This window comes from Pantoea sp. Sc1, assembly GCF_000255315.1.
Taxonomy (GTDB): Bacteria; Pseudomonadota; Gammaproteobacteria; order Enterobacterales; family Enterobacteriaceae; genus Pantoea; species Pantoea anthophila.
The window spans coordinates 1724874-2185278 of sequence record NZ_AJFP01000001.1; the positions used below are offsets into that span (position 1 = coordinate 1724874).

The window sequence follows — 460405 nt, forward strand, 5'->3', positions numbered from 1 at the left end:
CTGCAGCATGACAAGCAGAGCAAATCGCCGGAGGCGCGCCAGCAGCGGCTTGATTCACTGGCGAAGCAGAACGCGGCAGAGTTTGAGAAAAAGAAAATCAAAGGCGCAGTGCGCACCGATTTTATTCTGTCGGCCGAAATCGTTGCCATTACCCTGGGCATCGTTTCCGAATCGCCGCTGCTCAATCAGGTGATTATCCTGGCAGGCATCGCCATTCTGGTGACCATTGGCGTCTACGGCATCGTGGCGGCCATCGTAAAAATTGATGATCTGGGCTTCTGGCTGCGGGAGAAATCGTCGCGCGTTGCGCAGGGCATCGGCAGCGTGCTGCTGGCGGCGGCACCCTGGCTGATGAAGATCCTTTCGGTCGTGGGCACCATCGCCATGTTCCTGGTGGGCGGCGGCATTGTGGTGCATGGCATTACGCCGCTGCATCACCTGATTGAAGAGGTCAGTGCTGGCTTCAGCGGCTGGATTGCGACGCTGCTCAGCAATGGCGCGAACCTGGTGCTCGGTTTTATCATTGGGTCGATCGTGCTGTTAGTGGTCAACCTTATTGCCAGAGTGCGTGGAAAATCGGTATAAAGCGCACTGCGATTTACGGTCAGGAGAATGACGATGAACGACGATATGTTTGAATTTGATATTGACGCACAGCTTGAGCAGGCGGAAGCGAAAGCAGAGAAAAAAGCCAGCGAAGTGCCGGACGATCTCGGTGATGAAGCCGATTGCGAAGGCTGTAAAATCTGACGTCAGCGTCGGTTCCTCATCAAAGCGGATAATATTTTTTATCCGCTTTTTTATTTTCAATATATCCATCTGCTTAATTCCGAATTTGCCCTTTTTATGCGTGCCTTAACAGGCAGGAACCGCATTCGCCTGCTATAAAGAAAATAATCACTCAGGTTAATAAAAAGGAGCGCAGCATGGTTTTCGCAATCAGTGAAGAGGTTCAGCACAAGGAAGAAGGGCACACCATGGTGGTGACCGGCTACGCCAGTGGCATGGTCGAGTGTCGCTGGTACGACGGCTATGCGGTGCGCCGTGAAGCCTTTCGCAGCGATGAACTCTGCGCGCTGAATCCTGAGCAGCAGCTGGCGAGCTGAATCGCAGGCGGGCAGCGCGCCGCGAAGAACGGGCCTGTCAGGCTGCGGCGCTTTATCCCTGAAAGGCCTGCCATTTCGCAGGCCTCTTCTTCTATCCTGAAGCTTTATCGAGGCTCTGCGCCTCCTCCTTGTGAACGCGGACACAATCCCTGTGCCGCTCCTGCTCAGACGTTACCGTCGTTATCCTCCTCTACCGCCTGATAGATACGCTGCAGCACGTCAGGAAACGCTGACTGGACGCGGCTCCAGCTCGGAATAAAGGGCTTGTCGTTGGGACGCTCGATAAACGCCTGACCCGCCTCCAGAATCGACTGTGTAAACATCTCGACCGCCGCCTCTTCCACATGCTGATCGAACTTCAGGCCATTCATGACCGCTTCGTGGTTGTAAGTCTCCATCATATCCAGCGCATTACGGTAGTAGGTCGCTTTCAGCACCCGGAATGAGTCGCTGGTGAGCGGAACGCCCATGGTGGCCAGCTTACGCAGCAGTGACTGAACAATGTCGCTGCTCATTCGCTTCAGGCCGCCTGTGCCATCATCCTCGGCCAGCGGCTGATGTTTGTGGTCATAGTTATCGGCGATCTCGACCTGACACGACTGGCGGGTAGTGTAGTTGCGGTAAATCTCCGACAGCACGCCGATCTCCAGTCCCCAGTCGCCAGGAATTTTAATGCCGTTGAGGACATGGGTGCGCATGGCAAACTCGCCGGAGAGCGGATAGCGGAAGCTCGACAGGTAATCGAGATACTCTGAGTGGCCATAGACTTTCTGCAGCGAGCGCAGCAGCGGCCCGACCAGCAGGCGGCCCACGCGGCCATTCAGCTTGCCGTCGGCCACGCGCGCATAGAAGCCCTTACAGAACTCATACTGAAACGCCGGGTTCGCCAGCGGGTAGAGCAGACGTGCCAGCATGCCGCGCTCATAGGTGACGATATCGCAGTCATGCAGGGCCACACAGCTGGTGCGGTCGGAGGCCAGCGTGTAGCCGGTACAGAACCAGACGTTGCGTCCCTTACCCGGATTGGTGGGGGAGAGCCCCTCTTTATCCAGCTCCGCATCGATCGCCTTCAGGCGCGGGCCATCGTTCCAAAGGATACGGTGGCGCTGCGGCAGCCGGGAGAAGAAGTCGCGGGCAAACAGGAACTGGTCGCGGTCGGCCCGATCCAGCCCGATCACAATTTCATCCAGGTAGGGCACCTTCGCCAGCTCATCGACGATATTGGTCAGTGCCGGACCTTCAAGTTCGGAAAACAGCGACGGCAGGATCAGCCCCATTTTGCGTTTGCGGGCAAAGCGAACCATCTCTTTTTCCAGCGACTCCACGCTGCGGTGGGTGAGGTTATGGAAGTTGGTGATTACGCCATTCTGATAAAAGTCACTCATCGCTTCATCCTTTTCATGCCCGTGGGCAGCTCATTGAGGTTGAGTCAAAAAATAGTCGAGCCCTTCACGCCAGCCTTCAGGGCCGTGGTGAGCGGTGTGATAAACCTGCTGCTGATCGGTGCGGCTGAGGGTCACCGGCGTTTTACTGTAGCCTTTGATGACGACCGCATAATCCACCGCATCCAGCATCGGGGCGTCGTTTGGCCCATCCCCCAGTCCGATAGTGACGCGTGACTCGCCGGGAGAGTGTGCCAGCAGCCAGCGCAGGGCTTCGCCTTTGCCACTGCCTGCCGGCATCACATGCCAGAAACGGCCGCCCTGAGTGAGCGCCAGCCCTTCTGCATGCAGTGCCTCATGAAACCGGTCAAAGGCCTCATCGCTGTCGCGCCAGACCACCACTTCTGACGCATCCCGCTGACGGGAGAGGGCCGCATCCGCTTCACTCAGACCGGTCATGGCGGCCACCTCCGGATCGGAGAAGTCGTGAAATCCGGTGAAGCGGAAGTGGCTTTTCAGTCCAGCCAGACGCTCACAGAGCGCCTCATAGCTGAGGGCGCTATCAGGCAGACGAATCCGTTGCTGATCCAGGGTCTGCACCACGGCACCGTTTTCCGCAATAAAGGGGGAACCGGCGATGCCGAGCTTTTTCTGCAGCGGGACAATTTCAGCTGCGGTCTTGCTGGAGCAGATGACCAGCGGCACCGCATGCTCCCGGAGTGTGGTCAGCCATTCCGTAGCCGCATCCCAGCGATAGCTGTGATGGTCGAGCAGTGAACCATCCAAATCGGTAATTACCATTAAGGGGTGCTGAAGATCGGGCATGAACAGGCTCCTTTCATCACGTTCGCCGCTAAAGCAGCGATTTTTCAATATTATAGTTGAATATGGCGCACACTTTTTTTCCTGCCACACCGGCCAGAAATCCAGGATTATTCTTAAAAACAGGCCCGCAGGAAAGTGGGGGATGCAGGAATTGTGCAGGGCTAAGTGACTGTGCAGCGCGGTGTTTTTAACCTGTATCGCGTCAGCGTGAGTGGGGCGGTTGCAGAAACGTGCATATCTGATACTTGTTCAGTTCGGGCAATCAGGTATTCTGCAACGGTGTTAAGAATTCCCTGGTGTAACGAATTGAATTTTTACCCGGCTTCCATGCCGGGTATTTTTTTGAAATCGATTTCAGCGGTTAGCTTCACAGGCGCGACAGTCACTGATGTCGATCTCAAACGCCTCCCCCAGTTCGGCGCCGGAACGAAAAACCTGACCATCAATCTCGCGTCGTGGCGACGGTCCTGCTTCCATAGCGTCCCGTATCTCACCCGACGTTCTGGCCTGAATCGCCGCCAGTAATCCTTCCATATCTACTCTGAGTTCGGCTGGCTGCGCCGCGCTGTCGTGCTTTTCCTCTGTCATTTTCAGACTCCTGAGAGCAAACAGAACTGTAAGTATAGAAGGCGGCAGAGAAAGGCGAGGAAGGGTTAATCGCAGATCAAAAAAAGCCCGCAGAGTGCGGGCAAAATCCTTGTTATTGCAGGAATGCTGCGCTGCCGGGGGGGCGATGCAGCAGGGAGAGTGTAACGGTCAGGCGCGTAAGAAATCCTGCCGTGCACTGTTAAAGAATCGAAAAAGGGCATCCTTACTCAGATTTACCTGACTTTTCCTGTTAACAGAGTAGATTCAGCTATAATTGAGAATAAAGCTGAATTTTTTCAATACCTAAAGGAATGGTTATGGACCTCTTAAGAATTATTATCGCTATCCTGCTGCCCCCACTGGGCGTGTTCATGCAGGTCGGGTTTGGCGGCGCGTTCTGGCTGAATATCCTGCTGACCCTCTGTGGTTATATCCCCGGCATTATCCATGCCGTATGGGTCATTGCCCGCCGCTAACGCGCTGCATCCCTCAGGTTCTTCGGTTAGACTGTACGCAGTAAATCATCAGGAGAACCGACATGAAGGTAAATGACCGCGTCAGCGTCAGAACGGATGGCGGCCCGCGTCGCGTGGGCACCATTCTGGCGATGGAGCCGTTCAACGAGGGCACAATGTTTCTGGTTGCGCTCGAAGATTATCCGCTGGGCATCTGGTTTTTTAATGAGACGCATCAGCCGGATGGGATCTTCGTTGAGCCTTACCACGACGCCTGAGCCTGACGCGCATAAAAAAGCCGCCTTTCCGGCTCCCGGAGGCGGCTTTTTGCACATAAAGGGGGCCTGAGCGCTGTCGCCCGCGACCCTGCTTAATGACTCAGAAGGTTTCCCAGTTTTCGTTGCTGCCAGCCAGCGCCGGGCGGGGCGCGACGGCCACCGTTTTAACCGGCGCAGCCGGACGGGAAGCCATCGCGGTGGCCGCCGGTGAAGCCTGCAGGCGGAAGGCGGCGACGGCCTGGGTCAGTTTACCCGCCTGATCCTCCAGTGACGCGGCGGCGGCTGTCGCTTCTTCCACCAGCGAGGCGTTCTGCTGAGTGACGTTATCCATCTCGGTCACCGCCTGGCTGACCTGCTGAATCCCGCGGCTCTGCTCGTCGGAGGCGGCCGCAATCTCTGACATAATATCGGTCACCCGACGCACCGCCTCGACAATCTCACCCATCGTATTCCCGGCTGCGCCCACCTGCTGTGAACCGTCATTAATCAGTGCGACCGACTCGGCAATCAGGGACTCTATCTCTTTTGCCGCCTGCGCACTGCGCTGAGCCAGATTCCGCACTTCGCTGGCGACCACCGCAAAGCCGCGTCCCTGTTCACCGGCACGCGCCGCCTCGACGGCCGCGTTCAGCGCCAGGATGTTAGTCTGAAACGCAATGCTGTTGATGACGTTAGTGATCTCCGCAATCTTCTTCGAGCTGCCGGAAATATTGGTCATGGTTTTCACCACACCGCTGACCAGCTCGCCGCCGCTGCGGGCCTTGCCGGAGGCATCGGCAGCCAGCTGACTGGCGTGATGCGCGTTCTCCGCATTCTGCTTCACGGTGGCGGTAAGCTCTTCCATGCTGGCCGCGGTCTGTTCCAGCGCGGCGGCCTGCTGCTCGGTGCGGGAAGAGAGGTCGGTGTTACCGGCGGAGATTTCGCTGGACCCCTGATAAATGGCGACAGCGCCTTCTCGCACCGTTCCAACCGTGGTGACCAGTGCCTGCTGCATCAGTTGCAGGTTATGGATCAGCGTACCGATTTCACTGCGCCCACAGGGCAGGGGAGCGGAGGTCAGATCGCCCTGCGCGATGCGTTCGATGCGTTCCACTGACTGCCGTAAAGGATTGATCACAATCCGCCGCAGGAAGACAAAGGTCAGCAGAACCAGTACCAGTGCGGCCACAAACGCAACCCCCATTGCAATAAAACCGATGCGTGACTGCGCATCGGCTTCAGCGGTAATGGCATTCGCCCGGTCGGTCCGGATTTTAATCGCCTTCAGCAGCACCTGATTATATTCATCATCCAGCTTGCGGGTGACATCCGTCTCCTGAGCAATGATCCCCTCAAAGCTGCCCTGCTTACCGGCATTGATCATCGGCAGCAGGCCTTTAGTAATGTAGTTATTGAAGCGTGCCTGCAGCGTGGCATCGAGTTCGGTATCAGAGGGCGACTTCACCTTACGCGCTTCATAGACCGCAAAGCCCTCTTTGGCCTGCTGGATACGTTTTTCGGCTGCCGCGACGTTCGCGCGAAACTCATCCATTTCGCCAATGCGGGCGGCCGCACCGGCCTGAATAATCGTCAGTCGTGCCGTACGCAGATGGTTTGAACTGTTGGCGAGCCCCATACGAACCTGAATTTCATCGGTGGCATCATCGAGGGAGTGATTGCTTAAGGTAAGAAAGTAACTGGCGACGCCAATACAGAGTGCAAACAGCAGCAGAATGCCGCCGAAGATGAGGCTAAACAGCGGTACCAGGCGGAGGTTCTGCCAGATGCCCGCGCTTTTTTGTCCATCATTATCTAATGCAGTGTTCATATCCTTGCTCTCTCAGGGCTGTTGTTATAAGGCTTAACATCGGCAAAGGAGAGTAAAGACTTAGCGGTAAGAGTGAGAGGTGGCTCCCAATTCTGAGCAAAAAAAACCGGCCCATCGGAGCCGGTTTTTCTGGTTTAACCATCAGCGAATATTAACGTAAATACCCGAGGTCACATTATCGGTTAAACGCACCACATGATAAATTACCTGTTTATTATGGGTTTTGATTTTGCGTTTAATATTACCTTTGTGTGACGATACCGTTTTGGCCTTAATTTGCATTTTATCTGAGATCTGAATAGTGTCATGACCTGACATCCACATTTTCAGCATGTTTGACTCGGTCTGGCTCAGCGTCAGCGGGTGAACATCCATGCCCGAAGAGATGCGCGCAGACTGGTTGAGTTTCTTCTGCAAATAGGTACTGAGTAAGGAATCCAGGGTCGACGTTTTCATCGATTTTGATGTAATAATCAGGTTCTTACGAACGTAGAGATATTCCTCAAAATGGATATTGCTAATCGCCATAAAGATAAAGAAGAGTGTATCGGGATGCTGCGTAATAATGCTGCGGATACGCTCACTGGAATCGGATTCATGAATGAAACAATCTTCATTAATAAATACGACACCAGGATTTAATTGCTCACATTTCTGCTGTAGTTGCTCAATGTCGGAGACGGAAGAGATATTTTTCTTCTTAACTCCTTTCAAAGACATGTAGTCTGTTAATCCCAGGCGTGTGTAGTTGCAGGAATCCATAATAATAGTTGGCATAATAGCGACCCTCACCAATTTGTTATCCGTTTAAATCAACGATGAATACGCGTTGCGATACGAGAGAGATTTCTTAGGTACTTTTTTATTCTGCTCGTGCAGTGTGGTAACAGGCAATCGCCCGTAAAAGTCTTCATCCCTGACCCGTTCTGCAAAAAATTTGTGCTGCCCTGACGTCACACATTCTCCGACTGTGGCGGGGAGTGCCAGTGAAATGCCGGAGGTTAAGTATTACTCAATTTTTGGGAGCCTTGTCACTATCCCTGAAAACCCGGAGTTTTCTGATAGGACAATTCTCAAAAACATTTGTTTTACGAAAGTGTGATGTCTCAGCGTGCGTTGACAATGCCGGAAAAAACATTTTTTAACAAGAAAAATTCGTTAAAGTTTTTTTCTTCGCAATTTCAATGATTTGACCGATTTGCCTGCACATTCACAGTCTGAGAGCTTCTGTGAACCACCCAACTAAAATACGCGAAGCCCGGTTTAATAAGAATTATTTTCAGACTCTCAGCACATTTATCAGAATATCCTTAGTTGCATTCTGGAAAACATGGTTCGGAAAATGCACGGATGGTTTTGCGATACTTAAGTGTGGTGATGGAAAGATAGTTAGAAAGTTAATGTTCAGGTTCGGGATAGTTCTGTCAGGAACAGGGCGAGTAAATCAAATACTTCACCGAACAAATGCTCACAGAACGGGGCGAGAAGGGGCATCAGCAGGCTGATGGTTAAAATTCCGACTGATAAGGTAATCGGGAAGCCGATTGCGAAGATCGATAACTGTGGTGAAACGCGGTTTAACAAACCCAGTACCAGATTTAGCATGAGTAACAAAACGATTAAGGGCAGCGCTAACATCATGCCATTAAGGAAAATTAATCCGCCCGATTTCACCAGCGCCATAAAAGCATTGGCATTCAGCGGGTGACCGCCAATCGGCAGGGTATGAAAACTGTCCGCCAGTAACGACATCAGCCACAGGTGTCCGTTAAAGGTCAGGAACAGTAACATCGCCAGCATGTCGAGAAAGCGGGCCAGCACCGGCATGTTCAGACGGCTGCCGGGGTCGAAAAAGGTGGCGAACGACAGACCCATCTGCAGGCCAATCACTTCCCCGGCGCAGCGCACGGCTGCGAAGGCAAACTGCATGGTGAAGCCCAGTGCGATGCCAATCAGCATCTGCTGGATCAGCAGCCAGAATCCGGCAGGGGAAAAGAGCGTGACATTAACAGCAGGCAGCAGCGGCATCAGCAGCCACGTGATCATCACCGCCAGTCCGATTTTGACACGCTTACTGACGGAACGTTCACTGAGGATCGGTGCGGTGGCGAACAACGCCATGATACGCACCAGTGGCCAGAAGAACTGGCTGACCCACTGAACCAGCTGGCTGCTGTCGAGAGTAATCATCAGCCGATGATGTAAGGCAGGTTAGTAAAGACGGTGCGGATATAGTCCAGCAGCAGATTCAGCATCCACGGGCCGGCAATAATCCCGGTGGTCGCCACCGCCAGGATCTTGGGAATAAAGGATAAGGTCTGTTCGTTGACCTGGGTTGCCGCCTGGATCAGGCTGATCAGCAGGCCGCTGACCAGCGCAGCCAGCAGCAGCGGGGCGGCCAGCATCAGGGCGACGCGCATCGCTTCCTGTCCCATTACCATTACTGATTCGGGTGTCATGTGTTGCTCCGGGAAGAAAAGGGGATCAGGAGTAGAAGCTTTGCGCCAGTGAACCGACCAGCAGCTGCCAGCCATCGACCAGAACAAACAGCATCAGTTTAAACGGCAGTGAGATGGTCGCGGGCGGCACCATCATCATCCCCAGCGCCATCAGCACGCTGGCGACGACCAGGTCAATGATCAAAAACGGGATAAAGACGGTAAAGCCAATCTGGAACGCGGTCTTCAGCTCGCTGGTCACGTAAGCGGGCAGCAGAATGCGCATCGGCACGGCTTCCGGACCGGCAATCGGTGCCACGTTTGCCAGCCGGGCAAACAGGGCTAAGTCCGCTTCACGCGTCTGGCGCAGCATAAAATCACGCAGCGGCTGGGCTCCTTTCTCAATCGCCACATCCATGCTGATCTTGTCCTGACTGAAGGGCAGATAGGCATCCTGATAAATCCGGTCAAAGGTCGGCGCCATGATAAAGAAGGTCAGGAACAGCGACAGGCCAAGCAGCACCTGATTCGGCGGGGCCGAGGGCGTGCCCAGCGCGTTACGCAGCAGACCAAACACAATGATGATACGGGTGAAGCTGGTCATCATCAGCAGCACCGCCGGAATAAAGGTCAGCGCCGTGATAAAGACCAGCGTCTGCACCGGCAGCGACCAGCTCTGACCGCCATTAGGCAGCGAATGACTCACCAGTCCCGGCAGCTGGGCATGGGCAACCGGTGCCAGTAACAGGAGTGGCAGTAAAGGAAGCAGTCGACGCATCATGGGTTTTTTCCGGGACGTTTAACCAGGTTCTGTAACAGCTGACGAAAATCCTGTGGTGTACTGTTGACCGGCGTCACTGACGCCGGTTCACCCGGCGGCAGGGTGTGCAGGTGAGTAATCTGCTGTGCGGTGATGCCCAGCACCAGACGGGCATCGGCGGTATCCACAATCACCACCCGCTCACGCTGGCCCACGGAGACGCTGGCTGTGAGCTTCAGCTCCTGGCTGCTGACCTTTTTCGGCGCGAAGCCGACACGGCGTGCCAGCCAGGCGCAGGCCAGAATCAGTAAAATAATTAACGCTAATACGCTGCTGACCTGAGCCAGCATCGAGCCGGTGGAGATCGCCTGGGCCTGAGGTGCAGCCGGTTGCAGCGTTTGATTCTGGCTGGTCATATTCAGCGACTCAGACGACGCATACGTTCAGACGGGGTGATGATATCCGTGATGCGAACGCCATATTTGTCGTTCACGACCACGACTTCACCCTGAGCGATCAGGTAGCCATTAATCAGGATATCAAGCGGTTCACCCGCCAGGCCATCCAGTGACACCACGGAACCCTGCGTCAGACGCAGCAGCTCTTTGATGGTCATCTTGGTGCGGCCCAGTTCCACGGTGAGCTTCACCGGGATATCCATAATCAGATCGATGTCCTGCAGTGAGCCTGCCACATTCGGGCTATCGAATGACTTAAAGACGTCATCGGTTTGCGGCGCGCTGCTGCTGCTGCCGACCTGCTCATTCATCGCTTCAGCCCACAGATCGTCCGCAGAGATATCGTCAGACGGTTTATTACTGTCAGTCATGGGGCTGTTCCTCGTTCAGCGAATTCAAAATCGGGTTAATCAGGTGTTCGACACGGAGCGCATACTGGCCGTTCATCGTGCCATATTGGCTGGTTAAAACCGGGACGCTATCGACATGGGCGATAATGCGTTCCGGCTTCTCAATCGGCAGCACATCGCCGGGTTTCAGCTGCAGGATCCGTGACAGACGCAGCGAGGTTTCGGCAAAGTGAGCGATCAGTTCCAGCTCAGAGTGCTGCACCTGTTTTACCAGGTTGTCACGCCAGTGGTTATCTTCCTGGCGGGAGTTTTCGAGCGGTGGGTTCACCAGCAGCTCGCGCAGCGGTTCAATCATTGAAAACGGGATGCAGATATTAAACTCACCCACCAGGTTACCAATCTCCACCTGGAACGGCGTGTTAACCACGATATCGTTCGGTGAGGTGGTAATGTTGGTGAACTTTACCTGCATCTCTGAACGTACATATTCGACGTCCAGGGGATAAATCGCCTTCCAGGCGTCGCTGTAACCATCCAGCGCCAGCTTCAGCATGCGGCGAATAACCCGCTGCTCGGTATGGGTGAACTCACGGCCCTCGACCTTAGTCGGGAACCGTCCGTCGCCACCAAACAGGTTATCAACGGCGATAAAGACCAGGCTGGGTGAGAACACCACCAGCGCGGTGCCGCGCAGCGGTTTCAGGTGGATCAGGTTCAGGTTGGTTGGCACCGGCAGATTGCGGGCAAACTCATGATACGGCTGAATCTTGATCGCCCCGACGCTGACATCCGGGCTACGGCGCAGCAGGTTAAACAGCGCCATACGGAAACTACGGGCAAAACGCTCGTTAATGATCTCCAGCGCCTGTAAACGCTCGCGCACTACGCGGCGCTGGGTGTTCGGGTCGTAAGGACGAATATCGCCTTCCGGCCCGCTTTGTTTCTTTTCTTCTTCCGCGCTGCCACTGTCGCCGTTTAAAAGGGCGTCAATTTCAGCCTGGGAGAGAATGCTATCGCCCATTGATTCACCTCAAAATGAAGGCGGTAAACAGCACGTCGTTTACAGCCTGCGGAGGTTGACCTTTCACCAGCGGAGGTGTCAGCGCCTGTTTGATTTGTTCAACAAGCGCCTGTTTTCCCTGCTCTGTCGCCAGGGCCGAAGCACTCTGACGCGAGAGCAGCAGCAGCAGACGGCTGCGCACCTCAGGCAGATAGTCATTCATCCGACGACGGGTATCCTCATCGGCCAGACGCAGGGTAAAGCCTACGTACAGCACGCGGTCAGGATCGTTGTCGGGATTGACCAGGTTAACCGTAAATGTATCAAGTGCAAAAAAGACCGGAGCGGGAGGCGGTTCAACTTTCGCCACCTCAGGCTTATCGCCCTCGTGTTTGTTCATCATTCGCCAGACTGCATAGCCTGCCACGCTGCAAGCGGCCAGCGTCACAATGAGCAACACCGGTATTAAGAGTTTACGTTTGCGGCCTTTAGCTTTCGCGTTATCAGACATGGTTGCAGTTACTTCCTGTGAATTATGGGCAAGCCTCTCGGCTCACGGGACAGATTATCCCGCGTCTTAAGTCAAACCAATGGGCAGAATAGACGCGGGTTTTACGCTTACCTTCAGCGTTTATCGCTGTCAGGCAAAAGTGTCGACGGCGCTGTTACCGCTGACGCGAGCCTGAAGGGCGGCGGGGACGGCAATCGGCGTAATGTCGGTGTCACTGTCCTGGGGGAGGGAGAAGCGGCCATGCTGTCCGTCGCGGCGCGCCTCCTGTTGATTCTGGAAGCTCTGGCTCTGCGCGGAACTGTCACTGCTCACCTGACTCTCGCCCAGGTTGATACCGCTCTCTGCCAGCGCGCTGCGCAGCTGCGGTATCGCGGCTTCCAGCGCCGATCTGACGTGGCTGTGGCTGGAAACCAGACTAATTTGTGCCTGGTCGTTATCCAGTTTCAGGCTGATCTGGATAGCGCCGAGGTCTTCCGGATGTAAACGCAACTCCGCGTTCTGCTGGCCGTTGCGACTGAACATCACAATCTGCTGACTCAGCGCCTGCTGCCACTCGTCGCTGCCCAGCTGCGCATTCAGCATCGGCGTTGAGGGGGTGCTGCTGGTCGCTGACGCGGTCACCGGCGCGGGCAGGGTGCTGGCGCTCGTAATCGGGCCGCTGATGTTCAGACCAGTGTCGCTGGCGCTGCTGTGCGCCGGGGCCTGATCATCCTGCTTCATCATCGCACTCAGTGCCTGCTGGAAATGGCTGTCTGAGGCCAGGTTCAGGCTGCTGTTGCTGCTCTGCGCGGTGCTGCTGCTCTGCGCGATGCTGCTGCTCTGGCTCGCCGCAGGCGCGTTCAGCGCCGCACCTTTTATCTCATGCTTCTCATCTTTACCCGGCGCAGTGCTCTGCGATGAGCTGCTCTCCGGTGTCGTGTTCAGCATCTGCGTCAGCGCGGTCAGCATTTTACGGCCGCCGTCGCTCTGGCTGATTACCTCACCCGATTCACTGATGACGGGCGGTGGCGCGCTGGCTGTCGCCGTGGCCCCACCCGGCAACATGGCGAACAGCGCCTGCACATTCTGCAGCTCGCTGGCGCTTAAGGATGCCGCGTCCAGGCTCTCTTTATCATCGGCTGATTTTGACCCAGCTTTAATATTTTCCGGTTTCAGCAGGGCAGCCAGGGCAGCAGGATTATCCCGTGTTGCCAGCAGCGCACTGAGCGGAGAAGCAGGTCGACGCTCATCGGCCATTTCTGCTTTGGCGTCAGCGGATTGCGCCGCTTTTCCCTGCTGTTTTGCCAGGCCAAGCAGCTGGTTTCCCAGCGCGGTCAGAAAGTCCTGTGGCAGGGCATCTGACCCTGCCGCAGCGTCGGTTGCGACTGATGGTTCTGCGTCGGTTTTAGCCGTCGCTTTCATGGCAATGTTTGGCAGCGTAATCATTCGCCTCTCCTCAATGCGGCCCTTTGGGCAAATTCGTCCATCCGTTTCTGGTCGAGACGGTTTTCCTGTCGTAATGCATTTTCCGCTGCCCGCGTGATCAGGGTCTGATAGGCGTTCAGCCGCTGCTGTTTGTCACGCCAGTTGATCAGCGCCTGCTCCAGGCGCTGATTCCAGTTATTAAGCTGATTACGGTGCTGCTCAATCGCTTTTTCCAGCGTCTGAATAAACTGGTGATAGTTGGTCCAGCGGGTGCTGGCAATGCCGCTCGACATGTCATCATTAAGTTTGTTGCGATATTCATCCTGATAGTCGAGCAGCATCGTCAGCTGCTCGTTGGCGGCATGCTGGCCGCGGCGCATATCGCCCAGATAGATGGCGGCCCGTTCGAGATCCTGCTCCGCTAAGTCGCGCAGCGTATCGATAGCATTTGCCGTTTTCATAGCCATTACCTCGCGTTAATCAGGTTGAGGCGCCAAACAGCGCATGGAGATGCAGGCTGGCGTCGTCATAATCGCTGCGCTCAAAGATGCCCTGTTGCAGGAAAGCTTCCATCTGCGGATAGAGCCGGATGGCTTTATCCAGCATCGGGTCGCTGCCGGCGGCATAGGCGCCCACGCTGACCAGATCGCGGTTACGCTGGAAGCTGGAGAGCAACTGCTTGAACTGGCGCACCTGGGCATAGTGGTTCTCATCGATCAGCGAGGTCATCGCACGACTGATCGACGCTTCAATATCAATGGCCGGATAGTGACCCGCTTCACCGAGCCGGCGCGACAGCACGATATGGCCGTCGAGAATCGCACGCGCGGAGTCTGCAATCGGGTCCTGCTGATCGTCACCTTCGGTCAGGACGGTATAGAACGCGGTGATGGAACCGCCGCCGTCGATACCGTTACCGGCACGCTCAACCAGCGCAGGCAGTTTGGCGAACACGGAAGGCGGATAGCCTTTGGTTGCCGGGGGTTCACCGATCGCCAGGGCAATTTCACGCTGCGCCATGGCGTAGCGGGTCAGGGAGTCCATAATCAGCAGCACATGCTTGCCGCGGTCGCGAAAATCTTCCGCGATACGGGTCGCGTAGGCGGCACCCTGCATACGCAGCAGCGGTGAAACGTCTGCCGGGGCGGCGATGACCACCGAACGGGCGCGACCTTCAGCCCCGAGAATGTTCTCGATAAAATCTTTAACTTCGCGACCACGTTCGCCAATCAGGCCAACCACGATCACGTCCGCTTTGGTGTAGCGCGCCATCATGCCAAGCAGCACGCTTTTACCCACGCCTGAACCGGCAAACAGGCCCATACGCTGCCCGCGACCCACCGTCAGCAGGGCATTTATGGCACGCACGCCGGTATCCAGTACGTCGGTAATCGGCGTACGCTGCAGCGGGTTAAAAGGCGGCGTGATCAGCGGGGCGCGATAGCCGGTATCCGGTGATGGCAGACCATCCAGCGGCCGGCCACTGCCGTCGAGTACGCGGCCCAGCAGTTCGGGGCCCAGCATCAGCTGTTTGCCCGCCTGCGGATTGTCGCCGCTCTGGCGCGCATAGACCCGCGCGCCGGGTAAAATGCCGTCCACCTCTTCCAGTGGCATCATCAGCAGCTTCTGACCGTTGAATCCCACCACTTCGCTTTCGATTTCGCTGATGTTTTTGCCATCGTTGCGTTCAATGATGCAGGTTGCGCCCAGCGGCAGCTGTAAGCCTGTGGCTTCCAGCACCAGGCCGGTGGCGCGGGTCAGACGGCCATAACGGCGTACCGGCTGCACCTGGGAAATGCGTTTTTCAAAGGCATCCAGCGAGCCCAGCCAGCGGTTCAGACGGGTGGTCATCAGATTTCTCCCGGTGCGGCGAGGCGGCAGAGTTCCTGCCAGCGTGTCGCGACGCTGGCATCCAGATCGCCATCTTCCGCGCTGAGTTTGCAGCCGCCAGGGTGCAGGGTGCTGTCAGCGATCAACCGCCAGCCGTGCAGATCCAGCGTCGGACCCAGGGTCTGTTCAATGCGCTGCAGATCGTCAGGGTGAACGCGCAGCTGAGGTTTGCCGCTGAACATCGGTTCCTGTTGCAGTAAACCCTGAATCTGACGCAGCAGGGCGGTGCCATCCACCGTGGTGGCCTGGCCAATCACCGAGCGCGCGGCTTCCAGCGCCAGCTGCATCAGGCGGGCAGCGATGACGCTGTCCAGCGACTCCAGCGTGTTCTGAAACTCGGTGACCAGCTGGGACATCCGCGCCTGCAGGGGGGCCTGCTGCTGCTGAGCATCGGCCAGACCCTGCTGAAAACCGGCGTCGTAGCCCGCTTTCTGGCCTTCGGTGACGCCCTGCTGAAAGCCTTCGTTGTAACCCTGACCCTGCGCCTCTTTGCGCATCTGCTGCTGCAGACGTTCAAGATGCTGCTGCTGCTCATCAACGCCGTCATCAGATTCAGCGATCTCCGGCAGTGCCTCCGGTTCAGGCTCATCAAAACGACCCAGATCGGTAGGCTGCCACAGCTGCCACGGGCGGGCAGAAAATGCATCAGACATAGGTTTCCTCGCCACCACCAATCACCATCTCGCCAGATTCGGCCAGGCGGCGAACAATCAGCAGGATTGCTTTCTGTTCGTTCTCTACAGCAGACATCCGCACCGGACCGCGGTTGGCCAGATCGTCGCGCAGAATGTCGGCCGCACGGGCTGACATGTTTTTGAGGAACTTCTCGCGCAGCGGCTGTTCGGCCCCTTTCAGTGCCACCAGCAGCTGCTCGGACTCCACTTCCTGCAACAGGCGCTGGATACTGCGGTCGTCCACTTCCACCAGGTTTTCGAACAGGAACATCTCGTCGATAATTTTCTGCGCCAGCTCGCCATCGAAGTCGCGCACGGCTTCGATAACCGCCTCTTCCTGCTGGGTTTTCATCAGGTTGATGATCTCGGCTGCGGTTCTCACGCCGCCCATCTTCGCACGCTTGAGGTTGGTGCCATCCAGCAGGCCGTTCAGCACTTCGGTCAGTTCGGCCAGCGCGGCAGGCTGCACCCCACCAAAGGTCGCGATACGCAGCATTACATCGTGGCGCAGACGCTCGTCGAACAGCGCCAGAATATCGGCCGCCTGACCCCGTTTGAGGTGAACCAGGATGGTGGCGATGATCTGAGGATGCTCGTCGCGGATAAGGTCGGCTGCTGCCTGCGGCTCCATAAAGTTGAGCGTTTCCATCCCGCTGGTGGTTTCCCGCGTTTCGAGAATATCTTCCAGCAGACTGGCGGCACGCTCCTCGCCCAGCGCACGGGTCAGCACCGAGCGCAGGTATTCGTTGGAGTTCAGGCTCAGCGCCGCAAACTGCTCGGCATCGGTTTCGAACTCACGCAGTATCTCGGTCAGCTGCTTGTGTGACACCTGACGCATGCTGGCCATCGCGGCGCTGAGGTGCTGTACTTCGCGCTGGTTCAGATGTTTAAACACTTCCGCGGCGCGCTCTTCGCCAATGGTCATCATCAGGATGGCGCTTTTTTCAGTTCCGGTCAGACTCATAGCTCTTTACTCATCCATTCGCGAATCACCAGCGCAACAACGCGCGGATCGTTTTCTGACATGTCGCGGATGCGTTGACTCATCACTTCTGCGCTCATGCGGTTGTTAGACTTACGTTCCTGCTCCAGCTCATCTTTGCTGAGCTGCACACTAAAGGCTTCCTCTTCTTCCTGCTGCGTGGCGCGGGCGGCAACGGCTTCGGCGGCGGCTTTCTCGGCAGCCTGCTTACGCACCAGATGCGGACGCACCATCTTGCGGTAGAGAATGAAGGCCACCAGTGCAATCAACAGCCATTTACCCGCACTCATCAGCTGATCAAAGAAGGACTGCTGCTGCCAGAAGGGCAGGTCGGTGCTCACCGGCTCAGTCGAGTTGAACTGCGAGTTCACCACGTTGATGCTGTCGCCACGTGTCTGGGAGTAACCCATCGCTTCACGGGTCAGATCTTCAATCTGCTTCAGCTGCGCTTCATTCAGCGCGACCGTTTTGCCTTTGTCGTCGGTACGGAAGTTCACAACCACCGCAACGGAAAGCCGCTGTACGTCACCCACGTTGAGTTTGGTATGACGAATGGTGCGGTCCAGCTCGTAGTTCACGGTGTCATCACGACGTGAGTTGGTCGGCGTCGCGCTGGCTGTGGCGGTGCTGGTGGTCTGGCCGGCGTTGTTCTGTCCGTTAGCATTCTGACCATTGGCGTTCTGGCCATTGGCCGCAGTGTTATTTGGCGTTGTGACCGGCGCTGAGTTAGCTGGCGCAGGCTGGTTAGAGAGTGCGCCCGGCACGCCACCCGGATACGGGCTGCCCGACTGATCGCTGGTGCTGGTCTGACGCGAGCGGATCGCTGTATTCGACGGATTCGCGTTAGGCTGATATTTCTCGTCAGTCTGCTCGCTGGTATCGAAGTTAATCTGCGCGGTGACCTGCGCATGCACGTTGCCCTGGCCCACGATAGGGTTCAGAATCGCTTCAATACGTTGCTGATAACGCGCTTCCACTTCAGAGGCATATTTCAGCTGTGCATCATTCAGATCGCGCCCGACTGAGTCGGAGCGGGTCAGCAGGCGACCGGTCTGATCAACGACCGTCACGTTGCCCGGCGGTAAACCGGCGACGCTGCTGGAGACCATGTGGACGATGGCCTGAATCTGGCCTTCATCGAGCGCACGGCCAGGCTGCAGCGTTAAGGTGACAGAGGCAGACGGGGCTTTCTGCTCACGCACGAACAGGGTCGGTTTTGGCATCGCCAGATGGACACGGGCGCTTTTGACCGGGCCGAGTGATTCGATCGTGCGGGCCAGTTCGCCTTCCAGCGCGCGCTGATAGTTAACCTGCTCGCTGAACTGGCTGATGCCGAACTTCTCTTTATCGAGCAGTTCAAACCCCACCGAGCCGCCTTTCGGCAGACCCTGCTGAGCCAGACGCAGACGCAGCTCGTGCACGTTAGCCTCAGGCACCATCAGTGCGCCGCCGTTTTCAGCGAAGCGATAGGGGATGTTCATCTGCGTCAGCTGCGTGACGATAGCCCCGCCATCTTCATCAGAGAGGTTGTTGTAAAGCACGCTGTAGCTGGGCTGCTTTGCCCACAGCACCATCGCGATGACGATCGCGATAACGGCGGCGGCGGCGACGATAAGAGGAATACGCGGATTGGCGCGCAGGCGAGCGAGCAGGTCACCGAAGCCTTTCTTTTCTTGATCTGTTGTGGCGGCTGTACTCGCATTCATGACCGATTCCTGCCTGACGTAATTGACCGGGTAAGTTGAGATGGCAAAACAGACTCCCTGACCTGCGTAGATAAAATTTCCACTTCAATGCCAGGCATTATTAGGTGATAAGCAAAATTCGATGCGTGGATAAGGTAGGTTTTTTGCTGTCATTTAGCGCCTTTGTCTCATTGACAACGTGTTAACTTTTGCCCACAGAAAAAATCCCACCCTCTTTTATAAGGTATCGTTCATGTCTATTCAGGCTATTGACGGCGTACTCCAGCAGCTTCAGGTCACCTCACTGCAGGCCAGCAACCGCAGCAGTGAAGCTACAAATCAGATCGACTTTGGTGCAACCATGAAGGCCGCACTGGATAAGATCAGCGAAACGCAGACGACCGCCCGCACCCAGGCGCAGGATTTTGAGATGGGTAAACCCGGCGTGGCACTGAATGATGTGATGGTCGATCTCCAGAAATCTTCTATCTCCATGCAGATGGGGATTCAGGTCAGAAACAAGCTGGTCTCTGCGTACAGCGAGATTATGAACATGCAGGTTTAGGCGGGTAACTGTCTGAAGATGCTGAAGTTTATCATACTGCCACTTTGGTGAAGCACGTATGTAGCACAAGATCGCTCATTTTCGTGTTGATGAGTGATAGCTGGTCCGTGTTGTTCTCTGACATCCAGGCGCCATAAACCCGGTACACCATCTGCGCATCGGAGTGACCCATTTGCGATGCAACGTAGTTCGGGTTTGCGCCTGCTGAAAGAGCCCAGCATGCGAACGTGTGACGCGACTGATATGCTTTCCGGTGACGCAGGCCTGCACGCCTCAGTGCGCCGGTCCATATCTGTCCCAGTGACTCTGTTGAGTAATATGCTCCCGACCTCCCGTTGACTGCGTTCACGCTGGGATTAAAGACGAATGTCTTCTGCTCCTCTATTCGCTCGCCATACTCCCTGGTATGAAAAGTGAAAGAGGTCTGAGGATACATTCTGGTCAGCTCCCTTTGGTCACGCAGAATTTCGACAGCTGCATCCATCAGGCATATGACACGGTTACCTGCTTCTGTCTTCGGCGGCGTGAACAGACCCTGTGGCGTAAGGTTGCGGCTGACCGTCAGTTTTTTCGCCTCAAGATCCACATCCTCCCAGGCCAGAGCGCATATCTCGCCATGGCGTAATCCGGTCAGGATGGCAAGCGACCACATGTTCGCCGTCTGCGTGTTGAACATGCCGCGATGAGGCGAGGGTGCTCTTCCCGGGTAATCGGATCCGGACGCTTATTGGATTTTTTGAGAGGTTTTATTCCTGTCATAGGATTTGCCTCGATATATCCGTTGCCATGAGCAAAGGCGAAGATCGCTTTCAGGTCTGCCATGCTGTCATTGACTGTGGCCGCCGTCCTGCCTTTCTTTTCTATATTCATCTTCCTGCCGGTAAAGTAGCTGCCATTGAGAAGTTCAATGTGCAGATTGAGCAGGTCTTTTTGCATGACAGATCGGATGTCCTTTCCGTTGCCTATGACGTCCAGTGTGACTCTGACGCGGCGCTCTGTCGTGACATAGGAGCTATTTGCCCAATCAGGCTTTTTGAGTTTCAGCCATAAATCCGCCACCTCCCTGATAGCGATCGACCTGGATGAGCTAACTCAAATTCCCGGTCAGAATAACCCATGGTAATCCTCTTAATTTTTAATAATTTAGGTTGTAATTTCACTCAGCCACCTTACTCTCACCATCCGATCATCACCAGGAAAAAAACTGTTTATTGAGCAGCGTTTTTAAGTCATAAATTTGGATTAGTGCCATCGATGGCTTTGCTGCGCTCTTCAAGAAATCTTATCTGGCTGTAACTGACGCGCTGGCGAATGGATTCATAGGAGCGGTTTAGTCGCCGCGAGTTCTTTCTGAAGGCCTATCTCATTGGGTGACCAGAGGCGGCCAAGAGTTAACTGATTGCCACGACGCCGGTATTCCTGAGTCTGCAATTTCATCTCCTATACAAGACATTTTTAGATGCGCGCTAATCCTGCACCACGGCACCAAAGCGGCCGCGCAGCTCTGTCCGATAGTCGTTTCAGAAAACATCAGACTTCATCACAACGATACGTGGCAGCAGCGGATAGAAGGCTGCATGCCGTGCGTATTCCTTTGTGGTGCGCTCCCTGCGCCGTGCTTCCAGTGATTACTTTGTGCGTGATTCAGTCCGGCACCGCTCACCGTACCGGGCGGTAATCTGCTGCTGTGCGTCCTGCATAGCCAGCCGATGCAAACGCTGTGATTGCGTTTCATCAGGGCGTGCAGAGTCCGCCTAAGGTTTGGTGAGGTTCATGTCGGTGCCTTATTGGTGGTTTAAATCAGAATTGAATATCTTCGTCAAAGTCCATCGGTGGTTCATTGTTCGCTGGTGAAGTAGATGGCCCAGCCTGCTGCTGCGGTCGATGCTGCTGATTTTGCTGCGGTCTGTTTCCCTGACCAACTTCCTGCTTGCCGCCACCAGCATCAACTTATCGCCTGGCTTCATCGTTGAATTTAACAGCTTCCCGCCATGAGTTGACGAAAAGCCTTGGTCTTCCTCAGTATCGCTACAGCATCATGTATGCGAGCACAGGGACGATCAACACGTCCGATGTGACTTCCAAGACATTCCTCAATCTTGAGCATGCAGAGAAAGATGCTGCAAGCGAGATCAAAGGAATGATGCGGAAGTTCCGGTTTAAGAATGCTATTACCGAAAGGGGTGCTCACAAAGCCCATTGCTACTTTAGTTTAGGCGCTCAGTATGTTCGTGATGTGCTGGTTAAGCATGGACTGGATCCTGAAATGTACGCCTTCCTGTGCTATGACAAATGGGAAAACGAGTATGAGGATATGGAGGTTTAACGGGAAGTCACAGGAAAAGCTAATATAAAAATTATCATAAATGGCGAGCAGGTTGGGACGCGCCGTGTTTGTATTACTTATATGGCAAAGATTACTGAGCATCATGCAACGGGTGAGAAAAAGTTGATGCGTAACGCAGGTGAGCTGTTTGGAATCAGGGATGACGAATTAATCTGTTTCATCATTTCAACGATGTAAAAAAAGCCCGGAGCTATTCCGGGCTTAACTTACTAATCTTTTGAGGGAAGCTTATTAAACACCATATACATAATTACATAGATTACAGATAGGTCGAAAATGAATACAACCCTAAAACTTGAAGCATAAACCGTAGGGCTCAAGCCCATCATCACCACTGACGCAATACCCAAAATGAAAATCACTGGCATGTTTATCAGATCTTCTATTGAGTTACATATTGAGGTCATAAGCGAGATGCATGTGAACAATAAAAATAACGAAAAAACATAAGGGAAAAAGAACTTTATATCAGCAACGTTCCCGAAATCCAAAAATTCAAAGTGAGTAAAGGCTTTCAACGGATAACTGTATCGGGTAAATATAAAGAATAATGCAAACTTGAAGGCCAGCGTAGCCATGCATAGCATTTGCAAGCCACTGATATTTTTCTTTTGCAGCAGAATGCAGGCAACGAGAACAGCCATCAGCACCAAAAGCAGAACATTAGGTTCAGTGAGGTGTGAGCTGAGCCTGTCAAATCCCAGAGCTACTTTATCAATGATATTGAAATTCGGAAAATCAGGGAACCAGCGGGAAGTTTCTTTATAAAACCGCTCACGATTACCAGGTGCCGTAAGTGCAAAAGCTGTTGTTAATGCGGCAGCAATAAAGTAAATCGCACTGTACTTACCATAGTCTTTGCGAGCATACGTGATTGCAACGATTGCCGGTACAGCAAACAAGATTGAGTAAATTTCATTGAAGCATGCGAAGATCAGGAGAACCAAAGCTAAAGCTTTAGTCCAGACCGGGCCGCTTCTGTGATAGTAAAATATAGCCAGTGAAAGTAACCCTGCAGCAATCGGCTGGAGGTAGTTGTAGGAGCCGGTTACCCACCAGGCAGCCTCACCCATGACGTCACCGTTGATGAGCAACAGAAGGGTTATTGACATGCAGAAAGAGAGCATTCCTACCTTGCGCCCCCTTGAAGACAGAGAAACCAGTGATGCTGCCATCACGCACAGTGAAAGTGGGATTACGAGCTTGAAGAACCAGGGGTGGTTAATCGTCAGAACCATAATTCCTTCGATAAGGATTCTTCCTGTCCATGTATGATAACGAATATCGAGGAATTCAAAAAGGCTACGATTCAGCAGCGCATCACTAAAGTACTTATCATCATCCGCGCCCCAGGTGTGAAGGCTTATGGCGATGAAAACCAATATGGTTGCAACGTATATAAAGCCAAGTATCTTTAATGGCCTTAAGTTATTTACAGTCATGTTTCACCACGTATACATTGTTGTCTTTGCTAATTTGTATGAAAGCTTTGATGGATTTAACGTCCTCGCCAATATTTATTGATGAGGAAAATCCTGACTTATCGTAAAGCCCTGGCTTGTTCATGTAAGCGCTGACATCCACTCTTTTGATCTGACCAGTGTGCAACTTGTAGGTATTCCCATCAATTTCTGCAAAGACCATAATATCGCCGACGCCTTCTTTAAGTGTTGCCCATCCGCGAATGGTTAGTCTGCCATGTTGAAACTCACACTGATCCACGTTGAACATTACATTTGTATTGTCTGCAGTTGGCGTTGATGGGTTCGCAATAACTACTTTGTTGAACGACTTATAAAATGCGAACGGAACCGCAACTGATATCACCATACCAAGCCAGAAGATATAGCGTGAAAGCTTGTAATACTTCCCTTTACTCATCACTTTTCGCTCTCTTTTTTCTTAACATAGCGAGGTCGCTGTTTAACCTCGGTATAAATACGACCAATGTATTCACCCAGGACGCCAATGCCAATCAACTGTATGCCGCCCAGGAAGAGTATGGAAACCAGAATCGAAGGGTAGCCTGCTACCGGGTTACCCCATACCAGCTTATCGATAATCATCCAGACACCGTAAAGGAACGAGAGCGCAGCCACGCAGAACCCGATATACGTCCACATTCGAAGCGGGACGGTTGAGAAGGAGGTTATCCCCTCCAAGGCCAGATTCCATAGCTTCCATCCATTGAACTTTGTGGTGCCTGCTACGCGCTCCGCACGCGCATATTCTACGATCTCGGTTTTTCCGCCAACCCAAGACAGAATGCCTTTCATGAAAAGGTTTTTTTCAGGCAGTGTCTTTATATGCTCAACCACATCACGGGACATCAATCTGAAATCACCAACGTTTTCCTCAATCTTTGGCGAACTGATTTTGTTGTGCAGCCTGTAGAACCACTCAGCAGTCTTACGCTTCATATGACCGTCAGTGCTTCTGTCAATACGCTTTGCCAGAACCATATCAGCGCCAGATTGCCAGCGCTCTACAAGCTGAGGGATAACTTCAAGAGGATCCTGCAAATCAACATCGATTGGGATGATCGCATCACCGGTTGCACATTCTATGCCTGCGAATAATGCAGGTTCTTTTCCGAAATTCCTGGTAAAGAATACGTTCCTGACTAATGGGTCTTCCTCCTGCATATCCTTCATAAGCTGCGCCGTGAAATCGGTGCTACCGTCATCTACGAAGACAATTTCGATTTCGTATGGTTTCAGGAATTCCTTTTGTCTGACTGCGCTGTAAAAATGCCTTATTGCATCTTCTTCATTGTAGACGGGAACGACTAACGAAATTTTCATTCTTTCTCTCTAAATATTACATATTTCGAATAAAGGAAGCCGCATACAAGGCTGATACCTGAGAACAACACTAGCGTTACGATCGGGTTTATTTTTAGCCTGTCACCATATCCTCCTACGAGCGTAGCAACCATGCCCATAAAGAATACGTACATCATGTATCGGAAGGTTGTGGCCTCAGCGCTGAAAGTCCATTTGGCGTTGGCGAAAAAGGAAAACGTAACTGCAACGCAGAAGGCGATGAAGTTTGACAATGACTGGGCTTGGCCGTTCTTTATACAGATAGCAAACACGACCCAGTGAATCAGCGTGTTGAGAACCCCAATCGTCATGTAGCGGGCAAATAATTTAGCCATTTGGACACCTGAAAATTTTGATACGGGATTTTGTCATTGCGATAGGGGATGATCAAGGAATCGATCATTTGCGCGAGGCAATAAAAAAATTCGGCGACCCGGCAATGATTCAACCGCGCCTCTCTGAGCAGGCTACGGGATGGTAATTTGAGGTTAGTCACTCGCAACCGAAGCCGACAGCCTGAAAATTCAGCGCCATCAGCAGCTTTACAATGTTGCTTCCCGTCTCGCCTTGATCAAATTCATCGATTGAAATTTCTGTTTATCCACACAGTATTTGTCAGAGAAAGATTTGTCATGCTGCGTGACTATGAGATTAAAGACGCATTCGTAAACGCCATAAGGCGCATCCCGGGTGGTGGCGTCACTGTCACCACTCAGGAGTTTGTTCGTCAACTGGAGTTGCTCAACTGGCACCTGAGCCTGCGTGAGACCAGTCAATGGATAAAGTCGTATACATCGACGTTCCGGGACGAGTCTGCTCAGGAGGGTCAAGCTGAGACTTACAAGAAGTTCAACCCGAACGGGGGCATTTAACATGGGATTTCCATCTCCGGCCATTGACTACTTAGAGCCACGCCTCGCGTTGAACAATATGCTCATGCCTCATCCTTCCAACATGATGCTGATTGAGACGCCGGATGGGTTTGTGCTTGTTGATCACACTATCACCGCAAAGCCAGGGGAATCTGTGGGCTTCCAGTTCGGAGACTATCCACAGGTTGGGGGATTGTTCAATACGGGAATAATTACTCAGGACGGCGAGACGATCGACGGAGACGGGCCTGAAGGGATTGTCGAACAGGGAAAAGTCATAGCTGAGGTTAAGGCTTTGCATGAGCCCTACCGGCCGACCATTTAGAAGTAGCACACATGTAGCACAAAAAAATACCGCAAATCACCTCAAAACCACCACCACGGCAGTTTGTGACTTGCGGTATGTCTCTGTAAAACCACGCCTCAACGTACAGCAACCTGATATGCTAAATATTCAAAGTGAAATCATCAATATGCAGGTGTAGCAAAGCTGAACCGGCTGGACGGGTAAAAGCAGCGTGTGAAGGTTGAGGTCACATAACGGATCTCCCTCCCAGGTCTGCACAGAAGGGTGGGGCTGAGGGCAGTGGCATCAGCAATCGCGCCACCCTTCGCTATACTCCTTCACATCCCGGGCGGCGAGGGAGGAAACACGGTTTCCCCTGTATCGCTGCTCTGTTTCCCTTCGCTCCAGCAGGACGCCAGCATTATGAATAAAAGAGTTACCCTGATAGCCTGTCTGTTCGCCTTGTCAGCCCCCGCCTTCGCTGCCACGCAGTGCGGGCCGTTCTATCTGAAAGCGGATAAAAATCACTGGTTCTCCGTCAATGGTGAACGTGCGAAAACGCAGAAAGTGACGTTCAGTAAGGAGAAGGGGGATTACGAAAACGCAACGGTAAAGCTGCGGGCTAAAAACGCCCGGGCGCCGGGCATGGTTGATTTAGAGCAGACAACGCGCGCGGGGAAAGCAGAGCTCAGGGCTGAAATCGTCCGAACCAGCCAGAATCAGATTCGGATACGCGGATCTTACGATTGTGTACAGGCGGAGTAAGCCGGGCTGCCATAGCCGCCTCTGTTAGCATGTCGCCGCTTCCGGTGGTCAGCATCGGACAAAGAGCGGCACATGATGCCTGCGTGCAAACGCCATGATCAAGGCCAGGCTATCAGACTATCGTGATGTCCGGCACGCTGTGACCATATCTGAAATCGCGGCCTGAACGTCAGATGCCTTCGGGTCAGCGTAGAAGGTGGCACTGGTCTGGTTGCGGCTAAACCTGTCAATCTCGACCCACGCGACCGTTTCGCCATCCTGTTCAAGGTTAAATCTTTTTGTTCCTCCCGGCAGCGGATCATCCTGCGCCAGGTAAAGCTGCCGATTCTGTGCCGCCTCACTCAGGCAGGACTCAAGCTGCCAGGGATGCCCGTCAAAATACGCCATTTTTACCTGAGGATGCAGTCCGACGCGTCCCATGTCCACGCATCCGCTCAGCAGAATCAGGCTCAGGGCAATAACGCTTTTTTTCATTCCAGACACTCTCATCGTTGCTGACGCTCTGCGCCGTGACAAAGAAAACGGCTCCCTGTCATTCCGGACAGATAATAGCGAATTACACAATGATAATCCGGCTGCATCACGATATTCGTGTGCTGTTAAGGCGTCGTAAAGAGAAGGGGGAAAGCGGGCAGCGCATCAGACGCGTTAATCTTCAGCGGTCAATTACAGTGGGGAGGGCGACAGAGAGCGTGACAGACCAGCGCGCCCGGAGGACGCGCCTCACAGGAGTTACTGCGCCTTGAAAGGATCTTTCTTATCATCCTGGCTGTCATCATTTTTGCGCGGCACTTCCCCGTGATCTTTTGGGGCATCCGTCGCAGGGTGATCATCTTCCTCATAAGCGTTGCCCACGTGCGGCGCTGCTTCCGGCAGACTCTTGCTCACCTCACCTTCATGCTTACGTTCTTCGTTCGTTTTATGCTTAAACATCATTCGCTCCTTTTGGTTCCCAGTGCTGTAAGTCTAGACCAGCGCTGAGATCTCGCCTCCGGCCCTGTCAGAGACATCGACGTAAAAGGATCTCTCTTCACTGCGGGTAACGCCAGCACCAGGCTGTCAGTAACTTCGATTAAAAAATTCGATTGAACTGATTAATAAAAGGCATATAGTGAGCTGCGTTACCAGGAGATAGAGATTATGTTACGAGATCATTTAAAGATTGAAGCGGAAGACCAGTTAATCGAGCAGCGGTCGCTGAGCCTGCGAAATCGGGGTCAGGAAGAGGTCACCGAGTGGATTATTGTTAACCGCGAAGGGATTAAAAAGGGCGGCGTCACGCTGTTCGATAAACTCACAACCCGCCGTTCATGGCCGGTCAGCTACCGGATTATGCAGACCGATCTGCAGGGTAATGTGGTTGTTGATCGGCTGACCGACGCACTCTGATTTCCCGACATATTGTCACTACGGTTAAATGCAGAACCGATAACCCGCACCCGGCGGGTTTTTTTATGGCTGACGAAAGCGGCGCAGTTCGACCAGTGTACCAATCAGCTTCAGGTTATCGCGCCGGGAGTGCAGCTCAGGGAAATTGATATTGACCGGCGCGAGCTCAAACTGCGTGACACCCTCTTCACTGCCTCGCTGACGCCAGGTTCGCAGCAGAGCGACCTGTTGCTGTAGCGCCAGCACGCTGTCGCCAGGCTGCGGTGACAGGCTGGGATCGATAATCACCACATCATCGCGCAGAATCGCCGGTGCCATCGACTGATCCTCTACCCGAAGGGCAAAACTCTGCTGAGACAGCGCCATATCGTTATGCATCAGACGATCCTGCCGGACAGAACCGACATCACTCAGCCATTGCGCCACATCGCGCTGCGCCAGCAAAGGAATCTGGTGCAGCCCGGCCCAGGCACTTTCGCTGAAAACAGGACCATCACCCTCTATCAGAAAGGCCGGTGCGCAGCCCAGTGCTTCAGAGAGCCGAAGCAGGTTTTCGCCACGCGGCAGGGTCTCCTCTTTTTCCCATTGCGAAACGGCCACATGGGACACGTTTACCTGCTGCGCCAGCTGTTTCTGCGTTAACTGCAGTGACTTGCGTCGGAGTCGGATGCGATCACCCAGGGTTTCGTTTTTCATCTGCTTGACTTTTTGGTTAAGAGTGACTTAAGTATACTTAAACCTGGTATTTAAGCAATCTTAAATTCGTGGGGGAAAAGGTGGCTGTTAAGCATGCCGTGAGTTCCAGAGACCTTACCGGAAAAAGGGGTGTGGCATGGAAAGTAGTCTGATTACCAGTATGGGTGCGTTAGTTCTGGGTGGGGGCGCCGCAGCACTTTTCTGGAAACCGTTGTTGGCGGGTATCGCCTCAATCGTGACCAGTAATCGGGCAGGCGGCGAAATTATTACCAGTTACAAAGAGCAGGTAGTGTTGCTGAAAGAGAGCAATGCGCTGATACGGGAGGAGAATGATGAGTTACGCGAACGGCACGACAGAAATCTGCGGCGTATTGCCACGCTTGAAACCGATCTCCGGTTAATCAAAAACGCAGTGGGTATTTTACTGGCAATGACCGAAACCGATCAGAACGATAAGTTTCGTAATGAAATTGATCGGCTTATCTCAACTCTGGAGGATCGCAGCGATGACACCGATAAATAGTCCTTTGACTGTTCTGACATACCGGCGAAAAGTGATTCTTGGCGGGATTCTGCTGAGCTGTTCGATGATCTGCATCCTGATGACCATCATTTTTCTCTATGTCAGCAACACCGCAAATAAACGGGTCGAGGAGATCCGGGCGGATTACCGGGTCATCGCCGCCCGCCGTGAGGACAAAGTCGATCTGCTCACGGATCAGGTTGCGGCGTTGCAGCATAAGCTTGATGCGCTGCCCGATCGCACAGCAGATAAAACGGTCAACAAAGTCAAAGAGGTGGTAAAAGAGGGCGATTTACCTTCGGCCGAAACGGGGCAATAGTCGTAACTTCCGATTATTCCTAGGGCGGCTTCGCTATTATCGACTACGTTTAAATCTCCGGGCGACATTTTCTATCTTAAATGCAGGCCCGCTGATTGGCTGGTTGATGAACCGCAAAGCCTAATCACTTTGGAAAACTGACCAGAAGGAAAATTAGCATGAGCGATTCAACTGAAACCAAGACCAAAAACGATTATCTGCGTGACGTAGCGTCGCAGCTGAAAGAGATGCGCCACTATGCGCAGACCAACACTGAAACCCTCTCCAGCCACTGGTTAGCCTTTGATGCCGGTGAATATAAAGATAAGACCAACGCTGACCGAATCGACGCGTTGCTCAACAAACAGGGTAAGCTGCTGGACGACCTGGATGCCGCCATTCAGGATATTGAGATTGAAATTAATCACAGTGAGCAGGAGAGCTGATTCCTCTCCCGCTGACTGATGCGGTGGCCGATCAGGGATTAATCGGCCACCAGCCACATTTCCGCTTCGTCGAACATCTCTTCCACGATACGCGCAACCGTCGCTTTATCGTTCTTACTCAAATCTGTGTCAATCGCATTACGCTCCATCGGCTTAACCTTAACTTCAATGTCAGGAAAGACCCGATGCACCCGCTTTTCCAGCTCCTCAAGAATCATCTCGCGAGCACCCGGTAAACCGGCAACGTTGCGCTTGTCATAAATCAATTCAACAAACATGATGGCAATCCATTCAGGGCAAAATCGCTGATCTATAATACTGTAAATAAAAACAGTAGCAAGGTTGAGCGCCGGTTTTGACGCAAATTTTTATGCCGTCCGGGCCGCCATCTTCAGCTGGAAAAATGCGCGCGCATCGCGACATAATGGCGGCTTACTCTTCAGGAGGCCTGCGCGATGCGACAACTGGTAATCGATATTCTGCTTAAGCTGGCGAAAATGGATGTGGATGCGAAAGAGCTGACCGCTCAGATTGAAGCCCAGTCGCTGCTGGTTGCGGCGCTGCTGGTACAGGCAAAACAGGATAACTCCCTGACCATTACCGAAACCGTACAGGATGCGATTGTCACCGCGTCCCGCTCGTCAGCCGAATTTATGCAGTCCGATGTTGATCTGCTGCTGACCCACATTAATCGTCTGCTGGCCGTGGCCAGCTATGTTGAGGTGAAGGGCAGGACCCCCTGAACGCGCGGGCAGGGTGAAACTGACCTCTGAAGAAGATTAACCGGCACGCGTCTTCAGAGGTCGCCTCAATCAGAGCTCGTTTTTAATGCAGAACTCTTCCCAGCTCATCCCCAGTGACGCAGCATGCGATTTGAGATAAGCCTCGATAGCTTCAGCCGCCACCGCTTTATCCGGCTCAGCGAGCTGGATAGAAAAAATCATGCCATCCAGATTCTTCTGACGCAGGAAGGCCGCATAGATGCGTTCAGCATGCCATTCGCGCAGCTCTCGCAGTGAGAGATTGGCCGCGCGGGCATCGCTCTCAGTCAGTTCATCAAGGGCAGCCTGAAAGTCCGGGTGGGCGGTAAAAAACATCTCGCGTGCCTGCGCGTAGTAGGCTTCTGGGGTTTTCATCATTCTGTTCCTGAAAGTCTGTTGCAGCGCGCCAGTGTAACGGGTTGTCTCACGGTTGTCAGGCATCGTCGCGCCGGAATGTCGCGGCGGGGGCCGCTCGCAGACGGCCGCGCCGGGAATGACCGGTAACGGATAAGGTGAGAAATGGACTGCAATCCGGGGGGAGCAGCAGCCCGAACCGTCAGATATCTTGCGCAGCGCGGGGAAAAAATTATAACGTAGCCGCCATTAACGCGATTTTAGGGATTAAACATGAAAAAGTGGATGCTGATTGCGGCGCTGGCACTGGGTGGCTGTGCGCAAATCAACGATTATGAAAATGCGGTGCAGACCCCGGCACCTGCCGATTTGCAGGGCAACTGGCAAACCGTCGGACCGCAGAGCGGTCTGATCAGCGGTCAGGCGACAGGCAGCATCATTATTAATGCGGATGGCAGCACGCTGGATTGCCGTCAGTGGCAGCGGGTGATCGCCAAGCCCGGCAAGCTGACCCGACTGAATGGCGACTACGTTAACGTGACGCGTCAGCTGCGTGTGATGCCGCTGGATGTCGACAATGGCGAGCTTAGCTACGATGGTCTGACGCTGCGAAAAGTGGCCCGTCCGACGGTTGAGTGTCAGCAGGCGCTGGAGGAGATGGCAAAGCAACCTAAAGCCACGGTGATCCAGAATATCGAACCCCAGTTGCTGCGTACATCGATTACCGAGCACAACGCTCAGTCATAACGCCACCTGTAAAAGAGCCCCGGCAGGGCAGAGCCATCCTGATGCTCTGACTGCCGGGGCTTCATACTGAGGTCAGCAGAAAATCAGTCCGCCACTACCCAGACGCTGACGCTGCCGCCGTTGCAGGCAAACACGGCGGTGCCGTGCTCATCGGCGGTGATTGTCTCTTCACGGTTACCCAGATAGTCGCGCCACACCTTACCGGCAAAGCCTTCACCCATGGGCACGCTTTTCTCACCCGCATCACCGTTTGACATAATCACCACGCAACCCGGCTGGGTTTCCGTGCCGCTGCGGCTGAAGGCGACACAGTTGGGATGATCAAAGTAGTCGGTCTGAACACCCCAGCCATACTGCTGCCGCGCCCGGATCAGGCCTTCGAGTTCCGGGATCACCGGCATCTCAATCTTGTGCGTTTCACCGTCGCCACCCTCATCTTCGTAGGTCGCGCCGAACAGGTCAGGATAGAAAACGGTTGGCACGCCCTGTTCACGCAGCAGGATCAGGGCATAGGCCAGCGGTTTGAACCAGGCTTCAACCGGCGCCTCCAGTGACTGCAGCGGCTGAGTATCGTGGTTCGCCACGATAGTCACGGCGTGCCACGGGTCAGCGACCACCAGAGAATTGGCAAAAATCTGGCTCATATCGTAGGCACTGCCTGCGGTTGACGCCTGATGGAAGTTCATATGCAGCGGGGCATCAAACAGCATGGTTTTGCCTTCCACCTGATGCACATACTCCTGCAGCTTCTCCGTTTCAAACGACCAGTATTCAGCGACGATAAACATCGGCTCTTCAGCCACTTCCTGAATATGGTCGATCCACTCCTTGTAGAACCACGCCGGGATATGTTTTACCGCATCCAGGCGGAAACCGGTGCAGGGAACCTGTTGCATGACCCAGCGCGCCCAGTATTTCAGCTCCTCTCTGACCGCATTGTTTCGGAAATCGATGTTGGCCCCCATCAGATAATCGAAATTACCCAGCTCGTTATCCACCTGGTCGTTCCAGCCTTCCGCGGTGTAATCGTTGATGATTTTAAACACACCGTTTTCGTCCGGATTTTCAATGTGGTCTACGCCGCTGAAACATTTGTGATCCCAGATGAATTTCGAATACTCCCCGGCGCGCGCCGGAAAGGTGAATTTCGTCCAGGCTTCACACTCGACGACCTCATCGTCAATTTCATCGCGGTTGTCCGGATTGACGCGGTTAACGCTGATCGCCTCTTTCTCGTCCGCGCCCATTTTGTGGTTCACCACCACATCGAGCAGCACCCCGATGTTATGGCTGCGCAGCGCCTCTGTGGCGGCCAGTAACTGCTGTTTGTCGCCATATTTGGTGGCAACCCCGCCTTTCTGATCGAATTCCCCCAGGTCAAAAAGATCATAGCTGTCGTAACCGACAGAATAACCACCCGAACCCCCTTTGTAACACGGTGGTAACCACGCCATCGTAATGCCAGTTTCGCTGAGCCACGCCGCGCGATCGGCGACTTCAGGCCACAGTTTGCTGCCATCCGGGTAATACCAATGGAAAAACTGTAATAACGTTGGGTTTTGCATGTACCGCTCTCCAGGGGGGATGATGAAAATCAAGTATGGAGTAAGCGGCAGAAAAGAGACGCCGCGCAGAAAAATAAATCTGGCGGCGTGGCAGAGCAGGGGATCAGGAGAGGGTTTCGCGGGGCACCATCACCACACCGCCCTGGTTACCATAGGCGGACATGACAGATTTCTGGCGGCTGCTCTGACCCACCAGCGCGGCCAGCTCATCCATCCGCGCCTGCAGCAGACGTTTCACTTCACTTTCGTTATCCAGGATATGCCGCAACACCGGGCGCAGCTGTTCCTGCGTCTGCGCCGATGGCGAGGCCTTATCTGTCGACTGGGCTAAATTCTGCACCGCGCTGACATATTCCATCTCCCTGCTGATCAATTCATCCCATTCGCCCTGTGCTGCGTGACGCAGCATGCCCTGGCTGAGATCGAGTAACTGTTGGTAAACGGCAATCAGATGCGGTGCAGTAGTCATTAAACGGCGTCCTGAATCAGGTTAGATTGAACCACTTCTTTCCACGCGTCCGCGATGTTGCGCAGCAGGCCTTCGACCTCCCCGACCGCTTCAACATCGTTGTGCAGGTTGGCCTGCAGCAGGCGACGCGTCATGTAGTTGTAAAGATCCAGCAGGTTATCTGCCAGTTCGTCACCACTGTTTTCAGCAAGCCCTTCTTTCAGACCAGCTTCGATAATATTGATAGCTTTAGAAATTGAGGTGCCTTTACCTTCAATATTGCCATCCTGCATAAACAGACGGGCGCGGATCAGCGCGCTCAGTGCGCCGTCGAACAGCATCACGACCAGCTGCTGCTGGCTGGCGCTCATCACGGCACTTTCGACGCCAATTTTTGCATAGGCTTTGGTGCCTGTAGCGGTGTACATGGTCACTCCTATGATTTTTCAGAAGAACTTGACGTATCGAACTGCTGCGTCAGATAGGTACTGGTTGAGTTCAGTTTACTGATCGCCAGATCCAGCTGGGTAAACTGCGTTTTATAGCGCGCGATATCTGCGTCGATGCGGTCGCTGGTGGTGTTATAAAGGGCGGTTAAGTTGTTCAGTGTTTTACTTACGCCATCGGTCGCGGCCTGAACAATCCCTTTAGAGGCCAGCCATTCAGTCAGTTTGCTGTCTATCTTCGCGCTGATGCCGGTCTTACCATCACCGACGATCATCTCTTTGACGCCAGCGGCATCTTTATCCAGGGCTGCACTCAGCTTGGTGGAGTCCAGCTTCAGTGAGCCAGTCGTAGGGTCCGTGGTGACACCAATCTGACCCAGTGACTTGTAGGCGGATGAGCTCTGCGCATTGGTCAGCATGCTCTTCAGCTGGGTTTCAATGGTGCGTAAGGTACTGTCACCCAGCAGGGCGCCATTGCTTGAGTCCTGCGCATCGCTGTTGGTGTCGACTTTGGTATATTTGGTCAGCGTGTTGAACTGATCCAGCAACGTATTGTAAGCGTCGACCCAGGTGCTGATGGCGCTTGAGGCTTTTGACGTGTCTTTCGTAATGGTCAGCGTCTGGTCGCCTACCGTCTGCGCGGTAAGATTCAGGGTAATTCCTTCCAGCGCATCGCTGATCTGATTGCTGCTGTTCTCAATCGCGATGTTGTTTACCGTCAGTTTAGCGTTCTGCGCGGTAACGCTTTGCGTCATCGCATTGCTGCTGGCGGAGGCGTCGTAGCCAACGATCCCCTGCAGCGTGTCATCTCCGGTCACGGCAATCGTTGATACCGCATTGTCGCTGCCGGTTTTATTCGCACTGACAGAGAGACGGAAGCTGCCATCCGAGACTTTGATGATGCTGGCAGTGACGCCAGCGTTGGCACCGTTAATGGCGTCACGCATACCGGTCAGGGAGGTCTGTTCGTTGGTCAGCGTCACGCTTTTGCTGGTGCCATCTTTCAAGGTAATGGCAATGCTGCGGCTGGACGCGGAGCTGTCACCCAGCGCGGCGGTGTTGCTGCTCTGCACCGCTGAGGTCAGGACCTGTGCCTGTGCCAGCTGAGTAACACTGATAGAGTATTTACCCGCCACGGTGCTGCCAGAAGTGGTGGCGCTGAATGCGCTGGAGCTGCTGGTCGCCGTCGTTGCAGTAAAGAGATCGGCGCTGTTGAGCTTACTGTTCGCCGTCTGGAACGTCGTCAGTGAGCTTTTCAGCGTCGCGTAGGCGCTGAGCTTAGCGGTATACGCTGACTGTTGGGTAGAAATCGGTTTCAGCGCGGCTTTTTCAGCGGTCTGCAGACTGTCAAGCATGGTACTGAGTGGCAGGCCGGAACCCACACCAAGGTTGGAAATACTAGCCATGTTAATTCCTTTATAAGGTCGACAGGGAAAATGAATACCTGGGTTATCGGCCTTGAATGCGGAAAGTTTAAAGGTATTTGCCTTAGTGTAATGAGTTAAACAGGCACTATAGAGAAGGGTAATTCAGCGGTTAGAAAATTAATGAATCAGGTCTAAAGAAGTCGGAAAGGGTGGCGATAACCTCAAACGTGACAGGCAGAAGCAAAAAATTTCGCCTGGTACTAAAAAAATTCTAAAGGTTGTTTGACGGCAGACGATAACAACTTTGACGGCGCTGAAGCCGGCGGGTTGAAGCCCACACCTTAACCGAAAGACTTGATTAACAGGAAAATTTATCATGGCCCAAGTCATTAACACCAACAGCCTCTCGCTGATCACTCAGAACAACATCAACAAGAACCAGTCAGCTCTGTCTACTTCAATGGAGCGTCTGTCTTCTGGTTTACGTATCAACAGCGCGAAAGATGACGCTGCTGGTCAGGCGATTGCCAACCGTTTCACCTCTAACATCAAAGGTCTGACTCAGGCTGCCCGTAACGCCAACGACGGTATCTCTGCTGCGCAGACTACTGAAGGCGCGCTGTCAGAAATCAACAACAACTTACAGCGTATCCGTGAACTGACTGTTCAGGCTGCAAGTGGTACTAACTCAGATTCTGACAAATCTTCAATCCAGGACGAAATCAAATCACGTCTGGACGAGATTGACCGCGTTTCTGGTCAGACTCAGTTCAACGGCGTGAACGTGCTGGCTAAAGACGGCAAAATGAACATCCAGGTTGGCGCTAACGATGGCGAAACCATCACTATCGACCTGAAAAAAATCGACTCCAAGACCCTGGGTCTGGACAGCTTCAACGTCAACGGTCCTGCTGGTACCCCGACTGCAGCTGGCGCAACTGAGTTCAAAGCTGCTTACGGTTCTACCACTAACGTAACTGGCGCAACTGTTGCTGAATCAACTGCTAATGAGCTGTCTACCCGTCTGGGTGTGGCTGCTTCAGGTGTGGCTGTAGACTCTGGTACCGTCTACAAAGATGACAACGGCAAAATGTTTGCTAAAGTCACCGTAACTTCAGCAAGCGATGCTGAAACCAACAACCTGAAAGCAAATGGCTTTGACATCGCGAGCGGCGCTGCAAATGCTAAAACTTTCTATGTTGCTGTAGATCCACAGTCAGCTGATACCTCAACCACTACTGGCACCGCAGCGTTCAAACTGGACACGACTAACATGAGCCTGTCCAGCCTGACTTCAGGTGCATCAGCTAACCCACTGGCTAAGCTGGATGATGCGATTGCAAGCGTGGATAAGTTCCGTTCTTCACTGGGTGCGATTCAGAACCGTCTGAACTCAGCCGTGACTAACCTGAGCAACACCACCACTAACCTGTCAGCTGCACAGTCTCGTATTCAGGATGCTGACTACGCAACTGAAGTTTCAAACATGTCTAAAGCGCAGATCGTACAGCAGGCAGGTAACTCCGTGCTGGCGAAAGCGAACCAGGTTCCACAGCAGGTTCTGTCTCTGCTGCAGGGCTAATCATTCCCCTGAGGAATGGATGCAAAAACCCCGCTTCGGCGGGGTTTTTTTATGGGCGTAAAACAGAAGCGCCTGGCTGTTCTGACAGAATGGGCCCTTTTTGCTCTTTTACTTCACCGATTGAACCCAGGCACAAAGCCTATGCTAAAGCAAAATATGCGCTGCTCTTAGCCGGCTGTGACTAAGAGGAGTCAGTGAGAGAGAGCAAAATGCATCAACAAGACCTTGTCAGCATCATCATTACCGCAGACGTTGCCACCTGGTTTACTGAGGCGCTGGAGAGCGCGCTCAATCAGGATTATCAGCCGATCGAAATCATTGTGGCTGATTACAGTGACGCGCAATTCATTCATCAGACGCTGCAACGGTATCTTCCCCGGCACTGCGATGTTATCCGCTATTTAAAAACAGAAGGTACGGTCGTTCAGCTTCTGGAGGCAGCGGTTAGTGCTGCCCGTGGAAAATATATCAAGTTTCTCTCTGATGCCGATCTCCTTAAGCCTGACAATATCTCAACATGCGTTGCTGGACTGAAAGCCTTTCCTGACTGCCGGGTCGCGTTGACACGGCGTGAGCGGGTGGGGCCACAGGGTGAAAGGCTTGACGGGCTTCTCTCCACTTCCGCCCTGAGCCAGGAAAATCTCATTATCAATGGCAGAGATTTTCTGCGTAATCAGACGCTGAAAGCATACAGTCTGCCGGGTGAACTGACGGCAGCGTTGTTTTACCGCGACGACATCAGCGCCAGCCTTATCGACCAGGCGCTGCTTACTCAGGGTAATCCGGCACTGCAGGCCATTCCGGCACTGGCCTTCTGCTACAGCCTTCTGAGTCATACTCATCTCCTCTGGTTTTCTGCGCCTTTATGCTGCGTGCGTGCTTCAGATGTTGAGCGCCAGCCTCATCAACGCGAAAGTGATGAGCTTTTTACAAGCGGTCGTGAATATTTATATGAGCAAATCCGTCAGGAGAGCTGGTTCGGGGAGGCTGACCATGCGCCCCATCTGGCGCAGGTGGCCTGTTTAGATCAGCCCGATCACTTTAGTCTGAGAAATCTGGCGGAGGAGCAACAAAAGAATTTTACGCTGGATGTGCTGGCAGCCTGGCGACGTTCGCGCACGCTGAATGCCATGCAGCAAAACAGGTTAACGGATATGGCCGCCGCTAACGCCCATGATGTGAGCGTGATGGTGATCATCACCGTGACGGAAGAGAATGTCGCCGATCTGGAAACGCTGCTTAACTCAATCAGACAAGGTGAGAGAACCGGAGTCCGGTTCGAACCCGTCATCGTGACGCTGGACCTGAACTGTGTTGCTGACGCGGAATGCTATGCCGCGACGCAGCAGACTCGAATAAGCGTGATCAATCAGATTATCGACGCACGTCACGATGACTGGGTGATGTTTCTGGATGCCTCCTGCACGATGCATGATTCAGGAATGACCGCCCTCAGCGCCAGGCTGGTCGCGCAAAACAGTTATCTGGCGCTTTACGCGGATGAGTTTTTCTATATTGATAATGCGCCCGTGGGGGCAGCTTTCCGGCCTGATTTGAATCTCGATCTCTTACTCAGTTCACCGAAAACCATGGCGCAACACTGGCTGTTCCGGCGCGAATTACTTTTAGCGGCGGGGGGCCTGGATGCTGACTATCCGTCATCAGCGGAGTTTGATCTTATTGTTAAACTGATTGAGTCTCAGGGTTTCGAGGCCATCGGTCACGTGGCTGAGCCGCTGCTGACAGGGCAGCTTAAAAGCCGATCTATCCTGGAAGATGTGGCCATTCTTGAACGCCATCTGCAGAACCGTGGCTATCCCGATGGGCGGGCGGCGTTAGATAAATTTTTCAATTACCGCTTACGGTATAACCATCCTGATAAGCCGGTCGTCTCGATCGTTATCCTGGCGAACTGGCACCTTGCCTCACTGATTAGCTGTGTCACCACGCTGCTCGAGAAAACCACCTATCACCGCTATGAACTGATCATTATCTGCGATAACCAGGGAACGCCTGAGCGGGATAGATGGCTGTCCGATATTGGCAGCGTCGATCCTCAGCGGATAAAAACGGTAATGTTCGACGGCGGATTCAGTCACGGTGCCATGGCGAATCGTGCCGCTGAACTGGCCGTGGGTGACTATCTGCTGTTTATGCATTGTGAAATGGCGGTTACTGATGGCGAGTGGCTCGACAATCTTCTTAATCATGGGCAGAGGCCGGAAGTGTTTGCCACAGGCGCAAAACATCTTTCGTCTGACAATAAAATTCGTCATGCGGGCTATGTTCTCGGTGTTAACGGAGCGGTCGGTGAGGTTTTCCGTGGCAACGATGATAATGAACCCAATTATCTGGGACGCATGCATCTCGATCAGAATTACAGCGCGGTGTCTGGCGATCTGGTGCTGATGCGTAAATCTGTCTTTGACGAGCTGGGAGGATTTGACGACAACAAACGTCTTTATGGCGATGTTGATCTCTGCCTGAAGGCGCGCGAGCAAGGGTATCTGACGGTCTGGACCCCCTATGCCCGACTGCATCGGCCGGCTGCCCGCAAAAGTCCTTTCCCGGATGAAACGGTACACGCCTCCACGAAATTAAAGCAACTGGAAGAAGATAAGGTCTACGCGCAATGGATGCCGGTCATCGCCAGCGATCCTGCCTATAACCCGAATCTCTCCCTGAGAAGCCGGCATTTTGAATTAAGAAATGATGAGTTCAGCTGGCAGCCGCTCAGGGCAGAAAATCTGCCTTCATTCCTGGCGCACAATGCCGATATCTACGGCTGCGGTCACTACCGTATTACCCAACCGCTTAAAGCGATGATAGCGGAGGGCGTCGCTCAGGGTAGCAGCGGCATGACGCTGCTGACGTTAAGTGAAATGGGGCAGTTCAGACCGGACAGTCTGATTATTCAGCGTCGCTATTCACCGGCTTTTCACACCTGGATGGAACGGGTCGGTAAACTACACAACGTCTTTAAAGTGTTCGAGCTGGATGACTACATTATTAACCTCCCTATGAAGCATCATGGTCGTCAGGCGTACAAACAGGAGACGGCAAAATTAATACGCAAGAGCCTGAGCTTCTTTGACCGCTTTGTGGTGTCGACAGCCCCACTGGCGGAAGCGATGAGGGATATGCATCCGGATATCGTTGTCGTTAAAAACCGCCTGCCGTCAGAAGCCTGGGGCACACTGCAATCCCTGCGCAATCAGGGCAGGAAACCGCGTGTGGGCTGGGCCGGAGGGATCAGCCATCGGGGCGACCTTGAGATGATTTTTGACATCGTGCGGGAATTCTCGGGAGAGGTTGAATGGGTGTTTATGGGCATGTGCCCGGATAAACTTCGACCCTATGTGCACGAAATTCACAGTGGCGTCGATCTGCCTCTTTACCCGGCCGCACTGGCGGCACTGAATCTGGACCTGGCGCTGGCACCTGTCGAAGACAACATATTCAACGCCTGTAAAAGTAATCTGCGGTTACTGGAATATGGTGCATGCGGCGTGCCGGTTATCTGCAGCAACGTGGCCTGCTACCAGCAGGATGATCTGCCGGTCACGCGGGTTAATAACAAATTTATCGACTGGCGCGAAGCTATCCGCATGCATCTGGCCGATCCCGACGCCAGCGCAAAAATGGGCAGAGAATTGCAGGCCATCGTCCGGCGAGACTGGATGCTGACAGGCGAAAATCTGCGTTTATGGGCACAGGCGTGGCGGCCCTAATCAGTTTCAGCAAAAGATAATGTCGGGCTATCACGTCAGATAGCCTGTTGTAATGTCATGGTGACGCGGTCTGGAGATGCCATTAACGTGGCAGGCGGGAATGGTCATGTCTGAATTAAAACATCCGTATTATATTGTTTCACCTGACTATCGGGAGTCATCCGGTGGGATTCAGGCTTTGCACAAGCTCTGCCATCAGATAAACCTGCAGGGCGGTAACGCCTGGATGGTCGACTGCAATGTGATTAATGCCGCCTGGAAGACGCCAAGACTGGATGCGGAAACCTGGCGCCAGCATGAAAAAGCTCAGCTTACCCCCATCGCGGTCTACCCGGAGATCTATTCGGGCAATCCGCTTAACGCTGACGTCTGCGTGCGCTACATGTTAAATCATGAAGGGTTACTCAATGGAAACCGGTTAAACGAATCCGAAGAGGATCTCTTTTTCTGGTATAGCTCCCAACTGATTATCAATGAACCTGACGTTGATTTTCTGACGATGGTGGGGCCGGATTTAGAGCTGTTTTATGACGATGGCAGAGCAAAAACGACGACGCTTCTTTATCTGAATCGCGTGCCGGTAGAGAAGGTGGATTTTACAACCTTACCGGACAACATCGTCATCATATCGGTGAAGAATCCTCGTCCTCTGGCGGAACTGGCTGAGATTCTGAAATCGGCCAGCGTGATGTATACCTTTGAATGGTCCGGGACCTGTAATCTTGCTGCGCTTTGTGGAACGCCTGTCGTCTCAATGGTTGCACAGGGGTATGAGAAACTCGCGATCTCGGAGGCGTCGATTCGCGATATGGGAGGGGCCGGGGTCTGCTTCAGTGATGATACCGCTGAATTAGAGCGCGAGCGTGCCCGGCTCTGGAAAGTTCGCGACCACATGAGAAAATTTGAAGCGGATTTCTCACAGCAGCTTCGTCACTTTTTTATTAAAACGCAGACGGCTGCCGGTATTAAAAATGAAGAGAAGGTTGTCTCAACGCAAAACTGGCTTGCCGACTACCCGGTAAAAAATTACGCGCACAGCAGCGCAGAAACGGCTCTCTCTGTTCGCGTTATCATTCTGGACGATAATCCTGCCGTTGCGTGCGACAGCATACTTTCATCGCTCAGGTATGTGGGGCTGGAGGCTGAAATTTATGCTGTCGATGCCTCCGCTGAACAGGAGCAGGGCAAGGGTCACTTTAGCGGCTGGTTACATCAACTGCTTATCGAAGACCTGTGTGAATGGGTATTATTTCTGCGATCCGGTGACCTCATTTATCCGGAGCTGTTTTCCAGCCTTTGGCATTTCAAAGAGCAAACCGCGGCGTCACTGGCATTTTATTCTGACCGGGTTGTCCGGCAGGCTGACGGCCTGTGTGAGATGTTTTTACCCGATTTTGATCGGGATTATTTTCTGGCGCTACCCGAGCGATTTGCCCGAGGAGCCTTCTTCAGGCGCGAATTGTGTCAGGAGATTGTCCGCGCGCGAAATATTTCTCCTCACACTGTCGAAACAGCGTTTTTATTACAGCTGGTCAGTGCTGGCCTTGCTGCCGATATCCGGCACGTTCCGGTTCCGCTGATTCAGCTGTTATCAAAAGAACGTGAGCATACCTCTTTAAAGGAATCTCTGCTGGCTGAATATCTCGCGGGCAGCGAGTACAGCCAGGCGTCGGTTGAAAGAGAGGGCTCTGTTTTTACTGTCCGATACGGCACCAGCGGAATCAGTAAGTTAACCGTTATTCTTGTCGTGGAAGATGACATTAACCGCACTAAGCGAGCAGTAGCGACCTTTGTCGATACCGTTGTGGATGTCGACTATGAAATCATTTTTATTGATAACTGCTCAACGGACCCGGCGGTCAGAGAGTGGCTCTCCTCTCTGGCAACGATGAATAACGCTATCTTCAGGGTCTTTTTTGTAGACGAGAAAATTAATGCTGTCAGCGCCATGAATTATGGCATTTCAGTAGCGCGAGGCGAATTTACACTCTGCCTCTCTGCGGGTATTTATTTTAATCATACGCGCTGGCTGGAAGCCTTACTGGATCACTGTGGCCGCGCTGAACTCCTCGCCTGTGCGCCTTTTCTGGTCGACAACCGTGAAGATCTTTACTCTTCCGGACGAATTGATGGCGGCTTTCGCCGGAAATATGGTCAGGCTGAAACCGCATCGTCAACAGACTCGCCAGGCCAGGCTGACCGGGTTGCTCCGCAGCAACATCTGCTGCTGACGACTGAATGTATTATGATCCGTACCTCATCCTGTCAGCAGGCAGGAGGGCTGGATGAGCAGTTTGCGACTCTTCCTGAGGCCATCAGCGATCTGCTGTTGCGGGCTTCAGTGCCTGGCGTGGTTAAAATAGCGGTTCCGCTCTCCAGAGTCGGTTATGACGACGTACTGACGGATGTGTCGTTAGTTTCCGGAAATAGCCTTTTTACAGAGAAATGGCTTCGATATATAGCCCACGACCCCGCCTCGAATCCCAATATCAGCCGGAAGGAGGGGGAGGTTGTCAGGGAAAATAATCGTCCGCTGCTGGCCGCCAGATTAGGCTTTCCACTCAGCGCCTTATGGGTGTTTAATGCCGGCGACCATGACGAAGCTCAGCGTGTGAAAGAACTTTCCCGGCTGACTACAGCGTCGGACAGCCTGATTGCCGCACTGGACTGTCAACGCTCAACGCCTGTTGAACTTTATCGGCTGAACCCGGCGCATATTGTGTTCAGCGATAGCGTGGCGAGCCGCCATGCGCAGTTGATTAAAAACAAAGCAGCGCTTCCGGAGACCCGTTTCGTCGTTGAAGTCACCAGAGAGTCGTTTCGCAACGGGCAGTGTCCTGATGAAGGCCTGCAGCATGCTGATACGTTACTGGTCAGAAACAGTGCGGCGCTGACACTATTTCGTGATAAACACGCGGTGCTTCAGGCTGACAAACTCAGTACAGCATGGCAGCGGCTCGCTCCTCCTGAGGATCGTCCCTCTGAACATTCAGGCAAGCCCAGAGTGGGGGTGGTGCTGACAGATTTAATGACAGAAGACTGGATGCTGATTGACACCCTTATCAGAGAAATGAGTGAACGTGTTGACTGGATTATATACGGGGCCTGTCCTGATGCCTGGAAGCATACGGTCCACGAATATCATCGTAAAGTTCCGCACAGCAGGCTCCCGGCGATGTTTCAGTCACTGAAACTGGACCTGGCGCTGGCACCCCTTGCAGAGATACTTCCTAACCAGGCAGAAGGCCATCGGGTCATTGCGCAGTTAGGTGCCTGCGGTTATCCGGTGCTTGCCAGCGATCACGAGGCCTACAAAGCGATTGTCAGTGTTAAGCGCATTAAAAATAAAACGTCTCAGTGGCGATTTATGATTAATAAACTGATTAACAATCCCTCTATGATGCGAAGCCTGGGTGAGGCTCTGTATGAGGAAGTCAATGCATGCTGGATTCATCTTCCGGGTGAACGCCCCGCATGGCTGAAGACGCAATCCTCATAAATTCCGTCTGAGCGGCATGTAGCAAAGCCGCTCAGACGACATCGTTTTTTTGCAGAACCAGCCTCGGTCAGGCTGCCTGTACCTGCATCAAAACTACCCCCGCCCGTTACAGTTCCCGTCACGCTTGCCGATAACTCTTCACAGAACACTATAACTTTCGATGTTAACTTTTGTGGAGTGTCTATGCGCTTCAACTATGACCTGCTGCCGGGTGAGCGGCTGACGTTTGAAGAGATCGCCCGGCGTTATGCCCAGCAATACCCTGATGAAAAAGAGCTGACGGCACGTGCACTGCTGAGTCCCTCAACCGGGTTGCGAACCCTGAAGATACGCGCGGTCTTCGCCCAGGAAGAGAGCAACAGCCCGCTGGAGGATCTGCTTTTTATCTCCAGTGATAACGAGCGCAAGAATTACCTGCGCCGCTTTGAGCACTATCTGAAGCAGAATCTCTCTTTCCTCTATTTCCGCCGCAGCGAGAACGAAAAGCGCGACAACCTGTGGAAAGTGATGGGCAGCAGTCAGGTTTTTGCCATGATCGATCCGCAATCTGCTACGGCGCAGAATCTGCTGCAGAGTCGCGGCTATAAACTGGTGATGATGCATCAGGATGAGGATGAGGCCTACTGGCAGCTCTTTAATCCGCAGGCGAACCCCTGTTTTCCGCAGTCGCAGACTATCCAGTTTATCGTGGTGCTGAGTACGCCAGAGCACAAGGTGCCTGCGGCGGTGATGCCGGGGACGGAAGTCGGACGACGCGTCAAGGCGCGGGTGCTGCAGCGGGCCAGCCAGGCGGAGTTTATCGCCGGTGTAAAAGCCCGCTACGGTGCCTGTGTCATGACCGGCACAGAGCTGACCGAACGGCATAGCTGGCCCTGGGTCGAAGCCTGCCATATCGACACCCAGGAGAGCGATGACGGGCTGGTGGCGGACAACAGCATCGATAACGGCCTGTTTTTACGCAGTGATTTGCAGCGGTTGTTTATTAACCGATTGATTAGCATTGATGGTGAGTCGGGACAGATCACCGTGCATCCCGGCGAGGATGCACAACAACATATTTCGCCCTGGTATCAGGAACTGGATGGCCGGATTTGCAGCCTGTGGGCTGCGGTGCCACCCGCCACGCGGCAACGGCTGCGCGCCCGTCGATAATCCCCGCTGAAGAGTGCAGAAGGATCTGCATTCTGAAGTAACAAAAGTGAAATAGCCTCGTTTTACCCCGCCTATTCCTCCAATCGAAAACGCTACAGAATTGGATAATCATGCCGATAACATCATTAACGCAGGGTAGTCAACGTGAACGATTTCTATACCGCCGAAGGCGTGATGGACAAGCATTCGCTCTGGCAGCGCTACGTGCCGCTGGTGCGCCATGAAGCGCTGCGTCTGCAGGTTCGCCTGCCGGCCAGCGTTGAACTTGACGATTTGCTGCAGGCCGGGGGGATAGGGCTGTTGAATGCCGTAGAGCGTTATGACGCGCTACAGGGAACAGCCTTTACCACCTACGCCGTACAGCGTATTCGTGGCGCAATGCTCGACGAGCTTCGCAGTCGGGACTGGGCACCGCGCAGCGTGCGCCGCAACGCGCGTGAGGTGGCCGGAGCGATGCACAAGGTAGAACAGTCGCTGGGGCGTTCCGCCTCCGAGCAGGAAGTGGCGCAGCAGCTGAACGTTTCCATGGAGGAGTACCGGCAGATCCTGCTGGACACCAACAACAGTCAACTTTTCTCCTACGACGAGTATCGGGAAGAGCACGGCGACAGTGCGGAGCTGGTGACGGACGGCCATGAGGAGGCTAATCCGCTTCATCAGTTGCTTGAAGGGAGTCTGCGTGAGCGCGTCATTGAAGCGATCGAAGCGTTACCCGATCGTGAAAAGATGGTGCTGACACTGTACTACCAGGAAGAACTGAACCTGAAAGAGATTGGCGCGGTGCTTGATGTGGGTGAATCCCGCGTCAGTCAGCTGCACAGTCAGGCGATTAAACGCCTGCGGGCCCGGCTTACGGGAGCGCGCTAGCAGTATCAGTTCCTGGCGATTCAAAAATATAAGAAACCGGGGACTCAGTAATGGGAGCCAAGACCAAGGCCAGACCGTTAAGTCGTTATCTTAAAGACTATAAACACAGCCAGAGCAACTGTTCGCATTGTGGCAAGGTATTAGATCGAATGGCGCTCGTTTTTCGTGGTCAGATTATCAATAAAGAGGCCATCGCTCGGATGGACCAGATGATTGATGAACAACTGTGGCTGAAACTTCAGCCAGAGCTGACCGCGCTCTGTCGCTTCTGCAGCGATATTTTTTGCAATACTCATCCGAATTATTTCGACATTATGGCGTTCAAACAGTACCTGTTTGAACAGACAGAAATGAGCCCCAGCACGATTCGCGAATATGTGGTGCGGCTGCGTCGGCTGGATGAGATGCTCAAAGCCAAAAATTTCCCCGCCGACAGGCTTAAGGGAGAGAGCTGGCATCAGTGTCTGGAAAGCGATCTGCCGGATGCCGGAAATAATAATTACCGCATCGCGCTGCGCAAGTACGATCAATTCTTAGGCTGGCAGCAGGGGTAACCCTGGTCTGCACCGAGGGCTCCCCCGCGTGCCTGCGGCACGTTACTCTGTTATCCGCCTGCCGGGTAACGGAGAAGGGGGGAGCACGGCGCCGCTTCCTCACCGCATCGACGGTCACCTGAATCAGAGTGATCCTTTGCGCATCTTCTGCAACACTGTAAGGATAATTTGAATGCCCGAACGGAGGCAGCATTGTCTTTACATCTGTTACACCAATTCCCGCGTCTTGAACTGCTGGGCGCCTCGACACCGTTAGAACACCTGCCACGCCTCTCCGACTATCTGGGTCGCGATATTTTCATCAAACGTGATGACTTCACGCCAGTGGCGATGGGCGGCAACAAGTTGCGAAAACTCGAATTCCTGGCGGCCGATGCGCTGCGCGAAGGGGCGGATGTGCTGCTGACGGCGGGCGCGATCCAGTCCAACCATGTGCGCCAGACCGCGGCCGTGGCAGCCCGCCTCGGCCTGAAGTGCGTGGCACTGCTGGAAAACCCGATTGGTACCCACGCTGAAAACTACCTGAGCAACGGCAACCGCCTGCTGCTGGATCTGATGGATGCGGAGGTGATCGCCGTGGATGCGCTGCATAATCCCGCCGAACAGCTGGCTGAAGAGGCTACACGTCTGGAAGCGCAGGGATTCCGTCCTTATATCGTTCCGGTCGGCGGCTCAAATGCGCTGGGTGCGCTAGGCTATGTGGAGTGCGCCCAGGAGATTGCACATCAGAGCGAAGGCGTGGTGGATTTTGCCGCCGTCGTGGTGGCATCAGGCAGCGCGGGCACCCATGCGGGGCTGGCGGTCGGCCTGGAGCAGCTGCTGCCGGAAACCGAGCTGGTGGGCGTCACCGTTTCACGTCAGACCGACGCGCAGTTGCCGCTGGTTGAGCGGCTGCGTCAGTCGCTGGCAGCGTCACTGGAGGTGCAGGCAACGGCCCCGATCACGCTGTGGGATGAGTATTTTGCGCCCCGCTATGGTGAGCCCAATGAGGAGGGCATGGAGGCGGTGAAACTGCTGGCAAGGCTGGAAGGCATTTTGCTGGACCCGGTCTATACCGGCAAGGCGATGGCCGGCCTGATTGATGGCATCAGTCAGAACCGCTTCCGTCGCGAAGGCCCGTTGCTGTTTATTCATACTGGCGGCGCGCCCGCGTTATTTGCTTATCATCCTTCGATCTGAGACAAGCGAATAAAACAGTTTATACTCCGGGCGTTATCATTCCGGACTGGCAGCGACTCGCCGTGCTGCCCTTATAAAAACACACACACAATACTGTCAAAAATGGGGTAAATATGTCCTTTTCTCGTGCAGGTCGTCAGATGGTGATGGGCGTTATGGCCGTGGCGCTGATTGCGGGCGTCAACGTTAAAACCTTTGCAGCGGAAAATCTGCTGAACAAGATTAAAGAGCGCGGCACGCTGCTGGTGGGTCTGGAAGGCACCTATCCGCCGTTCAGCTTCCAGGATGAGCAGGGCAAGCTGACCGGTTTTGAAGTGGAATTTGCGCAGCAGCTGGCACAACACATGGGCGTTAAAGCGAGTCTGAAACCGACCAAATGGGATGGCATGCTGGCTTCCCTCGACGCGAAGCGCATCGATGTGGTGATTAACCAGGTGACCATTTCCGATGAGCGCAAGAAGAAATATGACTTCTCTACGCCTTACACCATCTCCGGTATTCAGGCGCTGACCATGAAGGCCAACGCCAGCACCATCAGCAAACCGGCTGATCTGGCGGGTAAAAAGGTTGGCGTGGGTCTCGGCACTAACTACGAGCAGTGGCTGCGTGAGAACGTTAAGGGCGTTGACGTGCGTACCTATGATGATGACCCGACCAAATATCAGGATCTGCGCTCAGGTCGTCTGAATGCCATCCTGGTTGACCGTCTGGCGGCGCTGGATCTGGTGAAGAAAACCGGCGATACCATGGCGGTAGCGGGTGACGCTTTCTCCCGTCAGGAAGCGGGCGTTGCCGTGCGTAAAGGCAACGACGATCTGCTGAAGGCGATCGACCAGGCCATTGCTGATATGCAGAAAGATGGCTCGCTGAGCAAGCTGTCTCAGAAATGGTTTGGCGCGGACGTGACGAAATAATGCAGGAAAGCCTTCAACTGGTGCTGGATTCAGCACCTTTTTTATTAAAGGGCGCGCTGTTCACGCTGCAGCTCAGCATCGGCGGGATGTTCTTCGGCCTGCTGCTGGGCTTTCTGCTGGCGCTGATGCGGCTGTCTCACTTCTGGCCGTTTCGCGTGCTGTCGCGGATCTATGTCTCGATTTTTCGCGGCACCCCGCTGATCGCGCAGCTGTTTATGATCTACTACGGCCTGCCACAGTTTGGCATTGAGCTGGACCCGATCCCCTCGGCGATGATTGGTCTCTCGCTCAACACCGCGGCTTACGCCTCGGAGTCCCTGCGTGGCGCCATCGCTGCGATTGAGCGCGGACAGTGGGAAGCGGCGGCGAGTATCGGCATGACGCGCTGGCAAACCCTGCGCCGGGTTATCCTGCCGCAGGCGGCGCGCACCGCACTGCCACCGCTGGGCAACAGCTTTATCAGCCTGGTAAAAGATACCTCGCTGGCCGCGACCATCCAGGTGCCGGAGCTGTTCCGTCAGGCGCAGCTGATCACCTCGCGGACACTGGAAGTCTTTACCATGTATCTGGCGGCTTCGCTGATCTACTGGGTGATGGCCACGGTGTTGTCTGCGTTGCAGAGTCGTCTGGAACAGCATGTTAACCGTCAGGATTCGGAGTCGAAATGAGTGCCATCGAAGTCAGAAAGCTGGTGAAATCATTTAATGGCCAGACGGTGCTGCACGACATCGATCTTGATGTGGCCGCCGGTGAAGTGGTGGCGATTATCGGCCCCAGCGGCTCAGGTAAAACCACGCTGCTGCGCAGTATTAATCTGCTGGAAGTGCCGGATAGCGGCACTATCCGGGTCGGCGAGATTACGGTGGATGCCGCGCTGGCGCAGAGCAAACAGAAAGAGCAGGTGCGTCGTCTGCGTCAGCAGGTCGGTTTTGTCTTCCAGAACTTCAATCTGTTTCCCCACCGTTCGGTGCTGGAGAACATTATTGAAGGACCGGTGATCGTAAAAGGCGAAGCGAAGGCGGAGGCCGTCGCCCGCGCACGCACGCTGCTGGAGAAGGTCGGCCTGCACGGCAAAGAGGGAAGCTATCCGCGCCGTCTGTCGGGTGGGCAGCAGCAGCGTGTGGCCATTGCGCGTGCGCTGGCGATGCGACCGGAGGTGATCCTGTTCGATGAACCCACCTCGGCGCTGGATCCGGAGCTGGTGGGGGAGGTGCTCAGCACCATCCGCGCACTGGCCGAAGAGAAACGCACCATGGTGATCGTCACGCATGAGATGAGCTTTGCCCGCGACGTGGCAGATCGCGCCATCTTTATGGATCAGGGGCGCATTGTGGAGCAGGGCGACGCGAAAGCGTTGTTCAGTAACCCGCAGCAGCCGCGTACCCGCCAGTTCCTCGACAAGTTCCTCAGTCAGTAATTCAGTGGCCTTCTCCGGAAGGCCGCATTGCTTTTTACTCCTCTCTGTTTAATCCGGAATAGGGCGCTGTCATGCTATTTCGGGTCGCCGTACCATAATGCGCTGATAAGCGGTTAAACCTTTTGCCACATCTGACAAATCTTTTCTTTTCATCAACGGCTGACTGGTTTTTATTTCTTCCGCTTTCTCTTATTTATCCCGTCAGTATTATCAAAGATTATTTTCCTTTAATTCATCGCTTCGGATGATATCGGGCGCAGAGCAGGGAAAATCAATAAGTGTAAGGAAACGTTCTGCTAAGTAAATAACGGTAACGTCAGGGCCAGATAATGGGTTTTAGGAGTTTCGCTACATTCAATGCGGCATCAATGGCGAATAATCGCTGGATAATCATAAAAGCCACAGAGATTTCCTCGCTTTCCTTTTCCGCATTCTGACCTACGCAGCAGGAGTCAATTAATGAGCCAGACGAAATCAGACCAGATATTGTGGGTAGACACCCTGAAGGGGGCCTGCATATTGCTGGTGGTCCTGTACCACACCGTGTTACCCGGTTTTGAAGGGACAATAAAATATCTCTCCGCCGGATGGGTCCCGGCCGAAATATGGATACAGTTTAATACGGTTCTGTCACCCTTACGGATGCCAGCCTTTTTCTTTGTTTCGGGATTGCTGGCCGCCAACGGTATTCTCAATCGGCCCTGGAAACAGGTATTTACCAGTCGTATTACCAATCTTTTTTATCTCTATATTCTGTGGGGCTTTATTCAGTGGTGGTCCATTATTGGTATCTCCACGGAAATTACCGGGCAGCGTATTTCACAGAACCTGAATGCTGCGTATGCCGGTTCGCTGTTTGAGTTTCTCAAGCTGACCTTTATGGCGATGAGTACCTCCTGGTATCTCTATGGCTTAGGACTCTATTTCCTCTGCGCTAAAATTTTCCGTGAATATAAGCTGGCCCTGGTGGCGGTGGCTATCCTGCTTAATTATCTGGCGGTCGAGAAAGTGATCCCGTTCTGGGGACCACAGAGCCTGGCCCAGTATTTCCTGTTCTTCCTGTTAGGCGCGTTCTGGAGCCAGACCATGCTGCGTCTGAGTGAATGGCGTCGTGAGAACGTCATGCCCTGGGCGATACTGGCCGCCGTGGCGGGTATCCATGTGATCTTCGGTCTGGATAAGAGTCTGTTCCTTTGTGTGCTGGCGGTGTTGTTCAGCATTGCGGCCTGTCGCTGGCTGAATCAGCATTTCAGCATGCGTTATCTCAACTGGGTGGGCCGCAATACCCTGCAGATTTATGTGATTCACCGCATCTTTATCGAGTTCTTTGGTATGTCTGCGATCCTCTTCGCGCAGCGGCATCACCTGTTTGAACAGGCGTGGTTTTCATTTTTCTGGGCCTGTTTCTATCCGGTAGTGATCGTGGCGCTCTGCTCACTCTGCTCCGTGGCGATCTGGTCGCTGACCAACCGCGGGGTGGGGCAGTCGCTGTTTCTGTTTCCGACGCTGCTTAAGCGGCAGCGGAATGCGGTTTCGCAGTAAAAGGGGGAGCGCCTGGCGGCGGGAGTGATTACCTGGCGGTGGGATGGCTCTGAGAGGGTTTCGTCTGTCGGGTGTGGGAGTGATTACCTGGTGGTGGGCTGGCTCTGAGAGGGTTTCGCCCGCCAGGCGTGAGGGAGTTTCAGCCTGCCCGTGCAGGCGGTCGCGTCAAGGGGCGGACGCCCGCCCCTTAACAATCCCGGCGTCCGGCAGCCTCCGCGCCCCGCGTTGCGGGGTGCCTTCGTCACGCCCTGCGGCCGACGGACCGTCCGGACTCGCCATCCCTGGCTCGTGCCGTCCTCTCGCCGACGTCCTGTCGGCTCATCCTGGCCTCCGGTTGCTCCTCAGCGCGCCGGATGCCTCTCCCCCGCCTTTGAAATCTTCTATTTTCTGATGTGAAGCATCGTCTGCTGGCCTGAAGGCTAAAGCAGTCTCCTAAACGCATCGCGATATGAGAGCCAGATAGATAGAAAAGTTAACAGCGGGAGGAGGAATCACGCCGCGGCGTCGGCTGAACCGGTGACACCGCGCACGGCGCGCCGGCTGTCGCCCGTCTGAGCCGCTGAGCGGATGAGGGATTTCAGGACGAGCGACAGGGATGTCGCGAAGAGGCAGGTTCGCGCCAGGGATGGCGCGTCCTGCCGGTCCGTGAGAAATCCGGAAGAAGCGAAGGAACCGCGAAGCGGCGGTGAGGCAGGCCGGAGCCTGGGGTCAAGGGGGCGCGGCGACTGGCGCCCCCTTGTCGGTCGCCTGCAGAGGCAAAGCTGAAACTGCCCGGTTTACCCGGCGAACGAAACCTTCTCATAGCCCGCTCGCGCAGCAAACCCCATCAGCCCAGCGTCCAGCTGAACGAAACCTGCTCAGACTCAACCCGCGCAGCGACCTCGCCGGCAACCCGCCCCCTTACCCGATAGTCATCAGGCTGGCGTTACCACCTGCGGCCGCGGTATTCACACTCAGTGAGCGCTCAATCAGCAGACGCTCCAGCAGCAGATTCGTCTCGCCGCGGGCGAAGCCCTGCACCGACACAATCGCGCCGTCACGCGCGGCAATCTGTTCGCACAGGGCGCGCAGCTGATCGGCGTCGCCGTGATAGATTACCGCATCAAACTCCGCCGTCAGCGGGTCTCGCGCCAGCGTAATGCGCGCTTTCACCGCGTCCGGCAGCGAGGCACGCAGGGTGCGATGCAGCTCATCATCCTGCCACAGCGCTTTACTGCCGACGCTGGTCACGGCCGCCAGCTGAATCAACGCATCCTGCTCGTTGTCAGCCAGGCAGAGCACCTGATCGCGTGGCAACAGCGAGAAGGTATTGCGCTCACCTGTCGGGCCGGGCAGCAGCCGTACCACACCGGCCTGGGCCAGCTGGTCATAGCGATCACAGAGTTCAGCCAGCGCCGGTTTATCTTTGGCCCAGCTGCTGAGTGCCTGATGCGGAGCCAGCAGAGCGTGACGCAGCGTGCTGTCAGCCGGGCGCTCCGCATCCTGGCGATCGAAGGTCAGACGCAGCGCGCCATCCGGACGATGCGCCAGCAGGCGGTAGAGATAGAGCGGACCGCCCGCTTTCGGACCGGTACCGGATAGGCCTTCACCCCCAAACGGCTGCACGCCAACAACGGCGCCCACCATATTGCGGTTAACGTAGAGGTTACCGACCCGGGCGCTCGCCGTAACCTGCGCAATGGTTTCATCGATACGGGTATGGACACCCAGCGTCAGGCCGTAACCGGAAGCGTTAATCTGCTCAACCAGCTGCGGCAGCGTGTTGCGGGTGAAGCGCACCACGTGCAGCACCGGTCCGAAAATCTCTTTATCCAGGTCGCTGACCTGATCCAGCTCAATCAGCGTGGGTTTGACAAAGGTGCCGCTGTTCCACTCTTTGCTGTCCTGCGGATTATCCTGCACCGCCTGATAGACCGTGAAGCCCTTGTTACGCATCGCCTGAATATGGCGGTCGATATTGGCTTTGGCTTCGGCGTCAATGACCGGGCCGATATCGGTGGAGAAGCGCTCCGGGTTACCCATGCGGCACTCTGCCATCGCACCGCGCAGCATTTTCAGCGTATGGTCGGCGACATCTTCCTGGATGCAGAGCAGACGCAGGGCGGAGCAGCGCTGTCCGGCGCTGTCGAACGCCGAGGCAACGATATCAACCACCACCTGCTCGGTCAGCGCGGAGGAGTCAACGATCATCGCATTCATCCCGCCGGTTTCCGCAACCAGCGGCACTGGGCGGCCGTGCTGGTCAAGACGACCGGCGAGATTACGCTGCAGCAGGGTTGCCACGGCAGTGGAGCCGGTAAACATCACACCGCGCACCCGGTTGTCGCCGGTCAGCTGTGCGCCAACGGTTTCACCCTGGCCTGGCAGCAGCTGCAGCACGCCTGGTGGTACGCCCGCATCCAGCAGGATCTGCACCGCCTGCGCGGCAATCAGCGGCGTCTGCTCGGCAGGTTTGGCCAGCACGCTGTTGCCTGCTGCCAGTGCCGCCGCAATCTGACCGGTGAAGATCGCCAGCGGGAAGTTCCACGGACTGATGCAGACCACCGGGCCCAGCGGGCGATGGGTTTCATTGTCGAAATCGTCGCGCACCATGCCGGCGTAGTAATAGAGGAAATCGACCGCTTCGCGCACTTCCGCGATGGCGTTGTTGTAGGTCTTGCCCGCTTCACGCACCAGAATGCCCATCAGCTTCTGCATCTGGCCTTCCATGATCTGAGCCGCGCGCTCCAGAATCGCGGCACGCTCCTGCGGCGGGGTGGCAAACCAGATTGGCCCGCTGTTCACGGCGGCATCCAGCGCCACAGACACTTCCTGCTCTGTCGCTTCACGCACCTGACCCACGCGATCGCCAGGCACGGCCGGGTTCATCACGTCGTGCAGCTCACCGGTGCCCGCTTCGCCATCGATCATCGGTTCGGCCAGGTAAGGGTGGGCGGCGCTGCTCAGCAGGGCGCTGGAGAGTGAGGCGAGGCGGTGTTCATTGGCTATATCCAGACCCGCAGAGTTGACGCGGTTCTCGCCATAGAGGTCACGCGGCAACGGGATCTTCGGATGCGGCAGGCCGATCGCGCCTTCGCTGGCCCCAAGTTTCTCAACGGCGAGCACCGGATCGGCAACCAGCTCGTCAATCGGCAGTGAGGTATCCGCGATGCGGTTAACAAAGGAGGTATTGGCTCCGTTCTCCAGCAGACGACGCACCAGATAAGCCAGCAGGGTTTCATGCGTCCCCACCGGCGCATAGATGCGGCAGGGGCGATTCAGCTTCCCGTCCGCCACTTTGCCGACCACCTGCTCATAGAGGGGTTCACCCATGCCGTGCAGGCACTGGAACTCATACTGTCCCGGATAGTAGTTGTTGCCCGCCAGCTGATAGATGGCTGCCAGGGTATGGGCATTGTGCGTGGCGAACTGCGGATAGATCAGGTTCGGCACGGAGAGCAGTTTACGGGCGCAGGCCAGATAGGAGATATCGGTGTAGACCTTGCGGGTGTAAACCGGATAGCCTTCCAGACCTTCCATCTGCGCGCGTTTGATTTCGCTATCCCAGTAAGCGCCTTTCACCAGACGGATCATCAGGCGGCGGCGACTGCGCTGAGCCAGGTCGATCAGCTCATCGATGACAAACGGGCAGCGTTTCATATACGCCTGGATGACGAAGCCGATTCCGTTCCAGCCTTCCAGCTCCGGCTCGAAACAGAGTTTCTCCAGCATATCCAGCGACAGTTCCAGCCGGTCAGCTTCTTCGGCGTCGATGTTGATGCCGATGTCATAGGAGCGCGCCAGCAGCGTCAGCGATTTCAGCAGCGGATAGAGCTCTTCCATCACCCGCTCATACTGCGCGCGGCTGTAACGGGGATGAAGGGCTGACAGTTTGATGGAGATGCCCGGGCCTTCATAGATGCCCCGGCCATTGGAGGCTTTACCAATCGCATGGATCGCCTGCTGATAGGAGAGCAGGTAGGCTTTGGCATCGCCTGCGGTGAGTGCCGCTTCGCCCAGCATGTCATAGGAGTAGCGGAAGCCTTTCTCTTCCAGCTTGCGGGCGTTCGCCAGGGCTTCGGCAATGGTTTCCCCGGTCACGAACTGCTCGCCCATCAGTCGCATCGCCATATCCACACCTTTGCGGATCAGCGGCTCGCCACTCTTGCCGATAATGCGGTTCAGAGAGCGTGACAGGTTCGCTTCATTGTGGGTTGAGACCAGGCGGCCGGTAAACAGCAGACCCCAGGTGGCCGCGTTGACAAACAGGGACGGGCTGCGTCCCAGGTGTGACTGCCAGTTCCCGTTACTGATTTTGTCGCGGATCAGCGCATCGCGGGTTGGCTTGTCGGGAATACGCAGCAGCGCTTCGGCAAGGCACATCAGCGCCACGCCCTCGTGAGACGATAATGAGAACTCCTGCAGCAGGCTTTGCACCATACCGGCGCGTCCGGTTGCACCTTTTTGGTGCCGCAGCTTGTCGGCAAGCTGATAAGCGAGCTGATGGGTTTTCTCTGCCAGCGGCGCTGGCAGGCGCGCCTGCTCCAGCAGCATCGGCACCGCATCCGTCTCCGGACGACGCCAGGCGGCGGTCACGGCGGAACGGGTCACGGACTGCGGTAAAATCTGCTCTGCGAAGTCAAGGAACGGCTGATGCAGCTCCTCTGGCTGGATGTCGTCAGACTCGGCGGCGACCTGTGCAGTGAGAGGGATCTCAGGCACGGCATCCCCGGTTTCCAGCTGGCCCAGGTAGTTAAAAATCGCCTGTTTGATCAGCCAGTGTGGCGTGCGGTCGATGCGCTGCGCGGCCAGTTTGATGCGCTCACGTGTCGCGTCATCCAGTTTTACACCCATGGTGGTTGTACCCATGACTTCCAGGCTCCTTAATAGTGGTTCGATACGGCGTGGGCTGCACTATCACTTAAGTTGCAACTTTGTGCAACCGTGTTAAATGTGAGCCAGTTAACACCCCTGTGACATCGCCAATTGTTAAATCTGACAATTCGGCACGGATATTGCTGCAAGATCCTCGCCAGGTTGGCAGACCCGATAAAATGCGGGTTTCCGGCAGGTTACACGGTGGTGCAACCGGATAACTGTGAGCGAGTGCAACCTCTGGACACTTTTTCACAACCGGTTAGTGAAATCACTGTAACGCCTGTGTTAAATCCATTGTGCGCGCCACGCCTTTCCGGCAGGATACCGCGCCGCTGGGAAATGACTGACGCCCTGACGAAAACAATCGGCCCGTCCTGCCCCGTTCCGGCAGGCGGGTAGCTGGCGATTTCTCTGGGATATCAAAAAATAAGTGGAGAGACAGATGAGTGTAAGTACACCAATGCTGGTGACCTTTGTGGTTTATATACTTGGGATGGTGTTAATCGGTTTTGTGGCCTACCGTTCGACCAAAAACTTTGATGACTACATCCTGGGTGGCCGCAGTCTGGGTAGTGTGGTCACCGCACTCTCTGCGGGTGCCTCAGATATGAGTGGCTGGCTGCTGATGGGATTGCCGGGGGCGATCTTCATCTCAGGGATCTCTGAGAGCTGGATTGCGATCGGTCTGACCATCGGTGCCTGGCTGAACTGGAAAATCGTCGCCGGCCGCCTGCGTGTTCAGACCGAACACCACAACAATGCGCTGACGCTGCCAGACTTCTTTACCAGCCGCTTTGAAGATCACAGCAAAATTCTGCGCGTGATTTCGGCCATTGTGATCCTGGTGTTCTTCACCATCTACTGCGCCTCTGGCGTGGTTGCCGGTGCGCGTCTGTTTGAAAGCACCTTTGGCATGAGCTATGAGACCGCACTGTGGGCGGGGGCGGCAGCCACCATCCTTTATACGCTGGTGGGGGGATTTCTGGCGGTGAGCTGGACGGATACCGTTCAGGCCAGCCTGATGATTTTCGCCCTGATCCTGACGCCGGTGTTTGTGATTATCGCGGTGGGCGGCTGGTCTGATTCGCTGGCGGTGATTGAGGCGAAAAGCCTGGAAAATCTCGACATGCTGAAAGGGCTGAACTTCGTTGCGGTGATCTCGCTGCTCGGCTGGGGCCTGGGGTACTTCGGCCAGCCGCATATTCTGGCGCGCTTTATGGCGGCGGATTCGCATCGCTCAATCCGCACCGCACGTCGCATCGGCATGGCGTGGATGGTGTTCTGTCTGGCGGGGGCGGTCGCTGTTGGCTTCTTTGGTATCGCCTACTTCCAGAACAACCCGTCGCTGGCGACCGGCGTCAACGACAACGCAGAGCGCGTCTTTATCGAACTGGCACGCATCCTGTTTAACCCGTGGATTGCCGGTATTCTGCTGTCAGCGATTCTGGCGGCGGTGATGTCAACCCTGAGCTGTCAGCTGCTGGTCTGCTCCAGCGCCCTGACTGAAGATCTCTACAAAGGCTTCCTGCGTAAAAACGCCAGCCAGCAGGAGCTGGTGTGGGTAGGGCGTCTGATGGTGCTGCTGGTGGCGCTGATCGCGATTGCACTGGCGTCTAACCCGGAAAACCGCGTACTGGGTCTTGTCAGCTACGCCTGGGCGGGCTTCGGGGCGGCCTTTGGACCGGTCGTGCTGTTTGGCGTCTGCTGGAAGCGCATGAACCGCAACGGTGCGCTGGCCGGTATGATTGTCGGTGCGCTGACCGTGCTGGTGTGGAAACAGTATGGCTGGCTGGGTCTGTATGAAATCATCCCAGGCTTCATCTTCGCCAGCATCGCGATTGTGCTCTTCAGCCTGATGGGACGTGAACCTTCAGCCGAAGCGCAGCAGCGTTTTGCCGCCGCTGAGGCGGAGTTCCAGACCAAATAAGCAGAGCGTCAGGAGTGAAGGCCCGTCCCGCAGGGGGCGGGCCTTTTTGTTACAAAGATAAAAGCCTCAGAAATGCAATTATCTCCATCGGCAACTTGTTTTTTTCGCAGCGATAATGATAATCGGTATCGTTTACACTTTACCTGAATTTACCGTTAATTGACGCTGCTTAACATTCAAGAGGCTGGCAATGTTCGTTCCCTTTCTCATCATGCTGCGCGAAGGACTTGAAGCCGCGCTGATTGTCAGCCTGATCGCCAGCTACCTCAAACGCACCCAGCGCACCCAGTGGTTTCCGGCCATGTGGGCAGGCGTCTTTGTCGCCGCGGCACTCTGCCTGGGGCTGGGTCTGTTTATCAATGCCACCACCGGCGAGTTTCCGCAAAAAGAGCAGGAGCTGTTCGAAGGCATTGTGGCGCTGATCGCCGTCGTGATCCTCACCTCCATGGTGTTCTGGATGCGCAGGGTGGCGCGCAATATCAAAGTTGAGCTGGAGCAGGCGGTCGACCAGGCGCTGCAACGTTCGGGCCGGGGCGGTCTGGCACTGGTGCTGATGGTCTTTCTTGCCGTGGCGCGGGAAGGCCTGGAGTCAGTCTTCTTCCTGCTGGCCGCTTTTACGCAGGATGTCGGTTATGCGCCGCCGATTGGCGCGGTGCTGGGGCTGGCGACGGCGGTGGTGCTGGGCATGCTGCTCTACTGGGGCGGTATCCGCCTGAACATGGCGCACTTCTTCCGCTGGACCAGCGTCTTTATTCTGTTTGTGGCGGCCGGTCTGGCCGCAGGGGCGATTCGCGCCTTCCATGAGGCGGGTCTGTGGAATCACTATCAGGAAGTGGCCTTCGATCTCAGCAATACCTTATCGACCCATTCGCTGTTTGGCACCCTGCTGGAAGGCGTGCTGGGTTATCAGGAGGCCCCCAGCGTCAGTGAAGTGACCCTTTACTTCGTCTACCTGATCCCGGCCCTGATTCTGTTTTTTATGCCTGCGCGTCCTGCTGCGTCGGCCACTGTGTAATACGACCTTTAACGGGCGCATCTTACGCCCGCAACGTGATAGGGAAAAAGAGATGACAATGCGTTTCCGCCGCAAGGCACTGCTGCTTCCTCTGCTGGCGATTTCTGCTTCTGCGGCGGCAGCCGTTCCTCAGGTTACCGTAAGCGTCAACGACAGGCAGTGTGAGCCGATGAGCTTAACGGTGAAGGCCGGTAAAACTCAGTTTCTGATTAAAAATAACAGCCAGAAAGCGCTGGAGTGGGAGATTCTGAAAGGTGTGCTGGTGGTGGAAGAGCGTGAAAACATTGCGCCGGGCTTCAGCCAGAAGCTGACCGCTAATCTGGAGGCCGGGGAATATGAGATGACCTGCGGTCTGCTGAGCAATCCAAAGGGCAAACTGATTGTGCAGGCGGGGGAGAGCGCGACGCCCGGCGCAACCTCCGCGCGGATGCAGCTGGAAGGCCCGATCACGCAATACAAAGCCTGGGTGACGGAGCAGGTTAATCAGCTGGTGAGCCAGACGCAGGCCTTCACCGATGCGGTCAAAGCCGGGGATGTCGAGAAAGCCAAAGCGCTGTTTGCCCCGACCCGCCAGTATTACGAGCGCATTGAGCCGATTGCTGAACTCTTCTCCGATCTCGATGGCAGCATTGATGCCCGTGAAGATGACTATGAAAAGAAAGCGGAGGATCCTAAGTTCACCGGTTTCCACCGTCTGGAGAAAACGCTGTTTGCGGAGAACAGCACTAAAGGGATGACTGGCTATGCCGACCAGCTCAACAAAGATGTGAAAGATTTGCAGGTGCGCATCAGTGAACTGGCCTTCCCGCCGGCCAAAGTGGTGGGCGGCGCGGCCGGTCTGATTGAAGAGGTTGCCTCCAGCAAGATCTCCGGCGAAGAAGATCGCTACAGCCGTACCGACCTGTGGGACTTCCAGGCAAATATTGATGGAGCTCAGAAAATCGTTGATCTGCTGCGCCCGCTGGTCAGCAAAGCCAATCCGCAGCTGCTGGCGAAGGTCGATGCCAACTTCAAAAAAGTGGATGCGATCCTGAGCAAATACCGCACGAAGACCGGTTTCGAATCGTATGAGAAACTGAGTACGGCTGACCGCAATGCGCTGAAAGGGCCTGTCACCGCCCTGGCGGAAGATCTTTCCTTACTTCGTGGCACGCTGGGTCTGGATTAATCATGAGTCGTAAGCCAGAGGACGCGCAGCAGCCTGCGCGTCGTCGTTTATTAAAAGGGCTGGGCCTGCTGGGCGGCGCCGCTGCCTTCTCCGGCGGTTGCCCGTTTCATGCCGCCGCCGCCGACACGTTTTCGCCGGGTACGGTGACGCCTCAGGCGCGGCAGCAAAAGCAGCCGTTTTATGGTCAGCATCAGGCGGGCATTATCACGCCACAACAGGCATCAATGATGCTGGTGGCGTTTGACCTGCTCAGCAGTGATAAAGCCGATCTGGTGCGGCTCTTCCGGCTGCTGACCCAGCGCATCGCCTTTCTTACCGCGGGCGGGCCGGCACCGGTCGTCACCAACCCGCAGCTGCCGCCAATGGATTCGGGCATTCTCGGCCCGACGATCGCGCCGGATAATCTCACCATCACCGTGTCGGTCGGCAGCAGCCTGTTCGATGAGCGTTTTGGTCTGGCCCCGCACAAGCCGAAAAAACTGCAGCCGATGACGCGCTTCCCTAACGATTCGCTGGATGCCGCTCAGTGTCATGGCGATCTGCTGCTGCAGATCTGCGCCAACACCCAGGATACGGTGATCCATGCCCTGCGCGATATGATCAAGCACACCCCCGACCTGCTTGGGGTTCGCTGGCGACGGGAAGGCTTTATCTCTGACCACGCGGCGCGCAGTCAGGGGCAGGAGACGCCGATTAACCTGCTGGGCTTTAAGGATGGCACCGCGAATCCGGATACGCACGACGCTGCCCTGATGAATCAGCTGCTGTGGGTGACGGCGGATCAGGATGAACCGGTCTGGGCACGTCATGGCAGTTATCAGGCGGTGCGGCTGATTCGCTTTCACGTGGAGATGTGGGATCGCACCCCGCTGGGCGAGCAGCAGACCATCTTTGGGCGCGATAAGCTGAGTGGAGCTCCGCTGGGGATGCAGCATGAGCATGATGTTCCTGACTATGCCCGCGATCCGGACGGGCAGGTGATTGCGCTGGATGCACATATTCGCCTTGCTAACCCCCGCACGCCAGAGACGGCCAGCAGTCTGATGCTGCGCCGCGGCTACAGTTACTCCGCCGGGATCTCGGCGTCAGGGCAGCTGGAGATGGGCCTGCTGTTTGTCTGCTATCAGCACGATCTGGAGCGCGGATTTCTGACGGTGCAGGGGCGACTGAACGGCGAGGCGCTGGAAGAATATATCCGGCCCTTTGGCGGCGGTTATTTCTTTGCGTTGCCGGGTGTCCCGGACGCCAGCCATTATTTAGCCCAATCCCTGCTGGAAGCCTGATTAAATTTCAACCACTGCGGACGGCCCGATTTCTGGCCGTCCGACTTTTCTTTCCCGTAACCTGACTGACTGAGTTTTAACTGAGAATCAGCCGGGGCTTTGCCGAATTAAAATAATACAAGTTACTGAAATTAATGGTTTTTAAGCGAAATGGTAAAATAAAGGCTTACCCGCGAATAGCAATTCCTTTGCCAGCAGTTAAAATTACTGTTGCAAAGGTTCAACAAAATGATGCACTTTATTAAACAGGCGTAATCGGACGTGTCGATGTATCACACTGGAGTTCGCGCATGGGTCGAGTCTTTTATGGAAAGTCATTGTCAGTAAATAGATTGCGCCTGACCGCGAGGGCCATTCTGCCTCGTTATTTCTTCCTTCCTTCAACCAACTCTTTTGTCTTACCGTTTCCTTTTTTATCCGGTGTTCAGCCACGCTTCTGCGCTGCTGCATACCCACTATCCTGTCCTGTCATGGCTTAAAAGGAAGCCAACTGAAACCTCTAAAGCGTTCACGTAATCGTAACGGGCCACCGGCCTGACACGGGAAATGAAACCAACTGAAAGGTGCCACTATGGGAAGACAGAAAGCAGTGATCAAAGCGCGTCGTGAAGCGAGAAGAGTGCTTCGCAATGACTCACGGAGTCATCGTCAGCGCGAAGAAGAGTCGGTCACTTCGCTGGTGCATATGGGCGGACTGGATTCGATTGGCATGGCACGCGATGCGCGCGACCGGCTGCCGATTGAAGCCCGGAATGAGGCTCAGGCGCACTATCTTAATGCCATAGAGACGAAGCAGCTGATCTTCGCAACCGGTGAAGCCGGATGCGGTAAAACCTGGATCAGCGCCGCGAAAGCGGCTGAGGCCCTGATTCATAAGGATATCGACAGGATTATCGTTACGCGCCCGGTACTGCAGGCAGATGAGGATTTGGGCTTCCTGCCCGGCGATATTTCTGAGAAATTCGCCCCTTATTTCCGTCCGGTTTATGACATTCTGGTTAAACGTCTTGGCGCATCCTTTATGCAATATTGTCTGCGTCCGGAAATTGCCAAAGTTGAGATTGCGCCTTTCGCTTATATGCGAGGCCGCACTTTTGAAAATGCTGTGGTGATTCTGGACGAGGCGCAGAACGTGACCGCCGCGCAGATGAAAATGTTCCTGACCCGACTGGGCGAAAACGTTACGGTCATTGTTAACGGCGATATTACCCAGTGCGACTTGCCCGCTGGGGTGCCTTCTGGTCTCGCAGACGCGCTGGCGCGGTTTGAAGAGGACGAGATGGTTGGCATTGTGCGCTTCGGCAAAGAGGATTGTGTGCGTTCAGCGCTGTGTCAGCGCACCCTGCACGCGTACAGCTAGTGTTCGATTGAGTAGAAGTGTAGCGCCCAAACCCGGCTCCGGCCGGGTTTTCTTATTATGGAGGGCAGGCTGCGCCCGCTGTCGAACCCCGGCGGGGCTTCTCACCCCCTCTCCGTGCAATATGCAAAAAAAAGCCTGAACTTTCGTTCAGGCTCTTCTTCAGAATGTGGCGGTGAGAGGGGGATTGATTCGCTTCGCTCACCCTGCGGGCAGCGTCGCAGGCTCCGCTGTCCATCGGGCTGCGCCCGCTGTCGCACCCCGGCGGGGCTTCTCACCCCCTCTCCGTGCAATATGCAAAAAAAAGCCTGAACTTTCGTTCAGGCTCTTCTTCAGAATGTGGCGGTGAGAGGGGGATTCGAACCCCCGATACGTTGCCGTATACACACTTTCCAGGCGTGCTCCTTCAGCCACTCGGACACCTCACCACATTTGTTTCGCTGACCGCGCTGGGTCAACGGGGCGGTACTATAGGGAGTCGGCTGAAAACGGTCAAGCACTATTTTTTCTTTTGATCTATTCGCTTAAGCTCTGAACGAATTGATTTATTCCGGCCTGAAACTGGCCATTTCTCCGCCTGATTTCCCGTCCTGTCCGCGCAGTGGGACAGAGCAGGGCAGCGGGCAGGACGACATCCTGAGCAACATCTCAAACCGGATGCCGTCCCGCGGATGGCTGAAATCAGCTCTTCACCCGGTTAGCGAAGCTTTTGCGCAGCTTCTGCAGCTTCGGCGGGATGACCGCCATGCAGTAGCCGTTGCGCTGGCCCGCGCCTTCCCAGTAATCCTGATGATAGGCTTCGGCAGGATACCACTCCTTCAGCGGCTCGATGGTGGTCACCACCGGCACATCATGGTCGGCCTGAGCACGTTCAATGGCGGCACGCGCTTCCGCTTCCTGCCCGGCATTAGCCGGGAAAATGGCGGAGCGATACTGGGTGCCGATATCGTTACCCTGGCGGTTAAGCTGGGTTGGATCGTGCGTCACGAAGCTGATATCCAGCAGGTCGCCAAAACTCACCTGCTCGGGGTCAAACCCAATGCGGATCGCTTCCGCATGGCCGGTCGCGCCGCTGCAGACCTGCTCATAGGTAGGATTCGGGCGCGCGCCGCCGGTATAACCGCTTTCAACCGACTCTACGCCGATCACATCCTTAAAGACCGCTTCGGTACACCAGAAACAGCCACCCGCGATAACTGCGTATTCGATTGCCATAATATTTTACTCCTGTCAGGTCGAAAGAGGTGAATGGGGGCGCAGCGGAGGGCTTTCAACTAGATCAGCATCTCCGGTTTAAAATCTCCGCTCTTATCCAGCATTTTATCGCTCATCACGCTGAAGCGGCCTTCGCCGGTGTAGTGCAGGGTCGCCGGGTATTCGGGCTGTTCGGCCACATGTGCCTTAACGATCTCAAAAATAAACAGGTTGTAGTTAGCCACCATCGAGTCGTCATAGAGCTGGCACTCAAAGCTGGCAAAACATTCGGCAATCATGGGGGCGTTGACCACCTGACCCGGCTCCGGCGTCAGGCCGAACGCGGCGAACTTATCCAGCTGGTCGCCGTGGCTGTTGCCGACCGCCACCACCTCATCAATCAGTGAAGCGGCCGGGATATTGAGGACGCACTGGCCACTGTTGCGAATCAGCGCGTGGCTGTGATTCATACCGGCAATCATGCAGCCCACCAGAGAGGGCGAGAACTCCAGCACCGTATGCCAGCCGAGCGTCATGATGTCCTGCTCATTGTTGTACTGCGAACTGAGCAGCAGCACCGGACCCGGTTCGAGATATTTACGGGCTTTACTGACCGGAAAGGCATATTTGTGCATGCGTTGGCTCATGGCTTAACTCCTTTGACGGAATGTCATCATTAAGTGTAGAGCACGCAGCGCATGCAGCAGGGGGCAAGGCAGAGGGGCGAGGGCGGGCAGCGCGGATATTTTTTCGCCCGCGCCGCGATCTTAATGTTTCCTTAATCTGCAGTCGCGATACTGGCGGCTCCTGTTGAGGAGGTTACTATGAAAACTGTGTCTGCTTCCCTGCCCGTTGCGGCTCCGCGTCCGCTGAGTGAATATGCTGCCCTGCTGATTACCGCAGCGACCCTTATTCTGTTCCTCAGTGCCTGGTTCAGCGCCTAACATCTGACCACGGCCCGGCAACCGCTTCTGTCCCGGCGGTTCTCCAGAAAAAACTGAAACCGGTGTAACTGGACGATACGGCTGACAATGCTCAGCCCAAGTCCGATGCCGCCGTAGCGGCTGTCCATGCGGATAAACGCTTTACTCAGCTCACCACTTTTACTCTCATCAATGCCCGGCCCCTGATCTTCCACCACCAGCATCGGTTGCGGAGACGCGAGTAGCTGGACAGTGATCGTACTGTTGTCCGGGCTGTAGCGATGGGCATTCTCGACCAGGTTGCGCAGCAGCATCTTCAGCAGCGTCGCATCCCCGCGCACAAACTGCTCCTCCGGCAGATCGAGCAGCAGCGTCTGCTGATGCGCCTCCAGCATGATACTCAGCTCCGCCTCCATCGGCAGGATCACATCTGCAATCAGTCCCACGTTCTGGTAGGTGCCGGAGGTAAAGGACTGGCCGGCGCGTGCCAGACTTAAAAGCTGCGAGACGCTGTGCGTCATCTGATCCAGTCGCTGCACCAGTGGCTGCACTTTCACATCGCTGTTGCGCTCGATTAACTCCAGATGCAGCCGTAAGCCGGCCAGCGGCGTGCGCAGCTCATGCGCCACATCGGCGGTGAACAGACGTTCACGCTCCAGGCTGGTGTTAAGGCGCGCCACCAGCTGATTGATCGCCAGGGTGACCGCCTCGATTTCATGAACCTGACTGTGGCAGGTGATGGGGTGGAGATTATCTTCACCCCGACTTTCCAGCTCACGCTGTAGCTGATAGAGCGGCCGGGTGATCCATTTCACCGCCTGGTAGCAGAGCAGCAGCGTCAGCGTAATCATCACCAGGCTCGGCACCGCCAGGCTGGCGACCGCTTCATGGACCTCGCGCTTGACGTGGCTGTCCATGTTGCGCTTCTGCAGCTGCGCTTCCACCAGAAACTGAATCTGCTCTTTACTCTCATGCCAGAGCCAGACCACGCTGATCACCTGAAAGACCAGCAGGATCAGGCCGATGGTCAGGATCAGGCGAAAGCGCATACTGCGGTGATCGAATCGTCCTGTCATGTTGCCTCGCGCGGGGTCTCCTGCGTGACCAGTGCATAACCAAATCCGCGTACGGTGCGGATGGCGCTTTTGCCGATTTTGTCGCGCAGATTATGAATATGAACTTCCAGCGTATTGGTCGACGGCTCGGTCTCCCAGTTATAGATATCCTGGTAGAGAATTTCGCGGTGAACCGGATTGCCGGCCTTCAGCATCAGCCGTGACAGGATCGCAAACTCTTTGGGGGTGAGATCCAGCAGCTCATCGCTGAGCGTGATCTGACGGTGGGTCATATCCAGCGCCAGCGCGCCCACTCTGACCTGACTGTCGCCCTGATTGACGTGGCGGCGGATCAGCGCACGGATGCGCGCCAGCAGCTCATCCAGCGAGAACGGTTTGATCAGATAATCATCGGCACCCGCGTCCAGTCCGGCAATGCGTTCGCTGATGGTGTCGCGGGCGGTGAGGATCAGGACCGGGGTCATCTTCTTCTGCCGCCGCAGACGGATCAGGAAGTGCAGTCCATCCTCGTCCGGCAGGCCGAGATCCAGCACCACCAGACTGTAGAGGCCGCTGGCATAATGCGCTTCCGCATCCCGAACGCTGGTGACGCCATCGCAGACATAACCTTCACCTTCGAGCGCCAGTATCAGGCCCTGCAGCAGCAGGGCGTCATCTTCCACTATCAGTATCTTCATTCGTGTTGGCTCCGACACGATGTCAAAATATCATCCGCAGGCACATATTCGTGGGTTGCGGTGCCGGTTAATCCCAGCAGCGTTGAGAACAGATTATCCTGTGAGAAATCGTCTGTCGCCGCCAGTTTATTCAGGCAGGTGCGGTTAACCGCATAACGCTGCTGATAATCCGGGGAGAGCCAGATCAGCAGCGGCACATGCTTCTGCGTATCGGGCGCTATCGCATAGGGCAGGCCATGCAGGTAAGCCCCGTTTTCCCCCAGCGACTCGCCGTGGTCAGAGAGATAGACCAGGCTGGTGGTAAAGCGATCCTGATGCGCACGCAGCACGCCAATCGCCTTATCCACGATGTGATCCACATTGAGCAGCGTATTGTCATAGGTGTTGATCAACTGCTGCTGTGAACAGTCCTGAATCTGATTCGTGTCACAGGTCGGCTCAAACTGACGGAACTGTGGCGGGTAGCGATGGCTGTAGGTCGGGCCATGACTGCCTATGGTGTGCAGAACGATAATCGCGTTGCCTTTTAGCTGGCTGATGTACTCATCCAGGCCGTGGAACAGCACGTCATCATAACATTCGCCCTCAATACACATGCCGGGCAGGTTCAGGCTGGTCATATCCTGATGCGGCACCCGATCGCATGCTCCTTTACAGCCACCGTCATTCTCATTCCACAACACGCTGACCCCGGCGCGCTGAATGACATCCAGCACCCCCTCTTCATGGGCCGCCAGCACATCATCATAGTGGGCGCGCGGCATGTTGGAAAACATGCAGGGTACGGACACTGCCGTCGCCGTACCGCATGAGGTGGTGTGCGGGAAGTAAATCACATCATCTTTCGCCAGCAGGGGATTGGTCAGCCGGTCATATCCGCCCAGCGAGAAATTCTGTGCGCGTGAGGTTTCACCCAGCACCACAATCGTCAGGTTCGGTTTGCCCCGGCTGTGGCTGGCGTCCAGATGGGCATCTTCACCGATCCGTACCAGCGGCACATTCTGCAACTCATGATGCTTATACCAGGAGAGCGTGGCGGCGATGCTGTTAGAGGGGCTCAGCGCTTTGACCAGCTCGCGGTTGTTGCGGAACAGCGAGGCGTAATCCTTATAGAAGAGCAGGGCGATCAGCGCGATCAGCGCCGCTGACAGCACAATGCTGAGCAGGCGTGCCAGCACCCCGCGCCACTGCTGCCGTTTTATCCGCGGCCAGAACATCATCAGCGCCATCAGCACGCCTGAGGTGAGCAGGGTGAGGAGCAGCTGCGGTGTCAGCAGGGCAAAAGACTCGGAGGCGGTGGTATCCATCATGTTGGTGATCATCGAGCGATCGATCACGATGTTGTAGGTATGGATAAAATACTGCGCCGACGCGGAGAGCAGAATAAAGAGCGCCGCCAGCAGGCGATCCAGCCAGAAAAATGAGGCCAGCGTAAGCACGATATTGATGACGCTGAAGGCGACCAGCGGCATGGATAAAAACACCAGCGTGGTATGCAGGCTCGTCAGCGGCATCACCGCCAGCACCTGACGGTAATAGACCAGATTAAGGAAAACCGCGATATAGATCGCCGCCAGGAGGAGCAGAGTCAGGCGGCTAATCAGCGGCCTCTTCAGTGTAAACGCCATGTGTGCAGGCACCCGAGGAAAGGAAAGTGTGCTGAGAGTGCGCTTTCAATATTAGGAATACCTTAAGAAGCTTAAGCTTCGTTTCAGGCCGCCGGGTCCCCGAAGCGAAACGGCCGCAGCTCCGGTCAGCACTGGCCCTGCGGGGCAGCGGGGGAAACAGCACGCCTCCTGTTTTGGCTACTTTTCTGCTTACTTAACCGCAGCGGCTGGCATGAAAAGTGCATCTTTCTGGCATTACCCCTATTAATGACTACACTTAATCTGAAGATGTTCTCAGTGAGTCAGTATTGTCAGCAATGCGTTTGCACGTTTGAGGAGAGTGACCTATCTATTTACCCAGCTTTGCCCCTCAATCACCGCTTTATCAGAATTTCCCGCTTGCTGACCTGACTGCGTCAGGACATTCTTGTTTCAACTCAATGTTTTATTAAATCTGATTTTCAGGAGAAGTGACGTGACCCAGGTGGAAGAGACACATCCCACGTATCCGGCATTACGCAGCGGACAGTACGCCTTCTTTTTTGATGTCGACGGCACGCTGGCAGCGATACAGTCCCGTCCCGAAGCGGTATTCATTCCTCAGCAGGTCATCGCACAACTGCAACAGCTTTCTGACCATTGTCAGGGTGCCCTCGCGCTGGTTTCCGGCAGACCCATTGCACAGCTTGATGCGCTGGCCGCGCCCTGGCATGGACCCGCTGCGGGCGTGCATGGTGCAGAGCGCCGCAATGCGCAGGGTGAGCTGCATCGCATCAGCCTGCCCGCCGAGGTCGAGCAGGCGCTCCGGCAGGAACTGCAGGATGCCATGGCAGGCTGGCCTGGTACGCAGCTGGAGGTAAAAGGCATGGCCTTTGCGCTCCACTATCGCCAGGCGATGCAGCATGAGCAGGATGTGATGCGACTGGCCGAACAGTCCGTGAAGCGTTTTCCCGGACTGGCTCTGCAGCCGGGGAAATGTGTCGTTGAAATTAAACCGGCAGGCATCGATAAGGGCGCTGCGATCAGCGACCTTATGCAGCAGGCCCCGTTTGCCGGACGTACCCCCGTTTTTATCGGTGACGATTTGACCGACGAGAAGGGCTTTGTGGCGGTTAACGCGCAGCAGGGCATCTCGATTAAGGTCGGTGAAGGTTCCAGCCAGGCCCATTATCGGCTTACTGATGTCGATGCGGTTTACGGCTGGCTGGAAAAAACATTATTACTATTAGAGCAAGACAACGTCGGTAAGGAGTTTAGGTTATGAGTCGTTTAGTGGTTGTATCTAACCGTGTCGCCATGCCAGATGGGTCTAAAACCAGTGCAGGCGGTTTGGCCGTCGGCATCCTCGATGCCCTGAAAAGCACGGGTGGATTGTGGTTTGGCTGGAACGGTGAAATCAGCGAGTTTTCTGGTGAAGAAGAGGAGCAGGTCAGCGTTCAGGAACATGAGGGCATTGAGTATGCCTCCTTCCCGCTCAACCAGAACGAATATGATCTCTACTATTGCCAGTTCTCCAATACCGTCATCTGGCCCGCTTTCCATTATCGTCTCGACCTGGTGCAGTTCCAGCGTGAAGCCTGGGAAGGGTATTGTGACGTAAACGATATGGTTGCGCAGCGTCTGAAACCGCTGATTAAGCCTGATGACATTGTCTGGATCCACGATTATCACTTTTTACCGTTTGCCGCCGCGCTGCGCCGTGCGGGCATTAATAACCGCATTGGTTTCTTCCTGCATATTCCGTTCCCGACCCCGGAAATATTCAATGCACTGCCGCCGCATAAAGAGCTGCTGGAGATGCTGTGCGAGTATGATCTGCTCGGCTTCCAGACCGAATCTGACCGCGTGGCCTTCCTCGACAGCGTCAGCCAGCTAACGCAGTTGCAGAATAAGGGCGATAAAAAGCACCGCGCCTTTGGCAATACCTTTATGACTGAGGTTTACCCTATCGGGATTGAGCCGGACAGTATTAAAGAGATGGCCGAAGGACCTCTGCCGCCTAAGATGGCGGCGATGAAAAAAGAGCTGGGTGATGCGCGCAACATTATCGCCTGTGAGCGTCTCGACTATTCCAAAGGTCTGCCGGAGCGTTTTCTGGCTTACGAAGCGCTGCTGGAGAACTTCCCGCAGCATCGCGGCAAAATCCGCTACTCGCAGATTGCCCCGACTTCGCGCGGCGATGTGCAGGCGTATCAGGATATCCGTCATCAGCTGGAGACCGAAGCCGGGCGTATCAACGGTAAGTACGGCACGCTGGGCTGGACCCCGCTTTACTACCTTAACCAGCATTTTGACCGTCGCCTGCTGATGAAAATCTTCCGCCTGACTGACGTCGGCCTGGTCACGCCGCTGCGTGACGGGATGAACCTGGTCGCTAAAGAGTATGTCGCCGCCCAGGACCCGGACGATCCCGGCGTTCTGGTGCTCTCCCGCTTTGCCGGGGCCGCCAACGAGCTGACCTCAGCGTTGATCGTGAACCCTTATGACCGCGATGAAGTGGCGGCGGCACTGGATAAAGCGATTACCATGCCGCGGACGGAAAGGATCTCGCGCTACAACGACATGATGGCGGTATTGCGTAAGAACGATATTACCGCCTGGCGTGAAAACTTCCTGAAAGACCTGGAAGCCATTTCCCCGCGCAGCGCTGACCACGGCACCGATAATAAGGTCGCGACCTTCCCGAAACTCGCCTGACCTCATTAACAACGGCGGCGATATCCCTGCGATATCGCCGCCGTTTTTCGCCCCACCGCTTTTCAAACCTTTCCGCAAGCACCACAACTTGTCTGATACGCCGTTTTCGGCGCATTTCGTCTGGCAGGCCGATCAGGGCGTGAGGCTGGCCCGATAAATGCAACCCACGCAGAAATCCCGCGCTGTAGGGCTTATCCGCTTTCTTTACCTTTTTAACTCAAGTTTTAGCCCGACGTGCCGATACTCATAGTGCCATCGTATGCGTACCCCTCAACTCATTCGGCTTTCTTATGTAAACCCTTGTTACATCAGGTGCCGGTTCCTTAGCGACCCCTTGTCACTGTTAACGCCAGGTTGTCAGAAGGCCTTCTCACAGCCGTTATACCCTGACGATTTATTTACATACCCGCAGCGTTGCTCCCCTTAAGTAACTAATTTCACAGCAAATACCCGGCCTGTATTTCAGCATAAAATGCTGATTACTCATCTTTAAATGGTTCTAAATAGGGTGTTAAAACGATTAACACCCATTATTCATTCCGGACTGCGCAAACCGTCGAATAACGCTGCTTTTACCCCCTATTAAACCTTTCTCAGGACAAATTGGACTTAAAATCGCTCTTTTTTGCTCAAAAAATGACCACTCGATAAGCAATGGTAAAGGGTTGCTGAAGAAATTTGCCTTAAAAGTGTGATCTGCGTCACACTTTATCTAAAATTTCTCCTGGCTGTCGTTGTAACCCGAAATCAGACGATATAGATTTGCGTTGTTTTCGGAATAGTCCTAAAAAAAGTAAGAAGGCGTCACGGAAGATGTCCGGAACTCGAAAATAAAATGGCATGGATTTTCGACCTTCGGTGGGTCTGAAACTCACAAAAAACAGAAGGCGAAAAACAGTGACATCAAATTTATGTGAAATTTTTTTGCCATCTTTTGATTTATCAAACAGCAGCTCGAACCGCAGATCTTATTCTGCGATACAGTTACGTCGCATCTCTCAGGATGGAAAATAATGGGCACCTCTGAAGTACTGAAACATATTTACGATCTCAACTTGTCTTATTTACTGCTTGCGCAGCGTTTAATTAACCAGGATAAAGCTTCTGCAATGTTTCGCCTCGGCATTGACGAAAAAATGGCGAATGCATTATCAGAATTAACATTGCCTGAAATGGTAAAAATGGCGGAAACCAATCAGCTGGTTTGCCAGTTTCGTTTTACCGACAGCAGCACGATTAATCGCCTGACGCAGGAATCCCGCGTGGATGATTTACAGCAGATTCATACCGGCATTTTATTATCCAGCCGTTTACTGCGTAATGCGTCTAAAGAAGATCTGCCTGCTAAAAAGAGAGCAATGTCATGAGTGAGAAAAGTATTGTTCAGGAAGCGCGTGACATTCAGCTCGCAATGGAGTTGATTTCGTTAGGTGCACGCTTACAGATGTTAGAGAGCGAAACCCAGCTGAGCCGGGGTCGTCTGATTAAGCTCTATAAAGAACTGCGTGGCAGCCCGCCGCCAAAAGGCATGCTGCCGTTCTCCACGGACTGGTTCATGACCTGGGAGCAGAACATCCACGCTTCCATGTTCTGTAACGCCTGGAAATTTTTGCTGAAAACCGGCCTGTGCAGTGGCGTCGATGCCGTCATCAAAGCCTACCGGTTATACCTTGAGCAGTGTCCGCAATCGGACGAGGGCCCGCTGTTGGCGCTGACCCGCGCCTGGACCCTGGTCCGATTTGTTGAAAGTGGCATGCTGGAACTGGCTGACTGCAAATGCTGCAATGGCAGCTTTATTAACCATGCACATCAGCCGGTTGGCAGCTTTACCTGCAGCCTGTGCCAGCCACCATCACGTGCCGTAAAAAGACGTAAACTTTCTGCAGAATCTGCCGATATGTTTCCACAACTGCTGGATGAACAGGTTAAACACGCCGTTTAAGTTTGTTCGCACTGTGGAAGCCATCCAGCAGCGGTTAATACCGCTGCTTTTTTTTGCTTCCGGTTTGAGAATAACGCCTGCGGCTCTCTGGCTTAACTTCCACCAACACGTTACGGACGTAAGGATTTTTTGTGCTGATAATTATAGGTTACCTGGTTGTTTTAGGCTCCGTGTTGGGCGGATATGCACTGGTCGGTGGCCATCTGGGCGCGCTTTATCAGCCAGCCGAATTATTAATGATCGGCGGCGCGGGTGCCGGTGCTTTTTTAGTCGGCAACAATGGCAAGTCGATTAAAAAGACCATGAAAGCGCTGCCGCTGTTATTTCGCGGCTCAAAGTACAACAAAGCGGTTTACATGGATCTGATGGCGCTGCTTTATCGTCTAATGGCCAAATCGCGTCAGCAGGGGATGTTATCGCTGGAACGCGATATCGAAGATCCCAGCCAGAGTGAAATTTTTGCTAATTATCCCCGCATTCTTGCCGATAAACAGTTAGTCGATTTCATTACTGACTATCTGCGTCTGATGGTCAGCGGCAACATGAACGCCTTTGAAATTGAAGCGTTGATGGATGAAGAAATTGAGACTTACGAACATGAGTGTGACGTACCAGCCCAGAGTATAGCGGCGGTGGGTGACGGACTGCCGGCATTCGGTATCGTGGCAGCGGTCATGGGCGTGGTGCACGCACTGGCGTCGGCCGACCGTCCGGCGGCGGAACTGGGCGCACTGGTGGCCCATGCGATGGTGGGAACCTTCCTGGGCATTTTGCTGGCCTACGGATTTATCTCTCCACTGTCATCCGTTCTGCGTCAGAAGTGTGCGGAAACCACCAAGATGATGCAGTGCATCAAGGTGACGCTGCTGTCGAGCCTGAACGGTTATGCCCCGCAGATTGCGGTGGAGTTTGGTCGTAAGACGCTCTATTCCGCCGAGCGCCCGTCGTTCAGCGAACTGGAAGAGCATGTGCGTAACGCTAAGAACCCGGCTAAACAGACTTCGGACGAGGCTTCATGAAACACGGCAATCGCCCAATTGTGCTGATCAAAAAGCGCAAACATAAAGGCCATGAAGGCAGCCACGGTTCGTGGAAGATTGCCTACGCCGACTTTATGACGGCGATGATGGCCTTTTTTATGGTGATGTGGCTGCTGTCGATCGCAAACCCGCAGCAGCTGGTGCAGATAGCAGACTACTTTAAAACGCCACTGAAAGTGGCGATCACCGGCGGGCAGCGCAGCAGCGACAGCGAAAGCCCGATCCCCGGCGGCGGGGATGATCCGACGAAAAAGATCGGTGAAGTGAACAAAAAGGTCGATATGGATGCGCAGAAACGTCAGCTGGATGAGATCCGTCTCAACCGGCTGCGGGAGAAGCTCGATCAGATGATTGAGGCCGATCCGCGTCTGAAAACGCTGCGTCCGCATCTGATTATTAACATGGTGGAAGAGGGGCTGCGTATTCAGATTATCGACAGCCAGAATCGCCCGATGTTTAAGACCGGCAGTGCCGAGGTGGAGCCTTATATGCGCGACATTCTGCGTGCGATAGCGCCGATCCTCAATGACATCCCGAACCGCATCAGCCTGGCCGGACATACTGATGACTTCCAGTATGCCGGCGGCGACAAAGGCTACAGCAACTGGGAACTCTCGACCGACCGCGCTAACGCCTCCCGCCGTGAACTGGTGATGGGCGGCCTGGACAGCGGCAAAGTTTTGCGGGTGTTGGGTATGGCCGACACCATGCGCCTGAAAAATCGCGGCGGGAATGATGCAGTGAACCGCCGCATCAGCCTGCTGGTGTTGAACCATGACACCGAAGCGGCAATAGAAAAAGAGAACGCAGAAAGTGATGCCGTCCAGATCAGCGATCCGGCGGCCATTGAAAAAATTACCGCACCGCCAGCACCCCAGGGCAGCGCGGTGAATACAGCAGCCCCCTCACAGCCGAGGTGATTCCCGTGAGTATGGACATCAGCGATTTTCACCAGACGTTTTTTGATGAAGCCGATGAGCTATTAGCGGATATGGAACAACACCTGCTGGGCCTTGACCCGCAGGAGCCAGATTCTGAACAGCTCAACGCCATCTTCCGTGCCGCTCACTCCATTAAGGGTGGGGCCGGAACCTTTGGTTTTACGGTATTACAGGAAACGACTCACATCCTGGAAAACATTCTGGATGGTGCTCGTCGCGGCGAGATGCAGCTCAGCACCGACATCATCAACCTGTTTTTGGAAACCAAAGATATTATGCAGGAACAGCTCGATGCATATAAAACCGCGCAGGAGCCGAACGCGGAAAGCTTCAAATATATCTGTGAAGCACTGCGCCAGCTGGCGCTGGAGGCTAAAGGTCTGCCGGCAGAACTGCCGGTCAGCGTGGTGCCTGTCAGTGAAGAACCTGTCAGCACCAGCACCAGCAGCAGTGGCCTGCGTGTTCAGCTGATCGACCTCAAAGAGAAAGAAGTCGATCTGATGCTGGAAGAGATGGGCAATCTCGGCACCCTGACCAACGTGCAGAAAGGCAGCACCACGCTGGATGTCTGCATCGATGGCGTGGGCAAAGATGACATCGTGGCGGTGCTCTGCTTCGTCATCGACGAAGCACAGATCCGCTTCCCGGAAGCGGACGACGCCGTTGCCGCACCGGTGGCGGCGGTTGCCGCGCCCGTGGTGGAAGAAGTCCACACGGCCAGCGTCACCGAACTGCCGGTGGCACCAGCGAAGCGTGAAAGCAAGCGCGCCGCGGCCCCGGCCAAATCAAGCGAATCCACCAGTATCCGCGTGGCGGTAGAGAAGGTTGATCAGCTGATCAACCTGGTGGGCGAGCTGGTGATCACCCAGTCCATGCTGGCGCAGCGTTCCGGCGAGCTGGACCCGGTCGCGCATGGCGACCTGCTGAACAGCATGGGTCAGCTGGAGCGTAATGCCCGCGATCTGCAGGAATCGGTGATGTCGATTCGTATGATGCCAATGGAATATGTCTTCAGCCGCTTCCCGCGTCTGGTGCGTGACCTGGCCAGCAAGCTCGGCAAAGAGGTTGAACTGACCCTGCTGGGCAGCTCGACCGAACTCGATAAGAGCCTGATTGAGCGCATCATCGACCCGTTAACGCACCTGGTGCGTAACAGCCTGGACCACGGTATCGAAACGCCTGAGAAACGCGTGGCGGCTGGCAAGGTTGCGACCGGTAACCTGACGCTCTCCGCGGAACACCAGGGCGGCAACATCTGTATCGAAGTCTCCGACGATGGTGCCGGCCTTAACCGTGAACGTATCCTGGCTAAAGCGCTCTCATCCGGCCTGCCGGTCAGCGAGAACATGAGCGATGAAGAGGTCGGCATGCTGATCTTCGCGCCAGGCTTCTCCACCGCAGAGCAGGTGACAGATGTTTCCGGACGCGGCGTTGGTATGGACGTGGTGAAACGAAACATTCAGGAGATGGGCGGTCACGTCGAAATCGCCTCGAAGCAGGGCAAAGGCACCACCATTCGCATCCTGCTGCCTCTGACGCTGGCCATCCTCGACGGCATGTCCGTTCGTGTGGCTGACGAAGTCTTCATTCTGCCGCTGAATGCGGTGATGGAGTCGCTGCAACCGCGCGCCGAAGAGCTGAAGCCGCTGGCGGGTGGCGAGTGCGTGCTGGAAGTGCGTGGCGAATATCTGCCGCTGGTTGAATTGTGGAACGTCTTTGATGTGCAAGGCGCGAAAACGGAAGCCACGCAGGGCATCGTCGTGATCCTGCAGAGCGCGGGCAAACGCTATGCGCTGCTGGTCGATCAGCTGATTGGTCAGCATCAGGTGGTGGTGAAGAACCTGGAGAGCAACTATCGCAAGGTGCCGGGCATCTCTGCCGCGACCATTCTGGGTGACGGTAGCGTCGCGCTGATTGTCGATGTCTCCGCCCTGCAATCTCTGAACCGTGAAAAACGTGTGGCCGGCGCTGCCGCCTGATTGAAAACGAAAAGGTAAATAACATGAATGGAATGGCAACCGTGACAAAAATTGCTGGCGAAACCGTAGGTCAGGAGTTCCTGGTTTTCACGCTGGGCGACGAAGAGTACGGCATCGATATCCTTAAGGTGCAGGAGATCCGCGGTTACGATCAGGTTACCCGTATCGCAAACACCCCTGACTTTATCCGTGGTGTAACCAACCTGCGCGGCGTTATCGTGCCGATCATCGATCTGCGCGTGAAGTTTGCACAGCCCGATGTGGAGTACAATGACAACACCGTGGTCATCGTGCTGAATCTGGAAAACCGCGTGGTCGGCATTGTGGTTGACGGCGTCTCTGATGTGCTGTCGCTGACCCAGGATCAGATCCGTCCTTCCCCGGAGTTCGCGGTCACCATGTCTACCGAATACCTGACCGGTCTGGGTGCGCTCGGCGAGCGTATGCTGATTCTGGTCGACATCGAGAAGCTGCTGAGCAGCGACGAGATGGCGCTGGTCGATAACCTGCGCGCGTAAGGTTTTCATCACGGGCCGGTCTTAACCGGCCCGTGATCATTCTCACCGGTAATTATCCCTTTCTGTTCAGATAATAAACACGTCTCCCCCTCTGATTTTTTGCCTCCTCCTGCCGATACTTCAGACGTCACCTCAAATCACTTACTTTTTTCAGGGTTAATCATGTTAACGAAAATCCGTGTTGTCACCAGTCTGTTGCTGGTGTTGCTGGTGTTTGGGCTTTTACAGGCCATCTCCGGTTCTGTTTTCTACTCCGCGCTGAGCCACGACAAGCAGAGTTTCGCGGTCTCCCAGCTGGCGGCCAAAAATACTGAGGCACTGAACGACGCCTATCTCAGCCTGAACCAGAGCCGGGTCCTGCTGACGCGTGTTCAGTTACGTTTCGCTACCAGCAAACTGGAGGGCAAAACTGCCGACGTCGCGGGGCTGTTTGAAGAGAGCAAAGGATTCCAGCAGTCGGCAGAGGGCTTTTACCGGCTGTTCAAAGAGACACCGGACACCCCGGGACAGAATCAGCAACTTAACAGCCAGCTCGACCAGCGCTACGCGGATTATGCCGGGGCGCTGGGTGCCATGCAGACGGCGCTGCAGGCGGGCGATCTCACCGCCGCCGGTAAAATTCCGGTCGCCCCCAGTCAGAGTGCCTTTTTAACCCTCTATCGCGAGTGGCGTGCCGATCAGAATCGCCTGGCTTCGCTGGGCGCAGAGGCGAACAGCGCGGCCTACAGCCGGATGATGTGGATCCTGGGCACGATTCTGGTCGCCGTGCTGGCGGTGATTCTGCTCTGCTGGTCCGGACTGCGTAAAATCGTTCTGACGCCGCTGAACGAGAGCATCGATCACATCCGGCATATCGCCCGGGGTGATTTAACCCATACCATCGTCGTGGAAGGGCGCAACGAGATGACGCAGCTTGCCGCCAGTCTGCATGAGATGCAGCAGTCGCTGGTGCGTACCGTCAGCCAGGTGCGCGATGGCTCAGATGCGATTTTCACTGGTGCCAGTGAGATCTCCGCCGGGAATAATGATCTCTCCGCCCGGACGGAACAGCAGGCCGCCTCACTGGAGCAGACCGCAGCCAGCATGGAGCAGCTGACCGCCACCGTGAAACAGAACGCCGAAAACGCGCGTCAGGCGTCACAGCTGGCGCTCAGTGCCTCGCAAACCGCAGAAAAAGGCGGCAGCGTGGTGGATGGCGTGGTGAAAACCATGAGTGAAATCGCCGGCAGCTCGAAGAAGATTGCCGACATCACCAGCGTGATTGATGGCATCGCTTTCCAGACCAACATTCTGGCGCTGAACGCCGCCGTGGAAGCGGCCCGCGCCGGTGAACAGGGACGCGGATTTGCGGTGGTGGCAGGGGAAGTGCGCAACCTGGCGCAGCGCAGCGCCCAGGCGGCCAAAGAGATCAAAGGGCTGATCGACGACTCGGTCAACCGGGTCAGCATTGGCTCACAGCTGGTCGGCACCGCCGGTGAAACCATGAACGATATCGTCAGCGCGGTGACCCGCGTCACCGACATCATGGGCGAAATCGCCTCGGCCTCTGATGAGCAGAGTCGGGGAATTGATCAGGTGGGGGAGGCGGTCACCGAAATGGATCGTGTCACTCAGCAGAACGCCTCGCTGGTAGAGGAGTCTGCGGCCGCGGCGGCCTCGCTTGAAGATCAGGCCAGCCGGTTAAGCCAGTCCGTATCGCTGTTTAAAATCAGACGCGACGCTGCCCCACAGACCCTGACGAAGCATGTGCCGATCGCCGCCCCCGTGACCGCGCAGCCCGCCTCACGCAAAGCCCTGACGGCACCGGTCAGTGACACCCACTGGGAAACCTTCTGACCGCTGACAGAACGTCACACGCCAGTGAAACGCACTGGCGATCCGTGCGATTTAACGCTGCGCATCCTGCGGGCTGCGCAGCGCCCTCCATGATTTTTCTGACTAAAGTCAAACTGATAGCCCCGCGCTGATAAAAATAATTACAAAAGCCATTTTCGGTCTTCAGGTGCCGAAAAGCGTTAATTAATCCCGTAATCACGCCGATATAGCCGCTGCACCTTAATCAACCTGCAGGGGAACGAGATGTTAAAAAAATAAAAGTGGTGACCAGTTTAATCGCCGTACTGGTTATCTTTGGCGCGCTCCAGTTAATGTCTGGCAGCCTTTTCTGGTCCGCTCTGAATAATGACAAAGCGGCTTTTGCACTGTCGCAGGTCTCTAACCGCAACGTCACCTCGATGACGGATGCCTATATCTCTCTGAACAACAGCCGCACCACACTGAACCGCGCCATGCTGCGGTTGCAGACCAGCATGGCGGCGCAGATGAACGGCGGTCAGCTGGATGATCTGATGAACCGCGCTAACAGTCAGTTAGCGGAAGCCGATCGTCACTTCAAAATCTACTACGATCTGCCTGCCACGCCGGGCCTGGAAGTGGCGCTGCGTGACAGACTCGAAGCGGATTATGCGCAATATGAAAAAGGGCTGAAGGGGATGGTGGCGAGCCTGCAGGCCCGCGATCTGGAAGGGATGTTCAAACAGAACATCGAGCAGAAGCAGGTTGCCATGCAGGAGAGTTACAGCGCATGGCGTGAACGTCAGACTGAGCTTTCCGATCAGGGCATGGCGCAGAACCAGCGTGCCTTCACCCAGATGATGTGGCTGCTGGGCGCGATTGGCGTTACGGTCATTGCCGTGATCGTCGCCTGCTGGTTTGGCCTGCGTCAGGTGCTGATTCAGCCGCTGCACCAGCTGCTGACTCAGATTCGCGCTATCGCGTCTGGCGATCTGACACAGCCGATTGTGGTTGATGGCCGCAACGAGATGAGCCAGCTGGCCGCAGGCATCCATGAGATGCAGCAGTCACTGGTGATGACGGTCGGCAATGTGCGCGACGGCTCTGATGCCATCTTTACCGGCGCCAGCGAAATCGCGGCCGGTAACAACGATCTGTCGGCCCGCACCGAAGAGCAGGCCGCCTCGCTGGAGCAGACCGCAGCCAGCATGGAACAGCTGACCGCCACCGTGAAGCAGAATGCGGACAACGCTCGTCAGGCCTCTCAGCTGGCGCTGACCGCCTCGGAAACCGCGCAGCAGGGCGGAAAAGTGGTCGATGGTGTCGTCAGCACCATGAAAGAGATCGCGGGCAGCTCGAAGAAAATTGCTGACATCATCAGCGTGATCGATGGCATCGCCTTCCAGACGAACATCCTGGCGCTGAACGCCGCCGTGGAAGCGGCGCGAGCCGGTGAACAGGGTCGCGGTTTTGCGGTCGTGGCCGGTGAAGTCCGCAGCCTGGCGCAGCGCAGCGCACAGGCCGCCAAAGAGATTAAAGGCCTGATCGAAGATTCCGTGTCGCGCGTCAACAGTGGCTCACTGCAGGTGGAAAGCGCCGGCAGCACCATGAGCGAGATCGTCGGGGCGGTCACCCGCGTCACCGACATCATGGGCGAAATCGCCTCGGCATCGGATGAGCAGAGCCGCGGTATTGAGCAGGTCGGACAGGCGGTGACGGAGATGGATCGCGTCACGCAGCAGAACGCCTCGCTGGTTGAGGAGTCGGCCGCCGCCGCCGCCGCACTGGAGCAGCAGGCCAGCGTACTGATGCAGGCGGTCTCCGTTTTCAAAATCTCCCGCGCCTGATTTTCCTTCCTTTGACTCTGGTGACGGCGTAAAGCCGTCGCCATCCATAAAGTTCCCTCACGTTGCGCCGATAAACAAAACGAATCGCAACCAATGAGGTGTTTATGTTTAGTCGAGTACGCGTTGTTTCCGGCCTGCTGTGTGTGCTGGCGCTGTTTGCGCTGCTGCAGCTGTTTTCCGGCGGAATGTTCTTCAAAACTGTCAGTTCAGATAAAGATAACTTTGCCTATAACCAGCGTCTGAATACGCTGCAGCAGGCTATGGGCACCTCATGGGTTTCGCTTGTTCAGGCGCGCAACACCCTCAACCGCGCCGGTATTCGTTTTCTGCAGGATGCGCAGATGGCGGGATCGGGTGCCAGCGTGAAAGAGCTGGTGGCACTGGCGGGTGAAGAGCTGAAACAGGCGGAAATCAACTACCAGATCTTCAACGATAACCTGTCGGAGAAGGGCAAAACGGCCGAAAACGTCCTGGCACTGCAGGCGAACTACAAGGCCTATCACGATGCGCTGGCGGAGCTGATGGTCTTCTTCACCACCGGCAACTTCAAGGGCTTTGTTGATCAGCCAACCCAGAGCTATCAGGACAAGTTCCAGAAAGATTACACCGCCTGGCTTGAGTACAACCAGGTCCTGGCGAAGCAGGGTGTCGAAGCTAACCAGCAGGCCTATACCCGTTCTATCACCATCGTGGTTGCCACGCTGGCGGTCACGCTGCTGATGATTATCCTCGTGTGGAATGTGATGCGCTCGGTGCTGATCCGTCCGCTGCGTCAGAGCATGGAACATATCCAGCACATTGCGCGTGGCGATCTGACTCAGCCGATCGAGATTAGCGTGCGAAACGAAATCGGTGAGTTGCTGACCTCTCTGCAGCACATGCAGCAGGAGCTGGTGCGTACCGTACGTACCGTGCGTGATGGCTCTGACGCCATCTACACCGGTGCCAGCGAAATCGCTATCGGCAACAACGATCTCTCTTCGCGTACGGAAGAGCAGGCGGCCTCTCTGGAGCAGACTGCGGCCAGTATGGAGCAGCTGACGGCCACCGTGAAGCAGAACGCCGAAAACGCCCGTCAGGCGTCCAAGCTGGCGCTGACCGCCTCTGAAACCGCGCAGCAGGGCGGCAAAGTGGTGGATGGCGTGGTCACCACCATGAAAGAGATTGCGGGCAGCTCGAAGAAAATTGCCGATATCACCAGCGTCATCGACGGTATCGCCTTCCAGACCAACATTCTGGCGCTGAACGCGGCGGTTGAAGCCGCCCGTGCGGGTGAACAGGGGCGCGGTTTTGCCGTGGTGGCCGGTGAAGTGCGCAGCCTGGCGCAGCGCAGCGCCCAGGCCGCAAGAGAGATCAAAGGCCTGATTGAAGATTCCGTGAGTCGCGTGAATACCGGCTCGGTGCTGGTAGAAAGCGCCGGTGACACCATGAGCAACATCGTCAGCGCGGTAACCCGCGTGACCGACATCATGGGTGAAATCGCCTCTGCGTCAGACGAGCAGAGCCGCGGTATCGACCAGGTTGGCCTGGCGGTTACCGAGATGGATCGCGTGACCCAGCAGAACGCCTCGCTGGTTGAAGAGTCAGCGGCAGCCGCTGCGGCGCTCGAAGATCAGGCAAGTCACTTAAAACAGGCGGTTTCAGTGTTCAATATTGGTAAAGAATTTGTCGCTCAGGCCGTTAACAAGACAACGGTGACAAAAACCCTACAGCTTGATGCGCCGTTAGCCGTTGGCCGTCAGTCTGCTGCGCGCAGTGACGACAACTGGGAAACCTTTTAATCGCCCGTCGTCCGGCCGCCGTTTTGCGGCCGGACATCGCAGCAGAGTTAATGTATTCAGTTCGGGCCAGGTGCAGAGATGAAAAAATCGACGATATTAGATCAAAATGAGACGACAACGCTGCTGTCACAGATGGTGCAGCGCCTGCCGCTCTCCGATGCGCATTTTCGCCGTATCAGCCAGCTGATCTATCAGCGTGCCGGTATCGTACTGGCCGATCACAAGCGTGAGATGGTTTACAACCGTCTGGTTCGTCGTCTGCGCACGCTGAACATCGACGATTTTGGTCGCTACCTGGCGCTGCTGGAGTCCGACCCGAACAGTGCCGAGTGGCAGGCGTTTATTAACGCCCTGACGACTAACCTGACCGCGTTCTTCCGTGAAGCGCATCACTTCCCGATTCTGGCGGAGCATGCACGTAAGCGTCAGGGCAACTTCAGCGTCTGGAGCACCGCGGCGTCAACCGGCGAAGAACCCTATTCGATCGCCATGACGCTGGCCGAAACGCTGGGGACCGGACCCGGCAAATTTCAGGTTCACGCCAGCGATATCGACACTCAGGTACTGGAAAAAGCGGTTTCCGGCGTCTATCGCCAGGAGGAGCTGCGCACGCTGTCACCGGCGCAGATGCAGCGCTTCTTTCTGCGCGGAACCGGGCCGCATGCGGGCATGGTGCGGGCGCGCCCTGAGCTCAGTGGCCTGGTCACGTTCGCCCAGCTTAACCTGCTGGCTAACGAGTGGGCGCTGCCGGGGCCGTTTGACGCCATATTCTGTCGCAATGTGATGATCTATTTCGATAAAGAGACGCAGGAGAAGATTCTGCGTCGGTTTGTCCCGCTGCTGAAGCCGGGCGGCATTCTGTTCGCCGGTCACTCAGAGAACTTCAGTCAGATCAGTAAAGAGTTCTGGCTGCGCGGACAAACCGTCTATGGACTGACGAAGGAAAGATGATGAGCAAAATCACCGTGATGTGCGTAGATGACTCTGCGCTGATGCGGCAACTGATGACGGAAATCATCAACAGTCATCCGGATATGGAGATGGTCGCTACGGCACCGGATCCGCTGGTCGCCCGCGATTTGATTAAGCAGTTCAATCCGCAGGTGCTGACGCTGGATGTGGAAATGCCGCGCATGGATGGCCTCGATTTCCTGGAAAAACTGATGCGGTTACGCCCGATGCCGGTCGTGATGGTCTCCTCGCTGACCGGAAAAGGCTCCGAGATTACGCTGCGGGCGCTGGAACTGGGGGCGGTCGATTTCGTCACCAAGCCCCAGCTCGGCATCCGCGAAGGGATGCTGGCTTACAGCCAGATGATTGGCGACAAGATCCGCGCCGCGGCCCGTGCCCGTCTGCATAACCGCGCCGCGATGCCGGCCCCGGTGACGCTGAAAGCAGGGCCGCTGCTGAGTAGTGAGAAACTGATTGCGATTGGCTCCTCTACCGGCGGCACCGAGGCGATCCGTCATGTGCTGCAGCCGTTACCGGCGACCAGCCCGGCGCTGCTGATTACCCAGCACATGCCGCCAGGCTTTACCCGCTCCTTTGCCGAGCGTCTGAACAAGTTGTGTCAGATCACGGTGAAAGAGGCGGAAGATGGCGAGCGTATTCTGCCGGGTCACGCCTATATCGCGCCAGGCGCGATGCATATGGAGCTGGCCCGAAGCGGTGCCAACTATGTCGTGAAGCTCAATGACGGCCCGCCGGTTAACCGGCACAAGCCGTCGGTGGATGTGCTGTTCAAATCGGTGGCGATCAACGCCGGACGAAATGCGGTGGGGGTGATCCTCACCGGCATGGGCAACGACGGCGCCGCCGGGATGCTGGAGATGAACCGGGCGGGAGCCTGGACCATCGCCCAGAGCGAGGCCAGCTGTGTGGTATTTGGCATGCCGCGTGAGGCAATTGCCACAGGCGGTGTGAATGAAGTCGTGGATTTAAGCAACATCAGCCAGCACATGCTGGCGAAAATTAGCGCCGGACAGGCATTGCGTATTTAACAGGCCCGTCCTGCCGGGCGAGACAACTCAGGAGTAGATATGGCTGATAAAAACATGCGCTTTTTGGTAGTAGACGACTTCAATACGATGCGTCGTATTGTCCGTAACCTGCTGAAAGAGCTGGGCTTCAATAACGTAGAAGAAGCAGAAGATGGTGTGGATGCCCTTGGCAAACTGAAAGCAGGCGGTTTCGACTTCGTCATTTCTGACTGGAACATGCCAAACATGGATGGCCTGCAGCTGCTGCAGACCATTCGTGCCGACGCGACGATGAGCACGCTGCCGGTGTTGATGGTGACCGCAGAAGCGAAGAAAGAGAACATTATCGCTGCAGCTCAGGCAGGCGCCAGCGGATATGTGGTGAAGCCTTTCACCGCCGCTACCCTGGAAGAGAAGCTGGGTAAAATTTTTGAAAAACTGGGCATGTAAGGAGATGTGATGAGCGACCTTCCGAAACCAACTATGGATGCCTCGGCACACGACATCATCAGTCGCATCGGGTCTCTGACCCGCATGCTGCGCGACAGCCTGCGCGAGCTGGGGCTGGATAAAGCCATCGCCGATGCCGCTGAAGCTATTCCTGATGCCCGCGACCGTCTGGATTACGTGGTGCAGATGACGGCGCAGGCCGCCGACCGTGCGCTGAACTGTGTTGAAGCAGCTCAGCCACATCAGGATAAAATGGAAGCCGGGGCAACTCAGCTGAAAGGGCGTTGGGATGAGTGGTTTGAGAACCCGATTGAACTGGGTGATGCGCGGGAGTTGGTGACGGATACGCGCGCATTCCTCGACGCTGTGCCAGAGCATACCTCCTTCACCAACAAACAGCTGCTGGCCATCATGATGGCGCAGGATTTCCAGGATCTGACCGGTCAGGTGATCAAGCGCATGATGGATGTGATCCAGGAGATTGAGCGCCAGCTGTTGATGGTGCTGCTGGAGAACATGCCGGAAGTCAGCGCAGAGAAGCGCCAGGAGGGCACCAGCCTGCTGAATGGGCCGCAGATCCACGCCGATGCACCGGGCGTGGTGGCGAACCAGGATCAGGTTGATGACCTGCTGGACAGCTTAGGGTTCTGACCCGATGTTGTCCGCCTGCGGGCGGGCAACAGCGCTGTACTGCCGCAAAACAGGGTCACCCTCCGGTGGCCCCGTTCCCCATTGCCAGATTCATCCCCGAAAGAACGCCCTTTTTCCCCATCTTATCTCCGCTTTGACTTAAGCCAGATTTGGCATCCTATGCTCAGAATTCCTGCCAGCTGAGGTTTGTCGTGGCTGAAGAAAGCGACGAAGACAAAACAGAATCGCCCACGGCCCACCGACTTGAGAAAGCGCGTGAAGAGGGCCAGATTCCGCGTTCGCGCGAACTGACGTCATTACTGATGCTGCTGGCCGGCATCATGATCCTGTGGGTAGGCGGCAACATGATGGCGCACCGGCTGGCCGCGATGGTGGCCACCGGCCTCCGCTTTGATCATGGCATGGTCAGAGATGACAAAATCATTGTCAGCCACATCGGCGGACTGATCACCCAGGCGCTGATGGCGCTGCTGCCCCTGATGGGCGGGCTGGTGCTGGTGGCGATTGCCGCCCCCATGCTGCTGGGCGGTATCGTGTTCAGCGGCAAATCGATCAAGTTCGACCTGAAAAAACTGAGTCCGATGGCCGGTTTTAAGCGGATGTTTGCCGCTCAGGCCTGGACCGAACTGTTTAAAGGCGTGCTCAAAACCATTCTCGTCGGTGCCGTAGGCTGGTGGTACATCTGGAGCCACTGGCCGGAGATGCTGCGGCTGATCAGCGAAGCCCCGGTCACCGCGCTGATCCACGGCATGGAGATGATCGCCGTCTGCTGTTCGCTGGTGATGCTGGGGCTGGTGCCGATGGTGGGGTATGACGTCTTCTGGCAGCTCTACAGCCACTTCAAAAAGCTGAAGATGTCGATGCAGGAGATCCGCGACGAGCATAAGCAGCAGGAGGGTGACCCGCACGTTAAGGGGCGTATCCGCCAGCAGATGCGCGCCGCCGCGCGCCGCCGCATGATGGCGGATGTGCCGAAAGCTGACGTGATCGTCACCAACCCGACGCACTACTCGGTGGCGCTGCAGTACAACGAGAAGAAGATGAGTGCGCCAAAAGTCGTCGCCAAAGGCGCAGGCGAGATAGCCCTGAGAATTCGCGAACTGGGCGCGGAGCACCGCATCCCGGTTCTGGAAGCACCGCCGCTGGCGCGTGCCTTGTATCGACACACTGAGATTGGTCAGCACATCCCCGGCGCGCTTTATGCTGCCGTGGCAGAGGTACTGGCATGGGTCTGGCAGTCACGCCGCTGGAAGCGTGAAGGCGGCCTGATCCCAGCCAAACCAAAAAACCTGCCGGTTCCGGCAGAGATGGACTTTGCAGGAGAGAGCAAAAACGATGGCTAACAACCTGGCCGCAAAACTACGTTTACCGGGCAACTTTAAAGAGATGCAGTGGCAGGTGCTGGCAGGTCCGGTGCTGATCCTGATGATCCTGTCGATGATGGTGCTGCCTTTACCGCCATTCATCCTCGATCTGCTGTTTACCTTTAACATTGCGCTGTCAATCATGATCCTGCTGGTGTCGATGTTCACCCAGCGGACCCTGGAGTTTGCGGCATTCCCGACCATCCTGCTCTTCTCTACGCTGCTGCGCCTGGCGCTCAACGTCGCGTCGACCCGTATCATCCTGATGGAAGGACACACGGGTGCCGCGGCGGCGGGGCAGGTGGTGGAAGCGTTCGGCCACTTCCTGGTGGGCGGAAACTTCGCCATCGGTATTGTGGTGTTTATCATCCTCGTCATCATCAACTTCATGGTTATTACCAAGGGTGCCGGGCGTATCGCGGAAGTTGGCGCGCGCTTTGTGCTGGACGGGATGCCCGGTAAGCAGATGGCAATCGATGCCGACCTCAACGCCGGTCTGATCGGCGAAGATGAGGCCAAGCGTCGCCGTGCAGAGGTGACCCAGGAAGCGGACTTTTATGGCTCGATGGACGGTGCCAGTAAGTTCGTTCGCGGGGATGCCATCGCAGGCATCATGATCATGGTGATTAACGTCATCGGCGGCCTGCTGGTCGGCGTGGTGCAGCACGGTATGGATGTGGGTCATGCCGCAGAAACCTATACCCTGCTGACCATCGGTGATGGTCTGGTCGCTCAGATCCCGGCGCTGGTTATCTCCACCGCGGCCGGTGTTATCGTTACGCGCGTCGCCACCGATCAGGATGTGGGCGAGCAGATGGTCACCCAGTTGTTCAAAGATCCGCGCGTGCTGATGCTCAGCGCCGGGGTGATCGGTCTGCTGGGCCTGGTGCCGGGCATGCCTAACTTTGTCTTCCTGCTGTTTACCGCGGCCTTACTGGGTCTGGCCTGGTGGCTGCGCGGCCGCGAAATGCAGCCGAAGAAGAAAGTGGACACTGCAGGCAGCATCAGTAACAAAGCGGCGGCGGACACGCCTGCCACCACGGAAGCCTCCTGGACCGATGTGCAGCTGGAAGACACGCTGGGCATGGAAGTGGGCTACCGCCTGATTCCGATGGTCGATCATCAGCAAAATGGCGAGCTGCTGGGGCGTATCCGCAGTATCCGTAAGAAGGTCGCTCAGGATGTCGGTTTCCTGCCGCCGGTCGTGCACATTCGCGACAATATGGAGCTGCCGCCTGCACGCTACCGCATTCTGATGAAAGGGGTGGAGATTGGCAGCGGGGATGCCTACCCTGGCCGCTGGATGGCGATCAACCCAGGCACGGCGGCTGGCTCGCTGCCGGGTGAAGCCACAGTCGATCCCGCCTTTGGCCTGGCGGCGGTCTGGATTGACAGCGCGCTGAAAGAGCAGGCGCAGATTCAGGGCTTTACCGTAGTGGAAGCCAGTACCGTCGTCGCGACCCACCTTAATCACCTGATTGGTCAGTACGCCAGCGAGCTGTTTGGTCGTCAGGAAGCGCAGCAGTTGCTGGATCGGGTGACGCAGGAGATGCCGAAGCTGACCGAGGATCTGGTGCCGGGTGTGATCACGCTGACGACACTGCATAAAGTGTTGCAAAACCTGCTGGTTGAGCGGGTGTCGATTCGCGATATGCGAACCATTATTGAAACGCTGGCGGAGCATGCGCCGGTGCAGAGCGATCCGCAGGAGCTGACCAGCGTCGTTCGTGTGGCGCTGGGCCGTGCGATTACCCAGCAGTGGTTCCCGGGTAATGATGAGGTGCAGGTGATCGGGCTGGACTCGACGCTGGAGCGGCTCTTGCTGCAGGCCCTGCAGGGCGGCGGCGGGCTGGAGCCGGGGCTGGCCGATCGGCTGTTAAGCCAGGCACAGGCGGCGTTGCAGCGTCAGGAGATGCTGGGCGCACCACCGGTGCTGCTGGTCAATCATCCGCTGCGTGCGCTGCTGGCGCGTTTCCTGCGCCGCAACCTGCCACAGCTGGTGGTAATTTCAAATCTGGAGCTGAGCGACAACCGCCAGATCCGCATGACCGCCACTATCGGAGGCAAATAATGCGCTGGCCAATCGCTCTGTTGTTGCTGCTGCCGCTGATGGCACAGGCGGCCGGCGGGGCCTGGAGTGGCAGTGCCAGCGGGCCACCGCTGGCAAACCGGGGCAGCTGGATGCGGTCGCAGCCGCTGACGCCCCCCACCGGTGTGGGCGGTGAGGTCAGCGTAATCAGCTGGCGTTATGAGCTGAGCCGGCCGGCGCCTTCCGGCCTGGAGGTGCGGCTCTGCGGCGTGCAGCGCTGCGCAACGCTGGAGGGGGCCAGCGGGGTGACGCGCGGGCTGGCCCATCTGAGTGCCGATGAACCGCTCCATATGGTGTTTGGTTTTGCCGGAAGCGGGGCGCTGCCACCAGGTTTGCGGGTGGTCAGCAGCGAAGTGATGGTCAACTACGAGTAGGGCGTTTACCGGAGAGCCTGAAAGAAGCCTGAGATCCGGGAGATGTGATATCAGGGCGCGCTCAGCGCGGCCCTGGTGTCCGTTGAAAGATTTGCCTGTAAACGCGCCGTCAGGGCGACGTTCTTCACTTTCACGCCACCTGATTCTCTTTCTGCGCCAGAAACGTCTTCAGCGGGGTTACGCGACTGATCTCCTCCTGAGCGCGTGCATCGTGCATCACTTCCCAGACATCAACACTGTTCTGCAGGTTAAGCCAGAACTCCACACTGGTCTCAAAGGCCGAAGCCAGTCTGAAAGCCATATCCGGTGTCAGCTTCCTGTTATTGTTCACCAGAGCGCTGACGGTGTTACGGTGTACCTTCAGCATCTCTGCTAAATCAAGGATTTTCAGGCCAGCTGGCTCCAGGTATTCGTAAAGTAACACGTCGCCAACAGTAGTCGGTTTTCGGGTCGCCTGATTCATATCGTTGCTCTCTTCATCTCTTTCAGCGTCTGATAATGCTGCCGGCAGGGTGGCAGCGTCCGACATCAGGATGTCTGGTGATTATCATTTGTGTCTTTTGTAGCTATGCGGGTCCAGTTAGAGATCAACAGCCTTACCGTCGATCCATTTGAAAATCAGCCGGTATTGCTCATTGACTCTGATTGCTGCATATCCTTTCAGGGGTGGGTTCAGCTCCTCATAACGATTGCCTGGTGGTGATCTCAGATCCTGATAATTTACCGCGGCATTAATAATATCGAGCTTTCTGGCCAGGGCTGATGAGAGTGTCATCGGGATTTTTCCGGAATGTTTCCCATATAAAAAAAAGTCCCTGAGCCATTCATCCCTGAAACTGTCGATGTTCCTTAACGTTGCCACATCATGACCTCCCTGTATCATGTTGAAATCAGCTTAGCGCACCGTTGCACAGTGCGCAAGTGCTAATCAGGGTCAGCCATTTACCCCCTTCATTCCCTCTTCAGAGTAGCGGCCACCTTTGACTTCGATCTGCTGATGCAGGCCATTCAGCAGCCGGACATCGGCCTCTTCCAGTTCAATCTCTGCGGCCCCGGCATTTTCATGAAGCCAGACGAGCTGCTTCGTGCCTGGGATCGGCACCACTTTTTCATACTGAGCCAGTAACCACGCCAGCGCAATCTGCCCGCTGGTGGCGTGATATTTCTCAGCCAGCGGCGCGATCGCGTTAAGAAGGCTGAGATTGTGGTCGAGATTTTGTTGCTGGAAGCGGTCATTATTTTTGCGGAAGTCGCCTTCAGTAAAATCGCTGTTGTTACGGTATTTACCGGTAAGAAAACCTCTGCCCAGCGGCGAGTAGGGCACCAGTCCGATGCCGAGCTGTTTCACCATTGGCAGGATCGCCGCCTCAATGTCCCGCGTCCAGAGTGAATACTCCGTCTGTAATGCCGCCAGAGGATGCACGGCATGCGCGCGCTTCAGCGTGGCGGCGGAGGCTTCGCATAATCCAATCTGTGCAATCTTGCCCTGCTGCACCAGACTGCTGAGGCACGCCATGCTCTCCTCAATCGGTGTCGCTGGACTGATACGATGCAGATAGAACAGGTCGATGCGCTCAACGCCCAGTCGTTTCAGCGACGCGTGGCAGCTGCGAATAATGTAGTCCGGCTCATTATTGATGGTGCGGGCATAAGCCTCATCCGCTGGCCGGGCGATGCCACATTTGGTGGCGACGGTAAATGTCTGCCGGTCGGCCTGGCTCAGCCCGGCAAGAAACTGACCGATCAACTGCTCGTTGTGGCCGCGGCCATAAAGATCGGCGGTGTCGATAAAGGTGATGCCGGTTTCGCGTAGCTGGTTAAGCAGCTGCAGGGCGTGGCGGTCGTCGGTCTGACCATAAAATTCGCTCAGCCCCATTGCGCCATAACCGATCGCGCTGACCTCCAGCCCCTGAGATAACGTGCGTGTTTTCATTGTCTCTCCTCGTGAGTGAGTCGCCATTGTTTCACTCATGCCGACAGCCATGAATTGCTGTTCTGGCAATACCAGAAAGGTATCAGGCAGGTGAATAAATAAGCGGGTAAGCGGCGGAGGAGGTTATTAATTGCACAACTGAAAACGGCGGGAATGGGTAATTAACGCTTCGTTTTGAGAGCAGCGTAAATATATTTTCGCCGATGAAGTGCGGCTGTTTTTAAGGGATGGCTTACTTTTGAGTGGATAATTTTTCCAGCGCTGCGAGAACCGCCTCGTTTTTTTCATCGGCACGGATAGCGGCATACACATCAATGGCCAGGTGCCGGGCCGCGCGTTCGCTCAGCGGCCGGTAGCAGAGTCCGGCCTGATTGAAGGTACATTTTGACCGGGGCATCAGGGCGAAACCCTTGCCTCTGGCGATATGGGATAGCATCAGCAGTGAATCTTCCGGCTCCCGCTGCCGTCTCAGCGTCACGCGAAGCGTAGCGAAGTAGCGCTCACATTTGTCGTAGAACAGCGGATTGGCACTGCGCGCGAACCAGAACAGGGGCAGGTCAGCCACGGCCTCAGGCGAAACCTGTTCCGCCCGGGCGGCAGGATGGGAGGCGGGCAGGACGACCAGCAGCGGCTCGCGGTAAACCCAGGCGTAGTGGACGGCCTCATCAGCCTCCGCGCCTTTTTCTCCGGTGAGGATTAAATCGAGCGTGTTACGGGCCAGGTTCTGCAGCAGCTGCGCGGAGGTCAGGCTGGGCAGCTCCATCTCGTCACTGGCATGAAGTGCAACGAGCTGCTGGTTAAGCGGCGTGATAGCTTCAAAGTTCAGCGTTCGGGTTACGCCGATACGCAGGCGCGAGGCAACAGGGCCCGCATCCTGGCTTAAGGCTTCGAGGGCGATGAGGATCGCTTCCGCTTTAGCAACCAGGGCCTGCCCGGCTTCGGTGAGCGTCACCTCATGGGGTGTCCGGCTGAAGAGCGGCTGTCCCAGCAGATCTTCCAGACTCTGAATCTGGCGGGTCAGGGGAGGCTGCGTCATTCTCAGGCGTTCAGCGGCCCGGCGAAAGTTAAGCTCATGCGCGACAGCCAGAAAGCATTGCAATTGCTTTACCGCAGGAAGGTGACGGCTGATGAGATGCGCTGCTACAGACATGAGGTCGTTCTGCCACTCAGAGAAGGGGGAATAAGGCAGGCGGGGTCAGCGACGGAGAGGGAAGGCCCTCTCCGCCGCGACGATTACATGCGCTCGACGGTGTCGATGCCCAGCGTATCCAGACCCTGCTTCAGCGTCTTCGCAGTCAGCGCAGCCAGCTGCAGCCGGCTCAGGCGGGTTGACTCTGACTCTGCCGTCAGGATCGGGCAGTGCTCGTAGAAGCCGGAGAAAAGACCGGCCAGATCGTAGAGATAGGCACACATCACATGGGGAGTGCCGTCACGGGCAACCTGAGTGATGATCTCTTCGAACTGCAGCAGGCGGGTCGCCAGCTGGGCTTCGCGCTCTTCGCTGATGACAATCTCTGCATCCAGCGAATCGGCATCAATACCCGCCTTACGGAACACCGAGAGTACGCGGGTGTAGGCATACTGCATGTAGGGCGCCGTGTTACCTTCGAAGGCCAGCATGTTGTCCCAGTCGAAGATGTAGTCGGTGGTGCGGCTCTTGGAAAGGTCAGCATATTTCACCGCACTGATCCCGACCACTTCCGCCAGCGTTTTGACTTCCGCTTCGCTCATCTCCGGGTTCTTCTCGCGCACCAGCGTGTAAGCACGCTGATAAGCTTCATCCAGAAGGTCGGAAAGCTTGATGGTGCCACCGCTGCGGGTTTTGAACGGACGGCCATCTTTGCCCAGCATCATGCCAAAGGCATGGTGTTCGAGCGGCACCGACTCGGGAACATAACCGGCTTTACGCACGATAGTCCAGGCCTGCACCAGGTGCTGATGCTGACGGGAGTCAATGTAGTAAAGCACACGGTCAGCTTTCAGGGTCTCATAACGATATTTCGCACAGGCGATATCGGTCGTGGTGTAGAGGTAGCCACCATCCTTCTTCTGGATGATGACGCCCATCGGCTCACCTTCTTTGTTCTGGAACTCATCCAGGAACACCACGGTCGCGCCTTCACTCTCCACGGCTAACCCTTTCTGTTTCAGGTCAGCCACGATGCCAGGCAGCATATCGTTGTAAAGACTCTCACCCATCACATCGTCGCGGGTCAGGGTGACGTTCATGCGGTCATAAATCTTCTGGTTCTGACTCATCGTGATGTCGACCAGCTTCTTCCACATCTCACGGCAGTAAGGATCGCCACCCTGTAATTTCACCACGTAGCTGCGTGCGCGCTCGGCAAACTCAGGATCTTCGTCATAGGTGCGCTTGGCTTCACGGTAGAAGGCTTCGAGATCGGCCAGCGCCATCTCTGCGTGATTCTCGTTCTGCTGCTTTTCCAGGAACGCGATCAGCATGCCGAACTGAGTGCCCCAGTCGCCGACGTGGTTCGCACGGATCACCCGATGGCCGAGAAACTCCAGCGTACGAACAGCGGCATCACCAATGATGGTGGAACGGACGTGGCCCACGTGCATCTCTTTGGCGACGTTAGGCGCAGAGTAGTCGACCACGATCGTCTGAGGCTCAGCCAGCTGCACGCCCAGACGCGGCAGACTCAGGGCTTCACGGGCATGCTTCGCCAGCCAGGCGTGATCAAGGAAAATATTGATGAAGCCCGGTCCGGCAATTTCGACTTTGCTGGCGATGCCGGTCAGGTCGAGATGCTGGATCACCGCTTCCGCTAATTGTCGCGGAGCCTGTCCCAGCTTTTTCGCCACGGCCATAATACCGTTGGCCTGATAGTCTCCAAACTGAACCCTGGCGGACTGACGAACCTGCGGTTCGCAATCGGCGGGTGCGCCGGCTAAAACCATTGCCTGACTGACTTTTGCGGAAAGAAGTGCCTGAATATTCACCGAGTTACCTTCATAAGCTGAACAACGCCCGAGCCTGCTAAGCCGGACTGTCATCATCTTGCCTGACAGCATCGCGTCACGGACGGGCAGAAACGGATGAGGCAGACAAAACGGAAAAAATGAGGGGGAAAGTATACGTGAAATGTCAGTGGGCGTCAGTAGCTGGATGAAGCGGGGAAACAGAGCCAGAGAAGATGTTTCCCGGAGGCATTAACGACGTCTCAGATGACGGCGGGGGTTCTTAACGCTTTTATCTTCACGCACCTTCCAGTGGCGGGAAATTGCAAATCCCATCAGTGCGATCAGGACAGCGACAACGATGAGCATAGACATAGAGCCATTCCTTTTGGTTGTGTTAGGTCAAATTTATAGGAAGGCAGGGAGAGCTGCAATTGATTGAGGTTGAAATGAGAGTTATCTTATTGTAATAAAGAAGTCTAATTTAATCATGTATTTAATATAACTTCATCAAGGAACTCATGGTCCTAAACAGGAGATAAATCCGAAATGAAAGATGTTATTATGCGGTTTTGCGTTAAATTTCCGGTCAAATAAGATGAATCTTATCATTTATTACGCTTAACTCCCGGCGCACAATAAAGCAGACTGGTCACAAAAGTTAAATAAAGAGAGAGGAATAAGGGTTGTGAAGCATACTTTTCCGGCAGAATTGGATGATTTAAAGTCAGATTTAGAGCGTTTTGAAGAATCGTTGCAAAACTTTGCGCAGCGCCTGGGTTTGTCTCTTTGCGATCATGAAATCGACCATATTGCGGTGCGCTGTCATCAGGACACCACGGCGGCACGCTGGCAGAAGGGTCTGCAGCAGATGGGCACAGAATTTTCCTCCGCCGTCATCAACGGGCGACCGATTTGTCTGTTTAAGCTCGATCAACCCTTAACCGTGGCAGGGTGTCAGATTGATGTGGTGGAACTGCCGTGGCCGGGTGAAAAGCGTTATCGCCATGAAGGCTGGGAACACGTTGAGGTCGTGTTACGCGGCGATCCGGAGTCGCTGGGCATGCGCGCAATGGCCTTGCTCTCTGACCCGGCACTGACGCAGCCGGGCATTTCGTTTAAAACCAGCGCGCCGAAGGGAGAGAATGAGCGTCTGCCCAATCCGACGCTGGCGGTGACGGATGGACAGACGACAATCAAGTTTCATCCGTGGCGACTGGAAGAGATTGTCGCCAGCGAGCAGAACTAAATCCGGGCGGCGACCGCGCGTTTCAGGCGGGCGACCGCCTCGTCAAGCAGCGCGCGCGTGCAGCCGAAATTGAGCCGGACAAACTGGTCATTGCCAAATTCCCGGCCTGCGGTTAAGCCCAGACCGTGTTTTTCGAAGTAGAGCGCCGGGCTGGCGACGCCCAGTTCGCTGGCGTCGATCCAGGCCAGGTAGGTGGCTTCCGGGGCGGCGAGTGACAGACCGGTCATTTTATTGACCTGCGACACCAGCCAGTCGCGGTTGCTGCGCAGGTAGAGGTTCTGCGCTTCCAGCCAGGATTCACCCTCGCGCCACGCCGCCGCCGCTGCCGTAATCGCCAGAATATCAACGTCAGGCACAATGCCGCGCCGCAACCGCGTAAAACGCGCGCGCAGTTCGGGGTTCGGAATAATGGCGATGGATGCGCCAAGCCCGGCAATATTAAAGGTTTTGGACGGCGATATCAGGGTTACGCTGCGCTGCGCGGCGTCTTCGCTCAGGCTGGCAAACGGGATGTGCTGAACACCCGGCTCCAGCAGCAGATCGCTGTGGATCTCGTCAGAGCAGACAATCAAATCGTGCTTCTGCGCAAAGGCGAGCTGCGCCAGCAGTTCATCCCGGCGATAGACGGTGCCGCCCGGATTCTGCGGATTGCAGAGCATTAACAGCCGCTCGCTGCCCGTCATCTCACCCTCGGCTGCCGTCAGATCCAGCAGCCAGCGTCCCGCGTTCAGGGTCAGCGGCAGATTCAGCTGAGCACGCTCCGCCAGCTTTGACGCCCCGCGAAACGGGGGATAAATCGGGGTCGGCGCTATCGTGCGTTCGTCTGAGGCCGTAAAGGCACGGACAGCCAGGTTCAGCCCGCTCACCACGCCGGGCAGTACCACAATCCACTCCGGATTTACGTGCCACTGATAGCGTGAGGCAAGCCAGGAGATCGCGCTGTCGATAAACTCAACGGGCGTGTCGCCGTAACCAAAAATCCCATGTTCGGCACGGGCTTTTATCGCGTTGATGATGCAATCCGGCGATCGGAAATCGGTATCCGCGACCCACAACGGCAGAATGTCCTGGTCCGCATATTTGTTCCATTTGAGACTATCGCTGTGACGGCGGTCTATCCGTTGGTCGAAATTGAATGTCATAGTTAACTTTCCCGGTAAACTCATTCCAGCAGCCAGACTAACTGATGAATCTGCCTTGAACCAGAGTCATGTAAAGGAGAAGAGAATGACCACACTGGAAATTTGCTGCTATGGCGTGGACTGCGCCGTGACCGCACAACAGGCGGGTGCCGATCGGGTTGAACTCTGTGCCGCCCCGCGCGAAGGCGGTCTGACCCCGTCTGCGGGGATGCTGAAGGCGGCCCGTCAGGCGGTATCGATTCCGGTTCATCCTATTGTCCGGCCACGCGGGGGCGATTTTTGTTACACCGCACGTGAATTTGAAGCGATGAAATCGGACGTGGCGCTGATCCGTGAACTCGGTTTCCCGGGGCTGGTGATTGGTATGCTGGATGAAGATGCCCACATCCATCAGGGGCAGATGCGTCAGATTATGGCGCTGTGTGACGGCCTGAGCGTCACCTTTCATCGGGCCTTCGATCTCTGTCACAGCCCTAAGCGCGCCCTGGAAACATTAACCGATCTGGGGGTGGCACGGATTCTGACCTCCGGGCAGCAGCAGAGCGCCGAAAACGGAATTGCATTACTCCGGGAACTTAATGAGACCAGCACGGGTCCTACTATTATGGCGGGTGCCGGGGTACGTCTCAGCAACCTGCAAAAGTTTCTCGATATGGGCATTCGCGAAGTTCACAGCTCGGCCAGTCGCCTGATGGCTTCGCCAATGCGCTACCGCAAAGCGGGTGTTTCCATGTGTTCAGAAGCCGAAACCGACGAGTTCAGCCGCTACTGCGTCGACGGCGATGTGGTTGAGGCGATGAAAAGCGTGATGCAGATGAGCAGCGTCCGGGTCGCCTGAGCTACAACAGATTTTGCCGCGCAGCACGCCGATCATTGACGTGGTGTTTGCAAGTACCAAACCCCAGTATGCTTGCTGGGGTTCTTTTTGTCTGAAACCTCTGCTCGCCCCGGTTCTCTGCCGCTTTTCATTCCGGATTGCTCATTATCTCACCTCCGCTTACTTCACCGGAAAAGACGATCATACCGTGCTTGAATTTATCGCCCGCAGCCGGTCAGCCTGACAGACATGAGCAGCCGTCGTTCAGATGAATTATTCACTGCCATCCAGGACTTTTACCGCAGAGAGCCACGCAAACCGCCGCGCTATCCGTTACGCTTAGATCACCGCACCGCTTGAGGCATAACTCCGGGCGGCAGCTTCAATTCGTCACCGGTTGCCACTGTTTTTCACGGCAGGGTTTACACTTACAGCAACGTTGCCCGGAACTGACCCTATGAATCGCAATCAGAGTGCCGCTCTCATCCTGTTGCTGACTGCGCTGTGCAGTGGCAGCGTGGCGGCCAGCGCATGCCGGCCGCAGAGCACAACCATCACCAACAGCAATAATCTGATTCTGCTCGGCGGCAATGCCAAAGGCGCAGTGAAGCAGGTGATTGCGGGGGAATTTGGCAAGGATGTGAATTCTCAAAAGCGGGTGCTGGGCCAGTTTGACGCCTGCGGCGACCTGACCGTGGCTGACGTCAGCTATGACAAAAATGAGCGCAACGTGATCCTCAGCATGGAGCAACACATTGCCAGGGTACAGGGCGGCTGGGTGGCGGAATATGCGTATCTGGTCAAAGTGCTGAAAGAGGGCAAAGAAGTCGTTGTTGATAACCGGCAGGGAACGATTAACTGGCAGAAAGGGGAGCATGGCAATATCACCAGCGCCTCTGACAAATTTATCAGCATGGGAAAAAGCGGTTTTACCGACACGACCTATCGCTATGATCGTCAGTTGCGCCTGGAGAAGAGCGTGGCGCGCGGCAGCGACCCGACGACCAACGGCGAGTTTCACTATCACTGGAATCCAAAGGGACTGGTGACGCGCACCACTTCCGCCCGCAGCACGGACAACTACACCTACGATCCGCAATGGCGTGAAGTGCGTCTGAACGGCACGGCCAGCACGCCGCTGAGCACGATCCGCTCGGTGGACGAGTGCCAGTCATGGGATGAGGTCGGTAACTGCACCCTGAGCTACCTGCATGAGACCGAAATCTTCACGCGCGGCACCATCGAACGCCACCTCAGTTCTGCCTATAAATATGAGTACTGGGATCAGCCTGCGGCGGAGGAGTAACGGGCGATCGGATCATCGCCCGTTGGCGGCTTATTTCACTGTCTGACTAAAGGCATCCAGCGCCAGCAGGGCGTTGGCAATATCTTCCGGTGACAGATGAGGATTCAGGTTTTTCAGCGTATCCCCCTCACTGTTGGCCAGAGCGCCCACTTTCACCAGATTCTCCCAGCTTTCATTTTCAAGATGCATCTCGCGGAGCGTGGTCGGCATGTTGATAGAGCGATAGAAACGGATGTAGCGCGCAATTTCCTCGTCCGGACGCTGCTCCAGCACCATCTGCGTCAGTGTGCCATAGGCAACTTTTTCGCCGTGGGTCAGATGATGAATTTCACCATCAATGGCGGTAAAACCATTGTGAATGGCGTGAGCGGCTGCCAGCCCGCCGTTTTCAAAGCCCAGTCCTGAGAGCAGCGTATTCGCCTCAACCACCGCTTCCACGGCGGGTGTAACCCGTTTTTCGCTCACGGCGATATAGGCGCTGTAACCCCACTTGAGCAGTGTTTCTTCGCAGGCACGGGCAATCGCCAGTCCGGCAAGGGTCGGATCGCCGTTGACCATGGATTTCGCATGGGAACGCGCCACGGCCTGCGCTTCAACCCAGGTGGCCAGCCCATCGGCAATGCCAGAGGCAAAGAGTCGCGCAGGCGCACTGGCGCAGACAGCCGTATCCACCAGCACCAAATCAGGGTTTTTGCTGTAGAAGCGATAGCTCTCAAATACGCCACTGTCAGAGTAGATGACCGACAGGGCGCTGCAGGGGGCATCGGTAGAGGCAATGGTCGGCACGATGGCTACCGGCTGCTGAAGTTCGTCCGCTACCGCCTTAACCGTGTCCAGCGTTTTGCCGCCGCCCAGCCCGACAATCACGTTACAACCCTGGCGCTTCGCCAGCGCACTGAGACGGGTGATCTCATTGCTGGAGGCCTCGCCGTTAAATTGCTGCCAGCTGAATTTCACTCCCGCGGACTGCAACGTCTGTTGCGTCCGTTCACCAATCAGCTTCCAGACAACCTCATCCGCCACCAGAAAAGCCTGATCGCCCAGTTCAGTCAGCAACGTTCCCAGCTCGTCCAGTACACCTGCGCCCTGCACATATTTACGGGGTGATGAAAAAATAAATTTACTCATAATCACGTCTCCTTAATATGAATAGCCCGACCCGATCCAGCCTGGCACAATCCGCCCGGGGTGGCAGCTGATCCCGCGCATTACGCTGTCAGGGCTGTTAAGCTGCCTGAACCCCCCTTACCGGGAGAAACAACGGAGAATCATTATGAGCGCCACGCTCTTTTCATTTCTGTTTGCGATAACCATTCTGACGCTCACGCCTGGGTTTGACACCGCGCTGGTGCTGCGAACGGCCATTGCGCAGGGCTGGCAGCGCGCCTGGGCGACAGCGCTGGGTGTGACGCTGGGTTGTCTGCTCTGGGGGATCGCCGTCGGGCTGGGGCTGGGGGCGCTGCTGATGGCGTCTGAGATTGCCTATAACCTGCTGAAATGGCTCGGCGCGGCCTGGCTCTGCTATCTGGGCATTCGGTTGCTGGTCACCCCGCGCCAGCAGTCGCCTGCTGTAGCTCAGCCCGCGGTTCGGCAGCAGGGCTATCTGGCCTGCTTCAGTCGGGGATTGATGGGCAACCTGCTGAATCCAAAAGTGGGGGTCTTTTACGTCACCTTTCTGCCTCAGTTCATTCCGGCCGGAGCGTCAGTGCCGCTCTGGTGCAGCCTGATGGCGCTGGCTCACATGCTGCTGGGGCTGGTCTGGAATGCGGTGCTGATTGGCGGCAGCCACTTTTTCGCCGGTCATCTGCAAAAACCTGCGGTGCTGAAGGTGATGGATCGTTTGACCGGCTGCGTGTTTATTGGATTTGCGGCGAAACTGGCCTTGTCCCGCCGCTGAGACGTCAGGGTTTGGTGGCGACCAGCACGGCACGCAGGGGCGCGGGGTAGCCCTCAATCGTTTTGCTGGCGTCATCGGGGTCGAGAAACTCTGCCAGGGATTCGCTGGTCATCCAGTCGGTCCGGCGCTGCTCTTCCGTGGTGGTGCGGGCAAAATCAACGATCCGCACATCCACAAACCCGCTTTTTTCCAGCCAGCTCTTCAGGGCCTCGGCTGACGGAATAAAGAAGACGTTGCGCATCTGGGCATAGCGCTCGCCGGGCACCAGAACCTGATTGACATCGCCCTCAATCACCAGCGTTTCCAGCACCAGTTCGCCGCCGCTGACCAGCTGGTTCTTGAGCTGTAACAGGTGATCCAGCGGGGAGCGACGATGATAGAGCACGCCCATAGAGAAGACGGTATCAAACGCCTGCAGTGCCGGTAACTGCTCGATCCCCAGCGGCAGCATGTGCGCCCGGCGATCGTCATTGAGCAGCTTGCGCACGGCTTCAAACTGCACCAGAAAGAGCTGCATCGGATCGATGCCGACCACCAGATGTGCACCGGCACCGATCATGCGCCACATGTGATAGCCGCTGCCACAGCCCACATCAAGCACGGTGCGGCCCGCCAGGGGGGAGATGTGCGGCAATACGCGCTCCCACTTCCAGTCAGATCGCCACTCGGTGTTGATGTGCGTGCCATAGAGGGAGTAAGGCCCTTTGCGCCACGGCATCAGGTTACGCAGTAATTTTTCAATGCCCTGACGATGGCGATCGCTGATGTCATCACGGTCGGCGGTGACGCTGTGCAGCAGGTCCAGCTTCTGGGGCGCGAGCAGCGGCAGATACTCCAGCGACTTGTACCAGTCGCGGAAGTGACCGTGCAGGTTTTCCCGCTGCCATTCGCTGATTTGAGCCGGTAATACTTCCAGCCACTTCGCCAGCGGGCCTACCGCAATATGCTGATAAAAACGGCCAAAGTCGATCATTTCAACGCCACCAGTGAACCAAAATTAAAGCACTGGAACCAGAGTTCGGCGTGCGGGAAACCAGCCTGCTTCAGGCGGGCTTTGTGGGCTTCTACGCTGTCGGTCAGCATCACGTTTTCCAGCATGCTGCGCTTCTGGCTGATTTCCAGTTCGCTGTATCCGTTGGCGCGCTTGAAGTCGTGATGCATGTTAAATAACAGCTCACCAACTTCCGCATCTTCAAAACTGAACTTCTCAGACAGCACCAGCGCGCCACCCGGTTTCAGTCCCTGCCAGATTTTCGTCAGCAGCGCCAGCCGTGCAGGCGGCTCAAGAAACTGTAACGTGAAGTTGAGCACCACCAGCGAGGCGTTCTCAATCTCAATATCGCGGATATCCGCTTCCAGCACCGTCACCGGCGTATCGGCGCGGAAGGCATCCAGATGACGACGGCAGCGTTCCACCATCGCGGGCGAGTTATCCACCGCGATGATCTCACAACCCGGCACATGAATATTGCGGCGCACCGACAGGGTGGCTGCGCCCAGTGAGCAGCCCAGGTCATACACCCGGCTCTGCGGGGTAACAAAACGTTCTGCCAGCATGCCAATCATCGAAATGATGTTGGAGTAGCCAGGCACCGAGCGCTGAATCATGTCAGGAAAGACTTCAGCCACGCGCTCGTCAAAAGTCCAGTCGCCCAGTTTTGCAATGGGCGCTGAGAAGAGTTGATCGCGGTCAGACATATCGAAAATCCGAAGAGACGACGGAAAGGGCGCTATTCTGGCAGAAAGTGGGGCAGGCTGCACCCCTTAACCCCGCCCCGCTTAATGGAGCGACAGCACCAGATCCCAGGGGAGATAGATCAGGTTAAAAATAACCATGCCGCAGAGGGAAAAGAGCGTCAGCATCATGCCATATTTGCGACCGGTCATTGCGCTGTTGCGTAATCCCCAGGCGTGCAGAAAGCGGCCGATGAAAAACAGCAGCGCGGTGAGATGCACCATCCAGATATCCGCGCCGTTCATCTCCATCACGACCAGCAGCAGCAGCGCCAAAGGGATGGTTTCGATGGCGTTACCGTGAATGCGAATCGCCATTTTCAGGTCGTGATAGCCGCCGTCGCCATACGCCACGCGATAAAAACGGCGGAAACGCACGACGTCCAGCGTGAATTTCATGATCAGTAAGGCACCCAGTACCACGTATAACGCGCTTATCATTGTCACTCCGGTACGCATTCAGAAGAGGGGCTATTCTATCCAGCGTTCGGCACGCTGTCCCGTATGGCGTTTAAAACAGTGATGCCTGCTGCGGCCAGTCTGGCCCGTCACCGATGGCCGGATCGATCTGTTGCAGCTGCGGCCACAGCGCCTGCACCAGTGGAAAAACCTGGCCCATATCGGGCGTGTGCAGAAACAGCATGGCGTCACCCTGCTGCTGCCACTCGGCCAGTTTGCTGCGCCAGATCTGAAACAGCGGCACACTCTCTTCCACGCTGTCGCTGCCGATAAAGCGCACCATCGGCTGTGATCCGGTGCGCAGCGCGTGGGGCGGCACCCGCGGCTTCTGCGCGCGGGCGGCCAGCGCGGCCGGACTCTGTGAGGTGGAAGCATGCACCGGACGGCTGTCGAGCATCACGCGATTGATGCCGCGTGCCAGCAGGCCACGGTTCAGCGCCCGCTCCGCCTCGCCTTTGGCAAAGAACGCGGGATGGCGCACCTCCACCCCGTAGTGAAAACGGCGTGGCAGGCTGTCGAGAAAACGCCACAGGTCATCGAGCTGCGGCGGGGAGAAGCTGGCCGGCAGCTGCAGCCAGTACTGACCGATGCGATCGGCCAGCGGCTCCATCAGGCGCAGAAAATCGGTCAGCAGATCGTCGCTGTGCTGCAGCGCCGCCTGATGGCTGATGGTGTTGGGAAACTTAAAGCAGAAGCGAAATGCCTCATGCGTCATGTCGCGCCAGCGCATCACCGTTTCAGCATTTGGCAGCGCATACAGCGTGGTGTTTCCCTCCACACAATGGAAATAGCGGGCATAGTCCGCCAGGCTTTCAATGCCCCAGCGTTTCCAGTGTGAGTGCTGCCACTGGGGCAGGCCAATACGCAGTGTCACGCGCGCTCCTCGCGGCCGGTTAAGATACCCTATTATCTGTCAGGCTCAGGCAGGGGGGCAAATGCACAGAGGAAATCGGTGCTTTGGCGCGGATATGTTTATCCTGCCTGGCTTTTTCCATTATAATGGCCGCCATTTTTGCGACAGCATCGCATCAGGTAACGCGGCCGGATGCTGTCAGCTGCAGCGGCGAAGTTAAAAGGATAGTGTTATGCGTACAGAATATTGCGGACAGCTCAATCTGTCTCATGTGGGTCAGCAAGTCACGCTTTGCGGCTGGGTAAACCGCCGTCGCGATCTGGGCAGTCTGATTTTTATCGACATGCGCGACCGTGAAGGCATCGTACAGGTGTTCTTCGATCCCGATCGTCAGGACGCGTTTAAGCTGGCTTCTGAACTGCGTAACGAATTCTGCATCCAGATTACTGGTACCGTGCGTGCGCGTGATGAGAAGAACAAAAACAGCGACATGGCGACCGGTGAAGTGGAAGTGTTCGCCCAGGAACTGACCATCATCAACCGCTCTGAACCCCTGCCGCTGGACTCTAATCAGACCAACAGCGAAGAAGCGCGCCTGAAGTATCGCTATCTGGATCTGCGTCGCCCGGAGATGGTGGCTCGTCTGAAAACCCGCGCCCGCATCACCAGCTTTGTGCGTCGCTTTATGGATGACGAAGGCTTCCTGGATATTGAAACCCCGATGCTGACCAAAGCGACACCGGAAGGTGCGCGTGACTATCTGGTGCCAAGCCGGGTTCACAAAGGGAAATTCTATGCGCTGCCGCAGTCACCGCAGCTGTTCAAACAGCTGCTGATGATGTCCGGTTTTGACCGCTACTATCAGATCGTGAAATGCTTCCGCGATGAAGATTTACGTGCCGATCGTCAGCCTGAATTTACCCAGATCGATGTTGAAACCTCGTTCATGACCGCGCCACAGGTGCGTGAAACCATGGAGCGTCTGATTCGCAACCTGTGGCTGGACGTCAAGGGTGTGGATCTCGGTGAGTTCCCGCAGATGACCTTTGCGGAAGCGATGCACCGCTACGGCTCCGACAAGCCGGACCTGCGTAACCCGATGGAGCTGGTGGACGTAGGCGACCTGCTGAAAAACGTCGAATTCCAGGTCTTCTCTGGCCCGGCCAACGATGAAAAAGGCCGCGTCGCCGCGCTGCGCGTGCCGACCGGTGCACAGCTGAGCCGTAAGCAGATTGATGAGTATGGCAAGTTTGTCGAGATTTACGGCGCGAAAGGCCTGGCGTGGATGAAGGTCAATGTTCGTGCCGATGGACTGGAGGGCGTGCAGAGCCCGGTTGCCAAATTCCTGAACGCGGAGATCGTTGAGGGCATCCTGAGCCGTACCGGCGCGCAGGATGGCGACATCATCTTCTTTGGTGCTGACCGCGCTAAAGTAGTGGCTGACGCACTGGGTGCCCTGCGCCTGAAGGTAGGTCGCGAGCTGAACCTCACCGACGAGAACGCCTGGGCACCGCTGTGGGTAATCGATTTCCCGATGTTCGAAGAGGACGAAGAGGGCGGTCTGGCCGCGATGCACCATCCGTTCACGGCGCCAAAAGAGATGAGCGCCGAAGAGCTGGCGGCCGATCCGACCCGTGCCGTGGCGAACGCCTACGACATGGTGATCAACGGTTACGAAGTGGGCGGCGGTTCTGTGCGTATCCACAACGGCAACATGCAGCAGACGGTGTTCAGCATTCTGGGTATTGAAGAGCACGAGCAGCGTGAGAAGTTTGGCTTCCTGCTGGACGCGCTGAAGTTCGGTACGCCGCCGCATGCGGGCCTGGCGTTTGGTCTGGACCGTCTGACCATGCTGCTGACCGGCACCGACAACATCCGTGACGTAATCGCCTTCCCGAAAACCACGGCTGCCGCCTGTATGATGACCGAAGCGCCAAGCGAAGCGAACCCGGCTTCCCTGCTGGAGCTGGGCATTCAGGTGGTTAAAAAAGAAAAGCTCGAGAATAAATAATGGGCTATAAACACCCGGTTTCAGTGCTGGTAGTGATTTCGGCGCGTGATAATGGCCGGGTGTTGATGCTGCAGCGGCGTGACGATCCCGCGTTCTGGCAGTCGGTCACCGGCAGCCTGGAGCCGGGTGAGTCTCCGCTGGCGACCGCCTGTCGCGAAGTGAAAGAAGAGGTCGGTATTGATGTGCTGGCGGAGCGTCTGGAGATGGAAGATTGTCAGCGTCAAATCGACTTTGAAATCTTTCCCCATTTCCGCCATCGCTATGCACCGGATGTCACCCATAATCACGAGCACTGGTTTCGCCTGCAACTGCCAGCGGAGCGCGATGTGAGGCTGACCGAGCATCTGGCCTTTCGCTGGCTGACAGCGGCGGAGGCGGCAGCATTGACCCGTTCATGGAGTAACCGCCAGGCAATCGAAGAGTTCGCCTGAAAACCTGTCGCCGCACGCTATTCCGGCGACGGAGAGATGATAAGTTGAATCGGGTGAGTGTTAACACAACGACACCACACTATTAAACAGTCGGGCGTCATCGCCGCCGCGACAATGTTCCCCGCCAGCAAGAGGGCACCCGCGGCAGGTTGACCGCGAGGATGACGCGCAGGCTCGCCCGTCACGGGCTGACAGGTTACGACCTGTCTGAGCTACGCCGGAGGACAGGATCGCAGCCAGATCGCCCGCACCCTGTAAAAGATCGGAGAGAAGAGAAAATGGCAGGACACAGTAAGTGGGCTAACACCAAACACCGTAAGGCGGCGCAGGACGCGAAGCGCGGCAAAATCTTCACCAAAATCATTCGTGAACTGGTGACGGCAGCCAAGCTGGGCGGCGGCGATCCGGGGTCTAACCCCCGTCTGCGTGCGGCGATGGATAAAGCGCTGTCTAACAACATGACGCGTGACACCATGGATCGCGCCATCGCGCGCGGTGTGGGCGGCGATGACAACGCCAACATGGAAACCATCATCTATGAAGGTTACGGTCCGGGTGGCTCCGCCATTATGATTGAATGCCTCAGTGACAACCGCAACCGTACCGTTGGCGAAGTGCGTCACGCCTTCACCAAAACCGGCGGCAACCTGGGAACTGACGGCTCCGTGGCCTACCTGTTTAACAAAAAAGGCGTCATCTCCTATGCGCCAGGCCAGGATGAAGATGCGGTCATGGAAGCGGCGCTGGAAGCGGGTGCTGAAGACGTGGTCAGCTACGACGATGGCGCGATTGATGTCTTCACCGCATGGGAAGAGATGGGCAGCGTGCGTGATGCACTGGAAGCCGTCGGCCTGAAAGCGGATACCGCAGAAGTCTCGATGATCCCGACCACCAAAGCGGAAATGGATGCGGAAACCGCACCGAAACTGCTGCGTCTGATCGACATGCTGGAAGACTGCGACGATGTGCAGGAGGTTTATCACAACGGTGAAATCTCCGACGAGGTGGCGGAAACGCTGTAATGGCGCTGACCATCACCGCTTCAACCGGAGAGGCGTAATGTCGATTATCCTGGGTATCGATCCCGGCTCACGCATCACCGGTTATGGGGTTATTCGTCAGACTGGCCGCCAGCTCACCTACCTGGGCAGCGGCTGTATCCGCACCAACACCGCCGAGCTTCCCGCCCGCCTGAAGCTGATTTATGCGGGCGTCTGCGAAATCATCACGCAGTTCGCACCCGACTACTTCGCCATTGAACAGGTGTTTATGGCAAAGAATGCTGACTCGGCGCTGAAGCTGGGTCAGGCTCGCGGTGCGGCGATTGTTGCAGCGGTCAACCACGACCTGCCGGTGTTTGAATATGCCGCCCGTCAGGTTAAGCAGACGGTGGTTGGGATCGGCAGCGCCGAAAAAAGCCAGGTGCAGCACATGGTGCGGACCCTGCTGAAGTTACCGGCAAACCCGCAGGCGGATGCCGCTGATGCCCTGGCCATTGCGATTACGCACTGTCACGTGGCACAGAATGCGACGCGGATGAGTGACAGCAAGCTGGTACTCACGCGCGGACGATTGCGATCCGGTTAACGGCCGCGGCACCGTCTCACTCTCAGGCTGGATATTCATCCAGCCTTTTTTATGTTATAAAATCCGCCACATTCGTAAGTTAAGGAAGCATTCAGGTGATAGGTCGTTTACGGGGCAACATTCTGGAAAAGCAGCCGCCACTGGTGCTGCTTGAGGCACACGGCGTCGGCTATGAAATTTACATGCCTATGACCTGTTTTTATGAGCTGCCTGAACTTCAGCATGAAGCGGTGATTTTTACCCACTTTGTGGTGCGCGAAGATGCCCAGCTGCTGTTTGGTTTTAACAGCAAGCAGGAGCGCACGCTGTTCCGCGAACTCATCAAAGTGAATGGCGTCGGGCCAAAACTGGCGCTGGCGATCCTCTCCGGCATGTCGGCGCAGCAGTTTGTGACCGCGGTGGAAAAAGAGGAGATCGCGTCGCTGGTGAAACTGCCCGGCGTGGGTAAAAAGACCGCCGAGCGTCTGGTGGTGGAGATGAAGGACCGCTTTAAAGGGATGCACGGCGACCTGTTTGGCGGTGATTCAGCCTTTACACTCACCACGCCAGGGCCGGAAGCGGATACCAACGATGCGGAAGCGGAAGCGGTTGCAGCGCTGGTATCACTGGGTTATAAACCGCAGGAAGCGAGCCGTATGATCAGTAAAGTCGGTCGACCGGATGCGGATTGTGAAACCCTGATCCGCGAAGCGCTACGCGCCGCCATTTGAGGTAAGTGATGATAGAAGCCGACCGTCTGGTCTCCGCTGCCAGCGTTAACGAAGAAGAGATTATCGATCGCGCCATCCGGCCAAAGCTGCTGAATGAGTATGTCGGACAGCCACAGGTGCGTGAGCAGATGGAGATTTTCATCAAGGCCGCGCAGCTGCGCGGTGATGCGCTTGATCATCTGCTGATCTTCGGTCCGCCGGGGCTGGGTAAAACCACCCTGGCGAACATCGTCGCTAATGAGATGGGCGTTAACCTGCGCACCACCTCGGGCCCGGTACTGGAAAAAGCCGGGGATCTGGCGGCGATGCTGACCAACCTTGAGCCGCACGACGTGCTGTTCATTGATGAAATCCACCGCCTCTCGCCGGTCGTGGAAGAGGTACTCTATCCGGCGATGGAAGATTATCAGCTGGATATCATGATTGGTGAAGGCCCGGCAGCGCGTTCGATTAAGCTCGACCTGCCGCCGTTTACCCTGATTGGTGCTACTACCCGTGCCGGCTCACTGACCTCGCCACTGCGCGACCGCTTTGGCATTGTGCAGCGGCTGGAGTTCTATCAGGTTAAGGATCTGCAGCACATCGTGGGCCGCAGCGCCGCCTGTCTCGGTCTGGCGCTGAGTGACGACGGTGCGTTAGAGATCGCCCGCCGCGCCCGCGGCACGCCGCGTATCGCCAACCGTCTGCTGCGCCGGGTTCGTGACTTCGCCGAAGTCCGGGCCAACGGTGAGATGAGCGGTGAAGTCTCCTGCAGTGCGCTTGATATGCTCAATGTGGACAGTGAAGGCTTCGACTATATGGACCGCAAGCTGCTGCTGGCCATTATCGATAAGTTTATGGGTGGGCCGGTCGGACTGGACAACCTGGCGGCGGCCATCGGTGAAGAGCGCGAAACCATCGAAGATGTGATTGAACCCTTCCTGATTCAGCAGGGCTTCATTCAGCGCACACCGCGTGGCCGTCTCGCCACGCAGCATGCTTATCGTCACTTCGGCATCACGCGCGAAGATTAAACGGCGGGCTTGCGCACCATGCTGAAGATAAACAGGATGGCGGCGCACAGCACCACTGACGGGCCGGCTGGCGTATCATAGAACGCGGAAAAGGTCAGCCCGCCGGTCACAGCGATGACCCCGATCACCACCGCGACGGCTGCCATGCCTTCCGGCGAACGAACAAAACGCCGGGCGGTCGCCGCCGGTATGATCAGCAGCGACGTGATAATCAGCGCCCCCACGAACTTCATCGCGACACCGATGGTCAGTGCGGTGATCAGCATCAGGATCAGCCGGGTGCGCTGAATATTGACGCCATCCACCTGCGCCAGCTCCGGGCTGATGGTCATCGACAGCAGCGATCGCCACTGCCATGCCATCACCAGCAGCACAACCACCACGCCACCGCCCATCATCCAGAGATCGTCTGGCGTCACCGCCAGCAGATCGCCGAACAGATAGGCCATCAGATCGACGCGCACATTCTTCATCAGGCTGACGACCACCAGACCCAGTGACAGCGCGCTGTGCGCCATGATCCCCAGCAGCGTGTCGATCGCCAGATGGGGGCGCCGTTCCAGCCAGACCAGACCCAGCGCCAGGCAGACCGTCACCAGAATGACCGCATAGTAAGGATTAACGTTAAACAGCAGGCCAAACGCGACGCCGAGCAGGGAGGCGTGTGCCAGAGTGTCACCGAAGTAGGACATCTTGCGCCAGACGACAAACGAACCCAGCGGGCCGGCAGCCAGCGCTAACATCACGCCGCCTATCCAGCCCGGTAATAACAACTCAATCATGATGAACTCTGTCCTTTGCGTAAAACGATACGTCCCTGAAGGTCGTGACGGTGATTATGATGGTGACGGTAGATCGCCAGCTCCTGCGCACCGCGCGGACCAAACATGGCGATAAATTCGGGATGCTGTGACACCGCTTCGGGGGTACCGGAACAGCAGATGTGGTGATTCAGGCAGAGCACTTCATCAGTTTTAGCCATCACCAGGTGGAGGTCGTGAGAGACCATCATCACGCCGCAGTTCAGTTCAACGCGCAGCTGATTGATCAGATCATAGAGGGCGACCTGACCGTTGACATCCACCCCCTGCGTCGGCTCGTCCAGCACCAGCAGCTGAGGCTGGTTGAGCAGGGCGCGCGCCAGCAGCACACGCTGCGTTTCACCGCCCGAGAGTTTCTGCAGCGGCGCATTAAGTAAGTGGCCCGCCTGCACGCGTTTCAGGGCGGGGAGGATCTCCGCCTGTTTACTGCCGCGGGTCAGACGCATAAAACGTTCGACGGTCACCGGCAGCGTCGGATCGATATGCAGTTTCTGTGGCACATAGCCAATACGCAGATCGGCATGGCGCTGAACCGTCCCGCTGGTGGGGGCGAGCAAACCCAGCACCACACGGACGAGCGTAGACTTACCGGCGCCGTTAGGCCCGAGCAGGGTGAGAATACGGCCAGGCTGCAACGCCAGGCTGACGCCCGATAAGACGTTGCGCTGGTTAAATTTTATCGAAACGTTATCAAGTGTGACAAGTGAGGTCATAGTATTTACAGGTTGCACAGAATTTCGAATGTTATAATATCACATTCCACTTCATGGTCACGATGGAATGACGCAATATGTTACATAATAAAAAAGGCGCAATTTTCGCCTTATCGGCCTTCGCTGTTTCAGCTTCGTTAACCCTTCCTGCAGAGGCCAACGTCGTCGCCTCATTAAAACCGGTCGGTTTTATCGCCGCAGCCATTGCCGATGGTGTTACCCCGGTTGATGTTCTGCTGCCAGATGGTGCCTCTGAACACGATTATGCCCTGCGCCCCTCTGATGCAAAACGCTTAAAAAACGCGGACTTAGTCGTCTGGGTTGGCCCTGAAATGGAAGCGTTTATGGCGAAGTCTGCATCTGAACTTCCGGCCAAAAAAAATCTCGCTATGGTCGACATCGACGGCGTAAAACCGTTATTGATTAGCGGCGGTGAAGATGAAGATGAACACGCAGCGGAAAATTCTGAAGAACAGGATGCCGATGCACATCACCATCATCACGGTGAGTTTAATATGCACCTGTGGTTGTCGCCAGAGATCGCGCGCAAGACCGCGGTTGCAATCCATGGAAAATTATTGGAACTTATGCCGCAAGATAAAGCCAAACTTGACGCCAACCTCCAGCAGTTTGAGGTAGCGTTGGCAGACACGGACAAACGCGTTAGCGCACAACTTGCTCCGGTCAGAAATAAAGGATATTTCGTTTTTCACGACGCTTACACGTACTTTGAAAAGCACTACGGTCTCTCGCCTGCCGGGCATTTTACCGTTAATCCTGAAATTCAGCCGGGCGCACAGCGTTTACACCAGATACGAACACAGTTGGTTGAGCAAAAGGCGGTCTGCGTCTTTGCTGAGCCACAATTCAGGCCAGCAGTCATCGATGCTGTTGCCCGCGGAACGCAGGTGCATAAAGGCACGCTCGACCCGCTGGGGACAGACATCAGTCTGGCAAAAGACAGCTATGTGAAATTCCTCTCACAGCTGTCGGGCCAGTATGAAAGCTGCCTGAAAGGAGCATGAGGAATAGGTAAAAGTGCAGCAGATAGCCCGCTCTGTCGCCCTCGCATTTAATAATTTGCCGCGCCCCCACCGCGTAATGCTGGGTTCTTTAACTGTAGTCACTCTGGCCGTCGCTGTCTGGCGGCCTTATGTTTACCATCCCACCGATGACGTGACGCCTATCGTCAAAACGATCGAGCTGGACAAAAGTGAACTTCGTACGCTGCTGCCAGAAGCCAGTGAGCCTATCGATCAGAGCACACCGGAACCGGACGAAGAGCTGCCTGCAGACGATGTCGACACCGACGTGCCGGATACGGCAGGCGTGCATGACTACACCGTCTCTTCCGGCGATACGCTGAGCAGCGCCCTGAATCAGTATGGCATCGATATCGCTGACATCAATGCGCTGGTGGTGAGCGACCGCGATCTGCGAAATCTGCAGGTGGGTCAGCAGCTGAGCTGGACGCTGGATGATGATGGCGGTCTGAAAACCCTGAGCTGGGAAATCTCCCGTCGTGAAACCCGCACCTATGAGCGCACCCCGAAGGGTGGCTTCAAGATGGAAGCGGAGATGCAGAAGGGCGAATGGCGCAACAGTGTCATGCAGGGCGAAGTGCGTGGCAGTTTTGCTGCCAGTGCCATGCGGGCCGGACTGAGCGGCGCTGAAGCAAGCGCCGTCATCAAAGCGATGCAGTGGCAGATGGACTTCCGCAAGCTGCGTGCCGGTGATCAGTTCAGCGTTCTCATGTCGCGCGAAATGCTGGACGGTAAAAGTGCACAGAGCCAGTTGCTGGGCGTGCGCCTGCGCAGCGGGGGCAAAGACTATTACGCGTTCCGTGCCGAAGATGGCAAGTTCTACGATCGCAGCGGCTCCGGCCTGGCGCGCGGCTTTATGCGCTTCCCGACGGTTAAGCAGTATCGTGTCTCCTCTAACTTTAATCCGCGCCGTCTGAACCCTGTGACGGGGCGTATTGCGCCGCACAAGGGCGTCGACTTTGCACTGCCGATCGGCACGCCGGTACTGGCTGTCGGAGATGGCGAGATCGTCGTGGCGAAAAATGGCGGTGCCGCCGGTAACTATGTTGCCATTCGTCATGGCCGTCAGTATATGACGCGTTATATGCACATGAAGAAAGTGCTGGTGAAGCCGGGTCAGAAAGTGAAGCGCGGTGACCGTATCGGCTTGTCCGGTAATACCGGACGTTCAACCGGGCCGCACCTGCATTTTGAAATCTGGATCAATAATCAGGCGGTCAATCCATTAACGGCGAAACTGCCGCGCATGGAAGGCCTGACCGGTAAAGAGCGCAGCGAGTATCTGGCGCAGATGAAATCCTGGCTGCCGCAGCTGGGCCTTAAGTAGCGATTTTCATCAGGTTGCACAAAAACCGACGGTTTCCCCGTCGGTTTTTTGTTATCCGGACCGTGATGATTGCAAATTTGTTTGCCGCCACTATCATTAGCCGGTCATTGCTTGAGGCGAGTGCATGGAAACCCGTAAAAAAATAACACTGAATTCATTCCCGTTTTTGAACGATCTTTTCTCAAACCGAAATACTGGGGCAGCTGGCTGGCGATTGGCGCACTGGCCGGTCTGGCTTATTTACCGCCAAAAGTGCGCGATCCGCTATTAAGCCGCTTAGGCCGGTTCGCCGGTAAGCTGGCAAAAGGTGCGCGTCGTCGTGCGCTGATTAACCTCTATTACTGCCTGCCGGAACTCAGCGAAGCGCAACGCGCCACGCTGGTGGACGAAATGTTTGCGACTGCACCGCAGGCGATGACGATGATGACCGAGCTGGTGCTGCGCGATCCGGCCCGCATTCGTCAGCGTGTCGAATGGCATGGTCGTGAAATTATCGACCAGATGAAAGCCGCGCAGGAGAATGTGATTTTTCTGGTACCCCACGGCTGGGCGGTGGATATTCCGGCCATGCTGCTGGCGTCAGAAGGGCAGAAGATGGCGGCGATGTTCCATAATCAGAGCGATCCGCTGCTCGATTATGCCTGGAACACCGCGCGTCGTCGTTTCGGTGGCCGGATGCATGCCCGAAATGATGGCATTAAGCCGTTTATCAGTTCGGTGCGCCAGGGCTACTGGGGCTACTATCTGCCCGATCAGGACCATGGCGCCGAGCACAGCGAGTTTGTTGACTTCTTCGCGACCTACAAAGCAACGCTGCCCGCAGTCGGGCGGCTGATGAAAGTGTGTCGGGCCCGCGTGGTGCCGCTGTTCCCGGTCTATAACAGTGAGCGGCATATTCTTGAAATCTATGTGCGTCCGCCGATGGATGATCTGCTCGAAGCGGATGATCATCAGCTGGCTCGCCGGATGAATGAAGAGGTGGAAATTTTTGTCCGCCCGCATCCCGAGCAGTACACGTGGATCCTCAAGCTGCTGAAGACCCGCAAAGAGGGTGACATCGAACCCTACTCGCGCAAAGAGCTCTATCCACGCAAATAGTCTGAAGGCCGCGCAAGCGGCCTTTTTTTATAACGCTTCGAGTTTGCTGCGACGCTTTCGCTCGCGCATAAACAGGATCACCAGACCAAACCACAGCACGCCACTGATAAAGTTGATCAGGCAGAACCAGAGTGTGCCACCGCTGAAGTAGCCACTCTTCGCCAGCTCAATCCCCACCGCCAGCGTCAGAATACTGATCATCCCCAGCATCGCCGCCACGCTGCCTTTACCCTCATTGCTGGCGTACAGCGTCAGGCGGTAGAGCCCGGCGTTCACCATGCCTGCACCAAAAGCGTAGAGGCTGAGACCGGCCGTAATCAGCAGATAGCCATGGCTGTTCAGCAGGCTCGCCACCAGCGCCAGGCTCAGACCGATCAGAATCGGCCAGGCAGCAAACTTCACAGGCTGCTCAATCGGCACGCGTCCCGCCAGCTTACTCAGCGTCAGGTTACCGGCGATCATCGCCAAAAAGACCGGAAGCTGCAGCAGGGCATACTGCATCCGCGACAGGCCTTCGTCATGCATCAGGATCACCGGCGAGAGGGCAACCCAGGTGAGGATCGGGATAAAGACCATGCCGATGGCAAAAGAACCGGACATCACCAGCCGATCCTTCATCAGCCGGCCATAGTTGCGCGCCAGACTGGGCAGGGCGATAGAGTGACTGCGGTCGCCCGCGGTTTCGGGCATGACCCGCCACAGCACCGCGAACGCCACCAGGCTGCAGGCGGCAAACAGCCAGAACATGCTGCGCCAGCTGCCGACGGTCAGCCAGGCAGCACCGGCCAGCGGGCCGGCCAGGGGAGCCAGCAGCGCCACGTTGGCCATCAGCGCCATCATGCGCACCGCCAGCGCCTCATCAAAGGCTTCCTGAATCGCGGCATAACCCACTGCGCCAATAAAGCAGAGGCTGATGCCCTGAACAAAGCGCAGGCTGACAAATTCCTCAATGGAGCTGACCCAGTTGGTCAGGATACAGGCGATGGCAAAAAACAGGATGCCGGCAAGCATCACCGGGCGGCGGCCAAACTTATCGGAGAGCGGGCCAAGCAGCCATTGCAGTACCACGCCGCCAATCAGGTAGGCGGTCAGTGAGGTGGAGACCCACTCCGGGCCGACAGCAAATTCGCTGGTGACGATCAGCATGCCCGGCTGGATCATGTCGTGAGCAATATAGGTGGCAAACTCAAACAGCACTAATGCCAGAGGGAAAAGCAGAATCCGGCCGGTCAGCTGGCTGATGGGGTGAAAACGGGCCATCTGGCCTCCTTGTCAGAAAAGAAAACGCGACTGGCTGGCAGTCGCGTTACTGATTCTACACTGACAATGTCAATCCGGGCTTAATTAATCCACGCGCAGCACGCGGCTGGTATTGGTCGTGCCGGTGGCACCCATCACATCACCCTGCGTCACGATGACCAGATCGCCTGATACCAGGAAACCTTTGTCACGCAGCAGATTGACGGCATCGTGTGCCGCAGCCACACCGTCGTTGTTGCTGTCGAAGTAGACCGGGGTGACGCCGCGATAGAGCGCGGTGAGGTTCAGCGTGCGCTCATGGCGTGACATGGCAAAAATCGGCAGGCCTGAGGTGATGCGCGAGGTCATCAGCGGCGTACGGCCCGACTCGGTCATGGTGATGATCGCGGTAACGCCCTGCAGATGGTTCGCGGCGTACATGGATGACATCGCAATCGCTTCTTCGATGTTATCGAACTGCACGTCCAGACGGTGTTTGGAGACGTTAACGCTCGGGATTTTTTCCGCGCCCAGGCAGACTTTCGCCATCGCCGAGACGGTTTCAGCCGGATACTGGCCTGCGGCGGTCTCCGCGGAGAGCATCACGGCGTCGGTGCCATCCAGTACGGCGTTCGCCACGTCCATAACTTCGGCACGGGTCGGCATCGGATTGGTGATCATCGACTCCATCATCTGTGTCGCGGTGATGATGGTGCGGTTAAGCTGGCGGGCGCGGCGAATCAACGCCTTCTGAATGCCGACCAGTTCCGGGTCGCCAATTTCGACGCCCAGGTCGCCACGGGCTACCATCACCACGTCAGAGGCGAGAATGATGTCATCCATCGCTTCCTGGCTGGCGACCGCCTCAGCACGCTCCACCTTCGCGACCAGACGGGCATCACAACCCGCTTCACGCGCCAGACGACGCGCCAGGTTCATATCCTCGCCACAGCGCGGGAAGGAGACGGCCAGATAATCGACCTTGATTCTGGCGGCGGTAATAATGTCCGCCTTATCTTTTTCAGTCAGGGCTTCCGCCGACAGGCCGCCGCCCAGCTTGTTGATGCCTTTATTGTTCGACAGCGGGCCACCCACGGTGACTTCGGTAAAGACTTTCATGCCCTGAACTTCCAGCACTTTGAGCTGCACGCGGCCATCATCCAGCAGCAGGATATCGCCTGGCACCACATCTTCCGGCAGGCCTTTATAGTCGATGCCCACCCGCTCTTTGTCGCCTTCGCCTTTACCCAGGGTGGCATCCAGCAGGAAGCGGTCGCCGATATTCAGGAAAACTTTGCCTTCTTTAAAAGTCGAAACACGAATTTTTGGCCCCTGGAGGTCGCCAAGGATCGCAACGTGGCGGCCCAGTTTAGCGGCTATCTCACGCACTTTATCCGCACGAAGCTGGTGATCTTCTGGCGTGCCGTGAGAGAAATTGAGTCGTACAACGTTCGCGCCCGCCGCGATGATTTTTTCAAGATTATTGTCGCGATCGGTGGCCGGACCGAGGGTAGTAACGATTTTGGTTCTTCTGAGACGTCTTGACATCGGGGACTCCGTAAACATTTAAGCGTGTCCGGATCAGTGGACACAGCATGGTTATCTATTCTATATGATCGACAGCGTGTGATACGACTCACATTGTAAATGTGATGTTAATTTTTTTGCGGTGCATCCTCTTTCCCTGGAGACTGCTTTTCGTAACGCGACGCTTTCAGCGCTTCTTTCACGCGCTTCAGGTTTTCGCGGAACGGCGCACCCCGTTCAAGGGTAAAGCCGGTCGCTAACACATCGATCACGGTCAACTGCGCCAGGCGCGATACCATCGGCAAATAGACATCAGTATCTTCCGGGACATCAAGCACTAAAGCGATGGCGGCTTCATCGGCAAGGGGTGAATCGGGAGAGGTGATGGCAATAACGGTGGAACCGTTTACACGGGCCAGGCGAGCCAGTTCTACCATATTTTTTGTGCGCCCAGTATGTGAAATGAGAACAAAAACGTCACCGGCTCGACTATTTATGCAACTCATGCGCTGGATCACAATATCGTCAGACCAGATGACAGGAATATTAAAGCGCAGGAATTTGGTAAAGGCGTCATGGGCCACCACGGCGGAGGCGCCCAGACCGAAAAAGGCGACTTTATCGGCCTGCGCAAGCTGAGTGACCGCCTGCTGCAGCCGCGAACTCTCCAGCTGATCCCGAACCCGCTGCAGACCTGCCAGCGCGGAGTCAAAGATTTTGTGGCTGTAGTTCTCCACGCTGTCATCCTCCTCCACACCCCGGCTCACCCAGTTGCTGCTCTGTACCAGGCTTTGCGCCAGCTGCAGTTTAAAGTCGGGAAAACCGCGTGCGCCTAAACGGTGGCAGAAGCGGTTTACCGTAGGCTCACTGACGCAGGCTTCGCGTGCCAGAGTGGCAATGCTGGCGTGCATCGCCGCCTGCGGCGCCGCCAGAATCTGCCGGGCGACTTTCTGTTCCGCTTTACTCAGCGAAACGAGCTGCACCTCAATTTTTTCCAGCATGTTCATAAGCCGATGACCATTATCATTTTTAGCAATTTCAGAAATCCCTGTCGTCAGAGCTGATTAACAGAGACTATATCGCGTCAGCGGGGGGCGGGCGCAGTGACGGACAAGCCGATTTGCATTTTTTTTGGGATACTTTGACCCCGGGCAAATTTCACTGACACCCCCGGATACAGAAAAAACCGACAATCCGCACGCGTCATCACACCGGTTTTGCTTATCCGGTACAGAGTTAATGCGGTTAGCCCGGCGAGTCGGTTTACCTGGCGCAGGGAAAAAAGTACATTGTGCGGAAAGAAAATAATAACCTGGACCCGGTGGCAGAGGATGCATCACCACCGGACTATCCTGCAACGAGGAGAGGAAAATGGCGGTAACACAAACAGCCCAGGCATGCGATCTGGTGATTTTCGGTGCCAAAGGCGATCTTGCACGCCGTAAACTGTTGCCTTCACTGTACCAGTTAGAGAAAGCGGGTCAGATCCATGAGGAAACCCGCATTATTGGTGTCGGACGTGCTGAGTGGGACAAAGCGGAATACACCAAAGTGGTACGTGAAGCGCTGGAAACCTTCATGAAGGAGAAAGTTGACGAAGCGCTGTGGGATAAACTCAGCAACCGTCTCGACTTCTGCAACCTCGATGTCAACGACACCACGCACTTCCCTAAACTGGGTAAGATGCTCGATCAGAAAAACCGCACCACCATCAACTATTTCGCTATGCCGCCAAGCACCTTTGGTGCCATCTGTCAGGGACTGGGCACGGCGAAACTGAACGCCAAACCGGCGCGTGTTGTGATGGAGAAGCCGCTCGGCACCTCACTGGAAACCTCACAGGAGATCAACGACAGCGTTGGCGAATACTTCGATGAGAGCCAGGTGTTCCGTATTGACCACTATCTGGGCAAAGAGACGGTGCTTAACCTGCTGGCGCTGCGCTTCGCGAACTCCATCTTCGTGAACAACTGGGACAATCGCACCATTGACCACGTGCAGATCACCGTGGCCGAAGAGGTGGGTATCGAAGGGCGCTGGGGTTACTTCGACAAAGCGGGCCAGATGCGTGACATGATCCAGAACCATCTGTTGCAGATCCTGACCATGATCGCTATGTCGCCGCCGTCCGATCTCAGCGCAGACAGCATCCGCGATGAGAAAGTTAAAGTGCTGCGCTCGCTACGTCGCATCGACCAGACCAACGTGCGTGAGAAAACCGTGCGCGGTCAGTACACCTCCGGCTTTGTACAGGGTAAAAAAGTCCCCGGCTATCTGGAGGAAGAGGGCGCCAACAAATCGAGCGCGACCGAAACCTTCGTGGCGATTCGCGTCGATATCGACAACTGGCGCTGGGCGGGTGTTCCGTTCTACCTGCGTACCGGTAAGCGTCTGCCAACCAAATGTTCTGAAGTCGTGGTCTATTTCAAAAACCCTGAGATGAACCTGTTTAAAGACTCTTACTCAGAGCTGCCGCAGAACAAGCTGACCATTCGTCTGCAGCCGGATGAAGGGGTGGATATCGAAATCCTCAACAAAGTGCCAGGTCTCGACCACAAGCATAAGCTGCAGACCACCAAGCTGGATCTGAGCTACTCTGAGACGTTTAACCAGTCGCACCTGGCCGATGCTTATGAGCGTCTGCTGCTGGAGAGCATGCGCGGAATTCAGGCGCTGTTTGTGCGTCGCGATGAAGTTGAAGCGGCATGGACCTATGTCGACTCCATCATCAACGCCTGGGCTGCGGATGGTGACTCGTCTAAACCATATCAGGCTGGCACCTGGGGTCCGGTGGCCTCCGTCGCGATGATTACCCGCGATGGCCGTTCCTGGAACGAGTTCGAATAACCGTCGTCATGAAGAAGCCCGCAACGCGGGCTTTTTTTTTGCCCCTCACCCGACTGGCGGAGGCAGATAAAACTGAACTGCCGTTTCAAAATGAGAGCAGGGTAATGGACGCTCCGGAAGCCGATCATGTATGGTAGTGTCATCATTACAGGGCAGGAGCCGAGGCTCCGTGACCGGGCTGCTAACCCGGTGTTATTAATCAAGGGGAACTGATGAAAAACTGGAAGATGAGTGCTGAACAGATTCTGACCACCGGGCCTGTGGTGCCGGTCATCGTCGTGAATAAGCTGGAACATGCCGTGCCGATGGCAAAAGCGCTGGTGGCGGGCGGTGTCCGGGTGCTGGAAGTGACGCTGCGCACGCCCGTCGCGATGGAGGCATTGCGTGCGATGATCAAAGAGGTGCCGGAGGCGATTGTGGGGGCGGGAACCGTCATCAATCCGCAGCAGCTTCAGCAGGTGACCGATGCCGGCGCGCAGTTTGTTATCAGTCCGGGGATTACGGAATCACTGCTGAAGGCCGCGGTGGAAGGGCCGGTTCCCCTGATTCCGGGTATCAGCACCGTCTCTGAACTCATGACCGGAATGGACTACGGTCTGCGCGAATTTAAGTTTTTCCCGGCCGAGGCGAATGGCGGTGTCAAAGCGCTGCAGGCCATTGGCGGGCCTTTCCCGCAGGTCCGTTTCTGCCCGACTGGCGGGATCTCTCCGGCAAACTACCGTGACTATCTGGCGCTGAAAAGCGTGCTCTGCATCGGCGGTTCCTGGCTGGTGCCGAATGATGCGCTGGAAGCGGGCGACTGGGATCGCATCACCCGCCTGGCGCGTGAAGCCGTTGAAGGCGCGAAGTAAGCTGAAGCGGTGAGCGTCTGCTCACCGCACGCTGTTACCCCTGAACCGTCACCGCTGCTGCGCTGGCAACGGCACGCGCAATGGCCTCATCCGTCGTCTCACCGCTCGCCAGCGCCACACCTAAACGACGCTGACCACTAATCTCCGGCTTACCGAACAGGCGCAGTTGCAGACCGGCACCCAGCGCCGCTTCGACGTTGACGAACTGCACATTCTGGCTGGTCAGTTGCGGCAGGATAACGGCCGAGGCGGAAGGACCATACTGACGAATTGCGCCAACCGGCAGACCCAGGAACGCCCGCACGTGCAGCGCAAACTCTGACAGATCCTGCGAAATCAGCGTAACCATGCCGGTATCATGGGGGCGCGGTGACACTTCACTGAACACCACCTCATCGCCACAGACAAACAGCTCGACGCCGAACAGACCATAGCCACCCAGCGCCTTAACCACCTGCGCGGCGACATCCTGGGCCCGCTGCAGCGCCACATCACTCATCTGCTGCGGCTGCCAGGATTCACGGTAGTCGCCATCTTCCTGACGATGACCAATCGGCGCACAGAAATGGATGCCGTCAACGGCACTGATGGTGAGCAGGGTGATTTCAAAATCGAAGTTAACCACGCCCTCTACGATGACGCGACCGGCTCCGGCGCGGCCACCCTGCTGCGCATAGTCCCAGGCGCTGTCGAGCTGGCTGGCGTCACGGATAAAGCTCTGGCCTTTGCCAGAGGAGCTCATGACCGGTTTTACGATGCACGGAAAGCCAATCTCTGCGGCGGCTTCGTCAAAGCGCGCTTTGCTGTCGGCAAAGCGATAGCGTGAGGTCGGCAGGGATAACTCTTCCGCGGCGAGGCGACGAATCCCTTCACGGTTCATGGTCAGCCGTGCGGCACGGGCTGTCGGGACCACGCGCTGGCCCTGCTGCTCCAGCTCAACCAGGGTATCCGTGGCGATAGCCTCGATTTCCGGCACCACAAAGTCAGGTTTCTCCTGCGCGATTAACGCAGCCAGGGCCGCACCATCCAGCATGTTGATCACATGGCTGCGATGCGCCACGTGCATGGCCGGGGCATCCGGGTAGCGATCGACCGCAATCACTTCCACACCCAGACGCTGACACTCCAGCGCCACCTCTTTACCCAGTTCACCCGAACCCAAAAGCATCACACGTGTTGCCGCCGGACGCAGCGCCGTTCCGAGAGTTGTCATACATTCACCTAAGCAGTCAAAATTCGCGCGCAAGTATAAACGAAAACGTTTGCGTTCTCACGCTTCGTCCGTATAACGCCGCCATTTGCCTTACTTTTCCCGCTCTGACGTTTCCTGACAACCCTTTCGCTAGGATAGCAGGCTGACATCGTGAACAGGAGCGGATGATGAACAACTGGTTGCAACAGATTCAGTCGGTACTGGCGAAGAAGGGCGGTGACGGTAAATCGGGCGGAGGCCTGAGCGATATGCTGGCACCAGGCGCGCTGGGGGGGCTGGCCGCGATGCTGATCAGCAGTAAGTCTTCCCGCAAACTGCTGACGAAATATGGCGGCCAGGCGCTGATTATCGGCGGCGGGGCGGCGGCGGGTGCGGTGCTGTGGAACAAATACAAACAGCGGGTCAGCGACGCGCATCAGAGCGAACCGGACTTCGGCGTGTCACAGACACCGGTCGATCTGCGCGCTGAGCGTCTGGTCACGGCGCTGGTGTTTGCCGCCAAAAGCGACGGACACATCGACGATCAGGAACGTGCCGCTATTGAGCAGAATATTCATCAGTCCGGCTACGGTCAGGATGCGGAAAAGCTGATCCAGAAAGCGATGAATCGCCCGCTGGATCCGCAGTGGCTGGCCGCTGACGTGAAGAATGAGGAAGAGGCACTGGAGCTCTATTTCCTCAGCTGCGCCGCCATTGATGTCGATCATTTCATGGAACGCAGCTACCTCTCTGCGCTGGGTGACGCGCTGAAGATCCCTCAGGATGTCCGCGACGGCATTCAGCAGGATATCCAGGCCGAAAAAGCCCGTCTTCTGGCCAGTTAACTTCTCTTGGCGGGCCTCAGAAGAGGCCCCGCCTGCCGCCGCTTCCTCGCTGCCCCCTGGCTTCCCGCCACTTAAGTGTTACGCTTACAGATCATGACGTTCACGGAGACGGATGGATGAAAGCTCCCATTGCAAAAAAAATTCCTCATGAAATGACGCTGCATGGCGAGACGCGCGTCGACAACTATTACTGGCTGCGCGACGATAAGCGCGAAAACAGCGAAGTGCTTGATTACCTGCGTGCCGAAAATAATTACGGCAAAAAAGTCATGTCGTCGCAGCAGCCGCTGCAGGACCGGGTATTAAAAGAGATCATCGACCGGCTGCCACCGGAAGATCACTCAGTGCCCTATGTTAAAAACGGCTACCGCTATCAGAGTCGTTATCAGAGCGGCAATGAGTATCCGGCCTATTACCGTCAGCCCGCGGCGAGCGAGGAGTCGGCGGAGTGGACCCTGCTGCTGGATGCCAACCAGCGCGCGTCACACAGCGACTTTTACACTATGGGCGCGCTGCATATCAGCCCGGACAACCGCGTGATGGCGCTGGCCGAGGATTTTCTCTCGCGCCGCCAGTATGGCATCCGCTTCCGCAACCTTGAGAGCGGCAGCTGGTATCCTGAAGTGCTGAGCAACGCCTCCTCCAGCTTCGCCTGGGGTAACGACTCCCGCACGCTCTACTACGTGCGGAAACACCCGCAGACGCTGCTCTCTTATCAGGTCTGGCGACACGAGCTGGGGTCGCCGCAGTCTGATGATCAGCTGGTTTATGAAGAGCAGGATGACACCTATCATCTGAGCGTCCACAAGACCACCTCAAAGCAGTTCATCATGATTGCGCTCTACAGCACCAACACCAGCGAGATTCAGCTGATCGATGCTGATTTCCCCGATGCGCAGCCGCATGTGTTTCTGCCGCGCCGCCGCGATCATGAATACAGCATCGATCACTACGAGCATCAGTTCTTTATCCGGTCTAACCGGGAAGGCGAAAACTTCGGGCTCTATCGCAGCCGTTATCTGGATGAATCCCGCTGGGAGACTCTCATCCCGGCGCGTGAAAACGTGGTGATGGAAGATTTCCAGCTGTTCCGCGACTGGCTGGTGGTTGAAGAGCGGCAGCGCGGCCTGACCAGCCTGCGCCAGATTAACTGGGCCAGCGGCGAAACCAGTGGCATCGCCTTTGACGATCCCACTTACGTCACCTGGCTGGCTTACAATCCGACGCCGCGCACCAGCAAACTGCGCTACGGCTACTCCTCAATGACCACACCGACCACGCTGTTTGAGCTGGATATGGACACGGGTGAGCGCCGCATCCTGAAGCAGAGCGCGGTCAAAGGGTTCAACGCCGACGATTACAAAAGCGAGCACCACTGGATAAAAGTCAGCGATGGCACCGAAGTGCCGGTGTCGCTGGTCTATCATCGCAGACACTACCAGCCCGGCCAGAATCCTATGCTGGTCTATGGCTATGGCGCCTATGGCAGCAGCATGGATGCCGATTTCAGCGTCAGCCGTCTGAGCCTGCTGGATCGCGGCTTTGTGTTTGCCCTGATTCAGGTGCGCGGCGGCGGGGAGCTGGGGCAGCAGTGGTATGACGGCGGTCGCCTGCTGAACAAAATGAACAGCTTCACGGATTTCATCGACGTGACCAATGCGCTGGTGGCGCGCGGGATAGGGCATCCGGAACGTCTCTACGCCATGGGCGGCAGTGCAGGTGGCTTACTGATGGGCGGGGTGATCAACATGGCACCGCAGCGCTTCCATGGCGTTGTGGCGCAGGTCCCTTTTGTGGACGTGGTCACCACCATGCTCGATGAGTCGATCCCGCTGACGACCGGCGAATATGATGAGTGGGGCAATCCCGGCGATCCGGAGTACTACCGCTACATCCGCCAGTACAGCCCCTATGACAACATTGAGGCAAAAGCCTATCCGCATCTGCTGGTCACCACCGGCCTGCACGATTCGCAGGTTCAGTACTGGGAACCGGCCAAATGGGTAGCGAAACTGAGGTCGATGAAAACCGATAATAATCTGCTGCTGCTCTGCACCGATATGGATGCCGGACACGGCGGCAAATCGGGGCGCTTTAAAGCCTATGAAGGGATCGCGATGGAGTATGCCTTCCTGCTGGGGCTGGCGCAGGGCACCCTACCCCCGGCAGAGGATTACTGAGGCTCGGTCAGGTATTTACGCAGCGCCTGCCGCAGTGGCGGGCGCAGATCGCTGACGTTATCCAGCATCCACTTCAGATAGCCCGGATCCTTGCGCGCCACCACCGCAATCGCCTGACCACGGTATTTGCCGAATGGCAGAATGTCGTCGCGCTGGGCCGCCGGTTGTGAGCGCACAATCATCTCCGAGGCGTTCCAGCCCGAAGTCTCCATAATGCGGATCAGCAGGGCCGCCGTCACATAGCAGTCATAGAGCGCGCGGTGCGCATGCAGATCGGCTGGCGGGGTAACATCCAGCTTCAGGGAATGACGCAGGGCCTGGTTGCCATATTTGATGCCCGGCCAGAGCTGACGCGCCAGCTGCATGGTGCAGATCCATTCGCCAAACATCTCCGGCAGCATCCGGCGGTCAAAGCTGGCGTTATGCGCCACATAGAAGGCACTGCCGTAGTAGCGCGGGATCGCCTCTTCGATGGTCGGTTTTCCGGCGACCATCGCTTCGGTGATGCGGTGCACGGCCATCGCCTGACGGCTGATGGGGCGGTCAGGCAGGATGAGATCGCTCATCGGATTCACAATCTGACCATCAACCACATCGACGGAGGCCACTTCCACCACGCCACCCTGCAGGCCGCAGGTTTCGGTATCTATGACGCGAAACATCATTGCTTCATCTTCGGTTCGTAAGGGAGGCGTGACAGGCTCAGTGACGCCTGGCGGTAATGCATCAGACGCTGACGAAACCAGTCACGCAGCGCTTCGGGCTGCTCCTGCACTACCATCTCGGCAACGACCGGCATGTTATAGCGCTCTTTAAACGCCACGCCCGCAGCCGCTAAATCGACATTTAACTTATCTTTCTCGTCCTGGGACAGCAGGGCAAGGTTATGGCTCATAATATTCTCCTGATGACAGGGGGCAAAAGTAATGTTTTCGCCGGTCTGAATCAAGGATTAAGGATCGCATTGCTGGCCTCGACAGTGCAAATGCAGCAGCGTATCCTTTTGCCTCGTTTATCGCCCTGGCGGCGGCTAAAAGGATGATCTGATGCAGAAAAAACACATTTCCCGCATGGTTATTACGCTGGTGGCTGCCGGTGCGATGGCATTCAGCTCGCTGGCAGCTGCGCATGCCCATCTCCGCGCCTCCACGCCGGCGGCCAAAGCAGAAGTAACAACCGCTACCGATGCGCTGACGCTGACTTTCACTGAAGAGATTGAACCCGCGTTCAGCGGCGTTACGCTGCTTGACGATCATCAGAAGCCTGTTGCGACGGAGAAGGCGCGCGTAGCGTCCGGCCACAAAGATCGGCTGATTGTCAGCCTGCCTCAGCCACTGAAAGCGGGGCGCTATCAGGTTAACTGGCATGTCCTGTCGGTGGATGGACACAAAACCGCAGGAAGCTACCGCTTCAGCGTGAAGTAAGCGTCGTGATAACCCTCTGGCCAGCGCTGCGTGCGCTCCATTTTGCTGCCGTGATGCTGCTGACCGCCAGCGCCTGCTACAGCGCGCTGCTGGCACCAGAACGTTATCGTCCACAACTGGCGCGGCGACTTAATCCGCTGGTAAACGGAAGTGCGTGGCTGGCCCTGCTCAGCGCGCTGGCGATGCTGGCCTGCCAGAATGTGCTGATGAGTGGCGACAGCGCCAATCTGCTTCAGCCTGACATCTGGCTGGCGGTGCTGGGCACCCATTTCGGTGCGGTGTGGCAGTGGGAAATCGTGTTCAGCGTGCTCGCCGTGTCGGCGTTATTACTGACCGCGCAACTGCGCCAGCAGGCCTTACTGCTGGCAGGCGTGCTGCAACTGGCCTGTATGGCCCTGACGGGGCATGCCGCGATGCGGGAAGGCTGGCCTGGCCTGCTGCATCAGATCAACCATGCGCTGCACCTGATTGCGGCAGCGTTCTGGGTGGGGGGACTTGTTCCGCTTCTGCTGCTGATGCGTGAAGCGCGCCAGATCGAACGCCGCACCTATGCGATCCGTACCATGATGCGCTTTTCGCGCTACGGTCATCTGGCGGTCGCGTTAACGCTGCTGACCGGCGGGGTGAACAGCCTGATGATCCTGGGCTGGCCGCTGACGTGGCACGAATCCCGCTATAGTCTGTTGTTGCTGGGGAAAGTGCTGCTGGTGACCCTGATGGTGGGAGTGGCGCTGATTAACCGTTACTGGCTGGTGCCGCGTTTCCGCGTCGCGGGTAGCGGCACCCAGCAAAAATTTATCCGCATGACACAGCTCGAACTGCTGCTGGCGTGTGGCGTGGTTGGGCTGGTCAGCGTGTTTGCCACGCTGTCGCCAGCCTGAATGTGATTTAAGAGAGAAAAGGGCAGTTATGTTGCTGAAGAAAGTGGTCCCCGCAATCCTGTTATTATCTGTATGCGGCCAGGCGCTGGCGGCACAAATCATTACCGTCAGCCGCTTTGAGATCGGTAAAGATAAGTGGCCGTTTAATCGTGAAGAGGTGATGCTGACCTGCGAGAAGGACGGTGCCATGTTTGCCATCAACCCGAGCACGCTGATGCAATACCCGCTGAACGACAAAGCGGATGCGCTGTTTAAGAGCAACCAGGTGAAAGCGCAGCCGATCAGCGTGATCCAGAGCGAGGATAAAGCGCATCCGGGCCAGATGATGAGCCTGCAGCCGATTGTTGAGCGCACTCAGGCGCTGTGCGGTAAGTAAGCCTGCCGGGTGCAGCATCACGCTGCGCCCGACTGTTTTTTGCCGTTGCGATCACAAACTGATCCTGTTTATGGCCCTGTGCCGTGCCTCAGCTGGCAATTCCTCTGCGCTGTTCTAATCTTAAGTTGCAAGGCGTTATCGCCTTCATAAATGCCAACTTTTAGCGCACGGCTCCTCGAGAGCCATTTCCCTGGACCGAATATAGGAATCGTATTCGGTCTTTTTTTGTTTAATTTATATTGAATTTTTCATCGGTGCGAAAAATATCCCGAACCTGTCCTGTTCAAATTATTCCCACCACTTATTTCTTACCCAATATATTGAGACGCTTTTTCGTTATAACAAAGTTATTTTTAGCGAAGAGTTTTTGCGCAAAATACTCCCCATATGCCACCTCATACCCTCGCCTGACAGACCTTAGTATATCGTGAAATGTTCAACGCATATGGCATAACCGTGCCCCGCTTTCTGCCCTCTGTCGTATTGACAGAAATTTTTCAGGTGACTGAGACCCACGTCTCACTTCAGGTGAAGATGGCTTCACAGCATCTCTGCCGACATTATCTGCGCTGGCTCAAGCTGTTTCACCCGTTGGCGCTGCACGACCCGAACGTTCCGCAGCGGACAACGAAGTCATCAGTCAGGCATCTTTAAAGATAAGGACATAGGTCTGATCAGACAGAAGAGGCACTTAGTTTTAAAGGTGTTCAGGGGGAAAGGGAAGGTGTGCGATCAAAGTTTGGTGATAAGCTATCAGGTAATGATCGTTTTATCTTCCTGTGGCACTATAAAACAGCCATTGTCATAAACGAGGGATTGAGTATGACTTCAGGAACAGCAGCGAGGCAGGAACCCGGACGTTACTATACATTTGAGTCGAGATTGCCTGAGGGCGTTTTTTTTGAGTTTCGCCCCAGCCATTTGCCCCGAAACGCAAAGCCTGTAACCGATGAAACCAGTGGTATGTGCATCGGATACACGGTCGCACAGGCCCCGGGATTATGGCAGGTTTATGATGTCCAGGGGCATTTTGTCAGGCTGGAAGAAGCACCACTTGAAACACCATTATTTGATCCAACTGATATTGCCCTTTTTGGATTAGGGGTTTTCCGTATTCTTCGAACGGGACGAGTTCTGTTTGAATCAGGGGCACGTGCGGCACTTTCAGCAAAAATTAGTCAGGGTACGGTATCTCTTTTGCGAGGGCGGCTAAAATTCGGTCTGCATGCGCGCAGTCTCAAAATGACGGAAGCAGCCGCAAAGCATATGTACGATCCTGCTCGATATGTTCCTTTGCAAATTCAGGAAAAAACTATTCGTTATGGCAAGCGCATGCCAGATCCTCGTGAAGGAGAAGGAATGTTCCGTTACGAAACAGATATCTATAAATTGCGCTTCGATAAGCACCGTCGGGAGTATGTTTATCAGAAGTACAGATTTGAGGTGATTGTCAGAGAATCTGACTGGACAATATCTCATTTTAAATATTTTTATTAACTAACAGGAACATTTCCATGTTTGATCTCAGGAGTGAAGAATTTACTTTCGTAATCGCGCCTTATGAACGCGTGGTGGTGAATGAAGTCGATCCTGTTAACCATAACTGGGACTGGATAAAGTCCTGGGTAGAATTCTCGGTAAGCGGCCTTAACGTAGCGTTTAAAACGGAATTTACCGTTGGAGAATTGAAACTATTGAAAAAAGAATTTTCAGCTTTCCAGCAGGCGATAATTAATCAGCAAAAGCTTAAATCGTTCACATATCAGAGTGATGTTCATCAGCTTGATATGATGGTGACAAATGAACACAGTATTGATAGTGTCACGATCGAATTTATTCTTCGCCCGGAGCCCCATGCCGATAGTGTTCAGGTTAAAGGCAGTTTTGGCCTTGATGAAACCTATTTTCCCGATATTTTGAAGCGACTTGATGAAATGATTAAATGGCAGAATTAGGCTGATTATTCATGACATCTGTTTCCTCTCATGCGTGAGAACTGTCACCGTGAATACTGCACGCGACGGGCTGATGGGTGATGCACAGGCCCGGCGTCCTTCCTCGGCTACGGATGCTCGCCAGCAGGAGTCACTGCATTCTTAATTTGTCTGGTTCACGATGACCCGTTCGCTCAATTGCCGCTTTTTGCTGATTTTATTGCGCAGGTCATTAATCCCCCCCTTTTCAGAATAATGATATTTTCAGCCTGCTCGCGGAATCATAAAATGCTGCTTTAACAGGGAGATATACCATGAAGAATGTTGTGCTAAGTATGCTTGCCAAGATTTCACAAATAGATGCAAGCACCAAACAACTCACCGCGCGCGTTGAGGCGCAGTCTCTGTTGATCAGTGCGCTGGTGCTCGCGGTAAGTAAGCAGGGCGGCGTAACGGAGATGATTGAGGGCGCGAACAAGGCGATCAACACGGTAATTGACTCCGCAGACTCAGATGAAATGCTCAAGTCTGATGCGGCGCTTCTTTTAAGCGAACTTCAGGATTTACTGATTATCTCCCGCGCGGTTGATGGCGCAGATGAAGAAATCAATCATGAGGCACTCAATGAGCTGGCCGGGGTGACCTCACCCGCACAGCTTCTTCAGGAAGATAACTGATTCGTTGCCTCTGGCCCGCCGCGCGCGGGCTTTTCAGTTCCATTTCTCTTTGAGCAACGCTCTCAGATCCCTTTCAGACAGGCCTTCCCCCAGGGTGAGATATTTCCAGTGCAGGGCAGGGCGTTAAATGAAGCGACAGGGCAAAAAAGGCTCTGTCATTATCAAAGGAACGTTATGCAGCGCAATCAGAGACACCCATGAAACGTGCATTATTGTGGCTGCTTCACTCTTTTTCAGATTGGATTGCTATTGCCGTTATTGTGGCGGGCATCTATCTCTTCATTAGCTTTGTGCCGCAGCATGCAACGCTGCTCAGTGTTGCATGGGTTGTCACCATTTCTTATCTCTATATCCGATACAGCCGCGGATAGTGATGACGTCCTGCGGGTAATCCGCTCTGATTCTTAGCCCGGGAACCACCCGGAGAGGACACATTGTCGTAACGTAGCAGGGTCAGAAGCACCGCAAAATCTCATCCGTAATCGCTTCACATTGACCATAGTCAATGTACTCTGCGAGCCTCCGTAAACGCGTAAATACGTTTATCCCGCGTATAAAAAAGCAGACGTACCCTGAGGCGGTGATATTCAACCAGGATGCGTTATGTTTTTGAAAAAAGTTATACCCTATCTAATTTTAGCGCTGGCAAGTTCAGCTTTGTCCGGCTGTGTGATGGCGGAAGGTGGTCATCATCATTATGGTCACGCTTCTGACTGGCATCATCATGGCCGACCGGCTATGCCAGATGCGTCGCAGCACATGGGGCCGCCGACTGCGGCATCCCGGCATATGGGCCCCCCGCCTGTCCGGAACCCCTCTCAGCATATCGGCCCGCCGCCGGCACCGTCCTCTGACAGCGGCATCCATCGCTGGCATGCATAAGCGCCACGCATGTGGCACCGCCTTCACAGAATGCAACACAACCTCACTGGCTCGCACCCAAAGCTCAACGGTCAGCTTGTTATCACGGCCGTTTAGCTTATTCTGAACGTTCAATCAAATGGAGGAACGTTTATGAAAGCGGCAATAGCAAATAGTGAACACCAGGTTGAAGTTGTTGAGAAGACACTGCGTCCTCTCAAAACCGGCGAAGCTCGGCTCAGGATGGAATGCTGTGGTGTATGCCATACCGATTTGCATGTGAAGAACGGGGACTTCGGCGATAAAACCGGTGTCACGCTGGGTCACGAAGGTATCGGGATTGTTGAGGAGGTTGCGCCGGATGTGACCTCTCTCAAGCCGGGCGATCGCGCCAGCGTGGCCTGGTTCTTCAAGGGCTGCGGTCACTGTGAATACTGTAACTCCGGTAATGAAACGCTCTGCCGGGAGGTGGTTAATGCAGGTTATACCGCCGATGGGGGTATGGCTGAAGAGTGTATCGTGGTTGCAGACTACTCGGTCAAGGTTCCCGAGGGGCTGGACCCTTTTGCCGCCAGCAGCGTAACCTGCGCCGGCGTCACCACCTATAAAGCGGTAAAGGTCTCTGAGGTCAAACCGGGCCAGTGGCTGGCGATTTACGGTCTCGGCGGGTTAGGCAATCTCGCCCTGCAGTATGCTAAAAATGTTTTTAACGCCAAAGTGATCGCCATTGATGTGAGCGACGGCCAGCTGGCGCTGGCGAAAGAGATGGGTGCCGACCTGGTGGTGAACTCCGCCAGTGAAGACGCGGCGCGCTTTATTCAGGAAAAAACCGGCGGGGCGCACGCAGCCGTCGTGACCGCCGTGGCCAAAGCGGCCTTTAACTCGGCGGTAGATGCGGTCAGAGCCGGGGGACGGGTGGTGGCAGTCGGACTTCCGCCGGAAGCGATGAGCCTGAACATCCCGCGTCTGGTACTCGATGGCATTCAGGTGGTGGGATCACTGGTCGGCACCCGCAACGATCTGGCGGAAGCTTTCCAGTTTGCGGCGGAAGGAAAAGTGGTGCCTAAGGTCACCAAAAGGAAGATTGGCGAGGTGAATGACATCTTCGATGAGATGATCCACGGCAAAATTCGCGGCAGGATGGTGATCGACTTCACCGGTCACTCTGCCTGATCAGGCGCACCTGACCTGATGCTGAAGCCCGCCCCGAGCGGGCTTTTTTGTGACTGAAGTGTTAAATGCCACGGGTTGTGCAGTTACCGCCTGGGTTAAAACATTAATAAGCACTGCTTTATGTTTCATGATGTTTTTTTGGCTTGCACTTTACCGGTAACATTATAGTTTAAGAGGTGATGTCGGATTACACACAACTGAAGGAGGGTTATTTATGGCGAAACATCATCTGCTCAAATCCATTGAAATTGCAGCCATTGTGCTGTTTGTCCTGATACTGGCGTATCTGGCGATCACCGGGATTTTGTCCTCAACAGGTATGGACCACGCCTGGCCTTACCCCACTAAGTAACTGAATGCGGCACCAGGGAAAATCATCAATATTATAAACAGATAACCCCCAGCACACACCTGTGAGGCGGAATACCGGGTTACACCAGACTGACCGAAAGCAGCGTGAGCTCTTCCGTGTCCAGTGACAGACTTTTTTTCGTTTCGAACATAAACTGTTCCAGCGCCTCTTCCACATCATCCCCTTCGATAAAGGCGTGCGTGGTGACATGATGTTCACCTTCCGGCTTAATGACGTAAGACACAAACCACTTTTTCTTCTGCATGATGCTTCTCCTTCTGATGCTATAACGCGTTAAGAGCGGGCAATCGGTCGCGTGCTGTCCGGCATGGCGAACAGCGTGCTGCCGCGCTTGTCAGGGCTGATGACAGGGTTTAATCCAGCGGTGCGGGATGGAGCAGGTCGATCACATCATCGATCTCGTTACTGGCCGCATGACGATCGAGGGCGACAGCGTAGTAGCGTCCTTTACAGTAGTGCCGGGTCACCGCGACGCGGTGGCCGGTATCGCTGTCCGCTTCGCCGCCGGTGGCGGTCTGCAGATGGGGCGGGATCACCAGCTCACTTTCAAGTTGATCGGCTTCAATGATTAACGCGCCACCGTCGCTGGACAACAGCAGATGCTGAATGCGCATAGATTTTCCTCTCCGTCGGATTGCTGACCGGGAAAGTGTAGTTCACTCCGGCAGGTGTGCAGGACGTAAGACGTGGTTCCCTGCTGGTCACGACATCGCAGGCCATAAAAAAGCCCCGCGAACGGGGCTTCTGAATCCATCTGTCACTCAGCTGGTCTGGTCAGCCAGCTTCGGGGCCAGAACGCGTTTACCCATCCGGATGCCGGGCTTCTCAACATATTTGTAGAGCAGCGATGCCAGCGCATAGGTCACCGGGATGGCGGAGACGCAGACAATCAGAAAACGCATCAGATCGCTTTTGAATTCTATATCGGTGTGATTCAGCAGCAGTGCGATCAATGGAATGACAATCAGCAGGTGCAGCAGGTAGACCGAGAACGAGACGTCGCCCAGCCAGGTGCTGAGACGGTTGTTCAGCAGCTTACGCGGCAGAGCAATCAGCTGCGCCATCCGGCTGCCCTGTGGATACTGCCAGAGAATGGCTGTCATACCGACGATCATCAGCGCTTCCATAATCACCTGCAGCTTGATGAACCCCAGACCCATTGCCACGCTGGCAACCGGTCCCAGCAGCGCAAAGGCGACGTAAAGCAGCGATTTGCGGCGAATGGCTTCTGCCAGCAGCATGCCCGACAGGAACATATTCAGCTTAATCAGGATCATTGAAGGCATCTCAAACGCCTCATAATAATCGGCCAGCAGATAGCGTCCGGCGCAGCAGAGCACCATGATACCGATCAGGGAGGCAGCATAGCCAAACCGCAGCGTCACCAGCATGATGAACGGGAACAGCAGATAGAACTGCATCTCCAGCCCGATGCTCCAGTCAGGCAGTACGGTGTTAAAGCCGTAATCGGGCAGCATGCCGAACAGGAAACTGAAGTGGGTCAGCACATTTGCCAGCGACTGGTCGGTGTAACGTGACGACTCGGTTGCCGTGCCGGAGTAGAAATGCGCGATGGTGTCACGCATCTCGCCAAACCACGGCCCGTAAATCAGGGCGATGATTAACAGCAGATAGTAGAGCGGCGCGATGCGGAAAAAGCGGCGGATCCAGAACTTTTTGATCGTTTCGGCGCTTTGCCATGGCTCTTTCTGCTGTCGCTCGACATAGTTTTTCGCCATCAGGTAGCCCGAAAGCAGAATAAACAGATCGACACCGATGCCAGGGGATGAAATCAGTGTGATATGGCAGTGAATCAGCAGGCTGATATGACCTACCAGTACCCAGAGAGAGGCGATGCCGCGTAATCCCTCAAGCTCAGTTGACCAACCTCGTGTTGCAGACATAACTCTTCCTCGTTTTTATCCGACCTTCGGCGCTCACTAAGCCTCAAGGCAACAGATATGTAAACGGCCCTTTACAAAAGTAAGAGGAATCTGAAGAAGAGAATGCTGAAAAAATCAACTTAAAAAGGGTAAAAACGCACAGAACGTTAAGGGCGCGCAGCCGCACACCCTTAACCATTATTACAGCCCGGAACCTCTGTCAGGCCAGTTTTAACAGGAGCATACCGGCCAGCAGCAGGCTCAGGCCGGCCCAGCCTTTGCGGTTAAGCCGCTGACCAAACAGTACCCAGCCCGCCGCGACGGTGGCGATAATGCCAAAGCCACCCCAGACCGCATAGGCTATCGACAGGTCGATCCCTTTCACCGCCTGGGCAAGCGCGCTGAACGCGAGTAGCACACAGCAGAGCGAAAGCAGCCCGAATAGACGTTTTTTGAATCCATCAGAATATTTAAGGAATATATTGGCGGCAATCTCCAGCAGGATGGCGAGTGCCAGCCAGGCCGCATGGACAAAATCAGTGATGACCATGGTTAACCTCCGCTGATGATTCGGTGCCGGTTTTGATCAGGACGATTCCAGCAATTAGTGTCATCAGGCCGCCAATTTTCAGCGGTGACAGCGACTCGCCAAACAGCTGCACGCTGAACAGCGTAATCAGCAGGATGCCGATACCTTCCCACAGGGCATAAGCCACGCCCAGGGCGATATGTTTGATGGCGAAACTCAGCAGAATATAAGAACAGGCAATCATAGCCAGCATCATCAGGTAGCCATACTGGCTGCCGCTGAGGCTGGACCATTTCATAAACAGCGTACCGATTATTTCAGTCACGATAGCAAGTGATAATAAAACCCAGGCGTACATGGGGATCTCCAGCAACGAATTAATGATGACCTGCCACGCGTGATTGCGCGCAGACTCAGAACCATATCGAAGCGGAAGGGGACTACAGGGCGTTACGCCAGTGCTTATCAGCGACGTTCCGGGCGGAAAGGAAAGCAGGGGAAATCAGGGAATAAAACACAAAAAGTTTGCGCATAAAGTTTACAACGCATCCACATTGTTGCTTCTCATCAGTGGACGGAAAGTGCCTCCGGTTATCTACACGCAGGATTTATAGCATCCGGCATATCGTGAAATCAACAGCAGATGCTGCTTTGTTTGATTTTGATTAAGGTTTGATGATTTGCGGATGCAGGTTTACGGAAAACAATGTGTGGCATGGGATGGGGGATAAAAAAAGCCGGGCAATAAGATGCCCGGCGAGATTTAAAGTGACGCTGTGACGATTTAGTCGCTGCGCTGTGGGGTGGTGCGCACAGGCGCCTCTCCGGCCACGTAGTAGGCCGCGGTGCTGCGCGGCAGCGGCTCGCGTCCACGGATCTTATCGGCAATCTTCTCACCGATCATGATGGTGGTGGCATTCAGGTTACCGGTGATGATCAGCGGCATGATGGACGCATCCACAACGCGTAATCCCTGCAGGCCATGCACCCGACCTTCGCCATCGACGACCGCCATCGGGTCGTTGCCCATTTTGCAGGTGCCGCACGGGTGATAAGCGGTTTCGCCGTGGTTACGCACGAACTCGTCCAGCTCCTCATCCGTCTGACATTCAATGCCCGGGCTGATTTCACGGCCGCGATACTTATCCAGCGCGGGCTGGTTGATGATCTCGCGGGTGATGCGAATCGCATCGCGGAATTCATGCCAGTCCTGCTCATGCGACATGTAGTTAAACAGAATGGCAGGATGGCGGCGCGGGTCGCGTGATTTCAGGCGCACATGACCGCGGCTGGGCGAACGCATCGAACCGACGTGACACTGGAAGCCGTGGGCATCAACGGCGTTGGAACCGTTGTAGTTAATCGCCACCGGCAGGAAGTGATACTGAATGTTCGGCCAGCTGAACTCTTCACGGCTGCGGATAAAGCCACCGGCTTCAAACTGGTTACTGGCGCCGACACCGGTGCCATTGAACATCCACTCGGCGCCGATTTTAGGCTGATTCCACCACTTCAGCGCCGGATAGAGGGAGACCGGTTCTTTACACTCATACTGCAGATACATCTCCAGATGGTCCTGCAGGTTTTCACCCACGCCTGGCAGGTCGTGAACCAGCGGAATATCAAACTGCTTCAGCAGTTCGGGCGAACCGACGCCAGAGCGTTGCAGGATCTGCGGCGAGGCGATAGCCCCGGCACAGAGCAGCACTTCACGGCGTGCGGTCGCTTTATTCAGGGTGTTGCTGTCACCCTGCAGAAACTCCACGCCCACCGCACGCTTACCGTCAAACAGGATACGGTCGGTGGTGGCATGCGTAATGATCTTCAGGTTGGCGCGGCCTTTAGCCTGATCGAGATAGCCGCGCGCGGTGCTGGAGCGGCGTCCCTGCGGCGTCACGGTGCGGTCCATCGGACCAAATCCTTCCTGCTGATAGCCATTGAGGTCATCCGTGCGCGGATAGCCCGCCTGCACGCCCGCCTCAATCATCGCTTCAAACAGCACGTTGTTGCCCGCTTTTGGCGTTGCGACGCAGACCGGGCCGTCACCGCCGTGGAAATCGTTCGGACCGATATCGCGGGTCTCCGCTTTGCGGTAGTAGGGCAGGCAGTCCAGATAGCTCCAGTCCTCTAACCCTGGCGCGCTGGCCCAGTTATCGAGATCCATGGCGTTACCACGGATGTAACACATCCCGTTAATCAGCGACGAACCGCCCAGGCCTTTACCACGGCCACACTCCATGCGGCGATTATTCATGTAAGGCTCAGGTTCTGTTTCATAGGCCCAGTTGTAGCGTTTGCCCTGTAACGGATAGGCGAGGGCGGCAGGCATCTGGGTGCGGAAATCAAAACGATAATCCGGGCCGCCCGCTTCCAGCAGCAGGACGCTGACGTTGCTCTCTTCGGTCAGACGGGTAGCCAGAACGTTTCCTGCGGATCCGGCGCCGATAATAATGTAATCAAATTCCATTCATCGTTCCTCAGGTTAAGGGTGATTAAAAGACTGACTGAAAACGCGTCAGCTCAACCTGCACTGACTTCACCTGGGTGTAACTCTGTAAGGTCATCAGGCCATTCTCACGGCCAATACCGGAGTGCTTGTAGCCTCCGACCGGCATCTCTGCGGCCGATTCACCCCAGGTATTGATCCAGCAGATGCCGGCTTCAATCTGGTGAATGACGCGGTGCGCACGGTTGAGATCCTGCGTCACCACTCCGGCAGCCAGGCCATATTCGGTGTCATTGGCGCGGCGGATCACTTCCTCTTCGCTGTCATAGCTCAGGATCGACATCACCGGTCCGAAGATCTCTTCACGCACAATCTTCATCTCATCACGGCAGTCGGTGAAGACGGTGGGTGCCACCCAGGCCCCCTGATCGAAGTCGCCGCCGGTCAGGCGTTTGCCGCCGCACAGCACGCGTGCGCCTTCAGCGATGCCCGATTCGATGTAACGCATCACGTTGTCGCGATGAGTGAAGCTGACCAGCGGACCAAAATTGGTGGCCGGGTCGCGCAGATCGCCAGCCCTGATGCGGGCAACGCGCTCGCTGATTTTTTCCTCGAAAGCCGCCTTCAGCGACGCGGGGACAAAGACGCGGGTGCCGTTGGTGCAGACCTGACCGGAGCTGTAGAAATTCGCCATCATGGCGATGTCGGCGGCCAGATCGAGGTCGGCATCATCAAAGACGATCAGCGGAGATTTACCGCCCAGCTCCATAGTGACCTCTTTCAGGGTTGATCCTGCGGCATTGGCCATCACCTTTTTGCCGCTGACGACGCCACCGGTGAAGGAGACTTTGTCGATACCCGGATGTTCGGTCAGCAGCTGACCGGTGACTGCGCCGAGGCCTGGCAGCACGTTGAAGACCCCATCCGGCAGGCCCGCTTCGCTGTAGATTTCCGCCAGTTTCAGGGCGGTGAGCGGGGTCACTTCACTCGGTTTAAAAATCATCGCGTTACCCGCGGCCAGCGCAGGCGCGGATTTCCACAGGGCGATCTGAATCGGGTAGTTCCAGGCGCCAATCCCGGCCACCACGCCCAGTGGTTCGCGGCGGGTGTAGACAAAAGAGGTGTCGCGCAGGGGGATCTGCTGGCCTTCGATGGCAGGGATCAGCCCGGCGTAATATTCCAGTACGTCTGCACCGGTGACGATATCGACAGCGGAGGTTTCGCTGTAAGGTTTACCGGTGTCGAGCATCTCCAGCTCGGCCAGCTCATCGTTACGCTGACGCAGAATATCGACGGCGCGGCGCAGAATGCGCGAACGCTCCATCGCGGTCATCGCGGCCCAGACCTTCTGGCCTTTTCTGGCGGCAGCAACGGCGCGATCGACATCTTCCTGGCCGGCGGCATGAACCTCTGCCAGTACGTCGCCGTTGACCGGATTGATCGTCTGGAACGTTTCGCCAGACGCTGCGGCCACATAGGCGCCATCGATGTAGAGTTTCTGCTCGTTGAATCGGGACATGTTTTCTCCTTCCGTTATTCGTGCTCGCCAGCCAGTTGCTGACGGATGAACTGGGTGGTCAGTGTGCGGGCGATGACCGGGTCAAAAGGCTTACCGCTCAGCGCTGCGCGCAGCCACAGACCATCTATCAGGGCGGCCAGGCCATGCGCGGCCAGACGCGCTTTTTCCAGCGGCAGCTGACGCCGGAACTCCACCGCCAGGGTGGAGTAGAGCCGCCGGCTGCTGACCCGCTCCAGGCGGTTGAGCTGGGGCTGATGCATGCTGCTTGACCAGAAGTCGAGCCAGGCTTTCATCGCGGCGCTGTGCACCTGGGTTTCATCAAAATTCCCGTCAACGATGGCACACAGTCGCTGTTCAGCCGGGGCATCGGCCAGCGGCCGTAACCGCGTCAGAACCGCTTCGCGCAGCTGCCGCGTCACATCACGCATCGTGGCTTCCAGCAGGCCGTTCTTATCTTTGAAGTAGTGACTGATGATGCCGGTAGAAACCCCCGCCCGCCGGGCGATCTGGGCGATAGTGGCATCATTGATTCCGACTTCGTTAATCGTACTCAGGGTCGCATCAATCAGTTGCCGACGTCGTATCGGCTGCATCCCTACTTTTGGCATAGCTCCGCTCCGGCTCCGCCCTCAAATTGAACCCCTATTTAAACTTTTTTGATTGCACGTTCAATATAAAAAGAAATTTTGTTAGTGTAGTGTTCTTTAAATGTAGCGTAAGCGAAACGGCAATGAGTGCTAAGCTCACTGTCAGCCGTTACGCTTAAACAGGAAGTGACAGAACGATAGGAGGCCGCACGGCCTGAACACCCCGTGAGCGGCAAATGTTATCCATTGCGTATTTTCAGGATATTAACCAGAGGTAATCGATGAATAATCCACCTGCCGGTGAAAAAGACAGACTCAATCCCGTTGTATTTTATACCTCTGCCGGATTGATTCTGACGTTTTCACTTGTGACGATTCTCTACAGTGAACTGGCCGCGAGCTGGATCCTCAAGGCGGTTAACTGGGTCTCCGCCACCTTCGGCTGGTACTACATGCTGGCTGCCACGCTCTACATTGTCTTTGTGCTCTACATGGCCTGTTCGCGCTTTGGCTCGATCAAGCTGGGGCCGGAGCACGCCAAACCGGAATTCAGCATCCTCAGCTGGTCCGCCATGCTGTTTGCCGCCGGGATCGGGATCGACCTGATGTTCTTCTCGGTGGCTGAACCGGTGACGCAATATATGCAGCCGCCGGAAGGGGCGGGGCAGACGCTGGAGGCGGCCCGTCAGGCGATGGTCTGGACGCTGTTTCACTATGGCCTGACCGGCTGGTCAATGTATGCGCTGATGGGGATAGCGCTGGGCTACTTCAGCTATCGCTATAACCTGCCGCTGACCATCCGCTCCGCGCTCTATCCCATCTTCGGCAAACGCATCAATGGCCCGATTGGTCACACCGTCGATATCGCCGCAGTAGTGGGTACGATCTTCGGTATTGCGACCACGCTCGGCATCGGGGTGGTGCAGCTTAACTATGGCCTGAAGGTGCTGTTTGATATCCCGGAAGGACTGACCGCGCAGACCGCGCTGATCATCCTCTCGGTGGTGATCGCCACCATTTCGGTGACCTCCGGCGTGGACAAAGGTATTCGTATCCTCTCCGAGCTCAACGTGGTGATGGCGCTGGGGCTGATCCTCTTCGTGCTCTTCTTCGGCAACACCGAATTTCTGCTGAATGCGCTGGTGCTGAACGTGGGGGACTACATCAACCGCTTCATGGGCATGACGCTCAACACCTTTGCCTTTGATCGTCCGACACAATGGATGAACAGCTGGACGCTCTTCTTCTGGGCGTGGTGGGTGGCCTGGTCGCCTTTTGTCGGCCTCTTCCTGGCGCGTATCTCACGCGGTCGTACCATCCGCGAGTTCGTGCTCGGCACCCTGATCATTCCCTTCACCTTTACGCTGCTGTGGCTGTCGGTATTTGGTAACGCCGCGCTCTATCAGATTATTCATGGCAATGCGGGCTTCGCTCAGGAGGTGATGAATCATGCAGAGCGCGGCTTCTACAGCCTGCTGGCGCAGTATCCGGCCTTTAAACTCAGCGCCTCTGTCGCGACGATCACCGGTATGCTCTTCTACGTCACCTCTGCAGACTCCGGATCGCTGGTGCTGGGGAACTTCACCTCACGTCTCAAAGACATCAACAGCGATGCGCCCAACTGGCTGCGTATCTTCTGGTCGGTGGCGATCGGGGTTCTGACCCTGAGTATGCTGATGGCGAACGGCATCTCGGCCCTGCAGAACACCACGGTGATCATGGGTCTGCCGTTCAGCTTTGTAATCTTCTTTGTGATGGCGGGGCTCTATAAATCGCTGAAGATTGAAGATCACCGTCGCGCCAGCGCCACGCGTGACACCGCGCCCTACCTGGCTCACGCCACCGATCGCCGCACCTGGAAAAAGCGCCTGTCGCGGCTGATGAACTATCCGGGGTCGCGTTATACCCAGCAGATGATGGAAAAAACCATCTATCCGGCGATGGAAGAGGTCGCGAAAGAGCTGGAGCTGCGGGGTGGCCGGGTGTCGCTGGAGAGCGTCGCGCCGGATGCGGCCAACCCGATCGGCTATCTGGATCTGCGCGTTCATCTGGGCGAAGAGCAGGACTTCATCTATCAGGTCTGGCCGCAGCAGTACTCGATTCCGGGCTTTACCTATCGCGCCCGCAGCGGTAAATCGACCTACTACCGGCTGGAAACCTTCCTGATGGAGGGCAGCCAGGGTAACGACCTGATGGACTACAGCAAAGAGCAGGTGATCATCGACATTCTGGATCAGTACGAGCGGCACCTGAACTTCATCCATCTCAACCGTGAGGCTCCGGGCAGCAATATCAGTTTCCCGAGCGCCTGATGCGAGGCCCGTCCGCACACTGCGGGCGGGCTTTTTTTTTGCCGTCAGCGGCAGGCAATGCCGCGCCGGACGCGGATATCGACTATCTTTAGGGCTTAACTGGCCTGATGCCTGAAGGTGTAGACAGGGAGTCATATGGGAAAAATATTCAGTACGTTTCTGCCGCTCTACACCACCACGCTGCTGATGTTGCTGGGCTCCGGTCTGCTGACCACCTATGTTTCACTCCGGCTGGCGAGCGAGCAGGTGAACGGGGCGCTTATCGGTGCCATCATCGCGGCAAACTATATTGGTCTGGTGATTGGAGGCAAAGTCGGGCACAACCTGATCGCCCGCGTCGGCCATATCCGCGCCTATGTCGCCTGTGCCGGGATCATTACCGCCTCGGTGATTGGCCACGGGCTGACCGACTTTATTCCGCTGTGGGTTTTTCTGCGTCTGATCATCGGGCTATGCATGATGTGCCAGTACATGGTGCTGGAGAGCTGGCTCAACGACCAGGCGGAATCCTCTCAGCGCGGCATGATTTTCGGCTTATATATGGTCGCGACCTATCTGGGGCTGAGCGGCGGTCAGATGGTGCTGAGCCTGCAGAGTGGCTTTGGCGTGAGTACGCTGCTGATCGTGGCGCTCTGCTTCGCGCTCTGTCTGGTGCCGATTGCGCTGACTACCCGTACCCACGTCAGGCCCATGACCCCCGCGCCGATGGAGCTGGGCTACTTTATCCGCACCATTCCCAAACTGCTCGGCACCACGCTGGTGACCGGCATGGTAATCGGGGCGTTTTACGGGCTGGCGCCGGTTTACGGCAGCAGCAAAGGCTTCACCACCAGTCAGACCGGCTACTTTATGAGCCTGACGATTTTTGCCGGTCTGGTTTCACAGTTCCCGCTGAGCTGGCTTTCCGACCGCTACGATCGTCAGCGGCTGTTATTTATCATCGCGCTGCTGTTTGCCGTCTCCTGCGTGCCGCTGATTATGCTGCCGCATCTTACCTTCCACTGGATGATAGGCATCGCCTTTGTGGCCAGTATGATGCAGTTCGCGCTCTATCCGCTGCAGGTTGCGCTGGCGAACGATCAGGTTGCCGCCGAGCGACGGGTGTCGTTAACCGCCTGTCTGCTGATGGCGTTTGGGATTGGTGCCAGCATCGGGCCGCTGGTGGTAGGGGCGCTGATGCAGCCGCTGGGCAGCAATATGCTCTATCTCTTCTTCGCCGTCTGCGCGCTGGTGACGTGCGGGCTGAGCTATGTGCGAACGCCACGTCCACTGCCGACAACCGAAGTGCCGCTGCCGCATGTGGTGATGCCTGATAGCCTGGCAACCTCACCGCTGGGTGCAGCCCTGAACCCGACGCTGGAAGAGGAGGTTATTCAGGCGTCAATGGGCGGTCAGGAACCGGAAGAGGAGAGCGATGAATCTGAAGAGCAGCCAGAAGCCGGGGAAGAGCCGGACGACCGCGCCACGGATAAGACGCAGCCCTAGCGCCGGGCCACAGTCTGCACCCTTGAGGCAGAATGTCCCGATCTGACCCCACTTTGTCTCTCCGCTGACTCGACAGCCGGGCCGCCACACGCGAAGCTGACGCATCATCCTGACAGGAGTGCCGCCATGCCTGAAGTTCGCCCCCGCTGTGAACGTTGTGACTGTGACCTGCCGCCATCTTCCCTGGCGGCACGGATCTGCTCATTTGAATGCACCTTCTGCGCGGAATGTGCCGAACACCTGCAGCATCGTTGCCCCAACTGCGGCGGAGAGATGGTGCGCCGCCCGGTGCGTCCGGCGGTGAAACTGGAGGCGTATCCGGCGAAAACGCGCCCCTGATCTGCCGCGGGGCCTGCCCGCTTTCCCACTGCGCTGCCGTTGCTTGTGTCGGTGCAGAGGCGGATCTGGCTATACTGTGCAGAGGCTTTAGCGACGCAGGCGGAGGATCAATGTCTTACCAGTTTCTGGAGGGGTCAGCGTGGCGGCATATCTGGGTCGTGGGCGATCTGCACGGCTGCCGCGCTGAACTGGATGCGCGGTTACAGCAGCATCAGTTTGATCCGCAGCAGGACCTGCTGATTGCCGTGGGTGACCTCATCGATCGCGGGCCCGACAGCCTGGGGTGCCTGGCGCTGCTGAAGCAGCCCTGGTTTCGCAGCGTGAAGGGCAACCATGAGGAGATGGCCCTGTCGGCGTTACAGGGTCACGAAAAGCAGCGCTGGCAGATGAACGGCGGCGGCTGGTTCTGGCGGCTGCGCGGCAGTGCTATCATTTCGGCGCGTCACGCGTTGCTGCGCTGTCGCGCTCTGCCGCTGATCGTGCATTTACAGCTGGGGGCGCGCACCGTGGTGATTGCCCATGCGGATTACCCGGCCGCGGAGTACGCCCTGGATAAACCGCTGGACTGGGAGCAGGTGGTCTGGAGCCGTCAGCGGCTGGAGGCGCTTCAGTCCGGCGCAGAAAGCGGCATCCACGGGGCAGATGCCTTTTATTTTGGTCATACGCCGCTGAAGGAGCCGCTGACGGTGGCCAATCTGCACTATATCGATACCGGTGCGGTGTTTGGCCATCATCTGACGATGGTTCAGCTGCAGTGACTTCAGCGGAACAGACGCCCGTCCCGCACCAGCTCGCGGGGGTAGCTGTTCTTGATACGGCTGCCGACTCTCTTTGCCAGCCCCAGCGGCTGCTGCTGATAAGTGACAATCATCTCATTACCGGCGGGTTCGCTTTCCGGATAGATATCCCGCCCGCGATACCACTCTTCTGCCTCTGCTGACGTCAGTTCGAAGGCGTGCTTCGCATCCGGTTGCGCCAGCGCGATGATCGCCTCATGCTGCCAGCGATAGCCTTTCGCGAAGGTTTCAGCCAGCTTCAGGCCAATTCTTGAGAAACGCACTCTGCCCAGCAGCGGGGTGACGGCCGCCGGGAACAGCCAGATCTCTTTATCACGCTGCCACAGCACCAGCGAATCGTCCCAGCGGAGTGAGACGGCGGCGGCGGCCTGAATGATGTCGCTCTCCAGCTTACGGCTGACGTGCGAGAAGGGCAGCTTGCCGACTTTATAGCCCGGTGCAGGCAGCGGATCGACCGACGCGGTTTTGCGCAACCGGGCCACAAAAAAGCCTTCGCTGTCGAACATCTGCGGGAAAACGTGCAGATAACCCTCTGGCGTCGCGGCCTGCTCCGCCCCCGCAAACAGTTCGTTGAGCGGCAGGATCTCCACGGCGTCGGGGTAACGCTGCAGCAGCCAGGCGATGACCTGCTGATTCTCAATCTGATTCAGGGTGCAGGTCGAGTAGACCAGCGTGCCGCCCGGTTTAAGGGCATGGAAGGCGCTGTCGAGCAGGTCGCGCTGGGTGGCGGCAATCTCTTCTGTACTGGCCAGCGACCAGTTTCTCAGGGCATCGGGATCTTTCCGCATCACCCCTTCGCCTGAGCAGGGGGCGTCAAGCAGGATGGCGTCAAACTGTTCCGGCAGCGCAGGACCGAAAACCCGGGCGTCGAAATGTGTCAGCGCACTGTTGGTGACGCCGCAGCGGGTAATATTGGCGTGCAGGACTTTCACCCGGCTGGAGGAGAACTCATTGGCCAGAATGATCCCCTGATTGCCCATCCTGGCCGCAATCTGGGTGGTTTTTGAACCCGGTGCCGCCGCCATATCCATCACGGCGCTGACCGCGGTCTGAGCGTCGAACAGGGCGGTGACCGGCAGCATGGAGCTGGCTTCCTGAATATAGAACAGGCCGCTGAGGTGTTCCGCGACGCTGCCCAGTGGCAGGCTCTCATCTTCCCGGCTGATCCAGAATCCCTCTTCGCACCACGGCACCGGCGTAAGCTGCCACTCATAGTCAGCGGTGAGACGCAGGAAGTCAGCCACGCTGATCTTCAGGGTATTCACCCGCAGCGTGCGGCGCAGCGGCTGCTGACTGATGGCGAGGAACTGCGCAAAGCTGGCCTCATCAGGCAGGCTCTGGCGCATTAAAGAGAGAAAATCGGCGGGGAAAAGCGAAGCAGCATCTGACACGGGCACATTCCAGTTAAGGCAAAGGCGGCAGTGTATCATGCAGAAAGGAAACGGGCAGCCAGGCTGTCCGTCTCAGGAGGAATAAGTCTGGCGCGGTTTTGAGCAGAGGCATACAGGCCGCTGAAAACGTGAAGCGATGGGAGCATACGCCCGGAGTAAAGCATAGCGGGCCAGGTATGGTCCGCGCTGAGCCCGCCAGGGATGGCGGTTTTTGCGTCTTTGCGGAGGGCGTATGCTCCCTGAGCCTGCTCGATGCAAAGCAACCAGGCGGGCAGCATCAGACTGCCCGCCTGACCTGACTTAGCGCGGGGACGGAATCGCCGTTCCCCAGTTGCGCCAATCCTTCGGCGCTTCATCCTGCAGCAGGAAGTGTTTATCCGGCGTCGCCTGCGGCGCCAGCGGCACTGTTGGCGGGGTGGCAAACTGGATGCCGCCGCGAATAAACTGCTGGAAGGTGCCGGTTTTCACCACGCCGCCAATCAGACCGAAGTCGAGGTTGTAGCCGGACGCCAGCCAGAATACCGAGTTATTCCGCACCAGATGCTGATACTTCTTGCTGATACGCAGGGCAATCTGCACGCGATCCGCCATATTGCCCAGCGACGTGCCGGTCACGGTGCCCACTTCCACGCCGCGGAACAGCACCGGGGTGCCCAGCGACAGCGAACCGGCTTCGGTGGCATCAACGTAAATATTCAGGCCATTCAGGTAGCGCGAATCGGTAATGGTGCTCTCCTGCAGCTCAAAGGTGCGCACGGCACCGCCTTTGCCCGGGTCCACGTTAACGTAAGGCTGCAACAGCGTTTCCAGATGATTCACACCCGTTGCGGAAATCTCTGGAGAGACCACCGAGAAACGGCTGCCGAGGCGGGCAAAATCATCCACATATTCGGGATAGAGCACCGCTTTGGCGACGACCTGATTGTTATCTTTACTGAGAGATAGCGACTCCACCTGGCCGACATTGATGCCCAGGTAACGAATCGGCATCCCGGCTGAGAGCTTGCTGGCGTCATAGGTGTGCAGGGTAATCTGACTGCCCACCGCGCGGGCGGCGGTTTCAGACGGGTAGAGCACACGCTTGACCCCTTTGGCCGACTTCGCACCGGTCATGTTGTCGAAGCTGATGGCACCTTTTAGCGCCCGGTTTAACGGCGATGCCTGAACTGTCAGGCCGCTACCGTTAAGACTGACGCGGGCGCCGCCCTCGGCCCAGAAGACGCTTTCGCTGGTCAGCAGCTTGCGATACTCCGGCTGGATGTGCACCGCAATATCAAAGGCGTCAGCGCGCGGCGTGACTTTCACAATCTCACCGACCTGAAACTTGCGGTACAGCACCACCGAACCCGCCTGCACGTCAGGCAGACTGTTGGCGGTCAGCGTCAGGGTGGTGGAGGGGCCATCACCGGTAATGCCTTCTTCCGCTTTTTCCGCATCGGCAAACAGCGGATAGGCGGTTTTCGGCTCGCCTTTCCTGCCCGGCTCCAGCCGGATGCCGCCATCGACCCATTCACGGGCGCTGGCACCTAACACCTGCATTCCGTCGAGACCAAATTTCACATCGAGCCGGCTGTTGACGATAAATTTGCTGTCCCCATGCACCAGGCTGCGATTCTCAGGATTCACCGCGACCACGAAATTGACGCCATTCTCATCCAGAGAGCGCGACATCACCTGACCGATCTGCATGCCGTGCAGCATCAGCGGCTGCCCCTGATCGATACCGTAGCTCTCCGGCGCACTCAGTCTGACCGTCAGCACGTTGGGTTTCTGCAGCAGCGTCTCATTTGACGCCAGCACGGTGTAGTGCTGCTGCGGCTCACCTTCGCCGGGAACCAGTTCCAGCGTGTTACCGGTCAGCAGCGCACTGAGGCTGGTATCGGTCAGGCTGATTTTCGGGCTGTGCATCTCAATGCGGGTGCCGCTGCGCATCAGACCGACCACTGACGGATCAATCGTCAGCTCGCCGGTCACCTTGCCGCCATCCTGCAGGTTGAGCTTAGTCAGCGTGCCGACCTCCAGTCCCTGATAGATCAGCGGCGTGCTGCCCGCTTTAAGGTTATTGCCGTTGGGCAGATCCAGGGTAATCAGCACGCCGCGCTGACTGTGCGCCAGGTCAGGGTAGAGCCGGTAGTTCTGCTCCGCTTTAGCCTCTCCGGCATTTTCCGGGGAGTCAAAGGCAATCGCGCCATTCACCAGCGCCGCCAGGCTCTCCAGCTGCACTTTGGCACCGCTCAGGCTGACATCAGCATTGACGCCGGAGACGTTCCAGAAGCGACTGTTGGTTTTCACCAGATGGGTGAAGCGACGGTCAATCAGCACATCAATCGCCACCCCGTCGGATTTGCTGTTGATGTTGTAGTCATAGACCCGGCCAACCGGAATCTTGCGGTAGTAGACCAGCGAACCGGTGTTAAGCGAACCGAGATCGGGGGCATGCAGATGGATCAGCAGTTCGCCGGTGTTCACCCGATATTTCGGCTGGGTATCGAGCGCGGTAAAGGCCTCGCTGGGTTTCCCTTTGCCGGGCATCATCCCGATATAGTTACCGCCGACCAGCGCATCCAGTCCCGACACGCCAGCCAGTGAGGCTTTCGGCGTCACCAGCCAGAACTGGGTGTCTTCACGCAGCGCGTCGCGCATATCGCTCTTGATGCTGGCTTTGATCTGAATGCGGCGATAGTCGTCGCTGAGATTAATGCCCTGCACGGTGCCCACTTCCACACCCTGATAACGGATCGGGGTACGGCCAGGCACAATCCCATCCGCCGTCTGGAAATTGATGGTGATGGTGGTGCCGCGCTCCTGGTAGTTGGTCCAGAGCAGCCAGCAGGCGATCAGCATCGCAATAATCGGCAGCAGCCAGAAGGGCGAAACTTTACGCTTATTGCGCAGCGTGGCGTTAGTCGGTGTAGTCGGCGTTTCCTGTTGCATGTGCATCCCAGAGCAGGCGGCTGTCCAGCCACTCAACAGACATAATGGTCAGGATAACGGCGGCGCCAAAAAAGAGCGCCGCCGGTCCCATGGTAAAAGCCAGCAGCTGATCGCGATTGACCAGCGACATGGTTAACGAAATGACAAACAGATCCAGCATTGACCAGCGGCCAACCCAGGTGACAAACCGCAGTAACCGGATGCGGGTGCGCAGCCCCTGTTCACAGCGGAAATGGATGCTGAGCAGCAGGGTCAGCATCACCAGCACTTTGGTAAAGGGCACCAGAATACTGGCGATAAACACAATCGCGGCGACCGGCACATTGCCTTCACCCAGCGACAGAATGCCCGAGAAGATAGTGTCCTCACGCCGTGATCCGTTGAGGTACACCACGGAAATTGGCAGCAGGTTCGCCGGAATCAGCAGCACAATCGAGGCAATCAGCGCCGCCCAGGATTTTTGCAGGCTGTGGCGGCGACGGAAGTCGAGCGGTGTGTGACAGCGCGGGCAGCGCCCCCGTTCGTCCGGCAGGCCGGTATGGTGACAGTTCAGGCAGACCTGCATCTCGTCACGCGCCATATTGCCGGGCTGCTGCGGATAGAAATGCTCCCACAGCTGCTCCATGTTGAGATGGATCAGCGTCAGCACGCTCAGCACCGTCAGGGCGATGTAAGCCGCCAGCCCATACCCAATCTCCAGCGAAGCATAGTCCTGCACCTTAATCGACGCCACGGCAATGCCGATCAGGTAGATATCGAGCATCACCCACTCTTTCAGCTTCTCCAGCATCAGCAGCACGGGCCGCAGGTTCATGCCCAGCCGGTGACCGATACCGAGATAGCAGATGCCGGCCACCAGGGTGATCGGCGCGCCCAGGGTGCAGAAGGCCACCATTGACGCCGTCAGGACATCTCCCTGCTGCGTCATCTGAATCACGCCTTCGAGCACGCTGGCATTGATGCGCATCCCCAGCAGACGGATATCCACCAGCGGCAGGGAAAACGCAAACGGCATCAGCACCATCATGGTGGCGGCCATAGCCATCAGACGTGTCATCGACCAGTCGTGACCGCTGACTATCCGGGCGTTGCAGCGCGGACAGTAGGCCGCCTGATGCGATTTCACATCCGGTAAGGAAAAAAGGGTATCGCATTGCGGGCAACGCTGATAACGTGCGTGAGGCAATGTCTGGCTGATAGCGTGAATTTTCATAGGGTGGTGCAATTTTCGCTCGTCAGAAGTAACAGATATCGGTCATTAAGACATTGTCTGTGTGCCTGTCTCGGGCATCACGCTTCGATCCACAGAATGCTAAGGTTATAGTAACTAACGCTATGATTCACCTTGTCGCTCTGGATAATTAAAACTTATTTTTAACGAACGGTCTCAATAAACCCGTTCAGATGTCATTGGTAACGGTTGAATAATGAACAAAACTGCCTTTTACGCCGATCTAAATCGCGATATGCGAGCTCTGCTGGCGGGCGAAACGGCGTTTCTCGCCGCGATGGGAAACTTTAGCGCGCTGCTGTATGAACGTCTCGATGGCGTGAACTGGGCAGGTTTCTACCTGCTGACGGAAGCCGATACGCTGGTGCTGGGTCCGTTCCAGGGCAAAATCGCCTGTGTGCGCATTCCGGTCGGTAAAGGTGTGTGTGGCACGGCGCTGGCAGAAGAGAAAGTGCAACGCGTGGATGATGTGCATGCCTTCCCGGGCCACATCGCCTGCGACGCTGCCAGCAACGCTGAGATTGTGATTCCTCTGAAAGTGAATGGCACTGTGGTTGGGGTGCTGGACATCGACAGCGTGGATTACAATCGTTTTGACAGCGATGACGAATCAGGGCTGGTCACACTGACTGATGGGCTTTGTGAAGTGCTTGCGAACAGCGACTTAGAAAAATATCTGCAGCTGACGCGCAGCTAATCGACTGGATCACATGGCATTTAGCGATGTTGTCATTATAATGTCGCCTGTTCATGCCTGCGCTGGTCGGCAAACCCGTTGTAATCAGGAAATTTCATGGAAAATCAACCTAAGTTGAATAGCAGTAAAGAAGTCATCACTTTTCTGGCGGAGCGCTTTCCGCACTGCTTTAGCGCTGAAGGTGAAGCGCGTCCGCTCAAAATCGGTATCTTTCAGGATCTGGTCGAGCGTGTTCAGGGCGAAATGAGCCTGAGCAAAACACAGCTGCGTTCCGCGCTGCGTCTTTATACGTCGAGCTGGCGTTATCTCTACGGCATCAAAGCCGGTGCTATCCGTGTCGATCTCGACGGTAACGCCTGTGGCGTGCTGGATGAGCAGCATGTCGAGCATGCGCGTAAGCAGCTTGAAGAAGCGAAAGCGCGTGTTCAGGCACAGCGCGATCAGCAGCGTGCCGCCCGTCGTGAAGCGGGTGAAAGCGAAGAGGGCGCGGCACCGCGTCGCGCGCGCAAGCCTGCTGCACGTAAGCCTGCCGAGGGCGACGCCGCACGCAAACCGCGTCCGCAGACTGCTGCACCGCGTGCGACCGCCTCACAGCATCGCAAACCAGCCCCACGTCCGGAGCAGGAAGCCCGACCCATCACTGATACCTCAACTTTGCAACCCGGCCAGAGTATTAAAGTTAAAGCAGGCAAAAGTGCGATGGACGCTACCGTTCTTGAAGTATCGAAAGACGGCGTTCGGGTCCAGCTCGCTTCCGGCATGGCAATGATTGTGCGCGCAGAACACTTGCAGTTCTGAAACGGAGGCTAACCCCGGCATGAACACCCTTTTCAAAGTTGGACTTATTGCGGGCCTGCTGTTAGCAGGCCCAACGTTCGGCGCGGAGAATATCACCCGCGCCGATCAGATCCCCCAGCTTCACGAAGACCCGCAGGACCCGACGGTCAGTGAGCGTGTCACCTCACGCTTCACCCGTTCCCACTACCGCCAGTTCGACCTGGATCAGAACTTTTCAGCGAAGATTTTCGATCGCTATCTGAACATGCTCGACTACAGCCACAATGTGCTGCTGGCGTCGGATGTGGCGCAGTTTGCCAGCAAAAAAACCACCGTCGGCGATGAGCTGCGCAGTGGCAAGCTGGACCTCTTTTACGACCTTTATAATCTGGCGCAGAAACGCCGTTTTGAGCGCTATCAGTATGCGCTGACGGTGCTGGCGCGTCCGATGAACTTCAGCGGCAATGACACCATCGACATTGACCGCGGCAAGGCTCCCTGGCCGAAAGATGAAGCCGAGCTGAATGCTCTGTGGGATGCTAAGGTCAAATATGACCAGCTGAGCCTGAAGCTGGCGGGTAAAACCGACCAGGAGATTCGCGACGTTCTGACCAAGCGTTATAACTTCGCGATTCGCCGTCTCGCCCAGAGCAACGGTGAGGACGTTTTCCAGCTGGTAATGAACGCCTTTGCCCGCGAAATCGATCCGCACACCAGCTACCTGTCGCCACGTAACACCGAGCAGTTCAACACCGAGATGAGCCTGTCTCTGGAAGGGATCGGTGCCGTGCTGCAGATGGATGACGACTACACCGTCATCAACTCGATGGTTGCGGGTGGACCGGCAGCGAAAAGTAAATCCATCACGGTGGGCGATCGCATCGTCGGCGTCGGTCAGCCCGGCAAGCCGATGGAAGATGTGATTGGCTGGCGTCTGGATGACGTGGTGGCGAAAATCAAAGGACCGAAAGGCAGCAAAGTGCGCCTTGAGATCCTGCCAGCCGGTAAGGGCACCAAAACCCGCACCGTGACGCTGACGCGTGAGAAAATCCGTCTGGAAGATCGCGCCGTCAAAATGAGCATCAAGAATGTCGGTAAACAGAAAGTGGGCGTGCTCGACATTCCTGGTTTCTATGTCGGTCTCACCGATGACGTGAAGGTTCAGCTGCAGAAGCTGCAGAAGCAGAACGTTGACAGCGTCGTGATCGATCTGCGGACCAACGGCGGCGGTGCGCTGACCGAAGCGGTTTCGCTCTCCGGTCTGTTTATTCCGAGTGGTCCGGTTGTTCAGGTGCGCGACAACAATGGTCGGGTGCGTGAAGACAGCGACAACGACGGCGTAGTCTATTACAAAGGGCCGCTGGTGGTGCTGGTTGACCGCTTCAGTGCCTCCGCCTCTGAGATCTTCGCTGCGGCGATGCAGGATTACGGTCGTGCAGTGATCGTCGGCGAGCCGACCTTCGGGAAGGGCACCGTGCAGCAGTATCGCTCTCTGAACCGCATCTACGATCAGATGCTGCGTCCGGAGTGGCCGGCGTTAGGCTCCGTTTCCTATACCATTCAGAAGTTCTACCGGATTAACGGTGGCAGTACCCAGCGTAAAGGCGTCACGCCCGATCTGCTGATGCCAACCGGGGTGGAAGCGGCTGAAACCGGTGAGAAGTTCGAAGATAACGCACTGCCGTGGGACAGCATCAAAGCGGCGACCTACGTCAAAACCGGCGACGTCAAACCGCTGGTGGCGCAGCTGACGAAGCAGCACGCTGAACGTATTGCCCAGGATCGTGAGTTCCAGTACATCATGAAGGACATTGCGCGTTTCAATGCCCTGAAAGATAAACGCAACATTGTGTCGCTCAACCTCGCTCAGCGCGAGAAAGAGAATCACGAAGATGATGCGTTACGTCTGGAGCGTATCAACGCGCGTTATCAGGCCGAAGGCAAAAAACCGCTGAAAAACCTGGACGAGCTGCCGAAAGATTATAAAGAGCCCGATCCTTACCTCGATGAGACGGTGAAGATTGCGAACGATCTGGCGCAGCTGGAGAAATCCCAGCCGGAAGCGCCCGCGGCGAAATAAGCCGCGGCTATGAGAAAAAGCACCGCCTGGCGGTGCTTTTTTTTGCCTGCGGGAGGGTCATTCCGCCGTAATCATTAGCCGCCGTAATCGTGCCAGCGTGACGGTCGGCGCAGCAGGCGTGACAAAATGTAAAGTTATGTCTTTTTAGGCACTTAAACGTTAAGGTCGCTTGAAAAGCGCCCCAATGCACATAGGATATCTATCCGCGTATAGGCGCGTGAACTACTGAGGAAGATTAACGATTATGATGCGTATTGCTCTTTTCCTGATGACCAACCTGGCTGTGATGTTGGTATTCGGGCTGATTCTCAGCCTGACAGGGATCCAGTCAAGCAGTGTCCAGGGCCTGATGATCATGGCAGGCCTGTTTGGCTTCGGCGGTGCGTTTGTTTCACTGCTGATGTCGAAGTGGATGGCACTGCGATCGGTGGGTGGTGAAGTGATTGAACAGCCGCGCAATGAAACGGAGCGCTGGCTGATGGAGACGATCGGCCGTCAGGCTCAACAGGCGGGCATTGCGATGCCACAGGTCGCGATTTATCACGCGCCTGACATCAACGCCTTTGCCACGGGTGCACGTCGTAACGCCTCGCTGGTAGCGGTTTCAACCGGTCTGCTGCAGAACATGAGCCGCGATGAGGCTGAAGCGGTCCTGGCGCACGAAGTGTCGCATATCGCCAATGGCGACATGATCACTATGACCCTGATTCAGGGTGTGGTGAACACCTTCGTGATTTTCGTGTCCCGCATTCTGGCGCAGATCGCGGCGGGCTTCATGTCCGGCAACCGTGACGATGGCGAAGAGAGCAGCAACGGCAACCCGCTGGTCTATTTTGCGGTGTCGATGGTGCTGGAGCTGGTGTTTGGTATTCTTGCCAGCATTATCACCATGTGGTTCTCCCGTCACCGCGAGTTCCACGCCGATGCCGGTTCAGCGAAGCTGGTCGGCCGTGAGAAGATGATTGCGGCGCTGCAGCGTCTGAAAACCAGCTACGAACCGCAGGAGCCGAGCAGCATGATGGCGTTCTGCATCAACGGCAAAGGCAAGTCGTTCAGCGAGCTGTTTATGTCGCATCCCCCGCTGGACAAGCGTATTGAAGCCCTGCGCAGCGGCCAGTATCTGAAATAGCCCTGAGCGGCATAAAAAAGGCGACCCCCGGGTCGCCTTTTCTTTTTCGGCCCTCAGGCGCGGTTCTGCGTCATCCGTGACACGCTGACCAGCGCCGCTACGGCGGCAAAACTGCCCGCCAGCAGCAGCGAGACGTGCGTGCCTTGCTCATCAAACAGATTAAACATCAGCGCGACCAGCGCGGCACCCGCACTCTGACCCAGCAGACGCGCGGTACCCAGCATGCCGCTGGCACCGCCGCTGCGATGACGGGGCGCTGAGGTGACAATAGTATGGTTGTTGGGCGACTGAAACAGCCCGAAACCGGCACCGCACAGCATCATGCGCCAGATGATATCGCCGTCGCCGGGATTGGCCGGCAGCCAGGCAAGCAGAAACAGCCCCAGCGCGAACATCGCCAGACCGATGCCCCCCAGCAGCCCGGCGTGCACCCGCCCAATCAGCCGGCCGGCAATCGGCGCAAACACCATGGTGGCCAGCGGCCAGGGCGTCAGGAGTAAACCGGTGGCCACCTCATCACGCTGCAGGACGTTTTGCAGAAAGAAGGGCAGCGACACCATGGCGAGCATCTGCGCGCAGAACGAACAGACCGACGTCCCCATCGACAGGCTGAAAATGGGGATACGCAGCAGGTCAACCGGTAACAGCGGCACCGTCATCGCGAGCTGGCGACGAATGAAGAACCACCCGACAACCAGCAGTCCGATCACTTCTGACAGCACCAGCAGGTGACTCTGACCCTGCGCAAAACCGCTCAATGCGGAGATGATCAGCCCAAAGAACAGGGCGTTCATGATGGCGCTGGGCACATCAAATTTCTGCGTAGTGGCTTTCTGCGGATTATCGGGCAGCGTCCGCAGCGCCAGCCAGAGTGCCACGGCACCCAGCGGGACGTTAATCAGAAACAGCCATTTCCAGCTCGCCACCGACAGAATGGCGGCCGCCACCGTCGGGCCCGCCGCCGTCGAAACCGCCACCACCAGCGAGTTGATGGCCATACCGCGCCCCAGATAGCGCTGCGGATAGATAATGCGTATCAGGGCGGTATTGACGCTCATCAGCGCCGCGCCGCCCAGCCCCTGCAGAACGCGGGCGCAGGTCAGCATGGTGAGTGAGGTGGAGAAGGCGCAGAAGACCGACGTCACAATAAACAGCGCCAGACCTGTCTGGTACACGCGACGATAGCCCAGCATGTCACCGAGGAAGGAGAGCGACAGCAGCGAGACGATAATCGCAATCTGATAGGCGTTCACTATCCAGATGGACTGCGCCGGGCTGGCGTTCAGTTCACGTGAGATGGTGGGCAGCGCCACGTTGGCGATCGCGCCATCTAATACCGCCATCGTGAGTCCGAGCGCGATGGTGATAATCGCCATATAGCGCTGAGCGCCGGGTAAACCATCCTGAGGAGGGGAGAGTGTCATAGGTTAATTACTAAAGAGGGTGAATATCATCATGCTAATGAAGTTGACGCGAAATTGCAGCGTCCGGAGGTGAAAAAGATCGCGTGACCGGCGACACCGGGGTGAAACCATTGCCGCTTTCCGCTGCGTCACTCTATACTGGCGTTCTGTCTTATTTCTGTAACTGATTGAACAAGGTGCGCGATGTCCTCTGCTGAAAATGGCAAACAGCCCGATTCCGTCTCCTCCGTGCTGAAAGTGTTTGGCATTTTGCAGGCGCTGGGTGAAGAGCGCGACCACAGCATCACTGAGCTGGCGCAGCGTGTGATGATGTCAAAAAGCACGGTCTACCGTTTTCTGCAAACCATGAAAACGCTGGGCTATGTCACCCAGGAAGGTGAGAGCGAAAAGTACTCCCTGACGCTCAAACTGTTCGAACTGGGGGCGAAGGCGCTGCAGAATGTCGATTTGATCCGCAGCGCGGATCTGCAGATGCGGGAGCTGTCGCGTCTGACCCGTGAGACCGTGCATCTGGGCGCGCTGGAAGAGGAGAGCATTGTCTACATCCATAAAATCGACTCGCTCTATAACCTGCGCATGTATTCGCGCATTGGTCGCCGCAATCCGCTCTATTCCACCGCGATTGGCAAGGTGCTGCTCGCCTGGCGCGACCGCGAGGAAACGGAAGAGATTCTGCGCCAGGTGGAGTTCAGACGCAGCACGCCGAATACGCTGACGAGCGCGGACGCCCTGCTGGCGGCGCTGGACGAGGTGAAGGCGCAGGGTTATGGCGAAGATAATGAAGAGCAGGAGGAGGGGTTACGCTGCCTCGCGGTGCCGGTCTTTGATCGCTTCGGGGTGGTGATTGCCGGCCTCAGCCTCTCTTTCCCCACGATTCGTTTTTCAGAAGAGGCGCGTCAGGATTATGTGGAGATGCTGCAGCGGGCGGCGCGAACGATTTCCTCGGAAATGGGCTTTCACGCCTATCCTTTCTGAACAGCGCGGGCCATGCGGCCCGCGCTTTTATCAGTTATCGATCACTTCTCCGCTTTTCTTCAGCAGCGGACAATCGGTTACGCCGACCACGCCGCTGTCCGTGTGCAGATACTGGGCGTTAATCACACCGCGTGCGGTAAGATAGCTGCACTGCAGGCCCAGTCCCGCTGCATTCTTAGTGCTGCCGGTTAACACGCCATAACCGGTAAAGAGCATCGCCAGCCAGATCACCGCCAGCAAGCCTACCATGCGAATAAACAGTTTCATTGTATCTCCTTGTGAAAGGTAACTCAGCGCTCCACCTGGTGCTGCCGGTCAGAATGATAGCAGCATGCCTGGCTTTTCGGCGGGAATCGATCAGAGATAACTGAAACGGCAAATTCTGCTTTGCCGTTAACCCCATTATCTTTTGTGATGGCGACAGGTAGAATACGCGGTTGTCGTGTTCTGGCGTTTTCACTTTGTTTTATGAGGCAGTTATGAATGAGTTAGCCGCAAATCCGGGCCCCCTGGTCAGCTATGGCCTGCTGGTCATCATTTTGATTGTGGCGTTTATCGCCTGGTTCTTCGTTAATCGTGCCAGCGTTCGAGCCGGTGAGCAGATCCGTTTGCTGGAATCGCTGCTGGAAGAGCAGAAAAAACAGAATCAGCTGCTGCGTCGTCTGATTGAGCTGCAGCCTGGCGCGGAGAGTAAAAAACCCGAGGATGAGCGGGAGAAGCGCGACTTTATCCGGTTAATCCCGGAACGTTAATCAGAACAGAGAGGCGGGATGAGCGGAAAGAATCCGTGGTATGACAGCAGTAAAGCGCACCATACGCCAGAGGGCTTCCGTAACCCAGAGCCGGAAGCGCGTCAGCCGGGCGATCTCCGGCGCTGGCGTCGGGAGCGAAAAGCGCAGGGTCTTCCGATGCCACCGCAACAGGGCTATGACGCTTTTGTTGAAGAGTGGTGGCAACCCGCCGATCTCAGCGGCAGTGACGATCGCCTCTGGTGGCTGGGCCATGCCGCCGTGCTGTTGCGGCTCAATCAGCGTTACATTCTGATCGATCCCGCCCTTTCATCCCGCGCCTCGCCGTTCTCTTTTGCCGGACCGCAGCGCAAAACCCCCGCGCCGCTCACCATTGCCGACCTGCCGCATCTGGATGTCGTGCTGATTTCTCACAATCATTACGACCATCTGGATCGGCCGACGGTCAAAGCGATCGTCCGGCGTTTCCCGCAGGCCACCTTTGTTGTGCCGCTGGGCCTGGCAGCGTGGTGCCGCGCCCGGGGAGTGCAGCAGGTACATCAGGCTGACTGGTGGCAGCAGGTCAGGGTGGGCGATCTCTGTTTTGATGCGGTTCCGGCGCGTCACTGGAGTATGCGGTCGCCCCGCGATCGCAACCGTTCGCTCTGGTGTGGCTGGGTCGTGCGTTCATCCTCCGTGCGCTTCTGGTTCTCCGGTGACAGTGGCTACAGCGACAGCCTGCTGGCGATCCCCGCCCGGCTTGGCCCCTTCAGCGTGACAGCCTTACCGATTGGCGCTTATGCACCGAAATGGTTCATGGCAGGCCAGCATATGGATCCCGATCAGGCCGTGGCACTCTGGCAGGCGGCGGGCAGACCGCTGACGCTGCCTATCCACTGGGGCGTATTTGAACTGGCTGATGAGGCACTGGATGCGCCTCCGCAGGAACTGGCTGCGGCACTGCGGCGGGCAGAGGAGGAGCAGGGCAGCTTCGCGCCCTGGCGAATAGGCGAAAGCCGCAGCCTGAATAATCCACCCCAGGAATAATCCTGGAGCCGGGGAAGACGGTTACACCGGCTTTTTTTAACAGAAATCTTTTTTTATCACATTGATGGTTAAATTTTTAATAAGCCGGATTCGCGCGGCTGCTTTTATTTGGAGCAGAGCTCAGAGCAGTTTCCTGTTTTTGGTGCAGGAGAGAAGATACCTGTACCAAATAAAAAGTGTCGTACAGGATTAACGTCAGGTTATTGCTGCTTCGCTTTCCTGTCGCTTCGCTTATCAATTCGCTTACTGCCATATTTGTGAAATATTAATTTCTTATGGTATCCATTGAGTTAGCCCGGACGAGAAGGCATCCGGAGGAAATGAACCTGCGGGTTCATTATATTTATGCCGGGTTTTAGCGCCGCGACAGAACAGGCTGTGTGAGCCCTCTGGCAATTGTGCGTGCTGCCTCTCTGAGACTTTAAAAATGGCTTGCCATTGTTTTTAGGATATGTGATAACAATTCGTGGGTTAAACGAGGTACAGTTCTGTTTATGCATGGCATCTTCAGTGAAGAAGTACGAGTAAAGACGTTGACGTTGAATACCGCTTCCTTGCCGAACCTTAATTAGTGCCTCATGCAGTAACGTCTCTGGTTTTTCTGTAAGACAGCCTTCGGGCTAAATAAACATCTAAAGGAATTTGCAAAATGGCAAAGATTAAAGGTCAGGTTAAGTGGTTCAACGAGTCTAAAGGTTTTGGTTTTATCACCCCTGCAGACGGCAGCAAAGATGTGTTCGTACACTTCTCTGCCATCCAGGGCAATGGTTTCAAAACCCTGGCTGAAGGCCAGAGCGTTGAGTTCGAAATTCAGGATGGCCAGAAAGGCCCGGCAGCTGTTAACGTCACTGCTATCTGATTCGACTCCGCCTCGGTGCATCGCACCCTGATATGGATTCTCAAAGCCCTGGCCGGTCGGCCGGGGCTTTCTTTATGCTTCCGATGCGTAAACGATAAGGTTACACTGCGCCGCGTTATCTGATGCCGGAGTCCCCTATGTCGTTGATTTGCCCGCTTTGCCACTCTCCTCTGACTTTCCATGCCCGCAGCTGGTCCTGCGAGAATCGCCATCAGTTTGATCAGGCGAAAGAGGGGTATGTCAATCTGCTGCCCGTTCAGCATAAACGGTCGCGTGAGCCAGGTGACAGTGCAGAGATGATGCAGGCTCGACGGGAATTCCTGCAGGCGGGCTACTATCAGCCGTTGCGTGAGCAGGTCGTCGCGCTGCTGCAACCGGTGCTGAACCTGCCGGAGAGCCAGATTCTGGATATCGGCTGTGGTGAAGGCTACTACACCGCTGAGCTGGCAGAGGCGGCAGGGGAAGGCGTACAGGTGTATGGCCTGGATGTGGCCAGAATGGCTATCCGCCTCGCCGCTAAGCGTTATCCCGCGGTGCGGTTCTGCGTGGCCTCCAGCCAGCGTCTGCCTTTTGCCGATGGCTCGCTGGATGCCGTGGTGCGGATTTACGCGCCCTGCAATGAAGCGGAACTGGCCCGCGTCCTGAAGCCCGGCGGCACGGTACTGACGGTAACGCCGGGACCGCATCATCTGCAGCAGTTCAAAGCCCTGATCTATCGTGACGTGCAGCTGCATGCGCCAGAGCAGAAAACCTACCCGGGCTTCCGGCAGGTGGCGCAGCATACGCTGCGTTATCCGATGGCGCTGACGGGCGGGGCCGCAACGACCCTGCTGCAGATGACGCCTTTTGCGTGGCGGGCGCGGGAGGCGGTCTGGGAGACGCTGCAGCAGAGCGAGTCGTTCAGTTGTGATGCCGACTTTACCCTGACGCAGTGGCAGCGCGACTAGCGCGCCTCAACCAGCGTATTATAGATGCGCTCCAGATCGTCGAGCTGCTGCACCGCAATCAGCAGCCGGCGCTGCTCCAGCTGAATGACCAGAATGCCATCCTCAGAGAGATTCATGCCCTGAATCCGCCGGTAATCAATCCAGACACCAGCATAAAATAACCCTTCGGCTTTCATCAGTAGCGTGGGCCTGCGCAGCCAGAAAAGCCAGAACGCCAGAAAGCTCAGCACCATCAGCAGGGTGGTGGTGAGCTGCGGGCCGTGATGGCTGATGTTGTTTCCCAGCAGAATCAGCAGCAGCCCGATGAAAATCAGGCTGTCGATTTTGTGCCGTCGCTGCAGGGCGACCCGTAAGCGGACAGGCCCGCGTCGACGCGGCAGAATCACCTCGTCATAAAGGGCGAACAGCAGCAGGGCGGCAATGCAGAGCGCGATAAGCGCATCAGTTAATGACATAACATCTGGCCTCAAACGGGGTGAGCTCAGCCGGTTGTGGCTCAGCTCACTACGCTTAAAAGCCGGGCGCCAGCGCGCCCGGCCGGTTGAGATTACAGACCGAGCAGGCCGATCCAGTAACCAAAAATACCGATGGCAAAGAAGCCGACGATAATCCACAGCGCGTTGACCTTACGGCGCAACAGCCACATACAGCCGAAGGTCAGCAGCAGCGGCACGATGCCTGGCATCAGCTGATCGAGGATCGACTGCACCGTGGTGACGGTGGTCTTACCGGTGGAGTCGGTGATACGCGACACCACCAGCGGGATGTTGACGTGCGTCCACTTGTTCACCAGCGCGCCCATCACAAACAGGCCGAGAATCGAGGCGCCCTCCGTGAGTTTCTGCAGGAATCCGCCGCCCATATCGCTGACGATATCGATCCCTTTGCGATAGCCATACGCCACGCCGTAGTAGCGGGTCAGCAGGCGTGCCAGGTTAAACAGCACAAAGAACAGCAAGGGGCCCAGCAGGCTGCCGCTCATCGCGATGCCGGCACCCAGCGCGGCAAACACCGGACGCACGGTGCCCCAGAAGATCGGGTCGCCGACACCGGCCAGCGGGCCCATCAGACCGACTTTCAGGCCGTTGATGGCACCGTCGTCGATAGGCGCGCCGTTGGCACGCTGCTCCTCCATCGCCATGGTAACGCCGAGCACCGGCGCGGCCACATAAGGGTGGGTGTTGAAGAACTCCAGATGGCGCTTGATTGCCTGCCTGCGCTCATCATTATTCTCCGGATAGAGACGGCGTATCACCGGCACCATTGAGAAGCAGAAGCCCAGCGCCTGCATACGTTCAAAGTTCCACGATCCCTGAAACAGGTTCGAGCGCATAAAGACGGCGCGGACGTCACCGGGTGTCAGTTTCTTTTCGACTTTCGTAATATCAACCATGTGATCACCTGTTCCTTAATCGAGTTCGTTATCAAGATCGTTCGCGGTCGCCGGGCCGGAAGGAGCCCCCGCTACACGGTTGTATTTCGGGCTGAGCTGAATGTAGAGCACCGCCATCACCACGCCAATGACCCCCAGCGCCACCAGGTTAAAGTTGGTAAAGGCCGCGGTGACAAAGCCGAGATAGAAGAAGGGCATCAGGTAGCCCGCGCGCATCATGTTGATGACCATCGCGTAACCGACCACCACAATCATGCCGCCCGCGATATTCAGACCATTGGTGACCACTTCAGGGATCGAACTGAGCAGAGCGTGAACCGCACTGGTGCCGACGGAGATCGCCACAATCAGCGCCGGGATAGCGATACGCATCGCCTGCAGCAGCAGGGCAGAGACATGGATCCAGGAGATAGCGGTGAGGTTGCCTTTCTCTGCGGCTTTGTCCGCGGCATGCTGGAAGGCGACAGTCAGGGTTCGCACGATGATGGTCAGCACTTGTCCGGCTGCGGCCAGCGGGATGGCCAGCGCAATACCGGCTCCCACACTCTGACCGCCCGCGATCACCAGAATGGTGGAGATGATGGAGGCGAGAGCGGCATCGGGGGCCACGGCGGCACCGATGTTCATCCAGCCCAGCGCAATCATCTCCAGCGTCCCGCCGATGATAATGCCGGTTTTCATATCCCCCAGCACGATACCAATCAGGGTACAGGCCACCAGCGGACGGTGAAACTGGAACTCATCCAGAATCGATCCCATGCCGGCAATACAGGCAACAATAAAAATCAGAATAATTTGTAGCGAGGTTATTTCCATCATACTTCTTGTCCTCAGCAGGATAGCGAAAATGAGCCCGGAAACGCAGGCGCAGCAGCTCTTCTGTTACGCGTTTACTTTCGCAATCAGATCCATCATTTTCAGTTTCTGATCGCTGGAAACCTTACGCACTTCCAGTTCGATATGGCGTTCATTCAGTTTGCGGAAGGCGGTGATATCTTTTTCATCCACCGAAACCGCATTGTTGACCTGGGTTTTTCCCTGACGGAACGCCATCCCGCCGATGTTGACGGTCCTGATATCGACACCCTGTTCCACCACGCGCAGAACGTCGGTGGGGTTGGTAAACAGCAGCATCACCCGATCCTGACCATACTTCGGGTTATTCCACACCCGAACCATCTTATCGACATCGACCACATGCGCCGTCACGCCGGGCGGCGCAACCTGCGTCAGCAGGGTTTTGCGGACGTGATCCCTTGCCACCTCATCGCTGACCACAATAATGCGCTGAACGTTCGTCTCTTTGGTCCAGCGCGTCGCGACCTGGCCGTGGATCAGGCGATCATCGATACGCGCCAGCCCGATCTTCATATGGTCGCCGGGGGCCATCGGCTTAGCCGGTTGCGCGGGCGCAGCCGGTTTTGCGGCGGCGGGCGCGGGCGCCTCCTCTTTGGCTTTCAGCGCTTTAACGCCTTCACGGCCGGTCTCAACCGCCACTGCCACCAGCTCGTCGAGCGTCGGGTTGTCATCGCGCGCCATCAGCGTTTCGACCAGCATCGGGATATTGACCCCGGCGATGACCTCATACTGCGGTTTATCCACCACGATACGGCTGGCCGCATTAAACGGACTGCCACCCCAGGTATCGACTAAAAAGAGTACCCCCTGCGTCGTATCCAGTTTTGCCAGCTGCGTTTCATATTTTTCGATCAGTGTTTCTGCATTTTCACCCGGCACAAAGTCTATCCAGCCGACGTTCTCCTGCTCTCCTAACAGCATTTCTGCCGTTTTAAGCAGTTGTTCCGCTGCCCAGCCGTGAGTACCAATTACAATCGCAATGGTCACGTGCTACCTCCGTTCACTAAAGAAGCTCATCTGAGTAAATGGCCCTGTCAGAATCGTTTCGGTTATTTTTAACAGGGTGCTGGCGATGACTGGCTGAGCGCCAGAAATCATCGGTTAACACCGTTAAGGCGGTTAGGTCGCGATTTATTTTAGTGATCGAAAAAATAAATTTTGTGACATTGGTCAGTTATTTACCCCACGGCAGAACGAGTGAATCGTTTTATGCATACGATCAACCTCGTTGCAGATTGTAAAAATAAGAAAATTTTTTGACGCCATTTACCGACCTGATACATTAGCCTTCTGTTTATTACTCAGGAGTGTCGGGCTTCAGCCCACCTTTATGGATCGTCACCGACGTCGCTTAATCTGTTCTTTGCGCCTGCTGGCGCGTCACCTTTCGCCTGACGGCGTTTTCTCTGTTTTCCCGACGACCCGGATGTCACGCCTCGCTGCGCCGACAGACACCGGCTTGCTCTTTTCCCTGTTCAGGAGTCATAAATAATGGAATTTTTATTCGACCCCTCAATCTGGGCGGGTTTACTGACGCTTGTCGTACTGGAAATCGTCCTGGGCATCGACAACCTGGTGTTTATTGCCATTCTGGCCGACAAACTGCCGCCGAAGCAGCGTGATAAAGCGCGCCTGATCGGCCTGTCGCTGGCGCTGGTGATGCGTCTGGGTCTGCTCTCGCTGATCTCCTGGATGGTTACGCTCACCACGCCGCTCTTCAGCGTCGGCGGTTTCAGCTTTGCCGGTCGTGATTTAATCCTGCTGGCCGGGGGCCTGTTCCTGCTGTTCAAAGCGACCATGGAGCTACACGAAAGGCTGGAGAACCGTCAGCTCGAGGGCGGCGGGAACCGCGGCTATGCCAGCTTCTGGGCCGTGGTGACACAGATTGTGGTACTGGACGCGGTCTTCTCACTGGATGCCGTTATCACCGCCGTGGGTATGGTGAACCACCTGCCGGTGATGATGACCGCCGTGGTGATTGCGATGGGTGTGATGCTGCTGGCGTCCAAGCCATTAACCAACTTCGTTAACGCGCATCCGACGGTGGTGGTGCTCTGCCTGAGCTTCCTGCTGATGATCGGCCTGTCGCTGGTGGCAGAAGGCTTTGGTTTCCATATTCCGAAAGGTTACCTCTATGCGGCGATTGGCTTCTCAATCCTGATTGAGCTGTTCAACCAGATTGCGCGCCGGAACTTTATCCGCCATCAGTCAAACCGGCCGATGCGTGAGCGCACCGCAGAGGCGATTCTGCGCCTGATGGGCGGTCGCAACCGCGCGCAGACGGCGAGCAGCAACAATGCAGGCAGCAGCGAAGAGTCTGCGCTGGCCGAGGCGATGCCGCAGGAAGCCTTTAAAGATGAAGAGCGCTTCATGATTAATGGCGTACTGACGCTGGCGTCCCGCTCGATCCGCAGCATCATGACGCCGCGCGGTGAGATCTCCTGGGTCGATGCGAACCGTCCGCTGGATGAGATTCGCGATCAGCTGCTGGATACACCTCACAGCCTCTTCCCGGTCTGCCGGGGCGAGCTGGATGAAATTATCGGTGTGGTGCGGGCGAAAGAGCTGCTGGTGGCGCTGGAGCATGGCGTGGATGTGGCGACGTTTGCAGCGAATACGCCTACCATCGTGGTGCCTGAAACGCTGGACCCGATTAACCTGCTTGGCGTGCTGCGTCGTGCACGTGGCAGCTTCGTCATCGTCACCAATGAGTTTGGCGTCGTGCAGGGGCTGATTACGCCGCTGGACGTGCTGGAAGCGATTGCGGGTGAATTCCCGGATGAAGATGAAACGCCGGAGATCGTGGCTGATGGGGATGGCTGGTTAGTGAAGGGCGGCACCGATCTGCACTCGCTGCAGCAGCTGCTCGACTTCCATGAACTGGTCGATCCGACCGAAGATCACGCCTCGCTGGCGGGTCTGCTGATTGCGCAGAAAGGGCAGTTGCCGCTTCCGGGCGACGTGATCGATATCAGCCCGCTGCACTTTCAGATTATCGAAGCGACCGACTACCGTATCGATCTGGTGCGCGTCACCAAAGATAAGCCACACGATGAGGATGAAGAGGCGTAACGCTTTTCGACGCGCGGTCCGTTACTGAGGCCGCGCTGACTCTCTCCGACAGCCGCTGCCTGACCGCCGCGGCTGTTTTTTTATCGGTGGCGGCAAAGCGCCAGGACACACCGCTTCCGACGCGTCCGGTTATGAGGACTGCCGCACCTCCAGCCGGTGCTGCGTCAGCCAGGCCGGAAAGTCCTCCAGCGGCATCGGGCGGGCGAAATAGTAGCCCTGCAGATGATCCACCCCGCGTTCGCACAGGTAGGCGGCCTGCTCAGCCGTTTCTACTCCCTCGGCCACCAGGCTGATGTTCAGGCGCTGCGCCAGGGAAATCACCATATCCGTCACCGTCGCGTTGATCGCGTCCGTGCCGATGGCCGCCGTGAATATCTTATCGATCTTCAGCACGTCAGGCTGCAAATCCTTCATATAGGAGAGTGAGCTGTGACCGGTGCCGAAGTCATCAATCGCCAGCCGCACGCCGATCTCGTGCAGTTGCGCAATCACCGACTGATCGACCACCGGCAGGGCATCCCGCTCGGTCAGCTCGACCACCAGTTTTGGCACCGGATTGGCAGGCCACCAGAGGTTCTGCAGATCCTGCAGGATGGCGCGGTCCCGGAAATGGCTGGCAGCGACGTTGATAGCGATATGGAAGTTGCGGTCATCCGGTAGCTGGGGTAACTGCCTGACCACCTCATTCAGCACAAAGCGGGTCAGCGGCTTAATCAGGTTCTGACGTTCGGCCAGCGGGATGAACACATCCGGTGCAATCCAGCCCTGGCGGGGGTTATGCCAGCGCAGCAGCAGCTCGATGCCGTCGCACTCGCCGCTGCTGCTGTTGATCAGCGGCTGACAGTAGACCATAAACTCATTAGCCGTGATGCCATAACTGATTTGCCAGCTCAGGCTCATCCGGTTTGCGGTCGCCAGCCAGACAATGTAGCCCATCAGCAGACTGAGCAGCAGCGCCAGCGGCAGTTGCGAGGGCAGGGTTGCCAGCGCCAGTCGGGTCGGTGAGGGGCCATAGAGCGTCAGAGTAAAGGGGTAACGCAGCGAGCCCTGCTCATAGCTCACCTCCTCTTCCGAGGGTACGGTCGGCTCAATAAGGGGATTACCATACTCCAGACTCTGGCCGTTGACGTTGAACACGGCACGTTCCACCCAGGGCAGCTGCGGTTCGAGCACATAGTTGCTCATCATCTCGATGTTAATTACCTGCAGAATCCCGGCGCGGTTATCGAGGCTTCTGGGGGTCCACAGCAGCAGAACCGGCGAGCCTTTCAGCAGATATTGGTCGGTAGACAGGGTCATGCGCTGGTTGTTAAAAGCTAAATCGGGGTAGGTCTGGCTGAAGGGGATGGCGCGAGGCCCGTAAATACTGGAGCAGTAGATACTGTCGTTATCCACCAGCAGAATCGCCCGGACGGTCTGCAGGGAAGAGATTTTTTCAATCAGCGGAAAGCGGACGTCCTGACAGGGGACGCCGACCAGACCCAGCGTGTTATTGGCGGATACCTCCAGCGGCGAGAACATCCGGTCAAAGCGCATAATCGCTTTGTCGGCAAAATCCATTGCCTGCTGCTCAATACGTGACTTCTCTTCGATATAGCGAAAGGCCAGCGTGAGTATCAGCACTACGGTGGCGATTGACAGTGCAATAAGCAAACGCTTTCGTCTGAATTGTCCAACAAATTGCTGGGCCATATACATCAGTATCCACCTTCCCTAAAGCCAGAAAAAAGCAAAAAATATCGGGGTTAATATCGGCACGGCCCCATTAAAATTGAGGCCGGAATGCAGAAAAGCGGGTCTGGATAGCTGCGCAGGCCGGACGGCTGCGCGGAAAATACTCTACCGTGTAAACCTGCGCTGAGATAGCGCAGGATGCGGATTTGATTACGTTTGCACGTTATTTGAACGTTTAAACGTTTCGCTTAATCACACTGTACTTTAATGGCCAGACCGCCGCGGGAGGTTTCACGATACTTGGCATTCATGTCTTTGCCGGTTTCATACATCGTCTCGATGACCTTATCCAGAGAGACGCGCGGCTCACTGGTGCGGCGCAGGGCCATACGCGCGGCGTTAATCGCTTTGACAGAGGCGATAGCATTACGCTCAATGCAGGGCACCTGCACCTGTCCGGCGACCGGGTCACAGGTCAGACCCAGGTTATGCTCCATGCCGATCTCAGCCGCCACGCAGACCTGCTCCGGGCTGCCGCCCAGCAGCTCTGCCAGCCCGGCCGCCGCCATGGAGCAGGCAACGCCGACTTCACCCTGGCAGCCCACTTCTGCGCCCGAGATGGAGGCGTTCATCTTATAGAGCACGCCAATCGCCCCCGAGGCGAGGAAGTAACGCAGGAAGATATCGGGCGTTACGGGTTCGATAAAGTGATCATAGTAGGCGAGCACCGCAGGCACGATACCGCAGGCACCGTTCGTCGGGGCGGTCACCACCCGGCCGCCCGCCGCGTTCTCTTCATTGACGGCCAGCGCAAACATATTGATCCAGTCGATCACAATCATCGGGTCGCTGGAGTGTTTGGTTGAGGAGGTGAGCAGGCGACGCAGCGACGCGGCGCGGCGTGGCACACGCAGAGGACCGGGCAGGACGCCCTCGGTATTCAGACCGCGATCGATACAGGCCTGCATCGTCTGCCAGATCGTGGCGAAGTAGGCATGGATCTCATCGCGGCTGTGCAGCGCCAGCTCATTTTTCATCACCAGGCCGGAGAGTGACAGGCCGGTTTCACGGCAGTGCGCCAGCAGATCTTTGGCAGAGTGGAACGGCCACGGAACCGAGACCTCATCCAGCGCCGACTGGCCGAAATGCTCTTCATCAACAATGAACCCGCCACCCACGGAATAGTAGGTTTTTGACAGGATTAGCAGGTCGTCGGCAAAGGCCAGCAGGCGCAGGCCATTTTCATGCAGCGAGAGATTCTCACTGCGAAACACCATGCCGCCTTCGCGCGGGAAGTCGACTTCGTGCGCCCCTTTCGCCACCAGCAGTCGCTCACGCTGCTCAACGTCTTTAATAAAGGCGGGGATCGCATCAATATCAACGGTGTCCGGCGATTCGCCCGCCAGACCCATAATGATGGCGATGTCAGTGTGGTGACCCTTGCCGGTCAGCGACAGGGAACCGTAGACATCTACAGCGATTCGGGTGACCTCCTGCAGCTTTCCCTGTTCGCACAGCAAGTCCACAAACTGTTTACCCGCTTTCATCGGGCCGACAGTATGCGAACTCGAGGGGCCAATGCCCACTTTGAACATGTCGAAAACACTAATCACAGGTGACACTCCTCACAATTATTCTCACTCTGCCGGGGCAGTTTATGGCGCTAATAGTAATGGTCATGCACCGGAAAAGAGCAGCTTTTCGCATGAAATAAACTTATCAAAACCGATAGAAAATATTATAGCGGGGCCCGGCAGGGAGTTGACGGGCTTCCGGGATGATCGGGCGGGAAAAGGGGTGGTCAGAAGGCGATCTGTGTGCTCAGTGCGCGGATTATTCCGGCGGTCATCCCCCACACCAGATAATCCTGATAGCGTGACAGCCAGACCGGGTGCCTGACACCGGCCCGATGAACCTCCAGCGAACTGTAGCGGCTGAGCTGTAACGCCTCAGCCAGCGGCATCTCAAAGGCGCGGTGCACCTCATCCGGGTTGAGGGTTAAACGCAGACTGGCCGGAATGATCCCCAGCACCGGCGTCACCTGAAAACCGGTACTGCTGGTCACCGCAGGCAGCGAACCCAGTATCTCGACCTGCTGCGGTTCGATGCCCACTTCTTCATGGGCCTCGCGGAGTGCTGTGGCGATCAGCGAAGCGTCGTCGTCATCCTGCATTCCGCCCGGAAAGGCGACCTGTCCGGCATGTTTGCGCAGGGCGTGCGAGCGCTGCGTCAGCAACAGGCCCGGCTCAGGCCGCGCCACGATGGGCACGAGGACTGCCGCGTGCCGGCCAGAGAGGCGCTGCGTCGTGCGCGCAGGCTGCTGCAACAGAAAGCGGCAGCGAAAAGTCTCAAGCGTCAGAGCCAACTGAACCTCCCGATTGTTCCAGTGCCGGTAAGATCCGGCTCACTTTATCCAGCGTCTCCTGATATTCCGCGTGCGGATCGCTGTCTGCCACCAGGCCGCCACCGGCAGCACAGTAGAGCTGCTGACCCTCGGCAATCAGGGTGCGAATGGTGATGCTGCTATCCATCCGCCCACAGAGGCTGAGATAGCCAATGCTGCCGCACCAGGCATTGCGCCGCTGGGGCTCCAGTTCATCGATGATCTCCATGGCCCGGATCTTGGGCGCGCCGGTAATCGAGCCTCCCGGAAAACAGGCCCGCAGCAGGTCGGTGGCCTGCAGAGAGGCGGGCAGCCGGGCACGAACCGTACTCACCAGATGATGCACGGCGGGGAAGGGTTCCACCTCAAACAGTGCCGGCACGGTAACGGAGCCGGGCTGCGCCACGCGGCCAATGTCATTACGCAGTAAGTCGACGATCATCAGGTTCTCGGCCCGATCTTTCTCCGCATGACGCAGCGCCTCCGCCTGCTGCGCATCTGCTATCGGGTCCGCGCAGCGTGGCCGGGTTCCCTTGATCGGTCGGGTTTCGATCTGCCGGTTATTCAGCGACAGGAAACGCTCCGGCGACAGGCTGAGGATGGCACTCTCCGGCAGGCGAAGAAAAGCGCTGAACGGCGCACGGTTAGCGTCATTCAGCTGACAGAACGCCTGCCACTCATCTCCCTGATAAGCCGCCTGGAAACGCTGTGCCAGATTAACCTGGTAGCAGTCACCGGCCTGGATATAGTCCTGAACCGCCGCGAAGCGGGCGGCATAGTCGGCGTAGCTCAGATTAGAACGCCAGCCGCTGGTCAGTGAAAAGGGCAGCGCCTCACGCGCGGGCCACTGTGTCAGCCAGGCGAGCCGCGCCTGCGCGGCCTCCAGCGCCACCAGGGTCAGGGTCTGCTGATGGTGATCGGCAATCAGCGCCCAGTCATAGATCCCTACGGCCATATCGGGCGTGATGAGGTCGGCCTCGGCCCTGGCGGGCAGCGTTTCAAACCGGCGGCCCAGGTCGTAGCCAAACAGACCCAGCGCGCCGCCCTGAAACGGCAGCGTCTCACTGGCGGCAGGCGTCACGCCCAGCGCATCGCACTGCTGCTGCACCAGCAGCAGAGGGTCGGCGGCCGATTCACGGGTGCCGCTGCGATCGCTGATCGAGGTGATCTCCCCGCGGGTCACCAGGGTGGCGCGGGGATTAGCCGTCAGAATATCAAAGCGGTTATCGCTGTGGCTGGCCTGGGCGGAGGAGAGCAGCATCGCCCAGGGCAGATGGGCAATGGGGGCAAAACGCCGGGTCAGCGCATCCGGGGTATAATCAAGCGTGAGGGTTTCAACAATCATCGGGCAGAAAAATCAGCAAGCAAAGAGGCGGTCAGACTGACATATTTTTTCCTGACTGGCACCTGTTAGTTCCGCGTGGGATACTGTCTGACCCAACACAGGAGCAGAACATGTTTACAGGATTACCGGCGCTCTCTCATGAGCAGCAGCAGCAGGCCGTCGAGCGTATTCAGGAATTGATGGCAGGGGGTTTATCGAGTGGTCAGGCCATCGCCCAGGTGGCGCAGGAGATCCGGCAGACTCACTCGGGCGAACAGATCCGGGCGCTCTTCGACGACGAAGATGACGAAAACGAAGAAGAATAACGCCCGCTCTGCTTAACGTGCAGCGATAATTTTTATCTCAATTTTGTACTTTGGATTTAACAGCCCGGCCTGAACCGTACAGCGCACCGGTGCATTACCGGGAGAGACCCAGGCGTCCCAGGCGCGGTTCATGGCAGGGAAATCAGCCTTATCCACCAGAAACAGCGTGGCATCAAGAATTTTGCTCTTGTCACTGCCGAGACGCGTCAGCATCGCATCAATCACCGCCAGCGCATTGGCCGTCTGCGCTTCGGCGTCGGCGTCCAGGTTTTCCGGTACGCTGGTGTAGTAGATCGTGTCATTGTGAATCACGGCCTCGGACATACGGTGTTCCGGGTCAATACGGGTAATACTCATCGGCTTCTCCCTGAATAAAGTGGCAGTTAGCCTGCCATATTCCCCGCATCGCTGTCACCCCTCACAGGCAGCGCTTAACAATCGCCTGCCTGTCTGCCATCACCTGAGGTGCCATCCGGAAGGTGGTAAAATATTTGACCTCTGCCCCTCGTCCGTGAGGCGAGACATCCGCAAAGATAGAATCCTCCCAGGTAAAGACGCTGATCGCACTGCCGCCGGGCCGGGTATGGGTCGTGTCATCGCGGGCAACCACGCTGGTCGTGGACCAGCCGCGATAAATGCAGTCGCTGAGTTGAGGAACGGTGCGGGTGCTCTGGCCCTGAAAGAGGGGTTCCTGCAGACGCGCCTGATCGGGGGTGGGGGCCTGACAGCTGCAGAGCAGCAGCACGCCAGTCAGAGAGCCGATGCGGAAAGTATTCATAGCAATCCTCCGCCTGAGTCAGGCAGTCGGGTTAAGGCCATCTGCTTAACGCAGCCTGAAGACATCGTTAAGCCAGTCTCAGCACGTCAGCTTACGGTTGCCACATCCCAACGGTAAGCCGATTTAATCATTATAATCCGGGCGGTTATTTCCTGCTGTTATCCTCTGCATTTGCTGACTGCGTCACAGGCTTTAGCGGACAGGCGGGGACGGAATGCGGCAGCATCCGGCTGGCGAGGCGCGGGAATGCAGGACAGGCCAGGCGTAAAAATGGTATAAATCAGCGAAATATCGCGCCACAGGATGAGGATGAGCACATGGCGAATACGCAGTATCTGTTTTGGGTGATGGCGGGCGCACTGACGCTGCTGTTTATTGTGATATCGGCCTTTGTCGGTCTCTCTAAAGGCAGTAAGCAGGGTTTTATCACCTTTGCTCTGCTGTTTATTGCCATGCTGGCGGGCGCGTTTTATATCCGGCACTAGCACAGCGCGGCGTCACCTCGCGATCGTTTTCAATCTGTTACAACGATCTTACGCCTGGCTCACAGTTCACAAGGAAACTCAGCGGCCTCCGGCGCCGGTTAACTATGATCAGATCAAATAGCAGTGCTGCTATTTATCACCGGAGGTAATTATGTCTGAACGTCCAGATTACGATGAGCCATTGCCAGATGATGCTGAGATCTACCCGGAAGATGAAGAAGAGGATGAGGAAGACGATCCGACCGTAAGAGATGTCTGACACCGGTCGCCCCTCTGCTAACACCGCAAAACCGCCTGTGCGCCGTTTTGCGGTTCTTTATTTCCGCAGCAGATTCATGTGCGATGAAAATAGCGTTCAATCCCGGCTTAAATAATCCTGCGCACGCACAACGTTAATGAAACCCGTCTCTCTTTCGTCGCACTGGGTTATTTCCTCTCCGTTTCTTCCCCGCATTCACGGACACCGCGAATTAAACGTTCAGTGAATGTGACTTTATGCCGCAGGGGAAGTACTAACAGCACGTTCAGGAGAGCTCGCTGGCTGTCAGGAATCTGCCCGCCTCTTCGTAAATCATTGATAAACCTCCGTTTTGCTTTGTCTGTTCAATACTGACATAATTACAGTGTTTTTGCCGTTCTTAGTGAGGGTATGTGGCAGACGATTTTGCAGTGGATGGCGCGCTGGCGCTGGGTATCCCGGGTTTTAAACCGCGGGAAGCACAACGCGAGATGGCGCAGGCGGTCTCTGCAGCCGTAAAAGAGCAGGGTGAACTGGTCGTCGAAGCCGGTACCGGGACCGGTAAAACTTACGCTTACCTGGCACCCGCCTTACGGGCCAATAAAAAAGTGATTGTCTCGACCGGATCCAAAGCGCTGCAGGATCAGCTCTATGGGCGCGATCTGCCCACCATGGTCAGGGCGCTGAAGTTCAAAGGCAAAACCGCGCTGCTGAAAGGCCGCTCTAACTACCTCTGTCTGGAACGCATGGAACAGCAGTCGATGGCGGGTGGCGATCTGACCGCGCAGGCGCTCACCGATCTGGTGACGATGCGCAGCTGGTCATCACAGACCGAAGATGGCGACATCAGCAGCTGCGCGGGCGTGACCGAAGACAGCCCGGTCTGGCCGCTGGTCACCAGTACCAACGATAACTGCCTGGGCACCGACTGCCCGCGTTACAAAGAGTGCTTTGTGGTGAAGGCGCGAAAGCGCGCCATGGACGCGGATGTGGTGGTGGTAAACCACCATCTTTTTCTCGCCGACCTGGTGGTTAAAGAGGGCGGTTTTGGGGAACTGATCCCTGAAGCGGATGTGATGATCTTCGACGAAGCCCATCAGCTGCCCGACATCGCCAGCCAGTATTTTGGCCAGCAGCTCTCCAGCCGTCAGTTGCTCGACCTCGCCAAAGATATCATCATCGCCTACCGCACCGAGGTGCGCGATGCCCAGCAGCTGCAGAAATCCGCTGACCGTCTGGCGCAGTGCGCGCAGGACTTTCGCCTGTCACTGGGCGATCCCGGCTATCGCGGGAATCTGCGTGAGCTGCTGAGCGACAACGCCATTCTGCGGATGTTTACGCTGCTGGATGATGCACTCGAACTCTGTTACGACGTCATCAAGCTCTCTCTGGGACGTTCAGCCCTGCTGGATGCCGCTTTTGAGCGCGCCGCGCTCTATCGTACCCGGCTGAAACGGCTGCGGGCCATCAACGAGCCGGGCTACAGCTACTGGTATGAATGTACCTCACGTCACTTTATCCTGGCGCTGACGCCGCTCTCCGTCGCGGAGCGTTTTCGTGAAGTGATGGATAACCGTAAAGCCGCGTGGATCTTTACCTCAGCCACCCTGGCAGTGGATGAGAAGATGGCGCACTTCTCGGAACGGCTGGGTGTCAATGCGGCAAAAAGCCTGATCCTCAACAGCCCGTTCGACTTTGCGAAGCAGGCGCTGCTCTGCGTGCCGCGCAATCTGCCGGAGCCTAACCGTTCGGGGGGCGCCCGCCAGCTGGCCGCGATGATGAAGCCGCTGATTGATGCCAACAAAGGTCGCTGCTTCTTCCTCTGTACTTCACACCTGATGATGCGTGAGCTGGCGGCCGAATTTCGCGCCTCCATGACGCTGCCGGTGCTGGTGCAGGGTGAAACCAGTAAAGGCCAGTTGCTGCAGCAGTTTATTGAGAAGGGGAATGCGCTGCTGGTCGCGACCAGCAGTTTCTGGGAAGGGGTGGATGTGCGCGGGGATGCCCTGTCGCTGGTGATCATCGACAAACTGCCTTTCACCTCACCGGAAGATCCGCTGCTGAAAGCCCGGATGGAAGATTGCCGGATTCGCGGCGGCGATCCCTTTGCGGATGTGCAGTTGCCGGATGCGGTGATCACCCTGAAGCAGGGGGTGGGACGGTTAATCCGTGACACCGACGATCGCGGCGTGCTGGTGATATGCGATCAACGGCTGGTGTCACGTCCTTACGGCGCGCTGTTCCTGAACAGTCTGCCGCCGACGCCGCGCACCCGGGACATCCACCGCGCCATCGCCTTTATCCGCCAGCAACCCGAACCAGACGCATAATTCTGTGCTAAGATGCGCGCCGTTTTCTTTCTTCTGAGGTAGTCATGTCAGCCCGAATTTTAGCGCTGGATACGGCGACAGAAGCCTGTTCAGCCGCCTTGCTGAATCAGCAACAGATCGATGCCCGATTCGAAATCGCCCCGCGCGATCACACCCAGCGTATTTTGCCGCTGGTCGAAGAGCTCCTGCTCGCCGGTCAGCTGGAACTGACCGATCTGGATGCGCTGGCCTTTGGGCGCGGCCCCGGCAGCTTTACCGGCGTCCGTATCGGTATTGGTATTGCGCAGGGCCTGGCACTGGGCGCAGCCCTGCCGATGATCGCGGTCTCGACGCTGGCGACGATGGCGGAAGGGGCGTGGCGTCTGCACGGCGCCCGCCGCGTACTGACCGCCATTGATGCGCGAATGGGTGAAGTCTACTGGGCAGAGTATCAGCGGGACGAGCAGGGGCGCTGGCAGGGTGAAGCCAGCGAAAGCGTGCTGACGCCCGAGGCAGCGGTGGCCAGAATGCAGGCGCTTACCGGTGAGTGGATGACCGCCGGCACTGGCTGGGAAGCCTTCCCGGCATTGCAGCAGGGGCACGCACTGACGCTGACCGCCAGTGAGGTTACCCTGCCTGCCGCACAGGATATGCTGCCGCTGGCGACGCTGGCGCTGGCGGACGGGCATACCCTGCTGCCGGAAACGGCGGAGCCGACCTACCTGCGCAATGAAGTTGCCTGGAAAAAGTTACCTGGCCGCTAAGTCGCACGCAACTTATTGTTATGCGTCCAGTCTAAGACTTTACCTAACGGGAGAGCGTCTATGTCGTCAATGTGTGGTAAAGGGCTTTCAGGTCTGCTGCTGACCTGTGTGCTGGTGTTAACGGGTTGTGTCTCTATTCCTGACACGCTGCAGGGCAGTTCCCCTCAGCCTCAGCAGGATCTGCTGCGGGTGATGAATGACCCTGCTATCTATGTCGGCCAGGAGTCGCGCTTTGGCGGTAAGGTGGTGAACGTCACCAACCTGAACGGCAAAACCCGTCTGGAGATTGCGGCACAGCCGCTGGATGAGAGCGCCAGACCGCGTCTGGGCGCGGCGTCAGTCGGCCGGATCTATGCTGACATCCACGGTTTTGTTGATCCGGTGGATGTCAGAAATCAGTACGTCACGGTGCTGGGCACGCTGAAAGGCACGGAGCAGGGCAAAATCGGCGAGGCAGATTACAAATTTGCCGTCATCGATGTGCGCGGTTATCAGCGCTGGCGTCTTGCCCAGCAGGTGACCGCACCGCCACAGCCCATGGATCCCTGGATCTGGTACGGTCCGACCCGCCATCGCGGGGGGTACTGGGGACCTAATCCCTACTGGGGCATGGTTAACAGTGGCCCGACCGAGGTGCAGACCATACTGACCGAGTAACATTAAGACCTGCTATTCAGCCCGGTTGCGGTGCTCGCTGCCGGGCTTTTTATTTGTCTGTTTTCACAGCACGAAATTTAGTGATGGACTTCGCAACCTCAACATGCCGAAACAGGCAAACTGGTACAATCAGTTAAAATATTGTTAACAAACCAGATTGGCTGAGGCGGCGATGGAAATACAACATAATTATCGGGGTGGATCCTTGAATAAGGTTTGGCTGAAACGCTACCCGGCAGATGTGCCTGCCGAAATAAGTGCAGATCGTTATACCTCTCTGGTGGATCTGTTTGAGCAGGCCGCAAAACGCTACGCCGATCAACCCGCGTTCCTGAACATGGGTCAGAAAATGAGTTATCGCCAGCTGGAGGAGAAGAGCCGCGCCTTTGCCGCCTATCTCCAGCATGAACTGGGCCTGAAAGCGGGTGACCGGGTGGCGTTAATGATGCCTAACCTGCTCCAGTATCCGGTGGCCCTGTTTGGCGTGCTGCGCGCGGGAATGGTGGTGGTCAATGTCAATCCGCTCTACACGCCGCGAGAGCTGAAGCATCAGCTTAACGACAGCGGCGCCAGCGCCATTGTCATCGTCTCCAACTTCGCGCACACGCTGGAAAAGGTGGTGGGGGAAACCGCGGTCCGTCATGTCATCCTGACCCGGATGGGTGACCAGCTCGCCCCCATTAAGGCGACGCTGGTGAATTTCGTCGTCAAGTATGTCAAAAAGCTGGTGCCGAAATACCATCTGCCGGGCGCTATCTCATTCCGTCAGGTTCTGGACGTGGGGGCGACGCTCAATTATCGCCGTCCGACCGTGTCGAATGACGATCTCGCCTTCCTGCAATATACCGGCGGCACTACCGGGGTGGCCAAAGGGGCGATGCTGACGCATCGCAACATGCAGGCGAATCTCGAGCAGACGAAAGCGACCTACGGCAAACTGCTGCGTGATGGCAAAGAGTGCGTCGTCACCGCGCTGCCGCTCTATCACATCTTTGCATTAACGGTGAACGGGCTGCTTTTCCTTGAGCTGGGCGGTCAGAACCTGCTGATCACCAATCCGCGCGATATTCCTGGCTTCGTTAAAGAGCTGAGCAGGTTTCCGTTTACCGCCATCACCGGGGTCAACACGCTGTTTAATGCGCTGCTGAACGATGAGCAGTTTACGAAACTCGATTTCTCCACGCTGCGGCTTTCCGCAGGCGGTGGGATGGCGGTGCAGAAAGTCGTGGCTGAACGCTGGGAAAAGCTGACCGGGCACTATCTGCTGGAGGGCTACGGCCTGACGGAGTGTTCGCCGCTGGTTTCGGTTAATCCCTACGACATCAGCTGTCATACCGGCAGCATCGGCCTGCCGGTGCCCTCGACCGATGTCCTGATCCTGGATGAAGCGGGAAAGGAAGTGGCACCGGGCGAGCCGGGCGAGCTCTGCATCAGCGGCCCGCAGGTGATGCTGGGTTACTGGCAGCATCCGGAAGCGACGGCGGAAGTCCTGAAAAATGGCTGGCTCCACAGCGGTGATATTGTTACCGTTGATCAGGAAGGCTTTATTCGCATCGTCGACCGTAAAAAAGATATGATTCTGGTGTCAGGCTTTAATGTCTATCCGAATGAAATCGAAGATGTGCTGATGCAGCACCCGAAAGTGCGTGAAGCCGCGGCCATCGGGGTTCCCAGCGATCTCTCCGGTGAGGCGGTCAAAGTCTGCATCGTGAAAAAAGAGGCGTCGCTGACGAAGGAGGAGGTGCTCGATCACTGTCGCCGTCAGCTGACTGGCTACAAGGTGCCCAAAATCATTGAGTTTCGTGATGAGCTCCCCAAGACCAACGTTGGCAAGATCCTGCGGCGCGAGCTGCGCGATGAGGTGAAATCCGGCACCCGCTGAATCCGGATAAGAATTGAGGTTGAACGCCGGCATGTCCGGCGTTTTTATTGTTTTTAACATGGAGCGCCGCGCGGAGTCTGCTGCGGTGGAAATCAGACGTGAACTATTCCCTTATCGACCAGGATGATCAACTGGCAGACGTGTGCCAGAAAGCGCGCCAGCACGCGGCGGTGGCACTGGATACCGAGTTTGTGCGTACCCGCACGTATTACCCTCAGCTTGGCCTGATCCAGCTGTTTGACGACGAACAACTGGTGCTGATAGACCCGCTCAACATCCGCGACTGGTCACCCTTTGTGGCGCTGCTGACCGACACCGCCGTGACCAAATTCCTGCATGCGGGCGGCGAAGATCTGGAGGTGTTCCTGCACCGTTTTGGCGTGCTGCCGACACCGATGATCGACACCCAGATTCTGGCGGCCTTCTCCGGCCAGCCACTCTCCTGGGGCTTCGCCGCGATGGTGGCGCACTTCACCCAGGTTGAACTCGATAAAAGCGAATCACGCACCGACTGGTTAGCCCGTCCCCTGACGGAGCGCCAGTGTGTCTATGCGGCAGCCGACGTTCACTACCTGCTGCCGATTGCCCGTCAGCTGATGGTCAATACGGAAGAGGCGGGCAACATGGCCGCCGCACTCAGCGAGTGCGATAACCTCTGTCAGCGCCGTCTGGACAGTCTGGCCCCGGAAGAGGCCTGGCGCGATATCACCAACGCCTGGCAACTGCGTCCGCGTCAGCTGGCGGCGCTGCAGCGTCTGGCGGCCTGGCGTCTGACGCTGGCGCGTGAAAAGGATATGGCGGTTAACTTTGTGGTGCGCGAAGAAAACCTGTGGAAGGTGGCGCGCTTTATGCCGGGCTCGCTGGGTGAACTCGATCATCTGGGGCTGTCAGGACACGAAATTCGTTTTCACGGCAAAACGCTGGTCGCGCTGGTGGCGGAAGCGGCGGCACTGGAGGAGAGTGAATTACCGGCTCCGCTGGGAAATCTGATCGACCATCCGAATTACAAATCGGTCTTCAAAGCGATGAAGGCGCTGGTGCAGCAGGTCAGTGAGCAGAGTGGCTTCAGTCAGGAGTTGCTGGCGTCACGCCGTCAGATTAATCAGGTGCTGAGTCAGCACTGGGGCATTAAGCCGCAGGGGCGTCCACCGGAGTTACTGACCGGATGGCGGGGCGAACTGCTGAAACCCGGCATCGATGAGATCCTGGCGGGTTGCTGACCGGATAAATTTCCCCTGCCACTGCGCAGGGGAAATTCAGGCGGCGGTCAGAATCATTTAGTCGCGTCTTCCGTTTCCGGAAGCGTCACGTTCAGCTCCAGAATCGAGATATCATCACCTTTCTGATCGAGCTGTACCGTGACCATCTCTGGATCGATCTTCACATATTTGCAAATCACTTCCAGAATGTCGCGCTTAAGTTGCGGAAGATAGTGGGGCTCACTGTCGCCCCTTCTCCGTTCTGCCACGATAATCTGCAGCCTTTCCTTGGCTATGTTGGCAGTGTTCTTCTTCCGGGATAAAAAGAAATCAAGTAATGCCATGGTTTATCCCCCGAACAGGCGTTTCAGGAAACCCTTCTTCTCTTCTTCAATAAAGCGGAAGGGGCGTACTTCACCGAGCAACCGTTCAACGGTATCGGCATAGGCTTTGCCAGCATCAGATTCACCGTCCAGGATCACCGGTTCGCCCTGGTTGGAGGCACGTAACACCGACTGATCTTCCGGAATGACGCCGACCAGAGGAATGCGCAGGATTTCCAGCACATCTTCCATGCTCAGCATATCGCCACGGCTGACGCGACCCGGGTTGTAGCGGGTCAGCAGCAGGTGCTCTTTTACCGGCTCCTGACTGTTTTCTGCGCGACGTGATTTAGAGGAGATGATGCCGAGAATACGGTCGGAGTCACGGACTGAAGAGACTTCCGGGTTGGTGGTGATGATGGCTTCATCGGCAAAGTAGAGCGCCATCAGGGCGCCGGTTTCAATCCCTGCCGGTGAGTCGCAGACGATGAAATCGAACTCCATCGCGGCCAGATCGTTCAGGACTTTTTCAACGCCGTCACGGGTCAGCGCATCTTTGTCGCGGGTCTGTGACGCAGGCAGAATGTAGAGCTGCTCGGTGCGTTTGTCGCGGATCAGCGCCTGGTTCAGGGTGGCATCGCCCTGAATCACGTTGACGAAATCGTAGACCACACGGCGCTCACAGCCCATGATCAAATCCAGATTACGCAGACCGATATCGAAGTCGATCACGACCGTTTTCTTGCCTTTCTGCGCTAAACCGGTGGCGATGGCCGCGCTTGACGTGGTCTTACCAACGCCCCCTTTACCGGATGTAACTACAATAATGCGTGCCATAAATGTTGATTTCCTTAACAAAAGAAAAGGGGCCTAATTAAGTGTCTGGATAGTCAGCGCGCCATCCTGCAGGCACAGGCGCGCAGCTTTACCAAAAAATTCTTGCGGGATCTGATCCATGATCCAGTACTCCCCGGCAATCGAAACCAGCTCTGCGGCCAGGTTAGTACAGAATATCTGGCAGTTGCGGTCACCGCTGGCACCCGCCAGGGCGCGACCGCGCATCATGCCGTAAATATGAATATTGCCATCAGCAACCAGTTCGGCACCGGCGCTGACGCTGCTGGTGATGATCAAATCGGCATCACGTGCATAAATCTGCTGGCCTGAGCGCACCGGGGTGTTCACGATGCGCGTTTTCGCGGCCACCGCTTCCGCGGCCACCGGCTGCGGTTCAGGCACAGCGGCAGGGGCAGGGGCTTGCACCTGCGGCCTGGCCTCTTTACCTTCTGCCAGCACCGGCAAACCGGCACGGGCGATCATGCGTTTCAGCGCCTCATCCTTGCAGCCGCTTACGCCAACAATGCGTAAGCCGGTGGCAAGAATCGCCTGCTGCAACTGCTTCCAGTTAACATCGGCACTCAGGGTGGCAACGTTAAGCACCACCGGGGCGTTTTTCAGGAAGTCCGGAGCCTGGTCAATCTTGTCCTGAAGTGCCTTGCGAATCACCGCCGGGTCATGGTGATGCAAATGGACGACAGACAGGGTGAAACTGCTACCTTTGAATTCGATTGGCGTTTGCGACATCTGTCCCGACTCAGTCCTGTTTTCACTACCGTCAGCCAGGCGATGATAAAATCGTCACTGAAGCGCTAACGGTGAATATTCGAAGTTCTGCAAGCATGTTATAGTTACAGCTATATTCAGACAAGCCTCAACCCCGGTTAATTCGAGTAAAAAATATGTTTTGTGTGATCTACAGAAGCCCGTTACGTGACCAGACTTATCTCTATGTTGAAAAAAAGGACGATTTCTCCCGCGTGCCGGAGGAATTGCTGAAAGGGTTTGGCAAGCCGCAGCTGGCGATGGTGCTAAAGCTGGCGGGGCGCGACAGGCTGGCAAATGCGGATATCAATAAAGTTAAGCAGGGATTGAGCGAGCAGGGCTATTATTTGCAGATTCCACCGCCGATCGAAAGTCTGCTGAAAATTCATTTAGAGGCCGATAAAAAAGTTTAACTCGGATTCTTCTGTAAATATAAATCCTGCCGTCGCGATTTTGTCAGGATAATATTGCTCTGAGGCTGCGCAGAATTAACGGCGCAGCTTATCTGTTTTCACTCTCATTAAATTTCCTGCCCGGCTTTTTGTCCTTATTTGTACGATTATTCAGCACTTCGGCGGTGCTGTTTACGCTTTTTGACAAATTCCGCACCCCGGACCGTTAAAAGGATCTTATTATCTCGCCATGAGGCTGGCACATCGACCAGCGCAAAAGCAAACATCAACCCGCCAGCAGTGCTGGCATCACACCTAACCTGAACAGGGGATGAGCATGTATCAGCATCGTAACTGGCAAGGCGCTCTGTTAGATTTTCCGGTCAGCAAAGTGGTTTGCGTCGGCAGTAACTACGCAAAACACATCAAAGAGATGGGGAGCGCCACCCCAACAGAACCGGTGATCTTCATCAAGCCGGAAACGGCGCTCTGTGATCTGCGCCAGCCGCTCTCTATCCCGGATGCGTTTGGTGAAGTGCATCATGAAGTTGAACTGGCCGTGCTGATTGGCGCAACCCTGAAACAGGCAACCGAAGAGCATGTGGCGAAGGCCATTGCAGGCTATGGTGTGGCGCTGGATCTGACGCTGCGTGACCTGCAGGCCGGGCTGAAAAAAGCGGGCCAGCCGTGGGAAAAATCGAAAGGCTTCGACAATGCCTGCCCCATCTCCGGTTTTATCCCGGTCGCGGAGTTCAGTGACGACCCGCAGAATGTTGAGCTTAAGCTGCTGGTGAATGGTGAAGTGCGTCAGCAGGGCAGCACGGCAGATATGATTCATAAAATTCTGCCGCTGATTGCCCATATGAGTCGCTACTTCACCCTGCGCGCCGGCGATGTGATTCTGACCGGTACGCCGGAAGGAGTGGGTCCGATGCGCGCAGGCGATCAGCTCGAAGTCTCTCTGGCGGGGCGTGGGATCAGCACGCGCGTGCTCTAAAGACTTGCATCACCACCGCATAGGCTTTATAAGGTGCGGTTTAGGCACACTGCGGACAATCATCATGACTGACACCCCTTTCTGGCAACATAAACGCCTGGCACAAATGAGCGATGAGGAATGGGAATCCTTATGTGATGGATGCGGCCAGTGCTGCCTGAACAAGTTGCAGGACGCCGACACGGATGAGATCTATTTCACTAACGTCGCCTGCAACCAGCTCAATATCAAAACCTGCCAGTGCCGCAACTATGAGCGCCGCTTCGAGTTAGAAGAGGATTGCATCAAGCTGACCCGTGAAAACCTGACCACCTTCAACTGGCTGCCGCGCACCTGCGCCTACCGGTTGCTGGGCGAGGGCAAGGGCTTACCGGCCTGGCATCCGCTGCGCGCCGGTTCGAAAGCGCAGATGCACGCACAGCGTATTTCGGTGCGCTACATTGCGGTTCGCGAGAGTGAAGTGCGGGACTGGGAAGATCACATCATCGATCGGCCCGATCGCAACGGCTGAGTGCCGCCGTCGCGGACAGATGTAAAAAAGGCTGCCACGGGCAGCCTTTTTTCTGTTCAGCGACCAAACAGGTCGCGCCGTTTTGCTTTGAAAGGCTGGGCAATCAGCACCAGCACCGCCACCAGCAGATAAGCGGCAAATACTCCAATCATCCATTGCGGCATACTGAGCGTCAGAAAGGTCCAGCTGCGCTCGGCGCAGTCACCGCTGGCGAGAAACACCGACGGCAGCCACTTATCCAGCGGCAGACCGCTGGGGAAGCGGGCGGCAAAGTCACAGGTGGTAAAGGGGTTAGGGTGCAGCTGAATCATGGTGTGTTCCCAGGAGAGACGCAGACCTTCCCAGGCACTGTAGATCCATAACGCCAGCGCCGCCAGACGCAACGGCGATTTTGGCGCAATCGCGCCGACCAGACCCGCGCCCATCACGCCAAACAGCGCGTTGCGCTCGTAGATACACATGACGCAGGGCTTCAGGCCCATCACATGCTGAAACCATAATGCCGTGAGCTCCAGCGCCAGTGCAGTCAGTGCCAGTAATAACCAGGCTCCGCGGCCCCGGGAACAGTGATTCAGATATCGCAACATATTGCATTCCCTGTAAACGTTAATGCCACGCAGTGTAAACCAAAAGCGGGGGCAAACCAGCCCGGGCCAGCGAAAAATCGTATCCGGACATGACCTCAGACTGATCCAGAACAGGTTATGTGAAAATAAGCCGCGTGTTTTGCGATTATGGGGCGTCTGGCATTTTGCTGCGCAATCAGCTTTACTCCGTTAGCCCCCAGGAGCACCGGAGAGGCAACCTGAAATATGCGCTGCGCCCGGTTTTAATGGTTGCGCAGGCTATATCCGCTATAGGGCGTCTGGTATGATGAGTGCCCATCACGATTAGAAAAGCAACGAGAACACATTGCTATGGTTATAAAGGCGCAGAGTCCAGCGGGATTTGCTGAAGAGTACATTATTGAAAGCATCTGGAACAGCCGCTTTCCCCCGGGGTCGATTCTTCCTGCTGAGCGTGAGCTTTCTGAATTGATCGGGGTGACACGTACGACCCTGCGTGAAGTGCTGCAGCGCCTGGCGCGTGATGGCTGGCTGACGATTCAGCACGGTAAACCGACCCGGGTGAATGATTTCTGGGAGACCTCTGGCCTGAATATCCTCGAAACCTTGGCGCGCCTCGACCACGACAGCGTGCCGGTGCTGATCGACAACCTGCTGTCAGTGCGCAGCAATATCTCTTCCATCTTTATCAGCCGAGCACTGCGTCATCATCCTGACAAGGCGCGTGAGGTGCTGGAGACGGTCGATGCGACGGCCGACCAGGCGGATGCCTATACCGAACTCGACTACCGCGTCTTCCGCGGTCTGGCGTTTGCTTCCGGCAACCCGATTTATGGTCTGATCCTTAACGGCCTGAAAGGGCTCTACACCCGTGTGGGACGTCACTACTTCTCAAATCCCGAAGCCCGTCAGGTGGCGCGTGATTTTTATCTGACGCTGCTGGCGCTGTGTGACACATCGCCGGGACAGGATGAGATTGTGGAGGTGGTGCGCAACTACGGTCGCCGCAGCGGTGAAATCTGGCACAGCATGCAGAAGAATCTGCCTGACGATCTCGGCAATAAACGATAAAAAAAACCGGACATCGCGTCCGGTTTTTTATGCGGTCAGAGTGAGGTATTTCGCGGCGGGTTGCGGTCCAGCAGCTCAACGCTGCCATCCTCATTCTGTTGCTCCAGAATCACATCAAATCCCCACAGCCGATGCACGTGCTTCAGCACTTCGCGGCGGCTCTTGTCCAGCGGCGTGCGGCTCTGCGGCACATAACGCAGGGTCAGCGAACGGTCACCTCGCAGATCGACATTATAAACCTGAATATTGGGTTCGAGATTACTCAGGTTGTACTGGGCGGAGAGCTGCTGGCGAATCGCCCGATAGCCGGCCTCATCGTGAATGGCGGCGATTTCGAGATAGTTGTTGCGGTCATCATCCAGCACGGTAAACAGCCGGAAGTCGCGCATCACCTTCGGCGACAGGAACTGGCTGATGAAGCTCTCATCCTTAAACTCACGCATCGCAAAATGGAGCGTATCCAGCCAGTCAGAACCCGCAATATCCGGGAACCAGTAGCGATCCTCTTCGGTAGGGGACTGACAGATACGCTTGATATCCTGCATCATCGCGAAGCCCAGAGCATAGGGGTTAATGCCGTTATACCACTGGCTGTTGTAGGGCGGCTGATAGACCACATTGGTATGGCTGTGCAGAAACTCCATCATGAAGCGTTCCGACACTTTGCCTTCGTCATAGAGGTGATTAAGGATGGTGTAGTGCCAGAAGGTTGCCCAGCCCTCATTCATCACCTGAGTCTGCTTCTGCGGATAGAAATACTGGCTCACCTTGCGCACAATGCGCAGGATCTCACGCTGCCACGGCTCCAGCAGCGGCGCATTCTTCTCCATGAAATAGAGCAGGTTCTCCTGCGGCTCAGAAGGGTAGCGTGCGGCTTCGAACGTGACCGCCTCTTTTTCGCGCCGCGGCAGCGTGCGCCAGAGCGTGTTCACCTGACTCTGCAGATACTCTTCCCGGCTTTTCTGGCGGGCTTTCTCCTCCTGCAGGGAGATCTTCTGCGGGCGTTTATAGCGATCCACGCCATAATTCATTAAGGCGTGGCAGGAGTCGAGCAGCCGCTCCACCTCTTCAACGCCATAGCGCTCTTCGCAGTCACTGATGTAGTTTTTGGCAAACAGCAGGTAATCGACAATCGATCCGGCATCCGTCCAGCTGCGGAACAGGTAGTTATTTTTGAAGAAAGAGTTATGACCATAGCAGGCATGTGCCATCACCAGCGCCTGCATGGTCATGGTGTTCTCTTCCATCAGGTAGGCGATGCAGGGATTGGAGTTGATGACAATCTCATAGGCCAGGCCCTGCTGACCGTGCTTATAGCGCTGCTCGGTTTCGATAAACTTTTTGCCGAATGACCAGTGTGAATAGTTGATTGGCATGCCGACGCTGGAATAGGCATCCATCATCTGTTCAGAGGTAATCACTTCGATTTGGTGCGGGTAGGTATCCAGACGGTAGAGCTTCGCGACGCGGTCGATCTCCGCTAAGTAGACATCAAGCAGTTCGAATGTCCAGTCTGGTCCGTCATTGAGTCGTTTGCTGTCTCTGATGGCTTCGTCAAAGATTGTCGTCATAGCGCACCTCTTTGTGGCAAACCGGCTGACCCGAAAGACAACCCGTTCTGGTTATTTAAGGCTTCATCCTGAAAAAGGGAACCCGAAAAAAACTGAGCGAACACAACAATGATAGCCCACTGTCGCCTATCCGAAATGCGAACTCAAATGAAATCTTTGGCACAAAATCATTAAGTGTGAGGCAACAGGGAATTTAACCGTTTTTAATTCGAACCATTCGCCAGATGTCAGGATAAAATCCTGTTTATAAGTGGAATGTATGAGGTTGAATGATTCTCCTGCCATGCGCAGATTTAACTGCCTTTGTTGTCATTTATTTCTGCGTTTAAGGAATAAGGCGCATAAAGCGCTGAAATTCATCGTGCAGCAAGATTTTAGTTACCTGAAAAGTGAAAAAGATGTGAAATGGATGCTGTGATTTCGGGGTGGTGTCCGCTGCGGTGATCCGCTGACTATCATCTTCTGAACAGTGAATTATGCTTTTAGACGTTGGATGGGGAAACTATGCACGTAGTGATTCTTGGAAGTGGGGTTGTCGGCGTAGCCAGTGCCTGGTATCTGGCGCGAGCCGGACATCAGGTCACCGTCATCGATCGTCAGCCTGCCGCGGCGATGGAGACCAGCGCGGGCAATGCCGGTCAGATCTCGCCAGGTTATGCCGCCCCCTGGGCCGCGCCCGGCGTGCCGCTGAAAGCGGTGAAGTGGATGTTCCAGCGCCACGCGCCGCTGGCTATCCGGCTGGATGGCAGCAGCTTTCAGCTGGAGTGGATGTGGCACATGCTGCGCAACTGCGACATCAACCACTATCAGCAGAATAAAAGCCGCATGGTGCGGATTGCCGAATACAGCCGGGACTGCCTGAAAGCGCTGCGGAGTGAAACCGGCATCGCCTATGAAGGTCGTCAGGGCGGAACGCTGCAGCTGTTCCGCACCCAGCAACAGTTCGACAGCGCCAGCAAGGATATTGCGGTGCTGCGTGACGCGGGGGTGCCTTATGAACTGCTGCAGGCCGATGAGCTGTCACGTGTGGAACCTGCACTGGCGGCAACCCGGCATAAACTCACCGGCGGATTACGTCTCCCCAACGATGAAACCGGCGACTGTCAGCTCTTTACCCAGCGGCTGGCCAAAATGGCCGAAGAGGCGGGCGTGGTATTCCGCTTCAACACCCCGGTCGATCATCTGCTGCGCGACGGAAATCGCATTTATGGCGTGAAGTGCGGTGATGAGATCATCAAAGCAGACAGCTATGTGGTGGCCTTTGGCTCTTACTCCACGGCACTGTTGAAGAACGTTCTGAGCATCCCGGTTTACCCGCTCAAGGGTTATTCACTCACCATTCCAATTAAGAATCCCGATGCCGCACCGGTTTCCACCATCCTCGATGAAACCTACAAAGTGGCGGTGACCCGGTTTGACGATCGTATCCGCGTTGGCGGGATGGCAGAGATTGTTGGTTTTAACACCAAACTGACCGAAGCGCGACGGGAAACGCTGGAGATGGTAGTCAGTGATCTCTATCCTGAAGGCGGTCATCTTGCACAGGCGAGTTTCTGGACCGGTTTACGTCCGATGACGCCAGACGGTACGCCGATTGTCGGCGCCACCCCCATCTCTAATCTCTGGCTCAACACCGGTCACGGAACGCTGGGCTGGACGATGGCGTGTGGTTCAGGGCAGTTACTGGCCGATCTGATCTCCGGTAAAACGCCGGCGATTGCGGCGGATGACTTAGCGGTATTCCGCTACTTACCTGGTTTCGCGGCGACCTCATCGCCGCTGCGTAACGCCAGCGCAACTCGTTAAGTATTCAGGGAGAGAGAGGATGTCACGTCCGATTGTCGCGACCATCAACCCGGAGGCGTTACGTCATAACCTGGCTATCGTGCGCCAGGCCGCCCCCGCATCCCGCGTCTGGTCAGTGGTTAAAGCCAATGCTTACGGCCACGGTATTGATCGGGTACGCGAGCCGCTGTCTGACACCGATGGCTTCGCGCTGCTCAATATGGAAGAGGCGATCCTGCTGCGCGAGCGCGGCTGGAACAAACCGATTCTGCTGCTGGAAGGCTTTTTCAGGCCGGAAGATTTGCAACTGATCGACCGCTATCGCCTGACCACCAGCGTTCACAGTAACTGGCAGATTAAAGCGCTGGCGAACGCCAGACTCTCAGCGCCGGTGGATATCTATCTTAAGGTCAACAGCGGGATGAACCGGCTCGGTTTTCGGCCGGAACAGGTCAGCGGCGCCTGGCAGAGCCTGCGTGCGCTGAGCAACACAGGCGAGATGACGCTGATGGCGCATTTTGCTGACGCCGAAAACCCCGAGGGACTGATTGCGCCCATGCAGCGCATTGAGCAGGCGGCAGAAGGACTCAACTGTCCGCGGTCGCTCTCCAACTCCGCCTGTACGCTGTGGCATCCTGAAGCGCATTTCGACTGGGTTCGCCCGGGTATCGTTCTCTATGGTGCGTCACCCAGCGGCGACTGGCAGGATATCGCGGGCAGCGGCCTGAAACCGGTGATGACGTTAAGCAGTGAGATCATCGCCGTGCAGCAGCTGCAGGCGGGCGACGGGGTCGGCTACGGCTACCGCTATCATGCCAGCGCCGCGCAGCGGATTGGCGTGGTCGCCTGTGGTTATGCCGACGGCTATCCACGGCATGCCCCGACCGGCACCCCCGTCTGCGTCGACGGCGTGATGACTCAGGTCGTCGGCGCGGTGTCGATGGATATGATCACGGTGGATCTGACCCCCTGTCCCCAGGCGGGAATCGGCTCCGCGGTGGAGCTGTGGGGCGAGCAGGTGAAAATCGATCAGGTGGCGAAAGCAGCCGGAACGGTAGGGTACGAGCTGATGTGCGCGCTGGCACCCCGCGTTCCGGTCACTCTCAGCTAAGTGCGGTCAGACTGCCGCGCATTTTTCTGCTGCAGCGCCAGGCGATAAAGGCCAGCGCTGCACCCAGCAGCATCATCAGACTCAGTGACAGCTTCTCCGCCACCGGCAGTGTGACAATAATCAGGCTGCCTGCGGCACCGCCCGCCATCTGAATAAATCCCTGTAACGCCGACGCCACACCGGCCTGCTGCTGGTAAGGCTCCAGCGCATAGCTGGTGGCCGGGCCAACGGTGAAGGCCAGACCGGCAACAGAAACCGCCACCGGGAACATGTAGAGCGCCCAGTGCGTCTGCATCGCCGCCGAGAAGATCTGCATCCCGGCAACCAGCAGCACCGCGCCCAGCAGCATGGTGAAGAATCCCATCGCCAGGCAGAAAGGCCGGCCCGCCTTGCGAATCGCTTTATTGACGAACATGCTGACAAACATGATCCAGAAACCATTTGCGCCAAAAGCAAAGGAGAACTGGATCGGCGTCAGCCCGCCTTCGGTCATGAGCACCTGAGGTGCCAGCGATACGTAGGTCAGCACCATGCCCAGTGCACCGGCATTGGCGAACGCAAACGCCAGAAAGCGTGGCTGACGCAGGATGGCGGCGTACTGCTTCACCGGTAAGCCTTTTACCCGCAGGGTATCTGCCGGACGCGTCTCGGGCAGGCCGATCAGCACCAGCAGCGTAATCACCACACCATAGGCGCAGAGGAACCAGAAGGGCGCGCGCCAGCCGAAGGCGCTGGCCAGCAGGCCGCCCAGCAGCGGGGCCAGCGCCGGGACAATGTTCAGTGCGCCATTCAGAAAGCCGTAAGCGCGGGCAGCGGCATCGCCACTGAGGCGGTCACGCACGCCGCTGAAGGCGACGACCGCGCTGCAGCAGACGCCGCAGCCCTGCACCAGACGGGCAATCACGAACAGCGGGAAGGAGGTGGCGGTGGCGGCAATCACGCTGCCGGCGATGTAGAGCGCCAGCCCCAGCAGAGCGATGGGCTTACGGCCATAATTGTCCACCAGCGGCCCGGTCACCAGCTGTCCCAGCCCCATTACCAGCAGAAAGAGAGGAATGGTGGTCTGTACCAGACTGACCGGGGTATTCAGCCCTTGAGCAATCTGCGGCAGCGTGGGCAAATAGAGGTCAATGCCTAAGGGTGCCAGCAGCACCAGGCTCAATAACAATAAAGTAAATTTTTGCATAACAACCAGAGGGTAAACGTTCTGTTAAAAAACGAGCCGAAGAGGGTAATGATTCAGAGGGGAAAAAGAAAGCGTAAGCTGTGCGGAAAGTGCGATGCCTGCTTTTTACAGGCATCGCGGCTTTAACTCAGTAAGCGCCGTCGCGACGTAACACGACGCCTGCGGTTTTGAACAGAATGGCAATATCGGTCCAGAGTGCCCAGTTTTTCACATACCAGGAGTCAAAGTAGACGCGGGTATCGTAGTCGATATCGTTGCGTCCGCTGACCTGCCACAGGCCGGTCATGCCGGGCTTGGCCATCAGGTAGTAATCCACATCGCCGGCGTAACGCTCCAGCTCCGCCTCAATCACCGGGCGCGGGCCGACCAGGCTCATCTCACCGCGGATCACGTTCCACAGCTGCGGTAACTCGTCGAGGCTGGTTTTACGCAGGAAGCCACCGATACGGGTAATGCGCGGGTCATTCTTCAGTTTGAAATCTTTGTCCCACTCCATTCGGGCTTCTTCACTGGTCGCCAGCAGCTTCTCCAGCACCTCTTTAGAGTTGGTCACCATGGAACGGAATTTCAGACATTTGAATTTTTTGCCATCCTGACCCACACGCTCATGCCCATAAATCGCATTGCCGCCATCGCGCTTCACCATAAAGCAGAGCAGGGCGAAGATCGGGCCGAGGAACAGCAGCAGCATGGAGGCGACGACAATATCAAAGGTCCGCTTCAGGAAGCGCGAAGAGTGCTTCGCCAGGTTGTTGCTGACACGCAGGATCATCACTTCATGACTGAAGATAAAGGACATGTCGGTGCCGTAGAGCGGCACGCCGCGCAGCGTCGGGATCACGGAAACCGATCGGCAGTTCATCTTCGACAGGAATTTCAGCCAGCGGTCACGCATCGGCTGCTGCTCATACTCCATGGCCACAATAAACTGCACGTTGTCGCGGTCAATGGTCTGCCAGTTAATGTCTTTCCAGGTGATTACTGGCACGCCATTGACGCTCTGCTGAGAGGGCTCATCGTCGACAGAGATAAAGGCCTGCACGTTGTAGCCCAGGATCTCCTCACTCTGCAGGGCGGCATAGGCTTCGGTTGCGTTGCGGCCGGAGCCGATGATGATGGTCTCTTTCTGCCACTGGCCCGCCCGGTTAATGGCGCGTTTGACCAGCGTTCGCATCAGCGGCAGCAGCAGCAGGGCATATGTCCAGCTGAAAACCCACACCATGCGGGAGAAGTCCCATTTCGAAAACGCGATCAGCGCGAGGTCGAGCAGTGAGAAAACAAACAGCGTTTTCACAATCTCCTTCAGCTCGAACCAGAAGGGTTTGCGATAGGTGTAGTGACGCAGACGAACCCAGAACCAGCCGGTGCACATCACGGACATAATAAACTGCGCCACAAAACGGTATTCAATCTGATGCGGGGGAATAAACGTATCCAGCTCGCCCCAAATACCCTGAATGGTTGCGGCGGATAAAAATAATGCGAGGTTGAGTGCAATCAGATCGGAAAAGCTCAGGGCGAATTTCACGATGATATTTTTACGCGTGCCGCTCCATGAGCGGCTCGGGCTATTCATTATCAATGTACTTGCCATAAAACCTGCTCTCTTTCTTAAGTAAAAGATGGCCTGACCAGAATCAGGGACGCGCTCAGGAGTGAGCCACCGAAAAATTAAAAAATAATTTTCAGTCTGTTGCAGTCAGTAAAGCCAGTACAGCTGCAAAAAAGATGAAGATTAAAGCGTGATGGTACTCACGAAATGTTGCAGCATTGAGAATGAGTATGCAGGAGATATTTGACGGCGTTAATACGGAAAAAATCTGAAAACAACAAAAGTGATTAAAGTTTTAAACGGGTAACGCCATGTAATATAAGGATAAAATAAGCAGGGGTGCAGTTATAACTAAACTGTTTAAGACGCTTTTTAGGAATTACCGCCAAATCTCGCGACTGGCGGTAGTGATAAGACATCAGGCGGGTCTTTTTAAAATCCAGCGGTCCTGCTCTTTATCATAATGACCAATCTGCAGATCCACCGGTTTTCCATCAATCCACGCCGGTACGCTGGTATCGCGATCCCAGCCGTCGAGTTGGGTAATTAAGCCGGGATTGGTGTGACAGGGAATGCTGACGGTGTCAGGGTGCTCACCGTCAAGATCGGCATCAACAATCTCATAACGACCAATTTTAACCACGTGTCCCATTCATTTCTCCCGTTTTTTCTGGCACAGAGCTGTAAGCTTAGCGTATCAACAGAAAATAACGTGGCTGAATGATTAGGATTATTCCTTCTCTTCTGCCGGCCGGACACCAATTTTCACGATACGATTATCCTCTTTTTCCGCCACGGTCCAGGTCAGCTCATTCCATTCAACCTGATCCCCCACCACCGGCGCGCCACCCAGCATGCCCAGCATCAGCTGTCCCAGCGACTGCTGATCGTTGGTGCTCTCATCCAGTTCCAGCCCGTAGATCTGCGCGACGTCGCGCAGGCGTGCTTCTGCATCCAGAATAAAGTCACCAAAGAACCGCTGGTCGAGCGAAACTGGCGGCGACTGACTGAACATTTTGCCCAGGGCTGGCAGATCGCGCTCACGGCCAATCACGCAGATCACATCGTTCTCTCTGAGGCGTGTCCCGCCGTTGGGATGCATCAGCACATTGTCACGAAACAGGGCGGCGATGCGGGTCTCGCGCGGCATCTTCAGATCGCGCAGCGCAGCTCCAATACACCACTTGTCGGCGCTGAGCTGATAAACAAACTGCTCCCACGGATTCTCCGGATGGATATCCAGACCGATACGGCTGATTGGTGAGGCCGTCGGCGGCACCACCACCTTGGCTTTTTTTGCCGCAAAGCCCAGCGAGGTTCCCTGCAACATCAGCGAGACCAGCACCACAAAGAAGGCGATGTTGAAATAGAGCGAGGCGTTTTCTAATCCGGCCATCATCGGGAACACCGCCAGGATAATCGGCACCGCTCCGCGTAACCCGACCCAGCTGATAAAGAAGCGTTCACGGGTGGTAAAACTGCGGAACGGCAGCAGGCCAACAAACACCGACAGGGGGCGCGCCACCAGAATCAGCCACAGTGAGAGGATCATCGCCGGCACGGCAATGTGCCACAAGTCGGAAGGGGTGACCAGCAGCCCCAGCACAATGAACATGCCTATCTGGCTCAGCCACGCCATACCATCAAAGGTCTGCAGAATACCGTGGCGGTTGCGAATCGGACTGTTGCCGAGTAAAAAGCCGCACAGATAGACTGCCAGGATGCCGCTGCCCTCCAGTACGGTGGTCAGCGCGAACACCAGAATGCCGCCACTCAGCGCCAGCAGCGGATAGAGGCCACCCGCCAGGCTGATGCGGTTAATCAGCTGCTGCAGCGCCCAGCCGCCGCCCAGGCCCAGCACGATCCCCAGGCCGAACTGCTGCACCAGGTGCACCAGAAACATCCAGTCAAGCCCGCTGCGGCCCTGTTCGATCATCTCAATCAGGGTGATGGTCAGAAACACCGCCATCGGGTCGTTGCTGCCGGACTCGATTTCCAGTGTCGAGCTGACGCGCTCGTTCAGGCCCTTATCACCCAGCAGGGAGAAGACCGCGGCGGCATCCGTGGAGCCGATAATCGCGCCAATCAGGAATCCCTGCATCATATCCAGCTTAAACAACCAGGCGGCAACCACACCGGTTAAGCCGGCGGTTATCATGACGCCGATGGTGGCCAGCGACAGCGCGGGCCCCAGCGCGACCTTAAACGAACTGGCTTTGGTGCGCATACCACCATCCAGCAGGATAATGGCCAGCGCCAGGTTGGAAATCAGATAGGCCGCCGGATAGTTATCAAAGGCGATGCCTCCGATACCATCGACCCCGGTCAGCATACCCAGCGCAAGGAAGATGACCAGAATAGGAATGCCCAACCTGGATGAGAAAGAGCTGAGCAGAATGCTCGATGCGACCAGCACGGAACCGATGATAAACAGACTGTAGACGATAGTGTGGTTCAAACCCGGTCTCCTGAGATATGACGGTGCGATGCCCAAGCGGTGATAAATATCCATGCTATCTCTGAAAGATAATGGTTTATCAAGGAGTTGTCATTGTGAAAATGCACATTATACGAATTGCTTAAACGTATACGGAATCAGATTAATGTGAAGAATGAGGGGGTTGGCAGGCAAGGGGAGGAAAACAGGTTGTTTTAACAGGTTATTCAGCTGATAAAAAAAGCCGGTGGTTAACCGGCTTCGTGTAAAAAAGAGCGTCACTCTGCAATGTCTGCGAATCAGACTTCCGTGGCCTGTTTGTGAAACAGTGAACGAAACACCGGGTAGATATCTTCCGGTTCACGGATGTGCTCAATCGCAAAGTTGTCGAACATCGCCTGCAGATGCTCATATTCGCGCCACAGCGTCTGATGGGCACGGCGGGTGATTTCGATATAACTGTAATAGCGCACCACCGGCAGAATGTGCTTCGCCAGAATCTCATGACAGAGGGGCGAATCGTCGGCCCAGTTATCGCCATCGGACGCCTGCGCTGCATAGATGTTCCACTGCGCCGGGTCATAGCGATCCTTCACCACCTCATCCATCAGTTTCAGCGCACTGGAGACGATGGTTCCGCCCGTCTCCTGCGAGTAGAAGAACTCCTGCTCATCCACCTCTTTCGCCTGGGTGTGGTGACGGATGTAGACCACATCGACATTCTTGTAGGTGCGGCTCAGGAACAGGTAGAGCAGGATATAGAAGCGTTTTGCCATATCCTTGGTCGCCTGATCCATGGAGCCGGAGACATCCATCAGACAGAACATCACCGCCTGGCTGGAAGGCTCCGGGCGCTTCTCAAAGTTTTTATAGCGCAGGTCGAAGGTGTCGATAAAGGGCACCCGCTCAATGCGGGCCCGCAATTCGGCAATCTCTTTGCGCAGCCGCTCCTCCTCCAGCAGCTGTGCCGGTTCGGTGTTCTCCACCTGCAGAAGCGTCTCTTCCAGTTCGTTCAGCATCCGGCGTTTGCCCGCCGTCATCGCCGTACGACGCGCCAGCGAGTTCTGCAGCGAGCGCACCACGCTGATATTGGCGGGTACGCCGTTAGAGGTAAAACCCGCCCGGTGGGTCTTATACTCGTTCAGCTGACGATGCTGGTTGCGGCGCAGGTTAGGCAGGGCGAGGTCTTCAAACAGCAGGTCGAGATACTCATCTTTCGAGATCTGAAAGACAAACTCATCCTGACCTTCACCATCCTGACTGGCATTGCCCTGACCGCTGCCGCCACCGCCTCCACCCCCCTGAGGCCGTTCGATGCGGTCATTCTGCACAAAATGGTCGTTACCCGGATGGACCCGATGGCGATTTCCGCCCCGTCCCTGATGGAAGATCGGCTCATTGATGTCGTCAATCGGGATTGAGACAGACTCACCGCTGCTGACGTCGGTCACCGAGCGTTTATTGATGGCCTCGGAGATCGACTGCTTGATTTGTGACTTGTAACGGCGCAAGAAGCGCTGGCGGTTGACCGCGCTCTTGTTTTTGCCGTTCAGCCGGCGATCGATGAAATAGGCCATGGTATTCCCCCAAACTGCATTGTAAGCAGGCCGGGCGAACCCGACCTGTGGTGCCGGTCTGACAACCCGGCATGCTTACAGACTCTTATCAGGACGACTTGCGCACTCGCAGATACCACTCACAGAGCAGGCGAACCTGTTTGCGGGTATAGCCTTTTTCCATCATGCGATCGACAAAATCATCATGCTTTTTCTGCTCATCGGTAGAGGTCTTGGTGTTGAACGAGATGACCGGCAGTAACTCTTCCGTGTTCGAGAACATCTTTTTCTCGATGACGGTGCGTAATTTCTCGTAACTGGTCCAGTTCGGATTACGACCGTTATTGTGTGCCCTGGCACGCAGCACGAAGTTCACGATCTCGTTACGGAAATCTTTCGGGTTACTGATCCCGGCGGGCTTCTCAATCTTCTCAAGCTCCGCGTTGAGCGATTCACGATCGAACAGTTGTCCGGTATCGGGATCGCGGTACTCCTGATCCTGAATCCAGAAGTCGGCGTAAGTAACGTAGCGGTCAAAGATGTTCTGACCATATTCAGAGTAGGATTCCAGATAGGCGGTCTGAATCTCCTTGCCGATGAACTCAGCATACTTAGGAATCAGATAGCCTTTAAGGTGCTCAAGGTACTTCTCGGCCTGCTCCTGCGGGAACTGCTCACGTTCAATCTGCTGCTCCAGCACATAGAAGAGATGGACCGGGTTAGCCGCCACTTCTGTGTGGTCAAAGTTAAACACCCGCGACAGAATCTTAAAGGCAAAGCGGGTCGACAGGCCGTTCATTCCCTCATCCACACCGGCGTAGTCGTGATACTCCTGCCACGACTTCGCTTTCGGGTCGGTATCTTTCAGGCTTTCACCATCGTAGACCCGCATTTTGGAGTAGATGCTGGAGTTCTCCGGATCTTTCAGACGCGACAGGATGGAGAAGCGGGCCAGCGTTTCCAGCGTACCGGGCGCACAGGGCGAGGTAGCCAGCTCACTGTGATTCAGCAGCTTGTCATAAATCTTGATCTCTTCAGAGACGCGCAGGCAGTAAGGCACCTTAACGATGTAGACACGGTCAAGGAACGCCTCGTTGTTTTTGTTGTTGCGGAAGGTGACCCATTCGGATTCGTTGGAGTGCGCCAGAATGATGCCGTTGAAGGGCAGCGCCGAAATTCCTTCGGTGCCGTTGTAGTTCCCCTCCTGGGTGGCGGTCAGTAACGGATGCAGCACCTTGATCGGCGCTTTAAACATCTCCACGAACTCCATAATCCCCTGGTTGGCGCGGCAGAGGGCACCGGAGTAACCATAAGCATCCGGATCGTTCTGCGCGTGGTTCTCCAGTTTACGGATGTCCACTTTACCCACCAGCGCGGAAATATCCTGGTTGTTCTCATCACCCGGTTCGGTTTTCGCGATGGCCAGCTGTTCCAGGATGGATGGCCAGACTTTTACCACCTTAAAGCGGGAGATATCGCCACCGAAATCATGCAGTCGTTTAGCGGCCCACGGCGACATGATGGTGCCCAGATAACGACGCGGTACGCCATACTCTTTCTCAAGAATGTGCGCATCTTCCTGCGGGTTAAACAGGCAGAGGGGGTGATCGTTCACCGGACTGCGCTCGCCGTCGGCGCTCAGCACATAGATGGGCACCCGCTGCATCAGCGATTTGAGTCGTTCCGCCAGTGACGATTTACCGCCACCGACCGGGCCGAGCAGATAGAGAATCTGTTTCTTCTCTTCCAGTCCCTGGGCGGCATGTTTCAGGTAGGAGACAATCTGTTCAATTGCCTCCTCCATACCGTAGAACTCCTCAAACGCCGGATAGCGTCCCATCACACGATTGGAGAATATTCTGGAAAGGCGTGGCTCCTGAGCAGTGTCGACCATTACCGGCTCTCCGATAGCCATTAACAGTCGTTCTGCAGCGTTGGCGTATGCACTGCGATCCTGCTTACAGATGGCAAGAAATTCCTGCAGTGTGAACTCTTCGTCCTTGGCAGCTTCATAACGCTGACGATAGTGATCGAATATATTCATAGCGATGCCCGTCCTTTCGTTTTTAGCACAGGTAAGGAGCGTAATTAGAGGCTTGTAGCAGCTCCCGGAAGATATTCTCTGTTGAGTACAGCAACCCTTATGCCAACCTGATCTTTTTTATCGGGATACACAACGTTTGTGGTTACTCTGCTCGTCCAAACTCTTTGCTGTTACTTCTAACTGTAGATGGCTTCTAAGAAATTTCCTCCGTGGGTTTGCGTGAATGCGGGGAAGATCAACGGCAATTTTGATTTGTTGTGAGATGGGTTCAACTGACTGAAGCATTAACTTAACGTACTTTTAACCTTTAATGCCACCTGCATCGGTAACTGACTTAAAGGATTTTGATATAAGTTAATCCAGCGGTAAAAAACCGTTAGACTTAGGGTTTGATTGTTATATTTATGGAATGAATAAATTGTGAACCAATTCAAATTTAAGACGCTTGTTGCCCTTCTGCCCTGTTATTTACTTACCGGGCAGGCGAGTGCCGATCCGCTTTCTCTGGGTGCATCGGTCATCTACGCAGAGTCACCGTATCGCGGCGGACAGGACCGGTATCTTCCGGTTCCGGTAATCAACTACGAGGGTGAAAACTTCTGGTTCCGCAGCCTGCAGGGCGGTTACTACCTGTGGAAAGATCCGCAGAATCAGCTGTCGCTGACCCTGCTGGGGTCACCGCAGGAGTACAAACCCAGCGACAACGATCTGGGCGACATGAAAGGACTGGATAAGCGCCGCATGACGCTGATGGGCGGTGCCACTTACCGTCACACGGCAGACTGGGGGATTGTCCGCACCGCGTTGCTGGGTGATGTGCTGAACAACAGCAACGGCGTCATCTGGGACCTGACCTATCTCTATCGCTTCCAGATGGGCGACTTCAGCCTGACGCCAGGCATCGGTGCTATGTGGAACAGTGCCAATCAGAACCGTTATTACTACGGTGTCTCCGGTCATGAGAGCGCCCGGACCGGCATCAGTCGTTATAATCCGGATGACAGCTGGTCACCTTATGTTGAGCTGAGCGCCAGCTATCAGATTGACACACAGTGGAACGTCGGAGTAGTGGGGCGTTACACCCGCTTCGACAGCGAAATCAAAGACAGCCCGATGATTGATAAAAGCGGGCAGGCGACGGTCTGGACCGGCGTCAGCTATAGCTTCTGAATATGCACTAAAAGAGGGCGTTTACCGCCCTCTGTTCTTTTACAGGGCCCCGTAATGGGGTAAGGGAAGAGAATGCGCAACAGAATCACGTTTGCCGGCCATGTGTCGCTGCCGGTTATTGGTCAGGGCAGCTGGTTTATGGGTGAAAATCCGTCGCAGCGTGCCCGTGAAGTCGCTGCCCTGCAGGCCGGACTCGACTGCGGGTTACGGCTGATCGATACGGCGGAAATGTATGCGGATGGCGGCGCGGAAGAGGTCGTCGGTGAGGCGCTGCGCGGCCGCCGCGATCAGGCCCTGCTGGTTTCCAAAGTCTATCCCTGGAATGCAGGTCATTCGGATGCGATTGAAGCCTGCGAGCGCAGTCTGCGCCGTTTACAGACGGATTACCTCGACCTCTACCTGCTGCACTGGCGCGGAAATATTCCACTGGAAGAGACACTGCGCGCGATGGAAACGCTGCAGCAGCAGGGCAAGATTCGTTTCTGGGGGGTGTCAAACTTCGATACAGATGACATGGCCGAACTGTGGGACGAACCCAATGGGGAGCACTGTGCGACCAATCAGGTTCTCTACCATCTGGCGTCACGCGGTATTGAATTTGATCTTTTGCCAGCCTGTCAGCAGCGGGGCGTGCCGGTGATGGCCTACTGTCCCCTGGCGCAGGCGGGTCGGCTGCGGGATACGCTCTTTACCGATCCTCTGCTGACTCAGATTGCACAGCAGAAGGGCATCAGCGTGGCGCAGCTTCTGCTGGCGTGGGTGATTCGTCAGCCTGGTGTGATCGCTATCCCCAAAGCCAGCTCTGTGGCCCACGTCAAGGAGAATGCTGCGGCGCTGGAGGTGGTGCTGACCGACGAAGAGCTTCAGCTTATCGATCGCGCCTGGCCTGCACCGCAGCATAAATTACCGCTGGATATCGTTTAGCCGATAGCCTTGTCGCTGGCGACGGCTTTCTTTTTCAGACGGAACGTCGTGGCCAGCCGTGCCGGTTTCTCGCCCGCACTGCGTAGCGGTTTACTGATGCGCGCGGTTTCCACGCAGACCATCGTTTTATAACCCTCATTCGCCATATCGGCCATGCTACAGGAGAGTTCTACGCCGGGGTTCCAGGTGACAACGTCACTATGATGGTGATGATAAACCTCGACCTGACGCTGACCCGCTGTGTCATGAATCACCGAGCAATCTTCCGGCGCGGTGAAGATGCGGTCGATGCGGCCTGGATAACGCTGTCTGCCGTCGCTGCTGCCGGGCTCGCCGTTGTTCACTTTATCGATATAGCTGTTGCCGAGACCGGAGACCTCTACACCGCTGATATCGCTCACGCTGAAGTAGCTGTGCAGCGCCGCCGTGGCCTCATAATCACCATAGGCTTCCAGCTCAATCTCGCAATGCTCACCCAGACGGAAGCGGGCAATCAGGGTGAACTCATGTGGCCAGAGTTTCAGCGTCTGGGGATTGCTCTCCAGCACCAGCGTCAGCATCACCCCCTCGTCATTTTCGTCATGCGCGGTCAGCTTCCACGGCTGAACCCGGGCAAAACCGTGTGCCGGTTCACCAGCGGGGCCAAACCAGGGCCAGCAGATCGGCACGCCGCCGCGAATGGCTTTACCCGGTGAGAAGAGGCTCTTATCACTCAGCCAGAGCACCGGCTTTTCACCGCTGGGTTGCCAGGCGATCAGGTGTGCGCCCTGCAGCGTAATCGCCGCCCGGACTTTAGGATGGCTGACGACAATGGTCGGTAATTCACCCACCTGGCGCTGCGAGAGGTAAGGGGAGATCTGCGTGACTACCGGCAGAGAAAACAGTTTGTCTTGCATGTTCGATTCCTTCCTGTGCGGATCAAAAAAAGGGCGACCGAAGTCGCCCTTATTCTCAATGATGTCTGGCTGCCTTATTTAGCAGAAACCAGTGCAATCAGGTCGAGAACTTTGTTTGAGTAGCCAGTTTCGTTGTCATACCAGGAAACCAGTTTCACAAAGTTGTCGTTCAGCGCGATACCCGCTTTAGCGTCAAACACGGAAGTCAGGACTTCGCCGTTGAAGTCGGTAGAAACCACGTCATCTTCAACGTAGCCCAGAACGTCTTTCATCTCGCCTTCTGCAGCAGCTTTAATCGCAGCACAGATTTCTTTGTAAGATGCCGCTTTTTCCAGACGCACGGTCAGGTCAACAACGGAAACGTTAGGGGTAGGCACGCGGAACGCCATACCGGTCAGTTTGCCGTTCAGCTCTGGCAGAACTTTACCAACGGCTTTCGCTGCGCCAGTTGATGAAGGGATGATGTTCTGCGATGCGCCGCGGCCGCCGCGCCAGTCTTTGTGAGACGGGCCATCAACGGTTTTCTGCGTAGCAGTGGTCGCGTGAACGGTGGTCATCAGGCCTTCAACGATACCAAACTTGTCGTTGATGACTTTTGCCAGCGGTGCCAGGCAGTTAGTGGTACAGGATGCGTTAGAAACGATATCCTGGCCTTCATATTTGTCGAAGTTTGCACCACGAACAAACATTGGGGTGTCATCTTTAGATGGACCGGTCAGAACGACTTTCTTAGCACCTGCGGTGATGTGTTTGCGTGCGGTTTCGTCGGTCAGGAAGATACCGGTTGCTTCTGCAACAACGTCAACGCCTGCTTCATCCCACTTCAGGTTAGCCGGGTCACGTTCAGCAGTAACACGGATTTTTTACCGTTTACGATCAGTGCGCCATCCTGAACCTCTACGGTGCCGTCGAAACGACCGTGAGTAGAGTCATACTTCAGCATGTACGCCATGTAATCCGCGTCCAGCAGGTCGTTGATAGCAACGATTTCGATGTCAGAACGCTTCTGTGCAGCACGGAAAACGATGCGACCGATACGGCCGAAACCGTTGATACCTACTTTGATAGTCATATATTCCACCAGCTATTTGTTAGTGAATAAAAGGTTGCCTGTAAAATTACAAAAACCTTACCAGGCGTCAAGCGGAATCGTGTCAATTGTTGCGACAAATCAATTCGCCTGAGAGGAATTATTCGGTGCGCAACCGCTTGCGCGCCGCCAATGATATCGCGCTTCATTGAATCAATCGCCGAATATATAGGGATGCTCCGGATAAAAGGTGATCGAAGTCACAAATCCGCTTTGCGATGGGCAGAGTGAAAGGGTGAGCACAAAAAAAGACCCGGGTTATGTTGATCATTTGTTAGAATAATAGACGAAATTTTCAGAATGGCACTGCCCGGAATCCTAAAATGGCTAAAGAGACCGCACCCGAAGCAAAAATTGCGCAGCTGACTGAAATGCAGCGCTACGTTACTCAGCATCGCGGAACGGAACCGCCTTACAGCGGCGCCCTGTTGCACAACAAGCAGGAGGGCATCTATCACTGTCTGGTGTGTGAAGCGCCCCTTTTTCTGTCAGAAACCAAATATGACTCAGGCTGTGGCTGGCCCAGTTTCTATCAGCCGGTCAGTGATGAGGCGATTCGCTATATCGAAGACAACTCTCACGGTATGCAGCGTGTGGAGATCCGCTGCGGCAACTGTGATGCGCACCTCGGGCATGTTTTCCCGGATGGTCCGCAGCCTACCGGCGAACGCTACTGTGTAAACTCCGCCTCGCTGAATTTCACCGATGAGCAGGGCGAACAGACCAGAGGGTAAAGGCGATGAAGGAACAACTGGAAGCCATGCTGGCGTCAATGACGCCGGAAGTCTATCAGCGTCTGGCAACGGCGGTGGAGATCGGTAAGTGGCCGGACGGCGTGGCCCTGACCCAGGAGCAGCGTGACAACTGCCTGCAGCTGGTCATGATGTGGCAGGCGAGACACAACGATGCGCCGCAGCATATGACCATCGGCAAAGGGGGAGAGATGGTGATGAAGTCAAAAAAAGAGCTGAAGGAAGAGTTCGGCATTGAATCGGATGTGACCCGTATTCATCTGCACTAAAAAAAGCTGGCGTCCTGCCAGCTCTGTTTTAAATCAGAACCGCGCCCTGCGCGGTCATCTGCGCAAAGGCGATCTCGCTGTCTTCAGGATTGAGATTCACGCCGCGGCAGCCCTCTTTGACCACCTCAACGTGATAACCCAGCTCCAGTGCATCCAGCACGCTGTATTTAACGCAGTAGTCGGTCGCCAGCCCCAGCATCACCAGATGAGTGATGCCACGCTCGCGCAGCCAGCTGTCCAGCTCGGTTTTACGGCGATGACCATTGTCAAAAAAGGCGCTGTAACTGTCGACATCCTGGTCCTGGCCCTTATGGAAGGTTGCATCGAACAGCGAACGATCCAGGCCAGGGTGAAAGTCTGCACCGGCCGAGCCCTGAATGCCGTGATCGGGCCACCAGATCTGTGCCAGACCGTTCAGCTCGCCCAGGGTATAGACCGGCTCACCAGAGACCGAGGCGAAACTGCCATGGTCGGCCGGATGCCAGTCCTGCAGGGCCAGCACGCATTCCCCGTTCTCGCGAAAGGTTCGCGCATAGCGATTTGCCACGTCGACCGTCTGGTCTCCCTCATGGACTGCCATCGGGCCGCCGGGGCAAAAATCGTTCTGTATATCAATAATGATGAGTGCCCGCTTCATTCTGATTCGCTCCGTAGTCAGTCTTCGGTCAGTTCGCCGCGCAGATTCTGCTGCATCCGGGCGCGGATTTGATCGGCAGAGAGATCCTGGCTGAGTAAAAAGTGTAGTTTGGTCAGTGCCGCTTCCACGGTCAGATCCGATCCGCTGATCACGCCCGCATGTTCCAGCGCATTGCCGGTGGCGTAGCCGCCCATATTGACCTTGCCTGAAATACACTGGGTGAGGTTCACCACGACGATGCCACGCTCGCTGGCCTGTTGCAGTTCAGCCAGAAACTCTTTGTTCTGTGGCGCATTACCTACGCCATAGGAGCGGAGGATCAGCGCTTTTACTGGCTGACGCAGGAAGTTACGCACCACATCCGCAGAGATGCCCGGATAGATAGTGACCACGCCAATCGGCTGCGGGGTAATGGTGTGAACTTTCAGCTCTCCCTGACCGGCAGGGGCTGGCGGCGTGTTAAGGCGGCGGATATGAATGCCCGCTTCCAGCAGCGCCGGAAGGTTAGGCGAGGCAAAGGCGTTAAAGCCATCGGCATGCGCCTTGGTGGTCCGGTTACCGCGATAGAGCGTGTTGTTGAAAAACAGCGACACTTCGCTAATCGGATAGTTGGCCGCCACATAAAGGGAGTTCAGCAGATTCTGCTGACCGTCCGAGCGTAATTCCGCTAACGGAATCTGCGAGCCGGTGACGATAACCGGCTTGGCCAGATTCTCCAGCATAAATGAGAGCGCGGAGGCGGTGAAGGCCATGGTGTCTGTGCCATGCAGGATCACAAAGCCGTCATAGCGATCGTAGTTCTGGCGGATATCTTCAGCGATAGACTGCCAGTCCTCCGGCGTCATGTCAGAGGAGTCGATCAGCGGCTGATATTCGTGAATCGTGAAATCAGGCATTTCAGGGCGGTGGAACTCCGGCATGTCTGCCAGCTGTTGTTGCAGGTGGCCGGAAACCGGAATATAGCCCTGCGCCGAACGCTGCATACCGATTGTCCCGCCCGTGTAGGCTACATAGATATTTTTCTTTTGCATGAAAACACTCAGACTTGCCGTAAAACGCGCAGTATAAGGGGAATAGCGGGGAAAAGCAGCCCGACCAGCGGCCGGGCTGCGAGGTTTATCGCACTTCGCCGCAGTTGAGGCAGAATGCGTAACGGTTCTGCGGATCGTTGAGATGGTCCAGCAGACCCGGCTGGGCTTTCATCGCACTCATCACATCCAGCATGGGGGCGGGCAGCCAGGCCTTAAGCGTGGCAGGCAGCACGGCCTGCACTGAGGCATTCATCTGACCCAGGATCAGATCCAGGAAGCCCGGCTCATCCTGATACCAGCTCAGCTGCGGCTTGCTGACTTTGGCCAGCTCACCCGCTTTCTTCACCGCATCGTCAAAGTCACCCAGCGCATCCACCAGACCATTGGCTTTCGCATCGCTGCCGGTCCAGACGTGGCCCTGGGCAATCGCATCGATCTGTTCCGGCGTTTTATGGCGGGACTTCGCCACCAGGCCAACGAAGTTGCGGTAGCCATTTTCGATGGTCAGCTGCATCAGCTGCTGCACTTCAGCAGGCAGTGCCTTGGTGGTGGAAATATCCGCCAGCGGCGAGGTTGCGACACCATCGGTGTGAACCCCGATGCTATCCAGGCTGTTTTCCAGGGTATTGATGACCCCGAAGATGCCAATCGAGCCGGTGAGCGTGCTGGGGTTCGCCACGATATAACTGGCAGGCGTTGAGATCCAGTAGCCGCCGGATGCGGCCATACCGCCCATCGAAACCACAATCGGTTTGCCCGCTGCCTGCGCCGCCGCCAGCTCTTCGCGAATCGCTTCAGAGGCGGTGACGCTGCCGCCCGGGCTGTTCACCCGCAGAATAATCGCTTTGATTTTGGGATCGAGACGCGCATCACGGATCTGCGCCGCCGTGGTGTCGCCACCGACGTTGCCCGGCGTCTCTTCACCATCCATGATGGCACCGCTGGCCAGCACCACGGCGATGTTGCCATCCTGCTGTGCTGAGGCGGACTTCACGCTGTAGTCATAGATGCTGACGCTGCGGTAATCGTTCGTCTGCTTATCCAGACCAAAGGTTTTTACCAGCTCCTGATCGGCCGCCGCGCGCGAGTCCAGAACATCGACCAGCTTGTTATCCAGCGCATATTGCGCGGTGTCGCCTTTGACTGCATTCAACCCGGCAATAATCGCCGCCGCACCCGGGAACAGCTGTTCCGGCGTAATCTGACGATTCGCCGACACGGTGTTCAGGTAGTTCTGCCACAGCTGACCAATCCAGCGGCTGTCTGCGTCACGGGCAGCAGGGGACATATCATCACGCAGGAAAGGTTCGACCGCCGATTTGTAGGTGCCGACGCGGAAAACGTGCGAGGTCACTTTCAGCTTCTCCAGCAGGGTTTTGTAATAAAGCCCGTTGGTGGCGAAACCGTGCAGATCCACGGTGCCCTGCGGTGAGAGATAGATTCTGGTGGCGTAGCTGGCAAGGTAATACTGCGCCTGGCTGTAGCTGTCGCCCAGAGCATAAATCGGCTTGCCGCTGTCACGAAATTCCCGCAGCGCTTTACCCACATATTGCAGTGACGGCTGATCGCCGCCCGCAAACTCACGTAAATCGAGCACCATCCCTTTGATGTTGCTGTCATCTTTCGCCTGACGAATGGCATCGACCACATCAAACAGGGAGTTTTCCTGCAAACGGTCGCTGCTGGCGCCCAGTAACTGACGGCCAATTTTGCTGAGGCGGTTGCTCACTGAGGGTTTATCGACCAGCACACCGCTGAGATCGACTTTCAGTGCACCCTGCTGAATGGGGGCTGAGCTGCTGCCTGAGCCACTGACCTGCAGCCAGATCCCTACACCTACCACAATCAACAAAATCAGGAAAATATTCAGAATGAATTCCCTGATAAAATTTAATACCCGCCAGCTCCAGCGGAACAGACCTGCGATTATTCGCCACAATGTGCGCATCAGACTCTCCATAAATATGTAGCAGGAAGTGGCCGCCGCGCGGCCCCGGCTTCCCCGACGAGCTCATCCTAAAGAGCGCCGTGTTAAAAGTCAGCAGGAAATCACCGCGCACTGTTACAAAAAATCTGGCTGTGCCAGGATGAAGGCAACAATACAGAGATCGGGAGACAAACATGGACGCCCTTGAATTACTGGTAAATCGTCGTTCGGCCTCACGCCTGAGTGAACCTGCCCCGGCGGGTGAGATCCTTGAAAATATCCTGCGGGCGGGCATGCGCGCCCCGGATCATGGCACCCTGCAACCCTGGCGGTTCGTCATTGTGGAAAAGGAGGGGCGCGACCGGATGAGCCAGCTGCTGGAGCGGGCGGCACGGGAAAAACAGCTGGATGAAAAGGCGATTAACAAAGCAAGTCAGTCGCCGTTTCGCGCTCCGATGATCATCACGGTGGTGGCCCACTGCGAGGAGCATCATAAAGTGCCGCGCTGGGAGCAGATTGCCTCAGCCAGCTGTGCAGTCATGGCAATGCAGATGGCCGCCGTCGCGCAGGGTTACAACGGCATCTGGCGCAGCGGTCCCTGGACCGATGACGAGCAGGTGCGGCAGGCATTTGGCTGCCGGGAGCAGGATGCCATTGTCGGCTTCCTCTATCTTGGCACGCCACAACTGAAATCAAGCACCACGGTTCTCCCGCCTGACACCACGCCTTTCGTGCGTTATTTCTGATCCTCTTTTTTCAGCTGGAAGCAGGGCGTTCTCGGCCCTGCTTTTTGCACGGTTCCTGTGCGAACGATCGCTAACACTGCGCGTCATGCTTACGCCAGCAGGCCTGCCAGGCTAACATAGCCCTGAATTTACACCGACAGCCGAGCCGGTTACTCTCCGTTTCCCTGATGTTAAGGAATAGCTGATTCAATGCGTTTGTTTATTGCGGAAAAACCGAGCCTGGGACGTGCGATTGCCGATGTACTGCCGAAACCGCATCGACGGGGTGATGGATTTATTGCCTGCGGCAACGATCAGATTGTCACCTGGTGCGTAGGGCACCTGCTGGAGCAGGCGCAGCCCGACACTTATGACAGCCGCTATGCACGCTGGTCGCTGGCGGACCTGCCGATTATTCCCGAAAAATGGCAGCTGCAACCGCGCCCGTCGGTCGCGAAACAGCTGAAGGTGGTCGAGGGACTGCTGGCACAGGCGACAGAAGTGGTGCATGCCGGTGACCCGGATCGCGAAGGTCAGCTGCTGGTCGATGAAGTGCTCGACTATCTGAAACTGCCCGCGGAAAAACGCAGCAAAGTGCAGCGCTGCCTGATCAACGATCTCAATCCGCAGGCGGTGGATCGGGCGGTCAACCGTCTGCGTGAGAATCGCGAATTTATTCCGCTGTGTGTTTCGGCGCTGGCTCGCGCCCGGGCAGACTGGCTCTATGGCATTAACATGACCCGCGCCTGGACACTGCTGGGGCGAAATGCAGGCTATGATGGCGTGCTGTCGGTTGGCCGGGTGCAGACCCCGGTGCTCGGGCTGGTGGTACGGCGTGATGAAGAGATTGAAAACTTCCTGCCGAAAGAGTATTTCGAAGTTAAAGCCCATATCGTCACGCCTGATGGCACCCGGTTTGTAGCCAGCTGGATCCCCAGCGAAGCCTGTGAGCCGTGGCAGGATGAAGAGGGCCGTCTGCTCAGACGCGCCCTGGCAGATCATGTGGTAGCCCGGATTACCGGTCAGCCAGCGACGGTCACGGCCTACAGCGATAAACGGGAAAATGAGGGGGCACCACTGCCATTCTCCCTCTCCAGCCTGCAGATTGAGGCGGCAAAACGTTACGGGCTGAGTGCGCAGACGGTACTGGATACCTGTCAGCGGCTGTATGAAACCCACAAGCTGATTACCTATCCCCGTTCGGACAGCCGCTATCTGCCCGAAGAGCATTTTGCCGGGCGTCATGCAGTACTTAAGGCGATTCAGGCGCATCAGTCACAGCTGACCCCGCCCGCTGATTTCGATGCGGATCGGCGCAACCGCTGCTGGGATGATAAAAAGGTGGACGCCCACCACGCCATTATTCCGACGGCCCGCGCCGGCGCGGTAAAGCTTACGGAAAACGAGCAGCATATTTATGAGCTGGTGGCGCGCCAGTATCTGATGCAGTTCTGCCCGGATGCGGTGTTCCGTAAGTGCGTCATCGACCTCGAAATTGCCGGAGGAAAATTTGTTGCGAAAGCGCGTTTCCTGGCGGAGGCGGGCTGGCGTGCACTGCTGGGCAGCAAAGAGCGTGACGAGGAGAATGACGGCATGCCGCTGCCGGTGGTGGCGAAAGGGGATACGCTGTTGTGCGAGCGCGGCGAGGTGCTGGCGAAGCAAACCCAGCCGCCGCGTCCGTTCACCGATGCCACGCTTCTCTCTGCGATGACCGGGATTGCCCGGTTCGTTCAGGATAAAGAATTAAAGAAAGTGCTGCGTGCGACCGATGGTTTAGGAACGGAAGCGACGCGGGCTGGCATTATTGAACTGCTGTTTCGTCGTGGTTTCCTGGTGAAGAAAGGGCGATATATCAACGCGACCGAGGCCGGACGTGCCCTGATTCACTCGTTGCCCGATCTGGCTGCCCGCCCGGATATGACGGCGCAGTGGGAGTCGACACTGACCCGTATCAGCGAAAAGGCCTGTCGTTATGAGGAGTTTATGCAACCCCTGGTCCAGACCTTAACCGGTCTGATCCACCAGGCGCGACAGCAGCCTGCGGCACATGCCTTTCGGGGATTACCCTCCACCGGACAGAAGCGTCCGGTGCGCAAAACCAGACGTAAAGTGAAGGAGACGGAATGAGGCGTTACTCAGTATTGATGGTGCTGGCCCTGTCGCTGGCAACCAGCGCAGTTCAGGCCAACGGTCGCTATCAGTCGATGCCACCCGGTAATAACGGTGTGAACACCGATGTGGTAGTGGATATGCCGCCGGAAGCCTGGACGCAGGCAGAGCGACGTCAGCCAGACTGCCTGCGCTGCTGTATTTTTGAAAACCGTAACTACAGTGAAGGCGCGGTGGTGAAGTCGGAAGGGGTGCTGCTGCAGTGCGCCCGGGATGAACACTCCATCGGCACCAACAACCTGATCTGGAAGATAGTGAAATAAGTGTCGCGTGACGCTCTGCCACGCGACCATCAGTTAAAAGCGGAACAGCGACCAGATGGGAGCGTGATCAGAGGGCTTTTCCATGCCACGGATCTCATAATCAATGCCGGTCTCAACGCAGTGTGCTGCCAGATTTTTGCTTGCCAGCACCAGATCGATGCGCAGGCCGCGATTATCATCGAAACCTTTTGAACGGTAATCAAACCAGGAGAAGCGATCGGCGACCTCCGGGTTATGTTCACGCCAGGTATCAACCAGGCCCCAGCCCAGCAGCCGATCCATCCACTCGCGCTCTTCCGGCAGGAAGGAGCATTTACCGGTTCGCAGCCAGCGCTTGCGGCTATCCTCGCCAATTCCAATATCCCGATCGGTGCTGCTGATGTTCATGTCACCCATGATCAGAACCGGTTTATCGGCAGGCAGATCTTCGGTCAGCAGACGCTGCAGGTCGCGATAGAACTTCTCTTTTGCCGGAAACTTGGTGGGATGGTCGCGGCTTTCACCCTGCGGGAAATAGCCGTTAATGACCGTGATGTCGCCGATCGGGCTGGGAATTTCCGCCATGATCAACCGGCGCTGTGCCTCTTCATCCTCTCCCGGAAAGCCCCGGCTCACTGAAACCGGCTGCATTCTGGTGAGCAGTGCCACGCCGTAGTGGCCTTTCTGACCGTGATAGAAAACGTGATAACCCAGCTTTGAGACCTCTTCCAGCGGGAACATTTCGTCATGGACTTTGGTTTCCTGTAAGCCAATGACATCGGGCTGATGCTGTTCAACCAGCGCCTGAAGCTGATGAGGTCGGGCGCGCAACCCATTGATGTTGAATGAAACAAATTTCATGAGGTCAACCATGGTTCAGAAAATGAGAGGCGGTGATGGTAGCGATTTTTACTGAAAAAGTCATGGCAGAAGAGGGGGCAGAACGTTTGAAAAACGTGGAGGTGCTCTGTCAGCAGGGGGTTCTCATCCCTCTCCCCGCAGAACAGGAAGCTGATGTATCGATTTGGGGAAATGTGCTGAATGCAGGATGGTGGTGGGAGAAGGATTCGAACCTTCGAAGTCTGTGACGGCAGATTTACAGTCTGCTCCCTTTGGCCGCTCGGGAATCCCACCGGGGATAATGCTGGCTTGAGGCGTATTCAGATTCAGATGGTGGTGGGAGAAGGATTCGAACCTTCGAAGTCTGTGACGGCAGATTTACAGTCTGCTCCCTTTGGCCGCTCGGGAATCCCACCATGGCCTGAATCTTTCACTCTCAAAGCGGGGCGCATCATACCAAATGCGATAAGGGTGTAAAGCGCCCACTGGCAAAACAGGAACTGTTTGCCCACTTTTTACGCGTAGCGCTGAATCCGCAGTCAATTCAGCGCGCTGGCTGATTAAAGAATAATCGTACGGTTGCCGTAAACGAAGACGCGCTGCCCCAGCACTTTATAGAGGGCGTTGCTCAGTACGTTTTTTTCGACGTCACGACCCGCACGCATCATCTCGTCAGCGGTATAACTGTGATCGACATTAATCACATCCTGCATGATGATCGGGCCTTCATCGAGATTGTCATTCACGTAGTGCGCGGTGGCACCAATGATTTTCACGCCACGCTCGTAGGCCTGATGATAAGGCCGGGCACCGATAAAGGCAGGCAGGAAAGAGTGGTGAATGTTAATAATCTGGTTCGGGAAGCGCTGCACAAAGGCAGGGGTCAGAACGCGCATATATTTCGCCAGCACCACATAATCGGGCTGATAGCGGTCAATCTCTTCCACCATGCGGTTATCGTGCTCTTCCCGCGTCAGTCCCTCGTGACTCACCAGAACGAAAGGAATATCAAACCGCTCAACCAGCGAACGCAGCGTGTCATGGTTACCAATGACTGCGGCAATCTCCATATCCAGACCGCCAAACGCGCTCTTCATTAACAGGTCGCCCAGGCAGTGCGCCTCTTTGGTGACCAGAATCACCACGCGACGGCGACCGGCGCTGTGCAGTTCACGCACTGACCCCTGGGGCAGGGCGCTGTCGAGATCGGCCAGCAGGGTGTTGTCGTTGAAGATGCCTTCCAGCTCGGTACGCATGAAAAAACGCCCGGTGCGATGATCAACAAACTCATTGTTCTGCACGATATTGAGTTCGTGCTTGTAACAAATATTGGTGATTTTGGCGATCAGACCTTTTGCATCGGGACAAATGGTTCGTAAAACTTTTCTTTGCATGGTTTGCGCTTGCATCTCAATCAGAGTCCTGTCAAAGCATTAGGGGTTAAACTGCGGGCTCAGCCTTCAGCTCAACCACAACATTTTTTGTATTTCTTATCACTGCCGCACGGGCAACGATCGTTGCGCCCAACGGGCGGCACGGAACCGTCAACATAGTACCAGCGTTGATCCTCGCGAAGAAAGCGGGAACACTCATGAATGGCATGAATGTTCGTTTTCTCGCGGTATCGCGCAAAAAAAGTCACTAACGCTTCATTATCATGGCTTCCATGATTACAACGGGTTACATTCAGACTAAGCCACTCGGTACCGGAAAAACTTTCAGATAAAAGCCCTGACATCTCCGGATGACGTTTGTCAGGATGCCAGGTCGCGACCAGATATTCGGCATTGTGCTTAACATAGGCACAATAGCGGGAGCGCATAAGTTGTTCAGCCGTAACAGGAATCTGGTTACCCTGCAGAAAGGGCTCGCAACATACGCTATACTGCTGTCCGCTACAACATGGGCAGGTTTCTGACACATTAGCTCCCGAAAATGATGAGTCGGTTTCATAAGCGCGCTATGTTAGCTGACCCCACGCTGTGACGCTACGTATTGACGGCAGGACCAGATACAAATGAGAAAGGTAAAAATAGGATTGGCGCTGGGGGCCGGCGCAGCGAAAGGATGGGCGCACATTGGCGTGATCAACGCACTGGAGCGTGCGGGTATCGGGATCGACGTCGTGGCGGGTTGCTCTGTCGGCGCGCTAGTCGGGTCAGCCTATGTGAATAACCGGCTGCCGCTGATGGAAAAGTGGGTCAGTGCGTTTCGCTACTGGGATGTGATTCGTCTGATGGATGTCTCCTGGCAACGGGGCGGACTGCTGCGCGGTGAGCGGGTCTTTAACCATGTGCGTCAGCTGATCCCCAATGATGCGATAGAGCAGTGCAGTAAACCTTTCGGCGTGGTGGCCACCAATCTTAGCACGGGGCGGGAGCTCTGGCTGACGGAGGGCGATCTGCACCAGGCGGTTCGCGCTTCCTGCAGTATGCCAGGTTTATTACCGCCGGTGGGCTACAATGGGTATTGGCTGGTGGATGGTGCCGTTGTCAATCCGGTGCCGATCTCACTGACCCGCGCGCTGGGTGCAGACATTGTGATTGCGGTTGACCTGCAGCATGACGCGCATTTAATGCAGCAGGATCTGTTTTCCGTTACGCCTAAAAATAGTGAAGAAGAAGCCGCTGCAGCGGCATTGAGTTGGGGTGGAAAGCTGCGTCAGCGACTGGTGAGTTTCACCCAGCGCCGTGCGTCTCAGTCACCGGGTGCGATGGAGATTATGTCAACCTCTATCCAGGTGCTGGAAAATCGCCTGAAGCGCAACCGTATGGCAGGCGATCCACCCGATGTTTTAATACAGCCGGTCTGTCCGCAGATTTCAACGCTGGACTTTCATCGGGCTGAAGAGGCCATTGAGGCAGGCAGGGCCGCCGTGGAAAAGAAAATGGATGAACTGTTACCACTGGTCCGTGGCAGATAATCAGGTTGTTCATTCAAAACGGTGACTTTACGCAATTCTGAAGGCGCAACTGCGTTTTATGAACCACTATTGAATTATCTGGCAGGCAGGGGGAAAGAATGGAAAAACCACTACTCGGCAAAAAGATACTCATTGTCGAAGATGAGGCTGTTTTCCGTTCGTTGCTGGACCAATTTTTGTTATCGATGGGTGCTGTAACGTTAAAAGCGGAAGATGGACTGGAAGCAATTGCACAACTACAACAGCATACTGTCGACCTGATCATCAGCGATCTCGAAATGCCCCGTATGAGCGGCATTCAGTTTGTTGAGCACATTCGTACCCGCGGTAACGTTGTGCCGATTTTGATTATCTCAGCGACAGAAAATATGTCTGACATCGCACATGTGCTGCGCCTTGGCGTGCAGGATGTGCTGCTTAAGCCACTGAAAAATCTGGAACGCTTCCGCGAAGCGGTCTATGAATGTCTCTATCCCTCCATGTTCACCTCGAAGGTGGAAGAGGATGAGCAGCTGTTCCAGGACTGGGACGCCCTGGTCCGCGACCCGAAAGCGGCCGCCAAACTGCTCAAACAACTCCAGCCGCCGGTGCAACAGACCGTCGCCAACTGCCGGGTCAACTATCGTCAGCTGACGATGGCCGAACAGCCGGGCCTGGTGCTCGACATTGCGGCGCTCTCTGAAAAGGACCTGGCCTTCTACTGTCTGGACGTCACCCGTGCGGGTGATAATGGCGTGCTGGCCGCTCTGCTGCTGCGTGCGCTGTTTAACGGCCTGCTTCAGGAGCAGCTCTCCGGGCAAAAACAGCGTCTGCCGGAACTTAACGGGCTGCTCAGACAGGTCAATCTGCTGCTGCGCCAGGCGAACCTCAGCGGCCAGTTCCCTCTGCTGGTGGGCTACTATCATCGTGGTCTGAAAAATCTGATCCTGGTCTCGGCCGGATTAAATGCCACGCTTCACGTTGATACCCATCAGATTCAGCTCAGTAATGGTGTTCCCCTTGGCACTATGGGTAGCACCCACCTCAATCAAATCAGTCAGCGCGCAGACAACTGGCAGTGCCACGTCTGGGGCGCGGGTGGTCGCATTCGGCTGATGCTGTCAGCAGAAGAATAAACGGCAAAAATGGAATGATTCTGGCGCTGAGGACAGGGCCAGAACTTAGCTTTACAGTTGGGTAATAGTCTTAATTTCGACGGATTGATGCCTTCCAGGATAAATCCGTTCGATACTAACTGATATACTCATTTTCGATTTTAAACCGACATATCAAGTATTAACTTGAACGGCCTATGAGAGAGGTAACTTAATGTCTGCCAATAATACCAAAGTAAAAAAAGCGGTAATCCCGGTCGCGGGTTTGGGTACGCGTATGCTCCCGGCCACCAAAGCGATTCCAAAAGAGATGTTACCGCTGGTTGATAAGCCGTTAATCCAGTATGTCGTTAACGAGTGTATCGCTGCAGGCATCAACGAGATTGTGCTGGTTACGCATTCATCTAAAAATGCCATCGAAAACCATTTTGATACCAGCTTCGAACTGGAATCTATGCTGGAAAAACGTGTTAAGCGTCAGCTGCTGGATGAAATCCAGTCAATCTGCCCGCCGCACGTGACCATCATGCAGGTTCGTCAGGGTATCGCGAAAGGCCTGGGCCACGCAGTGATGTGTGCACACCCACTGATCGGTAACGAGCCGTTTGCCGTTATCCTGCCAGACGTCATCATCGACGAATACGAATCTAACCCAACCAAAGATAACCTGGCCGAGATGCTGACCCGTTATGAAGAGTCAGGCCGCAGCCAGATTATGGTTGAGCCGGTTGCCGATGTAACCGCTTACGGTGTTGTCGATTGCCAGGGCGCAGAACTGAACCCAGGCGACAGCGCACCGATGGTGGGTGTGGTTGAGAAACCAAAAGCTACCGAAGCGCCATCCAACCTGGCGGTCGTAGGTCGTTATGTTCTGTCTGCAGACATCTGGCCTCTGCTGGCGAAGACGCCTCCGGGTGCGGGCGGCGAAGTTCAGCTGACCGACTCTATCGCCATGCTGATGGAAAAAGAGACCGTTGAAGCTTATCACCTGAAAGGCGTAAGCCATGACTGTGGTAACAAACTGGGCTACATGCAGGCTTTCGTTGAGTACGGTGTTCGTCATCCGGTATTGGGCAAAGATTTCTCTGAATGGCTCGATAGCGCAGTTGGCAACAAAAAGTAATTTATAAACACAGGATAACTCGATGAAAGTCACTGTATTTGGTATCGGCTATGTCGGTCTGGTTCAGGCTGCGGTGTTAGCCGAAGTCGGACATGACGTTCTCTGCATTGATGTCGACGCAAACAAAGTCGAAAATCTGAAAAAAGGCATCATTCCTATTTTCGAACCAGGTTTAACCCCGCTGGTAATGTCCAATTACGAAGCGGGTCGTCTGAAGTTCAGCACTGATGCTGCACAGGGCGTAAACCATGGTGTTATGCAGTTTATTGCAGTAGGTACACCACCGGATGAAGACGGCTCTGCCGATCTGAAATATGTGACCGCCGTAGCGCGCACCATTGCGCAGCATATGAACGATCACAAAGTGGTTATCGACAAATCAACCGTACCGGTTGGCACAGCAGATAAAGTTCGTGCGGTGATGGCGGAAACGCTGAAATCGCGTGACGCCAACATCACCTTTGATGTGGTGTCGAACCCGGAATTCCTGAAAGAAGGTGCGGCAGTGAATGACTGCATGCGTCCTGAGCGCATCGTTGTCGGTACCGACAACGATGAGGTGGTCGAGCTGTTACGCGAGCTTTATGAGCCGTTTAACCGCAACCACGATCGCATGATCATGATGGATATCCGCAGCGCAGAGCTGACCAAGTATGCAGCAAACTGCATGCTGGCGACCAAAATCAGCTTTATGAATGAGATGTCCAACCTGGCTGAACGTTTAGGCGCGGATATTGAAAAAGTACGCCAGGGCATCGGTTCCGATCCCCGTATCGGCTACCACTTCATCTATCCTGGCTGTGGCTACGGTGGCTCCTGCTTCCCGAAAGATGTGCAGGCGTTAATCCGTACAGCGGAGTCTATTGGCTATCAGCCACGTCTGTTGCAGGCCGTGGAAGATGTCAATGACAACCAGAAAAACAAGCTGCCAACCTTCATTAAACGCCACTTTGGCGACGATCTGAAGGGCAAGACGTTTGCTCTCTGGGGCCTGTCATTCAAGCCGAACACTGACGACATGCGTGAAGCCTCCAGCCGTGTGCTGATGGAAACGCTGTGGGAAGCAGGCGCATCTGTTCAGGCGTTTGACCCGGAAGCAATGGATGAAGCGCAGCGTATCTACGGTCACCGCAGCGATCTTAAGCTGATGGGAACCAAAGAAGCGGCACTGCAGGGCGCAGACGGTCTGGTCATCTGTACGGAGTGGCAGAACTTCCGTGCGCCAGACTTCGACGTTATCAAAAATGCGCTGAAAGAAGCCGTGATTTTTGATGGTCGTAACCTGTATGATCCAGAGCGTATCAGCAAACGCGGTTTCGTTTATTATGCAATCGGCCGCGGAGCGTCTATTCAAACTGCATAATTAACGAGGGATTTATGAACTTTCTGGTCACCGGCGCCGCAGGCTTTATTGGTTTTCATGTCAGTCAGCGTCTGCTGGCCGCCGGTCACCAGGTTGTCGGTATCGACAACCTGAATGATTATTACGACGTAAATCTCAAGCGTGCCCGTCTCGATTTAATTAATGCTGAACCTGGCTTTACTTTTATCGAGCGGGATCTGGCCGACCGTGACGCGATAGCGTCACTGTTCGGGCAGTATAATTTTCAGCGCGTTATTCATCTTGGCGCGCAGGCTGGCGTCCGCTACTCCATCGAAAATCCCCATGCTTATGCAGATTCCAATCTGACAGGTCACCTCAATATTCTTGAAGGCTGCCGTCATCATAAAATTGAACATCTGCTCTACGCGTCGTCGAGTTCCGTTTATGGCCTGAATCGTAAGATGCCATTCTCAACGGACGACAGTGTGGATCATCCTGTCTCTTTATATGCAGCCACGAAGAAAGCGAACGAGTTAATGTCTCATACTTACTCGCACCTTTATCAGCTGCCGACCACTGGATTACGCTTCTTCACCGTCTATGGGCCGTGGGGCCGTCCGGATATGGCCCTCTTTAAATTCACCCGCGCAATGATTGCCGGTGAGGCGATTGATGTCTATAACCAGGGCCAGATGAAGCGCGACTTTACCTATATTGATGACATTGCTGAAGCGATTGTGCGTCTGCAGGATGTGATTCCGCAGCAGGACGATCACTGGACGGTTGAATCGGGATCGCCAGCAACCAGTTCAGCACCGTATCGTGTTTATAATATCGGTAACAGTCAGCCGGTAACGCTGATGAGCTATATTGAGGCGATTGAAAAAGCACTGGGGATGACCGCGAAGAAAAATCTGATGCCGATGCAGCCCGGTGATGTGCTGGAAACCAGTGCCGACACCGAAGCTCTGTTTAAGGCGATTGGTTTTAAACCTCAGACCAGTGTGGAGGAGGGCGTAAAGCGCTTCGTTGACTGGTATCGTGATTTCTATCGCGTCTGAATAAAAAAGGAAGCGTACGCTTCCTTTTTTTATTCCACCTCAGGCTGCCCGTCGGGCAGCAAAATAACGCGCCGTTACAGTAAAAAATCGTCCAGCTTTTTACCCTCTTCTTCCAGCGCTTTTTTAATTATGGCTGGCGTGCGGCCCTGACCGGTCCAGGTCTTTGACTCACCTTTTTCATCGGTATAACCATATTTAGCCGGACGCACCGAACGTTTGCTTTTTGCTGTCGCGCGTGTTTCAGTCAGCATGCTGACCAGCTCAGAAGGGTCAATACCATCAGCCAGCAGCATTTCACGATACTGATTCAGTTTGCGCGCGCGCTCTTCATTTTCAGCCTGGAAATGCGACTCTTCTTCGCGACGTTCTTTTACCACTACGTCCAGTTTTTCCAGCATCTCTTCCAGTGTTTCAATGGAATACTCTCTGGCCTGGGCGCGCAGCGTACGAATATTATTAAGAACTTTTAGTGCTTCGCTCATTGTCCTGGTCTCTGAATAAGGGAGAAGTTGTGTTGCCCGCTAATAGTAGTGGTGACATTAAATAACTTCAATCACAAACGTATTTCTTCAGCGAATAAAATGAAAATTAAAAAATAATGTTGATCATAAAAAATCAAAGCGATGGCCGGAAGAAATAACCTCCCCTCTGTCGTTATGAAATAAATTTAATGTATTTTACTTGCTGTAAATAATGTCATCTCTTTAATTGCGGTTAAAATAAGAAAAACCTATTTCACTCTGCGACAGAGCCCATCGGCACTGGAAACGGTTCCTGATGAAAATTCCGGCTATCTGTCAGGCATTCTCCCTCTCTCAGCAGCAACGCATGGGCTGTGCTTTGTGATAATATGCGCACCATTCTGTTCAGTCCTGATGAAGATACGCTCCTATGGCCCAACTCTATTTCTATTACTCTGCGATGAACGCAGGGAAATCGACCGCACTGTTACAATCCTCCTATAACTATCAGGAGCGGGGCATGCGCTCGCTGGTCTACACTGCCGAAATCGACAACCGTTTTGGTGCCGGTCAGGTAAGCTCCCGTATCGGACTCTCGTCACCAGCCTTGCTCTATAATGCCGATACCGCGCTGTTCAGCGACATTGCGGCGGAACATGCCGCACAGCCTATTCACTGCGTGCTGGTCGATGAGAGCCAGTTTCTCACCCGTGAGCAGGTCAAAGCGCTTTCTGATGTAGTCGACGATCTTGATATTCCGGTGCTCTGCTATGGCCTGCGTACCGATTTTCGCGGTGAACTCTTTGTTGGCAGTCAGTATCTGCTGGCATGGGCCGATAAGCTGGTCGAACTCAAAACCATCTGTCACTGTGGCCGCAAGGCCAGCATGGTGCTGCGACTGGACAGCGAAGGGAAGCCTTTCAGTGAAGGTGAGCAGGTAGTCATCGGAGGGAATGAACGCTACATCTCGGTCTGCCGTAAGCACTATAAACAGGCCATAGAGCAGGGCTCGCTGCAGGCGATTCACGGCGCACATACGCCGGTCATCTGACATGCTTTTAGCCAGTAAAAAACCCGCCGCGGCGGGTTTTTTTATCAGGTTATCAGAACGGTACTATCAGACTTTCTTCGCTTTCTTCTCCGCTTTAACTTCTTTTACCGGCTGTTCAGCGACCGCTTCGGCAACGCTTGAGAAAGGTTCGACAAACTCACGGCCGTAGTAGGTGTCGAGCATAATCTGTTTCAGCTCGGCAATCAGCGGATAGCGTGGGTTTGCGCCGGTACACTGATCATCAAACGCATCATCGGCCAGCTTGTCGACTTTGGCCAGGAAGTCCGCTTCCTGTACGCCGGCTTCACGGATAGAGGTCGGAATGCCGAGCTCAGTTTTAATCTCATCTAGCCAGGCCAGCAGCTTCTCAATTTTCTGCGCGGTGCGGTCGCCAGGGGCGCTCAGGCCCAGGTGGTCAGCAACCTCCGCGTAGCGACGGCGCGCCTGTGGGCGGTCATACTGGCTGAACGCGGTCTGCTTGGTCGGGTTGTCATTTGCGTTGTAGCGGATGACGTTCGAGATTAACAAGGCGTTAGCCAGACCATGCGGAATATGGAACTCTGAACCCAGCTTATGCGCCATGGAGTGACAGACCCCAAGGAAGGCGTTGGCAAAGGCGATACCGGCGATAGTGGCCGCATTGTGAACACGTTCGCGCGCCACCGGATTTCTGGCACCTTCCGCGTAGCTGGCGGGCAGGTTCTCTTTCAGCAGTTTCAGTGCCTGCAGTGCCTGGCCGTCTGAGTATTCATTCGCCAGCACAGACACATAGGCTTCCAGCGCATGGGTAACCGCATCCAGGCCGCCGAAGGCACAGAGTGAGCGGGGCATTTCCATCACCAGGTTGGCATCGACAATCGCCATATCCGGGGTCAGCGCATAGTCAGCGAGAGGATATTTCTGGCCTGTCGCATCATCGGTGACGACGGCAAACGGTGTCACTTCTGAACCGGTGCCGGATGTGGTGGTGATGGCCACCATGCGCGCCTTGACGCCCATTTTCGGGAACTTGTAGATACGTTTACGGATATCCATGAAGCGCAGCGCCAGCTCTTCAAAGTGGGTTTCCGGATGTTCATACATCACCCACATGATTTTCGCTGCGTCCATCGGAGAGCCGCCACCCAGCGCGATGATTACGTCCGGTTTAAAGCTGTTCATCTGCTCGGCACCTTTACGCACAATGCTCAGCGTCGGATCGGCTTCAACTTCAAAGAAGACTTCCGTTTCAATACCGTGTGATTTCAGAACGCGGGTGACCTGATCGGCATAACCGTTATTGAACAGGAAGCGGTCAGTCACGATAAAGGCGCGTTTCGCGCCGTCCGTTGCTACCTCTTCCAGCGCAATGGGCAGGGAACCGCGACGGAAGTAGATAGATTTAGGAAGTTTATGCCACAACATATTCTCAGCTCGCTTGGCGACAGTTTTGGTGTTGATAAGGTGTTTCGGACCGACGTTCTCTGAAATCGAGTTGCCGCCCCAGGAACCACAACCCAGCGTCAGAGAGGGTGCCAGTTTGAAGTTGTAGAGGTCACCGATACCGCCCTGAGAAGCGGGCGTATTGATCAGAATACGCGCGGTTTTCATCCTGTCGCCAAAGTAGTGCACACGCTCGGTCTGGTTATCCTGGTCGGTATAGAGACACGAGGTGTGGCCGATACCGCCCATGGCGACCAGTTTTTCTGCTTTATCTACCGCGTCGTTGAAATCTTTCGCCCGGTACATCGCCAGGGTTGGCGAAAGTTTTTCATGGGCAAAGGGTTCAGATTCGTCCACCAGTTTTACTTCGCCAATCAGGATTTTGGTGCTGGGTGGCACGCTGATGCCTGCCATCTCCGCAATTTTGAACGCGGGCTGGCCGACGATGGCGGCGTTCAGACCGCCGTTTTTCAGAATAATATTCTGTACCGCGCTCAGCTCTGCGCCCTGCAGCAGGTAACCGCCGTGGCTGGCAAAACGCTCACGCACTGCGTCGTAGACCGCATCAACCACGATGACCGACTGTTCCGAGGCGCAGATCACCCCGTTATCGAAGGTTTTGGACATCAGAATCGAGGCGACGGCCCGTTTCAGGTCGGCGGTTTCATCAATCACCACTGGCGTATTACCGGCACCGACGCCGATGGCGGGTTTACCGGAGCTGTAGGCCGCTTTCACCATGCCCGGACCGCCAGTCGCGAGGATCAGGTTAATGTCAGGGTGGTGCATCAGCTGGTTTGACAGCTCAACGGAGGGGGCATCGATCCAGCCGATAATATCTTTTGGCGCACCGGCTGCAATGGCAGCCTGCAGCACGATGTCTGCCGCTTTGTTGGTGGCATCTTTGGCGCGGGGGTGTGGCGAGAAGATAATACCGTTGCGGGTTTTCAGGCTGATTAACGCTTTAAAGATGGCGGTAGAGGTGGGGTTAGTCGTCGGCACAATGCCGCAAATCAGACCAATAGGTTCGGCGATAGTGATGGTGCCGAAGGTGTCATCGGTGGCTAACACACCGCAGGTCTTTTCATCTTTATAGGCGTTGTAGATATATTCTGACGCAAAATGGTTTTTAATGACTTTGTCTTCGACAATGCCCATGCCGGATTCGGCAACGGCCATTCTGGCGAGAGGAATACGAGCGTCTGCGGCGGCGAGGGCGGCGGCACGGAAAATGGCGTCGACCTGCTGTTGAGAAAAATTGGCATATTCACGCTGGGCTTTTTTTACACGTTCAACCAGTGCATTGAGTTCAGCGACATTCGTAACGGCCATGGTGTTCTCCTGAGGAAGTTAAACTTTTTTAGTAAACAATCCTGCGTCCTGAGTATAGCCACGCTGTCATAACGCGTCCGATTGGCCCGGAATGCATGGATTTTCAACTGTTTACTAAAAGAGTCTTGTCAGGCAGTCCGCCATATTTTCATTGAGACTGCTAATACTTCCGTTACGAAAAGATTACCTGGTTTGGGGTAGGGTAATTTTGATACAGATCAATTTAACCCCAAGCTGACACCTTTCAGCCGGGCTTTTTGCGCCACCTTGTTTCGAATCTGTTTGCACCATGTAAGCCGGCTTGCCATAGCGACAAAATCCAGTCTCATTCGGAACGCTGGGGGAATCCGCTATGGGTTCCATCTTAAGTGGCATAAATAGCGGCGCAGGCATCTGGCGTCTGTGCCGCTTTTCACTTACATTAGGCGCGATTTCCCCCCTGCGTTACGGAGCCATGTCGTGAACCCTGCACTGTTAGATCTTTCAGGCTATATAAAATTCTTTGTCGGGCTGTTCGCGCTGGTTAATCCGGTCGGCATTATTCCGGTGTTCATCAGTATGACCCGCTATCAGGCGGCAGCTGAACGCAATAAAACGAATTTAACCGCCAACCTGGCGGTGGCTATTATCCTCTGGACCTCGCTGTTCCTCGGCGATGCGATTCTGCGGGTGTTTGGCATCTCGATTGACTCGTTCCGCATTGCGGGCGGGATTCTGGTCGTGACTATTGCGATGTCGATGATCAGTGGCAAGCTGGGCGAGGATAAGCAGAACAAGCAGGAAAAGTCAGAAACGGCCATTCGTGAAAGCGTTGGCGTAGTGCCCCTGGCGCTGCCCCTGATGGCCGGTCCGGGTGCCATCAGTTCGACGATTGTCTGGAGCACCCGCTATCACAGCTGGCTTAACCTACTGGGCTTTACGCTGGCGATTGCCATTTTTGCCTTATGTTGCTGGCTGCTGTTTCGGGCCGCGCCTTTAATGGTGCGGATACTGGGACAGACCGGCATTAACGTGATTACCCGTATCATGGGACTGTTACTGATGGCCCTGGGTATTGAGTTTGTTGTCACCGGCCTGAAGTCTATATTTCCCGGACTGCTCAACTAACGCCTCACTTATTTCAGGCAGCGAAGTGGAAAACTGATCCGTAATGGTGCAATCGACGGTTTTATTGCACCATTACAATGCAATTATTCGTCACGCTTAAAAGTTTCAGCCGATTATAAATTTCATTACTGCTGGCCGGTTCACAGACTTTTGTCAGCGAAATAATGTCACGATTTTCACACCATATTCTTCTGTCCTGTTTCTTCCCTCCCTCACAAACGTCCGCCTGAGAGCCATCAGGCTGGATTTTTCTCACGCCAGATGCCGACTTTGGAAGATAAGTGCCAAAAACCGTGCGTATTCATGATGCAAAGCACGTCTGCACAGGGTTTCCGACTAAAACGCCTATTTTTCATATCGATATGATATTTTCAGGTCGAAAATTAACACTTCCGCTGCGTGACAACTCGTGATAAAAGAGAATTAGTTAACATTTTAGCTATTTTACTTTGGCGCCCTCTGATGGCTTCTGATAATTTCTGGCCCAGCGTGAATTTTTTTCTCCGAAAGTGCAAAGTGAGAACGCTTTTTGCTTAAGCCTGTCGGGATACTTAAAAAAGGTTGGCGTTTCGGATGACTGGGATGATGAATGTGCAGCAACAGCGGCTGACTCTCGCCGCACTGTTAATAGCGTTTACGCCGGCTTATGCCGCCACGGTTCCCCCCGGAACGACGCTGGCCGCGCAGCAACAGATTGTGATTAACAATGGCAGTGAAGTCTCTTCGCTGGATCCCCATAAAACCGAAGGTGTGCCGGAATCCAATATTATTCACAACCTGCTGGACGGTCTGGTTAACACCGATAATTTCGGTAAGGTCGTCCCCGGCGTTGCCCTGAGCTGGGAGAATCCGCAGCCCACCGTCTGGATCTTCCACCTGCGGGATGATGCTAAGTGGAGCAATGGTGAGCCGGTGACCGCCGCAGATTTTGTCTACAGCTGGCGTCGGCTGGTGGACCCTGCCACCGCGTCGCCTTACTCCAGCTATCTGCAGGCCGCTCATGTTGCCGGTATCGATGCGATTCTGGCTGGTAAAGCGTCTCCCGATCAGCTGGGCGTGAAAGCGCTGGATGACCACCGGCTGCAGATTACGCTGACTGAACCGGTGCCTTACCTGGTAGCCATGCTGGCGCACACGGCGCTGAAGCCGGTTTATGCACCCGCTATCAAAGAGTGGGGCGACGCCTGGACCCGGCCGGGCCACTATATCGGTAACGGTGCTTATACCTTAAGCGACTGGGTAGTGAATGAAAAAATTGTTCTGAAGCGCAATCCTCACTACTGGGACAATGCCCACACAGTGATTGAGCAGGGGACCTTCCTGCCCATCGCCTCTGAAAACAGCGATATCAACCGCTACCGCAGTGGCGGAACGGACATCACCAACAGCGCCCTGCCGCCGGAGATGTTTGGCAAGCTGCGCAGGGATCTCGGCGATGAGGTGAAGATCAGTCCGCTGCTCTGCACGTTTTATTACGAAATCAATAACAAAAAAGCGCCGTTCACCGATCCACGGGTGCGCGCCGCCCTGAAGATGACCCTCGACCGTGAGGTGATTGCCAGAAAAATTATGGGGCAGGGACAGATTCCGGCTTACAGCCTGACGCCGCCCTTTACCGCCGGTATCAAGCTGACACCGCCAGCCTGGTTTACCTGGACGCAGGCGCAACGCAATGAGGCGGCGAAAAAGCTGCTGGCAGAGGCGGGATTCAACGCCGCCAATCCGCTGACCTTCACGCTGCTCTATAACACTTCCGATCAGAATAAACGGCAGGCAATTGCGGCCGCTTCAATGTGGCAGAAAAATCTCGGCGCAAAAGTCACCCTGCAGAATCAGGAGTGGAAGACGATGCTGGAGACCCGCCATCAGGCCCAGTATGACGTGGTGCGAGCCACCTGGTGCGCCGATTACAATGAGCCTTCAACCTTTCTCAACATGCTGATCAGCAACGCCTCGATCAATACCGCCTTTTACAGCAGTGCGGCCTTTGACGAGCTGATGGCGAAGAGCCTGACGGCGGGCAGTGAGGCGCAGCGCGCGGGCCTCTATCAGCAGGCTGAAACACAACTCGACAAAGACTCACCCATTGTGCCAGTTTACTACCGCGTCAGTGTGCGCCTGGTGAAGCCCTGGGTTGGCGGTTTCACGGGCAAAGACCCGCAGGATATGACAGACCTGAAGTACTATTTTATTAAAAAACACTGATCTGCTCGCCATCCTGGCGAGACAGACGGGAAGCGCATCAGCAAACAGACCAATTTTTTGGGGTCACTCTCCCGGGTTAAGGGAGCCCGGAAACGGGGGACGCCGCGGCAGAACAGCGCTGCGGTGACGATAATAAAACTGGAGTGTAATAATGAACAACATCACGAAAAAAAGCCTGATTGCAGCGGGCGTCTTCGCCGCAATAAGTGCCCTGGCAGGGAATGCGGCTTTCGCGGCGACCGTGCCTGCAGGCGTTGAGCTGGCAGCCAAACAGGAACTCGTTCGCGGCAATGGCGATGAAGTGCAGTCGCTCGACCCGCACAAAATCGAGGGCGTGCCGGAAGACAACGTGGCGCGCGATCTCTATGAAGGTCTGCTGGTCAATGACAGCAACGGCAAACCGATCCCGGGCGTGGCGGAAAGCTATGAAAATAAAGATTTCAAAGTGTGGACTTTCCACCTGCGTAAAAATGCCAAATGGTCTAACGGCGAGCCGGTAACCGCGCAGGACTTCGTCTACAGCTGGCAGCGTCTGGTTGACCCGAAAACGGCTTCACCCTACGCCAGCTATCCTCAGTATGGTCATATCCTGAACGTTGATGACATCATCGCAGGTAAAAAGCCCATTACCGATCTGGGCGTGAAAGCGATTGATGACCACACGCTGGAAGTGACCCTGAGTGAGCCGGTTCCCTATTTTGATAAGCTGCTGATCAACTCCGTGATGTCACCGGTTTATAAACCGGCGATTGAGAAGTTCGGCGAACAGTGGACTCAGCCGCAAAACTGGGTCGGCAACGGTGCCTTTAAGCTCGACGCACACGTCATCAACGAACGTATCACGCTGGTGCGTAACCCGAACTACTGGGACAACGAGCACACCGTGCTGAACAAGGTTACCTACCTGCCAATCAGTTCTGAAGTCAGTGACGTCAACCGTTACTTCTCCGAGAACGGCAGCGACATGACCTATAACAACCTGCCGATCGAGCTGTTCAAAAAGCTGCAGCGCGAAAATGGTAAAGAGCTGCATGTCGATCCTTATCTCTGCACCTACTACTACGAAATCAATAACCAGAAAGCGCCATTTACCGATCCGCGCGTTCGTGCCGCCCTGAAGCTGGGTCTGGACCGTGACATCATGGTGAATAAAGTGCTGGCGCAGGGTCAGAAGCCGGCCTACAGCTTCACACCGCCAGCCACCGACGGTATGGAAATCCTGCCGCCAGACTGGTTCAAGTGGTCACAGGATAAACGTAACGCCGAAGCGAAAAAACTGCTGGCTGAAGCGGGCTACACCGCGGATAAACCGCTGACCTTCAACCTGCTTTACAACACCTCCGATCTGCACAAGAAGCTGGCGATTGCCGCCTCGTCGATCTGGAAGAAAAACATCGGTGTGAATATCAAGCTGGAAAACCAGGAGTGGAAAACCTTCCTGGACACCCGTCATCAGGGTAACTTCGATGTGGCGCGTGCGGCCTGGTGTGCGGACTACAACGAACCGACTTCCTTCCTGAACATCATGCTCTCTAACAGCAGCAGTAACACCTCGCACTATAAGAGCGATGCGTTTGACAAAGTGGTGCGTGACGCGATTAAAGCGCCGGATGCTAAAGGTCGTGCAGCGGACTATCAGCAGGCCGAGCAGATCCTGGATAAAGACAGCACCATCGTACCGGTTTACTACTACGTGAATACGCGTCTGGTGAAACCTTACGTTGGTGGTTATACCGGTAAAGATCCGCTGGATAAAACGCTGTCTAAAGACTTCTACATCATTAAACACTAATAGCGTTCAGGCTATCAGCAGTGGCGGCGCCTCTCGCGCCGCCTTTTTACTATTTTTTATATGTTGTGAAGCAACAGCCTGGTAGGTACGGCAATGTTAAAATTCATCCTGCGTCGCTTGCTTGAAGCGATTCCGACGCTGTTCGTCCTGATTACCATCTCCTTCTTTATGATGCGACTGGCACCCGGCAGCCCCTTTACCGGCGAGCGCACCCTGGCACCGGAAGTGATGGCCAACATTGAGGCGAAATATCACCTCAACGATCCTATCGGTAAGCAGTATGTCGATTACCTGGTCCAGCTGGCCCACGGCGATTTCGGCCCATCCTTTAAATACAAAGATTATTCGGTTAACTATCTGGTCGCGCACGCGTTCCCGGTTTCGGCAAAACTGGGTCTGGCCGCGTTCCTGCTGGCGATCGTGCTCGGCGTCACGGCTGGGGTCATCGCCGCGCTGAAACAGAACACACTGTGGGACTTCGCGGTAATGGGGGTGGCAATGACCGGCGTGGTGATACCCAGCTTTGTGGTCGCGCCGCTGCTGGTCCTGCTGTTCGCGATCAGCCTGAAATGGCTGCCGGGCGGGGGCTGGAATGGCGGGCAGTGGAACTACATGCTGCTGCCGATGGTGGCACTCTCACTGGCCTACATTGCCAGCATTGCCCGTATCACCCGTGGATCGATGATTGAAGTGATGCACTCCAACTTTATCCGCACGGCTCGCGCCAAAGGCTTACCGCTGCGCCGCATTGTGCTGCGTCATGCGCTGAAACCGGCTCTGCTGCCGGTCATCTCCTATATGGGACCCGCCTTTGTCGGCATCATCACCGGTTCGATGGTGATCGAATCGATCTACGGTCTGCCGGGCATCGGTCAGCTGTTTGTAAATGGTGCACTGAACCGCGACTACTCGCTGGTGATGAGCCTGACGATTCTGGTCGGTCTGCTGACCATCCTGTTTAACGCGATTGTTGACGTGCTCTATGCCGTTATCGATCCCAAAATTCGTTACTGATTGCGGAGTTCGCCATGATGTTAAGTAAGAAAAACAGCGAAGCTCTTGATGCGTTCAGTGAGAAGCTGGAAGTAGAAGGGCGCAGTCTCTGGCAGGACGCGCGTCGTCGTTTTATCCATAACCGGGCAGCCCTGATCAGCCTGCTGGTGCTGCTGGTCATTACGCTGTTTGTGATTATCGCGCCGATGGTGGCGCAGTTCACCTACGACGATACCGACTGGGCGATGATGTCTTCACCGCCGGATACCACCTCCGGTCACTGGTTCGGCACCGACTCGTCGGGGCGTGACCTGCTGGTGCGTGTGGCCATTGGCGGCCGGATCTCCCTGATGGTCGGCGTCGCCTCCGCCCTGATCGCCGTGGTGGTCGGTACCCTGTATGGCTCTATTGCCGGTTACCTGGGCGGCAAAACCGACTCGGCGATGATGCGTGTTCTGGAAATCCTCAACTCCTTCCCGTTCATGTTCTTCGTGATCCTGCTGGTGACCTTCTTTGGTCGTAACATCCTGCTGATCTTTGCCGCCATCGGCATGGTTTCGTGGCTGGATATGGCGCGTATTGTGCGCGGCCAGACGCTGAGCCTGAAGCGCAAAGAGTTTATCGAAGCCGCTCATGTAGGTGGGGTATCGACCTGGAAAATTGTGATACGCCATATCGTGCCCAACGTGCTGGGGGTGGTGGTGGTTTACGCCTCACTGCTGGTGCCCAGTATGATCCTGTTTGAATCCTTCCTGAGCTTCCTGGGTCTGGGCACGCAGGAACCTCTGAGCAGCTGGGGCGCACTGCTGAGCGACGGAGCCAACTCTATGGAAGTGTCGCCGTGGCTGTTGCTGTTCCCGGCGGGCTTCCTGGTGGTCACGCTGTTCTGTTTCAACTTTATCGGCGATGGCCTGCGTGATGCCCTCGACCCGAAAGATCGTTAAGGAGTTTCCCGATGACTATTCATGAATTTCAGCCAGCGATGGCGGCCCGCGCGGGAAGCGAACAGCTACTTACGGTCAAAGATTTACGCGTCACCTTTGGCACGCACGATGGTGATGTCACCGCGGTGAACAATCTGAACTTCTCGCTGCGCGCAGGGGAGACGCTGGGCATTGTCGGTGAGTCCGGTTCCGGCAAGTCACAGACCGCCTTTGCCCTGATGGGGCTGCTGGCGAAAAACGGGCGCATTGGCGGTTCTGCGCTGTTCAACGGCAAAGAGATCCTGAATCTGCCGGAAAGCCAGCTTAACCGGCTGCGCGCTGAGCAGATCGCGATGATCTTTCAGGACCCGATGACCTCGCTCAATCCCTATATGCGGGTCGGCGAGCAGCTGATGGAAGTGCTGAAACTGCACAAGGGGATGAGCAGCGCACAGGCTTTCGAAGAGTCGGTGAGAATGCTGGATGCGGTGAAGATGCCGGAAGCGCGCAAGCGAATGAAAATGTATCCGCATGAGTTCTCCGGTGGGATGCGCCAGCGCGTGATGATCGCCATGGCGCTGCTCTGCCGTCCAAAGCTGCTGATTGCCGATGAACCGACCACGGCGCTGGATGTGACGGTGCAGGCGCAGATCATGACGCTGCTCAATGACCTGAAGCGCGAGTTCAACACCGCCATCATCATGATCACCCACGATCTCGGCGTGGTGGCGGGGATCTGCGACAAAGTGCTGGTGATGTACGCCGGACGCACCATGGAGTATGGCCGCGCCCGCGATGTTTTTTATCAGCCCGCCCATCCTTATTCGATCGGCCTGCTCAATGCCGTACCACGCCTGGATGCCGAGGGCGAGAGCCTCACGACCATTCCGGGGAATCCACCCAATCTGCTGCGTCTGCCGCAGGGCTGTCCGTTCCAGCCGCGCTGCCCGCACGCGATGGATATCTGCACCCAGTCGCCGCCGCTGGAGCCGTTTGGCGATGGCCGTCTGCGTGCCTGCTTTAAGCCGGTGGAGGAGTTAGTATGAGCACCGTAGCTGAAAAGAAAGTGTTACTGGAAATCGCCGACCTGAAGGTGCATTTCGACATTAAAGATGGCAAACAGTGGTTCTGGCAGCCTTCCAAGACCCTGAAAGCCGTGGACGGGGTCAGCCTGCGTCTCTATGAAGGGGAGACCCTGGGCGTGGTGGGCGAGTCCGGCTGCGGCAAATCGACGCTGGCACGCGCCATTATCGGGCTGGTCAAAGCCACAGAAGGGCGTGTCGCCTGGTTAGGCCGCGATCTGCTCGGTCAGAGCGAAGAGGAGTGGCGCAAGGCGCGCAGCGACATTCAGATGATCTTCCAGGACCCGCTGGCCTCTCTGAATCCGCGTATGACTATCGGCGATATCATTGCCGAGCCGTTGCGCACCTATCATCCGAAGATGGCGCGTCAGGAAGTGAAAGACCGCGTCAAAAATATGATGATGAAGGTGGGCCTGCTGCCGAACCTGATTAACCGCTATCCGCATGAGTTTTCGGGTGGCCAGTGCCAGCGTATCGGCATCGCCCGTGCGCTGATTCTGGAGCCAAAGCTCATTATCTGTGATGAGCCGGTGTCGGCACTCGACGTGTCCATTCAGGCGCAGGTAGTGAATCTGCTGCAGCAGCTGCAGCGTGAAATGGGACTGTCGCTGATCTTCATCGCGCACGATCTGGCCGTGGTGAAACATATCTCTGATCGCGTGCTGGTAATGTATCTGGGACATGCGGTGGAGCTGGGCACCTACAGCGAGGTCTATGGCAATCCGCAGCACCCTTATACCCGGGCGCTGATGTCTGCCGTGCCGATTCCCGATCCCGATCTGGAGAAGAACAAGCAGATTCAGCTACTGGAAGGGGAGCTGCCGTCGCCGATCAATCCGCCGTCAGGCTGTGTGTTCCGCACCCGCTGTCCGATTGCCGGACCGGAGTGTGCGAAAACCCGTCCGCTGCTGGAAGGCAGCTTCCACCATGCGGTCTCCTGTCTCAAGGTCGACCCGCTCTGAAGCAAAACGCCGGGCAATTGCCCGGCGTTTTCTGTTGTGGGATGCTGCGCCACGACGTCATTCACGTCACCGCGCATCTACGGTCTATTCACGCCACAGGATATGACACAGCTTGTGATCTTTTTCACGGCACAGCAGCACGCGCGCAAAGACGTCGGTGATCGGCTCACCGTCCGCTTCACCCAGCCCAATCACCACCTCGGCGAAAAAGTCAGGGTTCAGATCGAAATCAACATGATCTTTCCAGTCTTCAGACGGGTCGAACAGCTCTGCGCCACCGCGCTCCTCAAACTGCAGATTGAAGAGAATGATGTCTGCCGGATCGAGATTGTCACCTGCCAGTTCGAGAAAAATATCGTAGGCCTGTTCCAGCGTTTCATCTTCGGTAAGGCGATTATTTAAATCCATAGTCTGTCCTGTCTGCCTGCGGCCATTTACACAATCTGGCTCGTTTTACAGTAAAGGGCTGAAGAAGTAAAACAGTCGTTCAACAATGCGCTGCCACCAGGCACGTTTTGCCCAGCGCTTACCCTCCAGCAGGCGCGACCGCGCGATATAGTCATCCTGTACGCAGGCCAGGTCACTGCCGAAGCCCGCATCATCCACTACCAGCGTCACCTCGAAATTAAGCCATAAACTGCGCATATCGAGATTCACGGTGCCGACCAGGCTCAGCTGTCCGTCCACCAGCACGCTCTTGGTATGCAGCAGGCCATCTTCAAACTGGTAAATCTTCACGCCCGCCTCCAGCAATTCACTGAAGAAGGCGCGGCTGGCCCAGCCGACCAGCAGCGAGTCATTGTGACGCGGCAGGATCAGGCTGACGCTGACGCCACGCTGCGCCGCCGTGCAGATCGCATGCAGCAGGTCGTCGCTGGGCACAAAGTAGGGAGTTGTCATGATCAGTTGCTCACGCGCCGAATAGACGGCGGTCAGCAGGGCCTGATGGATCATATCTTCCGGAAAACCGGGACCGGAGGCGATCACCTGCACGGTGTGGCCGCTCTCCTGTTCAAACGGCATGATGTTGCGATCGGGCGGGGGCGGCAGAATGCGCTTACCGGTCTCTATTTCCCAGTCGCAGCTGAAAACAATCCCCATCGCGGTCGCGACCGGGCCTTCCATACGCGCCATCAGATCTATCCACTGACCCACACCGGCACTCTGTTTAAAGAAGCGCGGGTCGACCAGATTCATACTGCCGGTGTAGGCGATGTAATTATCAATCAGCACGATTTTACGATGCTGGCGCAGATCCATCCGCCGCAGGAAGACGCGCAGCAGGCTCACCTGTAACGCTTCCACTACGTCAATGCCGGCGTTGCGCATCATGCCCGCCCAGGGGCTGCGGAAAAAGTTTACGCTGCCCGCTGAGTCCAGCAGCAGACGGCAGTGGACGCCACGGCGCGACGCCGCCATCAGCGATTCGGCAACTTCATCTGCCAGACCACCGGGGTGCCAGATGTAAAACACCATCTCGATATTATGGCGGGCCAGCTGGATGTCACGAATCAGTGCCTGCATCACATCATCGGCGCTGGTTAACAGTTGCAGCTGATTTCCCTTTACCCCGGCAATGCCCTGCCGATGGTAGCAAAGCTCAAATAACGAGCGCGCGACGTCGCTGTGTTCCGTCGCGAAAATCTCGCGGCACTGCTTCAGATCATTCAGCCAGCGGGCCGTTGATGGCCACATGGTGCGGGCGCGCTCCGCGCGACGTTTACCCAGGTGCAGTTCGCCAAAGGAGAGATAAGCGATAATGCCGACCAGCGGCAGAATATAGATAACCAGCAGCCAGGCCATCGCCGACGTGACAGCCCGGCGCTTTATCAGGATGCGCAGTGTGACACCGGCAATCAGCAGCCAGTAACCAAACAGCAGCAACCAGCTGATCAGCGTATAAAAAGTGGTCATAAAGTGGACATCCCGTTCGCGCTTCCGTCTGGCAAGTTTACGTGCAGATGACGGCTAACGAAACCTTTATCCCTGACAAGAATAATGAGAGAACAGATTGGGTATTGTCGCAGAGATCTCTATAATGCGGCGGCGTAGACGATGGCAGAGAGGAAGTGATGAAACGAAGCAGAAATGAAGTGGCACGCTGGAGAATGTTACGGCAGGTTCACCGTCGCCGTTCACGCTGGCTGGAAGGGCAATCACGCCGCTATAAGCGCATCCATTGTATCCGCCACCAGCTGGCGCAGCAGCAGCGCCGATCGATTCTGTTCATCACGCAGATGGTTTAATCCCGTACCTCTTCAGCCCGCCCTGTAAGCCGATACCCTTTGAGGCAGCAGGGGGGCTGCGCATTGTCCGGGGCACCCTCAGGCTTCAAAAAAGCCCTGCTCGGCCAGTAACCGGCGCGCCTGAGCCTGCTCCTGAGGCGACGCTCCCCGATCGTTGACCTCGAGCATCAGACAGGGCATTGCGCTGCCCAGCGCCGCTGGCCGGCGATAACCCTCCCGATCGTACCATTCGTAACTCCACCGGCCTGATTTGCGCTGATAGTAGATCGTCAGCCAGGCAGAGCAGTTCGCCGGATAACCACTTAATACTTCTATTTTAGGATCGGCCAGCGCGGCAAGCCGGGATAAAAGCGTGTCAGCCAGAGTGAGAACCGGAACAGGATAGGTTTTATTCATAGTGAGCTCGCGACAGTGCGGTGCATCCATTCAGAGGTGTAAATCACGAATAGTAAATGTAGACAGAGGTAACAGATAAATCCTCTCACCGGTCAAAAAAAGCCGTAAGTTAAAAGGATCAGGCGAAAAAGGGGCGGGTCTGAGGGGCTGACAGGGGATGTGTACAAAGAGAAAAGAAACTTGTACAACTTTACATTGTTTTAAGTCTATGTATTAAATGAATTTAATGAAAAATGTCACGCTTTGGGTGATTTTTCGCGCTAAATACCTGTACAGGAGGGGCGTTTTTGTATAACTTTACCGCATCGCTTAGTAACTTTAACGACGCCTTTAAGGGACAATCATGCAGACTAACGTACATATTCCCGCTTCAGTTTCAGACATTACCGCCTATCTGCACAGTGCTGCACAGCCTTCACAGCAGGCGATCCTGGGGTCGGTTGTCACGGAAATTATTCGTTCCGGCCGCAGCCTGAACCGCAAAGCGATCTGCTCAAAACTGATTAGCCGCCTGCAGCATGTTACCAGCCCGGAAGAAGAGCAGCACTATCACGCGCTGATTGGTCTGATTCTGGATCGCGGCTGATATAAAGATAACAGAGTATGAAGAACAGGACACTCAATCAGCTGTCCTGTTCTTTAATGCCTTTTACCCCAGCGGCTTTATGGTCAGCCGGGATGAAACGGCTTCGTCATCATCAGCGTGACATTTACCAGCTGCAACGCGGCTGCCAGCACAATCAGCATCACGATCGTCTGTTTCTTCCTGCGCCAGCCCTGCGTCCGCCAGAGATAAATAGCCCTGCCAAGCAGTAAAGCGATGACCAGCAGCAGCGCCAGAATAACAATCTGCATATTCCCTCTCTTTGCGAAAAAAATGGCTTCTGCGCCAGGCACAGAAGCCATTTTTAATACTCAGATGCAATCAGAAGACGCGTTTGAACGGCTTAACCGCGACCTGACTATAGACGCCCGCCGCAATGTAGGGGTCATCCTGCGCCCAGGATTGCGCCGCTTCCAGCGACGGGAACTCCGCAATGACGGTGGAACCGGTAAAGCCCGCCACGCCGGGATCGTTACTGTCCACGGCGGGCATCGGGCCAGCGATAATCAGGCGTCCCTCTTCGTGAAGCAGTTTGAGCCGTGCCAGATGGGCAGGGCGCACGGCGTTACGCTTTTCCAGTGAATCTGCAGTATCTTCTGCATAAATGACGTAAAGCACTCAGGAACTCCCATTAACCAGAATTTTGCACACGTTAAGGGATTGCCCTTCAGAGTGCAAACGAAAACTCGGGCGGCTGGGAGGCGCAGCATAAAGGGCTAAATGCGCTTTTCTGATGGCCTGAAGGCGGGAGTTATTGAAACTGATTGCTATTTGCATTTAAAATCGCTGCTTCATTCAATCACTGCGACTGTTATGACCACGCTGACTATGCCCTTACCCAAACGCACGCCACTCTCCATGTTGCTGTCTGTTGTTCTGCATGGGGCCGTCATTGCCGGAATTCTGTATGCGTCATTCCAGCAGGTGACGGAAGTGCCAAAGGCCTCTCAGCCCATCAGCGTCACCATGGTTGCCCCGGAAGTTCAGCCCGAGCCTGCTCCGGCTGTTGTGCAGCCGCCTGCACCAGAGCCTGAGCCGCAGCCAGAACCTCAGCCAGAACCGGAACCTCAGCCGGCGCCGGAACCGCCGAAAGCGGAACCGGTGCCGATACCAAAACCTGAGCCGAAGCCCAAACCAAAACCCAAACCTAAAACCGAGCACAAGCGGGAGAAACCTGTACGCGACGTGAAGCCGCGTCAGGAGAGTAAACCGCAGGATAATCCGTTCCGGCAGGAGGCGCCGGCCACCCAGACCCGCCCAGCCACTGCACCAAAAGCGACTCCGTCACCGACAGCATCGGTATCAACCGGCCCGAAAGCGCTGAGCGTCAGTAAGCCAGGCTATCCTCAGCGCGCGTATGCGCTGCGGGTTGAAGGGCGCGTGCGGGTGAAGTTTGACGTGGACAGTGACGGTCGGGTAGAGAACATTCAGATCCTCTCTGCGGAACCGCGCAATATGTTTGAGCGCGACGTAAAGCAGGCGATGAAAAAGTGGCGTTACCAGAGCGGTCGCCCGGGTCAGGGACTCACAATGAATGTCGTCTTTAAGCTTAAAGGCGGGGCCAGCATAGAGTAAGAGGCCGGGTCAGGCGGAGATGCCTGACCCGTTTTTTATTCGCCGGGCTGCTGATTGGCGCGGCCGGCTGGCAGCGGACGGGAATTGCCCGCACTGTCCACGGCCACATAGATAAAGACCGCTTCGGTGGCACAATAAGTCTGTCCAATCGGCTCAGACGACACTTTCTTGATCCACACCTCGACGTTAATGGTCATCGAACTGTTGCCGGTCCGGATACAGCGCGCATGACAGCTCACGACATCCCCTACCGCCACCGGCTTCAGAAATGACATGCCGTCGACGCGTACCGTCACCACGCGGCCTTCCGCGATCTCTTTAGCCAGAATCGCGCCGCCCATATCCATCTGTGACATCAGCCAGCCACCAAAGATATCGCCGTTAGCGTTGGTGTCTGCCGGCATGGCGAGCGTACGCAGCACCATTTCACCTTGCGGTAATTTATGTTTTTCGCCCATTGCTTCCCGTTCTTATGCAGATGAATGCTGAAAAAAAGCCCGGCGAACCGGGCGGATGATTATTTTTGTTCCTGCTGCGGCATCTGTCGCCAGATATAGAGCCCGCTAAGCAGCGTAAACAGTAAGGTCAGACCGGTGAGACCAAACACTTTAAAGTTAACCCAATACGCCTGGGATAACCAAAAGGCGACGTAGATGTTCACCAGGCCGCAAATCAGAAAGAAGAGTGCCCAAGCGACGTTCAGACGACGCCAGACCGCGTCCGGCAGCTGCAGCTCTTTACCCAGCATGCTCTGGATCAGCGGCTGTTTCATAAACCACTGGCTGTAGAGCAGGGCGAGCGCGAACAGGCTGTAGATGACCGTCACTTTCCACTTAATAAACTCATCGTTGTGGAACACCAGCGTCAGGGTGCCAAAGACCGCGACCAGCACAAAGGTGAAAATGGTCATCTTTTCCAGTCTGCGATAGAGCACCCAGCTGACGACCAGCGCCAGACCGGTCGCGACAATCAGTGCGCCCGAGGCGACAAAGATGTCATAGAGCTTATAGAAGATGAAAAAGACTACCAGGGGGAGAAAGTCGAGTAACTGCTTCATAGTGATTCCCGTCAGGGTTGCATGCCAGTGCGCCCGCAGGCGCACCGTCCGTCAACGTAACAGCATATAGAGCCGATAGAGATAGATGATCAACAGGGCTGAAACCAGATTGCCGGCCGCGGTAAAAATGACCGACGAAACATTCAGCGGCAGCACGGTCAGCGAAGCGAAAAAGAGCATCACGACCACTTTCGCCAGCAGCCAGAGCAGGATGGCGGGGGCGATCAGCTTCACGTTCTTCCAGGCCATGCGCATGCTGGCGCGCATGGCGGCAAACACGCCCATCTTCTCACTGGCAAGCATCACCGGCGCCAGTGACAGCAGGATCGTCAGCAGAATACCGGGGACCACCAGCACCATAAAGCCAAGCTGGGCCACCAGCGTCATCAGAAAGGTCAGCAGCAGCAGTCTGGGCAGCAGCGGCGCAGAAGTCCCGATAGCCCGCAAAGCGCTGACCCGCTGACCGGAAGAGACCATCGGAATCAGGCAGAGCATGCCGCCCAGCAGCAGCGTGTTACCCAACAGCGCAGCGAAGGTGCTGGCAGCCGAAGCCCGCAGCAGAACCTGCTGCTGTTCCGGCGACATGCTCTGCACTATCTCAAACAACGATCTGGCACTGTCGTCACCCTGCTGCAGAATGGCCATCTCATCGACACCAGGCGTCAGCACATGCACCAGCATGACAGTGATAAAAGCGGTGAGCAGCGACAGCAGCAGCAGGGTAGCCAGCTGATGTCGCGCAAAATTTCCAGTGTCACGGTATAACGAGCTTGCCGTGATAGACATGTACACTCCTTGGAGGAACCGGGTTAATTAACCCGGCGATTGTACATGTTCTGGCAGCTCACGGGCACCCGCTGTGGCATAACTTTCTGTCACGACAGGTAAAGATGGCGAAAAAAGCGGGGGAAGGCCATAGCGGGCGCGGGCCCGATCGCAGGCTTCGTTGTGAATGCCGCCTTCTCCTGACAGCGAGAACTCCCGACAGGGGGTGGGACGCTGCTCATAGATTCCGCATGAAACGCATCCGCCGATCTCTCCCTGCAGGGCGACACAGCGCGGGGTGCGATCGTTGGTGCCCCGCATGTTACGCATGAGCAGGCTGAGCGGCTCGGTCAGGTCGGTCGGCACCAGACCGCCCGCATCGTCGGCTTCCGCCCAGTAAAATGAGACGCGAAAATGGGCGCAGCAGGCGCCACAGCTGATACAAGGATTTAATGTGTCACTCATTTGATCACCCGCCCCTCCCGAGGCATCGAACCAAAATCAACCAGGAAGAGAAGCAAAATAGGGCCGCCGGAATTTTTCAGCAAGGGGAATTTGCGGGTGCCGAAGCGTGCCGAAATTGATCTAAATCAATCCATTGTTTTTTAAGCAATTTATCTGAAGCGTTCAGAGTGCAATTTCCTGTAAATCGCGTTAAATAACTGCCAGCAAAAAAATGATAACCCTCCGCGACATCAACATTAAGCAAAGGAGTGATAATGAAACTGGCAAAATGCGCGATGCTGCTGGCGCTGGCTTTACCCCAGCTGGCGATGGCCCACGAAGCAGGCGACTTCTTTATGCGTGCCGGCAGTGCAACCGTACGCCCCACCGAAGGCTCCGATAATGTGTTAGGCATGGGGGAGTTCAGCGCCTCCAACGACACGCAGCTCGGCCTGACCTTTACCTATATGGCGACGGACAATATCGGGGTGGAACTTCTCGCCGCTACGCCGTTCCGTCACAAAGTGGGTCTTGGCCCGACCGGCACGCTGGCTACCGTGCGCCAGTTACCGCCGACGCTGATGGCGCAGTACTACTTCTTCGACAGCAAAAGCAAAGCCCGTCCCTACGTGGGCGTGGGCGTCAACTACACCACCTTCTATGATGCCGATTTCAACCAGACCGGTCGCGATGCAGGCCTGACCGATCTCAGCGTCAAGGATTCGTGGGGCGTGGCGGGTCAGGTCGGCCTGGATTATCAGATCAACCGCGACTGGATGCTGAATGCGTCGGTGTGGTACATGGATATCGACACGGAAGTGAAGTTTAAAGCGGGAGGCGAGCAGCAGAACATCAATATGCGCATCGATCCGTGGGTCTTCTTCTTCGGGGCAGGTTACCGCTTCTGATGAGAAAAAGGCCGCTGATTCAGCGGCCTTTTTTGTGTCTGTGTAACGTTATTTAATCTGCATGTTGTTCACGACAGATTTCACGCCCGGTACGCTGCGCGTCACCTGAACAGCACGATTAGCCATTTGTGGCGATGACACAAAACCGCTCAGCTGAACTTTACCCTTAAAGGTTTCTACGTTGATTTCAGTCGATTTCAGCGAGTCATCCTTCAGCAGTTCACCTTTCACTTTCGTGGTTACAACGGTGTCATCGATGTAGCCACCGGTTCCCTCTTTGGTTGCGGTTGGCGCACAGGCGCTCAGTGTCAGCGCAACCACACCCGCCAGTACAGCACCTGTCAGCAGTTTAACGAATTTCATTGCTTTCTCTCCCTGTCACAAAATGGATGCGACGTTACCGTAACGGCGCTTTGTCATTGTGGTGCAGATTCTGAAAAAAGGGCAAATGGCGGAATGAAAAAAAAGGAAACAAATCATGCCTTATCGCGTGATAAGGCATGCTGACAGGATTAACGACTGGCGGCTTTCAGGCGACTGACAAAGTTCTTCAGTTCGCTCAGCATCACGTCCGGTTCGGCATGATGCTTCTCAATGATCCTGACAATGGCGGAACCGGAGATGGCTCCGGCGGCACCGGCGGCAATCGCTTCCTTCACCTGCTCAGGTTCTGAGATACCAAAGCCCTGCAGTGGCGGAGCGGCATGATATTCGCGCAGCTTGTCGATCAGGTGCTGTAGCGGCAGGCTGGCACGGTTTTCAGCCCCGGTCACCCCGGCACGCGACAGCAGGTAGGTGTAGCCCCGGCCGTGCGACGCGATCTCACGCAGCAGCGCATCGCTGGCATTGGGTGGACAGATAAAGATAGGGGCCACGCCGTGACGCATCGCCGCCTGGCGGAACGGCGCCGACTCTTCAACCGGCACATCGGCGACCAGAACCGAATCGACACCGGCTTCGGCACAGCGTGCATAGAACGCATCCACGCCGTTGGTGAAGACCAGGTTGGCATACATCAGCAGGCCAATCGGCAGGTCAGGATATTTACGGCGGATTGTCGCCAGCATTTCAAAGCACTGGCTGGTGGTGGTGCCTGCGGCAAACGCACGTAAGGTCGCATTCTGAATGGTCGGGCCATCCGCCAGCGGGTCGGAGAAAGGAATGCCCAGCTCCAGCGCGTCCGCACCGCCCTCAACCAGCGCGTCAATCACGCGCAGGGAGAGCTCAGGTGAAGGGTCGCCCAGCGTGACGAACGGGACGAAAGCGCCTTCGTTGCTGGCTGACAGGCGCGAAAACAGTTGATTATAACGTTCCATCAGATTTCTCCCTGCGCGGTCAGAATGTCGTGAACGGTGAAAATATCTTTATCGCCGCGGCCGGAAAGGTTAACCACAAGCAGCTGCTCTTTCTCCGGCTCCTCCTGAATCATCTTCAGGGCGTGCGCCAGGGCGTGAGAGGATTCCAGCGCCGGAATAATCCCTTCCGCCCGGCAGAGCTGTTTGAAGGCAGCCAGCGCTTCGTTATCGGTAACCGAGACGTAATCCGCCCGACCCGTGCTGTTCAGGTGCGCATGCTGTGGCCCGACCGACGGGAAGTCGAGACCGGCAGAGATGGAGTAGGACTCTTCGATCTGGCCATCTTCCGTCTGCATCATCGGCGCTTTCATGCCGAAGTAGATACCGACGCGACCATGCTTCAGCGGTGCGCCATGCTCGCCGGTTTCGATGCCGTGACCCGCAGGCTCAACGCCGATCAGCTTCACGCTGGTTTCATCGATAAAGTCAGCAAACATGCCGATAGCGTTGGAGCCCCCGCCCACGCAGGCGAGAATAGCGTCGGGCAGGCGACCCTCTCTTTCCAGAATCTGTTTTTTCGTCTCTTCGCCGATCATGCGCTGGAACTCACGCACGATGGTCGGGAAGGGGTGCGGGCCCGCGGCGGTGCCAAGCATGTAGTGCGCCGTTTCATAGCTGCCAGACCAGTCGCGAAGCGCCTCGTTACAGGCATCTTTCAGCGTGGCAGAGCCGCTGTGAACCGGGATCACCTCCGCGCCCATCAGTCGCATACGGAAGACGTTAGGCGACTGACGCTCCACATCTTTCGCGCCCATGTAGATACGGCATTTCATGCCCAGCAGCGCACAGGCCAGCGCCGAGGCCACACCATGCTGACCGGCGCCGGTCTCGGCGATGATTTCGTTTTTCCCCATGCGCTTAGCCAGCAGTGCCTGACCCAGCACCTGGTTAGTTTTGTGCGCACCGCCGTGCAGCAGATCTTCTCGCTTAAGGTAGAGGCGCGTTTTTGTGCCTTTGGTCAGGTTTTTGCACAGCGTCAGCGCGGTCGGACGACCCGCATAGTTCTTCAGCAGTTCGGTAAACTCTTCCTGGAAGGCAGGATCTTTCTGCGCGTCGACAAACGCCTCTTCGAGCTGGCGCAGGGCAGGCATAAGGATCTGCGGAACATACATTCCGCCAAATTCGCCAAAGTAGGGATTCAGTAACGTCATCTTTTCTCTTCCTTTCTCAGGCCCGCCATCGGGCAGGCCAGGCAAATCAGTACGCGCGCAGTGTCTGGAACACGGCGGCAATTTTACGGGCATCTTTGATCCCGGGCGCGCTTTCCACGCCAGAGTTGAAGTCAAGTCCGGCACAGCCCAGCTGCGCGGCTTCAACACAGTTGTCCGCACCGAGGCCACCGGCCAGCAGCACATTGTTCAGCGTCTGACCCTGCAACAGGGACCAGTCGAAACGCTGACCGGTACCACCGTTACCATTGTCAAACACATATCGGTCAACGTGTGGCCAGTCGCGCGCCGGGAGATGGCCTTCGATGCGCAGTGCCTTCCAGATCTGCACGGTGCCAGGCAGGGCGGCGCGCAGATCAGCGACAAATGCCGGCGTTTCATCGCCATGCAGCTGAACCGCAGAGAGAGAAAGGGCGCTGACCTGTGTGACAATGTCACTCACGCTGGCGTTGCGGAACACGCCAACGTAACGCAGCGGGGCCGCGGCGATCACACTCTGCGCCGTGGCGGTATCAATCTGACGCGGCGATCCCTCTGCAAAGATCAGGCCACCAAAGAGTGCACCCGCTTCATAGGCGGCACGCGCATCTTCGGCACGGGTCAGCCCGCACACTTTGTTGCTGCCCAGGGTAACCCGACGCACCGCGGCTGTCAGATCTGTCTCTTCCATCAGGGAGGAGCCGATCAGGAAACCATTGGCGAAGTGGCTCAGCTCGCGAATGTCCGCATAGCTGTTGATACCCGATTCGCTGATCACCGTCACGCCATGCGACAGGCGAGGCGCCAGCTGGCGGGTGCGGTTAAGGTCGATAGAGAGGTCGCGCAGATCGCGGTTGTTGATGCCCACCACTTTCGCCTGCAGGGCGATAGCACGCTCCAGCTCCTCTTCATTACTGACCTCAGTCAGAATGCCCATTTTCAGGCTGTGTGCCACCGCGGCCAGCTGACGATACTGCTCATCATCAAGAACCGACAGCATCAGCAGAATCGCATCCGCCTGATAGTAACGCGCCAGATAGATCTGGTAAGGATCAATAATAAAATCTTTGCACAGCACCGGCTGCGTGATGGCTGCGCTGACAATCGGCAGGAAAGCGAAGTCACCCTGAAAATATTTTTCATCGGTCAGCACAGAGACCGCTGACGCGTAGTGGCGATAAACCCCGGCAATTGCGGCCGGATCGAAGTCCTCGCGAATCACGCCTTTCGACGGAGAGGCCTTTTTACACTCCAGGATAAACGCGGTTCTGGCCCCCTGCAGCGCGTCGTAAAAATGACGGCTGGAAGGCTCAATGCTGTTCTGAAAGGTGGAAAGAGGCTGCTGCTGCTGACGGGCTTCAACCCAGATCGCTTTGTCCTGAACAATTTTTTCTAACACGGTGCCTTTCATGATTACCCTCTTGCTGCCAGTGCGACAACGCGCTCATAAGCCTGTCCGCTGCGGATGGCGTTAAGCGCCTGCTGTGCGTTTTCACGCAGGTCTTCCTGACCAAATACTTTAAGCAACATCGCCACGTTAACGGCGACAGCTTCCTCATGAGCCTGCTGGCCATTACCCTGGAGTAAAGCTGTCAGAATGTCACGGTTTTCTTCCGGGGTGCCGCCCGCCAGCGCCTCTTTCGGGTGGAAGCCAAAGCCAAAGTCTTCAGGTGAGAGCTGATAACGGGTGATCTCCCCCTCGCGCAGCTCGGCGACGTGCGTCACATCGTGCAGGGCCACCTCATCCATGCCGCCGCCGTGGACTACTGCTGCACGCTGGTAGCCCAGCACTTTCAGAGTCTGGGCAATCGGCATTACCAGTTCCGGGCTGTAAACACCAATCACCGCCAGCGGAGGACGCGCCGGGTTGATCAGCGGGCCCAGCACATTGAACAGCGTGCGGGTCTTCAGCTGCTGACGCACCGGCATCGCGTGGCGGAATCCGGTGTGATACTGCGGCGCAAACAGAAAGCAGACGTTAAGATCGTCCAGCGCCTTGCGCGCCCGGTCAGCAGGCATATCCAGATTGATGCCAAATGCCGCCAGCAGGTCGGATGAGCCCGATTTGCTGGAGACGCTGCGGTTGCCATGCTTCGCCACTTTCAGACCGCAGGTCGCCGCGACCAGGGCGCTGGCAGTGGAGATATTGATGCTGTTGCTGCCGTCGCCGCCGGTGCCCACGATGTCGGCAAAGGTATAATCCGGGCGCGGGAAGGGGCGGGCATCTTCCAGCAGCGCGGTCGCGGCCCCGGCAATCTCTTCCGGCGTTTCGCCCCGCACCTTCATGGCGATTAAGGCGGCGGCGAGCTGCGTCGGTTCCAGCTGGCCGGTGATAATGGCGCTGAACAGCTGATGACTCTCAGCCTGATTCAGCGTCTGCGCCTGGTAAAGTTTTTCCAGTGTCTGTTGCATAGTCATTCTCCCTGTTACTTCGCCAGCGCCCAGGCCAGCGTCTGCTCAAGCAGACGCGCACCCTGAGAAGTCAGAATGGATTCAGGATGGAACTGGAACCCGCACACCCGGTCGGTCTCATGACGCACCGCCATCACCATCCCGTTGAAACTGGCGTTGACCGTCAGCTCATCCGGCGTGTTGCTGCCCACCAGTGAGTGATAGCGCGCCACCGGCAGCGGATTGCTCAGGCCGGCAAACATCGCCTCACCGTCGTGGTCAATAGAGGAGGCTTTGCCGTGCAGGATCTCACCGGCCTGACCCACGTGGCCGCCGTAGGCTTCAACGATCGCCTGATGCCCCAGGCAGATGCCGATAATCGGCAACCGTCCTCGCAGTACCCGCAGTAACTCCGGCATACAACCGGCATCTTTTGGCGCGCCGGGACCGGGCGAGAGCATCAGCACCGGGTCTTCCATCCGCTGCAGCTGCTCAATTAAGAGCTCCGCAGGCAGGTTGTTTCGATAGATCACCACGTTGTGACCAAACGTCCGCAGCTGATCAACCAGGTTATAGGTAAATGAATCGATGTTATCGAGCAGCAGAATATCGGCCATCAGAAGATCTCCTTGCAGTGATGGGCAGTCGCGATAGCGCGCAGAACGGCGCGGGCTTTGTTGCGGCTCTCATCCGCTTCAGCCTGCGGATTGGAGTCCAGCACCACACCGGCACCCGCCTGGACGGTGGCCACGCCTTCTTCAACGTAGGCCGAACGGATCACGATGCAGGTATCGAGATCGCCGTGAGCCGTGAAGTAGCCCACCGCACCGCCATAGCTGCCGCGGCGGGTGCGTTCCGCCCCGGCTATCAGCTGCATGGCGCGCACCTTCGGCGCACCGCTCAGGGTGCCCATGTTCATACAGGCGCGATAGGCATGCAGCACGTCAAGGTCGTCACGCAGCGTGCCCACAACGCGGGAGACCAGATGCATGACGAAGGAGTAACGGTCTACCTTAGTCAGGTCTGCCACGTAACGGCTGCCCGGCACGCAGATACGCGCCAGATCGTTGCGCGCCAGATCCACCAGCATCAGGTGTTCCGCCAGCTCTTTATGGTCGGTTCGCATCTCCAGCTCAATACGGCTGTCGAGATCGCGATCCAGCGAGCCATCCGCATGGCGGCCACGCGGGCGGGTACCGGCAATCGGGTAGATCTCAATCTGACGCGAGATGGCGTCATACTTCAGTGAACTCTCCGGCGAGGCACCAAACAGCGAGAAATCCTGATCCTGCATAAAGAACATGTAGGGGCTGGGATTGCTGTTCTTCAGCGTGTCATATGCCGCCAGCGGTGAAGGGCATGGCAGCGAGAAACGGCGTGAAGGGACGACCTGGAAAATTTCGCCGATGCGAATTGCCTGCTGCATGCTGCGCACCACGTCGCAATACTCTTCATCACTCTGGCTGGTGGTCAGCGTCATCTGCTCCACCTTTTGTACCGGCAGTACAGGTGCGGGCTGAAGCATCTGGCCATGCAGCTGCTCAATGCGGCGCTGCAGGCGCTGGAATTCGCTGGTGGACGGACAGAACAGGCTGGCCTGCAGACGTGCGCTGCGGCTCTGGTGATCGATCACCAGTAAGGTCTCGGCCAGGTAGAAGCAGTAGTCGGGGCAGCGCTGCTGATTATCCAGCGCCGGCAGGGTTTCAAAACCGGCAACCAGATCATAAGCAAACAGACCGCCCAGCAGCACCGCTTCCCGTTCGTCGGCAGGGGCGTTAACCAGTTGCGGAATCAGACGCAGCGCGTCAAACACCGACAGGGCCTTGAGGCGGGAATCTTCATCCTGCTGCTGATCGCTGCTCTGCGGGAAGGTCAGGACACGGCCATCGGGACGCACCTGATTCATCACTGACGCGGGCAGGGCTTCATCCAGCAGCGGCAGCAGGGCGCGGCCATTTTCTGACAACGCCTGCACGGTGACTTCGCTGCCGAGTGCGCTGACGCGCAGCGCACTGTCGACGATCAGCAGGCTTTTCAGGTTGCGCTTGCTGTCGATATCAGCGGATTCGAGCAGCAGGGTTGCCGGACGTGCGCCGCACAGCTGGTGAAACACTGCGGCCGGATCTTCGCGGTAGGGCGCGGTGCCGGTAATCAACTTCACTGTAGGTTTCGCATTTGGCATGATGATTTCTCTGAATTTCGCTCAAAAAAAAGCCCGCTCGGTGGCGGGCTCAGGTATCTGCACAGCGTTTAAGCAAAATGTGCACGACCGTGTCGCCCGGTTTCGGGAACATCGCGCCAGCCATGTAAATGCGTAATTGTAATCGCCATGATGAAATACCCGTTACGTGTGAACTTGTGTACTAGTTAACGGGTTCGGGGCGGAAATGTCAATACACTTTTTCACTGAGCGTTAAAATCGTTATCATGCTGGCCGGTTTAGTTTCAGCAGGAGTTCTCTTGAGCGATATCGCCCGTTTCCCGGTTTATGATCTACACAGCCACACGCGCGCCTCCGATGGTTTACTGACGCCCGCCGTGCTGGTGCAGCGCGCGGTAGAGATGCGGGTTGGCGTTCTGGCGATCACCGATCACGACAGCGTGGACGGGGTGAGCGAGGCGCAGCAGACCGCCCGTGACCAGGATCTGCCGATAAAAGTGCTGGCCGGTGCTGAGATTTCTACCCTGTGGGAGAATCATGAGATCCATATCGTGGGGCTGAACATCGATATCCATCATCCGGCGATGGTGACCTTTCTGGCGGGGCAACTGGCCTGCCGGCAGCGGCGCGCGGAAGAGATCGGTGAGCGGCTGGCGAAGGCACGTATTCCCGACGCGCTGGCGGGGGCGACCCGACTGGCCGGGGGCGGCATCATTACCCGCGGACACTTTGCCCGCTTCCTGATAGAGCAGGGCAAAGCCGGTGACATGGCCCAGGTTTTCAAAAATTATCTGGCGCGAGGCAAAACCGGCTACGTGCCGCCACAATGGTGTACAATTAAACAAGCCATTGATGCGATTCATCATTCTGGTGGTTGCGCCGTGCTGGCTCATCCGGGCCGGTATGGTTTATCGGCGAAGTGGCTGAAACGGCTGATTGCCCACTTCCGCGAAGCGGGGGGTGATGCCATGGAAGTGGCACAGTGCCAGCAGCCACCCAATGAGCGCACGCAACTGGCGCAGTACGCCAGAGAGAATGACCTGGCCGCATCGCAAGGTTCAGATTTTCATCAACCCTGCCCGTGGATTGAGCTGGGCCGCAAACTCTGGCTGCCCGGCGACGTTGAGCCGGTCTGGGAACGCTTTCCGGACCTCGCTCCCGCAGTGGCAATCACGGAAAGGTGACACGAGGTTTCTATGAGTCAACTGTTTCATATTCATCCGGACAATCCGCAGCCGCGCCTGATCAACCAGGCGGTCGACTACCTGAACAAAGGCAGCGTCATCGTCTATCCCACCGATTCCGGCTATGCGCTGGGATGCCGGCTGGAAGAGAAGGGCGCGATGGAGCGTATCTGCCGTATCCGTCAGCTCGATGGACACCACAATTTCACCCTGATGTGCCGTGACCTCTCTGAGCTGTCGGTCTATTCTCAGGTGGGAAACTCGGCCTTTCGCCTGCTGAAAAACAACACGCCAGGTAACTACACCTTTATTCTCAAGGCGACCAAAGAGGTACCGCGCCGTCTGATGAACGAAAAGCGTAAGACCATTGGTCTGCGTGTGCCATCCAATCCGGTGGCGCTGGCGCTGCTGGAAGCCCTGAATCAGCCGATGATGTCGACCTCGTTAATCCTGCCGGGCAACGATTTTACGGAATCCGATCCGGAGGAGATTCAGCACACCATTGGCAAGCTGGTCGATCTGATCATTGACGGCGGGACGCTGGGGCAGCAGCCGACCACGGTGGTCGATCTGACCACCGATACGCCGGAAATTGTGCGTGAAGGTGTGGGCGATACCCGCCCGTTCCTGTAATCGATCCGGCTCAGACACCGCGCGTCGGTGTCGGGGCCAGATTTGACTGCAACCAGCTTTTAAACTGGCCGTAGGGAATATAAAGTGAAACGTCTTTCAGGATCACTTTCCCGTTACGGCCATTTTTAATGGCATCGGAATAACCGACAATCACGCCGCTCAGCGTTTCATCGCGGTTATAAACACCGCCGCCCGACATTCCCTGAACCACGCCTGCATTAGAGGCCATCGCAATGCAGGGACTTTTATTCCATTTATTCCGAATAGCCGTGCGGGCTAAATTCACCCCCGTCGACTCTACCGGCATCGCGGAAATAAAGCTGTATCCGTACATTTTAACGGGATCGCCAATATCACCACTGCGGAATTTTGCCAGGGTGGTGGCATCATTCTTGTGATAAATAATCGCAAGGTCGCAATAGGGATGATAAGACTTCACGCGCTGCACGGCGGTTTTGGCAACGTGCGCTGCGGTAAGGCTATATTCAGGCGTCAGTGGGATGCTGGTGCCCAGTGTGCCGAAACCGAGGATCGTCGGGATGCCGGTCACGCTCATATCTACGTGCTGCATCGCCGTACGACTGTACTCAGTGTGGCCCACGGAACACCCGCTCAGCACCAGTGCAGCCAGCACCGGGCACAGAAACAGGTTTCTCATGATGGCATTCTTTATTCCGGCATGTCGGAAAATCCCTGGTGAAGACTTATGACATGCAAGCAAGGTTCATCAGTGAACCGTATTAACGCAACAATTCCGGATGCGCCGGTTTATTGGATTATCTGAAAACACGATTTTTATTAACGAATAACAAAGGGCCGTACTGTTATGATGCAGGACCATGAAATTTCAGGTGCTGCTTTTTTATTGTGCTGCTGAGAGAAAGTGTATCAGCTTAATAGTGTCAGACAATTTATTAAAGCTAATAAGAATTAAATACCCCTGAAAATAGGGTTTTAACAGAATCTGCATTAGGAATAATCTTGCCCGGGCCGTTTATTTGGCTTATCGAGCTGACTAAAGATAATTTTACGGTTGTTTATTCTGCCTTTGAGAGAGAAGCCAGAGGATTAGATTCGCAGAAAAATCTCTGGAAGTTTAAGATAGTGTTAAGTTTTTGATCGTTACGGCCTCTTTTCATTGCCCCGCCAGTGTTTAAAAAATTTAATTTTCTTCAGCTATAAAGTTTTCGCTAATGCCGTTTTATTCAGTATATTTCCTTAACTGAGTCTGCTGTTATTTTAATCAGGCATGTAAATAATGAGGAATATTATTATCCGGTCTCTATGCTTTTTTATCGGCTATTTACAGAAGCACAAAGGGCGTTACATCGGGGTTAAATGCCTGTATAATGGGCCAAAGTTAATAGGTTAACCTGTTGATAAAGAAAGAATTATCACCCTGCCATGACGCCTGGGAAGGCGACAAAGAGGAAGCTCAATGAGCGAAAAGTTACAGAAAGTCTTAGCGCGTGCCGGTCATGGCTCGCGTCGTGAAATCGAATCAATGATTGCCGCTGGCCGTGTCAGCGTCGACGGAAAGATCGCCACCCTGGGCGACCGTGTCGAAAGCAGCAAATCCCTGAAAATCCGTATTGATGGCCATCTGGTTTCGATTGCTGAATCAGCAACCGAAGTCTGCCGCGTGCTGGCCTATTACAAACCAGAAGGTGAACTCTGTACCCGCAGCGATCCTGAAGGGCGCCCGACGGTCTTCGATCGCCTGCCGCGTCTGCGCGGGTCACGCTGGATTGCCGTTGGCCGTCTGGATGTGAACACCTGTGGTCTGATGCTGTTCACCACGGACGGTGAGCTGGCGAACCGTCTGATGCATCCCAGCCGTGAAGTGGAACGTGAATATGCGGTGCGCGTCTTTGGCCAGGTGGATGATGATAAAATTCGTCAGCTGAGCAAGGGCGTTCAGCTGGAGGATGGCCCGGCTGCGTTCAAAACCCTGCGTTTTGGCGGCGGAGAAGGGATCAACCAGTGGTATAACGTGACCCTGACCGAAGGACGTAACCGTGAAGTGCGTCGGTTATGGGAAGCGGTCGGTGTCCAGGTCAGCCGTCTGATGCGCGTTCGCTATGGCGATATTACCTTACCGAAAGGCCTGCCGCGCGGCGGCTGGACGGAGCTGGATCTGCCGGCGGTAAACTATCTGCGTAACCTGGTAGAGATGGATGATGAGACGGTGACCAAACTGGTCGTTGAGAAAGATCGTCGTCGCACCAAAGCAAACCAGATCCGTCGTGCGGTGAAACGCCACAGCAAAGTCAGCTCGACCCCTCGTGCGCCGCGTCGCAATCCGGGCAGCAAACGCAATTCCGGTTAATTATGCCGGCAGGATAAAAAAACGCAGCCTCCGGGCTGCGTTTTCTTTTTCTGTCACCAGTCGATACCCTGCTGGGCCTGTATACCGGCATCAAAGGCGTGCTTAACCGGGCGCATCTCCGTCACGGTATCGGCCATCTCAGTCAGGGTGCGGTGACAGCCGCGTCCGGTAATAATGACGCTCTGCTGCGCCGGGCGCTGCTGCAGCGCGGCGATCAGCGCCTCCAGCGGCAGATAACCCATGCTCACCATATAGGTAATTTCGTCCAGTACCACCAGATCGATATGCGCATCGGCCAGCATCCGCTGGGCATGCTGCCAGACTGCCAGACAGGCGGTGGTGTCCGTCTCACGGTTTTGCGTCTCCCAGGTGAAGCCGGTGGCCATAACCTGAAATTCCACCCCGTGCTGCTCCAGCAGGTTTCGCTCGCCATTCGGCCAGTCACCCTTGATGAACTGGACCACCGCCACGCGCTTGCCATGGCCGGTGGCGCGCAGTGCCGTGCCGAAGGCCGCGGTTGTTTTGCCTTTGCCGTTGCCGGTAAACACCATCAGAATGCCGCGAACCGCTGTCGCGGCGGCGATACGCGCATCCACCTGCTCTTTCAGGCGCTGCTGACGCTGCTGATGACGATCGTCAGCCATTATTCCGCGGCTCCGGGTTTCCTGCCCGGCTGCGCATCGAAGCTCATCCCCGTCTTGCGGCGGCTGTCATCGCCCATCAGATAGAGATAGAGCGGCATCAGATCGGCAGGCGTTTTCAGTTTATTTGCATCTTCCTGCGGGAAGGCGCTGGCGCGCATTTTGGTTCGCGTGCCGCCCGGATTGATACAGTTCACCCGCAGCGACTGGCTCTTATACTCATCCGCCAGCACCTGCATCATTCCTTCCGTTGCAAATTTAGAGACCGCATAAGCGCCCCAGCCTGCACGACCGGTGCGGCCCACGCTGGAGGTGGTGAATACCAGCGAACCCGCCTCTGACTTCAGCAGCAGCGGCAACAGGGCCTGAGTCAGGAAGAAAGTCGCATCCAGATTGACATCCATCACCTGACGCCAAATCTGCGGATTGAGTTCAGCCAGCGGCACGATTTCACCGAGCAGACCGGCATTATGCAGCACGCCGTCGAGACGCGGAAACTGTTGCGCCAGCTGGTCGGCAACCTGCTGGCAGCGTTCTGGTGTGGCCTCGGCCAGGTCCAGCACCACCTGGTGAGCAGGACGTTTATTGAGTTGATTGATCGACGTTCTGACCCGTTCGAGTTTTTCCGGGTTGCGGCCCATCAGGATCACTTCTGCGCCATAGCGGGCATAGGTCAGCGCCGCTTCCTGGCCGATGCCATCTGACGCGCCCGTGACCAGAATAATACGATGATTGAGCAGGTCACTTTTCGGTTGATAATGCACAGCGGGGTCCTCCGGCGAAAACAGCATGATTCCGCTTTATGCCTGAATTTACGAATGGGTGCAATCGCCAGCCCGCGCAATCTGTGCCAGCTGCTGGCATTTCAGGCGACGAGGCAGGGTAAAACGGCTAAACTGGCGAACTGTTTTTGATTCTTTTTTACTAAGGCGACCTGATGGATTTTATTTCAACGTATGGACTCTTTTTAGCGAAAGCGGTGACGCTGGTGGTTGCGGTCGCGGCGATTGTCATGATTGTGATGAATGCGGCACTGCGTAAACGCTCGCAAAGTGGTCAGCTGCGCCTGACCCATCTGGGTGATGACTATCAACAGATGAAAGAAGATCTGCAGCTGGCAAAAATGAAACCGCAGGCGCAGAAGGTCTGGCTGAAAAACCATAAAAAGAGCGAAAAGCTGAAAGCCAAAGCGGAAAAGCAGGCGGCGAAGCAGGGCGCGCGCGGTGGTGAGAAGCCGACGCTTTATGTGCTTGATTTCAAAGGTAGCATGGATGCCAGTGAGGTCACGTCACTGCGTGAAGAGATTTCAGCCGTGCTGGCGGTGCAGCAACCGGGCGATGAAGTGCTGCTGCGTCTGGAAAGCCCTGGCGGTGTGGTGCATGGCTATGGTCTGGCCGCGTCGCAGCTGCAGCGTCTGCGCGACCACGGGCTGCGCATCACCGCGGCCGTGGACAAAGTGGCAGCCAGCGGCGGATATATGATGGCCTGTGTGGCCGATCGCATTGTGGCGGCCCCGTTCTCCATTATTGGTTCAATCGGTGTGGTGGCCCAGATCCCTAACTTCAATCGTCTGCTGAAGCGCAATGACATCGATATCGAGCTGCACACGGCCGGTCAGTACAAGCGAACGCTGACGCTGTTTGGCGAGAACAGCGAAGAAGGGCGGGAGAAATTCCAGCAGGATCTCGACGAAACGCACCTGCTGTTCAAGCAATTTGTGCATCAGATGCGCCCGTCGCTGGATATTGATAAGGTCGCAACCGGTGAACACTGGTATGGCCGCCAGGCGCTGGATCTGGGGCTGATTGATGAGATCGGCACCAGCGATGATTTAATCATCCGTCAGATGGATCAGTTCAACGTACTGGGGGTGCACTTCGCCCGCCGTCGTAAAATGATGGATCGCTTTACTCAGAGCGCGGGCTCGGTGGCAGAGCGTCTGCTGCTGAAACTCTGGCAGCGCGGCGAAAAGCCGCTGCTGTGATGCGAAACCCGGCCTGTGCCGGGTTTTTTTATTCCAGGTGATAGTGCGGCGACAGGACCACCGCGAGATGCTTGAAGACGTTAAACACCGCTGTGGTTTTAGCCGTCGGCAATCCCTGATCGTCGAGAAAAAACGGGCCGCGAAAAACCAGCACATCACCCTGCTGACTGACGTCATCCGCCTGCATGCCCGCTAAATAATCATCATGTTCTTTAATCAGGGCGTTGGCCTTTTCCAGCAACGCCTGGCGGGAAATAGCCTGGGTCGGTGTCTGCATTTATTTGCTCCTTTTTTGACAGCACTCGAATCCTTTCTATATTACTGACGAGTCTGCTGGCATGACAACCCGCCCTGACCGATGAAAACCTGGCGTAACGACGGGCTGAATGCTAATTAAGTTGCGTAACAGATTTTATCAGGTAGAGTGTGGGCGATTCCGATTTCAGGGATTTTGCACCAGGATGTGCGAAGAGTTCAGATGGAAAAATCATGCTTTATCATGCAGTTGCATTTAGCCGGATCATCTGTTCTGAGATTGACCCCTCCGCCTTGAAATGTTAGACAGGCGCAGCAATATTGAACCCGATGGGTTTTTGGGCATCCAATCCTCTCCCGTTAAGCAGGATGTTTTCATTAGGTAAAGGTAAATATGGGTAAAGCACTCGTTATTGTTGAGTCCCCGGCAAAGGCCAAAACAATCAATAAATATCTGGGCAATGACTACGTGGTGAAATCCAGCGTGGGTCATATCCGGGATCTGCCGACCAGTGGTTCAACCGCAAAGAAAAGTGCTGACGCCTCGACAGATAAAAAAGTCAAAAAAGTTAAAAAAGATGAGAAAGCCGCCCTCGTCAGCCGCATGGGTGTTGACCCCTATCATGGCTGGGAAGCGGATTATCAGATCCTGCCCGGCAAAGAGAAGGTGGTGGCAGAACTGAAGGCGCTGGCCGCCAATGCTGACCACATCTATCTCGCAACCGACCTTGACCGCGAAGGGGAAGCCATTGCCTGGCACCTGCGGGAAGTGATCGGAGGCGATGACTCACGCTTCAGCCGCGTAGTGTTTAACGAAATTACCAAAAATGCGATTCGTCAGGCGTTTGAAAAGCCGGGCGAACTCAACATCGACCGGGTCAATGCTCAGCAGGCGCGCCGCTTTATGGACCGCGTGGTGGGTTACATGGTGTCACCGCTGCTGTGGAAAAAGATCGCCCGTGGCCTCTCAGCCGGTCGTGTGCAGTCAGTGGCCGTTCGCCTGGTAGTGGAACGTGAACGCGAAATTAAAGCCTTTGTTCCCGAAGAGTACTGGGAAGTTAATGCCGCGCTGACCACGCCAAACGGCGATGAGCTGTCGATGGATGTGACACACCGCGGCGACAAGGTGTTCCGCCCGGTCAACCGTGACGAAACTTACGCCGCAGTGGCGCTGCTGGAAAAAGCGCGCTTTGAAATTGTGGATCGTGAAGATAAGCCGACCAGCAGTAAGCCGGGGGCGCCCTATATCACCTCGACGCTGCAGCAGGCGGCCAGCACCCGTCTGGGCTTTGGCGTTAAAAAGACCATGATGATGGCGCAGCGCCTCTATGAAGCGGGTCACATCACTTACATGCGTACCGATTCGACCAACCTGAGTCAGGATGCGGTCGCCATGGCGCGGGGCTACATCGAAAACAATTTCGGTAAAAAATATCTGCCAGACAGCCCCGTCACTTACGCCAGCAAAGAGAACTCTCAGGAAGCGCACGAAGCGATTCGTCCTTCCGATGTGGAAGTCGTGGCGGAAAAACTGAAGGATATGGAAGCGGATGCGCAGAAGCTCTATCAGCTGATCTGGCGTCAGTTTGTCGCCTGCCAGATGACCCCGGCCAAATATGATTCCAGCACCATCACGGCCGCCGCCGGTGAGTTTAAACTCAAAGCGAAAGGCCGTATTCTGCGCTTCGACGGCTGGACTAAAGTGATGCCTGCGCTGCGTAAGAACGATGAAGATCGCACGCTGCCTGCGGTCAGTGTGGGGGATAGCCTCGACCTGCAACAGCTGCTGCCGGGTCAGCACTTCACCAAGCCACCGGCACGCTTCAGCGAAGCCTCGCTGGTACGTGAGCTGGAGAAGCGCGGTATCGGCCGTCCTTCGACCTACGCCGCCATTACCTCGACCATTCAGGATCGTGGCTATGTCCGGGTAGAAAACCGCCGTTTCTATGCGGAAAAAATGGGTGAAATCGTCACCGATCGTCTGGAAGAGAACTTCCGCGAGCTGATGAACTACGATTTCACCGCGCGCATGGAGGACAGCCTGGACCAGGTCGCCAATAACCAGGCGAAATGGAAAGCGGTGCTGGACCACTTCTTCAGCGACTTTACCGAGCAGCTTGAAAAGGCAGAAAAAGATCCTGAAGAGGGCGGCATGCAGCCCAATCAGATGGTGCTGACCTCAATTGACTGTCCGACCTGTAGCCGTCCGATGGGGATCCGCACCGCCAGTACCGGTGTCTTCTTGGGCTGTTCCGGCTATGCGCTGCCCCCGAAAGAGCGCTGCAAGCAGACCATCAACCTGATTCCGGAAAACGAAGTTCTGAACATTCTGGAAGGGGACGATGCCGAAACCAACGCCCTGCGTGCCCGTCGTCGCTGCCAGAAGTGCGGCACAGCGATGGACAGCTACCTGATCGACAATGAACGCAAGCTGCACGTCTGTGGTAATAACCCGGAGTGTGATGGGTACGAAATCGAGAAAGGCGAGTTCCGCATTAAGGGTTATGACGGCCCGGTCGTAGAGTGCGAGAAGTGCGGTTCGGAGATGCATCTGAAGATGGGACGCTTTGGCAAGTACATGGCGTGTACCAACGAAGAGTGTAAAAACACCCGCAAAATTCTGCGCAGTGGGGAAGTAGCGCCACCGAAAGAAGATCCGGTGCCGCTGCCTGAGCTGGCGTGTGAGAAGTCAGATGCCTACTTCGTGTTGCGCGACGGGGCGGCGGGCGTCTTCCTGGCAGCCAATACGTTCCCGAAATCGCGCGAAACCCGTGCGCCGCTGGTGGAAGAGCTACTGCGCTTCAAAGATCGTCTGCCTGAGAAGCTGAAATATCTGGCAGACGCGCCAGTCGCCGATCCGGAAGGGAATAAAACGCTGGTGCGGTTCAGCCGCAAGACTAAGCAGCAGTATGTCTCCTCAGAAAACGAGGGCAAAGCCACCGGCTGGTCAGCCTTCTTTATTGATGGCCAATGGCAGGAAGCGAAAAAGTAATCTTATCAGGCCAGCGTTCGCTGGCCTTTTTCTGAGCCTTATATCAATCCGTTCTATTCTCACACTTAAACTGATATAGTTGTTATAGCATTTCCGACCTTTCCTGATGCATAGCCTTTCTTCACCCTTGCGACTGTCGGTCAATCGGGGATGCGACTCTGTAACTTACCAGGACAAAACAGATATGAAATTACAGCAGTTGCGCTATATCGTCGAAGTGGTGAACCATAACCTCAACGTCTCTTCGACTGCGGAAGGTCTCTATACCTCGCAGCCCGGCATCAGTAAGCAGGTCCGGATGCTGGAAGATGAACTGGGTGTGCAGATTTTTGCCCGGAGCGGGAAACATCTCACGCAGGTCACGCCAGCCGGGGAAGAGATCATTCGTATCGCGCGCGAAGTGCTCTCCAAAGTGGATGCCATTAAATCGGTTGCCGGTGAGCACACCTGGCCCGATAAAGGCTCGCTCTATGTGGCGACGACCCATACTCAGGCGCGCTACGCGCTGCCCGGCGTGATCAAAGGCTTTATCGAACGCTATCCACGCGTCTCTTTGCATATGCATCAGGGATCGCCGACCCAGATCGCCGAAGCCGTTTCCAAAGGCAATGCCGATTTTGCCATTGCCACCGAAGCGCTGCATCTCTATGACGATCTCATCATGCTGCCGTGCTACCACTGGAATCGGGCGATTGTGGTCACCGCCGATCACCCGCTGGCCGGAAAAGGGCAGGTGACCATTGAAGAGCTGGCGGAGTATCCACTGGTGACTTATACCTTTGGCTTTACCGGGCGGTCAGAACTGGATACCGCATTCAATCGCGCCGGGTTAACACCTCGTATCGTCTTCACCGCAACCGACGCAGACGTCATCAAAACCTATGTCCGTCTGGGGCTGGGTGTCGGCGTGATCGCCAGTATGGCGGTTGACCCGGTGTCCGATCCCGATCTGATTCGCATTGAAGCCGCGGATATCTTTACCAACAGCACCACCAAAATAGGCTTCCGTCGCAGCACCTTCCTGCGCAGCTATATGTATGATTTCATCCAGCGTTTTGCCCCGCACCTGACGCGTGACGTGGTGGATACCGCCGTTGCGCTCCGCTCTAACGAAGACATTGAAGCGATGTTTAAAGATATCAAGCTGCCGTTTAAATAGGGTTTATCCCCTGCGCGACAACATAAGGCTGCCTGGTGCAGCCTTTTTTGTTGCCAGCCTTTAGCGCCAGATGAGACTGAAAGTTTTTATGATTTTTTTGTAAATGAAACATTGATCACATGTTTTCCGGTTCGGCTTTCTTAAATGCGAATCACAACACATTTTTAACTATGTCACTTTGCGACATGCCAGGATTATTCCCATACTCCAGTTAACCGCCTATGTTGGAAGCCAGTAAACATCAGGCTCTGGGGTTTGCTCTTTAGTTTTAAATGGATCTGAAATGGAATTAACTCAAATTGATTAGTGCTTCATTTAATTAAAGAGTGGTTCCGCTGTTAATGATTTCTGGCGTTATTTAAGACTATTGATTAATACCGTTAATCGTTTTACTCAATAAAAATAACTGGATTTTTGGCCTTAACGCGTTTAGGATTCCTCCTAAATCTTAATCGTTGTTATCAATCATTTTGTTGAGAGTGATTATCAGAAACTATGAATACACGACTGACTGTAGAACCGGGTTTCCCGGTAAAAAGCACCAAGGTTGAGCGTACTGGTAACACCCGTCGCAAAGCCTGGTTAACCGTATTCGCTGCCTCTGCGCTGTTCTGGGTGGTTGTCGCGTTAATGATTTGGCGTATCTGGGGCTAAAGCCATGTGGGCAAACACACTCAGCCATAAACGTTCTCTGACGGCGCGTCAGACCAAGCCGGTCAGCTGCAAAGCGAAAGAGCCGCTTGCAAAGGACGAGAAAGTGTCTATCCCCGAGTCATGGGATTTGAGTGATAACCAGCGACTTTTTATTGAGTCGTTTTTGCAGCCTGAAACTAAATAACGTTGTCTGATTCTCTTTAGTCACCGCTCTTTTATTACCGGACATTCCGGCGGGCTTTTTTAAATGCCCCTTTCCACATCCAGTACGACCCAAGGGTGTCGCCAGAGTAAGGTGACCGCAAAAAACTTTTACGCCCGATTCCGGCGAAGGAGTGAACCAAATGAATATGATTAAAATGTCCTGGCTTAGCGCGTATGCGTTCTCCTTTGCGTTCTGGTCTGCGGCGGTGTGGATAACGCTTTAATCTGAATTACCTCCCCTTTTTATGATGCCTCGTGATTTTCACGGGGCATTTTCGTTTATGGGCGATTGTAGCAATTTGTGTTGTAATCAAAACGTTAACGAATTTGTGGACTATCTTTAACATAAACCTTTGTCTCTCTAAGGTTTAAAGACCATGAATGAAAGGAGGAGCTATGTCGTCTACCCTACGCGAGCAGAGTCAGGAAATACTGCAGGTCGACAGCAAAAAATATCATATCTTCAGTCTTCCCCGCGCTGCTCAACACCTCGGCAATATCGATAACCTGCCGAAATCGCTCAAAGTTCTGCTGGAAAACCTGCTGCGCTGGCAGGATGGCGACTCCGTCACCGCGGAGGATATCCAGGCGCTGGTTGACTGGCAAAAAGAGGCGCATGCCGATCGCGAAATTGCCTACCGGCCAGCCCGTGTTCTGATGCAGGATTTTACCGGCGTGCCGGCCGTCGTTGACCTGGCCGCCATGCGCGAAGCGGTGAACCGGCTGGGCGGCGACGTCGCGAAGGTGAACCCCTTGTCGCCGGTCGATCTGGTGATCGACCACTCCGTGACGGTTGACCATTTTGGCGACGATGATGCGTTTGAAGAGAACGTCCGGCTGGAGATGGAGCGTAACCATGAACGCTACGTCTTTCTCCGCTGGGGGCAAAAAGCGTTCGATAAATTCCGCGTCGTGCCGCCGGGCACCGGTATCTGTCACCAGGTGAACCTGGAGTATCTCGGCAAGGCAATCTGGCATGAAACCCTGAACGGTGAAGAGTATGCCTGGCCCGATACGCTGGTCGGTACGGACTCCCACACCACCATGATCAACGCGCTGGGCGTGCTGGGATGGGGAGTAGGGGGGATAGAGGCCGAAGCCGCCATGCTCGGTCAGCCGGTTTCTATGCTGATCCCGGATGTGGTTGGCTTTAAGCTGACCGGCAAACTGCGCGCCGGCATCACGGCAACCGACCTGGTTCTGACCGTGACCCAGATGCTGCGTAAGCACGGTGTGGTCGGCAAATTTGTTGAGTTCTATGGCGATGGCCTGGCCGATCTGCCCCTAGCTGACCGCGCCACCATTGCCAATATGGCACCCGAATATGGCGCCACCTGCGGATTCTTCCCGGTGGATGATGTCACCCTGAGCTATATGACGCTGACGGGGCGTGATGCGGAGCAGGTCGCGCTGGTGGAGGCCTATGCCAAAGCGCAGGGCCTGTGGCGTCATGCCGGGGATGAGCCACGCTTTACCAGTTCTCTGGCGCTGGATATGAACGACGTAGAGTCCAGCCTCGCCGGACCCAAACGTCCGCAGGATCGGGTGTCGCTGGGGGATGTGCCTGCCGCGTTTGACGCCAGCAACGAGCTGGAAGTCAACCAGGCGCAGAAACCCCATAAAAATGTCACCTATACCGACAGTGATACCGGGCTGACACATACCCTCTCAGACGGTGCCGTGGTAATCAGTGCAATCACCTCCTGTACCAACACCTCTAACCCCAGCGTGCTGATGGCGGCCGGTTTACTGGCGAAGAAAGCGGTTGAGCGCGGCCTGAAACGTCAGCCGTGGGTCAAAGCCTCCCTGGCTCCCGGTTCTAAAGTGGTGTCAGACTATCTGGCCGTGGCACAGCTGACCCCGTGGCTGGATAAGCTGGGCTTCAACCTGGTCGGCTATGGCTGCACCACCTGTATTGGTAACTCCGGGCCGCTGAAAGATGAAATCGAGTCCGCTATCAAAGCGGGCGATCTTACCGTCGGGGCTGTCCTCTCCGGTAACCGCAACTTTGAAGGCCGCATTCATCCGCTGATCAAAACCAACTGGCTGGCTTCACCGCCGCTGGTGGTGGCGTACGCACTGGCGGGTAATATGAAGATCAATCTGCAGACGGAACCGCTGGGCAAGGATCAGCAGGGCCAGCCGGTCTACCTGAAAGATATCTGGCCGACCCCGGAAGAAATTGCCACGGCGGTGCAGCAGGTCACCAGCGATATGTTCCATAAAGAGTACGCTGAAGTCTTCGACGGCACGCCGGAGTGGCAACAGATTAAAGTCAGCGAGGCGGCGACTTACGACTGGGACGAAGGGTCAACCTATATCCGGCTGTCGCCTTTCTTCGATGATATGGAGAAAGAGCCGAAGCCGGTGCAGGATATCCGCGGCGCGCGGATCCTGGCCGTGCTGGGTGATTCCGTCACCACTGACCATATCTCCCCAGCGGGCAGCATCAAAGCGGAGAGTCCGGCCGGACGCTATCTGCTCTCTCACGGCGTGGAGCGCACCGACTTTAACTCCTATGGTTCGCGGCGCGGTAATCATGAGGTAATGATGCGCGGTACCTTTGCCAATATCCGTATCCGCAACGAGATGGTGCCGGGTGTGGAGGGCGGTTATACCCGACACTATCCGAGTGGCGAACAGCTGGCCATCTATGATGCGGCGATGAAGTATCAGGCGGACGGTGTCCCGCTGGCCGTGATCGCCGGCAAAGAGTATGGCTCCGGTTCAAGCCGCGACTGGGCGGCAAAAGGGCCGCGTCTGCAGGGGGTCAGGGTCGTCATTGCTGAATCGTTTGAACGTATTCATCGTTCAAACCTGATTGGTATGGGTATCCTGCCACTGGAATTCCCGCAGGGCGTGACCCGCAAAAGCCTGGGACTGACGGGCGAAGAGCGCATCGACGTGGAAAATCTGCAGGCCCTGACGCCAGGCTGCAGCGTTAAAGTGACACTGACCCGCGCCGATGGCAGCAAGGAAGAGCTGGATACCCGCTGTCGCATCGACACCGGTAATGAGCTGACCTATTACCGCAACGACGGTATCCTGCATTACGTGATTCGCAACATGCTGAACTGAGTGACAAAAAAGCCGGGGAAACCCGGCTTTAATTTGCTGAAGAGCAATTTCCAGTCTGCTGTAAGACCGGAGCTGCACAGGGAAGACGGTCAGATCGGAAAGTCGCTTAAGCCATCCATGGCCGCTCGGCCCGCGCCGTCCCTGGCGCGGGACGCTTTCCTCTTCTGACCGTCTTCCCTGCGCTTTACGTTAGCCATGGCGGTCAGGCTCGCCCGGATGTGGCTTCGTCAGCGCACTCAGTCCTTACGGCTTCGGCAGCAGATGTCCCATCTTCTCGGCTTTAGTGTCGAGATAGTGCGCATTCTTCGGGTTACGGCCGACAACCAGCGGCACACGCTCCACGATATTGATCCCGGCTTCGCTGAGGATCTCCACTTTGCGTGGGTTGTTGGTCAGCAGGCGCACTTCATTCACGCCCAGCAGTTTGAACATGTCGGCACACAGGGTAAAGTCGCGCTCATCAGCGGCAAAGCCAAGCTGATGGTTCGCCTCGACAGTATCGTAACCTTTATCCTGCAGCGCATAGGCGCGGATCTTATTCAGCAGACCGATATTACGGCCTTCCTGACGATGATAGAGCAGGACGCCGCGACCCTCTTCTGCGATGGCGTTAAGGGCGGCTTCCAGCTGAAAACCACAGTCGCAACGCAGGCTGAAGAGTGCGTCGCCGGTCAGGCATTCGGAGTGAACGCGCGCCAGTACCGGCTCATTATCGTTAATATCGCCAAAGACCAGGGCAACATGGTCATGTCCGGTTGCCAGTTCTTCAAAACCAACCATCAGGAAATCTCCCCATGGCGTGGGCAGTTTGGCTTCTGCCACCCGTTTAAGCTGCATGTGACTCTCCAGAACCTTCAGAGGATGCACTATCATCATGATAGTGCACAGGCCAGTGTGGCCTGACAAACGTGCAATATTGTGCCACAACCCTGAGTCGGGCTGGTAATCTCTCATACCAATTGCATTGATAAAGCACAATTATCCAATCTGCAACAGGTATGTTATTCTTTTTTAAGCTAAAGTTATGCATGCTTTGTGACCTGACACCGGGATAAGGGAAGAGATGTTTAAGATTTCGCGCCGTACCACCCTGGGAATGCTGCTGCTGCTGATCATGCCCGTTACCGTCTGGCTTAGCGGCTGGCGCTGGCAACCCGGCGAAAGCAACGCCCTGCTGAAAACGCTGTTCTTCATGACCGAAACGGTCACCAGCCCGTGGGGCATTGTCACCAGCGTGCTGCTGAGCGCCTGGATGCTCTGGTGCCTGCGCTTTCGCCTGAAGCCGGCGATCCTGCTGCTGCTGATCATGAATGCCACTATCCTGGCGGGGCAATACACCAAATCTTTCATCAAAGAGCAGATCCAGGAGCCGCGTCCCTATGTCATCTGGCTGGAACAGCATCACGGACTGGATGAAAAAACCTTTTATGAACTGAAGCGCAAACAGCGTGGTGAGATGGTAACGTCGCTGATCGCCGATGAGACGCAGATACCCGGCTGGCTGAAACGGCACTGGGCTTTTGAAACCGGTTTTGCCTTTCCGTCAGGCCATACGATGTTTGCGGCCAGCTGGGCGCTGCTGGCCTTAGGGCTGCTCTGGCCGCGCCGTCACTATAAAACTGTGGTGGTGATCTTTCTCTGGGCCACGGGCGTCATGGCGAGCCGGATGCTGCTGGGCATGCACTGGCCTCGCGATCTGGCGATGGCCACCGTGATCTCCTGGATACTGGTGACCCTGGCGACCTGGCTGGCCCAGCGCGTCTGCGGCCCGCTCACGCTGCCACCTGAAGAGCAAAAAGAGGTGGCACAGCGGGAGCCCTGATTGTAATTCCCCGCGAAGACCCCATATTATTGATCGGTCTTGCGCAAAAGCGACTCGGCCAATGCTGCTGGGAGCAGCATTTTTGCTGTAGTTTTGGCATAATTCTACCTGACAACCTCACAACAGGACGCACTGTGAAATATTTGCTGATTTTTTTAGTGGTACTGGTCATTTTCATTGTTTCCGTCACCTTAGGCGCGCATAACGACCAGGTCATTACTTTTAACTATCTGCTGGCGCAGGGTGAGTTCAGCATCTCGACCTTACTGGCATCACTGTTTGGCGCAGGGTTTGTCCTCGGCTGGGTCATCTGCGGCCTGTTCTGGTTACGTACCCGCGTCGCACTGGCGAATGCCAACCGTAAAATCAAGCGTATGCAGACGCAGATTGAACAGAGCACCGCGCTGGCGACCTCGCCATCCTCTCCGGCCGGCCGGGAATAATCCCCGATGCATGAATTGCTGTTTCTGTTACTGCCGGTTGCGGCTGCGTATGGCTGGTATATGGGCCGCCGCAGCGCGCATCAGGATAAGCAGCAGGAAGCTAACAAACTCTCGCGTGAATATGTTGCTGGCGTAAACTTCCTGCTTTCTAACCAGCAGGACAAAGCGGTCGACCTCTTTCTGGATATGCTGAAAGAGGACAGCGGCACCGTAGAAGCACACCTCACACTGGGCAATCTGTTCCGGTCGCGTGGCGAAGTAGACCGCGCCATCCGAATCCATCAGGCTTTAATGGAAAGTGCCTCCCTGAGCTACGAGCAGCGCCTGCTTGCCGTGCAACAACTGGGCCGGGACTACATGGCGGCGGGCCTGTATGACCGCGCCGAAGATATGTTTAAACAGCTCACCGATGAAACCGACTTTCGGGTGGGGGCGTTGCAGCAGCTGCTGTTAATCCATCAGGCCACCAGCGACTGGCAGCAGGCGATTGAAGTGGCAGAGCGGCTGGTTAAGCTCGGCAAAGAGAAACAGAAAGGCGAAATCGCTCATTTCTACTGTGAACTGGCGTTGCAGGCGATGAGCAGCGACGACCTGGATCGTGCCATAAGCCTGCTGAAGAAAGGGGAGGCGGCCGATCGCAACAGTGCCCGCATCTCCATCATGATGGGCCGTATCCTGATGGAAAAAGAGGATTTCGCCCGTGCGGTGGGGCATCTGCAGCGGGTGCTGGATCAGGATAAAGAGCTGGTCAGTGAAACACTGGCGATGCTGGAAACCTGCTACCAGCGACTCAACCAGCCCGAGGCCTGGGCGGCGTTTCTGCAGCGCTGCGTCGATGAGAACACCGGTGCGGCAGCGGAGCTCTATCTCTCCGATATCCTTGAGCAGCAGCAGGGTTCAGAGGCGGCCCAGAACTACATCAGTCGTCAGTTGCAGCGTCATCCCACCATGCGGGTGTTCCATCGTCTGATGGATCTCAACCTGCTTGAAGCCGAAGATGGCCGGGCCAAAGAGAGCCTGATGGTGCTGCGTGACATGGTGGGTGAACAGATTCGCACCAAGCCGCGCTATCGCTGCCAGAAGTGTGGTTTTACCGCTCACGCGCTCTACTGGCACTGCCCATCCTGCCGCACCTGGTCTTCCGTTAAGCCTATCCGGGGACTCGACGGCCAGTAATCCGGCCGACGCAGTCCGGTGTAAATCATCGCATTATAGTTACAACATACTAAAGGGGGTGAACTGACGCCGAGAGCAAGCAGCAGTGCATTTATTGCCAGGCAGAGGGGCACGGCGATTGTGATGCTCCGGGCCCGCAGGTAGAATGCTTGCCGTTTGTCTATTGCGCCTGCGGGTGCCTACTGCAGAGGAAATGCCATGCCTTCACCCCACAACGTGACCGCCTCGCCGATTCTGGTAGCGCTGGATTACCATGACCTCGACAGCGCATTGCGTTTTGTCGACCAGATCGACCCCCGCAGTTGCCGCCTGAAGGTGGGCAAAGAGATGTTTACGCTGTTTGGCCCGTCGCTGGTCAGAACCCTGCAGCAGCGCGGCTTTGAGATCTTCCTCGACCTGAAATTTCACGATATTCCTAACACTACCGCGCATGCTGTGGCGGCCGCGGCCGATCTCGGTGTCTGGATGGTCAACGTCCACGCCAGCGGCGGGGCGCGGATGATGAATGCGGCGCGTGAAGCGCTGGTTCCTTATGGTAACGATGCCCCCTTGCTGATTGCGGTCACCGTACTGACCAGCATGGATGCCGACGATCTGAAAGGGCTGGGCATCACACTCTCGCCGGCTGAGCAGGCGGAGCGACTGGCGAAACTGACTCACGCCTGCGGGCTGGATGGCGTCGTCTGCTCCGCGCAGGAAGCCGTTCGCTTTAAAAAAGTGATGGGCAACGACTTTGCGCTGGTCACGCCGGGGATTCGTCCGGCAGGCAGTGAGGCAGGCGATCAGCGTCGCATCATGACGCCTCAGCAGGCGAAGCAGGCAGGCGTGGACTATATGGTTATTGGTCGTCCGATTACCCAGGCGACCGATCCGGCTGCCGCACTGCAGGCAATTCTGCACTCTCTGGAGATACGCTAATGGCTAATGATAATCCACTGGTTTACTCAACCGACAGCGGCCGAATTACCCAGCCGCAGCCGAAAGCGGAACGCCCCAAAGGGGATGGCATTGTGCGCATCCAGCGTCAGACCAGCGGCCGTAAAGGCAAAGGGGTCTGCCTGATTAGCGGGATTGACCTGGATGATGCGGCACTGGCACTGCTGGCGGCGGAGCTGAAAAAGAAGTGCGGCTGTGGTGGATCCGTTAAAGAGGGCGTGATCGAGATTCAGGGCGATAAACGCGATCTGCTGAAAAGTCTGCTGGAAGCCAAAGGCATGAAGGTGAAACTGGCGGGCGGCTGATAAAAAATCGGGCTACAGACGTAGCCCGATTGTAACGCAGATGCTTAGCGTAGCCGATTATAGTTTTAATAAGGTCCTTAGTGGACCTGATGACCGATAATACCACCCACAGCGGCACCGCCGACTGTTCCGAGTGCGCTACCATTGGTCAGAACTGAACCCCCAATTGCGCCCGCACCCGCGCCAATCGCGGTGTTACGGTCACGTTTGGACCAGTTAGAGCAGCCGCTCAGTGCGACGGCTAAGGTGGTCGCCAGTACAACGGCAGTGATTCGTTTCATTGTTGTTGTCATACACTTCTCCTTTGATGTGCTCACAGAGGCAACACTCTTAGTATAGCTCCGATATTGACTCAGCCCGCTTGTGCCGCATCATTGCCGCGTCCGTGACGGCATCGAAATGTGATCACCATGGACAAACCGTTTGTAGCGGATGAGTAGCCATGCTGTCCCAACAGGTCCATGCATTGCCGGAGAGAATTTTAATCGTTCTGCGGAAATTCCGAAGATAGAAAATTCTTAAATCACGGCACATTTTTGCATTCACAGCCATTCCTTCTGCGTTTATAGCTAATCGCTCCATAACCCTTTGGCGGCCAACTCCGCAAAATTCAGGGACGATTGTCAGCAGGAGAAGAGGCATGCTGGAACACCTTAAACAACAGGTTCTGGAAGCGAATCTGGATCTACCCAAATATAACCTGGTGACCTTCACCTGGGGCAATGTCAGCGCGATCGACCGCGAACAGGGCCTGCTGGTGATTAAACCCTCCGGCGTGCGCTACGAGGTCATGAAGCGCGACGACATGGTCGTGGTCGATCTCACGACGGGTGAGGTGGTGGAGGGCGACAAGCGTCCCTCATCGGACACCGCGACGCACCGGGCGCTCTATCTCGCCTGGCCGGAGGTGGGGGGCATCGTCCATACCCATTCACGGCATGCGACGATCTGGGCGCAGGCAGGACGACCGATTCCCGCCTGGGGAACCACCCATGCCGATGATTTCTACGGAGAGATCCCCTGTACCCGCTCCATGCGCAGCGAAGAGATTCAGCACGATTATGAGTGGAACACCGGAGAGGTGATTATCGAGACCTTTGCGCAGCGTGGCCTGTCTCCCTCCGCGATTCCGGCGGTGCTGGTCAACTCGCATGGCCCGTTTGCCTGGGGGAAGGATGCCCACGCGGCTGTCCACAGCGCCGTCGTGCTGGAGGAGGTGGCCTACATGGGCTTATTCAGCCAGCAGCTGACGGCAAACCTGCCGCCCATCCAGCAACCGCTGCTTGACCTTCACTACCTGCGAAAGCATGGCGAAAATGCCTGGTACGGGCAGAAATAATCATCAGGACGCTTCGGCGTCCTTTTTTTACCCGCTTTACGCAGGGTGGCACGTTCTCTGTTCTTTTTTTTCTGACTTTTCAACAGCCGAAACCTGCGGCCACCCCTTTTTAAGACGACTGCCGGATGACTGCACGCCGGTCCGCATTATCTATTCAGTGCGCGTTAAGCATCGGCCTGGTGCTGCCTGACCGCATGCTGACAATGTGTAACGTGCCTAATCTATTTCTGACGAGCCTGTCAGGGATCACTCTGGATTTTGTGTTGTAAATCAATCTCTCATTTGGTCTGGCCTCACTCTGCATTACGCTGATGTCGCGTATTAAACGCATCAAATATAAACAGAGGATGAGACAATGACAGTAATTAACCAACCCACTTGCAGATTATTTACCGAAGCCGGCAACACCACGCAGTTAGTCGCCTATTACGAAGAAGGGCGTCGGACGATGTGGATGATGCTGCGTGCGCAGCCGCGCCCGAGTTTCAACCATGAACTGATTGAGGAGATCATGAATCTGAGCTACGCCGCACAGCGTTCTGGTCTGCCCATCGATTTCTGGGTCACCGGGTCGCTGGTGCCGCAGATGTTCAACGCCGGTGGCGATCTGCGCTTTTTCGTCGAGTGCATCCGCAATAACCGCCGTGAGGCGCTGCGGGCCTATGCCCGTGCCTGCGTGGACTGCATCCACTCGGCGGCGCGCGGATTTGATACGGGAGCGGTAACGCTGGCGATGATCGAGGGAAGTGCCTTAGGCGGTGGATTCGAAGCGGCGCTGGCGCATCACTTCATTCTGGCGCAAAACAATGCGCGGATGGGGTTCCCGGAAATCGCCTTTAACCTGTTCCCTGGCATGGGCGGTTACTCGCTGGTGGCCCGTCGTTCCGGCATGAAGCTGGCCGAGGAGTTAATCTGTGAAGGTGAGTCCCACAGTGCAGAGTGGTATGAAACGCGCGGTCTGGTGGACAAAGTCTTCCAGCCGGGCGATAGCTACCGTGCCACCCGCACCTTTATCGATACTTTACGGCCGAAGCTGAATGGCGTCCGGGCGATGCTGAAAGCGCGTCAGCGCGTGCTGCAGTTGTCACGCGCCGAGCTGATGGATATCACCGAGGATTGGGTCGATTACGCCTTTACGCTCGAACCTAAAGACATTGCTTACATGGAACGCCTGGTTCAGTTACAAAACCGCCACAGCGCATCACTGCGTAAAGCGGGATAACCGGACTCAGCGTTAAACGCGGGCAGGATGCTTAGCCAGCCAATGCCCAAATTGCTCCGCGGGCATTGGTTTTGCGTAGTAGTAACCCTGACGCCCATCCACACCACTTTTGAGAACAAACGACTCTTCATCCGGGGTTTCAATGCCTTCCGCGATGACCTGCAAATCGAGCGCTTTGGCAACGGCGACGATGGCGCGCACCAGCGACTGGGAAACCGGCTGCGTACTAATATTGCGGATAAAGCTCTGATCAAGCTTGATGGCATTAATCGGCACACGGGCCAGCTGTGACAGCGAGGAGTAACCGGTGCCGAAGTCATCAAGATGAATCTTTGCGCCCAGATCCTGAAACTGCTTCATCAGCTTCAGCGCCTCGGTCTCATTCTCAATCAGGCAGCTTTCAGTCAGCTCAATGTCGATGGGGCAGTCGGTAAGCCCCGCCTCATGCAGCGCCTGTTTCAGGTCGGTGTAGATGCTTTGATCGATCAGCTGGCGGGCTGAGACGTTCACGGCGACGCGCAGAAAAATGCCCTCCTGGCGCCAGGCAATGATCTGCTTCAGCACGTTGAGCATCACCCAGCGGCCCAGCGGCACAATCAGTCCCGACTCTTCGGCATAGGGAATGAAATCGGCCGGCGAGACCAGGCCCCGTTCCGGTGAGTTCCAGCGAACCAGGGCTTCCGCACTGCGGACTTCGCCATCGCTGTCGATTTTGGGCTGGTAGTAGACCAGCAAGTGGTCGAGTTCCAGCGCCTTGCGAAGATTGGTATCCAGCCAGAGGTATTCAAAAACCCGCTGGTTCATCTCGGCGGCAAAAACGCAGAATTTGCCGCGACCGTTCTCTTTGGCGTGATACATCGCGGTATCCGCATTACGAATCAGGCTTTCACGATCTTCGCCATGCAGCGGTGCGAACGCGATGCCGATTGAGCAACCGCTGTAGACTTCGATCAGGCCGATACGGAACGGCTGACGCAGCCGCTCCAGAATGCGTGAGGCCATCGCCTCCAGCGCGGCCTGGCTGGTGTGCTCGGCCAGCACCACAAACTCGTCACCGCCCAGCCGGCCCAGCGTCTGATCTTTGCCCAGACAGCTCAGGATCGCCAGCGACACCGCCTGCAGGAGCTGGTCGCCAAACATATGGCCGTAGGCGTCATTCACTTTCTTGAAATTATCGAGATCCAGGTAAACCACACCGGTCTCATCTCCCCCGGAACGCTCCAGCGCCAGGCTAATCTGTTGATGGATGGCGTTGCGATTAGGCAAACCGGTCACCGTATCGGTGTTAGCCAGTACCCGGAGCCGTTCCTGAGCCCGACGCTCCTCGGTGATGTCGGTCCCGGAACAGATGAGGAAAATTTCATTTTTGCCACTGCCGCTATGAACAAACTTATTACGAAACAGAAAGAGTCGCTGGCCTTTGCGGGTTTTGACCCAGCGTTCGACCTCATAGGAGTTGCCGTCGCGAAAGAAGCCCGCGATGTTGCGGCGCGACTGGGACGCTTCCTGTTTGGTCATAAAGAGCTGGAAGACGTTGCGGCCAATCACCTCATGCTCATTCAGGCCGGTATATTCTTCACTGAGACGATTAAAGCGCTGAATATTGCCGCGCTGGTCGAGGATGACAATCACCGAGTTGGCTTCAGAAACCACCTGTTCGGCGAAAGAGAGTCCCAGCGTTAAATCGCGTGCAACCGCCGAGGTGTCGCCCCAGGCGGAGGCGGTGCCAGCCCAGGATGCCTGGTTCACTTTACGCCCGACAAAATGCATAGGCACATCAATGCCTTGTAAGGTCATGGTCAGGTTAATGCTTGACGTGATGACGGGCATCGCGCGAATCATCGCGGCCTGGCCGGGGGTCAGCGGCAGGGCAATATTGGTCTGTGACGACTCATCTTCAGCAAAATGTAGCGCATCGCTGTCCGCGGTCAGACGCCAATGAGGGCTGGTTGTACCAAACAGGGTGTACAACAAGGTTTGCCCTTGTTCATCGGTCATGGAAACTTCCTCCGGGAAGTGCTCTGCAGGCGTTATCTCATTATTTTAGCAACAGTATTCATCATCTGACGCCAGCACAAGATGCAAACCAAATATATTTTTCCATCCAGATAAGAATGGCACAAAAAAGCCCCGACGGTGCGGGGCATTAAGCCATGATCAGCAGGGACATTTCCCCAGTTTTCCCGCCTGACTCGGGAAGCGCGCATCCAGACAGTAACGGTGGAAATCGCGCTCGTTCATCGTCGGCTGGCCAGGATGATGCTGCCGCATATGCTGCAGATATTTTTCATAATCCTGTACCCCGACCATTAAGCGAAAGCACTGCTGCAGGCCGCGCCAGAAGCCGCGCCAGCTGAACGCGACAGGAGCAGAGGCGGTAAGGGGATGACAGCCGATAATCTGCCATTTCCCCTGCGGCCGCTGGAACTGATGAATCGCATCAGACATGGCGCACCTCCTTATTACGCAGCGCCACCGATGACTCATGGGTGGTTGGGGTGTCACTGCGCAGCGCCTTGCGGATAACAAAGAACGCGGCGATCAGCATCGTCACGGCTACCAGCATAAAAAAGGCACACAGCGCCGCGTTGATCTGATTGCTGAACACGATGGTCTGCATGTCCCCCACGCTTTTTGCCGGGGCGATGATCACGCCGTCCTCCACGCCTTTGCGGAACTTGCTGGCCTGCGCCAGGAAGCCGATAGCGGGTTTCTCATGAAAGATTTTCTGCCAGCCTGCGGTCATGGAGGTGATAAACAGCCAGACGGTGGGCAGGATGGTGACCCAGGCGTAGCGCTGCTTTTTCATTTTGAACAGCACGACGGTGCCGAGGATCAACGCCATCGACGCCAGCATCTGATTACCGATACCGAACAGTGGCCAGAGCGTATTAATGCCGCCCAGCGGATCCACCACGCCCTGATAGACAAAGAAGCCCCAGCCCGCAACGGCAACGGTGGTGCCCGCCATATTGCCCAGCCAGGAACGGTTGTTCGCCATTGAAGGCACCACGGTGCCCACGAGATCCTGCACCATAAAACGGCAGGCGCGGGTGCCGGCATCGACCGCAGTCAGGATAAACAGCGCTTCAAACAGGATGGCGAAGTGGTACCAGAACGCCATCATCGCCCGGCTGTTAAAGATCTCGGTGATGATATGGGCCATCCCCACGGCGAAGGTTGGCGCACCGCCGGCACGTGACAGAATCGAGCCTTCGCCCACGTCACGGGCGATGCCGCTCAGCATTTCAGGCGTCACCACAAAGCCCCAGCCGTTAATCACCTGTGAGGCGCTCTCCACGGTGGAACCAATCAGCGCCGCTGGCGAGTTCATGGCAAAGTAGACGCCGGGGTCCAGCACCGAGGCGCAGATCAGCGCCATAATGGCCACAAAAGATTCCATCAGCATCGCGCCGTAGCCAATAAAGCGGATATGGCTTTCGCGCTCCACCAGTTTAGGCGTAGTGCCGCTGGACACCAGCGCATGAAAGCCTGAGATCGCGCCGCAGGCGATGGTGATAAACAGGAAGGGGAACATCGCCCCGGAGAAGACCGGGCCAGTGCCGTCGATAAAGCGGGTTACCGCCGGCATTTTCATCTCCGGCATGGCAAAGACAATGCCCACCGCCAGGCCGACAATCACGCCGATTTTGAGAAAGGTCGAGAGATAGTCACGCGGTGCCAGCAGCAGCCAGACCGGCAGCACTGAGGCGATAAAGCCGTAGATGACCAGCACCCAGGTCAGCGTGGTGCCTTTCAGGGTGAAGAAGGGGCCCCAGTAAGGGTGTTGCGCCACATCGCCGCCATAGATAATCGCCGCCATCATCAGCACAAAGCCAATCAGCGATACCTCCGCGATTTTACCCGGACGGATAAAGCGCATGTAGAGACCCATAAACAGCGCGATAGGAATGGTGGCGGCTATCGTAAACAGCCCCCACGGACTGTTAGCCAGCGCCTTTACCACCACCAGCGCCAGCGCCGACAGGATAATGATCATCACGCCCAGGGCGCCGAGCATGGTCACCACACCGGCAAACGCGCCGAGCTCCTGACGGGCCATCTCACCCAGCGAACGACCATCCCGGCGGGTTGAGATAAACAGGATCAGGAAATCCTGAACCGCGCCCGCCAGCATTACCCCCACAAGGATCCAGATAGTACCGGGCAGAAAGCCCATCTGCGCCGCCAGAATCGGCCCGACCAGGGGACCGGCACCGGCAATCGCCGCAAAGTGATGACCGAACAGCACCCATTTATTGGTCGGGACATAATCCAGCCCGTCGCTCAGCCGCTCGGCCGGGGTCATCCGGCGGTCGTCCAGCTCGAAGATATTACGGGCAATAAACAGGCTGTAGAAACGATACGCGATGCTGTAACAGGCGACAGCGGCTATCACCAGCCAGACTGCGTTGACGTGTTCGCCGCGGCTGAGGGCCAGCATGGCAAAAGCGCCTGCGCCGATTAACGCCACCACTAACCAGATCGCGCTGGTTTTGACGTTTTTCATGACTAACTCCTTGTAGGGATCGAGAGGAAGGCGATCGAAAACAACGAGTTAAACTTAATGTAATGGAATGTAAGTGAAAGTTAATCAGTGGAGAAGTGTGAAGCGGGGTACAAATATAACCTGTTTACAACCTGAACGGGGGCGGGAACGGGCGGGATAACCGGAGTTATCCCGCCAGATGGCGTAAGTCAGCTGGAACTCAGACGGCGGGACGCGCCACGACGCTGCGGGTTTCCATGCGGACTTCGGCGATGGTGACATCAATCACGTCAGTCACACGATAAACCACGTCGCCTTTAATCTGAACGCTGCCATTCTCCTGGCTGCAGACCATCTCATCACGCACCGCGTGAATGAACGGAGCAGGGATAAAGGCCACCGCGCCATACTCCAGCAGACGAACGCGCATACCGCCGCGTGACACGTCGATGATCTCGGCGCTGAAGCGACGATCGGTGCCGGCGAACGGCGCAAGATAACGGGCGTAGAGCCAGTCACCCACATCACGCTCGGCCATGCGGTTCAGACGACGGCGCTCGCTCATCGTGATCGTCACGGCATCGTCCGGACGGGCGATCGTCTCGCCACGGATGATCGCTTTCAGCAGGCGATGGTTGATCATGTCGCCAAACTTACGGATGGGTGAGGTCCAGGTGGCGTAAGCCTCCAGTCCCAGCCCGAAGTGCGGGCCCGGCTCGGTGCTGATCTCGGCAAAGGTCTGGAAGCGACGGATGCGGCTGTCGAGGAACGGCGTCGGCTGGGCATCGAGTTCACGACGCAGCACGCGGAAGCCTTCCAGGGTAGTAATCGCCTGAGCATCCACGGTGATGCCATGATTCGCCAGCACTGCGGCGGCCTGTTCAGCATTGGTGGCATCGAAACCGGCATGGACGTTGTAAATACCAAAGCCGAGACGGTCACGCAGCACCTTCGCCGCACAGATGTTTGCCAGGATCATCGCCTCTTCAACGATGCGGTTAGCGATGCGACGCGGTTCCGCGACGATCTCCAGCACTTCACCTTTTTCTCCCAGCAGGAAGCGGTAGTCAGGGCGATCTTTGAACACCAGCGCGTGGGTCTGACGCCACTCGCTGCGCGCCTGGCAGAGGCGATGCAGCAGACGAATCTGTTCTGCAATCGCGTCACTGTCCGGCTGCCAGCTGCCGCTGTTTTCCAGCCAGTCAGAAACGTCGTCATAAGCCAGCTTGGCTTTGGACTCGATCCAGGCCGCAAAGAAAGTGACATCATCCGCCAGGCTGCCATCGGCGGCCACGGTGACGCGGCAGGCCAGCGCCGGACGGCGGACATTCGGACGCAGCGAGCAGACATCATCAGAGAGTTCGCGCGGCAGCATCGGGATGTTAAAGCCCGGCAGGTAGTTGGTGAAGGCGCGCTTCGCTGCCAGCTTATCCAGCTGACTGCCTTCCGCGACATAAGCGGTTGGGTCGGCGATAGCGATGGTCAGGGAGAGCGAGCCATCCGCCTGCGCTTCCACATAAAGCGCATCATCCATATCCTGGGTGCTGGCGCTGTCGATGGTGACAAAATTGAGCGCGGTCAGATCTTCGCGCGTCAGATTCTCATCCATCATCTCGCCAAAGCTGACATCCGGCGCTTCACGCTCAAGGTTGTGACGCGACAGCGTCACCCACCACGGCGCCAGATGGTCATCCGCTTTGACGATAAAATCGGTGATTTCGGCGTAAAAACCGCGGTCGCCTTTCAGAGGATGACGACGCATTTCAGCGACAGCCCAGTCGCCATTCTCAAACTCATGGCTGACATCGCGCGCCGGGCGGCACGGGATAGCCTCTTTCAGCAGGGGATGGTCCGGCACGATCGACAGGCGATCGTCTTTCTTCTGTACCCGGCCGACAAAACGGCTCAGGAACGGCTCAACCAGGGTTTCCGGTTCAGCACTTTCGCGGTCTTTGTCGGTGTGGATCACGGCGACGATACGATCGCCATGCATCACTTTCTTCATCTGCGGAGGCGGAATGAAGTAACTTTTCTGCGCATCGACTTCCAGAAAGCCGAAGCCTTTTTCGGTGCCTTTTACCACGCCTTCTGCACGTGGTGTCTGTGAATGGAGCTTCTCTTTCAGCTGCGCGAGCAGCGGGTTATCCTGGAACATAATTTTTACGTTTCGTGGCCTGAATGCGGCTGACAGTTTTACGCGAATCGACGCCGCGCGGCAAGGCAAAAAGCCGGACGAACCGGCTTTTCAGAGGGGCTGACAGGGGATCAGGCGATGCGCTGATCGGCCTGTGCCAGGGAGAGTTCCAGCTTCACGGGCACCGATTTGGAGGTCGGTGTACCGCTGCCATCACCAAAGCTGTTCAGCGGCACCAGCGGGTTGGTTTCCGGATAATAGGCCGCCAGATTTCCGCGCGGAATATTATAAGGAACCAGTTTGAAACCGCTGACGCGACGGGTGATGCCATCATTCCACAGCGTTTCGATATCGACATTCTGGCCTTCGGTAAAGCCCAGATCCGCCATATCGTCCGGATTGATAAACACCACTTCGCGCTGACCAAACACGCCACGATAACGGTCATCAAGGCCGTAGATGGTGGTGTTGTACTGGTCGTGTGAACGCAGGGTCTGCAGGGTGAACGGTACCGCCTGCTCCAGCGCCGGGAACAGTGAGTCCGGCAGCATCGACGCATTAAATTCCGCTTTCTGGCTTGGCGTATTGAAGCGTAACTCCGCAGCGGCATTGCCCAGGTAGAACCCGCCAGGGATATCGCATTTCGCGTTAAAGTCGGCAAAGCCCGGAATGGTCGCGGCGATATGGTCGCGGATCAGGTTGTAGTCACCCGCCAGGTCGCGCCACTTCACTTTGTCATCACCCAGCACCGCCTGCGCGATCCCGGCGACGATGGCCGTTTCAGAGCGCTGCGTCTCCGCCAGCGGAATGCCGATCCCTTCGGAGGCGTGCACCATGCTGAACGAGTCTTCGACGGTAATGAACTGATTGCCGGTCGCCTGGCGGTCACGTTCCGTGCGGCCCAGCGTCGGCAGAATCAGCCCTTCGTGACCCGGCACCAGATGGCTGCGGTTCAGCTTGGTACTGATGTGTACGGTCAGACCACAGCGCGATAACGCCTCTTCCGTGCGCGGTGAATCGGGCGCCGCCGCGGCCAGGTTGCCACCCAGCGCAATCAGCACTTTGACTTCATCACGCAGCATGGCATTCAGCGCTTCAACGGTGTTGTGGCCCGCGGCACGCGGTGGCTCGAAACCAAAATGGTTGCCCAGCGCATCCAGGAACGCCTGCGTCGGTTTCTCATCAATGCCCATCGTCCGGTTGCCCTGCACGTTACTGTGACCGCGCACCGGGCAGAGACCTGCGCCTTTTTTGCCCAGCTGGCCAAACAGCAGCTGCAGGTTGGTGATTTCACGCACCGTGTCTACCGAATGCTTGTGCTGGGTGATCCCCATCGCCCAGGTGCAGATCACCCGGTCAGCGCTCTGATAGATGGCCGCTGCTTCACGGATTTGCGCCTGCGTCAGGCCCGACTGCGCCACAATCTGCATCCAGCTGGTGTTGTCTACGGCGTCAAGGTAGGCCTCAATGCCGTTGGTTTTGGCATTGATAAAGGTCTGATCGAACAGGCCGCTTTCACCTGCCGCCAGGCGGGCACGGTGGGTTTCCAGCAGGGATTTCACCATGCCGCGCACGGCAGCCATATCTCCGCCCAGATTCGGCTGATAGTAGGAGGAGCTGATGGTGCCGGCTTTAGAGGTCACCACTTCCAGTGGTTTCTGTGGATCGGCAAAGCGTTCCAGACCGCGTTCGCGCAGGGTGTTGAAGGTCACGATTTTTGCGCCGTGGTCGGCAGCGTGACGCAGGCTGTGCAGCATGCGCGGATGGTTGGTGCCGGGGTTCTGACCAAAGACAAAAATCGCATCCGCATGGTCAAAATCGTCCAGACGGATGGTGCCTTTACCGACGCCAATGCTGCGCTTCAGCCCGGTGCCGCTGGCTTCGTGACACATATTGGAGCAGTCAGGAAAGTTATTGGTGCCCACCAGGCGACCAAACAGCTGATAGAGCCAGGAGGCTTCATTGCTGGCGCGACCGGAGGTGTAAAGCTCCATCTGATCCGGATTGTCCATCGCCTTAATGTGCTGCGCGATCAGCGCAAAGGCGTCGTCCCAGCTGATTGGCTCATAGTGGTCAGTTTCGGCGTTGTAGCGCAGCGGATGCGTCAGACGACCCTGATATTCCAGGAAGTAGTCACTCTGGGTGTAGAGGGTGGTTACGCTGTGGCGGGCGAAAAAGTCGGTATCAACCACCCGGCGCGTCGCTTCCCAGGTCACCGCTTTGGCGCCGTTTTCGCAGAAGCTGAAGGTACTTTTATTGTCATCACCCCAGGCGCAGCCCGGACAGTCAAAACCGCGTGCTTTGTTCATGCGCATCAGGTTGCGCATATTTTTCAGGGCCGCTTTGCTGTCAAGAACGAAACGCGTGGTGGCTTCCAGTGAACCCCAGCCGCCCGCAGCCGCGCGGTAGGGTTTGATTTGGCGTTTAAATTTCATATTGAGTGCAGGCTTTTTATAGTAGGAATAATTGTTTGATGATTGTTATCAGGTTATAGCCTGATGGTGAAGGGGAGTGTGCAATTATCGTCATACCTTGTCTAATTGATTGACATAATGGTGCGATAGCTGGCGTTTATCGTGCATCGGCCAGAAGTGTGATGTTGGTCAGATTTTACCCAGTTTTAACGCGCTGATAACGGGAGTTCTCCCGGTAACGGGCTAATACTTGCTGTTTATCATCAGAGAGGGCGCGACACCATGAAACAGCTGACCAGCCAGATCCACGCGTTCGGCAAAGCGCTAATGATGCCAATCTCGGTGATCGCCGCCGCAGGGATCTTTCTCGGGCTGGCGGCGGCGATGCAGAACCCGGCGGTGACCGGTGAGGCGTTTGTCCAGATGGCGGTACCGCAGGTTATCATTGGCTTTATCCGCAAGATCGCCGGTGCGCTGTTTACAAACCTGCCGCTCTTCTTTGCCGTGGCGAGTGCTATCGGGCTGGCAAAAGCGGAGAAGCCCACCGCCGCGTTTGCTGCGGTGATTGGCTATATCGTGATGAATGTCGGCATCAGCGCCACCCTGGCGGCCAAAGGGATCACGGCCGCCACCACCACACCGGCCGCTCTGCAGCAGGCGGGGATGGATCAGACGACGGCGATGATGACCTCGGCGGAATATATCAGCATGCTGGGGGTCTTTACCTACAACATGAGCGTGCTGGGTGGGGTGATTGTCGGGCTGATAACGGTCGCGCTGCACAACCGCTTTTACACCCAGCAACTGCCTACTGCGATCAGCTTTTTTGGCGGGCGGCGTTTTGTCCCGATCGTCACCGTCGTCTGCCTGCCGCTGGTGGGGGTGCTGCTGGCGCTGGTCTGGCCGACCATCGGCCAGGGGATCGCCTGGATCGGCGCGATGATCGGCAAAAGTGGCCAGTATGGCGCGTTCCTGTTGGGGGCATTTGAACGCATTCTGATCCCCACCGGCCTGCACCATATCCTCAATGAAACCGTTCGCTTCACCCCGATCGGCGGTATGGCGGTGGTCGATGGCCAGACCATTGTCGGTGCGCTCAACATCTTCAACGCGTCGCTGACCCACCCGGAGTCGATCCCGGATGCGACGCTACGCACCGCCACGCAGTTTCTGGCGCAGGGCAAAATTCCCGTCATGATGTTTGGCCTGCCCGCCGCTGCCCTGGCGATCTATCACACCGCACGGCCAGAGCATAAACAGCGGGTCAAAGCGCTGGTAATGGCGGGCGCGCTGACCTCGTTTACGACCGGTATTACGGAACCGCTGGAGTTCTGCTTTATTTTTGTCTCGCCGGTACTCTATCTCCTGCACGCCTTCCTGACCGGTCTCTCCTTCATGCTGATGTCGATGCTGCACCTGATGATTGGCAATGTGCAGGGCGGCATCATCGACCTGGTGGTGTTCGGCATGCTGGGCGGGGCGAAAACGCACTGGTGGTGGACACTGGCGCTGGGGGCCGTCTACGCACCGCTCTACTACTACGCTTTCCGGCTGGTGATCACCCGGATGAATGTTGAAACGCCGGGCCGGGAATCGGAAGAGGAGAAACCGCAGCAGGTCGCGGCGGATGAGCGCACTCAGGTGATTATCAGCGGGCTGGGCGGGCAGGCCAATATCGAGGATGTCGATTGCTGCTTTACCCGACTGCGGGTCCGGGTCAGAGAGATGAATCAGGTGGTGGATCAGACGCTGATGAGCACCGGTGCCAACGGCGTCAATCGCGTCAGCGAGCATGATGTTCAGGTAATTTACGGGCCGCAGGTCGAGAAAGTCGCCAGTGAGGTAAAGCGGGCGCTCGGCGTAGCTTAGCGACAGCCTGTTTCGGGTCATCAGCGGGCGGTCTGCCGGAAAGGGGGAGAAAGGCTGCACGCTGCCGCTCCGCTTATTGTAACTAAAAAAGTTCAGCCCTAATGGGCTGCTTTTTTTTGCCGATATAGCCACTCATCCTCCCAATTTCCGGAACGTAGCGATGTCGTTAAAAAAGTCCTCCCTGATTATTTTTTCTTTCCTGCTGGCGCTGTTTCTTACCAGCGTGGCAATCAGTACCTGGCTGCTTGTTCAAAGCAATCACTCCCTGAATGCGGTTAACAAAGAGATCCGCGTTGTGCTGTCGGTGATCGACCCTATCAACCACAGCCGTACGCTGCGTGTCCGTCTGATGGAGTACATGAAGTCGATCGAGGGCAGTGAGGCGAATAACCCGGCCACGCTGGACAGCGTTCGCACCGTTGCCGGTAAGGCGGATGCGGCGTTTGAAGCCTATATGAACGCGCCGCGTCTGCCGGGCGAAGAGGCTGAAGCGGAAGCCTATCGTCAGGCCTATCAGGCCTATCGCCAGCAGGGCCTGCAGCCGTTAATTGAGGCAGCAGAAGCGCACGACCAGCTGCGATTCAAAAACCAGATTGCCACCGTGGTGCGTCTGGATCGCCAGTATGAAATTATTCTGGATCGGGTGCTGGCGCAGCATGAAACCTACGCCAGAAAACTCAACAGTGATGCGCAGAGTCATTTCACCACCGGCATTACCCTGCTGGGACTGTTTGGCGTGCTCTTTTTTGCCATCATCATCGCGATCTACATCTTCATGAAGCGCTACGTGCTCTCTCCGCTGAATGATGCGCAGGAACACTGCAGGCTGATTGCGGCGGGCGTGCTGGACAGCAGCGTCCCGGTCAGGGCGAACTCCCGCAGTGAAATTCAGCTGCTGATGGGCTCGCTGGAGCAGATGCGCAGCGCGCTGACCTCTATCATTCTGCAGGTTCGTGACTCGACCCGATCCGTCTCCACCGCATCACAGGAAATTGCTGCGGGCAACATCGATCTCGCCTCACGCACCGAGCAGCAGGCTGCCGCGCTGACCGAGACCGCCGCCAGCATGGAGCAGCTGGGCGCAACGGTGAAACAGAACACCGAAAACGTCTTTGAAGCCTGCCGCCTGACCAGTGAGGCGGTGAAAAATGCCGAAAGCGGTGAGAAAGTGTCGCAGGAAGTGGTGGTTTCAATGGGGCTGATTAACGCCAGCTCGAAGAAGATTGAAGAGATCACCACCGTTATCGACAGCATCGCTTTCCAGACCAATATTCTGGCGCTGAACGCAGCGGTGGAAGCGGCCCGCGCCGGGGAGCAGGGTCGCGGTTTTGCGGTGGTGGCGGGCGAAGTCCGGAACCTGGCGCAGCGCAGCGCCACGGCCGCCAAAGAGATTGAGAGCCTGATTGCCGAATCGGTTGCCATCATTCACGCCGGTTCTGATCAGGTCAGCCGCACGGGTGAGGCGATGAGCGCGATTATCTCCTCGGTCAGCCAGGTTAACCTGCTGATGGAGCATATCTCTACCGCGTCAGATGAACAGAGTCGCGGCATCGGCCAGATTGAACAGGCCGTGACCGAGATGGACAGCGTGACGCAGCAGAACTCGGCGCTGGTGCAGGAGTCTGCAGCAGCCTCCGCCTCGCTGGAAGAGCAGGTGCAGTACCTGACGCAGTCGGTATCCACGTTCCGTCTCGCCAGCCATTAACCGGCGGTTCCGCGCGGTGCCAGTGCCGCGCGAAACCTGCTGCCGGTAAGGCATGTTATCCGGGCAGCTTGCCCTGAGGTCAGTGCGCCGGGAGAGTTTGATTCAGCGCCTTGTCGCCGGCCGGGAAACGGCGGATGATAAGGCTTTCCTCTGAATATGTGGTGGTCATGCTAATCAGTACAGAAAGTGCCCGCAGCCACAGCGCCGACACCCGTCTGGCCTGTACGCTGGCGGCCGCTGCGGGGGCGCTGAACACCGCAGCCTTTGAGATTGTCGGTTTCTTTTCTGCCAACATGACCGGCAATGTCTCGCTGCTCTCCGATCATCTGGCAAAAGCGAATCCGGGAACCGGCCTCTTTTTTCTCGCCATCGTCATCCTCTTCATCACCGGGTCGGCGCTCTCCACCCTGGTTATCAATTCCGGTCGCCGCAGAAACATCCGCACTATTTATGCCTTTGTCATCCTGGCTGAAGGCAGTGCGCTGATGGTGCTGGGGGTGATAGAAAATCATTTTCCGCCGCTGTCGCCGGGCGTGGTGTTAATCCTGAGCCTGAGCTTTCTGATGGGGCTGCAGAATGCGGTGGTGACACGGATTTCGGACGCCCGCGTCCGTACCACCCATGTCTCCGGCACGGCGACCGATATCGGGATTGAGCTGGCGATGCTGTTTGAAGTGCTGCGGCGTAAAATCTCCCCGAAAGAGGCACCGCTCTACCTGAGCCGGCTGCGGCTGCATGTGCTGACGCTGCTCGCATTCCTGGCGGGCGGCATAGCCGGAATAGGGCTCTACAGGCTGCTCAGCTACGACTTTCTGCTGCTGGTGGGGTTCGGCCTGATCTGCCTGGCGCTGAACGCCATTTTCCGGCCGCGCAAATGAACCGTGCGGTTAAACCTTCAGGGCCGGCACAGGGTAACATTGCGCCTTATACTCAGGGTGATACAGGTCAGAGACCGTGACGCGAACCGCCTTCAACCTGCTGATGGACTATTAAAATCGACATTAAACAACTGATTTATTTGTGTAACCTGGAGCGCGAACGCCATTTCGGGCGCGCCGCGGAAGCCAGTTTCGTTACACAGCCGACACTCTCTATGCGCCTGAAAAATCTGGAGCGAGAGCTGGGCCTGCCGCTGATTAACCGCAGTAATAACTTCGCCGGATTTACGCCAGAGGGCGATCGCGTGCTGGCATGGGCGCGGGAAATCGTTTCGGTGTATCAGGGGCTGAAGCTGGAAGTCGAATCACTGAAACATGGGGTAAACGGCACGCTGCGGGTGGGAGTGGTTCCGCAGTGCAGCATGGCCCTGCCGCTGCTGCTGAAAGTGGTCCAGGAAAGATATCCGCAGCTCGACTACCGCATCGCGGTGCTGAGCGCTGATCAGCTGCTGGATGCGCTTAACAGTCACACTGTGGATGTCGGCATCGGCTTTTTTGAGATGGCGACCCTGCGCGAACTCCATTTTCAGACCGAGCTGCTGGCGGACCGCGGCGTTGAAGCGGTGTTCCACCCTGACCATTTCCCGGCGCTGGTGGGTGATACGCCGCTGGCGCTGTCGGATCTGGCGCAACAGCCGCTCTGCCTGGCGGAGCCGACCCGTTATTTTCGCCGTTATCTCGACATGGCCTTTCGTGAGGCGGGGCTGGTGCCACGGGTGATCGTCGAGAGTGCTTCCGTCATGCAGTTGATGCAGTGCGCTCAGGTCGGGCTGGGGCTGCTGGTTTCACCAGTGGGGCATTTGTTGCCCGCTTCACTTCAGGGGCTGCAGCAGCGCGCCATCACGCTGCCACCCATGGCACGTCAGGCGGCGCTGGTTATCGCCGAGCCTGGCCGTGCCACCCCGCTGGCCCAGCACTTTTTCGATGAAGCGCGCGCGCGGCTGCCGATGTAACCGGCGGCAGGCTCTCATTTTTTACGCTTACTGCGCTTCGCCCAGCGCGTAAAAGAGGCGACTGTTCCAGTTGCCTATCGCGACACGCTGAACCAGCGCGAACAGCGCATCATTCTCCCAGCCCGCTTCCATGAGGGGTTGCAGATGGGCCGCGCTGAAGCGCTCCGGTGAGCGGGTCAGCTGCGCCGCCAGTGCAATAATCTGCTGTTCTGCGCCGCGTGATCCGGCATCATCGACCCCTTCAATCAGACCCGCCTGACCGTCCAGCAGCCGGAAAAGCCAGCGACTGCCGAGGATGCGGGCGGCGACCGCCTCTGGCAAGGCAGGTTCGTCAGAGAGGTGCTGACGCAGCTGCGCCCAGCCATATAACGCCGCAGGATCATGTGCCAGCACCCAGACTGCCTCCTGCATACCCGGCAGTGACTGGCAACGGGTGATTGCTGCGAGCTGCTCCGCGCTGGCATAACGCAGCTCCAGCGGCTTCAGCACCGGCTGCCAGCGGGCGGGCTGATCGAAGCCGGTTGCCTCTGCATCGGGGGGCGCGGTGCTGCCGGGCAGCCAGCGAACCGGCTGAGCCTGCAGTGCCTGTAAGCCCGCCACCACCCGCGCCTGATAACTGACAAACCCGATCACCTGATTCAGCGTCACGATATCGGGCTCGGTCAGGCCAACCCCATCCAGTGCGGTAATGGCGCTGCCGTTGATCAGCTCAGGCTGCATCGCCAGCTGACGGGCGTATTGCGTGATCTGGGTCAGGCGGTTGTTACTCTCGCGTGAAGAGTCGGGGCCTGGCAGCGGATTCAGGCGGGCAGAGTAGTGGTTACACAACCGCTGGATCCCCGCCACCTGCGCGACGGTCAGCGCGGTGCTGAGGCGGTCGTAGAGCGTTAACGTATGGGTGAGCGACGTGGTCACCCGATCGGGAAACAGCAGCTGCGCCAGATCGCGTGCGGCCAGCAGGGCGGGCTGCTGCGAGCGCAACAGGGCGTGCATCCCGGCGTGATCGGCGTGGCAGCCCAGCAGAAAACGGTCATCGATATGGGCGGCCTCGGGCACCAGCGGCGCGGCCTGAGAGGTTCGTGGACTGGTCTGGCTCTCGTAAAACCAGTGGTTATGGCCCGGATAGCGGCGTTGTTCCATGATCAATCCTTTTGCAGATTCGGGTTCGGTATGCAGGCGGCAGAATCTGAAAATGTGCATAAACCGAAAGGCAGGCTTATCGTCGCTGATGGCCGGTCCGGGGCAAAAGAATGATCGGTGATAATTAATAGCGTTACGCTATAACGGCAGAAAAATCAGGGAGTGAGGCGGAATGGAGCCAAAAAAAGAGGGCGAGCCAGGCTCGCCCTCAGGGAACTTATTTGAGTTCCAGTTCGTTCATCGCGGCGATGCTGAAGCCGCCATCAACGTGAACGACTTCACCGGTGATGCCGCCTGCCAGATCAGAGCAGAGGAACGCGGCAGAGTTGCCGACATCTTCGATGGTGACGGTACGGCGAATCGGGGTGACCGCTTCGCAATGCGCCAGCATCTTACGGAAATCTTTGATGCCTGAGGCGGCCAGGGTGCGGATTGGACCTGCAGAGACGGCGTTAACACGCACGCCTTCCGGGCCCATGGCGTTTGCCATGTAACGCACGTTCGCTTCCAGGGACGCTTTCGCCAGACCCATCACGTTGTAGTTCGGGATCGCGCGCTCAGCACCCAGGTAAGAGAGGGTCAGCAGACCGGAGCCTGGATTCAGCATCTCACGGCACTCTTTCGCCATCGCAACGAAGCTGTAGGCACTGATGTCATGCGCGATTTTAAAGCCTTCGCGGGTAACGGCGTTCACATAGTCGCCATCCAGCTGGTCGCCAGGCGCGAAGCCGATAGAGTGAACGAAACCGTCAAATTTCGGCCAGGTTTTTGCCAGTTCAGTGAACAGAGATTTGATGCTCTCATCTTCTGCGACGTCACATGGCAGCACGATGTCTGAACCCAAATCTTTAGCAAACTCTTCCACACGACCTTTTAACTTGTCGTTCTGGTAGGTGAAAGCCAGTTCTGCGCCCTGTTTGTGCATCGCCTGTGCAATACCGTAGGCGATGGAAAGTTTACTGGCAACGCCAGTAATCAGAATGCGCTTACCGGAAAGAAAACCCATAGCTGTAATCCTTATGGTCATTGTTGTTGGCGGCCGCATGATTAAAAAGTAAGCGACCGACGTTAATCGACGTGCGGATTCTAGCACGTCTCTCATAAATCAGGTAAACCGGCCCGCAATTTCCGCGACGGGCAGCAAAATCAGCGTTCGCGTCGCCAGGCTTCGGCACTCAGCGCTTCGCCGAAGTGGCTGCTGATCAGGCGTCGGGTCAGATCGTGCAGCGGCGAGGCCAGCACATCCGCGGTGCCGCCGCGCTCGACCACTTCGCCCTGATGCATCACCAGCACCTTGTCGCTGATATGTTTCATCATGCCCAGATGCTGCGTCACATAAATGTAGGAGATACCATGTTTTTCCTGCAGCTCCAGCATCAGATTCACCAGCTGAGAGCGCATGGTCATATCCAGCGAGGCCAGCGCTTCATCGGCCACGATCACTTTGGGCTGCAGGATCAGCGCACGGGCCAGACCCAGACGCTGCTTCTGACCGGGTGCCAGCATATGGGGATAATAACCGGCGTGATCGCGCAGTAATCCCACCTGCCGCAGGGTTGCGATGATGCGCTTCTCGCGCGCTTCCGCATTGAGATCGGTGTTGAGCCGCAGCGGAAAATCAAGAATCTGACTGATGCGCTGACGCGGATTCAGGGAGGTGGAGGGGTCCTGAAAAATCATGCGGATGCGCTGACTGCGGTAGCCATAATCGCCGAAGGTCAGCGGATGATCGTCAATCAGAATCTCACCCTCCGTCGGCGCGACCATGCCGCTGAGCATCTTCGCCAGGGTAGATTTGCCTGACCCGTTCTCGCCGATGATGGCCAGCGTCTGCCTTTCACGCAGGGTAAAGCTCACCGATTTCACCGCCTCGACATGCTGACGGCGGAACAAACCGGTGCGATAGCGAAATGTTTTACTCAGGTTGCGCACTTCCAGCAGGGTTTCCATGTTACTGGCCCTCCATATTGAGCGGGAAATGGCAGGCATAAAGATGCGTTTTACTGCCGGTCAGCCTTGGCGTTTCAATACATTTGCGCTGGGCGTAAGGACAACGCGGCCCCAGCCGGCAACCTATCGGCAGGCTCTCCAGCGAAGGGATCGCCCCGGAGAGGGTGTTGAGACGACTCTTGTGCGGCAGCGCACGCCCGAAATCGGGCATCGCCCGAATCAGCGCCTGGGTATAGGGGTGGTGCGGTGTGCTCATCAGATCGTCGCTCTGCGCGGTTTCCACCGTCTGGCCGCAGTACATCACGTTAATCCGATCCGCCCACTGGCTCATGGTGCGCAGGTCATGACTGATCAGCAGAATGGTGGTGTTGTTATTCTGATTCAGGCGGCTCAGCAGGCGGAAAATCTGCGCCTGCGTGGTCGGCTCCATGGCGTTGGTCGGTTCATCCGCGATCAGCAGACGCGGCTGATTCGCCAGCGCAATGGCGATCATCACTTTCTGGCACTCGCCTTCGGTCAGCTCATAGGGGAAGCTGCGCATGATATCTTTGTGGTCTTTGATACCGACGCGATGCAGCAGCTCGATGGCACGGGTTTTGCGCCAGAACCAGAAGCGTTTCAGCCACGGCCCTTTATACGTCCAGCGCGGGATCACCTGCATCAGCTGACGACCGATACTTTCAGAGGGATCAAGACAGGATTGCGGCTCCTGAAAAATCATCGAGACGTTATGCCCGATAATACGACGGCGCTCGCGCGGCGTCAGGCGCAGCAGATCCACGTCATCAAACACCATACGGTCTGCGGTCACGCGCCAGTTGTCATTGGTTACGCCGCAGATGGCCTTTGCCACCAGACTTTTGCCTGAGCCGGACTCCCCGACCAGACCGCGAATTTCCCCTTCGCCCAGCGTCAGGTTTACGCGATCCACTGCTTTGACCGGTCCGTCAGCGGTCATAAATTCGATGGTGAGATTACGGATATCGAGTAACGGCATCTATTCCACTCCCGCTTCGACGGCGCGACGGATGCCGTCACCGAGCAGGTTAACAATTAATACGCTGACCATCAGCGCCACGCCCGGCAGCATCACGGTCCAGGGGGCCACGTAGATCAGCTCCAGCGAGTCGCCCAGCATCGCGCCCCACTCGGGTGAGGGCAGCTGCGCGCCCAGGTCAAGAAAGCCGAGTGCGGCAATGTCCAGAATCGCCATCGACAGCGCCCGGGTGATTTCAGTGATCAGCAGCGGCAGAATGTTCGGCATAATGGCGTAGCGCAGGATGTTGCGGCCGCTGGCCCCGTCCAGACGCGCGGCGACCACATACTCTTTTTCCAGCTCATCATGCACCGCGCTGTATATCTCACGCACCAGGCGAGGCATCAGCGCCAGCCAGACCGCCAGCAGCGCATGCTCCAGTCGCGGTCCGAGAAAAGCCACGACAATGATCGCCAGCAGCAGCGAAGGAATAGAGAGCAGCGTATCCAGTACGTGGTTCATTACCGCCGAGCGGATGCCGTGGGTCATGCCCGCCAGCACGCCCAGTATCAGGGCGCCCAGCGTGGCGAACAGCGTCACCAGCATCGCTGAACCTACCGTCGGACCTGCACCGCTCAGCAGGCGGCTCAGCACATCCCGCCCAAGATCGTCGGTGCCGAGGAAGAAAGAGACGTCGCCATAGCGTGACCACGACGGCGGCAGCAGCTGATACCCCAGGAACTGCTGATCGATGCCGTAAGGCGCGATCAGCCCGCCGAACAGGCAGAGCAGCAGCAGGGCGCCAAAGCCATACAGCCCGACCATCGAAATCGGATTGCCGTAGAAATGGTGCCAGCTCTGACGAAACGCGCTGGGCAGGCGTTTCTCGGCATAGATATTATCTAAGGGCATACCATTCCTTATGTTTCAGCGGATTCATTGCCGCGCCAATCACATCAGAGATGACGTTGACCAGGATCACCAGCCCGCCAATCACCATCACCCCGGCGGAGATAGCCGCATAATCCTGCTGACGAATCGCATTGATCAGCCAGCGGCCGAGTCCGGGCCAGTTGAACACCATCTCGGTAATCATCGCCAGCGTCAGCATGGTGGAAAACTGCAGCCCCAGACGCGGGATGACCGGCGGCAGGGCGTTATGCAGCACGTGCCGGCGGATCACCGTAAAGCGCGAAAGCCCCCGGGTAGCGGCTGCTTTAATATAATTTTTATCCATCACGTCGCTGGTGCTGTTGCGCAGCAGGCGGATCACCTCTGTGGTGGGGGCCATCGCCAGCACCAGCACCGGCAGAATCAGGTGGGTCAGCGCGCTGATGATCATCTCGTGACGCCAGGGCGAAGGACTCAGCCAGGCATCGATCAGCGCAAAGCCCGTGATATTCTGCACCGGGTAGAGCAGATCGTGGCGACCCGACACCGGCAGCCAGCCGAGCGTCAGCGAGAAGAAAAGCGTGAACAGCAGCGCCAGCCAGAAAATCGGCGCGGAGAAGCCGAACAGCGCCAGCGCACTGATGGTTTTATCCTGCCATTTATTGCGCATCACCCCGGCGCAGATCCCCAGCGGGATCCCTACCAGCAGCGCGAACAGAAATGCCAGGATGCAGAGCTCCATCGTCGCCGGGAACACCTCGCGCAGCTGCAGGCCAATCTCCTGACCGTTGGTGCTGGAGACGCCAAAGTCGAACTGCAGCATTCCTTTAAACCAGAACCACCAGGCGTCCGAAAGTGCAGCGCCTTCCAGCGGGGCGTTGGGGGTAAAGTAGCTCAGGCTGAAGCTGACCAGCGACAGCAGAAACAGGGTAATGACCAGCAGCAGCAGACGCCGCAGAAGATAGATAATCACTTACTTTTCCTTATCGCTTTCACGATAAACCCCGGCAAACGAGGCGTTGCCAAACGGACTCAGCACCAGCCCTTTGATATCATGGCGGAATGCCTGCAGACGCAGCGAGGAGGCCAGCGGCAGCACCGGCAGCTCCTGCGCCAGAATCTGCTGCGCTTTGTCATAGCTGTCGATGCGGCCAGAAAGCTGCTGCGACAGCAGGGCATTCTGCAGCGTTTCATCAAAGGCGGGTGAGCACCAGTGCGCGTAATTGGTCTGGGAGCGAATAGCCGCGCAGCTGAGCAGCGGACGGAAGAAGCTGTCCGGGTCATTACTGTCAGTGGCCCAGCCAGAGAGGGTCAGATCGTGATTCATCGCCATCAGCTGCGCCTCCTGGAAGCGCCCCTCCACCGGCACAATCGTCAGCCGGACACCCACCTGGGCCAGATCCGCCTGCAACAGTTCAGCCGTTTTCAGCGGGCTGGGATTCCAGGATTGCGACGCTGCGGGCACCACCAGCCGCAGATGCAGATCGCTGATGCCCAGCGCGGCCAGCGCTTCGCGCGACTTCGCCGGGTCATAGCCAGTGATGCGCGCATCATTGTCATACGCCCAGGAGGCGCGCGGCAATATCGACGCGGCCGTTTCGGCCGTTCCGTAATAGATGGACTCCATCAGGCGTTCATTGTTGATCGCCAGCGCCAGCGCATGCCGCACCTCAGGCCGGTCCAGCGGCGGCTTGCGGGTATTGAAGGCCAGATAGGCGATGTTCATGCCAGGGCGCAGCGTCATCCGCAGGCGCGGGTCATCGCGCAGGATACTGAGCTGACTGGCGGCCGGGTAGGCCAGTACGTCACACTCACCGGTTAACAGTTTAGAGAGTCGCCCGGTGCCGCCGGAACCGAGATCGATGACCGCCTGTTGCAGACGCGGCACGCCTTTCCAGTAATGCGGATTGCGCGCCAGACGGATGTACTGGCCGGTGCGATATTCGCTGAGCTGATAAGGGCCGGTGCCCACCGGCTGCCGGTCCAGCTCCTCCTGATGCCCCTGCGCCGTGAGCTGGTCAGCATACTCTTTCGAGAGGATCGGCGCATAGTGCGTGGCCATATGCCACAGGAACGACGCGTCCGGGCTGTTGAGCCGGAACTCGACCGTCCGGTTATCGATCTTCTTTACACTCTGAACAGAATCGGCGAACTGCAGGCTGTCAAAGTAGGGGTAGTTGCCGCCATTCACGTTATGCCACGGGTGATGGCGATCAAACATGCGGGCGAAGCTGAAGACCACATCGTCAGCATTGAGGGTGCGGGTGGGGCGGAACTGATTCGTCTGCTGGAAGGCGACGCCACTCCGCAGGTGAAAGCGGTAGGTCGCGCCGTTATCGCGCACTTCCCAGCTGGAGGCCAGATCGGGTTTCAGCCGGTAGGTATATGGGTCGACATCCAGCAGCCGGTCATAAAGCTGAGCCGCCAGGGTATCCACCGTCAGCCCGCTGCTGGCCATCTGCGGATTAAAGGTGTTCAGCGTGCCGCTGACGCAGTAGACAAAGCCGGACTGGCGGATATCACCCGCCGGTGCTGACCATGCAGGGGCACTCAACACGCTGAGGCTGAGCAACAGCGAACTTAGTAGTTTTGACATAGAACTCAACGATTTTGAGGCATTGAACAGAGTGTATCGCAAAGCGGGCGTTGTCCCAAAACCTGCAACCGCCGTCAGCCTGATTTTCATCCTCTGCGGGGCAAAAGGGCGCACAAAAGGTGGGGTAATGAGAAATATTCTCAATTACACCTTTACAGATGATAATAAGAATGATTATTATTCATATGCACTTCGACGGTGGCTCTGCCGAAGAGGAGCACGACATTGCTCACATTGCTTCCAGTATTGTTGCCCGCCTGATGGCGGGCTTTTTTTTGCCTGACGCAGCCTGGGTGGGTAAGAAAGCAGGATAGTGAACCCGGCTTTACCCCGGTGCATCAATCAGCCGTGCAGCGGGCGGATCAGTTCTCGGCTTTGATATCGTGCTTTTTCATCATTGCGCGCAGCTGGTGGTAGGTGACGCCCAGCAGACCGGCAGCGCGGCGCTGGTTGTAGCGTGCCTGTTGCAGACTCGCCTCCACCAGATCCCGCTCCTGCTGGTTTTGCCACTGTCGCAGATCCAGCGGCAGTCCAGGCAGCGCAGCGCTATCCCCAGTCGGATTTAACGGCATTCTGGCGACCGGTTGCTGGCGCGAAGCGAAGGGATTGATAATGATGTTATCCAGCGGCTGCTCGCTGCTGTTATGCCGGTAGACTGAGCGCTCCACCACATTTTTCAGTTCACGCACGTTGCCGGGCCAGTGGTAATCGAGCAGCGTCTGCTGCGCGCGGGCCGTGAAGCCAGGAAAGAGTAACAGCCCCAGCTCCCGGCACATCTGGATGGCGAAATGTCCGGCCATCACCAGAATATCGCTGCGGCGTTCGCGCAGTGGCGGCAACTGCACCACATCGAAAGCCAGACGATCCAGCAGATCGGCGCGGAATTTGCCCGCCGCCGCCAGCGCAGGGAGATCTTCGTTGGTGGCGCAGACCAGACGTACATTGACCTGCAGGGAGTGGTTGCCGCCGACCCGCTCCAGCTGACCATACTCAATCACCCGCAGCAGTTTCTCCTGCACCAGCATGGGTGCGGTTGCCAGCTCATCCAGAAACAGTGTACCGCCATCGGCCCGTTCAAAACGCCCAAGATGACGCTTCTGCGCGCCGGTAAACGCGCCCGCCTCATGCCCGAACAGTTCCGAATCCAGCAGATTCTCGTTAAGGGCGGCGCAGTTCAGCGAGATAAATGGCCCCTGCCAGCGATCGGAAAGATAGTGTAACCGGCTGGCGATAAGCTCTTTACCGGTGCCGCGCTCGCCAATAACCAGAACGGGTTTCTCCAGCGGGGCGAGTTTAGAAACCTGCTCCAGCACCTCCAGAAAATTGTTCGACTCACCGAGAAGATTATCATTAGTTCCGGTCATGATGAATTTCGCTACCCGTTAATCATTTTGACTATCTTAAAGCAGCCGGGAGAGGGTGTAAAATTTAAAAGATGATTAAAATCAATTATATATAAAATTGGCACGCATCTTGTATTAATCAGGCAGGGCAACACTGTTTAAGACTTTTAAAAGAGGAACATCATTATGGGTATTTTTTCTCGTTTCGCCGACATCGTGAATGCCAATATCAATTCGCTGCTGGAGCGTGCGGAAGATCCACAGAAACTGGTGCGGCTGATGATTCAGGAAATGGAAGACACCTTAGTCGAAGTGCGTTCTACCTCTGCGCGGGCGCTGGCAGAGAAGAAACAGCTGTCCCGTCGCATTGAGCAGGCGGAGATTCAGCAGGCGGAGTGGCAGGAAAAAGCCGAGCTGGCGCTGCGCAAAGATAAAGACGACCTGGCCCGCGCTGCGCTGATTGAAAAACAGAAACTGACTGATCTTATCGCCTCGCTGAAGCAGGAAGTCACTCATGTTGAAGAGACGCTGGAACGCATGAAGGGCGAAATTGGCGAGCTGGAGAAAAAGCTGAGCGAAACGCGCGCCCGTCAGCAGGCCTTAACGCTGCGTCATCAGGCGGCGTCGTCGTCACGCGATGTGCGTCGTCAGCTGGACAGCGGTAAAATTGATGAAGCGATGGCGCGTTTTGAATCCTTTGAACGCCGTATTGATCACATGGAAGCGGAAGCGGAAAGTCACGGCTTTGGTAAAACCAAAACCCTGGACCAGCAGTTTACCGATCTGAAAGCGGACGATGAGATCAGCCAGCAGCTTAACGCGCTGAAAGCCAAAATGAACCGCAGTGAGTAACCTTCGACGTTGCAAAAAGTGATTAAGGAGAGTCAATGAGCGCACTTTTTCTCGCCATACCGCTGACGATTTTCGTGCTGTTCGTGGCACCCATCTGGTTATGGCTGCATTACAGCAACAAACGCAACGGCGGTTCGGAACTGTCGCAAAGCGAACTTCAGCGCCTGCAGCGTGTGACCCAGGATGCGCAACGGATGCGCGAACGGATTGACGCGCTGGAAGCGATTCTGGACGCCGAGCATCCTAACTGGAGGCAGCCATGATGAAAGGCCGTAAGTTATGGCGTAAGCCAGACGAAGGAAAGCTGATGGGGGTCTGTGCAGGGCTGGCCGAGTATCTCGATATCCCGGTTCGCCTGCTGCGGATCATCGTGGTGTTATCCCTGTTCTTTGGTCTGTTTGTTTTTACGATTATCGCCTACTTTGTGCTGGGGTTTGTGCTGGATGAGAAGCCCGCCTCGGCCGCAGAAGGGGAACGCCCGCCCAGCGCCAGCGAACTGCTGGACCAGCTGGAAAGCGCACTGCAGCGTGATGAACGCAGCGTGCGCGATGTGGAACGCTACGTAACGTCTGAAACGTTCAGCGTACGCAGCCGCTTCCGCCAGATCTGAATCCGCCTGTACCGGGCCGTTTCAGGCCCGTTCGTTCACGCAATGGAGGTGTTATGTCTTTTTCGCGATCCACAATGTTCCGTCACCGCGCGGCACCTGCATTGAAGTCGGCGGCCAGATTCATCATTATCAATGCTGTTACCTATGGTCCGGCCGGTGTGACGGGCTGGGCGGTGAAATCGGTAGCGCGACGCCCGTTACGTCTGCTGCTGGCCGTGGCGCTGGAGCCACTGCTGAAGCGGGTGATGAATCGGGTTGCGTCGCGCTTCATCAGGGAGAAAGATGAAAAGACTGCAAACTGAACTACTGGCGTTAATGAACCGCGGCGTCGATCGCCATCTTCGTCTGGCGGTCACCGGATTAAGCCGCAGCGGTAAAACCGCCTTTATCACTTCTCTGGTTAACCAGCTGTTAACCGTTCACAGCGGCGCACGTTTGCCGCTGTTTTCCGTTGTGCGGGATGAGCGTCTGTTAGGTGTCAAGCGGGTGCCGCAGCGCGACATGGGCACCGCACGCTTTACCTACGACGAAGGGCTGGCACAGCTCTACGGCACGCCACCCGCCTGGCCTGTGCCCACCCGTGGCGTCAGCGAAATGCGTCTGGCGCTGCGTTACCGTCCCAGCGATTCCCTGCTGCGCCACCTGAAAGAGACCGCGACCCTCTATCTGGAAATTGTTGATTATCCTGGTGAGTGGCTGCTGGATCTGCCGATGCTGGCCCAGGACTACCTCGCCTGGTCCCGGCAGATGAACGGACTGTTGCAGGGCGACCGCGCGGAGTGGGCCGCGCCGTGGCGCGCCCTCTGCGAGAACCTGGACCCGCTGGCACCCGCCGATGAAACCCGGCTGGCAGAAATCGCCGCCGCCTGGACCGACTATCTGCACCGCTGTAAAGCTGAAGGCTTACACTTTATCCAGCCTGGCCGCTTTGTCCTGCCCGGTGATATGGCGGGCGCGCCTGCGCTGCAGTTCTTCCCCTGGCCGACCACCGATGAGGCCCGGCTGACAAAGCTGGCCCAGGCGGACAAGGGCAGTAACTTCGGCATGTTGCAGCAGCGGTTTAACTACTACTGTCAGCATGTCGTGAAAGGCTTCTATAAGAACCATTTTCTGCGTTTCGACCGCCAGATTGTTCTGGTTGACTGCCTGCAACCGCTGAACAGCGGGCCGCAGGCGTTTAACGACATGCGTCTGGCCCTGACGCAGCTGATGCAGAGTTTTCATTACGGCCAGCGCACGCTGTTTCGCCGGCTCTTCTCGCCGGTAATTGATAAATTGCTGTTTGCTGCCACCAAGGCCGATCACATCACCAGCGATCAGCATGGCAATATGGTTTCGCTGTTGCAGCAGCTGGTGCAGGATGCCTGGCAGAACGCGGCGTTTGAAGGGATCACGATGGAATGCATCGGACTGGCTTCAGTACAGGCGACGCAGAGCGGGCTGGTCGATCACCGTGGCGAAAAGATCCCGGCACTGCGCGGTAACCGGCTGGATAATGGCGAGCCGCTGACCGTCTATCCTGGCGACGTTCCGCCGCGTCTGCCCGGCAATGCCTTCTGGCAGCAGCAGGGTTTTCAGTTTGAACAATTCCGTCCGCAGCAGCTCGACGTCGATCGTCCGCTGCCTCATATCCGCATGGATGCCGCGCTGGAATTTTTGTTGGGAGATAAATTGCGATGAGTGATCCGCTGAAGCCGCGTATCGATTTTGCCCGTCCACTGGAGGAGAGCCGCGCCACGCCACTGCGCCCGGCACACGCCTTTGATGCAGAGGCCGATGCCGCCTTTCTGGCGGTACAGGAGGAAGATGTCGCCGTTGAAGAGGAGGGCGCAGGCGAACGGGCAGTGGAGGCCGCGCTGAAACCGAAGCGCAGCCTGTGGCGTAAACTGGTGACTGCTGGCGCACTGCTGTTTGGCGTCAGCGTCATTGCTCAGGGCGTGCAGTGGACCCATGACGCCTGGCTGGCCCGCGACTGGTTCTCACTGGGCAGCGGTGTGGCTGGTGGCCTGATCGTCCTGGCGGGGGTGGGTGCCCTGACCACGGAGTGGCGTCGTCTCTATCAGCTGCGTCAGCGCGCTGAAGAGCGCGATGTCGGCCGTGAACTGCTGCACAGTCATGGCATCGGCAAAGGCCGGGCCTTCTGTGAAAAGCTGGCGCAGCAGGCGGAACTGGACCAGGCGCATCCGGCTTTGCAGCGCTGGCACGCGTCCCTGCATGAAACCCAGAACGACAGTGAGATAGTCCGTTTGTATGCGCAGCTGGTGCAGCCGGTGCTGGATCGCCAGGCGCGGCGTGAAATCAGTCGCCATGCAGCCGAGTCCACCCTGATGATTGCGGTCAGCCCGCTGGCGCTGGTCGATATGGCGTTTATCGCCTGGCGCAATCTGCGGCTGGTCAACCGCATCGCCGCCATCTACGGCATCGAGCTGGGCTATTTCAGCCGAATCCGCCTGTTCCGTCTGGTGCTACTTAACATGGCTTTTGCCGGGGCGTCAGAGCTGGTGCGGGAAGTGGGGATGGACTGGATGTCGCAGGATATCGCCGCCCGGCTCTCAACGCGTGCCGCGCAGGGCATTGGTGCCGGTTTACTGACCGCACGTCTGGGTGTGAAAGCGATGGAGCTTTGCCGTCCGCTGCCCTGGCTGGAGCAGGATAAGCCCCGGCTGGGCGATTTCCGGCGTGAGCTGCTGGGACAGATGAAAGAGGCGCTGCAGAATGGCAACAACAAATCCTCCTGAAGCGCGTCTGTAAGCATGAAGGCGGCCAGGCCGCCTTCATGCCGATTACGGTGTCTGACGCAGAACCTGACGGGAATCGATAATCAGACAGTCACCCGGGCAATGCCCTTCATCTGTGATAACCGGATTCTCGGGTAACGTAAAGGCCATGCCATTTTTCTCGCGGATAAAATGGGCCATCCCGGCAAAGGTCCATGACATGCTCAGGCCCAGTCCGCCAAAATCATCATATTTCCGCAGCGTAGCGACTTTCGGTAAATACTCTCCGGTCAGGCGATAGTAGAGCGCCCCGTTGAACGCTTTCGGCACCTGCTGCGTGATTGCCCGTTCGAGCAGGGCAAACTCCTTGCGGGCAGGTACGGAATAACCGTTGATAAGGTGACTGATCGACAGTGAGGCCGCCGCGATAACCAGCAGGGCATAGAATGTCTTTTTCCACTTCAGCTTTTTACTGAGTTCAAACAGACCCAGAATAAAGGCGCTGGTAGTCATCAGCGCACCGGCAATAAGCGTCCGGTAGGCCGCCATGCTCTCACTGACAATCAGGTTAGGCAGGGCGGCGATAACCAGTAAGATAAACATCAGATAAAATTTGTCGTTACCGGCTGCCTTAATTTTCTTCAGCCCAAAACCGATAATGATCGACGAGATGATGACTGAAACCGTCTTTGCGCCGAGGTCAAAATTGCAGATCACGTTCTTAAGGTATTCCGTGAAAAACCAGCTGAGCTTAGCCGGGATGTTATAGCTGAAGGCGGAGCGCGGCAGCGTGTGGCCATAAAGCTGGACCGGGAGGACCTTTGATGCGAGCAGCGCCGCAAACATACCGGCACCCAGTACGATCAGAGAGATTGCAGCCCGCTTCCTGTCAATTCTTCGTGCTGAAAGGCAGAGATCCAGCGCGGCAAAAAAGGTAAAGCTCATTGCGGCTGGCTGATAGAGACAAAAGGCAACGGTCAGCAGGCACACCGCTGACACGCGACCTGTCACGCCGGGTTTAGTCGAGAAGTGGTAGCTGGCACCTGCCAGTAAAATGGCCGCGATGTAAGGAAAGCAGGATGCCCAGGCAATATAAACCTGAAAGGAGGGAAGCAGGCAGAGTAATAACGCAAAGGTTATCCGCTGAGCCTGGCTTTCCATCAGCTGATATTTCTGGCAAAGGGTATAGAGATAATAGCCGGTAAAGATAAGCAGAATAATGGCGACAGCACGCAGGAGTGCCAGTCGTTCTATGCTCGCGACCAGGAATGAGGCGCTGTACTGAATAATGCCATAGACCGGTCTGCCCGACAGGGTGTCCCAGTTTAAAATACTGAGCCTGTCAAAATTGGCCCAGTAGAGATTAGTCCAGTCATCGGTATAGGCGTATTGGGTCAGCCAGGCGGGACTGTAGGCCACCAGAAAAACTAACGCAAAAAGTAAAAAAACCTGACGGCGGGTCAGGCCGTTATCGGTGGCGATCATCTGTCATCCTTTTAATCTGACCATTATCTCTGCCCGTTTACCGGACAATTTAATCGATGTTTTCGGGTGGGCTTGATTTATTTCCCACGGATTTTCGCAAAATATAGCGAGGCCGGTTTTTGGTTTCCATATAGATGCGGCCAATATATTCACCCAGTACACCAATGCCAATCAGCTGAACTCCGCCAAGGAACAGTACGGAAACCAGGATAGAGGGATAGCCAGGCACCGGATTACCGAACAGGAGTTTATCTGCAATCATCCAGAGCCCATAAAGAAAGGCCAGTGAGGCAACCAGAAAACCCAGATAAGACCAGATACGTAGCGGTACGGTTGAGAAAGAGGTCAGTCCCTCCAGCGCCAGATTCCACAATTTCCAGCCTCCGAATTTACTGTGCCCCGCGACCCGCTCAGTCCGGACATATTCAACAATGTCAGTCTGTCCGCCGACCCAGCTCAGAATGCCTTTCATAAACAGATTTTTTTCGGGCAGCCGTTTAATGTTCTCAACCACTTCCCGCGACATCAGCCGGAAATCACCCACGTTCTCTTCAATCTGCGGATAGCTGATTTTGTTATGCAGCTTGTAAAACCAGCGGGCGGTTTTGCGCTTCAGATGGCCATCAGCACTTCTGTCAATCCGTTTGGCTAAAACGATATCGGCACCCGCCTGCCATTTACGGACCATTTCGGGAATTATCGAAATCGGATCCTGTAAATCGACATCGATTGGAATTATGGCCTCGCCGGTTGCCGCTTCCAGTCCGGCAAACAGCGCCGGCTCTTTGCCAAAATTACGAATAAACGACAGGCTGCGCACCAGCGGATCACGCTGGCTCAGTTGAGTAATCAGCGCACGCGTTGCGTCCGTGCTGCCATCATCGATAAAAACAATCTCAACCTGCCAGGCCGCAAGCGCCTCATCTTTTCTCACGGCCTGATAAAAATGGGGAATAGCCTCTTCTTCATTGAATACCGGTACCACCAAAGAGATGTTCATGACTCTCCTTTAAAGACGATAAAGCGGGAAAAAAGGAAGCCACACGCCAGACTCAGGGCGGATGAGGCGATCAGCGTTATCAGAGGGTAGAGGCCGAGCCGGTCAGCGAGATAACCCACGCTAAAGGCCATTGCCCCCATAAACAGGACGTAAAGAAGATAGCGCCAGGCTGTTGCCTGCTGATTAAAGGTCCAGCGTGCATTCACAAAGAAAGAGAAGGTGACGGCCAGACAAAACGCCAACAGATTAGCGGTTGACTGGAAAAGGCCCAGACTAAGGCAGATAAAGAAGGTGACCCAGTGAAGCAGGGTATTGATGACACCTACCGTCAGATATTTTACGAAGAAAGTCAGCATTTTATAGTGGTTTTTATTCGGTTTTGAAAAATATACAGCAAGTCGGATGGGATAAAAACTCCGGCGCTGACAAATGCTGACACTCTGAGACAGAATCATGATCTCAGCGGCGCAGTACAAAATGCCATCATCCACGCCAGAAGTGTCAACTTTTCCTGACAGAGTCCTTTCTGCCGGTGCGCGACTTAGCGTATCATTGAACCATCTGAACCTGATTAAGGCGAACGCAATGCGTCTGGAAGTGTTCTGTCAGGACCGTATCGGTCTGACGCGTGAACTGCTCGACCTGCTGGTGGCACGCAATATTGATTTACGCGGTATCGAAATTACGGCGATTGGGCGCATCTATCTCAACTTTGCTGCACTGGAATTTGATGCCTTCAGCAATCTGATGGCTGAAATCCGGCGTACGCCCGGCGTGACAGATGTGCGCACTGTCACGTACATGCCTTCTGAGCGGGAACACCGTGCGCTGAGTGCGCTGCTGGTGGCGATGCCCGATCCGGTGTTCTCTGTCGATCTGAAAAGTAAGGTTGAGTTAGCTAATCCGGCGGCACAAAACCTCTTCAATCTCGATGAAGAGAAGATGCGCAATTTCAGCGCCGGTCATCTGATCACCGGCTTTAACTTTATGCGCTGGCTCGAGAGCGATCGGGTGGAAGCGCAGGCGCAGCATGTCGTTATTGAAGGCCGGGATTTTCTGATGGAAGCGCGTCCCATCTATCTGCCGGGTGAAGAGGGCCAGAGCGATCGGCCGGTCGGCGCGATGGTGATGCTGAAGTCGACCGCCCGCATGGGCCGTCAGCTGCAGAATCTGGTGGTCACCGACGATTCGGAGTTTGATCACATCATTGCCGTCACGCCGAAAATGCGGCAGGTGGTGGATCAGGCCCGCAAGCTGGCGATGCTGGATGCGCCGTTGCTGATTGTGGGCGACACCGGCACCGGGAAAGACATGCTCGCGCGCGCCTGCCATCTCCGCAGCGCCCGCGGGAAGAATCCTTTCCTGGCGCTGAACTGCGCCTCACTGCCTGACGACGTTGCGGAAAGCGAGCTGTTTGGACATGCTGCCGGCGCCTATCCTAATGCGCTTGAAGGCAAGAAGGGCTTTTTCGAACAGGCGAACGGCGGCTCGGTGCTGCTGGATGAAATCGGTGAGATGTCGCCGAGAATGCAGACCAAACTGTTGCGTTTTCTCAATGACGGCACCTTCCGCCGCGTCGGTGAAGAGCATGAAGTGCATGTGAATGTGCGGGTGATCTGCGCCACGCAGAAGAACCTGATTGAGCTGGTACAGCGCGGAGAGTTCCGCGAAGATCTCTTCTACCGTCTCAATGTCCTGACGCTGCAGTTGCCGCCTCTGCGCGACCGTCCGCAGGATATTCTGCCGCTGACCGAGATGTTTGTTGCCCGCTTTGCGGATGAGCAGGGGATGGCGCGTCCACGCCTCTCTCTGCAGCTCAACGCGTTTCTGACCCGCTATGCCTGGCCGGGCAACGTACGTCAGTTAAAGAATGCGCTTTACCGGGCGTTAACCCAGCTGGAGGGTTACGAACTGCGTCCTCAGGACATCGTACTGCCTGAGCAGGCGCTGGATGTGTCGCTGGGTGATGAGGCGCTGGAAGGCACGCTGGATCAAATCACCAGCCGTTTCGAGCGCTCAATCCTGACGCGGCTTTACCTCTCCTATCCCAGCACCCGAAAACTGGCAAAACGGCTCGGCGTGTCACACACGGCGATTGCCAATAAGCTGCGGGAATATGGTCTGGGGCAGAAGCGCAGCGACAGCGAATAGGCTATGCGCGAAAGGGAAAAAGCGGATAACCGGGTTATCCGCTTTTTTTTTATTACTTCAGCGCGGCCAGCGCTGCGTCATAATCAGGTTCGTTGGTGATTTCATCCACCAGCTGGCTGTAAAGCACTTTATCATTCTCATCCAGCACCACCACCGCACGCGCGGTCAGCCCTTCCAGCGCACCATCGGCAATTTCCACGCCATAATCATACTTAAACTCTGAGCCGCGCAGCGTCGACAGGGTCACCACGTTGCTCAGGTTCTCTGCGCCACAGAAGCGCGACTGGGCAAACGGCAGGTCAGCAGAGATACATAACACCACGGTGTTATTCAGTTCACTGGCTGCCTGATTGAATTTACGCACTGATGACGCACACACGCCGGTATCCACACTCGGGAAAATGTTCAGAATTTTGCGTTTTCCTGCATACTCAGAGAGCGCAACGTTAACCAGGTTCTTCGCCACCAGGGTGAACGCTTTGGCTTTATCGCCCGTCTGAGGGAACTGACCTGCAACCGGGACGGCATTACCCTGAAAATGAACAGTCTGAGACATAGTGATTCCTTTTGATGATAAAAAAGCGCTGATACAAAAAGGCTAAACTTAGCCGTTGTTTATGACATAAATGTTAAGGGTTTACGAGTTCAATTGTCGAAATCTCTGTGGCGGTCTGCCACTGCGTCATTCATTCTGGAGTGGAAATGAGAACGGTAAAAAGTTATCCCGAAGCCTGGCCGTTACATACCCCGTTTGTCATTGCCCGTGGAACCCGAACCGAAGTGAAGGTGGTGGTGGTTGAGATTGAAGAGGCGGGCGTCAAGGGGGTGGGTGAGGCGACGCCTTATGCCCGCTACGGCGAAACCGAGGCCTCTGTACTGGCGCAGATCGCCTCTCTGCTGCCCGCGCTGCAGCAGGGCATGACGCGCGAGGCACTGCAGCAGGCGCTGCCCGCCGGTGCCGCGCGTAACGCTATCGACAGCGCGCTGTGGGATCTCGCCGTTCATCAGCAGAAAAGCAGCCTGTGGCAGCTGAATGGCGTCACCGCGCCCCCGGAGGTGGTGACCGCCCAGACGGTGAGCATCGACACACCGGCAGCGATGGCCAGCAGCGCGCTGGCGCTGTGGCAGCATGGTGCCACGCTACTGAAAATTAAGCTGGATGATAATTTCATTACCGAGCGGCTGATGGCGATCCGCGCAGCGGTGCCGGAAGCCACTCTGATTGTCGATGCGAACGAATCCTGGCATGCAGAGGGGCTGGCGGCGCGCTGTCAGCTGCTGGCCGATATTGACGTGGCGATGCTGGAGCAGCCGCTGCCCGCCGGTGAAGATGCGGCGCTGGAAAACTTTATTCATCCCCTGCCGATCTGTGCCGATGAGAGCTGTCACACGCGTGACAGCCTGCCAGCGCTGCGCGGCCGTTATGAGATGGTCAATATCAAGCTGGATAAGGCTGGCGGGCTGACCGAAGCGCTGGCGCTGGCCGAAGCGGCGCAGCAGCAGGGCTTTGCGGTCATGCTTGGCTGCATGCTCTGCACCTCGCGGGCGATACGCGCCGCACTGCCGCTGGTGCCGCAGACCCGTTTTGCCGATCTTGATGGCCCGACCTGGCTGGCGGTGGATGCCGAACCACCGATTAACGTGCGGAACGGTCAGTTACTCATTGCTGCCAGCGCAGCAGGTTAACCATCACCTCAAGGTAGACTTCCGTCGCTTCATCCACGGAGATTACCGGCAGCTCCGCGGTCACGCAGGGCAGGCTGAGATCTTTGCACCAGCTGCCGAAGGAGCCGGGAGTGTCATATCCGACGCTGGTGACGCGGGGGAGGGCGGTGTGGTCGGCCAGCCAGCCGCCTATTTCTGACTGATGCGGGTCATCAATGCACCCCAGCGGCTCATGCCAGGAGACGATCCAGCGTGGTTTGATCTGATGAATCAGGGCGCAGAGCGCCTGGGTTTCCGGTTCTGAGGCGGGATGATTGCCGGTTGAGAGCGCCACATCGCGCGCATCGGCGGCGCTGTTCCAGCGATAAACGGTATCGCCCGACTGCCAGTTTGCGGCCGGAAAGTTACGGTTGAGATCCACACCACTGGCATTCGCGCGCAACCCCAGCTGACAGCCGTCTGGATTAACCGCTAACACCACATGATGCCGCCGCATGCCATCGGGCAGCGTCCGCAATGCGGCGGAGAGCGTGGCGATAGCCGCATTCTCATCCCCATGGGTGCCTGCCAGGATCAGCCCGCTCTCCGAATCGCCCAGCGGAGCCGGAAACCAGAGCAGCGGTGCGCCCAGGAGTGAGCGACCATACTGCTGATACGGAACGTCCAGCTTGCCACGCAGCGGGCGCGGATGAAGTGGCGACATAATGATTTCCTCGAAGGGTTTTATTAAAAGTAGCGGAAAAGCAGAAGGCGGAAAATAGTTATTTATCCATCAGCGATTTGCGTTAAAGTGCCCTGCACAAGCTGCATCGCGATCGGCGTCGTGCAGCGCTTCTTTGAGGTAAAGGAGTGATTATGGTTAAAACCTTTCGCATGACGCTGGCCGCCATCAGTCTGAGCAGCCTCTTCACACCCGCCCTCGCGGCGAATCCACCCGCTGGCGCGCAGCTGGCTGAGCAGCAGCAGATCGTGCGTCATATCAAGGATGAACCCGCTTCGCTCGATCCGCTTAAAGCGGTCGGCCTGCCAGAGATTCAGGTCATTCGCGATCTTTTTGAAGGCCTGACCAATCAGGATGCGCACGGCAAAATCGTACCGGGCGTGGCCCAGAGCTGGAGCAGCAGCGACAACAAAACCTGGATCTTCACGCTGCGCAACAACGCACGCTGGTCGAATGGCGAGCCGGTCACCGCGCAGGATTTTGTTTACAGCTGGCAGCGCCTTGTCGACCCTGAAAACAGTTCACCCTCGGCCTCGTTCGCCGCCTTAAGCGGTATTGAGAACGCGGCGGCGATCGCCAAAGGTCAGATGACCCCGGATAAGCTGGGCGTGGTGGCGCAGGATAACAGCCGCCTGAAGGTCACGCTGGATCGTCCGGTGCCGTGGTTCCCGGCGCTGGTGGCTAACGTGGCGCTCTTTCCGGTGCCGCAGAAGACCCTGGCGCAGCAGGGCGACAGCTGGACCGCGCCCGGTAAACTGGTCGGCAACGGGGCCTATCAGCTCAGCGAGCGCGTGGTAAATGAGAAAATTGTCCTGACGCGCAATCCGCACTACTGGGATGATGCCCATTCGGTTTTGACCCGGGTGACGTTTGTTCCGATCAACGAAGAGTCGAGTGCCACCAAGCGTTATCGCGCCAACGACATTGATATCACCGAATCTTTTCCTAAAGAGATGTATGGTCTGCTGAAGAAAAGTCTGCCGGGTGAGGTCTACACGCCTGACCAGCTGGGCACCTATTACTATGCGTTTAATACGCAGAAGGGGCCGACCGCTGATGCGCGGGTGCGCAAAGCGCTCTCCTGGTCTATTGATCGCCGGATTATTGCGGAAAAAGTGCTGGGAACCGGTGAAAAACCCGCATGGCACTTTACCCCGGATGTCACCGCTGGCTTCAGGCCGCTGCCTTCTTTCCTGCAGCAACATGACCAGAACAATCTCAACGCGCAGGCAAAAGCACTGCTCACCGCAGCGGGCTATGGCCCGGGTAAACCGCTCAGGCTTAAGCTGCTTTATAACACCTCGGAGAGCCATCAGAAGATTGCTATCGCGGTGGCGTCCATGTGGAAAAAGAATCTTGGCGTGGATGTCTCGCTGGAAAATCAGGAGTGGAAAACCTACATCGACAGCCGTAACAGCGGCAACTTCGATGTGATCCGGGCATCCTGGGTCGGCGATTACAATGAGCCGTCCACCTTCCTGAATCTGCTGACTTCCGGCAACAGCAGCAACATTCCCCGCTTCAGCAACGCGGATTACGATGCCGTGCTGGCCAAAGCGAGTCGCGAGACCAGTGACGAGGCGCGCAGCAGCGATTATAACCGCGCGGAACAGATTCTGGCGGATCAGGCACCCATCGCCCCGATCTATCAGTACACCAATGGCCGCCTGATTAAACCCTGGGTCAAAGGGTATCCCATCACCAACCCCGAAGATGTCGCCTACAGCCGCGAGCTCTGGATCGAGAAACATTAAGCCTCCGGTGGCTGTTCATCCGGCCACCGGCTGACATCTTTCTACACAGCCCGGAGATTGCAACTCATCGCCGCCACGCTAGACTGTATCGTATTGATTTTGATAGTGAGGGGACGGTGTGGACGTAATTGAAGGAAAAGCATTGCAGGTTTCAGACGCCATCATTTCCTGCCAGCTTGATGGCAAGGGCGGCATGATCCCGATCGCGGAAGATGAGGTGATTCAGTGCGAGCAGCCCTGCTGGCTGCATCTTAACTACACCCATCGTAAAAGCGCAGAATGGCTGCAGTCGACGCCTCAAATTCCCGATGCCGTTCGTGATGCCCTGGCGGGTGACAGTATGCGTCCGCGCGTTAGCCGTCTGGGTGATGGCTTCATGATTGTGCTGCGCAGCGTTAACCACAACAGCGATGCGCGCCGTGACCAGCTGGTCGTGATGCGGGTCTTTATCAATGACAAGCTGATTGTTTCGACCCGCCGGCGCAAAGTCTCTGCCGTGGATGAAGTACTGACCGACCTGCAGAACGGCAACGGCCCGATCGATTGCGGCAGCTGGCTGGTGGATGTCTGTGATGCCCTGACCGATCACACCAGCGAATTTATCGAAGAGTTGCATGACAAAATCATTGAGCTGGAGGATGCGCTACTGGATCAGCGGATGCCCGCGCGGGGTGAGCTGGGTCTGCTGCGCAAACAGCTGATTGTGATGCGACGCTATATGGCCCCGCAACGCGATGTCTATGCCCGGCTGGCGAGCGAAAAACTGGCCTGGATGGATGACAACGAGCGGCGTCGGATGCAGGAGATTGCCGACAGGCTGGGACGCGGGCTGGATGACCTGGATGCCGGCGTGGCGCGAACCGCCATTCTGGCCGACGAGGTTGCCTCTGCCATGGCCGAATCGATGAACCGGCGCACTTATACCATGTCAGTCATGGCGATGATCTTCCTGCCAGCCACCTTCCTGACCGGTCTGTTCGGCGTAAACCTCGGCGGCATTCCGGGCGGAGAATGGCGATACGGCTTTTCCATTTTCTGCCTGCTGCTGGTGGTTCTGGCTGTCGGCGTCGCCGGTTATCTGCGTAAACGGCACTGGCTGTAGCGCGACGGGGAGGGGGCATCTCAGCCCAGGCGCTGAAATTCGAGGAAAGGCGGCAAAAGCTGATCGATATCAAGAACCCGATGTCGCCGTTGACGCAAACTCTCTCCCGCAGGTGAATGCAACGTCAAGCGATGGGCGTTGCGCTCCATATTGTCTTACTTCCTGATTTAGAATTAATGCATAGCACATTTAATTCGAAACATGCCGGCCAGTGCGCCGGCTTTTTTTTGCCTGGCTGGCTGGAACGCCGTTCCTTACCTAAGCTTAAAGTCCATTCGCAAGAAAAGGAGTACGGCATGAGCGCGATTTATAACAGCGAGCCGATCCCCACCGATCCGACCCCGATTCCTGACCCGATCCCCCATCCGCAACCTCAGCCCGATCCGCCGACGGATCCGGAGTTTCCGCCGATAATGGATCCACCGCCACACCGCAACATATAAAAAAAGGGCGTGCTGCCAGCAGCACGCCCTTCTGTTTTTCCGGCATTTACTTAATCTGCAGCACATCCAGACGTGCGCCTGTGACAGGGGCATCTTCATCATCGAGCCGCCAGCCTGCCGGCTGCAACGGCAGCGTTTCGCGGTCAAAGGCGATATCGCCCCCATCCACCACCGCATCGCCATGTTTGATGCCTTTGAAGTCGAACAGATTGACATCGGCGAGGTGCGACGGCACGACATTCTGCATCGCACTGAACATCGTTTCGATACGGCCCGGGTAGCGCTTATCCCAGTCACGCAGCATATCGGCTACCACCTGACGCTGCAGGTTTGGCTGAGAACCGCAGAGGTTGCAGGGGATAATCGGGAACTGACGCGCTTCCGAGAAGCGGATGATATCTTTTTCACGGCAGTAGGCCAGCGGGCGGATCACAATCTGCTTGCCATCGTCGCTCATCAGCTTCGGTGGCATGCCTTTCATTTTCCCGCCATAGAACATGTTGAGGAACAGCGTCTGCAGAATGTCATCGCGGTGGTGGCCCAGCGCAATTTTCGTGCAGCCCAGCTCCGTAGCAACGCGGTACAGAATGCCACGGCGCAGGCGTGAGCAGAGAGAGCAGGTGGTTTTCCCTTCCGGAATCTTCTCTTTGACGATGGAGTAGGTATCTTCTTCGATAATCCGGTACTCCACACCCTGAGACTCCAGATAGGCCGGGAGAATATGCTCAGGGAAGCCAGGCTGCTTCTGGTCCAGGTTAACGGCAATCAGGCTGAAACTGACCGGGGCGCTTTTTTGCAGACTGCGCAGAATTTCCAGCATGGTATAGCTGTCTTTTCCGCCCGACAGGCAGACCATGATGCGGTCACCTTCTTCGATCATATTGAAATCTGCAATGGCTTCGCCGACATGACGGCGCAGGCGTTTCTGCAGTTTATTGAGGTTGTACTGTTCTTTCTTGTCAACCGTTTGATTATCTTGCATTTTTACCTATCTCTAAAACCAGAAAGCGTAGCCTGAGGGCAAATCAACGTGCGCATTCAGCCAGCCACTTCTCTGCGGTGTCTCGAATATGCAGCGTATGGTACGGATTGTTGCCGCGAATGCCAGTGCCGGAGTGAAGTAATCCGCGGATTAAGACGCCAGAGTTCACCTTCCGCACGTTGCGTAAAGGCAAACGGGGAGAGAAGAGGATGTTGCAGCATTGCGCAGTGGCGCATACGGCGGAGAAAAGTCAGCGTTACCTCCTCAGCTGGCGGGGACCTCTTTCCACTGACAGTCGATTTCATCACTGTGCGAGGAGCAGGAGGGGGATGAAGCCTGGTCAGTCGCGGTTCGCGCGCTATCGTTCTTTGTCGCGCAGCCTGCGATCATAAAAATGAAGGGGAGGATTAACAGATATTTCATTGACGCCACCGGTTCAGCAAATTAACCAGCATGAGCAGGTAAAGATCAATCAGACATAAACAGGCACTATTATATCGGGAGTGAAATTTGACCCATATCAAATTTAAATATTTTGCTTTTTAAATCGGGCGTTCTGCGTGAGTCAGGCTGGGACAGATTAAACGGAGTGATCTGAAAGTCGCACGCGGTTTAATCTGTGTTGAGCGGAAAAGATTATAATCAGCTTCATCGACAGGCTGGTTTAATGGCCTGAATCGAACGCTCTGTTACTTTCAGTCTGCACTTTATTCTCTGGAAAAAGAGATATTAAACAATCAGTTGCTTGTTTCTTGAGAACGTGTCCACCCGGATAAAAAAGCATAACGTCGCCGGGCTTGGTTTTATCCAACGTAAAATCAACAGACATACGTCCGGGGCGTCGTTTCGCACATTTCGGCAATACAGCGGAACAAAGGAACCGTTTAATATCCCGCTGTGCAATCAGGTTAAAAAAGGAGTGGTGATTAACCGCGATGAGAAAGCCGGATAACGATCACAAAATAAAAAAGTCTGGTGTGAAATTTATCATGACGCTGCTGCTTTTTTTAATCTGTTATGTCGCCGTAATGTATGGTGGCGTTCTGCTGCTGCTGAACCGGCACGGCTTACTCCATTTTCTGCTGCACTGAATTTAATTAGCCGCAGGCTTTAAAGATCCAGCGATAGGCATGGTGTAAAAAATGCCTGAGTACGCCAAGAATGTTTTCAGCGCCTTCCTCAGCCAGACATTGTCCGGTTTCGAGCGCATTATTCACCGAGTTGCGATGGTCCAGAATCATGATAATCGCCACCGCAGCCGCGATCAGGATAACCGTCAGCAGGCTTAACCCGCGCCAGTTACTTTTACGTGCGGTAGCGGACAGGGCATTGTCTGCAGGGTCAGAGTCAGGGCGCATTGGTCTCCGGCTGTCATCATTTCGCTGATAAATAATACCGGATTATGTCATTAATTTCTGACCGGCTCCATGTGTCAGGTCAGGGGATGGTCATTCTGAAGGGTGACAGTGGATCAGGCTGTTAACAACGTCGGCAGCAGGCAAGGGGAGCGCCATCGTCTGCGCCGACATTTTCAGGGTATGAAACCCACCGGGCTGGCGCACCGGCCCGGTGAGACAGGACAGATGCTCACATCATCTCCAGCGATTGCACCCCTTTAATCTCCATCACCTTATCGTAAAGATGCGCGTCATTTGACCTGCGCGACAGCGTAACCTGCACGCTGAGTTCACACAGTCCGCTTTCCTGATCGCGATTAATCACCGTCACGTTGCCGTAGCGGATGCCTTCCCGCTGCATCACCAGCAGCACCAGCGGCACACTCTTCGGCTTCAGGAAAACCAGCAGGGTATGGTGTTTACCGATTAAAACGTGGCTCAGACGGCGGAACACTTCCAGCACGACCAGCGCCAGTACGGTGCCATAGATGCCGATCTCATACATGCCGCTGCCGATGACCAGGCCAATCGCTGCGGTTACCCATAAACCCGCCGCCGTGGTTAAGCCCTTCACCACCTGCTTCTGGATCATGATGGTACCTGCGCCAAGGAAGCCCATGCCGCTGACCACCTGCGCCGCAATACGGCTGGGGTCCAGCGCGACATGGTCGCTGTTCAGCATATCGGCAAAGCCATATTTCGACACCAGCATGAACATCGCACTGCCGATCCCGACCAGGATGTGGGTGCGAAGTCCGGCTTCTTTGGCCCGCATCTGCCGCTCCAGGCCGATAAGGCCGCCAAGAATACCGGCCAGCGCAATGCGAATTAACATATCCATTAACATGGCTTTACTCCGAAATAAGGGGGGCCGGAAAAGGGTGACAGTTCAGTGTTACCAGGTAAACAAGATAATTCTGCTTGCAAAACACGCCGCAGAAATTTGTAAAAAGCTGTTTCACCTCTCGACCCCTTGTGCTGCCTGACATATGCTGAGCCAGCCTATTATCCCAATTCCCGGAGTCCGACTGATGAAAGCAGCCACCTTTTTGCTGGCCGGTGCCGCGTTATTCCTCTCTGCCTGCAGCAGCCACAGTGATGATAACGAGCCACCGCAACAAGCCACCGCCGCCCATGTTCAGCCCCGCGTGGTGATGTCTTCTCTGGCAGAAAGCACCTGTGAAAATGCAGGCGGAACGCTGGCTTTTTCGCATCAGCTGGATGGATCCCGGGTGGGGATGTGTCAGTTAGTGAACGGGCGTCGTTGTGATGAGCAGGCGCTGATCGGCGGGCACTGCGCGCGCTGATAGACAGGCCGGATTGCTCCGGCCCGCACCCTCAGACGGAGAGTCGGTTCGGGCAGTTTTCACCACGATCGAGCTGACTGAGATTGCTTAATGTAGTTTCAGAAATGGCGGTCAGGGCTTCGGCGGTTAAAAACGCCTGATGGCCGGTGAAGAGCACGTTATGGCACGCCGACAGACGGCGGAAGACATCGTCCTGAATCACATCATTCGACTTATCTTCAAAGAACAGGTCGCGTTCGTTCTCATAAACATCCATGCCGAGCGCGCCAATCTTCTGCTGCTTCAGCGCATCAATCGCCGCCTGTGAATCGATCAGGCCACCGCGGCTGGTATTGATAATCATGACGCCGTCACGCATCTGGCTGAACGCCTCGGCGTTGAGCAGATGGTGATTTTCCGGCGTCAGCGGGCAGTGGAGCGTAATGACGTGCGACTCCGCAAACAGCGTCTTCAGATCGACATACTCCGCGCCAAGTTCCAGCGCCTGCTCGCTCGGCCAGGGATCAAACGCCAGCAGCCGCATGCCAAAGCCCTTCAGGATGCGCATGGTCGCAATGCCGATTTTACCGGTGCCTATCACGCCCGCCGTTTTGTTATGCATGTTAAAGCCGGTCAGGCCGTCGAGTGAAAAGTTCGCGTCACGGGTGCGCTGATAGGCGCGATGAATACGGCGGTTCAGCGTCATCATCAGGCCGATAGCATGCTCCGCGACCGCTTCCGGCGAATAGGCGGGCACACGCACCACCTCCAGGCCCAGCTCTTTTGCAGCGTCCAGATCGACATTATTAAAACCGGCACAGCGCAGCGCGATATACTTCACTCCCAGCGCGGCCAGCTCTTCCAGCACCGGTCGGCTGCCATCATCATTGACAAAGATGCAGACCGCATCGCAATCCACTGCCGTTTTTGCGGTGCTTTCAGTGAGTAAAAAGTCGAAGAACACCAGTTCAAAGCCGAACTGCTGATTGACCTGCTCAAGGTATTTCTGATCGTAATGCTTGGTGCTGTAAACCGCGATCTTCATCGTTGTGCTCCTGCAGAGGTGATAGACCAAGGATAACGTTTTCTGACGGACTTTGCTGAAACCGCTGAAATGCGTCCGGGGCAGACCTTCACCTCGCGCAATTTACATGCCATCATCATGGTCAGGAAAGGGTGAGGAAAAGGATTATGGCTTTTATGCCACGGAGAGTCCGGCGGCGGCTGGCGGCTGTTCTGGCGCTGATTCTGCTGCTGCTCGGCCTGATGTTAACAGTGACACAGTGGCTGCCCCGGCTTGTCGGGATCTGGCTGCCGCAGGAGACCCGCATTGAGCTGTCTGGCGCACCGCGCTGGCGGGAGGGAGGCCTGTGGCTGCCAGAAATTCGTTATCTGACGGGCGACTGTACGCTGGCAACGGTTGAAGCCGTCTCGCTGGGCTGGCATCAGTCGCGCTGGAAACTTAACGCGTCCGCGCTGACGCTGGACAGCGCCTGTCTGCAAAAACTGCCGGCGGACGGCGACAATCCCGGTTCGCCCAGAACGCTGGCCGAATGGCAGGCAATGCTGCCGGGTGCCGATGTCCATCTGGATAAGCTGACGGTGGCCCCGTGGCAGACCTACGCGGGTGCACTGGATCTCACGCTGGAAAAAGATCGCCAGCGTCTGACTTATCTGGGTGACAATCTGCAGCTGGCGGCAACGCTGACCGGTCAGCAGCTGGCAGTCGATCATCTGACGCTGACCCATCCGGCACTCTCTGAACCCATCACCCTCAAGGGTCATCTTGAACTTCCCACCTTTGCCAGTGACCTGCCGGTAAATGGCGAGGTGGCCGGACAACTGGCGCTGGCTGCGCTGCCGTATCCGCTTCAGCTCAGCCTCAACTGGCAGCAGCAGCAGGGCGTATTAGTCGCAACGACGGCGGAACAGGATCGCCCGCTTCTGCGTCTGCCCTGGCAGATCAGTCGCGACCAGATTCAGATTGAGAAGGGGGAATATTACTGGCCGTTCGCCGCCCAGCCGCTCTCCGGCTTTATTAACCTGACGCTGGAGAACTGGCAGTCGGGGCTTGAACGGAGCCAGATCAGCGGACGCCTCAATCTGCTGACCCGGGGGCGCGGCGGCAAGGGCAACGTTGTGCTGGGTCTCGGCCCCGGCCACCTCAGCCTGACAGAGAGCCATCTGCCGTTTCAGCTGACCGGTGAAAGTAAGCTGGCGGATCTGCAACTCTACGGCTCCATTCCGGGCGTGCTCAGCGGGTCACTCCTCGATCCTCAGCTGCAACTCCAGCCTAAATCACTGCTGCGCCTGCGGGGCCGCCTGCTCTCCACGCTGGAGGTGGACGAGGCGCGCTGGCCGCTGGCGGGCGTGCGCCTCTCATCGCAGGGAATTGATGGCCGTCTGCAGGCGATTCTTAACGCGCACGATGCCAGTTTTGGCCGTTTCCGGCTGCATCTCGATGGGCGTGCCAGCGACTTCTGGCCTGATAAGGGCGAATGGAACTGGCGCTACTGGGGCGGAGGCGAGATGCTGCCGCTTCAGGCACGCTGGGATGTCAAAGGCACGGGTGGCTGGCACGATACGCTGATCCATCTGGATACGCTCTCCACCGGGTTTAATCAACTGGCCTACGGCAGTGTCAACGTCGCCAGTCCGCGTCTGACGCTCACTGAACCCGTTAACTGGCAGCGCGATGCGGCCCACCCGGCGTTTAATGGCCATTTCCGGCTGCAGGCGGGCGAGACCCGGTTCAGCTATGGCGGCAGGCTGGCTGATTCAACGCTCGATTTCGAGGCGAAAGGCCGTGACCCCGGCGACTTTATCTGGCGGGGCAGCCTGAATGCCGGCAGGATTGGCCCGCTGCGGGTCAATGGTCGCTGGGATGGCGAACGGCTGCGCGGTCAGGCCTGGTGGCCGTCACAGTCGCTCCGGGTGTTTCAGCCGTTAATCAGCCCGGATATGAAAATGCAGATTCAGGATGGTCAGCTGCAGGCGCAGTTCGCCTTTTCCGCTGCTCCCGGGCAGGGTTTTCAGGCTGGTGGACACTGGTCGGTGAAGCAGGGCAGCGTCTGGACGCCGGACAGCCAGATCAATGGTATCGACTTCTCACTGCCCTTTCGCTTCAGGGCCGGGCAGTGGCAGTTTGGTCAGCATGGCCCGGTTTCCCTGCGCATTGCCGAGGTAAAAAACCAGTTTGCGATGCAGAATATCCGTGCCGATCTGCAGGGCAGCTGGCCGTGGAGCGAAGCCGCGCCGCTGAGGTTGCAGGATGTCAGTCTGGAACTCCTCGGCGGGCAGATTACGCTGCCCGCATTGCAGATGCCACAGCATGAGCCTGCGCGGGTAACGCTGCGTCAAATCAGCCTCAGCGAGCTGGTGACCGCACTGAAGCCTAAGCAGTTCGCCATGTCGGGACGGGTTAACGGTGAACTGCCGCTGTGGCTCAATAATCCCCGCTGGCTGGTCGAGAAAGGGTGGATAGCCAACAGCGGCCCTCTGACTTTCCGGCTGGACAACGATATGGCGGATGCCATTACCCGTAATAACGTTGCCACTGGCGCGGCGCTGGACTGGCTACGCTATATGGAGATCTCCCGCAGCTGGGCGACGATTAATCTGGATAACCTCGGCGATCTGAGCATGACGGCAGAGGTGCAGGGCGTCAGCCGGTTCAGCAACCGTCGTCAGACGGTGAATCTTAACTACCATCATCAGGAAAATCTGTTTCAGCTCTGGCGCAGCCTGCGCTTTGGCGATAATTTGCAATCCTGGCTGGAACAACACGCGACTTTGCCATCGAACAAGGACACTTCACCATGAGCCTGAGGGCACTACTGGTTCTGGCAGCCGGACTGCTGAGCATCGGCTGCGTGCCGCGCATTGAGGTTACGGCACCCAAAGATCCCATCACCATCAATATGAACGTAAAAATTGAGCATGAGATCCACATCAAGGTGGATAAAGACGTGGAAGCGTTACTGAAAAACCAGAGCGGTCTGTTCTGAGGAGAGCACGTATGAGACGCAAAAGCGCGGCGCTGCTACTCGCGCTGATGATGATGCAGCCCGCCTGGGCGCTGACGCTGGATCAGGCCCGGCAGTCGGGGCTGGTGGGCGAAACGCTCTCCGGCTACCTCGCGGCGCGCGCCGGAGACAGCGAAACCCAGGCACTGGTGCAGCGCATCAACGCCGGACGGCATCAGCAATATCAGCGGCTGGCAGAACAGAACAATCTCTCCACGGCGGATATCGCCAGCATTGCCGGGCAGAAACTGGTGAGCCGGGCAGCGGTGGGGGAATATGTGCGGGGCATTAACGGTCAGTGGCTGAGAAAAGAGGCTCCGGGCACGCCCTAAGCCGCAAAAAAAACCGGGCGCGTGGCCCGGTTGATTGTGCGTCTCATCCTGAGATGAGCGCCTTTTAAGCGGTGACGATCTGTTTGATCGCGTCTTTCGCTTCAGCGGTCGCTTTGCTGGCCACTTCAGGACCGTAGGCGATACCTTCAGCAAACACGAACTCAACGTCAGTGATGCCGATGAAGCCCAGGAACAGCTTAACGTATGGCGTCAGCAGATCGGTCGGGGTGTCTTTGTGAATCCCGCCACGGCTGGTGATCACAACCGCTTTTTTCCCTTTAACCAGACCTTCCGGGCCTGCTTCGGTGTAGCGGAACGTCACGCCTGCACGGGCAATCAGGTCGAAATAGTTTTTCAGCTGGGTCGGGATGTTGAAATTGTACATCGGTGCCGCAATAACCACTTCGTCATGTGCCTGCAGTTCTTCAATCAGCGCGTTGGAGAGATCCAGCGCTTCCTGCTGGCGCGGAGACAGCGGCGTGTCAGAAGGACGCATAGCACCGACCAGTTCACCATCCAGAACCGGAATCGGGTTCGCCGCCAGATCACGAACGGTCACGTCTTTACCCTGGGCTTTTGCCTGTTCAACGTAGAAGTCAGCAAGCTGGCCTGATTGTGAGTAGCCTGCGAGGATGCTTGATTTCAGAACTAAAACTTTGCTCATGGTGATTTCCTGTCTGTAACGCGGAAGGGTTTCCGCTCAATGGTTTACACTCTACGGTTATCAATGGCGCGGTGAAAGCGCAATATTTCGAGAGCTATGTTCGAATTTATTGAATAAGCGTAACCGGGGTGCGTCCCCGGAACAGTTCAGAATGTGCTATTATGCGCGCAATTATTTTCACTGAATCAGCTGGTTATCCCGGCGTCCAGGGCGCTGTTTCTGCAGCGACACTGTCTGAGTAAGGTACGTCACTATTATGTCATCTCCCGATACGTCTCCACTGACCGCGCTCCGGGCCCGGCTCGACGGCTTAATGCTTCGCGATCGCCAGCGGCTGCAGCGCCGTCTGCAGGGGGCCAGAAAAGTCAAAAGCCCCGAGGCACAAGAGGGCATAGCCCGCGAGCTGGAGCAGGACGTTTTCGCCGCTGAACAGCGTGTAGCCCAGCGGCGCGCGGCGACGCCAGCCATCACCTTCCCGGACAATCTGCCTGTCAGCCAGAAACAGCAGGATATCGCTGAGGCGATTCGCGATCACCAGGTCGTGATTGTGGCCGGGGAAACCGGCTCGGGTAAAACCACGCAGCTGCCGAAAATCTGTCTGGCACTGGGGCGCGGCGTGACCGGATTGATTGGTCACACCCAGCCCCGTCGCCTGGCGGCACGCACCGTGGCCAATCGCATCGCCGATGAGCTGAACACCTCGCCCGGCGGCTGTGTCGGCTATAAAGTGCGGTTTAATGACCAGGTCAGCGAGCTGACCCAGGTCAAGCTGATGACCGATGGGATCCTGCTGGCGGAGATCCAGCAGGATCGCCTGCTGATGCAATATGACACCATCATCATCGACGAAGCGCACGAGCGCAGCCTGAATATCGACTTCCTGCTCGGTTATCTGCGTGAGCTGCTGCCGCGGCGTCCCGATCTCAAGGTGATCATCACCTCTGCGACCATCGACCCGCAGCGTTTCTCGCGGCATTTCAACAATGCGCCGGTTATCGAAGTCTCCGGCCGCACCTTCCCGGTGGAAGTGCGCTACCGGCCGGTGGTTGAAGAGGCGGAGGATGGCGACCGTGACCAGCTGCAGGCGATCTTTGATGCCGTCGATGAACTCGGACAGGAGAGCCGGGGCGATATTCTGATCTTCATGAGCGGCGAGCGCGAAATCCGCGATACCGCCGACGCGCTGAATAAACGCGACCTGCCGCACACTGAAGTGCTGCCGCTGTATGCGCGACTGTCGAACGCCGAACAGAACCGGGTGTTTCAGTCACACAGTGGCCGCCGCATCGTGCTGGCCACCAACGTGGCGGAAACCTCGCTGACGGTGCCCGGCATCAAATATGTGATTGACCCCGGCACTGCGCGTATCAGCCGCTACAGCTTCCGCACCAAAGTGCAGCGTCTGCCGATTGAGCCGATTTCTCAGGCCTCGGCCAATCAGCGTAAAGGACGATGCGGACGTGTTTCCGACGGTATCTGTATCCGCCTCTACTCGGAAGAGGATTTCCTGAGTCGTCCGGCCTTTACTGACCCCGAAATTCTGCGCACCAACCTGGCGTCGGTGATCCTGCAGATGACCTCGCTGGGGCTAGGCGATATCGCGGCGTTCCCCTTTGTGGAAGCGCCCGATAAGCGCAATATTCAGGATGGTATCCGCCTGCTGGAAGAGCTGGGCGCGCTGACGCTGAATGAAGAGACGGGTCACTACACCCTCACCGGCTCCGGGCGACAGCTGGCGCAGTTGCCGGTCGATCCGCGCCTGGCGCGAATGGTGCTGGAGGCGCAGCGGCTGGGCTGTGTGCGCGAAGTGATGATCATCACTGCGGGCCTGTCGATTCAGGACCCGCGCGAGCGTCCGGCAGAGAAGAAGCAGGCCTCTGATGAAAAACACCGGCGCTTTGCTGACAAAGATTCCGATTTCCTGGCCTATGTCAATCTTTGGAACTATCTGGCGGAGCAGCAGAAAGCCCTGTCCGGCAACCTGTTCCGACGCCAGTGCAAAAGCGACTTTCTCAACTATCTGCGCGTGCGGGAGTGGCAGGATATCTACACCCAGCTGCGGCAGGTGGTGCGCGAACTGGGTATTCCGGTCAACAGCGAACCGGCCCCGTTACAGCAGGTTCACTGTGCGCTGTTGAGTGGTCTGCTGTCGCACATCGGACAGAAAGATGCCGACAAGCAGGAGTACACCGGCGCGCGCAATACCCGCTTCGCCATCTTCCCCGGCTCCGGGCTGTTTAAGAAGCCGCCGAAGTGGACCATGGTGGCAGAGCTGGTCGAAACCAGCCGCCTCTGGGGGCGGACGGCGGGACGCATTGAGCCGGAGTGGATTGAACCGCTGGCGCAGCATCTGACGAAGCGCAGCTACAGCGAACCGCACTGGGAGAAATCGCAGGGGGCGGTGATGGCAACCGAGAAGGTCACGCTCTATGGCCTGCCGATTGTTGCCGCGCGCAAGGTCAACTACGGCAGTATCGATCCCACCCTGAGCCGCGAACTCTTTATCCGCCACGCCCTCGTCGAGGGCGACTGGCAGACGCGTCACGCTTTCTTCCGCGCCAATCAGAAACTGCGCAGCGAAGTGGAAGATCTGGAGCATAAATCCCGTCGCCGCGACATTCTGGTCGATGACGAAACGCTGTTTGCTTTTTATGATCAGCGTATCGGCAAAGAGGTGGTCTCGGCCAGACATTTTGACAGCTGGTGGAAACGGGCCAGCCGCGATAACGCCGACCTGCTCAACTTCGACAGGCAGATGCTGATCAAAGAGGGCGCGGACAAGGTCAGTCAGCTCGACTATCCCAACTTCTGGCATCAGGGCAACCTGAAACTGAAGCTGAGTTACCAGTTCGAGCCAGGCGCAGATGCCGATGGCGTGACGGTCCATATACCGCTGCCGTTGCTGAATCAGGTTGAGGATAGCGGCTTTGAATGGCAGATCCCCGGCGTGCGGCGTGAGCTGATTATTGCGCTGATTAAGTCGCTGCCGAAACCGCTGCGCCGCCATCTGGTGCCTGCTCCTAACTACGCCGAGGCGTTTCTGGGAAGGGTGACGGCGATGGAGATGCCGCTGGCAGATGCGCTGGCGCGCGAGTTTCGCCGCATGACCGGCGTTACGCTGGAGCGGGAGAACTGGCAGTGGGAACAGGTGCCCGATCATCTGAAAATGACCTTCCGGGTAGTCGACGAGCACAATCGTAAACTGCTGGAAGGCAAGGACCTCACCGCGCTCAAGGCCCGGCTGAAAGACAAGGTGCAGGAGACGCTGTCGAAAGTGGCCGATGACGGGCTGGAACAGAGCGGGCTGCATCTCTGGAGCTTTGGCGAACTGCCTCGCAGCTATGAACAGAAGCGCGGCAGTTACCAGGTGAAAGCCTGGCCTGCGCTGGTAGATGAAAAAGAGAGCGTTGCTATCCGCCTGTTTGACAGCGAACAGGAGCAGCAAAAAATGATGTGGCGCGGCCAGCGTCGCCTGCTGCTGCTGAATGTGCCGTCGCCGGTGAAGTATCTGCACGAGAAGTTACCGAACAAAGCCAAACTCGGACTCTACTTTAACCCCTATGGCAAAGTGCTGGAGCTGATCGACGACTGCATCGCCTGTGGCATCGATAAACTGATGGGGGAAGCGGGCGGCCCTGCCTGGGATCAGGCCTCGTTCGAGCAGCTGCGTGACAAAGTCCGCGGTGAGCTTAATGAGACCGTGGTGACGATAGCTAAGCAGGTAGAGCAGATTCTGACGGCGGTCTTTAACATCAATAAACGGCTGAAAGGCCGGGTGGATATGACCATGGCGCTGGCGCTGTCCGATATCAAAGCGCAGTTAAACGGACTGGTCTATCGGGGCTTTGTCACCGGCAACGGCTGGCAGCGACTGGCCGACACGCTGCGTTATCTGCAGGGTATCGAGCGGCGACTGGAGAAACTGCCTGCCGATCCGCACAGCGATCGGGCGCGGATGCTGAAAGTTCAGGCGGTGGAACAGGCGTACCAGGCGTGGCGCAACAAGCTGCCGCCGCAGCGTCAGGATGATGAAGAGGTGCTCAGCATTCGCTGGATGATTGAAGAGCTGCGCATCAGCTACTTTGCTCAGCAGCTGGGTACGCCTTATCCGATCTCGGATAAGCGTATTCTGCAGACGATGGAGCAGATAGCGGGCTGAAAGCCGGGTGCGCACGGAGTGTGCGCACCCGACAGCCGCTCAGGCTGCACGCAGTTACTGCGCGAGGGATTCCAGCTTATCTTTAAATGAGGTGACCGCAATCGCGCGGTTGTCCGCCAGATAGCGATCCTTTGCCGCGGGCGCGGAGCTCTGCACCGCAATCAGCTGCCAGCCTTTGTCGCTGTTGAGCAGCAGCGGTGAACCGCTGTCGCCAGGCAGGGTGTCGCACTGATGTGACAGCACGGCGCGCTGCGCCCAGCCGGTAATCAGACAGTTGCTGTGGGAATAGAGGGTATCCAGGTGATCGGCTGGATAGCCCGCCTGCGTCACTTTACGACCGGTCAGCTTCAGGGCGGCCGTCAGGTCGCTGCGCGAGCCCTCAAACAGCGGGATAGGGGTAATGGCCGACGGTGGATTGCGTAATATCACAATGCCATAGTCATACGGCGCCGCACTGCTCGGCACGATCCAGCCTTCACCATCCGCCTTTAACTTGGAGGCCAGCGAGGGCTCAACCCGCGCATCAATGTCATGCAGTTCATAGCGCCAGCCTTTGTCGCTGGCCATAAAACGCAGCGCAACCGGCTTATCAAAGTTACCCGGCGGGGCGAGCAGACAGTGTCCGGCCGTCAGCGCCAGATGGGGAGAGATGAGCGTGGCTGTACAGAGGTTACCGCTTTCTGTTTCGAGCTGACCAATCGCATCCCAGGGAGCAGCGGTGATATCCGTGATTGCCTGGCGATGATCCTTGCCGAAGAACAGCATCTTAATTTCAGCCGGTGTCGGCGAATCATCGTCATCATCGGCATGAACCGTCGTGGCAAAGCTGAAAAGTCCAACCATTAACAAGGTAGCCAGGCGCATAGAAATCTCAATGGCGAGAAAATAGACGTTATTGTTATCACGTAAGAACGGTAACTATAGTCGGTGAGCGTTAAAAAAGGGAGTTTTATCGGTTAATCAGTACGCTACAGCAGTTAAATAAAGAAGCTGGCAGCAACGATGCCACACAGGATCATCACAAGCAGAATAATTTCGAAGCGATAGCGACGCACCATTTCATCCACTCCAGTAAAGAAACACCCGGCAGAACCGGGTGTTTTTAAGCATTATCGCGTGGCTGTGCGCCTGAGGGCGATCTTATTTAGCCGCTGATTTAACAACTTTCTTGTGGTGAACTTTCTTAGCTGCCTGCGCTTTCTGAGCAGGTTTTACTGCTTTCTTGTGGTGAACTTTCTTAGCAGCCTGCGCTTTCTGAGCAGGTTTTACCGCTTTTTTGTGATGAACTTTTTTCGCAGCCTGGGCTTTCTGTGCAGCGGGCTGAGTGGCTTTTTTGTGGTGAACTTTTTTAGCTGCCTGCGCTTTCTGGGCAGCAGGTTTTACCGCTTTCTTGTGGTGAACTTTTTTTGCTGCCTGCGCTTTCTGAGCAGCATCTTTTTTCACCGCTTTTTTGTGGTGAGTCTTTTTAGCAGCCTGCGCTTTCTGTGCTGCTTTATGGTGTTTCTTGTGTGCAGTTTTGTGAACGGTTTTAGCCGGTGCAGCTGCGGTGGTGGTGGTGGTCGCTGTTGCGGCTGGCGCAGCGGCTGGCGCAGCTGTGGTTTCAGCAGCGAAAGCAACAGAAGACATACCCATAGCAGCGGCGACAACCAGTGCAAATAATTTTTTCATTGCAAATCCCTCGGACTCTTTTTTCATGTGTAGCCCACTGCGGGGCCGGTGAAGAGACTATAGGGAAATCAACAAAGCCTGTCCGTGGGTGTTTGGTATCGGCGTGTAACCGATTGTACAAAGGGGGAAAGGGCGGCGTGATGGCCGCCCGGAGGGTCAGTTCTTCAGATAACGCTGTTCAAGATGCTGGCGGAAATAAGCCGGGTTCAGCGCTTCGCCTGTCGCATTGATCAGCAGCTGGTCGGTGGAGAAGCGGCTGCCGTGCTGCCAGATGTTCTGTTGCAGCCAGTCGAATACCGGTTGCAGTTCGCCGTGCTGAATCAGTTCGCTGAGCTGAGGAATGGCGGTCTGGACGGCGCGGAACAGCTGCGCGGCGTACATCGCGCCCAGCGTGTAGGTGGGGAAGTAGCCAAACGCGCCATCGGTCCAGTGAATATCCTGCATACAGCCATCGCGGTAGTTGCCGCGGGTATCCAGACCCAGCGACTGCATCATCTTCTCATCCCACAGCGCCGGAATATCCTCAACCTCAATCTCCCCTTCAATCAGCGCCTGTTCGATTTCGTAGCGCAGAATGACATGAGCCGGGTAGCTCAGCTCATCGGCGTCCACCCGGATCAGGCCCGGCTTCACCTGCTGGGTCAGACGGATGAAATTATCCGCCTGCAGGGCAGGCTGGTCGCCAAAGGTGGCGATGATGGTCGGCAGAATGCGCTGCAAAAATTCGCGGCTGCGGCCGAGCTGCATCTCCATGAACAGGCTTTGTGACTCGTGGATGGCGGTGGAACGCGCCAGCGCCACCGGCTGTCCCCGCCACTGCTGCGGCAGATTCTGCTCATAGCGGGCGTGGCCGGTTTCATGGATCACACCCATCATGGCGCTGAGAAACTCAGCCTCATTGTAACGGGTGGTAATGCGTACATCTTCCGGCACGCCGCCGCAGAAAGGATGCGCGCTGATGTCCAGGCGACCATGATTAAAGTCGAAGCCCAGCGTTTCCATGATGCTCAGCCCGAGCTGGCGCTGCGCAGGCACGGCGAACGGCCCCTGCGGCGTGACGATCGGCTGTTGTGCCTGCTTCTCCACGACCTGCTGTAACAGATCGGGCAGCCAGCTTTTCAGTTCGCCAAACGTCGCATCCAGCCTGGCGCGGGTCATGCCCGGTTCATAGAGATCGAGCAGAGCATCGTAACGCGAGCAGCCGCTGGCATCGGCGCGTCGCTGCGCCTCTTCGCGGCTCAGACGCACCACCTCTTTCAGGTTGGTGGCAAAGCCCTGCCAGTCGTTAGCCGGGCGCTGAGTGCGCCACGCATGTTCACACACCGAACCGGCAATCGATTTGGCTTCCACGAAGTCGTCAGGCAGCAGGCTGGCCTGCTGATAAGCACGCTGCATCTCATGAAGATTGGCCCGCTCAACATCGTTCAGCGACGCCTGCTGTGCGGCCTTCAGCCACTCTCCGACTTGGGGAGCCGTCAGGATCTGATGCTGCAGAACGCTCATCTCGGCCAGGGCTTCACCCCGCGCCTGACTGCCGCCTGGCGGCATGGTGGTCTGCATATCACAGCCGGCGATGGCCGTGACATGGCTGAAACGGGAGAGGCGCTGGAAGGTCGCGCTAAGGTGCTGATACGCTGAGGTCACGTGAGACTCCTTGTAGTGTTTAACGCAGCGGAATTTCCCGCAAGGGTAGATCAACCGGCCAGCAAAAGCGAACGCTGGCTCCGCCCAGCGGGCTGGCCTCAATGGTGACCTGGCCGCTCAGCGCCTGCGCAATAGAGTGGACAATCGCCAGCCCCAGTCCGCAGCCGCCCGTCGCGCGATCGCGGCTCGGATCGAGCCGGACAAAAGGTTCGAAGACCCGTTCCCGCTCTTCTGGCGGAATGCCCGGACCATCATCCTCCACCTGCAGGCAGCCGGTTGCGCCGTCGAACCATAAGCTCACCCGCAGTCGCTGCTGCGCATAACGCAGCGCATTATTGACCAGATTATCCAGCACCCGCTCCATCAGGCGGCTGTCAGAAATCCCGATGTTTTCACGCTGCGGCAGGTCGAGATCGATCCGGACATCGGGATTGATGGTGCGGAAGTCATCGAGGCGCTCGCGCAGCCAGCTGGCGAGATCCTGCGACTTCAGATTGAGGTCCACGCGTGGCCGATCCAGCCGCGCATAGGTCAGCAGCTCCTCAATCAGGCTTTCAAGCTGGCCGATGTCGCGGTTCAGCGCCACCCGTTCGGCGTCCGTGAGGTTATCGCTCATCTCCAGCCGGTAGCGCAGACGCACCAGCGGCGTCCGCAGCTCATGGGCGATGCCGTCGATCAACTGCTTCTTACTGGCAACCAGGGTGTTGATGTTTTCCGCCATCTGGTTAAAGGCGATACCGAGCCGGAACAGGCTGGAGGTACTGTCAAAATGGGTGCGCACATCCAGCTCACCGCGACCAAAGCGCTGAGCCGCTTTTTCCAGCCGCTGCATCTCCTGCCAGTGGGGGCGTAGCCAGATAAACACCGGCAGCGCCAGTGACATGCCGATAAAGACCAGCAGGGCAATATCGAGCAGTCGCATCTGATGCAGATAGAACAGATAGGGGATAGGCCCCACCGACAGCACGTAGTGGCTGCGCGGGATATGCTGCAAAAAGGTGTACTGGTCGTCGAGCGCCACAATCTCACCGGCGTGCAGGCGGCGCATGTTGGTCTCATCGAGCTGGAATTTGTTCATTGGCTCGATATGCAGGTCAAACGAGAGGCCAAGATCGAGGCTCTTGATGGTTTTGTTCCAGTCGCGCGGCGGGATCTCCCGCAGTTCGCTACGGATCAGGTAGAGCGAGCTGGCCATCAGGTCATTCATCGACTGTCGGCCTGCGCGCTCGGCGGTGAACTTATAGACCAGTCCCACCAGCAGCGCCATCACCAGAAAGCAGACAAACAGCAGCAGATAGAACTGAATAAAAAGCTTTCTCATAGGACGCGGGTATCCCAGGCCTGAGGCGCAAACAGGTAGCCTTTGTTGCGGATGGTCTTGATACGAAACGGCTCGGTGGCGCTGTCGTGCAGCTTTTTGCGCAGGCGGGAAATGGCCACGTCAATGCTGCGATCCAGACCGTCATAGCTGACGCCGCGCAGGGTTTTCAGCAGCGCATCGCGGTTAAGCGTCTGACCGGCATGGCTGGCGAGGACCCAGAGCAGGTCAAAATCGGCCGTAGAGAGGGCGATCTGTTCGTCAAACAGCGTCACCTGTCGATTCAGAGCATCGATGGTCAGCGAGCCAAAACGCAGCATACGGTTCGCGGCAGGAATGGCGGGCGCATCCTCCGGCTGCGTCTGCTGAGACTGACGCAGATGCAGGCGCAGACGGGCCAGCAGGACCGCAGGTGGCGTGGTCTTCAGAATGTAATCCTGCGCGCCCATCTCCAGCGCCAGAATGTGATTCATGTCGCTGTCGAGTGAGGTGAGCAGCACAATGGGCCCCTGCCAGTTGGCCCGTAAATCACGGCAGATCGTCATGCCATCCTTGCCGGGCAGCATGATATCCAGCATCACCAGATCGGGTTGCTGTTCGGCAATCACCGCTTCAGCGCGGTCGCCGCGCGTCTCAACAATCACTTCAATGTCATGACGACCCAGGTAGGCCGCAATCAGTGAACCCACTTCGGGTTCATCTTCTACATAAACAATTTTGTTCATAGTTTACAAAGCAGAGACAGGGATGGACGAAAGCATATCTTTTCCTGGTCCTGAGCTCTACGCTACCGCACGAAATATCCTTAGCTTGCTGGTATATAACCGGCAAAATGTGCAATCATTAGCGCAGCCTTTTTGCGCCAGGTTTGGGATATCGTTGATTATTATGAGGAGCATTAGTGTGTCTGATAAAGAGCTGGCATCAGCCATATACCCTGACCGCATCTGCTTCAATTACAGTGACTTTCTTTCCGCTTCCTGCAAAAAACGCTGGAGCTTTGTCGATGCGATTTATGGCGTGATGCCGATATTCGGCATGGTGACACGGAAATCAGCACACCGCTTACAGGGCAGTGACGACCCGTTAAAAGAATTAGCATTACAAATCATTTCTACCCAGGTGAGTGACGAAATTAACATCGCGCGCCTGGTCACTCTCGCGGAACAGCAGCAGATCAGCCGCTTTGATATCCAGCTCCCTTATCCGCTGTCGGCGGAGCAGCTGGATGCCATTCATCATGAATATGCCAAGCCGCTGAATCTCATACAGCAGGATGACCTGCTGTGTGTGTCGATTCCGGTGCAGTCACACTAAGCGCACCTTCCGCGCTATTTCGTCAGCTGCCACACGGCGGGCAGCATGGCCGCGATCAGTAATCCCATCACAATCCGCTCCGGTGCGGTCAGCGCAGACGCTGCGCGGCCTCCCCGGCGGGCAAAGAGAAACAGCAGCAGGCCCGGCGTATAGAGCACCACCGACATCATCAGATGCAGGGGGCCTGAGGCATAAAGCAGCCAGATGCCATACAGGCTGGCACCGAGACCGATCGCCATTGCCAGCGGCTTGTGCTGTCCCCGCACGACTTTGATCAGATACAACCCCACCAGCAGATAGGGCACCAGAATCATCTCCGAGGCGATGGTCAGCAGATTGTTGTAATCCGCGCCGGTCACGGCGATCAGAATCAGGCAGAACTGAATACTGCCGTTGGTCAGCCACAGTGAGGCGGCGGGCGCGTTGTGGCGGTTTTGCCGGGCAATGCTGCGTGGAAAGGCACCCTGCTGCGCGGCAATCAGCGGCACTTCGGCAGCCATAATCGTCCAGCTCAGATAGGCGCCGCAGACGGAGATGATCAGGCCGATGGCAATCACCGCATCGCCCCAGTGTCCCATCAGTCGCGTCATCAGTCCTGCCATGGAGGGGTTGCGCATCCCGGCCAGTTCGGCACGGGGCACCACGCCCAGCGACAGCAGCGTCACCAGCAGATAAACCAGCAGGGCGGCCAGCACCGCCAGCAGGGTGGCGCGTCCCACATCTTTTTTCTGACGTGCGCGGGCAGAAACCACTACGGCACCCTCAACTCCGATAAAGACCCACAGAGTGATCAGCATCGTCTGCTTGACCTGCTCCCACAGGGGCTGCCCCAGCGTGACGCCGGAAAAGTCGACGCGGAAGCGATCGTAGTTAAACGCCATCACCGCCAGCACGATAAACAGCAGCAGCGGCACCAGTTTGCCCAGCGTCGCCATCAGATTGATACTGGCCGCAGTCTGTACCCCGCGCAGTACCAGCCAGTGAACCAGCCACAGCAGCACCGAGGCCCCCAGCATCGCCTGCCAGGTATTGCCATCCCCAAAGATCACCCGATCCGGGGTATCCGTGAAAAAGCTCAGGGCGGAGAAGACGATCACCAGATAGGAGACGTTGGCGATGACAGCACAGAGCCAGTAGCCCCAGGCGGAGCAGAAGCCTGTCAGTTCACCGAACCCGGCGCGGGCGTAGGTGAAAATGCCGCCGTCGAGTTCAGGTTTCAGGCGGGTCAGCAGCAGCATCGCCAGCGACAGAAAGATGATGCCGACGCCGGTAATCAGCCAGCCCAGCAGCAGCGCCGCCGGACCCGCCACCGCAGCCATATTTTGCGGCAGACTGAACACGCCGGCACCCAGCATGGAACTGAGTACCAGCGCCGTCAGCGCACCGAGACCTAATTTTTTCTCCAAAACAACCTTCCCGCTAGCATATATGGCTGGATAAATCGGATTTCATCGCTGGGTTATCGCAGACTCGCGGCAGAAAACAGGGACAAACTCCGGCAAAACAGGCGGCAGATTTTACGGAGTGTGGCGGGGGATGGCAATGCGTGACTATGCAAATCCGCGCAGGAATTATGCAAACAGCAGGGCGGCGGGCGCCGCCCTGAAGAGATTACTTAAACAGGTCAGCGGTGACGGTCAGGTTACCGCCACTCTGGTTCTGCCACTGACGGGTCACGTGATAGAACTTCGCACCTTTATCAGACGCACGCTTCGCCACTTCTTCAGAAACTTCGGTAGGGGAACCGAAGTGACCGGTAAAGGTCACGGTGTCGAATGGCTGCATCTGCGCGGCCGTAATCGCGTTCACTTCCTGCACGGATTTGCCGTTTGGCAGATTGACCGTGTAACGCTTGCCGGTTGAGCTCTGGGTTTCGAAGAAGCGGCCCACTTTATTGCTCGGTGTCTCAGAGGAGGCGACGCCAGGGATTTCAACCTGAGCGGCCGCTGCGCCACCCGCAGCCAGTGCAGCTTTACCCGCTTCTGAGTCGGCAGGAATCGCGTTCGGCGTCTGAACCACACGCGCTTTAGCATCCGCTTTATAGACGTAGGCTGTGATGTACTGGTTGCCGCCGCTGTTGGCGTCAATCTGACGAACAATAAAGAATGAGGCGGCGCCTTTCTCTTTAGCCGCTTTTGAAATCGCATCGTTGACATCAGGCTGGCTGGCAAAGAAGCCGCTGACGGAAACAGTGTCGAAAGGTTCGAGCTTATAAGCTTCAGCCTTTGGCAGTTCGTTGACGCCGTTAAAGCGACGGTATTGGGTGGTTTCGGAAGCGGCCGGGGCATCAGCCTTGTAGAGGTCGGCAGTAACGCGCCAGTTGCCGCTGTTGCCGTTGCTGTCGTTGATCCCCTGAATGTAGAAAGAAGCAGCGCCCATCTCATCTGCACGCTTAGAGACCGCATCGGCTGCGTCGCCAATTGCGTTGAAACGGCCGGTGATATTAATACGTTTGAATGGCTTCAACGCGGCCGCTTTTTCTGGCGTTAACTCCTGCGCAGCGAATGCATTAGCTGCCAGCAGGGACAACAGAGTGGACGCCAGAATAGTGTTCTTCAGCTTCATAAAAATAATCCTTCGCCTTACGCAAAAATGAGTACGAAAACGTGCTGGACTCTTGATGTATAACAGATTAGCCGCTGATTATTGCATGTTATAAACAGACTGTCGCAGCGATTTTTTGCGCGATATCGCGTTATTCAACTCCCTGTTTTTCATCTGACTGTCATGAAATGCGTTTAAGGCGTCATTTCTGGGCGCTGTTACCACTAAAAACGGTAACACTTAGCGATATAACAGTTAATGTATTGTTAATTAAGGGTTTTTATTGTTGATTAATTCGTCCGGAGCGCAATTTTCATAGCAGATTATCTGCTGATGACGCGTTTTAATAGCGTAATAATGCAGGATTTCAAAGCGAATACTGAATAATCAGGTGAATGTCTCCATCTGCGGTAACCGCTGTGGATCAGGCGTCACAATTTAAGTAGGTTATAAACACTTTGAAATATCTGCATTTCGACTATAAGCAGCTGAAACCGCGTTTCGGCTGCGCTGTCGTGGTGCGGATTCGGGCCATCATCCTTTAACCGATGAAAGGAAACACTATGTTAATTGGAATACCCAAGGAAAGGTTGCCAAACGAGTCGCGCGTGGCAGCCACGCCAAAGACCGTGGAACAACTGATCAAACTGGGTTTCAGCGTCACGCTTGAGCACGACGCCGGTAAACGCGCCAGTTTTGATGACGAAAGTTACCTTGCTGCGGGTGCCACCCTCAGCGACCGTCAGCAGGTCTGGCAGGCCGATATCGTCATGAAGGTAAACGCACCCGATGAGGACGAAATTGCGCTGACCCGTGCAGGCAGCACGCTGGTCAGTTTTATCTGGCCCGCCCAGAATCCGGCGCTGCTGGAAAAGCTGGCCGCCCGTCAGGTGACGGTGATGGCGATGGATTCGGTGCCGCGTATTTCGCGCGCGCAGTCGCTGGATGCCCTGAGCTCGATGGCCAACATCGCCGGTTATCGCGCTATCGTCGAGGCGGCACATGAATTTGGCCGCTTCTTTACCGGTCAGATTACCGCGGCAGGTAAAGTGCCACCGGCAAAAGTGATGGTGATTGGGGCTGGCGTGGCGGGACTGGCTGCGATAGGCGCGGCGGGCAGCCTGGGCGCCATCGTCCGGGCCTTTGATACCCGTCCCGAAGTCAAAGAGCAGGTGCAGAGTATGGGCGCCGAATTCCTCGAACTCGATTTTGAAGAGGAGGCGGGCAGTGGGGATGGCTATGCCAGAGTCATGTCCGACGCCTTTATCAAAGCGGAGATGGCGCTGTTCGCCAGCCAGGCCAGAGAGGTGGACATCATTGTCACCACCGCGCTCATCCCAGGCAAACCGGCTCCGAAACTGATCACCGAAGAGATGATCGCCAGCATGAAGCCGGGCAGTGTGATTGTGGATCTGGCGGCGCAGACCGGCGGCAACTGTGCGCTGACCGTCGCCGACCAGGTGACCGTGACACCGAATGGCGTGAAAATTATCGGCTATACCGATCTGCCCAGCCGGCTGGCGACGCAGTCCTCCCAGCTGTACGGCACCAATCTGGTCAACCTGCTCAGGCTGCTCTGCAAAGAAAAAAATGGCGAAATCCAGGTCGATTTTGAGGATGTGGTGGTGCGGGGCGTGACGGTGGTGCGCGACGGCGAAATCACCTGGCCCGCGCCGCCGATTCAGGTCTCTGCTGCCCCTCAGGCCAGACCTGCCGCCGCAAAACCTGCTGAGAAACCGGAAGCAAAACCGGCTTCGCCGTGGCGCACCGCGCTGCTGATGGCTCTGGCGATTGTGCTGTTTGGCTGGCTGGCCAGCGTGGCACCGGCGGAGTTCCTCTCCCATTTTACCGTGTTCGCGCTCTCCTGCGTGGTTGGCTACTACGTGGTCTGGAACGTCAGCCATGCACTGCATACCCCGCTGATGTCCGTGACCAATGCCATCTCCGGCATCATCGTCATCGGAGCGGTTTTGCAGATGGGGCACGGTGGCTGGGTCACCTTCATCTCCTTTATTGCCGTGCTGATTGCCAGCATCAATATCTTTGGTGGCTTCACCGTCACGCAGCGCATGCTGAAAATGTTTCGTAAGGGGTAATTCATGTCTGGCGGATTAGTCACTGCAGCCTATATTGTGGCTGCCATTCTGTTCATCTGTAGTCTTGCGGGTCTTTCGCGTCATGAGACCGCTAAACGAGGCAATATTTTCGGCATCAGCGGGATGGCGCTTGCCCTCATCGCAACCATCTTCGGCCCGGACAGCGGCAATGTGGCCTGGATCCTGCTGGCGATGGTGATTGGCGGTGCAATCGGCATTCGCCTGGCAAAAAAAGTCGAAATGACCGAAATGCCAGAGCTGGTGGCGATTCTGCACAGCTTTGTGGGTCTGGCCGCGGTGCTGGTCGGGATTAACAGCTATATCGACCATGCGCCAGGCCTGCCTGCCGCGATGGAAAATATCCATCTCAGCGAAGTCTTTATCGGGATCTTTATCGGTGCCGTTACCTTTACCGGCTCACTGGTGGCGTTTGGCAAGCTGTGCGGCAAAATCTCCTCACGACCGCTGACGCTGCCCCACCGTCATAAGCTCAATCTGCTGGCGCTGGTCGTCTCCTTCCTGCTGCTGCTCTGGTTTGTTGACACCAGCAGCACTGCGGCGCAGGTGTTTGCCCTGCTGCTGATGACGATCATTGCGCTGGCCTTTGGCTGGCATCTGGTTGCCTCCATTGGCGGTGCAGATATGCCGGTTGTGGTGTCGATGCTCAACTCTTACTCAGGCTGGGCTGCGGCCGCGGCCGGTTTTATGCTCAGCAATGACCTGCTGATCGTGACCGGTGCGCTGGTGGGCTCATCCGGTGCAATCCTCTCCTACATCATGTGTAAAGCGATGAACCGTTCGTTCATCAGCGTGATTGCGGGCGGCTTTGGCACCGAAGCCAGCAGCGGCGATGAGAGTCAGGAAGCAGGAGAACATCGCGAGATCTCCCCTGAAGAGACGGCTGAGATGCTGAAGTCCTCTGCGTCGGTGATTATCACGCCAGGCTACGGCATGGCGGTGGCACAGGCACAGTATCCGGTAGCGGATCTGACCGCCCGACTGCGTGCCCTCGGCATCCGGGTGCGTTTCGGTATTCATCCGGTGGCGGGCCGCCTGCCAGGACACATGAACGTGCTGCTGGCAGAGGCCAAAGTGCCGTATGACGTGGTGCTGGAGATGGATGAGATCAACGATGACTTCAGTGAAACCGATACGGTGCTGGTTATCGGCGCGAATGACACGGTGAACCCGGCGGCGCAGGATGATCCCCGCAGCCCGATTGCCGGCATGCCGGTGCTGGAGGTGTGGAAAGCACACAATGTGGTGGTCTTCAAACGTTCAATGAACACCGGCTATGCCGGGGTGCAGAATCCGCTGTTCTTTAAAGAGAACAGTCAGATGCTGTTTGGCGATGCCAAAGCCAGCGTCGAAGCGATTATCAAAGCGCTGTAACAGAAAAGGGGCGGCTAATCAGCCGCCCCTTTTTTTGCGGAGGTTTAATCCTCCTCATCCTCTTCATCATCCAGATCAATCGGCGACTTGAAATTGTCTGGCTTAATCGCCAGCAGATCGCAGCGCAGGTGATCGATCACCTGTTCCGCGGTATTACCCAGGAATGCAGCCGAAAGTCCGGTGCGTCCGATGGTGCCCAGCACCACCACACCGGCTCCCAGATGCGAAGCCAGATCCGGGATAACCTCTTCAGGCAGCCCTTTGGCAACGTGGGTGAACTCTTCACCAATGGAAAACTTCTGCCGCAACGCTTTCATGGCCACCAGATGCTGACCGCGGATGGCGTCGTTATAGACGCTGGGGTCGAAATCAGGCAGCTCAATCGCGATGTTGATCGGCGTAATCGGGTAGGCACCCACCAGATGCACCTCGGTCTGGTTGACCTTTTCGGCCAGCTTCACCGTTTCACGAATCAGCTTCTGATTCAGGCCATCATGATGCGGCTCTTCGCTGGCAAGATTGACGGCGACGATAGCTTTACCGCCCTCCGGCCAAGGCTGATCTTTCACCATCCAGACCGGGCAGGGGCATTTACGCAACAGATGCCAGTCGGTGGGGGTGAAAATCACGGACTCCAGGCGGTCATGCTGGTGAGCCATTTTCAGCACAAGGTCATGCTGATGGGCGAGCACTTCCTGAATAATCGCTTCATAGGGGCGGTTATGCCAGATAACCTTGATGTCGATTTCGACACCGGCATCCAGATAGGCGCGGGCCTGTTCACGAATCCATTCGGTGCGCTGGCTGATGACGCCCTGACGCATGGAGGCGCGTTCGTCCGGCGACAGCAGGGTGGTCATCTCATAGGAAAAGTCATAGATAGGCAGAAAGGCTTTGATTCTCCCGCCAATACGTTGATTCAGATAGACCGCACGTCGCAGCGCGGGCTGATCGTCTTGCTGGGCATCAATGGCGACCAGAATATTTTGGTACTGGGACATGAGGCGTTCTCCTTAAACCAGAGCGACTGGAATAAAGATAGCCTATGTTGCACAGGGGAAGAAGTGAAAAAGTTACTGCCGGATCAACAAAATAAGATTTATTGATCCGGCGGCGGATCAGGCGGCCTGATGGCTCTGACCTGCTAACTCTTCCAGCAGGGCGTGGTTCTCAATGGTGATATATTTGCCTTTCACCGCCAGCATACCGGACTTCTGGAATCGGCCCAGCAGACGGCTGATCGTTTCCACCGTCAGGCCCAGATAATTACCGATGTCGCCACGCGTCATGGTGAGGCGAAATTCACGCTGTGAGAAGCCGCGCTGGCCGAAGCGGCGGGAGAGGTTCCAGATAAAGGCCGCCAGGCGCTCCTCTGCGTTTTTCTTGGAGAGCAGCAGGATCATATCCTGGTCGCCTTTGATTTCACCGCTCATCAGACGCATCATCTGCTGACGCAGGGCAGGCATTTTGCCTGACAGGTCATCCAGGGTTTCAAAAGGAATTTCACAGACCATGGCAGTTTCCAGCGCCTGCGCAAAGCTGGGATGGCTGGCACCCATAATGGCATCAAAGCCGACTAAATCACCCGCCAGATGGAAACCGGTAATCTGCTCATCACCCTGCTCAGTAATGGTGTAGCTTTTGATCGTGCCGGAACGGATGGCGTACAGTGACTTCAGTTCGTCACCCGCTTTGAAAAGCGTTTGCCCTTTCTGAATCGGTTTTTTACGCTCAATGATGTTGTCGAGCTGATCCAGCTCATGTTCATTTAGCGTGAAGGGGATGCAGAGCTGACTGATGCTGCAATCCTGGCAGTGAATGGCACAACCGCCCGACTGAATACGACGAATGCTGCGTTTTTCAGGGATCATAATGGTTCGCTCGACGATTATTGACTGGGGTCAATTTTAACATTTTTTGAGCTGAAGGGAACTCATCCGAGCAGTTTTACACTTACAAAAACCAGGGATGATTCACACATCGCTAAACGCAGATGTGACGGGCTTCTCAGAACGGCGCGCGGCAAAAGTGTCACGAAAAGTTTCCGTTTTTTTGATCCGTTACCCGAAAAGCTGCGGCCAGTCATAATCAGAAAAGTGGGCTGGCCCGGTGTTTCCACCTTTTGCTACGCTATCGGGTAAGACCTGTTTTTGTAGGCTATCAATTTTAATCAGGTGTGAGAAAACCATGAACCTTGATGATAACGATCTGTTTCGGGATGCCATGGGTGATGTCACGCCGCTGAAAGACACCACCACAACCCTGTGGCTTAAATCCCCCTCAACCAAAGCGCCACGCAAAGCACCCGATGAGTCGGTGCTGGAGAACTTTCTTACCCGGGGCGATCTGGAGATTATTCCGCTCAATACGCCGCTGGAGTATAAAGCCGACGGCATTCAGCAGGGCATCGTCGATAAGCTGCGCAGAGGGGAGTATAAGCTGGATGCCAGTCTCAACCTGCTGCGGCAACCGGTCGAAACCTGCCGTCAGGCGCTGTTTAACTTTATGATGCAGGCGCACAAACTGGGTTTACGCAATCTGCTGATTATCCACGGCAAGGGGCGCGATGATGAATCGCACGCCAACATCGTGCGCAGCTATCTGGCGCGGTGGCTGCAGCAGTTCGATGACGTTCAGACTTTCTGTGTGGCGCAGACCCGGCACGGTGGCGCCGGGGCGCTCTATGTCGGGCTGCGGAAAACGGACAAGGCGCGGCTGGAAAACCGCGAGCGGCATGCCAAACGCAGCCGCTAGCTGTGAAATTTACGGATGGTCGACATTAACACTTCGGCACTCAGGCTCAGCTCCGCGCCGGTGCGGGTGATGATGCCGACCGGTTCACCCGGTCCGGAGGAGTGAATCGGCAGGGCACAGACGGCATTGTGGCTGAGGTCCTCCTTGATGGCCCCGGACGGCACAAACCAGATGTAGTCGTAGCGCAGCGCCAGCTGACGCGCCAGTGAGGTGGAGGAGGTTTCAATACAGTGGGGCGGCAGCGTGCAGCCCTGTTCATCAAGCATCTGCTGCGCGATGCGGCGCGGGGCGGTGCCTTCCGGTGAGATCACCACCGGCCACTGCATCGCCCGGGATAAGGTGACATTGTCACTTAAAAGGGGGTGCTCCGGCCTCACCACCAGCTTCAGGGACTCCAGAAACAGCAATTCGTAGGTGAGACCGGTCATCATGTCGCTGTCAGCCATACGGCCGATACCGATATCGAACTCGCCGCCGCGCAGGCCTGCCAGCAGGACGTTGTTATGCAGCGTTGCTACCTGAATAGTGGTATTGGGTTGCAGCTGATGAAAACGATCCAGGATACGTGGCAGCATGCCCATCGCCGCCGTGGTGAGCGCCCCAAGCCTGATAATGGCCGGGGCATCACCGGGCTGCTCATTGAAACTCTGTCCGGCATGGTTCAGGGCGTCCAGCACCCGAACCGCATGGGTCAGAAACTGCTCTCCCATAGTGGTCAGCTGCGCGCCCAGCCGCCCGCGTTCAAAGAGGCGGGCACCCGTCAGCTCCTCCAGCTCGTTCAGGGTCTTTGAGAGGGCGGGCTGACTCAGGCTGAGGGTCTCTGCCGCCCGTCCAAGCGTGCCTTGCTGCGCAACCGCAACAAAGGTGTGAAGGTGGCGCAAGCGAATGCGCTGATTGAAAAGGATATTTTTGTCCATAGCGTAAACTTAATGAGAATGGCCAACATTAAGCAATACTTTAAAATGAAATCTGTTAACTTTGCTGCAAATTTTTTTAACAAAAGGGTAAATCTGGCCTTTTTTAGTTAACTGACTGATCTGACTGACTTATGCCATCCCTCCCGCCGACGTCGCCCATCACCCGCCAGTGTAATATCAGGCACTTACCGCGCTGAAACTGAAGAATTCTCATCACCCGATAAAAATCTGACCGCTTAAGGTTAACGATGGGCTATCATAAGCGCCGTTTTTTTACTTAAACTGATGTCCGATCCCGTTACTCCCGAGGAGTGTCCATTGACCAGCGTCGAGGCGGTAGATGTCCGCCAGCTTATCAACCAGCAGGGGCTCAGCCACTGGCAAAAGCGGCTTATTGCACTCTGTTTTATCGTGGTGGCACTCGATGGCATGGACATTGCGATTATGGGATTTATCGCGCCAACGCTGAAAGCAGCCTGGGGCGTAAGCAATCATCAGCTGGGGGGCGTCATCAGCGCCGCACTGATCGGCCTGGCACTGGGTGCGATGGTGGCAGGGCCGCTTGCTGACCGATACGGCAGACGCATGATGATTATCTTCAGCGTCTTCTTTTTTGGCCTCTGGACGCTGGCCACCGCCTTTTCTCAGAACATCGAACAGATGATGCTGTTTCGCTTTCTGACCGGGCTGGGACTGGGGGCCGCGATGCCGAACGTTGGCACGCTGGTCGCGGAGTATGCGCCCGAGCGTCGTCGCGCCTTCATTATCACCGTGGTCTTCTGCGGTTTCACCTTCGGCGCGGCCAGCGGCGGTTTTGCCGCCTCCTGGCTGTTGCCCCGCTATGACTGGCATTCGGTCCTGCTGCTGGGCGGTATCCTGCCGCTGCTGGTGCTCCCTTTTCTGATCCGTGGCCTGCCGGAGTCGGTGCGATTTCTGATCGGTCGTGGCGCGCCGGCTGCACGCATTCACGCCATCCTGGAGCGGATGCTGCCGGGCAAAACCGCACCCGACTGCGCCTTTCACGCACCGGAAGCCAGCGTGCCGGTGCGTGGCGCAATCGGTACCGTGCTTTCGCGCCGCTATCTGTTTGGCAGCGTGATGCTGTGGGGCGGCTATTTTATGGGCCTGTTCATGGCCTACCTGATTGGCAGCTGGCTGCCCTCACTGGTCAACACCCTGGGCATGTCGGTCACCGAAGCGGCGATCATTACTGCGATGTATCAGGCGGGTGGGACCCTCGGATCGCTCTTTGCGGGCTGGATGATGGATCGGTTCAACGCCAATCTGGCGCTGGCGTCGATCTACGGCTGTGGCGGCCTGTTTATTGTCGCCCTGGGCTTCTCACCGGCCGAAGTCGGTATGATGAGCGCTATCGCCTTTTGCAGTGGCTTTTGCTTTAACGGGGCCAACACCGGGATGAATGCGTTATCTGCCAGCTACTATCCCACCCATGCCCGCGCCACCGGCTCCAGCTGGATGCACGCTGTGGGTCGCGTCGGGGCGATCCTGAGCGCTTTCGTGGGAGCAGAGATGATGTCCCTGGGCTGGTCGTTCAGCGTGATCTTTCTGCTGCTGGCGATACCGGCGGTGATCACCACCCTGATGCTGCTGCTGAAAAACCGTTACGGCTTTAAGCCGATCACAGATTCGTGATTTTTTCCGCTGAGACCGGCGCGTTGCATTACATTAGCTGCAACGCTCACGGTGTCAGGTGGATAAGATGGAAAACTTTCTCAGTGCGGATCGCATCCGTACCCGTTTCTCTCAGGCGATGTCAGGAATGTATCAGCAGGAGGTGCCGCAGTACGGCACGCTGATGCAGCTGGTCGCCACCGTCAACGAACGCACGCTGGAAGCAGACTGTGCGCTGAAAGATCGCCTTACGGCCGCAGATGAGATTGACCGGCTCAATATTGAGCGTCACGGCGCCATTCGGGTCGGGACGGCGGATGAACTCGCCACGCTGCGCCAGCTGTTTGCGGTCATGGGCATGTCCCCGGTGGGCTATTACGATCTCTCTCAGGCAGGCGTGCCGGTTCACTCCACCGCGTTCCGACCGGTCGATGACGCGGCGCTGCGTCGCAATCCCTTCCGGGTTTTCACCTCACTGTTGCGTCCTGAACTGATCGACGATCCCGCACTGCGCGAGAAGGCGACAACGATTCTGGCCGCGCGTGACATTTTTACTCCCCGCTGCCGGGCGCTGCTGCGGGTGCATCAGGAGCAGGGCGGCTTCACCGCCGACCAGGCGGAGGCCTTTGTTACCGAAGCGCTGGAAACCTTTCGCTGGCACACTCACAGCCCTGTCGACAGTCAGACCTATCAGGCGCTTAATCAGCAGCATCGCCTGATCGCCGATGTGGTCTGCTTTCCCGGCTGCCACATCAACCATCTTACGCCGCGCACACTGGATATCGACCGTGTCCAGCAGCTGATGCCGTCGCGCGGCATCGATCCGAAAACGCTGATAGAGGGGCCGCCACGTCGTCAGGTGCCGATCCTGCTGCGTCAGACCAGCTTCAGGGCGCTTGAAGAAGCGATCATCTTTCAGGATGGACATCCGGGCACCCACACTGCGCGCTTCGGGGAAATTGAGCAGCGAGGCGTTGCGCTGACGCCGAAAGGCCGGGCGCTCTACGACCGGCTGCTGAGTGAGGCGGGCAGCGGTCAGGATAACGAGCAGCATCAGCAGCACCTGGCCGCGATTTTCCGCGACTTCCCCGACGATGAGACGACGCTGCGTCAGCAGGGGCTGGCCTGGTTCCATTATCGCCTGAGTGAAAAGGGCATGATGACACCGCCCGCTCAGGGTGAATCCCTGGATACCCTGATTGCCCAGGGCCGGGTGGTGGCCGATCCCATCGTCTATGAGGACTTTCTGCCGGTCAGTGCGGCGGGGATCTTTCAGTCTAACCTGGGGGACCAGTCGCAGGTGCGTTCTGCAGGACAGGCGAGCCGACAGGCCTTTGAGGCGGCGCTGGGCTGTGAGGTGCTGGATGAGATGGCGCTTTACGAAGCGCGCCAGCAGCGCTCGCTGGCGCAGTGTGGGTTACGCCCGGCATAGATCCAGCGCAGATTCACGTTGTCTGCTGACCCGTGCCGGTAAAGCGCAAATCCTCGCTTTACCGGCCTGCACAGGTTTAGCGCTGTGATTACCCCGATTGATTAATGCCATCAGGGGGTCCGGCGCGCCCGCTGGCGGGGAAAACCGTCAGTCCCCCCTCAGCGCTGTGCGGTCACCTCACTCTCCCGCCATTTTAAAGATAAACAGAATTAATCGGAAACCGCCCCTGACTCCTGCAAGTGGCTGCTGAGCATGATGAGGGCTGCCGGGCGTTGTTCAGCATATTCTGCAAATCCCGCCTGAACCTGGACAATGCAGACGGGCCTGCAAATAATGGAGGAACGAGTAAACAGGGAATCAGGAATGAAAAACGAAACAGGTCTGAGGATCATGACTGCCGAAGGGGAGTTACGTGGAAGCATGGACGATGACCTTTTCGTATTCAAAGGCATACCTTATGCAGCCCCGCCCGTGGGCGCGTTACGCTGGCGGCCACCCCAGCCGGTCACACCCTGGCAGCAGGTGCGTGATGCGACACAGTTTGGTGCCTCGGGCTGGCAGAATCGGGCCTGGTGTGAGGCTGTCGGCGGAGGTAATCCCGGCGAGTTCAGTGAAGATTGCCTCTATCTTAACGTCTGGACACCCGATGTGGAGCCCGCCCGACCGCTGCCGGTGATGGTCTGGCTGCACGGCGGTGGCTTTACCATTGGCGCAGGCGGACTGGCCCCCTATAACGGCAAACCCCTGGCGTCACGTGGCGCAGTGGTGGTGACCCTGAACTACCGGCTGGGCCATCTTGGTTTCTTCTCTCATCCCGCGCTGGATGCGGAATACCCTGTTGCCGGCACGGTGAACAATTTTGGTCTGCTCGACCAGATCGCCGCCCTGCAGTGGGTTCAGCGCAATATTCCCGCTTTTGGCGGCGACCGTCGCAATGTGACCCTGTTCGGTGAATCGGCCGGCGCGCGCAGCGTGCTGTCACTCTGCTGTTCGCCGCTGGCGGAAGGGTTGTTTCACAAGGGCATTGTCCAGAGCGCCTACAGCCTGCCCGATACCCCGCTGAAAAAGGCGCGTCAGCAGGGGGTGGCGGTGGCACGACACTTTGGCCTGCCGCCTGATGTCACCGCAGAGCAGTTGCGCGCGCTGCCTGCCGATGCCTTCTGGTCGCTGGAGGGGACGCTGGCGATCCCGCCGGTGCCGATTGCCGGGGACGCCGTTCTGCCTGAGCCGATGCTGAAAACCTTCCTGGCGGCTAAACAGCACCGTCTGCCGCTGATGGCGGGCAGCAACAGTGATGAGGCCAGCGTGCTGGACTATTTTGGTGTGGATGCCACTGCCGTGCTGCATCAGTTGCGTGACAAAAACCGGCTGACCTACCGGACACTTAAATGGATGTATGACATCCATGACGACCGACTGCTGGGACGGGCCGTGGCGCGCGATATGGCCTTCAGCCTGATGCCGTGGCTGGTGATGCGGGCGCAGTATCGTGTCGGCATGCCGGGCTGGCGCTACTGGTTTGATTATGTCTCTGAGCACGCCCGCGACCTCTATCCTCATGGTGCCTGGCACGGTAATGAAGTGCCGTATGTGCTGGATACGCTGAGTCAGATGCCCGATCCCAACGAAGCCCGGCCGTTCAGTGAGGCGGACAGGGCGTTTGCGGCGCAGGTCAGCGACTACTGGTTCAGGTTTGCCCGCGACGCCACGGAATATACGCATCAGCTGGACGGTGAGGTAGTCTGGCCCGCGTGGCACCCCGGCAATGACGTGACAATGTCACTTGGTGACGACCGCCAGCACGCCCTGAAGCTGAAGCGAAACTTTATGCGTGCCCGCCTGCGCCTCTTCCGGTTACTGATGACGCGCATGGTCAGGCTTTAGTGGGGATTTAATGATTAGCTCGCTAACCATTAAATAAAGCGAATGAAAAAAATCTGCTTTTTTAATCCTAACTGATTGATGTAGCGTGTTTTTAACCGAAATCTGACATCCGGACGCTGTAAAATATTAGGTAACAAAACAGTTACATCTTCACAATTCCATGCCGATAAACCTCCTATGCCCGACACTTGCGGGTCAACGTGTATAGGATTTTGGTATGGGAATGCTTAAAAATTTTACCATCAGAGCAGTGATGCTCTCCATTCTGGGACTGTTCTGCTTACTCTGGAGCGGCGTCGGGCTCTATAGCATCCACTCGCTTGGCGCGCTGAGCGAAGGCAACGATGTTGACCGTCATCTGGTTGAACAGATGACGGTTCTGAGCAAAGGGAACGATCAATATTTCCGCGTCGTGACGCGCCTGTCGCGCGTTATGGAAGGTAAAGCTGCCGGTAAAACATTAACGGATGAAGCCTATGCCCCGGTGCAGCAGGCGCTGGACAGCATGACACAGCAACTGGCGCGCTTTAAGCAGCTGGCACCGGGCCCGATGAACCCGGAGGTGGTGGATAGCGTGATTCAGAGCTGGCAGAAACTGCTGGACGAAGGCGTGACCCCGCAGCTGCAGCTGGCCCGTCAGGCGTCGCCGGATGCCTATCGCCAGCAGGCGAACAACGTGACCCCGCCGCTGAGCCGCGCCTTTGGCGTGAGTGCCGACAAATTTAACCAGGGTGCGGCTGAAAAACTCGATACCACCCGCGTGGAGGTCGATCATCTCACCTCCATTACCAAGACGATTATCACCATTGCGGTGATCATCGGCCTGCTGATTCTGCTGTTTACCGATCGCTATCTGGTGGCGATGCTGGTGCGCCCGCTGGAGAGCATCCGCACGCACTTCGCGGTCATTGCCACGGGCGATCTGAGCCAGCCGGTGACCGATTTTGGCCGTAACTGCGTCGGTAAGCTGGTGCCGCTGTTGGGTGCCATGCAGGACAGCCTGCGCGAAGCGGTCAGTGCGATTCGCAACGGCACGGAAAATATCTCCCGTGGCGCGGCGGAGATCTCTGCCGGAAACAACGATCTCTCTTCCCGTACCGAAGAGCAGGCCTCAGCGCTGGAACAGACTGCGGCCAGCATGGAGGAACTGACGGCGACCGTGAAATTCAACGCCGACAATGCGCGTCAGGCCAGCCTGCTGGCCGAGACCGCGACCACGACAGCGCAGCGTGGTGGTCAGCTGGTGAGTGAAGTGATCAGCACCATGGATGGCATCTCCGGCAGCTCGAAGAAAATTGCTGAGATCACCAACGTGATTAACGGTATCGCCTTCCAGACCAACATTCTGGCCCTCAACGCCGCGGTTGAAGCGGCGCGTGCCGGGGAACAGGGGCGCGGATTTGCGGTGGTGGCTTCAGAGGTGCGGAGTCTGGCTCAGCGCAGTGCTAACGCCGCCAAAGAGATCGCCACGCTAATTGAAGAGTCGGTTCAGCGGGTGGATAAAGGCGCCGAACTGGTCAGCACCACGGGTGGCACCATGAACAACATCCTGAAATCGGTGCAGGATGTGGATGCCATCATGAAACAGATCGCCTCTGCCTCGGAAGAGCAGAGCAAGGGCATCTCTCAGGTTGGCACGGCAGTGACCGAAATGGACAGCGTGACCCAGCAGAACGCCTCACTGGTCGAAGAGGTCTCTGCGGCAGCCAGTGCGCTCGCACTGCAGACGGAAGCGCTCCAGGCGTCAGTGTCGAAGTTCCGTCTTTCCGGCACCAGCCAGCCTGCGCCGGTCATCAGCCACAAGCCCACCGCGCCGAAAGCGCCGGCGCTGAGCGTGGCTCAGGCTAAACCTGTGGATAATGGCGACTGGGTCACCTTCTGATCCCGGCACAGCCACGCCACCAGTTCCGCCAGGAAGGGTGGCGCATCCTGCGGCGCCCGCTGCAGTAGACTGTAAACGGCGCCGGTTTTCACCTCGCCAGCGAACGGCTTAATCAGCCTGCCGCTGGCGATGTCACTCTCCACCAGATTGCTGTCGGCAATCGCCACCCCGAATCCCTGAATCGCCGCGCTGATCGCTAAGTCCATGGTGGAAAAATGCTGATTGCGCGGCATCTTCAGCGTCACCTGCTGCGCCTCCAGCCAGCACTGCCAGTCACGTTTGTCCTCTGTGGGATGCAGAAACGTCATCGTCTCCAGCGCTGCCAGGTCGTCTGGTGCGGGCTGAACCGCCGCCATGACCGGCGTCAGTGATTCGCTGAACAGGGTGATCCCGTCGGGCTGTGGCTTGCCATAAACAATTGCCGCATCAAAGTTTCCCAGCCGGGCTGCGTGATCCAGCGTGGTGGTCAGCGCCACATGCAGTTCCGGCCGCTGCTGCTCCAGCGCGATCAGCCGGGGAACCAGCCAGCGCATCGCGCAGCTCGGCGCTTTCAGCCGAATGCTGACCTGCGTGCGGCGCACCTTCTCGCTGGCCTGCACCATCATCTCAAATCCCTGACGTAATTCCGGCAGCAGCGCGCTGCCCTGGGCGGTCAGCCGCAGCCCGCGGGCATGACGGTCAAACAGCGTTACCCCCAGCCACTGCTCCAGCGCGGCAATTTTGCGGCTCACGGCCCCCTGAGTCAGACAGAGTTCACCCGCCGCGTGGGTCAGGTTGAGATGGCGGGCGGTCACCAGAAAAGCGTGGATGGCATTAAGCGGCAGCGATGAGCGCGACACGATAAACCTCAGCTATGCATTTTTGTCATGGCTATTATGACGACATTTCGCTTGCCGACTCAAGCCGCAGCCCGTTGAATAGTTTTTTACCGGATCAGACCGGCTATGTTTCTGATGGAGAGAGTATGTCCCTGACAACGCCTGTTGCTGTTCACTCAAAACTGCCGGATGTCGGCACCACTATTTTTAGCGTGATTGGCCAGCTGTCAGCGCAGCATCAGGCGATTAACCTGTCGCAGGGCGCACCGGGTTTTCCCTGTGACCCGGCGCTGGTCGCCTCCGTCAGCCGCGCGATGGAGGAGGGGCACAATCAGTATGCTCCCATGATGGGGCTGCCCGCCCTGCGTGAAGCGCTCGCCACGAAAGTCGAGGCGCTTTATGGCGCGAAATACGATCCCGCCAGCGAAGTGCTGATCACCGGCAGCGCCAGTCAGGGGATCTATATGGCGATCACCGCGCTGGTGCATCAGGGGGATGAGGTGATCTTCTTTGAGCCAGCCTTCGACAGCTATGCGCCAGTCGTCCGGTTGCAGGGCGGAAAGCCGGTCGGGCTGAAGCTGGCGGTGCCTTCCTTTGCAATCGACTGGGAGGCATTACGGGCTGCGATTACGCCGCGCACCCGCATGATCATCATCAATACGCCACACAACCCCAGCGCGCAGGTGCTGACGCCTGAGGATCTGAACCAACTGGCAGCCTTAATCCGCAACACAGACATCGTGGTGCTCTCGGATGAGGTTTACGAGCACATTCTGTTTGATGGCCGCCCGCACTGCGGGATGGCGACGCATCCGGAGCTGGCTGCGCGCAGCGTCATCGTCTCCTCGTTTGGCAAAACCTTTCACGTTACCGGCTGGCGGGTGGGCTACTGTCTGGCCCCGGCGGCGCTGATGAGCGAACTGGTTAAAGTGCATCAGTTCATGATGTACGCCGCCGATACGCCGATGCAAGTGGGCTTCGCACACTATCTGCAGACACCGGATCATTATCTGTCGCTCAGCGCATTCTATCAGCAGAAACGCGACCGGCTGATTGCGCTGATGCAGGATTCGCCCTTCAGATTGCTGCCGAGCGCCGGTTCGTTCTTTATGCTCGCCAGCTACGGACATTTCAGTGACGAACCCGACAGTGAAATGGTAAAACGTCTTATCGTCGATCACGGCGTGGCGACCATTCCGCTGTCGGCGTTTTATATGGATGGCACAGACAACAAACTGATTCGTCTCTCTTTTGCAAAGGACGAGGCGACGCTGGAAGCTGGCGCAGCAGCGCTGAGTGCGTTTTCCTGCTGAATCACGCGACAGCGTGAAGCAGGGGAAACGGGTAAATAATACTTTTCGGGGCTAATAATGAAGAAACTGAACGCGCTTTTCCTCGCTCTGGGCATGATGACATCGCTACAGGCACTGGCACAGGATTTACGTTACGGCGTGGAGTCACAATATCCCCCGTTTGAAAGTCGCAACGCGAAGGGCGAACTCGAAGGCTTTGATATTGAGCTGGGTAATGCAATCTGTCAGGCGGGCAAATTTACCTGCCACTGGGTTGAGAGCAGCTTTGATGCGCTGATCCCGGCGCTGCAGGCGAAGAAGTTCGACGCGATTAACTCGGCGATGAACATTACTGAAGCGCGCGCCAGAAGCATCACCTTTACCCAGCCCATCTACCGTATTCCGACAATGTTAGTGGCGAAGACCGGTGAGAATCTGGCCCCGACCGCTGACGGTCTGAAGGGCAAAAATATCGGGGTTCTGCAGGGGTCCATTCAGGAAACTTACGCGAAGAAGCACTGGGAGCCGCAGGGCGTGACGGTGACCTCTTATCAGGATCAGAACCAGGTTTACAACGACATGGTCGCGGGGCGTCTTGACGGCACGCTGGTGATGTCTGCTGCCGGTCAGTCCGGCTTCCTCGATAAGCCACAGGGCAAAGGTTTCGGCTTTGTCGGCAAACCGGTTGAAGATGACGCGATTCTCGGCTCCGGCATCGGCTACGGACTGCGTAAGGATGACACCCAGCTGAAACAGTCGCTGGATGCGGCAATTGCCAAAGTGCAGAGCGATGGCACCATTAAAAAGCTGGCGGAGAAGTATTTCCCTGGCATTGATGTCAGCGCGAAACCCTGACCTTAATCGGGCGCGAAATGCGCCCGACTTTGCGGTTTACTCTGCCGCCAGATGGCAGAGTTTCTCCGCGACCTGATAAGACTTCACAAACGAAGAGATGGGCAGAAACTCAAAGCGCGAATGGAAATTATGCGCGCCGGTAAAGAAGTTCGGCGTCAGCAAGCCTTTGGCTGAGAGGGCCGCGCCGTCCGTTCCTCCGCGCATCGGGATCACTTTGGGTTCAATCTCCAGCGCGGCAAAAGCCGTGAAGATCAGATCGATCGCCCGCCGATCCTCACCCAGCGCATTGCTGATGTTGCTGTAGATATCACTGATGGTGATGCTGACCTCACCGGTTGGGTAACGCGCCGCAATATCCCTGGCTGCCGCTTCTAACTGCTCTTTGCGTGCCGCAAAGCGGGTCAGGTCAAAATCGCGGATGGAGGCTTTCAGGGTCGCCCGGCTGGCGTTAGCCTGAATCTCGTTAAACCAGATATAGCCTTCACGTCCTTCGGTATGCTCCGGGGTCTGCTGGCGGTCAAACAGGCTGATATAGTCGTGCGCCATCAGCAGGGGATTTACCAGCACCCCTTTGCCCGACATCGGATGCGCCGGCACGCCGGTAAACACGATTTCTGCGGCGGCGCCATTGAAGTTCTCATAGACCACTTCGCCCAGTTCACAGCAGTCGATGGTCCAGGCAAAGTCCACGTTAAAGCGCGTTTCCAGATCCAGCGCTTTCGCCCCGCGCAGGCCGATCTCCTCATCCGGCACAAAGGCCACCACGATATCGCCATGGTCGCCGCTGAGGTTTGCCATCAGCGTCATCACCACAGACACGGCGGCTTTGTTGTCTGCGCCCAGCACACTGGTGCCGTCGCTGAAAATCACCGGCTCACCGATGTAGGGCGCGATCTCCGGATGTTCATCGCGGCGCAGCCAGATATCCTGCTGTGCGTTGAGACAGAGATCTTCGCCCTGCCAGGTGAGGATCTGCGGATGGATATCGGGCGACAGACCGACATCAACGGTGTCGATATGGGTAATAAAGCCGATGCGTGGCGCGTCAGGGCGGTTGCCGCGCTTCACGGCGGTCACGGTGGCATGTTCATCCACCACCACCTGATCCAGTCCCAGCGCACGCAGCTCCTCCGCCAGCAGCGCGGCCATGGCGTGCTGGCTCGGTGTGCTGGGCAGGGTGGTGGATTTGGCATCGCTCTGGCTGCTGACGGCGAGGTAACGGAAAAAACGTTCGGTGAGCTGCGACTCAGGTTTGTCTGTCATCACTATTCCTTATTAGTCAGCTACAGGCAGGGTTCGCTATGGTGCCGAATCGTGCTATCAATGAAGCATCTGAATGATTCATTTAGATATTGTGCCCACCAGAAGTCAATACAAAGCGAGGATGATAATGAAAACAAAGATAGCCACCTTAGCGCTGATGACGGCAGGCGTCGCGCTGGCTGGCAGCGTGAACGCCAGAACCCTGGTTTACTGCTCTGAAGGTTCGCCAGAAAACTTCAATCCTCAGCTCTACACCTCCGGGACCAGTGTGGATGCCAGCGCCGTGCCGGTGTTCAACCGGCTGGTGGACTTCACCCCCGGCACCACCGAGCTGGTGCCCAGTCTGGCTGAACGCTGGGAGATCAGCCCTGACGGCAAGGTCTATACCTTCCATCTGCGGCAGAACGTAAAGTTTCAGAGTAATAAGGCGTTTAAACCCAGCCGCGACTTTAACGCCGATGATGTGATTTTCTCGTTTATGCGCCAGATGGACCCGAAAAACCCCTACCACAACGTCTCTGGCGGCACCTACTCGAACTTTGAAAGTCTGGAACTCTCCACCCTGATCAAAAGCATCGACCGGGTGGACGATCACACCGTCCGCTTTACGCTCTCACATCCTGAAGCGCCGTTTCTGGCCGATCTCGCCTGGTATTTCGCCTCGATCCACTCAGCCGAATATGCTGATGCCATGCTGAAGGCGGGGACGCCGGAGAAGGTGGATATGAATCCGATTGGCACCGGCCCGTTTGAGCTGGTGCAGTATCAGAAGGATTCACGCATTCTCTACAAGGCGTTTCCTGACTACTGGCAGGGCAAGGCGAAGATTGATCGGCTGGTGTTCAGCATTACGCCGGATGCTTCCGTGCGCTATGCCAAACTGGAGAAGAACGAGTGTCAGGTGATGCCGTTCCCTAATCCCGCCGATCTGGAGAAGATGCGCGCTAACCCCGACATCACCCTGGAACAGAAGGCGGGGCTGAACACCGGCTTCCTGGCGTTTAACACCACTAAAGCTCCCACCGACAATGTCAAAGTGCGCCAGGCGCTGGCAATGGCCATTAACAAACCGGCCATCATCGAGGCGATTTTCAAAGGCACCGGCACGGTCGCAAAAAATATCCTGCCGCCGGGCGTCTGGAGCGCCGATAAGGATCTGAAAGATTACGACTACGATCCAGAGCAGGCCAAAGTCCTGTTGCAGCAGGCGGGGGTCAAACCGGGCACGGAGATCGCGCTCTGGGCGATGCCGGTGCAGCGCCCCTATAACCCTAACGCGCGCCGCATGGCGGAGATGATTCAGGCGGACTGGGCCAAAGTCGGCATCAAAGCCAGCATCGTCAGCTACGAGTGGGGCGAGTACCTGAAACGGGTACGCAGCGGCGAGCATCAGGCGGCACTCATGGGCTGGACCACTGCGACCGGCGATCCGGATAACTTCTTTGGCCCGCTTTACAGTTGCACGTCGGCACAGGGCGGGTCTAACTCGTCGAAATGGTGCTATCAGCCATTTGAAAAGTTAATTACCGAAGCGCGTGCCGAACCGGATCAGGGCAAACGTACCGCACTCTATCTGCAGGCACAGCAGATGATGCATGATCAGATGCCCGCGGTGATGATTGCGCACTCGACGATCTTCGAGCCGGTGCGCAAATCGGTCAGCGGCTATCAGGTCGATCCCTTTGGCAAACACATCTTCTATCCGGTCGACATCAGTCAGTGAGTCGCGAACAGAAAGATTAAACGGGCCGCCTGTGCGGCCCGTTTTGTTAATGGCCCTGCAGGTAGGCAACATGGGTCTGCAGATAGGCCTCCAGACCATGTTTACCATCGGCACCGCCAATGCCCGATTTGCGCCATCCGGCATGAAAGCCCTGCATGGCCTCAAAATTTTCACGGTTAACATAGGTTTCGCCAAACTTCAGCTTACGCAGGGCGTAGAGCGTGGTGTTGAGATCCTGCGTATAGAGGGAAGAGGTCAGCCCATACTGGCAGTCGTTTGCCAGGGCTATCGCCTCATCCAGCGTTTTAAAGCTCATTACCGGCAGCACAGGCCCGAATATCTCCTCCTGCATAATCGGCATCTCCTGACGAACCCCGGTCATAAGCGTGGGCTGGAAGAAAAAGCCTTTCTCACCGGCGCGCCGGCCGCCCAGCACCACGCTGGCACCTGCGGCGACCGCCTCAGCCACCTTCTGCTCAACGCGATCGCGTGCCGCAGCGCTAATCAGCGGCCCCATATCAATATCGCTCTGTTCGGCGGGGTCACCCAGGGTCACCTGCCGAAAGGCCGCCGTGAGCGCGTCGATAAACCGCTCATAAATCGCCTCCTGCACATAGAGCCGTTCGACGCAGTTACAGACCTGGCCGCTGTTTATCATTCGCGAAGCGACGATGGCGCGCACGGCCAGCTCCAGGTCAGCATCCGCCATGACAATCGCCGGGGCCTTACCGCCCAGCTCCAGGGAGACGCTGGTGACGTTCTGTGCCGCGGCCTGCATGGTGGCGATGCCGGCACCGACGCTACCCGTCAGGCTGACCAGCCCGACTTTCGGGTTTGCCGCCAGCTCCTGGCCCACGTCCTGCCCGAAACCATAGACGATATTGAACACCCCAGCGGGCAGGCCTGTCTGCTGCAGAATATCGGCGAAGATCGCCGCATTGTTTGGCGTCAGCTCACTGGGTTTAATGACGATGGTGTTGCCGGTGATCAGGGCAGGCGCGGCTTTACGGGCGATCAGGAAGAAGGGAAAATTCCACGGCAGTATCCCGGTTGTCACCCCAATCGCCTTTCTGAACAGGAAGATATGCTCACCGGGTCGGTCGCTGTTGATGATTTCACCTTCATAACGCCGCGCCCACTCCGCCATGTAATCGAGATAGTCGGCGGTAAACAGCACTTCGGTCTTCGCCAGTCCCTGCGTTTTTCCGCCTTCGGCCACAATCGTGGCCGTCAGCTCCGGTTCGCGCTCACGGATGGCCGAGGCGATTTTATGCAGCCAGAGACCACGCTCTACCGCAGGCAGCGCCTCCCAGTCCGGCTGAGCGGCTTCTGCCGCGTGGATGGCAAGACGGGCGTCCTCACGACTTCCCTGCGGGATGCGTGACAGCAACGCCTCGGTGGCCGGGTTGATCACCTCAATCCACTGGTCACCCTGCGAACCGACAAACTGGCCATTAATGTAATGTTGATGATGTGTTGTCATTTACTTAACTCTCCGCTATCGACACGTTGCAGTAATGTGATGGCAGGGTGAAGCAGATGCGGGCCGGTGACCTTATGCTGAGTGCCAGTTGCGGCGTCTGGCTGGCAGCCAGTGACAGATAGTGCGCTGCTCTGCGGCAAAAACGTCAATATGTTGTAGATTTATAGAAGCAATGTAATGAAAAAAGGGGGTGTATCATGGCTAACGGATGGGCGTCAGAAGGCGCAGTACAGGAGCAGATTGACAGCACCGTCAATGATGGCATCGAGCGGGTGAGGCAGTCGCTGGGTCATGGCGAAAGCGCGACCGAATGTGAACTCTGTGGCGAGCCGATTCCTGAAGCCCGCCGCCAGGCGCTGAAAGGGGTACGCTACTGCGTAGCCTGTCAGGAAAAAATCGATAAACAGCAGCAGACCAGCAGTTTATATAACCGTCGGGGCAGTAAAGACAGTCAGCTGCGCTAGCCTTGACCCGCAGTCGGCCACGCCGGGCGACGGGCAGCGCGCGTCACGCTGCTGCCTTAGCCGTTACGAGCCTGGCATGGCCAGACCGCTGCCGATAAACCACGCCAGAAAGCCGACGCCTGCCACAATGATGGCGATCGGAAACAGGATGCCAATTCTCATACTCTACCTGCTGCAAACAGCACTATGGGGGCGCAATCTTATCATGAGATCTGCAGCACTGCGCGATGGGTTTTCAGCAGCGTAAAGATCTGAAACTGCGTGGCCTCCGTCTCCTCCCTTAACACCTCTCCCTTCTTATACAGAATATGCTCGATATGCCCCAGCTGACGCCAGACCACAATCGCGGAGGCGATCAGCGCGCAGTGCTGCTCCGCCTGTATACATTCGATGGTGGCGTAGTGGGCTTCATCCATGCCGTTCACAAACACCTTTAGCGCCTCAGCAGGCACTATCGCGCGGATGTCATCCAGCATCACCCGGCTGACTGCCTGCGAAAGTAACAGTGTTAACCACTTAGTCGTCATCCTGAACCCTGAACCGATCAATTTTCCCCAGTGTATACGACCTTGCAGGTGGGAATGAAAGGCTTCTTTGCGCCTCTGCCACGCGGGTGGCGTGCATGGCAGTGACGCGGGAATTGTGCTGCGCCACACAGCAGAAAGGGGAAAAACAGTGAATTATAAGGCACTTACCTGTTCAGGCAGCCCGGCCTCTGACAACTGCAGAATTGTGATCCCTGACAGCAGCATCGGGTCAATATTGCCACTCCGCGCGGGCTTCCGGCATTCATCCAAAGGCTGAGGAATCGATGCAAACCGTAGACTGCCTGCTGAGCGGAAGCTGAGCGCTTTCCGACAGACCTCAACCAAACCGGGGAATAACAATGAACAGTGCCATTATTGCGGGGATTTTCTGGCATTTTGTCGGCGCTGCCAGCGCCGCGTGTTTCTACGCGCCGTTTAAGCAGGTAAAACGATGGTCCTGGGAAACCATGTGGTCGGTGGGGGGCCTGATCTCCTGGCTGATCCTGCCGTGGGCGGTCAGTGCCATTCTGCTGCCCGACTTCCGGGCTTATTACAGCAGCTTCACGCTGTCGCAGCTGACACCCGTGTTTCTCTTCGGCGCGATGTGGGGCATCGGTAATATCAACTACGGACTGACCATGCGCTATCTCGGCATGTCGATGGGCATCGGCATCGCGATTGGTATTACGCTGGTGGTCGGCACGCTGATGACGCCGCTGCTGCAGGGGCGCTTTGGCGAGTTATTTGCCTCTGCGGGGGGGCGGCTGACCTTACTGGGCGTGCTGGTGGCCCTGGCTGGCGTCGGGATTGTGTCGCGTGCCGGATTGCTGAAGGAGCGGGCGCTGGGGATCAACGCCGAAGAGTTTAATCTCAGGAAGGGTCTGCTGCTGGCGGTAATGTGCGGCATCTTCTCGGCGGGGATGTCCTTTGCGATGGATGCCGCCAAGCCGATGCATCAGGCCGCCGCGAATCTGGGGATCGACCCGCTCTATGTGGCTTTACCCAGCTATGTGATCATCATGGGCGGTGGGGCGCTGGTGAACCTGGGCTTCTGCTTCTGGCGGCTGGCTACCCGACCCGATCTGTCAGTTCGCAGGGACTTTTCCGTCGCCAGGCCGCTGCTTATTGCTAATACCGCGTTCGCCGTGCTTGGCGGCACCATGTGGTATCTGCAGTTTTTCTTTTACGCCTGGGGCCACGCCCGAATCCCGCCGCAGTATGACTATGTCAGCTGGATGCTGCACATGAGCCTGTATGTGCTGTGCGGAGGACTGGTAGGCCTGCTGTTGAAAGAGTGGAAGTCAGCGGGACGCCGCCCGGTCAGTGTGTTATCGATTGGCTGCGTGGTCATTATCATCGCGGCAAACATCGTTGGGCTGGGTATGGCAGCGTAAGCCGCAGGCTTCCTGCGGCGCGGAGGAGAACGGGCCTGTCTGACAGGCTCATTCCGGGCGTTCTCAGGCGGTAAGATCGTGCCTGCACAGGGAACAGGGTCAGATCGGAAAGTCGCTTAAGCCATCCATGGCCGCTCGGCCCGCGCCGTCCCTGGCGCGGGACGCTTTCCTCCTCTGACCCTGTTCCCTGTGTTTTGTACTTTTGCGCTGCGGTATCCAGCGCTCTGGTCTGACGCCCGTGTTATTCCGGTTCGGCGCTTTTCAGCGCTGGCCCGGAGGGGAGAAATCGCTGACGCCAGGCACTGGGCGTGAGGCCGGTTTCACGGGTGAAAACCACGGAAAAATAGTTACTGTCATCGAAGCCGCAGCGGGCCGCCACTTCGCTGATCAGGCACGCCTGCGTTCGCAGCAGATATTTTGCCTGACAGAGCTGTAACTGACGCAGGTAATGGCCGATGGTCATCCCGGTCTGCTGGCGGAAAAGCTGTTTCAGCGCCCGTTCGCTCAGCTGGTTTTGCTGGCAGAACGCAGCCAGATCAAACGGCCGGGTAATCGCCCCCTGCAACGCTGACATCAGCAGATCGAGCTGTTCCCCCTCCGGCAGAACCCAGGGACGATCGGCGGCGTAGCCGTGGCGCCGCAGAATCAGCACCAGCTGCAGAAACAGGGCTTCAGAGAGCTGAACCGACAGAGGATCGCTCTTGCGACTTTCACGCTCCAGCTGGCTGATCACACCGCGCGCCAGCCCCATACCGCGGGTAGTCAGACGCCAGCAGCCAGGGGCTTCGGGGCCCTGTGGCGGCAGCAGGCTATCCCAGTCAAGCGCCAGACCAAAGCGGTCGCGGCAGTAGAGGATGTTATCCAGCACCAGGTCGTTAACGCTGTCGTAACTATGGCAGTCGCTATCGCGGATAAAAAAGAGGTCGCCGCAGGTGATGAGCCAGGGGCGATCGTTGAGGACGTGCAGGCCATTACCGCGCCAGACGATGACGATTTCGCTGAACTCGTGTCGGTGCGGCGGAAAAGAGGGCTGTGGCATCCTTTCGGCAACCGCCACCGGTAAACTGGGGGCGGGAAAATAGTCATCACGACTGAGTATCAACGCCATAGTCGGCTCCTTTACCTCATCTGCTGGCGCTCCGCTCGCGGGGCGCAGCCAAATTCGCGCCTGAACAGGGTAGAGAAATGGTTGCTGTCTCCAAATCCACACTGGAAGGCGATGTCGGTAATGCGCAGATCGCTGTGACGCAGCAGGTGACGCGCCTGTAACAGGCGCAGACGGTTCAGATAACGCTGCGGCGTACTGCCGGTCTGCTGCTTCATCTGTCGGTGCAGCGTTCGCAGCGACAGAGAGAAACGGTCGGCCAGTTCATCCCAGACAATCTCGTCACTGTAATGATCCGCCAGCCAGTCCAGCAGGCGATGCAGCCGCGCCTCCTGATCCTGACGACCGCCATCACGACAGGCTTCACGTAACAGCACCAGCAGCTGTAAAAAGAGCTGCTCCTGCCGCGCCTGCCTGTCCAGTGACCAGGCCTCGTGCTGCTGCATCTGCGCTGCCACACTCAGGGCCTGCGCCATCACCTTCTGATTGATGCGCCAGTGAGAAGGATAATCCCCATCCCGTTCGCACGGCAGCAGCGCCTGCAATCCGGAGAGAAAACGGAACGCGCCGGGGCTGCGATAGAGCACATTGGTCAGGCAGAGGTTATCCGTCTGTTCATAAAGATGACGATCGTGATCGCGGACAAAGCAGACACAGCCGGCGCAGAGCGTTTGTGGCTGACCATTGAACACATGAATCCCGGCGCCGTGCTCAACCAGAACGATTTCATGAAAATCATGATGATGCTCCGGAAAGGGGGCCTGGGGGATGCGGGGTTCAATCGCAATCGCGTAATTGCCGTCAGGAAAAAAATCCGCACTGTGCAACAGAGTCATGATCGTCCCTCACTGATTAACAAAACTGCAACGCAGTCTAATCAGGACGCTGTTACCTTACCTTGAATTTTCAGCACGTCTCAGCAGGAATCCTGCTGATTTTTCAAGAAATCCCCTGCAGTTAACAGATTTGCGGCAGGGGTCACATCGTGCTCACTGCTGCCTCTGTGATCTCTCTCACGACATTCTTTGCAGGTCTGCCAGAGCACCCCAGGCGCTGGCACTGCCGGGAAGGTGTTCAGGCGACCCGATTTTTACTCTGTGACCACTTAATCACAGGGAAAAGCCACCATGACCAGGCGAAATATCATTGCTATCGATCTCGGCGCATCCAGCGGCCGGGTCATGCTCGCCCGCTGGGATGACGCGCAGCGCCAGCTGGATCTGCGTGAAATCCGCCGTTTTGAAAACCGGCGTCTGCGTCGTGCCGGCTATGACTGCTGGGATCTGGCGATGCTGGAGCAGGCGATCCGTGCCGGGCTGGAGCAGGCTGTTGAGGAGGGGATCGTGCCGGACAGTATCGGCATCGACACCTGGGGCGTGGATATGGTGCTGCTGGATGCGCAGGGTGAGCCGGTGGGTGAAGCGGTCAGCTATCGTGATGCACGCACCCACGGCCTGATGGCGCAGGCGCAGCAGGAGCTGGGCCACAGCGCCATCTATGCAAAAACCGGCATTCAGTTTCTGCCTTTCAATACGCTCTATCAGATGCGCGCCCTGCATCAGCAGCAGCCTGACTGGCAGGCGCGTGTGGCACATGCGCTGATGATCCCGGATTACCTGCACTTCCGCCTGACCGGCAACCTCAACTGGGAGTACACCAACGCCACCACCACCCAGATGCTCAATATTCACAGCGGCGAGTGGGATCGCGATTTGATTGGCTGGGCGGGGATTGAGGCAGGCTGGTTCGGTCAGCCGCAGGCGCCGGGCAACACAGTGGGACACTGGCGGAGTCAGCGGGGCGAGGCGGTGCCGGTTATTGCGGTGGCCACCCACGACACCGCCAGCGCAGTGCTGGCCACGCCGCTGCTGCAGGAGGATGCCGCCTATCTCAGCTCCGGCACCTGGTCGCTGATGGGCTTTGAAAGCCTGCAACCCTATGCGAGCGAGGCGGCACTGCGTGCCAATATTACCAACGAAGGCGGCGCAGAAGGCTATCGCGTCCTGAAAAACATCATGGGTTTATGGCTGCTGCAGCGTCTCTGTGCTGAACGGCAGATTGACGACCTCTGTGCGCTGATCGCTGAGACCGCCCGTCAGCCCGCCTGTCTTTCGCTGATTAACCCCAACGATCCGCGCTTTATCAATCCTGACAACATGGTCAGCGAGATTCAGAAAGCCTGCGCAGAGCAGGGCATGCCCGTGCCGCAATCCGCCGCTGCGCTGGCCCGCTGCATTTTTGACAGCCTGGCGCTGCTCTACCGTCAGGTCATCAGCGAACTCGCCGCGCTGCGCGGGAAGCCCTTCACCCGGCTGCATGTGGTCGGCGGTGGCAGCCAGAATCGTTTTCTGAATCAGCTCTGTGCAGATGCCTGTGAGATTCCGGTGCTGGCCGGGCCGGTAGAGGCCTCCACGCTGGGTAACGTCGGCTGCCAGCTGATTGCCCTCGGCGAACTGACGGATGTCGCCGATTTCCGCAACTGCGTGATGAACACCTTCCCCCTCGAAACATTCGAACCACACATTTCAGACGTCTTCGCGGCCAGTCAGGCCCGCTTCGCGACGCTGAGTCAACCCGCAGAGGAACCCGCTTATGACTAAGCAGACAGAACAGGCCTTTGAACTGGCTAAACAACGCTATGCCGATATTGGGGTTGATGCTGAAGAGGCTATTCGCCAGCTCGACACAATCCCGGTTTCCATGCACTGCTGGCAGGGCGACGATGTGCGGGGATTTGAAAACCCGCAGGCCGCCCTCACCGGCGGCATTCAGGCGACCGGCAACTATCCGGGACGTGCACGCAACGCCAGCGAACTGCGCGGTGATATCGATAAGGCGATGTCGCTGATCCCCGGCCTCAAGCGTCTGAATCTGCACGCACTTTATCTGGAGAGCGACAGGCCGGTTGAACGGGACGCTATTGAGCCGGCGCATTTCGCGCGCTGGGTCGAATGGGCCAGAGAGCGGGGCGTCGGGCTCGATTTTAACCCCAGCTGCTTCTCACATCCGCTCAGTGCTGACGGGTTTACGCTGTCGCACAGCGATCAAACCGTGCGCCAGTTCTGGATCGACCACTGCAAAGCCAGTCGCCGCATCTCCGCCCACTTTGGTGAGCAGCTGGGCACGCCTTCAGTGATGAACATCTGGGTACCGGACGGCATGAAGGATATCACCGTCGACCGGCTGGCGCCGCGTCAGCGTCTGATGAGCGCTCTGGATGAGGTCATTGCGGAAAAACTCAACCCGCAGCATCACATCGATGCGGTAGAGAGCAAGCTGTTCGGTATCGGCGCAGAGAGCTACACCGTGGGATCAAATGAGTTTTATCTCGGCTACGCCGCCAGCCGTCAGACGGCACTGACCCTGGATGCGGGCCATTTCCATCCTACCGAGGTGATCTCCGACAAGATCTCCGCCGCCATGCTCTACGTGCCGCGCCTGCTGCTGCACGTCAGCCGTCCGGTGCGCTGGGACAGCGATCATGTGGTGCTGCTGGATGATGAAACGCAGGCTATTGCCAGTGAGATCGTCCGTCACCAGCTGTTCGACAAAGTGCATATCGGCCTCGATTTCTTTGACGCATCGATCAACCGGATTGCGGCCTGGGTTATCGGCACCCGCAATACCCAGAAGGCGCTGCTGCGCGCCCTGCTGGAGCCGACCGATCGTCTGCGTCAGGCTGAGAATGGCGGGGATTACACCGCGCGGCTGGTCTGGCTGGAAGAGCAGAAATCACTGCCGTGGCAGGCGGTGTGGGAAGCCTGGTGCCTGCGTCATGACGTTCCAACTGACGCCAGCTGGTTAAGTGATGTGCGCCATTATGAACAGCAGATTTTGAGCCAACGTTAAGGGATTTCATTATGCAAAGCATTCTTGCTTCAGAGTTTGTAAAGGGAATGGTTAAGGCAACCAGCGACATGTGGCTGAAGGGATGGGATGAACGCAATGGTGGCAACGTCAGCCTGCGGCTGAGTGAGGAGGAGGTGAGCCCCTTCAGGGCTGATTTCTGCCAGGAGCCTCGTTGTTTCGAGCTGAGTCAGCCCGCCCCGGCGCTGGCAAACGACTGGTTTCTGGTGACCGGGTCGGGAAAATTTATGCGCAACGTTCAGCTGGACCCCGCGGACTGCCTGGCACTGCTGCAGGTCGACAGCCAGGGGCTCTCCTGCAAAATTCACTGGGGGCTGGTCAATGGCGGGCTGCCGACCTCCGAGCTGGCGTCACATTTTCAGTCGCATGCGGTGCGCAAGGCAGTCAGCGGCGGCAGAGATCGGGTGATTATGCACTGTCATGCCACCCACTTTATGGCCCTGAGTTATGTAGTTGAGATGGAGTCGGCGCGCTTTACCCGCCTGCTGTGGGAGGGGAGCACCGAGTGTCTGGTGGTCTTCCCGGATGGCGTGGGCGTGTTGCCCTGGATGGTGCCCGGCACCGATGAGATCGGCGCCGCGACGGCGGCGCAGATGCAGTCGCACACGCTGGTGATGTGGCCGTTCCACGGCGTCTTTGGCACCGGCCCGACGCTCGATGAGACGTTTGGGCTGATTGACACCGCCGAGAAATCATCCGAAGTGATGGTTAAGGTGCTGTCGATGGGCGGGATACGTCAGAGCATCACCACAGAACAGCTGGTCGCGCTGGGTAAACGTTTTGGTGTCACGCCCTGGCAACCGGCACTGGATGCGGGGCCTGCCCATGTTGCGTAAAGCCTTTGTGATGCAGGTCAATCCGGATTGCCATGCGGAGTATGAGCGTCGTCACTCACCCATCTGGCCCGAACTGGCTGATACGCTGAAAGAACATGGTGCCCGTAATTATGCCATCTGGCTGGATGAGGAGCGGCATCTGCTCTTTGCCAGCGTGGAGATTGAATCGGAAGCGCGCTGGAACGCGGTGGCGCAAACGGCGGTCTGTCAGCGCTGGTGGGCCTCCATGAAGGATCTGATGCCCTCTCATGCGGACAATAGTCCCGTCAGTCAGCCGCTCCGGCCGGTCTTCTTTCTCAGCTGAACGTGCAACAGGGCGGGAATCCCGCCCTGAATCTTACCGCTGAGCCTGACAGAGTCCTGTCAGGGTAGGCCACATCGCCATCAGCGTATCGATAATACTCTCCAGGTCTGCGCGCTCCGCACCTTCCCGCGCCCGCACCGACATGCCCTGAAGCAGACAGCTCAGATAGCGCGACAGCGCAGCAATGTCCACTGACTCTCCCAGTTCACCACGCTGCTGACGCGAGCAGAGGAAATCCTTTAAAACCTGCTCCTGTGACTGATGCTGCTCTTGCAGCATGGCCGCAATATCCGCGGAAGCCGCCGACAGGGCGCTTGAGGTGCAGATAAAGAAGCAGCCGCCGGGCGAGTCGCGTTCGGTAAAGCAGGCCGCGGTAGCGCGGAAATAGGCCTCAACCGCCTCAGAGACCGCCAGCTTATCATCGCCCAGTGCCGCATCACGCCAGGCGCTGAATTTCTCAACATAGCGCTCCATCGCGGCGCGGAATAATCCCTCTTTATTGACGAACTCCGCATAGAGCGTCGGCGCTTTAGCACCGGTAGCGGCCACCAGATCGGCGAGCGAGGTGCCTTCGTACCCGTGGGTCCAGAACAGGGTCAGTGCCTTATCGAGCGCGGCTTCACGATCGAACACTTTGGGACGGCCACGGCATTTCCGGGTATCGCAATCCTGAACCTGACTCATACATCCTCTCTGACTGGGGAACACTCTATTAAATTACCGATCATTATAAAAATGTGCAAGGGCGGAGAGGCAGGCCGTCCTCCGGGGTTGCCATTTTGTGCGCCAGCCCGGTTTTATCGCCCCTATGGTTAAGTCAGAAAAGGGGCTGAAGCCCATAATCACGCCACTTCGCGATTAAAATAACGCTCATTAAATAAATATTGACGGCCAGCCTGATCGGGGTCTATCATTTATTTAACGGTCGTTAATTAAATAGCGACAACCGATTTCAGACCCACTGAACACGATCACTGAAAAGAGAGAAGATTATGAAAACCATCAAAACTACCCTGGCTGTTCTGGCACTCACCACACTGACTTTTGGCGCGTCTGCCGCTGACCTGGTTACCAGCGAACCGGCTAATCAGCAGCCTGTCGGCACCATCTCTGTGCTGGGCGGCACCAACCTGAGTTCAGTCGAAGCGCAGCTCAACGCCAAAGCGGATGAAGCCGGTGCGAAATCGTTCCGCATCACCTCAACCAGCGGTCAGAACAAACTGCACGGCACGGCGGTGATCTATCAGTAACCGGGCATCCGGCAGAAAATGAAGAAGGGGTTCGTTATGAAACGTATCAGCATGATAGTGGCCGCGGCCCTGCTCAGTGGCCTCTCATTCGCCAGCGTGGCGGCGCAGCAGGTAAGCAGCACGCCACTGGATCAGCAACGCGTGGGCGTCATCAGCGCGACGGGCAGCAGCAATCTGACCTCGCTTGAGCAGCAACTGTCAGAAAAGGCCAGCGATGCCGGTGCAAAGTCTTTCCGCATCACTTCGACCTCTGGCAGCAACAACCTGCATGGCACCGCCATTCTCTATAAATAAGAGAAACAGGCTTCAGATAACCAGCTTATCTGAAGCCTTTTTTTTATCCTCTCCGCGCCGGTCTTAGCCATTACTGCGAAGCTGAGGATAACGGCGGAAAATATAGACACACCACAGTAACGCCACCAGACCGATCATCCCCCCGACGTTGCCGACTTCCGACATATTCAGATAGAGACTGACCTGGCTTCCCAGCAGCGCGCCTGCGCCTATGCCGATATTGTAGATGCCGGACATGAGTGACATTGCCACATCCGTTGCATCCGGCGCCAGAGACAGCACCCGCACCTGCATACCCAGTCCAATCATCATCATCGCCATGCCCCAGACGATGCACAGGATAGCGATCGCCGTCGGACGAACCGCAGCAAAGATCAGCAGTCCCATGCAGAGGGTGATCAGCGCAATCGCGGCAATCAGCAGCGCGGAAGGGAATTTATTGCCCAGGGTGCTGAACAGCACGCTGCCCAGAATACCCGCAGAGCCAAACAGCAGCAGCAGCAGGGTGGTGAAATTGCCGCTGGATTGCGCCACGCTCTGCATAAAGGGCTCGATGTAGCTGTAGGCGGTGTAGTGCGCGGTCACCACAATGGTTACCAGCAGATACATGCTGACCAGCGCCGGACGGCGAAACAGCATCGGCACGCTGCTCAGTGAGCCGGTGTGTTCACTGGGCAGACGCGGCAGTATCCGTACCAGCATGATCATCAGTACCAGTGCCGACAGGCCAATCGCGCCGAAGGTTGTTCGCCAGCCAAGATACTGACCCACCACGCGGCCAATCGGCACCCCCAGCACCATGGCCAGTGCGGTTCCGGTCGCCAGCATACTCAGCGCCTGCGTTTTTTTTCCGGCCGGGGCCACGCGAATAGCCAGTGAAGCCGTGATCGACCAGAACACCGCGTGAGAGAGGGCGATGCCGACGCGTGAAACCATCAGCGACCGAAAGTCCCAGGCGAAGGTCGACAGAACGTGACTGACGATAAAGATCGTAAACAGTACTCCCAGCAGCAGTCGCCGCTCCACGTTGCGCGTCAGCAGCATCAGCGGCAGTGACAGCAGCGCGACCACCCAGGCGTAGATCGTGAGCATGATCCCGACATCCGCCGTCTGCATGGAAAAGTCAGCCGCAATGTCCGAAAGGAGACCCACCGGTACAAATTCGGTGGTATTAAATACAAAAGCCGCGATGGCCAGCAAGACCACGCGTAGCCAGGCAGTTTTACGTGAAACAGTTGTTGGTTGCATGAGGTGTCAAATCTGTCAGTACAGCGAATTCGGATGTGGCAGACATCCAGCGAAAGTGACCTGCGTCACAAATTACAGACCATTGTAGTGAATAAAGCGGGAAGCGAAACCTGATAACCGGCTTTTAGGGCGGAAATTTTTTTATCGCCCCGTTCAGGGGCGACGGGATGAGATTACTGATCGCGGCGAGGCGGCATCATGCGCAGCAGGGTATTGTCTTTAAGCAGATAGTGATGAAACAGCGCCGCCGCCGCATGCAGCCCGATCAGCCAGTATCCCAGCGGTGCCAGGGTTTCATGCCAGTCGATCAGCATATCCGCCAGGTCAAAATTGGGCTCCGGTGCAACCGGCATGCTGATGCCAAACAGCCACCACTCCCGCCCCTTGAGGTAGCGCGACGACAGGCCGAGGATCGGCAGGGTGATAAACAGGGCATAGATCAGGGTGTGCGTCAGATGAGCCACCGCGGTCTGCCAGCGCGGCGCGGCTGGCGTAATGGGTGGCGTGCGATGACGGGTACGCAGAAACAGGCGGGCGATCATCAGCACCAGAACGGTCGCACCTGCGCTGAAGTGGGTGATGATCATGGCGTACCCCTGCCAGGAGCCGCGCTGTACAAAGCCGCGCAGCTCAATGGTGGCGTAGGCTGTCACGACCAGTAAAAAAGTCAGCCAGTGAAGGGCGATCTGAGAACGCGCAAACTTATCCCGCATCGTGCTTTCCATCAAAAAGAGTCAGGAAGAGTAACATAACGGAAAACGGCGCTGATGCTTAACAAATTAGCGCAGCGGTAAGTAAATTTCACGCCGACACCCTCCGACAGCTTAGCGTGACCCCGGCGTATGTTTCTGGGCGACGCTGAGCGGCGTCTCCGGCAGGTGGCTGGCATTAATCGGGCAGCAGTTCTCACAGCCGATAGCCCCCACGTAATATTTTTTTGCCTGAAGAATGGCGGCATTGACGTGATAAAAACTGCCCAGAAACAGTCGGTTTTCCATGTCGGGAAGATGCGGGCAGCCAGCGGCATGCACCACATGATTATCGTTATATCCCGATTGTTTATTGACGTAGTAGTAGAGAGCCACAGGCGTTCCTTGTTGCCGTGTTAAGAGGCAAAGCAGATGAAATGATTCAATAAAACCGATTATAGCGGGAATTGTGGGGTTTTTTCGCGGGGGATTTTCAGGGAAGAGGATGAGCGACAGTCAGCGTGTGGTGCTGCCAGGCCTGGTGAGGCCATCCGGGCCTGGCAGAAGAGGGAAATCAGAGCTTTTTGCGGTGCAGATGCCAGGCCACCAGCAACGCCAGCAGCAGCAGGGTGCTGATAAACAGCGTGATGCCGTGCCAGCCAAAGTTATGCCAGAACAGACCGCCCAGCGTCCCGGCGACGCTGGAACCCACGTAGTAGCTGAACAGATAAAGCGATGAGGCCTGGCCGCGTGCCCGACGTGCGCGCGGGCCAATCCAGCCACTGGCAACCGCATGGGCGGCAAAGAAACCGGCGGTGAACAGCATCATCCCCGGCAGGATCAGCCAGAGCGAGTTGAACGCCGTGATCAGCAGTCCCAGCAGCATAATGGCGGTCGCACCCAGCATCACCGGTCCCCGTCCCAGCCGGCTGGTCAGCGCACCCGCTTTCGGCGAACTCCACGAGCCGGTGAGATAGACCACCGACAACAACCCGACCACGGCCTGACTCAGATGCCAGGGGGCATCCAGCAGCCGGTAGCCGATGTAGTTAAACAGCGTGACAAAGGCACCCATCAGCAGGAACCCTTCGGCAAACAGCCAGGGCAGGCCGGGATCGCGCCAGTGCAGCCGGAAGTTAATCAGCAGGTTGCGCGGACGCAGCGTGATGGGGCGGAAATGACGTGACGCGGGAAGGATCTTCCAGAACATCAGCGCCGAAGCCAGCGAAAACAGGCCAATTACCGCCACGGCGATCCGCCATGAGAAGAGGTCGGTCAGCACACCGCTCAGCAGACGCCCGCTCATGCCGCCGATAGAGTTTCCGCTGATATAGAGCCCCATAGAGAAGGCGACGACCCGCGCATCCATCTCCTCGCTGAGGTAGGTCATGCCCACCGCCGCCACCCCGCTGAGCGACAGCCCCATCAGCGCCCGCATGATCAGAATGCCGTGCCAGCTGCTCATGGTGGCTGAGATCAGCGTGCAGATGGCGGCCAGCATCAGGGCTGTCACCATCACCGATTTACGGCCGACAGCATCCGAAAGCGGCCCGGTCACCAGCAGGCCCAGTGCCATCAGGCCGGTTGAGATAGAGAGTGACAGGCTGCTGGTCGCCGGTGAGATGCCAAACTGATGCGAGAGCACCGGCAGGATCGGCTGGACACAATAGAGCAGGGCAAAGGTCGCCAGACCGGCGGAGAAGAGCGCCAGCGTCACGCGCATAAACTGCCGCGAACCCCGACGGATATAACCTGACGCAGCCACCGGTTCTGAAGGCACACGACCCGCCTCTTCATTTACCGCGGCGGCCTCTGTTGAGTGACTCACACACTTTCCTTTAAGAGTAAAAAAACCTGTCGTCAGCTTAGGCAGGCATCATTATGATGTCTAATATATTAATAATCTTAAATGAGACGTTTCAGATATGAATATTGAGTTGCGTCACCTGCGCTACTTTATTGCGGTGGCCGAGGAGCTCCATTTCGGGCGCGCGGCCCGGCGGCTGAACATCTCCCAGCCGCCACTCAGTCAGCAGATACTGCAACTGGAGGCAGAAACCGGGGCCCGACTCTTTAACCGGACCAACCGCAGCGTTCAGCTGACCGCTGCCGGACAGCAATTGCTGAACGATGCCCGCGCCATCCTGCTGCAGGTCGAGCAGGCGGCCGACCGGGCAGCCCGGCTGCATCGGGGAGAAGAGGGCGGGCTGCGAATCGGGTTCACCTCCTCGGCGCCTTTTACCGCGGTGGTCTCCGACGCGCTGTTTCGCTTTCGCCAGCGCTGGCCGCAGGTGCATATTCAGATGCAGGAAATTAATACCCGCCAGCAGCTGGCCCCGCTGCATGAGGGGCGGCTCGATCTTGGCGTAATGCGCAACACGCCGCTGCCCGCCGATCTCGCGCATCAGCTGCTGATGAGCGAGCCGCTGTGTGCGGTGGTGCACAAAGCGCATCCGCTGGCCGATGCCGGCGCGATCTCCGTCACCGCGCTGGCCGCCGAACCCTTCGTCTTCTTTGATGCCCAGGGCGGAACCGCGCTCTACAGCGATATCCTGGCGCTGTTGCATCGCTATCAGATCCAGCCCTATATCACGCAGGAAGTGGGAGAAGCGATGACCATTCTGGGGCTGGTGGCAACCGGTCTTGGCGTCTCCATTCTGCCCGCCTCCTTCCGCCGGGCGCAGCTGGCCGATCTGGTCTGGCTGCCGCTGACGGAAGAGGATGCCATTTCAGAGCTGTGGCTGGTCTGGTCAGCCAGCCGCGAAATCACCGCACCGATGGCGAATATGATGGCGCTACTGCGGGAAAACCGGCCCGGAAGCACCCTTTGACAGAGGCCAATATGTGCGATAAATCACATTTCTAATCAAATATTTGACGCTGTTGCCTGATCTGCCTCACCATGGCGCATGTTTATTTAGAAGCGCGAAAATAACCGGGAGCAGGGTTGTGAATCCGGACAGTCAACCTGGCCATATTGACCAGATCAAGCAGACCAATGCAGGTGTCGTATATCAGCTGATTGACCGTTATGGTCCCATTTCGCGTATCGAACTTTCCCGCCGTGCCCAGCTTGCGCCAGCCAGCATCACAAAAATTGTGCGTGAAATGCTGGACGCGCATCTGGTGCAGGAGACGGAGTTTCAGGAACCCGGCAGTCGTGGCCGTCCGGCCATCGGGCTGATTCTGGACACGGAGGCCTGGCACTATCTGGCCATTCGTCTGCATCGCGGTGCCATGACCTTTACGCTACGCGATCTCAGCAGTCAGGCGCTGGCCGAAGAGAGCCTGCCGCTGCCCGATGAATCCGCTCAGCCGCTGCTGACCGCCCTGATTGAACAGGTGGATGCCTTCTTTATCCGTCATCAGAAAAAGCTGGAGCGTCTGACGGCCATCGCCATCACGCTGCCGGGGCTGATTAACGCCGCGTCAGGTGTGGTGCATCGGCTGCCGGGCTATCAGGTGCGCGATATGCCGCTGGGCGATGCGCTGGAGGCGCACACGGGATTACCGGTGTTTGTGCAGCACGATATCTCCGCCTGGACGCTGGCGGAGTCGCTGTTCGGCGCTTCGCGCGGCGCGCAGGATGTGATTCAGATCGTAATCGATGAAACGGTCGGCGCCGGGGTGATCAGCGGCGGCCAGCTGCTGCATAAGCGGGGGCGGGCGCTGGTCGAGATCGGCCATACGCAAATCGATCCTTATGGTCAGCAGTGCTACTGTGGCAATCACGGCTGTCTGGAGACGGTCGCCAGTACCGGCAGTCTGCTGGCGCTGGCGGCGCAGCGTCTGGCGGCCCAGCCCGACAGCCTGCTTAATCGTCAGGAGCTGACGCTGTCATCATTATGTGAGGCCGCCCTGTCGGGCGATCGCCTGGCGCGCGATACCATCGCCAGCGTCGGTCATCACGCAGGCCGGATTCTGGCGATGATGGTTAATATTTTTAATCCACAACATATTCTTATCGGTTCTCCGCTGAATGCGGCGGCAGAGGTGCTGTTTCCGGCGGTGAGCAACACGATTCTGCAGCAGTCCCTGCCTGCCTACAGTGCGGGCATTCAGCTGGCCCCCACCGAATTCAGCGAACCGGGCACACTCGGTGCCGCCGCGCTGATCAAAGACGCTCTCTATAACGGACACCTGTTAGTGAAACTGTTGCAAGGTTAAGCGGGCCTGAACTTGCGCTAACGCAATCTGTTCTCATTCTGGATTCCTTAAAATGCCGTTTCGCAGCAGGGCTAATCACCGATTAGCCGCAACGCTTTGAGAGGAGAAGTGGAGTGAACAGACTATTTGTTACCGGCACCGATACAGCTACAGGCAAAACGGTGGTGTCCCGCGCCCTTTTGCAATGTTTTATTCAGAGCAACGTCAGTGCCGTCGGCTATAAGCCTGTCGCGCGCTGCGCGGTCAAAACCGCTGATGGCCTGCGTAACAAAGATGCACAGGTTCTGCAAAGCGCTTCATCCATCGACCTGCCTTATGAGGCGATTAATCCGCTGGTGTTTGAGGAGGAGGAGATCTGCACCCACCCCAGCCAGATGATCGACTATTCCCGGCTGACTCAGGGTCTGACACATCTGACGCAGCAGGCCGATCGGGTGGTGGTGGAGGGCACCGGCGGCTGGCGCAGTCTGATGAACGACGGACGTCCGCTCTCGCGCTGGGTCGCAGAACAGCAGCTGCCGGTTGTGCTGGTGGTGGGTATCCAGTCGGGCTGCATCAGTCATGCGCTGCTGACCGCGGAAGCCATCGCGCACGATGGCCTGCCGCTTGTAGGCTGGGTGGCTAACCGCGTCAATCCGGGGCTGGCGCACTACAGTGACATCATTGAGGTGCTGCGTGAAAAGATTGCGGCACCGCTGCTGGGTGAACTTCCTTACCTGCCCCGTCCTGAACAGCGCGATCTGACCTCCTGGATCGATATTTCTCTGCTGGAGCAGCCCGATCTGCACGCTGTGAGTGCAAAGATCGCCTGATACTGAAACAAAACAAGTCATCTGAGCGGGTCGTGAGCCTAAAGTTTCAGGCTCGCGACCCGTTTTCTGTAACTATTTCCGCTTATATTTGAATGACCTGGATTGTTAACCGCGAATCCCCGACGTGATGGCGCAGAAAATGCATTAACTCCGCTAACCACACAGAGCTGGAGCACCACCATGTCGCACTCGCACGAGAAAGGTTTGTTATATGGGCTTGAAGCCCGCATTGGTCCCGTACCGGCATTCTTTGCCGCACTGCAGCATCTGCTTGCCAGCGTCGTCGGCATTATCACTCCGCCGCTGATTATCGGTTCGGTGCTGGGACTGCAGGCCTATATTCCTTATCTGATCAGCATGTCCCTGTTTGTTTCCGGTCTGGGCACCTTTATGCAGGCCCGGCGCTTTTATGGCGTCGGTGCCGGGATGATCTGTCTGCAGGGCACCAGCTTTGCGTTTCTGGGTGTGATCCTGTCGGGTGGGTTAATGATCAAGGGGCGTGGCGGTTCGCCTGAAGAGATTCTGGCGATGCTGTTTGGCTGTAACCTGGTGGCGGCACTGATCCCGGTGCTGATCAGCCGCTGCGTCGGCGCGCTGCGCAAGGTGCTGACGCCGGTCGTCACCGGTAGCGTGATTACGCTGATTGGTATCAGCCTGATCAAAGTGAGCATCACCGACTGGGCGGGTGGCCACAATGCCACGGACTTTGGCGCGCCGGGAAATCTGGCGCTGGGTGCACTGACGCTGCTGGTGATTGTGGCGCTGAACCGCTCGCGTAACCGCTGGGCGCGGCTGGTTGCCGTGGTCGCGGGTATCGCCATCGGTTGTGTGGCGGCGGCGTTAACCGGCCATCTGCAGCTGAAGGCCGCGCCGGAGAGCAGCTGGCTGGTGCTGCCGGCCTTTTTCCGCTTTGGTTTCGCCTTCGACTGGACCATCTTTCTGCCTATCGCGCTGGTATCTGTCATCGCGGTGATTGAAGCGGTGGGCGATCTGACGGCCAACTGTCTGATTTCACAGCAGCCGATCACCGGTAAGCCTTTCCAGCAGCGGCTGCAGGGCGGTATCGTCGCCGATGGCCTGAGCTGCGTGCTGGCCGCGGTTTTCTCGGCCTTTCCCAACACCACCTTCGCGCAGAATAACGGTGTCATCCAGATGACCGGCGTTGCCAGCCGCTACGTGGGGATGCTGCTGGGCATTATGCTGGCGCTGCTGGGGCTCTTTCCGGCGGTTGGCTCCCTGCTGCAGCAGATCCCACCGCCGGTACTGGGCGGCGCGACCGTGGTGATGTTTGGCAGCGTGGTTGCGGCCGGTATCCGGGTGATGACCCAGACACCGCTTGGTCGCCGCGAGATGCTGATCGTCGCGATCGCCTTCGGCATCGGGCTGGGTGTGGAAGCGGTGCCGGACGTGCTGAAGCAGTTCCCGCCGCTGATCGGCAGCCTGTTTGGTCATGCAGTCACTACCGGTGGCATCCTGGCCATTGTGCTGAATCTGGTGCTGCCGGATGAGGCGCGGACGGTGGAAGAGGTTGAGGCGGAGACGCTGACGGAGGGATGATCGGCTGAGAGGCGTCCGCCAGCAGGACGGGTTGCCAGCCTGTGGACCGGCTTGCTGTAAGATCGCACCAGCGCAGGGAACAGGGTCAGATCGGAAAGACGCGAAAGATGTCATCCATGACAGGCTCGGCCCGCGCCATCCCTGGCGCGGGACGCTTTCCTCTTCTGACCCTGTTCCCTTCGCCTTGAGCAACGTTATTGCGGTTTAATTCGGGCCTGTCGGCGGTAACAAAAAAAGGGCCGTGTGGCCCTTTCATCAACAGAGGTGTTTACGTATTCAGACGACGACGCGTGCGGCCTGAACTCAGGTAGTCGGCGATATAATCCTGCGAAATCTCACCGCTGTAGCGACCCTCCTCATCAACAATCGGCATCCAGACCGTGTTGTGTTCATAGAGCTTTGACAGCACCACGCGCAGGTTCTCTTCCGCTTTGCCGGTCACCTTAAAGGTGTGCAGGCGCTCTTCACAGCGGCCGCTGACGTTGCGCGCCTCGCGACGCTTCACAAAGCCCAGCGGTTTGCCATCCTCATCGACCACGGTAATCGAGCGCATATCGTTCTCATCCATGGTGCCAAAGGCTTCCTCCAGCGGCGTAGAACGACGCACGGTAATGGTGGGCTGCTGATCGGTGACGTCGCCCGCCTGCACCAGCAGCAGGCGCTTCAGCGTGCGGTCCTGACCGACAAACGAGCCGACGAAATCGTTCGCCGGTGTGGCCAGCAGCTCATCCGGGCTGGCGCACTGCACGATCTTACCCTGACCAAACACCGCAATCCGGTCGCCGAGCTTCAGCGCCTCATCGATATCGTGACTCACCAGCATCACGGTTTTCTTTAGCTGACGCTGCATATCGAGAAACTCGTTCTGAATGACTTCACGGTTAATCGGGTCAACCGCCCCGAAAGGCTCATCCATCAGCAGCACCGGTGGATCCGCCGCCAGCGCACGAATCACCCCGATGCGCTGCTGCTGACCGCCGGACATCTCTCGCGGATAGCGATGCAGGAATTTAGTCGGGTCCAGCGCCACCATGCTCATCAGCTCGGTCGCGCGCTCGTGACACTGCTTCTTATCCCAGCCCAGCATCCGCGGCACCACGGTAATGTTCTCTTCGATGGTCATGTTCGGGAACAGTCCAATCTGCTGGATCACATAGCCGATGTTGCGACGCAGGGTGGTGGTGTCCTGCGTACTGGTATCTTCGCCATTGATCAGAATCCGGCCACTGGTGGCAGGGATAAGGCGGTTAATCATCTTCAGGGTAGTGGTTTTTCCGCAGCCCGATGGCCCCAGCAGGACGCACATCTCACCGGCTGGCACATGCAGGCTGACGTTATCGACGGCTTTGTTGGTGGTACCGTTTTTCTGGGTAAAGGTTTTCGTCAGGTTTTCCAGCGTGATCATTATCGAATCCCCTTAGGAGTCAGCGCCTGCTGCAAACGGTGCAGCAGCCAGTCAAGAACAATAGCCAGCAGACAGATCATCAGTGCCCCGGCAATTAACATGCGAATATCACTGCCGCTGATGCCATCCAGCAGCAGCTGGCCCAGGCCGCCAGCTCCAATCACGGCGGCAATCGCCATGACGCCGACGTTCATCACCACGGCGGTGCGGATGCCGCCAAAAATGACCGGCAGCGCCATCGGGATCTCCACCCAGCGCAGACGCTGCCAGAAGGTCATACCGATACCACGACCCGCCTCACGCAGACCGCCCGGCAGGTTCTCCAGTGCGGTGTGCGTGTTGCGCACAATCGGCAGCAGAGAATAGAGGAACACAGCGGTGATGGCGGGCAGCGCACCGATGCCCTGACCGATCAGTGAGAAGAGCGGGATCATCAGACCAAACAGCGCAATGGTCGGGATGGTCAGCACCACGGTGGCGATGCCGAGAATCGGGGCCGCCAGCCACCGGACCCGGACAATCAGAATGCCGAGCGGCACGCCAATGACAATCGCCAGTCCGACCGCGACCAGCACCAGCCAGCTGTGCTGCCAGCTCAGGGTCAGCAGGGTATTCCAGTTATCCATGATGTAGTGAAGGGTATCCACATTGCCTCCTTACAGCATGTTTTTGGATTGAAGGAAATCACGCGCCACTTTCTCCGGCGACTGATGATCGATGTCGACCCGCTTATTCAGCTCGGTAATCGCCTCATCGGTGATCTGCGCCGAGAGCTGATTGAGCGCGGTGTCCAGACCCGGATGGCTCGCCAGCACATCCTGACGCACCACAGGCGTCACGTTGTAGCTGGGGAAGAAATGCTTATCATCTTCCAGCACTTTCAGGTCAAATCCTTTTACCCGGCCATCGGTGGTGTAGATCAGACCGGCATCGACAAAGCCGTCGCGAATGGCGTTATAGACCAGGCCGGGGTCCATCTGCCGGATCTGCGGGCGATCCAGCGCCAGGTCGTAGGTTTTCTGCAGCGGCTTCATGCCGTCGCTACGCCCGGAAAACTCCAGGTCCAGCCCGAGTCGCCAGTTATGGTCCGGGTCGGTCTTCCGCACCTGCTCAATCTTTGCGACCAGCTGCGACATCGTGCTGATGCCCTCTTTTTCGGCCCGTTTCCGGGTCATGGCAAAGGCGTAGGTGTTGTTCATCGGTGCCGGGTCAAGCCAGACCAGCCCCAGTTTTGCATCCAGTTTTTTCACCGTCTCATAGGCCTGCTGAGACGACATCGGCTGGCTGATGTGGTTGAAAATAATCAGTGAGGTCCCGGTGTACTCCCAGACCATATCGATCTGCTTGTTCAGCAGCGCGTTACGGCCGATGGTGGTGGCAATATTCCGTTTGGGCACCACCTCAAAGCCTTTCTTCTTCAGCCACAGCACGGTCATGGCGGAGAGAATATGCTGCTCGGTAAAACTCTTGGTCGCCATCACCAGCGGGGCAGCTGCCTGTGCCGTCTGGCTTAGCAGCAGCGTCGCGGTAAGCGCCACCACGCTCTTCTTTATCCAGTGCGTTAGCATTGCAAAGCTCCTTGTGGTCAGACCGCCGCGTGCGGACTCAGTAAGCGGCCCAGTGCAGCCAGCAACATATCCAGCACCAGTGCCACCAGTGCGGTAGCAACAGCGCCCAGGATCAGCGTCGGAAAGTCATTCAGATAGATGCCGGGGAAGATCAGCTCGCCGAAGCTGCTGGCCCCGATCAGGAACGCCAGCGGGGCGGTTCCGACATTGATGGCCGTCGCGATGCGCACGCCGGAGAGGATCACCGGCAGGGCGTTGGGCAACTCCACCCGGCGCAGACGCTGCAGTTTAGTCATACCGATGCCGTTGGCGGCTTCAATCAGTGACGGGGGAACGGCGCTCAGGCCGGAGAAGGTATTGCGGACGATAGGCAGCAGCGAGGCCAGAAACAGGGCTATCAGCGCCGGACGGTCGCCAATCCCGATAATGACCATCGCCAGAGCCAGCACCGCCAGCGGCGGCAGGGTGTTACCGATGTTGAAAATCTGCATCACATACTCGGCCCAGCGGCGGGCAAACGGGCGACTGAGCAGGATGCCGCTGGGAATACCGACCAGCAGGGCGAACAGCATTGACCAGAACACTAAGAAGAGGTGTTGTTGCCCGAGATAAAGCAGGTCGACCTTACGGGCGACCAGCTGATCCCAGCCGAGGCCCCAGATCAGCACCGCAATCACTGCGACCACTGCAAGCAGTGCCAGACCGGCGCGTCGGGCCAGTGAAGCATTTTGCATAGGAGAATCTCCCTGATAACGATCTCAATTGTTATAACAGCGCTAAACAGTCCGACAGATGCAGCAAAAAAGGCCGCCGCACCCAAAACCGAAACTGCGATAAAATGTAGACAAAATGCGTATTTACCTACTCTTTTTCAGTGAACACTGAGAAAGATGCTTTACTGCTATAGCAGCCCTTTACCCGGCAAGCCAGCTTTTCAGCCTTTCTCCGGCGAGTGAGAAACTGGTTAAAATGGTGTTAAGGCCGCGTAGCCACTGGGCTGATGCGTCAATAAAAAAAATTCATCGACTTTTAGTGACACCGTCACAGATGGTGCAGGAAATGCGCACGTTCAGGAAACTGCACGGGCTGATTTTCAGCTAGCCTTGCTGATAAAAAAGGAACCCTATGACTGAAAGCGCACAACTCCGGACCGGACACCGCCACTGGATACTGATTGCCTGCATGCTGGCGATGTTTATGGCGGCTATCGAAGTCACCATCGTGGCCACCGCCATGCCCACCATCATTGCCGACCTCGGCGGTTTTTCGCAGTTTGGCTGGGTCTTCTCCATCTATCTGCTGACGCAGGCGGTCAGCGTGCCGCTCTATGGCCGGCTGGCGGATAAGGTGGGGCGTAAAACCATGTTTTTTACCGGCACCTCCCTTTTCCTGATCGGATCGGTGCTGTGTGGCTTCGCCCACTCCATGACCTGGCTGATCCTGTTCCGGGCGTTTCAGGGGCTGGGGGCGGGGGCCATCATGCCGATCAGCTCCACCATCGTGGCGGACATCTATTCGCCGCGCGAGCGCGCCAGCGTTCAGGGCTGGCTCTCCAGCGTCTGGGGAGTGGCGGCCATCGTCGGGCCGCTGACCGGAGCCTGGCTGGTGCAGCACTTCAGCTGGTCCGTGATTTTCTGGGTCAATCTGCCGATTGGCCTGATCAGCATGCTGATGCTGGCGCGCTGGTTACCGGCGCATCAGCAGGAGGAGAAATCGGCTCCCCTCAACCTCGCGGGCAGCGGCTGGCTGATGCTCTGCGTCTCCGCGCTGCTGGTGGCGCTGTTGCAGGCGGAGCTGCTCGGATACTGGCTGATCCCTTTTCTGCTCTGTTCACTGCTGGCAGGCTGGCAGCTGAAACGCCACGAGCAGCGGGCCGCGGCACCGCTGTTTCCGCTGGTGATCTGGCGCAGCCGGCTGATCATTGCCGGTAATGCGGGCAACCTGATTATCGGCGCGGCCATGATGGGGATCAGTGCGTTTCTGCCGACCTGGATTCAGGGGATCCGCGGCGGCACGCCGTTACAGGCGGGCAGCGCGCTGGCGATGATGTCGATTGGCTGGCCGCTGGCCAGCACCCTGAGCGGCAGGCTGATGCTGCTGACCTCCTATCGCTTTACTGCCCAGCTCGGCGCGCTGCTGCTGGTCAGCGGCAGCGCCTTACTGCTGCTGCTGCAGCCCGCGAGCTCACTCTATCAGGCGGGCTTTACCGCCTTCCTGATTGGCACCGGCATGGGGATGACCAGCACCACGTTTCTGGTCTCCGTGCAAAACGAGGCGGACTATCAGATTCGCGGTATCTGTACCGCCTCGGTGATGTTCAGCAGGATGATCGGTTCGGCGGTGGGCACGGCGATCATGGGGGCAGTGCTCAATCTCAATCTGCAGTGGCGGCTGCCGCAGGTGGCCGATCCGGTGCAGCAGATTATGTCTGAACCCAGCCGTCAGCAGCTGACGCCACATGCGCTGCAGCAGATGGTGCAGGCGATTGCGGCCTCACTGCACTGGGTGTTTGTGGTGGCGCTGGTGATTGCGCTGTTTGCGCTGGGTGTGGCGTGGATGATGCCGCGTCAGCGGCCGGAACAGACGGAGTAAACGGCAGGGCGACAGACCGTCGCCCTGATTAACACAGGTTTATTGCTGCGCAGGCGCGTCCTGAGAACTGCCGGCACTGGCGGGCACGCTGGCCTCGTCATCCCGGCCGGTGCGCTTGTAGACAATCTTCTGGCTGTCGTTTTCACAATGCCCGACCACCTGACCGCCCGCCTGATCGACCTGATCGTTGGCGACGATGTCGAGAGTGAAGCCCGATTCAGGCACGCCGTTCTGAACAATTTTCTGACTGATGTCGGCTTTTACCGATTCGCAGGAAGCCTGCGCCATCAGCGGCAGCGAGAACAACGCTGCGGTGAACAAAACCCTCTGTAGCTTCATCACGTCTTCCTTATGTTAGTCGTCCGTCATTACTATAGCGCAAATTCAGGGAGTGACCGGGCGGCCTGAGCGGCGGTCCAGACAGCGCAGAGTGTTGGGCTCCCAGTAGGCGTTCAGATTGAGGCTCTGCTCGCACTTGTCGCGGGTGTCGAACGCGCGGTCGGTTTTATCAAACTCTTTTTCTACGCGGCTGTTCACCTTGTTGCGCAGCATCCGCGTGTCATTCCATTGCTCTTTATTCTGGCGAGCCGCTTCGTTACTCAGCGCAGAACTGCCATCTTCGATGATCAGGTGGTTGGTGGTCGCACCCGCCGTGAAGGCGGTACCAGACAGCAGAACCAGAAGCAGAGCAGGGATCATTTTTTTCATCAGACTATCCTTTCGTTATCGCCAACATCGCCATCCGGGACGGCTGTTGCAGCGGGTCCGGGTAGTATATCATCGCCGTTTCTTTGCTCACCAGTGGTGCGTGGTTTGTTTAAGTTCAGGAGAGGTAAGGGTGCTGATTAAAACCGCCTTGCTGTTTTTTATCACCGCCCTGGCGGAGATCACGGGCTGCTTTCTGCCGTGGTTATGGCTGAAAAAAGGCGGCCCGGTCTGGCTGTTACTGCCGGCGGCGGCCAGCCTGGCGCTGTTTGTCTGGCTGCTGACCCTGCATCCAGCCGCCAGCGGCCGGGTTTATGCCGCGTATGGGGGCGTCTATGTGCTCACCGCGCTGCTCTGGCTGCGGGTGGTGGATGGCGTGAAGCTGAGCGTCTGGGACTGGAGTGGCGCACTGATCGCGTTCAGCGGCATGCTGATTATCGTTCTGGGCTGGGGACGTGGCTAGCGCCAGCCGGGAGAGCTGGCGCACAGAGGATTAAGGCTTGTGCACCTTCAGGCCCGCCAGCGTCTGGCTGACCGGCATCATCTCCAGCGTATTGATATTGACGTGCGCTGGCAGTGTGGCCACCCAGTAAACCGCTTCCGTGACATCTTCCGGGGTCAGGGCGGTGGCACCCTCATAGACCTGACCGGCTTTGTCATCATCACCCTTAAAGCGGACGTTAGAGAACTCGGTGCCGCCCACCAGCCCCGGTTCGATATCGGTCACGCGCAGCGCGGTGCCATGCAGATCGGTGCGCAGGTTCAGGCTGAACTGCCGCACAAATGCCTTTGTGGCCCCATAGACGTTGCCGCCGGCATAGGGCCAGCTACCGGCAATCGAGCCGATATTGATGATATGGCCCACGTTACGCTCGACCATCTGCGGCAGCAGGGCGCGGGTCATATAGACCAGGCCTTTCGTGTTGGTATCGATCATGTTTTCCCAGTCTTCCACACTGGCTTTGTGCGCGGGCTCTATGCCCAGCGCCAGACCGGCATTGTTCACCAGGATATCGATAGCGCGCCACGCCGCCGGTAACTGCGCCACAGCCTCTTCAATCGCGGCGCGGTTCCGCACGTCCAGCTGGACGGTGTAGAGATTCTCACCCAGCTCATCTTTCAGCGCTTTTAAGCGTTCGGCGCGGCGTCCGCTGGCGATCACTTTGTGCCCGTTTTTGATAAAGCGGCGGGTAATACTTTCACCAAAACCGGCCGTCGCACCGGTGACAAAAATAATCATCTCACTGTTCCTTATGCCATTTTCAACGTCGATGGCTTCACCATAGCATGCCATTTCGGCTTCTGCGCGCAGAAAAACGGGCAGGGGGGGAAACCCCTTTTTACGGGCAACGCCCTGCGCCTTTTCGGGGCGCACTGCACCGTTAAGGGGCAGGGCAGCAGCCAGCCTGTGCGTCAGACACGCCGCCAGAATCGGCAATTTAGCTTAGCAACCGATTGCGACATGAAAGCAAACGGTTGCTATGCTTTTCACAGGCTTTTTTGTTGCGCAACAGGCGCGAGTTTATCTAAGAATTTGATATATATAGATTTTAAAGCAGAGTAAATCTGGCACGCAGGTTGCAAAGAGTTAAACAGAGAGTTAACTGCACCACCTAATCGCGCTTTCAGAAAGGAAACAGCATGCACCCAGCAACCGACACGGCGATACGCGCCAGCTTCTTTGACTTCACCGGCGTGGTGGATCATCCCGACGATCTGGCGACGCAGGCCCGCTATCTGGAGGATGGCGTGTTGCTGCTGCGTGACGGACGTGTGGCCGGTCTGGAGAGCTGGGAAACGGCTGAGGCGAAGCTGGCGGGTCTGCCGGTCACTGACCTGCGCGGCCGGCTGATCGTGCCGGGCTTTGTGGACACCCACATACACTATCCGCAGACGGAGATGATCGGCGCCTTTGGCGAACAGCTGCTGGAGTGGCTGAATCACTACACGTTCCCGGTGGAGGCGCAGTATCACTGCCCGGATCATGCCGCCCGGATGTCCGCCTTTTTCCTGCATCAGCTGCTCTCCAATGGCACCACCAGCGCGCTGGTCTTTGGTACCGTGCACCCGCAGTCGGTCGAGGCGCTGTTCAGCGCCGCCGAAGCGCTGAACATGCGGCTGATTGCCGGGAAAGTGATGATGGATCGCAATGCGCCCGACAACCTTATGGAAACCCCGGAACAGAGCTATCAGCAGACCCGGGCACTGATTGAACGCTGGCATCAGCGTGGCCGGCTGAGCTATGCGCTGACGCCGCGTTTTGCCCCGACCTCCTCCCCGCAGCTGCTGGAAAAAGTGCAGCAGCTGCGTCAGGAGTTTCCCGACACCTGGCTGCACACTCATCTCAGCGAAAACCCGCAGGAGGTGGCCTGGGTTAAAGCACTCTTTCCGGAACGCGATGGCTATCTGGATGTGTACCACCATCATCAGCTCACCGGCCGCCGCAGCGTGTTTGCCCACTGCCTGCATCTGGAAGAGAAGGAGTGGCAGTGTCTGCACGACACCGACTCCTCAATTGCCTTCTGTCCCACCTCTAACCTGTTCCTCGGCAGCGGCCTGTTTAATCTGAAACGCAGCTGGCAGCAGGGCGTAAAGGTGGGGGTGGGCACCGATGTCGGCGCGGGCACCACCTTTAACATGCTGCAGACCCTGGGCGAAGCCTATAAGGTGGGCCAGTTGCAGCACTACCGGCTCAGCGCCGCCGAAGCCTTTTATCACGCGACGCTGGGCGGGGCGCGGGCACTCGATCTCGACCACGCCATCGGGAATTTCAACACCGGCAAAGAGGCGGATTTTGTGGTGCTCGATCCGGCGGTTTCTGCCCTGCAGCAGCTGCGTATCGGCAACAGCAAAGATATCTGGGAAAAACTTTTTGTCTTAATGACGCTGGGCGACGACCGCAATATTGCCCAGACCTGGGTGGCCGGTCGCCCGGTCTGGCAGCGTGACGCACAGGAGCAAGCCGCATGATCCAGTTTCTGCTCAATAACCAGCTGGTCAGCGAAACCGCGCTCGACCCCAATCTCACTATCCTTAACTATCTGCGAACCCGCCAGCAGCGGCCCGGCACCAAAGAGGGCTGCGCCTCAGGCGACTGTGGCGCCTGCAGCGTCACCCTGGGCAAAGCGGTGGATGGCAGGATGCAGTATGAAACGGTCAACAGCTGCCTGACCCTGGTCTCCACGCTGCAGGGTAAACAGCTGATCACGGTTGAAGATTTACGTCACGGGCGGGCGCTGCATCCGGCGCAGCAGGCGATGGTTGACTGCCACGGCTCGCAGTGCGGCTTCTGCACGCCGGGCTTTGTGATGTCGCTGTTCACGCTGCAAAAAAATGCCACGGGCTGGGATCGTCATCAGGCGGAAACCGCGCTGGCGGGTAATCTCTGCCGCTGCACCGGCTACCGGCCCATCATGGCGGCCGCCGAGCAGCTCTGTTCGCAGCCGGTGACGGATCAGTTTGATCACAGCGCCGCGAGTACCGTGCAGCGTCTTGAAGCGCTGGCGACCCCGGAGATGCAGGAGACGGGCGCAGCGGGGCGGCGCTGCTTCCTGCCCAAAACCCCGGCGCAGCTGGCGGAGATCTATCTGGCGCATCCCGAAGCGGTACTGATTGCCGGAGGCACCGATCTCAGCCTGCAGATCACCCAGCAGCATAAAAGGCTGCCGCTGCTCATCGCCCTGGAGCAGGTTGCCGCGCTCAAGGTCTGCAGTGAATTTGATGACCATTATCTGCTGGGTGCAGGCGCGTCGCTGCAACAGGTCAGCGATTTTCTGGCCAGCCGCATCCCTGGCGTAAGCGAGATGCTGCAACGCTTTGCCTCCCTGCAAATCCGTCTGCAGGGCACGCTGGGCGGTAATATCGGCAACGCCTCTCCAATCGGAGACGCGTCGCCCATGCTGCTGGCGCTGAACGCCAGCCTGATACTGCAACGCGGCGAGCAGCAGCGCTGCCTGCCGCTGAACGACTTTTTTACCGGCTACCGGCAGACCCGGCTGGAAAAAAGCGAGTTTATCCGCGCGATTCGTATCGATAAGGTGACGGTGTCACCTGACTTTGTCGCCTGGAAAGTCTCCAAACGGCTGGATGACGATATCTCAGCGGTCTTTGCCGCCTTTAACCTGCACACCGAACAGGGCATCGTGACCGACGCCCGCGTCGCCTTTGGCGGCATGGCGGCCACGCCGCAGCGGGCGCACCACTGTGAACAGGCGTTGATCGGTCAGCCCCTCAATGCCGTGACGGTGTCACGTGCAGCGGCCGCACTGGCCGACGATTTCCAGCCGCTCTCCGATTTTCGTGCCAGCAGCGCCTATCGGCTGCAGGTGGCGCGTAACCTGCTGCGCCGCTTTCTTCATCGCTATAACGGCGAAATAACCTGTACCGAGGTGACCCGCTATGTCTCATAACCGTCCTGAACTCAACGAAGCGGTAATCAAGGCGCAGTATGCCGCCGATCTGCAGAGCGGCGTGGGCCGCAGTAACCGCCATGAAAGCGCAGAAAAACATGTCTCCGGGGAAGCGCGCTTCATCGACGACAAGCCGGAGCTGCCGGGTCTGCTGCATCTCTGTCCGCGCCTGAGCGAGCATGCGCATGCGCGGATTGTGCGCATTGACGTGCAGCCCTGCTACGCCGTGCCGGGCGTGGTCAGCGTGTTAACCTGGCAGGACGTTCCCGGTATCAATGATGTCGGGCCGCTGGAGCCGGGCGACCCGCTGCTGGCGCATGACAAAGTCGACTATCTGGGGCAGATCGTCCTCGCCGTCGCGGCGGAGTCGCCGGAGGCGGCCCGTCTCGGTGCCGCCGCCGCAGTGATTGACTATGAGGTGCTGGAACCGCTGCTGGATGTGGAGCAGGCGCTGGCGCAGCGCAGTTTCGTTCAGGAACCGCACGTGCATCAGCGCGGTGATGTGGAAGCGGCACTGGCACGCGCGCCGCATCGGGTCAGCGGCGCGTTTCACATCGGCGGACAGGAGCATTTTTACCTGGAAACCCAGACGGCGATGGTGATCCCCGGCGAAGATCACCAGCTGCAGGTCTTCTCCTCAACGCAGAACCCCACCGAAGTGCAGAAGCTGGTGGCAGAGGTGATGGGCATCAGCCTGAATCAGGTGACCATTGATATGCGGCGTATGGGCGGCGGCTTTGGCGGCAAAGAGACGCAGGCGGCCGGTGTGGCCTGCCTCTGCGCCATTGTCGCCCGTCAGACCGGGCGGGCGGCGAAGATGCGACTCTCCCGTCGCGACGACATGCGTGTCACCGGCAAACGTCACCCCTTCTTTGTGCGTTATGAGGCGGGCGTGGAGGAGGATGGCCGGCTGTGCGGTATCAAAATCGATCTGGCGGGAAACTGCGGTTATTCACTGGATCTCAGCGGATCGATTGTCGATCGTGCTATGTTTCATGCCGATAACGCCTATTACCTTGGCGATGCGCGGATCACCGGCTATCGCTGCCGCACCAATACCGCCTCTAACACCGCCTATCGCGGGTTTGGCGGGCCGCAGGGAATGGTGGCCATCGAGCAGATTATGGATCACATCGCGCGGGAACGCGGGCTGGACCCGCTGGAACTGCGCAAGCGTAACTACTATGGCAAGCAGGAGCGCAACATCACTCATTACCACCAGCAGGTAGAGGATAATCTGCTGGATGAGATCACGGCGCAGCTGGAGGCCAGCAGCGACTATCAGGCGCGCCGGGCGGAGATCAGCGCCTTCAACGCCCGCAGCCCGCTGCTGAAGCGCGGACTGGCGCTGACGCCGGTGAAATTCGGCATCTCCTTTACCTCCAGCTTTCTCAATCAGGCAGGTGCCCTGATCCTGATTTACACCGACGGCACGGTGCAGCTAAATCACGGCGGCACCGAGATGGGCCAGGGACTGAACACCAAAGTGATCCAGATTGTCGCCGAGGTGCTGCAGATTGAAGTCGATAAGATCCAGATCACCGCCACCGACACCGGTAAAGTGCCTAACACCTCGCCAACCGCGGCCTCCAGCGGCGCGGATCTCAACGGCAAAGCGGCGCAGAATGCCGCCGAGATCCTGCGTGACAGAATGACGGAGATGCTCTGCAGGCTGCATGAGTGTGATGCCAGCGCGGTGAGTTTCCGCAACGGCGTGGTGCGCGCCGGCGAGAAGCATTACACCTTCGCCGAGGTGGCAAAGCTGGCATGGCTGAATCAGGTGCCGCTCTCCGCCACCGGCTACTACCGCGTGCCGGGGATTCATTACGACCGGCTGGCGGGGCGCGGCAAGCCGTTCTACTACTTCGCCTACGGTGCCGCCTGCTGCGAGGTGGTGATCGACACCTTAACCGGCGAATCGCGCCTGCTGCGTGCCGACATCCTGCATGATGTCGGGGCCTCGCTGAATCCGGCCATCGATATCGGTCAGGTGGAAGGGGGATTTGTGCAGGGCGTGGGCTGGCTCACCTGTGAAGAGCTGGTCTGGAACGACAAAGGTCAGCTGCTGACCGATGGACCGGCGAGCTACAAAATTCCGGCCATCAGTGATGTGCCGGCCGATCTCAGGGTCACGCTGGTGGAGAACCGCAGGAATCCAAAGGATACGGTGTTCCACTCCAAGGCCGTGGGTGAGCCGCCGTTTATGCTGGGCATTGCCGCCTGGTGTGCGCTGCAGGATGCGGTTGCCAGCGTCGCCGACTACCGGCAGCACCCTCATCTGGATGCCCCTGCCACGCCGGAGCGGATCTTCTGGGGCGTGCAGCGTCTGGCAGGAGCAGAACATGATTTACCATGACTGGATAGGCGTCCTGCATCAGCTGCGGGAGAAGCGGCAGAGCTGCGTCCTGGTCACCGTGCTCAGCGAGCACGGTTCGGTGCCGCGTGACAGCGGCAGCAAAATGGTGGTGACGCAGCAGGAGAGCTTCCTCACCATTGGCGGCGGTCATCTGGAGTTTCAGTGCATCGCCCAGGCCAGGGCGATGCTGCAGAGCGGGGCAGGCGCGCCCCACACCGAGGAGTACAGCCTGGGCGCACGACTGGGCCAGTGCTGCGGCGGCAAAACCACACTGTTGTTTGAGCCTCTGCTGCAGGCGCAGCCGGAAATCTATCTGTTCGGCGCCGGGCATGTCGGCCAGGCGCTGGTGAACCTGCTCTCTACGTTACCCTGTCACATCAACTGGATCGACAGTCGTCCCGGTCAGTTCGGCCACGTGCCTGCCGGTGTGGTGACGCGGCAGCCTGAGGAGCCGATCGAGTGCGTGGCGGAGGCTCCCGCCGGGAGCTACTTCATTATCATGACCCACCACCATCCGCTCGATTTTGCGCTGTGCGAAGCGGTGCTGAAACGCAACGACTTTGCCTATGCCGGGGTGATCGGTTCAGAAACGAAAAACCAGCGTTTTCGCTACCGGCTCGCTGGCCGTGGCGTTGGCACGGAACCGCTGGCGCGGCTGCGCTGTCCGATCGGTCTGCCTGACGTCAAAGGCAAGCTGCCCGCCGAAATCGCCGTGGCGATTGCAGGTGAAATAATCAGCGTCTATCAGCAGCGCATCGCCTGAGTTGTCGCCTCAGCCGCAACCTGTCAGGATAGGCCTTTGCGATGCCCATCAGGAGCGAACCATGAACGCCCGTCAGAATCCCTTCTTCAGCGTCAGCACACTGCCTTATCAGGCGCCCCCTTTTGATCAGATCCAAGAGCAGGACTTCCTGCCCGCACTTGAGGCGGGCATTGCGGAAAAGCGCCGGGAGATCGATGCGATTGCCCATAACAGCGAGGCTCCCACCTTTTCCAACACCTATGAGGCGCTGGAGAAGAGTGGACAACTGCTCAACCGGGTCAATCTGGTGTTCAGCGCCATGACCTCCGCGCATACCAGCCCTTTGCTGCAGCAGGTGGATGAGGAGATTGCGCCGCAGCTCACCGCACTTAACGATGACATCATGCTCAACCGGCCGCTCTTTTCCCGGCTTGACGCTGTCTATCTGCAGCGCGCCAGCCTGGACAGCGAATCAAAGCGGCTGGTCGAGGTGGTCTGGCAGCGCTTTCAGCTGGCGGGAGCTAACCTGCCGGAGGCGCAGAAACTGCAGCTCAAAACGCTGAATCAGGAGGCGGCGCGTCTCAGCACCCGCTTCACCAATAAACTGCTGGCGGCGACGCAGGCGGGCGGTCTGGTGGTCCGGGATGCGCAGCAGCTGGCGGGGCTCTCGCCGGCCGACCTCGCGGTGGCGCAGGCGGAAGCGCGGGCGCGCGGGCTGGAAGACAGCTGGCTGCTGGTGCTGCAGAACACCACGCAGCAACCGGCGCTGCAGAGTCTTTCCGAACGGGCGACCCGTGAAGCGCTGTTTCAGGCGGGCGTGACGCGCACGGAAAAAGGGGATGACAACGATACCCGCGAGCTGGTGTTACGGCTGGCGCAGGTCAGGGCGGAGCAGGCCCGGCTGCTGGGCTTTACCAGCTATGCCGCCTGGAAGCTGCAGGATCAGATGGCAAAAACCCCTGAGGCGGCGCTGGCCTTTATGCGCAACATCGTGCCTGCCGCGCGCGCCCGTGCGGAACGGGAAGCCGCCGCGATTCAGCAGACGATCGATCAGCAGCAGGGCGATTTTCTCCTGCAGGCCTGGGACTGGCGTTTTTATGCCGAACAGGTGCGCCGTGCCCGTTACGATCTGGATGAGAGCCAGATCAAACCCTATTTCGAGCTGAACGCGGTGCTGCACAATGGCGTCTTTGAGGCTGCAACACGGCTCTATGGCATCCGTTTTACGCCGCGTCAGGATCTGCCGGTCTATCACCCGGATGTGCAGGTCTATGAGATTTTCGATGCTGATGAGACGCCGCTGGCGCTCTTCTACACCGATTTCTTTAAACGCGACAGCAAAGGCGGCGGCGCCTGGATGAGTAATTTTGTAAATCAGTCGACGCTGCTCGACAGCAAACCGGTGATCTACAACGTCTGCAACTACACGAAACCGCCTGCCGGTGAGCCGGCGCTGCTGAGCTGGGATGACGTGATCACGATGTTCCACGAATTTGGTCATACGCTGCACGGCCTGTTTGCCACGCAGCGCTATCCGGGGCTCTCTGGCACCGAAACCCCGCGCGATTTCGTCGAATTCCCGTCGCAGATTAACGAGCACTGGGCCAGCGAGCCGTCGCTGTTCCGTCACTACGCCCGTCACTATCAGACCGGGGAGGCGATGCCGGATGCGCTGCATGAGAAGATCGTCCGCGCCGCTCAGTTCAACAAAGGCTATGAGATGAGCGAGCTGCTGGCTGCCGCCCTGCTGGATCAGCACTGGCACGGCCTGACGCCGGACAACGCACCGCAAAGCGTGGCGGGATTTGAGCAGCAGTCGCTGCAGAGCGACAACCTGGCGCTGGCGGCGGTGCCCCCGCGCTATCGCTCCAGCTATTTCCAGCACATCTGGGGCGGCGGCTATGCTGCCGGGTATTACGCCTATATCTGGACGCAGATGCTGGCGGACGATGGCTATCAGTGGTTTGTGGAGCATGGCGGGCTGACGCGGGAAAACGGCGAGATCTTCCGGCAGAAAATTCTGTCGCGGGGCAACAGCAGCGATCTGAAAACGCTGTATGAAAGCTGGCGGGGCGCCGCGCCTCAGCTGGAGCCGATGCTGAAAAATCGCGGTCTGGCGGAGGAGTAAGGTGACGGGCTGTCTCACTGACAGCCCGGTTCAGGATCTCAGCCCAGCGGGCCACCTTCGATGGTTTCACACATACCGGCCAGCACCCGCTCGCCGGTTTCGCTTTTCAGTGACTGATACCACGCCGCGGTGATCGCCGGGTCGTGCGCGTGGGTCACCTCGCAGCGTTTACGGGCTTTCAGCACCAGATCTTTGACCCGTTCCACCCGTCGCGCCTGATAGCGCAGCAGCGCATCTTCGATCCCCAGTGAGTGAGACGCCAGCGTCGCGGCCAGTACCACCGCATCTTCCATCGCCGCGCAGCCGCCCTGACCGATATCGGGGGTGGTACTGTGCGCCGCATCGCCGAGCAGGGCGACGCGGCCCTTTACAAAACGGCTGAACGGCTCGATGTCATGGATCTCAACCCGGTTGGTGGTCTCAGGATTGATGGCCGCGATCAGCTGCTGAACCGGCTCAGCCCAGCCCTGGAAATAGCCGGTTAAATCGGCTTTCACCGTGCTGCGATCCTGCGGCAATCCTTTCGGCAGCGGCACATCAAAGAAGAAGTAGAACCGGTTGCCACTGACCGGCATCAGCGATACCCGCTTGCCATCACCGACAAACGTCGTCCACTGATTGGCAGGCGCGATGCGTTCATCGATGGTCACCAGTCCGTTCCAGTTAACGTAACCGGCATAGCGACGCTCCAGCTTCTGCTCCAGCACATACTCGCGCACCACCGAATGGGTGCCGTCGGCGGCAATCAGAAAGTCGCCCCGCGCCTGACTGTTATCGGTGAAGGTGGCAATGACGCCCTCTGCGGTCTCTTCGACCTGGATGACCCGCTTGCCAAACTGCACCCGTTCACGGCCAAAGGTATCAATCAGCATCGCCTGCAGCTCAGCACGCGCCACCGGGCAGGGATATTCGCCGACCTGCTGCACCAGCGGGGCCATACTGAAGCGGGTCAGGGGCGCGCCGGTTGCTCCGTCGTGATAGGCCATATAGGCCATGTTGCCGCCCAGTGCGCGCAGTGGCGCTTTCATGCCCAGCGCATTCAGGCACTTTACGCCATTAGGCCAGATAGAGATCGCTGCGCCGACCGGCTTCATCTCCTGCACGGCTTCAAACACCTCGACTTTTATTCCGGCTTTTTCCAGCGCAATGGCGCTGCTCATACCGCCAATCCCGCCACCAATCACGATTGCTTTCATAATGCTCTCCTGTCTGCATAGAGTGGTTGCTGCAACTTTTGTACCAGACCGGCGCATTCAGGGTGCGGGTTGATATTTGAGTTTTAATTCATTGGCTTAGTGGGAGGAAAGGGCGTTTATGGCGCAGGGCCTGACACCCGCAACTGCACCATGATGTGGCAAAGCAGCGGGTCAGCGTGGTGCAGTCGCGGGTGCGCTGTATCATTTGTTTCATCGGCCGTGGGCTGACCACCTGGCGTAATCATCAGCGCGTAGGGGGAACCGTCCGCGTTCTGTTTCGTTTGTTTAAAAGTTTTAAACTATATGCGTCATTTCAGGCGATATTAATTTTCACAAATAATTAAACATTCACATAACAAATGGTCCGTTTATTGCCCGAACAAATAGCGGGATATTCAACAAGGGGTTAGCCTGACACAAAAAAACACAGGTGTTACGAAACTGAGAAAAGATCGCTTTCATGCCTGCTTTATCACCGAAAGCAATCATTAGAAAAAGCGGAGAGGCCGCGCCACGCGGGCCTTTTTAGGATATTGCTCAGACGAAACAGCCGCAGCTGCATGCTATAGATGATGCCGTATACAAGGACTCTGGAGAGCGTGCATGAAAATTGGAATTACGAATAATCAATATCCGGAGCAGCGTAATATTTTAGTGAATCCGGCAAACGAATATATCAATCTGAAAAAAGGCAATCTGTTCTATTTTATTAATCCCCTCCGGACCCGCCTGCTTAAGAAAAATAAAACCTTCGTCTTTCAGCCGGTGCCGTTTTCCGGCGCTTCACGGGCTGACATCCTCCATCTGTTCAATGAAGTTGCGATCACCCACCAGAAGTGGGTCGCCTCGTTTGAAACCGAGCTGCCGCGCGTGCTGCCGGTGCCTGGCGTCGCCAAGCGGGATAACCCGGAGCTGAAGCGCTTAATTCCTCATCTGTTAAAAGAGAACTGCCTCGGATTGATTGCCATCTCCGACGCGACGCTGAATATTCAGATGAAGCTGTTCAGCCCGGATGAGGCGCAGAAAATCCGGCGGAAAACGCTGGTGCTGCATCCGCCCCAGACGCTGTTTGTGCAGCATAAGGCGCCACGCCAGCCGGGTGTGCTGAAGCTGGTCTTTGCCGGTAATGAGTTTTATCGCAAAGGCGGAGCGGAAGTGGTGCTGGCGATCAGTGAGCTGATTGAAGAGCGCCGCCTGGAGGAGTCGCAGCTGGACGTGCAGTTGATCGGTGAACTCACCAAACGTCACAACGTCGCCCATCGCCAGTTTCAGGATGATGACGCCTTTTATCGCGGCATCGAGAGCCGCATCGCGCGTTACCGCTGTTTCACGCATCAGGCGCGGATGGATAACCGTGAACTGATGCAGCTGTTCCGCGAGAGCGACGTCGGCCTGTTGCCGACCTGGCAGGAGACCTATGGTTTTTCCGTGCTGGAGATGCAGGCTAACGGCTGTCCGGTGATCACCAGCAATGTGCGGGCCCTGCCGGAGATCAATCCTGCCAGCGCGGGCTGGGTCATCGCCAGTCCGCTGAACGCCGATCGCGAATACAGCATTACCACGCCGGAGCAGAAATCGCAGCTGCGCCGGTCGCTGGTGGAGGGGCTGAAAGCGACGCTGCTGGAGATCGTTGAGCAGCCGGAACGGCTGCAGGAGAAAGGCGAGGCGGCGATCCTGCGCATCAAAGAGCAGCATGATACCCAGCGTTACATCGCCAGACTGAACGATATCTACACCCGTGGCGTAATAAATGCCACCCAACACCCGCCTGTGGTCTCAATTTGATAAGATTTCCCTGACGCTGCCCGCCAGACTGGCCATACTAGGGGCAGCGTCCTACAGGAGAACTCTTATGAAACGCATCATCACGCTGCTGCTGTCCGGATTACTGGGCAGCAGCGCTTTCGCTCAGCCCGCTTCGCCTTTTCCGGCCCGCGCCCCCCTGGTTCAGCTGACCCCTGCGGCGGCCCGCTGCGATCTGGCGGCCTGTCAGTCCAACTGCTATGTCGAACGCTCCCACTGTAATACCCGCGACAGCGGTGCCTGCAGTACGCAGGCGCAGATCTGCGTGCAGGCATGTGCTGACCAGTGTAAATAATCTGACCCGGTGAACCCTCTTCGTTGCTAATGAAAAAGTCTCTGTTTTGTTTTGTTCTGCTTTCGCTTTCTGTCCGCTGTGTCGCCGCCGATCTCTCTTCACAGCAGGTCACTTCTCTGGTTAAAGCCGCGATTGAACCGCTGATGGAGCAGCAGGCGATCCCCGGTATGTCGGTGGCGGTGCTCTATAAAGGCCGGACGCAGTTTGTGAATGCGGGCGTGGCCGACACCGATTCGGGCCGCCGGGTCACAGAAAACACGCTTTTTGAGCTGGGCTCGGTGAGTAAAACCTTCACCGGCACCCTGGCGGGGATTCTGATCCGCAACGGTGAACTCCGCCTGAACGAGCCGGTGCAGAAGGTCTGGCCGCAGCTGACAGGGGCGCAGTGGCGTCCGGTCAGGATGCTGCATCTGGCGACCTACACGGCGGGCGGGCTGCCGCTGCAACTGCCGGAGGCGGTCACCGATCAGGCGTCGCTGCTTCGCTTCTATCAGGAGTGGCAACCGCAGGCGGCACCCGGTACGGTTCGCCAGTACTCCAACGCCAGTATCGGTCTCTTCGGCGCGCTGATGGTGAAGGGGGACTTTGAGGCGGCGATGGTGAAATCGCTGTTTCAGCCGCTGCGCCTGACACGCACCTTTATTACCGTGCCGCCGTCGATGATGATTAACTACGCCTGGGGCTACAAAAATGGCCAGCCGGTGCGTGTTTCCCCCGGCATGCTGGATGCCGAAGCCTATGGGGTTAAATCGACCGCTCGCGACATGCTCACCTTCATGCAGGCCAACAGCGATCCAAACGGCCTCTCTGCCGGCAATGCCGTGCTGCGCAATGCCATCCGCACGGCGCAGTCGCGCTATTTCAGAACCGCCAGTTTCTATCAGGGGCTGGGCTGGGAGATCTATGACTGGCCCGTCAGTGCTGACACGCTGATCGCCGACAGTGAGAATAGCGTGGCGCTGAAGCCGCAACCGGTGACCCGCGTGGAACCGGTCGGGCCCTCCCGACGCGCCAGCTGGGTGCATAAAACCGGTTCGACCAACGGGTTTGGTGCCTATATCGCGTTTATCCCGGAGAAGAACACCGGCGTTGTGATGCTGGCCAACAAGAGCTACCCCAATCCGCTGCGCATCAGGGCGGCGTGGCAGATTATGCAGGCGCTGGAGCAGGGCGCAGCAGAATAAGGACGGATACGCGCCGGACTTGCGGTGGTACCTTCTGTTCATTTGCGCTAAAATAAAAATCAAATGAACAGGAGGGCTGCTATGTCCATCGCCATCTACACACCCGCTCAGCCTCGCCGCCACGCGTCGCTGCTGCATGCCCTTAACCTGCCGGAAACCCTGCCGGATGCGCATCAGCGTATCGCGACAGGATTCAGCAGCGGCGTGCTGAAACGCACCGCGTCGTTGTCCACCTTCGACGAGGGGTGGCTGTGCCGTCTGGCGGGCATCGATCGCACCACCTACAACCGCAAAGTGAAAGATCCGGCGCAGACCTTTTCGCCCGACCAGAGCGGACGCATCTACATGCTGATTCGCGTTCTCTCTGCCGCCAGCAACCTGTTCCGCGACGACAGGGCGCGTCTGGTGCAGTGGCTGGAAACGCCCGCCAAAGCGCTGGGCGGAAAAAAACCGGCGGAGATGACCACCACGGTGGCAGGGGCGGAGGCGGTGATAAACCTGATCGGCCAGCTCGAGCACGGTGTCATCACCTGATGGCGGTTCCCTTTTTTCGCCTGGTGAAGCGTGAATATGCGATGACCGCCTTTGATGGTTTTGGTGCCCGCACGTATGGCGGGCGCTGGAATTCGGTGGGATCGGTCTGTGTCTACCTGGGGTCGAGCCGGGCGCTCTGCGTGCTGGAGGCGCTGGTGCATCTCACCATTCAGGATCTGTCACGCGACTACAGCATGATCGCGATCAGCGTGCCGGAGTCCCTGATCACCGAACTGGCACTGACGGCGCTGCCGGATGAGTGGCAGGCCGATCCTGCGCCCGCGGCCACCCGGCAGATCGGGGATGAGTGGCTCGCCAGCCCGGAGAACGGCCTGATACTCAAGGTGCCCAGCACGCTGACCGGTGAGTGGAATGCGCTGTTCAATCCCCGTCATCCGGCAGCGGCGGGCATTATTGCGAAAGCGGTAGTGGAGCCATTTTTCTTCGACCCGCGCTTCCGGCTGCAATAGTCGCCCCTAAGCTTCTCTTAAACCTCTCCTTTTGATTCCGATATCGCCTGTGCCGCGCAGATCAGCGCCAGATGACTCAGTCCCTGCGGCATGTTGCCACGCCAGCTCTGACTGCGGACGTCATACATCTCATTAAAGATATCGACGTTACCCTGACCGTCCAGCGTCGCCAGAATCTCCTGCATCGCCTGTTCCGCCTGATCCGTGTCACCCATTTCCGCCCAGGCTTCCACCAGCCAGAAGGCGCAGGCGAGAAAGGTACTCTCCTCCTGCCTGACGCCGCTGTAGCGATAGAGCATGGCGCTGCCGTCGCCCAGCTTCTGCCGGATAGCGTGGTAGGTGGAGAGCATCCGCTGCGGATTAACCGCATTGCCATAGCTGTGCACCAGCGCCAGCGAGGCGTCCAGGCGTGCATCACTGCCGACGTAGAAGAGGTAAGCCTGCTGCGTTTCTGACCAGCAGTGCGACTCAATCCAGTCGCGGATGCGGTCACGTTCCCGCTGCCAGCGGCCCAGCCAGGTCGGTTCGATATGTTTACTTTCCGCCAGCGCCACCGCCCGATCCAGCGCTATCCAGCAGGCCATTTTGGAGTGGGTATAGTGCTGCAGCTCCGGCAGCTCCCAGATGCCGCAATCTTTCTGTCGCCAGTTGTCGGCGCAGCAGTTCGCCAGGTCGCCCAGCAGGCGTGAGGTGGTGATATCCAGCACGTGACCCGCTTCAATAAAGCGCTGCGCGGTCATGAGCATATCGCCATACATACTGAGCTGCAGCTGATCGCGGGCATTGTTGCCGATGCGCACCGGCTGAGAATGCTGATAGCCGCTCAGGGGCGGATAACGCTCGGCGGGCACCTCATCGCCATTCAGGGTATAGCAGGCGCGCAGCCTGACGCCGTGACGGATGATGGTCTGCGACAGCCAGGAGAAGGCCGCCTTACAATCTTCCAGCGCGCCGAGATAGACAAAGGCTTTGATAATCAGGCAGGCGTCCCGCACCCAGGCGTAGCGGTAGTCATAGTTCTTCTCGCCGCCGATGCCCTCAGGCAGCGACGTGGTGGCAGCCGCGGCCAGCGCACCGGTCGGGGAGTACCAGAGAAACTTCAGCGACAGGGCAGAGCGCCTGACCAGTGCCGGGTAGCTGCCGTCATAACTCAGGCTCTCCACCCAACTGGTCCAGCCGGTGTGGCTGGTTTCAATCCGCTGGTCGATAGCCTCCAGCGGCGGTACGGCCAGCGGCTCCTTTTCGGTGATCAGCAGGGCGCAGAGCGAGCGGGAACCGGCGGTGGTACGCAGCGTGGCGCAGACCTGTTCATCATCCAGTTCGGTAATGGTGATGTCGTCGCTGGTTCGGAACATCGCCATCGTTTCGGCGATGTGAAACACCTTGCCTTTCTCATTGTCGGCCACCCAGGGGGAACGGGTTTCAGCGGCGGTGCCGAAGCGCAGCGTGATCTGCAACTCCACCTCGCCCTCAACGCCTTCGATGCGGCGGGCCAGCTCACACCAGGGCAGACGGCCCGCCAGCGTGCTGTTGATCGATTCGGTAAGCAGGACGGCGCCGCTGTCGGTGTCAAAGCGGGTCTCCAGCACGTTGCTGTTGTCACGATAGCGTCGCGTAACCTGATAGCTGCCGCGCGGGACGACCTGAAAGTAGCCGCCCAGCCCGGCGTCCAGCAGGCGATCAAACAGCGGTTTCGCATCGAGATTGGGCGCACACCACCAGTCAATGGAGCCATCCGGCGCAATCAGCGCCACCGAACGGCCTTCACCAATGGCGGCATAGTCGCCCAGCCCTGCAAAACCTTCTTTTCTGACCGGCGAATGAAAAACCGGGTTTTCCATGTTCTTTTTCCTTATACCAGGCACAACGATTCGGAGGGGGAGAGAGGCAGGACAAAAAAATGGCCGCTTTACGCGGCCACCAGAAGGGGATTACAGGGTGCCGGTGCCGCCATCAGAGCACCAGACCTGACCGGAGGAGTAGCTGCTCTCGGTCGAGGCCAGGGTGACGTAGAGCGGGGCGATCTCAACCGGCTGGCCCGGACGGCCCATCGGAGAGTCGGCACCAAACTGCTTCACTTTCTCCATCGGCTGCCCGCCGCTGGATTGCAGTGCGGTCCAGTATGGACCCGGCGCTACCGCGTTGACGCGGATGCCGTCGCCGCCCAGCTGTTTCGCCAGGGATTTGGTAAAGGCCACAATCGCCGCTTTGGTCTGCGCATAGTCCAGCAGGATATCGCTGGGTTTAAACGCCTGCACTGACGAGGTGTTAATAATGGATGCGCCGCGTGGCAGATATTCCAGCGCCGCTTTGGTGATCCAGAACATTGCATAAACGTTGGTTTTAAACGTCGCATCAAAATCTTCTGTACTCAGGGTACGGATGGACTCATTAAATTGCTGACGACCGGCGTTATTAACCAGAATATCCAGACCACCTAATTTGTCGGCCGCCTCTTTGACCAGCTGCTGACAGAATTCTTCTGAACGAATGTCACCGGGAATAGCGAAAACTTTACGGCCTTCCGCTTCGATTAATTTAACCACTTCATCGGCATCCGGCTGTTCTTCCGGCAGGTAGTTAATCACCACATCGGCGCCTTCACGGGCATAAGCAATCGCAACGGCACGGCCAATCCCGGAGTCGCCGCCGGTGATCAGCGCTTTGCGTCCGGTCAGACGACCGGTGCCACGGTAGCTGGTTTCACCGTGATCGGGAACCGGAACCATTTTGCTGGCAAGGCCTGGCGCCTGCTGGGGCTGATCCTCAAAAGGAGGCTTAGGAAAATGATCCAGATCGAGCGTCTTGTTAGTGGGTGTGGCCATTGTATGCTCCTTGAACAGTGTTATCTGAGACTGTAAGCCTGGCACAAATGTGATGTTTGTCACATCTGACTGCTGATTCATTGAGCAGATAAAACCAGAGTAAATTAATAATGCAGATAAAGCGTAGACAGGAAATCGCGATTGCGGGGCGAAGCGGCCGAATATTTTTCCGGGCAGGAGAGCGCTATTTAAAGCGAAGCGTAAAACCGGTACTCAATTATTTCGCTGAGAAATAACGTACCGGCTGAAAATAAAGAATGGCGCTCATCCGCCGCGCACCGATCCCCGCCAGACCACATCGACCGGATATATTTTCCGTGCCTGCGGCTGTTCTGTTCGAGGCAGGAGAGTTTCCGGTTGCGCCTCCGCCGCCACCAGCCAGTCAATCGCATCGCGGGCGAACTGCTCTACCGGCTGCGCAAAGGTGGTGAGGTCGTAGGCGCTCCAGCCCGACTGCGCGATGTTGTCGTGTCCGATGATGCAGAGATCCTCCGGGATACGCAGCGCAAAACGGTGACGCGCCTCATCCATAAAGCCGCAGGCGAGCAGGTCGGTGGCGCAACAGACCGCATCCGGGCGGACGCTGCGCGTCAGCAGACGCTGCGCCAGAATCTGTCCGCTCTCATAGGAGGTGCTGCCGAACCGTTCCACCTGCACGGCAATGCCGGCCTGCTGCGCCGCAGTCAGAAAATCGGCTTCCCGTTTCAGCAGGCTCGGCGTTCCCGCCAGCGAATTCACAAAGGCGATGCGGCTGCAGCCCGCGCGCAGAAAGGCGTTAACCGCCATCTCCGCCGCCGGACGGGAGTCGAGGTTAAGGCTGAGCGTGCCGGGCAGGGCGTCGTCGCGGTTAATCAGCACCAGCTGCTGACCGTGCCGGTAGCAGAGCCGGGTAATGCCACTGTCAGGCATGCCGGAGAGAATGATCGAGGCGTCGGCGCGGAAATGGATCGCCTGCTGCAGCGCGGCGGAAACCCGCTCATCCGACCGGTCGGTGTTAATCAGCATCGCCACCTTGCCCGCTTCCTGCAGATACTGGGTCATCCAGCGCACCAGGCTGGCACGGTAGGGCGTATCCACCTCTGAGGCGATCAGGCAGACAATGCCGCTGCGGTTTCGTACCAGGCCGCGCGCCAGATGATTGACGTGATAGCCCAGCTCTTCCGCCGCTTTCATTACCCGCTGCCGGGTGGCGTCCGACACGCTGGCCCCCGGTGTAAAGGTGCGGGAGACCGCCGAGCGCGAGACGCCCGCCCGATCTGCCACATCCTGTGCACTCACCACTGCCCTGGGCTGCTGCATCTTCTCTCCTCGTCCTGCCGTTAACCGCACTGAGTCTGCCTGAAAATGCAAGCGTGTGCAAAAGATAACAGGGAAGTGAATGTTTCAAATTTGTGACAGCGACTGACAATTGCTCAACAAGTGAATTGACAGCATGGCAGGGGCGCCGTACTACTTTGCACACATGTGCAAAAACTGGCGCGCGCCCTCATCATCCGGCCTCAAGGAGATCCCCATGCGTTATTCCTCTCTGCTCGCTGCTGTTATCGTCAGTTGCCCGGTGGTGCCGTTTGCGGCCACGGCGGCGGGCAGCCTTAATATGATCTGCTCCGCTGATGTGGTGGTGTGCGAACAGATGACCACGCTGTTCAGCCAGTCTCATCCCGATATCCGGCTCAGCATGGTGCGGCTCTCAGCCGGTGAAGCCTACGCCCGAATCCGCAGCGAGGCGCGCAATCCCCGCACCGATATCTGGTGGGCGGGCACCGGCGATCCGCACATGCAGGCCGCAGAAGAGGGGCTGAGCCAGCCCTACAAGTCACCTTTACTTGACCAGCAGCAGCCCTGGTCACAGAAGGTAGCGGAGATTTCCGGTTACCGGACCGTTGGCGTTTATGCCGGTGCGCTGGGCTGGGGCTACAACACCCGCCTGCTGGCGGAGAAAAAGCTGAAGGTGCCTGCCTGCTGGGCGGATCTCCTTGATCCCGGTTTTAAGGGCGAGATTCAGATCGCCAACCCCAACTCCTCCGGCACGGCGTACAACACGCTGGCGACGCTGGTGCAGATCATGGGGGAAGATGACGCCTTTGCCTACCTGAAGAAGCTTAACGCCAATATCTCGCAATACACCAAGTCCGGCTCGGCACCGGTAAAAGCGGCTGCGCGCGGTGAAACCACCGTCGGGATTGTCTTTATGCACGACGCGGTCGCGATGGAAGTCGAAGGCTTCCCGATCAAACCTGTCGCCCCCTGTGAAGGCACCGGCTATGAGATTGGCTCCATGTCGATTATCAAAGGGGCGCGCAACCTGGCGAATGCCCGGGCCTGGTATGACTGGGCGCTGAGTGCGGATGCGCAGTCCCATATGAAAGAGGCGAAATCGTTCCAGCTGCCCTCCAACCGTCAGGCGGAAATCTCCGAGTATGCGCCGCGTTTCGAGAACATCCGCCTGATCGATTATGACTTCAAAACCTATGGCGACTCGGCGAAACGCAAAGCGCTGCTGGGGCGCTGGGACAGAGAGATTGGTGCCAGCGCGCACTGAAGCGTGGCACTGCCCGGCCATCAGACGCCGGGCACGAGCCGAACCGCGGTGGCATCAGCCAGCTGTCCGCTTCTCCAATTGAGGTGATGTATGAATGCGCACAATCGCCGTTTAACCGGCGCGCTGCTGGCGGGGGCCGTGGCCCTGACGCTGCTGCCCTGGTACAGCCTGGAGCAGGGATTCTTTGCGGGTGACTGGCTCTTTCGTTCTGCGGAGGAGAACAGCGCACCGGCCCTGTGGCAGCTCGCTCAGCAGCCCTGGCTTCTGGTCGCCGTGGCGCTGTGGGGAGGCGTTACCGCCTGCGCCTTTCTGCCTCCCGGCCGGACCCGCAGCACGCTGCTGCTGCTGTTCAGCGTCTCCGGCATCCTGTTTCTGCTGCTGGAGGGGCATGCCATTGGTTTCAGCGGCTGGAACTGGCTGTGGCTGGAGCACCTTACCGGGCCGCTGGCTCAGGGACAGCCCGCCATGGGCGCGGGGGCCTTACTGCTGCTGACCGTTTTTCTGCTGATCTTTGCCTTTGCGCTGGCAGAGCGCGGTGTCCTGAAAGGCGACGCCTTTGTGGTGGCGGCGATTGTGCTGCTGGTGGCCCTGGTCACCACCTTCGTGCTCTATCCGGTGCTCAGCCTGTTTGTCGCCGCGGTGCAGGACAGCGATGGCAGCTTTAAACCCGATGGGCTGATCGCCAGCCTGCAGGACCCGGCCATCTGGAGCCTCGGCTGTTTTACCGGCGGCAACTGCGGGACGGCCTGGCGAACGCTGGGACTGGCGCTGATGACGGCCAGCGGCTCGACGCTGCTGGGGCTGGCGTTTGCGCTGGCGGCGACGCGCACGGCACTGCCGTGTAAGAAAGCGCTGCGGATGCTCACCGTTCTGCCGATTATCACGCCGCCGTTTGTCATCGGTCTGGCGCTGATTTTGCTGTTTGGCCGCTCTGGCGTGGTCACCGAGTCGCTGGCGTCGCTGTTCGGCATTGCGCCGGGACGCTGGCTCTACGGGCTGACCGGGATCTGGATTGCGCAGGTGCTCTCGTTTACGCCGGTGGCCTTCCTGGTGCTGATCGGGGTGGTCGAGGGCGTCAGTCCCTCACTGGAGGAGGCGTCGCAGACGCTGCGAGCCAGCCGCTGGCGGACCTTCTCCCGCGTGTCGCTGCCGCTGATGGCTCCGGGGCTGGCCAACGCCTTTCTGATCAGCTTTATCGAAAGCATGGCGGACTTCGGCAATCCGATGGTGCTGGGCGGCAGTCACGGCGTGCTCTCTACGGAGATCTTCTTTTCAGTGGTCGGCGCGCAAAACGACCCGAGCCGCGCGGCGGTGCTGGCGATGATCCTGCTGGCCTTCACGCTGGCGGCCTTTCTGCTGCAGCGTCTCTGGCTTGCCGGGAAAAGTTTTACCACCGTCACCGGGAAAGGCGATGGCGGCCGTCATGCCATGCTGCCGCGTCCGGTCAGATTTGGCGTATACGGGATGGTGATCCCATGGGGACTCTTTACTCTGGTGATCTACGGCATGATCCTCATTGGTGGCTTTGTCCACTCCTGGGGGCTCGACAACAGCCTGACGCTGGATCACTACATCCGCGCCTTCCGTGTCACCCTCACTCAGGGGGAGCTGGTGTGGCAGGGCGTGGCGTGGAACTCCTTCTGGACGACGCTGGAGATTGCCCTGATTGCGGCGCCTCTCACGGCGATTGTCGGGCTGCTGACCGCCTGGCTGATCGTGCGTCAGCGCTTTGCCGGACGGCAGACCTTTGAGTTCATGCTGATGCTGAGCTTTGCCATTCCCGGTACGGTTATCGGCGTGAGCTATGTCATGGCCTATAACCTGCCGCCGCTGGAGATAACCGGCACCGCGATGATCCTGATTGCCTGTTTTGTCTTTCGTAACATGCCCGTCGGGGTACGTGGCGGCATTGCGGCGATGAGCCAGCTGGATAAAAGCCTGGATGAAGCGTCACTCACGCTGGGCGCAACCAGTTTCCGTACCCTGCGCAAGGTGGTGCTGCCGCTGCTGAAACCGGCCATCAGCGCGGCGCTGGTGTACGCCTTTGTGCGTGCCATTACCTCCATCAGCGCGGTGATCTTCCTGGTCAGCGCGCAGTACAACATGGCGACCTCGTACATTGTCGGGCTGGTGGAGAACGGTGAATATGGCGTCGCCATTGCCTACTCCTCGGTCCTGATTCTGGTGATGCTGCTGATTATTGGTCTCTTCCAGCTACTGGTGGGCGAACGCCGCCTGCGCCGTGTCACCCGACCGGCGGCCCTCGCCGCCACTCCCTCTGCATCCACCCTGACTCAGGAGAGCACCGTATGACGACACATCAGGCCGGATCGGTGGTTTTTGACCATGTCTCAAAACGTTTTGCCGGCTTCAGTGCGGTGCCGGATCTGTCACTCACCGTGGAGCCCGGCACGCTGGTGACGCTGCTCGGGCCCTCCGGCTGCGGCAAGACCACCACGCTGCGGCTGCTGGCCGGGCTGGAACATCCTGACGCGGGCCGCATCCTGATAGGCGGTAAGGATGTTACCCATCTGCCCGCCAACGCGCGGGACGTGGCGATGGTGTTTCAATCCTACGCGCTGTTTCCGCACATGAACGCCCTCGACAACATTCTCTATGGGCTGAACGCCGCGGGCATGAACCGGCGCGAGGCGCAGGACCGGGCGCGTGAGGGGCTGAAGCTGGTGGGGCTGGAGAATCAGGGGCAGCGGCTGCCCTCGGAGCTTTCCGGCGGGCAGCAGCAGCGCATTGCGGTGGCGCGTGCGCTGGTGCTGGAGCCGCAGGTGCTGCTGCTCGATGAACCGCTGTCGAACCTGGATGAGCGTCTGCGCCGTCAGGTGCGCACCGATATCCGCGATCTGCAGCAGCGGCTCGGCTTTACTGCGGTCTATGTCACCCATGACCAGGAGGAGGCGCTGGCGGTCTCCGATAAGATTATTGTCATGAAAGAGGGGGATATTGCTCAGGAGGGGACGCCGGAGACGCTTTACCATTCCCCCCGTTCGGTCTTTATCGCGGATTTTATGGGGGAGGCGAACATTCTGCCCTGCGAGGTAGAGCAGGCCGGCGCGGAAGAGACGCTGGTCCGTCTCGGCACGCAGCGCTTCCGGCTGCCCGGTGCGGGGGTGCGGACCGGCCCGGCTCAGCTGGCGGTGCGGCCCCGCTTCATGACCCTCTCCGGCGACGGACAGGGCGCACTGCAGGGGGAGATCACCCACAGCACCTGGCTGGGTGACCATATCGAATATGAAGTGGCCACTGAACTGGGCGCGCTGTTCATTATCGATCCGCTGATGGAGCAGCGTCTCCCGCTCGCCACCAGGGTTGGCGTTAACTTCAGGGCGCAGGGGCTGGCCCTGATCGCGCACGAATCTGATTAAAACTGAGGAGCTGGCATGGCATCACATGATGAAATAATGGCGCGTCTGGCTGTCGCTGAGGCCGTTGCCCGTGAAGGCGGCGCGACCGCGCTTTCCTACTTTAACCGTCGCGAGACGCTGGTGGTGGAAACCAAATATGATCTGCAGGATGTGGTCTCGATTGCTGACCGTGACGTGGAGCAGCAGATCGCGGCTCATCTCCGCGCCGCCTTTCCCGATGATGGTTTTCTGGGTGAGGAGAGCGGTCTGCAGCCGGGAGCATCGGACTACACCTGGGTGGTCGATCCTATCGATGGCACCAGCCCGTTTCTGAACGGGATGCCAAACTGGTGTGTTTCGGTGGCCGTGCTGCGCGGCGACCTGCCGGTCATCGGGGTGATCTTTGCCCCCCTCTATGATGAATGCTACGTCGCGGCGCTGGGGCAGGGCGCGACGCTCAACGGCCGCCGTCTGGCCGTCGATCCGGCGCGCACGCTGCAAAACCACGTCACCGGATTCGGGGCGAACAGTCACGTGACCCCGCAGCAGGTTGGCGAGATCGTGGCCGCTTTGCTGACGGCAGGCGGTAACTTTATCCGACTGGGTTCCGGCGCGCTGATGCTGGCATGGGTGGCCGCCGGACGGGTAGTGGGTTACTACGAGCCCTATATGCACGCCTGGGATTGTCTGGCGGGCTACTGCCTGGTGAAAGAGGCGGGCGGCTGGTATCACCCGTTTAATACTGAAGGCGACCGTCTTACCCGCGGTGCGCAGGTCCTTGCCGTGGCACCCGGTGCCGAAGCCGACCTGCGCCGCATCGCCGGTCTGTGACCCTGTCACGCCAGCGCGATGCGGATCGGTGTGGTTATGCCGGCCGGAGTCTCTTCGTCAGATAGTGACGCTGCATGCCGGTCTGCGGAAAATCGGGCAGGGACATCTGCTGCTGATATCCCTGCTTCTGATAGAACGGCAGCGCCTGAAAGCTGAACGTATCCACCAGCGCACAGAGACATCCGTCCGTTACCGCCGCCTGTTCCGCTGCGCTGAGCAGTTCACTGCCCAGACCGCTGCCCCGCAGCGTCTCGTCCACCCACAGAAAATCGATACAGAGCCAGTTTCCTTTGCGGGACGCGATTAATCCGCCCCGTAATGTCCCCTGTGTGTCGCGATGCATGACCGACAGCGGCCCCCAGTTATCAGTCTGGATAAACTGCCGGTTGTAGCCGCCGAGTCCCGCCAGTAGTGCTTCACGGTCCTGCTCGCTGATCTGATGGGTGATGCTGAATCTGCTCATTCTCTTCCTCTCTTCTCCGTGGATTATGCGTCCTGAATTATCCCTCATAAGGGATAAAACTCTCTTTATCCCTTTAAGGGTATAAAAAGCAAATTATCCGTTAAGGGGGATAAATGCACATTTATACCCTTTCGGGGATAATGCAGCTGCGCTATGCTTACCCTCTGTGATCCAGAAGGAGTCACCCATGATATATAGTCCGATTCAGCTGGCAAACCGGCTGAAACTTATCCGCCAGCGCAACGGCTGGACCCAGAGTGAGCTGGCAAAAAAAGTGGGCCTGAAGCAGGCGACGATCTCTCACTTTGAAAATGCACCTGACAGCACCTCGCTGGCTACGCTGTTTAAGCTGCTGCAGTCGCTGGAGCTGAGCCTGGAGGTTCAGGAAAAAGCGGCACCGGCGCCAGCGCCACTCAATGACGAGGATGACTGGTGATGCAGAAGCTGATGGCCTGGATGAACGGCGAGCGGGTGGGGGTGCTGACCCGGCAGCGAAACGGCGCACATGAGTTTGAGTATGATGCAGGCTGGCTGCGCAGTCCGCTGGCGCGTCCCCTTTCCCTCTCTATGCCGCTGCAGGTCAGACCGATCACCTCCGCCGCCGTGATTAACTTTTTCGATAACCTGCTGCCCGACAGCCCGGCGATCCGTGACCGCATTGTGGCGCGCTATCAGATAAAATCCCGCCAGCCGTTTGATCTGCTGCAGGAGGTGGGACGAGACAGCGTCGGCGCGACCATGCTGCTGCCGCCGGAGATGCCGCTGCCGCCGCTGAAGGCACGCTATGAGGTGCTGGATGAGGCGCGGCTGGAGAAGGTGTTGTCGGCCTATCAGTCCGATATTCCGCTGGGGATGCTGCGTGAAGAGACCGATTTTCGCATCTCGGTGGCGGGCGCGCAGGAGAAAACGGCCCTGCTGCTGACCGATGAGGGCTGGAGCATTCCGGCCGGGGCAACGCCAACTTCCCACATCATCAAGCTGCCCATCGGGGAGATTAAGCAGCCTGCCGCCACCCTGGATATGCGCGAAAGCGTGGAGAATGAGTATCTCTGTCTGGCGCTGGCCCGGGCGCTGGGAATGGCGGTGCCACAGGCGACCATTATCCGCGCCGGGGCGATGCGGGCGCTGGCGGTGGAGCGGTTTGACCGGCGCTGGTCCCGCGATAAGACCCGGCTGATCCGGCTGCCGCAGGAGGATATCTGCCAGGCGCTGGGGATGCCATCCTCAACTAAATATGAGTCAGACGGCGGGCCGGGCATAGAGACGATCATGCAGCTGCTGATGGGCTCCAGCCAGGCGATAGCGGATCGCTACCGCTTTATGCAGTTTCAGGTTTTCCAGTGGCTGATCGGCGCAACCGATGGCCATGCAAAAAACTTCTCCCTGTTTATTGAGCGCGGCGGCAGTTACCGGCTGACGCCATTTTATGACGTCATCTCAGCCTATCCGGTACTGGGTGGCACCGGCCTCAACAAGCGGGCGCTGAAGCTGGCGATGGGGCTGTGTGCCACCAAAGGTAAAAAGATGGCGATCGACAAAATCTATCCGCGCCATTTTATCGCCACGGCAAAGCGCGTCAGTTTTGATCCGGCTAGTATGGAGGAGATTTTTGACTTCTTTATCAATGCTTTTCCCCAGGCGGTGGTTTCGGTGCGGGATGCGCTGCCCGCCGATTTTCCGCAGCACATCGCCGACGCCATTTTCAGTCACTCCCTGATCATGCTGGAGCGGTTACGGCACAGAACGTGATGGAGAGCGCGCACACCGGTAAGAGGATGATGGCATTTGGAAAAGGGCGTCCGGGCTGATAAGTTAACGAAAGGTTAAATCTTATTGCTGTCAGGAGTCTTCATGCTGGATATTGTTCATTTTCCGCTGTTTCTGGCGTCGGTGGTGCTGCTCTGCATTACGCCGGGCCCCGATCTCGCTTATGTTGTCGGACAAAGTGTGGCTCGGGGGCGACAGGCCGGTGTTCTCTCGGCGTCGGGCGTGGCGCTGGGAAGCTGTACGCATGCGGTTGCCAGTGCGCTGGGCTTAACGGCGCTGATTGCGGCCTCGCCACTGCTGTTCACCGTCATTAAATATACGGGCGCAGCCTACCTGATCTATCTGGGGGCGAAGATGATCGTGGCGACGTTCCGCGTCCGTCACGTCGTCAGGCCGGAGGGAGTGGAGGCGGTCGCACAGACCGAAACCCGTCAGCTGCTGCTGCGCGGCTTTATTACCTCGATAACCAATCCCAAAGTGCTGCTGTTCTTCATCGCCTTCTTTCCTCAGTTTGTGACGGTGGAGGGCGATCATCATGCCGTCTCCTTTCTGCTGCTGGGTCTGGCCTATGCGCTGACGGGCCTGATAACGGATGTGCTGTTTGCCCTGCTGGCAGGCGGTGCCGCCGGCGCCGTTGCGAAGAATCAGACCCTGCAGAAGGCGCTCGATCGGGTGGTGGGTGCCACCTTTATCGGGCTGGGCATCCGTCTGGCGCTGACGCGTCGCTAACCGCTTTTCATCCCGCCCGAAACAGACCTGTCTCCCCTGAAACCGGCCCCGTCAGGCCGGTAATAATTTGTATAAGTTAACTGAGAGTAAAACGCAGGCGCATCTGTCAGGATACGCGCCTCAGAAAGCTCCTGGTTGCTCTCATTCGATGAAATGGTTTACCAAAAACGCGGTTTTGTTTGCCTGCAAAACTTCTCTTGCCGCGTTTATTGCACTCTCTGTGGCGCTACTTCTTAACTTTGAAAAACCTGCCTGGGCGCTCACGACCGTTTTTGTGACTTCACAACTCTATGCGGCCTCAACCGTGTCGAAATCCCTGTTTCGTCTGCTGGGTACGCTGCTGGGGGGCCTCTTTATTCTGCTGATCTACCCCGAAACGGTGCAGTCGCCGGTTCTGTTCAGCCTCTGCGTGTCACTGTGGGTAACGGTCTGCCTCTATCTCTCCCTGCATGACCGCACGCCCAAGAGCTACATCTTTATGCTGGGCGGGTATAGCGCCGCCATTATGGGCTTTCCCGACGTGGATACGCCGTCAGCCATTATCAATACGGTCATTTCACGTATTGAGGAGATCACGCTCGGCATTCTCTGCAGCACCCTGGTTCACCGGCTGGTGTTTCCGGTGTCGATGCATCATCTGCTCGGTCAGAGCGTGAATCTCTGGTTTCAGAACGCGCGCAGGCTATGCGATGAGCTGATCAGCGGAATGGCAAAGAACAAATCGCTGGAGCGGGAAGATATCCTGATTCAGATGGCCGGTTATCCGCTGAACGTTGAGACGCTGCTGACCCACTGTGTCTATGAGGGGGAGGCGGCGCGTAACGTCATCCGTCTGGTCAGCGTGCAGTATCAGCATCTGACCTATCTGCTGCCGACGCTCACCGCGATTGAGTCACGGCTGGGCGTACTGGCGGAGCTGAACATTCGTTTTCCAGCGTGCGTGACCAATGTGTTTCAGCAGTTTCTGTTGTGGCTGCATCACGATCGCGTCAATGACATTAACGGGCTGCGTGAGGCGATCAATGCCGGGCAGGCGAACCTTGAGCAGTCGTGGCGGGCAGGGGGACTGGCGACCGAGGAGAGCCTGCTGCTGATCGGGCTGCTGGAGCGGCTGGCAAACTTTGTGCGCATTGCCGATGCCTATGAGAATGTCAGCGCCCGCGCCGGGGATCTCTACAGTCATGGCGACGGGGCGGCTATCCGTAATATCCGTGAGCATCGCCATATCGACAAAGGGCTGTTGAGGCTGTCGGCGCTGACGGCTTTTCTGGCGACCTTTCTCTCCAGTCTGTTCTGGATTGGCAGCGGCTGGGCCGACGGGGCGAATGCACCGCTGATGGCGGCGATTATCAGTTCGTTTTTTGCCGGTGTCGATTCGCCGGTGACGCCGATGAAGCTGTTTGTCAAAGGGGTGATGATTGCGCTGGTCGTGAGCCTGTTTTACATCGCTTTTCTCATCCCGCAGGCGAACACCTTACAGGCGCTGATGATCTGTCTGCTGCCCGGTCTGATGCTGCTGAGCCTGGTGATTGCGAATCCGGCCACCAACCTGATCGGGCTGAGCGTGGCGATTCAGATCCCCGGCTTTATCGGACTGAGTCACCACTTCGTGCCCAATCTTATCGTCACCCTGAATGCGGCGATCTCCTCGATGGTGGGGATTATGTTTGCCGTTGTGCTGACAGCGCTGATCCGCAACAAACGGCCTTCGTGGATAGCGCGAAGAGCGGTACAGCGCGGCCTGCGCGATCTGTTAGGGTTTATCAAAATGGTGGAGCGTAACGCCGCCACGCTGCTGTCACGGCAGCAGTTTATTGCACGCATGCTCGACAGGGTGAATATCATTCTGCCGCGGAAACGGCTCGACCCGGTGCCGGATATCGTGGTGGGGGGCTATCTGATTACGGAAACCTGGCTGGGGGCGAACTGCTATGACTTTTATGCGCGCTATCGCGAGGTGCTGGAGCGGCATGGGATTGATAGCGGACAGATGTTTCACGAGCTGGGGCTCTATCTGAAACGCAAGATGAAGTCACTGCAGTTAACACCGCATCAGGATTTGCTGGAGGAGCTTGATCTGCTGCTGCTGCGTCTGGAGACCCTGGCCCGGCAGGAGAGTGAGGCCGTCGCGCCCCTGATCCACCTGTTTAACATCCGGGTCTCGCTGTTTCCGCATCAGCGCTGGCCGGAATGAAAGGGTAGAAACGCGGGCTGGTGGTCTGAAGAGGCTGGTGGCCCGGAACATGTCTTAACGATTCTCTATTTTAGTTACATCATACATTAAATTTCTTCGTTTAACTTGAATTCGGCATAGTGCCTGTTTGTCATGTCTGGCAGAAAAGGAAGGCGGGCTGTCAGAATCGCGCCCGGAAGCAGGGCGCGAATTGCAGAACAGGGGTATCAGCACTGTTATCGGGGCTGAAGCTGATAGATCCAGGCGCTGAGCTGCTGATTATCGTGGGTAGAGACGCACACTTCGACGCGATCATAGCCCTCCTCAAACGCATCCAGCATCGGCCAGTGAGCCGCCAGCTTATCGGAGGTAAAGAGAAAACCCGGCACCTGCGGGCCGTGCTCATCCAGAATAATGCCAGGAAAATCAGCCGCTGCCCCCCAGCCGCGTTCATAGAAGGTGCCCGTGACCGAACCGGCGAGCCACTCTCCGCCGATATTCTCCAGGATATGCGCATTTTCACGTCCAGGGCAGAGCGTGCCGTAAACAAATAAACGTTTCATTTTCCCTCATCCAGCCTGCAAACCGAAACAGGCAACTTTAGCGTGCCGGGAGGCCATTGTCCTGCAAAACATTCACTTAAAAGCCGTGGTGTAGTTAACCGGAATGCCCTGGTCGTTGATCACCGTATAGTTCAGCGCCGTTCCGTGAGAGAGCGCGGCCTGACTCTCTGCCTGTAGTTCCGCGTGCGGGGCGATGATCAGGTTTTTAATCGCTGCCTGACCTTGAGGTTTGACGTTCAGGCTCATAAACCAGGGCGTCGGGTTAGTTATCGTGATTTTATCTCCCGTGACGGCGAAACGAAGCTTTTCCGGGTCGGTCGCCTGAGGCGCCTGAAGTCCCGCAGGCCGGATAAAAATCTTCAGCCGGATTCGCAGCGGCAGCACGACTCTGCGCTCAGCCGCGTCAGGCGCTTTTTTCAGCGCCGGAATCTGGTAAATATTCAGCCAGAAGAGACTCTCTTTACCGGCGGGAAGCGCATCGCGTGAGGTCAGCATCAGGCGCAGCGATCGCATCTCGCCCGGAACCATTTTTACCACTGGCGGCAAGACAAGCACGGGCGTGATGCTGGCATCCGGTGACAGCGTCACGTTACCATCATCCGTCCAGAGTTGCAGAAACGTCTCGGTGTTGCCGCTGTTGACGACGTTAATCGACTGCGTCAGATCTGCCTGATTAAACACGATCCGGGTCTTATCGACGTTGACCACTGCCCAGACGCTGGACGAGAGCAGAACGCCAGATAACACAAAGAGGTTACTGAAAACTGACCACAACCTGTAATTGCGCATTTACTGCTCCTGCTGTAAGGGTTTGCCCGCTGATGGCTTCAAGGGAGGCGGTAAAATCACCGCTGTAGATATCACTGCCTCCGGAGGAGACCTGCGAGGTTAAATCTTTGTAGGCATACCAGCCGCGGCTGTTGCCGGTGCCAGTGCTGGCGCGGTCCGGCAGTAAATTGATGGGGGTATTGTTGCTGTCATAAATTCTGATACCGACGCCGGAGGCGGCAGTGCTGCTGCCATAATGGGTATCCAGCAGCCAGGTTAACCCGCCGCCCGAGGTGGTCAGCCCCAGATTTCTCGCCTCTATAACCGCATTAGACTGGTTAACCAGAAAGCCCATGGCGACATTGGCCGATTTGAGCGTCGACGTGGCGGTGCCGGATATGGCACCCGATTCGCACTGAATGGTGATCGTAAACGGAGCCTGGCTTTTTCCGCCTGCCGCGAGGGTGCTGGCGCTCACGGTAGGCAGAAGTACCACCGACGGATAATCCTGAACTTCACACAGTGCGCCGCGCACATAGGTGACGTTAGAGTAGGTGCTCCACGCTGCCGGCCAGTTACGGTACCAGCCGTACCAGTAAGAGAGGCTGTCCTGGCCTACCTGGAGGCTATTGGTGTCGAGTCCCGGACCTTTGAAAGCGATGTAACCCCGCGGCTGTGTCCAGGTGTCCACGTAGCGATTACTGTTGCTGGCGTAATAGCGGGTTGAGTCAATTTTAAACATCTCATACAGCACATTGCTGAAGGCGCTGGCCGGAATGTAGATATAGGTGCCATCGGAATACCAGTCGCTGGCCGTCAGCTGACGCGCTTTCCAGTAGCGGCTGTAATATTCGCCGGTTGAGAGGTTAGTCAGCCTGACCGCGACATTTGCGGCGACATCATAATAAGCCCCGTCCACTTCAGACGTGATGTATTGCCCGGCATAGGGACTGTCGCCGTTGGTGGCGTACATCTCATACAGGCTGTCGGCATCCGCCACGGCGCAGCGGTAGAGAATCTGATTAGCCGAGTAGGGAACGTTGCTGGCCGAGGAGAGAAAGCTCCCCACCGAACTGGCCAGCAGGGTGCCGGAGGGCTGAAAGGTCTTTCCGCTGTTAATGCTGATCACGGACGGCAGCCCGACATTCCCGGAACAGGTGTCGCAGGCACCGCTCCAGCTGGCGGCGGTGTAGCCCGCCGCGATGGCGCTCTGAGAGAGCGAAGAGGTGGAGGTGACCACGCTGCAGTTCGCCCAGGCGGGCACATTAAGCAGCAGTAACACGATATACAGGAGTAATTTTTCGATTCTCACACTATTCACCCTTGCGGCAGACGGCATCCAGGCGAACGATATTCTCATTCACGCGTCCGGTTATCTGATAATTAACGAGGCAGGTTTTATGGCCTTTATTTTGCCAGCTGACCCTTAAGGTGCCGGAATCATGCGGAACGCGGGCATAGACCTGTCCGCCCTGACCGACAATGCCGATGACGGTATTATCCGCGTCACGGACTTCACTCCCCATCGGCGGAATCTCCTGATCGTCACTCTTCAGCGCGATCAACACCGCCTTGCCCTGCAGGGTGGCAAAATTAATCCGCGTCACGGAACCGGCATAGGGCACCACGCGCTGGCTGCCGCCACTTAATTCCGCATCGCTATTCATGTAGCGGGTATCCAGGCTGACGGTATTTGCCTGATAAGGCGTGAGCGAAGGCAGGATGGCGTAACCCGCATGATCGATAACCGCGCCCTGACCGTTACGCACGCTGGCGCCCTGAGCGCCTTCCGCATGAATCAGCGCAAAGGTATCGCTGGTATAGGGGCCGGCTGTCATGCCGCCGGAATGGATCAGCAACGTGCCCGACAGACCCAGACCCGCCTGACGGTAGTTATCACCCTGGCCATAGTTCGCTCTGACGCCGCCCACACGAGTATTCTGCTGCACGTTTCCGCCAAACGAGGCGCGCTGGCTACCGCTATTCTGCGTCTGCCCGGTTCCGCCATACAGCGACCAGGAGAGCTGATTGTTCTCGCCCGACGAACCGGTGAGTGAGAGCGTGGAATTGCGCGTCTCTTTAGACTGGTTGTAGTTGTAGGCCACGGAAGCATTGTGATTGCTCCAGTTCAGCGGGACGGAAACATTCAGGGCAACAGTATTCTCGGTGTACTTCTCCCGATAGCTATTATCGCCATCATCCAGGCTCAGCCCGAAGCGATCGCTGCTCCAGGTGGTGCGCTGGCGGGCGACGTTGAGGCTGTAACTGATGTTATGCCAGCTATTGTTGTAACCGAGCTGAAGCTGGGTAATGCGGGAGCGGTTATTGTAATAATCCGCTGTGCTGGCACTCAGGCTGATCAAGCCATAGTCAGCCATTGTCTGACTCAGCGTGACAGAAAAGTTATTACGCTGATGCAGCGTGTCGGAGTAGTAGCTGAGGCCACCATCCTGCTGGCGACGCACGCCCAGCACATCCTGCAGGTCGCGATAACCGCTGGTTGAGTAGCGATAGGCAGCCAGGACCACATTGGTGCCGGTGGTAAAGGTTTTGCTGTAGCTCAGTTCAGCGCGCCATCCCGTGGCAGTCTGGTTCTGTGCCACCTTGGCATTCGAGAAGGTGGTATTCAGTCCCACGGCACCCGCCGCAGAGCTCCAGACACCACCAAGCAGCCAGGCCTGATAATCCTCAGCCAGGCGCGAACCCGCCGTCGCGGTCAGCTGGTTGCTGATACCGCGCTGCAGCAATCCTTCAAAGAAGGTGTTATTGACGGAGTAGAACTGTCGCACCCGTCCCAGGGCAACGGAGTAGTGCCAGTTACCCGGCCTGACCGAATCGGGCACCGAGGCATAGGGGACGGTAAACGAGGACGTTTTGCCACTCGCTTCAACAATCTCCACGTCGAGATCGCCCTGGCTGCGGGTATTGTACAAATCGTTAATGACAAAAGGTCCCGGAGCCACGCTGGTCTCATAAATAACGCGATTGAGCTGCCTGACGATAACCCGCGCGCTGGAAGAGGCCACGCCCCGGATCTCCGGCGCGTAACCCCGACGGCTTTGCGGGCGCATCCTCTCATCCGTTGTCAGCTTAATCCCGTTATAGGACAGGCTGCCAAACTGCGAACTTTCTGTGTAGCTGTCGCCAACGGTCAGCACACTGTTCAGCGGTTCGATGGGGCGCTGAAGCCAGGTTCTGACCGTGGTATAACGCGCGTCGCTGCCGGTGACGTTATTATCGATAACCCGCAGGTTGCCCTGATGGCGCAGCTGCCAGTTATCAATATTGGTGCCCGCCGTGACACCGCTCCAGAGATACTGATATCGGTAACCGGAGGCGCTATTTTCCGTCCAGCTGTAGTTGGTGTTATGCCGGATGAAAAGGGCGGTGATCCCTTTATCCCATTCGGAAACGGGGATGGTTCCGCGAGGCAGACGGATTAACTCCGCATCCGGAATAGTCAGTTGCAGCCGCAGTGATGACTGATCAAATTGCCAGCTGGCCGCGGAGGACCAGTGACGCAAAGGCTGGCATTGCTCGCTGGCTGCGGTTTTATTCAGTGACTTAAGGCGCAATGATTCCGCCACCTTCAGGGGAAGGCAGGGTTCAATGGGCTGGCCTTTTTCTGCTGATAAAAAGGTGAGGGTGACACCGCTTTTGATCAGCTTATTATTGAGATAAATGTCGACATAATAGCTGCCGGGGGCAATCGTCTGATGATTAAACTGTTCGATGTTCTGGCCAAAAGCCGAACCTTTAAACAGCGAAGGATCAAAATAATATTCCTCAGCGTGTCCATACGTTGAAAAAGTGAAGGAGGCACAGAGAGGTAAAAAAAGGGTGCAGATATTACCTGGCTGCAAGCGGATAATCTTCACTGACTTTCGCTCCCTGGTCATTCATTGCTGAAAGAGAGACCACGCTGTTCGCGGGTAACGCGTGCGTTGCCGCTTTGCACCTGACAATTTTTTTAGAGAAGGGCGCAATCATATCGGCGTCGCAGGCTATTTTTTTGTCTGCTGTTTTTAGGGTTACGTCGGTCAGCGAAAAAAACCAGGGCTGGGTGTTATTGATTTCGAGGCCCTCTTTTTTCGCCGTTATTTTTATTCCGCTGAAAATATCCCCCGGCTGACCAATCGCCTTAGGCCGGTAGAAGAGTTTCATGCGGTTACGTAACATTAAAACGATACTGTTACGGCCTGACTCGCCCTGAATATTGGCGGGCGGAATTTGCAGGGAGTTGAACCAGTAGACAGTTTCGCGATCCTGCGGTAAAGAGGTCTCTGGCGTGAAGCGGATTCTCAGCACCTGACCGGTCAGAGGCTGAATCCGGAATAACGGAGGGGTGATAATAAAAGGCACGTCACTCTTATCGCCCGGTTGCGAATCCATATTGCCATTATCAAACCAGGCCTGAATAACATACGGAATATTATCGTTGTTCTTTAACTGAACATCGACGGAGAGAGCATTGCCGGGATAAATAATACGGCTACCCAGAATCGTGACGCTCGCCTGGACTTTATCCGAAATAAACGTCATCAACAGAATGAAAATGACGAACAGTGAGGGGTAGAGCACAATGCGTGAATACATGTCAGAGATCTCAAGCGTGGCGTGCGTACCCGGGATACCGGATACGCACGAAAACGATTACTGATAAGTCACGGCGTATTGCAGTGATGCGGTCACGGTACCGGCCGTTGGTGTGCCTGATGCATAGTAGCGGGCAGAGTAGGTGGCTGAGCCTGAGGTTTCCCCTGCCTGAAGCGTCATATCGCCGCTGCCGGTGTAACCGCTGGTCAGATCGACGACGGTATCTTTCGGGTCGAGGATCTGAACCTCAACGTTTTTCGCGGTGCCGGTGTTCGACAGGTTGCCGGCAGCGCTGACGTTATTGCCCACGAAGACCGTGGAGATTTTCGTGGTCTTGGTGCTGTCACCGGTACAGCCGCTTACGCCCACGGTGAAGGGGGTTTCGCCCGCTGTCGCACCTGAGGCCGCAAGGTCAGAGGTACTCACGGTTGGCAGCAGAACGACAGGTGAAGCGTTGTTACCGTTCACCGACACCGAACAGGTTTCGGTGGTCACTTCGCCCTGGAAGTTGATGGTGTTATCAGAAGCCGCAGAGACGCTGGCTGAAACCAGCGCGGCACTGATTAACACAGCAAGATTAAGCGTTCTGAAATGGGTGTTCATGTCATACTCCTTTATCATCGTTATACGGAAAGCAATTGGTTGAGGCTGATGCCCATTTTCCGGCGAATAGCCTCTTTGATGTTATAAACACGCTTGATTTCAACTCCCATTTCTCTGGCAATAATCGGCAGTGAGAGTCCATTCACTGCCAGATCAAGGAACTGAACTTCATCCTGTTTAAACGCATTCACTTTTTTTCTGACGTCGCCCTTCAGGCCGAAATAGCAGCCATTAATCTGACGGCTTATCTCTTCACGCGACTGATCGGCATAAATAACGGTCTGGATACGCAGGTCTTCTTTTTGCCAGAACGCGGCAAGAGATTGCATATAGCGATCGCTGACGATAATCAGCATCAATCCGGTGTTTTTTAAATATTCAATCCAGTTACTGTTGGTAAAATACCTGATATTCTCTCTTGAGAAGTCAACAAATATGCATCCCCGGCAAAAGATGCTTTCATATTTACCCGCCACCATGCTAAGCAGGGATGAAGAGAAAAAATGATTTCCTCCGGGCCAGGTGGTTATTTTTTGCAGCGGACATCGGTTATAAATGTCTGATGCGCGATGGGCGAGATCACAGCCATATTTACAACTGGCGCAGCGAATTTCCTCTCTGGTTATCTTTATCATAATATTCTGGTGCTGTTGCGAGAGTTGTATTTATTTTATCGATAAAAATCTCCGCGTTTCAAGGCGATGAAAATTACCCGCTATTTCCTGCATTCGGATTTTTCTTAACGCACCTCCTCTGTGGCCTGGCGTAATATTGATTGAAAATTCGGGACAAAAACGTCTGCCGCCCACTCAGTCGTACTGAGAGACCTGGATTTTTTTACGTCCGTTAGGAATATTTCGCAAATAACGCTGTTTTGATCAATAAAAATTCCGCACGCAAAGCTAAATATGCGCGAATTTTGATCAGTGTCATTTTTTGTATATTTTTGACGCCGGATTGTGGTTGAGGAATACCTGTTTTTGTCGCTCTTAATGCAAATCCTCTTATTAATACCCGTTGGTTATTTTTCTAATCCTGTTGAGTCAGAACCTCAAAAATACTATTTATCGCTCAGGAAATACTTTAATTAAGAAAAGTCCTGGTAACAAAGATGTTAATTGACGCATCTGCTAAAAATATTGATCTAAATCAGTAATTTAGCGCGTGTTATCTGTTCTGTTTTCAGCATTGTCATTAATTCTCTATTTAATTTTACGCAGGAAATGATTATTCAGCTTTTGTATAAAATAATCGCCGCGCATTGACGTTTGGCTGCTCTGGCCGGTTTTAATAAACCAGTAAGGCTGATTACTGAACAGACAGAGCAGGGATGTTATGTTTTTTTGTCTCCCGTAAACGTCTTATCAAAACCGGCTGTCCCTGACCGAATCTCTGCAGGTCATCAACAGGCGCGGCCGATGCGGCAGGCTTTATCATGACGATGCGCGGATGTGTGCAGGACCAGGCGTTGTTGGTGCAGCTGAGCGAGAGAAAAAGCAGGCGTTCAGGAGACGCATTTACAGCATTTTTGTGGCCGTCAGCCCTGATAGGAGCGCTAATTTTCACGTAGCGACGTCTCTGGCAGAGTGAGTAAAGCCGCCGGATGGCGTTAAACGAACAAAGCGCAGAGACGTGCAGACCGGACGCCCAATTCAGAGCAAAGCGGAAAGCGATTGAAAAGCTGAGCGCGCAGCATGTCGTGAGCGCTCAATTCATTCACTTAGCCGGGTGTGATATCTTCGGCATCGCGCACTGAAGAGAGTGAGTGAATCAGGCTGCGAAGAGGATGCCGTACGGATGCGCAGCAAACCACAAGGCATTCAGAAAAGCGGATGCGTGGCGGTGAGAAGATGAGGCCGAGTTGCACAGAGATTTACGGCCAGGCAAAAACAGCCAGGATCGGTGCCGAAAGGTAAACAGCGAAGCCCAACCCTGATAACGGAAAAGATGCGCATAATGTATATTATGTTAAATATGATATCTGATAACGGCTGTGGCTGCGTTATCTCGTTCCCTGCCGTGCTGCTGCCGACTTCGTTCCTGACCGTCTAATGAGGCAATTATGATTCCCGGTCAACCCGATACCGGCTGTTCCCTTAGCGACGATAACTTTCCGCGTATTCATCTTCCGGCACGTCTGCTGATTAACATCAGGCGATTCTTCGCTTCCACTGTTTTGTGCTGCCTCCACTGAAGCCTTATCAATCTCTTCGCACTCTCCGAAAAATGTCCGCCTCACCCGATGATTCCTCTTTCACAGCCTCACCATTATTCCCGGCGTTCCCTGAAAGCCAGCGCTTCTGGCGTACGTGCGTGACTTTGCTGCTTTGCAGATGATGATGCCGGTAAGATCCTGGGTAAATGCATCCTGGCTACTTCTGCTGGCAACGGATTCTGTTTCACGGCCAGTTCAGTAACGGGCGCAGATGACGCCCTGACAGGCAAAGCATTCAGCGTGCGTCGCTCAGGCATACCGGCCCGATGACGCAAACCGCGTGGTTTACGCGCTGTTCGGTGAGCATGACTCTGAATCCTCTCATCCCTCTGAATAAGCTGGATTTTATCACCCGCCAGGGGCTACAATCCCGGAGCATTCAATAGAATGCCTCCCATCCACCTGACGGGTTTCTGTGACGCTGTCACGCTTTCTATCACTGTTTTCCGGCCTGCGATTCTGCTGCCCTCTCCTTTTACATACCTTCTGGCCGCCGCTTCATCCTGATCAGTGATATTGGCACAGAGCTCAACTCAGGTAATGAGAGAGAATTTGTATGATGTAACTAAAAAGGCATGCGCTTCTGGGAAATTTCACATTTAGCGCCGTTAAATGTCCCTTTCGCCTCAGCCCGATTACGCTTCAGCACAACAACACGCACTCCAACAGTCAATAAAGGAAACATTGATGAAAAAGACAACGGCTCTGATTGCCACCTTACTGATGACCTCTGGCGTATCTGCTGTCGCCGCTCAGCCTGCCGCTGCGAAAAATCCACTGAGCGTACACGTGCTCAACCTGCAGACCGGTCAGCCCACCGCGGGCATTGAAGTCGAGCTGGATCAGAAGCAGCAGGATAACTGGGTGAAACTGGCTTCTGGCGTGACGGATAACAATGGCCGCATCAGCGCCCTGTTCCCGCAGGACAAAACGGCCAGCGCCGGCAGCTATCGCGTGGTATTCAAAACCGGTGATTTTTATAAGAAAAGCAGCCAGAAAACCTTCTTCCCGGAGATCCCGGTGGAGTTCAACATGGAAGCCAGCGGTGAGCACTACCATATCCCCCTGCTGCTGAGCCCGTTTGGTTACTCAACCTATCGCGGCAACTGATTGATTCTGCTCAATCCGGCATTCAGGTGCCGGATTGGGCCTCTCCCGCTATTCGCGCCGGAAAACAGGCCACCAGCCAGTCGATAAACACCCGCAGGCGTTGCGTGACGTGCCGGTTTTGCGGATAAACCAGATGAAACGGATACCCGGCAGGACGCCAGTCGCGCAGGATCTCTACCATCTCACCCTGCCGCAGAATTGACGACAGCGAATAGCTGAACGTCTGAATGATCCCCAGCCCGGCCAGCCCCGCAGCCAGATGCCCGTTGCTCTCATTGACGCCAATGCGATGCGCACTGGTTACCTCGATTTTTTCCCCGTCACGTTCAAACCGAAACGGAAATGGCCTGCCAGTCTGCGGAGAGAGATAGCTCACCAGCCGGTGGCCGTTGCGCAGTTCATCCGGATAGGCCGGGACGCCAAAGGCTTTCAGATAGGCGGGCGTCGCACAGGTGATCAGCGTGGCGTGCCCAATCAGACGGGCGATCAGTGAGGAGTCCATCAGCGGACCGCCGCGGATCACACAGTCAGCATTGTCACTGATCAGGTCGATCGGACGATCCGAAACGCCGAGATCCAGCGTAATGTCAGGATAGCGGGCAAAGAAATCGGGCAGCAGCGGAATCAGAACGTCCCGGGCAGTCGAACCGCCGACATCAATGCGTAACTGCCCGCGTGGCTTACTGCGCAGTGCATTAAAACAGGCATCCACATCCTCAAGGTCGTGCAGAATACGCAGCGCCTTCTCATAATATTCCCGCCCTTCCGCAGTCACGGTCACGCGCCGGGTGGTGCGCTGCAAAAGCCTGACGGAGAGATGCCCCTCCAGCTCCTGCACCAGCTTGCTCACCGTCGCTTTCGGCATGTTCAGCGTATCTGCGGCACGGGTAAAACTACCGCTCTCTACCACCCGTGAAAAGGCTCTGATCGCCAGCAACTGATCCATTCTCTGCCCCTATTGTCCACCCGTGTGGATAGTCATTTTCATTTTAGCGGATTTATCCGTCAATCCCGCTCTTTTACAGTGGCCCCCTGTCCGGCAGCGACGCTGACCGGGAAGCTTATCCTCATTCACTGACCGACTCCGGAGACGACTTTATGAGCGCATCACTCGCAGGAAAAATTGCCCTGGTAACAGGCGGAACAAGCGGAATTGGCCTCACCACCGCACGGGAACTGGCGTCACAGGGCGCGCAGGTCTTTATTACGGGTCGCCGTCAGGCGGAACTGGATGCCGCCGTCGCAGACATCGGTGGAACGGTCACCGGTATCCGGGCCGATGCGTCACAGCTGCACGATCTCGACGACGTGTATGCCCGGATTGCGTCACAGTCGGGCCATCTGGATATCCTGTTCGCCAACGCCGGCGGGGGCGACATGCTGCCGCTGGGGGCGATCACAGAGGCGCATTTCGATCGTATCTTCGACACCAACGTACGCGGCGTGCTGTTTACGGTTCAGAAAGCGCTGCCACTGCTGGTTGATGGCGCGTCGGTTATTCTTACCGGCTCTACCGCCTCGGCTCAGGGTACCGCAGCCTTCAGTGTCTACAGCGCCAGTAAAGCCGCCGTGCGCAACTTTGCCCGTTCATGGGCGCTGGATCTGAAAGATCGCGGCATCCGGGTGAATGTGGTGAGTCCCGGCCCTGTCCGTACTCCGGGCCTGGGCGGGCTGGTCAGTGATGATCAGCGTCAGGGCCTGTTTGATGCGCTGGCTGCGCAGATACCGCTGGGCCGCCTGGGTGAGCCGCAGGAGGTGGCCAGAACCGTTGCCTTCCTGGCGTCAGATGCCGCCAGCTTTATCAATGCGACAGAACTGTTTGTCGATGGCGGAATGGCGCAGGTGTAACGTTACGCTTCAGACCCTGTGGCTGTCGCAACAGGGTCTTTTGCTCCCAGACGCCGGGACACAATCACAAAATGTCACGTTGCATTACCCACGGTCTCCTCAATCCCCCGCTATAGTTATTGCCTGTCACATTCGTCATAACACCATGGAGATCACATGAGCCAACTTTTTACCACTGTCTCACTGGGCGACCTTACGCTGGATAACCGCATTGTGATTGCGCCGATGTGCCAGTACTCAGCCGAAGCCGGTAATGCTACAGCCTGGCACCGCATCCACCTGGGTCAGCTCTCTTTTTCCGGCGCAGGCCTGATGATTATCGAAGCCACGGCGGTAGAAGACATTGGCCGCATCTCTCCCGGCGATCTCGGATTGTGGAATGATGAGAATGAAGCCGCACTGAAAACGGTGCTGGAGGATGTGCGCCGCTACTCCTCGATTCCGGTTGGCATTCAGCTGGGCCATGCCGGACGTAAAGCGTCGTGCGCGGTGCCCTGGGAAGGCGGCAAACAGATTGCACCGGATGCCGGCGGCTGGCAGACCATTGCCCCGTCAGCCGTGAGCTACAGCGCGGATGAAGTCAAACCGGTCGCGATGAGCGCCGATGACCTGGCCCGGGTGAAGCAGGCCTTTGTGGAGAGCGCCCTGCGTGCAGAGCGTCTGGGGCTGGATCTTATCGAAGTCCATGCCGCGCACGGCTATCTGCTGCATCAGTTCCTCTCTCCGCTGTCGAACCAGCGCACCGATGAATATGGCGGATCGCTGGAGAACCGTATGCGCTTTCCGCTGGAAGTGTTCAGGGCGGTTCGTGACGCGGTTCCGGCCTCACTGCCGGTAGGCGTTCGCATTTCCGCGACGGACTGGGTCGAAGGCGGCTGGGAAATCAACCAGTCCATCGCCTTCTCGCGTGAGCTGGAAGCGCTGAACTGCGCCTATATCCATGTCTCCAGTGGCGGACTGTCGGAAGATCAGAAAATCAGCGTCGGCCCTAATTACCAGGTTCCGTTTGCCCGCGATATCCGTTCGCAGGTTTCCGTTCCGGTGATCGCGGTCGGCCTGATCACTGAGCCACAGCAGGCCGAGGATCTGCTGCAACAGGGCGAAGCCGATCTGGTGGCTCTGGCGCGCGGGATCCTCTACGACCCGCGCTGGCCATGGCATGCGGCCGCCGCGCTGGATGGCAAGGTGCAGGTGCCACCTCAGTATCTGCGCTCCGAACCGCATGACGTAAAAGGCATTCTGACCCAGGATCAGTAAGCCTTTCCCGGCAGACCGCTTATACAGGGGTCTGCCGTTAACTTATAAAATGCCCTTCAGCCGCAGATGCTGCAGCAGCATGATGGTCTTGGCATCCATAATTTCGCCCTGGTCAATCGCCCTGAGCGCCTGGTCGAAATCAAGCTCCAGCACCTCAATATCCTCGCCCTCCTCTTCGATGCCGCCGCCCTCACCGCTACGCGGCTGATCCCCATATTCGGCAATAAAGAAATAGAGCTTCTCGGTAACGGAGCCGGGACTCATAAAGGCTTCAAACACCTTCTCTGCCCGGGTTACCCGATATCCGGTCTCCTCTTCGGCTTCTGCCACAATCCGGGCTTCCGGCGACGCGTTATCCAGCAGGCCAGCCGCCGCCTCGATCAGGAAGCCATCGTGTCCATTTAGGAAGATGGGGAAACGGAACTGGCGGGTCAGCACCACGCTGCGTTTTTCACGGTTGTAGAGCAGGATCGCCGCGCCGTTACCACGGTCATAGGCTTCACGGCTCTGCTCCTGCCAGCGACCATCGCGGCGCAGCAGTGAGAATGTATATTTTTTCAGGGTATACCAGTTATCTGACAGCAACTGCTCATTGAGGATACGCACACGGGAAGAGGCTTGCGGCATGACAGGCTCCGGGAGTGATAGACAGCCTTCACGCTATCATGCACAATCGTGCACATTCAAGAAAAATCATGCAGAGGACAACGATGCTTTCCAGCCAGCGGAAACAGGCAATACTGGCGCTGCTCGCCCGTGAAAAACAGGTGCAGTCGCGCGATCTCAGCCAGCGGTTCGGCCTTTCTGAGGACTCCATCCGCCGTGACCTGCGTGAGCTGGCGGCGGAGGGATTGCTGCAGCGGGTGCATGGCGGTGCCCTGCCGGTCTCTGCCGCGCTGGGCACCTTTGAAACACGCAAAAACGTGCAGACCGCGTCGAAGCAGGCGATCGCGCAAAAGGCGGTTTCGCTGATCCAGCCGGGGCAGATCGTACTCATTGATGGCGGCACCACCAGCGCGGAACTGGTGCGACGCTTACCGCCGACGCTGAGCTTTACCGCCGTGACGCACAGCCCGAGCGTGGCACTGGCGCTGGTCGATCATGCGCAGGTGGAGATTATCCTGATTGGCGGGCAGCTCTATAAACACTCCGTGGTGACGGTGGGCGCCGCGATGCTGGAGTCGATAAGTCGCATCAACGCCGATCTCTTCTTTATGGGTGTCACCGGTGTGCACCCGGCTGCCGGACTGACCACCGGTAATTTCGAAGAGGCCACGGTGAAGCGGGCACTGGCCGGACGCGCAGCGGAAACCGTGGTGCTGGCGTCAGCAGAGAAGCTGAACGCCGCCTCTCCCTTTGCCATTGGCGAGTTGTCGCTTGCTTCAACCCTGGTCGTGGAAACGCCGCCGGATGAGCCGTTACAGCAGGCGCTGACCCGGCAGGGTGTCACGGTTATCTGAGATCGTAGCAGGCCTGCAGCGCCAGATCGGGGCCGCTGAGCGGACGCTGTGTGGCGGGAAACCGCTGTGCCACCGGCGTCATTGAGCTTTGCGCCAGAGCCACCGCCACCGCGCCCTGCTGATAGGCCCGCTCTGTCGCCGCCGCAATCAGGTCAAAATAGCGGGTCGTGTTACCCGCCTTAAAGGCATCCCATGCCCCCGCCACCAGCTCCGTGTTCACCTGCGTGCCGGGCTGACAGAACAGCGCCCGGGTGGCTGCCACGGTCGATTCTGCCGCGCAGAGCGCCACCGCAGGCCCCGCCTGGCGATGCAGCGCCTCCGCCAGCATTCTGTCGGTGCGCATGACCCTGTCCTGCACGGGGAAATCGTCGGCTACCGGGGCCAGCGTCGAACAGGTGATCAGAATGGCATCAAACTGCGGCAGCACGCCCTCAATCAGCCGGGCCATCCTGAGACGTAAGTCACTGTCCATCCCGCCGCGCTCTTCGGCCTCAGCCAGCAGTGCAGGCATGACCAGATGATTCAGCGGCGGGGTGTGACGCGCCAGCGAGGCGGCAGCAGCATCAAAAATCGCAATGTTACTGGCCGCGGTGTGGAAGCAAAGTATGTTCAGGGGACACTCCGTTTCATTAAAAGATCAGCTTTCGACATGCCAGGCTGCATGCTGAATTACCACACGATAACCATCATCGTCACTGAATGTCACGCCCTGCCGATCCCAGTAAGGATTAAAAGAAGGCACCTGCCGGAATCCTGCCTCATCCATCGCGGCGCAACGGGCCAGCCAGTCAGGCCGATGCGGCAGGTAAAGCACCAGCAGATCCTCTTGCGATGGTGACGGCGTCAGGGGATGCGTAAGTGACTGCGTAAATTCCAGATGCCAGGCCAGACCCGGCGCGCCCAGCATCACGCCACTGAATCCCTCATGGTCGGTAAAGGCACCGATTTTCTGCAATCCTAACCCGTGACAATAGCGCTGAGACATTTCTGTCAGGCTGGTAACCGGCCGTGCGATTCGCATGTGCTGAATGTGCATGGTTCTCTCTCCTCTCTGTTTACTGAGTTCTATCACACTCATCCGCCCGTCCCGTGGCCCCGGATGCGCTGCAGAATCGCGCGAAGCAGTTTAATCAGGGGCGATTTTGCAAGCGAATGTGAATATCACGCCGTCCGGGCAAGGGGCCGTCATCGCCTGACAGACGCAGTGTCGCCCCGTCCGCAAGGCTGCGCTGGCTGATGGCGGGCAGCAGATTGCCGCTCATCGTGCTAAAGGCATTCCCCTCTCCGTCATCTACACTTTTCCGGTATTCATACGGCGATGCCCTGTGCATTGCCAGGCCATAAAAGGATGACAATATGACTGAACACGCGCCTCAGAATCACGCCTGGTTACTGGCTTCACGCCCACACGGCGAGCCGACCAAAGAGAATTTCCGCCATGTGGCGCAGCCCGTGCCGGAACTGAAAGAGGGTGAAATTCTGCTGAAGACGATCTACCTGTCGCTCGATCCCTACATGCGTGGCCGGATGGATGAGGGGAAATCCTACGCCCCGCCAGCAGAGCTGGATCAGCCAATGGTGGGCGGCACCGTCTGTCAGGTGGCCGAATCAAAAAACAGCGAGTTTCATAAAGGCGACTGGGTCCTGTCGCAGAATGGCTGGCAGGAGTATGCCGTTTCCGATGGCAAAGAGATCGCGAAGCTGGGCAACGACCTGCCCAACCCTTCCTGGGCGCTGGGCATTCTCGGTATGCCAGGCTTTACCGCCTATATGGGCCTGATGGACATCGGCCAGCCGAAAGCCGGTGAAACCCTGGTGGTCGCCGCCGCAACCGGTCCGGTCGGCGCAACGGTGGGCCAGCTGGGGAAACAGAAAGGCTGTCGCGTGGTCGGTGTGGCGGGCGGTGAAGAAAAATGCCGTTATGCCATTGAAACCCTGGGCTTTGATGCCTGCCTCGACCACCACAGTGCTGACTTTGAAGAGCAGCTGAAGAACGCCTGCCCGGATGGCATCGATATCTATTTCGAAAACGTGGGCGGTAAAGTCTTTGATGCCGTGTTCCCGCTGCTGAACACCGCCGCACGTGTGCCGGTCTGTGGTCTGGTGTCGGCGTACAGCCAGCGCGAGCTGCCGGAAGGCCCGGACAGAACCTCCCTGATCATGGCGGGTATCCTGAAACGTCGTATCCGTATGCAGGGCTTTATCATCTTCCAGGATTACGGCGACCGCTACCCTGAGTTTCTGAAGGCGATGACGCCGCTGGTGGAGAGCAAAAAGATCCACTATCGCGAGCACATGATTGAGGGATTAGAGAACGCGCCACAGGCGTTTATCGATATGCTGAACGGCAAAAACTTCGGCAAGACCGTAGTGAAGGTCGGCGGCTGATGGAATTTGTGTGCCACGTCAGTGACGTGGCACACATCTCGATCAGTGTGGCTGCCGGGAAACGTGTTCGGCAGCCGCTCGGTTAGCCTCTTCTGCCGCTTCTCTCAGCGTTGCCCCGATGCTCAGACGCTGACACAACACGCCGACAAAACAGTCCCCGGCACCATGGGTGCTGACCAGCGTCACCTTCTGCGCCACCAGCGTGTGCGTCTCTCCCGCCTCGCTGAAAGCGACGCCGTGTTCCCCTGCGGTCACGACCACCCTGGCAAAGCGTCCCGCCAGCGATTCCGCTGCCGCGCGGGCTGACGTCAGATCCTGTACGCTTATCCCGCACATATCGCGCGCTTCAATGGCATTGACCACCAGCAGGTCGATACACGCTTCAAACGCCGCCGACAGGGGGCGTGCGGGCGCGGCATTGACGCAGACCCTAATCCCTCGCTGTTGCGCCGCCCGGGCCGCACAAAGATTGACCGTTTCCGGCACCTCGTTTTGCAGCACAAGCAGTGAGACATCCTGCCAGAAGCCTGGCTGTTCGAAAGTCTCCAGCGGAATGTGCTGATTGGCATTGGACACCACGACGGCACCGTAATCCCCTTCGGCATCGGTAATCGCGACACTCATGCCGGAAGGTATCGCCTCGATCACACTCACCGCCGTGCAATCGACGCCAGCCTGCTGCAGAAAGTCCCGCAGAAACTGGCCCTGCTGATCGCGTCCCACCGAACCGGCGAACCGCACCGCAGCCCCCGCCCGGGCCGCCGCCACCGCCTGATTTCCGCCCTTGCCGCCAGACTTATAGTGACAGGCACTGCCCATCACCGTTTCGCCTTTCTCCGGACGATGAGGCGCGTCCAGCATAATGTCGTAATGAAGACTGCCGGTGACTGCAATTTTGCTCATAGCTAGAATTCCCGCAGATCCTGAACCGCATGCTGGGTTTTCATCAGGTTCTTCTCCGCCCGCTTCAGATCTTTCTTGGCGATAGCGACAAACAGCGCGTCCAGAATATTGAGCTGGGCGATGCGTGACGCGGCGTTTTCACCCAACAGATGCGATCCCTGAGAGGTTGAATTGAGGACCACATGCGCACTCTGCGCGATCGGCGATTCGGCGTAGTTGGTAATGGCGATCACTTTCGCACCATTTCTTCCCGCCAGTTTGACCGGATCGTTCACTGCGCGTGTTGCACCCGAGTGGCTGATGGCGATAACCACATCGTCATCAGATAACACGGCGGCTGACATCAGCATGATATGGGCGTCATCATAGGCGGTCGACTTGATGCCTATCTTCAGCATCTTGTGTGACAGATCCCGCGCGACGGCGGCAGAACCGCCGACGGCATAGAGATCGATATGACGCGCTTTAAAGATAATGTCCGCCGCCCGATTGAACTCAGAAACATCCAGAATTGATAAGGTCTCTTCAATCGCCTGGATTGAGGTTCTGAACACTTTGGCCAGCAACTGCTCCGACGAATCATCCGGCTCAATTTCCGCATGCAGCCCCGCTACTTCAGACTGGTTGTAATAGATCAGACCACTTCTGAAATGTCTGAAGCCGGTGAAGTTAAGCTTTTTGGTGATCTTAACGATCATCGCTTCAGAGACATTATTTTCCTGCGCAATCTCTTTTAAGGATGACTGCTCGGTAATGTCGGTTCGGGCAATGATGGCCTCAGCCACCCGACGTTCTAACGGCGTCAGCTGGGGCAAACGCATACGAATCTGAGCACCAATGGCTCGCGGATCTTGCTTCATTACCTGCCTCGGGTCGCCCGGTCAATCAACATCGCTATGATAATAATAAGGCCGGTAGCGAGCAATTGGTAAAAGGCCTGAATGTTCAGCAAGGTCAAGCCATTACGCAGCACGCCGAGGATCACCACGCCAATCAGCGTCCCGAAAATGCTCCCTTTTCCCCCCATCAGTGAAGCCCCACCAATGGCCGCCGCCGCGATAGCGTCCAGCTCCCACAGGTTACCGATGGTTGGCTCGGCAGCACCCAGGCGGCCAATCAGAATCAGCGCGGCCAGTGAGGCCAGCAGGCCGGAGAAGATGTAAACCGTCACCTTGGTGCGCTTCACGGGCACACCGGCAACCCGTGCCGCCTCTTCGTTGCCGCCAATCGCCAGAATATATTCCCCCAGCGGGGTTTTATTCATGACCGTCCACAGCAGCAGCGCGATGATCGCCACAATCACGATGGGGGTCGGGATACCTAAAATCGTGCTGTTGATCAGGCTGCGAAACGCCAGCGGAATACCGAAAACCGGATTTCCGCCGGTCGAGATCAGCGCAATGGCCCGGAACAGCGACAGGCCACCCAGTGTCACAATAAACGGCTGCAGCCCGGCATAAGCGATGAGTGACCCGCTGAACAGACCACACATCGCGCCGACGCCCAGCGTGGCGAGGATCGCCAGCGGCACCGGTATACCTGACGCCATCAGGGTCGCCCCCAGCACCGCCGAGAGAGCCGCGGTGGGGCCGACCGAAAGGTCAATCCCGCCGGAGATGATCACCAGCGTCATGCCCAGTGCAATCAGGGCGTTGATCGAAGACTGCTGCAGAATATTCAGCAGATTTGGCAGTGTGAAAAAGACCGGCGACAGAAACGAAAATGTCACCACGATAATCAGTAAGCCGATTAAGGTACCGGCATCCCGTACGTTAAATTTAAGCCGCAGCGCGGGACGGGTATCCGGCCCGGTAGAGGTCTGAGTGGTCATAGTTATCACCTTAGTGAATGTCAGGTAAGCGGTCAGGCAGGCTGGTCGCTCTCTTTAATGGCATAACGGGCAATGTTCTCTTCGGTGATGGCGCTGCCGGTAAGCTCTCGGGTGATCCGCCCTTCCCGCATCACCAGCACCCGGTCTGAGATGCGCATAATCTCGGTCATCTCTGATGAGACCACCACAATGGCTTTGCCCGACTGCGCCAGCTTTTCAATCAGATGATAGATCTCAGACTTGGCGCCAATGTCGATGCCACGCGTCGGCTCATCAAACAGAAACACATTGGCGTCCGCCGCCACCCAGCGACCGATGATCACCTTTTGCTGATTACCGCCGCTCAGCGTGCCGATGGTTTTTTCGATATCGAGCGGGCGCAGCTTCAGATCGCCCATTACGCGCAGCGCTTCCCGATCGAGCCGGGCCTGGTTCGTCAGCCCCGCCGACGTGAAACGGTGCATCGACGGCAGCGCCATATTCATCTTCACGGCCCGCTCTTTGATGATGCCCTCTTTTTTGCGATCTTCCGGCACCAGACCAATGCCCGCCTTAATGGCGGCGCGCACGTTGTGGTTCTGCACCGGGTTGCCGTTGACGCTCACTGAGCCGCGCGTGCGCCGGTCAATACCGGCAATCAGCTTCAGCAGTTCAGTGCGACCCGCGCCGACCAGCCCGGCGATCCCCAGCACCTCGCCAGCCCGCACGCTGAAGTTCGCCCCAACCACCTCCTTGCCGCGCGTCAGATCCTCGACCCGCAGCACTTCACGATCGCTGACAAACGTCTGATGATGGAGTTTGTCGATCTTCCGTCCGACCATCTTCGCGACGATGCTCTCTTCATTCTCCTCACGGATATTGACCACGCCCACCTGCTTACCGTCACGCATAATGGTCGCGCGGTCGCAGACCCGGAAAATCTCATTCATCTTGTGCGACACGTAGATCAGCGAAACCCCCGTCGACTTCAGATCGCCAATCAGCTCGGCCAGACGGTCAAACTCCCGTGGCGTCAGGCTGGAGGTTGGCTCATCCATCGCGATGATTTTTGCGTCGTCCAGCAGCGCACGGGCAATCTCAACAATCTGCTGCTGCGACACTTTGAGATTCCGGATCGGCGTATCGGGATCGATAGTGGGATCCAGCGTCTTCAGGATCAGCGCAGCCCGCGCCAGCTGCGCTTTTTTATTCACCCATAAGCCTCCGGCGCAGGTTATCGGGCGACCCAGAAACATGTTCTGCGCGACGGAGAGCTCCGGAACGTGCTGCAACTCCTGATGGATCATCGCAATCCCGGCCTGCCGGGCACTGAGGGGGCTGCGGATCTGAACCTGGGTGCCGTTGACGCTGATCTCTCCGCTGTCCGCACCGCGTACGCCGGAGAGGATGTTCAGCAGCGTCGACTTGCCCGCGCCATTTTCTCCAATCAGCGCATGCACCTCGCCGGGCCGCACCGTAAAATCGACATCCTGCAGCGCGGCGGCGTTACCGTAACTTTTACTGATGCCGCGCATCATTAAGCGAAACTGTTCCATACCCGCTCCCGCTGACTTATTGCTGAACCAGCAGCTGACGCAACCGCGCGTTATCTTTGGTTGAGAACGCGTCGACATTCTCTTTGGTGATCAGCGCCTGAGGCGTTGAAACCACACGCGACAGCTTCTGACCGTTGATCAGACGGATCATGACGTCCATTGCCACTTCACCGGTAAGAACCGGAAAGCTGTCCACCGTGCCGGTGAGTTCACCGCGTTTAATCGAGGCGTAAGCATCAGAAATGCCGTCGGTGCCAAAGATCGCCACCTGTGACGCTTTGTTCTGCGCACGCACCGCTTCCACCACGCCCAGCGCCATCGTGTCATTGTTGGCGTAGATGCCGATCAGATCAGGGTGCTGCTGCAGAATGGTCGACGCGGCATTAAAGGCCTGCTCGCGACTCCAGTTCGCCGGCACGCTGGCGACAATGGTGAACTTCCCGGCGCTGTCCAGCGTCTCTTTAAATCCACGGGTTCGCTGACCGGCGGCATACACCCCCGGCTGCCCTTCAATGACCGCCACTTTGCCGCCCTGCGGATGGTGCTGAATGAACCATTTCGCCACGCGCACGCCGTTATCTTTCTGGACGTTGCCGACGTAGTAGCGCGCATCCGGCATCACAGCGTCATTGACGTTGACCACCGGAATATTTTTACTGCTGGCGCTCTCCAGCGCAGGTTGCAGGTTAATGTCGGTCTGCGGCGAGACCAGCAGGCCGTTGAAGCCCTGCGAGATCAGGGTTTCCGCAATCGACAGCTGACCAAGCTGATCGTCTTCATTAGCCGCCGCCTGATAAGCCACCGTGATGCCATATTTCTTTGCTGCGTTCTGGTAGCCCTGGCCGAGTGAGCGCCAGTATTCATTGGTCAGGGTTTTTGACACCCCGCCAATCTTCAGCGCCTTGTCGACTTTTGGCAGGGCACCATATTTGCTGTCGAGCTGCGTCCAGTCGGTACGATCCGGTTCCGTATCTGACTGCAACGGGGCCAGGTCTGCCGCATAGACGGTGCTGCAGAGCAGTGAGGAGGCGATAAGAGCAAGCAGGCGTTTTTTCATTTTTTTATTCTCAGGGTGTGGGTAACGTTTTTTGTTCTACAGACTCAGGTTACACAGAAGCGGGCCGTTATCGCGCCAGCATGATGTCATTGACGATCTGCTGGGAGGCAACCGCATCCTGACGCTCGATGGCCGCCAGTAATGCCGCGTTGCCATGCAGCTGGTCGCACAACCTCAGCAAGCGGGTGACGGTCGCGATATTGCTTTCCGCTTCCCGAATCGGGTCAAGGCCGCTGGCATCCGGGAACGTATCGAAGTAGTAGGCACCGCGGTAGCCGTCGCGCTGCATCTGCCAGAGAAACTCCAGCGTGGCGCGCGGATTGACCGAGCCGACCATCAGCCCGTCGTCGCGTTTGCCCCAGCCATCATTCAGGTCCAGCCCCAGCAACCGCGAGCGGCGTGCCACCATCGCGGCGGCGAAGGCCGGGATCTCATTGGCAAACAGCACGTGAGCAAAATCCAGAGTGATCCCCAGATTGGCGCAGCCCGCCTCTTCCACCGCCAGCAGACAGGTGGTGGCGTTGGGAAAGATGCTGTAGGCGCGCGGCTCGTTGGGCTTATATTCAATGCTGACATCCACATCCGGGGCGTACTCCGCCACCTCACGCACCGCGCTGACGGCATCCTCCCAGATCTTCTTATAGTCCGCCTGAAAGCAGTAATCGAAACCGTCCTGCCCCATCCACAGCGTCATCAGCCGGGAACCAAACTCCCGACCGGCGTCGATACCGCGTTTGGTCAGCTCGATCGCTTCGCGACGCACTCTGGCATCAGGATGAGTGAACGCGCCAATTTTGAACTGGGGCGCATCCCAGCGCATCTGCATCCCGTTGACCGCCAGACCCGCATCGCTGATCGCCTGGCGCAGCGTGGGAATGTCGCTGGTGAGATGCTGCGGATAGTTAAGATCGAGATGCGTCAGACCTTTAACCTTGCCTGCACGGGCCACCATCTGCAGTACCGAGGGCTTGCCCTGCTGGCCGGGCCAGTAGCGGTGCGCCCCCGAGGCGAAAGAGTTAAGACGGGTAGCAAATTTCAGTTCCGACATGAGCATCAATCCTTCAGAGTGCGTATTGTGAAGTACTTTTCATATTCACGATTAGTTGTGAAGTTATGGTTTACTCTACGCTTCGCGGCTCAATGCGCAAGTCGGACAGGCCAGGCAAATCGCTAAACCGCGAGCGCTGTCACGAAATAGTTTCGATACGGTATCATCGGTCTGGCAGGTTTTGCTGGAAGAATAGAAAGGTAATACAACGCGTTGTAATGCAGAGAGAGAGAGGGCGAATCGGGCGGACAGAAAAGTAAAAAAACTGAGCGCCCGTATGGCGCTCAGTCTCTGAGGTTACTTCAGGCGGAAAGCGACCACGCTGTCGCCCGCCGTGGTGCCGAGCGAGCCATGCCCCCCCGCCGCAATCACCACATACTGCCGGCCATCTTTACCCATAAAGGTCGATGGCGTGGCCTGCGCACCGGCACTCAGCTCCGTCTGCCACAGCAGTTCGCCGGTGGTGCTGTCGTAAGCGCGGAAGAAGTTATCCGCCGTCGCACCGTGGAACACCAGATCGCCCGCCGTCAGCAGCGGCCCACCGTGCGCCACCATGCCCATCGGGAATCCCAGCGGGAAGCGACCGGGCAGGAAACTGGTCTTCAGGTTTTTGGTGGTGCCGACGCGGCGCAGCCACGCGGTTTTACCGGTAGTGAGATCCACCCCCACCATCCGTCCCCACGGCGGCGCAATGCAGGGAATGCCCAGCCCGGAAGCCATCTGCTGAATATGGATCGCGTAGTCACCGTGGAAGTTCTCATTCCAGTATGGCGTGCCATCTTTGGTGAAGGTCCGCTGCGTTTCCGTTTCCGGCGTGCGTTTAATCAGGTTGTATTTGTAGGCCAGACGCACCGGGGTCGCTATCAGCATCTGACGCTGCGGATCGACAGCGACAGAGCCCCAGTTAAAGACACCAATGTTGCCGGGGAAGATCAGCGATCCTTTTTCCGTTGGTGGCGTCCACGGATTGCCATCATAGCGCAGCTCGCGGAACGTGATGCGGCAGGCCATCTGGTCAAACGGCGTAATGCCCCACATGGCGCTCTCCGTCAGCGGCTGCGGAATGAAGTTCAGGCCGGAAACCGGCTGGGTTGCCGCATACTGCTCGCCCGGGATACCGTCCGTGGAGACCTTCACCTGCTTAACCGGATAAACCGGCTCGCCGGTCAGACGGTTCAGCACAAACAGGTTGCCGGTTTTGGTCGGCAGGATCACCGCCGGTTGTGGCTTGCCCTGATAGCTGATGTCCACCAGCGAGGGCTGCGACGGATTATCGCGGTCCCAGAGGTCGTGGTTTGCGCTCTGATAACGCCATCTGAAAGCACCGGTTTTCAAATCCAGCGCCACCAGCGCATCACGGAATTTCTCGGTGTTGCTGGCCGGATCGCGAGCCGTGCCGACTTCATCCGGTGAAGCATTACCAAAGGGTACATAGACCAGGCCGTTCTTCAGGTCGGCGCTCAGGGTTGCCCAGGCGACCGGGGTATCCTGCGGATAGATGACCGCGTCAGCAACAGGCGCGCTCTTTTCCGGGTTAGCCGGATCGAAGTTCCACACCAGACGCCCGGTGACCGCATCATAGGCACGGATGACACCTGACGGATTGCCAGTGTTAAACCCGTTATCCATGACCGAACCGCCCACGATCACCAGATTACCGGCCACCAGCGGTGCGGCCGTCTGCATCAGTGCGTGCGGGCGCAGCTCGCCCATATTAGCGCGCAGATCCACCTCACCGTTGTTGCCGAAGTCAGCGCAGGGTTTGCCGGTGTCGGCATCCAGCGCCCGCAGGCGGGCATCGGTGGTGGCGTTAAAAATTCGCTTGCGGCAGAGGGCCGGTGCCCTTTCCGTCGCCTGCTGCGCCTGCTGACCGGCATCGAAGTAGCTCACACCGCGACAGGTCTGATGCTGCTGCAGCCAGGAGCGGTTTTTATCCGGGACGGCTTTCCATTTCACCGCCCCGGTTTCCGGGTCAAGCGCATGCACTTCGTTGTGCGGCGTACAGAAGTAGAGCATGCCATTAGCTTTCAGCGGCGTCGCTTCAAAGGTGTACTCGGTGGCATCGCCCTCCTGACGCAGATCGCCGGTGTGATAGGTCCACGCCACTTCCAGATTTTTCACGTTATCTTTGGTGATCTGTTTCAGCGCCGAAAAACGCTGACCCTCCGCTGTCCCGCCATAGGCGCGCCACTCCTCATCTGCGCCGCCGGTGACGGAGCTGTTTCGGGCTGTCGTGATGGTCCCCTGCTGCGGCAGCGGATCGTAGAAGCAGAGGCCGGCGACCAGCAGCAGCATCACAATAACCGAGCCGCCCAGGAAAGGATGAAAGCGGCGCTGTCCCTGAAACAGAGGACGTACCACCCAGGGCAGCGCCAGCCAGACGCCGAGCACCCCGAACAGATCCCCGCGCGGGATCCACTGCCACTTATCGAAGCCCACTTCCCGGATCATCCAGAACAGTGTGATCCACATCAGCAGCGCATAGAGTGTCAGCGCGCTGCGTTTTTTCATCCACAGCAGAACTGCGCTGAGCAGTACGCCCACACCCATCAGCGCATAAAATGCGCTGCCTCCTGCCAGCAGGAGTTGTCCTCCCATGTAAATCAGGGCAACAGCAAATATCGCCATGATTATACTGGTTATTTTATTGATCATGATCCTTCCTCGGGTCATTAGCGGCGTCAGAAACGTTAAACTTGAAACATAATTTCAACGAGATTTTAACTTACACATGAAATATGTAAAAACGTGTACAGACGTAAATCATTAATGAATTTTATTTAACCGCACCCGATCCAGACCGGTATTGCCGCTTTTTCTGCTGCCGGAAGGGACAATAACGCGATATTCATCACAATAAATTAACCTCAGGCCGCAGGTTATCGCACCTTTTGTTCAAAAGTGGAGAAATATCAGACAAGCCGGGCTTCAGTAACGCTCACTTATGCGTCATCGCTGAATTAAAAGGAGTGTCAAATAATCATAATGCTTTTTAATCCCTGTTCAGGGTTTAATCTTATTGCTGAAACTGGCAACGCGACTGTTCCGCATCTTTTATTTTCCAGCGAGCCCCGACTGGCGCAGCGCGAAATTATTTTTCGCCCGTTTATTCGGGAAAGACATTTATCACCGCCCTGTTTAACCGGCCGGAAAGCAATAATTAATACATTAATGCAGGAAGGCATTCCGGCGCTGAAAACGATTTCAGACTTTCCGCAGCCTGCCGATTAATTTACCTGTGATATATATCAGCATTATCTTTCCAGTTTATCCGGCCAGCAGGCAGGATTTTTTTTCATGCAGCAATAACTCAGGCAGGTAATTATGTCCGCATTGAATGCGATTTATCGCAAGCTTCGTTTTCCGTTTAAATTTATACACGCCGCAATTCGTTACCCTGCCGCCCAGGCACGGGTAAAACGTTATTCGGTTATGTCGATAGAAGAGACGATTGACCTGTTATTGCGTAATCCTCAATTATCGCTGGCCCGTTATGGTGACGGTGAACTGGAGATGACCTGGTATAAAAACATCGGCTTTCAGCCCTTTGATCCGAACCTCTCTGCGCGGCTCAAGGCCCTGCTGCAGCAGGAACCACAGGCCAACCCGAACTGTCTGGTCTGTCTGCCCGATGCCTTTCGCACCACCCGTAATATGCGCAGTGGATCGGCCCTGTTCTGGTTCTTCCATAAATCCTTTTATTTCAGGCATTATGATGCGCTGCTGAATAGTCAGTACCGCTATGGAAATACTTCCGTGACCCGCCCTTATCACGACTATAAAGGCAAACAGTTATCCCGGACGATATTTGATAAATTTAAACAGCTCTATAAGGGCCGCCGGGTATTAATTGTCGAAGGCAGCGGAACGCGTCTGGGATTAGGCAACGATTTACTGGATGGTGCCCTGGAGGTGAAACGTATTACCACGCTGAACCGTAATGCCTTTTCTGTTTACGATCGTCTTTTTGACACGGTATTAGCGCAGGCGGTCAGCTTTGATCTGGTCTTAATTTCATTAGGCCCGACCGCTACCGTGCTGGCTTATGATTTAAGTCAGCACGGCATTCGCTGTATTGATAGCGGACACGTTGATATTGAATATGAATGGATGCTGGCCAGCGCCACACATAAAATGAAAGTCGAAGGCAAAAACGTGAATGAGGCGGGCGTACTGCTGGGTGAACAGACCACGGTGGAAGATGCAACCTATCAGCAGCAGATCCTGCAGCACGTTGGCGAAATGCCACCGGCAAAGCCGGGTTCTGATGCCGCGGTGGTCGCGGTCGTGGTTCCCCTGCCGCACGTCAGCACGACTCACCATAACGCGGCCTGAGACTCCCCATCGGCAGGCAGTGACTGCACTGCATTGATGCGCAGGCGAATAATTAGCGCGATCACTGCCTGATGTGGCGGGCGGGCTCCCCGGCCCGCCGGGCTTTGCCGGACGATGCGCTTTTCCGGCATCAATTTTGCTTCAGCTCTCCTGAAACTATCAATCAGGAGAAGTGAGATGACACCCAGCCGTTACCGTTACACCATATTTTCACTGCTGTTCCTGATCGCGCTGATTAACTATATCGATCGCGGCGCCCTCTCATTTGCAGCCAACGCCATTGCGGCGGAATACCATTTCAGTAAGGTGCAGCTCGGCGCCGTGCTGGGCTACTTTGGCTTTGGCTATCTGTTTGGTTCGCTGTGCGGCGGGTTTCTGGCTGACCGCATCGGCACCAAAAAAGTCTGGCTGCTGGCGGGCGTACTCTGGTCGTTACTGGAGATCGCCACCGCCTGGGCGGGTGAGCTGGGGATGGCACTGTTTGGCGGCTCAGCCATTATGGGCTTTGCCGCCCTGCGCATTCTGTTCGGCTTTTCCGAAGGCCCGGCCTACGCGCTGATGAACAAGGCGATTGCCCACTGGGCACCCGACAACGAGCGTGGTTTTGCGCTGGGCATCGGCCTGCTCTCGACCCAGGTCGGCGCGCTGCTGACCGCCCCAATCGCCGTGGGCCTGCTGCTGCTGACCCATGACTGGCGCATGATGTTTATTCTGCTGGGGGTCTTTTCCCTGCTGGCGATGGCGCTGTTTGCCCGGACCTTCAGCGACAGCCCGGAAAAGAGCGCCGCCACCAATCCGGCCGAGCGCGCGCTGATCCACGCCGGGCAGCGCCGCAGCGCGGCCGACAGTGTGCCTCTGCCCTGGTGGCGCTTTTTCACCAGCCGGACGCTGGTCTGCAACGCGCTGGGCTATTTCTCCTTCCTCTACATCACCTTCACGCTGGTGACCTGGATGCCGAAATATCTGCAGGATAATTTCCACTACGATCTGCACTCGCTGTGGTACGTGGCGATGATCCCATGGAGCGGTGCCTGCCTGACGGTCCTGCTGGGCGGTCGCATCGCCGACGCGCTACTGGCGCGCTTCCATAACCTGCGGCTGGCGCGCAACCTGTTCGCCGCCGTGACGCTCTGCGGCACCGCCTGCTGCTTTATGGCGATCCCCTATATGCAGTCGGCCGCCGGCATTATTGCGCTGATGACCCTGGGCAACGCACTCAATGCGCTGGTGAATAATGTCTACTGGTCGGTGGTGATCGATGTCAGCCCGAAAGCCTCGGTAGGCACCTTCAGCGGCATGACGCTGGCGATTGCCAATCTGGCGGCGATTATCTCACCGATGCTGTGCGGCTGGCTGGCGGAGTATTACGGCTATAACGCGATGTTCACCGTGACGGCGCTTATCGCCTTTGGCAGCATGCTGGCCATGACGCTGCTGCAGCCGGAAAAACCGCTGGTGGCTGACGCCGGGAGCGGCACCGCGGACGTTTCTGCTGCCTGACAGGTCAGCCGTTGGGGCGCACCCGCACCATCTCAGCATGACAGTCAAAAAAGCCGCCCCTCAGGGCGGCTTTTTTTATCCCGCAGAGGGCGTGCCGCGGCGATCCCAGCGGCTGGCGACGAGCCATAGCAGTGCGGTGACACACCAGCCGATGATCCAGGAGACATCATTGCCGGCAAAAATCCAGGTCAGTGAACCATGGTGCAAAGGGTTGTCAATAAACGGCAGCTGCACCGCCACGCCCAGAAAGTAGACCACGATGCCGGTGAGGTTCCAGCGACCATAGCGTCCCTCGGGCCGGGAAAGTGCCGGGATATCGACGCGGCCTTTGGTAACGAGGTAGAAATCCGTCAGGCTGATGGCGCTCCAGGGCACAAAGAACGCCAGCAGAAAGAGCAGGAAGTGGGTAAAGGATTTCAGAAAGGCCGGTTCACTGAGCAGAGCGATGACGCAGGCCAGCGTGACCATCAGCACCACAAACAGGATGCGCCCGCCCTGGCTCAGCGTCGTTTGCTGCCGAAAGCCAGAGACAATGGTGGTCAGGGACATGAAACTGCCGTAGGCATTCAGCGTGGTAAAGGTGATCTTGCCAAAGCAGATCGCGAAATAGATCACCATCGCCATCGTGGCCGTGCTGCCCAGACTCACAATGTAGCCGACCTCATTGCCTGAAAACGCGCTGCCGGCAATCGCGGCCACGATCACCCCCAGCGTCATCGACGCCTGGGTGCCCAGCACGGTGCCAAAAAAGACGGCACTGAAGAGTTTCTTCGCGGAAACCTGCGCGGGCAGATAGCGGGAATAATCGGAGACGTAGGGACAGAACGCGATTTGCCAGGAGGAAGAGAGGGAAACCGCCAGCAGAAAATTTGCCAGGGTAAAGTGCCGGTTCTGCCACACCGCCGATAAATCATGGGTTGTGAACAGGGTAATGAAGAGATAGGCAAAGGCTGCCACGCCAATCACGCTCGCCAGTTTTCCCAGCTGATGAATGACGCGATAACCCAGTACTGCAATGACCACAATCAGGACGCTGAACACCACCATGCCGGTGGCGTTGCTGACGTGAATCAGTCTGGCCAGCGCCTGTCCCGCTAATACCGTCCCGCTGGCTGAAAAGCCCACATACATAATACAGACCAGCACCAGCGGGATCACGGCACCAAAGACGCCAAACTGCATACGGCTGGTAATCATCTGCGGTAAGCCCAGGCGCGGTCCCTGAATCGCATGCAGGGCCATGATCCCCGCCCCTAAGATCTGACCCACCAGTAAACCGGCCAGCGACCACACCACATCGCCACCCAGTACGACAGCCAGCGCACCCGTCACGATCGCCGTAATCTGCAGATTGCCGCCAAACCAGAGTGTGAACTGACTGAAGGGATGACCGTGACGCTCCTGCAAGGGAATGTAATCAATCGAGCGGGTTTCCGACAGGCGCGGTTTCTCTGCGCCTGGATAGTCTGATACAGAGGGTTTGACCGACATAGAGTCCTCGCTGGAACAGTGAGAGATGCGTTGAGTAAAAAGGGATCAGTCAGTAAGACGGTTGAAGATACATGTCTATACATGTATTGATGGTGTCATGCGCACCGGAAAGTTACAAGGCAACCTGTCATTCGAAAATGTGATGATAACGACAGGTCCGCCAGGTCGATTATCCTTCCGCGATGACCCGCTGACGATGGCGGAACAATTTCAGCGCATTCTGCTCACTACTCTCCGTGCCGCTGGCAGAACGCGTCGATATCGCCGTGCTGAAAGTCAGGCAGGTTCGCCAGCAGTTTCTCCAGCGGCCAGTTCCACCAGGCTATGCGCTGCAGGCGGGTGGCAATCGCAGGGGTAAAGCGCATCCGCAGCGGACGCGCCGGCACCCCCCCCACCACGCTGTAGGGGGCGACATCTCTGGTCACCACCGCGCCCGCCGCCAGCACCGCACCGTCACCGACGGTCACGCCGGGCAGCACAATCACCCCATGCCCGATCCAGACATCATTGCCTATCACCACCCGGTCGGCCCGGCGGGCGGCAAAGAAGCCCTGATCGCGGCGGGCGCTGGCGTGATAATACTCCGGGCAGTAGGTAAAGCGGTGCTGTGAGGCGCGATCCATCGGATGATTCGGCGCGCCGATGCGCACCTGATTCGCGATGGCGCAGAAGCGGCCCACGCGGGTATCCGCCAGGCAGCAGTGTTCGCCAACATAGGAGAAGTCACCCAGCTCGCTGTATTCCAGCAGGCTGTGCGCCAGAATTTCACACTGCTGTCCCACGGTGGTTTCCCGCATCCGCACACTGTCGTCGATCCAGGTGTGCGCAAGCCGGGCAGGCATAACGGCGGCAAGAGACATATTCGTTCCGGTCAGGTAAGCCACGCCCCGCTGGCGTGCTTTTGTCGCCCCACCTTACCCGCTGCGCATGACAGAGAATTGACAAAGAAAAAAGGCGGAGTGGTTAGCTCCGCCTTGTTTCAAGTTCCGGTTAACCTGCGTGACCGGTCAGTTGCATAAGGGCAACGATGATCTGCAAGATGACCCGGATAAGATCCAGAATCAGCTTAGTCAGTTCCATCACTTTCCTTCTCCTTTTACAGGAGCGCGCTGTTCGGCAACCAGGGCTTTGACTCTACCCGCCGGGCGCCTAAGCACATCTTTGTGGAGAGGGCTGAGCGGCACTCAAGGTTAAAGCCACAGGCCAGCACCACCTGATACCTGCCGGGATTTTAAAACCGTGCCCCTGGGAGCGGCCAGTCGACAATGAGGCGAGGCTCAACACTCAACACATGTATAAACATACAGTATTTTGGCGAAACTTGAAATCCTTAGCCGCACATTTTACAATCTGTTCTGTGGAGAGTGCTGAGCACCCCGTTCGCAGCGCGGTTACCAGCCGGGTAGCGAACAAAAAATAAAGGATTTGGCGCGATGCCAAATCCTTTTTTTATGCCTGCTTTCCGGCAGTGAAAACGGACCCGTCCGGGTTACCTGGCGGCGCTGACTCGCCAGATGGTGTTCCCTGCGTCATCCGCAATCAGCACACCCCCCTCTCTGTCGCTGGCGAGACCCACCGGCAATCCCCGCACCTGCTTTTGATCATCCGTCAGGAAGCCCGAGACCACCGTCTGCGGCTGCCCCACCGGTTTGCCGTTCTCAAATTTCACCCACACCACTTTGTAGCCATTCAGCGGTGTCCGGTTCCAGCTGCCGTGTTCACTGATAAAGGCACCGCCACGATACTGCGGCATGTTATCTGCGCCATAGAAGAGCAGACCCAGCGGAGCGACATGTGAGCTCAGGGCGTAATCGGGTTTGATCGCCTTCGCCACCAGATCGGGACGCTGCGGTTCGGCGCGGGTATCAACATGCTGACCAAAGTAGCTGTAGGGCCAGCCGTAGAACCCTTTATCCTGCACCGAGGTCATGTAGTCGGGCACCAGGTCTGAGCCGATTTCATCACGCTCATTGACGATAGCCCAGAGTTTGCCGCTCTGAGGTTCCCACTGTAAGCCGGTTGGATTGCGCAGCCCGCTGGCAAAGATGCGGCTGGCGCCGGTGGCGGCATCCACTTCCAGCACCGCGGCACGGCGATACTCTGCGCCAATGCCGTTCTCGGTGACGTTACTGTTGGAACCGACCCCGACATAGAGCTTGCTGCCATCGGGGCTGGCCAGCAGCGCCTTGGTCCAGTGGTGGTTAATCGGGCCGCCCGGCAGTTCGGTCACCTCTTCCGGCGCGGTGCGAATCTCGGTTTCCCCTTCGCGATACGGGAACTTCACCAGGCTGTCCGCATTAGCGACATAGAGCGTGTTGCCAATCAGCTGCATGCCAAACGGGGAATGCAGATTCTCAATAAAGCGGTGCTGCTCCCATTTGCCGTTCACCTTGCGCAGCAGCGTAATCCGGTTGCCACCTGCACCGCCCTTACCTGAGGCTTTCTGTACGATGCCCATGATGAGCTGCTTCGGCCGGGTCGTCGGTTTGGCCGGGCCGTTTGATTCCGCCACCAGCACGTCGTCGTTCGGCAGGACATAGACCTGACGCGGATGCTGCAGATTGTCAGCGATCTTTTCAATCTTCAGCCCGTCAGCCACTATGGGCATCTCACCCGCCTTCCAGGGCGTGCCTTCCGGCACCTGCATCGGCGGCATAAAGAAACTCTTCGCCTTTGGCAGTTCAGGATTCGGACCGGTCTGCTTCTGGGGGTCGATTTGTGCGCCATCATCACAGCCTGCCAGCAGGGCTGCCAGGGTCAGCGCGAGCAGCGTTTTATGCGGTATCTTCATGGTGGCTCCTCCTTAAGCGCTACGCTGACGTAACGCAAGTTGCACATTCGCCAGCAGCAGCAGCGCCACCACCAGCGTCGAAAGCGTCACGCCCAGCGGGATCACCGCGGCGGCATCACGGCTGTGAATAAACGCATTAACGACAGCGATCACAACCGCCACCAGCCAGAGCCAGAAATGGCTCTTCTCCGCACTGTCACTGCCGCGAAACAGATAAACCAGCGCGATGAGTCGCGGCACAATGGCCAGAATCAGTCCCAGCGCAATCAGCCAGCCTGCGGCGTCAGTCCAGAACTGCACAAAGGTCTGACTGTAGAAAATGTCGAACAGCCAGGCCGCAACAAAAAAGCCCAGCGGCACCGGTTCCAGCAGAGCGTACAGCGTCACGGCAAAGGCCGATCTTCCCGAGGTATTGCGCATGTTTCTCTCCATTTTTAGCGTGAATGCGGACGACGACACGTCATGCTGCTCAGAGCAAACGAGGCCGCGCCTGTAAAAGGTTAGTAAATCTGAAGGGAAAGAGCGGGTTTATTCGGCGGGAAGTGTAATGCTGGCGATGACATCCCTGTCATCGCCGGTCAGTCAGGGTTTATCTGCGGGCAACGTCACCCAGTAGCCTGGCTGGTAAGGCAGCGGCAGGAACTTCTGATGAAATTCGCGGAACGTTGCGTCGGGATCGAGATCGGCAAAGAGATCGGGATGCAGCCACTTCGCCAGCGCCTGGATAGCCACAAACTGATAAGGACTGTCGTAGAACTGATGCCAGATCGCGTGGACGTTGCCATTGTGCGCCACCGGCAGGGTTTTAAACGCATCGCGCATCATCAGCGCCTTCAGACGCGCCGTCGCCTCGGTCACATTGGCGCCCGGCCCGACGCCGACCCATTTGCCCACGGTATTGTAGTTCTTCCAGTTGGCCCCGGTGACCACCACCACATCGGGTTGACTGGCGATGATCTGCTCCGGGTTCACGGTGCCGAAGGTGCCGGGGATAAGATCTCTGGCAATATTACGTCCGCCCGCTATCTCCACCATCTGACCGAAGTTCTCATTACCAAACGACATGCAGCACTCATCGCTGTAGCCACCGGCGCGGTCGATCATCACTTTCGGGCGATAGCCGGTAAAGTTCTTCAGCCGCGAGGTGACCCGCTCAATCTGCTGCTGACGGAACTGGATGATCTCCTGCGCCCGCGCGGGTTTGTTCACCAGTTCGCCCATGATGCGGATACTTTTCTCGGCGTTCACCATCGGCGCTTCACGGAAATCGATAAACACCACTGGCACACCGACCGCCTGCAGTTTTTCTGTCAGCTTGCCTTCATCCGTGGCCGCTTTCGATTCCAGATTCATCAGCACCAGATCGGGCTTCAGGGTTAACGCCTGCTCAATGTTAAAGGTGCCATCTTTCGCCCCGCCAAAAGTCGGCAGTTTCCTGATTTGCGGATAGCGTTTCTCATAAGCCTGATAGCCGTCCCAGTCTGCCTTGTGGAGATCGTCCCGCCAGCCGATGACCCGCTTAAAGGGCGCGTCGGTGTCAAAGGCTGCCAGCAGATAGATCTGACGCCCCTCACCCAGAATGATGCGCTTCGCCTCCTGCGGCACCTCAACCTGACGGCCTGCGACATCAGTAATCATTTTGGCCGACGCCATTCCTGACAGCGTGAGCATCCCCAGTGCGAAAAACCATTTTTTCATTGTAAAAACCCACACAGATGATAATGAGAATTATTAATGTAAAGCGGCGTTACTATCACTTAAATCAGCGATCAGGGGAAGAGCGTGAATGAAAAGTTTTTTGCCGTCATGTGGAGTGGATTTACGTCTGAACAGAGAAAAAAATTTCTGAAAAGGGTTGTCGGATAACTGAATGATTAGCCGGGATTTCCTCTGCATCCCGCGCTGCGCTTAGGCCCGGGTTAAAAATCAATCCATCCCATTCCTGTACAAAATAAGGATCGCTGTATAAGTTTAATAGCAACACCAGTGCATTTTTTAACCCGAAACAGGACAATAATATGCCGATGCAAAACACCCTGACCCTGCCGGTCAATCCCACTCTCCCGACCCAAACCGGGTTCAGCTCCTCTTTTGCTGCCTCTGAACAGGACAAACTGAATTTCCTGATCGAGGAGTTACTGGAAGCGGGCAAGGAAAAAAGCTGCATGGAACTGCTGCGCTATCTCGCCTCCGCAGACAGTGCCGAAGAAGAAGCGTGCTGCCGTGAACTGCTGACCATGCTGATGGCGCGGAAATGATGTCTGCTCGTTTTTGTTCCCGCTCCGCGCTCCTCTCTCTGCTTCTCGCCTGATTCCTCTCCGGGTTCAGGCGCAGATCGCTCTGCCTCCTCCCCGCCCGTAAACCTCGATCTCATTCAGCCAGACCCTTGTCTGCATTATCCGGATATGCCGGATGCGTGGGTTTGTCACATCTGTCCGCGACCAGAGCAGCCGCGCTTATTTCGTTTCCGGCCGAAGCATTAACATCCCCCGCCCGCTATTTTCCGGCTATCAACCCCAAGGAGAAGCGCAATGATTGCCGTACTATTTGAAGCTGAAGCCCTGCCGGAACACCAGATGCGTTACAGGCAGCTGGCGGCGGACCTTAAACCGCTGCTGATGGAAAACGAAGGATTTATCTCTCTGGAGCGTTTTCAGAGCCTGACCGATGAGAAAAAAATCCTTTCACTCTCCTGGTGGCGCGATGAAGAGTCGATCAGGGCCTGGAAGCGCAATCTGTGCCATCAGACTGCCCAGCGCGAAGGCCGTGAGACGCTTTTTGCCGCTTATCATCTGCGCATCGTCACTCTCGTCAGAGAATATGCGTTTAACCCGGGAGAAATGTAATATGTTCGACATTCATGTGATCCTGCAGAATAGCCCGGGCACGCTCTCCCGGCTTACCACGCTGCTGGGCGATCAGGGAATTGGACTGGAAGGCGGTGGCATGTTCTCGTCCGGCACACTGAGCCACGCCCATTTTCTGGTGGCAGAGGGTGAACGGGCCCGAAGGGTGCTGGAAGCGGAAGGGATCGCGGTTGAAGCCGTCCATGTTCCACTCATCCGCCGGCTCCCTCAGCAGCGTCCCGGCGAACTGGGTGCCATTACCACACGCCTGGCCGCAGCCGGGATAAATATCCTGGTGCAGTACAGTGACCACGCCAACCGGCTGATCCTGATCACCGACAACAACCTCTCAGCCGCCGGGCTGACTACAGAATGGGCCGTATCCTCCGATGGCAACACCGCAACCCCATAATGCCCCCGACGACAGTGACGCGCTGGAAAACGCCATTGCCGGTGTCGCCGCCGCGATGGCCGATCCCTCGCGGGTCAGGATGCTGTCAGCGCTGATGGATGGACGCGCATGGACGGCCACGGAGCTCAGTGCCGTCACGGATGTCGCGCCCTCCACCGCCAGCGCACATCTGACCCGGCTGATGAATAGCGGGCTGATCGTGTGCCTGGCGCAGGGCCGTCACCGTTATTACCGGCTGAATGGCAGTGATATCGCCACGCTGATTGAGAACATGATGGGCGTGTCGTGGCAACGGATTGCCGCCCCTGAGAGCACAGCGCCACGCGCGCTTCGCACCGCCCGCACCTGTTATGACCATCTGGCAGGTGAAATTGCGGTGCAGATCTATGCCTCACTGGTGCATCAGGGCTGGATCACGCCCGAAGGCAGCGCGGTCACGCTTCACGGCAGACAGCAGTTTCTGGCATTGCAGATTGACCTGTCACAACCCGGACGGCGCAAAGCGTGCTGTGGGTGCCTGGACTGGAGTGAGCGGCAGTTTCATCTCGGGGGCTACGCGGGCGCCGCGCTGCTGACCGGCTTTGAACAGCAGGGCTGGCTGACCCGGCAGGCAGGCTATCGGGAAGTGGCTTTCACCGTGGCGGGGCTCCGCCATCTGCAACAGGTTTTCGGTGTCACCCCGCGTTAACGCATAACATGACCTGACCGTTTTTTCCTGCCGCCAGCCACCTTCTGGCGGCACGACAACCGGCGCATCCCCTGCCAGAACCTATAACACGCCTATGAATCCTGTCACATTTCCGCAAACTCACGCCAGCACCGGTAACAGAAGCGGTAAAAACGCACGGCTGTCCAACCTTCTGAATCGTAAGCCTTTAAATTGATAACGTCGGGCAATCATGCGGCTGACACATCAATTGATTCTCATTTTGCACTTATTTAGCGCCGGGCGCTGATCCACTCTTCAGTCACAGGCGCGGCAAAAAGCGTCATACCTTACTGGAGCTTCTGATGCAGACCACCTCACCCATGACTCACCGCGCCAGGATTGGCGCAATTTTCCGTGTGACCTCTGGCAACTTCCTCGAACAGTTCGATTTCTTCCTGTTCGGTTTCTATGCCACCTATATCGCTCACACCTTCTTTCCGGCCAGCAGTGAGTTCGCCTCCCTGATGATGACCTTTGCCGTGTTTGGGGCTGGCTTCCTTATGCGCCCTATCGGCGCGGTCGTGCTGGGAGCCTACATCGATAAGGTCGGCCGTCGTAAGGGACTGATCGTCACGCTCTCGATTATGGCGGCGGGCACCTTTCTGATCGTGCTGATCCCCTCCTACCAGAGCATTGGCCTGTGGGCGCCGCTGCTGGTGCTGATCGGCCGCCTGTTGCAGGGCTTCTCGGCCGGTGCGGAGCTGGGTGGTGTGTCGGTCTATCTGGCCGAGATCGCCACGCCGGGCCGCAAAGGCTTCTACACCAGCTGGCAGTCAGGCAGCCAGCAGGTAGCCATTATGGTCGCTGCCGCGATGGGCTTTATCCTCAACGCCGTACTGGCAGAAAGTGAAATCCGCGAGTGGGGCTGGCGTATTCCCTTCCTGTTTGGCTGTCTGATCGTGCCGTTTATTTTCGTGCTGCGCCGCAAGCTGGAAGAGACGCAGGAGTTCAACAATCGTCGCAGCCATCCCGAAGTGAAGCAGGTGTTCCGTATTCTGCTAGCCAACTGGCAGGTCGTGATTGCCGGCATGCTGATGGTCGCGATGACCACCACCGCGTTTTACCTGATCACGGTTTACGCCCCGACCTTTGGCAAGAAAGTGCTGCTGCTTAGCGCCTCTGACAGCCTGCTGGTGACGTTACTGGTGGCGGTATCGAACTTTATCTGGTTGCCGATCGGCGGCGCGCTCTCCGACCGCTTTGGCCGTAAGCCGATCCTGGTGGCGATGACCCTGCTGGCGATGGCGACCAGCTATCCGGCGCTGAGCCTGCTGGCGGCAGCCCCCGGCTTCTCAATGATGCTGGGCGTGCTGCTGTGGCTTTCGATGATCTACGGTCTCTACAACGGTGCGATGATCCCGGCCCTGACCGAAATCATGCCGGCTGAAGTGCGCGTCGCGGGCTTTTCACTGGCCTACAGCCTGGCGACTGCTCTGTTCGGCGGCTTTACCCCGGTGATGTCCACCGGCCTGATTGAGCTGACCGGCGATAAAGCGTCGCCCGGCTACTGGATGAGCTTTGCGGCTGTCTGCGCCCTGCTGGCCACCCTCTACCTCTATCGCCGTACCAGCCGTGCGTTATCCCACGCCGGTAAGACCTTTAGCTGAGGAACTGAGAATGAAATCTGCTTTACTGTTAATCCCCCTGTTGCTGGGCAGTGCCGGTGCGCAGGCCAAAGAACTGACGGTGATGATCTCCGGCGGGTTTAAAGCGGCCTGGGATACCCTCTCGCCCCGCTTCGCCCGGCAGGAAGGGATCACCCTCCATACGGTTGCCGGTCCGTCGATGGGCAAGACTCCACAGGCGATCCCGGCGCGACTGGCGCGCGGTGAGCCGGCCGATGTGGTGATTATGGTCGGCGACGCGCTGACCGGACTGGAGAAAAAGGGTGAGACGCTGCCGGGTTCCCGGGTAGAACTCGCCGACTCGCGCATCGGCGCGGTCATCAGACAGGGGGCGACACCGGTTAAGATCGGCAGCGAAAGTGAACTCCGCACCACCCTGCTGAAGGCCGGTTCCATCGCCTATTCCGACAGCGCCAGCGGCAAATATGTCAGCAGCCAGCTTTTCAGCCGGCTGGGTATTGAGGATCAGGTCCGGAATAAAGCCGTGAAGGTTGAGCGCATTCCGGTGGCGTCAGAGGTGGCGGCCGGGAAATACAGTATCGGGTTTCAGCAGGTGAGTGAGTTGCTGCCCGTGCCAGGCGTCACCTTTATTGGGGAGCTGCCGGCGAAGCTGCAATACACCACCCGCTTTGCCGGTGCCGTGGTGCGCACCTCCGGGCAGCCGGATGAGGCGAGTAAGCTGCTGCACTGGCTCGCGTCGCCGGAAAACCAGAAGGCCGTGCTGGCCAGCGGACTGCACAGCGTGACGGCCTCAAAACCGGTCAGAGAAGCTGATACTGTTCAGTAATCAGGTTTTCCAGTTCGCCCGCGATATGCGACAGCATCCGGCCATTTTTGCGCAGCAGACCGATGGTGCGTTTCACCTCCGGGTCGGTTAACGGCACGCCCGTCAGCAGGGCGTGATCGTAACCCGGCATCGACATGGCGGGGACGGCAGCAATGCCGAGCCCCGCCTCAACCATCCCCAGCATGGTCGTGACGTGCCGGGTTTCGCAGACACAGGGCTTCTCCGGCACGATCGCCTGCAATGCCTGATCCAGCAGATTGCGATTACCGGAGGTCTTATCCAGCCCGATCCACTCATACTGATAAAACGCCTGCCAGCTCAGACTCTTTTTTCCGGCAATCGGATGATCGCGCCGACAGGCCGCCACGTAAGGGTCCTCCCTCAGCGGCTGAAAATGGACATCCGGCTGCGAACGGCTGGAGAAGCTGATGCCGAAATCCGCCTGCCCGCCAATCACCGCGTCATAGACATTGGCCGCACTGCTGTCGATCAGTTTCACCCGCACTCTGGGGTAGCGCACCTGAAACAGCCGGATGATATTGGGCATGAAGTAGTAGGCCGCTGACGGCACGCAGGCGACCGTAATCAGCCCGGTGCGGGCCAGGCTGACCTCACTGAGATCGGCCATCACCTCTTCGAAGTCTGTCAGCAGCTTGTCTGAGCGCTGCGCAAACGCGTGCCCTTTCAGCGTCAGCGTTACGCGGCGCGTGGTGCGCTCAAACAGTTTGATCCCCAGTGTGGTTTCCAGTTTATCGATCCGGCGGCTCAGCGCCGACTGGGAGAGACAGATCGATTCCGCCGCCAGGCGAAAGTTACCAAACTCCACCAGCGCGCGAAACGCGTAGAGATCGTTGAGATCGAAGTTAACCGGCATAGTCCTTCTTTAGTCGCTTTTAGTGGTTTAGCCAGCCATTATAATACGCGAATTTTGTAGCTAAGTTGTTAAAATATATTGAAGCTTGTTAGCTTTATTTTGTTTTTTTAAAAAGGCCCGCCGAAGCGAGCCTGTCTGGGTAAGATTCACTCCTGTGAACCCCTCATAAAATAGAGAGCCAGGTCTTTCAGAATTGACACCCCACCGTAAGAGCAAAATAAAATCACAAAAAATTTTGCGGTTTCACAAGGCAAAAAACCCAGCCATCCATCATGAGGAAATATATTCACTGATGTTAACAGAACACCTGATGATAATATCCCAGGTATAATACAGGCGTTTTTTACCCTTTTTCTATGCCAGGGACATTATCCGCCATAGTATTTCCCCGATCCGTCTCTGTTACCAATGGCACCTGCAAACCTTTCCAGATTTTCTTCACATAAAAATTCCATTTCAGACCCTCAAGTTAAAGATTTACTTTAGTCGTGATGAACAATAGTGCACTTTTTTATATCACTCAAGAAAAATAAAATCGAAACGATCCGCTCACTGAAAATGAATGTTAAATAAAATAATAAAATTGTTTATTTATATGAAAATTAATCAAAGAATGCCTCTACCAATAATAAATTAAGCATCACATGCTCTGCTTCCACACTCGCAACTCTTACCCTGAGAGCCCAGCATTAGCTTTTCAACAAATATTCAGTCTCAAATTCCATAACGGTCAGAGACGTTTCACTCCTATGCTCATGCGGCTGAAAGTTTTTATCAGGCGGACACTGATTCAGCACAGCCGTAGCCGGAGGAGTTTTTTCATTCCGGCATAACGGAAGGCTCAACCTGATGCAGAAAACGTCCGGGATAATCGGGGACAATCGCATGCTGGCTGCTGTAACGGCCAAACAGCCTGTAGCGATTTAACGCGATGCGGTCATAAGCAAAGTTACTGAGGGTGTCGGGGAAGTGACGCAGCACCGCCAGCCCGCGCCACGGCAGAGGGAGATGCTGCATAACGCGGAACACCGCCTGCGCCCGTAGCCAGTGCTGGTCACCTTTAATGTAGACAATGGTGCTGATCTTCTCTTCCGGCAGTCCGGCCCAGCGCAGCAGCGCCTTGCCCTGCTCGCTCTGCACCGAGGCAAAACGAACCTGCCGCGCCAGCCGGTGGCGCAGCAGAAACTGAACCCAGCCGTTACACAGCTTACAGACGCCGTCATAGAGCACGGCGCTTTCACCGGTTTGCAGATAGGGGGGTGATGTCATCCTGCCGCTCCTCACGTCGCTCATGATGAGCTGAAGTGTAGCGGGTTCTGGTCAGCTGATGTTGCAGCCAGTGAATAACGGCCGTGTCGTCCCGGGCGCAGGCGTCAGTCTCACAGACCGGCCCCAGCGCCATCGGCCTGGCCTGACGCGCCAGCTGGCGCAGCTCCGGCAGATACTCGGCGCCGGGATGTCCCGGCAGCCGCTGCGACAGCCGTGCCTGATAGCGCGCCACCGCCACCTCCGGATCAATCTTCAGCCACAGCTCAAGCGCCTCCTCCACGCCGGCCTGTTTCAGCCCCTGCTCCAGCAGCGCACGCGGCTGAAACCCGAACCAGGCGTCGATCAGCCAGATCTGACTGGCCGGTGCCTGGCCGACGATGTTCCAGATCGCCTGGTAGGCCGCGCAGCCCAGCTGCCGGTTTCGCGCGCGGTCGACCGGAGTAAAGCAGCGCATAAACGGCTCTTTGAGCGTGTCGAGCGTCAGCACCGGCCAGCCAAAATGGTGAGAGAGCGCCTGCGTCAGGGTACTTTTACCCGACGCCGGGATGCCGTTCACCAGCACCACCCGTTTTACCGTATTTGTCAGCGTCATAAGATATCGATGACCTCCGCTGCGCTGCTGGCCTGACGTAACCTGACCAGCGTCTCCTCATCCTCCAGCAGCGACACAATGGCCCGGATCCCCTCTTCGATGTGCGCGTTACTGTCGCGCGCACCAAACATGATCACAATGTCCGCCTTGTCACTGCCCGCAAAGGAGATCGGTTCCTTCAGCAGGATCAGACTGAAACAGTCGCGGATCACCCCCGCTTCCGGTCGCGCATGAGGAATGGCAATTCCCTCCTCAAAGACATAGTACGCGCCATGCGTCAGCGTATTGGCAATCACCGCCTCCGAATAGGAGGCGTGAAGATAGCCGCCGCTGACCAGCGGAGCCGCGGCCAGGGCGATAACCTGACGCCAGTCCGTGGCGTCAATGCCGGTCTGAATGGCGTCGGCCTCCTGTAATAACTGCTTAATGGTCATCCGCTCTCCTCAGATCGACTGGCGAACCACATTGCGCAGTTCATCTATTTTGACAAACAGCGCATCGATTTCATTGCGGTAGCGAGGGCTTTTCGCAAATAAGCTTAACGCCCGATTATATTCCAGCATTAATTCTTTCTGCGTTGCGCCATCGCGCGGATTAATAGCCAGCTGCTGCTCCAGCTGCGTTATTTTGCCGCGGCTGAGTTCCGCCAGATGGTCCTGCTGCTGCGGGCTGACCGGTTCACCCGCCGGTGACTTTTTCAGAAATCCAAACATAGGCTCTCCTGCCCCGGATTATTTCAGGGGTTCAGTTAAGGCATGAAAATAAAAACGTTACGACTGACTGATAACCGATCCGGCGATCAGCGGAATAACTGCATCTTCTCCACCAGCACGTTGGTCACCGCGTCATTTGCCGGCACCAGGAAATTACGCACGCTGTCATTGACCTTGCCTTTTTCAAAGGTCGATTTGCACTGTGCCACCCACTGAACGTTCATTTCCGTTCCGACGTTGACCTTTTCAATCCCGCTGCTCACCGCCAGCCGCATATCTTCGTCGCTGACGCCGGTGCCGCCGTGCAGAACCAGCGGCGTGCGGGTGGCCGCCGTAATATCGGCCAGCCGCTGATGCTGAATGTGCGCCTTGCCGGTGTAAAGCCCATGCACGGTGCCGATGGAGATCGCCAGCATATCGACGCCGGTTTCCTCCACGAAGCGACGCGCATCCTCCACCGGCGTAAAGGCAATCGCCTCCATCTCCAGGCTTTTGCCATCCTCCGAGCCGCCAATCGCCCCCAGCTCCGCCTCGACCGAGACGTTGTGCGGTCGCGCCATATCGATCACCCGACGGGTGTTGGCAATATTCTCCTCAATCGGCAGATGAGAGCCGTCATACATGACAGAGCTGAAGCCGGCATCGATCGCCGTCTGAATAGCCGTCAGATCCGAGCAGTGATCGAGATGCAGACACGTCGGCACGCCGGTGCTCTCTGACAGCGATTTAATGGCGTCGACCAGCAGCTTATGGCCGAGATATTTCGCCGTACCGGTGGAGATCTGGATCATTAACGGGCTGCTGGTTTTCTCCGCCGCTTTAAAATAGGCGGGCAGCATCTCCAGACAGTGCAGATTAAAAGATCCCACCGCTTTAAAGTCACGCTGTTTAGCCAGCTGAAGCAGGTCGGCGAAATTATAAAGTTTCATGGATTTTTTCCTCGTGAGGTCGGGTGGATTTGCCATTAACAAACCAGGCAAGCGCGGTAACAAAGGCAATAAACAGGGCGACGAACAGCCAGTTGTTCTGGAAAGCGTGGCCGAGTACCAGTCCGGTACTGATGACGTCGGAATCGCTGAAGGTCACGCCAGTGAAGCCGTAGCTTTCCAGCATCGGCACCAGGATGGCGGGCAGGAACGTGATAAAGAGGCCGTGAACAAAGCCGCCGATCATCGCGCCGCGCCGCCCGCCCATGGCGTTACCAAAGACCCCGGCGGTGCCCCCGGCAAAGAAGTTGGTCAGCAGACCCGGCAGGATCATCGCCAGACCCATCATCGGGAAGAGAAGCATGCCGACGATGGAGCCGAGCGTGGTGGCGAGGAAGCCGACAATCACCGCATTAGGGGCGTAAGGAAACATCACCGGACAGTCCAGCGCCGGTTTCGCATCCGGCACCACCCGCATGGCGATACCGCGGAACGCAGGCACCAGCTCGTTTAGCAGCAGGCGAACGCCGCTGTAGAGCACAAACACCCCGGCAACAAACTGAATCGACTGCATAAAGGCGTACATCAGGTAGTTCATGCCGTTGCTGTACTGAGCGATGAAGGCCGGACCGGCGGCCAGGGCGGGGATCAGATACATCGGCACCATCACCAGCGCCATCGACAGATAGGTGTCCTGCAGAAACTTAAAGTTATCCGGCAGCTTCAGATCTTCGGTTGAGCGGGAGCCTTTGCCGACCACTCTGGCGACCGCAGCCGTGACCAGATAGCCAATGGTGCAGAAGTGACCCAGCGCGACATCATCCGACTCGGTAATGCGCCGCACCACCGGCTGCGCCAGCGCAGGCATGATGACCGCCATGATGCCGCCGAAGATGCCGCCGGTCAGGATCAGCGGCAGGCCGGTCAGTCCCGCTTTGTAACCGATGACGGCGCCGATCGTCGCCATCCAGAGCAGTGCCTGTCCCGTCAGGAAGATGTACTTAAAGGGCGTCAGGCGCGCGATGATGATGTTGACGATAAAGATCGCCAGCAGCGTCAGCGCCACTTCCGACCCCAGCTCACGGTTTGCCAGCCCGGCAATGGCGGCCACATCGGTGATATAACCGCGCATGCCGAAGCCGTGGGTAAAGATGGTATTCAGGAAGGTCAGCGTGCCGACAATAATATTGATACCCGCCATCATAATTAAAAATCCGAGCAGGGTTTTAAAGGTGCCTTCCATCACCTTCCCTGCCGATTTTTTTTGCAGCAGCAGACCGATAAGGGCAATAAAGGCGATCAGAATCGATGCCTGTCCCAGCAGATCTTTGACCAGAAAATCAATCACACTATTCATGGGCGGCGACCTTCAGGTTGCGTTCTTTTAAAAAAGCCAGGATCTTCTGCTCTATTTCCGCTTTATCGGTGAGCCGGTTAAGAATAATGACCCGTTTAATCTGCTCTGGCGTGGCATCCGCATTTAATACATCGGCAAAGGCTTTTTGCGTCAGGATCATATCTGACTTAAAAGCATTCGCTTCTGAAATGGTGGTGTGATCGATATCTGCCTCAATTTCCAGTTTTTTTAAAACGGCCTTTGCGCTCATCTCAATGGCAAAACTGGAGCCTAATCCACAACCACAGACACATAATATTTTCAGCATGTTCTTCTCCTCACACGATGTTGAGTTGTTTAGCGAGTTTGTAATAGTGCCCGTCAATATCGACCAGGCGTTTTTGCATGCTTATTAAATCAATCGGGATCGGTTTATTGCTGCCGTTAATAATGACCGCTTTATTCCGCATGCCTGACTGAATACAACGCACCACCTCACTGGCCATAATGGTGCCCTGATAAATCTCTTCGCAGGTGGGGTCACCATTACGCAGTCCGTAACCGAGAATGGTTTTACGGATCCGAACGCCAATCAGGGGTTCAAGCTGTTTGATTAAGGTGTCGATAGCGCCCTGAAAACCGGGCGAATATTCCCGGGTGTAACCTTCTGAACAGAGAATCACCACGCTGTTCTGCTGTTCCAGCCGCCGGGTAATGCGCTGCGCCAGCTGCGGCACCGGGATCTGGCACTCCGGGATCAGCGCAACATCCGCGTTGGCTTTAATCGCGGACTGCAGGGTCAATTCACCGCAGTAGCCGCCGAGCAGCTCCACCATAAATACCCGGCCCGGTAAGGCGCGCCCGGTATTACGCAGCTTCGCCACCTCTTTTAAGACCTGCTCGCAGGCGGTGGAAAAGCCCAGGGTGTAGTCACTGCCGAAAACATCGTTGTCGATGGTCATGCCGACACCAAAGCAGTTCACCCCGCTCTGTGAGAGCGTGTGAAGAAACTGCAGCGATCCGTCGCCGCCCGCCAGAATCAATACGTCAATCCGGGCGTTTTTCAGCTGGCGTGCAATCAGCTCGTACTCGCTCTGCACCAGTTTTTTTTCGGTGCGTCCCGACTGGATGACCGGAATCGCGGCGATGGAGAAGTCCAGCAGATCGCGCTGGCTGATTTCACGGTGGTTATTGGCCAGCAGGCCGGGAATGCCGCCGTCAAATATCACCATCCCGGCCTGGGTCAGACGGCCAATCTGAAAAACAAAATTATTAATCCCGGTGACATCGCCGCCACTGATGACCATTCCAATCCGCATCATCCTCTCCTCGCTGGCTGAAACTGCTGAGGGTCATTCTTCCGGTAAGCGGAGTTGCACTTTGCAGGTGAGGTCACATTTATGAGCGGTTTTTCGCTGGCCGGAATATTGACAGCGGGTTGTGAGGCGTATGATTTGTGATGTGAGTCACGCTATTCCGACTTATTACGCCTGAGACGAATCGATATAAATCATCGGGTTAGCGTGCGGGCTGGCGGGATGGAGAGAACGGCGGAAAAAGCCGGAATCAGGCGAGACAGTGACGTTGCGAATTTGTGACTTTCACCTCATTTTTCCCGGTTTCGCCGCCGGCCGGCGGATAAAGGGATGCCGATATCCCCTGCGCATCGTCATGTTAATCAGATTCAGCATCGCTGTTGCGAACAGGTAACACTCTTCTGTATAACGAATAAAGCCGACAGAAAATGCAGCAGAAGCATGATGATTTGTAAGGAGAATCGTGCACCTTATCTTCGGCGAGGCGGACGCCTCCTCTGTCCGACGCTGCTCTCCCGCACCCCCGGCCTGACAGTCAGCCGGTTTGTCATCAACGCCTTTGATCAGGATAAGACGCATGGAAATCAGTATCCGCACCCCGCTCATTTACTCCCTGCCACTCAGTCAGCACAGCGGGAGCCATGTCTGGCTGAAAATGGAATCAGCGCAGCCGACCGGATCATTTAAGCTCCGGAGTGCGGCCCACATCTGCCGCCATTACGCCGCGCATGGCGCAAAAGCCTTTATCAGCTCCTCCGGCGGCAATGCGGGTATTGCCGTGGCCCACAGTGGCCGCCGGCTGGGACTGCCGGTCACGGTGGTGGTGCCTGAAACCACCTCGGCGCGCGCCAGACAGCTTATTGAACAGGAAGGCGCCAGGCTCATCGTCCACGGCAGGGTCTGGAGTGAAGCGAATGCGTATGCCCTGTCGCTGGCGACAGCGGAGAATATCTATATTCACCCCTTTGACAACCCGCTGTTGTGGGACGGCATCAGTACGCTGGTGGATGAAGTGATCGACGAAGGGCTGCGTCCGGATGCCGTCATCCTGTCGACAGGCGGTGGCAGCCTGCTCTCCGGCGTGATGCAGGGACTGGAAAAACATCAGCTCGGCCATATTCCGGTTTATGCGGTGGAAACAGAGGGAACCGCCTCCCTTAACGCCGCGCTGAAGGCGGGCGAGCGGGTCACGCTGGAGAGCGTCAGCGGCATTGCCACGACGCTGGCGGCCAGCCAGGTGTGTGAAAATGCGTTTACGGTGGCGCGCCGTTCAGACGTCCGGGGAATGGTGGTGACCGATGATGAAGCCGTGAACGCCTGTCGCCGCTTTCTGGACGATCATCGTGTTCTGACAGAACCTGCCTGTGGCGTGTCGCTGTCGATGCTCTATGACGGGAAGATTAGCTTTAAGCCGGAAGAGAAGGTGCTGGTTATCGTCTGTGGCGGGGCCTCTGTCACGCTGGAGAGCCTGCAGGGCTGGCTGACAGCGTGAGAAACGTGGCGCAGCCGCACGGGCTGCGCCGCCAGCCTGTTACTTCGCGTAGGCTTCGGTAGACAGGGTCAGGGTGACCTCGTCGCTGACTGCTGGCACATATTTATCCAGTTTGAAGTCAGAGCGTTTGATGGTGCCGGTGGCATCAAAACCAATCGCCTGCTTCTTCACCATCGGATGTTCGCCCTGCTTGTTCAGCCTAGCGTGCAGCGTAACCGGTTTGGTGATCCCTTTCAGGGTCAGGTTACCTTCAACATCAAATTTGTTGTCGCCTTTCGCGACCACTTTGGTGCTGTGGAAGGTGGCCGTCGGGTATTTCGCGGTATCGAAATAGTCCGCGCCTTTGAATTCTTTCGTCAGTGCCGCAACGTGGCTGTCGATTTTGCTGACCGGCAGGGTCACGTCAACGCGTGAAGCTTCCGGATGATCTTTGTCAAACACCAGCGTACCGGTGGCATCCGGGATATCCGCGGTCGGGTTGGAGAAGCCGAAGTGGTTCCAGGCAACGATGACGGACGTATGCTCAGGGTTCAGCTGGTAGTGCATCGCCTCAGCCTGGGACAGGGGAGCATACAGGGTCGCAGCGGCTAACAGGGGCAGTGCAATACGTTTAAAGTTCTTCACGGTCAATTCCTTATGCGGACAAAAGTGCACTAAGTGTGGTGCAAATTTCCCGTTTTAGACAGTGAAGAGATTTGTCGGTAATTTTCAAATAAATTCAGCAACTCTCTGCCAGGCCTGCGTCCGTTCTCCGTCCGTGAACAGCACCCGCCAGCGGCGGCGATCCTGCATCAGCGTGCGATGCAGCTGCTGCAGATCCCTGAGATCCAGCGCCTGGATCTGCGCCGCATCGGGTTCGGCCAGGCCATTCTCCTGACGCAGCCGTGCCAGCGGCTGATCGTTTTCTCTGCTGAGCAGGCGGGTTTTCAGTGCCACCAGATCGCACTCGCCCAGCGTCGGCGTCAGCGAGCGCAGGAAGTTGCGGCAGTAGCGCAGCAGGGAGAGCGCGCTGTAGTCAGGTGACTGCAGCGCAAACAGCACCCCGTCTTCGTCGGCGCAGCGCAGATAGCGGCTGCTGACCACGTAGCCCACCGGCTGTTCGACCCGATAGCGTTGGAAAAAGCGCGGCTCGTAGATCAGGGCCAGCGCCCGCAGCGCAGCCAGCTGTTCACTCTGCTGCAGCGGGATAAAGAGCAGCAGCGCATTATCGGTGCTGGCATGGGGCAGACGCGTCAAACCGGTCCGGGGCGTCATGCGCGTCGGCGGCGCGGCCGGGTTGACCGGCAGCGACAGCGCACTCAGCCGCCGGGCGATCAGGGCGTGCAGCGCCGCGTTGCCCCCTTTCAGTGCCGCCCGCCAGCTGCCGGGCGCAACGTTTACCGCCAGCTCATAGGGTAACTGCTGCAGCAGCGCACGAATGGCGATGCTCTCCACAGGCGGAGTCGGCCCGGATTCGGCAGGCGGCGTGAGAGCAGGCACCATCAGGCTGAGTGCCCTGTCGGCCACCGCCGCATCCGGCGGCAGCTGCAGCGTCATTTGCCACACCCCCTCCACTTCCTGCCAGCGCCCATGACCGCCCTGATGTCGCAGCGCGGCAAACAGCGGACGCAGCCGTTTTTCCAGCGCCAGACCCCTCTCCGGCGTAAAGGTTGTCCAGAACTCCGGGCGCAGGATCAGCGTAGCGTCCCCGTCGTCAGGCTGATGATGCGGTAAGACTACCGCTGTGGCAGGCAGCGATTCAGCGGTGGCGACGCTGCTGAGCGGATAAAAGGTGAATGAGGCCGGGGACGGCTTCGTGCGGGGAAACGCATTCCGTGGGGAGAGCGGCAGGCTGAATCCCTGCGTGACCAGATTCACCGCCGCCGGTTGCGGCGAGCAGATCAGCCAGCTTTGCGGCGCGCGGCAGAGCGACGCCAGCAGCCGCGGCAACGCAGACTCTGCCTCATCCGGCGCAAAGCCGAAGGCGCGCTGGCGTAACTGATCCAGCGGCGCGAGCGCGGCAAAACGCTGCTGTGCCAGCCGCTGATAGTGCTGATGCTGCGGTTCAGCGGTCTGGCGCAGCGCGGCCAGATAGTCATCGATCACGCTGTCTGTCAGCTCAGGCTGGTCGGTCTCCACCTTCAGGGCCAGCCAGTGCGCGTCATCGGCCTGATAGATCCATTGCAGATCCAGCGCCTCCGCCAGCTTCCGCTCGCGCAGCGTCGCCAGCAGTGAACCGGGCGCTTCATCGAGCAGAAACTCACGCCATAACGTGACACCGTCACTACTGTCCAGCAGCCAGCTGCGCCACAGCGCCGCGGGTGCGCCCTCCGCCAGCTGCCAGACAGCCTCACCTGTCAGTCCGGGCGGCGACAGATCCTGCTGCGCGTGACCGGACGGCAGCCCGGCGGCAAAATCCCGCGCCAGCTGCTCCAGCTCATCCAGCGTCTGCGGTCCCTGTAGCCAGAGCCGCATATTGCCGGAAACGTAATAGCGCTGGTGGAACTGGCGCAGCGCCCGCTGCAGAGCGGGGAGATCATCGCCAAAGGTGGCGCGACTCCCTGCCTGAAAGCGGCGGAATGCGGGGGGTGATGTGGCGGCGTGCAGCAGTGCCGCCTCCGTGCGTGTCGGCTGATGGCGCTGTAACAGCTGATACTCTGCGTCGATCACTGCCACTTCCTGCCCGATCGCCTGATTGTCGAGCAGCGGATGGGCAATCATATCCTGCAATCGCAGCAGCCCGTCAGCCAGCAGCGACGGCGTAACCTCAAAGAAGAAGGCGCTGCGGCGGGCCTGCGTGGTGGCGTTAACTCTGCCACCCTGCGCCTGGATCCAGCTCATCAGCCGCCCCTCATCAGGCCAGCCGGTGCTGCCGGTGAAGAGCAGATGCTCAAGCAGATGCGCCAGGCCTGGCCAGCGGTCAGGCTCGTCGTGGCTGCCTGCCGCCACCTTAATCAGCGCCGCGGCCTGGCTGGCGTCGGCGTGATGCACCAGCTCAATCGTCAGGCCATTGATCGTCAGGCCGCGCGTTATCATCAGAGGTTCCGGGTTTTGTAGATCAGCTGTGAGTTGCTGCGGTTGCGGAACTGCAGCTGACCAATCCTGATGTCGCTGCAATCCGCCTCGCGGCGGGCCTCAAGGATTTTACCGTGATGCGGTGATTTGCTGCAGACCGGGTCGGCGTTATCGGCGTTGCCGGTCAGCATATACGCCTGGCAGCGACAGCCACCAAAATCTTTCTCTTTCTCATCACAGGAGCGGCACGGCTCTGGCATCCAGTCGAAACCGCGATAGCGGTTAAAACCGAACGAGTTGTACCAGATATCGTCCAGACTCTGCGTCAGCACCGACGGAAACTCCACCGGCAGCTGGCGCGCACTGTGACACGGCAGCGCGGTGCCTTCCGGCGTGACGCTGAGGAAGATGGCACCCCAGCCGCCCATGCAGGGCTTGGGCCGCTCTTCGTAATAGTCAGGGGTCACAAACAGCAGATTGGTCAGGCTGCCGCTGTCGCTCATGCGCTCACGGTAACGGTTTACCACCGCTTCCGCCTGCGCGATCTGCTCACGGGTAGGCAGCAGGCCTTCGCGGTTCAGCTGCGCCCAGCCGTAGAACTGACAGGTCGCCAGCTCGACGTCATCCGCTTCCAGCTCGATGCAGAGGTCGATAATTTTATCGATCTGATCGATGTTGTGGCGATGCAGCACGAAGTTGAGCACCATCGGATAGCCGTGGGCCTTCACCGCCTTCGCCATCTCAAGCTTCTGCTGAAACGCCTTTTTCGAGCCTGCCAGCGCGGCATTCAGGGTTTCATCACTCGCCTGGAAGCTTATCTGGATATGGTCCAGACCCGCCTCGCTGAAGGCATCCAGCTTCTTCTCTGTCAGGCCGATGCCGGAAGTAATGAGGTTGGTATAGAAGCCGAGATCGCGTGCGGCCTTAATCAGCTCCGGCAGATCTTTACGGGTCAGCGGCTCGCCGCCGGAAAAGCCGAGCTGTACGCTGCCCATGGCGCGCGCCTGGCGAAACACCTCAATCCACTGCGCCGTCGTCAGCTCCTTCTCCTGCTGCGCAAAGTCGAGCGGATTCGAGCAGTAGGGACACTGCAGCGGGCAGCGATAGGTCAGCTCGGCCAGCAGCCAGAGCGGCGGATTTACGCCAGGTTTATGCGGGGTCACGGAACTGTATCCACTTCTGTTCATAGGCTGACTGCAGGAACTCTAAAACGTCTGCGCCCACGCCGCCCGCTTCCGGGAAACGGCTGTCCAGCGTCGCGATAATCGCGCCGATATCCTGTTTGCCATCCACCAGCTCAAGAATGGCGGCGGCGGTTTCATTCAGTTTCGCCATCCCTTCCGGATAGAGCACGACGTGGCTCTCCTGGGCGGCTTCCCACTGCATGCGGTAGCCGCGACGAAACACGGCAATCGAGTTCTCATTCATCTGTTATACCAGTCGGGTGGTGTGCCACGCCGCCTTGTCAGTGACGGTGTGATAAGGCGGACGTTTCAGCTCGTAAGCCATGGTCATCGCATCCAGCATGCTCCATAAAATATCGAGCTTAAACTGCAAAATTTCCAGCATGCGGTTCTGGCTCTCTGCGGTGGTGAAAAAGTCCAGCGCCAGCGCCAGGCCATGTTCCACATCGCGGTTCGCCTGACCCAGGCGGCTGCGGAAGTAGAAGTAGCCCTCTTCTTTAATCCATGGATAGTGCTGCGGCCAGCTGTCGAGCCGCGACTGATGGATCTGCGGCGCGAACAGCTCGGTCAGTGAACTGCACGCGGCCTCCTGCCAGTTGGCGCGGCGGGCAAAGTTAATATAAGCATCCACCGCAAAACGCACGCCGGGCAGCACGTGTTGCTCCGACAGCAGTTCCTCACGCGTCAGACCGACGGCCTCGCCCAGCCGCAGCCAGGCTTCGATGCCGCCCTCTTCGCCATTACTGCCGTCATGGTCAAGGATGCGCTGCACCCATTTGCGCCGGGTAGCCGGATCGGGACAGTTCGCCATGATCGCCGCATCTTTCAGCGGAATGGTGGTCTGGTAATAGAAGCGGTTGGCCACCCAGCCCTGAATCTGCTCGCGGGTCGCCTGACCGTTGTGCATCGCAATGTGATAAGGGTGATAAATGTGGTAGTACGCACCCTTGTCGCGCAGAGCCTGTTCAAAAGCCTGTGGCGACAGCGTTTCGGTGATCTGCATGATTTAGCCCTGAAGGTGGATCGCCATTCCGTCCCAGCTCACCTCGATGCCCTGCTCTGTCAGAAACTGACGCTGGGGTGACTGCTCGTTAAGGATCGGATTGGTGTTGTTAATGTGGATCAGAATTTTGCGTTTTGCCGGCAGCGACGCCAGCAGCGCCATCAGCCCCTGCTCTTCTGCCAGTGCCAGATGGCCCATCGCCCTGCCGGTGTTGTGGCCTACGCCGGTGGCGAGCAGCTCATCGTCCTGCCAGACGGTGCCGTCAATCAGCAGGCAGTCTGCCTTGTGCAGCCACGGCAGGATGACGTCATCAGGCTCTCCCAGACCGGGTGCATAGAGCAGCGTGTGGCCGCTGGCGCGGTTTTCGATAAACAGCGCCACGTTGTGACCCGGCAGCGGCCGATCGCGATAGGGCGAGTATGGCGGCGCGTTACTGATGATCGGAATCGCGGTAAACACCAGATCGCGACAGACATCAACGCTGAACGGCGTCAGTGGCGCAATGGGCCGGTGCTGTAAGCCGCCGTTCCAGTGGCTGAGCATCGGAAAGATGGGGAAGCCGGTGCTGAGGTCGGCATGCACCTCAGGGGTGCACCATACCTGATGCGGACAGCCTTCACGCAGGCTGAGAAGCCCGGTGGTGTGATCGATCTGACTGTCGGTCAGGATAATGGCACCTATCGCGGTGCCGCGCAGTACCCCTTTGCGTGTCAGCTCGGGCGTATGCAGGATCTGTTGACTGATATCGGGAGAGGCATTGCACAGCACCCAGTCCTCGCCGTTATCGCTGAGGATAATCGACGACTGTGTACGCATGCTGGCCTGAATCGTGCCGTTTCGCACGCCGTGGCAGTTGGCGCAGTTGCAGTTCCACTGCGGAAACCCGCCACCCGCGGCCGAACCGAGGATTTTGATAAACATAGAGGAAAACCAGAAGTTGAAAAAATGCCCGCTCAGAAGGCGGGCATAACGATTAACGG

At 56.9% G+C, this 460405-nt stretch carries 440 protein-coding genes, 3 tRNA genes, 2 pseudogenes and 1 other annotated feature (2 of these 446 only partly in view); of the genes and pseudogenes, 222 read left to right on the forward strand and 223 right to left on the reverse strand.

The features are described 5' to 3' along the window. The 3 genes from S7A_RS07930 to S7A_RS07935 all read left to right on the forward strand — a co-directional run. A protein-coding gene (locus S7A_RS07930) for a DUF808 domain-containing protein (RefSeq protein WP_009089528.1) crosses the window boundary here: on the forward strand, positions 1-585 show its 3' portion. The gene continues 327 nt to the left of window position 1, outside the view; only the last 585 of its 912 coding nucleotides appear in the window; its start codon lies off the left edge, out of view; it ends in the stop codon at positions 583-585. A gap of 33 nt (positions 586-618) precedes the next feature. Further along, a complete protein-coding gene (locus S7A_RS21730) occupies positions 619-750 on the forward strand; it encodes a hypothetical protein (protein ID WP_003854444.1) in 132 nt (43 codons plus the stop codon). Between the two features lie 176 nt (positions 751-926). Beyond that, positions 927-1106 (forward strand): YodC family protein, encoded by a 180-nt coding sequence (locus S7A_RS07935; RefSeq protein WP_009089530.1) that lies wholly within the window; start codon positions 927-929, stop codon positions 1104-1106. Between the two features lie 164 nt (positions 1107-1270). Here the strand turns inward: S7A_RS07935 and S7A_RS07940 are convergent, their stop codons facing one another. From S7A_RS07940 to S7A_RS07950, 3 genes are all read right to left on the reverse strand, one after another. Then, positions 1271-2491 (reverse strand): glycosyl transferase, encoded by a 1221-nt coding sequence (locus tag S7A_RS07940; RefSeq protein WP_009089531.1) that lies wholly within the window; start codon positions 2489-2491, stop codon positions 1271-1273. A 30-nt stretch (positions 2492-2521) separates the two neighbouring features. Continuing rightward, positions 2522-3313, reverse strand: a complete 792-nt coding sequence (locus S7A_RS07945; RefSeq protein ID WP_009089533.1) for a mannosyl-3-phosphoglycerate phosphatase-related protein — start codon at positions 3311-3313, stop codon at positions 2522-2524. A gap of 354 nt (positions 3314-3667) precedes the next feature. Then, positions 3668-3901 (reverse strand): DUF2525 domain-containing protein, encoded by a 234-nt coding sequence (locus tag S7A_RS07950; RefSeq protein ID WP_009089534.1) that lies wholly within the window; start codon positions 3899-3901, stop codon positions 3668-3670. 317 nt (positions 3902-4218) lie between these two features. Here S7A_RS07950 and S7A_RS20765 point away from each other — a divergent pair, with 317 nt between their 5' ends. Continuing rightward, positions 4219-4377, forward strand: coding sequence for a YqaE/Pmp3 family membrane protein (locus tag S7A_RS20765; protein WP_009089537.1), 159 nt, complete (start codon positions 4219-4221; stop codon positions 4375-4377). Between the two features lie 62 nt (positions 4378-4439). Next, on the forward strand, positions 4440-4634 hold the full coding sequence (gene dsrB / locus S7A_RS07960) for a protein DsrB (protein ID WP_009089538.1): 195 nt from the start codon (positions 4440-4442) through the stop codon (positions 4632-4634). A gap of 100 nt (positions 4635-4734) precedes the next feature. Here dsrB and S7A_RS07965 read toward each other — a convergent pair whose 3' ends face one another. The 15 genes from S7A_RS07965 to fliF all read right to left on the reverse strand — a co-directional run bounded on the left by S7A_RS07965 (position 4735) and on the right by fliF (position 18614). Next, positions 4735-6441 carry a methyl-accepting chemotaxis protein gene (locus S7A_RS07965; RefSeq protein WP_009089540.1) on the reverse strand — a complete coding sequence of 569 codons (1707 nt, stop codon included), beginning with the start codon at positions 6439-6441 and terminating at the stop codon, positions 4735-4737. A gap of 141 nt (positions 6442-6582) precedes the next feature. After that, positions 6583-7218, reverse strand: coding sequence for a transcriptional regulator RcsA (gene rcsA, locus S7A_RS07970; protein WP_009089542.1), 636 nt, complete (start codon positions 7216-7218; stop codon positions 6583-6585). A 627-nt stretch (positions 7219-7845) separates the two neighbouring features. Next, complete coding sequence (fliR, locus tag S7A_RS07975; protein WP_009089544.1) at positions 7846-8631, reverse strand: flagellar biosynthetic protein FliR; 786 nt, start codon at positions 8629-8631, stop codon at positions 7846-7848. Continuing rightward, positions 8631-8900, reverse strand: coding sequence for a flagellar biosynthesis protein FliQ (fliQ, locus tag S7A_RS07980; protein WP_003854466.1), 270 nt, complete (start codon positions 8898-8900; stop codon positions 8631-8633). Before fliQ ends, fliR begins: the two co-directional genes overlap by 1 nt. Positions 8901-8925: 25 nt before the next feature. Beyond that, positions 8926-9657 carry a flagellar type III secretion system pore protein FliP gene (gene fliP / locus S7A_RS07985; RefSeq protein ID WP_009089546.1) on the reverse strand — a complete coding sequence of 244 codons (732 nt, stop codon included), beginning with the start codon at positions 9655-9657 and terminating at the stop codon, positions 8926-8928. After that, the gene (gene fliO, locus S7A_RS07990) at positions 9657-10055 is read right to left on the reverse strand and encodes a flagellar biosynthetic protein FliO (protein ID WP_009089547.1); all 399 of its coding nucleotides are present in this window, start codon (positions 10053-10055) and stop codon (positions 9657-9659) included. The genes fliP and fliO overlap by 1 nt, the downstream gene beginning before the upstream one ends. A gap of 2 nt (positions 10056-10057) precedes the next feature. Then, the gene (gene fliN, locus S7A_RS07995) at positions 10058-10468 is read right to left on the reverse strand and encodes a flagellar motor switch protein FliN (protein WP_009089549.1); all 411 of its coding nucleotides are present in this window, start codon (positions 10466-10468) and stop codon (positions 10058-10060) included. Further along, positions 10461-11468, reverse strand: coding sequence for a flagellar motor switch protein FliM (fliM, locus tag S7A_RS08000; protein WP_009089551.1), 1008 nt, complete (start codon positions 11466-11468; stop codon positions 10461-10463). Before fliM ends, fliN begins: the two co-directional genes overlap by 8 nt. Positions 11469-11472: 4 nt before the next feature. Continuing rightward, positions 11473-11958 carry a flagellar basal body-associated protein FliL gene (gene fliL, locus S7A_RS08005; RefSeq protein ID WP_009089553.1) on the reverse strand — a complete coding sequence of 162 codons (486 nt, stop codon included), beginning with the start codon at positions 11956-11958 and terminating at the stop codon, positions 11473-11475. A 129-nt stretch (positions 11959-12087) separates the two neighbouring features. Continuing rightward, positions 12088-13383, reverse strand: a complete 1296-nt coding sequence (locus tag S7A_RS08010; RefSeq protein ID WP_009089554.1) for a flagellar hook-length control protein FliK — start codon at positions 13381-13383, stop codon at positions 12088-12090. Beyond that, positions 13380-13823 carry a flagellar export protein FliJ gene (gene fliJ, locus S7A_RS08015; protein ID WP_009089556.1) on the reverse strand — a complete coding sequence of 148 codons (444 nt, stop codon included), beginning with the start codon at positions 13821-13823 and terminating at the stop codon, positions 13380-13382. Before fliJ ends, S7A_RS08010 begins: the two co-directional genes overlap by 4 nt. Before the next feature lie 19 nt (positions 13824-13842). Then, entirely contained in the window at positions 13843-15213 is a 1371-nt protein-coding gene (gene fliI / locus S7A_RS08020) for a flagellar protein export ATPase FliI (RefSeq protein ID WP_009089558.1), read from the reverse strand. Continuing rightward, on the reverse strand, positions 15213-15905 hold the full coding sequence (gene fliH / locus S7A_RS08025) for a flagellar assembly protein FliH (protein WP_009089560.1): 693 nt from the start codon (positions 15903-15905) through the stop codon (positions 15213-15215). Before fliH ends, fliI begins: the two co-directional genes overlap by 1 nt. Beyond that, entirely contained in the window at positions 15898-16890 is a 993-nt protein-coding gene (gene fliG, locus S7A_RS08030) for a flagellar motor switch protein FliG (RefSeq protein ID WP_009089561.1), read from the reverse strand. Before fliG ends, fliH begins: the two co-directional genes overlap by 8 nt. Beyond that, positions 16887-18614 (reverse strand): flagellar basal-body MS-ring/collar protein FliF, encoded by a 1728-nt coding sequence (fliF, locus tag S7A_RS08035; RefSeq protein WP_009089564.1) that lies wholly within the window; start codon positions 18612-18614, stop codon positions 16887-16889. Before fliF ends, fliG begins: the two co-directional genes overlap by 4 nt. Positions 18615-18846: 232 nt before the next feature. Between fliF and fliE the strand changes: the two genes are divergently transcribed. Next, complete coding sequence (fliE, locus tag S7A_RS08040; protein WP_009089566.1) at positions 18847-19158, forward strand: flagellar hook-basal body complex protein FliE; 312 nt, start codon at positions 18847-18849, stop codon at positions 19156-19158. A 31-nt stretch (positions 19159-19189) separates the two neighbouring features. On the opposite strand, the gene S7A_RS21220 is transcribed toward fliE, so the two are convergent. Both S7A_RS21220 and S7A_RS21225 read right to left on the reverse strand, forming a co-directional pair. After that, positions 19190-19810, reverse strand: coding sequence for a site-specific integrase (locus S7A_RS21220; RefSeq protein ID WP_050544650.1), 621 nt, complete (start codon positions 19808-19810; stop codon positions 19190-19192). Further along, positions 19789-20217, reverse strand: coding sequence for a hypothetical protein (locus S7A_RS21225; protein ID WP_050544651.1), 429 nt, complete (start codon positions 20215-20217; stop codon positions 19789-19791). The genes S7A_RS21220 and S7A_RS21225 overlap by 22 nt, the downstream gene beginning before the upstream one ends. 910 nt (positions 20218-21127) lie before the next feature. Between S7A_RS21225 and S7A_RS08050 the strand changes: the two genes are divergently transcribed. Next, positions 21128-21484, forward strand: a complete 357-nt coding sequence (locus S7A_RS08050) for a hypothetical protein (RefSeq protein ID WP_141629809.1) — start codon at positions 21128-21130, stop codon at positions 21482-21484. A 230-nt stretch (positions 21485-21714) separates the two neighbouring features. On the opposite strand, the gene S7A_RS08055 is transcribed toward S7A_RS08050, so the two are convergent. The 4 genes from S7A_RS08055 to S7A_RS08070 are packed head-to-tail and all read right to left on the reverse strand — an operon-like array spanning position 21715 to position 24665. Continuing rightward, positions 21715-22947, reverse strand: coding sequence for a DUF6056 family protein (locus S7A_RS08055; protein ID WP_141629810.1), 1233 nt, complete (start codon positions 22945-22947; stop codon positions 21715-21717). After that, entirely contained in the window at positions 22934-23386 is a 453-nt protein-coding gene (locus S7A_RS08060; protein WP_009089576.1) for a hypothetical protein, read from the reverse strand. The genes S7A_RS08055 and S7A_RS08060 overlap by 14 nt, the downstream gene beginning before the upstream one ends. After that, positions 23386-24309 (reverse strand): glycosyltransferase family 2 protein, encoded by a 924-nt coding sequence (locus S7A_RS08065; RefSeq protein WP_009089579.1) that lies wholly within the window; start codon positions 24307-24309, stop codon positions 23386-23388. The genes S7A_RS08060 and S7A_RS08065 overlap by 1 nt, the downstream gene beginning before the upstream one ends. After that, positions 24306-24665 (reverse strand): GtrA family protein, encoded by a 360-nt coding sequence (locus S7A_RS08070; protein ID WP_009089580.1) that lies wholly within the window; start codon positions 24663-24665, stop codon positions 24306-24308. The genes S7A_RS08065 and S7A_RS08070 overlap by 4 nt, the downstream gene beginning before the upstream one ends. A 297-nt stretch (positions 24666-24962) precedes the next feature. Here S7A_RS08070 and S7A_RS08075 point away from each other — a divergent pair, with 297 nt between their 5' ends. The 3 genes from S7A_RS08075 to S7A_RS08085 all read left to right on the forward strand — a co-directional run bounded on the left by S7A_RS08075 (position 24963) and on the right by S7A_RS08085 (position 26253). Then, on the forward strand, positions 24963-25202 hold the full coding sequence (locus S7A_RS08075) for a hypothetical protein (protein ID WP_009089582.1): 240 nt from the start codon (positions 24963-24965) through the stop codon (positions 25200-25202). Between the two features lies 1 nt (position 25203). Further along, positions 25204-25527, forward strand: coding sequence for a phage repressor protein (locus tag S7A_RS08080; protein ID WP_009089583.1), 324 nt, complete (start codon positions 25204-25206; stop codon positions 25525-25527). Positions 25528-25788: 261 nt separating this feature from the next. After that, positions 25789-26253 (forward strand): hypothetical protein, encoded by a 465-nt coding sequence (locus S7A_RS08085; protein ID WP_237712309.1) that lies wholly within the window; start codon positions 25789-25791, stop codon positions 26251-26253. Positions 26254-26370: 117 nt separating this feature from the next. On the opposite strand, the gene S7A_RS08090 is transcribed toward S7A_RS08085, so the two are convergent. Further along, a complete protein-coding gene (locus S7A_RS08090) occupies positions 26371-26727 on the reverse strand; it encodes a hypothetical protein (RefSeq protein ID WP_009089587.1) in 357 nt (118 codons plus the stop codon). Between the two features lie 258 nt (positions 26728-26985). After that, complete coding sequence (locus S7A_RS08095; RefSeq protein WP_009089590.1) at positions 26986-27186, reverse strand: hypothetical protein; 201 nt, start codon at positions 27184-27186, stop codon at positions 26986-26988. A gap of 207 nt (positions 27187-27393) precedes the next feature. On the opposite strand from S7A_RS08095, the gene S7A_RS08100 reads away from it, so the two are divergent. After that, entirely contained in the window at positions 27394-27642 is a 249-nt protein-coding gene (locus S7A_RS08100; RefSeq protein WP_009089591.1) for a hypothetical protein, read from the forward strand. 63 nt (positions 27643-27705) lie between these two features. Here the strand turns inward: S7A_RS08100 and S7A_RS08105 are convergent, their stop codons facing one another. Beyond that, a complete protein-coding gene (locus tag S7A_RS08105) occupies positions 27706-28338 on the reverse strand; it encodes a helix-turn-helix domain-containing protein (RefSeq protein ID WP_009089593.1) in 633 nt (210 codons plus the stop codon). A 136-nt stretch (positions 28339-28474) separates the two neighbouring features. On the opposite strand from S7A_RS08105, the gene S7A_RS08110 reads away from it, so the two are divergent. The 3 genes from S7A_RS08110 (at position 28475) to S7A_RS08120 (ending at position 29605) form a co-directional block, all read left to right on the forward strand. Beyond that, complete coding sequence (locus S7A_RS08110) at positions 28475-28861, forward strand: hypothetical protein (RefSeq protein WP_009089595.1); 387 nt, start codon at positions 28475-28477, stop codon at positions 28859-28861. Positions 28862-28865: 4 nt separating this feature from the next. After that, a complete protein-coding gene (locus tag S7A_RS08115; RefSeq protein ID WP_223815491.1) occupies positions 28866-29180 on the forward strand; it encodes a hypothetical protein in 315 nt (104 codons plus the stop codon). Positions 29181-29338: 158 nt separating this feature from the next. Continuing rightward, a complete protein-coding gene (locus S7A_RS08120; protein ID WP_009089598.1) occupies positions 29339-29605 on the forward strand; it encodes a hypothetical protein in 267 nt (88 codons plus the stop codon). Between the two features lie 38 nt (positions 29606-29643). Here S7A_RS08120 and S7A_RS08125 read toward each other — a convergent pair whose 3' ends face one another. After that, complete coding sequence (locus S7A_RS08125) at positions 29644-29883, reverse strand: DinI-like family protein (protein ID WP_009089600.1); 240 nt, start codon at positions 29881-29883, stop codon at positions 29644-29646. A 177-nt stretch (positions 29884-30060) separates the two neighbouring features. Here S7A_RS08125 and iraP (S7A_RS08130) point away from each other — a divergent pair, with 177 nt between their 5' ends. Then, positions 30061-30348 (forward strand): anti-adapter protein IraP, encoded by a 288-nt coding sequence (gene iraP / locus S7A_RS08130; protein ID WP_009089602.1) that lies wholly within the window; start codon positions 30061-30063, stop codon positions 30346-30348. Positions 30349-30417: 69 nt separating this feature from the next. On the opposite strand, the gene S7A_RS08135 is transcribed toward iraP (S7A_RS08130), so the two are convergent. Beyond that, positions 30418-30741: a DUF6388 family protein gene (locus tag S7A_RS08135; RefSeq protein ID WP_009089604.1), complete on the reverse strand. Its 324-nt coding sequence runs from the start codon at positions 30739-30741 to the stop codon at positions 30418-30420. A 252-nt stretch (positions 30742-30993) separates the two neighbouring features. Between S7A_RS08135 and yedD the strand changes: the two genes are divergently transcribed. Then, positions 30994-31467: a lipoprotein YedD gene (gene yedD, locus S7A_RS08140; protein ID WP_009089605.1), complete on the forward strand. Its 474-nt coding sequence runs from the start codon at positions 30994-30996 to the stop codon at positions 31465-31467. 83 nt (positions 31468-31550) lie between these two features. On the opposite strand, the gene amyA is transcribed toward yedD, so the two are convergent. The 4 genes from amyA to fliD form a co-directional block, all read right to left on the reverse strand. After that, positions 31551-33032 carry an alpha-amylase gene (gene amyA / locus S7A_RS08145; RefSeq protein WP_009089607.1) on the reverse strand — a complete coding sequence of 494 codons (1482 nt, stop codon included), beginning with the start codon at positions 33030-33032 and terminating at the stop codon, positions 31551-31553. Positions 33033-33135: 103 nt separating this feature from the next. Then, positions 33136-33501, reverse strand: a complete 366-nt coding sequence (gene fliT / locus S7A_RS08150; protein WP_009089609.1) for a flagella biosynthesis regulatory protein FliT — start codon at positions 33499-33501, stop codon at positions 33136-33138. Beyond that, positions 33501-33908: a flagellar export chaperone FliS gene (gene fliS, locus S7A_RS08155; protein WP_009089611.1), complete on the reverse strand. Its 408-nt coding sequence runs from the start codon at positions 33906-33908 to the stop codon at positions 33501-33503. Before fliS ends, fliT begins: the two co-directional genes overlap by 1 nt. A gap of 8 nt (positions 33909-33916) precedes the next feature. Beyond that, a complete protein-coding gene (fliD, locus tag S7A_RS08160; protein WP_009089613.1) occupies positions 33917-35332 on the reverse strand; it encodes a flagellar filament capping protein FliD in 1416 nt (471 codons plus the stop codon). Positions 35333-35669: 337 nt separating this feature from the next. Here fliD and S7A_RS08165 point away from each other — a divergent pair, with 337 nt between their 5' ends. The 11 genes from S7A_RS08165 (at position 35670) to S7A_RS08215 (ending at position 51730) form a co-directional block, all read left to right on the forward strand. Beyond that, positions 35670-36875, forward strand: a complete 1206-nt coding sequence (locus S7A_RS08165; RefSeq protein WP_009089615.1) for a FliC/FljB family flagellin — start codon at positions 35670-35672, stop codon at positions 36873-36875. 209 nt (positions 36876-37084) lie between these two features. Then, complete coding sequence (locus S7A_RS08170; RefSeq protein ID WP_009089616.1) at positions 37085-40606, forward strand: glycosyltransferase; 3522 nt, start codon at positions 37085-37087, stop codon at positions 40604-40606. A 106-nt stretch (positions 40607-40712) separates the two neighbouring features. Then, complete coding sequence (locus tag S7A_RS08175) at positions 40713-44105, forward strand: glycosyltransferase family 2 protein (RefSeq protein WP_009089618.1); 3393 nt, start codon at positions 40713-40715, stop codon at positions 44103-44105. A gap of 183 nt (positions 44106-44288) precedes the next feature. Further along, the gene (locus tag S7A_RS08180) at positions 44289-45257 is read left to right on the forward strand and encodes an HNH endonuclease signature motif containing protein (protein ID WP_009089620.1); all 969 of its coding nucleotides are present in this window, start codon (positions 44289-44291) and stop codon (positions 45255-45257) included. Positions 45258-45401: 144 nt separating this feature from the next. Then, positions 45402-46124: an RNA polymerase sigma factor FliA gene (locus S7A_RS08185; protein ID WP_009089622.1), complete on the forward strand. Its 723-nt coding sequence runs from the start codon at positions 45402-45404 to the stop codon at positions 46122-46124. Between the two features lie 50 nt (positions 46125-46174). Beyond that, complete coding sequence (gene fliZ / locus S7A_RS08190) at positions 46175-46678, forward strand: flagella biosynthesis regulatory protein FliZ (RefSeq protein WP_009089624.1); 504 nt, start codon at positions 46175-46177, stop codon at positions 46676-46678. A gap of 192 nt (positions 46679-46870) precedes the next feature. Then, positions 46871-47857, forward strand: coding sequence for a D-cysteine desulfhydrase (locus S7A_RS08195; protein WP_009089626.1), 987 nt, complete (start codon positions 46871-46873; stop codon positions 47855-47857). 113 nt (positions 47858-47970) lie between these two features. After that, positions 47971-48771, forward strand: a complete 801-nt coding sequence (gene tcyJ, locus S7A_RS08200; protein WP_009089627.1) for a cystine ABC transporter substrate-binding protein — start codon at positions 47971-47973, stop codon at positions 48769-48771. Continuing rightward, complete coding sequence (gene tcyL / locus S7A_RS08205; protein WP_009089629.1) at positions 48771-49439, forward strand: cystine ABC transporter permease; 669 nt, start codon at positions 48771-48773, stop codon at positions 49437-49439. The genes tcyJ and tcyL overlap by 1 nt, the downstream gene beginning before the upstream one ends. Beyond that, the gene (tcyN, locus tag S7A_RS08210) at positions 49436-50188 is read left to right on the forward strand and encodes an L-cystine ABC transporter ATP-binding protein TcyN (protein ID WP_009089631.1); all 753 of its coding nucleotides are present in this window, start codon (positions 49436-49438) and stop codon (positions 50186-50188) included. The genes tcyL and tcyN overlap by 4 nt, the downstream gene beginning before the upstream one ends. Positions 50189-50647: 459 nt before the next feature. Next, positions 50648-51730, forward strand: coding sequence for an acyltransferase family protein (locus S7A_RS08215; protein WP_009089633.1), 1083 nt, complete (start codon positions 50648-50650; stop codon positions 51728-51730). 900 nt (positions 51731-52630) lie between these two features. Here S7A_RS08215 and putA read toward each other — a convergent pair. Beyond that, positions 52631-56578, reverse strand: coding sequence for a trifunctional transcriptional regulator/proline dehydrogenase/L-glutamate gamma-semialdehyde dehydrogenase (gene putA / locus S7A_RS08220; protein ID WP_009089635.1), 3948 nt, complete (start codon positions 56576-56578; stop codon positions 52631-52633). 451 nt (positions 56579-57029) lie between these two features. Between putA and putP the strand changes: the two genes are divergently transcribed. The 5 genes from putP (at position 57030) to phoH (ending at position 63340) form a co-directional block, all read left to right on the forward strand. Next, positions 57030-58514 (forward strand): sodium/proline symporter PutP, encoded by a 1485-nt coding sequence (gene putP / locus S7A_RS08225; RefSeq protein ID WP_009089637.1) that lies wholly within the window; start codon positions 57030-57032, stop codon positions 58512-58514. A gap of 190 nt (positions 58515-58704) precedes the next feature. Then, positions 58705-59529 carry an iron uptake transporter permease EfeU gene (gene efeU, locus S7A_RS08230; protein WP_009089639.1) on the forward strand — a complete coding sequence of 275 codons (825 nt, stop codon included), beginning with the start codon at positions 58705-58707 and terminating at the stop codon, positions 59527-59529. A 52-nt stretch (positions 59530-59581) separates the two neighbouring features. Continuing rightward, positions 59582-60697, forward strand: coding sequence for an iron uptake system protein EfeO (gene efeO, locus S7A_RS08235; RefSeq protein WP_009089641.1), 1116 nt, complete (start codon positions 59582-59584; stop codon positions 60695-60697). 2 nt (positions 60698-60699) lie between these two features. Next, positions 60700-61980, forward strand: coding sequence for an iron uptake transporter deferrochelatase/peroxidase subunit (efeB, locus tag S7A_RS08240; RefSeq protein WP_009089642.1), 1281 nt, complete (start codon positions 60700-60702; stop codon positions 61978-61980). A 571-nt stretch (positions 61981-62551) separates the two neighbouring features. Continuing rightward, positions 62552-63340, forward strand: coding sequence for a phosphate starvation-inducible protein PhoH (phoH, locus tag S7A_RS08245; protein ID WP_009089645.1), 789 nt, complete (start codon positions 62552-62554; stop codon positions 63338-63340). Positions 63341-63677: 337 nt separating this feature from the next. On the opposite strand, the gene S7A_RS08250 is transcribed toward phoH, so the two are convergent. From S7A_RS08250 to eptA, 6 genes are all read right to left on the reverse strand, one after another. Further along, positions 63678-63765 (reverse strand) — tRNA-Ser (locus S7A_RS08250). A 253-nt stretch (positions 63766-64018) separates the two neighbouring features. Further along, on the reverse strand, positions 64019-64552 hold the full coding sequence (msrA, locus tag S7A_RS08255; protein ID WP_009089647.1) for a peptide-methionine (S)-S-oxide reductase MsrA: 534 nt from the start codon (positions 64550-64552) through the stop codon (positions 64019-64021). Positions 64553-64611: 59 nt separating this feature from the next. Beyond that, a complete protein-coding gene (locus S7A_RS08260) occupies positions 64612-65178 on the reverse strand; it encodes a flavin reductase family protein (RefSeq protein ID WP_009089649.1) in 567 nt (188 codons plus the stop codon). Positions 65179-65471: 293 nt separating this feature from the next. Next, positions 65472-66530: a two-component system sensor histidine kinase PmrB gene (pmrB, locus tag S7A_RS08265; protein WP_009089652.1), complete on the reverse strand. Its 1059-nt coding sequence runs from the start codon at positions 66528-66530 to the stop codon at positions 65472-65474. Beyond that, entirely contained in the window at positions 66527-67207 is a 681-nt protein-coding gene (gene pmrA, locus S7A_RS08270; RefSeq protein ID WP_009089654.1) for a two-component system response regulator PmrA, read from the reverse strand. Before pmrA ends, pmrB begins: the two co-directional genes overlap by 4 nt. Then, on the reverse strand, positions 67204-68835 hold the full coding sequence (gene eptA, locus S7A_RS08275) for a phosphoethanolamine transferase EptA (RefSeq protein WP_009089656.1): 1632 nt from the start codon (positions 68833-68835) through the stop codon (positions 67204-67206). Before eptA ends, pmrA begins: the two co-directional genes overlap by 4 nt. A 454-nt stretch (positions 68836-69289) precedes the next feature. On the opposite strand from eptA, the gene otsB reads away from it, so the two are divergent. From otsB to S7A_RS08365, 18 genes are all read left to right on the forward strand, one after another. Continuing rightward, positions 69290-70078: a trehalose-phosphatase gene (gene otsB / locus S7A_RS08280; protein WP_009089658.1), complete on the forward strand. Its 789-nt coding sequence runs from the start codon at positions 69290-69292 to the stop codon at positions 70076-70078. Then, positions 70075-71511: an alpha,alpha-trehalose-phosphate synthase gene (gene otsA / locus S7A_RS08285; protein ID WP_009089660.1), complete on the forward strand. Its 1437-nt coding sequence runs from the start codon at positions 70075-70077 to the stop codon at positions 71509-71511. Before otsB ends, otsA begins: the two co-directional genes overlap by 4 nt. 1013 nt (positions 71512-72524) lie before the next feature. Then, entirely contained in the window at positions 72525-72878 is a 354-nt protein-coding gene (flhD, locus tag S7A_RS08290) for a flagellar transcriptional regulator FlhD (RefSeq protein WP_009089661.1), read from the forward strand. Next, positions 72875-73453, forward strand: a complete 579-nt coding sequence (gene flhC, locus S7A_RS08295; protein ID WP_009089663.1) for a flagellar transcriptional regulator FlhC — start codon at positions 72875-72877, stop codon at positions 73451-73453. The genes flhD and flhC overlap by 4 nt, the downstream gene beginning before the upstream one ends. 131 nt (positions 73454-73584) lie before the next feature. After that, a complete protein-coding gene (gene motA / locus S7A_RS08300; RefSeq protein WP_009089665.1) occupies positions 73585-74472 on the forward strand; it encodes a flagellar motor stator protein MotA in 888 nt (295 codons plus the stop codon). Beyond that, complete coding sequence (gene motB / locus S7A_RS08305) at positions 74469-75413, forward strand: flagellar motor protein MotB (protein WP_009089667.1); 945 nt, start codon at positions 74469-74471, stop codon at positions 75411-75413. Before motA ends, motB begins: the two co-directional genes overlap by 4 nt. Positions 75414-75424: 11 nt before the next feature. After that, positions 75425-77413, forward strand: a complete 1989-nt coding sequence (cheA, locus tag S7A_RS08310) for a chemotaxis protein CheA (RefSeq protein ID WP_192810378.1) — start codon at positions 75425-75427, stop codon at positions 77411-77413. 23 nt (positions 77414-77436) lie between these two features. Beyond that, on the forward strand, positions 77437-77931 hold the full coding sequence (cheW, locus tag S7A_RS08315; RefSeq protein ID WP_009089670.1) for a chemotaxis protein CheW: 495 nt from the start codon (positions 77437-77439) through the stop codon (positions 77929-77931). A gap of 162 nt (positions 77932-78093) precedes the next feature. After that, positions 78094-79767 carry a methyl-accepting chemotaxis protein gene (locus tag S7A_RS08320; RefSeq protein ID WP_009089671.1) on the forward strand — a complete coding sequence of 558 codons (1674 nt, stop codon included), beginning with the start codon at positions 78094-78096 and terminating at the stop codon, positions 79765-79767. Between the two features lie 260 nt (positions 79768-80027). Continuing rightward, entirely contained in the window at positions 80028-81572 is a 1545-nt protein-coding gene (locus S7A_RS08325) for a methyl-accepting chemotaxis protein (RefSeq protein WP_009089673.1), read from the forward strand. 104 nt (positions 81573-81676) lie between these two features. After that, positions 81677-83353, forward strand: coding sequence for a methyl-accepting chemotaxis protein (locus tag S7A_RS08330; protein ID WP_009089675.1), 1677 nt, complete (start codon positions 81677-81679; stop codon positions 83351-83353). 78 nt (positions 83354-83431) lie between these two features. Continuing rightward, on the forward strand, positions 83432-84304 hold the full coding sequence (gene cheR / locus S7A_RS08335) for a protein-glutamate O-methyltransferase CheR (protein WP_009089677.1): 873 nt from the start codon (positions 83432-83434) through the stop codon (positions 84302-84304). Next, on the forward strand, positions 84304-85353 hold the full coding sequence (locus tag S7A_RS08340; RefSeq protein ID WP_009089678.1) for a chemotaxis response regulator protein-glutamate methylesterase: 1050 nt from the start codon (positions 84304-84306) through the stop codon (positions 85351-85353). The genes cheR and S7A_RS08340 overlap by 1 nt, the downstream gene beginning before the upstream one ends. A gap of 39 nt (positions 85354-85392) precedes the next feature. Then, entirely contained in the window at positions 85393-85782 is a 390-nt protein-coding gene (gene cheY / locus S7A_RS08345; protein ID WP_009089680.1) for a chemotaxis response regulator CheY, read from the forward strand. Positions 85783-85791: 9 nt separating this feature from the next. Beyond that, positions 85792-86433: a protein phosphatase CheZ gene (cheZ, locus tag S7A_RS08350; RefSeq protein ID WP_009089682.1), complete on the forward strand. Its 642-nt coding sequence runs from the start codon at positions 85792-85794 to the stop codon at positions 86431-86433. 191 nt (positions 86434-86624) lie between these two features. Next, entirely contained in the window at positions 86625-87776 is a 1152-nt protein-coding gene (gene flhB, locus S7A_RS08355; protein ID WP_009089683.1) for a flagellar biosynthesis protein FlhB, read from the forward strand. Then, entirely contained in the window at positions 87769-89868 is a 2100-nt protein-coding gene (gene flhA / locus S7A_RS08360) for a flagellar biosynthesis protein FlhA (RefSeq protein WP_009089685.1), read from the forward strand. Before flhB ends, flhA begins: the two co-directional genes overlap by 8 nt. Continuing rightward, the gene (locus S7A_RS08365; protein ID WP_009089686.1) at positions 89868-90260 is read left to right on the forward strand and encodes a flagellar protein FlhE; all 393 of its coding nucleotides are present in this window, start codon (positions 89868-89870) and stop codon (positions 90258-90260) included. Before flhA ends, S7A_RS08365 begins: the two co-directional genes overlap by 1 nt. Before the next feature lie 130 nt (positions 90261-90390). Here the strand turns inward: S7A_RS08365 and S7A_RS08370 are convergent, their stop codons facing one another. From S7A_RS08370 to S7A_RS21735, 6 genes are all read right to left on the reverse strand, one after another. Then, the gene (locus S7A_RS08370; protein ID WP_033736526.1) at positions 90391-90723 is read right to left on the reverse strand and encodes a HigA family addiction module antitoxin; all 333 of its coding nucleotides are present in this window, start codon (positions 90721-90723) and stop codon (positions 90391-90393) included. A gap of 117 nt (positions 90724-90840) precedes the next feature. Then, complete coding sequence (locus S7A_RS20775; protein ID WP_009089690.1) at positions 90841-91143, reverse strand: type II toxin-antitoxin system RelE/ParE family toxin; 303 nt, start codon at positions 91141-91143, stop codon at positions 90841-90843. 51 nt (positions 91144-91194) lie between these two features. Continuing rightward, positions 91195-92193 carry an aldo/keto reductase gene (locus S7A_RS08380; RefSeq protein WP_009089692.1) on the reverse strand — a complete coding sequence of 333 codons (999 nt, stop codon included), beginning with the start codon at positions 92191-92193 and terminating at the stop codon, positions 91195-91197. 232 nt (positions 92194-92425) lie between these two features. Further along, positions 92426-93343 carry a LysR substrate-binding domain-containing protein gene (locus tag S7A_RS08385; protein ID WP_033736209.1) on the reverse strand — a complete coding sequence of 306 codons (918 nt, stop codon included), beginning with the start codon at positions 93341-93343 and terminating at the stop codon, positions 92426-92428. 83 nt (positions 93344-93426) lie between these two features. Further along, positions 93427-95157, reverse strand: a complete 1731-nt coding sequence (gene argS, locus S7A_RS08390; protein WP_009089696.1) for an arginine--tRNA ligase — start codon at positions 95155-95157, stop codon at positions 93427-93429. 210 nt (positions 95158-95367) lie between these two features. After that, positions 95368-95490: a hypothetical protein gene (locus S7A_RS21735; protein ID WP_009089698.1), complete on the reverse strand. Its 123-nt coding sequence runs from the start codon at positions 95488-95490 to the stop codon at positions 95368-95370. A gap of 313 nt (positions 95491-95803) precedes the next feature. Between S7A_RS21735 and S7A_RS08395 the strand changes: the two genes are divergently transcribed. Beyond that, entirely contained in the window at positions 95804-96364 is a 561-nt protein-coding gene (locus S7A_RS08395) for a VOC family protein (RefSeq protein ID WP_009089700.1), read from the forward strand. On the opposite strand, the gene S7A_RS08400 is transcribed toward S7A_RS08395, so the two are convergent. Beyond that, complete coding sequence (locus S7A_RS08400; protein WP_009089702.1) at positions 96361-97506, reverse strand: MalY/PatB family protein; 1146 nt, start codon at positions 97504-97506, stop codon at positions 96361-96363. The two genes, S7A_RS08395 and S7A_RS08400, sit on opposite strands and share 4 nt — an antisense overlap. A gap of 85 nt (positions 97507-97591) precedes the next feature. Between S7A_RS08400 and cutC the strand changes: the two genes are divergently transcribed. Both cutC and S7A_RS08410 read left to right on the forward strand, forming a co-directional pair. Further along, entirely contained in the window at positions 97592-98344 is a 753-nt protein-coding gene (gene cutC / locus S7A_RS08405) for a copper homeostasis protein CutC (protein WP_009089703.1), read from the forward strand. A gap of 436 nt (positions 98345-98780) precedes the next feature. Continuing rightward, positions 98781-99629 carry a hypothetical protein gene (locus S7A_RS08410; protein WP_009089704.1) on the forward strand — a complete coding sequence of 283 codons (849 nt, stop codon included), beginning with the start codon at positions 98781-98783 and terminating at the stop codon, positions 99627-99629. A 30-nt stretch (positions 99630-99659) separates the two neighbouring features. On the opposite strand, the gene S7A_RS08415 is transcribed toward S7A_RS08410, so the two are convergent. After that, entirely contained in the window at positions 99660-100757 is a 1098-nt protein-coding gene (locus S7A_RS08415) for a glycerol dehydrogenase (protein ID WP_009089706.1), read from the reverse strand. Positions 100758-100902: 145 nt separating this feature from the next. On the opposite strand from S7A_RS08415, the gene S7A_RS08420 reads away from it, so the two are divergent. After that, positions 100903-101526, forward strand: coding sequence for a LysE family translocator (locus S7A_RS08420; protein ID WP_009089708.1), 624 nt, complete (start codon positions 100903-100905; stop codon positions 101524-101526). A 4-nt stretch (positions 101527-101530) separates the two neighbouring features. On the opposite strand, the gene cmoB is transcribed toward S7A_RS08420, so the two are convergent. The 4 genes from cmoB to S7A_RS08440 form a co-directional block, all read right to left on the reverse strand. Next, positions 101531-102499 (reverse strand): tRNA 5-methoxyuridine(34)/uridine 5-oxyacetic acid(34) synthase CmoB, encoded by a 969-nt coding sequence (gene cmoB / locus S7A_RS08425; RefSeq protein ID WP_009089710.1) that lies wholly within the window; start codon positions 102497-102499, stop codon positions 101531-101533. After that, entirely contained in the window at positions 102496-103224 is a 729-nt protein-coding gene (gene cmoA / locus S7A_RS08430; protein WP_009089712.1) for a carboxy-S-adenosyl-L-methionine synthase CmoA, read from the reverse strand. Before cmoA ends, cmoB begins: the two co-directional genes overlap by 4 nt. An 81-nt stretch (positions 103225-103305) precedes the next feature. Next, entirely contained in the window at positions 103306-103701 is a 396-nt protein-coding gene (locus S7A_RS08435) for an MAPEG family protein (RefSeq protein WP_009089714.1), read from the reverse strand. 70 nt (positions 103702-103771) lie between these two features. Next, positions 103772-104593 carry a DUF72 domain-containing protein gene (locus S7A_RS08440; protein ID WP_009089716.1) on the reverse strand — a complete coding sequence of 274 codons (822 nt, stop codon included), beginning with the start codon at positions 104591-104593 and terminating at the stop codon, positions 103772-103774. Positions 104594-104804: 211 nt separating this feature from the next. On the opposite strand from S7A_RS08440, the gene aspS reads away from it, so the two are divergent. From aspS to ruvB, 6 genes are all read left to right on the forward strand, one after another. Then, a complete protein-coding gene (gene aspS, locus S7A_RS08445) occupies positions 104805-106583 on the forward strand; it encodes an aspartate--tRNA ligase (RefSeq protein ID WP_009089718.1) in 1779 nt (592 codons plus the stop codon). Beyond that, complete coding sequence (gene nudB, locus S7A_RS08450; RefSeq protein WP_009089721.1) at positions 106583-107014, forward strand: dihydroneopterin triphosphate diphosphatase; 432 nt, start codon at positions 106583-106585, stop codon at positions 107012-107014. The genes aspS and nudB overlap by 1 nt, the downstream gene beginning before the upstream one ends. Positions 107015-107292: 278 nt before the next feature. Then, positions 107293-108036, forward strand: a complete 744-nt coding sequence (locus S7A_RS08455; RefSeq protein ID WP_009089723.1) for a YebC/PmpR family DNA-binding transcriptional regulator — start codon at positions 107293-107295, stop codon at positions 108034-108036. A gap of 37 nt (positions 108037-108073) precedes the next feature. Next, entirely contained in the window at positions 108074-108601 is a 528-nt protein-coding gene (ruvC, locus tag S7A_RS08460; protein ID WP_009089725.1) for a crossover junction endodeoxyribonuclease RuvC, read from the forward strand. Between the two features lie 95 nt (positions 108602-108696). Continuing rightward, entirely contained in the window at positions 108697-109311 is a 615-nt protein-coding gene (ruvA, locus tag S7A_RS08465; RefSeq protein ID WP_009089727.1) for a Holliday junction branch migration protein RuvA, read from the forward strand. Between the two features lie 8 nt (positions 109312-109319). Continuing rightward, a complete protein-coding gene (ruvB, locus tag S7A_RS08470) occupies positions 109320-110324 on the forward strand; it encodes a Holliday junction branch migration DNA helicase RuvB (RefSeq protein WP_009089728.1) in 1005 nt (334 codons plus the stop codon). On the opposite strand, the gene znuB is transcribed toward ruvB, so the two are convergent. Both znuB and znuC read right to left on the reverse strand, forming a co-directional pair. Further along, positions 110321-111106 (reverse strand): zinc ABC transporter permease subunit ZnuB, encoded by a 786-nt coding sequence (gene znuB / locus S7A_RS08475; protein WP_009089730.1) that lies wholly within the window; start codon positions 111104-111106, stop codon positions 110321-110323. The two genes, ruvB and znuB, sit on opposite strands and share 4 nt — an antisense overlap. Beyond that, positions 111103-111858 carry a zinc ABC transporter ATP-binding protein ZnuC gene (gene znuC / locus S7A_RS08480; protein ID WP_009089732.1) on the reverse strand — a complete coding sequence of 252 codons (756 nt, stop codon included), beginning with the start codon at positions 111856-111858 and terminating at the stop codon, positions 111103-111105. Before znuC ends, znuB begins: the two co-directional genes overlap by 4 nt. Before the next feature lie 77 nt (positions 111859-111935). On the opposite strand from znuC, the gene znuA reads away from it, so the two are divergent. The 3 genes from znuA to lpxM all read left to right on the forward strand — a co-directional run bounded on the left by znuA (position 111936) and on the right by lpxM (position 115326). Then, entirely contained in the window at positions 111936-112883 is a 948-nt protein-coding gene (gene znuA, locus S7A_RS08485) for a zinc ABC transporter substrate-binding protein ZnuA (protein WP_009089734.1), read from the forward strand. A 13-nt stretch (positions 112884-112896) separates the two neighbouring features. Next, positions 112897-114228: a murein DD-endopeptidase MepM gene (mepM, locus tag S7A_RS08490; protein WP_009089735.1), complete on the forward strand. Its 1332-nt coding sequence runs from the start codon at positions 112897-112899 to the stop codon at positions 114226-114228. Positions 114229-114384: 156 nt separating this feature from the next. After that, complete coding sequence (gene lpxM, locus S7A_RS08495; protein ID WP_033736210.1) at positions 114385-115326, forward strand: lauroyl-Kdo(2)-lipid IV(A) myristoyltransferase; 942 nt, start codon at positions 114385-114387, stop codon at positions 115324-115326. Between the two features lie 27 nt (positions 115327-115353). On the opposite strand, the gene S7A_RS08500 is transcribed toward lpxM, so the two are convergent. The 3 genes from S7A_RS08500 to S7A_RS08510 form a co-directional block, all read right to left on the reverse strand. Then, positions 115354-116586 carry an MFS transporter gene (locus tag S7A_RS08500; protein ID WP_009089739.1) on the reverse strand — a complete coding sequence of 411 codons (1233 nt, stop codon included), beginning with the start codon at positions 116584-116586 and terminating at the stop codon, positions 115354-115356. A gap of 84 nt (positions 116587-116670) precedes the next feature. Then, positions 116671-118113, reverse strand: coding sequence for a pyruvate kinase (gene pyk / locus S7A_RS08505; RefSeq protein ID WP_009089741.1), 1443 nt, complete (start codon positions 118111-118113; stop codon positions 116671-116673). A gap of 107 nt (positions 118114-118220) precedes the next feature. Further along, positions 118221-119099 (reverse strand): MurR/RpiR family transcriptional regulator, encoded by an 879-nt coding sequence (locus S7A_RS08510; protein WP_009089743.1) that lies wholly within the window; start codon positions 119097-119099, stop codon positions 118221-118223. A gap of 364 nt (positions 119100-119463) precedes the next feature. On the opposite strand from S7A_RS08510, the gene zwf reads away from it, so the two are divergent. Together zwf and S7A_RS08520 are read left to right on the forward strand one after the other, a co-directional pair. Further along, positions 119464-120939: a glucose-6-phosphate dehydrogenase gene (gene zwf, locus S7A_RS08515; protein WP_009089746.1), complete on the forward strand. Its 1476-nt coding sequence runs from the start codon at positions 119464-119466 to the stop codon at positions 120937-120939. A 212-nt stretch (positions 120940-121151) separates the two neighbouring features. Then, entirely contained in the window at positions 121152-121790 is a 639-nt protein-coding gene (locus S7A_RS08520) for a bifunctional 4-hydroxy-2-oxoglutarate aldolase/2-dehydro-3-deoxy-phosphogluconate aldolase (RefSeq protein ID WP_009089747.1), read from the forward strand. Between the two features lie 34 nt (positions 121791-121824). Here S7A_RS08520 and purT read toward each other — a convergent pair whose 3' ends face one another. Beyond that, positions 121825-123003, reverse strand: coding sequence for a formate-dependent phosphoribosylglycinamide formyltransferase (gene purT, locus S7A_RS08525; RefSeq protein WP_009089749.1), 1179 nt, complete (start codon positions 123001-123003; stop codon positions 121825-121827). Between the two features lie 167 nt (positions 123004-123170). Between purT and S7A_RS08530 the strand changes: the two genes are divergently transcribed. Both S7A_RS08530 and S7A_RS08535 read left to right on the forward strand, forming a co-directional pair. Beyond that, positions 123171-123827 carry a tellurite resistance TerB family protein gene (locus S7A_RS08530; protein ID WP_009089750.1) on the forward strand — a complete coding sequence of 219 codons (657 nt, stop codon included), beginning with the start codon at positions 123171-123173 and terminating at the stop codon, positions 123825-123827. A gap of 116 nt (positions 123828-123943) precedes the next feature. Continuing rightward, positions 123944-126007, forward strand: coding sequence for a prolyl oligopeptidase family serine peptidase (locus S7A_RS08535; RefSeq protein WP_009089752.1), 2064 nt, complete (start codon positions 123944-123946; stop codon positions 126005-126007). On the opposite strand, the gene exoX is transcribed toward S7A_RS08535, so the two are convergent. Continuing rightward, the gene (gene exoX, locus S7A_RS08540; RefSeq protein ID WP_181161900.1) at positions 126001-126672 is read right to left on the reverse strand and encodes an exodeoxyribonuclease X; all 672 of its coding nucleotides are present in this window, start codon (positions 126670-126672) and stop codon (positions 126001-126003) included. The genes S7A_RS08535 and exoX overlap by 7 nt on opposite strands. After that, positions 126669-126902: a DNA polymerase III subunit theta gene (locus S7A_RS08545; RefSeq protein ID WP_009089756.1), complete on the reverse strand. Its 234-nt coding sequence runs from the start codon at positions 126900-126902 to the stop codon at positions 126669-126671. Before S7A_RS08545 ends, exoX begins: the two co-directional genes overlap by 4 nt. Before the next feature lie 151 nt (positions 126903-127053). On the opposite strand from S7A_RS08545, the gene copC reads away from it, so the two are divergent. The 9 genes from copC (at position 127054) to S7A_RS21490 (ending at position 133685) form a co-directional block, all read left to right on the forward strand. Continuing rightward, a complete protein-coding gene (copC, locus tag S7A_RS08550; protein ID WP_009089757.1) occupies positions 127054-127431 on the forward strand; it encodes a copper homeostasis periplasmic binding protein CopC in 378 nt (125 codons plus the stop codon). Positions 127432-127436: 5 nt separating this feature from the next. Further along, positions 127437-128312 (forward strand): copper homeostasis membrane protein CopD, encoded by an 876-nt coding sequence (gene copD / locus S7A_RS08555; protein WP_009089759.1) that lies wholly within the window; start codon positions 127437-127439, stop codon positions 128310-128312. Between the two features lie 28 nt (positions 128313-128340). Then, complete coding sequence (locus S7A_RS08560; protein ID WP_009089760.1) at positions 128341-128688, forward strand: YebY family protein; 348 nt, start codon at positions 128341-128343, stop codon at positions 128686-128688. A gap of 726 nt (positions 128689-129414) precedes the next feature. Beyond that, positions 129415-130185: a hypothetical protein gene (locus S7A_RS08565; protein ID WP_237712310.1), complete on the forward strand. Its 771-nt coding sequence runs from the start codon at positions 129415-129417 to the stop codon at positions 130183-130185. 17 nt (positions 130186-130202) lie between these two features. Beyond that, positions 130203-130643 carry a hypothetical protein gene (locus S7A_RS08570; RefSeq protein WP_009089763.1) on the forward strand — a complete coding sequence of 147 codons (441 nt, stop codon included), beginning with the start codon at positions 130203-130205 and terminating at the stop codon, positions 130641-130643. A gap of 293 nt (positions 130644-130936) precedes the next feature. Beyond that, entirely contained in the window at positions 130937-131299 is a 363-nt protein-coding gene (gene iraP / locus S7A_RS08575) for an anti-adapter protein IraP (RefSeq protein ID WP_033736214.1), read from the forward strand. A gap of 197 nt (positions 131300-131496) precedes the next feature. Further along, the gene (locus tag S7A_RS21485; protein WP_009089766.1) at positions 131497-131670 is read left to right on the forward strand and encodes a hypothetical protein; all 174 of its coding nucleotides are present in this window, start codon (positions 131497-131499) and stop codon (positions 131668-131670) included. A 643-nt stretch (positions 131671-132313) separates the two neighbouring features. After that, the gene (gene adhP / locus S7A_RS08580) at positions 132314-133333 is read left to right on the forward strand and encodes an alcohol dehydrogenase AdhP (protein WP_009089768.1); all 1020 of its coding nucleotides are present in this window, start codon (positions 132314-132316) and stop codon (positions 133331-133333) included. A gap of 214 nt (positions 133334-133547) precedes the next feature. After that, positions 133548-133685 carry a hypothetical protein gene (locus S7A_RS21490; protein ID WP_009089769.1) on the forward strand — a complete coding sequence of 46 codons (138 nt, stop codon included), beginning with the start codon at positions 133548-133550 and terminating at the stop codon, positions 133683-133685. Between the two features lie 79 nt (positions 133686-133764). Here the strand turns inward: S7A_RS21490 and S7A_RS08585 are convergent, their stop codons facing one another. From S7A_RS08585 to betI, 8 genes are all read right to left on the reverse strand, one after another. Further along, entirely contained in the window at positions 133765-133950 is a 186-nt protein-coding gene (locus S7A_RS08585) for a hypothetical protein (protein WP_009089771.1), read from the reverse strand. Positions 133951-134059: 109 nt separating this feature from the next. Beyond that, positions 134060-134320 (reverse strand): hypothetical protein, encoded by a 261-nt coding sequence (locus tag S7A_RS08590; RefSeq protein WP_009089772.1) that lies wholly within the window; start codon positions 134318-134320, stop codon positions 134060-134062. A 147-nt stretch (positions 134321-134467) separates the two neighbouring features. Continuing rightward, positions 134468-135610, reverse strand: a complete 1143-nt coding sequence (locus S7A_RS08595) for an acyltransferase (protein ID WP_009089773.1) — start codon at positions 135608-135610, stop codon at positions 134468-134470. 199 nt (positions 135611-135809) lie between these two features. Further along, entirely contained in the window at positions 135810-136139 is a 330-nt protein-coding gene (gene mdtI, locus S7A_RS08600) for a multidrug/spermidine efflux SMR transporter subunit MdtI (RefSeq protein ID WP_009089775.1), read from the reverse strand. After that, complete coding sequence (mdtJ, locus tag S7A_RS08605) at positions 136126-136476, reverse strand: multidrug/spermidine efflux SMR transporter subunit MdtJ (protein ID WP_009089777.1); 351 nt, start codon at positions 136474-136476, stop codon at positions 136126-136128. Before mdtJ ends, mdtI begins: the two co-directional genes overlap by 14 nt. Positions 136477-136902: 426 nt before the next feature. Continuing rightward, positions 136903-138585, reverse strand: a complete 1683-nt coding sequence (gene betA, locus S7A_RS08610) for a choline dehydrogenase (RefSeq protein WP_009089779.1) — start codon at positions 138583-138585, stop codon at positions 136903-136905. 25 nt (positions 138586-138610) lie between these two features. After that, positions 138611-140083, reverse strand: a complete 1473-nt coding sequence (betB, locus tag S7A_RS08615) for a betaine-aldehyde dehydrogenase (RefSeq protein WP_009089781.1) — start codon at positions 140081-140083, stop codon at positions 138611-138613. A gap of 14 nt (positions 140084-140097) precedes the next feature. Continuing rightward, entirely contained in the window at positions 140098-140691 is a 594-nt protein-coding gene (gene betI / locus S7A_RS08620; protein ID WP_009089782.1) for a transcriptional regulator BetI, read from the reverse strand. 260 nt (positions 140692-140951) lie between these two features. Between betI and S7A_RS08625 the strand changes: the two genes are divergently transcribed. From S7A_RS08625 to S7A_RS08640, 4 genes are all read left to right on the forward strand, one after another. Beyond that, positions 140952-142982 (forward strand): choline transporter, encoded by a 2031-nt coding sequence (locus S7A_RS08625; RefSeq protein WP_009089785.1) that lies wholly within the window; start codon positions 140952-140954, stop codon positions 142980-142982. Between the two features lie 135 nt (positions 142983-143117). Beyond that, the gene (locus S7A_RS08630) at positions 143118-144467 is read left to right on the forward strand and encodes an MFS transporter (protein ID WP_009089787.1); all 1350 of its coding nucleotides are present in this window, start codon (positions 143118-143120) and stop codon (positions 144465-144467) included. 126 nt (positions 144468-144593) lie between these two features. Continuing rightward, the gene (locus tag S7A_RS08635) at positions 144594-144806 is read left to right on the forward strand and encodes a DUF1272 domain-containing protein (protein ID WP_009089788.1); all 213 of its coding nucleotides are present in this window, start codon (positions 144594-144596) and stop codon (positions 144804-144806) included. A 110-nt stretch (positions 144807-144916) separates the two neighbouring features. Continuing rightward, positions 144917-145564 carry a metallophosphoesterase gene (locus S7A_RS08640; RefSeq protein ID WP_009089790.1) on the forward strand — a complete coding sequence of 216 codons (648 nt, stop codon included), beginning with the start codon at positions 144917-144919 and terminating at the stop codon, positions 145562-145564. A gap of 2 nt (positions 145565-145566) precedes the next feature. Here the strand turns inward: S7A_RS08640 and rsmF are convergent, their stop codons facing one another. The 3 genes from rsmF to yebS form a co-directional block, all read right to left on the reverse strand. Continuing rightward, positions 145567-147000 (reverse strand): 16S rRNA (cytosine(1407)-C(5))-methyltransferase RsmF, encoded by a 1434-nt coding sequence (gene rsmF / locus S7A_RS08645; RefSeq protein ID WP_009089792.1) that lies wholly within the window; start codon positions 146998-147000, stop codon positions 145567-145569. A gap of 294 nt (positions 147001-147294) precedes the next feature. Next, positions 147295-149928 (reverse strand): PqiB family protein, encoded by a 2634-nt coding sequence (locus S7A_RS08655; RefSeq protein ID WP_009089795.1) that lies wholly within the window; start codon positions 149926-149928, stop codon positions 147295-147297. Continuing rightward, complete coding sequence (yebS, locus tag S7A_RS08660) at positions 149897-151141, reverse strand: membrane integrity lipid transport subunit YebS (protein ID WP_009089797.1); 1245 nt, start codon at positions 151139-151141, stop codon at positions 149897-149899. The genes S7A_RS08655 and yebS overlap by 32 nt, the downstream gene beginning before the upstream one ends. Before the next feature lie 214 nt (positions 151142-151355). Between yebS and S7A_RS08665 the strand changes: the two genes are divergently transcribed. From S7A_RS08665 to htpX, 4 genes are all read left to right on the forward strand, one after another. Further along, on the forward strand, positions 151356-151856 hold the full coding sequence (locus tag S7A_RS08665; protein WP_009089799.1) for a GAF domain-containing protein: 501 nt from the start codon (positions 151356-151358) through the stop codon (positions 151854-151856). A 96-nt stretch (positions 151857-151952) separates the two neighbouring features. Then, positions 151953-152654, forward strand: a complete 702-nt coding sequence (gene proQ, locus S7A_RS08670; protein WP_009089801.1) for an RNA chaperone ProQ — start codon at positions 151953-151955, stop codon at positions 152652-152654. A gap of 19 nt (positions 152655-152673) precedes the next feature. Further along, positions 152674-154713 (forward strand): carboxy terminal-processing peptidase, encoded by a 2040-nt coding sequence (prc, locus tag S7A_RS08675; RefSeq protein WP_009089803.1) that lies wholly within the window; start codon positions 152674-152676, stop codon positions 154711-154713. Positions 154714-154957: 244 nt separating this feature from the next. After that, positions 154958-155842 (forward strand): protease HtpX, encoded by an 885-nt coding sequence (gene htpX / locus S7A_RS08680; protein ID WP_009089804.1) that lies wholly within the window; start codon positions 154958-154960, stop codon positions 155840-155842. A 53-nt stretch (positions 155843-155895) separates the two neighbouring features. Here the strand turns inward: htpX and S7A_RS08685 are convergent, their stop codons facing one another. Continuing rightward, positions 155896-157266, reverse strand: coding sequence for an MFS transporter (locus tag S7A_RS08685; RefSeq protein ID WP_033736217.1), 1371 nt, complete (start codon positions 157264-157266; stop codon positions 155896-155898). A 183-nt stretch (positions 157267-157449) separates the two neighbouring features. On the opposite strand from S7A_RS08685, the gene kdgR reads away from it, so the two are divergent. Continuing rightward, entirely contained in the window at positions 157450-158241 is a 792-nt protein-coding gene (gene kdgR, locus S7A_RS08690; protein ID WP_009089808.1) for a DNA-binding transcriptional regulator KdgR, read from the forward strand. 30 nt (positions 158242-158271) lie between these two features. On the opposite strand, the gene S7A_RS08695 is transcribed toward kdgR, so the two are convergent. Beyond that, the gene (locus S7A_RS08695) at positions 158272-158508 is read right to left on the reverse strand and encodes a YobH family protein (RefSeq protein WP_009089809.1); all 237 of its coding nucleotides are present in this window, start codon (positions 158506-158508) and stop codon (positions 158272-158274) included. A gap of 212 nt (positions 158509-158720) precedes the next feature. Here S7A_RS08695 and S7A_RS08700 point away from each other — a divergent pair, with 212 nt between their 5' ends. The 4 genes from S7A_RS08700 (at position 158721) to rlmA (ending at position 161822) form a co-directional block, all read left to right on the forward strand. After that, entirely contained in the window at positions 158721-158993 is a 273-nt protein-coding gene (locus S7A_RS08700) for a YebO family protein (protein WP_009089811.1), read from the forward strand. 18 nt (positions 158994-159011) lie between these two features. Further along, complete coding sequence (locus S7A_RS08705; protein ID WP_009089812.1) at positions 159012-160016, forward strand: MBL fold metallo-hydrolase; 1005 nt, start codon at positions 159012-159014, stop codon at positions 160014-160016. Between the two features lie 649 nt (positions 160017-160665). Further along, positions 160666-160875, forward strand: a complete 210-nt coding sequence (gene cspE / locus S7A_RS08710; RefSeq protein WP_003852684.1) for a transcription antiterminator/RNA stability regulator CspE — start codon at positions 160666-160668, stop codon at positions 160873-160875. 137 nt (positions 160876-161012) lie between these two features. After that, positions 161013-161822 carry a 23S rRNA (guanine(745)-N(1))-methyltransferase gene (gene rlmA, locus S7A_RS08715; RefSeq protein ID WP_009089814.1) on the forward strand — a complete coding sequence of 270 codons (810 nt, stop codon included), beginning with the start codon at positions 161013-161015 and terminating at the stop codon, positions 161820-161822. Here the strand turns inward: rlmA and S7A_RS08720 are convergent. From S7A_RS08720 to manX, 4 genes are all read right to left on the reverse strand, one after another. Next, positions 161819-162277, reverse strand: coding sequence for a DUF986 family protein (locus tag S7A_RS08720; RefSeq protein ID WP_009089817.1), 459 nt, complete (start codon positions 162275-162277; stop codon positions 161819-161821). The genes rlmA and S7A_RS08720 overlap by 4 nt on opposite strands. A 92-nt stretch (positions 162278-162369) precedes the next feature. Continuing rightward, positions 162370-163215 (reverse strand): PTS mannose transporter subunit IID, encoded by an 846-nt coding sequence (locus S7A_RS08725; RefSeq protein ID WP_009089819.1) that lies wholly within the window; start codon positions 163213-163215, stop codon positions 162370-162372. Positions 163216-163230: 15 nt separating this feature from the next. Then, the gene (locus S7A_RS08730; protein WP_009089820.1) at positions 163231-164031 is read right to left on the reverse strand and encodes a PTS mannose/fructose/sorbose transporter subunit IIC; all 801 of its coding nucleotides are present in this window, start codon (positions 164029-164031) and stop codon (positions 163231-163233) included. A 66-nt stretch (positions 164032-164097) separates the two neighbouring features. Beyond that, positions 164098-165060, reverse strand: coding sequence for a PTS mannose transporter subunit IIAB (manX, locus tag S7A_RS08735; RefSeq protein ID WP_009089821.1), 963 nt, complete (start codon positions 165058-165060; stop codon positions 164098-164100). A 504-nt stretch (positions 165061-165564) separates the two neighbouring features. Between manX and S7A_RS08740 the strand changes: the two genes are divergently transcribed. Next, on the forward strand, positions 165565-167145 hold the full coding sequence (locus tag S7A_RS08740; protein ID WP_009089823.1) for a TerC family protein: 1581 nt from the start codon (positions 165565-165567) through the stop codon (positions 167143-167145). A 129-nt stretch (positions 167146-167274) separates the two neighbouring features. Here S7A_RS08740 and S7A_RS08745 read toward each other — a convergent pair whose 3' ends face one another. The 4 genes from S7A_RS08745 to pabB all read right to left on the reverse strand — a co-directional run bounded on the left by S7A_RS08745 (position 167275) and on the right by pabB (position 172547). Next, positions 167275-168843 (reverse strand): EAL domain-containing protein, encoded by a 1569-nt coding sequence (locus tag S7A_RS08745; RefSeq protein ID WP_033736219.1) that lies wholly within the window; start codon positions 168841-168843, stop codon positions 167275-167277. 224 nt (positions 168844-169067) lie between these two features. Beyond that, on the reverse strand, positions 169068-170432 hold the full coding sequence (locus tag S7A_RS08750; RefSeq protein WP_009089825.1) for an L-serine ammonia-lyase: 1365 nt from the start codon (positions 170430-170432) through the stop codon (positions 169068-169070). Between the two features lie 188 nt (positions 170433-170620). Then, entirely contained in the window at positions 170621-171184 is a 564-nt protein-coding gene (locus S7A_RS08755) for a CoA pyrophosphatase (protein ID WP_009089827.1), read from the reverse strand. Beyond that, positions 171168-172547: an aminodeoxychorismate synthase component 1 gene (gene pabB, locus S7A_RS08760; RefSeq protein ID WP_009089828.1), complete on the reverse strand. Its 1380-nt coding sequence runs from the start codon at positions 172545-172547 to the stop codon at positions 171168-171170. Before pabB ends, S7A_RS08755 begins: the two co-directional genes overlap by 17 nt. A 110-nt stretch (positions 172548-172657) precedes the next feature. On the opposite strand from pabB, the gene S7A_RS08765 reads away from it, so the two are divergent. Continuing rightward, positions 172658-172852, forward strand: a complete 195-nt coding sequence (locus tag S7A_RS08765) for a YoaH family protein (RefSeq protein WP_009089830.1) — start codon at positions 172658-172660, stop codon at positions 172850-172852. A gap of 12 nt (positions 172853-172864) precedes the next feature. On the opposite strand, the gene S7A_RS08770 is transcribed toward S7A_RS08765, so the two are convergent. After that, the gene (locus S7A_RS08770) at positions 172865-173209 is read right to left on the reverse strand and encodes a RidA family protein (RefSeq protein WP_009089831.1); all 345 of its coding nucleotides are present in this window, start codon (positions 173207-173209) and stop codon (positions 172865-172867) included. 61 nt (positions 173210-173270) lie between these two features. Beyond that, a complete protein-coding gene (locus S7A_RS08775) occupies positions 173271-173630 on the reverse strand; it encodes a hypothetical protein (protein ID WP_009089833.1) in 360 nt (119 codons plus the stop codon). Between the two features lie 317 nt (positions 173631-173947). Here S7A_RS08775 and S7A_RS21495 point away from each other — a divergent pair, with 317 nt between their 5' ends. From S7A_RS21495 to rnd, 6 genes are all read left to right on the forward strand, one after another. After that, positions 173948-174115: a hypothetical protein gene (locus S7A_RS21495; RefSeq protein WP_009089835.1), complete on the forward strand. Its 168-nt coding sequence runs from the start codon at positions 173948-173950 to the stop codon at positions 174113-174115. Positions 174116-174766: 651 nt separating this feature from the next. After that, a complete protein-coding gene (locus S7A_RS08780; protein WP_033736222.1) occupies positions 174767-176683 on the forward strand; it encodes an ATP-dependent DNA helicase in 1917 nt (638 codons plus the stop codon). A gap of 44 nt (positions 176684-176727) precedes the next feature. Continuing rightward, positions 176728-177426, forward strand: coding sequence for a tRNA (adenosine(37)-N6)-threonylcarbamoyltransferase complex dimerization subunit type 1 TsaB (gene tsaB / locus S7A_RS08785; RefSeq protein WP_009089838.1), 699 nt, complete (start codon positions 176728-176730; stop codon positions 177424-177426). 60 nt (positions 177427-177486) lie between these two features. Next, positions 177487-178083 carry a Slp family lipoprotein gene (locus S7A_RS08790; RefSeq protein WP_033736224.1) on the forward strand — a complete coding sequence of 199 codons (597 nt, stop codon included), beginning with the start codon at positions 177487-177489 and terminating at the stop codon, positions 178081-178083. A gap of 205 nt (positions 178084-178288) precedes the next feature. Next, complete coding sequence (gene fadD, locus S7A_RS08795) at positions 178289-179965, forward strand: long-chain-fatty-acid--CoA ligase FadD (protein ID WP_009089842.1); 1677 nt, start codon at positions 178289-178291, stop codon at positions 179963-179965. Positions 179966-180063: 98 nt separating this feature from the next. Further along, on the forward strand, positions 180064-181185 hold the full coding sequence (gene rnd, locus S7A_RS08800; RefSeq protein ID WP_009089843.1) for a ribonuclease D: 1122 nt from the start codon (positions 180064-180066) through the stop codon (positions 181183-181185). Positions 181186-181238: 53 nt separating this feature from the next. Here rnd and minE read toward each other — a convergent pair whose 3' ends face one another. From minE to minC, 3 genes are read right to left on the reverse strand one after another with little or no spacing between them, the layout of a single operon-like run. Beyond that, positions 181239-181508: a cell division topological specificity factor MinE gene (minE, locus tag S7A_RS08805; protein ID WP_009089844.1), complete on the reverse strand. Its 270-nt coding sequence runs from the start codon at positions 181506-181508 to the stop codon at positions 181239-181241. Positions 181509-181511: 3 nt separating this feature from the next. Further along, entirely contained in the window at positions 181512-182324 is an 813-nt protein-coding gene (gene minD / locus S7A_RS08810) for a septum site-determining protein MinD (protein ID WP_009089846.1), read from the reverse strand. 33 nt (positions 182325-182357) lie between these two features. Next, positions 182358-183071, reverse strand: coding sequence for a septum site-determining protein MinC (minC, locus tag S7A_RS08815; protein ID WP_009089848.1), 714 nt, complete (start codon positions 183069-183071; stop codon positions 182358-182360). Positions 183072-183226: 155 nt separating this feature from the next. Here minC and S7A_RS08820 point away from each other — a divergent pair, with 155 nt between their 5' ends. From S7A_RS08820 to S7A_RS08830, 3 genes are all read left to right on the forward strand, one after another. Continuing rightward, positions 183227-183502 (forward strand): YcgL domain-containing protein, encoded by a 276-nt coding sequence (locus tag S7A_RS08820; protein WP_009089851.1) that lies wholly within the window; start codon positions 183227-183229, stop codon positions 183500-183502. A 316-nt stretch (positions 183503-183818) separates the two neighbouring features. Further along, positions 183819-184478 carry a fumarylacetoacetate hydrolase family protein gene (locus tag S7A_RS08825; RefSeq protein WP_009089853.1) on the forward strand — a complete coding sequence of 220 codons (660 nt, stop codon included), beginning with the start codon at positions 183819-183821 and terminating at the stop codon, positions 184476-184478. Positions 184479-184542: 64 nt separating this feature from the next. Then, the gene (locus S7A_RS08830; RefSeq protein ID WP_009089856.1) at positions 184543-184989 is read left to right on the forward strand and encodes a YcgN family cysteine cluster protein; all 447 of its coding nucleotides are present in this window, start codon (positions 184543-184545) and stop codon (positions 184987-184989) included. A 56-nt stretch (positions 184990-185045) separates the two neighbouring features. On the opposite strand, the gene dsbB is transcribed toward S7A_RS08830, so the two are convergent. Further along, positions 185046-185576 (reverse strand): disulfide bond formation protein DsbB, encoded by a 531-nt coding sequence (gene dsbB / locus S7A_RS08835; RefSeq protein WP_009089859.1) that lies wholly within the window; start codon positions 185574-185576, stop codon positions 185046-185048. A gap of 330 nt (positions 185577-185906) precedes the next feature. Between dsbB and fadR the strand changes: the two genes are divergently transcribed. Next, on the forward strand, positions 185907-186626 hold the full coding sequence (gene fadR, locus S7A_RS08840; protein ID WP_009089861.1) for a fatty acid metabolism transcriptional regulator FadR: 720 nt from the start codon (positions 185907-185909) through the stop codon (positions 186624-186626). A 35-nt stretch (positions 186627-186661) separates the two neighbouring features. On the opposite strand, the gene S7A_RS08845 is transcribed toward fadR, so the two are convergent. Further along, positions 186662-188197 (reverse strand): SpoVR family protein, encoded by a 1536-nt coding sequence (locus tag S7A_RS08845; protein WP_009089862.1) that lies wholly within the window; start codon positions 188195-188197, stop codon positions 186662-186664. 504 nt (positions 188198-188701) lie between these two features. Here S7A_RS08845 and S7A_RS08850 point away from each other — a divergent pair. Further along, positions 188702-190003, forward strand: a complete 1302-nt coding sequence (locus tag S7A_RS08850) for a D-amino acid dehydrogenase (RefSeq protein ID WP_009089864.1) — start codon at positions 188702-188704, stop codon at positions 190001-190003. Between the two features lie 19 nt (positions 190004-190022). Continuing rightward, positions 190023-191093: a catabolic alanine racemase DadX gene (dadX, locus tag S7A_RS08855; RefSeq protein WP_009089866.1), complete on the forward strand. Its 1071-nt coding sequence runs from the start codon at positions 190023-190025 to the stop codon at positions 191091-191093. On the opposite strand, the gene S7A_RS08860 is transcribed toward dadX, so the two are convergent. From S7A_RS08860 to yeaG, 6 genes are all read right to left on the reverse strand, one after another. Beyond that, entirely contained in the window at positions 191086-192279 is a 1194-nt protein-coding gene (locus S7A_RS08860) for a multidrug effflux MFS transporter (RefSeq protein WP_033736227.1), read from the reverse strand. The genes dadX and S7A_RS08860 overlap by 8 nt on opposite strands. 127 nt (positions 192280-192406) lie before the next feature. Continuing rightward, positions 192407-193873 (reverse strand): undecaprenyl-phosphate galactose phosphotransferase WbaP, encoded by a 1467-nt coding sequence (wbaP, locus tag S7A_RS08865; RefSeq protein ID WP_033736229.1) that lies wholly within the window; start codon positions 193871-193873, stop codon positions 192407-192409. Between the two features lie 376 nt (positions 193874-194249). After that, the gene (locus S7A_RS08870) at positions 194250-194483 is read right to left on the reverse strand and encodes a DUF1480 family protein (RefSeq protein WP_009089872.1); all 234 of its coding nucleotides are present in this window, start codon (positions 194481-194483) and stop codon (positions 194250-194252) included. A 78-nt stretch (positions 194484-194561) separates the two neighbouring features. Beyond that, positions 194562-196289 (reverse strand): potassium/proton antiporter, encoded by a 1728-nt coding sequence (locus S7A_RS08875; RefSeq protein WP_009089874.1) that lies wholly within the window; start codon positions 196287-196289, stop codon positions 194562-194564. A gap of 278 nt (positions 196290-196567) precedes the next feature. Continuing rightward, the gene (locus S7A_RS08880; protein WP_009089876.1) at positions 196568-197845 is read right to left on the reverse strand and encodes a YeaH/YhbH family protein; all 1278 of its coding nucleotides are present in this window, start codon (positions 197843-197845) and stop codon (positions 196568-196570) included. Between the two features lie 88 nt (positions 197846-197933). Then, a complete protein-coding gene (gene yeaG, locus S7A_RS08885) occupies positions 197934-199868 on the reverse strand; it encodes a protein kinase YeaG (protein WP_009089877.1) in 1935 nt (644 codons plus the stop codon). 420 nt (positions 199869-200288) lie between these two features. On the opposite strand from yeaG, the gene S7A_RS08890 reads away from it, so the two are divergent. Then, entirely contained in the window at positions 200289-201038 is a 750-nt protein-coding gene (locus S7A_RS08890) for a MipA/OmpV family protein (protein ID WP_009089879.1), read from the forward strand. Positions 201039-201110: 72 nt separating this feature from the next. Continuing rightward, positions 201111-201962 carry an aldo/keto reductase gene (locus S7A_RS08895; RefSeq protein WP_009089881.1) on the forward strand — a complete coding sequence of 284 codons (852 nt, stop codon included), beginning with the start codon at positions 201111-201113 and terminating at the stop codon, positions 201960-201962. Here S7A_RS08895 and S7A_RS08900 read toward each other — a convergent pair. Next, positions 201959-202858: a D-hexose-6-phosphate mutarotase gene (locus S7A_RS08900; protein ID WP_009089883.1), complete on the reverse strand. Its 900-nt coding sequence runs from the start codon at positions 202856-202858 to the stop codon at positions 201959-201961. The two genes, S7A_RS08895 and S7A_RS08900, sit on opposite strands and share 4 nt — an antisense overlap. Before the next feature lie 74 nt (positions 202859-202932). Beyond that, positions 202933-203930 (reverse strand): annotated as a pseudogene (gene gapA, locus S7A_RS20785) (glyceraldehyde-3-phosphate dehydrogenase). A 341-nt stretch (positions 203931-204271) separates the two neighbouring features. On the opposite strand from gapA, the gene msrB reads away from it, so the two are divergent. Next, positions 204272-204682 (forward strand): peptide-methionine (R)-S-oxide reductase MsrB, encoded by a 411-nt coding sequence (msrB, locus tag S7A_RS08915; RefSeq protein ID WP_009089885.1) that lies wholly within the window; start codon positions 204272-204274, stop codon positions 204680-204682. Between the two features lie 5 nt (positions 204683-204687). After that, positions 204688-204969, forward strand: a complete 282-nt coding sequence (locus S7A_RS08920; RefSeq protein WP_009089887.1) for a YeaC family protein — start codon at positions 204688-204690, stop codon at positions 204967-204969. Between the two features lie 28 nt (positions 204970-204997). Here the strand turns inward: S7A_RS08920 and pncA are convergent, their stop codons facing one another. The 3 genes from pncA to sppA all read right to left on the reverse strand — a co-directional run bounded on the left by pncA (position 204998) and on the right by sppA (position 208585). Further along, entirely contained in the window at positions 204998-205606 is a 609-nt protein-coding gene (gene pncA, locus S7A_RS08925; RefSeq protein WP_009089888.1) for a bifunctional nicotinamidase/pyrazinamidase, read from the reverse strand. Positions 205607-205623: 17 nt separating this feature from the next. Next, the gene (ansA, locus tag S7A_RS08930; protein ID WP_009089890.1) at positions 205624-206637 is read right to left on the reverse strand and encodes an asparaginase; all 1014 of its coding nucleotides are present in this window, start codon (positions 206635-206637) and stop codon (positions 205624-205626) included. 85 nt (positions 206638-206722) lie between these two features. After that, positions 206723-208585, reverse strand: a complete 1863-nt coding sequence (gene sppA, locus S7A_RS08935; protein WP_009089892.1) for a signal peptide peptidase SppA — start codon at positions 208583-208585, stop codon at positions 206723-206725. A gap of 173 nt (positions 208586-208758) precedes the next feature. On the opposite strand from sppA, the gene S7A_RS08940 reads away from it, so the two are divergent. The 3 genes from S7A_RS08940 to S7A_RS08950 all read left to right on the forward strand — a co-directional run bounded on the left by S7A_RS08940 (position 208759) and on the right by S7A_RS08950 (position 211721). After that, a complete protein-coding gene (locus S7A_RS08940) occupies positions 208759-209310 on the forward strand; it encodes an NAD(P)H nitroreductase (RefSeq protein WP_009089893.1) in 552 nt (183 codons plus the stop codon). Between the two features lie 189 nt (positions 209311-209499). Beyond that, a complete protein-coding gene (locus S7A_RS08945) occupies positions 209500-211416 on the forward strand; it encodes a DNA topoisomerase III (RefSeq protein ID WP_009089894.1) in 1917 nt (638 codons plus the stop codon). Beyond that, positions 211413-211721 (forward strand): YnjH family protein, encoded by a 309-nt coding sequence (locus tag S7A_RS08950; RefSeq protein WP_009089895.1) that lies wholly within the window; start codon positions 211413-211415, stop codon positions 211719-211721. The genes S7A_RS08945 and S7A_RS08950 overlap by 4 nt, the downstream gene beginning before the upstream one ends. 33 nt (positions 211722-211754) lie before the next feature. Here the strand turns inward: S7A_RS08950 and xthA are convergent, their stop codons facing one another. Next, positions 211755-212561 carry an exodeoxyribonuclease III gene (xthA, locus tag S7A_RS08955; RefSeq protein ID WP_009089896.1) on the reverse strand — a complete coding sequence of 269 codons (807 nt, stop codon included), beginning with the start codon at positions 212559-212561 and terminating at the stop codon, positions 211755-211757. Between the two features lie 32 nt (positions 212562-212593). On the opposite strand from xthA, the gene S7A_RS20790 reads away from it, so the two are divergent. After that, positions 212594-212788: a hypothetical protein gene (locus S7A_RS20790; protein ID WP_141629812.1), complete on the forward strand. Its 195-nt coding sequence runs from the start codon at positions 212594-212596 to the stop codon at positions 212786-212788. Here S7A_RS20790 and S7A_RS08960 read toward each other — a convergent pair. From S7A_RS08960 to S7A_RS20795, 4 genes are all read right to left on the reverse strand, one after another. Next, positions 212750-212834, reverse strand: a tRNA-Tyr gene (locus S7A_RS08960). The genes S7A_RS20790 and S7A_RS08960 overlap by 39 nt on opposite strands. Before the next feature lie 37 nt (positions 212835-212871). Then, positions 212872-212956, reverse strand: a tRNA-Tyr gene (locus S7A_RS08965). Positions 212957-213100: 144 nt separating this feature from the next. After that, on the reverse strand, positions 213101-213949 hold the full coding sequence (purU, locus tag S7A_RS08970; protein ID WP_009089897.1) for a formyltetrahydrofolate deformylase: 849 nt from the start codon (positions 213947-213949) through the stop codon (positions 213101-213103). Positions 213950-214005: 56 nt separating this feature from the next. Next, positions 214006-214461: a YchJ family protein gene (locus S7A_RS20795; RefSeq protein ID WP_009089898.1), complete on the reverse strand. Its 456-nt coding sequence runs from the start codon at positions 214459-214461 to the stop codon at positions 214006-214008. Positions 214462-214557: 96 nt separating this feature from the next. Here S7A_RS20795 and rssA point away from each other — a divergent pair, with 96 nt between their 5' ends. The 5 genes from rssA (at position 214558) to S7A_RS08995 (ending at position 220065) form a co-directional block, all read left to right on the forward strand. Continuing rightward, positions 214558-215463, forward strand: coding sequence for a patatin-like phospholipase RssA (rssA, locus tag S7A_RS08975; RefSeq protein ID WP_009089899.1), 906 nt, complete (start codon positions 214558-214560; stop codon positions 215461-215463). A gap of 98 nt (positions 215464-215561) precedes the next feature. Then, positions 215562-216578, forward strand: coding sequence for a two-component system response regulator RssB (gene rssB / locus S7A_RS08980; protein WP_009089900.1), 1017 nt, complete (start codon positions 215562-215564; stop codon positions 216576-216578). 193 nt (positions 216579-216771) lie between these two features. Further along, on the forward strand, positions 216772-217680 hold the full coding sequence (gene galU, locus S7A_RS08985) for a UTP--glucose-1-phosphate uridylyltransferase GalU (RefSeq protein ID WP_009089901.1): 909 nt from the start codon (positions 216772-216774) through the stop codon (positions 217678-217680). A 22-nt stretch (positions 217681-217702) separates the two neighbouring features. Beyond that, positions 217703-219043, forward strand: coding sequence for a UDP-glucose/GDP-mannose dehydrogenase family protein (locus S7A_RS08990; protein ID WP_009089902.1), 1341 nt, complete (start codon positions 217703-217705; stop codon positions 219041-219043). Positions 219044-219057: 14 nt separating this feature from the next. After that, on the forward strand, positions 219058-220065 hold the full coding sequence (locus tag S7A_RS08995) for an NAD-dependent epimerase (RefSeq protein ID WP_009089903.1): 1008 nt from the start codon (positions 219058-219060) through the stop codon (positions 220063-220065). 74 nt (positions 220066-220139) lie between these two features. Here S7A_RS08995 and hns read toward each other — a convergent pair whose 3' ends face one another. Continuing rightward, positions 220140-220547 carry a histone-like nucleoid-structuring protein H-NS gene (hns, locus tag S7A_RS09000; protein WP_009089904.1) on the reverse strand — a complete coding sequence of 136 codons (408 nt, stop codon included), beginning with the start codon at positions 220545-220547 and terminating at the stop codon, positions 220140-220142. 409 nt (positions 220548-220956) lie between these two features. Between hns and tdk the strand changes: the two genes are divergently transcribed. Then, positions 220957-221577, forward strand: coding sequence for a thymidine kinase (gene tdk / locus S7A_RS09005; protein WP_009089905.1), 621 nt, complete (start codon positions 220957-220959; stop codon positions 221575-221577). A 66-nt stretch (positions 221578-221643) separates the two neighbouring features. On the opposite strand, the gene adhE is transcribed toward tdk, so the two are convergent. Then, on the reverse strand, positions 221644-224331 hold the full coding sequence (adhE, locus tag S7A_RS09010) for a bifunctional acetaldehyde-CoA/alcohol dehydrogenase (RefSeq protein WP_009089906.1): 2688 nt from the start codon (positions 224329-224331) through the stop codon (positions 221644-221646). A 459-nt stretch (positions 224332-224790) separates the two neighbouring features. Between adhE and S7A_RS09015 the strand changes: the two genes are divergently transcribed. The 7 genes from S7A_RS09015 (at position 224791) to oppF (ending at position 233395) form a co-directional block, all read left to right on the forward strand. Beyond that, a complete protein-coding gene (locus S7A_RS09015) occupies positions 224791-225438 on the forward strand; it encodes a YchE family NAAT transporter (protein ID WP_009089907.1) in 648 nt (215 codons plus the stop codon). A 582-nt stretch (positions 225439-226020) separates the two neighbouring features. Then, complete coding sequence (locus S7A_RS09020; protein WP_009089908.1) at positions 226021-227643, forward strand: ABC transporter substrate-binding protein; 1623 nt, start codon at positions 226021-226023, stop codon at positions 227641-227643. Positions 227644-227794: 151 nt separating this feature from the next. Continuing rightward, a complete protein-coding gene (gene oppA, locus S7A_RS09025; protein ID WP_009089909.1) occupies positions 227795-229435 on the forward strand; it encodes an oligopeptide ABC transporter substrate-binding protein OppA in 1641 nt (546 codons plus the stop codon). 93 nt (positions 229436-229528) lie between these two features. Further along, positions 229529-230449: an oligopeptide ABC transporter permease OppB gene (gene oppB, locus S7A_RS09030; protein ID WP_009089910.1), complete on the forward strand. Its 921-nt coding sequence runs from the start codon at positions 229529-229531 to the stop codon at positions 230447-230449. Between the two features lie 14 nt (positions 230450-230463). Then, the gene (gene oppC, locus S7A_RS09035) at positions 230464-231372 is read left to right on the forward strand and encodes an oligopeptide ABC transporter permease OppC (RefSeq protein ID WP_009089911.1); all 909 of its coding nucleotides are present in this window, start codon (positions 230464-230466) and stop codon (positions 231370-231372) included. Positions 231373-231383: 11 nt separating this feature from the next. Beyond that, positions 231384-232397 carry an ABC transporter ATP-binding protein gene (locus S7A_RS09040; protein WP_009089912.1) on the forward strand — a complete coding sequence of 338 codons (1014 nt, stop codon included), beginning with the start codon at positions 231384-231386 and terminating at the stop codon, positions 232395-232397. Next, entirely contained in the window at positions 232394-233395 is a 1002-nt protein-coding gene (oppF, locus tag S7A_RS09045; RefSeq protein WP_009089913.1) for a murein tripeptide/oligopeptide ABC transporter ATP binding protein OppF, read from the forward strand. Before S7A_RS09040 ends, oppF begins: the two co-directional genes overlap by 4 nt. 84 nt (positions 233396-233479) lie before the next feature. Here oppF and S7A_RS09050 read toward each other — a convergent pair whose 3' ends face one another. Continuing rightward, complete coding sequence (locus S7A_RS09050) at positions 233480-233803, reverse strand: HI1450 family dsDNA-mimic protein (protein ID WP_009089915.1); 324 nt, start codon at positions 233801-233803, stop codon at positions 233480-233482. A gap of 45 nt (positions 233804-233848) precedes the next feature. Further along, positions 233849-235309 (reverse strand): cardiolipin synthase, encoded by a 1461-nt coding sequence (gene cls / locus S7A_RS09055; RefSeq protein ID WP_009089916.1) that lies wholly within the window; start codon positions 235307-235309, stop codon positions 233849-233851. Between the two features lie 158 nt (positions 235310-235467). Here cls and S7A_RS21245 point away from each other — a divergent pair, with 158 nt between their 5' ends. Next, on the forward strand, positions 235468-235641 hold the full coding sequence (locus tag S7A_RS21245; RefSeq protein ID WP_128084052.1) for a YciY family protein: 174 nt from the start codon (positions 235468-235470) through the stop codon (positions 235639-235641). Between the two features lie 78 nt (positions 235642-235719). On the opposite strand, the gene S7A_RS09060 is transcribed toward S7A_RS21245, so the two are convergent. Next, the gene (locus tag S7A_RS09060; protein ID WP_009089920.1) at positions 235720-236037 is read right to left on the reverse strand and encodes a hypothetical protein; all 318 of its coding nucleotides are present in this window, start codon (positions 236035-236037) and stop codon (positions 235720-235722) included. 343 nt (positions 236038-236380) lie between these two features. On the opposite strand from S7A_RS09060, the gene ycgZ reads away from it, so the two are divergent. Then, the gene (gene ycgZ, locus S7A_RS09065; protein ID WP_009089921.1) at positions 236381-236623 is read left to right on the forward strand and encodes a regulatory protein YcgZ; all 243 of its coding nucleotides are present in this window, start codon (positions 236381-236383) and stop codon (positions 236621-236623) included. Between the two features lie 83 nt (positions 236624-236706). On the opposite strand, the gene S7A_RS09070 is transcribed toward ycgZ, so the two are convergent. Continuing rightward, a complete protein-coding gene (locus S7A_RS09070) occupies positions 236707-236892 on the reverse strand; it encodes a hypothetical protein (RefSeq protein ID WP_009089923.1) in 186 nt (61 codons plus the stop codon). 70 nt (positions 236893-236962) lie between these two features. Then, the gene (locus tag S7A_RS09075) at positions 236963-237259 is read right to left on the reverse strand and encodes a YciI family protein (RefSeq protein WP_009089924.1); all 297 of its coding nucleotides are present in this window, start codon (positions 237257-237259) and stop codon (positions 236963-236965) included. A gap of 195 nt (positions 237260-237454) precedes the next feature. On the opposite strand from S7A_RS09075, the gene tonB reads away from it, so the two are divergent. Beyond that, positions 237455-238216, forward strand: a complete 762-nt coding sequence (gene tonB / locus S7A_RS09080; protein WP_033736531.1) for a TonB system transport protein TonB — start codon at positions 237455-237457, stop codon at positions 238214-238216. Positions 238217-238251: 35 nt separating this feature from the next. Here the strand turns inward: tonB and yciA are convergent, their stop codons facing one another. From yciA to S7A_RS09100, 4 genes are read right to left on the reverse strand one after another with little or no spacing between them, the layout of a single operon-like run. Beyond that, positions 238252-238674 carry an acyl-CoA thioester hydrolase YciA gene (gene yciA / locus S7A_RS09085; protein WP_009089928.1) on the reverse strand — a complete coding sequence of 141 codons (423 nt, stop codon included), beginning with the start codon at positions 238672-238674 and terminating at the stop codon, positions 238252-238254. Positions 238675-238733: 59 nt separating this feature from the next. Then, a complete protein-coding gene (locus S7A_RS09090) occupies positions 238734-239273 on the reverse strand; it encodes a septation protein A (RefSeq protein ID WP_009089930.1) in 540 nt (179 codons plus the stop codon). A 51-nt stretch (positions 239274-239324) separates the two neighbouring features. Continuing rightward, positions 239325-240059 carry a YciC family protein gene (locus S7A_RS09095; protein ID WP_009089932.1) on the reverse strand — a complete coding sequence of 245 codons (735 nt, stop codon included), beginning with the start codon at positions 240057-240059 and terminating at the stop codon, positions 239325-239327. 27 nt (positions 240060-240086) lie between these two features. Continuing rightward, positions 240087-240503: a YkgJ family cysteine cluster protein gene (locus S7A_RS09100; RefSeq protein WP_009089933.1), complete on the reverse strand. Its 417-nt coding sequence runs from the start codon at positions 240501-240503 to the stop codon at positions 240087-240089. 254 nt (positions 240504-240757) lie between these two features. Between S7A_RS09100 and ompW the strand changes: the two genes are divergently transcribed. Then, positions 240758-241390: an outer membrane protein OmpW gene (gene ompW, locus S7A_RS09105; RefSeq protein WP_009089935.1), complete on the forward strand. Its 633-nt coding sequence runs from the start codon at positions 240758-240760 to the stop codon at positions 241388-241390. Between the two features lie 48 nt (positions 241391-241438). Here the strand turns inward: ompW and S7A_RS09110 are convergent, their stop codons facing one another. The 6 genes and pseudogenes from S7A_RS09110 to S7A_RS09140 all read right to left on the reverse strand — a co-directional run bounded on the left by S7A_RS09110 (position 241439) and on the right by S7A_RS09140 (position 248466). Continuing rightward, positions 241439-241753, reverse strand: coding sequence for a BON domain-containing protein (locus S7A_RS09110; RefSeq protein WP_009089937.1), 315 nt, complete (start codon positions 241751-241753; stop codon positions 241439-241441). Between the two features lie 149 nt (positions 241754-241902). Continuing rightward, positions 241903-242706, reverse strand: a complete 804-nt coding sequence (gene trpA / locus S7A_RS09115; RefSeq protein WP_009089939.1) for a tryptophan synthase subunit alpha — start codon at positions 242704-242706, stop codon at positions 241903-241905. Continuing rightward, the gene (trpB, locus tag S7A_RS09120) at positions 242706-243896 is read right to left on the reverse strand and encodes a tryptophan synthase subunit beta (RefSeq protein ID WP_009089941.1); all 1191 of its coding nucleotides are present in this window, start codon (positions 243894-243896) and stop codon (positions 242706-242708) included. Before trpB ends, trpA begins: the two co-directional genes overlap by 1 nt. 46 nt (positions 243897-243942) lie before the next feature. Then, positions 243943-245304 carry a bifunctional indole-3-glycerol-phosphate synthase TrpC/phosphoribosylanthranilate isomerase TrpF gene (trpCF, locus tag S7A_RS09125; RefSeq protein WP_009089943.1) on the reverse strand — a complete coding sequence of 454 codons (1362 nt, stop codon included), beginning with the start codon at positions 245302-245304 and terminating at the stop codon, positions 243943-243945. A gap of 2 nt (positions 245305-245306) precedes the next feature. Further along, positions 245307-246901 (reverse strand): annotated as a pseudogene (trpD, locus tag S7A_RS21620) (bifunctional anthranilate synthase glutamate amidotransferase component TrpG/anthranilate phosphoribosyltransferase TrpD). Next, positions 246901-248466 carry an anthranilate synthase component 1 gene (locus S7A_RS09140; RefSeq protein ID WP_009089949.1) on the reverse strand — a complete coding sequence of 522 codons (1566 nt, stop codon included), beginning with the start codon at positions 248464-248466 and terminating at the stop codon, positions 246901-246903. The pseudogene trpD and the gene S7A_RS09140 overlap by 1 nt, the downstream one beginning before the upstream one ends. 23 nt (positions 248467-248489) lie before the next feature. Next, positions 248490-248591 (reverse strand) — a sequence feature (Trp leader region). 120 nt (positions 248592-248711) lie between these two features. Here S7A_RS09140 and S7A_RS09145 point away from each other — a divergent pair. Together S7A_RS09145 and S7A_RS09150 are read left to right on the forward strand one after the other, a co-directional pair. Then, complete coding sequence (locus tag S7A_RS09145; protein ID WP_167430777.1) at positions 248712-249629, forward strand: PHP domain-containing protein; 918 nt, start codon at positions 248712-248714, stop codon at positions 249627-249629. A 12-nt stretch (positions 249630-249641) separates the two neighbouring features. Further along, positions 249642-250262: an L-threonylcarbamoyladenylate synthase gene (locus tag S7A_RS09150; protein WP_009089952.1), complete on the forward strand. Its 621-nt coding sequence runs from the start codon at positions 249642-249644 to the stop codon at positions 250260-250262. Between the two features lie 10 nt (positions 250263-250272). Here S7A_RS09150 and S7A_RS09155 read toward each other — a convergent pair whose 3' ends face one another. Continuing rightward, the gene (locus S7A_RS09155) at positions 250273-250920 is read right to left on the reverse strand and encodes a hypothetical protein (protein WP_009089953.1); all 648 of its coding nucleotides are present in this window, start codon (positions 250918-250920) and stop codon (positions 250273-250275) included. Positions 250921-251700: 780 nt separating this feature from the next. Here S7A_RS09155 and rluB point away from each other — a divergent pair. After that, the gene (gene rluB, locus S7A_RS09160) at positions 251701-252591 is read left to right on the forward strand and encodes a 23S rRNA pseudouridine(2605) synthase RluB (RefSeq protein ID WP_009089955.1); all 891 of its coding nucleotides are present in this window, start codon (positions 251701-251703) and stop codon (positions 252589-252591) included. Between the two features lie 53 nt (positions 252592-252644). On the opposite strand, the gene cobO is transcribed toward rluB, so the two are convergent. After that, positions 252645-253235, reverse strand: a complete 591-nt coding sequence (cobO, locus tag S7A_RS09165; RefSeq protein ID WP_009089956.1) for a cob(I)yrinic acid a,c-diamide adenosyltransferase — start codon at positions 253233-253235, stop codon at positions 252645-252647. Then, a complete protein-coding gene (locus S7A_RS09170) occupies positions 253235-253996 on the reverse strand; it encodes a YciK family oxidoreductase (RefSeq protein WP_009089958.1) in 762 nt (253 codons plus the stop codon). The genes cobO and S7A_RS09170 overlap by 1 nt, the downstream gene beginning before the upstream one ends. Positions 253997-254169: 173 nt before the next feature. Between S7A_RS09170 and sohB the strand changes: the two genes are divergently transcribed. Then, positions 254170-255216 (forward strand): protease SohB, encoded by a 1047-nt coding sequence (gene sohB, locus S7A_RS09175; protein ID WP_009089960.1) that lies wholly within the window; start codon positions 254170-254172, stop codon positions 255214-255216. Positions 255217-255244: 28 nt separating this feature from the next. On the opposite strand, the gene S7A_RS09180 is transcribed toward sohB, so the two are convergent. Next, entirely contained in the window at positions 255245-255493 is a 249-nt protein-coding gene (locus S7A_RS09180; protein WP_009089962.1) for a YciN family protein, read from the reverse strand. Between the two features lie 372 nt (positions 255494-255865). On the opposite strand from S7A_RS09180, the gene topA reads away from it, so the two are divergent. The 4 genes from topA (at position 255866) to acnA (ending at position 263558) form a co-directional block, all read left to right on the forward strand. After that, on the forward strand, positions 255866-258463 hold the full coding sequence (gene topA / locus S7A_RS09185; RefSeq protein WP_009089965.1) for a type I DNA topoisomerase: 2598 nt from the start codon (positions 255866-255868) through the stop codon (positions 258461-258463). A gap of 184 nt (positions 258464-258647) precedes the next feature. After that, positions 258648-259622: an HTH-type transcriptional regulator CysB gene (gene cysB, locus S7A_RS09190; RefSeq protein WP_009089966.1), complete on the forward strand. Its 975-nt coding sequence runs from the start codon at positions 258648-258650 to the stop codon at positions 259620-259622. 495 nt (positions 259623-260117) lie between these two features. Further along, complete coding sequence (locus S7A_RS20800) at positions 260118-260276, forward strand: YmiA family putative membrane protein (RefSeq protein WP_009089968.1); 159 nt, start codon at positions 260118-260120, stop codon at positions 260274-260276. A gap of 600 nt (positions 260277-260876) precedes the next feature. Further along, positions 260877-263558, forward strand: coding sequence for an aconitate hydratase AcnA (acnA, locus tag S7A_RS09200; RefSeq protein ID WP_009089971.1), 2682 nt, complete (start codon positions 260877-260879; stop codon positions 263556-263558). A 243-nt stretch (positions 263559-263801) separates the two neighbouring features. On the opposite strand, the gene ribA is transcribed toward acnA, so the two are convergent. Beyond that, positions 263802-264395 (reverse strand): GTP cyclohydrolase II, encoded by a 594-nt coding sequence (ribA, locus tag S7A_RS09205; protein ID WP_009089973.1) that lies wholly within the window; start codon positions 264393-264395, stop codon positions 263802-263804. Between the two features lie 226 nt (positions 264396-264621). Between ribA and pgpB the strand changes: the two genes are divergently transcribed. From pgpB to yciH, 5 genes are all read left to right on the forward strand, one after another. Further along, positions 264622-265380, forward strand: coding sequence for a phosphatidylglycerophosphatase B (gene pgpB, locus S7A_RS09210; RefSeq protein WP_009089974.1), 759 nt, complete (start codon positions 264622-264624; stop codon positions 265378-265380). 134 nt (positions 265381-265514) lie between these two features. Continuing rightward, complete coding sequence (locus tag S7A_RS09215; protein ID WP_009089976.1) at positions 265515-265823, forward strand: LapA family protein; 309 nt, start codon at positions 265515-265517, stop codon at positions 265821-265823. Positions 265824-265829: 6 nt separating this feature from the next. Continuing rightward, positions 265830-266999 (forward strand): lipopolysaccharide assembly protein LapB, encoded by a 1170-nt coding sequence (gene lapB / locus S7A_RS09220; RefSeq protein WP_009089977.1) that lies wholly within the window; start codon positions 265830-265832, stop codon positions 266997-266999. Between the two features lie 198 nt (positions 267000-267197). Continuing rightward, positions 267198-267917 carry an orotidine-5'-phosphate decarboxylase gene (pyrF, locus tag S7A_RS09225; protein WP_192810374.1) on the forward strand — a complete coding sequence of 240 codons (720 nt, stop codon included), beginning with the start codon at positions 267198-267200 and terminating at the stop codon, positions 267915-267917. Beyond that, a complete protein-coding gene (gene yciH, locus S7A_RS09230) occupies positions 267917-268240 on the forward strand; it encodes a stress response translation initiation inhibitor YciH (protein ID WP_009089980.1) in 324 nt (107 codons plus the stop codon). The genes pyrF and yciH overlap by 1 nt, the downstream gene beginning before the upstream one ends. Before the next feature lie 77 nt (positions 268241-268317). On the opposite strand, the gene osmB is transcribed toward yciH, so the two are convergent. Next, a complete protein-coding gene (gene osmB / locus S7A_RS09235; protein WP_003853848.1) occupies positions 268318-268533 on the reverse strand; it encodes an osmotically-inducible lipoprotein OsmB in 216 nt (71 codons plus the stop codon). Between the two features lie 347 nt (positions 268534-268880). Here osmB and araD point away from each other — a divergent pair, with 347 nt between their 5' ends. Next, a complete protein-coding gene (gene araD / locus S7A_RS09240; protein ID WP_009089984.1) occupies positions 268881-269579 on the forward strand; it encodes an L-ribulose-5-phosphate 4-epimerase in 699 nt (232 codons plus the stop codon). Positions 269580-269934: 355 nt separating this feature from the next. Next, on the forward strand, positions 269935-270801 hold the full coding sequence (locus S7A_RS09245) for a crotonase/enoyl-CoA hydratase family protein (RefSeq protein ID WP_009089985.1): 867 nt from the start codon (positions 269935-269937) through the stop codon (positions 270799-270801). Between the two features lie 12 nt (positions 270802-270813). On the opposite strand, the gene pdeR is transcribed toward S7A_RS09245, so the two are convergent. From pdeR to S7A_RS09270, 5 genes are all read right to left on the reverse strand, one after another. Beyond that, positions 270814-272799, reverse strand: coding sequence for a cyclic di-GMP phosphodiesterase (gene pdeR, locus S7A_RS09250; RefSeq protein ID WP_009089987.1), 1986 nt, complete (start codon positions 272797-272799; stop codon positions 270814-270816). A gap of 159 nt (positions 272800-272958) precedes the next feature. Further along, positions 272959-273249: a YbdD/YjiX family protein gene (locus tag S7A_RS09255; protein WP_009089989.1), complete on the reverse strand. Its 291-nt coding sequence runs from the start codon at positions 273247-273249 to the stop codon at positions 272959-272961. Further along, entirely contained in the window at positions 273242-275311 is a 2070-nt protein-coding gene (locus S7A_RS09260; RefSeq protein ID WP_009089991.1) for a carbon starvation CstA family protein, read from the reverse strand. Before S7A_RS09260 ends, S7A_RS09255 begins: the two co-directional genes overlap by 8 nt. Before the next feature lie 199 nt (positions 275312-275510). Then, on the reverse strand, positions 275511-277445 hold the full coding sequence (locus S7A_RS09265) for an exoribonuclease II (protein WP_009089992.1): 1935 nt from the start codon (positions 277443-277445) through the stop codon (positions 275511-275513). Positions 277446-277555: 110 nt separating this feature from the next. Continuing rightward, complete coding sequence (locus S7A_RS09270) at positions 277556-279859, reverse strand: FdhF/YdeP family oxidoreductase (RefSeq protein ID WP_009089994.1); 2304 nt, start codon at positions 279857-279859, stop codon at positions 277556-277558. A gap of 261 nt (positions 279860-280120) precedes the next feature. Between S7A_RS09270 and S7A_RS09275 the strand changes: the two genes are divergently transcribed. From S7A_RS09275 to S7A_RS09290, 4 genes are all read left to right on the forward strand, one after another. Continuing rightward, positions 280121-281707, forward strand: coding sequence for a PTS transporter subunit EIIC (locus S7A_RS09275; protein WP_009089996.1), 1587 nt, complete (start codon positions 280121-280123; stop codon positions 281705-281707). Positions 281708-281867: 160 nt separating this feature from the next. Then, on the forward strand, positions 281868-283412 hold the full coding sequence (locus S7A_RS09280; protein ID WP_009089998.1) for a methyl-accepting chemotaxis protein: 1545 nt from the start codon (positions 281868-281870) through the stop codon (positions 283410-283412). A 167-nt stretch (positions 283413-283579) separates the two neighbouring features. After that, on the forward strand, positions 283580-284290 hold the full coding sequence (locus tag S7A_RS09285; RefSeq protein ID WP_033736236.1) for a YoaK family protein: 711 nt from the start codon (positions 283580-283582) through the stop codon (positions 284288-284290). 116 nt (positions 284291-284406) lie between these two features. Beyond that, positions 284407-285303 (forward strand): LysR family transcriptional regulator, encoded by an 897-nt coding sequence (locus tag S7A_RS09290; RefSeq protein WP_033736237.1) that lies wholly within the window; start codon positions 284407-284409, stop codon positions 285301-285303. 27 nt (positions 285304-285330) lie between these two features. Here the strand turns inward: S7A_RS09290 and S7A_RS09295 are convergent, their stop codons facing one another. The 7 genes from S7A_RS09295 to sapA all read right to left on the reverse strand — a co-directional run bounded on the left by S7A_RS09295 (position 285331) and on the right by sapA (position 292856). After that, complete coding sequence (locus S7A_RS09295) at positions 285331-286443, reverse strand: oxidoreductase (RefSeq protein ID WP_009090004.1); 1113 nt, start codon at positions 286441-286443, stop codon at positions 285331-285333. 217 nt (positions 286444-286660) lie between these two features. Next, complete coding sequence (fabI, locus tag S7A_RS09300) at positions 286661-287449, reverse strand: enoyl-ACP reductase FabI (RefSeq protein ID WP_009090006.1); 789 nt, start codon at positions 287447-287449, stop codon at positions 286661-286663. 140 nt (positions 287450-287589) lie between these two features. Beyond that, positions 287590-288393: a putrescine export ABC transporter ATP-binding protein SapF gene (gene sapF / locus S7A_RS09305; protein WP_009090008.1), complete on the reverse strand. Its 804-nt coding sequence runs from the start codon at positions 288391-288393 to the stop codon at positions 287590-287592. Position 288394: 1 nt separating this feature from the next. Next, positions 288395-289390, reverse strand: a complete 996-nt coding sequence (gene sapD / locus S7A_RS09310) for a putrescine export ABC transporter ATP-binding protein SapD (protein ID WP_009090009.1) — start codon at positions 289388-289390, stop codon at positions 288395-288397. Continuing rightward, a complete protein-coding gene (sapC, locus tag S7A_RS09315) occupies positions 289391-290281 on the reverse strand; it encodes a putrescine export ABC transporter permease SapC (protein WP_009090011.1) in 891 nt (296 codons plus the stop codon). After that, positions 290268-291233, reverse strand: a complete 966-nt coding sequence (gene sapB / locus S7A_RS09320; RefSeq protein ID WP_009090012.1) for a putrescine export ABC transporter permease SapB — start codon at positions 291231-291233, stop codon at positions 290268-290270. Before sapB ends, sapC begins: the two co-directional genes overlap by 14 nt. Next, the gene (sapA, locus tag S7A_RS09325) at positions 291234-292856 is read right to left on the reverse strand and encodes an ABC transporter substrate-binding protein SapA (RefSeq protein ID WP_009090014.1); all 1623 of its coding nucleotides are present in this window, start codon (positions 292854-292856) and stop codon (positions 291234-291236) included. It abuts the gene before it with no gap. Between the two features lie 170 nt (positions 292857-293026). Between sapA and S7A_RS21405 the strand changes: the two genes are divergently transcribed. Further along, the gene (locus S7A_RS21405; RefSeq protein WP_009090017.1) at positions 293027-293170 is read left to right on the forward strand and encodes a hypothetical protein; all 144 of its coding nucleotides are present in this window, start codon (positions 293027-293029) and stop codon (positions 293168-293170) included. Positions 293171-293218: 48 nt separating this feature from the next. Here the strand turns inward: S7A_RS21405 and pspF are convergent, their stop codons facing one another. Then, a complete protein-coding gene (pspF, locus tag S7A_RS09330; RefSeq protein ID WP_009090018.1) occupies positions 293219-294220 on the reverse strand; it encodes a phage shock protein operon transcriptional activator in 1002 nt (333 codons plus the stop codon). 165 nt (positions 294221-294385) lie between these two features. Between pspF and pspA the strand changes: the two genes are divergently transcribed. The 6 genes from pspA to S7A_RS09360 are packed head-to-tail and all read left to right on the forward strand — an operon-like array spanning position 294386 to position 298399. Beyond that, positions 294386-295051: a phage shock protein PspA gene (pspA, locus tag S7A_RS09335; protein ID WP_009090020.1), complete on the forward strand. Its 666-nt coding sequence runs from the start codon at positions 294386-294388 to the stop codon at positions 295049-295051. A gap of 35 nt (positions 295052-295086) precedes the next feature. Beyond that, positions 295087-295314, forward strand: coding sequence for an envelope stress response membrane protein PspB (gene pspB, locus S7A_RS09340; protein WP_009090021.1), 228 nt, complete (start codon positions 295087-295089; stop codon positions 295312-295314). Continuing rightward, positions 295311-295661, forward strand: coding sequence for an envelope stress response membrane protein PspC (gene pspC, locus S7A_RS09345; RefSeq protein WP_009090023.1), 351 nt, complete (start codon positions 295311-295313; stop codon positions 295659-295661). Before pspB ends, pspC begins: the two co-directional genes overlap by 4 nt. A gap of 53 nt (positions 295662-295714) precedes the next feature. Next, positions 295715-295963, forward strand: a complete 249-nt coding sequence (gene pspD, locus S7A_RS09350) for a phage shock protein PspD (protein WP_009090024.1) — start codon at positions 295715-295717, stop codon at positions 295961-295963. Continuing rightward, complete coding sequence (locus tag S7A_RS09355; protein WP_009090026.1) at positions 295944-297341, forward strand: YcjX family protein; 1398 nt, start codon at positions 295944-295946, stop codon at positions 297339-297341. The genes pspD and S7A_RS09355 overlap by 20 nt, the downstream gene beginning before the upstream one ends. After that, the gene (locus S7A_RS09360; protein WP_009090028.1) at positions 297338-298399 is read left to right on the forward strand and encodes a YcjF family protein; all 1062 of its coding nucleotides are present in this window, start codon (positions 297338-297340) and stop codon (positions 298397-298399) included. The genes S7A_RS09355 and S7A_RS09360 overlap by 4 nt, the downstream gene beginning before the upstream one ends. A gap of 45 nt (positions 298400-298444) precedes the next feature. On the opposite strand, the gene S7A_RS09365 is transcribed toward S7A_RS09360, so the two are convergent. Genes S7A_RS09365 through S7A_RS09375 form a run of 3 tightly spaced genes read right to left on the reverse strand, consistent with a single transcriptional unit; the run spans position 298445 to position 301219 of the window. Next, entirely contained in the window at positions 298445-299863 is a 1419-nt protein-coding gene (locus tag S7A_RS09365) for a hypothetical protein (protein ID WP_009090029.1), read from the reverse strand. Between the two features lie 49 nt (positions 299864-299912). After that, positions 299913-300863, reverse strand: a complete 951-nt coding sequence (locus S7A_RS09370; RefSeq protein WP_009090031.1) for a glycosyltransferase family 2 protein — start codon at positions 300861-300863, stop codon at positions 299913-299915. Beyond that, positions 300860-301219, reverse strand: a complete 360-nt coding sequence (locus tag S7A_RS09375; RefSeq protein ID WP_033736534.1) for a GtrA family protein — start codon at positions 301217-301219, stop codon at positions 300860-300862. Before S7A_RS09375 ends, S7A_RS09370 begins: the two co-directional genes overlap by 4 nt. Positions 301220-301448: 229 nt before the next feature. Between S7A_RS09375 and tyrR the strand changes: the two genes are divergently transcribed. After that, entirely contained in the window at positions 301449-303014 is a 1566-nt protein-coding gene (gene tyrR, locus S7A_RS09380) for a transcriptional regulator TyrR (protein WP_009090034.1), read from the forward strand. A gap of 52 nt (positions 303015-303066) precedes the next feature. Here the strand turns inward: tyrR and tpx are convergent, their stop codons facing one another. Next, positions 303067-303570, reverse strand: coding sequence for a thiol peroxidase (tpx, locus tag S7A_RS09385; RefSeq protein ID WP_009090036.1), 504 nt, complete (start codon positions 303568-303570; stop codon positions 303067-303069). A gap of 146 nt (positions 303571-303716) precedes the next feature. Between tpx and ycjG the strand changes: the two genes are divergently transcribed. Then, the gene (gene ycjG, locus S7A_RS09390; RefSeq protein ID WP_009090037.1) at positions 303717-304700 is read left to right on the forward strand and encodes an L-Ala-D/L-Glu epimerase; all 984 of its coding nucleotides are present in this window, start codon (positions 303717-303719) and stop codon (positions 304698-304700) included. Here ycjG and mpaA read toward each other — a convergent pair. Continuing rightward, positions 304675-305382, reverse strand: coding sequence for a murein tripeptide amidase MpaA (gene mpaA / locus S7A_RS09395; RefSeq protein WP_009090039.1), 708 nt, complete (start codon positions 305380-305382; stop codon positions 304675-304677). The two genes, ycjG and mpaA, sit on opposite strands and share 26 nt — an antisense overlap. Positions 305383-305534: 152 nt before the next feature. On the opposite strand from mpaA, the gene S7A_RS09400 reads away from it, so the two are divergent. The 3 genes from S7A_RS09400 (at position 305535) to S7A_RS21500 (ending at position 308699) form a co-directional block, all read left to right on the forward strand. Continuing rightward, positions 305535-307154, forward strand: a complete 1620-nt coding sequence (locus S7A_RS09400) for an ABC transporter substrate-binding protein (protein WP_009090041.1) — start codon at positions 305535-305537, stop codon at positions 307152-307154. Positions 307155-307272: 118 nt separating this feature from the next. Then, positions 307273-308256 (forward strand): zinc transporter ZntB, encoded by a 984-nt coding sequence (gene zntB / locus S7A_RS09405; RefSeq protein WP_009090042.1) that lies wholly within the window; start codon positions 307273-307275, stop codon positions 308254-308256. A 296-nt stretch (positions 308257-308552) separates the two neighbouring features. Further along, a complete protein-coding gene (locus tag S7A_RS21500; RefSeq protein WP_009090044.1) occupies positions 308553-308699 on the forward strand; it encodes a hypothetical protein in 147 nt (48 codons plus the stop codon). A gap of 46 nt (positions 308700-308745) precedes the next feature. Here S7A_RS21500 and ttcA read toward each other — a convergent pair whose 3' ends face one another. The 3 genes from ttcA to S7A_RS09420 form a co-directional block, all read right to left on the reverse strand. After that, positions 308746-309681, reverse strand: a complete 936-nt coding sequence (ttcA, locus tag S7A_RS09410) for a tRNA 2-thiocytidine(32) synthetase TtcA (RefSeq protein WP_009090046.1) — start codon at positions 309679-309681, stop codon at positions 308746-308748. A 1097-nt stretch (positions 309682-310778) separates the two neighbouring features. Further along, a complete protein-coding gene (locus S7A_RS09415; protein ID WP_009090049.1) occupies positions 310779-311039 on the reverse strand; it encodes a hypothetical protein in 261 nt (86 codons plus the stop codon). Between the two features lie 229 nt (positions 311040-311268). Further along, positions 311269-311925: an MgtC/SapB family protein gene (locus S7A_RS09420; RefSeq protein ID WP_033736241.1), complete on the reverse strand. Its 657-nt coding sequence runs from the start codon at positions 311923-311925 to the stop codon at positions 311269-311271. 184 nt (positions 311926-312109) lie between these two features. Between S7A_RS09420 and S7A_RS09425 the strand changes: the two genes are divergently transcribed. Beyond that, a complete protein-coding gene (locus tag S7A_RS09425; protein WP_009090053.1) occupies positions 312110-312385 on the forward strand; it encodes a DUF333 domain-containing protein in 276 nt (91 codons plus the stop codon). Positions 312386-312416: 31 nt separating this feature from the next. On the opposite strand, the gene S7A_RS09430 is transcribed toward S7A_RS09425, so the two are convergent. Beyond that, on the reverse strand, positions 312417-313409 hold the full coding sequence (locus S7A_RS09430) for a 2-hydroxyacid dehydrogenase (RefSeq protein ID WP_009090054.1): 993 nt from the start codon (positions 313407-313409) through the stop codon (positions 312417-312419). A gap of 146 nt (positions 313410-313555) precedes the next feature. Between S7A_RS09430 and S7A_RS09435 the strand changes: the two genes are divergently transcribed. The 3 genes from S7A_RS09435 to S7A_RS09445 are packed head-to-tail and all read left to right on the forward strand — an operon-like array spanning position 313556 to position 316721. Then, positions 313556-316186 (forward strand): YdbH family protein, encoded by a 2631-nt coding sequence (locus S7A_RS09435; RefSeq protein WP_009090056.1) that lies wholly within the window; start codon positions 313556-313558, stop codon positions 316184-316186. Next, positions 316183-316371, forward strand: a complete 189-nt coding sequence (locus S7A_RS09440; protein ID WP_009090058.1) for a YnbE family lipoprotein — start codon at positions 316183-316185, stop codon at positions 316369-316371. Before S7A_RS09435 ends, S7A_RS09440 begins: the two co-directional genes overlap by 4 nt. Positions 316372-316382: 11 nt before the next feature. Then, positions 316383-316721, forward strand: a complete 339-nt coding sequence (locus S7A_RS09445; RefSeq protein WP_009090060.1) for a YdbL family protein — start codon at positions 316383-316385, stop codon at positions 316719-316721. A gap of 64 nt (positions 316722-316785) precedes the next feature. Here the strand turns inward: S7A_RS09445 and S7A_RS09450 are convergent, their stop codons facing one another. Further along, positions 316786-317385 (reverse strand): FMN-dependent NADH-azoreductase, encoded by a 600-nt coding sequence (locus S7A_RS09450; protein ID WP_009090062.1) that lies wholly within the window; start codon positions 317383-317385, stop codon positions 316786-316788. Between the two features lie 256 nt (positions 317386-317641). Here S7A_RS09450 and hrpA point away from each other — a divergent pair, with 256 nt between their 5' ends. Then, the gene (gene hrpA / locus S7A_RS09455; protein ID WP_033736242.1) at positions 317642-321544 is read left to right on the forward strand and encodes an ATP-dependent RNA helicase HrpA; all 3903 of its coding nucleotides are present in this window, start codon (positions 317642-317644) and stop codon (positions 321542-321544) included. Positions 321545-321598: 54 nt separating this feature from the next. On the opposite strand, the gene S7A_RS09460 is transcribed toward hrpA, so the two are convergent. The 5 genes from S7A_RS09460 to rstA all read right to left on the reverse strand — a co-directional run bounded on the left by S7A_RS09460 (position 321599) and on the right by rstA (position 326899). Continuing rightward, complete coding sequence (locus S7A_RS09460; RefSeq protein WP_009090066.1) at positions 321599-322408, reverse strand: serine protease; 810 nt, start codon at positions 322406-322408, stop codon at positions 321599-321601. A gap of 276 nt (positions 322409-322684) precedes the next feature. Then, a complete protein-coding gene (gene asr, locus S7A_RS09465; protein ID WP_009090070.1) occupies positions 322685-323212 on the reverse strand; it encodes an acid resistance repetitive basic protein Asr in 528 nt (175 codons plus the stop codon). Positions 323213-323368: 156 nt separating this feature from the next. Next, entirely contained in the window at positions 323369-324856 is a 1488-nt protein-coding gene (locus S7A_RS09470; RefSeq protein ID WP_009090072.1) for a carboxypeptidase M32, read from the reverse strand. A gap of 19 nt (positions 324857-324875) precedes the next feature. After that, the gene (gene rstB, locus S7A_RS09475) at positions 324876-326177 is read right to left on the reverse strand and encodes a two-component system sensor histidine kinase RstB (protein ID WP_009090073.1); all 1302 of its coding nucleotides are present in this window, start codon (positions 326175-326177) and stop codon (positions 324876-324878) included. Beyond that, positions 326174-326899, reverse strand: a complete 726-nt coding sequence (rstA, locus tag S7A_RS09480) for a two-component system response regulator RstA (protein ID WP_009090075.1) — start codon at positions 326897-326899, stop codon at positions 326174-326176. The genes rstB and rstA overlap by 4 nt, the downstream gene beginning before the upstream one ends. 178 nt (positions 326900-327077) lie before the next feature. On the opposite strand from rstA, the gene S7A_RS09485 reads away from it, so the two are divergent. Further along, the gene (locus tag S7A_RS09485; protein ID WP_009090076.1) at positions 327078-327491 is read left to right on the forward strand and encodes a hypothetical protein; all 414 of its coding nucleotides are present in this window, start codon (positions 327078-327080) and stop codon (positions 327489-327491) included. Between the two features lie 14 nt (positions 327492-327505). Here S7A_RS09485 and S7A_RS09490 read toward each other — a convergent pair whose 3' ends face one another. Then, the gene (locus S7A_RS09490; RefSeq protein WP_009090078.1) at positions 327506-328897 is read right to left on the reverse strand and encodes a basic amino acid/polyamine antiporter; all 1392 of its coding nucleotides are present in this window, start codon (positions 328895-328897) and stop codon (positions 327506-327508) included. Between the two features lie 205 nt (positions 328898-329102). Continuing rightward, positions 329103-330056, reverse strand: a complete 954-nt coding sequence (gene ydgH / locus S7A_RS09495; RefSeq protein WP_009090080.1) for a DUF1471 family protein YdgH — start codon at positions 330054-330056, stop codon at positions 329103-329105. 542 nt (positions 330057-330598) lie between these two features. On the opposite strand from ydgH, the gene pntA reads away from it, so the two are divergent. Continuing rightward, the gene (gene pntA, locus S7A_RS09500; RefSeq protein ID WP_009090082.1) at positions 330599-332131 is read left to right on the forward strand and encodes a Re/Si-specific NAD(P)(+) transhydrogenase subunit alpha; all 1533 of its coding nucleotides are present in this window, start codon (positions 330599-330601) and stop codon (positions 332129-332131) included. Positions 332132-332134: 3 nt separating this feature from the next. Further along, complete coding sequence (gene pntB / locus S7A_RS09505; RefSeq protein WP_009090084.1) at positions 332135-333523, forward strand: Re/Si-specific NAD(P)(+) transhydrogenase subunit beta; 1389 nt, start codon at positions 332135-332137, stop codon at positions 333521-333523. A gap of 44 nt (positions 333524-333567) precedes the next feature. Here pntB and uspE read toward each other — a convergent pair whose 3' ends face one another. Both uspE and S7A_RS09515 read right to left on the reverse strand, forming a co-directional pair. Beyond that, positions 333568-334524 carry a universal stress protein UspE gene (gene uspE / locus S7A_RS09510; protein ID WP_009090086.1) on the reverse strand — a complete coding sequence of 319 codons (957 nt, stop codon included), beginning with the start codon at positions 334522-334524 and terminating at the stop codon, positions 333568-333570. A 117-nt stretch (positions 334525-334641) separates the two neighbouring features. Continuing rightward, positions 334642-335394 (reverse strand): FNR family transcription factor, encoded by a 753-nt coding sequence (locus S7A_RS09515; RefSeq protein ID WP_009090088.1) that lies wholly within the window; start codon positions 335392-335394, stop codon positions 334642-334644. A 316-nt stretch (positions 335395-335710) separates the two neighbouring features. Here S7A_RS09515 and smrA point away from each other — a divergent pair, with 316 nt between their 5' ends. Then, positions 335711-336277, forward strand: a complete 567-nt coding sequence (gene smrA, locus S7A_RS09520) for a DNA endonuclease SmrA (protein WP_009090089.1) — start codon at positions 335711-335713, stop codon at positions 336275-336277. On the opposite strand, the gene S7A_RS09525 is transcribed toward smrA, so the two are convergent. Further along, positions 336274-337194, reverse strand: a complete 921-nt coding sequence (locus S7A_RS09525) for a LysR substrate-binding domain-containing protein (protein WP_009090092.1) — start codon at positions 337192-337194, stop codon at positions 336274-336276. The two genes, smrA and S7A_RS09525, sit on opposite strands and share 4 nt — an antisense overlap. Before the next feature lie 318 nt (positions 337195-337512). Here S7A_RS09525 and S7A_RS09530 point away from each other — a divergent pair, with 318 nt between their 5' ends. The 4 genes from S7A_RS09530 to S7A_RS09545 all read left to right on the forward strand — a co-directional run bounded on the left by S7A_RS09530 (position 337513) and on the right by S7A_RS09545 (position 344024). Beyond that, entirely contained in the window at positions 337513-338847 is a 1335-nt protein-coding gene (locus tag S7A_RS09530; RefSeq protein ID WP_009090094.1) for an aromatic acid/H+ symport family MFS transporter, read from the forward strand. A 67-nt stretch (positions 338848-338914) separates the two neighbouring features. After that, complete coding sequence (locus tag S7A_RS09535; protein ID WP_009090095.1) at positions 338915-340258, forward strand: VOC family protein; 1344 nt, start codon at positions 338915-338917, stop codon at positions 340256-340258. 363 nt (positions 340259-340621) lie between these two features. After that, entirely contained in the window at positions 340622-342142 is a 1521-nt protein-coding gene (locus tag S7A_RS09540) for a carboxylesterase/lipase family protein (protein ID WP_009090097.1), read from the forward strand. A gap of 217 nt (positions 342143-342359) precedes the next feature. Beyond that, a complete protein-coding gene (locus S7A_RS09545; RefSeq protein ID WP_009090099.1) occupies positions 342360-344024 on the forward strand; it encodes a methyl-accepting chemotaxis protein in 1665 nt (554 codons plus the stop codon). Here S7A_RS09545 and S7A_RS09550 read toward each other — a convergent pair. Beyond that, entirely contained in the window at positions 343982-344863 is an 882-nt protein-coding gene (locus tag S7A_RS09550; protein ID WP_009090101.1) for a LysR substrate-binding domain-containing protein, read from the reverse strand. The genes S7A_RS09545 and S7A_RS09550 overlap by 43 nt on opposite strands. 125 nt (positions 344864-344988) lie before the next feature. Between S7A_RS09550 and S7A_RS09555 the strand changes: the two genes are divergently transcribed. Both S7A_RS09555 and S7A_RS09560 read left to right on the forward strand, forming a co-directional pair. Further along, positions 344989-346155: a methionine aminotransferase gene (locus tag S7A_RS09555; protein ID WP_009090103.1), complete on the forward strand. Its 1167-nt coding sequence runs from the start codon at positions 344989-344991 to the stop codon at positions 346153-346155. 57 nt (positions 346156-346212) lie between these two features. Then, on the forward strand, positions 346213-346989 hold the full coding sequence (locus S7A_RS09560; RefSeq protein ID WP_009090104.1) for a transporter substrate-binding domain-containing protein: 777 nt from the start codon (positions 346213-346215) through the stop codon (positions 346987-346989). Between the two features lie 36 nt (positions 346990-347025). Here the strand turns inward: S7A_RS09560 and pepT are convergent, their stop codons facing one another. Next, the gene (gene pepT, locus S7A_RS09565; protein ID WP_009090106.1) at positions 347026-348252 is read right to left on the reverse strand and encodes a peptidase T; all 1227 of its coding nucleotides are present in this window, start codon (positions 348250-348252) and stop codon (positions 347026-347028) included. Positions 348253-348379: 127 nt separating this feature from the next. Between pepT and S7A_RS09570 the strand changes: the two genes are divergently transcribed. Next, positions 348380-349975 (forward strand): ABC transporter substrate-binding protein, encoded by a 1596-nt coding sequence (locus tag S7A_RS09570; protein WP_009090108.1) that lies wholly within the window; start codon positions 348380-348382, stop codon positions 349973-349975. Positions 349976-350021: 46 nt separating this feature from the next. On the opposite strand, the gene aldA is transcribed toward S7A_RS09570, so the two are convergent. Further along, on the reverse strand, positions 350022-351458 hold the full coding sequence (gene aldA, locus S7A_RS09575; protein WP_009090109.1) for an aldehyde dehydrogenase: 1437 nt from the start codon (positions 351456-351458) through the stop codon (positions 350022-350024). 197 nt (positions 351459-351655) lie between these two features. On the opposite strand from aldA, the gene S7A_RS09580 reads away from it, so the two are divergent. Further along, complete coding sequence (locus S7A_RS09580) at positions 351656-351922, forward strand: DksA/TraR family C4-type zinc finger protein (RefSeq protein WP_009090111.1); 267 nt, start codon at positions 351656-351658, stop codon at positions 351920-351922. Between the two features lie 63 nt (positions 351923-351985). On the opposite strand, the gene S7A_RS21250 is transcribed toward S7A_RS09580, so the two are convergent. Both S7A_RS21250 and S7A_RS09585 read right to left on the reverse strand, forming a co-directional pair. Then, entirely contained in the window at positions 351986-352084 is a 99-nt protein-coding gene (locus S7A_RS21250; RefSeq protein WP_008925225.1) for a YoaK family small membrane protein, read from the reverse strand. 41 nt (positions 352085-352125) lie between these two features. Next, a complete protein-coding gene (locus S7A_RS09585) occupies positions 352126-352449 on the reverse strand; it encodes a hypothetical protein (protein ID WP_033736244.1) in 324 nt (107 codons plus the stop codon). 359 nt (positions 352450-352808) lie between these two features. On the opposite strand from S7A_RS09585, the gene rhaT reads away from it, so the two are divergent. Beyond that, entirely contained in the window at positions 352809-353843 is a 1035-nt protein-coding gene (gene rhaT / locus S7A_RS09590) for an L-rhamnose/proton symporter RhaT (RefSeq protein WP_009090114.1), read from the forward strand. A gap of 241 nt (positions 353844-354084) precedes the next feature. Here rhaT and rhaR read toward each other — a convergent pair whose 3' ends face one another. Beyond that, positions 354085-354951 carry an HTH-type transcriptional activator RhaR gene (gene rhaR / locus S7A_RS09595; RefSeq protein ID WP_009090115.1) on the reverse strand — a complete coding sequence of 289 codons (867 nt, stop codon included), beginning with the start codon at positions 354949-354951 and terminating at the stop codon, positions 354085-354087. An 11-nt stretch (positions 354952-354962) separates the two neighbouring features. Then, a complete protein-coding gene (gene rhaS / locus S7A_RS09600) occupies positions 354963-355784 on the reverse strand; it encodes an HTH-type transcriptional activator RhaS (protein WP_009090117.1) in 822 nt (273 codons plus the stop codon). A gap of 291 nt (positions 355785-356075) precedes the next feature. On the opposite strand from rhaS, the gene rhaB reads away from it, so the two are divergent. From rhaB to rhaM, 4 genes are read left to right on the forward strand one after another with little or no spacing between them, the layout of a single operon-like run. Continuing rightward, the gene (gene rhaB, locus S7A_RS09605) at positions 356076-357548 is read left to right on the forward strand and encodes a rhamnulokinase (protein WP_009090118.1); all 1473 of its coding nucleotides are present in this window, start codon (positions 356076-356078) and stop codon (positions 357546-357548) included. Beyond that, entirely contained in the window at positions 357541-358797 is a 1257-nt protein-coding gene (locus tag S7A_RS09610; protein WP_009090120.1) for an L-rhamnose isomerase, read from the forward strand. Before rhaB ends, S7A_RS09610 begins: the two co-directional genes overlap by 8 nt. Before the next feature lie 11 nt (positions 358798-358808). Continuing rightward, a complete protein-coding gene (gene rhaD, locus S7A_RS09615) occupies positions 358809-359651 on the forward strand; it encodes a rhamnulose-1-phosphate aldolase (protein ID WP_033736246.1) in 843 nt (280 codons plus the stop codon). After that, a complete protein-coding gene (rhaM, locus tag S7A_RS09620; protein ID WP_009090123.1) occupies positions 359641-359955 on the forward strand; it encodes an L-rhamnose mutarotase in 315 nt (104 codons plus the stop codon). The genes rhaD and rhaM overlap by 11 nt, the downstream gene beginning before the upstream one ends. A gap of 33 nt (positions 359956-359988) precedes the next feature. On the opposite strand, the gene S7A_RS09625 is transcribed toward rhaM, so the two are convergent. Then, entirely contained in the window at positions 359989-360639 is a 651-nt protein-coding gene (locus tag S7A_RS09625; RefSeq protein ID WP_009090124.1) for a TetR/AcrR family transcriptional regulator, read from the reverse strand. Between the two features lie 308 nt (positions 360640-360947). On the opposite strand from S7A_RS09625, the gene S7A_RS09630 reads away from it, so the two are divergent. Together S7A_RS09630 and S7A_RS09635 are read left to right on the forward strand one after the other, a co-directional pair. After that, positions 360948-361205 carry a DUF1471 domain-containing protein gene (locus S7A_RS09630; protein WP_009090125.1) on the forward strand — a complete coding sequence of 86 codons (258 nt, stop codon included), beginning with the start codon at positions 360948-360950 and terminating at the stop codon, positions 361203-361205. 36 nt (positions 361206-361241) lie between these two features. Next, positions 361242-361499 (forward strand): YdgH/BhsA/McbA-like domain containing protein, encoded by a 258-nt coding sequence (locus S7A_RS09635; RefSeq protein ID WP_009090126.1) that lies wholly within the window; start codon positions 361242-361244, stop codon positions 361497-361499. Between the two features lie 63 nt (positions 361500-361562). Here S7A_RS09635 and S7A_RS09640 read toward each other — a convergent pair whose 3' ends face one another. The 4 genes from S7A_RS09640 to S7A_RS09655 all read right to left on the reverse strand — a co-directional run bounded on the left by S7A_RS09640 (position 361563) and on the right by S7A_RS09655 (position 365159). Next, positions 361563-362747 (reverse strand): sugar transporter, encoded by a 1185-nt coding sequence (locus S7A_RS09640; RefSeq protein ID WP_009090127.1) that lies wholly within the window; start codon positions 362745-362747, stop codon positions 361563-361565. Positions 362748-362920: 173 nt separating this feature from the next. Further along, complete coding sequence (cybB, locus tag S7A_RS09645; RefSeq protein WP_009090128.1) at positions 362921-363460, reverse strand: cytochrome b561; 540 nt, start codon at positions 363458-363460, stop codon at positions 362921-362923. A gap of 111 nt (positions 363461-363571) precedes the next feature. Beyond that, positions 363572-363832 carry a hypothetical protein gene (locus S7A_RS09650; RefSeq protein WP_009090129.1) on the reverse strand — a complete coding sequence of 87 codons (261 nt, stop codon included), beginning with the start codon at positions 363830-363832 and terminating at the stop codon, positions 363572-363574. A 178-nt stretch (positions 363833-364010) separates the two neighbouring features. Beyond that, positions 364011-365159: an MFS transporter gene (locus tag S7A_RS09655; protein ID WP_244319730.1), complete on the reverse strand. Its 1149-nt coding sequence runs from the start codon at positions 365157-365159 to the stop codon at positions 364011-364013. A 202-nt stretch (positions 365160-365361) separates the two neighbouring features. Between S7A_RS09655 and S7A_RS09660 the strand changes: the two genes are divergently transcribed. The 4 genes from S7A_RS09660 (at position 365362) to S7A_RS09675 (ending at position 369972) form a co-directional block, all read left to right on the forward strand. Further along, positions 365362-366267 carry a LysR family transcriptional regulator gene (locus S7A_RS09660; protein ID WP_009090131.1) on the forward strand — a complete coding sequence of 302 codons (906 nt, stop codon included), beginning with the start codon at positions 365362-365364 and terminating at the stop codon, positions 366265-366267. A 118-nt stretch (positions 366268-366385) separates the two neighbouring features. Beyond that, positions 366386-367603, forward strand: coding sequence for an ROK family protein (locus S7A_RS09665; protein WP_009090132.1), 1218 nt, complete (start codon positions 366386-366388; stop codon positions 367601-367603). Positions 367604-367716: 113 nt separating this feature from the next. Further along, entirely contained in the window at positions 367717-368415 is a 699-nt protein-coding gene (gene bioD / locus S7A_RS09670) for a dethiobiotin synthase (RefSeq protein ID WP_009090134.1), read from the forward strand. A gap of 180 nt (positions 368416-368595) precedes the next feature. Next, positions 368596-369972, forward strand: coding sequence for a uracil-xanthine permease family protein (locus S7A_RS09675; protein ID WP_009090135.1), 1377 nt, complete (start codon positions 368596-368598; stop codon positions 369970-369972). Positions 369973-370240: 268 nt separating this feature from the next. Here S7A_RS09675 and osmV read toward each other — a convergent pair whose 3' ends face one another. From osmV to S7A_RS09695, 4 genes are read right to left on the reverse strand one after another with little or no spacing between them, the layout of a single operon-like run. Continuing rightward, positions 370241-371377, reverse strand: coding sequence for an osmoprotectant ABC transporter ATP-binding protein OsmV (gene osmV, locus S7A_RS09680; protein WP_009090137.1), 1137 nt, complete (start codon positions 371375-371377; stop codon positions 370241-370243). Then, complete coding sequence (gene osmW, locus S7A_RS09685) at positions 371377-372024, reverse strand: osmoprotectant ABC transporter permease OsmW (protein WP_009090139.1); 648 nt, start codon at positions 372022-372024, stop codon at positions 371377-371379. Before osmW ends, osmV begins: the two co-directional genes overlap by 1 nt. Positions 372025-372033: 9 nt before the next feature. Next, positions 372034-372945: a glycine betaine ABC transporter substrate-binding protein gene (locus S7A_RS09690; RefSeq protein WP_009090141.1), complete on the reverse strand. Its 912-nt coding sequence runs from the start codon at positions 372943-372945 to the stop codon at positions 372034-372036. Positions 372946-372962: 17 nt separating this feature from the next. Then, positions 372963-373679, reverse strand: a complete 717-nt coding sequence (locus S7A_RS09695) for an ABC transporter permease (protein ID WP_009090143.1) — start codon at positions 373677-373679, stop codon at positions 372963-372965. Between the two features lie 391 nt (positions 373680-374070). On the opposite strand from S7A_RS09695, the gene S7A_RS09700 reads away from it, so the two are divergent. Beyond that, entirely contained in the window at positions 374071-375537 is a 1467-nt protein-coding gene (locus S7A_RS09700; RefSeq protein WP_009090145.1) for an MDR family MFS transporter, read from the forward strand. 39 nt (positions 375538-375576) lie between these two features. Here the strand turns inward: S7A_RS09700 and S7A_RS09705 are convergent, their stop codons facing one another. After that, positions 375577-375876 (reverse strand): DUF1161 domain-containing protein, encoded by a 300-nt coding sequence (locus S7A_RS09705; RefSeq protein ID WP_009090146.1) that lies wholly within the window; start codon positions 375874-375876, stop codon positions 375577-375579. A 45-nt stretch (positions 375877-375921) separates the two neighbouring features. Beyond that, the gene (locus S7A_RS09710; RefSeq protein ID WP_009090148.1) at positions 375922-376245 is read right to left on the reverse strand and encodes a DUF1283 family protein; all 324 of its coding nucleotides are present in this window, start codon (positions 376243-376245) and stop codon (positions 375922-375924) included. 133 nt (positions 376246-376378) lie between these two features. Between S7A_RS09710 and S7A_RS09715 the strand changes: the two genes are divergently transcribed. Next, positions 376379-376705, forward strand: a complete 327-nt coding sequence (locus tag S7A_RS09715; protein WP_033736535.1) for a YnfA family protein — start codon at positions 376379-376381, stop codon at positions 376703-376705. Positions 376706-376735: 30 nt separating this feature from the next. Here the strand turns inward: S7A_RS09715 and ydfG are convergent, their stop codons facing one another. After that, a complete protein-coding gene (ydfG, locus tag S7A_RS09720; RefSeq protein WP_009090152.1) occupies positions 376736-377482 on the reverse strand; it encodes a bifunctional NADP-dependent 3-hydroxy acid dehydrogenase/3-hydroxypropionate dehydrogenase YdfG in 747 nt (248 codons plus the stop codon). Positions 377483-377883: 401 nt separating this feature from the next. Here ydfG and guaD point away from each other — a divergent pair, with 401 nt between their 5' ends. From guaD to dcp, 5 genes are all read left to right on the forward strand, one after another. Then, a complete protein-coding gene (gene guaD / locus S7A_RS09725) occupies positions 377884-379212 on the forward strand; it encodes a guanine deaminase (RefSeq protein WP_009090154.1) in 1329 nt (442 codons plus the stop codon). Continuing rightward, positions 379209-380651 carry a xanthine dehydrogenase small subunit gene (xdhA, locus tag S7A_RS09730; protein ID WP_009090156.1) on the forward strand — a complete coding sequence of 481 codons (1443 nt, stop codon included), beginning with the start codon at positions 379209-379211 and terminating at the stop codon, positions 380649-380651. Before guaD ends, xdhA begins: the two co-directional genes overlap by 4 nt. Then, positions 380641-383007 carry a xanthine dehydrogenase molybdopterin binding subunit gene (gene xdhB / locus S7A_RS09735; protein WP_009090158.1) on the forward strand — a complete coding sequence of 789 codons (2367 nt, stop codon included), beginning with the start codon at positions 380641-380643 and terminating at the stop codon, positions 383005-383007. The genes xdhA and xdhB overlap by 11 nt, the downstream gene beginning before the upstream one ends. Continuing rightward, entirely contained in the window at positions 382994-383770 is a 777-nt protein-coding gene (gene xdhC / locus S7A_RS09740; RefSeq protein WP_009090160.1) for a xanthine dehydrogenase accessory protein XdhC, read from the forward strand. Before xdhB ends, xdhC begins: the two co-directional genes overlap by 14 nt. A gap of 61 nt (positions 383771-383831) precedes the next feature. After that, positions 383832-385877, forward strand: a complete 2046-nt coding sequence (dcp, locus tag S7A_RS09745) for a peptidyl-dipeptidase Dcp (protein ID WP_009090162.1) — start codon at positions 383832-383834, stop codon at positions 385875-385877. A 38-nt stretch (positions 385878-385915) separates the two neighbouring features. On the opposite strand, the gene hpxO is transcribed toward dcp, so the two are convergent. Beyond that, positions 385916-387073, reverse strand: a complete 1158-nt coding sequence (gene hpxO, locus S7A_RS09750) for an FAD-dependent urate hydroxylase HpxO (RefSeq protein WP_009090164.1) — start codon at positions 387071-387073, stop codon at positions 385916-385918. Between the two features lie 603 nt (positions 387074-387676). Between hpxO and S7A_RS09755 the strand changes: the two genes are divergently transcribed. From S7A_RS09755 to S7A_RS09775, 5 genes are all read left to right on the forward strand, one after another. Beyond that, positions 387677-388858, forward strand: coding sequence for a glycosyltransferase family 4 protein (locus S7A_RS09755; RefSeq protein ID WP_009090167.1), 1182 nt, complete (start codon positions 387677-387679; stop codon positions 388856-388858). Positions 388859-388925: 67 nt separating this feature from the next. Further along, positions 388926-389171, forward strand: a complete 246-nt coding sequence (locus S7A_RS09760) for a hypothetical protein (protein ID WP_009090169.1) — start codon at positions 388926-388928, stop codon at positions 389169-389171. A gap of 29 nt (positions 389172-389200) precedes the next feature. Then, a complete protein-coding gene (gene ampC / locus S7A_RS09765) occupies positions 389201-390355 on the forward strand; it encodes a class C beta-lactamase (protein ID WP_009090171.1) in 1155 nt (384 codons plus the stop codon). A gap of 81 nt (positions 390356-390436) precedes the next feature. After that, positions 390437-390889, forward strand: a complete 453-nt coding sequence (locus tag S7A_RS09770) for an antitoxin Xre/MbcA/ParS toxin-binding domain-containing protein (RefSeq protein WP_009090172.1) — start codon at positions 390437-390439, stop codon at positions 390887-390889. Then, positions 390889-391359 carry an RES family NAD+ phosphorylase gene (locus S7A_RS09775; protein ID WP_009090174.1) on the forward strand — a complete coding sequence of 157 codons (471 nt, stop codon included), beginning with the start codon at positions 390889-390891 and terminating at the stop codon, positions 391357-391359. Before S7A_RS09770 ends, S7A_RS09775 begins: the two co-directional genes overlap by 1 nt. Before the next feature lie 17 nt (positions 391360-391376). On the opposite strand, the gene S7A_RS09780 is transcribed toward S7A_RS09775, so the two are convergent. The 3 genes from S7A_RS09780 to S7A_RS09790 all read right to left on the reverse strand — a co-directional run bounded on the left by S7A_RS09780 (position 391377) and on the right by S7A_RS09790 (position 395483). Then, on the reverse strand, positions 391377-393200 hold the full coding sequence (locus S7A_RS09780; protein ID WP_009090175.1) for a glycoside hydrolase family 15 protein: 1824 nt from the start codon (positions 393198-393200) through the stop codon (positions 391377-391379). 90 nt (positions 393201-393290) lie between these two features. Beyond that, the gene (locus S7A_RS09785) at positions 393291-394184 is read right to left on the reverse strand and encodes an SDR family oxidoreductase (protein ID WP_009090177.1); all 894 of its coding nucleotides are present in this window, start codon (positions 394182-394184) and stop codon (positions 393291-393293) included. 264 nt (positions 394185-394448) lie between these two features. Further along, positions 394449-395483, reverse strand: a complete 1035-nt coding sequence (locus S7A_RS09790; RefSeq protein ID WP_009090178.1) for a LacI family DNA-binding transcriptional regulator — start codon at positions 395481-395483, stop codon at positions 394449-394451. Positions 395484-395697: 214 nt separating this feature from the next. Here S7A_RS09790 and S7A_RS09795 point away from each other — a divergent pair, with 214 nt between their 5' ends. The 4 genes from S7A_RS09795 to S7A_RS09810 all read left to right on the forward strand — a co-directional run bounded on the left by S7A_RS09795 (position 395698) and on the right by S7A_RS09810 (position 400916). Then, positions 395698-396726, forward strand: a complete 1029-nt coding sequence (locus S7A_RS09795; protein WP_009090180.1) for an ABC transporter substrate-binding protein — start codon at positions 395698-395700, stop codon at positions 396724-396726. 90 nt (positions 396727-396816) lie between these two features. Continuing rightward, the gene (locus S7A_RS09800; protein WP_009090181.1) at positions 396817-399039 is read left to right on the forward strand and encodes an iron ABC transporter permease; all 2223 of its coding nucleotides are present in this window, start codon (positions 396817-396819) and stop codon (positions 399037-399039) included. Further along, positions 399036-400106 carry an ABC transporter ATP-binding protein gene (locus tag S7A_RS09805; protein WP_009090183.1) on the forward strand — a complete coding sequence of 357 codons (1071 nt, stop codon included), beginning with the start codon at positions 399036-399038 and terminating at the stop codon, positions 400104-400106. The genes S7A_RS09800 and S7A_RS09805 overlap by 4 nt, the downstream gene beginning before the upstream one ends. 15 nt (positions 400107-400121) lie before the next feature. Continuing rightward, the gene (locus tag S7A_RS09810; protein ID WP_009090185.1) at positions 400122-400916 is read left to right on the forward strand and encodes an inositol monophosphatase family protein; all 795 of its coding nucleotides are present in this window, start codon (positions 400122-400124) and stop codon (positions 400914-400916) included. Between the two features lie 34 nt (positions 400917-400950). On the opposite strand, the gene S7A_RS09815 is transcribed toward S7A_RS09810, so the two are convergent. Continuing rightward, positions 400951-401379 (reverse strand): N-acetyltransferase, encoded by a 429-nt coding sequence (locus S7A_RS09815; RefSeq protein ID WP_009090187.1) that lies wholly within the window; start codon positions 401377-401379, stop codon positions 400951-400953. A gap of 187 nt (positions 401380-401566) precedes the next feature. On the opposite strand from S7A_RS09815, the gene hipB reads away from it, so the two are divergent. From hipB to S7A_RS09835, 4 genes are all read left to right on the forward strand, one after another. Next, positions 401567-401815 carry a type II toxin-antitoxin system antitoxin HipB gene (hipB, locus tag S7A_RS09820; protein WP_009090189.1) on the forward strand — a complete coding sequence of 83 codons (249 nt, stop codon included), beginning with the start codon at positions 401567-401569 and terminating at the stop codon, positions 401813-401815. Next, positions 401815-403128, forward strand: coding sequence for a type II toxin-antitoxin system HipA family toxin (locus S7A_RS09825; RefSeq protein ID WP_009090191.1), 1314 nt, complete (start codon positions 401815-401817; stop codon positions 403126-403128). The genes hipB and S7A_RS09825 overlap by 1 nt, the downstream gene beginning before the upstream one ends. Before the next feature lie 102 nt (positions 403129-403230). Continuing rightward, positions 403231-403875, forward strand: a complete 645-nt coding sequence (locus tag S7A_RS09830) for a LysE family translocator (RefSeq protein WP_009090193.1) — start codon at positions 403231-403233, stop codon at positions 403873-403875. A gap of 148 nt (positions 403876-404023) precedes the next feature. Further along, positions 404024-406069: an FUSC family protein gene (locus S7A_RS09835; RefSeq protein WP_009090194.1), complete on the forward strand. Its 2046-nt coding sequence runs from the start codon at positions 404024-404026 to the stop codon at positions 406067-406069. Between the two features lie 215 nt (positions 406070-406284). Here S7A_RS09835 and S7A_RS09840 read toward each other — a convergent pair whose 3' ends face one another. The 7 genes from S7A_RS09840 to S7A_RS21625 all read right to left on the reverse strand — a co-directional run bounded on the left by S7A_RS09840 (position 406285) and on the right by S7A_RS21625 (position 413213). Next, positions 406285-406611, reverse strand: a complete 327-nt coding sequence (locus S7A_RS09840; protein WP_009090196.1) for a gamma-glutamylcyclotransferase family protein — start codon at positions 406609-406611, stop codon at positions 406285-406287. 72 nt (positions 406612-406683) lie between these two features. After that, positions 406684-407400, reverse strand: a complete 717-nt coding sequence (locus S7A_RS09845; protein WP_033736249.1) for a fimbrial assembly chaperone — start codon at positions 407398-407400, stop codon at positions 406684-406686. After that, a complete protein-coding gene (gene stbD / locus S7A_RS09850; RefSeq protein ID WP_009090200.1) occupies positions 407366-408691 on the reverse strand; it encodes a fimbrial usher protein StbD in 1326 nt (441 codons plus the stop codon). The genes S7A_RS09845 and stbD overlap by 35 nt, the downstream gene beginning before the upstream one ends. Position 408692: 1 nt before the next feature. Beyond that, complete coding sequence (locus tag S7A_RS09855) at positions 408693-411257, reverse strand: fimbrial outer membrane usher protein (RefSeq protein WP_009090202.1); 2565 nt, start codon at positions 411255-411257, stop codon at positions 408693-408695. Next, positions 411229-411975, reverse strand: a complete 747-nt coding sequence (locus S7A_RS09860) for a fimbria/pilus periplasmic chaperone (RefSeq protein ID WP_009090204.1) — start codon at positions 411973-411975, stop codon at positions 411229-411231. Before S7A_RS09860 ends, S7A_RS09855 begins: the two co-directional genes overlap by 29 nt. 57 nt (positions 411976-412032) lie before the next feature. Next, positions 412033-412578 (reverse strand): fimbrial protein, encoded by a 546-nt coding sequence (locus tag S7A_RS09865; protein ID WP_009090205.1) that lies wholly within the window; start codon positions 412576-412578, stop codon positions 412033-412035. A 20-nt stretch (positions 412579-412598) separates the two neighbouring features. Further along, entirely contained in the window at positions 412599-413213 is a 615-nt protein-coding gene (locus S7A_RS21625) for a LuxR family transcriptional regulator (protein WP_230200881.1), read from the reverse strand. Between the two features lie 2267 nt (positions 413214-415480). Here S7A_RS21625 and uraH point away from each other — a divergent pair. After that, entirely contained in the window at positions 415481-415903 is a 423-nt protein-coding gene (uraH, locus tag S7A_RS09875; RefSeq protein WP_009090208.1) for a hydroxyisourate hydrolase, read from the forward strand. A 22-nt stretch (positions 415904-415925) separates the two neighbouring features. Here the strand turns inward: uraH and S7A_RS09880 are convergent, their stop codons facing one another. Beyond that, positions 415926-416849 (reverse strand): LysR family transcriptional regulator, encoded by a 924-nt coding sequence (locus tag S7A_RS09880; protein WP_009090211.1) that lies wholly within the window; start codon positions 416847-416849, stop codon positions 415926-415928. Positions 416850-417001: 152 nt separating this feature from the next. Between S7A_RS09880 and S7A_RS09885 the strand changes: the two genes are divergently transcribed. Together S7A_RS09885 and S7A_RS09890 are read left to right on the forward strand one after the other, a co-directional pair. After that, the gene (locus S7A_RS09885) at positions 417002-417751 is read left to right on the forward strand and encodes an SDR family oxidoreductase (protein ID WP_009090213.1); all 750 of its coding nucleotides are present in this window, start codon (positions 417002-417004) and stop codon (positions 417749-417751) included. Between the two features lie 156 nt (positions 417752-417907). Continuing rightward, a complete protein-coding gene (locus S7A_RS09890) occupies positions 417908-419008 on the forward strand; it encodes an NADH:flavin oxidoreductase/NADH oxidase (RefSeq protein WP_009090214.1) in 1101 nt (366 codons plus the stop codon). A gap of 42 nt (positions 419009-419050) precedes the next feature. Here S7A_RS09890 and S7A_RS09895 read toward each other — a convergent pair whose 3' ends face one another. Further along, positions 419051-419635 carry an NUDIX domain-containing protein gene (locus tag S7A_RS09895; RefSeq protein ID WP_009090215.1) on the reverse strand — a complete coding sequence of 195 codons (585 nt, stop codon included), beginning with the start codon at positions 419633-419635 and terminating at the stop codon, positions 419051-419053. An 83-nt stretch (positions 419636-419718) separates the two neighbouring features. Here S7A_RS09895 and S7A_RS09900 point away from each other — a divergent pair, with 83 nt between their 5' ends. Beyond that, positions 419719-420468 (forward strand): DeoR/GlpR family DNA-binding transcription regulator, encoded by a 750-nt coding sequence (locus S7A_RS09900; protein WP_009090216.1) that lies wholly within the window; start codon positions 419719-419721, stop codon positions 420466-420468. On the opposite strand, the gene S7A_RS09905 is transcribed toward S7A_RS09900, so the two are convergent. After that, positions 420461-420979 (reverse strand): hypothetical protein, encoded by a 519-nt coding sequence (locus tag S7A_RS09905; RefSeq protein ID WP_009090217.1) that lies wholly within the window; start codon positions 420977-420979, stop codon positions 420461-420463. The genes S7A_RS09900 and S7A_RS09905 overlap by 8 nt on opposite strands. 126 nt (positions 420980-421105) lie before the next feature. Then, positions 421106-421504 carry a VOC family protein gene (locus tag S7A_RS09910; RefSeq protein ID WP_009090218.1) on the reverse strand — a complete coding sequence of 133 codons (399 nt, stop codon included), beginning with the start codon at positions 421502-421504 and terminating at the stop codon, positions 421106-421108. 320 nt (positions 421505-421824) lie between these two features. On the opposite strand from S7A_RS09910, the gene S7A_RS09915 reads away from it, so the two are divergent. After that, positions 421825-422856, forward strand: coding sequence for an NADP-dependent oxidoreductase (locus S7A_RS09915; protein WP_009090219.1), 1032 nt, complete (start codon positions 421825-421827; stop codon positions 422854-422856). 42 nt (positions 422857-422898) lie between these two features. Here S7A_RS09915 and S7A_RS09920 read toward each other — a convergent pair whose 3' ends face one another. From S7A_RS09920 to S7A_RS09950, 7 genes are all read right to left on the reverse strand, one after another. Next, positions 422899-423759, reverse strand: coding sequence for a PfkB family carbohydrate kinase (locus S7A_RS09920; protein ID WP_009090220.1), 861 nt, complete (start codon positions 423757-423759; stop codon positions 422899-422901). 2 nt (positions 423760-423761) lie between these two features. Then, positions 423762-424619 (reverse strand): MurR/RpiR family transcriptional regulator, encoded by an 858-nt coding sequence (locus S7A_RS09925; protein WP_009090221.1) that lies wholly within the window; start codon positions 424617-424619, stop codon positions 423762-423764. Beyond that, positions 424619-425590: an ABC transporter permease gene (locus tag S7A_RS09930; protein ID WP_009090222.1), complete on the reverse strand. Its 972-nt coding sequence runs from the start codon at positions 425588-425590 to the stop codon at positions 424619-424621. The genes S7A_RS09925 and S7A_RS09930 overlap by 1 nt, the downstream gene beginning before the upstream one ends. Before the next feature lie 32 nt (positions 425591-425622). Further along, a complete protein-coding gene (locus S7A_RS09935) occupies positions 425623-427125 on the reverse strand; it encodes a sugar ABC transporter ATP-binding protein (protein WP_009090223.1) in 1503 nt (500 codons plus the stop codon). Positions 427126-427141: 16 nt separating this feature from the next. Continuing rightward, positions 427142-428182: a substrate-binding domain-containing protein gene (locus tag S7A_RS09940; RefSeq protein ID WP_009090224.1), complete on the reverse strand. Its 1041-nt coding sequence runs from the start codon at positions 428180-428182 to the stop codon at positions 427142-427144. 67 nt (positions 428183-428249) lie between these two features. Beyond that, positions 428250-429230: a TIM barrel protein gene (locus S7A_RS09945; RefSeq protein ID WP_009090225.1), complete on the reverse strand. Its 981-nt coding sequence runs from the start codon at positions 429228-429230 to the stop codon at positions 428250-428252. A gap of 297 nt (positions 429231-429527) precedes the next feature. Further along, positions 429528-431885, reverse strand: coding sequence for a membrane-bound PQQ-dependent dehydrogenase, glucose/quinate/shikimate family (locus tag S7A_RS09950; RefSeq protein ID WP_009090226.1), 2358 nt, complete (start codon positions 431883-431885; stop codon positions 429528-429530). A 330-nt stretch (positions 431886-432215) separates the two neighbouring features. On the opposite strand from S7A_RS09950, the gene S7A_RS09955 reads away from it, so the two are divergent. The 3 genes from S7A_RS09955 to S7A_RS09965 all read left to right on the forward strand — a co-directional run bounded on the left by S7A_RS09955 (position 432216) and on the right by S7A_RS09965 (position 435065). Then, on the forward strand, positions 432216-432461 hold the full coding sequence (locus tag S7A_RS09955) for a hypothetical protein (RefSeq protein ID WP_009090227.1): 246 nt from the start codon (positions 432216-432218) through the stop codon (positions 432459-432461). Between the two features lie 93 nt (positions 432462-432554). After that, positions 432555-433565, forward strand: coding sequence for a GT-D fold domain-containing glycosyltransferase (locus tag S7A_RS09960; RefSeq protein WP_009090228.1), 1011 nt, complete (start codon positions 432555-432557; stop codon positions 433563-433565). Positions 433566-433742: 177 nt separating this feature from the next. Then, positions 433743-435065: an MFS transporter gene (locus S7A_RS09965; protein WP_009090229.1), complete on the forward strand. Its 1323-nt coding sequence runs from the start codon at positions 433743-433745 to the stop codon at positions 435063-435065. Positions 435066-435140: 75 nt separating this feature from the next. On the opposite strand, the gene S7A_RS09970 is transcribed toward S7A_RS09965, so the two are convergent. The 5 genes from S7A_RS09970 to S7A_RS09990 form a co-directional block, all read right to left on the reverse strand. Then, a complete protein-coding gene (locus S7A_RS09970; RefSeq protein ID WP_009090230.1) occupies positions 435141-436556 on the reverse strand; it encodes a cytosine permease in 1416 nt (471 codons plus the stop codon). A gap of 227 nt (positions 436557-436783) precedes the next feature. Beyond that, positions 436784-437416: a DapH/DapD/GlmU-related protein gene (locus S7A_RS09975; protein WP_009090231.1), complete on the reverse strand. Its 633-nt coding sequence runs from the start codon at positions 437414-437416 to the stop codon at positions 436784-436786. Between the two features lie 629 nt (positions 437417-438045). Beyond that, positions 438046-439347, reverse strand: a complete 1302-nt coding sequence (locus S7A_RS09980; protein ID WP_009090232.1) for a sorbosone dehydrogenase family protein — start codon at positions 439345-439347, stop codon at positions 438046-438048. Between the two features lie 12 nt (positions 439348-439359). After that, on the reverse strand, positions 439360-439767 hold the full coding sequence (locus S7A_RS09985) for a DUF2231 domain-containing protein (protein WP_009090233.1): 408 nt from the start codon (positions 439765-439767) through the stop codon (positions 439360-439362). 162 nt (positions 439768-439929) lie between these two features. Next, entirely contained in the window at positions 439930-441045 is a 1116-nt protein-coding gene (locus tag S7A_RS09990; protein WP_009090234.1) for an ABC transporter substrate-binding protein, read from the reverse strand. 320 nt (positions 441046-441365) lie between these two features. On the opposite strand from S7A_RS09990, the gene S7A_RS09995 reads away from it, so the two are divergent. The 6 genes from S7A_RS09995 to S7A_RS10020 all read left to right on the forward strand — a co-directional run bounded on the left by S7A_RS09995 (position 441366) and on the right by S7A_RS10020 (position 445726). Further along, positions 441366-441605, forward strand: coding sequence for a hypothetical protein (locus S7A_RS09995; RefSeq protein WP_009090235.1), 240 nt, complete (start codon positions 441366-441368; stop codon positions 441603-441605). Positions 441606-441878: 273 nt separating this feature from the next. Further along, on the forward strand, positions 441879-442193 hold the full coding sequence (locus S7A_RS10000) for an antibiotic biosynthesis monooxygenase (protein ID WP_009090236.1): 315 nt from the start codon (positions 441879-441881) through the stop codon (positions 442191-442193). A gap of 1 nt (position 442194) precedes the next feature. Continuing rightward, positions 442195-442605, forward strand: coding sequence for an amino acid-binding protein (locus tag S7A_RS10005; RefSeq protein ID WP_009090237.1), 411 nt, complete (start codon positions 442195-442197; stop codon positions 442603-442605). Beyond that, the gene (locus S7A_RS10010) at positions 442583-443293 is read left to right on the forward strand and encodes a helix-turn-helix transcriptional regulator (RefSeq protein WP_009090238.1); all 711 of its coding nucleotides are present in this window, start codon (positions 442583-442585) and stop codon (positions 443291-443293) included. The genes S7A_RS10005 and S7A_RS10010 overlap by 23 nt, the downstream gene beginning before the upstream one ends. 320 nt (positions 443294-443613) lie before the next feature. After that, positions 443614-444921 (forward strand): MFS transporter, encoded by a 1308-nt coding sequence (locus S7A_RS10015; protein ID WP_276047101.1) that lies wholly within the window; start codon positions 443614-443616, stop codon positions 444919-444921. Positions 444922-444931: 10 nt separating this feature from the next. Beyond that, complete coding sequence (locus S7A_RS10020; protein WP_009090240.1) at positions 444932-445726, forward strand: substrate-binding domain-containing protein; 795 nt, start codon at positions 444932-444934, stop codon at positions 445724-445726. Here S7A_RS10020 and S7A_RS10025 read toward each other — a convergent pair. The 9 genes from S7A_RS10025 to S7A_RS10065 all read right to left on the reverse strand — a co-directional run bounded on the left by S7A_RS10025 (position 445701) and on the right by S7A_RS10065 (position 452755). Further along, positions 445701-446600 carry a LysR family transcriptional regulator gene (locus S7A_RS10025; RefSeq protein WP_009090241.1) on the reverse strand — a complete coding sequence of 300 codons (900 nt, stop codon included), beginning with the start codon at positions 446598-446600 and terminating at the stop codon, positions 445701-445703. The genes S7A_RS10020 and S7A_RS10025 overlap by 26 nt on opposite strands. A gap of 819 nt (positions 446601-447419) precedes the next feature. Beyond that, on the reverse strand, positions 447420-447869 hold the full coding sequence (locus tag S7A_RS10030) for a thiol-disulfide oxidoreductase DCC family protein (RefSeq protein ID WP_009090243.1): 450 nt from the start codon (positions 447867-447869) through the stop codon (positions 447420-447422). Further along, on the reverse strand, positions 447838-448461 hold the full coding sequence (locus tag S7A_RS10035) for an AAA family ATPase (protein WP_009090245.1): 624 nt from the start codon (positions 448459-448461) through the stop codon (positions 447838-447840). The genes S7A_RS10030 and S7A_RS10035 overlap by 32 nt, the downstream gene beginning before the upstream one ends. Continuing rightward, positions 448458-448895, reverse strand: coding sequence for a PTS sugar transporter subunit IIA (locus S7A_RS10040; RefSeq protein WP_009090247.1), 438 nt, complete (start codon positions 448893-448895; stop codon positions 448458-448460). The genes S7A_RS10035 and S7A_RS10040 overlap by 4 nt, the downstream gene beginning before the upstream one ends. Before the next feature lie 9 nt (positions 448896-448904). Further along, positions 448905-449174 (reverse strand): hypothetical protein, encoded by a 270-nt coding sequence (locus S7A_RS10045; RefSeq protein WP_009090249.1) that lies wholly within the window; start codon positions 449172-449174, stop codon positions 448905-448907. A gap of 86 nt (positions 449175-449260) precedes the next feature. Continuing rightward, the gene (locus tag S7A_RS10050) at positions 449261-450103 is read right to left on the reverse strand and encodes a class II fructose-bisphosphate aldolase (protein WP_009090250.1); all 843 of its coding nucleotides are present in this window, start codon (positions 450101-450103) and stop codon (positions 449261-449263) included. After that, positions 450090-451457 (reverse strand): PTS sugar transporter subunit IIC, encoded by a 1368-nt coding sequence (locus S7A_RS10055; protein ID WP_009090252.1) that lies wholly within the window; start codon positions 451455-451457, stop codon positions 450090-450092. Before S7A_RS10055 ends, S7A_RS10050 begins: the two co-directional genes overlap by 14 nt. Then, on the reverse strand, positions 451450-451764 hold the full coding sequence (locus S7A_RS10060; protein WP_009090254.1) for a PTS sugar transporter subunit IIB: 315 nt from the start codon (positions 451762-451764) through the stop codon (positions 451450-451452). Before S7A_RS10060 ends, S7A_RS10055 begins: the two co-directional genes overlap by 8 nt. 10 nt (positions 451765-451774) lie before the next feature. Further along, on the reverse strand, positions 451775-452755 hold the full coding sequence (locus tag S7A_RS10065; protein WP_009090256.1) for a 6-phosphofructokinase: 981 nt from the start codon (positions 452753-452755) through the stop codon (positions 451775-451777). A 574-nt stretch (positions 452756-453329) separates the two neighbouring features. Here S7A_RS10065 and S7A_RS10075 point away from each other — a divergent pair. Further along, positions 453330-454244 carry a pyridoxal-phosphate dependent enzyme gene (locus S7A_RS10075; RefSeq protein ID WP_009090259.1) on the forward strand — a complete coding sequence of 305 codons (915 nt, stop codon included), beginning with the start codon at positions 453330-453332 and terminating at the stop codon, positions 454242-454244. A gap of 39 nt (positions 454245-454283) precedes the next feature. Here the strand turns inward: S7A_RS10075 and S7A_RS10080 are convergent, their stop codons facing one another. The 7 genes from S7A_RS10080 to pqqA all read right to left on the reverse strand — a co-directional run. After that, positions 454284-454868 carry a YceI family protein gene (locus S7A_RS10080; RefSeq protein ID WP_009090261.1) on the reverse strand — a complete coding sequence of 195 codons (585 nt, stop codon included), beginning with the start codon at positions 454866-454868 and terminating at the stop codon, positions 454284-454286. Positions 454869-454952: 84 nt separating this feature from the next. Further along, positions 454953-457259, reverse strand: coding sequence for a pyrroloquinoline quinone biosynthesis protein PqqF (gene pqqF / locus S7A_RS10085; RefSeq protein ID WP_009090262.1), 2307 nt, complete (start codon positions 457257-457259; stop codon positions 454953-454955). Continuing rightward, a complete protein-coding gene (pqqE, locus tag S7A_RS10090; RefSeq protein WP_167430856.1) occupies positions 457259-458425 on the reverse strand; it encodes a pyrroloquinoline quinone biosynthesis protein PqqE in 1167 nt (388 codons plus the stop codon). Before pqqE ends, pqqF begins: the two co-directional genes overlap by 1 nt. After that, positions 458388-458666 (reverse strand): pyrroloquinoline quinone biosynthesis peptide chaperone PqqD, encoded by a 279-nt coding sequence (gene pqqD, locus S7A_RS10095; RefSeq protein ID WP_009090265.1) that lies wholly within the window; start codon positions 458664-458666, stop codon positions 458388-458390. Before pqqD ends, pqqE begins: the two co-directional genes overlap by 38 nt. A gap of 3 nt (positions 458667-458669) precedes the next feature. Then, positions 458670-459425, reverse strand: a complete 756-nt coding sequence (pqqC, locus tag S7A_RS10100) for a pyrroloquinoline-quinone synthase PqqC (RefSeq protein WP_009090267.1) — start codon at positions 459423-459425, stop codon at positions 458670-458672. A gap of 3 nt (positions 459426-459428) precedes the next feature. Beyond that, complete coding sequence (pqqB, locus tag S7A_RS10105; RefSeq protein WP_009090269.1) at positions 459429-460346, reverse strand: pyrroloquinoline quinone biosynthesis protein PqqB; 918 nt, start codon at positions 460344-460346, stop codon at positions 459429-459431. A gap of 52 nt (positions 460347-460398) precedes the next feature. Next, positions 460399-460405, reverse strand: partial view of a pyrroloquinoline quinone precursor peptide PqqA gene (gene pqqA, locus S7A_RS20810; RefSeq protein ID WP_009090272.1) — the 3' portion only. Its footprint extends 65 nt past the window's final position; only the last 7 of its 72 coding nucleotides appear in the window; its start codon lies beyond the right edge, outside the window; it ends in the stop codon at positions 460399-460401.

Coding starts and splice junctions, on each gene's coding strand:
- S7A_RS21730 (WP_003854444.1), top strand. CDS start 619: ATGAACGACGATATGTTTGAATTTGATATTGACGCACAGCTTGAGCAG.
- S7A_RS07935 (WP_009089530.1), top strand. CDS start 927: ATGGTTTTCGCAATCAGTGAAGAGGTTCAGCACAAGGAAGAAGGGCAC.
- S7A_RS07940 (WP_009089531.1), bottom strand. CDS start 2,491: ATGAGTGACTTTTATCAGAATGGCGTAATCACCAACTTCCATAACCTC.
- S7A_RS07945 (WP_009089533.1), bottom strand. CDS start 3,313: ATGCCCGATCTTCAGCACCCCTTAATGGTAATTACCGATTTGGATGGT.
- S7A_RS07950 (WP_009089534.1), bottom strand. CDS start 3,901: ATGACAGAGGAAAAGCACGACAGCGCGGCGCAGCCAGCCGAACTCAGA.
- S7A_RS20765 (WP_009089537.1), top strand. CDS start 4,219: ATGGACCTCTTAAGAATTATTATCGCTATCCTGCTGCCCCCACTGGGC.
- dsrB (WP_009089538.1), top strand. CDS start 4,440: ATGAAGGTAAATGACCGCGTCAGCGTCAGAACGGATGGCGGCCCGCGT.
- S7A_RS07965 (WP_009089540.1), bottom strand. CDS start 6,441: ATGAACACTGCATTAGATAATGATGGACAAAAAAGCGCGGGCATCTGG.
- rcsA (WP_009089542.1), bottom strand. CDS start 7,218: ATGCCAACTATTATTATGGATTCCTGCAACTACACACGCCTGGGATTA.
- fliR (WP_009089544.1), bottom strand. CDS start 8,631: ATGATTACTCTCGACAGCAGCCAGCTGGTTCAGTGGGTCAGCCAGTTC.
- fliQ (WP_003854466.1), bottom strand. CDS start 8,900: ATGACACCCGAATCAGTAATGGTAATGGGACAGGAAGCGATGCGCGTC.
- fliP (WP_009089546.1), bottom strand. CDS start 9,657: ATGCGTCGACTGCTTCCTTTACTGCCACTCCTGTTACTGGCACCGGTT.
- fliO (WP_009089547.1), bottom strand. CDS start 10,055: ATGACCAGCCAGAATCAAACGCTGCAACCGGCTGCACCTCAGGCCCAG.
- fliN (WP_009089549.1), bottom strand. CDS start 10,468: ATGACTGACAGTAATAAACCGTCTGACGATATCTCTGCGGACGATCTG.
- fliM (WP_009089551.1), bottom strand. CDS start 11,468: ATGGGCGATAGCATTCTCTCCCAGGCTGAAATTGACGCCCTTTTAAAC.
- fliL (WP_009089553.1), bottom strand. CDS start 11,958: ATGTCTGATAACGCGAAAGCTAAAGGCCGCAAACGTAAACTCTTAATA.
- S7A_RS08010 (WP_009089554.1), bottom strand. CDS start 13,383: ATGATTACGCTGCCAAACATTGCCATGAAAGCGACGGCTAAAACCGAC.
- fliJ (WP_009089556.1), bottom strand. CDS start 13,823: ATGAAAACGGCAAATGCTATCGATACGCTGCGCGACTTAGCGGAGCAG.
- fliI (WP_009089558.1), bottom strand. CDS start 15,213: ATGACCACCCGTCTGAACCGCTGGCTGGGCTCGCTGGATGCCTTTGAA.
- fliH (WP_009089560.1), bottom strand. CDS start 15,905: ATGTCTGATGCATTTTCTGCCCGCCCGTGGCAGCTGTGGCAGCCTACC.
- fliG (WP_009089561.1), bottom strand. CDS start 16,890: ATGAGTCTGACCGGAACTGAAAAAAGCGCCATCCTGATGATGACCATT.
- fliF (WP_009089564.1), bottom strand. CDS start 18,614: ATGAATGCGAGTACAGCCGCCACAACAGATCAAGAAAAGAAAGGCTTC.
- fliE (WP_009089566.1), top strand. CDS start 18,847: ATGTCTATTCAGGCTATTGACGGCGTACTCCAGCAGCTTCAGGTCACC.
- S7A_RS21220 (WP_050544650.1), bottom strand. CDS start 19,810: ATGTGGTCGCTTGCCATCCTGACCGGATTACGCCATGGCGAGATATGC.
- S7A_RS08055 (WP_141629810.1), bottom strand. CDS start 22,947: ATGACTGTAAATAACTTAAGGCCATTAAAGATACTTGGCTTTATATAC.
- S7A_RS08060 (WP_009089576.1), bottom strand. CDS start 23,386: ATGAGTAAAGGGAAGTATTACAAGCTTTCACGCTATATCTTCTGGCTT.
- S7A_RS08065 (WP_009089579.1), bottom strand. CDS start 24,309: ATGAAAATTTCGTTAGTCGTTCCCGTCTACAATGAAGAAGATGCAATA.
- S7A_RS08070 (WP_009089580.1), bottom strand. CDS start 24,665: ATGGCTAAATTATTTGCCCGCTACATGACGATTGGGGTTCTCAACACG.
- S7A_RS08075 (WP_009089582.1), top strand. CDS start 24,963: ATGCTGCGTGACTATGAGATTAAAGACGCATTCGTAAACGCCATAAGG.
- S7A_RS08080 (WP_009089583.1), top strand. CDS start 25,204: ATGGGATTTCCATCTCCGGCCATTGACTACTTAGAGCCACGCCTCGCG.
- S7A_RS08090 (WP_009089587.1), bottom strand. CDS start 26,727: ATGAAAAAAAGCGTTATTGCCCTGAGCCTGATTCTGCTGAGCGGATGC.
- S7A_RS08095 (WP_009089590.1), bottom strand. CDS start 27,186: ATGTTTAAGCATAAAACGAACGAAGAACGTAAGCATGAAGGTGAGGTG.
- S7A_RS08100 (WP_009089591.1), top strand. CDS start 27,394: ATGTTACGAGATCATTTAAAGATTGAAGCGGAAGACCAGTTAATCGAG.
- S7A_RS08105 (WP_009089593.1), bottom strand. CDS start 28,338: ATGAAAAACGAAACCCTGGGTGATCGCATCCGACTCCGACGCAAGTCA.
- S7A_RS08110 (WP_009089595.1), top strand. CDS start 28,475: ATGGAAAGTAGTCTGATTACCAGTATGGGTGCGTTAGTTCTGGGTGGG.
- S7A_RS08120 (WP_009089598.1), top strand. CDS start 29,339: ATGAGCGATTCAACTGAAACCAAGACCAAAAACGATTATCTGCGTGAC.
- S7A_RS08125 (WP_009089600.1), bottom strand. CDS start 29,883: ATGTTTGTTGAATTGATTTATGACAAGCGCAACGTTGCCGGTTTACCG.
- iraP (WP_009089602.1), top strand. CDS start 30,061: ATGCGACAACTGGTAATCGATATTCTGCTTAAGCTGGCGAAAATGGAT.
- S7A_RS08135 (WP_009089604.1), bottom strand. CDS start 30,741: ATGAAAACCCCAGAAGCCTACTACGCGCAGGCACGCGAGATGTTTTTT.
- yedD (WP_009089605.1), top strand. CDS start 30,994: ATGAAAAAGTGGATGCTGATTGCGGCGCTGGCACTGGGTGGCTGTGCG.
- amyA (WP_009089607.1), bottom strand. CDS start 33,032: ATGCAAAACCCAACGTTATTACAGTTTTTCCATTGGTATTACCCGGAT.
- fliT (WP_009089609.1), bottom strand. CDS start 33,501: ATGACTACTGCACCGCATCTGATTGCCGTTTACCAACAGTTACTCGAT.
- fliS (WP_009089611.1), bottom strand. CDS start 33,908: ATGTACACCGCTACAGGCACCAAAGCCTATGCAAAAATTGGCGTCGAA.
- fliD (WP_009089613.1), bottom strand. CDS start 35,332: ATGGCTAGTATTTCCAACCTTGGTGTGGGTTCCGGCCTGCCACTCAGT.
- S7A_RS08165 (WP_009089615.1), top strand. CDS start 35,670: ATGGCCCAAGTCATTAACACCAACAGCCTCTCGCTGATCACTCAGAAC.
- S7A_RS08170 (WP_009089616.1), top strand. CDS start 37,085: ATGCATCAACAAGACCTTGTCAGCATCATCATTACCGCAGACGTTGCC.
- S7A_RS08175 (WP_009089618.1), top strand. CDS start 40,713: ATGTCTGAATTAAAACATCCGTATTATATTGTTTCACCTGACTATCGG.
- S7A_RS08180 (WP_009089620.1), top strand. CDS start 44,289: ATGCGCTTCAACTATGACCTGCTGCCGGGTGAGCGGCTGACGTTTGAA.
- fliZ (WP_009089624.1), top strand. CDS start 46,175: ATGGGAGCCAAGACCAAGGCCAGACCGTTAAGTCGTTATCTTAAAGAC.
- tcyJ (WP_009089627.1), top strand. CDS start 47,971: ATGTCCTTTTCTCGTGCAGGTCGTCAGATGGTGATGGGCGTTATGGCC.
- tcyL (WP_009089629.1), top strand. CDS start 48,771: ATGCAGGAAAGCCTTCAACTGGTGCTGGATTCAGCACCTTTTTTATTA.
- tcyN (WP_009089631.1), top strand. CDS start 49,436: ATGAGTGCCATCGAAGTCAGAAAGCTGGTGAAATCATTTAATGGCCAG.
- S7A_RS08215 (WP_009089633.1), top strand. CDS start 50,648: ATGAGCCAGACGAAATCAGACCAGATATTGTGGGTAGACACCCTGAAG.
- putA (WP_009089635.1), bottom strand. CDS start 56,578: ATGGGTACAACCACCATGGGTGTAAAACTGGATGACGCGACACGTGAG.
- putP (WP_009089637.1), top strand. CDS start 57,030: ATGAGTGTAAGTACACCAATGCTGGTGACCTTTGTGGTTTATATACTT.
- efeU (WP_009089639.1), top strand. CDS start 58,705: ATGTTCGTTCCCTTTCTCATCATGCTGCGCGAAGGACTTGAAGCCGCG.
- efeO (WP_009089641.1), top strand. CDS start 59,582: ATGACAATGCGTTTCCGCCGCAAGGCACTGCTGCTTCCTCTGCTGGCG.
- efeB (WP_009089642.1), top strand. CDS start 60,700: ATGAGTCGTAAGCCAGAGGACGCGCAGCAGCCTGCGCGTCGTCGTTTA.
- phoH (WP_009089645.1), top strand. CDS start 62,552: ATGGGAAGACAGAAAGCAGTGATCAAAGCGCGTCGTGAAGCGAGAAGA.
- msrA (WP_009089647.1), bottom strand. CDS start 64,552: ATGGCAATCGAATACGCAGTTATCGCGGGTGGCTGTTTCTGGTGTACC.
- S7A_RS08260 (WP_009089649.1), bottom strand. CDS start 65,178: ATGAGCCAACGCATGCACAAATATGCCTTTCCGGTCAGTAAAGCCCGT.
- pmrB (WP_009089652.1), bottom strand. CDS start 66,530: ATGACAGGACGATTCGATCACCGCAGTATGCGCTTTCGCCTGATCCTG.
- pmrA (WP_009089654.1), bottom strand. CDS start 67,207: ATGAAGATACTGATAGTGGAAGATGACGCCCTGCTGCTGCAGGGCCTG.
- eptA (WP_009089656.1), bottom strand. CDS start 68,835: ATGGCGTTTACACTGAAGAGGCCGCTGATTAGCCGCCTGACTCTGCTC.
- otsA (WP_009089660.1), top strand. CDS start 70,075: ATGAGTCGTTTAGTGGTTGTATCTAACCGTGTCGCCATGCCAGATGGG.
- flhD (WP_009089661.1), top strand. CDS start 72,525: ATGGGCACCTCTGAAGTACTGAAACATATTTACGATCTCAACTTGTCT.
- flhC (WP_009089663.1), top strand. CDS start 72,875: ATGAGTGAGAAAAGTATTGTTCAGGAAGCGCGTGACATTCAGCTCGCA.
- motB (WP_009089667.1), top strand. CDS start 74,469: ATGAAACACGGCAATCGCCCAATTGTGCTGATCAAAAAGCGCAAACAT.
- cheA (WP_192810378.1), top strand. CDS start 75,425: ATGGACATCAGCGATTTTCACCAGACGTTTTTTGATGAAGCCGATGAG.
- cheW (WP_009089670.1), top strand. CDS start 77,437: ATGAATGGAATGGCAACCGTGACAAAAATTGCTGGCGAAACCGTAGGT.
- S7A_RS08320 (WP_009089671.1), top strand. CDS start 78,094: ATGTTAACGAAAATCCGTGTTGTCACCAGTCTGTTGCTGGTGTTGCTG.
- S7A_RS08330 (WP_009089675.1), top strand. CDS start 81,677: ATGTTTAGTCGAGTACGCGTTGTTTCCGGCCTGCTGTGTGTGCTGGCG.
- cheR (WP_009089677.1), top strand. CDS start 83,432: ATGAAAAAATCGACGATATTAGATCAAAATGAGACGACAACGCTGCTG.
- S7A_RS08340 (WP_009089678.1), top strand. CDS start 84,304: ATGAGCAAAATCACCGTGATGTGCGTAGATGACTCTGCGCTGATGCGG.
- cheY (WP_009089680.1), top strand. CDS start 85,393: ATGGCTGATAAAAACATGCGCTTTTTGGTAGTAGACGACTTCAATACG.
- cheZ (WP_009089682.1), top strand. CDS start 85,792: ATGAGCGACCTTCCGAAACCAACTATGGATGCCTCGGCACACGACATC.
- flhA (WP_009089685.1), top strand. CDS start 87,769: ATGGCTAACAACCTGGCCGCAAAACTACGTTTACCGGGCAACTTTAAA.
- S7A_RS08365 (WP_009089686.1), top strand. CDS start 89,868: ATGCGCTGGCCAATCGCTCTGTTGTTGCTGCTGCCGCTGATGGCACAG.
- S7A_RS08370 (WP_033736526.1), bottom strand. CDS start 90,723: ATGAATCAGGCGACCCGAAAACCGACTACTGTTGGCGACGTGTTACTT.
- S7A_RS20775 (WP_009089690.1), bottom strand. CDS start 91,143: ATGATACAGGGAGGTCATGATGTGGCAACGTTAAGGAACATCGACAGT.
- S7A_RS08380 (WP_009089692.1), bottom strand. CDS start 92,193: ATGAAAACACGCACGTTATCTCAGGGGCTGGAGGTCAGCGCGATCGGT.
- S7A_RS08385 (WP_033736209.1), bottom strand. CDS start 93,343: ATGTCTGTAGCAGCGCATCTCATCAGCCGTCACCTTCCTGCGGTAAAG.
- S7A_RS21735 (WP_009089698.1), bottom strand. CDS start 95,490: ATGTCTATGCTCATCGTTGTCGCTGTCCTGATCGCACTGATGGGATTT.
- S7A_RS08400 (WP_009089702.1), bottom strand. CDS start 97,506: ATGACATTCAATTTCGACCAACGGATAGACCGCCGTCACAGCGATAGT.
- cutC (WP_009089703.1), top strand. CDS start 97,592: ATGACCACACTGGAAATTTGCTGCTATGGCGTGGACTGCGCCGTGACC.
- S7A_RS08410 (WP_009089704.1), top strand. CDS start 98,781: ATGAATCGCAATCAGAGTGCCGCTCTCATCCTGTTGCTGACTGCGCTG.
- S7A_RS08415 (WP_009089706.1), bottom strand. CDS start 100,757: ATGAGTAAATTTATTTTTTCATCACCCCGTAAATATGTGCAGGGCGCA.
- S7A_RS08420 (WP_009089708.1), top strand. CDS start 100,903: ATGAGCGCCACGCTCTTTTCATTTCTGTTTGCGATAACCATTCTGACG.
- cmoB (WP_009089710.1), bottom strand. CDS start 102,499: ATGATCGACTTTGGCCGTTTTTATCAGCATATTGCGGTAGGCCCGCTG.
- cmoA (WP_009089712.1), bottom strand. CDS start 103,224: ATGTCTGACCGCGATCAACTCTTCTCAGCGCCCATTGCAAAACTGGGC.
- S7A_RS08435 (WP_009089714.1), bottom strand. CDS start 103,701: ATGATAAGCGCGTTATACGTGGTACTGGGTGCCTTACTGATCATGAAA.
- aspS (WP_009089718.1), top strand. CDS start 104,805: ATGCGTACAGAATATTGCGGACAGCTCAATCTGTCTCATGTGGGTCAG.
- nudB (WP_009089721.1), top strand. CDS start 106,583: ATGGGCTATAAACACCCGGTTTCAGTGCTGGTAGTGATTTCGGCGCGT.
- S7A_RS08455 (WP_009089723.1), top strand. CDS start 107,293: ATGGCAGGACACAGTAAGTGGGCTAACACCAAACACCGTAAGGCGGCG.
- ruvC (WP_009089725.1), top strand. CDS start 108,074: ATGTCGATTATCCTGGGTATCGATCCCGGCTCACGCATCACCGGTTAT.
- ruvB (WP_009089728.1), top strand. CDS start 109,320: ATGATAGAAGCCGACCGTCTGGTCTCCGCTGCCAGCGTTAACGAAGAA.
- znuB (WP_009089730.1), bottom strand. CDS start 111,106: ATGATTGAGTTGTTATTACCGGGCTGGATAGGCGGCGTGATGTTAGCG.
- znuC (WP_009089732.1), bottom strand. CDS start 111,858: ATGACCTCACTTGTCACACTTGATAACGTTTCGATAAAATTTAACCAG.
- znuA (WP_009089734.1), top strand. CDS start 111,936: ATGTTACATAATAAAAAAGGCGCAATTTTCGCCTTATCGGCCTTCGCT.
- S7A_RS08500 (WP_009089739.1), bottom strand. CDS start 116,586: ATGGCCCGTTTTCACCCCATCAGCCAGCTGACCGGCCGGATTCTGCTT.
- pyk (WP_009089741.1), bottom strand. CDS start 118,113: ATGTCAAGACGTCTCAGAAGAACCAAAATCGTTACTACCCTCGGTCCG.
- S7A_RS08510 (WP_009089743.1), bottom strand. CDS start 119,099: ATGAACATGCTGGAAAAAATTGAGGTGCAGCTCGTTTCGCTGAGTAAA.
- zwf (WP_009089746.1), top strand. CDS start 119,464: ATGGCGGTAACACAAACAGCCCAGGCATGCGATCTGGTGATTTTCGGT.
- S7A_RS08520 (WP_009089747.1), top strand. CDS start 121,152: ATGAAAAACTGGAAGATGAGTGCTGAACAGATTCTGACCACCGGGCCT.
- purT (WP_009089749.1), bottom strand. CDS start 123,003: ATGACAACTCTCGGAACGGCGCTGCGTCCGGCGGCAACACGTGTGATG.
- S7A_RS08530 (WP_009089750.1), top strand. CDS start 123,171: ATGAACAACTGGTTGCAACAGATTCAGTCGGTACTGGCGAAGAAGGGC.
- S7A_RS08535 (WP_009089752.1), top strand. CDS start 123,944: ATGAAAGCTCCCATTGCAAAAAAAATTCCTCATGAAATGACGCTGCAT.
- exoX (WP_181161900.1), bottom strand. CDS start 126,672: ATGATGTTTCGCGTCATAGATACCGAAACCTGCGGCCTGCAGGGTGGC.
- S7A_RS08545 (WP_009089756.1), bottom strand. CDS start 126,902: ATGAGCCATAACCTTGCCCTGCTGTCCCAGGACGAGAAAGATAAGTTA.
- copC (WP_009089757.1), top strand. CDS start 127,054: ATGCAGAAAAAACACATTTCCCGCATGGTTATTACGCTGGTGGCTGCC.
- S7A_RS08560 (WP_009089760.1), top strand. CDS start 128,341: ATGTTGCTGAAGAAAGTGGTCCCCGCAATCCTGTTATTATCTGTATGC.
- S7A_RS08570 (WP_009089763.1), top strand. CDS start 130,203: ATGTTTGATCTCAGGAGTGAAGAATTTACTTTCGTAATCGCGCCTTAT.
- iraP (WP_033736214.1), top strand. CDS start 130,937: ATGAAGAATGTTGTGCTAAGTATGCTTGCCAAGATTTCACAAATAGAT.
- S7A_RS21485 (WP_009089766.1), top strand. CDS start 131,497: ATGAAACGTGCATTATTGTGGCTGCTTCACTCTTTTTCAGATTGGATT.
- adhP (WP_009089768.1), top strand. CDS start 132,314: ATGAAAGCGGCAATAGCAAATAGTGAACACCAGGTTGAAGTTGTTGAG.
- S7A_RS21490 (WP_009089769.1), top strand. CDS start 133,548: ATGGCGAAACATCATCTGCTCAAATCCATTGAAATTGCAGCCATTGTG.
- S7A_RS08585 (WP_009089771.1), bottom strand. CDS start 133,950: ATGCAGAAGAAAAAGTGGTTTGTGTCTTACGTCATTAAGCCGGAAGGT.
- S7A_RS08590 (WP_009089772.1), bottom strand. CDS start 134,320: ATGCGCATTCAGCATCTGCTGTTGTCCAGCGACGGTGGCGCGTTAATC.
- S7A_RS08595 (WP_009089773.1), bottom strand. CDS start 135,610: ATGTCTGCAACACGAGGTTGGTCAACTGAGCTTGAGGGATTACGCGGC.
- mdtI (WP_009089775.1), bottom strand. CDS start 136,139: ATGGTCATCACTGATTTTGTCCATGCGGCCTGGCTGGCACTCGCCATC.
- mdtJ (WP_009089777.1), bottom strand. CDS start 136,476: ATGTACGCCTGGGTTTTATTATCACTTGCTATCGTGACTGAAATAATC.
- betA (WP_009089779.1), bottom strand. CDS start 138,585: ATGGAATTTGATTACATTATTATCGGCGCCGGATCCGCAGGAAACGTT.
- betB (WP_009089781.1), bottom strand. CDS start 140,083: ATGTCCCGATTCAACGAGCAGAAACTCTACATCGATGGCGCCTATGTG.
- betI (WP_009089782.1), bottom strand. CDS start 140,691: ATGCCAAAAGTAGGGATGCAGCCGATACGACGTCGGCAACTGATTGAT.
- S7A_RS08625 (WP_009089785.1), top strand. CDS start 140,952: ATGAATAATCCACCTGCCGGTGAAAAAGACAGACTCAATCCCGTTGTA.
- S7A_RS08630 (WP_009089787.1), top strand. CDS start 143,118: ATGGGAAAAATATTCAGTACGTTTCTGCCGCTCTACACCACCACGCTG.
- S7A_RS08635 (WP_009089788.1), top strand. CDS start 144,594: ATGCCTGAAGTTCGCCCCCGCTGTGAACGTTGTGACTGTGACCTGCCG.
- S7A_RS08640 (WP_009089790.1), top strand. CDS start 144,917: ATGTCTTACCAGTTTCTGGAGGGGTCAGCGTGGCGGCATATCTGGGTC.
- S7A_RS08655 (WP_009089795.1), bottom strand. CDS start 149,928: ATGCAACAGGAAACGCCGACTACACCGACTAACGCCACGCTGCGCAAT.
- yebS (WP_009089797.1), bottom strand. CDS start 151,141: ATGAAAATTCACGCTATCAGCCAGACATTGCCTCACGCACGTTATCAG.
- S7A_RS08665 (WP_009089799.1), top strand. CDS start 151,356: ATGAACAAAACTGCCTTTTACGCCGATCTAAATCGCGATATGCGAGCT.
- proQ (WP_009089801.1), top strand. CDS start 151,953: ATGGAAAATCAACCTAAGTTGAATAGCAGTAAAGAAGTCATCACTTTT.
- prc (WP_009089803.1), top strand. CDS start 152,674: ATGAACACCCTTTTCAAAGTTGGACTTATTGCGGGCCTGCTGTTAGCA.
- htpX (WP_009089804.1), top strand. CDS start 154,958: ATGATGCGTATTGCTCTTTTCCTGATGACCAACCTGGCTGTGATGTTG.
- S7A_RS08685 (WP_033736217.1), bottom strand. CDS start 157,266: ATGACACTCTCCCCTCCTCAGGATGGTTTACCCGGCGCTCAGCGCTAT.
- kdgR (WP_009089808.1), top strand. CDS start 157,450: ATGTCCTCTGCTGAAAATGGCAAACAGCCCGATTCCGTCTCCTCCGTG.
- S7A_RS08695 (WP_009089809.1), bottom strand. CDS start 158,508: ATGAAACTGTTTATTCGCATGGTAGGCTTGCTGGCGGTGATCTGGCTG.
- S7A_RS08700 (WP_009089811.1), top strand. CDS start 158,721: ATGAATGAGTTAGCCGCAAATCCGGGCCCCCTGGTCAGCTATGGCCTG.
- S7A_RS08705 (WP_009089812.1), top strand. CDS start 159,012: ATGAGCGGAAAGAATCCGTGGTATGACAGCAGTAAAGCGCACCATACG.
- cspE (WP_003852684.1), top strand. CDS start 160,666: ATGGCAAAGATTAAAGGTCAGGTTAAGTGGTTCAACGAGTCTAAAGGT.
- rlmA (WP_009089814.1), top strand. CDS start 161,013: ATGTCGTTGATTTGCCCGCTTTGCCACTCTCCTCTGACTTTCCATGCC.
- S7A_RS08720 (WP_009089817.1), bottom strand. CDS start 162,277: ATGTCATTAACTGATGCGCTTATCGCGCTCTGCATTGCCGCCCTGCTG.
- S7A_RS08725 (WP_009089819.1), bottom strand. CDS start 163,215: ATGGTTGATATTACGAAAGTCGAAAAGAAACTGACACCCGGTGACGTC.
- S7A_RS08730 (WP_009089820.1), bottom strand. CDS start 164,031: ATGGAAATAACCTCGCTACAAATTATTCTGATTTTTATTGTTGCCTGT.
- S7A_RS08740 (WP_009089823.1), top strand. CDS start 165,565: ATGGAATTTTTATTCGACCCCTCAATCTGGGCGGGTTTACTGACGCTT.
- S7A_RS08745 (WP_033736219.1), bottom strand. CDS start 168,843: ATGTATATGGCCCAGCAATTTGTTGGACAATTCAGACGAAAGCGTTTG.
- pabB (WP_009089828.1), bottom strand. CDS start 172,547: ATGATTGTTGAAACCCTCACGCTTGATTATACCCCGGATGCGCTGACC.
- S7A_RS08765 (WP_009089830.1), top strand. CDS start 172,658: ATGTTTACAGGATTACCGGCGCTCTCTCATGAGCAGCAGCAGCAGGCC.
- S7A_RS08770 (WP_009089831.1), bottom strand. CDS start 173,209: ATGAGTATTACCCGTATTGACCCGGAACACCGTATGTCCGAGGCCGTG.
- S7A_RS08775 (WP_009089833.1), bottom strand. CDS start 173,630: ATGAATACTTTCCGCATCGGCTCTCTGACTGGCGTGCTGCTGCTCTGC.
- S7A_RS21495 (WP_009089835.1), top strand. CDS start 173,948: ATGGCGAATACGCAGTATCTGTTTTGGGTGATGGCGGGCGCACTGACG.
- tsaB (WP_009089838.1), top strand. CDS start 176,728: ATGTCAGCCCGAATTTTAGCGCTGGATACGGCGACAGAAGCCTGTTCA.
- S7A_RS08790 (WP_033736224.1), top strand. CDS start 177,487: ATGTCGTCAATGTGTGGTAAAGGGCTTTCAGGTCTGCTGCTGACCTGT.
- minE (WP_009089844.1), bottom strand. CDS start 181,508: ATGGCATTACTTGATTTCTTTTTATCCCGGAAGAAGAACACTGCCAAC.
- minD (WP_009089846.1), bottom strand. CDS start 182,324: ATGGCACGCATTATTGTAGTTACATCCGGTAAAGGGGGCGTTGGTAAG.
- minC (WP_009089848.1), bottom strand. CDS start 183,071: ATGTCGCAAACGCCAATCGAATTCAAAGGTAGCAGTTTCACCCTGTCT.
- S7A_RS08820 (WP_009089851.1), top strand. CDS start 183,227: ATGTTTTGTGTGATCTACAGAAGCCCGTTACGTGACCAGACTTATCTC.
- S7A_RS08825 (WP_009089853.1), top strand. CDS start 183,819: ATGTATCAGCATCGTAACTGGCAAGGCGCTCTGTTAGATTTTCCGGTC.
- S7A_RS08830 (WP_009089856.1), top strand. CDS start 184,543: ATGACTGACACCCCTTTCTGGCAACATAAACGCCTGGCACAAATGAGC.
- dsbB (WP_009089859.1), bottom strand. CDS start 185,576: ATGTTGCGATATCTGAATCACTGTTCCCGGGGCCGCGGAGCCTGGTTA.
- fadR (WP_009089861.1), top strand. CDS start 185,907: ATGGTTATAAAGGCGCAGAGTCCAGCGGGATTTGCTGAAGAGTACATT.
- S7A_RS08845 (WP_009089862.1), bottom strand. CDS start 188,197: ATGACGACAATCTTTGACGAAGCCATCAGAGACAGCAAACGACTCAAT.
- S7A_RS08850 (WP_009089864.1), top strand. CDS start 188,702: ATGCACGTAGTGATTCTTGGAAGTGGGGTTGTCGGCGTAGCCAGTGCC.
- dadX (WP_009089866.1), top strand. CDS start 190,023: ATGTCACGTCCGATTGTCGCGACCATCAACCCGGAGGCGTTACGTCAT.
- S7A_RS08860 (WP_033736227.1), bottom strand. CDS start 192,279: ATGCAAAAATTTACTTTATTGTTATTGAGCCTGGTGCTGCTGGCACCC.
- wbaP (WP_033736229.1), bottom strand. CDS start 193,873: ATGGCAAGTACATTGATAATGAATAGCCCGAGCCGCTCATGGAGCGGC.
- S7A_RS08870 (WP_009089872.1), bottom strand. CDS start 194,483: ATGGGACACGTGGTTAAAATTGGTCGTTATGAGATTGTTGATGCCGAT.
- S7A_RS08880 (WP_009089876.1), bottom strand. CDS start 197,845: ATGGCCTATTTCATCGATCGCCGGCTGAACGGCAAAAACAAGAGCGCG.
- yeaG (WP_009089877.1), bottom strand. CDS start 199,868: ATGAATATATTCGATCACTATCGTCAGCGTTATGAAGCTGCCAAGGAC.
- S7A_RS08895 (WP_009089881.1), top strand. CDS start 201,111: ATGCGCAACAGAATCACGTTTGCCGGCCATGTGTCGCTGCCGGTTATT.
- S7A_RS08900 (WP_009089883.1), bottom strand. CDS start 202,858: ATGCAAGACAAACTGTTTTCTCTGCCGGTAGTCACGCAGATCTCCCCT.
- msrB (WP_009089885.1), top strand. CDS start 204,272: ATGGCTAAAGAGACCGCACCCGAAGCAAAAATTGCGCAGCTGACTGAA.
- S7A_RS08920 (WP_009089887.1), top strand. CDS start 204,688: ATGAAGGAACAACTGGAAGCCATGCTGGCGTCAATGACGCCGGAAGTC.
- pncA (WP_009089888.1), bottom strand. CDS start 205,606: ATGAAGCGGGCACTCATCATTATTGATATACAGAACGATTTTTGCCCC.
- ansA (WP_009089890.1), bottom strand. CDS start 206,637: ATGCAAAAGAAAAATATCTATGTAGCCTACACGGGCGGGACAATCGGT.
- sppA (WP_009089892.1), bottom strand. CDS start 208,585: ATGCGCACATTGTGGCGAATAATCGCAGGTCTGTTCCGCTGGAGCTGG.
- S7A_RS08940 (WP_009089893.1), top strand. CDS start 208,759: ATGGACGCCCTTGAATTACTGGTAAATCGTCGTTCGGCCTCACGCCTG.
- S7A_RS08945 (WP_009089894.1), top strand. CDS start 209,500: ATGCGTTTGTTTATTGCGGAAAAACCGAGCCTGGGACGTGCGATTGCC.
- S7A_RS08950 (WP_009089895.1), top strand. CDS start 211,413: ATGAGGCGTTACTCAGTATTGATGGTGCTGGCCCTGTCGCTGGCAACC.
- xthA (WP_009089896.1), bottom strand. CDS start 212,561: ATGAAATTTGTTTCATTCAACATCAATGGGTTGCGCGCCCGACCTCAT.
- purU (WP_009089897.1), bottom strand. CDS start 213,949: ATGCAAGCGCAAACCATGCAAAGAAAAGTTTTACGAACCATTTGTCCC.
- rssA (WP_009089899.1), top strand. CDS start 214,558: ATGAGAAAGGTAAAAATAGGATTGGCGCTGGGGGCCGGCGCAGCGAAA.
- rssB (WP_009089900.1), top strand. CDS start 215,562: ATGGAAAAACCACTACTCGGCAAAAAGATACTCATTGTCGAAGATGAG.
- galU (WP_009089901.1), top strand. CDS start 216,772: ATGTCTGCCAATAATACCAAAGTAAAAAAAGCGGTAATCCCGGTCGCG.
- S7A_RS08990 (WP_009089902.1), top strand. CDS start 217,703: ATGAAAGTCACTGTATTTGGTATCGGCTATGTCGGTCTGGTTCAGGCT.
- S7A_RS08995 (WP_009089903.1), top strand. CDS start 219,058: ATGAACTTTCTGGTCACCGGCGCCGCAGGCTTTATTGGTTTTCATGTC.
- hns (WP_009089904.1), bottom strand. CDS start 220,547: ATGAGCGAAGCACTAAAAGTTCTTAATAATATTCGTACGCTGCGCGCC.
- tdk (WP_009089905.1), top strand. CDS start 220,957: ATGGCCCAACTCTATTTCTATTACTCTGCGATGAACGCAGGGAAATCG.
- adhE (WP_009089906.1), bottom strand. CDS start 224,331: ATGGCCGTTACGAATGTCGCTGAACTCAATGCACTGGTTGAACGTGTA.
- S7A_RS09020 (WP_009089908.1), top strand. CDS start 226,021: ATGATGAATGTGCAGCAACAGCGGCTGACTCTCGCCGCACTGTTAATA.
- oppA (WP_009089909.1), top strand. CDS start 227,795: ATGAACAACATCACGAAAAAAAGCCTGATTGCAGCGGGCGTCTTCGCC.
- oppB (WP_009089910.1), top strand. CDS start 229,529: ATGTTAAAATTCATCCTGCGTCGCTTGCTTGAAGCGATTCCGACGCTG.
- oppC (WP_009089911.1), top strand. CDS start 230,464: ATGATGTTAAGTAAGAAAAACAGCGAAGCTCTTGATGCGTTCAGTGAG.
- S7A_RS09040 (WP_009089912.1), top strand. CDS start 231,384: ATGACTATTCATGAATTTCAGCCAGCGATGGCGGCCCGCGCGGGAAGC.
- oppF (WP_009089913.1), top strand. CDS start 232,394: ATGAGCACCGTAGCTGAAAAGAAAGTGTTACTGGAAATCGCCGACCTG.
- S7A_RS09050 (WP_009089915.1), bottom strand. CDS start 233,803: ATGGATTTAAATAATCGCCTTACCGAAGATGAAACGCTGGAACAGGCC.
- cls (WP_009089916.1), bottom strand. CDS start 235,309: ATGACCACTTTTTATACGCTGATCAGCTGGTTGCTGCTGTTTGGTTAC.
- S7A_RS21245 (WP_128084052.1), top strand. CDS start 235,468: ATGAAACGAAGCAGAAATGAAGTGGCACGCTGGAGAATGTTACGGCAG.
- S7A_RS09060 (WP_009089920.1), bottom strand. CDS start 236,037: ATGAATAAAACCTATCCTGTTCCGGTTCTCACTCTGGCTGACACGCTT.
- ycgZ (WP_009089921.1), top strand. CDS start 236,381: ATGCAGACTAACGTACATATTCCCGCTTCAGTTTCAGACATTACCGCC.
- S7A_RS09070 (WP_009089923.1), bottom strand. CDS start 236,892: ATGCAGATTGTTATTCTGGCGCTGCTGCTGGTCATCGCTTTACTGCTT.
- tonB (WP_033736531.1), top strand. CDS start 237,455: ATGACCACGCTGACTATGCCCTTACCCAAACGCACGCCACTCTCCATG.
- yciA (WP_009089928.1), bottom strand. CDS start 238,674: ATGGGCGAAAAACATAAATTACCGCAAGGTGAAATGGTGCTGCGTACG.
- S7A_RS09090 (WP_009089930.1), bottom strand. CDS start 239,273: ATGAAGCAGTTACTCGACTTTCTCCCCCTGGTAGTCTTTTTCATCTTC.
- S7A_RS09095 (WP_009089932.1), bottom strand. CDS start 240,059: ATGTCTATCACGGCAAGCTCGTTATACCGTGACACTGGAAATTTTGCG.
- S7A_RS09100 (WP_009089933.1), bottom strand. CDS start 240,503: ATGAGTGACACATTAAATCCTTGTATCAGCTGTGGCGCCTGCTGCGCC.
- ompW (WP_009089935.1), top strand. CDS start 240,758: ATGAAACTGGCAAAATGCGCGATGCTGCTGGCGCTGGCTTTACCCCAG.
- S7A_RS09110 (WP_009089937.1), bottom strand. CDS start 241,753: ATGAAATTCGTTAAACTGCTGACAGGTGCTGTACTGGCGGGTGTGGTT.
- trpA (WP_009089939.1), bottom strand. CDS start 242,706: ATGGAACGTTATAATCAACTGTTTTCGCGCCTGTCAGCCAGCAACGAA.
- trpB (WP_009089941.1), bottom strand. CDS start 243,896: ATGACGTTACTGAATCCCTACTTTGGCGAATTTGGCGGAATGTATGTT.
- trpCF (WP_009089943.1), bottom strand. CDS start 245,304: ATGAAAGGCACCGTGTTAGAAAAAATTGTTCAGGACAAAGCGATCTGG.
- S7A_RS09140 (WP_009089949.1), bottom strand. CDS start 248,466: ATGCCAAATGCGAAACCTACAGTGAAGTTGATTACCGGCACCGCGCCC.
- S7A_RS09145 (WP_167430777.1), top strand. CDS start 248,712: ATGCTGGCCGGTTTAGTTTCAGCAGGAGTTCTCTTGAGCGATATCGCC.
- S7A_RS09150 (WP_009089952.1), top strand. CDS start 249,642: ATGAGTCAACTGTTTCATATTCATCCGGACAATCCGCAGCCGCGCCTG.
- S7A_RS09155 (WP_009089953.1), bottom strand. CDS start 250,920: ATGAGAAACCTGTTTCTGTGCCCGGTGCTGGCTGCACTGGTGCTGAGC.
- rluB (WP_009089955.1), top strand. CDS start 251,701: ATGAGCGAAAAGTTACAGAAAGTCTTAGCGCGTGCCGGTCATGGCTCG.
- cobO (WP_009089956.1), bottom strand. CDS start 253,235: ATGGCTGACGATCGTCATCAGCAGCGTCAGCAGCGCCTGAAAGAGCAG.
- sohB (WP_009089960.1), top strand. CDS start 254,170: ATGGATTTTATTTCAACGTATGGACTCTTTTTAGCGAAAGCGGTGACG.
- S7A_RS09180 (WP_009089962.1), bottom strand. CDS start 255,493: ATGCAGACACCGACCCAGGCTATTTCCCGCCAGGCGTTGCTGGAAAAG.
- topA (WP_009089965.1), top strand. CDS start 255,866: ATGGGTAAAGCACTCGTTATTGTTGAGTCCCCGGCAAAGGCCAAAACA.
- cysB (WP_009089966.1), top strand. CDS start 258,648: ATGAAATTACAGCAGTTGCGCTATATCGTCGAAGTGGTGAACCATAAC.
- S7A_RS20800 (WP_009089968.1), top strand. CDS start 260,118: ATGAATACACGACTGACTGTAGAACCGGGTTTCCCGGTAAAAAGCACC.
- acnA (WP_009089971.1), top strand. CDS start 260,877: ATGTCGTCTACCCTACGCGAGCAGAGTCAGGAAATACTGCAGGTCGAC.
- ribA (WP_009089973.1), bottom strand. CDS start 264,395: ATGCAGCTTAAACGGGTGGCAGAAGCCAAACTGCCCACGCCATGGGGA.
- pgpB (WP_009089974.1), top strand. CDS start 264,622: ATGTTTAAGATTTCGCGCCGTACCACCCTGGGAATGCTGCTGCTGCTG.
- lapB (WP_009089977.1), top strand. CDS start 265,830: ATGCATGAATTGCTGTTTCTGTTACTGCCGGTTGCGGCTGCGTATGGC.
- pyrF (WP_192810374.1), top strand. CDS start 267,198: ATGCCTTCACCCCACAACGTGACCGCCTCGCCGATTCTGGTAGCGCTG.
- yciH (WP_009089980.1), top strand. CDS start 267,917: ATGGCTAATGATAATCCACTGGTTTACTCAACCGACAGCGGCCGAATT.
- osmB (WP_003853848.1), bottom strand. CDS start 268,533: ATGACAACAACAATGAAACGAATCACTGCCGTTGTACTGGCGACCACC.
- araD (WP_009089984.1), top strand. CDS start 268,881: ATGCTGGAACACCTTAAACAACAGGTTCTGGAAGCGAATCTGGATCTA.
- S7A_RS09245 (WP_009089985.1), top strand. CDS start 269,935: ATGACAGTAATTAACCAACCCACTTGCAGATTATTTACCGAAGCCGGC.
- pdeR (WP_009089987.1), bottom strand. CDS start 272,799: ATGACCGATGAACAAGGGCAAACCTTGTTGTACACCCTGTTTGGTACA.
- S7A_RS09255 (WP_009089989.1), bottom strand. CDS start 273,249: ATGTCTGATGCGATTCATCAGTTCCAGCGGCCGCAGGGGAAATGGCAG.
- S7A_RS09260 (WP_009089991.1), bottom strand. CDS start 275,311: ATGAAAAACGTCAAAACCAGCGCGATCTGGTTAGTGGTGGCGTTAATC.
- S7A_RS09265 (WP_009089992.1), bottom strand. CDS start 277,445: ATGTTCCAGGATAACCCGCTGCTCGCGCAGCTGAAAGAGAAGCTCCAT.
- S7A_RS09270 (WP_009089994.1), bottom strand. CDS start 279,859: ATGAAATTTAAACGCCAAATCAAACCCTACCGCGCGGCTGCGGGCGGC.
- S7A_RS09275 (WP_009089996.1), top strand. CDS start 280,121: ATGAAACAGCTGACCAGCCAGATCCACGCGTTCGGCAAAGCGCTAATG.
- S7A_RS09280 (WP_009089998.1), top strand. CDS start 281,868: ATGTCGTTAAAAAAGTCCTCCCTGATTATTTTTTCTTTCCTGCTGGCG.
- S7A_RS09285 (WP_033736236.1), top strand. CDS start 283,580: ATGCTAATCAGTACAGAAAGTGCCCGCAGCCACAGCGCCGACACCCGT.
- S7A_RS09295 (WP_009090004.1), bottom strand. CDS start 286,443: ATGGAACAACGCCGCTATCCGGGCCATAACCACTGGTTTTACGAGAGC.
- fabI (WP_009090006.1), bottom strand. CDS start 287,449: ATGGGTTTTCTTTCCGGTAAGCGCATTCTGATTACTGGCGTTGCCAGT.
- sapF (WP_009090008.1), bottom strand. CDS start 288,393: ATGGAAACCCTGCTGGAAGTGCGCAACCTGAGTAAAACATTTCGCTAT.
- sapD (WP_009090009.1), bottom strand. CDS start 289,390: ATGCCGTTACTCGATATCCGTAATCTCACCATCGAATTTATGACCGCT.
- sapC (WP_009090011.1), bottom strand. CDS start 290,281: ATGCCCTTAGATAATATCTATGCCGAGAAACGCCTGCCCAGCGCGTTT.
- sapA (WP_009090014.1), bottom strand. CDS start 292,856: ATGTCAAAACTACTAAGTTCGCTGTTGCTCAGCCTCAGCGTGTTGAGT.
- S7A_RS21405 (WP_009090017.1), top strand. CDS start 293,027: ATGATTATTATTCATATGCACTTCGACGGTGGCTCTGCCGAAGAGGAG.
- pspF (WP_009090018.1), bottom strand. CDS start 294,220: ATGACCGGAACTAATGATAATCTTCTCGGTGAGTCGAACAATTTTCTG.
- pspA (WP_009090020.1), top strand. CDS start 294,386: ATGGGTATTTTTTCTCGTTTCGCCGACATCGTGAATGCCAATATCAAT.
- pspB (WP_009090021.1), top strand. CDS start 295,087: ATGAGCGCACTTTTTCTCGCCATACCGCTGACGATTTTCGTGCTGTTC.
- pspC (WP_009090023.1), top strand. CDS start 295,311: ATGATGAAAGGCCGTAAGTTATGGCGTAAGCCAGACGAAGGAAAGCTG.
- pspD (WP_009090024.1), top strand. CDS start 295,715: ATGTCTTTTTCGCGATCCACAATGTTCCGTCACCGCGCGGCACCTGCA.
- S7A_RS09355 (WP_009090026.1), top strand. CDS start 295,944: ATGAAAAGACTGCAAACTGAACTACTGGCGTTAATGAACCGCGGCGTC.
- S7A_RS09360 (WP_009090028.1), top strand. CDS start 297,338: ATGAGTGATCCGCTGAAGCCGCGTATCGATTTTGCCCGTCCACTGGAG.
- S7A_RS09365 (WP_009090029.1), bottom strand. CDS start 299,863: ATGATCGCCACCGATAACGGCCTGACCCGCCGTCAGGTTTTTTTACTT.
- S7A_RS09370 (WP_009090031.1), bottom strand. CDS start 300,863: ATGAACATCTCTTTGGTGGTACCGGTATTCAATGAAGAAGAGGCTATT.
- S7A_RS09375 (WP_033736534.1), bottom strand. CDS start 301,219: ATGCTGACTTTCTTCGTAAAATATCTGACGGTAGGTGTCATCAATACC.
- tyrR (WP_009090034.1), top strand. CDS start 301,449: ATGCGTCTGGAAGTGTTCTGTCAGGACCGTATCGGTCTGACGCGTGAA.
- tpx (WP_009090036.1), bottom strand. CDS start 303,570: ATGTCTCAGACTGTTCATTTTCAGGGTAATGCCGTCCCGGTTGCAGGT.
- ycjG (WP_009090037.1), top strand. CDS start 303,717: ATGAGAACGGTAAAAAGTTATCCCGAAGCCTGGCCGTTACATACCCCG.
- mpaA (WP_009090039.1), bottom strand. CDS start 305,382: ATGTCGCCACTTCATCCGCGCCCGCTGCGTGGCAAGCTGGACGTTCCG.
- S7A_RS09400 (WP_009090041.1), top strand. CDS start 305,535: ATGGTTAAAACCTTTCGCATGACGCTGGCCGCCATCAGTCTGAGCAGC.
- S7A_RS21500 (WP_009090044.1), top strand. CDS start 308,553: ATGAGCGCGATTTATAACAGCGAGCCGATCCCCACCGATCCGACCCCG.
- ttcA (WP_009090046.1), bottom strand. CDS start 309,681: ATGCAAGATAATCAAACGGTTGACAAGAAAGAACAGTACAACCTCAAT.
- S7A_RS09415 (WP_009090049.1), bottom strand. CDS start 311,039: ATGCGCCCTGACTCTGACCCTGCAGACAATGCCCTGTCCGCTACCGCA.
- S7A_RS09420 (WP_033736241.1), bottom strand. CDS start 311,925: ATGTTAATGGATATGTTAATTCGCATTGCGCTGGCCGGTATTCTTGGC.
- S7A_RS09425 (WP_009090053.1), top strand. CDS start 312,110: ATGAAAGCAGCCACCTTTTTGCTGGCCGGTGCCGCGTTATTCCTCTCT.
- S7A_RS09430 (WP_009090054.1), bottom strand. CDS start 313,409: ATGAAGATCGCGGTTTACAGCACCAAGCATTACGATCAGAAATACCTT.
- S7A_RS09435 (WP_009090056.1), top strand. CDS start 313,556: ATGGCTTTTATGCCACGGAGAGTCCGGCGGCGGCTGGCGGCTGTTCTG.
- S7A_RS09440 (WP_009090058.1), top strand. CDS start 316,183: ATGAGCCTGAGGGCACTACTGGTTCTGGCAGCCGGACTGCTGAGCATC.
- S7A_RS09445 (WP_009090060.1), top strand. CDS start 316,383: ATGAGACGCAAAAGCGCGGCGCTGCTACTCGCGCTGATGATGATGCAG.
- S7A_RS09450 (WP_009090062.1), bottom strand. CDS start 317,385: ATGAGCAAAGTTTTAGTTCTGAAATCAAGCATCCTCGCAGGCTACTCA.
- hrpA (WP_033736242.1), top strand. CDS start 317,642: ATGTCATCTCCCGATACGTCTCCACTGACCGCGCTCCGGGCCCGGCTC.
- S7A_RS09460 (WP_009090066.1), bottom strand. CDS start 322,408: ATGCGCCTGGCTACCTTGTTAATGGTTGGACTTTTCAGCTTTGCCACG.
- asr (WP_009090070.1), bottom strand. CDS start 323,212: ATGAAAAAATTATTTGCACTGGTTGTCGCCGCTGCTATGGGTATGTCT.
- rstB (WP_009090073.1), bottom strand. CDS start 326,177: ATGAGAAAGCTTTTTATTCAGTTCTATCTGCTGCTGTTTGTCTGCTTT.
- rstA (WP_009090075.1), bottom strand. CDS start 326,899: ATGAACAAAATTGTTTATGTAGAAGATGAACCCGAAGTGGGTTCACTG.
- ydgH (WP_009090080.1), bottom strand. CDS start 330,056: ATGAAGCTGAAGAACACTATTCTGGCGTCCACTCTGTTGTCCCTGCTG.
- pntA (WP_009090082.1), top strand. CDS start 330,599: ATGTTAATTGGAATACCCAAGGAAAGGTTGCCAAACGAGTCGCGCGTG.
- pntB (WP_009090084.1), top strand. CDS start 332,135: ATGTCTGGCGGATTAGTCACTGCAGCCTATATTGTGGCTGCCATTCTG.
- uspE (WP_009090086.1), bottom strand. CDS start 334,524: ATGTCCCAGTACCAAAATATTCTGGTCGCCATTGATGCCCAGCAAGAC.
- S7A_RS09515 (WP_009090088.1), bottom strand. CDS start 335,394: ATGATCCCTGAAAAACGCAGCATTCGTCGTATTCAGTCGGGCGGTTGT.
- smrA (WP_009090089.1), top strand. CDS start 335,711: ATGAACCTTGATGATAACGATCTGTTTCGGGATGCCATGGGTGATGTC.
- S7A_RS09525 (WP_009090092.1), bottom strand. CDS start 337,194: ATGGACAAAAATATCCTTTTCAATCAGCGCATTCGCTTGCGCCACCTT.
- S7A_RS09535 (WP_009090095.1), top strand. CDS start 338,915: ATGGAAAACTTTCTCAGTGCGGATCGCATCCGTACCCGTTTCTCTCAG.
- S7A_RS09540 (WP_009090097.1), top strand. CDS start 340,622: ATGAAAAACGAAACAGGTCTGAGGATCATGACTGCCGAAGGGGAGTTA.
- S7A_RS09545 (WP_009090099.1), top strand. CDS start 342,360: ATGGGAATGCTTAAAAATTTTACCATCAGAGCAGTGATGCTCTCCATT.
- S7A_RS09555 (WP_009090103.1), top strand. CDS start 344,989: ATGTCCCTGACAACGCCTGTTGCTGTTCACTCAAAACTGCCGGATGTC.
- S7A_RS09560 (WP_009090104.1), top strand. CDS start 346,213: ATGAAGAAACTGAACGCGCTTTTCCTCGCTCTGGGCATGATGACATCG.
- pepT (WP_009090106.1), bottom strand. CDS start 348,252: ATGACAGACAAACCTGAGTCGCAGCTCACCGAACGTTTTTTCCGTTAC.
- S7A_RS09570 (WP_009090108.1), top strand. CDS start 348,380: ATGAAAACAAAGATAGCCACCTTAGCGCTGATGACGGCAGGCGTCGCG.
- aldA (WP_009090109.1), bottom strand. CDS start 351,458: ATGACAACACATCATCAACATTACATTAATGGCCAGTTTGTCGGTTCG.
- S7A_RS09580 (WP_009090111.1), top strand. CDS start 351,656: ATGGCTAACGGATGGGCGTCAGAAGGCGCAGTACAGGAGCAGATTGAC.
- S7A_RS21250 (WP_008925225.1), bottom strand. CDS start 352,084: ATGAGAATTGGCATCCTGTTTCCGATCGCCATCATTGTGGCAGGCGTC.
- S7A_RS09585 (WP_033736244.1), bottom strand. CDS start 352,449: ATGACGACTAAGTGGTTAACACTGTTACTTTCGCAGGCAGTCAGCCGG.
- rhaT (WP_009090114.1), top strand. CDS start 352,809: ATGAACAGTGCCATTATTGCGGGGATTTTCTGGCATTTTGTCGGCGCT.
- rhaR (WP_009090115.1), bottom strand. CDS start 354,951: ATGGCGTTGATACTCAGTCGTGATGACTATTTTCCCGCCCCCAGTTTA.
- rhaS (WP_009090117.1), bottom strand. CDS start 355,784: ATGACTCTGTTGCACAGTGCGGATTTTTTTCCTGACGGCAATTACGCG.
- rhaB (WP_009090118.1), top strand. CDS start 356,076: ATGACCAGGCGAAATATCATTGCTATCGATCTCGGCGCATCCAGCGGC.
- S7A_RS09610 (WP_009090120.1), top strand. CDS start 357,541: ATGACTAAGCAGACAGAACAGGCCTTTGAACTGGCTAAACAACGCTAT.
- rhaD (WP_033736246.1), top strand. CDS start 358,809: ATGCAAAGCATTCTTGCTTCAGAGTTTGTAAAGGGAATGGTTAAGGCA.
- rhaM (WP_009090123.1), top strand. CDS start 359,641: ATGTTGCGTAAAGCCTTTGTGATGCAGGTCAATCCGGATTGCCATGCG.
- S7A_RS09625 (WP_009090124.1), bottom strand. CDS start 360,639: ATGAGTCAGGTTCAGGATTGCGATACCCGGAAATGCCGTGGCCGTCCC.
- S7A_RS09630 (WP_009090125.1), top strand. CDS start 360,948: ATGAAAACCATCAAAACTACCCTGGCTGTTCTGGCACTCACCACACTG.
- S7A_RS09635 (WP_009090126.1), top strand. CDS start 361,242: ATGAAACGTATCAGCATGATAGTGGCCGCGGCCCTGCTCAGTGGCCTC.
- S7A_RS09640 (WP_009090127.1), bottom strand. CDS start 362,747: ATGCAACCAACAACTGTTTCACGTAAAACTGCCTGGCTACGCGTGGTC.
- cybB (WP_009090128.1), bottom strand. CDS start 363,460: ATGCGGGATAAGTTTGCGCGTTCTCAGATCGCCCTTCACTGGCTGACT.
- S7A_RS09655 (WP_244319730.1), bottom strand. CDS start 365,159: ATGCGCGTGACGCTGGCGCTCTTCTCCGCCGGTCTGGCGACCTTTGCC.
- S7A_RS09660 (WP_009090131.1), top strand. CDS start 365,362: ATGAATATTGAGTTGCGTCACCTGCGCTACTTTATTGCGGTGGCCGAG.
- S7A_RS09675 (WP_009090135.1), top strand. CDS start 368,596: ATGTCGCACTCGCACGAGAAAGGTTTGTTATATGGGCTTGAAGCCCGC.
- osmV (WP_009090137.1), bottom strand. CDS start 371,377: ATGATCACGCTGGAAAACCTGACGAAAACCTTTACCCAGAAAAACGGT.
- S7A_RS09690 (WP_009090141.1), bottom strand. CDS start 372,945: ATGCTAACGCACTGGATAAAGAAGAGCGTGGTGGCGCTTACCGCGACG.
- S7A_RS09695 (WP_009090143.1), bottom strand. CDS start 373,679: ATGCAAAATGCTTCACTGGCCCGACGCGCCGGTCTGGCACTGCTTGCA.
- S7A_RS09700 (WP_009090145.1), top strand. CDS start 374,071: ATGACTGAAAGCGCACAACTCCGGACCGGACACCGCCACTGGATACTG.
- S7A_RS09705 (WP_009090146.1), bottom strand. CDS start 375,876: ATGAAGCTACAGAGGGTTTTGTTCACCGCAGCGTTGTTCTCGCTGCCG.
- S7A_RS09710 (WP_009090148.1), bottom strand. CDS start 376,245: ATGAAAAAAATGATCCCTGCTCTGCTTCTGGTTCTGCTGTCTGGTACC.
- ydfG (WP_009090152.1), bottom strand. CDS start 377,482: ATGATTATTTTTGTCACCGGTGCGACGGCCGGTTTTGGTGAAAGTATT.
- guaD (WP_009090154.1), top strand. CDS start 377,884: ATGCACCCAGCAACCGACACGGCGATACGCGCCAGCTTCTTTGACTTC.
- xdhA (WP_009090156.1), top strand. CDS start 379,209: ATGATCCAGTTTCTGCTCAATAACCAGCTGGTCAGCGAAACCGCGCTC.
- xdhB (WP_009090158.1), top strand. CDS start 380,641: ATGTCTCATAACCGTCCTGAACTCAACGAAGCGGTAATCAAGGCGCAG.
- xdhC (WP_009090160.1), top strand. CDS start 382,994: ATGATTTACCATGACTGGATAGGCGTCCTGCATCAGCTGCGGGAGAAG.
- dcp (WP_009090162.1), top strand. CDS start 383,832: ATGAACGCCCGTCAGAATCCCTTCTTCAGCGTCAGCACACTGCCTTAT.
- hpxO (WP_009090164.1), bottom strand. CDS start 387,073: ATGAAAGCAATCGTGATTGGTGGCGGGATTGGCGGTATGAGCAGCGCC.
- S7A_RS09755 (WP_009090167.1), top strand. CDS start 387,677: ATGAAAATTGGAATTACGAATAATCAATATCCGGAGCAGCGTAATATT.
- S7A_RS09760 (WP_009090169.1), top strand. CDS start 388,926: ATGAAACGCATCATCACGCTGCTGCTGTCCGGATTACTGGGCAGCAGC.
- ampC (WP_009090171.1), top strand. CDS start 389,201: ATGAAAAAGTCTCTGTTTTGTTTTGTTCTGCTTTCGCTTTCTGTCCGC.
- S7A_RS09770 (WP_009090172.1), top strand. CDS start 390,437: ATGTCCATCGCCATCTACACACCCGCTCAGCCTCGCCGCCACGCGTCG.
- S7A_RS09775 (WP_009090174.1), top strand. CDS start 390,889: ATGGCGGTTCCCTTTTTTCGCCTGGTGAAGCGTGAATATGCGATGACC.
- S7A_RS09780 (WP_009090175.1), bottom strand. CDS start 393,200: ATGGAAAACCCGGTTTTTCATTCGCCGGTCAGAAAAGAAGGTTTTGCA.
- S7A_RS09785 (WP_009090177.1), bottom strand. CDS start 394,184: ATGGCCACACCCACTAACAAGACGCTCGATCTGGATCATTTTCCTAAG.
- S7A_RS09790 (WP_009090178.1), bottom strand. CDS start 395,483: ATGCAGCAGCCCAGGGCAGTGGTGAGTGCACAGGATGTGGCAGATCGG.
- S7A_RS09795 (WP_009090180.1), top strand. CDS start 395,698: ATGCGTTATTCCTCTCTGCTCGCTGCTGTTATCGTCAGTTGCCCGGTG.
- S7A_RS09800 (WP_009090181.1), top strand. CDS start 396,817: ATGAATGCGCACAATCGCCGTTTAACCGGCGCGCTGCTGGCGGGGGCC.
- S7A_RS09805 (WP_009090183.1), top strand. CDS start 399,036: ATGACGACACATCAGGCCGGATCGGTGGTTTTTGACCATGTCTCAAAA.
- S7A_RS09810 (WP_009090185.1), top strand. CDS start 400,122: ATGGCATCACATGATGAAATAATGGCGCGTCTGGCTGTCGCTGAGGCC.
- S7A_RS09815 (WP_009090187.1), bottom strand. CDS start 401,379: ATGAGCAGATTCAGCATCACCCATCAGATCAGCGAGCAGGACCGTGAA.
- hipB (WP_009090189.1), top strand. CDS start 401,567: ATGATATATAGTCCGATTCAGCTGGCAAACCGGCTGAAACTTATCCGC.
- S7A_RS09825 (WP_009090191.1), top strand. CDS start 401,815: ATGCAGAAGCTGATGGCCTGGATGAACGGCGAGCGGGTGGGGGTGCTG.
- S7A_RS09830 (WP_009090193.1), top strand. CDS start 403,231: ATGCTGGATATTGTTCATTTTCCGCTGTTTCTGGCGTCGGTGGTGCTG.
- S7A_RS09835 (WP_009090194.1), top strand. CDS start 404,024: ATGAAATGGTTTACCAAAAACGCGGTTTTGTTTGCCTGCAAAACTTCT.
- S7A_RS09840 (WP_009090196.1), bottom strand. CDS start 406,611: ATGAAACGTTTATTTGTTTACGGCACGCTCTGCCCTGGACGTGAAAAT.
- S7A_RS09845 (WP_033736249.1), bottom strand. CDS start 407,400: ATGCGCAATTACAGGTTGTGGTCAGTTTTCAGTAACCTCTTTGTGTTA.
- S7A_RS09860 (WP_009090204.1), bottom strand. CDS start 411,975: ATGTATTCACGCATTGTGCTCTACCCCTCACTGTTCGTCATTTTCATT.
- S7A_RS09865 (WP_009090205.1), bottom strand. CDS start 412,578: ATGAACACCCATTTCAGAACGCTTAATCTTGCTGTGTTAATCAGTGCC.
- S7A_RS21625 (WP_230200881.1), bottom strand. CDS start 413,213: ATGATAAAGATAACCAGAGAGGAAATTCGCTGCGCCAGTTGTAAATAT.
- uraH (WP_009090208.1), top strand. CDS start 415,481: ATGAAAAAGACAACGGCTCTGATTGCCACCTTACTGATGACCTCTGGC.
- S7A_RS09880 (WP_009090211.1), bottom strand. CDS start 416,849: ATGGATCAGTTGCTGGCGATCAGAGCCTTTTCACGGGTGGTAGAGAGC.
- S7A_RS09885 (WP_009090213.1), top strand. CDS start 417,002: ATGAGCGCATCACTCGCAGGAAAAATTGCCCTGGTAACAGGCGGAACA.
- S7A_RS09890 (WP_009090214.1), top strand. CDS start 417,908: ATGAGCCAACTTTTTACCACTGTCTCACTGGGCGACCTTACGCTGGAT.
- S7A_RS09895 (WP_009090215.1), bottom strand. CDS start 419,635: ATGCCGCAAGCCTCTTCCCGTGTGCGTATCCTCAATGAGCAGTTGCTG.
- S7A_RS09900 (WP_009090216.1), top strand. CDS start 419,719: ATGCTTTCCAGCCAGCGGAAACAGGCAATACTGGCGCTGCTCGCCCGT.
- S7A_RS09905 (WP_009090217.1), bottom strand. CDS start 420,979: ATGCCTGCACTGCTGGCTGAGGCCGAAGAGCGCGGCGGGATGGACAGT.
- S7A_RS09910 (WP_009090218.1), bottom strand. CDS start 421,504: ATGCACATTCAGCACATGCGAATCGCACGGCCGGTTACCAGCCTGACA.
- S7A_RS09915 (WP_009090219.1), top strand. CDS start 421,825: ATGACTGAACACGCGCCTCAGAATCACGCCTGGTTACTGGCTTCACGC.
- S7A_RS09920 (WP_009090220.1), bottom strand. CDS start 423,759: ATGAGCAAAATTGCAGTCACCGGCAGTCTTCATTACGACATTATGCTG.
- S7A_RS09925 (WP_009090221.1), bottom strand. CDS start 424,619: ATGAAGCAAGATCCGCGAGCCATTGGTGCTCAGATTCGTATGCGTTTG.
- S7A_RS09930 (WP_009090222.1), bottom strand. CDS start 425,590: ATGACCACTCAGACCTCTACCGGGCCGGATACCCGTCCCGCGCTGCGG.
- S7A_RS09935 (WP_009090223.1), bottom strand. CDS start 427,125: ATGGAACAGTTTCGCTTAATGATGCGCGGCATCAGTAAAAGTTACGGT.
- S7A_RS09940 (WP_009090224.1), bottom strand. CDS start 428,182: ATGAAAAAACGCCTGCTTGCTCTTATCGCCTCCTCACTGCTCTGCAGC.
- S7A_RS09945 (WP_009090225.1), bottom strand. CDS start 429,230: ATGTCGGAACTGAAATTTGCTACCCGTCTTAACTCTTTCGCCTCGGGG.
- S7A_RS09950 (WP_009090226.1), bottom strand. CDS start 431,885: ATGATCAATAAAATAACCAGTATAATCATGGCGATATTTGCTGTTGCC.
- S7A_RS09955 (WP_009090227.1), top strand. CDS start 432,216: ATGCTTTTTAATCCCTGTTCAGGGTTTAATCTTATTGCTGAAACTGGC.
- S7A_RS09960 (WP_009090228.1), top strand. CDS start 432,555: ATGTCCGCATTGAATGCGATTTATCGCAAGCTTCGTTTTCCGTTTAAA.
- S7A_RS09965 (WP_009090229.1), top strand. CDS start 433,743: ATGACACCCAGCCGTTACCGTTACACCATATTTTCACTGCTGTTCCTG.
- S7A_RS09970 (WP_009090230.1), bottom strand. CDS start 436,556: ATGTCGGTCAAACCCTCTGTATCAGACTATCCAGGCGCAGAGAAACCG.
- S7A_RS09975 (WP_009090231.1), bottom strand. CDS start 437,416: ATGTCTCTTGCCGCCGTTATGCCTGCCCGGCTTGCGCACACCTGGATC.
- S7A_RS09980 (WP_009090232.1), bottom strand. CDS start 439,347: ATGAAGATACCGCATAAAACGCTGCTCGCGCTGACCCTGGCAGCCCTG.
- S7A_RS09985 (WP_009090233.1), bottom strand. CDS start 439,767: ATGCGCAATACCTCGGGAAGATCGGCCTTTGCCGTGACGCTGTACGCT.
- S7A_RS09990 (WP_009090234.1), bottom strand. CDS start 441,045: ATGAAAAAATGGTTTTTCGCACTGGGGATGCTCACGCTGTCAGGAATG.
- S7A_RS09995 (WP_009090235.1), top strand. CDS start 441,366: ATGCCGATGCAAAACACCCTGACCCTGCCGGTCAATCCCACTCTCCCG.
- S7A_RS10000 (WP_009090236.1), top strand. CDS start 441,879: ATGATTGCCGTACTATTTGAAGCTGAAGCCCTGCCGGAACACCAGATG.
- S7A_RS10005 (WP_009090237.1), top strand. CDS start 442,195: ATGTTCGACATTCATGTGATCCTGCAGAATAGCCCGGGCACGCTCTCC.
- S7A_RS10010 (WP_009090238.1), top strand. CDS start 442,583: ATGGCAACACCGCAACCCCATAATGCCCCCGACGACAGTGACGCGCTG.
- S7A_RS10020 (WP_009090240.1), top strand. CDS start 444,932: ATGAAATCTGCTTTACTGTTAATCCCCCTGTTGCTGGGCAGTGCCGGT.
- S7A_RS10025 (WP_009090241.1), bottom strand. CDS start 446,600: ATGCCGGTTAACTTCGATCTCAACGATCTCTACGCGTTTCGCGCGCTG.
- S7A_RS10030 (WP_009090243.1), bottom strand. CDS start 447,869: ATGACATCACCCCCCTATCTGCAAACCGGTGAAAGCGCCGTGCTCTAT.
- S7A_RS10035 (WP_009090245.1), bottom strand. CDS start 448,461: ATGACGCTGACAAATACGGTAAAACGGGTGGTGCTGGTGAACGGCATC.
- S7A_RS10040 (WP_009090247.1), bottom strand. CDS start 448,895: ATGACCATTAAGCAGTTATTACAGGAGGCCGACGCCATTCAGACCGGC.
- S7A_RS10045 (WP_009090249.1), bottom strand. CDS start 449,174: ATGTTTGGATTTCTGAAAAAGTCACCGGCGGGTGAACCGGTCAGCCCG.
- S7A_RS10050 (WP_009090250.1), bottom strand. CDS start 450,103: ATGAAACTTTATAATTTCGCCGACCTGCTTCAGCTGGCTAAACAGCGT.
- S7A_RS10055 (WP_009090252.1), bottom strand. CDS start 451,457: ATGAATAGTGTGATTGATTTTCTGGTCAAAGATCTGCTGGGACAGGCA.
- S7A_RS10060 (WP_009090254.1), bottom strand. CDS start 451,764: ATGCTGAAAATATTATGTGTCTGTGGTTGTGGATTAGGCTCCAGTTTT.
- S7A_RS10065 (WP_009090256.1), bottom strand. CDS start 452,755: ATGCGGATTGGAATGGTCATCAGTGGCGGCGATGTCACCGGGATTAAT.
- S7A_RS10075 (WP_009090259.1), top strand. CDS start 453,330: ATGGAAATCAGTATCCGCACCCCGCTCATTTACTCCCTGCCACTCAGT.
- pqqF (WP_009090262.1), bottom strand. CDS start 457,259: ATGATAACGCGCGGCCTGACGATCAATGGCCTGACGATTGAGCTGGTG.
- pqqE (WP_167430856.1), bottom strand. CDS start 458,425: ATGAACAGAAGTGGATACAGTTCCGTGACCCCGCATAAACCTGGCGTA.
- pqqD (WP_009090265.1), bottom strand. CDS start 458,666: ATGAATGAGAACTCGATTGCCGTGTTTCGTCGCGGCTACCGCATGCAG.
- pqqC (WP_009090267.1), bottom strand. CDS start 459,425: ATGCAGATCACCGAAACGCTGTCGCCACAGGCTTTTGAACAGGCTCTG.
- pqqB (WP_009090269.1), bottom strand. CDS start 460,346: ATGTTTATCAAAATCCTCGGTTCGGCCGCGGGTGGCGGGTTTCCGCAG.